Origin of the sequence: Actinosynnema sp. ALI-1.44, assembly GCF_001984155.1 — a bacterium.
Taxonomy (GTDB): domain Bacteria; phylum Actinomycetota; class Actinomycetes; order Mycobacteriales; family Pseudonocardiaceae; genus Kibdelosporangium.
The window spans coordinates 978,764-1,312,337 of sequence record NZ_MTQO01000054.1 but is presented as its reverse complement, the minus strand read 5'-3'; the positions used below and the strand labels follow the sequence as shown (position 1 = coordinate 1,312,337).

Annotated in this window: 300 protein-coding genes, 5 tRNA genes, 11 pseudogenes, 1 CRISPR repeat array and 2 other annotated features (1 of these 319 only partly in view); of the genes and pseudogenes, 169 read left to right on the top strand and 147 right to left on the bottom strand. The window is 67.1% G+C overall.

From position 1 onward, the window contains the following. A partial coding sequence (locus ALI144C_RS52885; RefSeq protein ID WP_143231459.1) for a hypothetical protein occupies window positions 1–624 on the bottom strand: 624 nt, incomplete at its 3' end. 352 nt (window positions 625–976) lie between these two features. Between ALI144C_RS52885 and ALI144C_RS58605 the strand changes: the two genes are divergently transcribed. Further along, window positions 977–5,143 carry a hypothetical protein gene (locus ALI144C_RS58605; protein ID WP_076994784.1) on the top strand — a complete coding sequence of 1,389 codons (4,167 nt, stop codon included), beginning with the start codon at window positions 977–979 and terminating at the stop codon, window positions 5,141–5,143. Between the two features lie 271 nt (window positions 5,144–5,414). Further along, a CRISPR array of direct repeats spans window positions 5,415–6,052; the repeat unit is 23 nt; unit sequence CCCCGCGCAGGCGGGGCTGTTCC. A 953-nt stretch (window positions 6,053–7,005) separates the two neighbouring features. Then, window positions 7,006–7,341: a hypothetical protein gene (locus ALI144C_RS52875; RefSeq protein WP_076994783.1), complete on the top strand. Its 336-nt coding sequence runs from the start codon at window positions 7,006–7,008 to the stop codon at window positions 7,339–7,341. Window positions 7,342–7,714: 373 nt separating this feature from the next. Here the strand turns inward: ALI144C_RS52875 and ALI144C_RS52865 are convergent, their stop codons facing one another. Next, a complete protein-coding gene (locus ALI144C_RS52865; RefSeq protein ID WP_076994781.1) occupies window positions 7,715–8,623 on the bottom strand; it encodes a helix-turn-helix domain-containing protein in 909 nt (302 codons plus the stop codon). A 182-nt stretch (window positions 8,624–8,805) separates the two neighbouring features. On the opposite strand from ALI144C_RS52865, the gene ALI144C_RS52860 reads away from it, so the two are divergent. Both ALI144C_RS52860 and ALI144C_RS58280 read left to right on the top strand, forming a co-directional pair. Then, window positions 8,806–9,039, top strand: coding sequence for a DUF397 domain-containing protein (locus tag ALI144C_RS52860; RefSeq protein ID WP_076994780.1), 234 nt, complete (start codon window positions 8,806–8,808; stop codon window positions 9,037–9,039). A gap of 688 nt (window positions 9,040–9,727) precedes the next feature. Then, a complete protein-coding gene (locus ALI144C_RS58280; RefSeq protein WP_076994779.1) occupies window positions 9,728–10,825 on the top strand; it encodes an integrase core domain-containing protein in 1,098 nt (365 codons plus the stop codon). A 65-nt stretch (window positions 10,826–10,890) separates the two neighbouring features. Here ALI144C_RS58280 and ALI144C_RS56225 read toward each other — a convergent pair. Continuing rightward, window positions 10,891–10,991, bottom strand: a tRNA-Ala gene (locus ALI144C_RS56225). A 253-nt stretch (window positions 10,992–11,244) separates the two neighbouring features. Here ALI144C_RS56225 and ALI144C_RS59310 point away from each other — a divergent pair. The 3 genes and pseudogenes from ALI144C_RS59310 to ALI144C_RS52845 form a co-directional block, all read left to right on the top strand. Then, window positions 11,245–11,493 (top strand): annotated as a pseudogene (locus ALI144C_RS59310) (transposase); the annotation flags it as partial. A 49-nt stretch (window positions 11,494–11,542) separates the two neighbouring features. Beyond that, window positions 11,543–11,671 (top strand) — a sequence feature (AL1L pseudoknot). Beyond that, window positions 11,579–12,352 (top strand): IS3 family transposase, encoded by a 774-nt coding sequence (locus ALI144C_RS52850; RefSeq protein WP_143231453.1) that lies wholly within the window; start codon window positions 11,579–11,581, stop codon window positions 12,350–12,352. It overlaps the preceding feature by 93 nt. Next, window positions 12,267–13,620, top strand: a pseudogene (locus ALI144C_RS52845) (IS30 family transposase). The gene ALI144C_RS52850 and the pseudogene ALI144C_RS52845 overlap by 86 nt, the downstream one beginning before the upstream one ends. 2,147 nt (window positions 13,621–15,767) lie before the next feature. Here the strand turns inward: ALI144C_RS52845 and ALI144C_RS52835 are convergent. Then, window positions 15,768–16,913, bottom strand: a pseudogene (locus ALI144C_RS52835) (IS3 family transposase). Continuing rightward, window positions 16,507–16,638, bottom strand: a sequence feature (AL1L pseudoknot). It overlaps the preceding pseudogene by 132 nt. 572 nt (window positions 16,914–17,485) lie before the next feature. Between ALI144C_RS52835 and ALI144C_RS52820 the strand changes: the two are divergent. The 4 genes from ALI144C_RS52820 to ALI144C_RS52805 all read left to right on the top strand — a co-directional run bounded on the left by ALI144C_RS52820 (window position 17,486) and on the right by ALI144C_RS52805 (window position 21,778). Beyond that, complete coding sequence (locus ALI144C_RS52820) at window positions 17,486–18,085, top strand: RNA polymerase sigma factor (RefSeq protein ID WP_168211570.1); 600 nt, start codon at window positions 17,486–17,488, stop codon at window positions 18,083–18,085. Then, a complete protein-coding gene (locus ALI144C_RS52815; protein ID WP_076994773.1) occupies window positions 18,082–18,687 on the top strand; it encodes a hypothetical protein in 606 nt (201 codons plus the stop codon). The genes ALI144C_RS52820 and ALI144C_RS52815 overlap by 4 nt, the downstream gene beginning before the upstream one ends. A gap of 161 nt (window positions 18,688–18,848) precedes the next feature. Beyond that, window positions 18,849–20,687 carry a hypothetical protein gene (locus ALI144C_RS52810; protein WP_143231452.1) on the top strand — a complete coding sequence of 613 codons (1,839 nt, stop codon included), beginning with the start codon at window positions 18,849–18,851 and terminating at the stop codon, window positions 20,685–20,687. Between the two features lie 20 nt (window positions 20,688–20,707). Beyond that, window positions 20,708–21,778 (top strand): hypothetical protein, encoded by a 1,071-nt coding sequence (locus ALI144C_RS52805; RefSeq protein WP_143231450.1) that lies wholly within the window; start codon window positions 20,708–20,710, stop codon window positions 21,776–21,778. On the opposite strand, the gene ALI144C_RS55150 is transcribed toward ALI144C_RS52805, so the two are convergent. Then, window positions 21,756–22,364 carry a hypothetical protein gene (locus ALI144C_RS55150; RefSeq protein WP_143231448.1) on the bottom strand — a complete coding sequence of 203 codons (609 nt, stop codon included), beginning with the start codon at window positions 22,362–22,364 and terminating at the stop codon, window positions 21,756–21,758. The genes ALI144C_RS52805 and ALI144C_RS55150 overlap by 23 nt on opposite strands. A gap of 1,400 nt (window positions 22,365–23,764) precedes the next feature. Here ALI144C_RS55150 and ALI144C_RS56220 point away from each other — a divergent pair. From ALI144C_RS56220 to ALI144C_RS52790, 3 genes are all read left to right on the top strand, one after another. Beyond that, the gene (locus tag ALI144C_RS56220) at window positions 23,765–24,196 is read left to right on the top strand and encodes a transposase (protein WP_168211523.1); all 432 of its coding nucleotides are present in this window, start codon (window positions 23,765–23,767) and stop codon (window positions 24,194–24,196) included. 177 nt (window positions 24,197–24,373) lie between these two features. Beyond that, window positions 24,374–25,225 (top strand): DDE-type integrase/transposase/recombinase, encoded by an 852-nt coding sequence (locus ALI144C_RS52795; RefSeq protein ID WP_237774734.1) that lies wholly within the window; start codon window positions 24,374–24,376, stop codon window positions 25,223–25,225. 291 nt (window positions 25,226–25,516) lie between these two features. Further along, complete coding sequence (locus ALI144C_RS52790) at window positions 25,517–26,953, top strand: tyrosine-type recombinase/integrase (RefSeq protein ID WP_083754180.1); 1,437 nt, start codon at window positions 25,517–25,519, stop codon at window positions 26,951–26,953. A gap of 833 nt (window positions 26,954–27,786) precedes the next feature. On the opposite strand, the gene ALI144C_RS56500 is transcribed toward ALI144C_RS52790, so the two are convergent. Next, on the bottom strand, window positions 27,787–27,972 hold the full coding sequence (locus ALI144C_RS56500) for a hypothetical protein (RefSeq protein ID WP_076994768.1): 186 nt from the start codon (window positions 27,970–27,972) through the stop codon (window positions 27,787–27,789). 102 nt (window positions 27,973–28,074) lie between these two features. Between ALI144C_RS56500 and ALI144C_RS56215 the strand changes: the two genes are divergently transcribed. Both ALI144C_RS56215 and ALI144C_RS52775 read left to right on the top strand, forming a co-directional pair. Then, window positions 28,075–28,827, top strand: a complete 753-nt coding sequence (locus tag ALI144C_RS56215) for a Mur ligase family protein (protein ID WP_076994767.1) — start codon at window positions 28,075–28,077, stop codon at window positions 28,825–28,827. Between the two features lie 189 nt (window positions 28,828–29,016). Beyond that, on the top strand, window positions 29,017–31,176 hold the full coding sequence (locus ALI144C_RS52775; RefSeq protein WP_076994766.1) for an ATP-binding protein: 2,160 nt from the start codon (window positions 29,017–29,019) through the stop codon (window positions 31,174–31,176). On the opposite strand, the gene ALI144C_RS52770 is transcribed toward ALI144C_RS52775, so the two are convergent. Next, complete coding sequence (locus ALI144C_RS52770; protein WP_237774733.1) at window positions 31,144–32,205, bottom strand: ThiF family adenylyltransferase; 1,062 nt, start codon at window positions 32,203–32,205, stop codon at window positions 31,144–31,146. The genes ALI144C_RS52775 and ALI144C_RS52770 overlap by 33 nt on opposite strands. Before the next feature lie 501 nt (window positions 32,206–32,706). Between ALI144C_RS52770 and ALI144C_RS52765 the strand changes: the two genes are divergently transcribed. Beyond that, on the top strand, window positions 32,707–36,246 hold the full coding sequence (locus ALI144C_RS52765; RefSeq protein WP_076994764.1) for a tetratricopeptide repeat protein: 3,540 nt from the start codon (window positions 32,707–32,709) through the stop codon (window positions 36,244–36,246). Between the two features lie 43 nt (window positions 36,247–36,289). On the opposite strand, the gene ALI144C_RS52760 is transcribed toward ALI144C_RS52765, so the two are convergent. The 3 genes from ALI144C_RS52760 to ALI144C_RS52750 form a co-directional block, all read right to left on the bottom strand. Then, window positions 36,290–37,167, bottom strand: a protein-coding gene (locus ALI144C_RS52760) for an IS5 family transposase (protein ID WP_441297627.1) whose coding sequence is annotated in 2 segments (ribosomal slippage) — window positions 36,290–36,783 and window positions 36,783–37,167 — 879 coding nt in all. Because the reading frame shifts where the segments join, the coding sequence is not laid out codon by codon here. A 1,404-nt stretch (window positions 37,168–38,571) separates the two neighbouring features. Beyond that, complete coding sequence (locus tag ALI144C_RS52755) at window positions 38,572–40,122, bottom strand: hypothetical protein (RefSeq protein ID WP_076994763.1); 1,551 nt, start codon at window positions 40,120–40,122, stop codon at window positions 38,572–38,574. Next, on the bottom strand, window positions 40,109–40,657 hold the full coding sequence (locus ALI144C_RS52750) for an RNA polymerase sigma factor (protein ID WP_269086751.1): 549 nt from the start codon (window positions 40,655–40,657) through the stop codon (window positions 40,109–40,111). Before ALI144C_RS52750 ends, ALI144C_RS52755 begins: the two co-directional genes overlap by 14 nt. Before the next feature lie 703 nt (window positions 40,658–41,360). Between ALI144C_RS52750 and ALI144C_RS52745 the strand changes: the two genes are divergently transcribed. Further along, window positions 41,361–42,551: a Fic family protein gene (locus tag ALI144C_RS52745; RefSeq protein WP_083754133.1), complete on the top strand. Its 1,191-nt coding sequence runs from the start codon at window positions 41,361–41,363 to the stop codon at window positions 42,549–42,551. 212 nt (window positions 42,552–42,763) lie between these two features. On the opposite strand, the gene ALI144C_RS52740 is transcribed toward ALI144C_RS52745, so the two are convergent. Continuing rightward, a complete protein-coding gene (locus tag ALI144C_RS52740; protein WP_076994760.1) occupies window positions 42,764–43,645 on the bottom strand; it encodes a tetratricopeptide repeat protein in 882 nt (293 codons plus the stop codon). Window positions 43,646–43,959: 314 nt separating this feature from the next. Between ALI144C_RS52740 and ALI144C_RS58275 the strand changes: the two are divergent. Further along, a pseudogene (locus ALI144C_RS58275) lies at window positions 43,960–44,073 on the top strand (transposase family protein); the annotation flags it as partial. Between the two features lie 262 nt (window positions 44,074–44,335). On the opposite strand, the pseudogene ALI144C_RS58270 reads toward ALI144C_RS58275, so the two are convergent. The 11 genes and pseudogenes from ALI144C_RS58270 to ALI144C_RS52685 all read right to left on the bottom strand — a co-directional run. Next, window positions 44,336–44,629: pseudogene (locus tag ALI144C_RS58270) on the bottom strand (6-pyruvoyl trahydropterin synthase family protein); the annotation flags it as partial. Further along, window positions 44,629–45,450: a phosphotransferase gene (locus ALI144C_RS52730; protein WP_076994758.1), complete on the bottom strand. Its 822-nt coding sequence runs from the start codon at window positions 45,448–45,450 to the stop codon at window positions 44,629–44,631. The gene ALI144C_RS52730 and the pseudogene ALI144C_RS58270, both read right to left, overlap by 1 nt. Then, window positions 45,447–46,343 carry an inositol monophosphatase family protein gene (locus ALI144C_RS52725; RefSeq protein WP_237774732.1) on the bottom strand — a complete coding sequence of 299 codons (897 nt, stop codon included), beginning with the start codon at window positions 46,341–46,343 and terminating at the stop codon, window positions 45,447–45,449. Before ALI144C_RS52725 ends, ALI144C_RS52730 begins: the two co-directional genes overlap by 4 nt. A 14-nt stretch (window positions 46,344–46,357) precedes the next feature. After that, the gene (locus ALI144C_RS52720; protein WP_076994756.1) at window positions 46,358–46,699 is read right to left on the bottom strand and encodes a hypothetical protein; all 342 of its coding nucleotides are present in this window, start codon (window positions 46,697–46,699) and stop codon (window positions 46,358–46,360) included. Between the two features lie 61 nt (window positions 46,700–46,760). Next, entirely contained in the window at window positions 46,761–47,195 is a 435-nt protein-coding gene (locus tag ALI144C_RS52715; RefSeq protein ID WP_076994755.1) for an NUDIX domain-containing protein, read from the bottom strand. An 88-nt stretch (window positions 47,196–47,283) separates the two neighbouring features. Continuing rightward, entirely contained in the window at window positions 47,284–47,991 is a 708-nt protein-coding gene (locus ALI144C_RS52710; RefSeq protein WP_168211567.1) for a 7-carboxy-7-deazaguanine synthase QueE, read from the bottom strand. 11 nt (window positions 47,992–48,002) lie between these two features. After that, the gene (locus tag ALI144C_RS52705) at window positions 48,003–48,566 is read right to left on the bottom strand and encodes a 6-pyruvoyl trahydropterin synthase family protein (RefSeq protein WP_083754131.1); all 564 of its coding nucleotides are present in this window, start codon (window positions 48,564–48,566) and stop codon (window positions 48,003–48,005) included. Between the two features lie 292 nt (window positions 48,567–48,858). Further along, a complete protein-coding gene (locus ALI144C_RS52700) occupies window positions 48,859–49,260 on the bottom strand; it encodes an RNA polymerase-binding protein RbpA (protein WP_076994753.1) in 402 nt (133 codons plus the stop codon). Then, window positions 49,261–49,524 (bottom strand): helix-turn-helix domain-containing protein, encoded by a 264-nt coding sequence (locus tag ALI144C_RS57050; protein ID WP_168211566.1) that lies wholly within the window; start codon window positions 49,522–49,524, stop codon window positions 49,261–49,263. 18 nt (window positions 49,525–49,542) lie between these two features. Continuing rightward, window positions 49,543–49,797 carry a hypothetical protein gene (locus ALI144C_RS52690; RefSeq protein ID WP_076994751.1) on the bottom strand — a complete coding sequence of 85 codons (255 nt, stop codon included), beginning with the start codon at window positions 49,795–49,797 and terminating at the stop codon, window positions 49,543–49,545. Then, window positions 49,794–50,414, bottom strand: a complete 621-nt coding sequence (locus ALI144C_RS52685) for a hypothetical protein (protein WP_076994750.1) — start codon at window positions 50,412–50,414, stop codon at window positions 49,794–49,796. Before ALI144C_RS52685 ends, ALI144C_RS52690 begins: the two co-directional genes overlap by 4 nt. 300 nt (window positions 50,415–50,714) lie before the next feature. Here ALI144C_RS52685 and ALI144C_RS57045 point away from each other — a divergent pair, with 300 nt between their 5' ends. The 3 genes from ALI144C_RS57045 to ALI144C_RS52670 all read left to right on the top strand — a co-directional run bounded on the left by ALI144C_RS57045 (window position 50,715) and on the right by ALI144C_RS52670 (window position 54,157). Further along, window positions 50,715–51,398: a helix-turn-helix transcriptional regulator gene (locus tag ALI144C_RS57045; RefSeq protein WP_076994749.1), complete on the top strand. Its 684-nt coding sequence runs from the start codon at window positions 50,715–50,717 to the stop codon at window positions 51,396–51,398. 474 nt (window positions 51,399–51,872) lie between these two features. Further along, window positions 51,873–53,360, top strand: coding sequence for a group II intron reverse transcriptase/maturase (gene ltrA, locus ALI144C_RS52675; RefSeq protein ID WP_202819247.1), 1,488 nt, complete (start codon window positions 51,873–51,875; stop codon window positions 53,358–53,360). A gap of 158 nt (window positions 53,361–53,518) precedes the next feature. Further along, window positions 53,519–54,157 carry a hypothetical protein gene (locus ALI144C_RS52670; RefSeq protein ID WP_076994748.1) on the top strand — a complete coding sequence of 213 codons (639 nt, stop codon included), beginning with the start codon at window positions 53,519–53,521 and terminating at the stop codon, window positions 54,155–54,157. 11 nt (window positions 54,158–54,168) lie between these two features. Here ALI144C_RS52670 and ALI144C_RS52665 read toward each other — a convergent pair whose 3' ends face one another. Together ALI144C_RS52665 and ALI144C_RS53885 are read right to left on the bottom strand one after the other, a co-directional pair. Continuing rightward, window positions 54,169–54,813, bottom strand: a complete 645-nt coding sequence (locus ALI144C_RS52665) for an HAD family hydrolase (protein WP_076994747.1) — start codon at window positions 54,811–54,813, stop codon at window positions 54,169–54,171. A gap of 703 nt (window positions 54,814–55,516) precedes the next feature. After that, window positions 55,517–56,164, bottom strand: a complete 648-nt coding sequence (locus ALI144C_RS53885) for a pentapeptide repeat-containing protein (protein WP_168211565.1) — start codon at window positions 56,162–56,164, stop codon at window positions 55,517–55,519. Here ALI144C_RS53885 and ALI144C_RS56495 point away from each other — a divergent pair. Beyond that, entirely contained in the window at window positions 56,142–56,483 is a 342-nt protein-coding gene (locus ALI144C_RS56495) for a hypothetical protein (RefSeq protein WP_193441303.1), read from the top strand. The genes ALI144C_RS53885 and ALI144C_RS56495 overlap by 23 nt on opposite strands. A 427-nt stretch (window positions 56,484–56,910) precedes the next feature. On the opposite strand, the gene ALI144C_RS59305 is transcribed toward ALI144C_RS56495, so the two are convergent. The 5 genes from ALI144C_RS59305 to ALI144C_RS52630 all read right to left on the bottom strand — a co-directional run bounded on the left by ALI144C_RS59305 (window position 56,911) and on the right by ALI144C_RS52630 (window position 60,963). Further along, window positions 56,911–57,186, bottom strand: a complete 276-nt coding sequence (locus ALI144C_RS59305) for a hypothetical protein (RefSeq protein ID WP_168211564.1) — start codon at window positions 57,184–57,186, stop codon at window positions 56,911–56,913. A 448-nt stretch (window positions 57,187–57,634) separates the two neighbouring features. After that, window positions 57,635–58,486 (bottom strand): aminoglycoside phosphotransferase, encoded by an 852-nt coding sequence (locus ALI144C_RS52645; protein ID WP_076994744.1) that lies wholly within the window; start codon window positions 58,484–58,486, stop codon window positions 57,635–57,637. Then, window positions 58,483–59,226 carry an AAA family ATPase gene (locus ALI144C_RS52640; protein WP_076994743.1) on the bottom strand — a complete coding sequence of 248 codons (744 nt, stop codon included), beginning with the start codon at window positions 59,224–59,226 and terminating at the stop codon, window positions 58,483–58,485. The genes ALI144C_RS52645 and ALI144C_RS52640 overlap by 4 nt, the downstream gene beginning before the upstream one ends. A 16-nt stretch (window positions 59,227–59,242) precedes the next feature. Continuing rightward, window positions 59,243–60,112: a radical SAM/SPASM domain-containing protein gene (locus ALI144C_RS52635; protein ID WP_237774761.1), complete on the bottom strand. Its 870-nt coding sequence runs from the start codon at window positions 60,110–60,112 to the stop codon at window positions 59,243–59,245. 491 nt (window positions 60,113–60,603) lie between these two features. Continuing rightward, the gene (locus ALI144C_RS52630) at window positions 60,604–60,963 is read right to left on the bottom strand and encodes a histone-like nucleoid-structuring protein Lsr2 (RefSeq protein WP_076994939.1); all 360 of its coding nucleotides are present in this window, start codon (window positions 60,961–60,963) and stop codon (window positions 60,604–60,606) included. Between the two features lie 653 nt (window positions 60,964–61,616). Here ALI144C_RS52630 and ALI144C_RS52625 point away from each other — a divergent pair. Beyond that, on the top strand, window positions 61,617–62,009 hold the full coding sequence (locus ALI144C_RS52625; protein ID WP_076994742.1) for a hypothetical protein: 393 nt from the start codon (window positions 61,617–61,619) through the stop codon (window positions 62,007–62,009). Between the two features lie 291 nt (window positions 62,010–62,300). On the opposite strand, the gene ALI144C_RS52620 is transcribed toward ALI144C_RS52625, so the two are convergent. From ALI144C_RS52620 to ALI144C_RS52540, 16 genes are all read right to left on the bottom strand, one after another. Then, entirely contained in the window at window positions 62,301–63,692 is a 1,392-nt protein-coding gene (locus ALI144C_RS52620; protein WP_076994741.1) for a helix-turn-helix transcriptional regulator, read from the bottom strand. A gap of 96 nt (window positions 63,693–63,788) precedes the next feature. Beyond that, the gene (locus tag ALI144C_RS52615; protein WP_076994740.1) at window positions 63,789–64,421 is read right to left on the bottom strand and encodes a PIG-L deacetylase family protein; all 633 of its coding nucleotides are present in this window, start codon (window positions 64,419–64,421) and stop codon (window positions 63,789–63,791) included. Further along, complete coding sequence (locus ALI144C_RS52610) at window positions 64,418–65,275, bottom strand: 5'-3' exonuclease (protein WP_193441299.1); 858 nt, start codon at window positions 65,273–65,275, stop codon at window positions 64,418–64,420. Before ALI144C_RS52610 ends, ALI144C_RS52615 begins: the two co-directional genes overlap by 4 nt. Further along, window positions 65,275–66,396 carry a glycosyltransferase family 4 protein gene (locus tag ALI144C_RS52605; RefSeq protein ID WP_076994739.1) on the bottom strand — a complete coding sequence of 374 codons (1,122 nt, stop codon included), beginning with the start codon at window positions 66,394–66,396 and terminating at the stop codon, window positions 65,275–65,277. The genes ALI144C_RS52610 and ALI144C_RS52605 overlap by 1 nt, the downstream gene beginning before the upstream one ends. Further along, window positions 66,389–66,952, bottom strand: a complete 564-nt coding sequence (locus ALI144C_RS52600; protein WP_076994738.1) for a phosphoribosyltransferase — start codon at window positions 66,950–66,952, stop codon at window positions 66,389–66,391. Before ALI144C_RS52600 ends, ALI144C_RS52605 begins: the two co-directional genes overlap by 8 nt. Beyond that, the gene (locus ALI144C_RS52595) at window positions 66,927–67,406 is read right to left on the bottom strand and encodes an XRE family transcriptional regulator (RefSeq protein ID WP_237774731.1); all 480 of its coding nucleotides are present in this window, start codon (window positions 67,404–67,406) and stop codon (window positions 66,927–66,929) included. The genes ALI144C_RS52600 and ALI144C_RS52595 overlap by 26 nt, the downstream gene beginning before the upstream one ends. Window positions 67,407–67,571: 165 nt before the next feature. After that, complete coding sequence (locus tag ALI144C_RS52590; RefSeq protein WP_237774730.1) at window positions 67,572–68,474, bottom strand: radical SAM protein; 903 nt, start codon at window positions 68,472–68,474, stop codon at window positions 67,572–67,574. 62 nt (window positions 68,475–68,536) lie between these two features. Then, window positions 68,537–68,851, bottom strand: coding sequence for a hypothetical protein (locus tag ALI144C_RS52585; RefSeq protein WP_076994736.1), 315 nt, complete (start codon window positions 68,849–68,851; stop codon window positions 68,537–68,539). Window positions 68,852–68,927: 76 nt separating this feature from the next. After that, the gene (locus tag ALI144C_RS52580; RefSeq protein WP_237774760.1) at window positions 68,928–69,953 is read right to left on the bottom strand and encodes a glycosyltransferase; all 1,026 of its coding nucleotides are present in this window, start codon (window positions 69,951–69,953) and stop codon (window positions 68,928–68,930) included. A 5-nt stretch (window positions 69,954–69,958) separates the two neighbouring features. Then, entirely contained in the window at window positions 69,959–70,447 is a 489-nt protein-coding gene (locus ALI144C_RS52575) for a DUF6884 domain-containing protein (protein ID WP_076994734.1), read from the bottom strand. Beyond that, the gene (locus ALI144C_RS52570) at window positions 70,444–71,001 is read right to left on the bottom strand and encodes a formylglycine-generating enzyme family protein (protein WP_076994733.1); all 558 of its coding nucleotides are present in this window, start codon (window positions 70,999–71,001) and stop codon (window positions 70,444–70,446) included. The genes ALI144C_RS52575 and ALI144C_RS52570 overlap by 4 nt, the downstream gene beginning before the upstream one ends. Window positions 71,002–71,004: 3 nt before the next feature. After that, window positions 71,005–71,985, bottom strand: a complete 981-nt coding sequence (locus tag ALI144C_RS52565; protein ID WP_237774729.1) for a reverse transcriptase domain-containing protein — start codon at window positions 71,983–71,985, stop codon at window positions 71,005–71,007. A 13-nt stretch (window positions 71,986–71,998) separates the two neighbouring features. Next, window positions 71,999–72,703 (bottom strand): 7-cyano-7-deazaguanine synthase QueC, encoded by a 705-nt coding sequence (queC, locus tag ALI144C_RS52560; RefSeq protein WP_076994731.1) that lies wholly within the window; start codon window positions 72,701–72,703, stop codon window positions 71,999–72,001. Window positions 72,704–72,705: 2 nt separating this feature from the next. Beyond that, complete coding sequence (locus ALI144C_RS52555) at window positions 72,706–73,191, bottom strand: hypothetical protein (RefSeq protein ID WP_076994730.1); 486 nt, start codon at window positions 73,189–73,191, stop codon at window positions 72,706–72,708. A gap of 402 nt (window positions 73,192–73,593) precedes the next feature. Beyond that, window positions 73,594–73,806: a hypothetical protein gene (locus ALI144C_RS52545; protein ID WP_076994729.1), complete on the bottom strand. Its 213-nt coding sequence runs from the start codon at window positions 73,804–73,806 to the stop codon at window positions 73,594–73,596. Beyond that, the gene (locus ALI144C_RS52540; protein WP_076994728.1) at window positions 73,803–74,171 is read right to left on the bottom strand and encodes a hypothetical protein; all 369 of its coding nucleotides are present in this window, start codon (window positions 74,169–74,171) and stop codon (window positions 73,803–73,805) included. The genes ALI144C_RS52545 and ALI144C_RS52540 overlap by 4 nt, the downstream gene beginning before the upstream one ends. A gap of 705 nt (window positions 74,172–74,876) precedes the next feature. Between ALI144C_RS52540 and ALI144C_RS52535 the strand changes: the two genes are divergently transcribed. After that, window positions 74,877–76,274 carry a helix-turn-helix domain-containing protein gene (locus tag ALI144C_RS52535; RefSeq protein ID WP_168211563.1) on the top strand — a complete coding sequence of 466 codons (1,398 nt, stop codon included), beginning with the start codon at window positions 74,877–74,879 and terminating at the stop codon, window positions 76,272–76,274. Here ALI144C_RS52535 and ALI144C_RS52530 read toward each other — a convergent pair. The 3 genes from ALI144C_RS52530 to ALI144C_RS52520 all read right to left on the bottom strand — a co-directional run bounded on the left by ALI144C_RS52530 (window position 76,267) and on the right by ALI144C_RS52520 (window position 78,848). Then, the gene (locus ALI144C_RS52530; protein WP_076994726.1) at window positions 76,267–77,073 is read right to left on the bottom strand and encodes a helix-turn-helix domain-containing protein; all 807 of its coding nucleotides are present in this window, start codon (window positions 77,071–77,073) and stop codon (window positions 76,267–76,269) included. The genes ALI144C_RS52535 and ALI144C_RS52530 overlap by 8 nt on opposite strands. A 449-nt stretch (window positions 77,074–77,522) precedes the next feature. Further along, window positions 77,523–78,074 (bottom strand): hypothetical protein, encoded by a 552-nt coding sequence (locus ALI144C_RS56205; RefSeq protein ID WP_076994725.1) that lies wholly within the window; start codon window positions 78,072–78,074, stop codon window positions 77,523–77,525. A gap of 162 nt (window positions 78,075–78,236) precedes the next feature. Next, entirely contained in the window at window positions 78,237–78,848 is a 612-nt protein-coding gene (locus ALI144C_RS52520; RefSeq protein WP_143231442.1) for a prepilin peptidase, read from the bottom strand. Window positions 78,849–79,293: 445 nt separating this feature from the next. Here ALI144C_RS52520 and ALI144C_RS52510 point away from each other — a divergent pair, with 445 nt between their 5' ends. From ALI144C_RS52510 to ALI144C_RS52450, 13 genes are all read left to right on the top strand, one after another. Then, window positions 79,294–79,734, top strand: a complete 441-nt coding sequence (locus tag ALI144C_RS52510; protein ID WP_237774728.1) for a hypothetical protein — start codon at window positions 79,294–79,296, stop codon at window positions 79,732–79,734. Further along, entirely contained in the window at window positions 79,728–80,765 is a 1,038-nt protein-coding gene (locus tag ALI144C_RS52505; protein WP_076994722.1) for a hypothetical protein, read from the top strand. Before ALI144C_RS52510 ends, ALI144C_RS52505 begins: the two co-directional genes overlap by 7 nt. A gap of 116 nt (window positions 80,766–80,881) precedes the next feature. Beyond that, window positions 80,882–81,595: a hypothetical protein gene (locus ALI144C_RS52500; RefSeq protein WP_076994721.1), complete on the top strand. Its 714-nt coding sequence runs from the start codon at window positions 80,882–80,884 to the stop codon at window positions 81,593–81,595. Window positions 81,596–81,633: 38 nt separating this feature from the next. Continuing rightward, complete coding sequence (locus ALI144C_RS52495; RefSeq protein WP_237774727.1) at window positions 81,634–82,491, top strand: chromosome partitioning protein; 858 nt, start codon at window positions 81,634–81,636, stop codon at window positions 82,489–82,491. A gap of 143 nt (window positions 82,492–82,634) precedes the next feature. Continuing rightward, window positions 82,635–83,981 carry a CpaF family protein gene (locus ALI144C_RS52490; protein WP_237774726.1) on the top strand — a complete coding sequence of 449 codons (1,347 nt, stop codon included), beginning with the start codon at window positions 82,635–82,637 and terminating at the stop codon, window positions 83,979–83,981. Between the two features lie 7 nt (window positions 83,982–83,988). Beyond that, entirely contained in the window at window positions 83,989–84,912 is a 924-nt protein-coding gene (locus ALI144C_RS52485; RefSeq protein WP_076994718.1) for a type II secretion system F family protein, read from the top strand. Window positions 84,913–84,917: 5 nt separating this feature from the next. Then, window positions 84,918–85,811: a type II secretion system F family protein gene (locus ALI144C_RS52480; RefSeq protein WP_076994936.1), complete on the top strand. Its 894-nt coding sequence runs from the start codon at window positions 84,918–84,920 to the stop codon at window positions 85,809–85,811. Between the two features lie 30 nt (window positions 85,812–85,841). Further along, on the top strand, window positions 85,842–86,030 hold the full coding sequence (locus ALI144C_RS52475) for a hypothetical protein (RefSeq protein WP_076994717.1): 189 nt from the start codon (window positions 85,842–85,844) through the stop codon (window positions 86,028–86,030). A gap of 8 nt (window positions 86,031–86,038) precedes the next feature. Next, the gene (locus ALI144C_RS52470) at window positions 86,039–86,503 is read left to right on the top strand and encodes a TadE/TadG family type IV pilus assembly protein (RefSeq protein ID WP_083754128.1); all 465 of its coding nucleotides are present in this window, start codon (window positions 86,039–86,041) and stop codon (window positions 86,501–86,503) included. Window positions 86,504–86,512: 9 nt separating this feature from the next. After that, window positions 86,513–87,058, top strand: coding sequence for a TadE/TadG family type IV pilus assembly protein (locus ALI144C_RS52465; RefSeq protein ID WP_083754127.1), 546 nt, complete (start codon window positions 86,513–86,515; stop codon window positions 87,056–87,058). A 98-nt stretch (window positions 87,059–87,156) separates the two neighbouring features. Continuing rightward, the gene (locus ALI144C_RS52460) at window positions 87,157–87,546 is read left to right on the top strand and encodes a pilus assembly protein TadG-related protein (protein WP_076994934.1); all 390 of its coding nucleotides are present in this window, start codon (window positions 87,157–87,159) and stop codon (window positions 87,544–87,546) included. Window positions 87,547–87,594: 48 nt separating this feature from the next. Then, window positions 87,595–88,041, top strand: a complete 447-nt coding sequence (locus ALI144C_RS52455; protein WP_076994715.1) for a hypothetical protein — start codon at window positions 87,595–87,597, stop codon at window positions 88,039–88,041. 93 nt (window positions 88,042–88,134) lie between these two features. Then, window positions 88,135–91,305 (top strand): BTAD domain-containing putative transcriptional regulator, encoded by a 3,171-nt coding sequence (locus ALI144C_RS52450; RefSeq protein WP_076994714.1) that lies wholly within the window; start codon window positions 88,135–88,137, stop codon window positions 91,303–91,305. A gap of 70 nt (window positions 91,306–91,375) precedes the next feature. On the opposite strand, the gene ALI144C_RS52445 is transcribed toward ALI144C_RS52450, so the two are convergent. Continuing rightward, window positions 91,376–91,846, bottom strand: a complete 471-nt coding sequence (locus ALI144C_RS52445; RefSeq protein ID WP_076994713.1) for a winged helix-turn-helix transcriptional regulator — start codon at window positions 91,844–91,846, stop codon at window positions 91,376–91,378. Window positions 91,847–92,674: 828 nt separating this feature from the next. On the opposite strand from ALI144C_RS52445, the gene ALI144C_RS52440 reads away from it, so the two are divergent. From ALI144C_RS52440 to ALI144C_RS52390, 12 genes are all read left to right on the top strand, one after another. Further along, complete coding sequence (locus tag ALI144C_RS52440) at window positions 92,675–92,887, top strand: hypothetical protein (protein WP_076994712.1); 213 nt, start codon at window positions 92,675–92,677, stop codon at window positions 92,885–92,887. 58 nt (window positions 92,888–92,945) lie between these two features. Continuing rightward, entirely contained in the window at window positions 92,946–94,019 is a 1,074-nt protein-coding gene (locus ALI144C_RS52435; RefSeq protein ID WP_441297619.1) for an AAA family ATPase, read from the top strand. Further along, on the top strand, window positions 94,006–94,140 hold the full coding sequence (locus ALI144C_RS59300) for a hypothetical protein (RefSeq protein WP_441297618.1): 135 nt from the start codon (window positions 94,006–94,008) through the stop codon (window positions 94,138–94,140). The genes ALI144C_RS52435 and ALI144C_RS59300 overlap by 14 nt, the downstream gene beginning before the upstream one ends. Window positions 94,141–94,183: 43 nt before the next feature. Beyond that, window positions 94,184–95,917, top strand: a complete 1,734-nt coding sequence (locus tag ALI144C_RS52430; protein ID WP_076994711.1) for a VWA domain-containing protein — start codon at window positions 94,184–94,186, stop codon at window positions 95,915–95,917. 82 nt (window positions 95,918–95,999) lie between these two features. Next, window positions 96,000–96,254 (top strand): hypothetical protein, encoded by a 255-nt coding sequence (locus ALI144C_RS52425; RefSeq protein ID WP_076994710.1) that lies wholly within the window; start codon window positions 96,000–96,002, stop codon window positions 96,252–96,254. Beyond that, window positions 96,254–96,763, top strand: coding sequence for a hypothetical protein (locus ALI144C_RS52420; RefSeq protein ID WP_083754126.1), 510 nt, complete (start codon window positions 96,254–96,256; stop codon window positions 96,761–96,763). The genes ALI144C_RS52425 and ALI144C_RS52420 overlap by 1 nt, the downstream gene beginning before the upstream one ends. Before the next feature lie 65 nt (window positions 96,764–96,828). After that, a complete protein-coding gene (locus ALI144C_RS52415) occupies window positions 96,829–97,338 on the top strand; it encodes a hypothetical protein (RefSeq protein WP_076994708.1) in 510 nt (169 codons plus the stop codon). Between the two features lie 20 nt (window positions 97,339–97,358). Continuing rightward, complete coding sequence (locus tag ALI144C_RS58265; RefSeq protein WP_076994707.1) at window positions 97,359–97,571, top strand: hypothetical protein; 213 nt, start codon at window positions 97,359–97,361, stop codon at window positions 97,569–97,571. Window positions 97,572–97,607: 36 nt separating this feature from the next. Further along, complete coding sequence (locus ALI144C_RS52405; protein ID WP_237774725.1) at window positions 97,608–98,183, top strand: hypothetical protein; 576 nt, start codon at window positions 97,608–97,610, stop codon at window positions 98,181–98,183. A 25-nt stretch (window positions 98,184–98,208) separates the two neighbouring features. Continuing rightward, the gene (locus ALI144C_RS52400) at window positions 98,209–98,553 is read left to right on the top strand and encodes a hypothetical protein (protein WP_076994706.1); all 345 of its coding nucleotides are present in this window, start codon (window positions 98,209–98,211) and stop codon (window positions 98,551–98,553) included. A gap of 3 nt (window positions 98,554–98,556) precedes the next feature. Then, window positions 98,557–98,895, top strand: coding sequence for a hypothetical protein (locus ALI144C_RS52395; protein WP_076994705.1), 339 nt, complete (start codon window positions 98,557–98,559; stop codon window positions 98,893–98,895). A 42-nt stretch (window positions 98,896–98,937) separates the two neighbouring features. Further along, window positions 98,938–99,243, top strand: a complete 306-nt coding sequence (locus ALI144C_RS52390) for a hypothetical protein (protein WP_076994704.1) — start codon at window positions 98,938–98,940, stop codon at window positions 99,241–99,243. A 536-nt stretch (window positions 99,244–99,779) separates the two neighbouring features. Here ALI144C_RS52390 and ALI144C_RS52380 read toward each other — a convergent pair. The 3 genes from ALI144C_RS52380 to ALI144C_RS52375 all read right to left on the bottom strand — a co-directional run bounded on the left by ALI144C_RS52380 (window position 99,780) and on the right by ALI144C_RS52375 (window position 103,639). After that, on the bottom strand, window positions 99,780–101,993 hold the full coding sequence (locus tag ALI144C_RS52380) for an NACHT domain-containing protein (protein ID WP_143231440.1): 2,214 nt from the start codon (window positions 101,991–101,993) through the stop codon (window positions 99,780–99,782). Between the two features lie 122 nt (window positions 101,994–102,115). Continuing rightward, the gene (locus ALI144C_RS58600; protein ID WP_269086750.1) at window positions 102,116–102,247 is read right to left on the bottom strand and encodes a hypothetical protein; all 132 of its coding nucleotides are present in this window, start codon (window positions 102,245–102,247) and stop codon (window positions 102,116–102,118) included. 63 nt (window positions 102,248–102,310) lie between these two features. Beyond that, on the bottom strand, window positions 102,311–103,639 hold the full coding sequence (locus tag ALI144C_RS52375; RefSeq protein ID WP_168211562.1) for a tyrosine-type recombinase/integrase: 1,329 nt from the start codon (window positions 103,637–103,639) through the stop codon (window positions 102,311–102,313). A gap of 723 nt (window positions 103,640–104,362) precedes the next feature. On the opposite strand from ALI144C_RS52375, the gene ALI144C_RS56200 reads away from it, so the two are divergent. Beyond that, the gene (locus ALI144C_RS56200) at window positions 104,363–104,521 is read left to right on the top strand and encodes a hypothetical protein (protein ID WP_168211561.1); all 159 of its coding nucleotides are present in this window, start codon (window positions 104,363–104,365) and stop codon (window positions 104,519–104,521) included. 313 nt (window positions 104,522–104,834) lie between these two features. Here ALI144C_RS56200 and ALI144C_RS58260 read toward each other — a convergent pair whose 3' ends face one another. Next, window positions 104,835–105,440 (bottom strand): tyrosine-type recombinase/integrase, encoded by a 606-nt coding sequence (locus ALI144C_RS58260; RefSeq protein WP_237774724.1) that lies wholly within the window; start codon window positions 105,438–105,440, stop codon window positions 104,835–104,837. A 1,336-nt stretch (window positions 105,441–106,776) separates the two neighbouring features. Here ALI144C_RS58260 and ALI144C_RS52365 point away from each other — a divergent pair. Then, complete coding sequence (locus ALI144C_RS52365) at window positions 106,777–107,148, top strand: hypothetical protein (protein ID WP_076994700.1); 372 nt, start codon at window positions 106,777–106,779, stop codon at window positions 107,146–107,148. A gap of 758 nt (window positions 107,149–107,906) precedes the next feature. Here ALI144C_RS52365 and ALI144C_RS52355 read toward each other — a convergent pair. After that, the gene (locus tag ALI144C_RS52355; protein ID WP_076994699.1) at window positions 107,907–108,803 is read right to left on the bottom strand and encodes a MarR family transcriptional regulator; all 897 of its coding nucleotides are present in this window, start codon (window positions 108,801–108,803) and stop codon (window positions 107,907–107,909) included. A 713-nt stretch (window positions 108,804–109,516) separates the two neighbouring features. Between ALI144C_RS52355 and ALI144C_RS58255 the strand changes: the two genes are divergently transcribed. From ALI144C_RS58255 to ALI144C_RS52340, 3 genes are all read left to right on the top strand, one after another. Continuing rightward, complete coding sequence (locus ALI144C_RS58255) at window positions 109,517–110,008, top strand: hypothetical protein (RefSeq protein ID WP_237774723.1); 492 nt, start codon at window positions 109,517–109,519, stop codon at window positions 110,006–110,008. A 459-nt stretch (window positions 110,009–110,467) separates the two neighbouring features. Further along, window positions 110,468–111,370, top strand: coding sequence for a hypothetical protein (locus tag ALI144C_RS52345; protein ID WP_076994698.1), 903 nt, complete (start codon window positions 110,468–110,470; stop codon window positions 111,368–111,370). A gap of 59 nt (window positions 111,371–111,429) precedes the next feature. Continuing rightward, window positions 111,430–111,870 (top strand): hypothetical protein, encoded by a 441-nt coding sequence (locus tag ALI144C_RS52340; RefSeq protein WP_076994697.1) that lies wholly within the window; start codon window positions 111,430–111,432, stop codon window positions 111,868–111,870. Here the strand turns inward: ALI144C_RS52340 and ALI144C_RS52335 are convergent. Both ALI144C_RS52335 and ALI144C_RS52330 read right to left on the bottom strand, forming a co-directional pair. Continuing rightward, on the bottom strand, window positions 111,836–112,816 hold the full coding sequence (locus tag ALI144C_RS52335; RefSeq protein ID WP_076994696.1) for a C40 family peptidase: 981 nt from the start codon (window positions 112,814–112,816) through the stop codon (window positions 111,836–111,838). The genes ALI144C_RS52340 and ALI144C_RS52335 overlap by 35 nt on opposite strands. Before the next feature lie 7 nt (window positions 112,817–112,823). After that, window positions 112,824–113,891 carry a replication-relaxation family protein gene (locus ALI144C_RS52330; RefSeq protein WP_076994695.1) on the bottom strand — a complete coding sequence of 356 codons (1,068 nt, stop codon included), beginning with the start codon at window positions 113,889–113,891 and terminating at the stop codon, window positions 112,824–112,826. Window positions 113,892–114,018: 127 nt separating this feature from the next. Here ALI144C_RS52330 and ALI144C_RS52325 point away from each other — a divergent pair, with 127 nt between their 5' ends. Beyond that, the gene (locus ALI144C_RS52325; RefSeq protein WP_076994694.1) at window positions 114,019–114,231 is read left to right on the top strand and encodes a hypothetical protein; all 213 of its coding nucleotides are present in this window, start codon (window positions 114,019–114,021) and stop codon (window positions 114,229–114,231) included. Window positions 114,232–114,307: 76 nt separating this feature from the next. Then, a complete protein-coding gene (locus tag ALI144C_RS55115; RefSeq protein WP_143231438.1) occupies window positions 114,308–114,889 on the top strand; it encodes a hypothetical protein in 582 nt (193 codons plus the stop codon). A gap of 118 nt (window positions 114,890–115,007) precedes the next feature. Here ALI144C_RS55115 and ALI144C_RS52320 read toward each other — a convergent pair whose 3' ends face one another. The 6 genes from ALI144C_RS52320 to ALI144C_RS52295 form a co-directional block, all read right to left on the bottom strand. Further along, on the bottom strand, window positions 115,008–117,659 hold the full coding sequence (locus ALI144C_RS52320) for a helicase HerA domain-containing protein (RefSeq protein ID WP_076994693.1): 2,652 nt from the start codon (window positions 117,657–117,659) through the stop codon (window positions 115,008–115,010). Between the two features lie 56 nt (window positions 117,660–117,715). Then, window positions 117,716–119,668 (bottom strand): VirB4 family type IV secretion system protein, encoded by a 1,953-nt coding sequence (locus ALI144C_RS52315; protein WP_076994933.1) that lies wholly within the window; start codon window positions 119,666–119,668, stop codon window positions 117,716–117,718. Continuing rightward, window positions 119,668–120,939 (bottom strand): PrgI family protein, encoded by a 1,272-nt coding sequence (locus tag ALI144C_RS52310; protein WP_076994692.1) that lies wholly within the window; start codon window positions 120,937–120,939, stop codon window positions 119,668–119,670. Before ALI144C_RS52310 ends, ALI144C_RS52315 begins: the two co-directional genes overlap by 1 nt. Then, window positions 120,936–123,209 (bottom strand): hypothetical protein, encoded by a 2,274-nt coding sequence (locus ALI144C_RS56195; protein ID WP_168211560.1) that lies wholly within the window; start codon window positions 123,207–123,209, stop codon window positions 120,936–120,938. Before ALI144C_RS56195 ends, ALI144C_RS52310 begins: the two co-directional genes overlap by 4 nt. A gap of 3 nt (window positions 123,210–123,212) precedes the next feature. Continuing rightward, window positions 123,213–123,578 (bottom strand): pilin, encoded by a 366-nt coding sequence (locus ALI144C_RS52300; protein ID WP_076994691.1) that lies wholly within the window; start codon window positions 123,576–123,578, stop codon window positions 123,213–123,215. A gap of 155 nt (window positions 123,579–123,733) precedes the next feature. Beyond that, window positions 123,734–124,789: a hypothetical protein gene (locus ALI144C_RS52295; RefSeq protein ID WP_076994690.1), complete on the bottom strand. Its 1,056-nt coding sequence runs from the start codon at window positions 124,787–124,789 to the stop codon at window positions 123,734–123,736. Between the two features lie 551 nt (window positions 124,790–125,340). Here ALI144C_RS52295 and ALI144C_RS52285 point away from each other — a divergent pair. Genes ALI144C_RS52285 through ALI144C_RS52275 form a run of 3 tightly spaced genes read left to right on the top strand, consistent with a single transcriptional unit; the run spans window position 125,341 to window position 128,809 of the window. Beyond that, window positions 125,341–126,417 carry a hypothetical protein gene (locus tag ALI144C_RS52285; RefSeq protein WP_076994688.1) on the top strand — a complete coding sequence of 359 codons (1,077 nt, stop codon included), beginning with the start codon at window positions 125,341–125,343 and terminating at the stop codon, window positions 126,415–126,417. Next, the gene (locus tag ALI144C_RS52280) at window positions 126,414–127,613 is read left to right on the top strand and encodes a TRM11 family SAM-dependent methyltransferase (RefSeq protein WP_193441298.1); all 1,200 of its coding nucleotides are present in this window, start codon (window positions 126,414–126,416) and stop codon (window positions 127,611–127,613) included. The genes ALI144C_RS52285 and ALI144C_RS52280 overlap by 4 nt, the downstream gene beginning before the upstream one ends. Next, on the top strand, window positions 127,610–128,809 hold the full coding sequence (locus ALI144C_RS52275) for a DNA cytosine methyltransferase (protein ID WP_083754124.1): 1,200 nt from the start codon (window positions 127,610–127,612) through the stop codon (window positions 128,807–128,809). Before ALI144C_RS52280 ends, ALI144C_RS52275 begins: the two co-directional genes overlap by 4 nt. An 11-nt stretch (window positions 128,810–128,820) precedes the next feature. Here ALI144C_RS52275 and ALI144C_RS52270 read toward each other — a convergent pair whose 3' ends face one another. Both ALI144C_RS52270 and ALI144C_RS58250 read right to left on the bottom strand, forming a co-directional pair. Further along, window positions 128,821–129,048 carry a hypothetical protein gene (locus ALI144C_RS52270; RefSeq protein WP_076994687.1) on the bottom strand — a complete coding sequence of 76 codons (228 nt, stop codon included), beginning with the start codon at window positions 129,046–129,048 and terminating at the stop codon, window positions 128,821–128,823. A gap of 30 nt (window positions 129,049–129,078) precedes the next feature. Beyond that, window positions 129,079–129,918 carry a hypothetical protein gene (locus ALI144C_RS58250; RefSeq protein WP_237774722.1) on the bottom strand — a complete coding sequence of 280 codons (840 nt, stop codon included), beginning with the start codon at window positions 129,916–129,918 and terminating at the stop codon, window positions 129,079–129,081. Between the two features lie 188 nt (window positions 129,919–130,106). Between ALI144C_RS58250 and ALI144C_RS52255 the strand changes: the two genes are divergently transcribed. The 3 genes from ALI144C_RS52255 (at window position 130,107) to ALI144C_RS52245 (ending at window position 132,494) form a co-directional block, all read left to right on the top strand. Further along, window positions 130,107–130,805: a recombinase family protein gene (locus ALI144C_RS52255; protein WP_076994686.1), complete on the top strand. Its 699-nt coding sequence runs from the start codon at window positions 130,107–130,109 to the stop codon at window positions 130,803–130,805. A 6-nt stretch (window positions 130,806–130,811) separates the two neighbouring features. Then, a complete protein-coding gene (locus ALI144C_RS55105; protein WP_143231436.1) occupies window positions 130,812–131,147 on the top strand; it encodes a helix-turn-helix domain-containing protein in 336 nt (111 codons plus the stop codon). Between the two features lie 129 nt (window positions 131,148–131,276). After that, a complete protein-coding gene (locus ALI144C_RS52245) occupies window positions 131,277–132,494 on the top strand; it encodes a tyrosine-type recombinase/integrase (RefSeq protein WP_076994685.1) in 1,218 nt (405 codons plus the stop codon). A gap of 1 nt (window position 132,495) precedes the next feature. On the opposite strand, the gene ALI144C_RS52240 is transcribed toward ALI144C_RS52245, so the two are convergent. The 4 genes from ALI144C_RS52240 to ALI144C_RS52225 form a co-directional block, all read right to left on the bottom strand. Next, a tRNA-Val gene (locus ALI144C_RS52240) sits at window positions 132,496–132,570 on the bottom strand. 1 nt (window position 132,571) lies between these two features. Then, window positions 132,572–132,643 (bottom strand) — tRNA-Cys (locus tag ALI144C_RS52235). 50 nt (window positions 132,644–132,693) lie between these two features. Next, a tRNA-Gly gene (locus ALI144C_RS52230) sits at window positions 132,694–132,766 on the bottom strand. Window positions 132,767–132,872: 106 nt separating this feature from the next. After that, on the bottom strand, window positions 132,873–133,298 hold the full coding sequence (locus ALI144C_RS52225; RefSeq protein ID WP_033393736.1) for an SsgA family sporulation/cell division regulator: 426 nt from the start codon (window positions 133,296–133,298) through the stop codon (window positions 132,873–132,875). Between the two features lie 342 nt (window positions 133,299–133,640). Between ALI144C_RS52225 and ALI144C_RS52220 the strand changes: the two genes are divergently transcribed. The 4 genes from ALI144C_RS52220 to ALI144C_RS52205 all read left to right on the top strand — a co-directional run bounded on the left by ALI144C_RS52220 (window position 133,641) and on the right by ALI144C_RS52205 (window position 138,675). Next, window positions 133,641–133,715 (top strand) — tRNA-Val (locus ALI144C_RS52220). A gap of 304 nt (window positions 133,716–134,019) precedes the next feature. Beyond that, window positions 134,020–136,854 (top strand): CBM35 domain-containing protein, encoded by a 2,835-nt coding sequence (locus ALI144C_RS52215; protein WP_076994929.1) that lies wholly within the window; start codon window positions 134,020–134,022, stop codon window positions 136,852–136,854. 387 nt (window positions 136,855–137,241) lie between these two features. Then, on the top strand, window positions 137,242–137,523 hold the full coding sequence (locus tag ALI144C_RS57040) for a protein-tyrosine phosphatase family protein (protein WP_202819245.1): 282 nt from the start codon (window positions 137,242–137,244) through the stop codon (window positions 137,521–137,523). A gap of 42 nt (window positions 137,524–137,565) precedes the next feature. Continuing rightward, the gene (locus ALI144C_RS52205; protein WP_076994684.1) at window positions 137,566–138,675 is read left to right on the top strand and encodes a hypothetical protein; all 1,110 of its coding nucleotides are present in this window, start codon (window positions 137,566–137,568) and stop codon (window positions 138,673–138,675) included. Here the strand turns inward: ALI144C_RS52205 and ALI144C_RS52200 are convergent. Further along, window positions 138,666–139,172, bottom strand: coding sequence for a D-alanyl-D-alanine carboxypeptidase (locus tag ALI144C_RS52200; RefSeq protein WP_076994683.1), 507 nt, complete (start codon window positions 139,170–139,172; stop codon window positions 138,666–138,668). The genes ALI144C_RS52205 and ALI144C_RS52200 overlap by 10 nt on opposite strands. Before the next feature lie 173 nt (window positions 139,173–139,345). On the opposite strand from ALI144C_RS52200, the gene ALI144C_RS52195 reads away from it, so the two are divergent. Genes ALI144C_RS52195 through ALI144C_RS52185 form a run of 3 tightly spaced genes read left to right on the top strand, consistent with a single transcriptional unit; the run spans window position 139,346 to window position 141,716 of the window. Next, window positions 139,346–140,023, top strand: coding sequence for a response regulator transcription factor (locus ALI144C_RS52195; RefSeq protein ID WP_143231434.1), 678 nt, complete (start codon window positions 139,346–139,348; stop codon window positions 140,021–140,023). Continuing rightward, on the top strand, window positions 140,020–141,321 hold the full coding sequence (locus tag ALI144C_RS52190; RefSeq protein ID WP_076994681.1) for a sensor histidine kinase: 1,302 nt from the start codon (window positions 140,020–140,022) through the stop codon (window positions 141,319–141,321). The genes ALI144C_RS52195 and ALI144C_RS52190 overlap by 4 nt, the downstream gene beginning before the upstream one ends. After that, window positions 141,318–141,716 carry a hypothetical protein gene (locus ALI144C_RS52185; RefSeq protein ID WP_076994680.1) on the top strand — a complete coding sequence of 133 codons (399 nt, stop codon included), beginning with the start codon at window positions 141,318–141,320 and terminating at the stop codon, window positions 141,714–141,716. Before ALI144C_RS52190 ends, ALI144C_RS52185 begins: the two co-directional genes overlap by 4 nt. Here the strand turns inward: ALI144C_RS52185 and ALI144C_RS52180 are convergent. The 3 genes from ALI144C_RS52180 to ALI144C_RS52170 are packed head-to-tail and all read right to left on the bottom strand — an operon-like array spanning window position 141,713 to window position 144,734. Then, window positions 141,713–142,501, bottom strand: coding sequence for a trypsin-like serine peptidase (locus ALI144C_RS52180; RefSeq protein ID WP_076994679.1), 789 nt, complete (start codon window positions 142,499–142,501; stop codon window positions 141,713–141,715). The two genes, ALI144C_RS52185 and ALI144C_RS52180, sit on opposite strands and share 4 nt — an antisense overlap. Further along, the gene (locus ALI144C_RS52175) at window positions 142,498–143,946 is read right to left on the bottom strand and encodes an alpha/beta fold hydrolase (protein WP_237774720.1); all 1,449 of its coding nucleotides are present in this window, start codon (window positions 143,944–143,946) and stop codon (window positions 142,498–142,500) included. Before ALI144C_RS52175 ends, ALI144C_RS52180 begins: the two co-directional genes overlap by 4 nt. A 56-nt stretch (window positions 143,947–144,002) precedes the next feature. Then, window positions 144,003–144,734, bottom strand: coding sequence for a sulfite exporter TauE/SafE family protein (locus tag ALI144C_RS52170; protein WP_168211559.1), 732 nt, complete (start codon window positions 144,732–144,734; stop codon window positions 144,003–144,005). 77 nt (window positions 144,735–144,811) lie between these two features. Between ALI144C_RS52170 and ALI144C_RS52165 the strand changes: the two genes are divergently transcribed. Beyond that, a complete protein-coding gene (locus ALI144C_RS52165) occupies window positions 144,812–145,744 on the top strand; it encodes a LysR family transcriptional regulator (protein WP_076994676.1) in 933 nt (310 codons plus the stop codon). Here the strand turns inward: ALI144C_RS52165 and ALI144C_RS52160 are convergent. Further along, entirely contained in the window at window positions 145,697–146,278 is a 582-nt protein-coding gene (locus ALI144C_RS52160; RefSeq protein WP_076994675.1) for a TetR/AcrR family transcriptional regulator, read from the bottom strand. The genes ALI144C_RS52165 and ALI144C_RS52160 overlap by 48 nt on opposite strands. A gap of 48 nt (window positions 146,279–146,326) precedes the next feature. Here ALI144C_RS52160 and ALI144C_RS52155 point away from each other — a divergent pair, with 48 nt between their 5' ends. Further along, window positions 146,327–147,115 (top strand): class I SAM-dependent methyltransferase, encoded by a 789-nt coding sequence (locus ALI144C_RS52155; RefSeq protein ID WP_076994674.1) that lies wholly within the window; start codon window positions 146,327–146,329, stop codon window positions 147,113–147,115. Here the strand turns inward: ALI144C_RS52155 and ALI144C_RS52150 are convergent. The 4 genes from ALI144C_RS52150 to ALI144C_RS52135 are packed head-to-tail and all read right to left on the bottom strand — an operon-like array spanning window position 147,096 to window position 150,657. After that, complete coding sequence (locus ALI144C_RS52150; protein WP_076994673.1) at window positions 147,096–148,211, bottom strand: sulfotransferase family protein; 1,116 nt, start codon at window positions 148,209–148,211, stop codon at window positions 147,096–147,098. The two genes, ALI144C_RS52155 and ALI144C_RS52150, sit on opposite strands and share 20 nt — an antisense overlap. A gap of 9 nt (window positions 148,212–148,220) precedes the next feature. Beyond that, the gene (locus ALI144C_RS52145) at window positions 148,221–148,997 is read right to left on the bottom strand and encodes an SDR family oxidoreductase (RefSeq protein WP_076994672.1); all 777 of its coding nucleotides are present in this window, start codon (window positions 148,995–148,997) and stop codon (window positions 148,221–148,223) included. Then, on the bottom strand, window positions 148,997–150,160 hold the full coding sequence (locus ALI144C_RS52140; RefSeq protein WP_076994671.1) for a hypothetical protein: 1,164 nt from the start codon (window positions 150,158–150,160) through the stop codon (window positions 148,997–148,999). Before ALI144C_RS52140 ends, ALI144C_RS52145 begins: the two co-directional genes overlap by 1 nt. A 32-nt stretch (window positions 150,161–150,192) precedes the next feature. After that, entirely contained in the window at window positions 150,193–150,657 is a 465-nt protein-coding gene (locus ALI144C_RS52135; protein ID WP_076994670.1) for a nuclear transport factor 2 family protein, read from the bottom strand. A 55-nt stretch (window positions 150,658–150,712) separates the two neighbouring features. On the opposite strand from ALI144C_RS52135, the gene cysD reads away from it, so the two are divergent. From cysD to ALI144C_RS52080, 11 genes are all read left to right on the top strand, one after another. Continuing rightward, window positions 150,713–151,627 carry a sulfate adenylyltransferase subunit CysD gene (gene cysD / locus ALI144C_RS52130; protein ID WP_076994669.1) on the top strand — a complete coding sequence of 305 codons (915 nt, stop codon included), beginning with the start codon at window positions 150,713–150,715 and terminating at the stop codon, window positions 151,625–151,627. Beyond that, window positions 151,627–153,459: an adenylyl-sulfate kinase gene (gene cysC, locus ALI144C_RS52125; protein ID WP_076994668.1), complete on the top strand. Its 1,833-nt coding sequence runs from the start codon at window positions 151,627–151,629 to the stop codon at window positions 153,457–153,459. Before cysD ends, cysC begins: the two co-directional genes overlap by 1 nt. A gap of 343 nt (window positions 153,460–153,802) precedes the next feature. After that, window positions 153,803–155,218, top strand: a complete 1,416-nt coding sequence (locus ALI144C_RS52120) for a family 2B encapsulin nanocompartment shell protein (protein ID WP_076994667.1) — start codon at window positions 153,803–153,805, stop codon at window positions 155,216–155,218. Between the two features lie 313 nt (window positions 155,219–155,531). Next, window positions 155,532–156,887 carry a family 2B encapsulin nanocompartment shell protein gene (locus ALI144C_RS52115; RefSeq protein ID WP_076994928.1) on the top strand — a complete coding sequence of 452 codons (1,356 nt, stop codon included), beginning with the start codon at window positions 155,532–155,534 and terminating at the stop codon, window positions 156,885–156,887. Between the two features lie 4 nt (window positions 156,888–156,891). Beyond that, window positions 156,892–157,932 carry a family 2 encapsulin nanocompartment cargo protein polyprenyl transferase gene (locus ALI144C_RS52110; protein WP_076994666.1) on the top strand — a complete coding sequence of 347 codons (1,041 nt, stop codon included), beginning with the start codon at window positions 156,892–156,894 and terminating at the stop codon, window positions 157,930–157,932. Between the two features lie 28 nt (window positions 157,933–157,960). Further along, window positions 157,961–158,884 carry a 4-hydroxy-3-methylbut-2-enyl diphosphate reductase gene (ispH, locus tag ALI144C_RS52105; RefSeq protein ID WP_076994665.1) on the top strand — a complete coding sequence of 308 codons (924 nt, stop codon included), beginning with the start codon at window positions 157,961–157,963 and terminating at the stop codon, window positions 158,882–158,884. Beyond that, complete coding sequence (locus ALI144C_RS52100; protein WP_076994664.1) at window positions 158,881–160,599, top strand: 1-deoxy-D-xylulose-5-phosphate synthase; 1,719 nt, start codon at window positions 158,881–158,883, stop codon at window positions 160,597–160,599. The genes ispH and ALI144C_RS52100 overlap by 4 nt, the downstream gene beginning before the upstream one ends. Continuing rightward, the gene (gene ispG, locus ALI144C_RS52095; RefSeq protein ID WP_076994663.1) at window positions 160,596–161,693 is read left to right on the top strand and encodes a flavodoxin-dependent (E)-4-hydroxy-3-methylbut-2-enyl-diphosphate synthase; all 1,098 of its coding nucleotides are present in this window, start codon (window positions 160,596–160,598) and stop codon (window positions 161,691–161,693) included. Before ALI144C_RS52100 ends, ispG begins: the two co-directional genes overlap by 4 nt. Before the next feature lie 4 nt (window positions 161,694–161,697). Continuing rightward, a complete protein-coding gene (locus tag ALI144C_RS52090) occupies window positions 161,698–162,006 on the top strand; it encodes a hypothetical protein (RefSeq protein ID WP_076994662.1) in 309 nt (102 codons plus the stop codon). A 40-nt stretch (window positions 162,007–162,046) separates the two neighbouring features. Continuing rightward, window positions 162,047–162,424, top strand: a complete 378-nt coding sequence (locus tag ALI144C_RS52085; RefSeq protein ID WP_076994661.1) for a VOC family protein — start codon at window positions 162,047–162,049, stop codon at window positions 162,422–162,424. Window positions 162,425–162,624: 200 nt separating this feature from the next. Next, a complete protein-coding gene (locus ALI144C_RS52080; RefSeq protein ID WP_076994660.1) occupies window positions 162,625–163,263 on the top strand; it encodes a DinB family protein in 639 nt (212 codons plus the stop codon). Between the two features lie 179 nt (window positions 163,264–163,442). Here ALI144C_RS52080 and ALI144C_RS58245 read toward each other — a convergent pair. Continuing rightward, a pseudogene (locus ALI144C_RS58245) lies at window positions 163,443–164,213 on the bottom strand (glycosyltransferase family 87 protein); the annotation flags it as partial. A 161-nt stretch (window positions 164,214–164,374) separates the two neighbouring features. Between ALI144C_RS58245 and ALI144C_RS52070 the strand changes: the two are divergent. From ALI144C_RS52070 to ALI144C_RS52055, 4 genes are read left to right on the top strand one after another with little or no spacing between them, the layout of a single operon-like run. Next, the gene (locus tag ALI144C_RS52070) at window positions 164,375–165,037 is read left to right on the top strand and encodes a response regulator transcription factor (RefSeq protein WP_076994658.1); all 663 of its coding nucleotides are present in this window, start codon (window positions 164,375–164,377) and stop codon (window positions 165,035–165,037) included. A gap of 44 nt (window positions 165,038–165,081) precedes the next feature. Beyond that, entirely contained in the window at window positions 165,082–166,044 is a 963-nt protein-coding gene (locus ALI144C_RS52065) for a sensor histidine kinase (protein WP_076994657.1), read from the top strand. 54 nt (window positions 166,045–166,098) lie between these two features. Further along, complete coding sequence (locus tag ALI144C_RS52060; RefSeq protein WP_076994927.1) at window positions 166,099–166,497, top strand: hypothetical protein; 399 nt, start codon at window positions 166,099–166,101, stop codon at window positions 166,495–166,497. Beyond that, window positions 166,497–167,204, top strand: coding sequence for a hypothetical protein (locus tag ALI144C_RS52055; RefSeq protein WP_076994656.1), 708 nt, complete (start codon window positions 166,497–166,499; stop codon window positions 167,202–167,204). Before ALI144C_RS52060 ends, ALI144C_RS52055 begins: the two co-directional genes overlap by 1 nt. A 12-nt stretch (window positions 167,205–167,216) precedes the next feature. On the opposite strand, the gene ALI144C_RS52050 is transcribed toward ALI144C_RS52055, so the two are convergent. Together ALI144C_RS52050 and ALI144C_RS52045 are read right to left on the bottom strand one after the other, a co-directional pair. After that, window positions 167,217–168,434: an FAD-dependent monooxygenase gene (locus tag ALI144C_RS52050; RefSeq protein ID WP_076994655.1), complete on the bottom strand. Its 1,218-nt coding sequence runs from the start codon at window positions 168,432–168,434 to the stop codon at window positions 167,217–167,219. Between the two features lie 68 nt (window positions 168,435–168,502). Next, window positions 168,503–168,760: a hypothetical protein gene (locus ALI144C_RS52045; protein WP_076994654.1), complete on the bottom strand. Its 258-nt coding sequence runs from the start codon at window positions 168,758–168,760 to the stop codon at window positions 168,503–168,505. Between the two features lie 271 nt (window positions 168,761–169,031). On the opposite strand from ALI144C_RS52045, the gene ALI144C_RS52035 reads away from it, so the two are divergent. The 8 genes from ALI144C_RS52035 to ALI144C_RS52000 are packed head-to-tail and all read left to right on the top strand — an operon-like array spanning window position 169,032 to window position 174,707. Beyond that, window positions 169,032–169,886: a helix-turn-helix domain-containing protein gene (locus ALI144C_RS52035; RefSeq protein WP_083754123.1), complete on the top strand. Its 855-nt coding sequence runs from the start codon at window positions 169,032–169,034 to the stop codon at window positions 169,884–169,886. 24 nt (window positions 169,887–169,910) lie between these two features. After that, window positions 169,911–170,141: a DUF397 domain-containing protein gene (locus tag ALI144C_RS52030; RefSeq protein ID WP_237774719.1), complete on the top strand. Its 231-nt coding sequence runs from the start codon at window positions 169,911–169,913 to the stop codon at window positions 170,139–170,141. Window positions 170,142–170,196: 55 nt separating this feature from the next. Further along, entirely contained in the window at window positions 170,197–170,766 is a 570-nt protein-coding gene (locus tag ALI144C_RS52025) for a TetR/AcrR family transcriptional regulator (protein ID WP_076994653.1), read from the top strand. A gap of 6 nt (window positions 170,767–170,772) precedes the next feature. Next, window positions 170,773–171,303: an RNA polymerase sigma factor gene (locus ALI144C_RS52020; protein WP_076994652.1), complete on the top strand. Its 531-nt coding sequence runs from the start codon at window positions 170,773–170,775 to the stop codon at window positions 171,301–171,303. Then, entirely contained in the window at window positions 171,300–172,064 is a 765-nt protein-coding gene (locus ALI144C_RS52015) for a hypothetical protein (RefSeq protein ID WP_076994651.1), read from the top strand. Before ALI144C_RS52020 ends, ALI144C_RS52015 begins: the two co-directional genes overlap by 4 nt. Before the next feature lie 11 nt (window positions 172,065–172,075). Continuing rightward, complete coding sequence (locus ALI144C_RS52010) at window positions 172,076–172,861, top strand: ABC transporter ATP-binding protein (RefSeq protein ID WP_076994650.1); 786 nt, start codon at window positions 172,076–172,078, stop codon at window positions 172,859–172,861. Continuing rightward, window positions 172,858–174,168: a hypothetical protein gene (locus ALI144C_RS52005; RefSeq protein ID WP_076994649.1), complete on the top strand. Its 1,311-nt coding sequence runs from the start codon at window positions 172,858–172,860 to the stop codon at window positions 174,166–174,168. The genes ALI144C_RS52010 and ALI144C_RS52005 overlap by 4 nt, the downstream gene beginning before the upstream one ends. After that, entirely contained in the window at window positions 174,168–174,707 is a 540-nt protein-coding gene (locus ALI144C_RS52000; protein WP_076994648.1) for a hypothetical protein, read from the top strand. Before ALI144C_RS52005 ends, ALI144C_RS52000 begins: the two co-directional genes overlap by 1 nt. Here the strand turns inward: ALI144C_RS52000 and ALI144C_RS51995 are convergent. From ALI144C_RS51995 to pheS, 3 genes are all read right to left on the bottom strand, one after another. After that, entirely contained in the window at window positions 174,691–175,377 is a 687-nt protein-coding gene (locus ALI144C_RS51995) for a DNA alkylation repair protein (protein ID WP_076994924.1), read from the bottom strand. The two genes, ALI144C_RS52000 and ALI144C_RS51995, sit on opposite strands and share 17 nt — an antisense overlap. Window positions 175,378–175,470: 93 nt before the next feature. Beyond that, window positions 175,471–177,963, bottom strand: coding sequence for a phenylalanine--tRNA ligase subunit beta (pheT, locus tag ALI144C_RS51990; RefSeq protein WP_076994647.1), 2,493 nt, complete (start codon window positions 177,961–177,963; stop codon window positions 175,471–175,473). After that, on the bottom strand, window positions 177,960–179,030 hold the full coding sequence (pheS, locus tag ALI144C_RS51985) for a phenylalanine--tRNA ligase subunit alpha (RefSeq protein ID WP_076994646.1): 1,071 nt from the start codon (window positions 179,028–179,030) through the stop codon (window positions 177,960–177,962). The genes pheT and pheS overlap by 4 nt, the downstream gene beginning before the upstream one ends. 230 nt (window positions 179,031–179,260) lie before the next feature. Here pheS and ALI144C_RS51980 point away from each other — a divergent pair, with 230 nt between their 5' ends. The 7 genes from ALI144C_RS51980 to ALI144C_RS55100 all read left to right on the top strand — a co-directional run bounded on the left by ALI144C_RS51980 (window position 179,261) and on the right by ALI144C_RS55100 (window position 193,142). After that, window positions 179,261–181,033, top strand: a complete 1,773-nt coding sequence (locus tag ALI144C_RS51980) for an HSP90 family protein (RefSeq protein WP_076994645.1) — start codon at window positions 179,261–179,263, stop codon at window positions 181,031–181,033. Continuing rightward, window positions 181,030–183,798: a hypothetical protein gene (locus ALI144C_RS51975; RefSeq protein ID WP_076994644.1), complete on the top strand. Its 2,769-nt coding sequence runs from the start codon at window positions 181,030–181,032 to the stop codon at window positions 183,796–183,798. The genes ALI144C_RS51980 and ALI144C_RS51975 overlap by 4 nt, the downstream gene beginning before the upstream one ends. A gap of 133 nt (window positions 183,799–183,931) precedes the next feature. Next, complete coding sequence (locus tag ALI144C_RS51970; RefSeq protein ID WP_143231430.1) at window positions 183,932–185,509, top strand: hypothetical protein; 1,578 nt, start codon at window positions 183,932–183,934, stop codon at window positions 185,507–185,509. A gap of 376 nt (window positions 185,510–185,885) precedes the next feature. After that, the gene (locus ALI144C_RS51965; RefSeq protein ID WP_083754173.1) at window positions 185,886–186,866 is read left to right on the top strand and encodes a hypothetical protein; all 981 of its coding nucleotides are present in this window, start codon (window positions 185,886–185,888) and stop codon (window positions 186,864–186,866) included. A 95-nt stretch (window positions 186,867–186,961) separates the two neighbouring features. Continuing rightward, on the top strand, window positions 186,962–189,055 hold the full coding sequence (locus tag ALI144C_RS56490) for an AbfB domain-containing protein (RefSeq protein ID WP_076994642.1): 2,094 nt from the start codon (window positions 186,962–186,964) through the stop codon (window positions 189,053–189,055). A 115-nt stretch (window positions 189,056–189,170) separates the two neighbouring features. Then, window positions 189,171–192,902: an ALF repeat-containing protein gene (locus ALI144C_RS51955; protein ID WP_143231428.1), complete on the top strand. Its 3,732-nt coding sequence runs from the start codon at window positions 189,171–189,173 to the stop codon at window positions 192,900–192,902. Between the two features lie 3 nt (window positions 192,903–192,905). Beyond that, window positions 192,906–193,142, top strand: a complete 237-nt coding sequence (locus tag ALI144C_RS55100) for a hypothetical protein (RefSeq protein WP_076994922.1) — start codon at window positions 192,906–192,908, stop codon at window positions 193,140–193,142. Window positions 193,143–193,670: 528 nt separating this feature from the next. Here ALI144C_RS55100 and ALI144C_RS51945 read toward each other — a convergent pair. The 4 genes from ALI144C_RS51945 to infC form a co-directional block, all read right to left on the bottom strand. Beyond that, entirely contained in the window at window positions 193,671–194,474 is an 804-nt protein-coding gene (locus tag ALI144C_RS51945; protein ID WP_076994921.1) for a TrmH family RNA methyltransferase, read from the bottom strand. Continuing rightward, on the bottom strand, window positions 194,471–194,851 hold the full coding sequence (rplT, locus tag ALI144C_RS51940) for a 50S ribosomal protein L20 (protein ID WP_076994640.1): 381 nt from the start codon (window positions 194,849–194,851) through the stop codon (window positions 194,471–194,473). Before rplT ends, ALI144C_RS51945 begins: the two co-directional genes overlap by 4 nt. 71 nt (window positions 194,852–194,922) lie before the next feature. Then, window positions 194,923–195,117, bottom strand: a complete 195-nt coding sequence (rpmI, locus tag ALI144C_RS51935) for a 50S ribosomal protein L35 (RefSeq protein ID WP_076994639.1) — start codon at window positions 195,115–195,117, stop codon at window positions 194,923–194,925. Between the two features lie 75 nt (window positions 195,118–195,192). Further along, complete coding sequence (gene infC / locus ALI144C_RS51930) at window positions 195,193–195,759, bottom strand: translation initiation factor IF-3 (RefSeq protein ID WP_143231504.1); 567 nt, start codon at window positions 195,757–195,759, stop codon at window positions 195,193–195,195. A 258-nt stretch (window positions 195,760–196,017) separates the two neighbouring features. Between infC and ALI144C_RS51925 the strand changes: the two genes are divergently transcribed. Beyond that, window positions 196,018–196,404 (top strand): DUF1844 domain-containing protein, encoded by a 387-nt coding sequence (locus ALI144C_RS51925; RefSeq protein ID WP_076994638.1) that lies wholly within the window; start codon window positions 196,018–196,020, stop codon window positions 196,402–196,404. Window positions 196,405–196,572: 168 nt separating this feature from the next. On the opposite strand, the gene ALI144C_RS51920 is transcribed toward ALI144C_RS51925, so the two are convergent. Both ALI144C_RS51920 and ALI144C_RS51915 read right to left on the bottom strand, forming a co-directional pair. Continuing rightward, the gene (locus tag ALI144C_RS51920; RefSeq protein WP_076994637.1) at window positions 196,573–197,511 is read right to left on the bottom strand and encodes a hypothetical protein; all 939 of its coding nucleotides are present in this window, start codon (window positions 197,509–197,511) and stop codon (window positions 196,573–196,575) included. A 223-nt stretch (window positions 197,512–197,734) separates the two neighbouring features. Then, entirely contained in the window at window positions 197,735–199,411 is a 1,677-nt protein-coding gene (locus ALI144C_RS51915) for an FAD-binding oxidoreductase (protein ID WP_076994636.1), read from the bottom strand. A 104-nt stretch (window positions 199,412–199,515) separates the two neighbouring features. Here ALI144C_RS51915 and ALI144C_RS51910 point away from each other — a divergent pair, with 104 nt between their 5' ends. Together ALI144C_RS51910 and ALI144C_RS51905 are read left to right on the top strand one after the other, a co-directional pair. Continuing rightward, window positions 199,516–200,376, top strand: a complete 861-nt coding sequence (locus tag ALI144C_RS51910) for an IclR family transcriptional regulator (protein WP_330359662.1) — start codon at window positions 199,516–199,518, stop codon at window positions 200,374–200,376. A gap of 33 nt (window positions 200,377–200,409) precedes the next feature. Next, complete coding sequence (locus ALI144C_RS51905; protein ID WP_076994634.1) at window positions 200,410–201,261, top strand: LLM class flavin-dependent oxidoreductase; 852 nt, start codon at window positions 200,410–200,412, stop codon at window positions 201,259–201,261. A gap of 54 nt (window positions 201,262–201,315) precedes the next feature. On the opposite strand, the gene ALI144C_RS51900 is transcribed toward ALI144C_RS51905, so the two are convergent. Genes ALI144C_RS51900 through ALI144C_RS51890 form a run of 3 tightly spaced genes read right to left on the bottom strand, consistent with a single transcriptional unit; the run spans window position 201,316 to window position 203,380 of the window. Further along, on the bottom strand, window positions 201,316–201,693 hold the full coding sequence (locus ALI144C_RS51900) for a RidA family protein (protein ID WP_076994633.1): 378 nt from the start codon (window positions 201,691–201,693) through the stop codon (window positions 201,316–201,318). A gap of 11 nt (window positions 201,694–201,704) precedes the next feature. After that, the gene (locus ALI144C_RS51895; protein WP_076994632.1) at window positions 201,705–202,448 is read right to left on the bottom strand and encodes an IclR family transcriptional regulator; all 744 of its coding nucleotides are present in this window, start codon (window positions 202,446–202,448) and stop codon (window positions 201,705–201,707) included. Further along, window positions 202,445–203,380, bottom strand: a complete 936-nt coding sequence (locus ALI144C_RS51890; protein WP_237774758.1) for a sugar kinase — start codon at window positions 203,378–203,380, stop codon at window positions 202,445–202,447. The genes ALI144C_RS51895 and ALI144C_RS51890 overlap by 4 nt, the downstream gene beginning before the upstream one ends. Window positions 203,381–203,561: 181 nt before the next feature. Between ALI144C_RS51890 and ALI144C_RS51885 the strand changes: the two genes are divergently transcribed. The 9 genes from ALI144C_RS51885 (at window position 203,562) to ALI144C_RS51845 (ending at window position 214,470) form a co-directional block, all read left to right on the top strand. Continuing rightward, a complete protein-coding gene (locus ALI144C_RS51885; RefSeq protein WP_076994918.1) occupies window positions 203,562–204,857 on the top strand; it encodes an amino acid deaminase in 1,296 nt (431 codons plus the stop codon). A 29-nt stretch (window positions 204,858–204,886) separates the two neighbouring features. Further along, complete coding sequence (locus tag ALI144C_RS51880) at window positions 204,887–206,476, top strand: N-acyl-D-amino-acid deacylase family protein (protein WP_076994631.1); 1,590 nt, start codon at window positions 204,887–204,889, stop codon at window positions 206,474–206,476. 7 nt (window positions 206,477–206,483) lie between these two features. Further along, entirely contained in the window at window positions 206,484–207,116 is a 633-nt protein-coding gene (locus ALI144C_RS51875) for a bifunctional 4-hydroxy-2-oxoglutarate aldolase/2-dehydro-3-deoxy-phosphogluconate aldolase (RefSeq protein WP_076994630.1), read from the top strand. A gap of 18 nt (window positions 207,117–207,134) precedes the next feature. Then, window positions 207,135–208,547 (top strand): GntP family permease, encoded by a 1,413-nt coding sequence (locus ALI144C_RS51870; RefSeq protein ID WP_076994917.1) that lies wholly within the window; start codon window positions 207,135–207,137, stop codon window positions 208,545–208,547. Window positions 208,548–208,573: 26 nt separating this feature from the next. Then, the gene (locus ALI144C_RS51865; RefSeq protein ID WP_076994629.1) at window positions 208,574–209,686 is read left to right on the top strand and encodes a lactonase family protein; all 1,113 of its coding nucleotides are present in this window, start codon (window positions 208,574–208,576) and stop codon (window positions 209,684–209,686) included. A 176-nt stretch (window positions 209,687–209,862) separates the two neighbouring features. Then, window positions 209,863–211,173, top strand: a complete 1,311-nt coding sequence (locus ALI144C_RS51860; protein ID WP_076994628.1) for an extracellular solute-binding protein — start codon at window positions 209,863–209,865, stop codon at window positions 211,171–211,173. Beyond that, window positions 211,173–212,117 (top strand): carbohydrate ABC transporter permease, encoded by a 945-nt coding sequence (locus ALI144C_RS51855; RefSeq protein WP_076994627.1) that lies wholly within the window; start codon window positions 211,173–211,175, stop codon window positions 212,115–212,117. The genes ALI144C_RS51860 and ALI144C_RS51855 overlap by 1 nt, the downstream gene beginning before the upstream one ends. After that, complete coding sequence (locus ALI144C_RS51850) at window positions 212,105–212,974, top strand: carbohydrate ABC transporter permease (protein WP_083754119.1); 870 nt, start codon at window positions 212,105–212,107, stop codon at window positions 212,972–212,974. Before ALI144C_RS51855 ends, ALI144C_RS51850 begins: the two co-directional genes overlap by 13 nt. Continuing rightward, window positions 212,971–214,470 (top strand): beta-N-acetylhexosaminidase, encoded by a 1,500-nt coding sequence (locus ALI144C_RS51845; RefSeq protein ID WP_076994625.1) that lies wholly within the window; start codon window positions 212,971–212,973, stop codon window positions 214,468–214,470. The genes ALI144C_RS51850 and ALI144C_RS51845 overlap by 4 nt, the downstream gene beginning before the upstream one ends. Before the next feature lie 358 nt (window positions 214,471–214,828). Here ALI144C_RS51845 and ALI144C_RS51840 read toward each other — a convergent pair whose 3' ends face one another. The 4 genes from ALI144C_RS51840 to ALI144C_RS51825 form a co-directional block, all read right to left on the bottom strand. After that, window positions 214,829–215,500, bottom strand: coding sequence for a response regulator (locus tag ALI144C_RS51840; RefSeq protein WP_076994624.1), 672 nt, complete (start codon window positions 215,498–215,500; stop codon window positions 214,829–214,831). Window positions 215,501–215,620: 120 nt separating this feature from the next. Continuing rightward, the gene (locus ALI144C_RS51835; RefSeq protein ID WP_076994623.1) at window positions 215,621–216,916 is read right to left on the bottom strand and encodes an arsenate-mycothiol transferase ArsC; all 1,296 of its coding nucleotides are present in this window, start codon (window positions 216,914–216,916) and stop codon (window positions 215,621–215,623) included. Window positions 216,917–217,007: 91 nt separating this feature from the next. After that, window positions 217,008–218,216, bottom strand: a complete 1,209-nt coding sequence (locus tag ALI144C_RS51830) for a helix-turn-helix domain-containing protein (protein ID WP_202819243.1) — start codon at window positions 218,214–218,216, stop codon at window positions 217,008–217,010. Further along, window positions 218,182–219,768 carry a sensor histidine kinase gene (locus ALI144C_RS51825; RefSeq protein ID WP_076994622.1) on the bottom strand — a complete coding sequence of 529 codons (1,587 nt, stop codon included), beginning with the start codon at window positions 219,766–219,768 and terminating at the stop codon, window positions 218,182–218,184. The genes ALI144C_RS51830 and ALI144C_RS51825 overlap by 35 nt, the downstream gene beginning before the upstream one ends. Window positions 219,769–219,896: 128 nt before the next feature. Here ALI144C_RS51825 and ALI144C_RS51820 point away from each other — a divergent pair, with 128 nt between their 5' ends. Both ALI144C_RS51820 and ALI144C_RS51815 read left to right on the top strand, forming a co-directional pair. After that, window positions 219,897–221,252, top strand: coding sequence for a cation:dicarboxylate symporter family transporter (locus ALI144C_RS51820; RefSeq protein ID WP_076994621.1), 1,356 nt, complete (start codon window positions 219,897–219,899; stop codon window positions 221,250–221,252). 195 nt (window positions 221,253–221,447) lie between these two features. Next, window positions 221,448–224,480 (top strand): AfsR/SARP family transcriptional regulator, encoded by a 3,033-nt coding sequence (locus ALI144C_RS51815; RefSeq protein WP_076994620.1) that lies wholly within the window; start codon window positions 221,448–221,450, stop codon window positions 224,478–224,480. Window positions 224,481–224,483: 3 nt separating this feature from the next. Here ALI144C_RS51815 and ALI144C_RS51810 read toward each other — a convergent pair whose 3' ends face one another. The 10 genes from ALI144C_RS51810 to uvrA form a co-directional block, all read right to left on the bottom strand. Beyond that, window positions 224,484–225,797: a UDP-glucose dehydrogenase family protein gene (locus ALI144C_RS51810; protein WP_076994619.1), complete on the bottom strand. Its 1,314-nt coding sequence runs from the start codon at window positions 225,795–225,797 to the stop codon at window positions 224,484–224,486. Window positions 225,798–225,828: 31 nt separating this feature from the next. Further along, the gene (locus tag ALI144C_RS51805; protein WP_237774716.1) at window positions 225,829–227,013 is read right to left on the bottom strand and encodes a hypothetical protein; all 1,185 of its coding nucleotides are present in this window, start codon (window positions 227,011–227,013) and stop codon (window positions 225,829–225,831) included. Continuing rightward, entirely contained in the window at window positions 227,013–228,062 is a 1,050-nt protein-coding gene (locus ALI144C_RS51800) for a Gfo/Idh/MocA family oxidoreductase (protein WP_076994617.1), read from the bottom strand. The genes ALI144C_RS51805 and ALI144C_RS51800 overlap by 1 nt, the downstream gene beginning before the upstream one ends. Beyond that, entirely contained in the window at window positions 228,059–229,372 is a 1,314-nt protein-coding gene (locus ALI144C_RS51795; protein ID WP_083754118.1) for an FAD-binding protein, read from the bottom strand. The genes ALI144C_RS51800 and ALI144C_RS51795 overlap by 4 nt, the downstream gene beginning before the upstream one ends. Before the next feature lie 199 nt (window positions 229,373–229,571). After that, complete coding sequence (locus tag ALI144C_RS51790; RefSeq protein ID WP_237774715.1) at window positions 229,572–230,078, bottom strand: SRPBCC family protein; 507 nt, start codon at window positions 230,076–230,078, stop codon at window positions 229,572–229,574. 1 nt (window position 230,079) lies between these two features. Then, entirely contained in the window at window positions 230,080–230,772 is a 693-nt protein-coding gene (locus tag ALI144C_RS51785) for an anti-sigma factor family protein (RefSeq protein WP_076994616.1), read from the bottom strand. Next, complete coding sequence (locus tag ALI144C_RS51780; RefSeq protein WP_076994615.1) at window positions 230,769–231,323, bottom strand: sigma-70 family RNA polymerase sigma factor; 555 nt, start codon at window positions 231,321–231,323, stop codon at window positions 230,769–230,771. The genes ALI144C_RS51785 and ALI144C_RS51780 overlap by 4 nt, the downstream gene beginning before the upstream one ends. Before the next feature lie 126 nt (window positions 231,324–231,449). Continuing rightward, window positions 231,450–232,031, bottom strand: a complete 582-nt coding sequence (locus ALI144C_RS51775) for a hypothetical protein (RefSeq protein ID WP_076994614.1) — start codon at window positions 232,029–232,031, stop codon at window positions 231,450–231,452. Window positions 232,032–232,151: 120 nt separating this feature from the next. Next, the gene (locus ALI144C_RS51770; RefSeq protein WP_076994613.1) at window positions 232,152–233,078 is read right to left on the bottom strand and encodes a hypothetical protein; all 927 of its coding nucleotides are present in this window, start codon (window positions 233,076–233,078) and stop codon (window positions 232,152–232,154) included. Between the two features lie 77 nt (window positions 233,079–233,155). Next, window positions 233,156–236,014 (bottom strand): excinuclease ABC subunit UvrA, encoded by a 2,859-nt coding sequence (gene uvrA / locus ALI144C_RS51765; protein ID WP_076994612.1) that lies wholly within the window; start codon window positions 236,012–236,014, stop codon window positions 233,156–233,158. 196 nt (window positions 236,015–236,210) lie between these two features. On the opposite strand from uvrA, the pseudogene ALI144C_RS58240 reads away from it, so the two are divergent. Continuing rightward, window positions 236,211–236,888 (top strand): annotated as a pseudogene (locus ALI144C_RS58240) (maleylpyruvate isomerase family mycothiol-dependent enzyme); the annotation flags it as partial. Here the strand turns inward: ALI144C_RS58240 and ALI144C_RS51755 are convergent. Further along, the gene (locus ALI144C_RS51755) at window positions 236,861–238,123 is read right to left on the bottom strand and encodes an acyltransferase family protein (protein WP_237774714.1); all 1,263 of its coding nucleotides are present in this window, start codon (window positions 238,121–238,123) and stop codon (window positions 236,861–236,863) included. The pseudogene ALI144C_RS58240 and the gene ALI144C_RS51755 sit on opposite strands and share 28 nt — an antisense overlap. A gap of 103 nt (window positions 238,124–238,226) precedes the next feature. Between ALI144C_RS51755 and ALI144C_RS51750 the strand changes: the two genes are divergently transcribed. Next, complete coding sequence (locus ALI144C_RS51750; protein WP_076994610.1) at window positions 238,227–238,904, top strand: MBL fold metallo-hydrolase; 678 nt, start codon at window positions 238,227–238,229, stop codon at window positions 238,902–238,904. A gap of 121 nt (window positions 238,905–239,025) precedes the next feature. Here ALI144C_RS51750 and ALI144C_RS51745 read toward each other — a convergent pair whose 3' ends face one another. After that, window positions 239,026–240,555 (bottom strand): deoxyguanosinetriphosphate triphosphohydrolase family protein, encoded by a 1,530-nt coding sequence (locus ALI144C_RS51745; RefSeq protein ID WP_083754116.1) that lies wholly within the window; start codon window positions 240,553–240,555, stop codon window positions 239,026–239,028. 540 nt (window positions 240,556–241,095) lie between these two features. Between ALI144C_RS51745 and ALI144C_RS51740 the strand changes: the two are divergent. From ALI144C_RS51740 to grpE, 8 genes and pseudogenes are all read left to right on the top strand, one after another. Beyond that, window positions 241,096–241,287 (top strand): annotated as a pseudogene (locus tag ALI144C_RS51740) (MBL fold metallo-hydrolase); the annotation flags it as partial. 172 nt (window positions 241,288–241,459) lie between these two features. After that, complete coding sequence (locus tag ALI144C_RS51735) at window positions 241,460–241,912, top strand: hypothetical protein (RefSeq protein ID WP_076994608.1); 453 nt, start codon at window positions 241,460–241,462, stop codon at window positions 241,910–241,912. Between the two features lie 175 nt (window positions 241,913–242,087). Beyond that, window positions 242,088–242,759, top strand: a complete 672-nt coding sequence (locus tag ALI144C_RS51730) for an ATP-binding protein (RefSeq protein WP_237774713.1) — start codon at window positions 242,088–242,090, stop codon at window positions 242,757–242,759. Between the two features lie 34 nt (window positions 242,760–242,793). After that, a pseudogene (locus ALI144C_RS58235) lies at window positions 242,794–242,969 on the top strand (MBL fold metallo-hydrolase); the annotation flags it as partial. Window positions 242,970–243,196: 227 nt separating this feature from the next. Continuing rightward, window positions 243,197–243,400, top strand: a complete 204-nt coding sequence (locus ALI144C_RS51725) for a cold-shock protein (protein WP_033390714.1) — start codon at window positions 243,197–243,199, stop codon at window positions 243,398–243,400. A 787-nt stretch (window positions 243,401–244,187) separates the two neighbouring features. Further along, complete coding sequence (locus ALI144C_RS51720; protein ID WP_168211557.1) at window positions 244,188–245,306, top strand: DnaJ domain-containing protein; 1,119 nt, start codon at window positions 244,188–244,190, stop codon at window positions 245,304–245,306. A gap of 37 nt (window positions 245,307–245,343) precedes the next feature. Beyond that, window positions 245,344–246,870 (top strand): Hsp70 family protein, encoded by a 1,527-nt coding sequence (locus ALI144C_RS51715; protein ID WP_076994606.1) that lies wholly within the window; start codon window positions 245,344–245,346, stop codon window positions 246,868–246,870. After that, the gene (grpE, locus tag ALI144C_RS51710) at window positions 246,867–247,355 is read left to right on the top strand and encodes a nucleotide exchange factor GrpE (protein WP_076994605.1); all 489 of its coding nucleotides are present in this window, start codon (window positions 246,867–246,869) and stop codon (window positions 247,353–247,355) included. Before ALI144C_RS51715 ends, grpE begins: the two co-directional genes overlap by 4 nt. Before the next feature lie 123 nt (window positions 247,356–247,478). On the opposite strand, the gene ALI144C_RS51705 is transcribed toward grpE, so the two are convergent. The 3 genes from ALI144C_RS51705 to ALI144C_RS51695 all read right to left on the bottom strand — a co-directional run bounded on the left by ALI144C_RS51705 (window position 247,479) and on the right by ALI144C_RS51695 (window position 253,440). Beyond that, window positions 247,479–251,192 (bottom strand): nSTAND1 domain-containing NTPase, encoded by a 3,714-nt coding sequence (locus ALI144C_RS51705; RefSeq protein WP_076994604.1) that lies wholly within the window; start codon window positions 251,190–251,192, stop codon window positions 247,479–247,481. Between the two features lie 112 nt (window positions 251,193–251,304). Then, window positions 251,305–252,552, bottom strand: coding sequence for a cation:proton antiporter (locus ALI144C_RS51700; RefSeq protein WP_076994603.1), 1,248 nt, complete (start codon window positions 252,550–252,552; stop codon window positions 251,305–251,307). Between the two features lie 270 nt (window positions 252,553–252,822). Then, window positions 252,823–253,440, bottom strand: coding sequence for a DJ-1/PfpI family protein (locus ALI144C_RS51695; protein WP_076994602.1), 618 nt, complete (start codon window positions 253,438–253,440; stop codon window positions 252,823–252,825). Between the two features lie 82 nt (window positions 253,441–253,522). Between ALI144C_RS51695 and ALI144C_RS51690 the strand changes: the two genes are divergently transcribed. The 3 genes from ALI144C_RS51690 (at window position 253,523) to ALI144C_RS51680 (ending at window position 256,378) form a co-directional block, all read left to right on the top strand. Next, complete coding sequence (locus tag ALI144C_RS51690; protein ID WP_076994912.1) at window positions 253,523–254,860, top strand: aminotransferase-like domain-containing protein; 1,338 nt, start codon at window positions 253,523–253,525, stop codon at window positions 254,858–254,860. A 121-nt stretch (window positions 254,861–254,981) separates the two neighbouring features. Continuing rightward, window positions 254,982–255,509 carry a hypothetical protein gene (locus ALI144C_RS51685; RefSeq protein ID WP_143231422.1) on the top strand — a complete coding sequence of 176 codons (528 nt, stop codon included), beginning with the start codon at window positions 254,982–254,984 and terminating at the stop codon, window positions 255,507–255,509. A gap of 107 nt (window positions 255,510–255,616) precedes the next feature. Then, window positions 255,617–256,378 carry an SAM-dependent methyltransferase gene (locus ALI144C_RS51680; RefSeq protein WP_076994600.1) on the top strand — a complete coding sequence of 254 codons (762 nt, stop codon included), beginning with the start codon at window positions 255,617–255,619 and terminating at the stop codon, window positions 256,376–256,378. Between the two features lie 178 nt (window positions 256,379–256,556). On the opposite strand, the gene ALI144C_RS51675 is transcribed toward ALI144C_RS51680, so the two are convergent. The 4 genes from ALI144C_RS51675 to ALI144C_RS51660 are packed head-to-tail and all read right to left on the bottom strand — an operon-like array spanning window position 256,557 to window position 259,400. Beyond that, window positions 256,557–257,129 carry a hypothetical protein gene (locus ALI144C_RS51675; RefSeq protein ID WP_076994599.1) on the bottom strand — a complete coding sequence of 191 codons (573 nt, stop codon included), beginning with the start codon at window positions 257,127–257,129 and terminating at the stop codon, window positions 256,557–256,559. Window position 257,130: 1 nt separating this feature from the next. Continuing rightward, window positions 257,131–257,655 (bottom strand): RNA polymerase sigma factor, encoded by a 525-nt coding sequence (locus ALI144C_RS51670; RefSeq protein WP_076994598.1) that lies wholly within the window; start codon window positions 257,653–257,655, stop codon window positions 257,131–257,133. A gap of 55 nt (window positions 257,656–257,710) precedes the next feature. After that, the gene (locus ALI144C_RS51665; protein WP_143231420.1) at window positions 257,711–258,568 is read right to left on the bottom strand and encodes a hypothetical protein; all 858 of its coding nucleotides are present in this window, start codon (window positions 258,566–258,568) and stop codon (window positions 257,711–257,713) included. A 19-nt stretch (window positions 258,569–258,587) separates the two neighbouring features. Beyond that, on the bottom strand, window positions 258,588–259,400 hold the full coding sequence (locus tag ALI144C_RS51660; protein ID WP_237774712.1) for an isocitrate lyase/PEP mutase family protein: 813 nt from the start codon (window positions 259,398–259,400) through the stop codon (window positions 258,588–258,590). A 77-nt stretch (window positions 259,401–259,477) separates the two neighbouring features. On the opposite strand from ALI144C_RS51660, the gene ALI144C_RS51655 reads away from it, so the two are divergent. Continuing rightward, window positions 259,478–260,380, top strand: coding sequence for a LysR family transcriptional regulator (locus ALI144C_RS51655; RefSeq protein WP_076994595.1), 903 nt, complete (start codon window positions 259,478–259,480; stop codon window positions 260,378–260,380). On the opposite strand, the gene ALI144C_RS51650 is transcribed toward ALI144C_RS51655, so the two are convergent. Genes ALI144C_RS51650 through ALI144C_RS51640 form a run of 3 tightly spaced genes read right to left on the bottom strand, consistent with a single transcriptional unit; the run spans window position 260,377 to window position 263,282 of the window. After that, window positions 260,377–261,006, bottom strand: a complete 630-nt coding sequence (locus ALI144C_RS51650; RefSeq protein ID WP_076994594.1) for a response regulator — start codon at window positions 261,004–261,006, stop codon at window positions 260,377–260,379. The two genes, ALI144C_RS51655 and ALI144C_RS51650, sit on opposite strands and share 4 nt — an antisense overlap. After that, complete coding sequence (locus tag ALI144C_RS56485; protein WP_143231418.1) at window positions 261,003–262,157, bottom strand: sensor histidine kinase; 1,155 nt, start codon at window positions 262,155–262,157, stop codon at window positions 261,003–261,005. Before ALI144C_RS56485 ends, ALI144C_RS51650 begins: the two co-directional genes overlap by 4 nt. A gap of 27 nt (window positions 262,158–262,184) precedes the next feature. Further along, a complete protein-coding gene (locus tag ALI144C_RS51640) occupies window positions 262,185–263,282 on the bottom strand; it encodes a DUF418 domain-containing protein (RefSeq protein ID WP_237774711.1) in 1,098 nt (365 codons plus the stop codon). A gap of 178 nt (window positions 263,283–263,460) precedes the next feature. Between ALI144C_RS51640 and ALI144C_RS56175 the strand changes: the two genes are divergently transcribed. After that, a complete protein-coding gene (locus ALI144C_RS56175; RefSeq protein WP_168211556.1) occupies window positions 263,461–263,625 on the top strand; it encodes a hypothetical protein in 165 nt (54 codons plus the stop codon). Here ALI144C_RS56175 and ALI144C_RS51635 read toward each other — a convergent pair. After that, window positions 263,602–264,180: a DinB family protein gene (locus ALI144C_RS51635; protein ID WP_083754110.1), complete on the bottom strand. Its 579-nt coding sequence runs from the start codon at window positions 264,178–264,180 to the stop codon at window positions 263,602–263,604. The genes ALI144C_RS56175 and ALI144C_RS51635 overlap by 24 nt on opposite strands. A gap of 39 nt (window positions 264,181–264,219) precedes the next feature. Here ALI144C_RS51635 and ALI144C_RS51630 point away from each other — a divergent pair, with 39 nt between their 5' ends. Continuing rightward, a complete protein-coding gene (locus tag ALI144C_RS51630; protein ID WP_076994591.1) occupies window positions 264,220–265,161 on the top strand; it encodes a sigma-70 family RNA polymerase sigma factor in 942 nt (313 codons plus the stop codon). Here the strand turns inward: ALI144C_RS51630 and ALI144C_RS51625 are convergent. After that, the gene (locus tag ALI144C_RS51625) at window positions 265,109–266,095 is read right to left on the bottom strand and encodes an MsnO8 family LLM class oxidoreductase (protein ID WP_076994590.1); all 987 of its coding nucleotides are present in this window, start codon (window positions 266,093–266,095) and stop codon (window positions 265,109–265,111) included. The genes ALI144C_RS51630 and ALI144C_RS51625 overlap by 53 nt on opposite strands. Window positions 266,096–266,452: 357 nt before the next feature. Between ALI144C_RS51625 and ALI144C_RS51620 the strand changes: the two genes are divergently transcribed. The 3 genes from ALI144C_RS51620 (at window position 266,453) to ALI144C_RS51610 (ending at window position 269,074) form a co-directional block, all read left to right on the top strand. Next, window positions 266,453–268,081: a sulfatase-like hydrolase/transferase gene (locus ALI144C_RS51620; protein WP_076994589.1), complete on the top strand. Its 1,629-nt coding sequence runs from the start codon at window positions 266,453–266,455 to the stop codon at window positions 268,079–268,081. 97 nt (window positions 268,082–268,178) lie between these two features. Beyond that, window positions 268,179–268,628: a ribonuclease HI gene (gene rnhA / locus ALI144C_RS51615; RefSeq protein WP_076994588.1), complete on the top strand. Its 450-nt coding sequence runs from the start codon at window positions 268,179–268,181 to the stop codon at window positions 268,626–268,628. Between the two features lie 71 nt (window positions 268,629–268,699). Next, complete coding sequence (locus ALI144C_RS51610; RefSeq protein ID WP_076994587.1) at window positions 268,700–269,074, top strand: VOC family protein; 375 nt, start codon at window positions 268,700–268,702, stop codon at window positions 269,072–269,074. Here ALI144C_RS51610 and ALI144C_RS51605 read toward each other — a convergent pair. Further along, entirely contained in the window at window positions 269,063–271,255 is a 2,193-nt protein-coding gene (locus ALI144C_RS51605) for a terpene synthase family protein (protein ID WP_076994586.1), read from the bottom strand. The genes ALI144C_RS51610 and ALI144C_RS51605 overlap by 12 nt on opposite strands. A gap of 112 nt (window positions 271,256–271,367) precedes the next feature. Next, complete coding sequence (locus ALI144C_RS51600) at window positions 271,368–271,802, bottom strand: nuclear transport factor 2 family protein (RefSeq protein WP_076994585.1); 435 nt, start codon at window positions 271,800–271,802, stop codon at window positions 271,368–271,370. An 85-nt stretch (window positions 271,803–271,887) separates the two neighbouring features. On the opposite strand from ALI144C_RS51600, the gene ALI144C_RS51595 reads away from it, so the two are divergent. Next, window positions 271,888–272,733 (top strand): LysR family transcriptional regulator, encoded by an 846-nt coding sequence (locus ALI144C_RS51595; protein ID WP_076994584.1) that lies wholly within the window; start codon window positions 271,888–271,890, stop codon window positions 272,731–272,733. Here ALI144C_RS51595 and ALI144C_RS51590 read toward each other — a convergent pair. Beyond that, window positions 272,711–273,055, bottom strand: a complete 345-nt coding sequence (locus tag ALI144C_RS51590) for a VOC family protein (protein WP_076994583.1) — start codon at window positions 273,053–273,055, stop codon at window positions 272,711–272,713. The genes ALI144C_RS51595 and ALI144C_RS51590 overlap by 23 nt on opposite strands. A gap of 104 nt (window positions 273,056–273,159) precedes the next feature. Between ALI144C_RS51590 and ALI144C_RS51585 the strand changes: the two genes are divergently transcribed. The 3 genes from ALI144C_RS51585 to ALI144C_RS51575 are packed head-to-tail and all read left to right on the top strand — an operon-like array spanning window position 273,160 to window position 275,454. Beyond that, window positions 273,160–273,735, top strand: a complete 576-nt coding sequence (locus tag ALI144C_RS51585) for a TetR/AcrR family transcriptional regulator (RefSeq protein WP_076994582.1) — start codon at window positions 273,160–273,162, stop codon at window positions 273,733–273,735. Next, a complete protein-coding gene (locus tag ALI144C_RS51580) occupies window positions 273,732–274,655 on the top strand; it encodes a sigma-70 family RNA polymerase sigma factor (protein ID WP_076994581.1) in 924 nt (307 codons plus the stop codon). Before ALI144C_RS51585 ends, ALI144C_RS51580 begins: the two co-directional genes overlap by 4 nt. 31 nt (window positions 274,656–274,686) lie before the next feature. After that, a complete protein-coding gene (locus ALI144C_RS51575) occupies window positions 274,687–275,454 on the top strand; it encodes an alpha/beta fold hydrolase (RefSeq protein ID WP_237774710.1) in 768 nt (255 codons plus the stop codon). On the opposite strand, the gene ALI144C_RS51570 is transcribed toward ALI144C_RS51575, so the two are convergent. Then, on the bottom strand, window positions 275,384–275,710 hold the full coding sequence (locus ALI144C_RS51570; RefSeq protein WP_076994579.1) for a hypothetical protein: 327 nt from the start codon (window positions 275,708–275,710) through the stop codon (window positions 275,384–275,386). The two genes, ALI144C_RS51575 and ALI144C_RS51570, sit on opposite strands and share 71 nt — an antisense overlap. 154 nt (window positions 275,711–275,864) lie before the next feature. After that, window positions 275,865–276,086, bottom strand: coding sequence for a LysR family transcriptional regulator (locus tag ALI144C_RS56170; RefSeq protein WP_168211522.1), 222 nt, complete (start codon window positions 276,084–276,086; stop codon window positions 275,865–275,867). A gap of 41 nt (window positions 276,087–276,127) precedes the next feature. Between ALI144C_RS56170 and lipB the strand changes: the two genes are divergently transcribed. Continuing rightward, on the top strand, window positions 276,128–276,742 hold the full coding sequence (gene lipB, locus ALI144C_RS51565; protein ID WP_237774709.1) for a lipoyl(octanoyl) transferase LipB: 615 nt from the start codon (window positions 276,128–276,130) through the stop codon (window positions 276,740–276,742). A gap of 233 nt (window positions 276,743–276,975) precedes the next feature. On the opposite strand, the gene ALI144C_RS51560 is transcribed toward lipB, so the two are convergent. Beyond that, a complete protein-coding gene (locus ALI144C_RS51560) occupies window positions 276,976–277,191 on the bottom strand; it encodes a hypothetical protein (protein WP_076994578.1) in 216 nt (71 codons plus the stop codon). Between the two features lie 179 nt (window positions 277,192–277,370). Here ALI144C_RS51560 and ALI144C_RS51555 point away from each other — a divergent pair, with 179 nt between their 5' ends. Further along, complete coding sequence (locus ALI144C_RS51555; protein WP_076994577.1) at window positions 277,371–278,576, top strand: MFS transporter; 1,206 nt, start codon at window positions 277,371–277,373, stop codon at window positions 278,574–278,576. On the opposite strand, the gene ALI144C_RS51550 is transcribed toward ALI144C_RS51555, so the two are convergent. After that, the gene (locus tag ALI144C_RS51550; RefSeq protein WP_076994576.1) at window positions 278,552–278,845 is read right to left on the bottom strand and encodes a hypothetical protein; all 294 of its coding nucleotides are present in this window, start codon (window positions 278,843–278,845) and stop codon (window positions 278,552–278,554) included. The genes ALI144C_RS51555 and ALI144C_RS51550 overlap by 25 nt on opposite strands. A gap of 105 nt (window positions 278,846–278,950) precedes the next feature. Here ALI144C_RS51550 and ALI144C_RS51545 point away from each other — a divergent pair, with 105 nt between their 5' ends. Beyond that, window positions 278,951–279,136, top strand: coding sequence for a hypothetical protein (locus ALI144C_RS51545; RefSeq protein WP_076994575.1), 186 nt, complete (start codon window positions 278,951–278,953; stop codon window positions 279,134–279,136). Window positions 279,137–279,151: 15 nt separating this feature from the next. Here ALI144C_RS51545 and ALI144C_RS51540 read toward each other — a convergent pair whose 3' ends face one another. The 3 genes from ALI144C_RS51540 to ALI144C_RS51530 all read right to left on the bottom strand — a co-directional run bounded on the left by ALI144C_RS51540 (window position 279,152) and on the right by ALI144C_RS51530 (window position 282,341). Further along, window positions 279,152–279,694, bottom strand: a complete 543-nt coding sequence (locus ALI144C_RS51540) for a hypothetical protein (RefSeq protein WP_076994574.1) — start codon at window positions 279,692–279,694, stop codon at window positions 279,152–279,154. Between the two features lie 107 nt (window positions 279,695–279,801). After that, complete coding sequence (locus tag ALI144C_RS51535) at window positions 279,802–281,199, bottom strand: MFS transporter (protein ID WP_083754170.1); 1,398 nt, start codon at window positions 281,197–281,199, stop codon at window positions 279,802–279,804. Window positions 281,200–281,429: 230 nt separating this feature from the next. Beyond that, window positions 281,430–282,341 carry a hypothetical protein gene (locus ALI144C_RS51530; protein ID WP_076994572.1) on the bottom strand — a complete coding sequence of 304 codons (912 nt, stop codon included), beginning with the start codon at window positions 282,339–282,341 and terminating at the stop codon, window positions 281,430–281,432. Between the two features lie 24 nt (window positions 282,342–282,365). Between ALI144C_RS51530 and ALI144C_RS51525 the strand changes: the two genes are divergently transcribed. Genes ALI144C_RS51525 through ALI144C_RS51510 form a run of 5 tightly spaced genes read left to right on the top strand, consistent with a single transcriptional unit; the run spans window position 282,366 to window position 287,626 of the window. Beyond that, a complete protein-coding gene (locus ALI144C_RS51525) occupies window positions 282,366–284,666 on the top strand; it encodes a caspase family protein (RefSeq protein ID WP_193441297.1) in 2,301 nt (766 codons plus the stop codon). Next, window positions 284,647–284,820, top strand: a complete 174-nt coding sequence (locus ALI144C_RS56165; protein WP_168211555.1) for a hypothetical protein — start codon at window positions 284,647–284,649, stop codon at window positions 284,818–284,820. Before ALI144C_RS51525 ends, ALI144C_RS56165 begins: the two co-directional genes overlap by 20 nt. Window positions 284,821–284,823: 3 nt before the next feature. Then, window positions 284,824–285,951, top strand: a complete 1,128-nt coding sequence (locus ALI144C_RS51520; protein WP_076994570.1) for a glycosyltransferase family 4 protein — start codon at window positions 284,824–284,826, stop codon at window positions 285,949–285,951. Then, window positions 285,945–286,652: a class I SAM-dependent methyltransferase gene (locus tag ALI144C_RS51515; RefSeq protein ID WP_076994569.1), complete on the top strand. Its 708-nt coding sequence runs from the start codon at window positions 285,945–285,947 to the stop codon at window positions 286,650–286,652. The genes ALI144C_RS51520 and ALI144C_RS51515 overlap by 7 nt, the downstream gene beginning before the upstream one ends. After that, entirely contained in the window at window positions 286,649–287,626 is a 978-nt protein-coding gene (locus ALI144C_RS51510; RefSeq protein ID WP_076994568.1) for a hypothetical protein, read from the top strand. Before ALI144C_RS51515 ends, ALI144C_RS51510 begins: the two co-directional genes overlap by 4 nt. Window positions 287,627–287,673: 47 nt before the next feature. Here the strand turns inward: ALI144C_RS51510 and ALI144C_RS51505 are convergent, their stop codons facing one another. Next, complete coding sequence (locus ALI144C_RS51505; protein WP_083754108.1) at window positions 287,674–289,776, bottom strand: beta-propeller domain-containing protein; 2,103 nt, start codon at window positions 289,774–289,776, stop codon at window positions 287,674–287,676. Window positions 289,777–290,006: 230 nt separating this feature from the next. Between ALI144C_RS51505 and ALI144C_RS51495 the strand changes: the two are divergent. After that, a pseudogene (locus ALI144C_RS51495) lies at window positions 290,007–291,096 on the top strand (nitric oxide synthase oxygenase). Window positions 291,097–291,103: 7 nt separating this feature from the next. Here ALI144C_RS51495 and ALI144C_RS51490 read toward each other — a convergent pair. From ALI144C_RS51490 to ALI144C_RS51475, 4 genes are all read right to left on the bottom strand, one after another. Continuing rightward, window positions 291,104–291,424 carry a DMT family transporter gene (locus ALI144C_RS51490; RefSeq protein WP_076994565.1) on the bottom strand — a complete coding sequence of 107 codons (321 nt, stop codon included), beginning with the start codon at window positions 291,422–291,424 and terminating at the stop codon, window positions 291,104–291,106. Window positions 291,425–291,584: 160 nt separating this feature from the next. Further along, entirely contained in the window at window positions 291,585–292,136 is a 552-nt protein-coding gene (locus tag ALI144C_RS51485; RefSeq protein WP_237774708.1) for a TetR/AcrR family transcriptional regulator, read from the bottom strand. Window positions 292,137–292,173: 37 nt separating this feature from the next. Beyond that, window positions 292,174–293,655 (bottom strand): FGGY-family carbohydrate kinase, encoded by a 1,482-nt coding sequence (locus ALI144C_RS51480; protein WP_076994563.1) that lies wholly within the window; start codon window positions 293,653–293,655, stop codon window positions 292,174–292,176. Next, window positions 293,655–295,067, bottom strand: a complete 1,413-nt coding sequence (locus tag ALI144C_RS51475; protein WP_076994562.1) for an L-fucose/L-arabinose isomerase family protein — start codon at window positions 295,065–295,067, stop codon at window positions 293,655–293,657. Before ALI144C_RS51475 ends, ALI144C_RS51480 begins: the two co-directional genes overlap by 1 nt. A 156-nt stretch (window positions 295,068–295,223) precedes the next feature. On the opposite strand from ALI144C_RS51475, the gene ALI144C_RS51470 reads away from it, so the two are divergent. Continuing rightward, window positions 295,224–296,216 (top strand): LacI family DNA-binding transcriptional regulator, encoded by a 993-nt coding sequence (locus ALI144C_RS51470; RefSeq protein ID WP_076994908.1) that lies wholly within the window; start codon window positions 295,224–295,226, stop codon window positions 296,214–296,216. Between the two features lie 399 nt (window positions 296,217–296,615). Here ALI144C_RS51470 and ALI144C_RS51465 read toward each other — a convergent pair whose 3' ends face one another. The 5 genes from ALI144C_RS51465 to ALI144C_RS51445 all read right to left on the bottom strand — a co-directional run bounded on the left by ALI144C_RS51465 (window position 296,616) and on the right by ALI144C_RS51445 (window position 303,419). Then, a complete protein-coding gene (locus tag ALI144C_RS51465; protein ID WP_076994561.1) occupies window positions 296,616–299,090 on the bottom strand; it encodes a glycoside hydrolase family 172 protein in 2,475 nt (824 codons plus the stop codon). 120 nt (window positions 299,091–299,210) lie between these two features. Then, window positions 299,211–300,203: a substrate-binding domain-containing protein gene (locus ALI144C_RS51460; RefSeq protein WP_076994560.1), complete on the bottom strand. Its 993-nt coding sequence runs from the start codon at window positions 300,201–300,203 to the stop codon at window positions 299,211–299,213. A 17-nt stretch (window positions 300,204–300,220) separates the two neighbouring features. After that, window positions 300,221–301,231, bottom strand: a complete 1,011-nt coding sequence (locus tag ALI144C_RS51455) for an ABC transporter permease (protein ID WP_076994559.1) — start codon at window positions 301,229–301,231, stop codon at window positions 300,221–300,223. After that, window positions 301,228–302,757 carry a sugar ABC transporter ATP-binding protein gene (locus ALI144C_RS51450; protein ID WP_076994907.1) on the bottom strand — a complete coding sequence of 510 codons (1,530 nt, stop codon included), beginning with the start codon at window positions 302,755–302,757 and terminating at the stop codon, window positions 301,228–301,230. Before ALI144C_RS51450 ends, ALI144C_RS51455 begins: the two co-directional genes overlap by 4 nt. Before the next feature lie 83 nt (window positions 302,758–302,840). Next, window positions 302,841–303,419: a hypothetical protein gene (locus ALI144C_RS51445; protein ID WP_076994558.1), complete on the bottom strand. Its 579-nt coding sequence runs from the start codon at window positions 303,417–303,419 to the stop codon at window positions 302,841–302,843. Window positions 303,420–303,566: 147 nt separating this feature from the next. Here ALI144C_RS51445 and ALI144C_RS51440 point away from each other — a divergent pair, with 147 nt between their 5' ends. Next, on the top strand, window positions 303,567–304,151 hold the full coding sequence (locus tag ALI144C_RS51440) for a hypothetical protein (protein WP_042186991.1): 585 nt from the start codon (window positions 303,567–303,569) through the stop codon (window positions 304,149–304,151). A 38-nt stretch (window positions 304,152–304,189) separates the two neighbouring features. Then, window positions 304,190–304,846 carry an RES family NAD+ phosphorylase gene (locus ALI144C_RS51435; RefSeq protein ID WP_076994557.1) on the top strand — a complete coding sequence of 219 codons (657 nt, stop codon included), beginning with the start codon at window positions 304,190–304,192 and terminating at the stop codon, window positions 304,844–304,846. Window positions 304,847–304,849: 3 nt separating this feature from the next. Here the strand turns inward: ALI144C_RS51435 and ALI144C_RS51430 are convergent, their stop codons facing one another. Then, window positions 304,850–306,742 carry a S9 family peptidase gene (locus ALI144C_RS51430; protein WP_076994556.1) on the bottom strand — a complete coding sequence of 631 codons (1,893 nt, stop codon included), beginning with the start codon at window positions 306,740–306,742 and terminating at the stop codon, window positions 304,850–304,852. 52 nt (window positions 306,743–306,794) lie between these two features. After that, window positions 306,795–307,805: a TerC family protein gene (locus ALI144C_RS51425; RefSeq protein ID WP_076994555.1), complete on the bottom strand. Its 1,011-nt coding sequence runs from the start codon at window positions 307,803–307,805 to the stop codon at window positions 306,795–306,797. A 335-nt stretch (window positions 307,806–308,140) separates the two neighbouring features. On the opposite strand from ALI144C_RS51425, the gene ALI144C_RS51420 reads away from it, so the two are divergent. The 7 genes from ALI144C_RS51420 (at window position 308,141) to ALI144C_RS51390 (ending at window position 318,442) form a co-directional block, all read left to right on the top strand. Further along, window positions 308,141–310,969 (top strand): alpha/beta fold hydrolase, encoded by a 2,829-nt coding sequence (locus tag ALI144C_RS51420; RefSeq protein ID WP_076994554.1) that lies wholly within the window; start codon window positions 308,141–308,143, stop codon window positions 310,967–310,969. 187 nt (window positions 310,970–311,156) lie between these two features. Beyond that, a complete protein-coding gene (locus tag ALI144C_RS51415; protein WP_076994553.1) occupies window positions 311,157–312,083 on the top strand; it encodes an ABC transporter permease in 927 nt (308 codons plus the stop codon). Window positions 312,084–312,389: 306 nt separating this feature from the next. Continuing rightward, complete coding sequence (locus ALI144C_RS51410; RefSeq protein ID WP_202819242.1) at window positions 312,390–313,958, top strand: MoxR family ATPase; 1,569 nt, start codon at window positions 312,390–312,392, stop codon at window positions 313,956–313,958. After that, window positions 313,946–314,863, top strand: coding sequence for a hypothetical protein (locus ALI144C_RS51405; RefSeq protein ID WP_076994552.1), 918 nt, complete (start codon window positions 313,946–313,948; stop codon window positions 314,861–314,863). Before ALI144C_RS51410 ends, ALI144C_RS51405 begins: the two co-directional genes overlap by 13 nt. Next, on the top strand, window positions 314,860–316,536 hold the full coding sequence (locus ALI144C_RS51400) for a hypothetical protein (protein ID WP_202819241.1): 1,677 nt from the start codon (window positions 314,860–314,862) through the stop codon (window positions 316,534–316,536). Before ALI144C_RS51405 ends, ALI144C_RS51400 begins: the two co-directional genes overlap by 4 nt. Next, window positions 316,533–317,072, top strand: coding sequence for a hypothetical protein (locus ALI144C_RS51395; RefSeq protein ID WP_076994550.1), 540 nt, complete (start codon window positions 316,533–316,535; stop codon window positions 317,070–317,072). The genes ALI144C_RS51400 and ALI144C_RS51395 overlap by 4 nt, the downstream gene beginning before the upstream one ends. Before the next feature lie 2 nt (window positions 317,073–317,074). Continuing rightward, window positions 317,075–318,442: an AMP-binding protein gene (locus ALI144C_RS51390; RefSeq protein WP_083754107.1), complete on the top strand. Its 1,368-nt coding sequence runs from the start codon at window positions 317,075–317,077 to the stop codon at window positions 318,440–318,442. Here the strand turns inward: ALI144C_RS51390 and ALI144C_RS56160 are convergent. Then, on the bottom strand, window positions 318,424–318,567 hold the full coding sequence (locus ALI144C_RS56160) for a hypothetical protein (protein ID WP_168211554.1): 144 nt from the start codon (window positions 318,565–318,567) through the stop codon (window positions 318,424–318,426). The genes ALI144C_RS51390 and ALI144C_RS56160 overlap by 19 nt on opposite strands. Window positions 318,568–318,629: 62 nt before the next feature. Here ALI144C_RS56160 and ALI144C_RS51385 point away from each other — a divergent pair, with 62 nt between their 5' ends. Together ALI144C_RS51385 and argG are read left to right on the top strand one after the other, a co-directional pair. Beyond that, window positions 318,630–319,127: a hypothetical protein gene (locus ALI144C_RS51385; RefSeq protein ID WP_076994549.1), complete on the top strand. Its 498-nt coding sequence runs from the start codon at window positions 318,630–318,632 to the stop codon at window positions 319,125–319,127. Between the two features lie 64 nt (window positions 319,128–319,191). Further along, on the top strand, window positions 319,192–320,637 hold the full coding sequence (gene argG / locus ALI144C_RS51380) for an argininosuccinate synthase (protein WP_076994548.1): 1,446 nt from the start codon (window positions 319,192–319,194) through the stop codon (window positions 320,635–320,637). A 60-nt stretch (window positions 320,638–320,697) separates the two neighbouring features. Here argG and ALI144C_RS51375 read toward each other — a convergent pair whose 3' ends face one another. Continuing rightward, window positions 320,698–321,327: a TetR/AcrR family transcriptional regulator gene (locus tag ALI144C_RS51375; protein WP_076994904.1), complete on the bottom strand. Its 630-nt coding sequence runs from the start codon at window positions 321,325–321,327 to the stop codon at window positions 320,698–320,700. Between the two features lie 86 nt (window positions 321,328–321,413). Here ALI144C_RS51375 and ALI144C_RS51370 point away from each other — a divergent pair, with 86 nt between their 5' ends. From ALI144C_RS51370 to ALI144C_RS51360, 3 genes are all read left to right on the top strand, one after another. Then, window positions 321,414–321,893: a nitroreductase/quinone reductase family protein gene (locus tag ALI144C_RS51370; protein ID WP_083754106.1), complete on the top strand. Its 480-nt coding sequence runs from the start codon at window positions 321,414–321,416 to the stop codon at window positions 321,891–321,893. Window positions 321,894–321,924: 31 nt separating this feature from the next. Next, window positions 321,925–322,275, top strand: coding sequence for an MmcQ/YjbR family DNA-binding protein (locus ALI144C_RS51365; protein ID WP_076994547.1), 351 nt, complete (start codon window positions 321,925–321,927; stop codon window positions 322,273–322,275). A 392-nt stretch (window positions 322,276–322,667) separates the two neighbouring features. Continuing rightward, complete coding sequence (locus tag ALI144C_RS51360; protein ID WP_076994546.1) at window positions 322,668–323,339, top strand: maleylpyruvate isomerase family mycothiol-dependent enzyme; 672 nt, start codon at window positions 322,668–322,670, stop codon at window positions 323,337–323,339. Between the two features lie 821 nt (window positions 323,340–324,160). Here the strand turns inward: ALI144C_RS51360 and uvrB are convergent. The 3 genes and pseudogenes from uvrB to ALI144C_RS51345 all read right to left on the bottom strand — a co-directional run bounded on the left by uvrB (window position 324,161) and on the right by ALI144C_RS51345 (window position 328,676). Further along, window positions 324,161–326,329: an excinuclease ABC subunit UvrB gene (gene uvrB / locus ALI144C_RS51355; protein ID WP_076994545.1), complete on the bottom strand. Its 2,169-nt coding sequence runs from the start codon at window positions 326,327–326,329 to the stop codon at window positions 324,161–324,163. Window positions 326,330–326,578: 249 nt separating this feature from the next. Continuing rightward, window positions 326,579–327,427: pseudogene (locus ALI144C_RS51350) on the bottom strand (DUF5685 family protein); the annotation flags it as partial. A 37-nt stretch (window positions 327,428–327,464) separates the two neighbouring features. Then, the gene (locus tag ALI144C_RS51345) at window positions 327,465–328,676 is read right to left on the bottom strand and encodes a DUF5685 family protein (RefSeq protein WP_076994902.1); all 1,212 of its coding nucleotides are present in this window, start codon (window positions 328,674–328,676) and stop codon (window positions 327,465–327,467) included. A gap of 117 nt (window positions 328,677–328,793) precedes the next feature. On the opposite strand from ALI144C_RS51345, the gene ALI144C_RS51340 reads away from it, so the two are divergent. From ALI144C_RS51340 to ALI144C_RS51315, 6 genes are all read left to right on the top strand, one after another. Further along, a complete protein-coding gene (locus ALI144C_RS51340; RefSeq protein WP_237774707.1) occupies window positions 328,794–329,402 on the top strand; it encodes a DUF402 domain-containing protein in 609 nt (202 codons plus the stop codon). A gap of 166 nt (window positions 329,403–329,568) precedes the next feature. Then, entirely contained in the window at window positions 329,569–330,087 is a 519-nt protein-coding gene (locus ALI144C_RS51335) for a DUF402 domain-containing protein (protein WP_076994543.1), read from the top strand. 231 nt (window positions 330,088–330,318) lie between these two features. Continuing rightward, complete coding sequence (locus tag ALI144C_RS51330) at window positions 330,319–331,626, top strand: sugar ABC transporter substrate-binding protein (RefSeq protein WP_076994542.1); 1,308 nt, start codon at window positions 330,319–330,321, stop codon at window positions 331,624–331,626. After that, window positions 331,623–332,615, top strand: coding sequence for a carbohydrate ABC transporter permease (locus ALI144C_RS51325; RefSeq protein ID WP_076994541.1), 993 nt, complete (start codon window positions 331,623–331,625; stop codon window positions 332,613–332,615). Before ALI144C_RS51330 ends, ALI144C_RS51325 begins: the two co-directional genes overlap by 4 nt. Next, window positions 332,612–333,442, top strand: coding sequence for a carbohydrate ABC transporter permease (locus ALI144C_RS51320; protein WP_076994540.1), 831 nt, complete (start codon window positions 332,612–332,614; stop codon window positions 333,440–333,442). Before ALI144C_RS51325 ends, ALI144C_RS51320 begins: the two co-directional genes overlap by 4 nt. 5 nt (window positions 333,443–333,447) lie before the next feature. After that, window positions 333,448–333,574, top strand: the 5' end (the start) of a protein-coding gene (locus ALI144C_RS51315; RefSeq protein ID WP_076994539.1) for a glycoside hydrolase family 3 protein. The gene runs 1,313 nt beyond the window's last position; 127 of the gene's 1,440 nt are visible here — the first part of the coding sequence; it begins with the start codon at window positions 333,448–333,450; its stop codon lies beyond the right edge, outside the window.

The window sequence follows — 333,574 nt, the reverse complement described above, 5'->3', positions numbered from 1 at the left end:
CACCACCGGCTTCTTCCCGGCCTGCGGTGACAGGTCCGCAGTGACCGTACGCGCAGCGGTGTCGTTCTTCGAGGCCAAGGGGGTTTGGACGCGACACTCTGGTTGGTCGGGAGTGGTCAGTGCGCAGTCAGGCAGGGTGACCAGGCGCAGACGGCTGCCAAACCCGGCGCCGACCGACTCGCCGAAGCCGGAGTAGTCCACCCCGACCGATGTCGCCTCGGGTGAGGTGACCGACAGCAGCACTCCGGCGACTCCAGCCCGGCGGGTGACTTCCTGGTCGGCGACGCGCACCTGTGCGGTGCCCTTGCCGCCGCTCAAGAACACCGGCAACGCTCCAGCACGTTGCCGGGTTGTCCTGGCCTGGGTGAGATCCACGCTTGCCTCACCCGCGGCAGGCCACGTCGCCTGCCGCGCCGCAGGCACATCCGCCATCTTCGGCTGAGGCTCGAGACGTAGCGGAAAGTCCTTGTAGGGGATGGGTTCCACCTTCTGGGGAACCGGACGATCCGGATCGACCGCCGCCTGTGCAGGCCCGGCGAGCGCGGTCACCACCGTGGTGGCGATCACCAGAGCCATCCAGAGTGACCTGCCCGAGAACGCGCGGCGTTGTCTGCCCGAGGCCATGATCGTAACCCCCCGTTACGGACGATCCCCACCTGTCTATCGGCTAGCGGACCGTAGCGAACCCACCCCACACCCCACAAGACCTGCGGTTTTCCTGCCTGGCAATGGGATCAAGACTCCCTATGCCGTTAGGAGCAAGTTCCACGTGTGGACGGCTCACGCCCTGTTCAAGCGCGCCTGCGACGAGTAGTTTCCGCACGACTGTCCAACCTCAGGGGGGATCCTGATGCGCCGTCGCGCGTTTGCCATGCCTGCCAGACGATGGGTCGTTCCCGCAGTCGTCGTCGCACTTCTCTCGACAGGCGCCACGATCACCCAATCACCGCCAGCTGCGGCAAGCCCACCGTCCACCGTGAGCACTTCGTCAAGTCCCCCAGGCTCGACCAAGCCAGCGGAGGTCGCGGCGTTCGCTCAAGCTCGCAAAACCGGCAAACCGGTTGAGGTCGAAGGACAACAGACACCCAACACCACCATCACGGCTGATCCGGACGGGCAGTTCACCTACCGCGCCACCGCCCGACCCGAACGGGTCCAGCAAGACGGTCATTGGCGCCCGATCGACACCACCCTCACCCGGCACAGCGACGGCCTGTATCGACCTGTTGCCTCGACGGCGAATGTCGCGTTCTCCGGCGGCGGAACCAGCCCTCTGGTCACTTTGTCCGCAGGCGACAAGCAGCTGACGTTGTCGTGGCCCACGCTCCTGCCTACCCCCACCGTGCACGGCAGCTCGGCGACCTACCCGAGCGTGCTACCGGGCGTCGATCTGCAGATGACCGCCACCCCGGACAGCTACCGCAAAATCCTCATCGTCCACGACGCCACAGCGGCGAAAAACCCCGCGCTCACCGCAATCACCCTGCACGCCGCCACCACCGGCCTGACCCTCAGCGCTGGACCAGACGGCACGCTCAACGCCAACGACACCACCACCGGCAAGCCCGTGTTCGTCGGCTCCACACCACAGATGTGGGACTCCCGTCACGACGACGGGCAACCAGTCCCCACCGCCGACGAACCCGGCAACACCACCCACGTCCAGCTTGATGTCACCCCCGCGGACAACGGCGGTGCGCTCGTCACCATCACCCCGGACCCGGCGGCGCTGACGGGCAAAGACGTGGTGTACCCGGTGTACATCGATCCGACCACGGGCGACATTCGCGCCACCGACTGGGGAGACGTCGCCGACAACGGATTCACCAACTACCGCGACGACTTTTTCGCCCGAGTCGGCCGCTGCTACAAGTTCGCTGAATGCAACGGGAACAGAAACTGGGTCGCCCGTTCCTTCTTCGTCATGCCCACCACCGCGTTGCAAGCCCGCAACGGCTACACCGCCGTGCTGCGCTCGGCGACGTTCACCATCACCAACGCCCACACCGGCGACAACGGCTGCAATCCCGTCCAAGCCTTCTACAACGGCTCGCAGTTCACCTCAGCCACCCGCTGGCCAGGCCCCGACAACGGGACCGACATGGACATCCCGCAGAACGCCTGCAAGGGAGCCTCGGTCCTGTACAACGCCATCGCCGCAGCCCAGACCGCGGTCAACTTCAACTCCAGCCAGATCACCATCGGCCTGAAGTCAGCCGCCGAAGGCACCCAGGACGGCCATCACTGGAACCGATTCGACAGCGGCAGCGCCGCGTTCGCCATCCGGTTCGCCTTCCCGCCCGGCCCCGCGACCAACCAGGGCATCTCCAAAGCCGTCACCTGCACCGGCCAGCCCATCACCTCGGACGCGTACCCCACCCTGTCCGCCACCGCCACGGACAACAACATCCCGGTGTTGAACATCCTGCTGTACTTCGAAGTATGGACCGCCGACGAAACCACCCACATCACCACCAGCCCACCCATCCAGGTCGCGTCCGGCACCACCGGCCAATGGCAAGTCAACGTCAACCTCGGCAACGGCGACTACGGCTACCGCGTCGCGGTCAAGAACACCGGCGGCGACGGCACCGGCGAAATCTGGAACGGCACCTTCTCCCCCTGGACCAAATTCCAAACCCGCGCCACCCCACCCGGCAAGCCCACACTGGACAGCAGAGACTATCCCCCCAACTACTGGGGCCACGGCGCCGGAACCTTCTACTTCAAGACCAACCCCAACGACTACACCACCGCCGGCTGGGCCTACAGCTTCACCGGCCCCGGCACCGTGAAAGTCCCCAACACCAGCGACTGCAACTACAACCAGAAGTTCCCCAACGGCGGCTGGGTCGCCCGTAAACCCCTCACCACCGGCGACGGGACCGACGCTCAGATCATCCCCGCCAACTTCCCACCCGGCTACCACACCGTCCACGTCCGGGCGTTCGACCACGCCCACAACCTCTCCGCTGAGGAAACCGCCTACACCTTCTACGTCGCCCCCCACTACGGCGTCACCACCCGCCTCAACACCGGCGACCCGACCCAGGTCGCCGTGACCCAACCCGCGGGCCAGAACATCCCCATCACTCAAAAGGACGGCCGCCTCCAGTTCGATGGCACCGCGAAAGACCAGTCCTTCAGCATGGCGTTCGCCGCGCCACTCGAGGCCGACTACGCACTCGGCGTCCGGATCGCCTCCGGTTTGGTCCCCGGCAACAGGAACAACGTCACCGTCACCGTCGACGACGCCCCCAAACCACTCATCCCAGCGGGCCAGACCTACGGTGCGCTCGGCGGCGTCCACCTGACCAAAGGCCAGCACGTCATCACCCTGACCACCACCGACACCCCCGGCTCCAGCATCGACCCGTTCGACGTCACCATCACCGGCATCGACGCCATCCCGCTCAACAACGTCACCACCACCAGCTTCGCCGACGCGATGGACAACGACGGCATCAGCAACGACGGCACCACCGTCCCGGCCGACACCTCCCTCGACTTCGACGGTTCCGCCCTCTCCGCGCAAACCCTCGCAGCGGCAGGACTCGCACCCGGCGCCACACTCACCGTCCAAGGCGCCACCTTCACCCTGCCCACCCCCACCAGCACTGGCTTCGACAACGTCGTCGCAATCGGACAAACCATCCCGCTCCCCGCCGCACACCAGGTTCCCTCCACCGCCATCGGATTCCTCGTGGCCAGCACCTGCGGAGCGACGCCCGCCACGACAGCCAGGATCACCTACACCGACGGCAGCATCGATCAACCACAGCTCGCTGCCGTCCCGGACTGGGCAAAAGCACCCGAAGGCGTGGCCACCCCTGTCACGACCTTGCCCTATCGCAATACCGGCGCGACGAAAGACACCGTGAACAAGCCGACCCTGTACGCGGTGTTCATCCCCGCCAACCCACTCAAAACACCGCAGAAGATCACCCTGCCGAACCTGGGCACCGCCTTCCGCCGCACCTGTGTCGACAGCGCCGCCCTGCACGTGCTCGCCATGGCACCACGACCGGTCACCCCACCCGACGGCAAAACCTGGGCCGGCGCCTGGACCGCACCCGCCGACACCGCCACCACACCACCCACCGGCGGCCTCGCCGACAAAACCCTCCGCATCATCGCCCACCCCTCCATCACCGGCAGCGAAGCCCGCATCCGGTTATCCAACACCGGCTCCCCCACACCCGTCACCATCGACGCGGCCACCATCGCCGCCCACACCACCGGCGCCGCCACCACCACCCCCACCACCCTGAAGTTCAACGGCAACGCCACCGTCACCATCCCCGCTGGCGGTGACGCCTACAGCGACCCCGTCCCCCTACCCACCGGTGGTTCCGGCAACCTCGCGGTCAGCCTCCACATCCCCCACGCCGTCACCACCACACCGGTGCACACCGCCAACGGCGCCACCACCTACCTGGCGTCCGGCAACGCCACCGCCAGCCAGGACGCCACCCCGTACACCACCACGTTGCCGAGCAGCTACTACCTCACCGGCATCGACGTCACCACCACGGCCAGCAACGGCACCGTCGCCATCCTCGCCGACCAGAACACCCGCGCCCCCGGCACACACACCAGTTGGGGCGACACACTCGCCACCCAACTCGGCAACCAACTGCCCGGCGGCCTGGTCACCACCACCCACACCACACCACCCCCGCCCGGATGGTGGACCGCACTCAACCAAACCACCCTCGCCGGGCCCAGGCTCCGCACCGTCGTCGTCACCCTCGGCGCCCAAGACATCCTCAACGGCGACACCCCACAAGCCGTCGAAGACAAACTGAGCGGACTCATCCGCGACATCAACGGCTACAACCGATACAAACGACCCGACGGAACCCGCATCCGCGTCATCCTCTCCACCATCGCCCCACTCGGCCTCGACCCCAACAGCACCCAAGAAAAGAACCGCCAACAACTCAACAGCAAGATCATTAGCAGCTACAAACAGTACGGCGCCAACGAGCTCATCAACCTCGACCAAGCAGTACGCGACAGCACCAACCCAGCCAACATCAACCCCACCTACCTCACCGGTGGCGTCGCCAACAACGCCTACTACCAACGCATCGCACAAACTTTCCACACCGAGATCACCAACGGCGCCATCATGTTCTAGAAATGTGCTGAACAACGCCATTTCGGGGGCGCTCAAGCAGAAAGTAAATCCAAAACAACGTCCCGGTTGCTAACATGCCTGGTCAACAAGCGTCGTCCCCGCGCAGAGTCCTTGGTCGGCGTCGTCGCCGCGCAGGCGGGGCTGTTCCCTGGGCTGCCGACTTCTTGGCCGCCTGAGCCAGGTCGTCCCTGCGTTGTTCGGGTCGGGCGATGAGGACGACATCGCAGCCGGGCTCCTCGTCGAGCACTTCGAGTTCGGCGGCGTACGTCGTCCCCGCGCAGGCGGGGCTGTTCCCGGCGTCGGCGACGCGTGGGCCGACGTCACCGGGTCGTCCCCGCGCAGGCGGGGCTGTTCCGGTGGTGAAACCTGCATGACCACCGTTCAATCCGCCGTCCCCGCGCAGGCGGGGCTGTTCCCTACAAGCTGTTCGGGGAGCTGGAGTTCCTGCGGTTGTCCCCGCGCAGGCGGGGCTGTTCCGTTCCTGCGTGAGCAGAACCTGGACCGGCCGGGGTTGTCCCCGCGCAGGCGGGGCTGTTTCCTACTCCTACATCGTGTCGACACAGGTTGCCTCGTTGTCCCCCGCGCAGGCGGGGCTGTTCCCGAGGGCTGCCGCCGGAGTTTCTGCCGTCCCGGCTGAAGTTGTCCCCGCGCAGGCGGGGGTGTTCCGAACTCGTGCGACAGGCGGACCGTGGACGGCATGTTGTCCCGGCGCAGGCGAGGCTGTTCCCGACAGTGTCGTAGGCGTTCTGGATCAGGTCAGGTTGTCCCCCGCGCAGGCGGGGCTGTTCCTGCTCGAAACATCGCTGCGCGAGTTAAACTGCTTGTCCCCGCGCAGGCGGGGCTGTTCCCTGGACCTGCTCGTCGGTGAGATCGACCTGCGTGTTGTCCCCGCGCAGGCGGGGCTGTCCCCCCGCATCCAAAACCTGCTTCGCCACCAACCCATCCATCCGAACCTAGACTCATTGCCCGACCAAGGTTGCGTGATCAGCCAAATACCCCCTCAGGTTGTGCAGCACGCTTCAGCACGTGAGCGCCGGACAATCACCGGACAATCATGCGAGGGTTACCTCGCACTGCACAGACTTCACAGTATTCACTGGTCCGCGACTCAGCTAGAAGATCTGATCGACGGGGATTCACCACCTGTTCTCCGAGTATGCGCAAGTCCTGTCAAGGACCTGCACGACCTGCACCTCTAGCCGATCGACACAGGCCCGCCAGCGCCAGCCCACAGCAGGTCAACCTTGACAACCCGTCACCGCCACGTCACGCACATTGACACTAAAGTCGGGTGACGCGAAGCCACGTAACGGCAATACCACTTCACGCGATCAGGCAACACAGGCCAATAGGCTGGCGAATCCACGCCTTCACCAGTTAGCAATGCATGAGAAGTACGATGACCAGCATTTGGCTCTTGACCTGGCCATATGCGGACGTTCCGGGCCGCGTCGACACTCGCCTGGCGGCGCTCCCAGCGGTTTGTGACGTACAAGCCATACGCATGACCATTGATACTTACCCGGCAGTATGCAAAGATCGACCGCGTAGCAGCACGGGGGACGTTTTGACACAGAAGACGGTCACAACAGACTTTTGCCTGCTATCAGGCACCGTTACCCATGGCGACGAACGCACTGATCAGGCTACCCACCATCACCGGGTCGTGTATTGTATGTCCGACTGTTCCGGTCAGCGAAAACACGGGGATCCGGTAATATTGTCCTCCAACGGCCGCTTGCATAGTTGGCTCAACGAGAGGATGCTTGTGACCCTGGACACTCGGCCGCCGGTTGGAGCCTGATGTCATCATGCCCCCACGAACCGACCAAGAACCAGTTCCGCCCCGTCTTATCCATTTCGTGCTCTATGGAATCGGGGCAGGCCTGATCGTCTTCGGCGCTGCGTCACTGTTGACCTGGCTGATCTACGACTCGCCGGTCATCATCGACCACGCCATCTCGTTGGTCATTCTTGCCGGACTCATGGTGGCGGCAGGGCTTGCCGCTAACCCCGTACTCACATGGCTCAGCGAGGCAGGCGCTGTCAGCTACAGGGCACAGACCGACGCTTCCGATACGTCGCCAGCCTATGAAGATACCTCGCAGAACGCCGTCACCTACCGCGCCGTCGCTTCAAACGCCGCCACTGCCCCGCGGCGACGCCGCCTGTCCCAAGGCAGGACGCAGCAGCGATGATCCAGGTCATCCAACTTGCTTGGGTCACCAGGAAAACTAGGGCAGCCAGCATCGCCAGCACGGCCAAGACGATTCCGCCGCACGCACTGACGAGCTTGATCACGTTTTTGGTCGCGTCGTTGTCCTTCACGATCCGCCAGAACAAGTCTTTCCACGATTCGGGCGGGCCTTCATACTGCGGGCCGTACGCGACCGCAGGCTGAGCCTGAGACCGGACGGGAGCCGGTGCCTGCGGCGCGGGTGCGCCTGCGCGTTTCGGGCCCTTGCGAGAGCGCCGTGGACGCTCATGCTCGTTCATGCGTGCTCCGTCCAGAACCCCTGTGGTTCCGTGGGCGGGTGGTTGGGTTTAATCACAGCGGTCGTCCGCACTCGCCTAGCTCAACCGACGGATGGCGTCGCCCAGGATCGACACGGTGTCCTCTGCGGGTCGCGCCAGCTCCGCCAAGCGATCGTGTCGACGCTCAAACTGCGAGCCGAGGGCGGGGTCGTCTCGAACTAGCAGGTCAGATGCAGCGCTCTCGAAGAAGAGAATGTTCTCCTGCGCGTCGCTGTCGTGTAGCTCATAGATCGTGTATGGGCCCCAGAGTCCGTTGTGCTGTCCGGCGTCGAATGGCAGTACCTGCACGGTAAAGCGGGGTCGTTCGGCAAGGTCGCGCAAGTGCTGTAGCTGCGCAGCCGTGGTCTGCGGGTCGGCCACGATCTGGCGGAGTACCGCTTCACCGAGGATGAGGTGCACGGTAGGCGCGTCGGCCTGGTCAAGTAGTTCCTGACGCCTAATTCGGGCATCAACCCAACGCGTTGACCCGGAGTTGGCGTCGAATCCCGTCCGCTCCTCGCCAGCCACTTCGGCAAGCGCCATGGCGTACGGCCGGTCCTGGTACAACCCCGACACCACGGACGGGCAGTACTCCTTGATCACCGCTGCGGAAGCCTCGAACCCTAACAGTCTCCGGTACTCCGGGTTGAGGATGTCCTTATAGGCGTCATGCCAGGGCTTGGTCCGGCTGGCACGCGACTGTGCCAGTGCCGCCTCGACTATCTCTGGGTCGGTGACTTCGAAATGGCTCAGCAGCAGGCGCAGATCGGCGAGCGAGACCGTCACTACCTCGGTCTCTATCCGGATGACCTTTGACAGGGACCACTCGAGCGCGTCCGCGAGCTGCTGTTGCGTCTGCCCGGCGCCCTCTCGCAGCCGACGCAGCCGGCGGCTCAGGCGTCTCCGCGCCACGAACGGATCAGACCCGCGCACCTCAACCTCCTCGGCGATATGGCCAACAGCCATATGGCTGTGATCGCCTCAAGAATAGCGCATAGTCGCCACCCGATCGTGTAGTCGACCGGCGGCCAGCGCGGCGCGGTACGGCTAGGTCGGACACCACCGGACCGGACGTTGTCTCGTCTTGGGCACAACGGAGACACCCGACCAGCGGCTGCATGTGTCGCTCAGTCCATCGATAATTGCTCATGTCGTCGTTTATCGAGGTCGACATGCGAGGGGACGAGATGACGATGCAGACGGATAAGGAGTGGCGAAAGAGCAGTCATAGCCACCCTGCCTCTAATTGCGTTGAGCTTTGCCTGACTTCACGCTTGGTCACCATCAGAGATTCAAAGAACCCCAACGAAGAACTACACCTGCGACCCGGCAGGTTCCAATTATTGGTAGCGATCCTCAAACTCAAAAAGTTTCAATCATAGACCCAGCAACCCGCTGCCAACATGACAATTCTCGGCCAAATCCTACAGCCCGGAGGGTGGATCGAGAGAACGCCTTACCGCCGCGACGCAGGCCAATTGGATGCCACACAACCAGAGACGAGGACACGGAGGCCTCCAACGTCCGAGGCACCCAACACGGAACAGCCCCGCCTGCGCGGGAATGACGGATCAGGCTATGACTTTGCTGGGCTGGTCTCGGAACTTCCCTAGCCTGTGCGGGGTCGTCCCTGTCATCCTGCCCGGTGCGGACCCCCACCACCGGCGCATTACCCAAAAGGGTCCAGCACGTCGCAGGCGAGGCTGTTCCGCAGTGGCCGCAGGCTGCGAGTTCCAGGCACCGTCCTCCCCCGCGCAGGCGGGATTGTTTCTGCCGCACGAGCTGCTCGAGCAGGTCTACGAGGTGGTCCACACGCAGGCGGAGCTGTTCCGGCGACTTGAGTGTCCGCTAGTGGAATGTCGTCGTCCTCGCGCAGGCGAGGCCTGTCCCCTCGGGCAGCCTCGGGACCGCAGAACGAAGGGGTCGCCTCCGCGCAGGCGGGACTGTCCCCAGCCGCAGCGTGCCTACGCTGCGCTTGCCGAAAACCTCATCCGTCCTGTCAGACCGTGTAACCAACATCAACTCCGTCGCCGTATACGCTCAGGGACCAGCACGGCAGGATGACTGGCCGTGCTGCTGCGACCGGCCTACCTCGGCCTGACAAACACCTTCGCCATGCTCCGCCTGCTCCCGATGAACGACCGGGACAAGGACATCGAGATCCTGGTGCTACGGCACCAGATCGCAGTACTGCAACGGCAACTCGGCGACACCAGAGTGCAATTCAGTCCGATTGACAGGGCGTTGTTCGCCGCGCTCCTGCACCGACTACCACGCCAGATCTTGCACAGACTCCACCTGCTGGTACGCCCGGACACAATCCTGCGCTGGCACCGCGACCTGCTCCGCCGACACCACGCCAGAATGTCGCGACCGAAACGCCCAGGCCGACCGCGCACCATCCGATCCATTCGAGTCCTGGTTCTCCGCCTGGCCAAAGAAAACCCCAGTTGGGGCTACCGCCGCATCCACGGCGAACTCCTCGTCCTCGGCATCAAGATCGCCGCCTCCACCGTGTGGCAGATCCTCACCGACGCCGGCATCCACCCCGCACCCGAACGCGCATCCAGCACCTGGGCACAGTTCCTCCGCTCCCAAGCTGAGGTCCTGCTGGCCTGCGACTTCCTCGAAACCGTCACCCTCACCAGCGCCCGCATGTACGTCCTGGTCGTGATCGAGCACGCGCACCGCAGGATCCGCATCCTCGGCGCCACAGCACATCCCACCGCGACCTGGGTGACTCAAGCCGTCCGCAATCTCGTCATGGACCTCGAGGACGCACATTGCCAAGCGCGATTCCTGATCCGCGACAGAGACGGCAAATTCCCTCAACTGTTCGACAACATCCTCGCCGACGCCGGCATCGAGGTCGTGCTCAGTGGTATTCAGATGCCCAGAATGAACTCGATCGTCGAACGCTGGATCCAAACCTGCCGACACGAACTGCTCGACCGCACCTTGATCTGGAACCAGCGTCACCTGGTTCACGCACTCCGTGAATACGAGCGCTTCTACAACTCGCACCAACCTCACCAAGGCATCGCCAACGCCCGACCATTACAACCGCTGCCAGAGCCGATCACCAATCCAGCCCAGATCACCAGGCTCGACGTCCGCCGGCGCTCACGTCTGGGCGGCAATCTCAACGAGTACTACTATGCAGCTTGACCTGCGCGGATGACATTTTCGGCAAGCGCAAGGTCGGAGGCTGATTTCCGAAAATTCAACGACTGTGGAGCTGAGGGGATTCGAACCCCTGACCCCCACACTGCCAGTGTGGTCCAAAAAGGACCATCACCAGCAGAAGACGAGAAACCCCAGCACAAACTGGTACCATTCAACGCCGTTGAGTGCAGTTCGACGCCGCTCAACGAACGTCAGTTCTCCAGATTTCCTCCACCCCAACGGGGTGTGAAACGGACCAAGCAGCCATCCATCCTTCATGGGCAGACAGATCGCCATCCTTTCAATTTACTCTCTTACCGGCACATGCCAAGGTTCGATGACGTTCATGGGGCGCCAACCGACATGCCAACCGCACGCCCTCAAACCGTCACGGATTTGAGGCCGCTTCCGTTTTGAGGAAGATGGTCGTCATCATGTCGAAGCGTTACCCGCCTGAGGTTCGTGAGAAGGCCGTGCGTCTGGCTCTGGAGCGGCTGGAGGAGTACGGGTCGCCGTACGCGGCTGCCCGGGCGATCGGCCCGATGGTCGATGTCCACCACGAGACACTCCGGATCTGGATCAAGAAGGCCCTCGCCGAGGGAATCCGACCCGCCACACCGACAGTGTCTGATCTGTCGTCGGCGGAGCGGGAGGAGTTGCTGCGGCTGCGCAAGGAAGTCCGGGATCTCAAGCAGTCTACCGAGATCCTGAAGCTGGCCTCGGCTTTTTCGCGCGGGAACTCGACCCGCGACTGCCCTGATCGTCGGTTTCATCGATCAGTACCGCCAGGTCTACGGCGTCGAGTCGATCTGCCACGCGCTCACCGAGCACGGGATCCAGATCGCGCCCCGGACCTACCGCAAGGCCCGCCACCGGCCACCCTCGGCCCGCGATGTCGCCGACGCTCACGTGGAGAACGTGCTGCGGAATCTCAGCGGGAAGCCGGAACAGATGTACGGCCGCCGGAAAATGACCCGCTACCTGCGCCGCCACGGCCATGACGTGGCGTTCTGCACGGTGGACCGGATCGTGCGCGACCTGGGCCACCACGGTGTCGTGCGCGGGCGTCGGCCGCGGACCACGATCCCGTCCAAGAACGGGATCCGGGCCTCTGACCGGCTCAACCGTGACTTCACCGCGGCCGCGCCGGATCGAGTGTGGGTCGCGGACTTCACCTACGTGTCCACCCAGGCGGGAGGGGCCTATGTGGCGTTCGTGTTCGACGCCTACTCCCGCGCGATCGTCGGCTGGATCGTGTCCAGCACGAAGACCACCGGCCTGGTGTCCAAGGCACTCACGATGGCGGTCTGGCGACGCGATCACCACGGGCGTCCCATCGAGCCGGGATTGGTGTTCCACTCCGATGCCGGGAGTCAAGGCGAATTCAACCGGTCGTCGCAACACCTCGACAACGGAGGTGTTGATAGGCAGGCCAGCGGGGTGGATGACGGCGTTGACGGGCAGGTCGGCGATGAAGTCGCCGGGGGCTCCGTCGCTTCGACGGGAAGTGGAGCGGTTGTTTTCGCGTGAGATCGCCAGAGGGCTCACCAGCGAGGATGCCGCGATCGCGGTCGGCGTGTCGCCGCCGGCTGGCACCCGATGGTTCCGGGAACGTGGTGGCATGCCGTCGTTCGTGCTCGCTCCGTTGTCGGGCCGGTACCTGTCCTTTGAGGAGCGGGAAGAGATCGCCATGCTCAAAGCCCAAGGCGCCGGGGTGAGAGAGATCGCCCGCCAACTGGACGGTGACCCCTCGACGATCTCCCGGGAGTTGCGCCGCAACGCGGCGACTCGCGGCGGCAAGCTGGACTATCGGGCCTCGGTCGCGCAGTGGAAAGCGGAGTTGCTGGCACGGCACCCCAAACCGGCGAAGCTCCTCGTCAATGAGCCGCTACGCGAGTACGTTCAGGATAGGCTCTCGGGCCAGGTTCGTCGCCCGGACGGGACGTCGGTGACAGGGCCGGCCGCAGCGCCATGGAAAGGGCCGCAACAAGCCGCGGCGTCAGGACCGACGATGGACAAACGCGTGGAGCCCGGAGCAGATCTCCCACCGGCTGAAGGTGGCCTTCCCGGATGATGAGTCCATGCGTATCTCGCACGAGGCGATCTATCAGGCGCTCTACATCCAGGGCCGAGGGGCGCTCAAGCGCGAACTGGTCGCCTGTCTGCGCACCGGCCGAGCACTGCGGGTTCCCCGGTCCCGCGCCGGGAAACGGGCCGATGGGATGGTCACACCCGAGGTCATGATCAGCCAGCGCCCGGCCGAGGTCGCCGACCGCGCTGTCCCCGGACACTGGGAGGGAGACCTGATCATCGGCCTGGGCAGCTCCGCGATCGGCACGCTGGTCGAGCGGACCACCAGATTCACGATGCTGCTGCACCTGCCCCGCATGGAAGGCCACGGCGTCGAACCACGCCTCAAGAACGGCCCGGCCCTGGCCGGTCGCGGCGCCGAGGCTGTCCGCGACGCCATCGCCTCGACCATCACCACCCTGCCCGAACAACTGCGCCGGTCCTTGACCTGGGACCGCGGCAAGGAAATGGCCCAGCACGCCCAGTTGCGCGTCGACACCGGCATCGAGGTCTACTTCGCCGAGCCGCACAGCCCGTGGCAGCGCGGCACAAACGAGAACACGAATGGCCTGCTGCGTCAGTACTTCCCCAAAGGCACCGACCTGTCCCGTTGGGGCCGCGACGAACTCGACGCAGTTGCAAGCACGCTCAATAGTAGGCCCCGCAAGACACTCGGCTGGAAGACACCCGCAGAAGCCCTCAACGATCAGCTACTATCGCTCCAATAAGCGGGTGTTGCGACCACCGGTTGAACCCAAGCAATACACGTCCGTTCGTTTCACCGAATCCCTTGCCCTGCAAGGACTCACGGCATCGATCGGGTCCGTGGGCGACGCCTACGACAACGCCCTGGCGGAGTCGATCATCGGGTTGTTCAAGACCGAGGTCGTCATCCAGCACGGCCTGTTCACCACCCTGGCCGAGGTCGAGTTCGCGGTCATGGAATGGTCGACTGGGACAACAACGCCCGCCTGCACTCCCGACTGGACTACCTCACCCCGGCCGAACACGAAGCCCTCTACTACGCTCAACAACCACCACGCCGACCGGCGCTGGTCTAACCCCGAAGCCGGTCCCAAATCCGTGACGGTTCAGCCCCGAACCACCAACCGCTCAGACACCGACCCAACCCGCGCCCCGACACCGACACCGAGGTCGGGTCCCGTGGCCGCCGAGCAGCGCACCGACCGCACCGCACAGCGCACCCGCACACGCCACCGCGCCATCCACGACCTGCTCGATCAAGGCATGGGTATCCGGGCCACCGCTGCACACCTGAAGCTGGCACGGGGCACGGTGCGGCGCTTCGCCCGCGCCAGCGATCCGGATCAGCTCCTGGGTGCACAACGTGAGACACGCTCTTGGTGTCGTGAGAAGTTACTGGGCGGATACCCAGGACTCCGAATATCCGAGGTTTGTGAAGCATGCCCCGGTCATGAAGCCCCAGTCCTGGCCGCCGCCGGGGCGGTTGGGCCAGCGAACGGTGACATAGCGGTTGTCCTTTGTCACGTATCGCCACAGGAGTGTGGTGCCGAACGGGATCCAGGCGTCGGCCTCCAGGGGATATGGCGCAGTGGGGTCCCAGGGACGTACGTTTTGGAGGAACCAGGTTCCGTTTGGGCACAGCGTCGAGTTGTCGAGGACTGCGGGACTTCCGTCACATTGGATGTGCCCTGTGCTGTCGGGGAAACAATTGATGCCCGGACGGTTGCCGTTCCATATTGCCATGTATTTGTCGACAGTTAGATTTCCGTACGGTGAACAATCTGCGGTGGGCGTGCCGCCGGGTGTAGTGATGAGGCTGCTGAGGAGCCAGAGGCAACCTGCGACTCTCGGGGCCCCGTTCGAGTAGGTGCCGCCGGAGAGCCAGCCGAAGCGCCAACTCGAGGTATCTCGCTCGGTCACAACGTCGAAACCCCATCCGTTTTTGCCCTCAGCGACCATGAAGCGGCCCGGCTCTCCTCGGGCGGTCGCCCAACCTGCTGTCCCCGCGTTGATGATCCGTCTGACGAGGCTTTGCGTCTGAAGATCGCCGGTTGCGGATGAAGCGAGGTTCTCAGCGGCCTGCGCCTTATCGGCTTCGGCAACCTCCGTGGCAACCGTGTTGAGTGGCGATGGGTTTGTGTTGGCGCTGAGGTCGTGGCGTGGGGCGCGGGTGACCGGGCCTGCTGGCGGGATGTACGGGTGTACACCGGCCGGAGGAGCAAGCGCCGCAGGTCCCGTGAAACGAACCTGCGGTGCGGACACGGTAGGCAAGGCCAACGATGAGCCAAGCCGGACGTCATCGAGTTGCTTTGCTTCGGCACTTGTCGGCGCCACGGCGAACGCGAAAGCTAAGGCCGCAACAACCGCAAGACCACGAGCCCGTGAAAAGTACATCGTTGGCCTCTCTCACGAGTTGACAGGCTATCGTAGCCAGGCTCCACGACAGACATGTGCCTCGTCAACAAACATTTTCGCCCGAATTGCCGTCCAGAACTGATGCCAACAAGCATGCGGCGACAACCCCGACGCTGGTTGACGCCTCCTCCAACTATGACCACCAAGAGAATCGTCCCAGAATTGACCCCAAATTGCCTACCAAGCTGTCCAGTATCCGATGCTTCGCCGAGAGTCCGACGAGCGCCGAGCCATAGTTGCAGCAGTAGGATGAGAGCCCGGCCACCGACCGATCTACCGCGACGCTGCAGCACCGATCGTCAGCCCACCACGGAACCGAGCTGCTCGCCGCCTCCCTTAACCGCCCCAACCCAGGGACGACCTCACCGCCGAGATTGCAATCCGCCCACACGCTGACGGCACCCCAGTCGTCGAGGCCGCGGCTCCAGCTCGCGGCACAGCGAATTGTCAAGCACCTGGTTTGGTGGAGACTGGATTAGCTGGTTTCCAGCGTTGCGGTGACCGGCTGGGTCATCGCGTGTAGTGCTTCGTGCTCGGCGGGTGGCACGTGCCCGAGCTCGCCGTGCAGGCGTCGGTTGTTGTACCAGTCGATGTACTCGACGGTGGCGATCTCGATATCGTCCAGACCGCGTCATGGTCCGCGGTTGCGGACGAGTTCGGCCTTGTATAACGAGTTGAACGCCTCGGCCATCGCGTTGTCGTAGGAATCCTTTGCTGCCAACGGATGTGACCGCGTCGGCGTCGGCGAGGTGCTGGGTGTAGCGCACCGCCCGGTACTGCACGCCGCGGTCGCTGTGGTGGACGAGCCCGGTCAGGTCCGCGCCGGTGGCCTGGCGGCGCCAGATCGCCATCTGCAGCGCGTCCAGCGCCAGATCCGTGTAGAGGCTGGCGGCGACCTGCCAGCCGACGATCAGGCGGGAGTGGACCTCGAGCACGAACGCCGCGTAGGTCAGTGGGCCTGCTGGTCTCCGCTGCCGGTCGTGTGGTGCGCGGAGACTTGCCGGCGGCAGGCCACGCAGCCCGCTCTCGCGCATGAGCCGCTCGACCGTGCACCGGGCCACGTCGACGCCGTGGCGGTTGAGCTCGGCCCAGACCTTCCTCGCCCCGTAGACGCCGTAGTTGTCCTCGTACACCCGCTCGATCTTGCCGGTCAGCTCCCGGTCTCATGCCGCACGGGCCGATTCCGGGCGGGACGTGGCCGCGTAGTACGTCGACGGTGCGATCTCGGCGGGCGTCTGCTCGAGCGCCTGCAAGACCGGCTGGACACCGTGCTCTTCCCGCTGGGAGTCGACGAACGCGACCTTCATCGCGACGGACGGTCCAGCTCCGCCGCAAAGAAACTGGCCGCTGACCTCAAGATCTGGTTCGCGCGCCGCAGCTCACGGTTCTCCCGCTCCAACTGCGCGAGCCGCTCCGCATCGCTGCTCGTGGTGCCAGGCCGGTCCCCGGCGTCGATCTCCGCGCGCGTGACCCAGGTCCGCAGCGCCTCGGGATGGATCCCGAGCTGCTCGGCGATCCGCTTGATCGCCCCAGTCGCGGACGCTGGATCCGGCCGGGCCTCCACGGCCATCCGGGTCGCCCGCTCACGCAGCTCGTCTGGGTGCTTCTTCGGTGGGGCCATTGCTCCTCATCATCCAGGCTTGATGATCTCCATCAAACCCGGTACGGAACACCTTCAACCCTCGTAGTCAAGGGACAACCCAGTCACCGGGCTGTTCTACGCCAGGCCAACGAACTACGCCCAGGGGCACCGCGGCCTAACGGCGGGATAGCTGGCTCTGGGTGACGAGGCAGCCCGTGGGCGCGACGTGTCCGTCAGAACGGCCAGGTAGCCAGCTTCCAAGTGTGCCGTGGTGCCCGCCGTTTGCAGACCAGGTTCGTCGTCCGGACGGATCGATGTCACGGTTTTGCCCCCTCACCCCCTCTAAGTCCTGTCAGCCCAGCCGAGTCCAACCCTGAGGATCGGGATGAGGAACAAGGTGTTCAGTGTGATGACGGGTTTCTTCGTCGTCGCGGTGTCGGCGATGAGGTTCGCTCGGGCATTGTCGGTCCTGGTCCAGTACGCCAGGGTGAGTAGAGGTGGCAGGTGGAAACCCGAACGCTCGACAGGCGCATCGGAAGCCAGTCGAGGACGGTGCAGCACCACGGAGTTTTCAGCTTCCCCCGCATGGCCCCGGAGCGTGGGAGGCTGTCTTGCCTGATGACAACCTGGCGGCCACGCGCGGCTCGCTGCTTAGCGAACCATCCGGGACTCGGGACACGATACCGGGAGCAACGGTGCGACAGGCCGAATTCGAGGATTTCGTCCGGACGGAACGATCAACGCTGATCTGGTTCTTGATGAGCCAGCACGGAGCAGCCGCTCACGAGGCTGAAGAGGCTGTGCATCTCGCCATGATCAAGGCGTGGCAGAAATGGGAGACGATTACCCACCCGAGGCAGTGGGTGTACACGGTCGCTGCCCGTGAATACTTCCGATCTTCACCCAAGGCCGACACCCATCGTGCCCACGACGTAGTAGTCGAGGAGATCTCGGAACGGCCCGAGCCTTCGTACACACCGTCCGCTGCGGACAGGGTTGTCTTCAGCGAGCAAGAACGTCTGGTCTGCGCTGAGCTTGCCAAGCTCCCGCCTGTGCAACGCCAGGTGGCCGAGCTGCGCTACCGCGGCTACTCCAACCGCGAGATTGCCGACCTGCTTGGCGTCGATCCCTCTGCGGTGCGGCACAACGTGCTGCGGGCACGCAACCGACTGCGGCACCTTCTCGACCTGATCCAGGAGGATGCAGGATGAGCAGCTTCTCCAACGATTTCGACGACATCGACAAACTGATCGTGGCGACCAGGGCCAGTATAATCGACAAACTGGATGCCGCCACGGACTTTGACGCCGTGTTCGCCGATATCTATGCACAGGCTGGCCGCATCGAGACTCCGAAATCCCTCAAGAAATCCGCAGATCCACTACACGGGCAGATAGTGGACGAACAGCGCGGCCGGGTCGATGCGGTGTGCGACCACATCGACCTGCTGAACGCCGTGCTGGAAGCGGAGGTAGTACACGACACCCGCTCACCACTCTTTGGCACGATTTACCTATCGACGGCGCGGCGTTCCCTGCGCAGGCTGCGTGATGGCCTTACCAAACACCGGCTGAGCAGAAACGACGCATTGCGCTTGATCGGCAATGTCGAGCATAACCTGCGTGAGGCCGACGCGGCCTTGCGGGCTGAGCACGGACTGTCGCTGGACGAGGCCCTACACGACCGAATTGGCGAGCTCAGGGAGCTTGGCAACGACATTGCTGGCCAGATCCAGACCCTGCGCACGACCGTCGCCCAGTTGTTTGACGAGGCCACAGACACTGCCAAGCTCGCCCCGACGCCTCGTTCCTAATACGTGTCAGAACGGAGAAGACGAACACGATGAGCAAGGCAAAACGAAACCGGCGCCGTCGACGCGAGCGGAACTCCCGACAGCCACGGAACAGGTTTGTCGGATTGTCCTCGTGGCCTACTCCTCCGCCGGAGGTGCTGCGGGGAGGGACTCCGGAGGCGATGGCGTTGATGGGAAAATTCGCCAACGCCCGAGAAATGCCCTGTCGTGCCACCTTTCTCAACGATCCCGTTTTCGGTGGCACTCTCGACGGCTCGGCGGTCAATGCTGACTATGTAGCCGCTCCTGACAAGCAGGGCGCGACGGGGATAGAAACACCACCGGTGTTGCTATTCGAACCCCGCCAGCTATTGGGAATACAGGACACCCGCACCGGCACGGTCCACGAACTGCGCACCGAAACATTGGTCACCGGCGGCTTCCAACGCCTCACCGGCCCAGTCTGGGCACTCAGCCCAGCCGAGGGATGGAACGTTGGCCGCGCGGCCGACACGGTCAAACTGCGCGACCCCGACGGCGACGTGGCTGCCGAGAGTTCCCTCACACTCGACCCCGCGTGGGTGTCGGCCGCCGCAAGTTACGGCTACGTGATGGTACTGCACGGATCACCGCTGGGTGTGCGAGTGCCGCCTGGCAAGACCGAGCGCACCTACACACTGGCCGATCGGGCGATGGAGTTCCGCCATGCGCGCAACAACGGGCTTCTCGTCGGCGCCCTGGTGACGTGGGCGGGCACCTTCACAGAGACGTTCAACTGGGTGCTGTTCCCTCCAGGCGTGTTCGGCATACCGGTCCCGGTGGCATACGTACCGCTGTGGCACTTCGCCCCGCACGGCGGCCCCGAGGAATTCGGGTTTGCACGTCTCAACAAGCGCATTGAGGCGCCGCTCGCGGACGGGCTGATCGCCAATCTGACGCTGAGCGACCTTGACCTGGTGCGCCCCGATGAAACCGATCCGGGGCTCGCGCTGATCGCGGGCTATCGCGACCATGGCGAGCCTGGCGACAACGGCTTTTTCTCCAAGTGGCGGCAAGCAGTCCTCGCTTGCGGTGGACTGGTCGTGATGACTGGCAACAAGGCCATGCCGTCGGTATTGGGTTCCAGCGTCGAACAAGACAAGCTCGCCTGGGAGGTAATGGGTGAGTCATGGGGCGCCAGAGTCATCCTCAGCGAGGACTCCAAGGTCGATCTGCTATCTAGCCAACCAGCCCCTCGGCAAGGGGATCAACGCCGCGATGTGATCACACAAGCCGAGCAGCAGGCCGAGTACACGAACATTCTCAAAGACAAACTGCGCGGCCAGGAGTCATTCACGATCTATGCCAGCAATGATCTCGAAGCGTTGATCGACAGGACCGGATTGGCTCCCTGGCTGACCAACTTGTGGCCGATCACCTGCCAGACGTGCGGCGAACCACTGGGAACTAAGGCCGATATCAGTGCCGACGGACCGCTCGAACAAGGCAAGGTCCTGATCAGCATGCACCACTCCAGTTGCCGCCCTTCCAGTATTACGCCATCCGAGGGTGTGAAGATGACCTGCCCGACTCACTCGGTGGTGGCTGGCTATCTCAGCCGCCGCGGCGGCAAGCCACGCCAGGACGACATCCCCGTCATGGTGATCAACCCATCCTGCGAGCAACTTGCCCTCGCCCCGAACGCCTCTGGTGGCTGGCGCAACGCCACGTTGGAGGCGTTCGCCGCGCTCGGATTCGTCCAACCCACCCGCGATTTTCCTCCCACGATCACTGAGGCGGAGGCAGAGATTTCCGAGGACTACCTGATTGTCACCGTGACCGGTTACCTGCCGGACATGCCCGACCAGGAGTTTGCGATCAAGCCGCCCGAACACGTACTCGACCAAGTCCGGCGGCTCAACGGCCTCGCCGTCTCGTTCATGACCAAATCCCTGCCCACGCTGCTGGCTCCAGACGATCTCCCCGACGCGTTTAGCGACGACGAGGCCCGCATCGGCTGGGTGCCACTGATGCCGGTATGAACGCCTCCAGCACCACTCGGGTGCAGCAGACGCTGGCCGAGACCTTGCTGGTGCAGACTGACGCCAATCACGGCTTGGATGCGATCGCCTGCGCCGACAGACAGGGTGGCGGACTGGTCCTCACCGGGGAGAAAGCCCTGGTCACAGCCGAATATGTGGTCAATCACAGGCACTACACTCGGCCGGTTTTGGTTGACCGCGGCAGGTACGCGGGCAGACGGCGCAAGTTCGCATGCGAACCCTTCGACAACAACTGGATTAGCCGGCAGCGTCGCCTCGAACTCGCTGCCGTGATGCCCGACGCCGGGTACGTCGCCGAAGGCGACACAGCCGGGCTAGAAAGCATCCTGACCCGCGTGCGGAGTCTGGGTGATGACGCCATAGCCCCGCTCGGCTTGCATCTGAGCTGGTTGGATATCAATCGCGGGCTCACGACCCTGATCGAGCAGGTCGAGGCAGCCGGAGTGCCGATCGCGATCGCACTCGAACATCCTAAAGACCCACTCGGCCCCCACTACGCCTTCGACGGACTGATGTCCCTCCTGGCTCAACCGACACCGGTGATCATGCTTCGGTGCGACGTGTCCGCCATCGGAACCCTGTGTTTTGGGGCGCTGGCAGCGGCCATTGGTACCACGACTGGCCTACGGCATATCTACCCGTTACCCAAGCCAGGTAGTAACGGCGGCGGAGGCCAGGCGAAAACAGCGGCAATCGTACGTGGCTGCTTAGCCTACGCGTCTTTAGACAAGATCGACCAAGCGGTTCAGGCTGACCCAGACAACATGCTGTGGGTATGCGAGTGCCCCTGGTGCAACGGCAGAACCATGCAGTGGCTGGGGTCTGCACCAGATCCCGAGTCAGCCGCATACCACCACTCACTGGAAACCATGTATCACATCAGAAACAACATTCTTAGCGGGGTCGTCACACCGGCGGAACGACAGCGAAGTTGGATCGCCCAATGCGACAGCGCCATGTTTCAGTTCCTGGACCTCGACAGCATCACATACCGCTGGGAACCGCCCGCGGCACTGGAGAACTGGGCCGCACGCGCAACACACCAGATCACTCTACGCCCGACACCATGAAACAGTCACTACCGACGAACCGTTCGTAGACCAACTCCTCAACCCATCGACTCACCACAGTGGGGCGGGCCGTAGGCACTGGACCGGTCCGACCAGGACGCACCAACGCCGCATCACCGGATGATCGCCCGGACCGCAGTACAGCAATGCCACGCAGATGTGCCGCGATCAGGCAATGTTCATTGGGCTCGTGATCCTGGTCGAGCAGGATCGCGGTCGAACCGAACCCGACAAATCCACTCGCAATTGCTAGCGCACGTTGCCAACGTGGGCTGCGGGCGATGAATCCAGTCAGGCTCATGACCGGCGGCGGGACGACAGCGTGTTCGGGCCATTCCCCCCACAAGGCGACCGACATGCGATCTGTGACAGGTCCCCACCCTTCCGCCAAGCGTGCCTCGTGTGCTTGTTGATCGACGACGGCCACGACGGTGACGCTGTGACCGAACAGCAGCATATTCTCGACGATCAGGCCGTCCCACTCCAACAGCACCACGGCTTGCCCAACCGAAGTCTCGTCTGATCGTCGGGTACCGACTTCGATCGTCGACCCGCCCACGAGGCCGAGTTGATCACCGTTGGACATCTTGCTCGCTCATTCCTCGACTCGTCGCGGCGGAGTTCGCGTCATCGCCGTAGTCCTACGCCTTCCTACGCGCTCGCGCACCTCTCGATGGCTTCATCTTGTCAGGCGCTGGCCTCCCTATCTCAACTCGCCTTGTGGAACGCGCCTCCCGGCCAGAAGCAGGATCGTGGTCAGAGACGCCCGTTCAGCGGCCACGGCTATCCGTTCGTGGCCGACGGCATGGACCGGCCAGGCCTGTGCCGGAGAGCCCGACACAGGCGCGGATGAGCACTCGTCGTCCGCAGTTTTCCGTGGCCCGCTGGATGCCGCGGACGTCGGACCAGGCGCCGGGTGAACGACTGACGGCTCGCACGCGAGAACGAGATCAGCCTGACGATCATCGACCGCATAAGAAAGGCCCTCCGAACAGGCATGACACTGGATTCGAAGGGCTCGATCAGGGGAGTGGAGCTGAGGGGATTCGAATCCCTGACCCCCACACTGCCAGAAGAACCCTGACCAGTACCTTTCTAGAATCCGCAGGAAAACACGGTTCCATTCATTGCAATTGAGGGCAGTTGAGCGCAGTTCAGGCCGCATGACCTCTCCAGATTTTCTCCAGCTGCAACAGTGTGAGACTCCGACAGGATCCCACTGCAGCGCGGACAGGATGGCCAGTGGTGCCAGCTTCGACAGACAGTCATGTGTCCGACTTGGGGACGACGCCGTCCCACCAGTTGACTATTGCGCCTCGAGCAAGGTAAGCAAAGGTGTGCAGCCGGATAGGAGTATCATCGGCGCTCCAGCTCGTGTTCCCGACAGTGGAACTGAGTCCCAGAGAGGTCTTTCTTCGGGTACGCCATCAATTTCGAGCGGCGGCACGCAAAGGTCCGCCGGGAAGAGCGTGCCGTTGTGGAGAATTTCCGATCGGCAACTATCGATCCTTTTGACGACCGGGCGCAAGTCGCTCCAGTCGACCTGCGCTGACACGTTCTCCCCGGAGCGAATATTCCTGCCAATGGCTGGGCGAGGATACGGGGCCGACGGCTTGAAGGTCTCTACGAATTCCGCGAAGCGGTGACCTGCACCGATGAGTCGCTGAAAATACGGGGAGATTGCTGCGAGCAGGTCAACTTCGCCGGCCTCCTGGATCAGCCTCGCAGCTTCGGGAACTGGTCAGTGAAGACCACGGTGGGATCTGCTTTGGTAGCTCTCCATTGGGTAGCGACGGTTTCGAGTGCAGAGACAAGCTGAAGCCATGCCTGTTCCGGGTCACTGTCGGCAACCCACAGAGCCGTGGCGTAATGCCGTGCCGCACGCACCAATGCAGTGGCATCCCCCTCTTTGCCAGGATCGTGTGAGACACCCAGTGTGAGTACCGGGGTTCCTGACCAAGGGCGGGATCGGAGATCCTTGTGTACGTGTCCACCCCGTCTGACGACCAGCCCAACCCGACGACCCCGGCGGCCGATCCCGCGCCACGACCGTCCCGGCGGGTGTTCACTGCGGAGTACAAGCTGGCGATCCTCACCGAGTACGAAAACGCCCCCAACGGCGAGAAAGGCGCGATCCTGCGCCGCGAAGGCCTGTACTCCTCCCACGTCATCGAATGGGCACGAGCCCGGGACGCGGGCACCCTGACCCACCGGCCAGCAGATCCAGCGGCACCCTCGAAACGCCCCAAGAAAACAGCCGAGCAACTCGAACTGGAAGAACTCCGCCGCCGCAACGCCAAACTGGAAGCCGACCTCACCAAAACCAAGCTGGCGCTGGACATCATGGGAAAAGCACACGCGCTCTTGGAAGAACTCTCCGAGAGTGCGGACAACGCCACGCCGCCAACGACATCCTGACCACCACGTTCACCGAACTGCGCAACGCCGGGATATCCGTGCAGAAATCCTGCGCGCTGACCGGGATATCCCGAGCCACCCCACTACCGCCACACCACACCCGCAGCAGCCAAATACGGTCCATGGCTGCCCCGCAGACCACCACCCTCAGCACTGACCGACACCGAACGGACCGCCGTGCTGGCCCTGCTGACCAGCCCTGCCTACCGAGACCTGGCCATCCCGCAGGTCTGGGCCCGTGAACTGGACGAAGGCCGGTACTGGTGCTCACTGTCCACGATGTACCGCATCGCCCGCGCCGCCGGCCAGGTCTCCGAACGTCGCCGCCAAGCCACCCATCCGCCCCGGATCCGCCCGGAGCTGGTCGCTCACGGCCCCAGCGAGGTCTGGTCCTGGGACATCACCGCATTGAAAGGACCAGCGAAAGGGATCTGGTACAAGTGCTACGTCATCCTCGATATCTTCTCCCGCTATGTCACCGGCTGGCTGGTCGCCGCAGCCGAGGACGCAATCGTGGCCAAGGATTTCCTGGCCGATGCCATCGCCCGTAACGGATGCGAACCGCACACCATCCACGCCGACCGCGGCGGAGCGATGGTCTCCAAACCAGTCTCCGAACTCCTGACCGACCTCGGAGTACTGCGATCGCATTCCCGCCCACGAACCTCGAACGACAACCCCTATTCGGAGGCACAATTCAAAACCATGAAGTACGTCCCGGACTTTCCCGACCGGTTCGGGTCACTCGCGGACGCCCGCACATTCTGTGAAGGTTTCTTCCTGTCCTACAACCACGAACACCGGCACTCCGGGATCGGGATGCACACCCCCGGCCTCGGTGCACTTCGGCACCGCCGAACAGATCCAGGTGCAGCGCCAGGCAACACTCAGCCGGGCCTACGCGGCGCACCCGGAACGCTTCACCCGCCGACCCCGGCCACCCAAGCTGCCCGAGGTGGCCTGGATCAACCAACCCGTCGAACAACCACAGCCAACCCCATAGGCACAAACCGTCTCAATTGGACTTGACAACTACCGCCGGACGCTGGCGCGCTCCACCACTTCACTGCCAGCGCCAGCAAGATCGGCGACATCGTCAAAGCCGCACTCGTCCTCACCCAATTCGAACACGGCCAGCTCGCGTGAATCTTGTTGAGATCACGTCAGTGTGGTCCCAGGTGATCTCCCGTCGGACCTCATACGCGGCTGGGAATATGGGTTACGAAACCCGCCAGGCCGACAATGATCGACTTGCGGAAGCATCAATACAGGCGCATCACGGAGATGTCCACACACGACAGAAGCACTCAGGAGGCAGTGATGGCCTGGATCGAGCAGACCGGCAAGAACTCGTGGCGCGTCCGCTACCTACGCGATGACGGCACCTACGGATCAGAATCAGGCTTCCACACCAAGAAAGCTGCCGAAGACTACGCACAGGACATGGACACCGACCGACGTCGTGGCACCTGGCTCGACCCCGCCGGAGCCAAGAAACCACTCGCCGACTGGGCCACCATCTGGATCGAGACACTTGATGTTGAGCCACGGACCGAAGAGAACTACCGCAGATACCTCCGCCGACAGATCCTCCCCCGCTGGGGCACCACCGCCCTCGGCGACATCACCTCGCTCGCGGTCACAGAGTGGTGGAAAGAACTGCGCCGCCGCTACGCCGCCTCCACCATCGCCAGCATCCGCACCGTGTTCTCAACGATGCTCGACGACGCCGTCGACGAACGCCTCATACCCACCAACCCGGTCCGCCGCCACCGGCGACGAGGCCGCCGCCGCGACCACGCACCCACCACAGCCGAACGTGTCTGGGCCATGCCCGAACACGTCATCCGCATCGCCGAACAAGCCACCATGCGCGGCGGCCCCTCCGCCGGACTGCTCGTCATCACCGCCGCCTGGACCGGCTGCCGCTGGGGCGAACTCGCCGGACTGCAACGCGACCACCTCGACCTCGACCGCGGTGTCCTCACCATCGACCCGGACACCGGGGCGTTGCATGAGTCCGCCAGCCGCCTTTGGCTCGGCCCACCCAAGACACCCGCCTCCGCACGCACGGTCACGCTGCCGCCGTTCCTCATCACTCTGCTCCGCGACTACCTCGCGGTCGCTCCTGGCTCGTTCGTGTTCACCAGTCCCCTCGGCTGTCGGCTGCGCCGCAGTACCTTCGACCGCAGGGTCTTCCGGCCCTCCGTCGACGGCGACGCCCGCCATGGCCTGGATCCTGTCCGGCCGGGACTGACCTTCCATGGGCTACGACACAGCCACAAAACCTGGCTCATCGCCGACGACATCCTTGAAATCGCCCAAGCCAAACGACTCGGCCACCACCTCGCCAACAGGCTGGTAGAGGTCTACAGCCACGTCGCACCCGAAATCGAAACCCGCCTCCTGCGAGGCCTCGAACAACGCTGGCACCAAGCCCACCAACCACAAATCCAGCAGAAGCGCCGGCCGACCGATAACCGTCCACACCGCCGACCGACCACTGCACCCCACACGGCTCCCGCGCAGCGCACCACCCGACGACGCACCACCAGAAAGAGTCGACCGCAGCTCCCGACCACTCAACGGCGCGGGAGGGCACAAATTCAGGAGGCGAACGTCCTCCCGAATTCCTCCATATCAGTGCACCGAGATGGACACCAAAGCCATCGAGTCCCGATCATCGACCGCATCAGAAAAGCCCTCCGACCAGGCAATCCGCCACGATCGAAGGGCATTGATCAACTGTGGAGCTGAGGGGATTCGAACCCCTGACCCCCACACTGCCAGGGTCCAAAAAGGACCGTCACCAGCAGAAACCAAGAAACCCCAGCACAAACCGGTACCGTTCACCGCCGTTGAGCGCTCTTCAACGCCGTTCAACGCACATCAGTTCTCCAGATTTCCTCCATCCCCACGGAGTGTGAAACGGACCAAGCACCAATCCATCCCCTATGGACAGACAGATCGCCATCCTTTCAATATACTCTCTTACCGGCACATGCCAAGGTTCGATGAAGTCCATAGCGCGCCAGCCGACATGCCAACCGCACGCCCCTCGCGACATCTCAACTTACGCTCGTAGCGTTGGGCACAAGAAGAACATTCGCCGTAGAAGCGGTTGTCGGCAACACCCGACTCACGGCATGAGCGAGCAGCGGCACGGGCCACCCGTGCGTGCTCTTCCAGTCAAGTTCTGTCTTGGACTGCCAAGTCGAGTTTCTCGATTAAAGTCGCGGCACGCCATGGCAGCTGCCGCAAGGCTGCTGTCGGAGAGCACGATTCTGTTGTCCTCGACTGCGATGCCCGCTGCCTTGAGCTTGGACTTGACACTCTGCTCGTTGCGCAACTGGCGCCTCGTCAGCTTTCCTAGACCGTGGGCAACGGCGTTGCGGGCTTCGGCTAGACGGTCAACAGCGGTCCAGTCGCGAGCCGTTCGGCCAGGCCGTGGCCAACATGACCACAGGTGTACCCGCCCAGCGTGCGGTGGCACACGGCGTTCTGCCCGTGCGACCGGGTCCCACGTCCGCCGATCTGGCTCGGAGACGGCGGGACCGGAGAGTCGCCTTCCAAACGGGGGGATACTGCGCTCAGTTGGCCACCCTCGATGTCGCCCGCTCGACTGACGGTTTTCTCGGGCGACAGGCGCACGACGGGCGGATACCTTGCAGCATGGCCGCGTCGTCGACGGGTGACTGCGGCTTCATCTCGAAGTCCTGCACCCAGCGCACCAGCACGCCGTGCTCGGCCTGCTGATACTCCCAGAAGGTCCACATGTACTTGAACGGCCCCGGCTGCGGGGACCGTCAGGGACTGGCGACCGTCACCGCGGCGTTCAGCAGGCCCGACGGTGGATCGGTTCGGACTACCTGGCCGGCTTGGGCGAGTTCGACCTGATCGTGCGTAGCCCTGGGGTGCGGCCGGACCTGTTACCCGACAATGTTGCCACGACCAGCGTGATCCGCGAGTTCCTGCAGCGCTGCCCCGCACCGGTCATCGGCGTCACCGGCACCCAGGGCAAGGGCACCACCTGCACAGCGATCACGGCCATCCTCATCGCGGCCGGCCGCACCGCGCACCTCGGCGGCAACATCGGCCGGCCACCGCTGGACTTTCTGGCCGAGGTCCGTACCGACCACGTGGTGGTCCTGGAGCTGTCGAACCTGCAGCTGATCGACGCCGAGGTCGCGCCGAGCGTGGCCGTGGTGCTGGCGGTGACGCCCGACCATTTGAACTGGCACGTCGACCTCGAGGAGTACTACGCCGCCAAGACACCGAGCACCTCTCGCCACAAGTCGGGGAATCTCGTGGTCTTCGATGCCGCCAACCCGGTCGCCACCCGCATCGCCGCGACGAGTCCAGGCCGCAAGCTGGCCCTCGGCGATGCCGATGGCTTCCACATCCGCGGCCGCGCCATCCACCTCGGACCCACCGAGATCGTCGGCGCGGCAGACGTCCAGTTGCGAGGTGAGCACAATCTGCGCAACCTCACCGCAGCGGTCGCCGCGGTGTACGACCTCGTCGACGGTTACACCGAGACGATCCGGGCGGGCGTACGGGTGGTGCGCCCGCTGCCACGCCCTGCACAACGCCGGCTGCTACAGCAAAGGGTCGGTCTGGTAGGCATCTGACCTCGGCGGACTTATGGTTCGTTGTTGGAGTTGTGTTCTCCGGGACCCCTGAGCTCTCAAGGGTCATGGGAGAACATCGAAACTGCCGGCAGGACGAGCGCCTGGGGTGGTGATGAAGAGGATGGTCTGAGCGGGTGGACTCGCCTGGATCAGCTGGTGGATTCGTAGTGGGCATGGGATGCCTGACGAATGGACTCGAACGCCACCTCGATTTCGATCTCCGGACACATCACGGGCGCGAACCTTGTCCAGGCTGGCTCGATCGGCCAGGTCACTCTGCCCATGCCCAAGGTTCCGATACCACGACAGCTACCCCCGGGTGTACGAGGTTTCGCTGGTCGGGCACGGGAGCTGGCCGAACTCGACACCGCCACGATGGGACCGAATGGAGATTCGGGCGCTTTGGCTGTGGTCGAGGGCATGGGTGGGGTCGGGAAGACTTCTTTAGTGATCCACTGGGCACGGCAGGCCGCCAACCGGTTCCCAGACGGGACGTTGTTCACAGACCTGCGTGGATACGGGCCGAGCGCGCCGCTGATACCCGCCGTGGTCCTGGCAGGATTCATCCAGGCCCTCGGTGTACCTGCACAGCAGATGCCCGCTGACGAGGACGCGGTGGCCGGGTTGTACCGGTCGTTGCTGGCGGACCGACGGGTATTGGTGGTGTTGGACAACGCCGCCTCCGCTGAGCAAGTGCGTCCGTTGATACCCGGCGCCGATGGCTGCGCGGTCGTGGTGACCAGCAGGGCGAGCCTAACCGGGCTGCGGGTCACCGAAGGTGTCACCTCGGTGATCGTGTCGCCGATGCCCACCGAAGACGCGGTGGCGCTGGTGCGCGGTGTCGTCGGCAGCTCGCGGGCCGACGCCGAGGGTGACGCGGTTACCGACCTGGTCAAGTTGTGCGGCGGGCTGCCGCTGGCGATGCGGGTCGCGGCCTGCCGGGCGTCGGCTCGACGGCACGGTGGCATAGCCAGGGTGGTGGCCGAACTCGCTGACGAACGCGAACGCGTGGAGGGATTGAGCGTGTCTGGCGACAAACGCACCGCGGTCCAGGCGGTGTTCGCCTTCTCCTACCACCGCCTCACCGAGGAGCAGGCCCGGGTGTTCCGCCTGCTCGGGATGCATCCCGGCCCGGAGTTCGGTGTGCCGGCGATCGCGGCGCTCACCGGCATCGAGGAGCCTGAGGCGGCCCGGGTATTGGAAAACCTCGCGGACCTGCACCTGGTGGAACCCGTGGACGACGGCCGGTACCGGCTGCATGACCTGCTGCACGCCTATGCCGTCACCAGGGCGGAGGCCGACGAACCCGAGGACAGTCGGCGCCGCGCGAAAGTGGCGGTCGTGACCTGGTACGCACAGGTCGCGGACGCGGCGGACCGGGTCGCGTTCCCGACCGTGCCGCGACCCCAGGTGCCGCTCCCGCAGACCGTGTCCCAGCCGGTGTTCGACCGTGACCAGGCATTGGCATGGTTGGACCGAGAACTGCCAGCCTTGTCGGCGGCGGCACGTGTCGCATACCAGGAAGGCGCGTGGGCGGCGTCGGTCGTGCTGGCTGGTGTGCATCACATTCTGGTGCTGCGCCCGCGGGCGTTGTGGCCGTACGGGCTGCCCGCCGAAACGGCCGGCGTCGCTGCGGCGCGAGCGGGCGGGTTCCGAGAAGCAGAGGCACTGCTGTTGCAGCGGGTAGCAGAAAGCTACCGGTTGACACAGGCGTGGGCGGAAGCGGACGCCTGCTACGAGCAGGCGCTACGGCTGGGACGCGCACTGAAGGACGCGGTGACAGTATCCGGCGCGATCTGTGGCATGGGCCGCGTCCGGTTGACGCAGCAGCGCTACGAGGAAGCGCTGGAGTACTACCTGACCGCGTTGCCGATCAGCCGGGAAGCGGGGCAGCCGCGGCTGGAGGCCGTGGTCGAGTGCAACCTCAGTGAAATCCGGTTGGCGTTGGGCCAACACCAGCACGCTCTGGAACATGCCGAGCGCGAGCTGGTACTGCGCCGCCAGGCCAGCGACCAGTTGGGTGAGGCGTATGCGTTGTACGGGATCGCCGCCGCGCGGTGGCGACTGGGCGAGCACCAGGCCGCGTTGAATGCTGGGGAACGCGCCGTGGCGCTGTACTCCTCGCGCGGACCGATCAGCGTGTTCGCCTGCAAGCCCTTGGAACTGCTGGCCTCCATCTACCTGGATCTCGGGCACCACGACCGCGCCATCCGAGCACTGAAGGACACGCATTCAATCATGGCGGAGTTCGGCGACCCACGCGCGGACGAGGTGTTGCTGCGACTCCGGCGTATCGAAGCCGCAGCAACACCAGGGTCAACCGCAGGTGGGGCAGTCGGGGCCGGGTGAGTCCAACGCCACCCGCTGACTTTCCTGCAACCGGACCAGGTTCCAGCCGAACTCGCCGTTGGCGGGGATAGCGGGTACGCCGGTGATCAGACTCATCACGGCGTGCGCCACGTAATTCCCACTGACGCCTGCGGTGACGGCGTTGGCCGCATGTGCCTTGGACCGCGACGTGCCAGGCGACCAGAACGTGAGCGGCGGCCCAGCGGCCACTTCCCGCAGCCGAGCGGTCTGCCCGCAGTCGTGACACGGGCCGGTGTGTGGCTGGTAGAAGCCGACCGTGACCTGTGGTCCGTCGTACCCGCCGTGCACCCATGCCGTTCCGGTCTCTTGGCATACCTCGCTGGTCCAGGAATGGATCGCCGTCGGGGTGTCAGCGGCCATCACTAGGACATCGCATTCCGTGGCCAGCCTCCGCAGCATCGTGGGGGCGTCGACGCGCGACTGCTCGCCAGTGACCTGTACGTCGCTGTTGTGTTCTCGCAGTCGCCGCACCGCGACCTCGACCTTGGGGCAGCCGACGTCGCGCTCGGTGTACAGGATCTGCCGGTTGAGGTTGGACAGCTCCACCACGTCATGGTCCACGCAATGGACATGCCCGACACCAGACAGGACAAGGTCCAACGCCGCAGTGCAGCCGACACCGCCGACGCCGACCACCGTGACCCGTGCCTGGGCCAACAGCAGTTGGACATCCCACGCGGAGCGACCAGGTGTCCGGTCCATCCACCGCCACAGCACCAGACCACGTTCGTACCGTCCATCTTGGACAGGCGCCTCGACCTCCTGGAGATACCCTCCGGCACGAAGGTCGTTGACTGCCTCCTGCACATCGGTGGCAAGGAGCGTCGGGAAGCGGCGGACCAGGTCGGCGACCACCTGGCCCACCGTGCGGGTACCGTCGAGGGCCTCCAGCAGCGCCCACACCCACCCGCCCGGATCATGGATACGTGAGCCGACACCGCGCACGGCGCCACCGATCTGAATCCAGTCCTCGCCGTGACGGACGGGCCGGTGTTCAAACTTGATCATGGGGCGAAACATTGAAGTCCCTCCAATTCACGGTCAGTTGTTGGGGTTCTGCGGGTCGCAGAACATCGTCACGGGCGGAATCTCGTGAAACTCGATCACCGTCGCCACCTCCCCTCCCCGCTCAGGGAGACGACACCGCGCACGCAATACGGTTGATCCGGGCTGTCGAGGTCCGGCACGTGATAGCCGTAGGCGTGCATGGTCTCGATCTCCGTCTCCGCCCCTGCTGGTTCGAGGAGCTAGACAGAGCATCAGACGAGGCGGCGGACAGCTTGTAGGACGCCGATGCGGACACATTGCCGACACCGTGTCGGCCGATCGGGTGATGTGAATCTGACGGGCCGAACGTGGCAGATAGTAATCCGAACGGCCTATATCGAAGGCGCACGGTTCTACGAATCGTCATCGGCCTCAGGGCTAATGGGGCATGGCCACACACAGCTGGGTGACGGGCCATGGAATCAGTTCAAATGGCGTACACACATCGGCAGACTGCGAGGCATGCACCCGACCGCAGGGGTGGAGATCCAACTGCTGGGCGCCATCGGCGTCCGCACCGGCAACGGCAACGTCCACAGTCCGCCGCGGACCGCGGCGATGCGCCTGCTGGCGGTGCTCGCCATCGAGGCCAGCACGCAAGTAAGCGAAACTGCTCTCCTCGACGCGGTGTGGGGCGACAGTCGACGCACCCCGGCGCCAGGGACGTTGCGGCGCAACATCGACTTCCTCCGTGACACCCTCGCCAACGCTGGCGGCAGCCGCGACTGGGTCACGTGGGACCCCAGGTCCCACAGTTGGACCCTGGCGGTCAACCCTCGTGTTGTGGACTACCACCGTTTTCTTGACGAGATTGACATCGCCCGCACCGACGCCGACTGGGACAGGCTGCACCACGCACTGTCCACCCAGCAATACCAACTACTTCCCACCATTGAGAACGGCTGGGCGGACACGGTTCGCCACCACTTCAGCCTCCGGCGCAGCGCAGCGGTGAAAGCCCTATTCACCCACCTACTGAACGCGCACCGCGTTGACGACCTAGTCGCCCTGCTCGGCCCGTGCGAGGACGACATCGTCAAAGACGAAACCCTGCTGCGGATGGGCTCGGAGGCGTTGGCCGCCGCCGGCCGTCACGCCGAGATCACCACCTGGGAAAGCAGGATCGCCGACCGCGTCCGCGACGAACGCGGAGCCGGCCGCTCCGCCGACACCTACGCCCACCTCCAACGCCTCATCGCCGACCCACCCGGACCCACCACAACCAACGCGGCGTCGGCTCTTGCGGTGACACTAGGGCTGCCACGCGACATTCCCGAGTTCATCGGCCGCGACCAGGAACTGCACACCCTGCTCACCGCGGTCCAACGAGCCACCGACAGCGGCGTCACGACGATCGCGATCCACGCCATCGACGGCATGCCCGGCGTCGGCAAAACCGCCCTCGGCATCCACGCCGCCCACCTGCTGGCACCCCGCTTCCCCGACGGCCAACTCCTGCTCAAACTGGACGCTCACGCCCCCGGCCAGAAACCGCGGACTCCGTTCGATGCCCTGCACTCCCTGCTGACCGCTATCGGAGTGCACGCCGACATCCTCAGTAGACACAAGACCGTGGGCGAGCGAGAGCTGTTGTGGCGCACCCTGACCGCCAACCGCAGGATGCTGCTGGTCCTGGACGACGCTGCCACCTCCGACCAGGTCGCACCCTTGCTACCGGCCACGCCGGGCTGCCTGGTGATCATCACCAGCCGCAACCGACTGCCCGAACTCGACGACGTCTACCCACTCACCCTCGACATCCTCAGCCCCGACGAGGGCGCCCAGATGCTGCTGCGCCTCGCCCACCGCACACCCGAAACCACCAACGCCCACGAAGTGGCCCGCATCGTGGAGCTGTGCGGACGCCTGCCGATCGCCATCGCGATCATCGCCTCCCAACTGCGCATACACCCTGCCTGGAGCACGCGCTACCTAGCCGACCAACTCGCCCACGCCTACGACCGACTGGACGAACTACACGCAGGCGAACGCTCAGTGCGAGCGGTGTTCGACACCTCCGTGCACGACCTGCCCACCGACCAACACGAACTATTCACGCTGCTGGGCGTGCATCACGGCCCCGAGATCGACGAATACGCCGCCGCCGCTCTGGCTGACACCACCCCCGCCCGAGCCCGGCACCTGCTCGACGCCCTCTACACTCGCCACCTCATCCAGGAAACCAGTCCCCGCCGCTACCGTCTGCACGACCTGCTCCGCGTCTACGCCCACACCCACGCCACCCACCTGGACCCCGAACACCAATACCAGGCCACGACAAGGGTCCTGGACTACTACCTACACACCACATACACCGCCGCCAGCCACCTCCCGATCTACCGCACACCCAGCACCACTGCCACCCTCACCCCACCCCGACACCCGCAGCCGATCACCGACACGTCACACGCGATGGCCTGGCTCACCACCGAACTACTCACCTTCCTCACCGCAATCGACCACACTCACCTCACACACCCCAGACACACCCTTCACCTGTCCACGACCCTGCACCCCTTCCTCCGCACCGCAGGACACTGGCACCACGCCCACACCATCCACCACACCGCCCTCACCGTTGCCATTCGAACCCACGACCCTCAGGCCCATGCCACGACCCTCAACGACCTCGGCACCATGTACCGGTTGCGGAGCGAGTTGCCTGCGGCGCAGGAGGCTTTGTCTCAGGCTCTACACCTATATACCAAAATCGGTGACCGACGCGGACAGGCCAACGCCCTCAAAGAACTCGGCACCGTGTACAGGCTGCGGGTTGAGTTGCCTGCGGCACAAGAGGCTTTGTCTCAGTCTCTGCAACTGTTTACCGACATCGGTGACCGACTTGGACAGGCCAACGCCCTGAACGACCTCGGCACCGTGTACCGGTTGCGGAGCGAGTTGCCTGCGGCGCAAGAGGCTTTGTCTCAGGCTCTACACCTATATACCGAAATCGGTGACCGACGCGGACAGGCCAACGTCCTCAACGACCTCGGCATCGTAGACTGGACTCGGGGTGAGTTGCCTGCGGCACAGAAGGCTTCGTCTCAGTCTCTGCAACTGTTTACCGACATCGGTGACCGACTTGGACAGGGCAATGCCCTCAAAGACCTCGGCCTCGTGTACCGGTTGCGGGGTGAGTTGCCTGCGGCACAGAAGGCTTTGTCTCAGTCTCTGCAACTGTTTACCGACATCGGCAGCCGAATCGGACAGGGCAATGCCCTCAACGACCTCGGCACCGTGTACCGGTTGCGGGGTGAGTTGCCTGCGGCACAGAAGGCTTCGTCTCAGTCTCTGCAACTGTTTACCGACATCGGTGACCGACTCGGACAGGCCAACGCCCTCAACGGCCTCGGCCTCGTGTACCGGTTGCGGGGTGAGTTGCCTGCGGCACAGAAGGCTTTGTCTCAGTCTCTGCAACTGTTTACCGACATCGGTGACCGACACGGACAGGCCAACGCCCTCAACGCCCTCGGCACCGTGTACCGGTTGCGGGGTGAGTTGCCTGCGGCACAGAAGGCTTCGTCTCAGTCTCTGCAACTGTGCACCGACATCGGTGACCTACACGGACAGGCCAACGCACATCTTGAGACAGGCATCGTCCACCATCGGACACGGGAACATCACCTCGCCATCACACACCTCACTCAAGCGCTATACCTATTCACCCAAGTAGAAAACGTTGACGGCCAAGCCGAAACTCACAACGCGCTCGGCGATCTCTCTCTCGACCACCCCGCTGCGGGCGACCCACACATCCACTTCACCACCGCACTCACACTCGCACGAGAATGCGACAGCAGACTCCACGTGGCCAACGCCCTCGTCGGCCAAGCTCGATGTCATTACCGCACCGGAAACAACTCACAAGCCGTCCCCCTACTACAGCGAGCCCTCGTCATCTACCTCGAGATACACGCCCCCGAAGCAACTCAAATCACCAACCTGCTCCACGCGCTAGACGCCGACAGCGACCGGATTGACACGCCACCCAGCCATTCCTGAATCGTTCGCCTACAGATTCAACTAGGGTCTGTGTCGAAGTCGGTTAGAGCCATTCGTTGATCATGGCGATGTGGACGGTGGACTCGTAGCGAACGGCGAGTTTGTCGTAGCGGGTGGCCACGGCACGGTGGCGTTTGAGCCGGTTGATGCCGCATTCCACGGCATGACGCTGCTTGTAGATCTCTGCGTCAAACGCTGGTGGCCGTCCACCCGCACGGCCACGCCGCCGCCGATGACCGGCCTGATCAGCGGGCACCGGGATGGTCACCGCGATCCCGCGACGCCGTAAGTAACCACGGTTGGCACGAGAGCTGTACGCCTTGTCGGCCAGCACCCGATCCGGCCGGGTCCGCGGCCGACCAGCACCCACGCGAGCAACCCGAATACGCTCCAGCACCACGGTGAACTGAGGACTGTCCCCACGCTGCCCCGCGGTCAGCACGATCGACAACGGCTTCTGCCCCTGCTCGCAGCTCAGATGCAGCTTCGTGGTCAGCCCGCCCCGAGAACGGCCCAACGCGTGATCATCAGGCTCAGTGACGATCCACCCCGGCGGCTCGGCCTGTAGATCCCCCTTTTCCGCGCACCAGCGGCATGCTGATGCGCCCGCGCGATCGTGGAATCCACACTGACATCCCACGTCACACGCCCGGCCGCGTCCGCCATCGACTGCAGTGACGTCACTATCGCCTGCCAGACACCAACCCGCTGCCAACGCCGAAACAGCGCATACACCGCCGCCCACGATCCATACACCGCGGGAACGTCCCGCCACGGCGCCCCCACACCGACCCGCCACCGGATCCCATCAACCATCTGCCGCTTGCTCCATAACGACGGCCGACCAGACCGCGACGGCCGGGGCAACAACGGCTCCAGCACCGCCCACTGCGCGTCAGTCAGGTCGAACCGCCCCGTCACCGTTAAGGTGTCCACGAGGTCTCCGGTGTTCAGGTTCTTCTTGGTCGACGAACCATCTACCGGAGACCTCACTCATTCTCGATCATCGACACGCCCAGCAACATCAACTCAGGTCAAACCACACAGCCGACTTCGACACACGCCCTAGGCGACAGGACTCGCTCGGGTTCGTTGACGTTCTTGTAGTTGCGATCCTCACTGGTTCTCGCGAACCAGCGCTGCCTTGCCAGCCTTTCTCGAATGTGGGGTTGCGCCTTGGTTGCGATCCTCACTGGTTCTCGCGAACCAGCGCTGCATGCGGGCCTGCAACAGGATCCGCAGCTCGTGTTGTTGCGATCCTCGCTGGTCCTCGCGAACCAGCGCTGCGGCGCTGCTGGGTGACGCCGATGTCACGCCGGTGACGTTGCGATCCTCGCTGGTCCTCGCGAACCAGCGCTGCCCTGCCTGACCAGGACACACTTATGCAACAGCACCAGCAAGCACCACGCAACATCCACGTACAGAGTCAACACGCCGCACCGAGCCTCGGAACCGACCGGCGTGTCGACACGCACTTGATGTACCTAGATCAACACTGTAAACCCCGAGTCCGAGCCGTCGGGGGCCTCACCATCGACTTCAGCAGACCGCCGCTGTCAACCTCGATGCCCTCGCCACTGCCCCGGGGCTTCTGCGGATAAACGGCTCGTCACCAGTGTCGTCAACGGCCGCGACATCTGAGCAGCAAATCTGATAACCGCCCCGACCACATTGACCACGTTGCTCGGGCTGGCCAACTCGATGGATCGCAGCGTCCTGCTCACCGCTGCATGTGTCGCCGAACGTCACCCCCGGCCCCCTCCCGGACACCGAGATCGCCGGATGGCGGTCCGTCACAGCAGAACCAGGATCTCGGTGTGCATGCAGCGATTCAGCACGTATCCGATCCAGGTGTGCACGAGTGGGTCTTCGGTTGCTTCTGCTGCCTGCCATGCGACCTTCACGCGAGCTGCGGCGTCCCTCCCGGTCTCCGTCTGAACCTAAGCCACCTCAGCTAATGGTCGTCCTTAAAGGTCAAAAGCGTTGATGGGGATGGGTGATCACGGCGGTGGGTGGGTCGAGGCGGCCGGTCAGGCCGTCATGGCCGGGTTGCGCAGTTGGGTGATGCCTTGGTTAGCGTGCCAGATGCCGTCGCGTTTGCGCGGCAGTTGCACAGGATGTTACAGGACTTCATGTGTGCCACGGCGTGCTCGACCCGTGCGCGGACGCTCTTGTGAACGGCATTGAGGTCTTTCCATTGCGGCAGGGGCGGTTGTCCCTTCCGGGAATTGCGGTACGGCATGATCACCTCTGTGTCTTGGTCGCCGCCGTCTGACAGATCTAGGTTTTTGACCGGCGCAAGTAGAGTGCCACCGACGGCAGAGCTCAACTGGCGCGGTCCAAGAGCCGTTCGGCTATGCGGTTGGCGAGCATGCGGGCGGTAGGGTGCGCGTGTTGTTCCGCGTCACGTTTGAGGGTACTGAACTCGCCGTCCAAGCCGCGTGACACAACGTTGTCAGCTGTGTCAAGCGCTTGATAGCCCGTGTGTCTGGCTGCCGTGATGTCATCGCTCGCCAGATGGCTTCCGGACATGGCGGTGAAGATGAACGTGCGGCTGCGCGCTTGGCTTGGCTCGCAGACGTCTAGGGCCGCGGTGAGCAGTCGGATAGCGGACGGCGCGTGGCGTGCGTCGGTGTGACGGGCGAGGGCCGCGTGCGCGGATCCTGCAGTGGCCAGCAGTGCATCGGCGGTGACGTAGGTCGGTGCGCTTGGTTCAAGCAAGGGGGCGGACAGTTCGTCGCGCATGCGTCGCAACAGGTGTATGGCCTCGTCCTCGTTGCTCATGAGTCCGGCAACCCATGCTTGTGAGCCGACAGCCAGTGCGGTGAGTGTCGCGTCGCCGGTTTTTTCTGCCGCGATCTCGCCGAGTTGGAAGTACTTCAGCGCCTCGTGGGGCGCGTCGCTGTGGAGGTACATTCTCCCCGCGCGCCAGAGGACATGCGCGAGGATGCCGTTGTTTCCGGTATGGCTCAACAGGTCCAGCGCCCTCGTGAAGTGCAGGCGCGCAGAGGCGATCAGGTTGGCGTCGAAGGAGACCCAGCCCGCCAGGGTGTGCAAGTCGGCAAGCGCGGTGCGGAGTCGTTTCCGGATGTCCTCGGCGCCTTGCCCGGCGAGCATAGGCTCGGCCCAGCCCAGTTGAGTCAGTACCGCTGACCGAACGTTCGCGCCGCCGTACTGATAGTCCAATGTCCGCAGCGCTCGCGTGGCCGCCTCGGTCTGACGCACATCCCAGAGTGTGACTGGGCGGCCTTCCCACTGCGGGTGCGCACCGATTGACCATGGCAACTCTGACGCCGTCCAGAACGATTCCAGAGCGGTGGCACCGAGTGTGATCGCGGTGGCGTGAGCCAGGAACTGGTCACGTTCGGCTTGGTCCTCTCGCGTGAGGAAGGGTGGCCGAGACAGAAGCGGCCTGGGGTTGACCCGCGCCGTGACTCGGGCCTGACCGTGATGTCGCTGCTGGTCGATCATGTCTCGCCGGTCACGGCATCGATGGGCCAGCTCGGCCGCCTCACCGAATCCATCCGCTGCCGCGACAGCGCACCACCGCAGTGCGTTGGTGTAGTCGCCTAGGTCGACCAAGACTTCCGCCAGCTGCACAGAGGCGTCGCCGATCTGTTGATCGGCGGCGATGAGCAGCTGGTGAGCCGCTTCTGTCAGGTCACCGCGGCTGCGCGCGTCCACTCCCGCCTGGTAGGCGCGTTCGAGCGCCGCGTGTAGCTCGATGTCGCTATCGAGCTTCTCTGTGTCGGCGGTTGTGCTGGTGACGGTCTCGTACCTTGTTTCGACTTGGCGTAGTTTTCGACGTACGTCCAGCGCGCATGCCGGTGCCGCGATGCTCGCAGCGGCGGCGCGCAGACGTTCATTCAGGTTCATGAGATTCTCCCTGAGTGGCCACGTCCGATGTGCTGAGCAGACGATGAAGATGTTGATGGGCGTGGGTCAGGTGGGATCTCACGGTGGAGTCAGCGATGTGCAGGATCGAGGCCACCTCGCTGATGCTGTGGCCGCCAAGGTCATGCAGTGCCACGACTTCGGCACGTCGCTGCGGAAGCGAGCGGACAGCGGCGTACAGCTCGTCTCGCAGCACGATGTCCTCGGCGTGGTCGTTGATCCGAGTGCGGATGGTGTCCAGGTCCGACACGTCAAGCGGCTGCTCTCGTGGGCGTTGATCACGTCGCAGTTTGCGCAGTGCCACCTTGACCACCCACGCCTCGGGTTTGTCGTACGTCGCGAGCTCGTTCCAGCGGTGCTTGGCCAGTAGGAAGGCTTCCTGTGCGCAGTCGTCGGCCGTTCGCGTATCTCCGGTGAGTACGGCGAGCGTTCGGCTCACCGACGGAAAGCACCGGGTGTAGAACTCCTCGAATCGGCTCTCGGGCCCGTCGGCCGCGGACGCGGAATCAGATCGCACGGACGACCAGGCGCCGGAGTTGCCACTCACCTGGTCGCCCGCGGCGACGTCACCGGCCAGTGCGCCGTCGGCTGGTGGACGTGCGCACGCGGGCGGTGGCGCACGTGGGCTTGTTCGTTGCGCACGGAAGTACCCCTCAGCTGACCAAGTGTGGCTACATCGCAGCCAACGTCACTCTTCACAGGCGCGCACCACAGTGGAACGCTGAACACGTTCGCCACGTTCACGCGAAAGAGTGACACTGTAGGCCCAGACAACGTGATTTGAGCGGGATGGTCGTCGGCCCGCGGGAATCCCGCTGGGACGGTCCTCTTGGACGCAGCAGGCGAACGCGAGTTCGGCACGATGCCATCCTCAGCGGGAAACCGCATTTTCACGTGATCACACAGCGGCGAACAGGTACCTGACCAGGTGAACCCGTATCGTGGTACTCCGCCACGTTCCGTACCGCACTGGCGTCGATTTCCGGCGACAGTCTCATGGCGACGGTGCGCGAAGATGTCGATCGCGAACCACACTGCGATGGCACGAGCACCGGAAACGTCGATTGCCTGGTGATCAACGAACCTACGTAACTCGTGGGGTGTAACGAATCCCAAACGGACTAACCGTTGATAGTTGATCTTTGTGAAGACAACTGAAGTGCGCTCATCCTTGGTTCACTTGTTGCCTCACTGGTCGGTATGTGCGTATCTTTTCGAGCATGCAGGTTCGACCCATGCCCGATGGGCAGTGGGCGCCCGTTCCCGACATCCCCGGTGTTCCCGAGGTTCTTTGTCGTGAAGGCGCCTTTGTGCCGCCGCCATTGCCATTGGATCTCACACTGCCGTCGACGACCTACCGTCGCGCGGCCGAGGCCGAGCATGTGCTGGGCCGATTGGATGAGGCGGCCAAACGGCTCCGCGCACCGCAAGGCCTGGTGCGCTCGACCCAGGTGCGCGACGCCCAGAGCTCAGCCAGCCTCGGCGGCCTTCACCTTGGCCTTGAGGAGGTATTGGCCGCGGATCTGTTGGCCTCGCAGAGTTCCCCGCGACGCCCCGATCTGATCCCGCGGGTCACGCGCTACTTGCAGGCCTACGACCACGGCATCGACCGTGTCCGCGCCGGTGCCCGCGTCGACGCGACCTTGATGAGCGAGCTCAGCGCGATCATGACCGGACAAGCCGGGCGCGCCGTGTCCGACGTCCTGCGCACCGAACACGGCCTACTGGGCGGCGGTATCACCGGGCCGTATCTACTGACAGCGATCGGGCCGCATCTGCTCGATCGGCTGGAGCAGTTGTCGGACTGGGCCGAAAACGACAAAGGCCAGCCCAGGGTCGCCCAGCTCGCCATCGCCCACTACCAACTGGAGGTACTGCAACCCTTCCCGACAGCCAATGGGCACGTAGCCCGCGGATTCAGCATGCTGCAACTGATACGCCAACGCCTACTGCACAGCCAAATACTCCCGTTGTCAGTCTGGCTCGATGACACCCTGGACGAGTACCAGGAACAAGTCCGCGCGGTGGTCGACACCGGCCTGATCCACAACTGGGTCGACTACTTCTCCACCGCCATCCGCGACCAGGCCAACGCGCAACTCAACCTGATCAGCAGACTAGACGAACTGGCCGTCGAGTTTGCCGACAGGGCACCGAAGTCCGGGAAAATCCTTCAGGTGATCGCCGACCTGATCAGCTATCCAGTGATCAACCACCGAGCGATCGAGGAGCGGTACAAGGTAACGACGAAATACGCCACCGACCTCACCCGCCGCCTGATCGACCTGGACATCCTCGCGATCTGGGAAACCCCTCGGTACGACCAGATCTTTCTGTGCGAGCCCGCGCTTGACCTGCTCAACCTGAACGAGGAGACCAGGGCCGACGATCAACGCGACGCCACGCGCTGACCAGACACCTGTCTCACCTTCTCCGGCCGTACCCCACCGACCGAAGGATCACTAACCGCACATGACTCGCCGTCACAAGCATCGCCGAGCCTCTACACCATATCGCACGTCCCGGTGCCGCCATGCGCGATGTCGTCGCCGTCGCCAGTCCAGCTTTCTCGCGGCGCTGAAGCCGTGGGTAACGGTCCTCATCCAGATCGCGTTCGCCGTGATCAGCCCGTTGTTTCGTGATTGATCGGGGGCAGCACGCCATCTAGGGGCGTATCAAGAAGTTCACGGATTCGATCCGCCTCATCCTCGTCCACGTCGACCACGAATTGAAGCGCGCCACTGAACTGGCGCCGCGCCGAGGAGGGCGAGCCAGACAGCCACAAGGATCGGCCCAGCAGTATCCGCACGTCGGCGTGCTGCTGGGCCGTGGTCTGCGGCAGCTCATCGAACGCGTCCCGCGCCCTGGTCAGGTAGTCAACGGCTGTGTCTGGGCGGTTCGCCTGCAACATCACCACACCCAGATGCCGCAGATCGTGCGCGACCTCGATCGTTCGGCCATGACGCACATCGACAGCGAGCCGCCGGGACGCGCAGTCGATCACACGGTTGAGCCGGCCGCGCGCCTGAAAGGTTCGGGCCAGCGCGTTCAACGCGCTGACGTGCCCGTCTGGGTCATCCAGTCGCCGCCAGATCGCCAACTCTCGCATGCCCTCGGTTTCCGCGATCCGATGATCACCTCGCTCCAAGAACAGGGCAGCGCTCCTGCGGAAAACTGTTGCCATGGTGCGAGAATTCGGCAAGCTGGCCTTCAGCCTCCGCCCGCAGTCACGCAGCGCGTCGCACCACGCCGCGTCTGTCGACGCGGGAATGACCGCCCAGATCCGCGCCAACAACCGTGCCGCTGTGTCGGGATCGCCATTGGTCACCGCTTCCTGAGCGGTAGCGAGGATCTGCTCCCGGTTGTCGTTGAACCATCCTGCGACATCCTCGCCGGTGACAAACGGGGAAGCACCCGCCGTGTTCTCCAGGTCGTCCTCATCGTCGGCAAGATCATGGCCAAGTGCACGCCGCGCGTGGAGCGTGTCCTGCAGAAGTACTGACACTGCATGCCCTGGCTCCCCGCTCACCAGCACCTCTCTCCTCACCGGGTATCGATTCGATCATCACTTGTGCTGTCTCGTCTACAGCTCCATCGCGATCCATCGCCGCGAATTACGTGTCATGATCATCAGTATCCACCATTCGGGTGACATCGTGGTACCGCCAACCTTGTGCCGTGCACGCTCCCACGAGTGACAGGAACACTCCCATCCGGTCACGTCCCCGTAACCACCGCCACGTCGCGCTTCCCTATCAGGCACAACATCGAGCGATTCGGAATGGTTGTCCCGGGCCAGCAGTGGCGGCTGGCCCGGCCGATCGGGTGCTGCTGGTGGCGACCTAGTGGCGAACGAATCTGACCATGCGGCAGCTCGGCCCACTGTTCGGGATCTCGCACTCCCCTGTGCATCGGGTGGTCGACTCGCTCGGCCGGTCGAGGCATCAAGGCGCGGTACGGAACCGTCGATGGGCAGGAGGAGGAAGCATTCACGGCGGAAGGCGGGGCCGCCAAGGTCAACGGCTCGTAGACGGCGGTGTTGAGCCGCGTCTCGCGGACCAGAATCCGCTCGACTTGCGCCGCCAGCGCGAGGAAGCCCGGCCGAGACGCTCTCGGCGACCCGACCACGTAAGACCGTGATGGCCTCCACGGTGGGCCACGGCAGCCCGTGGGCGAACTGCTCGGCAACGTCCGCTGGGCGCTCGGCCCCGAAGCAGAACACCCGACTGCCTTCCGCGATCAGCGGCTCGATCAGCCGGTCGCGCGCGCTGAGCATCATGGCGTGGTCGAGGTGCTCGTCGATCCACCGCCGCAGTCCGACCTTGAGCGCGCTGAACTCCACCACAGTCACCTCGGGACTCAGTTTCGGGGCGACCATCGTCACCGCGGTCGACCAGGAATGGCCGTGCAGGCTCACGCACTTGCCACCCAGGTGCGACAGTCCGTGCCCGGACTCGAACGAATGCTCGACGGTGATCTTGTGCACCATCAGGCGACCACCGTGCTCGACCAGTCGATCGACAAGGGCGATGGCGGCAGCATCACCTCGTGCATCTGCACTGAACCAAGCTCACTTTCCGCGAACTCCCAGTCCAGGGCGTAGATGGCGCTGATGACGTCGTGCCAATGCCAGTTGTCGAGGTTGCCGTCGCCGCAGGAAAACACGCATGGGGCCGGTTCGGCGAGCACGTTGGCGTCGCCGCGGTCATGCCAGGCCCCGCTCAGCGCGATCATGTCGCGGCTGAGCGATTCGTCGGCGCACTGGCTCAGCTGCTCCGGCCACGTGGTGGTGATGCGCCGGATGAAGTCCGTCGCTGAGTCCAGGCGGCCCAGGCTGGCGAACGGTCCGAGCGGAGCCTGGCGGATCTGGCCGAGGACGGTGACCATCGCCGGGAGGGCGGTGCTCGGCATGTCCAGCGCGGTGGTGAGCCGTCCGGGAACGAACCTCAAGCCGACGGCGGGCAGTTCGGGATGCGGGTCGTGCCACAACGCCGTGGACGTGGCGGTGACGCCGTGGTCGGCGAGGTGCCGCAAGGCTGTCCATTCACAGCGGGCGCGGTCGCGCTTGTCCGTGCGGTAGAGCTTGAGACACACCGGGCCGCGAGGGCTGCTCCAGCGGTAGACGCGGTTGTTCCGCCCGCCGGTGAGCTGGATCAATCCGTAGGCTGGCAAGTCCGCGCCCAACGCATCGGGTTGTTCTCGATGCAGGAGGCGCAACTCGGTCAGCAGGTCGTGCGGGATAGTGTCGCGGTGCAACGTCACGTGCTCCGGTTCGGTGTGCTCGGGCAGTAGCGCTCGCGCCGCGTTCACTGGGTGCCCGCCGGCTGTGGCCAGTAGGTTGTGTTGCGCGCGACCTCCATCATCGGCACAAGAGCCTCCGCGAGCGCGGGCGTGGTCGCCAGCGTGCAGCGCGAGCGGGTGGAGTGCGGGCTGCCGTCGGCGTCGAGGACGAGGGCGCCGGCTTCGCGCGCGATGATCGCTCCGGATGCAGTGTCCCAGGCGCGGTTGCCGAACAGGATACTGGCGTCGAGGGTGCCGTCGGCGACCCAGACCAGTTCGAGCGCGGTGGTGCCCAGGCGACGGACTCCTTGGGCTTGTCCAGTCAGACGCTGGTCGAGGTCGCCGCAGAGCCGGTCACGGGTGCTGGCGTCGGGGCCGCTGCCGTAGTCGCACATTCCGATGAGCGCGTTGCGGAGCCTGGCGGTCGTGGATACGGAGATCGGATCGCCGTCTCGGTATGCGCCTTCGCCCGTGAGGGCCCAGTAGCGGTGTCCCAGGAACGGGACAGCCGTGATGCCGGGCACTGGTTGGTCTTCGTGGACGAGGCCGAGGGCGATCGCGCACAACGGGCTGCCGTGGGAGAAGTTGATGGTGCTGTCGATCGGGTCGAGGACCCAGTAGGTGTTCTCGTCGCCAGAGGCTCCGTTTTCCTCTCCTACGAAGCCGACAGCCGGATCCCAGTCGCTCAGCCGGTCCCGGATGAGATTTTCGACGGCCACGTCGATGTTGGTCACGACATCGCGGTCGCCCTTGGTGGTGATGTGGGTCGGCCGGTGGCTCAGGGCATGGTGGACAGCGAGATCCATCGCGCGCTGCGCGACCGTAAGAGCGTCACCAAGACTGGGGAAGGGCATTGAAGAGCGTTCCTTGGGGTTCTGCTGATACGGACGTCGGACCAGAGGACCCAACAATTCGGTTCTCACGGCGGAGATCGGACTTACGCGGTTCGCGGCAGCGGGCCGCGCGCGATGACGAGCCGGGGCGCGAGGCGGTCACCGGGTGGGGGCAGGGCGATGAGGCCGTCGATGATCTCGTTGAGCGTGCCTTCTCGTTGCCAGGTGATGCCGCCGGTGTGGTCATTGCGGAGACCAGCGGCGTCGGTGGTGTAACGGACACGCAGCGCGTCCGCCCACCCTTCCGGCCAAGTCCGCACGCCATGCACCTCAACGATTTCGCCGTCGACGACGGTGGGCAGGAACAGCCAGCCCGCGCCGCGAAGGTCGATGAGCCGCTGCAGCTCAGGAAACTCGGTCAGGGCTGCTGCTTGTTCTGGGGTCATGAAGTGCTCACCGCGACCACGCGCACTGGGGGTTGGGCGGGGAACGCGACGTCGAGGCTGCTCATGGTGTCCACGCCCTCCAGGGGTGTTCGACCGACAGCGTGCCCGCGATCCGCCCGTCCCGGACCGCTTGAGGACGAAGGGCAGAGATTTCCTTTTCGCTGGCCCAGCGATGTGACTGCGCCGAGTCGATGACGACGTCGGCGTCGGCGAGCGTCACGTCGCACAGGAAGACCATCTCCGAAGTGGACGGCTCGCCGGGCACGCTGGTGCCGTGTTCGACAACTGCACAGAAGTCCAGCTCGGCGATGGTCGCGCCGAGCTGATCGAGCAGGGTTCTGCGAAGCGCCTGCTCGACGGGTTCACCAGCGCGGACCGTGCCACCGGGTAGCGCGTCGTGGCCTGGGTACTCCACGACGAGCAGGCGGTCGATCTGCCTGATGAGGGCGTAGACCCGGACGCGGGGGCCGTTGGCCGGGGTGTCGGGTTCGCCCATCGTGGACCGCCTGTCGCTAGGAGTTGTCTGGGGTGGCGAGCAACGCCGGGGCGCGAGCTTCCTGCCGGCGAACTCGGTTGTGGTGATGTCAGCGGCCACGGTCGTTCTCCCACAGCAGTGTGTGGAGCCGGGTCGACAGGTGCCAGCGGCGTGCCAGCACCGGATCGGCCAGCATCCGCATCCGCGCCAGGACGGTGGCGCTGTCCGTGCCCTCCGGCATGACCCAGACCGGGTGAAGGCCGTAGGTGTCGACTAGGTCCTGGATCTCGTCGAGGTCGTCAAGCTCTTGGACGACGAATTTCCAGATGGCTTTCCCGCTGTCGGCGAAGCCACGCAGCACTGCGGGGCGGATGCGTTGATGGCGACGCAGGCCCGAATGCGCGAGCTTCGGCGAGACGTTGAACCGTGTTACCGCCGAGGTGATCATGTCCGCCGGCGCGATGGCGCCGGATGTCTCGATCTCGATGTCGGTGGCCAACGCACGCTCGCGGATCGCGCATAGCAACCGCCCCACGACGTGCGGCTGCAGCAGTGGTTCACCGCCCGTGATGACCAGCAGGCCGGCCGGATCGGCGGCGAGCCAGGACGTAACGTCCTCGATCGAGAGGATTCGCTGTTCGGCAGCGACGTCGCAGCGAGTGGCGTCATGGGTTTGCGGGCTGTCACACCAGGCGCACGACAGGCGGCAGCCGAACAGTCGGATGAAATGCGCGTAGCGACCGGCGCTCGATCCCTCGCCTTGGAAGGTCGGGCCGAACGTTTCGTCGACGACAACGTACTGGTCCATATCGGACATAGCGGGTAGCTTCACGGTGCGTCCACCGGCCCGTAGGTCGCGGTGTTGAGATGGGTTTCGCGCACGAATACCTGGCCGATACGTGCATCGGGGGCGCAGGGCAGTGCGGCGAGAACGGCCTGGCTCACACGACGCAGCAACACCGCGACAGCTTCGACTGTCGGCCAGGCCAAATCGGTGGCCAGCAGCTCGGGATCCTTGACCGTCTCGTTGCCATTAGCGCCGAAGCGGAAGACTTTGCATTTCGCTGCGAGAAGGTGCGCAGCGAGCGGGTCGTGCACGCCGAGCATGGTGCCGTGATCGAGGTGGGTGTCCATCCATTGCCGGACTCCGGCTTTGAGGGCGCCGAACTCCACGACGGTGACATCGTCGCTCAGGGTCGGGGCGATCACCGACACCGCGACCCGCCAGGAATGTCCGTGCAGGCTGGTGCACTTGCCTCCCAGGTGTGGCAGGCGGTGCGCGGTTTCGAAGGTGTGCTCGATGGCGATCTGGTGGGCTGTCGGCGCGGGACCATCCGTCACGAGGTTCGCCGGGTAGGCGGTGGCGTGTTCGGTTGTCGCCGTGCCGTGCATCGTGAGCGCCGGATCCTTTCACCACGAGCGCGTTCCGCACGCGCGTACTCACCAGTGAAGACTGGGTGTGGCTGCGGCGGAAGACCGAGGGGGGAAGGAGGTGCCTTCCGCCGCAGTCCGGTCCAGTCAACGACGGGTGATCATCGTTATCCAGAGCGTGCGTGCGGCGTCGATGCGGCGTGGATGGGGCGTCGACCGAGCTGACCTGCGAAGCAGCATGAACGTCAGCGTTGACGCGCGACAGGTGTTCACCCGGTCAGGACCGAAAGGTAGCCCAGCTGGGCGGGACCGGTCAGCCGTCGTAGCGGAACGAATACTTCTTATCCCCAAGTTGCACAGACCCCGGTCGTGCGCCTCCCTGTCGACGGATTGCCGCGAGTGTGTCGGCGAGCAGAAGCTCCAGTTCGGCCACGCTGCGTCGTTCGTACAGCATCGTCAGGTGTGTCCGCGGGGGCTTGCCCTTGGCCACCGCCGAGGCGGAGGCAGCGGCGTTGATTCGGGCACAGTCTTCGACGCCATGCTGTCGACAGGTCCAACTCGTCGGCAGCTCCGCCTCCGGCGCGAAGGGCACAGTGAACTCGTGCCCGCGCTTGCACGCGAACTGGACGGTCACTCGCGCGACAGGCCCGGTGTAGCGGTCGGGTTCCACTGTGGTGTGCCCCCACCGGTAGCCGCGCAGAGTTCCTCTCGCCATCTACTCGGTTCCGATCTGCCGACGTGAGCGTACTGCCTCTGTGGTCTGGCTGAGCCGACGTTGAGGGCCGCCGCCGCGCGCCCGCAGTTGGACGCCAGACTCGGCCAGGATCCGGTGTACGAAGCCGTACGAGCGGCCAGTCAGCTTCGCCAAGGCGCGGATGCTGGCACCCTTTTCGTACTTCTTCTTCAAATCCGCGCGCATCCGGGTCCGCGCGGAACCTCTGATCTGCTTCCCCTTCTTGACTTTCTTTGCTGGGGTCACGATCGGCCGCCTTCCAGGTCAGGCGTCGCCGTTCGCCGTGGGACCGAAGACGAGGCGGTCAATGACCTCGCGGGCCGCCGGGAACTCGTAGGCGAAGGCGATGAGCACGGACGCCGGCCACAGCACCCCGAGGACGACCGTGAGGACCACGCATCGGGCGATATGGGAGCTGAGCTTCCCTGCGGACCAGGTACCGCGAGTGCGGCTCCAGACGACAGCGCCGATACCTACAGCCACGCCGATGTAGAGGATCGCCAGAATCGGGATGATCATTCGCTCGTAATTCCTTCCGTGTTCGCTTTTCCACAGTGGAAGTGTCCATACGCGACCTGCGCCGTCATCTCACCGAGTTCTTCCCTGAGTCTGAGGACTGTCTCGCGATCAGTTGCCGCGCCCGGTCCCGCGTCGGTGAAGAGGCCCAGCGCGTTGCTGTAGCAGCGATCAGCCTCCACGACGTTGCCGAGCTGGGTGTGCGCCCGGCCCATGACGGTGTTGGCGTGGCCTCGGTAGCGCGATGAACCGCAGGACGCCAAGGTGTTGCCGATCCGGTGCAGGGTGAACAGCGCGGCGTCCGGCTGCTGGGGCGCGACGTGGACCTCGCAAGGTAGGTGATCATTCGGACGTGGCCTGATTCGTCCCCCAGGGCCTCCATCAGGTCGCGGCTTCGCGCAGGTGCCAGGTGGCTCAGGGAAATCGGCGATCTCGGGGTGGGCGTATGCCTGGCCGATCCGTCGATGGCGCAGGGCGATGCTGCGGCGGTCGCCGCGTTGCTCGTCGAGCAGCAGGGCTCTGCCGAGATCCTCCAGCTCGGTTCGCGAGGCTCGGTCACCGATGCGCCTCGAGTACACCGACGGCGAGGCGAACAGGTGCCACCCTGCGGGAGTGGGCATTGCGGTGCGTCCCGGTGGCGCTCATGGTGATCCCGCTTTCACCACGACGTTGTTGTTGCGCGACATTGCCAAGGAGTGATTCATGTCCGGGAGAACAGTTGCCGAATACGAACGGGACAGGAATCGTGGCTCCCCGGTTCCGCTACGGTGTCGGTGTTGTCGAACGCCAGTAGATCGCCCGCTACCGTCGACCACCAGAGCGCACGTGGAGCGCCGATGAGGCGCTGATGCGGCGTTGACCCTCGTGAACAGGGTTAAACGAGCGAGTAGCGTGACAGCCGCACACCAGGAAGTGAGGAGATGGCAACTCAACGGTTCAGCCCGTTGGCCGACCGCCGCCATGCCGCTGGCTACACGCAGGAGATCTTCGCCGACAAGCTGGGTGTCGACCGAACCACCGTCGGCCGCTGGGAACGCGGTGTGCAGTCTCCCCAACCGTGGCAACGTCCCGACCTTGCCACAGCGCTGGACATCAGCCTAGATCATCTCGACGATCTGCTCCGGCGAACGAAACGGCACGCAAGTACATCCACCGCACCCCAGCCATTCCCGACGCCCGGTCCTTCATTCTCCCCGCCTCCCACTGACCGCCAGCCGGGACTGGTCAACGTGTTCTCTGGTGATGACGCGGTGCACGCCGCCATCCCGCGACTGCGGCGGGCGCTCGACAGCATCGATTTTCCCGACGACCGATCGACCCGTTCCTGCCTCGAACTCGCGGCCGAGGTCGCAGGAATGATCGAGCACCGTCTGCAGGCGCGCTATGACGAGATGGCGTGGCGTCTGCCCAGCCTGATTTCCGAGTTGGCGCGGGCACAGGCCGATGCCTGTCCCGATGTGCGCGACGCCTCCATGCTGTTGACCCTCGCCCTTCGGGCGGCCGACGGCGTGGCTTACAAGTTCGGCTACGTGCGCCACGAAGCGCTGTGTGATCGGGTGGAGGTGAGAGACCTTCACCGTTCTGTTGTCGCAGCAACAGGATAGAAGCTGGGGGCAGTCTGGACCAGGGAACGCTGGGACGGGCGGAAAGCGGCCCCGACAACGCCGGGACGTGTCGGCACTGCCAGACGGTGCGGGTCCGGCAAGCAAGGCCAGAAGGTACAGCGAAAGCGAACCAGTGATTGAAGCCCCGTAAGGCTTGTGCCGGCTCGAACCTGGCGGATCTGGGCCGGTGTGCAGTGCGCGGAACCTGTGTATCCGTGGTTCCGACTCCGGGAACGATGTAGCCGAGTGTTTCCGGAGACCACGTCGAAGGACTGCGGCGTAGGTGTGGTGATGCTGCCGGGGTAAAGCTGGGTGCCTCCCTGGCCGACCGATTGCATGGTGAACGTGGGAACCATTACGTGTTCTCCCATTGTCGGGCAGCCTGCCCGTGGGTGGGAAAGGCTCGTTGCCAGCCGATGGATGCGTAGTGGGGCGGAGGCCTCGTAGTAGTCCGAGCGCGCGAGAGGCGCGTACGTGGCGAAGGAGGCCAGCAAGTCAGCAGGGAAGGATGCTGGAATGCCCGAAGGGTCGTGGGTGAATACCGACGAACTGGACTACGCTGTAATACAGGCGCAGCACCGGGTACGGGAGATCCAGACCAAACTGCACCGTTGGGCGAACGACGATCCTCAACGCAGGTTTGACGATCTGTACAACCTCGTGGCCGACCCCGCGTTCCTGTTGGTTGCGTGGGATCGGGTGCGGGGCAACAAGGGCGCACGCACCGCCGGGATAGATGGCAGGACCGCCTACTCGGTGGAAGCGGAACTGGGCGTCGAGGTCTTCCTCGACAGAGTTCGGTCGCTGCTGAAGGACCGAACTTTCCGGTCGGTTGCGGTGCGGGAACGGATGATTCCCAAGGCGAACGGCAAGCTGCGTCGTCTCGGGATCCCGACCGTGACCGACCGGGTGGTCCAGGCGTCCTTGAAGCTGGTGCTTGAACCGATTTTTGAGGCGGACTTCCTCCCGTGTTCCTACGGGTTCCGCCCGAATCGCCGGGCCCATGACGCAGTCGCTGAGACTCGCTTCCTGGCCAAGCACTCCTATGAGTGGGTGGTGGAAGGCGATATCACGGCGTGTTTCGACGAGATCTCGCACTCGTCCTTAATGGGCAGAGTGCGATGTCGGGTTGGGGACAAGCGTGTTCTGGCTCTGGTGAAGGCGTTTCTCAAAGCCGGTATCCTCTCGCAGGATGGCGCGTCGCGAGACACCCACACTGGCACCCCGCAGGGTGGCATTCTCTCACCCGTATTAGCGAACATCGCTCTGTCGGTCCTGGACGAACATATCGCCGGGATCGCGGGTGGGGCGAACTCGACCCCGAAGCAACGATTTATCCGTCGACGGCAAGGGAAAGCCAACTATCGGCTGGTCCGGTATGCGGACGACTTCCTGGTCATGGTCAGCGGAACTCGTGATCATGCAGCGAGTATGCGGGCTGAGGTGGCCGAGGTTCTCGCGCCGATGGGTCTGCGCCTGTCGGTCGAGAAAACAAAGATCACCCACATCGACGAGGGCCTCGACTTCTTGGGGTGGCGCATCCAACGTCATCGCAAGCGAGGAACCACGAAGCACTACGTCTACACCTATCCGTCCAAAAAGGCCCTCCGGTCGGTGATGGTCAAGGTGAAGACACTGTGCCGCAAGAGCGTCAACCTGCCGTTACCGTTCCTTCTGCATAAGCTCAATCCGCTTCTGCGGGGATGGTGCGCCTACTTCCGGCCCGGTGTCTCTTACGCCACGTTCCAGTACTTGGCCCACTACACGTGGTGGACCGTTATGCGCTGGGCGCGGCGCAAACACCGCCGGATCACCTGGAAGACCGTGTTCCGACTCTATTGTGATCACGCACGATGGCCAACCAGCGACAAGGGACGATTGTTCAACCCCGTGACGGTCGGCACAACACGCTACCGATATCGAGGAACGGCAATCCCCAGTCCCTGGCCATCAAAGGGCTGAGGACCCGAAGACACGCAACGGGATTTGTGGAGAGCCCGGTGCTCAGCAATGGGCACGCCGGGTTCGGGAGGAGGTCCGGAGAAACGGACTGGCCGCAAGGCCAGCACCGCGCTCCGGGCCCACCTCACCTCGACCTCTCGGGCCGCATCATCGACCTCATGCGTGTGTCCGCTCTGGCAGCCGCGGACCCGCTGCTGGTGGCCGCCGTCGCCTACGTGCGCACCGAAACCTTCTTCGCCACTGGCGACCTGGCGTCGGCCTCGCGGCTGCTGATGGCCGCGGCGGACGATCTGTCGGCTGACCTCAGCGCGTCGGCGTCCTCCGCCGCGGCATTCGGTGCCCTGCACATGCGAGCCGCTGTCGTCGCCGGCCGCGCTGGCAAGCCCGACGCCGCGTGGGATCACCTCGGCGAGGCTCATCGAGCCGCCCGGCAGGTGCCTGAAGGTGTCTACTTCGGCACGGCCTTCGGACCGGCGTCGGTACGCATCCACGAGCTCGCGGTCGCCGTCGAGCTGGGCGACAGCCCAGCGGCGGTGGAGCGAGCGGCATCCTGGCACCCACCAAGTCATCTCCCTGCCGAACGGCGCTCGCACTACTACATCGACCTCGCCCGCGCCCAGCTGCGCCTCGGCCACCACCAGGACGCCTATCTCGGGCTGGAAGCCGCCCGTCGGGTCGCCCCCCAGCACGTTCGCGAGCACCCCCAGGTTCGGCAGACGCTGTCAGCGCTGCTGCGAACCCACGGGTCACCAGATGACCGCCTGTCGGAGTTGGCTGCCTGGGCTCGCGCGCGTTGACGGCTGCCGGGCTACCGATCAAGCAGAAGGGCGGGCAGCTCGGCGAGCGAGTCGATCACCCAATCGGCGCTATCCCTCACCACCGGGTCGTCGGCCCAGAGGTACCCCCATGGGCCACGCCGGATCAACGCGGCACGGAGACCGGCCGCCTTCGCGGGCAGCACGTCGTTGTCGCGGTGGTCACCGACATACACGATCTGGTCGGCCGCGCCAGGTGCGACCCCGACGACCCGTTCGAAGAAGCCGGGGTTCGGCTTCGCCACACCCCATTCGCCGGACGTGCCGACGTAGTCCACGGGCAAGTCCAATGCCCGCAGCAACTGAGCAGCTCGCGGGGTCTGGTTGCCGGCGACACCGACCCACAAACCTCCCGCGCGGAGGGCCGCCAGGCTGGGCCGTACGTCCGAGTACAGATCGCTGTCGTCGATCTGCTCCCCGCGCCCGGCCTCCTCCCGCAACTGTCGCTCACGGGCCAAGTCAAAGCCGGGGCGGAAGTACTCGAACGTCTCGGCGTTGTCCCGGCCCGCCGCCGTCACAGCGCCGAGCACGGTCGAAAACGTATGAGGAGACACCCCCACCCAGTCGGCCCACGCACGCCACTCACGTGAATCGTCCAGCAGAGTCTCACCCACGTCGAACACCACCGCGCTGACCATTCCCCCATGAGACCAGACCGGTCTGCCTCGTCGGTTGGTGCCGTACCCCGTCGGGGTCACTCGGAGACGCAGTCGTAGGTGAACACGAACCTGCTGTGAGTCTTCTCGAAAACGGAGCGTCCAAGCTCGCTGCCCGGGATGTCTGCGGGGGTAGATGACCAGCCCGGGCTCGTAGTGATCGCGTTCGGGAGACCAGGCTCGGGCCTCGTCACACAGGTGCTCGGTCAGCTCGGCGGCGGCTGAGCCGTGGCCGATCGCGCCCACTCCCAACGCACACCGTCGCCGGTCTCCATCCGGCAAGCCGTGAGATAGACCAGTGAGCCGCCGTCGACCAGCGCTGGACGCCAGTACCCTCCGATCGGGTTGACTATCCTCGGGACGGCGTCAGGGTGCGCGCTGATGCAGCATACGCGCTGGTCGGTGACCGTAAGCCGTAGCCAGAATCCGTCATGTCCCTCGTTCGGCGCAATGGTGACGCCGGACCAGTGTAGGGTCCCACCGCGCGCGACATGTTGATCTTGTGCGACCTGGGCCTTCTTCGTTGTCTCACCGTGAAATCGCCATGATCAGTCTCAATGAGAACGGCATTTCCCTACCGCGAGCCCACCGCGCAGCCGGACGTACCCTCAGCTCCGTGACAGCGCCTGCCTACTCGCTCGGCATATCCGTCGAGCGTGACTGATCCGTCGTCCGGACTTGACGCTTAGGTGTTGGAGTCCTGCGGTGGCCTGCCCATGAACCGCCTGATGTTCGGCGGCACCAACACGTGGAACGTCGCGCCGTCGAAGTTGGTGGTGGCGGTGAACGTCGCGTTGAACAACGCGTCTCCGGCGAATGTCGTGTCGATGTAGAAGGCGCCCTCGGCGAACGTGGCACGGCTGAACCAGGCCGTCCCGGTGAACGTCACGCGGTTAAACCAGACGTCCCCGGTGAACGTCGCGTGGCTGAACATGGCCCTCCCGTTGAACGTCGCGTCAGGGTAGTGGGCTTCCCCGGTGAACGTCGCGTGCTCGAACCAGGCATGCCCGGTGAACGTCGCGTCATCGAACCTGGTGGTCCCGGTGAACGTCGCGCCGTCGAACCTGCCGATGTTGATGCGGCAGCCTATGGGGTGAAAGTCGATGAGGGTGGCGCCGGTCAGGTCAAGGTTCATGTTCGCCCAGAACGTCTCGTGAGGGTGGTCGGGGTTCCGGCCGGGGTACAGGCGGGTGGAGAGGATACGTTGCGCGGTAAGGCGAACCTCCCGTTCCTGCACCCGCTGCTCCTGAACGTCCCGTGCCGTGTCGTCGGCGTCCTCGGGAAGGTGCGCGTCCGGCAGGGTGTAGGGCATGCGCAGGTACGCGCAGAGCACGTTGACGATCGTGCCGCCGGCCGGTGTCACCGTGCACAACCCCGATCTGCACATCGCCACGCTGAACGGCAAGGGTTCGGCCTGGCGCTGGGTGAGTAGCAGCGGGTTGCGTTCGCCGTCGACCGGGGCGGCCTGGTGGATCGCGTCGTACCCGGGTGTGCACAGCCTCGGTGAGGTGCCGGGTGGGCAGGGGCTCTCGCTGCCCGAAGGCGGCGGGCGACTCGTCGTCGACCCGGCGACCGGACGGGTGAACAGGACGTCGGTCCACGTCTCCATGGACGGTGCTCGGAACAAGGTCGCCGACGCGGCCGGCGCATAGGTCACCGCCGAATGGACCAACACCCTGCCCAAGTAGCCGGGCTGTGACAGGAGACCGGCCGCCTCGCCTGGGACGGGCGGCCGGTCTCCTTCATCCGTTCAGGCGACCCGCTATGGCAGGACACGACGCGTACCCCGTGTGGATCGGACGCACCCAGGACGGCGCCACCGGCTGTTTCGCCCTCGACTTCCGCGTGCCGGAGCGGGCCAACGCTGAGCCCGGCTGACCCACCCACGCCGAAAGGCGGATACTCGCTAACCCGTCGCCATGATCGCCCCGCAGGGCAGGTCTGGAACATGTTCTCTTTGAGAGCTCATCTGATGGTGGTGGTCCATCCGCCGGACGCGCGGTGGTCCCGCGACACCCGACGAACAACACGACCCGACCTACACCTTCACGCCAGCAAGGGCGGCAAGGGCGGCAAGGATCAAGAAAGACCGGAATGTGCCCGCCTCACGAGCCGGGAAGCGGCGCGGTCGAATCTCGTGAACACAAGCCTCCCTGCCGAACCGGGTGCGGTCGGTTGCCCCCGAGAAACGCGGTCGAATCTGACGGACCAAACCAGTGGCACCCTACTCAAGGCAGACCTCACCGATCCATCCCGATCGTGTCTCCCCGGCGGCCGGTCGAATGCCGTCACGTACGGCTTAATGTCCACGATCGGTATCCCGTCCGCCAGGTCCACGTCAGCGAACCGCAGCATCCGCTGGATCCCGGCCAACGCCATCGTGACCGAGTTGCCAGAGCACCTTCGTACCTCTGCCTGACAATGTCGCACTGATTCAGACGGACTCACCGCGGGCTCAAGCTGGGTCGCTTGCTCGATCGGTCGACGGGCCGTCGCTGCGGAACGGTGTGTGGCTTCGCATCGTTACCGCGCGGATGATCCCTGGTCGCTCCTCAGGCTTTGAACCGCGTAAGGCAATCCACATGATCGGCGCCTGAGCCCCGAGTGCTCGACAACCGGCCTTGCCGAACGGTGACTTCCATATCGACCTGACAGCGCGCATCGGTGGCAGCACGGAACACCACTTGCACCGCCGTATCCGCGTGCGAGCAGCGATCCATCCTTTGAAAGGTCACCACGACCTGCACGCATACTCCGGCGAGACGCTCGGCACCAGTGGCCGACTGTTCGAGGGTCTGTCGGGTCACGACGCCAACAGCGCGTGTGCATGGTGGGTCAGCGGCTCGGCGAGGTCGAGATAGTCGCCGCCGTCGATGCGACGCAGGAGTCGGGCAGCGACATACAGCTGCGCCACCTGTCCACTCGGGCTGTCGAGGACACTGGCGAACTGGTCACGGATGCGTGCGGCGATGTCGGGAACGAGCAGGCTGTAGCACAGCAGCGTCGCAACGTCGGTTCCCGCAGGCGCTGTCCCCCACAGTTCCCAGTCCAGCGCGCCGAACCGGGGCCGCATCAGGTTCGACCAGTGCAGGTCGCCGTGCGCGGTGGCCCATCGAGCGACGGTGGTGTCGACGTTGTCTCCGAACCGGCCACGGATCCGGTCGTCGACTCGTGCCCGGTCGGCGTGGACGCGCTCGGTCGGCGTGACGGCGAGCAGGTCGAGTGACTGCTGGAGGGTGGACCACCATTCGTTCGACACATTTACCGTCGTGCACAGGACGTCGCTGGGCGAGCACGGTTCGCCCAGCAACCGGGTCATCAGTTCCGCGCGCTGGTCGCGCCAGCCGTGTTCGGACCACTCGACGACGTCTAGCACCCGGGGCTTGGTGATGGTGGTGATGGCGTTGGCGTCCCGGTTGCCCGTCCACGCGTATCCCTGCGCCCATGGGGGTTCTTCGGATACCACCCGCAGCCAGCACTCGCCGCGGTCGCCGCAGACCGGAACGCCGACCGATCGCAGACGCCAACCGAACACCGGTGGCCCGGTCACCGTCACCGCGAAGTGCTCGGCCGCCCGGGCGGCGTTGTGCCGCTGGAAGTTGCGGAACGTCGCGTCACCGTCGACCGGTTCCTCGGGCGCGAGGTAATCGGTCATGAGTCGGTGAGGTGGCGCAGGTAGGCGGCGGGGTCGTCGAGATAGCGGCGCCAGTGATCAACCAGCTGCAGCTCCGACCACTTGGAACGCCGCAAGCCGTGCTCGCCCACTTCGATGATGTCCGCGCCCGGCGTGGAGGCCAGGATCGGCGAGTGCGTCGCACACACCACCTGCGCTCCCGACTCGCCGAGCTGGTGCATCAATGCGACCAAGTGCAGGCACGCGGTGAACGACAACGCCGACTCCGGCTCGTCCATCACATAGAAACCCGGTTCGCGGAACATCGACCGGAACACGGCCAGGAATCCTTCGCCGTGGCTCATCTCGGCCGTGTTCTCCTGCCAGTAGCCCGGTACACCGCCCAGGCTTTCGGTCATGCTGAACGCGGTCTCGGCGCGCAGGAAGAAACCCTTCCTCTTCAGCCGGGGACCGGCCAGCATCCGGGCGCCCTGGGCGGTGGTCTCCAATCGCAGAACCTCGCCCAGAGGTGTCCTGGTGGTGTCCGCGGCACCTGCCTTGCGTGCCGCGCGCCCGCCGCGGGCGTCCAGTTTGAATCCCTCAGCGATGGCCTCAACCAACGTCGACTTGCCCGAGCCGTTGTCCCCGACCAGGAACGTCACCGGATGGGTGAATTCGATGCCGCGTTCGACCACCTCGGCCACCGCGGGCACCGTGTAGGGCCACTGCCGGAAATGTGGTGGGCGTAGCCCGTCGGGGACGTGCGCGCGGCTGACGAACACTCACCTGCTCCTGTTCCTAGTCGTAGTTCGGTTGGCACCCGCCGTTCGGACCGCACGGCCCGGCGCCCGTGGGCCAGCATGACGGATGGCACGCCGGGCCACAGTTCGGGCCACACTGCGGGTCACACGCCGCCCTCACCCGGCCAGCGAACCGCCGGGCCAGATTCTCCGTCGTCTCGGCCATCGACGCTCCGGTCAGGATGTCGGCGAGCGTGTCGCGGCGGACATTGCCTACCGGCAGCCAGCGGGAGAACACGCACGGCCAGACCTCGCCCGTGGGTGACACCGCGACCTTGTCCCGAGCGCACTGTCCACACAACTGGTCCACGTCCGGTCGGCGCCTGCCCGCTCCCCTGCCGACACCGCGCAGATGATCGACACGCACCTCGCCCCGCACTCCCAGAGCTGTGAGCTCGTCGCGTGCCTGCTCGATCCGTTGGCCGTCGTGCACGTCGATCACGCCTACCCGCAGCGGGATCGAACGGCGTACCGCGGTGGCAATGTTGGCCTTGGTCCGGCCGTAGCTGCCGCGGCCGCGGGTGATCGCCTCGTGTTGCTCGGCTTGGTCGGTGTAGTAGCTCGTCGCCAGCTGGACACCTGGCTGGGCGAAGACCTCCCACATGCGCGGCGACACGTGCACCAGATTCGTGAACACTTCAACGCGGATTCCGTGCCTGAGTACTCGGGCGATGAGATCAGGCAGACCCGGGTGGAGCGTGGGCTCACCACCGATGAACTGCACCATGCCGACCCCCAGGCCCGCCGCCTGGTCGATCACCCGCGCCCAATCCTGCACGGTCATCGCCCCGGTCGTGCCGGACGGGCCAGAGTCCGCGTAACAATGTGTGCAGGTGAGTTGGCATGTACCGGTGATCTCCAGCCACACGAACGAAAGATTCTCCACGCAACGCCTCCACGGTTGCTGGCAACACTCGCATCGACGGTGGCAAGGCACCCTGGGCGTGGGCTACCGCCAACCGAACGACGACGATTGCGGCCAAGTGCCTTTCCGACAGAGCTGTGCGCCGTCTCCCGGTGTCTCGTGCAGGCCCATACTCCCCCGGCCTCGGCTCCCGGCCCGGGGCCGCGGATGTCGTCGGGCGCGGCGCCGGACCTGGGCGTCGGCCAGTCAACAGCTTTCGTCACTTTCCTCCCCGCGGTCCAAGCCCGGGCCAGCGGCGACGACAGCTACTACCGGTATCCGGAACTGGAAGCAGCGCTCCGCGCCTCAGGCCATCGCCCATAACGCGACACCTCGGCGGGAGTGGCCACGAGCAACTCGGTCTACTGTTCGGTCGGCGCCGGGGACTGCGGGCCTATCGCACCCGGCCAGCGAGGAGAACGATCGTCACGGAGGGCTCGCCTCGGTGAGTGGTCTTACTTTCGCTTCACGCTGGTGTGCGCCGCGTCGAAGGCCTCGATCACGGTAGCCGGGATGCGACCACGGTCAGACAGGTCGTAGCCGTTCTGGCGGGCCCAGTCGCGGATCGCTTTGGTCTGCTCGCGGTTGGCTTGCGGTTTGGCGCCGATGGGGACGATGCCGCGTTTGGCGCGGCCACCGGTACGGCGAGCACTGTCGGCGAACTCCTGGACCTGCTCACGTAGCTTGGTGGCATTGGCGTCGGTGAGGTCGATCTCGTAGCTGACACCGTCGATGCCGAACGTCACGGTAGTGATGTCGTCCGAAGTGGTGCCGTCCAGGTCGTCCACGAGTTGGACGACGACCTTCTGAGCCATGATGAAGCCTGCTTTCTTGTGTCTGAAAACGCGCAGGAACACGCATAGTGAACTTGATCTGGCAAAGCATAGATTCCGGCTGGTCATTCGACACTTACCGGCCGCACCCAGCGTGACGTGTCACACATGCTCGCCCCTGTGCCGAGGTGTCGGCCGCGTTGCTCATCGGGGTTGCATCACCTACGGGCCGAGGGCAGTCCGGGTCATCTACACGCAGAACCGCAGCCGAACGAGAGCTGCACGTCACCGCCCGGGGTAGGCAGTGTGTCTCGATTTCCCTCGGTTGTCCGTCCATCCACGACACCGCCCGCAACTCAGCCTCCCGGGAGATCACAGCACGCCTAGAACGCGAAGAATGATGAGCAATGGCCCGAGCACTCTCCGCGGTCACAGTTGGTTGAGGGGAAATTTGCGACCCTTTGGGCGAGTTCCAGCCGCCGAGGCGAAATGTAATAAGCATGCCCAAAATAGTGAATCGGTCTCAGGTATCCGTCAGCACCGTTGGCTTCCAGAAGCGCGTATACATCAGCACTCTCGTCCAGGACGGACGTACTGCCCAAGTCATCATCCCGGAATATCCAGCGGGCCACATGAGGACTGCGAAGCTGAAGCATGTCCGATTTGTCACGCAGCCCACGAGGATCAGCAGACGCATGGGGGTCCGCCGCAGGCCGGGCGCCCATGTGGACGATGACCGCGACACGGACTACCAAGCCGACCTGATCTACACCGGCACCGCAAACGGCCGGACGATACGATGTTCCGCGCAGGTCAAGACCGTGTCTGTGCTCAAGAATGTCGGCGCGCGGATGATCGACGGCGCCAAGCAGCTCAACGGTCTCAAGGGCGACACCCTCAACGGCAAGCCGGAAAACTCACCACCGGGGTTCGAACATGTCCTGGTCGTCAACCTGGAGGCCTCGGTCGGCCCCAGTTCCACCACAGCACCAAGCACGGACTGGAGCAATGGATCGCCAGTCGATCACTCGCGCAGGCCCGCAAGGACATGTGCGGGCCCCACGGGGAGCGCTACGTCGATGTGCTGATGATCGTCAACGCCACCGGCGTCCACACCTGGACCGACCTCACCGCGCTCGGGTTCCCATGCTGACCATAAACACGGCAACCATGCCCGCCGCGCGGTCGTGAGGCGGCCGTGACCTGTTGCACCGTCGGCGGTCCCACCGGCGCAGCGAGTCATCGACCGCGGGCCCGAGATATCCGCTGACAGACCAACGAGGAACCGACAGGTAGCGAGGCGCTTGTGCTGCGACGGTTAGGCTTTCCGTTGTCGTCGCGCACACTGCATCGATCATCCAATGTAGATCAACGGTGCCTCAATCACCCAGTAGCTGTTCTCGATCACGCCAGCCCAAGCGGAGCAAGGTGAGTGCACTGGCTGACAACCGGGGGCCAAGCCGGTCGATGGCCTCCACAGTGAACGGCATGTCGGTTCGCCCGCCGCGGCCGATCACCCGTCCCTCGTCGTTGATGTCCACAAGGTCGGCGAACAATCGGTCGAATACCACGTCGTCGACCACGGCCACGGTCATCTGGACGGCCCCGAGCTCCAAGGGCTCCATCGCCAGGCCGTAGTGCCAGAGTCGAAGCCCACCCTCGGCGCGTGCTCGATCGAATGATCGGAAGGGCTCCTCGTATGCGTAGTCGATCGGTCGGGAGGTAGAGCCGTCGTGCTCGGGGTTTCCGAGGAACTCCTCGGAGAACTCGCGCATGATGTTGCGCCACAACGAGAAGTCGTTGCGCACGTCGGCCAGATCGACCGAGGACGGCTGGAATTCACCGGCTGGCATCACGTGGCACAGGCCGCCGCCGTCCGCGACCTTTCCGCCGTCGCGCTCGTGCAGCACGAACTGGTGCTGACCGTCCGACCTGTCACGCCGGATGGTCAGCGTGCTGATCCCCGGCGACATCAGCAGCTGCTGAGGGTCGAAAGGGTCACCGATCGCCGCGCGCAGAGGAAGGTCGTTCCAGTCAGGCACTGAGCGGTTCGAGGCCAGCCATGCGGCCTTGAACTCGTGCGCGAGGGCTTGCTTGATGTCGAATACCTCGAAGAAGGTGGTGGTCCCGAAGCTCAGGGCCAGTCCGTGATCGGACTGCAGGCCAAGTAGCCGGTAGCTCAGCCGGTTCTCCAACAGCCGTGGTCGGACGAGGTCGCGCACCGCTCGGCTGTAGCCCGCGTACAGCTCGCCCCGCTCGGTCAGCGGAAGGACGTGCTCCAACGATCCCAACGGGCGAGTCGGCCGCTGCTGGTCCGACCACACCAGCCGCACCGATTCCAAGGGAACTGGCTGCTCAAGCAGCCAGCCGGAGCCTGCGAGCACGTGGCCGCCAGGTGCCCGTTGTGATTCCGGATAGAGCCAGGCCGCCAGCTCGGTCAGCTCGCGACCTCGCACCCCTGGCGCGTTCCGCACGCGGAGCCACTCCTGCTGGCTGCGCCGTACGTCCGCTGAAGCGGACTTGCTCGACGTCGGGATGGCAGACCTGGAGTCGGTCTGGTGTTTCGTCCGGTGCAGGATGTCGTCGAGTTCAGCGAGGGAGATCCGCAGGCTCGTCGCGAGGTCCGGTCGTTGCCATGGCTGGGGTACTTGGGTACCCCGTTCCCAACGGCCGATGGTGCCGCGGTCGATACTCAGCTGCTCGGCGAGGCTCTCCTGCGTGAAGCCAGCGGCCAGGCGGTACGCGGCCAGCGGACTCACCGACCCGCCCATCAGCAGACCACCCCGTCAGTCATCGGCGCATCGTACCGACATCTCACGTATGCGCAGGTCACAGGGGTTGCATGGAACCCCCCGGTCGGAGCCTGGTCACAATGTCGATGCCGCCGGGAGGCGACCGAGGATGGGCACCGGTACGAAGTTCTCCGCGTAACGCACGCCGATTCGGGAGCCCCATAGCCGGGCGAGGGTCTCGGCCATGGGACCGAAGTGGTCGCTGATCGGCTGCGATGTGTGGGCCGCGAGCGCGCGTTTCTTGATCTCGTAGGTGTCGGTGATGTCGATGGTGGTGTGTGCGGGTACGGGGCCGTCGGCGGTGAGGCTGTTGTAGGTGTCGGCGGTGTAGACGCGGCGTGGGTGGCCGGTGGCGATGACGACGTCAGGCAGGGCGGCGACGAGTGTTTCAGCGAGATTCCGGTGGTCGGGGTGAATGTCGCGGAGGGGGTGGGTAATGACGATCTCGGGTCGGACGGCGAGCAGCAGTTCGCGCAGGGCCGTCACGGTGGGTTGGTCGTACTGGTACAGCCTGGCCCCCAGGATCGCCGCTCCGGCCGCTGCTTCGGCATCCCGCACTGGGTCGGAGTGGTGCGGGATCGCGATGGTGACGGCGGCCGCGGAGGCGGAACAACGGGCGAGGGTTCCACCCGCCCAGAGTTCGGCGTCGTCGGGGTGTGCCATCACGGTCAGCACCGACGCCGGAGCGGTGAACGGCGAAGCAGTCACCAGAGCCCGAGCTTCTCGATGACGTCGGCCGGCTTGGGCAGCTCGCGCGTGGGGTGGCCGGTCGGGTGGTGTGGGAGGTCGAGGTCGGTGCGCATCCGGATGAGGTCGCGCCAGGCGAGCACCTGCTCCCAGGCGTCGATGACTTTGGTCTTCTTCGCCCCAGTCAGCCGTCCGGAGGCGAGAAGCTGGTCGAGGTGCAGCCCGCCGGCCAGGAGCTTGGTTGCCGTGCCTTCACCGATTCCCTTCACCCCTGGGATGTTGTCGGCGGAGTCGCCCTTCAGCGCGCAGAAGTCGGGCCACTGGTCCGGTGTGACGCCGTAGCGTTCGACGACCTCGGCCGGGCCGATGTGTCGTCGGCCACGTTTCATTACGGTGTTGAGCGCGTGGACCCGGTCGTCGACGAGTTGGTAAAAGTCGCGATCGCCGGACATGATCCGCACCTGCCGCTCGGGTGCCTGGTTACGGGTGACCTTGACGAGGGTGGCGATCACGTCGTCGGCTTCGGCGGTGTCGATCTCGATCCAGGCGATGCCGTAGTCGGTCAGTGCCCGCTGGACGTGCGGGATCGCGCGCAAGGGTTTGAGCGCGGCTTCGTCGAGGACGCGGTTGGCTTTGTAGTCGGCGTCGCTGTCCTTGCGCTCGGTGGCGCCGTGTTCGCCGTCGAATACCACGAGCACTTCGGGTGGCTCAGGCAGTTCTTCGCGGATGGCGACGCGCAGGAGGGCGAAGAACCCGAACTCCGCGGTCAGGTCGCGGGCCTTGTCGCGGGAGAGGATCGCGGCGGGGAATCCGAAGGCCGCGCGCCAGAGGAGGTTGTGACCGTCAACCAGGAGCAGAGGGACGCCAGCAGGCATCACCGCACCGCCTTTACGAATGTCTCGGCGACTGTGGTGGGCAGATAGTCCCGCGAGCGGTAGTACGCAGCCCTGGATAGTTCGGCGTAGCGTAGCGGATCTTCGAGCAGGTGCTCGGCGGCGCGCCAGAGGCCGTGCTCGCCCCCCGATCGGGGGACGATCACCCCGCCAGCTCCATCGCCGGTGCCGACCAAGGTGGGCAGGTTGCCCACGTCGAAGGCGATCACCGGGGTGCCGACGCTCATGGCCTCGAGCGCGACCAGTCCGAAGGTCTCGCGCAGCGAGGGCACGATGACCACCGCAGCCTGTGCGAGCCAGGGCGGCACCTGGAGCCAGCCGAGGGCGTCGCCGTGGATGGTGCCGAGTTTGAGGTGGGCCGCCGAGTAGCGGCACTGGTCAAGTTCGGTCGCCTGGCCGCCGGCGGTGATCTCGAATCCGGCCTCGCCGACGATCACCTCGATTGTCCTGTCGACCAGGCGCCCGGCGTCCAGCAAGGTCCGGATGTTCTTCTCCGGTCCGAGCCGGGCCAGGATCCGGATCGGGCCGTGCCGTCGCAGCGCTTCCCGTCGTGACTCGGGTGGTGGTGCGTGGTCATGGAGCAGGGCGTTGGGCACGATCTGCCAATGGTCGGTGTCGTAGCCGCGATCGTGTGCCTGGTCGAGCACCGTCTGGGACGGTGCGATCACGAGATCGGAGCGTTCGAGGGCGGGCGCGAGGTCTTGGTCGTGGCCGACGACGTGCATGGCCAGTACCGAGCGCGCCCGGCTGACCGGCGCGGCTCGGCCGAGGCCCCACAAGCCGTCGGTGTAGACGGCGACGTCGACCCGGTGCTTGCGGTACAGCTCGCACAGTTCGGCGGCGAGCAGGACGTCTTGCCCGTGGGTGCTGATCGCGTCGCGCAATTCGTCATCGTCGCAGGGGAAATCGACGCCCACCGAGCACACTCTCACCACGTTGTCGTCCGGGGTGTCGATCGGAGCGGCGGTCAGGATGAGGCTGCGGTGGCCGAGCTGGCGCAGTCCGTGGGCGAGGGCGGCGGTGGCGCGTTCGATCCCGGCTGGCGCGTTCGGGGTATAGGAGGCCAGGACGAACGCGACGGTCAACGGGGGTTGGTTAGGCATGGCGGAGGACCTCCTCCGGGCGTGGCAGCGGTGTGGTGTCGTGGTCGGCGGGCGGCTTCTCCCAGGGAAAGACGACCCAGTCCGAGACGGTCCAGATCGAGTAGTCCGGTAGCGTGGCCGCCCCGGTGTTGAGGCACAGGACCGCGGTCAGCATCGTCGCGCTCGGGCTGAGCAAGGGTGCGAGGTCGTGCCGGAGACGCCGAAGTGTGGCTCCGCTGCCGCAGATGTCGTCCACCACCAGCACCCTGCCTTTCATCCGTTGACCGTTCAGTGCGCGGGTCAGCGGGTCGAGGTCGACCGTCACCTTGCCTGTGGCCTGCTGGTAAGTCGCGTCGCCGGTGTTGTGGCGGGCGCGGACCGTGCGGGCTTTCACCTCGAGTGTGGAGGCGATCATGCGGGCTGGCGCGACGCCGCCGTTGGCGATGCCGATGACGTGCTGGACCGGCTGGTGATCGCGCAGGATCGCGCCGGCCAGCAGCGTGGTGGCCTCGCGGAGGGCGTTCGGAGTCAAGCGCCAGATCTGGCGGTGCTCAAAAACACGGCTTGTGTTGGTCATGCGAGGTCCATTCGTTGAGGAGCAAGGGATTCGCGTCAGCGGGGTGGTCTGGGACCTCAGCGCCTCGGAGATCACGCAGGGCTTGCACGAGGTCGTACACAGTGGATCCGGCGATCCCGGCGAGTGCGGTCAGCGCGTGGATGTCGAGTTCTTCGACAGGCGTTCGTCCTCCTGGGCACTGGCGGGCGCGGACCCTGGCCCATCGCTGGAGAGGCTGCAGCCGGGGATCGGTCGTGTGCGCGAGGGCCGACGGGTCAACTGTCACTGGACTGTCGTGATCACTGCCGAACGCGAGGGTGGTCGCGCGGAGCAACAGCGTGTCCGGCCGCTGCTTCAGCACAGGGCACAGTTCGACCGGCCGCTCGACGGAGATACGGCGTGTGCCGAGTTCGTAGGTGGCGAGGGTTTGCAGGGATACCTCGTCTTCGTCGTCGGCGCCTATCTCGGCACGCATCTGTTGCGGGTCCAGCCGCGTTCCTTCCGCGCAGTTCGCAGCTGGTCGCCCAGCACCCGTGCGAAGCGGTCGAGTTGGTCGCTCGTGGGCGTGTTCATCGCCTGGCCTCCCGTGGCGCGGTGCGTGCCCGCCGCTGGACTACGCCGAGACCGTTCGAGGAGCCGTTCATGCCGAGCCGTCCCGTGCCGTCAGTGCGAGGTCGTTGATACTGAGCAGTGGGCGGAGGGAGTTGATGGCGTGTGCGTCCGGCTGGTTGCGCCACACGTGACCGTCGGCGCGGATCACCGTGAAACCCCCGGCCGCCTCGCGAGTGCGCAGGCGAACGGGTACAGCCGAGGTGGTGTTCAGTTCGGCAAGGAGTTCGGTGGCCTCGTCGTCGGTCAGCTGCTCGGCGTCGGCCAGCACGGCGCCTTCCCCGATGGGGAGCATCTGCAGGAAGGTCACCCCGTACACGCCGAGCGCGGCTGCCAGCTCGACCATCGGCCGGACGCTGGCCCACGCGGTGGAGCGCAGGAGCACGGTCTGGATCTGGGTCGGGATGCCGTGGGCTACCGCCGCGCGGATTCCGGCGACGGCGCGATCGAAGCTGCCTGTGCCGCGCCAGTGGTCGTGGCGTTCGGCGTCCGGGCCGTCCAGGCTGATGCGGACGGCGTCCACGCGGGCGGCGAGGGCTTCGGCGCGGCGGGCCAGGTGTGTTCCGTTGGTGGTGACACTGACCGCGCTGCCGCCCGCGACGAGGATGTCGATCAGCACGGGCAGTTCGCGCAGCAGCAGCGGTTCGCCACCGGAGATGTCCACGCCCAGGACCGCGGACTCGGCGAGCAGGTGCGCGATGCGGTAGCGGTCGGGCCGGGCCAGTTCGGGCACGGACTTGTCGTCCAGGCAGTGAGGACAGGCGAGATTGCAGCGCACCAGGGGCGACCAGCACACGCTGATGGGCACGTCGGCCTGCATGGCTGCCGGGTGGATCTCAGGCAAGGAGGCGACGTCGGTGTCCGACAGTCGGACACGGCCGGAGGCGAGTTCGGTCCCTGCGCGGTGGGTCAGCCCGGTCAGCGGATCATGCACGACGAGCCCGGTGCTGTGTGGGCGCGCCGCGAAAGTGCGCGTTGGGGCAATGCGTGGCTCTGTCATGGCATGTCCTGCGGCGGCAGCAGCGGCGGGGCGTACAGCTCCTCGAACGGCTTCGGGCCGACGTACTGGCGGCAGGTGCAGGGCACCCACTGGTTGCCGATCCAGGAACCGCCCTTGGTGCGCGCGTCCTTGTGCAAGATCTGGCCGTGGCACTCCTTGGTGTCGGGGTCGTGCTGTTCCAATCCGTGCGAGCAGCCGCAGATCGGTTTCGGGGTGATGCCTGCGGCGGATTGGCGGCGGGTCAGTGTGCCGACCAGCAGCCCTGCGCCGAACAGGCCAGCGCCCACCGCGAGGGAGATCGGGTCGATCATCGAGCAGCGTCTTCTTTCTGGTCAGTGCCGTCGTGGCGGCATTCGGTGTTGGCAACCGTCGCTAGTGCAGGTGAGGTCATCGCAGTACCTCGCAGGTGCGCAGCAGCTCGGTCATCGCGGCGGTGAATGAGCAGGCGCGGCCGGCCGGGGCAGGCCGCCGCATCAGGTCCCAGTAGCGAGCGAGGGTGTCGGGCCAGGTGGCGAGCTTGCGTTGCCATTGCTCGTCGGCGTCGGGTGGATCGAGGTGGAATCCAACGACCTGCCGCAGCGGGATCACCAGCAGCCCGGCGGCGATCAGGCACGCGCCAAGGTAGGTGTCTTCCAAGCCCCAGCCGATCCGCCCGAACTCGGGATCGAACCCGCCGACGTTCAGGACGGCGGCGCGTGGAACGGCGACGAGGCAGGTGACGACCATGCGGGGCAGGTCCCAGTCGACATAGCGCTGGCCATAGCCCAGATCGACGAAGTCGCGGGTGTGGTCCAGCGGGCGGCCGTCGAGGCGCTTGGTCAGGGTGATGCCGGTATAGAGCAACGGGCGGCCGACCGGGGGCCGCCACACGACTCGATGGTCTGCGGCGAGGTGGGGATGGTCGGCCGGGACGCCGCGTCCGCCCTGGTGCAGGTCGTAGGGGAGGTTGTGGCGGAACCCGACGAGCACGGTGGTGTCGGTGGCGCGGGCGGCGATGTCGGTGATCACGTGTGGGGGCAGGACCATGTCGGCGTCGAGGTAGAGCACCGTCTGCCCGCGCGCGAGCGCGGTGCCGAGGTTGCGTGCGGTGGCCCCGCCCGCGCGTTCTGGCAGCCGCAGGACCGTGGTGACGACCGGGTGCTGGGCGGCGATGGCGGCCGTGGTGTCGGTGCTGGCGTCGTCGACAACGATGACCTCGAACCTGTACCGGTGGTGCTGGCCTTCCAGGGCGTCGAGCACGGCCGGCAGGCAGTAGCTGACGTTGTAGGCCGGGACAACGACCGAAAGGGTGCGCACGGCGGCCAGTGACAGCTCCGACGGTGTGGGCTCGTGCCACCCGATCCCGGATATGGCTTCCCAGCTGCGAGTGCTGCTGGTGTGAAAATTGTTGCGGCGCAACAGTTCCTCATACATCGTGGTCACGCCCACCCCCATTGGTGGAGGTAGGTCAACCCTTCCGGCCACCCCCACGGGTTCGGGATGAGCGCGATCTGATCAAACCGGTCAAGGTGGTCGAACACGCGCTGCAAGGCGAGCAGATACAACGGCTCGACCACGATCAGCATGTGCCGCAATGACGGTGTCTCGGCGAGTTCGGCGTCCAGTTGCGCGGAGACCGTCCGCTCGTGCAGGCGCATGGCTTCGACCCTGTTCGTGAGCCGGTGGTCGTAGGTGCTGATCGCGTTCTCGGGTCGCAGCAGGCCGTGTGCGGCCGAGAGGATACGGATGCGGGCTCGGCGAGCCGGATCGGCGGCGAAGTGTTCACGCGCGAGCGGAACGCACGCACCTTGGTAGAGATCAAGCGCAGCAACGGGGACGCTCGTGACGAGCTTCTCCCGTGAACAGTTGAGGATGATCAAACCCTGCTCGGGTGAGAGGATGCGAGTGCTGGGCGGCCGAAGGGTCATGGTTCGCGCACCACCCGCAGGCCGATGCCGCGCGAGCGCAGTTCAGCGGGCGCGGCGTTGAGGAACGTGCACTGCGCGTACAACGGTGGCGCGGCGTACGAACCGCCACGGATGACGACTCCGTTGCTCATCGCGGTGTTGGCGGTCCATTCCCACACGTTGCCCGCGACATCGAGTATGCCCTCGGGCGTGGCGCCGTCGGGATGCGTGTCGACCGGGGTGACCGTGTCGTGCCCGGAGTCCCGGAGGTTCGCGAACGCCGGTTGCCACGGTTCGTTGCTCCATGGCCAGCGTCGGCGGCCAGTGCCGGCAGCCATCCACTCCCACTTCGCCGAGCGCGGCAACCGCCCGCCCAATCGGCCGGCGATCTCGGTCGCCTCGGCGTGGCTGATCTCGGTGACGGGGAACCGCAGTCCAAGGTCAGGGTGTTCGCTCGGCAGGTGTCCGTAGGCGATCGGGGTGCGCGTCCACAACAGGGTCGGGACCTGGATAGGGCGCGCGGCGTCCCCGAATGCGCAGACTCCTCCGGTGACCTCGATCCATTCCAGGTTCATGCCTCAGCCGCCGATCAGGAACAGGTCTTCGACGTTGGCGTCTTCGCGGATGCGGCTCTTGGCCTCGTTGGGCCGCAGTCGAAGCTGCAGGAGTGCGTCGCTGATGGTGTAGAACGCCTCCTGTGCGTCCTCGCGGGTTCGGGCGAAGGCGACATAGTTGTCGGCGAAGCGGACGACTCGCAGCCCGGTCACTCTCTTGTCCACTTGGGACAACCGGAGGTTGATCAGTATGGGCGCCAGGCCGGAGCCCGGCGCGATCGGACTGGGCATCGCGGCGAGCGCGGTGCGCAGGCGGGCCAAGAAAGTGCCGTCGTGGATGTGCTCGGCGAGCCAGTCGATGACTTCGTCGATCGTCGCGCCTTCTGATACCGAGGCGACGTCGAGATCGGCTATCCACCGGAAGCCCGCCTGATCGAAGACGGCGGCCTGGCGCAGTGAGGTGATGCGGTTGCGGCGCGGCCGGAATCCGGACACCCAATCGCGGAAGGCACCCGCTTCCAGCACCGGTTCGAGGGCGTTTCGCAGCGCGCGGTGCACCAGTCGATCCCGCACGGTGGGGATGAACATGTGCATTTGTTTGCCGGTGTAGGTGGGCACCTGCACGTCGCGGACAGGTCCGGGCTGCCACGTCCCGCTAGCGAGTTCGATGGCCAGTTGCGGCAGCATCACGCGGGCCTCGCGGCGGAGGTAGCCCCAGGTCATGCCGTCGGCACCGGGTGCTGAGGTTCGCCGGCCGCATTGGCGCAACGCGCGACGCAGGTACGGCTCAGCCAGCAGGGGCATCAGCGAGTGTGACTGCGGTCCGGAGGTGGAGGGCGCTGGCGGGGTTGCTGCCTGCTGCGCTACCGTGCTGGGTGCTTGGGCGGCAGGAACGATCCCCTCGCCACGTTGTACCGGTTCGCAACCCGACACGCGCGAGCCGTGGCGCGAGGAACGACGGCCCCGCCCCGGCCCAGCCGGTGAGCCGAGTTCCGCCTCCGTCATCGTCGTCACCTCTTCACGCGCAGCGGTAGCTGGTGGGGTCGGTCATGCCGTTCTGTTGGAACGCTTCCTTGCGTTCGGTGCAGGTTCCGCATGTCCCGCAGTGCGTCGCCTCGCCCCGGTAGCACGACCACGTCCGCTCGAACGGAACCTCCAGTGCCGCGCCGATGCGGACGATGTCGGTCTTGCTCTGGGTGAGAAACGGGGCGAGGATCTCGAAATCGTCGACCAGCAGTCCCTCGTTGGCGGTGCGGACTGACCGGGTGAACCGCTCGACGAACTCTGGTCGGCAGTCCGGGTAGACGGCGTGATCACCGGCGTGCGCGCCGAACGCCACCACATCGGCCTTGCGGGCAACGGCCACGGAGACCGCGATGTCGAGCATGATCGCGTTGCGGTTCGGGACGACCGTGGCCCGCATCGACTCGTCGGTGTAGTACCCGTCAGGCACCGGCACGTCGGTGTCGGTCAGGGCCGAACCGACCAGCAGCCGACCGAGCATCGAGAGTTCAACGGTCTCGTGTGGACAGTTGAGCAGTCGCGCGATCTCGGCCGCGTGCTCCAGTTCGACCCGGTGCCGTTGGCCGTAGTCGAAGGACAACAGCGTCAACTCGGCCCCGCGCGCGGCCAGCCAGTAGGCCAGCACGGTGGAGTCCAGCCCGCCGGAGGCGATCACGACGGCGTGGCGCGGGTGCCGATGCGCAGGGGTGCCGATCGGCATTCTCACCACGCCCCGCACAGCGAGGACATCGAGCGGGCCGCGCCGACCACGGCGGTCCACGGCGGAAGGGTCATGTGTGGTTGCGGTCGTTCAAGCCACCGCACGCCTTCGTCCATGTTGTTCAGAGCGGGGAGCACGATGGTTTCGCCGCGCCGTTTCCAGCCGACCTGGATGCGCACCAGGTCATCCCAGGTCGACGTTCGCATGGTCGTACGTGGCTGAGTGAGGAAGATCCAGTCGTTGGGATCGCCGGGAACCACGATGATGGGCGCGCACAACATGTGCCGCGCAAGGAAGTTGTTGACCTCCCCGGCAAACCCGGCGCGCATGATGAGCGCGTCGACGTTCATGCCGAGCCGCAGGTGGACGTCGCCGGTGGTGCTGTCGATGATGGTCGGCCACGCGAACACGTCGCTGTAGTCCCGCCCGTGTTGGTCGGCTCGGTGGTGCTCGGTCAGGTCGGGTTGGTCGTCGATGACGGCGGTCATGAGTCGGCCCTCCTCGAAAGGGATGGGTGCTGGTGGCAGCCGAGCGGAAGACGTCGTGTAACCGCTTCCGCCCGGCCGCAGTCGGTGACGCGGGCGCGCGCTCGTCCAAGGCACGGCGAGAAACCCGGCCTGGCGCCAACATCTGACTAGACGACCCCGCTCGGTGCGGCGAGTGCTCGACGAGCAGCACCTCGCGCAACGCCGCCCGGAGCTGCCCGACCTCAGCGTTGGACAGCCGGGCGAGCCGTCCGCCGGGCAGCTCGATCTCGACGTCCGCAGAAGTGCGCCGCCGCAAGTGCAGCGCGGACCGCCGACCGTCGCCGTCACGGCAATCGACTTTGCGGTGACGCCATCCCAGCCAACGGAGCAAGGTCGCGGCGGGCTCGGCCTGACATGGTCGTCTCATGAGCCTTCGGTCTTTCTGATCATGCCGAGGCCGTGCATTCCTGCGGTCGCGATCGCGTGCCGCAGGACACGGTTGGGAGGCTGGCGCGGCGCGCGGCGATGCGAACCGGCGTAGGCGGATTCGGTCTGTCGCCGACGCCGCCATGCCAACCGCAGCAGGCAACAGACAACCGCCAGCGCGGCGCTCGCCGTGATGAACAGGGCGATCATCCGGCCTCACCCCTGGTGACGGGGATCGCGGCGGAACCAGGTATCGGGGTCGTGGTCCCGCCGCGATATGACAGCAGAGCAGGGCGCCCCTCGGCGGTTGGGGGAAGGCCGCCGTTGTTCTGCTCCGCTGTGCTCACTGTGCCGGTTGTCGTGACGGGGCCAGGTGCACCTGGCGCGGGTGTGGTCGCCACCTCGGCGGCTTGTATGACGGCGGAGCGGAACTGGGCGGTGGCGGCGCGGCAGAGGACCGCGACCTCCCCTGGGGGAGCCGTGACCACGACCTCCGAGTCACGCACGACAACACGCAGGGTCCGTTCGCGGCCGGCGACATCACGGCACGCGATGGACCAGGGTCCGGTGTTCATCGTGCGGCACCGCCTCGCGCGGTGTCCCTACTCCATTCCCGTCGACACACCGGCTGCACGAACAAACACGGCACAGCGAGCTGAGTCTGTGGGCATCGCGACGCGCAAAGCGTCACGAATCGCTGGGAGAGCATCATCCACTCCAATAGTCAGCGAGTCCCTATTTCATTTGTTGCGTCGTTTCTCATCCGCGCAGGCCGTCAAAAGCGCCCACGATCGACACCCGGCGACCATTCGATGCGCTAACCAGGCGGTGCCCGTAGCCGATTCCGACACTGCTGGCAGATGGGGATGCGAACACCGATCAACTAAACGATCGCCACGGGCAGCGGACCAGAGCGGCCGTGGGGCGACGATGAGGCGCGGATGGAGCGTTACCCCTGCTGAACTGCCCAAACGTGATCCGAGTAGCGTCTACGTCGATCGGGTGAAACAGATTGACGCCGTGCGTAACCAGACTTCCCGATCGGGGCGTGCCCAGAGAGGATTTACTCGGCGATAGCCAGACAGCGCAAGGGAATCGTACCCACACCTCGTGAGCAATGCGACTTCTCGATGAACGCAAAAGCCAGCTTGTGCGCCTGTTTCTCCGTCGCCCCGGTTGATCCATCAGCCTGCGCAGCTGCCATCATCTCGTGGTCCAACCTTGACCTGGCCAAACGGCAACGGGAATATCAGGGACGGTCTAGCCGAACGGGGACGAGCATGGCTACACGACGAAACGACCTGGCACGGCGACGCGCCGCAATGGGATTCACCCAGGAGACCCTCGCCGAACACCTCGGACTCGAACGATCCACGGTGGGCCGCTGGGAGCGCGGCACCGGCACGCCGCAGCCGTGGAACCAGCCTGACCTCGCCAAAGCCCTCGACGTTTCCCGCGACGCCCTCGCTGATCTCCTCGATCCCGATCCAGTAGTAAGTCGTCCCAGTCGCATGGAGGCGTTCGATGGTGCGGGTAGCGTGGTCTCTGAGTTCAACTGGTCGGACCGTCATCCAGCCGGGTCGGCCAGCGTGCTGGACCCGCCCTGGACCATCACCGGAACCACGCGGGTCCTCCACCAGGTAGCAGGAGGCCCCATGGATCGTCGCGAGTTTTTGACCATCACCGGCGGTGCCCTCACCGGTCTAGTCGGCCAGTGGAACTCAGCTCTCGCAAACGCGCCGCTACCGGCGGCCCTCACCGAACCAGGCCACGACCGCTTGACTCCGGACGTTCTGGACCGCCTCGATCACCGGTTGGCCGATCTCCGCCGTCTCGATGACGCTCTCGGCGGCCGTGACCTTTGTCAGCTTGCGGTGGCTGAATTCCGCTATCTGACCCACCTCGCCGATCACGCCACCTACAGCGGCGCGACCGGGCAGCGTCTTTTCAGTCTCATCACCGCAGCGGCACGTCTGTGCGGGTGGTTGCATTTCGATGCCGCTCAGGACGCCTCCGCCCAGTACTACTACGTTGCCGCTCTCCGTTCATCCGCTCTGGCGAACGATGCCTTGGCGGGCGCACACGTCTTGTCGTGTATGTGCTACCAGGCGACACTGGCCGGCCACCATCGGGAGGCGTTGAACCTGATGGACGCCGCCGAGGAACAGACTCGGCATCTCGCAACGCCGAGGCTGAAAGCGTTGCTTACCAGCAACAAGGCGCATGCACACGCCAAGGCCGGGGACGCTGCGGCGTGTGGACACGCGCTCAACGAGGCCGAGCATTGGCTGGATACGGCGAAGCCAGGTACCGAAGAACCCGACTGGATCTACTTCTACGACGAGGCTGATTTTTTTGGTCATGCCGCGGTGTGCTGGGCCGACCTTGAGCAACCCGCGAAAGCGCGTCCGCACATCGACAGCGCCTTGGGCACGAGGAGTACCGGCTACGTTCGCGACCGGGCTGTCTACCATGTCCGCAGCGCCGAAACGCACCTGCACGCTGACGATCTCGAACCGGCCTGCAACAACCTGCGCACCGCTGCTGAGCTTGTATCCCAGACCGGTTCAGTCCGCACGATCGACATGATCCGCAGCACCCGACGAACCATGTCGCGGTATGACCAAGAGCCTCGTGTCAAGCAGCTAGACCGCCAGCTCATCACCCTGTTCACCTAGCAATGACCAACTTCTTCAGGGTTTCCAATGTGTCGTCCGGCGACAGCGCGAGCGTTGCGAGCTGGTCGAGGCGGCGGCAGGCGGCCGATGTCAGATCAGGGTCCTCCGACTGCGTGGTGCCGAGAGCTGACTTGGTGAATGCGATGTCGGGCTCTTCCGGGTCGTCAAACGACAGTAGGACTACAGAACCGTCCAACCCGCAGTGCAAACCGGCAGACTGCGGCACAATCCGTAGCGTAACGTTCGGCATCTGAGCACGGTCAATCAGAAGCGCCGACTGCTCCTCATCGATTCCCTGATGTAGTACTGGTTCGTGGATCAGAGAGTCCACGGCCAACGGGTTGTCATCGAACAGTCGTTGTTGTCGCCGGAGCCGGATCCTCACGGCTGTGTCGGGATCGTCGGCGTATTGGAGGCTGTCGTGAGCGTAGCGCTCGGTCTGCATCAGCGCGGGCAGCGTGCCGAGCTGAAACTCGACGAGATGCGATGCCTCATGCTCGGCGCAGACGTAACCGGAGTTCTTAAGCCCGAATTCGCGCCACCAGCCCCGTTTGCGGGCCAGCTCCCACAACCGGAGTAGCGTGTCCCTGTCTTGGCTCGGCACGTCGTAGATGCCCAGCATGGCGCATAGCTCGTGGTAACCGGGCTGTTGCCCGTTCTCGATCCGGCTCAGCTTCTGGAGTGACATGTGCAGTCGTCTGCCCGCTTCGGCCTGGGTCTTGCCAGCCAACTCACGCAGCCGCTTGAGTTCCCTGGCCAGTCGACGACCGTGATGATTGGGAGGTACCGGTTTTGCCATGGTGGTCCTTGTTCATCTCTGCGTAGTTTTGGTCGCGGATCTCGCCGACAACATCAGCCGTCGCTTGACTCCCAATCCTCCTTCTAAACAAGACAAAGGCGGCGCGGCATGTCTACCAGCGGGAAGGACGGTCATCCGTCGTGGCTGGGGCAGTTAACGTCGGATTGATCACCACTGTCCAGAGCGCGCCCGAGGCGTCCATGGGGCGTGTATGGAGCGTCGATCGCGCTGGCCAGCGTTGTTACATCGGCAGTAGGCCAGGCCACTTCGCTCATCCAGTCACGACCGACACAGACCCCATGGTCATACTTTGCGGTTGGCCATGTGGTCACGGGCGCTGCTGGGCACCGGTTCCACGTGCAAGCGGTGTCGTTGAATGGCAAGCCATTGTCTTATGGCGGCGCGAGGATGGCCGTCCAGACGATCGTGCCCCGCGAGGCTTCGACGAGTCACTTCCCGAGGTAGTTGGCGACGTCGGTGGCGAGCCACGTGATCACATCGTCGACGTGCTGGCGCGTCAACCCACGCCCGGCCCCTACTGACACGATCAGCGTGGGGATACCGTCGTCGCGCCGGTCCTCGGCCCATCCGTACTCTTTGCCGCCGTACTGATCGTCAAGCCAGGCCAACGGCCGGTTGGCGACCCATTGGAGGATCGGCCCGACCTTGGCGGACCAGCCGAACGCGGGCCCAGCGTTCGGCACCTCGATGACGGGCATCTCGGGAAGCTCAAGGCGGGGCGCGATCCAGTCTGCTGCGCGGACACCCCAACTGGTCGCCCACGCTAGCTCGGCGCCCCAATTCAGCAACTCGCGCAGCCACACGCCATGCGCCGGGTTCAGCCACACGGTTCCTACGGCCGGGCGACCGTCCGGGCTGAGCCCGTCGAACTCGTAGGGCCGGTACCCCAGCTTCGTCAACGCCTGCCCACCGGCAACCAATCCTGGGTCGATGGCGAGCACGCCGTCGACATCAACCGCTACGACTGCGCCACCGCCCATTACCGCTCCTTTCCTTTAGCCTCGCGGGAATCCCTCCGGCGGGAAACGACACCACTGTCCCATCCGGTCCCGATGCAGAGCATCCACATTCCCTGCGGCGTCGGCGTGCTTGGCTCGATCGGGGACCACGCTGCGGAGTCGACGCCGCTCGCTGCAACGGCTTTACATCGGAACCACGGCGATCGTGAACAACGCCCCGAATAGGAGGAACGGTCCCATAGGCACCGAGTCCTGCCGTCGTCGAGTCGCCTTAAGCAGCAGCCACACCAGGGCGGCTGTGAGCCAGCCGAGGAAGGTGGCCGTGATGAGTGTCGACCAGCTCAGCCAGCCGAGCGCCAGTCCGAGCAAACCACCCAGTTTCACGTCGCCGGCCCCCAAGCCTCCCTCGGACAGTAGCGCCAAAACGAGATAGAACCCGCTGATGATCGCCATGCCAACCCACGCGCGCAGTAAGTCCGATCCCTTCGAGTGCAATACCGCCGAGGTCACCAGCAGTCCACCGATAAGAACGAGGCCGGTGTAAACGAGCGCACTGGGCAATCGTCGCTCGAGCAAGTCAATCAGACTCAACCCGACACCAACGGCAGCGAGGACGCTGCAGGGTAGAAGGTCGAACTGTGGACCAAAGCGCCACGCCATACCGCCGAATGCAACAGCGGTCAACGGCAGGGCTGCGAGCCTCGCGGTCAGCGATCCCGATGAGGCTGTGACGAGCAGTCGAGGCCAGATGAGTGCCATCGCGGCACCGACGAGGAGTCCGATCCCCGTCCACATGGCGATGACACTGCCGGGTGTCATCCAGCACCGACACGGGGGCCCTGCGGCCGTCGATGCATGCTCACGTGAACTCCCTGAAGTTGCTGGTCAGCCCGAGTGTGACGGGGTATGGCGTCGATCAACGACGCCAATCACCCAAAAGAGTGAACCTGTCCAGGTGAACACACACCGACTTCAAAGTCAGTCACGCAAACACTTTGCAATAACACGGAGGCGTTGGTGTAAAAGTGACATAGACCACAGGGCGTTGGGTTAGGCTTTCCATTTCGAGGGGTGGAACGCAGTGGGCAACAAGATCATCATCGGCAACGACGTGATGCGGGCTGCTGCGCTCGCAATAGGTGTGGTGCTCACGGCCGTGGTCGCCTGCGGTTCCAACACTACGAGCGGCCAGCCATCCAGTACGGCCCCATCGACTGCGCAGACGTCATCGTCCCTGCCCATGCCGACCGGGTCTTTGTCTGTTGTGGACAAGGCCAAGCAGGATGCGCTCACGTCGTACCGGGGTATGTGGCAGGACTTCGTCGCCGCTGGGACGACATCGGACTGGCAGTCGCCGAAGCTGGGGCGGTACGCGACCGGGATCGCGCTGACGAACATGTCACGGGCCTTGTACGCCGATCACTACAACGGCCTGGTGACCAAGGGAGAGCCCACTTACGAGCCTTCGGTGTCCTCAGTCGACCCTCCCGACAATCCGAACAAGATCGTGATCACGGACTGCTCTGACGATTCGCGATGGTTGAAGTACAAGGCCGCCACCGGCCAGCTCGCCAACGACACTCCGGGCGGCCGGCACCTCATCAACGCCATCGTCCAGAAGCAAGCGGACGGATCTTGGAAGGTCTCGGAGTACGGGGTCCATGAGGTGGGGACATGCTGAAACTACGACGCGTCTCAATTGCGACAGGACTTGTGGTCGTCGGCGGCATCTGCGGTGCGGCTCCGGCGTTGGCTGACGGCGGATACGGCAGCACCACGTGCAACCAAACACCGGCCCCGGTCTGCGATCTTGGCGCGGGCAAGGGCGGCGACAACAGCAAGCCAGGAAATCCGGGAAACGGCAACAAGCCTGGCCGTCCGGGCACGGGAAGCCCCGGCAACGGCAACAGCAATCCCGGCGACACGATCATCGGCGGCAACTCGCACCTGGCGAAGTGCTCCTACGTGAAGAGCGACTACCAGCCGCCGTCCGGCGGTGTGGTCACCGCTGCGTTCACAAAGCCGTTGAACACAGGCGCCGTGACTGCACAACCCGCGGTGTTCACACGCCGTGCAACGGGTGGGGTGGTGCTCGCGCAAGCTGCCCAACCAGCACAGGGCCAGCAAGGTGCTTGGTACGTATGGCAATGCTCGACAGCGGGCGTCACCGACGGGTTGTACCGGCCACCGGTGTGGATGGCCGATGGACAGCAGCCCGGAGCGGCGCAACTGCCCTCTCCGGCCGAGTTGGCGCAGATGGCGCGCAAACAGTTGCGGCTGCCCACGCCTTCGATCGCGGCGAACCCTGCCGGTGATCAGCTGGTGAACCTACCGACATGGATGTGGCTGTCGAGCGGGTGGGGACCGGTCTCGGCAACAGCCTCCGTGCCGGGCGTGTCGGTGACAGCCACCGCGACGCCGACGTCCGTCACGTGGTCTATGGGCGACGGCAGCACGGTGACCTGCACCGGCGCTGGCACGCCGTTCCGGACCGGCAGTGACCCGAAAGCTCCGTCTCCAGACTGTGGCCACACCTATCGGACTTCGTCGGCAAAGCAAGCGGGGCAAGCATTCCCGGTTGCCGCGACGGTGCACTGGACAGTCACCTGGGCAGGCGCTGGCCAAGGCGGAACGTTCCCGGGCCTGACCACCACTGGCAACGCGGCCTTCCGTGTCGCTGAGTCCCAAGCCCTCAACAACGGCGGCGGCTGAGCTTCCAAGGGCAGCGCCTCCTTTCATAACCACACATACACCTCATTCGTCCTTCCGCTCGCTGAAGAACCTCAGCGACGCGGCGCACTACCCCCATGCCTGGAGGAGGTACCGGCGTGACCAGCAACATCACGACTCAGCCGGACACCGACCGGCCCACGAGGTCGGATAGTGATCCTTGGGTCGCGGACGGCAAGAAGCCCGCCTCCCGGCTGCGCGGAACGAAACGGCGGCGCAGCATCCCGCACCTGCTGCTGGGTGTTCTGCTCGTGCTGGCGTGTGCCGCCGCGTTTCTGGTGGTGTCGCTGAACTCCGGTAACCGAGTAACGGCCTTGGCGTTGGCGCGGCCGGTGGCGGTCGGGCAAGTACTGGCCACGCAGGATCTCAAGCAGGTTAACGTCGCCGTCGACCCCGGAGTGTCTGTTGTGGATGCGAGCCAGGCGGCCAGTGTGGTGGGTAAGACGGTGTCCGCGAGCTTACCTGCCGGAGCCTTGCTCACCTTCGATGCGGTGAGCGGATCCGGTGTTCCGCAAGCGGGACAGGCGATTGCGGCCTTGTCGTTGAAGGCGGGCCAGTTCCCGGTGGAGGTGTCGCCGGGCAGTCACGTGTCGGTGGTGTTCGTGCCCAGTCAAGCTGGCGCCGCAGCGGCCAGTCCGCCGACGCCGGACTCCACGACGGTGTGGCCAGCGGTGGTGACCAGCGTGACCTCGCCGCCGAACCAACAGATCACGGTGGTGTCGGTGCAGCTGAGCCCGGCCGCCGCCCGCCAGATCGCCGCCGTGCCCGCGGGTCAGTTGTCGATCGTGATGCTTCCGGGGAGTGGTCAGTGATGTTGGTGGCGGTGCTGTCGGTGAAAGGGTCGCCTGGAGTGACCACGTTCTCGGTCGCGTTGGCCGCGCGTTGGCCGTCGCCCACTCGCGCGCTGCTGGTGGAGGCCGACCCGTCCGGTGGGGACGTCGGGACGCGGTTCTCGCTGGAATCGGCGCCGGGGTTGGTGAGCTTGGCGGTGGCCGCTCGGCGTAGCGATGATCCGGCGTTGCTGTGGCAGCACGCGCAGGTCCTGCCGGGCGGGCTGCCGGTGGTGGCCGCGCCACCGGACGCCGACCGAGCGCGGGCGGCGTTGTCGGCGCTGGCCGACCCGACCACCGGGGCAGGGGTCCTGCGGACGGCCGCGAGCGCATCGGACAGCGTGGTAATCGTGGACTGCGGCCGGATCGACGCCGGGTCTCCGGCGATGCCGATCGTGCGCTCGGCCGATGCGATGGTCCTGTTGACCCGCGCGCACGCCGACGACCTCGCGCACCTAGCCCGTCGCCTGAACGCGATCGGCCGTTGGACCGCGCACCCGGCGATGTTGCTCGTCGGCGACGGGTACTCCACCACCGATGTCGCCCGCGAGCTCGGCGTGTTGCCGCTGGGTCGCGTTCCACATGACCCGCACGGAGCCGCCGTGCTGTGCGGGCGGCCTAGCACGCTCCGGTGGGGCCGCAGCGGACCAGCTCATTCGGCATTGGGGCAGATCGCGCACAAGGTCGCGAAAGTGCTCATCGCCGAACAGGCGCCAGCTCCCGCAGTGCCGCGCCAGGCGCCTGCCGACAACCAGCCGGTGCCGGTGCTGCACGCGGTGCCCGGCGTACCCGCCAACCCGATCTCGGTCAACGGTCTGCGCCTCGCACCACCCCCACCACCGAACATGGAGAACATTTCACGCGGAGGGCAGGCGTAGTGACCTATCCACCCAACGGCTATCCGCTCCCGGTGCCCCTGCGCCCCCACCAGCAACAGCAACCACCGCAAGATTGGCAATCCTCGGCCGCGTCCGGTCACCCCAGCTGGGCCCAGGCGGTCCAACAGCCAGCGCCAGGGGGCGTGGAGCCGGGGCAGGCCCTCGAGGCTGTCGGGCGGTTGCGCCAGCACCTGCGAGACACCCTGGGTACCGAACTGCCGCAGCGCGTGGATGCCCAGCAGCGCCGTACCGGCTCCGCGGTCACGAGGGAGGCCCGGCGCGAGCTGGCGCGGGCGATCCTGGACGAGGCCATCGCCGCGCACAGCGAGAACGAGCTGATGGACAACAGGGCGCTGGTTGGCCGGGATGTCGAGCAGCGAGTGATCACCGAAGTCATCAACGAGCTGTTCGGCATGGCCGGCCTGCAACCCCTGCTGGACGACCCGACAGTGGAGACGATCAACGCCAACCGCTACGACCGGGTCTTCGTGCAGTACAACGACGGCCGCCGTGCGCGTGTGGCCCCGATCGCCTCGTCGAATGAGGAGCTGACCGATCTGGTGCGGCTGCTCGCCGCGCGCGCGTCCAGCCAGGAACGCCGCTTCGACTACGGCTCCCCGGCGGTCAATCTCCAGCTCCCCGGTGGCGAGCGGCTGTTCGCGGTGATGGGCCTGACCGCGGGCGGGGTGACCTCGCTGTCGATCCGCCGACACGGCTACCTCACCGTGACTCTGCCGCAGCTGCGCGCTCGCGGCACCATCGATCCCGGCCTGGAGGCGTTCCTGCGGGCGCTGGTGCGGGCGAAGAAGAACATCCTGGTCACCGGCGGGACCGGCGCGGGCAAGACCACCTTGCTGCGGGCTCTTGCTTCGGAGATGGACTCGATGGAGCGCATCGTGACCATCGAGGACGCCTTCGAGCTCGGCCTGGAACTCGACCCGGACATCCACGCGGACGTGACGGCCTTCCAGGCCCGGGAGGCCAACGTGGAGGGCGAGGGCGCGATCTCGCAGGCCGAACTCGTCCGGTGGGGCTTGCGCATGTCGCCGGACCGGGTGATCGTCGGCGAGATCCGCGGGCCGGAAGTCATCCCGATGTGCAACGCCATGAGCCAGGGCAATGACGGCTCGATGGCGACGCTGCACGCGTCCAGCTCGCGGATCGCTTTCACCCGGCTGGCTTCCTATGCGGCCCAAGGCGTGGAACGTCTCCCGTTGGAGGCGACGAACCTGTTGGTGGCCTCGGCGGTGCACTTTGTCGTGCATCTGGCCCGCGGCACCGACCGCACGACCCGCGTGGTGTCCTCGATCCGCGAGGTCGTGGGCGCCGACGGCCCGCAGGTGGTCTCCAACGAGGTCTACCGGCCCGGCGCGGACCGCCGCGCCCGGCCGGTGGCCGGGGCGCTGCGCACCGACACCCTCGACGACCTCGTCGACGCCGGGTTCGACCCTGGTCTGCTGGAGCAGCCGGAAGGCTGGTGGCCACGGTGAGGACACAGTGAACATCACGATCAGCGTCACCACCGCCCTGTCCGCCCTGCTCGGCGTCGGAGTCGGCGTCGGCCTGCTGCTGGTCATCATCGGCTGGCGCGGGGTGGAGGCGAACCGGCGCTCCGGGCTGTTCGGCCGTGGGCGTTTGCGCCGCGCGCAGGCCGCGCCGCGTGATCAGCGTCAGGCGCTGCGGATCGGCCTGGCGGTCGCGGTGGGTGTGCTTGCCGGGGTGGCCACCGGCTGGGTCGTCGGCGCCGTGCTGGCCGGGCTCGCGGTCTGGGCATTGCCCCGTGTCCTGGGCCGGGACCCCGAGCACGCCCGCCGGGTGGCGCGGATCGAGGCGATTGCGACCTGGACGGAGATGCTGCGCGACACGCTGTCGGCCGCCGCTGGGCTGGAGCAGGCCATCCTCGCGACCGCGCCGCTGGCGCCGCCGGCTATCCGCGGCGAGATCACCGACCTCGCGGCGCGGATCGAAAACGGTGACCGGCTGGCGTCCTCCCTGCGGCACCTGGCCGACGAGCTCGCCGACCCTACCGGTGACCTCGTCATCGCCGCACTGGTGCTCGCTGCGGAACAGCAGGCCCGCCAACTCGGTGACCTGCTCGGCTCGCTGGCACACGCCGCGCGCGAGCAAGCCTCGATGCGGATGCGGGTCGAGGCCGGGCGTGCCCGGACCCGGACCTCGGTGCGGGTGATCGTCGGCACCACGCTGTGCTTCGCCGTCGCGGTGGTCCTGCTCAACCGCTCGTACCTGTCCGCCTACGACTCGGCGACCGGGCAGCTCGTACTGCTGGGCATCGGCGTCCTCTTCGGACTGGGGTTTGCCTGGCTGGTGCGCGTCGCCAGGGTCACCGAGCCCGAACGTTTCCTGTCCTTGGCCGCCGACACCGAGGGCCAGCCCATGCTCGTCACCGAGAGGCAGGTGTGACGTCGGTGATCACCGCACTCATTTTGGGAGCCGGGCTCGGCGTCGGTCTGTGGGCACTGGCGGTGTGGGCCTTCCCACCCCGTCCCGCCCTCGGCGCGGTCCTGGCACGCAGCACCGCGGCGCCAGCGCCGACACCGATCCTGGCCACTGAGGACACCGGTTGGGCGGCCAAGCTCGGTCGCCCGTTCATCGCGCCCCTGCGTGCGCTCGGGCTGCCCGGCGAGCGCCTAGCCCGTGATCTGGCGGTCATCGGCCGCCCGGTTGCGACCCATCTGGCGGAAAAGGCAACTCTGGCGATTGCCGGGCTGCTCGCGCCGGTCCTGCTGCAACTGCTGCTCACCTTGGCCGGGCTGTCGCTGGGTATCGAGTTCCCGATCATCGCCGGACTCGTGTTGGCCGCAGCCGGATTCGTCCTGCCCGACCTGCAAGCGAAGTCGGACGCCGCGAAGTTGCGCACCGGGTTCCGCCACGCGCTGTCGGCCTACCTCGACCTGGTGTGGATTACCCTCGCCGGTGGCGCGGGAGTCGACAGCGCGTTGAACGACTCCGTGAGCATCGGGAGGGGCTGGGCGTTCGAGCAGATCCGCCGAGCCCTGGACACCGCTCGGCTGACCCGGACCACGCCGTGGGCGACGCTGCGCCAGCTCGGCGAGGAACTCGACGTCACCGAATTGTCCGAACTCGCCGCCTCGGTCAGCCTGGCCGGCACCGAAGGCGCGAAGGTCCGCACCTCGCTCGCGGCGAAAGCCGGGGCACTGCGCACGCACCAGATCACCGACGCCGAAGGTGATGCCCACGCCGCGACCGAGCGCATGTCGTTGCCGGTGATGGCGTTGTTCTTGGGCTTCTTGGCTTTCATCGCCTATCCCGCGCTTACGCAAGTCCTCAATGGACTGTGAAAGAAGCGTCCGACCCTACGAGGAGAAGGTATGCGTGACTACGTCGAAACATTGTGGGCGATGCTGCGGGCTCGTTTCGAGCCGCTGCGGCGCAACCCGGAGGCTGGCTACTCCACCGAGACCGTGTTGGTGACCGCGTTGCTGGTCGTCCTGGCGTTGGCCGCGATCGCGCTGATCGCAGCGGCGGTCACCACGAAGGCCGGCGGGATCAAGCTGTAGAGGCACCCATGCCTATCAACGTGGAGTCACCGACGAACAAGGGTCGTCGCGCACGGGCTGAATTGCCGGGCCGTGTCCGACGACTGCTGCGTGGCGAGCAAGGCGCGGTCAGCGCGGAGCTGGTGGTCGCGACACCGCTGCTTCTGCTGATGCTGCTGGCGATCGTGCAGTTCGCCCTGTGGTCGCACGCCACGCACATCGCGCAGGCCGCCGCGTCCCAGGGACTCTCCGCCGCGCGAGCCCAGAAAGGCACCGCCGCCGCGGGCAGCGCCAGCGCGCAGCAAATGCTCGATCAACTCGCACGCGGCCCGCTGACCGGTGCCAGCGTCGGTGCCGATCGGTCCGCGAACTCGGCGTCGATCCGGATCTCGGGGACCGCGACGTCGATGGTCCCGTTCCTCACCTTGCCGGTACACGCCGAGGCGTCCGGCCCGATCGAACGATTCGTTCCCGATCTGGCCAGCGGTGGGTGATCGGACGGCATGACGACCACGAACCCGCCCGCCACCCGGACACCCGCCACGTACCCGTCCGGTAGTCCAGAACGCCTGCTGGGACGCGATCACCCGCGCTGGGGCTGGTGGGTGGCCTGGTGGCGCGCCGACCGAGGCTCCGTGGCGGCGGAAGTCACCATAGCGGCGCCCTTTCTGGTCATGCTGCTCGTGTTCGTCGGTGTGGTGATCCACCGCGGCGTGGATGCTCGACTGCGGATCGAGGACGCCGCGCACCAGGCGGCCCGCGCAGCGAGTATCGAACGCACCTCGGCCACCGCGACCGCCGTGGCGCGGTCCACCGCCACCAGCGCGTTGTCCTCGGCTGGTGTGACATGCGTGTCGCTGACTGTGGACGCCGCCACCGGCGGAATGCGGCCAGGTGGGACGGTCAGCGTGACGGTCTCGTGCACGGTCGACTTCGGCGACGCGCTGATCCTCGGTGTGCCGGGCGAGAAACGTTTGTCCGCCACCGCCGTCGAACCGATCGACACCTGGCGCTCGGCCTCAGGAACCGCCTCCGGGGGCAGCACATGACCAGCCGGAGGCAGGATGCGCGGCCGACCTGGTGGACACGGCGAGTCCACTGGTGGCGAACCAAGCGGCGCAGCTGGTGGCGGGCCGACGAAGGACGGGTGACCGCATTCGTCGTGGCGCTCACCCTCGGGATCCTCACGCTGGCCGGGCTGACCCTGGACGGCGGCTTGGCCTTGTCGGCCAAGGTCAAGGCCAACGGGCAGGCCGAAGCCGCCGCCCGCGCCGGCGCCCAGGCCATCGACCTCTCGGCGTACCGCAGCACCGGCACCCTGCAACTGGTGCCGGTCCAAGCGGTCGCCGACGCGCAAAGCTATCTCGCCACCGTCGGCGCCTCCGGAACCGTGACCGTCTCCGGTGACACCGTCACGGTCACCATCACCGCCTCCCAGAACACGCAACTGCTGGGCCTGGTCGGAATCTCCAGCCTCACCGTCCACGGCACCGGCAGCGCTCATCCCCAGCGTGGCGTGGTGACGATCGACCCATAACCGCAGCCCCACGCGCGCACCGGCACGTCAACATTCGAGGAGATCAGGATGGCTACGACCGACATCGCTACGTCTGAGGAGATCGATCGCCGCATCGAGGCAGATGACACGGCTCGACGCCTGAAGCGATCTGCCGCGGCAAAGCAGGTCGGCGAACTCGCCACAACCCGAGCCGAGCTCGCCACGCAACTCGACGAGGTCGAACGACAGCTCGGCGAAGTACTCGCTGACGCGAGCGACGTGCTGGACATCGACGAACTGGCACGGTTCACCAACATTCCAGCGGCCGACTTGACGGGATGGCTCACGGCCCACAAACCGAGCCGCACCAACAAAAAGAAGAAGCCCTCCGTGACCGCGCCGAGCACCACAACCCGACGACCGTCAACGGTGAAGGCGCCGACAAACGGCCAGGCGTCCGCGACGCCCGAGACCGCCGTACCTCGCACCGACACCGTGGCCACGCCCGAACGCGTCACGGCCGGAGTGACGTGACAACCCCAGTGCGCGCCGACACGCAACCGATGCCTTGTGGAGCGGTGAGCATCGAACCGAAATGTCCTTCACTACCAGGGAAACGAGCCAACTGTGACCTCCACTTCGCACCGCCGGGGGCGGGCACGGCCACCGGGCCGGGGCCGTCGCATGTGGTGGGGGCTGGCCAGCGCACTCCTGCTGGTCGGCCGGCTGCTGCGAGGTCTGGTCGCCGCCGCGGTGTTGCTCGCGCTCGTGGCGGGCTTGCCCTGGGCGCTGTGGCACTACGTCGGCTGGCCGCTGCCCAGCCACGTCCCAACGTGGGCCGAGGTGCAGGGCGTGCTGCTCGGTCCGATGACGACCACGTTCCTCCTGGACTTCCTCGCGTGCTTGTGCTGGATCACGTGGGCCGCGTTCACCATCGACGTCCTGCGCTGCACAGTGGACCTGGCCCGCAGCGGGTTCGACGCGGCCCGGCTGCCGGAGTTCTCGGCGGCCGGGCCCATCCACGCGCTGGCGGGCGTGCTGGTCGGCGCGGTCCTGCTGGCGGTGCTGGGCAACCGGCCCACACCTGCCCCAGCTGCCTCGCTGTCGACCGCGTTGGGTACCGGGTCGCAGGTCGTGGCGACCGCCCCGACCTGGCAGCAGCTAGTGCCCGGCGGCGAAGCGGTGGTCCGCAACGCGGCCTTCGCGACCAACACCACCGGCGTAGGAGGCGTGTCCGCTCCGGCGCACCCGGAGTCGGTGGTCGTGCTGGCCCCGCAGAACGGAGTCCACGACTCACTGTGGCGCATCGCCGAACGCACCCTCGGCGACGGCGCCCGCTGGCCGGAGATCTTCGAACTCAACAAGGGAAAGCCCCAACCGAACGGACGGACCTTCACCCAGCCCAGCCTGATCTTCCCCGGCGAGGAACTGGCCCTGCCACGCGACGCGAGCACGCCAGCAGCGCCGCCGCACCAACAAGCCGACCCAGACCAGACGTCTCCCGCCCCGCCGACCCCACCGCCGACCACCTCCGCGCCACCAACAAGCATCCAACCGTCCACACCAGCGCCACCGGCCCCCTCGACCCAGCAGGCACCGCCAGCCGCGACCGGGACGAACACCCCTCCGGCGACGGGTGACCCCGGCGTCCGCTGGGGAGCAGAGCTGTTCGTCGGTCTCGGGCTGGCAGCCGCGATCAGCGCGGCGCTGCTCGTGGCCCGCCGCCGCCACAACAGCCGATACCGGCCGGGCAGCGGTGATCGCGACGACCTGCCCGTCGCACCGGTGGTCTACCAGCTGCGGCTGGCACACCTGCGCTCCGAGGCCGACGACGAGATCGACCTCGACGAGGACTACCCGGACGACGAGGAACAGCACCGTCCGCAGCGCGTCCCGCCCGCGCCGCCCCTCGTGGTGGGCGCACCCCAGCCCGGCGCCGGCCGACCCCCCATCGTCGCGCCAGGTCTGGGTGTCCGCGACGGTCGCGAGGTAGCACTGGACCTCGCGACCGCCCGCGGTCTCGGGCTGGTCGGCGCCGGCGCACCCGCCGCGGCCCGCGCTCTGCTGGTCGCGGCACTCGCTGCCGCGCAAGGCCACCAGGCGACGTCGGCCGGGGCGGTTGTCATCGTCCCGGCCGACGACCTGGTCTCGGCGCTGGGACGCGGGGCACTCCATGAGCAGCTGCCCTCGACGGTGCGGGTCGTCGCCACGCTGGAGGACGCGTTGGACGCGGTGGAGGCCGAGACCCTGGTGCGTGCCTCGGCCAGCCGCGAGCCTGACGCCGAACCGGGGACGTGGCCGCCGCTGATGCTGGTGACACGGCCACCAGCACACCCCCAGCGGCTGCAGGCGATCCTGGACAACGGTGCGCCGTTCGGCGTCACCGGTCTGTTGCTGGGGCAGTGGCAACCGGGCGTCACCTGCTACGTCCGTGACGACGGCGTGGTCTCGGCCACTGGCCCCGGTCTGGGAGAGGCCCTGCGTGGAACCCGGATGTTCCACCTCGGCGACGACGACACCGCCGAGCTGCTGGCGCTGCTGCACCAAGCCGAACCGAAACCACCGGCCGTCGACGACCACGTCCTCACGCCGCCCGTGCCGCGCCCTCGCATCGTGGCGGCACACCCCGCCGGCAACGACCCCACGGCGCCAGGCGAGGACGACCCGCTCGAGCCCGGCACCTCGAACTCGGGCGAGGTCGAGCTGGAGGTCACGGCCGCGGCCACGCCAGCGAGGCCGCTGGACAGCGAGCTGGAGATCCTCGGTCCCGCCCAGGTTCAACCGCCCGGTGTCCGGCTGCGCCCACCAGCCGCCAGCAGCCCGCCGCCAGCCCCGTCACGCTCGGCCGACGAGGAGGAGACTGAGCACCGCGACACCGGCCAGGTCGACGAACAGCTGCCGACCGGTGAGTCCACCAAGGCCGCGACACCGGCGGACCTCACCGCCAGCGGTGAGCTGGACACGACCGCCGGGTTGCTCACGGTCGACGTGCTCGGTGGCCTGCGCGTGCACTGGCATCCCGAACCCGGTGGCCCCGGCGGCGAGCGGGAGATCACCGGGACGTTGCAGCCCAGAACCATGGAACTGCTGGTCCTGCTCGCCCTGCATCCTGACGGCGCGACCCGCGAGACGCTCGTCTCGGCCTTGTGGGGCCACGACCCGCCGGCCCGGCCAACCAACGCCCTGCACACCACGCTGTCCCGGCTGCGCCACGCGCTGGCCGCCGCCACCGACGGCGCGGTCACCGACGTCGTCTCGGCCAGCACCGGCCGCTACCAGCTCGATCCTGCGCACGTCCGCAGCGACTACTGGCGCTTCGCGCACGCCGTCGCGGCCCGTCGCTCAGCCTCGACCGACCAGGCCCGTGTCGAGGCGTACAGGGACGTGGTCAACAGCTACGGCGGCCCGCTGGCGGACGGCATGTCGAACGAGTGGATCGAGCCCGCTCGCGAGGCGATCCGCCGTGACGCGATCGACGCCGTCGCGGCGCTGGCTCGTGCCCTGGTCGAGTCCGATCCGCAGCAGACGTTGGATCTGCTGGAGGTCGCGCGGGCGTTCGACCCGCACAACGAGTTGCTCTACCGCGACATCATGCGGCTGCAGGAGCGGCTCGGGCAGCTCGACGCCATCCCGCGGACGTTGACCTTGCTGACCACCAGGCTCGCCGAGGTCGACGCGGCACCGACCCCGCAGGCTCGTGGGCTGGCAGCCCGGCTGGGGCAACGCCGCGAGGACGATCCGGACGGCCCCGCGAGTTCATCCCCCCAAGGCGAACGTGACCGCAGCGCGGCCAGCTGAGTCGGTGGTGCCCCGATGGCTCGGGCCTGGCGATGTCAGTCCGGACCGAGTCCGTGCCTGTGGGCGGGGCCTATTCGTCGTCCTCGTCGTCGGTGAGAGCGATGTCGTCCAGCTCGGCAATTCCGGTCAGTGTTCCTATCTCGTTGCCATTCCGGCGGCTGTACGCCTGAGCTTGCGCGATGAGGTCTGGGTGCACGTCGGCCCAAGCGACCAGCGTCTCGGTCAGCGTCAAGAACTCCAGGACTTCCGGCTTCAGCTCGTAAGTAACCGTGACCGGGAAAGTCTTTGTGCACCGGATGCGTGTCAAAAGACCTTCTTCGGTCATCTTTTTCAATGTGCGGGCCAGAATGCTATCGTGCAGGACGGCGTGTTTGTCCGACCATTCTTCACCAATGGAATACGAGCTGATAGTGGAAAGAATCTCTTTTCGCCGCATGGGGCCACCCGAGAGCGCGACCAGGATGGCCGGTGCCCACTTGTCCCCGAAAAGGTACTTCAGGTCGTACAAAGCCCGAAGGAACCTCTCGTCCCCCACTTTCATAGCGCCTCCCCGTGTGCACTGACCCGGCCCTCGCGCCGCGCCTGTCGTCCCCTCGTTCGGCGACCCTCCCCCTGCGGCTGTCACCTGAACGGTCGTGCCTGCTCAGCGCGACCGCAGAGCCGGTCCCGGCCTCCTCGTCTCGTAGCGATGAAGCTCTCCACGTTACGCCGAACGGTGGAACCAGCCCACCGTATTCCTACTTGAGGCGAACTATGACCCAATGTCACACCGAGTAGTCAATACGGAGATCGTCTGCACGCACAGTGGCTTCCGTTAGGGGGTTCACACGGGGGATCATGATGGGGTTCATACGGGGGATCAGGTTAGAGGACCACCCCCTGCGGCCTGCGGAAATGCTGGTCAGCGATGCCGCAGGGGGATCCGCTGGTATCCCAGACTCGCTTGTCCACAAGCCGGTAGACACATCGGGGGCGGACTGGGTGCCCAGTGCTGTCACTAGTGACCCGTGCTCACCTTTGGGCGACTTTTCACCTCCGCACCTACTCACCGTCCTTATTGTTTTATTCCGTTTCCCGTCCTCCCTCAATGTCATTGTTTGCCCCTTGCCTCACCATTCCCGTCCGCAGTGACCGGCCCACAAGCAGATCGCTGACCTGCGAAAATCGACGCGACGGCGGCCGGAATTGTGACCGTACGGACAGCTTTCCATTTTCCTGCAATGCCCGCGAAAAAGAGTCTTGCAAATGGTCGGATATTTCTATTGCGCACGGCACGCGGCAGAGTCATAATTGAATTACCACCGGGGGAAGCGGAAACCACACCGAATACACACCCGGCGCGAGCTATGTCCGCCGAAAGGAGCCCACCGTGACCGCGACCAATGCCGCCGACTATCTGCGGACGTTGCAGAACACAGCCACCAACATCGGGTATGACGACGGCTGGACCCATGCCGCCTTCGTGGACGCCTACGGTGGCGACCCTCACGCCGAGCCGGACATCCCACCGCGATTCGTAACCGTCGCCACCTACTACACCGCCGCCTACAACGACGGCGTCACCGACTACCTCGGCGACTAGCCCCAAGCCCGCCAGCCGTTTTCCGCCGCCCGCACTAGATCGAAAGGACCCACCCGCGATGACCACGTCAGCCACGCCGAGGACCGCCCCGGCGGCATCCGGCACGACGACCACCGCCCCGGCGGGCGGGCGGTTGCCTAACGGCGAACTGCGCCGACAGGTGGCGCAGGTCCTCACCGATCAGGCGGGCACCGAACTGACCCCGCGCAACATCGCCGCCGCGCTCGGCGGGAAGTCATCGGGCGCGATCGGCAACGCGCTGGCCGCGCTGTCCGCCGGGGGCTACGCCGAACAAACCTCGACCAAACCGGTCCGCTATCGGTCGACCTCGACCACCGCTGACGCCGCCGCCGCGCCCGTGGCGGTCCCGTCCGGCACACCCCGCCGCCACCGCGCACCCCGCCCGACACCGCCGCCCGCGACGACTATGCCCGCCGCCCCGACGACTGCGGCCGTGACCGGTCCGGTGACGCGCCCCAACGGGCAGCTCTACCACCCGCGCAAGCTGTCCGGACTGCCGGACGTGACCGCGCTGCGCAAGTTGCGCGACGCTGGGGTCGCCGCCCTGATGTACGGGCCACCTGGAACCGGGAAGACCTCGGTCGTCGAGGCTGCTTTCGGTGACCTGGTCACGGTTCAGGGCGACGGGGACACCACGGTCGCCGACATCGTGGGCGAGTACACCCAGACCCCGGACGGCAAATTCGTGTTCGTGCACGGTCCGCTGGTCCGCGCGATGCGCGAAGGCCGGACCCTGTTCATCGACGACGCCACGCTCATCCCGCCGACCGTGCTCGCCGTGGTCTACCCCGCGATGGACGGCCGCCGCCAAATCATGATCAAAGCTAACGGCGGCGAGGTCATCGACGCCGCCCCCGGGTTCTACGTCGTGGCCGGACACAACCCCGGCGTGCACGGCGCGGTGTTGTCGGATGCGTTGGCGTCGCGGTTTTCCGTGCAGATCCAGGTGTCCACCGACTACGACCTCGCCACGCAACTCAAGATCGACACCCGCGCCGTGTCCGTTGGCGCGCAACCTGTCCACCCGGCAGGCAGGCGGCGAGATCCGGTGGGCACCACAACTGCGCGAACTGCTGGCATTCCAGAAGATCGCCGACGTGTTGGGGACTGACGCCGCCGCCGGGAACCTGATCGGCGCCGCCCCGGAAGAGGATCGCGACATCGTGGCCACCGCCGTCAAGACCGCCTTCGGTAAAACCGTTGCCCCGCTGGCACTCGGTGCCCGTATCTGACCAACCACCACCCGCCCGAACCGTCCGGAAAGGACACACCGCGATGACCGCGCACATGATCGCCGACCCCGCCGCCACCGCGTCGGTCGTGTTCCCCGCCGCCCCCGGATGGGACGCGCTGTCCGCCGCGCTGACCGCCGAAGTCCCCGCGATCGCCGACCGCGATGACCTACTGGTCACCATCGCGCCCGGTGCCGAACAGGGTGCCCCGGCGTGTTTCCTGCCCGCCTCCGCCATGATCGAAGTCGACGGTACGCACCTGCACCCGGTCGACCCCGTTACCGCCACACCGCACCGGATCAGCGACCGGAAACGCTACGCCCCAACGTGGGGCGCGCTGACCCACGAGTGCGCGCACAGCAAACACACCCGGTGGCTGACCGCCGTGCCCCACGACGCCGACCCCGGCGCGGTGGACGCCGCGCTGCTGCTGGAAGAGCCCCGGATCGAACGGGCACAGATCCGCCGCCGCCCCGACGACCGCCACTGGTTGCGCGCGTGCGTGAAGACCATCGTCACGGGCGGCATGAAACTCGACGACCCCGCGTTCGCCCCGAAAATGACCCCGCGCGACGCCGCCCACACCGCCGCCCTGTTTCTGGGACGCACCGACGGCGGCATCCTCACCCGCGCCGAAACCGCCCCCGTCGCGCGCGCCGTGGAAGACGTGCTCGGCGCGGAGAAACTCGGGAAGCTGCGGGCGGTGTGGCGCAAGGCATTCCGCACCGCCGACGACGACACCGCCGCCATGATCGAACTCGGCCGCCAGTGGTGCGAGATCATCGGACCTGACCCCGACACCACCCCGCCGCACCTCGCCGACCCGTCCGGCACCCCATCGCCGCTGGCGGACGCGATCAGCAAGGCACTGGGCAAGGTGACGCGCGCGGTAGCGCGGGCAAAGCTGCCCGAGGACCCCGCCGAGATCGCCGCCCGCAAGAAGGCCGCCGCCGACGCCGCCGCGAAGAAGGCCGTCGACGCCGCCCGCACCGTGTTCACGGTCGGTGGTCCCCGCGATGGGCGCACCGAAACGATCGACACCCGCCCGCCGACCACGGGCGAACGCACCGCCGCGCGAGTGCTCGGGCGCGCGCTGACCACCGCCGGGGTCCGTGACCGGGTGGCCACCAAGACAACCTCGCCGATCCCTCCCGGACGCCTTCGGATGCGTGGTGCGCTGGCACGCGAGGCGCAACTCGCCGTCGGGGCGATGCCGACCGCCGAACCGTTCACCCGCACCACCCGCACCACGGTTCCGACCCCGCCACTACGGCTGGGCATCGCGTGCGACGTGTCCGGGTCCATGGGCAGCTTCGCGAAACCGGTCGCCTCGACCGCGTGGATCCTGGCCAACGCCGCCGCCCAGAGCCCGGTACCCGCCGACACCGCCACCGTGATCTTCGGGCACCACGTCCGCCCGATCACCCACCCGGGCAGGGCCCCCGCCGCCGTGACCGACTTCGCCACCCGCGACAACTGGGAAGCCATCGACACCGCGATCGACGCCCTCGACGGCGCGCTCGGACTGTCGCGCCCCGGTGCCGCCCGGTTGCTGGTCATCGTGTCCGACGGCCAATTCCGCGACGGACCCCGCCAGAACGGGCAGCGACTCCTCGACCGGTTGCGCGCCACCGGATGCGCCGTGTTGTGGATCGCCCCGGACGTCCCAGGGCGCAAACCGATGACCGGGGCGACCGTGCACGTGATGACCGACCCCACCACCACCGCGCAGGCCATTGGCCGCGCCGCCACCGCCGCCCTGCGCGCCACCCACTGACACCCACAACCCGCGACCCGCGACCCGTCCACACCATCGGCGCGCCATTCCGCCGCCGACCTGACCCCGGAGATGACTACCCATGACCGACACCGACATCGCGACCGTGGGCGAACTGATCGCCGCCCTCGGCCAGTACGACCCGACCACCCCGGTACGGCTCGCCACGCAACCCGGCTACCCGCTGGAGAACCTCCTCGCGCGGGTCGCGTGCACCCCGGACGACGCCGAGTACGAAGGCCCCACACGCACCGACCCGCCCGTGGTGTGGCTCGGCGCGGGCAAACAAGTCGGGTACCTGCCCGCGCTCGCCGCCAACGCCCTGGGGTGGTCGTGATGACTACCACCGCGCCCGGACGCACCGGGCTGGCCGAGCGTGCCGTGCACGCCACACGCGCTCACCGCGCCGCCGACCCCGACGGGTTCCACCGCCGCCACGACGACCCCGATCAGTGGAACCGGTGGGCACGCCGCGCCCGTGTCGCCCGCACCATCGCCACCACCCTGCAGGTCGGTGTGGACAGCGTGCTCGTCACCGACGACCCACACCGCGAGTACCGCACCCGCACCGGGCCGGTTCCTGGTGACCTGATCACCGTCACCGACGCGGCGACCGGGCGCGCGTGGCGGTTCATCCCGGACGTCACCACCCCCGGTGACGGATGGCTGCTCCTCGACCGCTGCCCCGACTGCGAGAACGAGGTCCCCGTCACCCGCGTCGCCACGTTGGGCGACCTCGGCGAGTACCTCGACCCCGACGGCGACAGCCCGATCGCCGACGAGGCCCGCGATGAGTCGATCCACCAGCCCGGCTGCGCCTTCGGCTTAACCACCCTGGGCGGCTAGCCGCCTCGAGTGGACCCGCCTCGCACGTCCGGCACCCGCTACCGCACACCGAAGGAGGTCACGTCGTGACCAGCAACGCCCACCACACCACCACGCCGACCAACGACGCCCGTGACGCGCTTCCGGCCGAGTCTGTGCTGGTCGCCCCGGCACCGCCTCCCACCGTGCCGTTGCGTCCGCCCGCCGCGGCGTGGGGGCTGGTCGTGGTGGCAGTACGCACCACCGACGCCGCCGGAGCCCCGGTTCGGCTCACCGGGGACGCGCCTGCCCCCGACCCCGCGCTCACCGACACCACCGACCTGCTGGCGGGGGTGTGGCTGCCCGCACCACCGCCCGCCGCCCTGCACACCGGGGACGTCGTGGTGCGCCTTCACGCGCCCGCCGATGACGACCCCGCCGTCGCCGACGTCGAGGTCGTCGCGGCCACCCAGGGCGAGTGGTCCACAGTCCGCACGTGGCAGGCGATCGGGACGCGCTGGCCGCACGAGTGCCCCCAGGACTCCTCTCAGCCGGACTCGCCGGCGAGTCCGCGGCCTCGCCGGCGCCTCGCACACCGGATGCCCTCGCCGCGCTGATCGAGGCCGGACTCGTCGAGGTGGGCGAGCAACTGGTGTGGAAAGGGCACACCGCCACCGTCCGGGAGGGCGGAGTCCTGCACGACGGCGGACCGCACGAGTTCGCCGTCTCCACCGTCACCGCGCTGGCCACCAGCCTCGCGGGCTACACCGTCAACGGCTGGCACCTCTGGCGACGTGCCCGCGACGGCAGCCCGCTGTCCGAACTACGCACCGCACTCGCCACCCACTGAACCCCGAACGATCCCACCGACACGACGGAGACCGCCATGACCGCCTCAATCATCGAACGCGACCAGGACACCGGAGCCACCTCGACCCGCTACCACTACACCCGTGTCGTCGAGATCGCCGGGCGCATCGTCCGCGCCCGCCTCGAGCGCGGCGTCTACCTCAACCACAGCGGTGCCGTCGCTGAGATGCTCACCGACCAGACGGGACTGGGCCAGCCTCGCCGCCGACGACCTCAACAACTGGTGGTACGACACCCCCCGAGCGTGGACATCGACGCCGCCGCCGTACTTGGTCCGCTCGCCGAGCGGCTGCTGCACCGCGCCGCCGAGATTCTCGCCGCACCGCCACCCACCGTGACCTTGTCACCCCACCTCTACCGCGCGGTGAGCGCGTTGCTGGCCACCAGCAGCGGCTACAAGGCCGAATGCCGCATCGACCCGAACGACATCACGTGGGCGACCGACAACGGCGGAACGCTGCACATCTTCGAGCACCCCGACGGGGGCGTCACCTTCACCAAAGCCCACCGCGACGAATGCCCTTTCCTGGCAGACAAAGGTGGTCAGGACTGCGACGACGAATGCTACTTCGACCTTCCGAGCCGGATATAGAAACGCCACCTCACAGGAGATCACCATGACACCCTACGACGTTCCCGAGACCGTCATCCGTCGCTTCACGGAAAACGGCTGCGAGGTGACCGCGATCGTCGCCGACCCCGCCGACGCACAACAAACCTTGTACGGCACCGTCACCCGCAACGGAAAACTCGTCGGCAGCTACTACTGCGCCGACCGCGTCCGCCAGTCCGACTGGCACATCGTCACCGCCCTCGGCCTTCCCCTCACCCTCGACGGCCAACCCGTCAACCCGGTCTCCGAAAGTGCCGCCGTCATCGTGCTGACCACCATCCTCACCACCCGCGACAGCTACGAGGCCGAACAGCGGCTCCGCGACGCGACCCGCCTGCCGCAGGAGTGACCGGTGACCACCACCGCCGACTTCTACGACGGGCGCGGACCACGCGCTGTCTGGCTCGGCTCACTCCAGGGCGACGCCGACCCCGCCACGGTGCGCGGCGTCGCATGTGGACGGCTGCTGCTGGCCGCGACCGACCCGCTCACCTACAGCGACGCCGTAGCCGACCTGCTCGACGTCTGGGCCGACGAGGACCACGGGCACGGCTACCAGCCGGACGGCGGCTGGCCGTGGTTGTGGCCGGACAGCCGCGACACGGACTGGGTGTTCACGTTCGCCCACGGTCGGGTGTGGATCACGACCGGGCGCGCGTGGCTACGTGTCCCACAGCGAGTGTCGCAGTAAAGACCACACAAGGCCCCCTACGAAGCAACACAGGAGTTCACGATGCCGGAAGCCGTGCCAACCGAAACACCCACCGCGCGCCAGACCATGTCCGCCGCCGAGCACTGCGCCGCCGCCCGGGACGAGTTCGCCAACGCACAGCACCTCTACGCCTCTGACCCGGACGAGTACCGCCGGGCCATGGACTCCGCATCGATGCACCTGCGGATCGCCGAGGTGATGACCCAAGGGTCCTCGCTGGTCACCGAGATCGCGCGCGCCGAGACGAACCCGGCGTGGAAGTCGATCCGGATGAACGCGGTACACGAGGCCACAGCGTGGAACGAACTTCTCGGACGAGTCCGATGAACCCGACACACGCAGAGGGCGCAATGAACGACAACACCACGAAGACGCCCAGGGCAAACAGTTCCGCGTCCTGGACTTCGAGCCGAACTGCCCGGACTGCGCCGTCGCCGTCGGCGGCGAGCCACACGAATACGACGAGTACGACGGTGGGTGTGACATCGCTCGCTGCGTGGTGACCGGGCTGCAGCGGCTGATGTGCGACCTCGACCACGACTGCGGACGGGACGTCTGGACCGGGTGGTGGCCCGGTCAGCTCTTCTCTGAACTAAAGCCCGGGGGGAGCGCCGACATCGAGCGCTGCCTTGCCGCCGACAGAACGCGCTCCCAGCGGCAATGGCGGATGTTCGCTGTCGGAAGGACTGCCGCGCAGCCGGTGAGGGACCTGGTGGTGGCGGGGCGTGCTCGTGGGATTCCGACCGGGTGGCGCAGGAGGTCTCCATCTACACGGCGCGCGTCGACGCCCAACGGGCGTCGCAGACTAAGGACCAGGGCGTCGGACGCCATACGGTCGGCTTTTCCGAAGGCCCGTCCGCAGTTCACCGAACCAGTGAGCTGCCCCCATCTGCGAGCAGGCGGTCCTGCAGTCTGCTGTGGCGGAACTGGTAGACGCCGCCGAACTGTCGCAGCACGCCGCGGCGATGCGCGTCATCCATGAACGCCATCAGACGCAGCGGAGCGCGGCCGGACAGTGCCAGGACTACCCGCGCCACCGTGAAGCGCCACCAGGAGGAGGCCGAGAGGAACAGCAGCGCGGTCGCCGAGAACCCGATCTGGAATCCCCACACTACCCCGCTCGCCCACCCGTTCTGCGGCGCGAACGCCAGGCCGATGAGGATCCACAGCACCAGGCCCAGCGCGACGGCGAGGGCGATGGTCGAGCCGCGGTCGACGCTGAGGACCGTGTGCGGGTCCCGCGACGTCGCCGGGTCCTCCGGCACCCCGAGCCCGAAGATGAGGCTGAAGACGATGCCTGCCACGAACCCGTGCAGTAGCCCGGCCGTGAGCGCGGACGCGAGGCCGAGCCACAGCGTGCCGACGTTCGCCCCGACGAGCCCGTACACGACGGCGGCGACGACTCCGTCCATGAGACCGATCCGCACGCCGTAGGTCGCGGTGCTCTCCAAGGCCATCAGCGGCCCCGCGACGAGTGCGAGCGCTACACCGTAAGAGACCCCGTAGTCCTTAATGAACAGGTACAGCAGGGCACCCAGCATCCCGTGCAGCAGGCCGGTCCAGATGCCGTACCAGAGCCAGCGGAGGAACTTCTTCGAGGCGTCTCGGCCCTGGTCCGAGGTGCGGATGGCGATGCGCGCCGGTGGCCGTGTGTACTTGCTCGACCCCAGCAGGACGGCCACGACACCGACCTCGAGTGCGATCAGCAGTCCGTCCCCGATGCCGGTGGTCGAGCGGTACACGAAGGCGTGCAGCGCAAGGATCATGGCCAGGTAGAGGAGCACGGCGGAGATGCCCATGGCGTACCGGAGGCCGGGAACGGTTCGTGCTAGCTGCCACCAGGCGAGGTCGCGGGTGCCGAGCCGGTCGAGCTGCACGGCAAACGAGTGCAGCCAGCGGTGGGCGGCGTCCGCCCGCCACCTCGTGCCGGTGTAGACCGTGGGGAGGTAGCGGTCGAGCAGGCGGCCCTCCACCTGTTCGCGTGTGGGCTCCGCCAGCAGTTCCGCCGGGCCCTTGTCGGAGTCGCTGTAGCCGACGCGTGCCAGCCACGTCATCAGCGGCGTGCTCAGGGCCTGTGGAACCGGGCCGTCCGGGTCTTCCGCCATCGCATCGAACACCGGGTGCCACGCCTCGGTCCGGTGCGGTGGTGTGGTGACCCGGAGGTACTCCTGGATCTCCGCCACAGTCAGTGGGCACAGTTCCACCACCGCTGCTCGGGAGAGGACGTCACCGGACCTGACCGCGGTCTCGTACTCGTCGCCGCGGCAGCTCACCACGACCCCGGTCAGCCGGGACAGGGTGGCGTTGATGCCGCGCAGGGCGTCTTTCCGCAGGCCGTCAGGGAGTTCGTCGAGGCCGTCGAGGACCGGCAGCACCAGGTCGGCGTCGACAAGCTCGCGTGCCGGCGTGGTGCCCTGCGGCGTCGGGGCGGCGAGGCCGGGGTACTCCTCCTCCAGTTTGCTTACCAGCCACGTCTCCAGCGGCACGGACGGATCCCAGGATGACACGGGGAAGATGACCGGCACCGGGTCGCAGGGGGCGCGGCGGTCGAGCAGACCCAGGACCAGCCACATGAGCAGCACCGTCTTGCCCGCGCCGCTCTCGCCGAGTAGCACCAGCCGTTTCGACGGCACCCGTGCATAGACCTCGGTGATCTCCTCCAGGGTGCCGGCGAGATCCAGGGCTTCCGTCCGGCCGGGCTTCCCGCGTACGGCGTCCCAGTGGTCGGCCACCGGGCGCCGGGTGTTCACCCAGCGCACCGGCAGCGGCCACGGGTCGCTGACCCTGCGCAGGTCGCTCTCGGCCCGCCACTGCCGTTGGATGGCCAACGCCAGGCCGTGCAGCGCGGCGGCGTGCGGACCGGCTCCGACTGGTGGCGGGTCGGGCACCTGGGATGTTCGACTCAGCCCGCCGCGCAGTGAGACGCCGAGCGCCGCCAGGCCGGCGAGCGCGCCGATCACGCTGGCGAGCTTGTCCGCCTTCTCCAGCCCGACGGAGGCGAGGTACCCCGCCACCCCGACGAGTACCGCCACGCCCAGCACGCCGCTGGCCGTCACCCACCGTCGCCGCTTTGTCACCTGTCAGATGATGCCATCGGGGTCTGGTGCGCGTGGGCGGTCTGGCAAGGAGTGCCTGAACGCCAGACTCGCGAGTTGGGCGAGGGAGGTCAGGGCGGCGGTGTGACGCAGAATGCGGACGCCTACCAGGAGAGTGCGTTCGCCAGGTTGAAGGTGGGTTGGTGCAGTTCGAGCTGCTTCTCCACGTCGTCCCGGACACCCAGGTCGGCGAAAGGAGCGCGACGCGCTCGCGACAACATCTCCGCCGCTGGCACGGTAATCGACCATGAGAGCGAGTCCATAGCTGTCCTTGTCGATCGCAATCTTGGTTCGCGACATCAGGTCTGTGTCCTCGCGGTGGTGATCGATCGGCCAGCAAGGTCGGCGAACTGCGGCATGCCGAGTTCGACCGCCTCGGCTTGGTGTGCGAGCGTCTGGTCGATTTGGGTGATCTTGTCCTTGGCTCCGGCCAGGCTGACTCGCAGTCCTTCGACTTCGCCCAGCCATCCTTCACGTTTGGCCTCGATAATTCTGGCCTCGAGGTTATCGCGGATCTCGATCAGGCGGTGGCGTTGAGCTGGGTCAGGCCGAAGAAGGCTGCACCTGACGCACGCGTGTTCGTGAATACAGGGAGTGTTAAAGGCGCGGGCGCAAGTTCCGACGGAGACTTTACGCTTTTCGAACTGCGCCAAGAACGCATCCCATTCTTCGTCGGTGGGTGTGCGGTATTCTTCGCTTGGCCGTGCTGCTCGCCGTCGGGCAATGAAGGCGCGGTGCGCCTCGATCGCCTCGGTGGGGTAGGTCGCTTTGTATCCCATTGTGGTGTCGATCTTCTTATGGCCGCAGATTACTTGCGCGATATGTGGCGGCAGGCCGTTGATGATCGCGTCGGTCACGAAGATTCTCCGGAAGTCATGTGGCGTGAAGTGAAGAGGGTCGCCTGTGGCATCGGTAAGCCCGGTCGCTTCGAGTGTTTGCTTGATGACCTCGCGGATGCCGGCGGCGGTGAACGCTCGGTTCTGGCCGGCAACGGTTCGCTGGAACAGCAGCCCCATCGGCGGCGTCCAGGTCAGCTCGTAGGAATCGTAGGCGGGCACGAGGGGAACAGTGCCGTCGGGCATACGGATACGGCAGATGATCGTGCTGAGCACATCGGCCAACTCGGGGTCAACGAGAAGGAGACGTTCGGAGTCGGTCTTGGACGGCACGATCTGCAGCAGGGGAACAAGTTCTCCGGTAGAGGGAAGCCGATAGGACGTGATGGCCTGATGGGTGAGCTCCAGGAGCTCCTCGACCCGAATCCCAGTCCGAGATAGCACCTCAATCGCGGCCCACGCCCAGAAGGAATCCCGCTCTTCTCGCGTGAGGTTCCGGCGGAGGCCGGTGGCGGCGTGTTCGGCCCACACCATGGCGTGCTGCTTGTCCGTGCCCGGTGCGGGCCTGCGGAAAACGTCGTCGCCGCACTCGAACGCTTGACCGGGCGGCGCGTTCCGGGCCCCCTCCAGCAGGGCGGCCATCGATTTCCGCCGTTCGGCCGCGATGCGCTGCAGGACGGGCAGAACGGGTAGCCGCTCACGGGTGCGCTGATCCATGCGGGCTTTGGTGGCCTGCTGCTCCTTCTTGGCACACGGGCCTCGACCGCCTTGATCGGGCACGGCGCGGCCCATGGCCCCCAGCGTACGGGCTCTTCCAGCGCCCATTGCGCGATGTCGAGATAGAACGCGCGCACGGCGAGCAATACACGCCCAACCTTATGTCGCCCAATGCTCTTCGACGTGTCGGCAGCCGAGCCGCCAGCCTCCCGCGTGCCGGTCCGCAGACGAGTCTTCCAGGCTGCGGCGACCTCGGGCGGCAGGTGGAGAGACGCGATGCCGGGGTGGTGGCGTTCCAGGTCGCCCCAGAACAGCCCGGCCAGCATGTGCGCGTGGTTGGTCAACGTGGCGTAGTCGATCGCGGGTCGGCGCTCGGTCAGATAATCCACGATGAGGTCCCGAATGGGAGTGCATTGCAGGTTGTGCCGGTCGACCAGTTCGCGGACGGAGAGCTGACCTCGCCGTCGGCCGCAGAACAGTTCATCCAGTGTGGACGGTGCGTGTGCGCTGAACACGCCCATCCGGTGCAGCAGGGTGTAGTACAAGGTCCGGCCGTAGCGCTTCACGCGTTGCGTGCCGGGGCTGGTGTCGACGTCGTAGAGCTCCACGCAGTCGCCGACGGTGATGTCGGCGATCCGGCCTCCTTTGGTGGCCAGGATGAACGAGACCCTGGATTTCGCGAGGTTGGCGTTGTCCCTGCTGATTGCCGGGTCGGTGGCGATGACTTGGTCTAACGCGGCGAATCCTGCGGGGTCGCGGTACTGGGCCATGCCTGCGGTCAGATGAGAGGAGCGTCGCGTGATCACCCATGCCGCGGTCGGGCGGATCGCCTCGGCGCACACCAGCATCCTCATCCCGGACGCCAGCACGCCGAGGTTGGCCGCGCCGTCGTCGCCTTGGGCGGCGAGCCAGTCAGCGGGCAGCCGTGCCCAGTCACTCCCGGACAGGTCGTCCTGACCGCTGGCCAGCCAGCGCTGCTGCCACGTGTCGCCGGGGTGGGTGGCCAGCCAGTCCAGCAGCCGCCGCGCTCCGAGCAACCGGGCGCGCTGCGTGATCCGGTTGGGCGTGCGAAACGCCGGCGACGCCAGAAGGTTCAGGATTTCCTCCCGCGACCAGGTGGTCCGTACCCAGGTCGTCGCGGCTGGCCGGGGCGGGAACCTCCGGCGCAGCATCTGCACGTACGCTGCGCCCTCGCCGACGACGTTTTCGTCGAAGGTGCCGTCGGTCTGCGTCTCAAGCGGCAGCCGGTCGTCGTCAGCCGCGATGCTTGTCATACGCTACCTGGCCTTCCCCACAGGGTCTCCAGAGATCGCGGGTCGTAAGTTGGGCCGGGCGGTGGTGCAGGCGTCGGCCGGGTGCGCCGGGCTGCTTGCCGCGCGTAGTGGGCAAGCACTTGCTCCACTACCGCGTCCCTTCCGGGGATCAGGTACCGCTCGGTCGTGGTCAGCGAGGCGTGGCCCAACACGGCTTGGACGTGGGTCAACGGCAGTTCAGGATCGGCGGCCATCCGTTGGGCTGCGGTGTGCCGAAGGGCGTGCAGTGTCCAGTTCACGCCCAGCGATGCGTTAACCCGCTCGAACATGCGATGCGCCGCGTGGTAGGTCAACGGCCGGTACGGTCGCCGCAGTGTCCACCACAACGGCTGCGTCCGCCCCGGCGGCACCAGGCCACGCATCTGTTCTTGATAGATCCGCAAGTAGACGAACGCGTCCGGTGAGGCCGGAACCTCTTGGACGGACCGATTTCCTTTGCGCACCACCGTGATCACTTGCCGACCAGGGTCGGCGTCTCTGACCCGGACGCCGAGCAACTCCGACGCGCGGACCCCGCTGGAGATCCAGAACGCCACCAACGCCCGATCCCGATCCGAGGGCAACCTTGCGAAGATCTCGTCGAATCGATCATCAGGGATCCCTCGCGGCGTCCGCTGTGGAACCCGTGGCCGGTACCGGCCCACTTGATTTCGACGGAACTGGTCCATGGGGTTGTGGTGGGCATTGGCTCGCTCGGTTCGTCGCGACCGATCCAACGGAAACGGGTTGATGACCGGTCCGTAGCCGGTCTCGAGATGGAAATCGTAGAAACTGCGAAGGACCGTCTCGCTGTGAACGATCGTCGACCGTGCATACCCCACGCCAGGGGCGGGCTTGCCTGTCACCGGATTCACGGATCCCGCGGAGGCGGTCGAACCGCGGCGTGGCTTGGCCGTGATTTGGATCCAGCAACTGAAATCCCGTGCCTCGATCCGGCTCGCGCGATCCCACGGTACGTCGACCGCCGCCAGGAATCTCCACCACCGCAGCAAATCCATCCCATACGACCGAAGCGTCGTCATCGGACGGCCCGACGCCGTCAACTCGCGGAAGAACGCACTCACGGGCGCCACCACCGCGCCCGTCGCATCCACCAGTTCATACGGCTCCGACCCGCCGTCCAACGGACCGACCAGCTTGCCCACCGCCGGCACCACCAGACGTGCGACATCCCGTTCCAAGATCACGTGGGCAAGCTAGCAACGCCCGTCTGAACAGGCCCGATGACCTGCCCGAACAGGCGAGTTAGTTCAGTCAACATGTCGACTGCGAGCAACTCGGCTGGATGCTCGGCCCTGTGCTTCCCGACCTCAACCGCCTCTACACCGAGGCGACGTGGGATCCAGCACGGTGCGCCTGGGTGAAGCCCGGCTGACCTCGGCCCGCGCTGCCCGCCCGGAGGTAACCAACACATGACCTGTGATCACGCCGACTTCTACGTCGGCACCGGACCGAACGCTCGCTGCTGGGCTCGCTGGCCGACATCGGCGGCCCGGCCGAACTGGCCCGGCTCGGCGCGGCGGGCGACGCCGACACGACCGAGGTACTCTCCGCTGCCGCGCTGGGCACCTACGAGGCGGCCGTCGCCGCGCTGCTGACTCGCCAGCGAGCCGTCGAGGTCGGTTTCGTCGCTGCACCCGGCCCAGTTGGGGAGGCGGGCTGGCCCTGGCTGGCCACCACCAGCGGCGGCTGGTACGCCTACGCCTTCGCCGACGGGCAGGTGCGGGTGTCAGCACGCGGCGGTCCGTGGTTCCGCCCTGACCTCAACCGCCCCGACGGCGGTGCCGGGCTCGCATCCGGTCCGGACGCCGTGCTGCCCCCTTCGGTGACACCACGCCGAAGACCGCGACGTTCACATGGACCGTTTTCCGGCGCCTGCCGATCCCGATCAGAGCCACCTTGCCGCCGGTTCCACCGGCCTACCTCGCGTACCGCGGCGAGATCGGCCTTGCCGTGGCCGGCGCCGCGGAGTACGTGCTTTGGGCCGGCGGTGGCCTCTGGCCGACCTCGCCGCACCAGCGATCCGCGAGATCCTGCACAGCTTGCTACGGCCCGGCCCAGCTCGTGGCCTACACGTGCTGCCTGCCGACGCGGCCGTTCGCCCACGAGCGCGTGGTGACCGCGCTGCGGTTCGTACTCGACGCCGACCGCTACGCCGAGGGCAACAACCCTGACCACGCCCGCGAGCTGCTGGAGTCCGCTGCCGACGTCGCCGCGCAGGCCGTCACCGCCCACCGCACCCACCAACCGCACCCGTGGCCACCGCGCTGACCACCCGAACGACAGGGGTCCGATCATGGGTTTCACTGGCTTGCTCATCCTCGCCCGCACCCCGAACTCGCTGCTCGACATGGATCTGCTGGCCCCGCACGAGGCGGAGCTCGTCGGCCGCCATGACGACGACTGGCAGCTCGTCGCCGTGCATGGAGACTTCCCGGACATACCCGGCTTGGCCGCCGCACTGGTCGACGCCGCCGCCGCGCCCGTGCTGATCGCGGTGGTCGACGACAGCGACACCGCGCTGCTGTTGGCCGACAGCCCCGGCAGGCACCGGTGGATCACGGTGCTCAACGCCCCGCCCGACAGCGCGGGCCGGGCGGCGGTGGCCGATACCAGGGCGATGACCGCGATCGCCGAGGCCGCTGCCGCCTGGGCCGCTGACGCCGGACACACCGTCGCGACCGATGCCGTCCTAACGGCGTTGTGCGAGGCCGACCGCGACAACCGCGCCGCCGACCAAGCATTCAGCGACGCGCTGGACGCAGGCGACTTCGCGGCAACACACGAGGTTGTGCGCAACCAGATCTCGTTCATCGAGGTGTACGTACTGCGGGTGCTGGCCGTACTTGGGGGTGGCCGTGTCGGTCCAGGACACCAGTTCCTGGTGGGCGCATCTGGCCAATCAGGCACACGCGCCGTCCCCGCATCCCGGAAATCTGCCGACCGGATAGCGGACGGACGCGAATGTGGTTGTGTCTCAACGGGGATTCCGTTGGGACACAACTACATCCGCCATATCGTCGGGGGTGCTACTTCGTCGGCGCGGGGGCAGCCTCCTGCTCGGACAGGGCAAGCGCGAAACGCCTCGGCTTGTCCTGCGTCTTCGCCGCCACGCCGACCTCGACCAGCTTGTCCAGCGCGTTGCTCACCGCGCCCGACGACTTCCCGCCCAACGCGTTCGCGATCGCGGTGGGACCGAACTCCTGGCCGGGGTGGTCGCGTAGGTAGTCCTCCACCATCCCGCGCAATCCACCGGGTGCCAACCGTGCTTTCCTCTCGCTCGTCACGTCCGCACCATCCTCCGTCGCCTTGTCGACGTCGGTCGCCGCGCCGTCGATGGCGGGCTCGCTCACCTCTGCAACGACAGGATCCGCCGTCACGAGGCCGGTCGTTTCGGACTCGACCGGGTCCTGCGCGTCCTCGGCTGCGGTGTCGGTCGGTGTGGTGTCTGTCGGCTCGACGGGGTCACCCGCGCCGTCCGTGACGTCGTCGGTGGCAGGCGCGTCCGTGACGACCGGAACGACGGCGGGAACCTCCGGTTCAGCGTCCGTCGTGTCGGCGTCCTCTGCCGCCGCAGCGGTGTCCACCGGAGCCGGGTCGGTCTGGGCAGTGTCGACTTCGGTGATCGCCCACAGGTCGGCGGCGCGCCGACCACCCTGGGCGATTCCGGCGGTGCGCGTGACGCTGCCGTCGTTCGCCCACTTGACGAGGATCTTCTGTGCGGTCGACTTCCCTATCTTCGCCGCCACGGATAGGTCAGCGGCGGTGCTGTTCGGGTTGGCGTACAACGCCTCCCACAGCTTGTCTTCGGTATCCGTGCGGACCTTCGCGGCGACGGTCTGCTCGGGAACCGGCCGCAACGTCGGGGCAGTTGCGGTCGCGCTGGCGGTGGTGCGGGTTTTACGGGTGCGGGTCTTGCTGGACATGACATCCCTCGATTCACGTTCGTGATCAGTGATGGGTGGTCATGCCCCGGCCGGAGCGGGTGTGGCCCCCGGTGCGCTGCCGGTGTGTTCGGGCTACACGACTATGGACGCTTCCTTCGGCACATGAAGTCAAGCGGGTTCGACAAACTAGACATCTGTCTCGTGTGGATAGTAGTGCGGACAGGGTAATCGTTGCGCCACACGGGTCCACTTCGCGCCCACGGCACACATGCCCGTTGACAACCACGGGATCACGAAGCGTCCATATACGTCGGCCACCCGGCCAACCACACCCGGAAACCGAAGGGACGCATAGACAATGACGACCGACCGCGACATTCACGAACCGCCCGAACTGGCCCCCAACGCGGCCGTGGACGCGCCGCGACCGGTACCCCCGCCCGATGACACCACCGCGACCGCCTGGGCGTCACAGCCACACGACGAGGCCGCAATGCGTTCGTGGGAAGGATTGCCGCCGGACACGATGATCCTCGCCCCGGCGTTCAACCCGCCGCCGATGCGATGCGCTGACGATGTGTGGGCGATGCTCGTGACGGCGGTCGACATCATTAGCGACGCCGACCCCGACCGCGTGGGCGAGGTGGCGTTGTTCGCGGGCAACTGGGTAGCCAGACAGCCCCCGGCCGGCAGCCTGTACGACGGCGATCTCGTGGTGCGCCTGACCCACCCGGCCGATCCCAACGTACCCGTTGCCCCGCGACCATGCCACCGATGTCGAGATGCTGTTGGCGCACCGGGGACGTTGGCAACTGGTTGGCCAGTGGCGCGGGGTCGACAACGGCTGGCCGAGTCTTGTCGCGCCGACGGCAGCCGCCGTGATGGGCCTGCACTGCGAAACCACCGAGGCCGCCATCTGGTCGGAGACCCCGCCGCCGTCGACGTCACCGCCGCTGATCAAGTGGGCGCGCGGAGGCATCGCCGAGCTACTGGACGCCGGACTGGTCACGGCGGGCGAGGAGCTGGTCTGGAACCGCCGCAACCTCGGTGTCCGGCACACCGCCCGCATCAGGGTCGACGGCACCCTCATCCTCGCCGACGGGCGGGTGTACGCCAACCCATGCGGTGCCACCACCGCGCTGGGTGGCAACCACCAGAACGGCTGGAACGCGTTTCGGCGGGCCTCCGACGGACGCACATTGGGCGACCTGCGAACGGAGATCCGCGCTCGCCAAGGGAAGTAGTCCCACCACTTCCGTGCCTGACGCATGGGGTTCCACAAGCCGGGTCCGTTGTAGCGGGTAACTACTGCCGCGCAACGGATCCGGCTAGGCGGAAACCGTTAGGACGCGGCCTCTCCGACCTCTCGCAAATCCTCGACTCGTCGGCGCTGAGAAGGAACAAGAAGCCCGCGGAACAAACCTTTGGAACTTTGACGGTGGTTCCAGCGCCCGATCAAGGAAGGTTTCATGATCGCCGCGACAGCGCGAGACGTACCCGAGATCCGCGCACGCATGACCAATTGGGCACGTGATCCCGGAACCGACGGAGCGAGCAATTGGTTCGCTTCTTCCTGGGACCGAGTCCTGACGGTGCCACCGAATCACGGGTGTTCGACCGTGCCGACGACGTGGGAGCCACCATCGCCGGGACGCTGGCGGTCCAGCTTCCGGCGGCGGAGTTGTTCTACGTCTCCGCCGACATTGACCGACCTCGCCCGACACGCCGCCGACACGCTGACCGACTACCGGCTGCACCCCGAGGACCTGCCCGCGCAAATCGGGATCATGGTCTACGAGCACCCACCCGTGGAAGGAACGGCCGCCGCACGCCACAACGCGGTCTCGGTCGTCTCGTGGGGACCGGGGCGGGGCGGCCTGTGGGTGCACACCTGGGCGACCACTTCTCCCTCGCAGCAAGGCATCATCCGCATTGGACGCACACTCGCGCAGGCACCTCGTGACGAAGTGCTGAAGCGAGCGAGAATGGCCGCGACACGCGACTTGCCCGAACCGACGCCAGAGAACAAACCCTCGGACAGCGAGGAGACCGCCAACCAGGTCGCCGACCATGTTCTCGCCACGTTCCTGTCGAACCTCGAACGCGCCCCGGTGCCGCCGTCGTTCGTCCCGCCACACGGGTACGAGTGGTGCGCGCTCACACCGATGGAGTTCACCGAGATGGAGGGTTGGCCGGACGGCGTCTCCGAAGCCGAGTCCTCCGCCGACACCGACGCCAGGATCGCCTTGCAGCGCACCATCCTCGCCACTTGGCTGCTGATGGGGCAGACCTTGGTGCGTTCGGAACCGATGACCGCGCCGCGCGCCGCCCGACGTCGGATCGAACGCCTCGACCCGGCTCTCGATCCCACCGTGTGCTACATCGACCTGCGACGTGCCCGCACCGAGCCCTCCGACCGCCCCGACGACGACTTCGGCAAGGGCACACGCGAGTACCGGCACCGGTGGATCGTGCGCGGACACTGGCGCAACCAGTACTACCCCAGCCGAAACGACCACCGCCCGATCCGGATCGACCCGCACCTCGCCGGTCCCGAAGACAAGCCGCTGCTCGGCGGCGAGCGCGTCAACGTCCTTCGACGATGAAACCCAAATCGCAGGAAATCACCTTCCGATCATGCCCATGCGACTGAAGGAATCTCCCCATGGTGCCAATTGAGTCCACCGTGAATTGTCTTGTGTTGTGGGGCGCACGTGCCGGAGTCGGCCTTGGCTACACCCTGGAGGCTGCGGCCGTCAGGCTGGCCGAAGACATCGCAGAGTTGCGCGACGACGGAGGTGTTCCGGCGCACGTGCGCACCGTGATTACGGTGCTGCCGCAGCAACGCGTGCTGGAGATCCGGGTCGAGGGCCTGTCGGTCGAGTCCGACCCGGATCGCACCACCATCCGCGAGGTGACCCACGCGCTCTTCGAACTGGCCAGCTACCACAACATTGTTGCACTCGACGCCACCACGCCCCCGTTGTTCACCCAGCGCATCCTGCTCATCGGCAGCGACGGCCGACCGTTCTCCGCTATGATCGGTTCTGGTGTTGGCGACGTGGACTCCGTTACGCCGCCGCAAAAGAACCGGCGGGACGTGTAGCGCCCGCATAGTCATCTCCCTTGTACCGGTATGGCTCGATTTTCACTACCTGACCTCGGTCCGGTGCGTCGATCATCAGCCCGCCTCCGATGTAGAGCCCCACATGGCGGATCTTGGTAGTGGGGTTGCCGTAGAAGACAAGGTCGCCGGGCAGCAATGGTTGTCCGGTGGGTACGCGTGGTCCGGCGTGGAATTGGGTGTGGGCGGTGCGGGGCAGGGTGATTCCGGCTGCATTGTAGGCGGCATTGGTGAGGCCGGAGCAGTCGAAGCCGCCTTCCTGGGGTCCGTCTCCGCCCCACACGTAGGGCAATCCTCGTTGCCCACAGGCATAGTTGATCGCGGTGAACGCCGCGCGGTTCGGGGCTTGGATCGCATTGCAGTCGCCGGTACCCACGACTGTGGTCTCGCTGGGGGTGCAGTGCGCGCCGTGGACCGCGGCGAGGATGGCGCGTGCTGCGTTCTCGTGTTTGGCGTAGGCGTTGGGGGTTCCGGAGCGCTGGACCGCTTGTGCGGCGTCGTTGACGGTCATGCTCTGCCAGCCTGGTACGGCGAGCAGGTGTTGGTAGAACTTGGTGGCGGCGTAGGTGGGGTTCATGATCTGCGCGGGAGTGCCCCAACCTTGACTAGGGCGTTGCTGGAAAAGCCCGAGACTGTCCCGGTCTCCGTGATCGAGGTTGTTCAGTGTGGACTCTTGCATCGCGGCGGCGAGAGCCACTACCAACCCGTGCTCGGGCACGTTCATGTGCCTGCCGACAGCGACGATCGTGGTGGCATTGGCGAGTTGTTCTTTCCTATAGCCGGCGATGGACGTGTCGGTGGTGAGGGCGCAGTCCAGGTTGCTGCTGCTTCCGAATATGGCTGAGATCGCGCCGGATACTCCGCCGCCGATCAACGTCGGGATGAGCAGGATGGCGGCAAGCACGATGGCACCGACTTTCAGAATCATTGAAGGTTCACCGCCTGCCAGTGCTCGGCCCGCGTGAGATCGGCCTCGGCGGCATGGGCGGGGGCGCGGGAGCCGTCAGCGGCAGCGCCGGGTCTGCCCCGACCGCCGATTCGCTGCCCGCGTCGGTGCTGGGCGGCGAGACGTGCGGCCAGGCGTCGAGCAACCGGTGCAGCTCCCGCCGTGCGCTCACGCCGCCTCCAGCGGTGTCCAGGGCCAGCCAGACCTCGTCGGCGGGACTCGGGTGCGCGGTCTCGGGATCGAGCAGCTCGGCCGCGGCGGTGGCGACCGGAACCGAGCGCGGGTTGTCGAGCTCGCGCCAGGCCCGGTGCAGCAGCCGGCGGGCGATGGCCTCGCGCCGCGAGGTTGGCAGCCACACGAGTAGCGGAGTCGTGATCCCGGTGGCCTCGGCGAGTGCGGCGTAGCCGGCCAGTTTCCCGGCGAGCTTGGCCAGGACCTCGGTGCCGAAGTCGTATTCGAGGAAGAACTCGATCTCCCCGCCGCTGGTGGTCCAGCGGCCGTAGGCGTCGGGTTTGATCAGGTCACCGAAGTGGCGAGCGCAGCGGGCTTCCGACCACCACGCGGTCAACGCTGACTGTTCGTCTGTGTCGGTGTGGCGGGCGTGGTCGATTAGGGCGGTGAACCATTCGTTCACGCCGACGGTGTGCGCGAGCCGTAACGAGTGGGCGATGCCGAAGGCGCGGTCGTGTCGGTAACCGAGGTCTTTGACGTCCAGGCCGTCCTCGGCAGCCAGCACCGCGGCCCCGGCGGGCGCGAGGACGTAGTGCATCGGCGCGGTGCCGGAGGTGATGAACGGCTGGAACCGGTCGACCACGCCCCACTGGAACAGCTCCCGCAGTCGCATCCGGCCCGACCGGAAGGAGGGGAATGCGAGTGCGGTGATCTGGTTGGCGGTGAGGACGCGGTGTTCGTGCAGCATCCGGATGAGCCACCGGTCGCGTGGGGTCAATCGGCCCGCCAGTACCGCCTGGTGGTCGGCGTTGTTCGCTGCGCGCGGGGTCGGGCGGGTTGCCTTGTGCCCGCGCAGGGTGCGTTGCTTCGTCGGATTGGTGATCATGCGGGAGCCTCCGGAATTGTAAATAGGCGTAATTGCATTGGATGCAGCATTCGGCAGATCGCTGTGACTGCCATCTTTGCTGGTCAAGCGGACAGGGCGAGTTGTCGCTAAGTTGGGTGAATCCACTGTGGACCTGGTCGTTGTCGTCGGGCACATCGCCCGCAACACCGCGATGATCGAGGCCGTCGGCGAGTTGCCGCCGATCGTGATCGCCGACCTGTTCGGCATCCACCCCGGAACAGCTCACGCTTGGGCCAAGTTCGCCCAAGCCAGCTGGACTGACTACCTCGCTGCCGACCTGACCGCCGCCACCCGAACCAACCGACCGCCAGATAGATAATCTTGGAAACACCGAAATAGTGCACACTCGAATTGGTTGGAGGGAGAGGACGTGTCGGGCCCGTATCCTTGCTGTCATGTCAACACTTCCCGAGATGGGCACTAAAGGGCACGAGGGCCCTCTGGCCGAGTTCTCAGCACTCCGCGACGAGATTCAAGAACGAGTCAAATCGCAACAACACATGCTCTCACTCCAACTGACCCTTGCCGCTGCCGTATTCGGGTTCGCCATCTCGCGGGCTGGCATGACGGCTCTTTTGCTCATAGTTCCGTTCAGTTCATACCTACTGTGCGGGCGTCTCGTAGCTCATCATTTCGGCACCTTGCGGGTGGCAAAGTACATCAAGGAAGATCTGAGTGGTCGAGTGCCGGGAGGACTGCGGTGGGAGCACTGGTTGGGCGAGCGACAAAGACGGCGTCCGCACTTTCTGGGATCGACATTACCGTTGCTCCTGACCTTTGTCGGTGCGAGTGTGCTGGCGCTCGCCTGGACGACTGGGTATGTATTTGCTCAGGATGGCGTGGCAGGCTTTCCTCGCGTCGGTCTTGCGGTTCTGTGGATCTTGGGACTCGTTGCCGCTGGACTGTCCACCATGCTCGTGTTGCAGATGTCCGGTCGGTTGCCGGTGCGCAGTTGGAACCAAACTGGACTGTCCTGAGCTGACTCCATCGCCGTCCTCGTCTTCGCCTCAGGAATACCGCAGACTTGACATACCTACACTTCGCCAGTGCTTGCGGAAGGGGTTCTTGTCCGTTCCGCGGTGCGGCCGTGGCGGTTCAGGGGTGCTGGCGGCGGGGGTCTGCGCTCCGTGCCCGGACGCCGGGCGTGCCTCGGTGGTCGCCGTTGGCCGGGTGTGGCTGCGCCGACGCCGAGGCGGAGGGGTGCTGCGGAGGCCGGGTCGGGGCCTGCGGACCGGACGCGAGACCGCCGCTGCCGGGAGCGCGGTGACGCAAGGCACGTCGGGCAATGCCGCGGATTTCCCGTGCGCGGCCGGGGATCGCGCGTGGGAGGGGGCGGGTGAGCATGGTGAACGGCTGCGCCTCTTCGCCGTTCAGCACCAGCCGGACAGCAGCGTGGTACACACCGAGGTGGGCCAGGTCGTGATCGGAGAGCCGGGGCGCGGTGTGGCGGGATAGCTCGCGCGAGTCCTCCGGGCTTGCGTTGAAGAAGATCTTGCTGCGGGCGTTGGTGGACATGCCTTCCCGCAACTCTCGGGGAAGCTGCCCGAGGTGCTGATGTGCCAGGGTCATCGCGACCCGGAAGCCCCGCGCCTCGGCCAGCATGTCCTCGATCGGGTACGGCAGATTGAGGAAATTGTGACACTCGTCGATCACCATCGAGGCGTCCCGGCGTTGGCGTTGCGGTGTGCGGGCGCGGGCGGTGGTGGCCTGCCAGGTCCGTGCGACCACCAGCGACCCGACCAGCCGGGTGGTTTCCTCGCCGAGCGAGCCTTTGGGGATGCGCACCAGGCAGATCCCGCCGTCAAGCACCTCCGCCATGTCCACGGTGGAATGGCCGCCCGCGATGGCGTCGCGCACGAAGGGCCGCAGCAGGAAGGCCCGCAGCTTGTTCATCAGCGGGCTGATCACCTGGCTGCGGGATGAGTCGGTGAGTTCCTCGTACCAGGTCCAGAACCCGCGCAGCACTGGGTCGGTGACCCCGGCCGTGACCCGTGAGCGAAAGGCGGGATCGGCCAGCAGCTTGGGCAGGTCTGCGAGGGTGGCGACGCCTTCCTGGGTGCGCAGGGTCAGGCAGGCGGCGCGCATCACGTCGTCGGTGCGCGGACCCCAGAACGCGGAGTACACCCGCCGGAATACCGAGACGAGGTTGTCCACAGTCAGGTCGGTTTCCCCGCCATCCAACGGGTTCAGGCACGGCGGCCGGGCTTTCGAGTCGGCGTCGAAGATCACCACGCGGTCGCCGGCTGATTTCGGCAGTCGCGAGAGCACGTCGGTGACGAGGTCGCCCTTGGGGTCGATCAGCACGATGCCGCGCCCGGCCTCCGCATCAGCCAGGATCATGTTGCCCAGCAACGTCGACTTGCCGGAGCCGGTCGCGCCGATGACGTGCAAATGGTGGCGCGCGTCCGGGACGCGCAACGCCACAGGGCGTTCGTGTCCGGTGTCGGTGACCCCGATCGGTTTGGCCTGCGGTCCCGGGGTGGCGATGCCCGGTGGCGGCGCGATGGCACGGGCTCCGGCGCGCTGTACGCCAGGGATCGCCTCGTCCGTCGGCAAGTGCGCGAGAGCGGCCAGTTCGCCCACCGACAGCAGATCGCCTTTCCCAAGGCGACGGTCGGCCAGCACCGGGCCTGGGTGGCGGACGCGGTGGCGGGTGTAGTGGTTGTGCTCGGTGTAGGAGGCGAAGCTCGCCGCGAGTGCGTGTGCCCGGCCGCGGGCGACGTCCCGCGCTTGGCGGACCTCGATCTCGACCGCGTCGGTGGGCAGGAGGGTGGCGACGGCGTAGCGGATGACCGTCTCGTACTGCGAGCCGCGTTGCTTGGCGACGATGGCGCGGTTCTGCGCCGCGTACTCCAGCGAGGTCTGCGGATCGGTGTGCAGGGCGCCGGCCTTCGTGGTGCGTCGGGCGGAGCTGCTCTTCACGCCGGGCGTGACCATGTCGAGCAGGCGCCCGACAACGCGGGTGGAGCCGCCCGTGTGCACTCTCCGCGCCGAGCGGCGCGCCTTCGCGATGCGACGGCCGGTGACCGGTCGGGCCAGGATCTGCACGCAGGCGTACTCGTCGCGGCCGAGCCCGACCGGGGCGCCGATCAGGGCACGGATCGGGTCGGCGTCGAAGTCGGTGCGGATCGGCAGCGCCTCGGACCGGGCGAGGCGCAGCTCGCCACCGACGACCAGCCGCCGCTGCGCCTCACCTGGAGGTGGCAGGGGCGGGTCGGCGGTGCCGACGCGGGTGTGTGCGCCGGGCCAGGCGGCCTCGATGGCGCGTTCGACCAGTCCGGGTGGGATCACACCGGGTACCCACAGCCGGATCGCGACTCCGGCCTCGGAGAACACGTACTCGCACGCCACATGGGGCTGGCCGGTGAACCACCGGCGCCAGGCCGGGCGCAGCAATCCGACGAGGTTGGACCACAAGGCCGCGCCGCCCGCGGGATCCACGGTGGGCGGGGCGAGCACGGTGACCTGGCGGGCGTTGGCGAGAAGCCTCGCGTGGCAGCGCCGTGCCCACCAGCGCCGGCCGATCACGAAGCCCGTGATGCCGACCGCGAGCACCGGGCCGACAAACGGCCCCCAGGTGATCGCCCAGTTCCGCAGGTGATCCAGCAGCCTGAGCAGCGCGCCGCCGGGGTCGCGCAGGTAGTCCCCGAGCCACCCATTCGTCAGGCCCGTCCGCACGATTCCGTGAGCAACCAGCACATCGGGTAGCTCGGGGTGTTTGAGGGCAGCCGGTATCCAGGAAAGCATGACGGGTCCTTCCAAGAAGGTAAGAAATGCTCAATCAAGAAAAGGGTCGGCCAGCGTCAGGCAGCGTCGAGTTCGATGTCGTCGTCAGCATCGAACGAACCGAACTCATCGCCCTCAGCCGCATATGCCTGCTCGCTGGCGAAGCCCAGGTCCACGAAGGACTGCTCCTCGGTGTCGGCGTCGCCGGGGTCGACGTCCGCGGCGTATCCGGCGAGTTCGGCCGGATTGCTCGTGACGAGGTAGTGCTCTGTGGGTGAGGCGATACTGTGGAACGCGACGCGCTGGGTGCCCGCGGACAGCAATCCCTGGCCTCGGTCGGCCGACAGCAGGAATTGCCGTTCTCCGGCCGACAGGTCGAAGGTCTGGGTGATTTCGTCGATGGCCTGCGAGGCTTGCCGCAGCAGCACTTGGGTCGCTGCGTTGGCCACCACGGCTTTGCCGAGATCGTTGCCGAGAACGTCGGCGGTGTCTTGGGTCGCGACGGTCAAGCCTGCCCAATGTTTGCGGGAGGCTTTGGCCATGCGGAACAGGAATTCCGCGCCCGACTTCTCTTTCATCAGCAGCCACGCCTCGTCGACGACCACCAGGCGCGGGCGGCGAATCGCGGGGTTGGAGACCCGCCGCCAGACCGTGTCCAGGGTGAGTAGCGTGCCGATGGCTTTCAGTTCGTCGGGCAGGTCGCGCAGGCTGAACACCACCAGGTGGCCTTCGGGGTTGGTGGTGGTCGGGCCGTTGAACAGTTGCTTGAATGCGCCCTCGACGAACGGGTGCAGCCTCGCGGCGAGCTCGGCGGCGGCCTGGTCGCCGGCCTGGCCCGCGGTGGCCAGCTGGTCGCGCAAGGTCCGCAAGGTCGGTGAGGGCCGGGTCCACGTGCGCGCGTCAGCGGTGATCCCCACCGACTGGTACGTCGCGGCGATGCCCCGGTCCAGCGCGGCCCGCTCGGCGGCTTCCAACTCGCTGCCGACGAGCACCGCGATGACGGTGTGCAGGAACAACGACCGCCGCACCAGGGCGTCTTTCGGTGCCGTTCGGCGGCCGTCGGCGCGGGTGTGGATGGGCAGGTCGAACGGGTTGAGCCGGACGCCCGTGGCACCGAGATGGACGTAGGTGCCGCCCACAGCGGCGGCCAGGCGGGCGTACTCGTCCTCAGGGTCGACGACCGCGATCTCGATTCCCCGGTACAGGCTGCGCAGGAGTTCGAGCTTGACCAGGTAGGACTTGCCCGCGCCGCTACGCCCGAGGATCACGCTGTTGTGGTTGTGCATCCCTTCGCCGAAACGGTCCCAGTGCACCAGCCCCTGTGATCCGACGTTGTAGCCGTAGAGCACGCCCGACGGGGCGGCCACCGAGGTCGGGTCGGCCGCGGGCAGGTCCGGCGAGGTGAACGGGAACGCCGCCGAGAGCGCCGAGGTGTCGAAGGTGCGGCGCATCCCGATCAGATCGAGGCCCATCGGCAGGGTCGACACCCAGCCCTGCAGTGACCGGTAGGTGGTGTGCTTGGCGTCCAGCAGCAGGCTCGCCGCCAGCGAGCGCAACGCCGCCACCTCGTCGGCCAGCGCCCGCTCGGACGGGGCGTGGATGGTGAGGTACAGCCCGACGCGGAACAGCTTCCCTTCGCCGCGCGCCACGCGGGAGGACAGGTCATAGGCGTCTTCGGTGGCGGCTTCGACCTGCGGGTCATACAGGCGGCCGTGCTCGGCGGTGTGCCGCCGGCCTGACTCGAGTTTGGCGAGCTGCTTCTTCAACCTGGCGGCGGCGGTGGCCGGGTCGATCGGCTCGACGTGCAGCGCGACGTCGAGGCGGCCGGGGTAGGTCAACAGAGGGGCGAGCCAGCCGGGGTGCACCTCACGCGGGAACCCCGTCACGGCGAAGCTGGACACCCACTCGTTGCCGACCTCGAGATGCCGTGCGCCGACGGACAGGGCGTCCGGTGTGAACGCGGCTGCCCGGTGGTGCGCGGCGGGCCGAGTGTTGGGACGGCGCTGGCCGCGCCGTGTTCGGGTGGCGATCACAACCGTCCCCTCTCCGGGTAGTCGTCGTCTTCGTCCTCGTAGTCCCCGTCGTCGACCTCGCCGTCGTCCGCGCCGTAGTCGTCCTGGTCGACCGCGGCACGGCCGTCGCCCTGCCAGAACGCGCGGTCCTCGGCGAGGTCGCCGTCGTCCAGGTCGGTGCCGCCGGCGGTGGTGATGACCTCGTCGGCACCGGCCAGGGCCGCCGAGGGCGGCAGCAGGGTGTCGGGGTTGCAGGCCGAGGCGAGCACGGCGGTGGCCTGCCCGGCGTCCAGCGGGGTGACCACGATCCCGGCGGGCGCGAGCAGCTCGATCGCCTCGCTGAGGCGGCGCACCAGCCGTGACTCCGCCGCCCGTCGTGCCCCGGCGCTCGCCTGGGTGGTCTCGGCATTCGCGCGACGCTTGCCGCGGGTCAGCGAGGACAACACCGCCAGCCGGCCGAGACCGCCGAGCCCATCGGCCGGCCCAGCGGCACCCATCGGTTCGCGCAGGATCAACAGCACCTGGCGCCGTAGCAGGTCGGTCTGCTCGCCGAGCTGCACCAGGTAGTCGGCGTGCTCGACGGCGGCTGCTTCCAGCGCCGGGTGTGGCAGGCCGCCCGCGCGTGCCCGTAGCTCGGCGATCTGGCCGGACAGGTCGAGTCGTTCGGTGCGGACCAGCACCTGCACGGGCGCGGTCAGGCTGTTCAGGTAGCGGCCGAACGACGCGACCAGGGACTCCTGCTCGGACGGTGTCCGCAGCGCGAAGTTCACCGTCGAAGCGACCGCGACGACGGCCAGGCCGTCGGTGCCCAGGTCGACCACGCCGGTGTCGGTGACTGCCTCGGCGGGCAGCCGCAACGCCGACGGCGAGATCTGCTCAGCCGCCGCCGCTTTGCTCCTGGCCTTGACCGACTTGCCCTTGCCGGTGCCCGCGGTCCGGCTCGCGCTCGTGGCGGCGGTCTGGCTGGTGAGCCATTCCGGCGCGAGGCGAACGCCTTCGGGGGCGGCCACGCGGTGGCGCGGTCCGATGCGTTGCCGGATCGCGGCGACCAGGAGCCGGTCCATCGAGATCCCGTCGCGCTGGCCGAGCGCGATGACCGCCGCGCTCACCCCGATGGGGATAGCCAGCGCGAGAAACACGGGCAGCGGCAGCACCGCGCGAGTGGTGGTCCACCCGGCGTAGAGCACCAGGCCGGTCACCGCGAGGATCGCGAGTTGGCGGGCAGTCAAGGGGCCGATCACTTTGTCGGCCATGTCGACGTCGGCGGGGATACGAATGGGTGTAGTCACGACTTACCTCCGGGCTTGGGTGGTGGCGGCGAGGGACGCCGTGGTGGTTTCGGCAGGTCCAGCGGGAGCCGGAGCTGCTGCCCGGCGGGCGAGGCCGGTCGTGCGGGTGGCGGGGTCGATGGGCGCGGTGTGCGGCGCACGCCGTCCAGCGGGAGCGGGTACTGCCCGGAGCGGGTTGCCCGGTTGCCCTTGTACGGGTCGAACGGCAGCTCCAGCTGCGTGCCGCGTGCTCGAGCCGGGGGTGCCGCCGGTGGTGGGGTCGACGGCCGCGGTGTGCGGCGCACGCCGTCCAGTGGCAGCGGGTACTGCCCGGAGCGGGTCGGCCGGTTGCCCTTGTACGGGTCGAACGGCAGCTCCAATTGCTGCCCGCCCCGACGCCGACCGCCCGGCTGGTTCGGTGATGCCGGAGGCGGCGCCGACTTGACCCGCTCGGCGTCCATCGGCAACCGGTACTGGCCATCGCGCCCGCGAACCGGCTTGATCTCCGGCCAGTCGTCCCCGAGCGGCAACGCCAACTGGCGGCCCTGCCCGGCCTTCGGTTTCAGCGCGGGAGTGGGCTTGGGCTTGGCAGCCGGACGGCTGCGACGCACACCGACCAGCGGGAGCACGTACTGGCAGTCAGCGGCGGTGCGAGCGTGGGCGTAGGGGTCCGCCGGTCCGCGACCACCGCCGCCACCGTTTCCTCCGCGACCGCGGCCACCACCACCGCCGCCGCCGGACGGGCGTGACTTGCGGCCACCGCCGCCTCGGCCACCGAGCAGACCAAAGGTCTTGTAGGCGATGAAGCCACGCACGATCGAGCCCAGGATCGAGCGACCGCCGGTGCCTTTGACCGAGGACAGCACCCAGAACGGGATCTTGAACAGGATGTACATCAGCGCGAGCGCGACCAGCAGGTTGACCAGCCCACTCACGGTCGGGCCGAACAGGGTGAACCCGCCGGGCGCGAGGAACACCTTCATCGCGGTGATCAACGTCAGGGACTGACCGACCTGGATGGCCAGGCAGCCACCGAACGCTTTCCACCACCAGCGCGCGATGCCCTCGGTGTGCGGGAGCGCATGGAACATCAGCGCGAGCGGTGCCCCGGCGAGCAGGACCACCGTGATCGCGACCCGCACGATGTAGGTGACCAGCAGGACGATCAGCATCCCGGCGAGAAAGATGCCAATGAAGATGATGAAGATGCCGCCGTTGAGCGACCCGAGGATGAGGTTGCGCAGTGTCTCGCCGGCCGAGCTGGCGTCCAGGCCGCCGCCCATCACCGCTTGGGCCAGTCCGTTGGCGATCGCGATGGCTTTGGTCGCCGCCCAGAGCGACAGCGCTCCGGCGAGGAACCCGACCACGATCCGGGGCGCGATCTCCTTGACCGAGTGCCGGGTCTGCAGGGTCTGGTACCCCATCACCAGGATCCCGCCGATGAGGATCAGCAGCCCGTAGCAGACGAGCAGGATCTGCCAGGAGTTGTCCCACAGCTCCCCGATCCTGGGCAGCTTGTCGGGCATCGGGGTGGTCAGCAGGGTCTTGGACAGCAAGTCCAGCAGCGGGTTCAGCGCGGCGGTGACAATCCCTCGGAAGAACGCGTTGATCGCCTCGGTGATGCAGGCACCGATATCGGTGATCCCGCAGTTGTCCTCCTCCTTGCCCGGTGGGCCGGGTTGTCCGTTGCCAGGACCGGTCGGCGGCGCGGAAGTCGATGGCTGGGGGATGCAGCCCTCACCCGTGCACGGGACCGGGGAGCTGCTGGAAGGCGGTTGGCAAGGAGGCTGAAAAGGGCCGGGAATGCAGGGCGACGAGGTGGGCGACCCGGTCGGAATGGGCAGCGGAATGCCCGTGAGCGGCGGTGTTGTAGTCGGGGCGGGCAGGTGACAGACCGGCAACGGCGAACCCGATGGGCACGGGTTGTCCGTCGGGACCGGCGCCAGTGGATTCGAGCTCGGCTCGGGTGGAGTCGGTGCGGGCTGCGCGGCGACCGGACCATGGCCGGGTGTGGCGGCGCTGACCGCGAGAGTGCCGCCCAACAGGACGACCAGGCTCAGCGCCAGCATCACGATCGCCCGGCGTCGCGTCATGCGCAGCCGCCTGACCCAGCGACGGGGCCGGGTGCGCTGGCCACAGGCGCGCCCGGTGGTGCTCGCGGGCGAGGGCGCGAGCAGTTCTCGGTGGGCACCGGTGGCTTCCGGGCGAGCCTGCACGGGCTCGTCCGAGCGCAGGCTGCGGACGATCGGAGCGGCCGGTGTCCGACGACAAGTGGGCCTGGTCGTGGACATGGCTCAGGCCCCCACGATGCCCTTGAGGACAGTGACGACCAGGGGTGCGAGCGCGGCCAGGCCGTAGCCGATCGCGGCGGCTTTGAAGCACTCCTTGGCCTTCTCCTGCTCGCCAGGATCGCCGCCGCCCATCACCCGGCGGACCCCGCCGATGGACAGGAACACCGTCGCCAGACCGGCGAGGATGCCCATCACCCAGTTGCGGATGTTGGTCAGAACCTGATCGACAGACCCGGCCAGGGCGAGCACCACGGTGTCCGCGTGCGCGGCCGAGACCGGCACGAACAGCGCCACCACGACCACGCCGATGACCACCACGAACGTGCGCCGAAGCGCAGTCCGGCGGCCCGCCGACGCAGTGGACGACATCCGAGGTATGACGGTGCTGCCGCTGCACGGCTGAGAGATGCAGGAGTTCGCTCGCGGGACTCGGCGAGCCGCCACGAGAGGGTGGGTGACGGGTCCGCAGCGAGGCCGACGGTCGCCGATGCGGCGGCCGTGCCGGCGGCGGACGGGCGAAGGGATCAGGCGCATCGCGGCACCTCCGGAGTCGTGCTCGACAACCGCCGGGGTGTTGCGGTCGAGCGGTCGAGCGAGGTGGTGTGCGCGGGAGCGGCTGGGGTCCTCCCGCAGCCCTCGACTCCGGATTCAGGGGCGTTTTTCCAGACGCGTGACCGAACCGTGACCGACGACTTTCCGTCGATCCTGGTCACCATGCGTGACTTTCGGGCTGCCCGATGCGGCGCTCTGGCGATCTTGTTCGCGGCGTCGGTGACGGTAGTCGCGTTCACCGCGCGGATCTCCACGTCGCGCTCGCGGCGGTCGGCGGGGTCGTCGTGCGGCGCCTGGTCGGTGAGCCAGGCGAGCAGGCGTGCTTCGGCGTGGCTGCGGACCCAGTGCAGGGCGGTGACCTTGACGCCACGGTCGGCGGCGGCGGCGGTGAGCGTGGTGTCCTCGAGGCGGGTGGAGCCGATCAGTTCGGCCTCGTCGCCGGTGATCGCTCCGTCGGCCACGGCGCGGGCGAGGACGAAGTCCGGATGTCCCCACGGCGGGGTGGGTTCGCTGGAGTGGAAGTCCTCGTCGGTGGGCATCGGGCGGTCGAGCGCGTCGCGGATGAACAGGTGTCCCGCGCGCAGCCCGGCGCAGCGCAGCCGCCACATGACCCACGGCCGGGCGAGGTCGATGGTGGCCAGCTCGGAGAGGAAGCCGGTCAGGATCGCGGCGTGGATGTCGCGGTGGTCGTCGGCGTAGGGCGCTGACAACTCGGCGGCGATGGCGAACAGCGCGGGCAGCGCGACGCCGACGCACGCGACGGTCCAGGTGCCGCCTTCGTCGCGGGAGCGGGTGACCAGGTGGACCCAGATCGGGTCCACGGTCGACATCGGGAGGTTGGCGTCGAGCAGTAGGTCCCGCAGTTCGTCCAAGGGCACCCGGCGCCGGGGAAGACCGGGGAAGCGCCAGCCTTCGATCGAGACCGGGCTCGGCCCGGTGACCAACCACTCGAACGCCGTGCGTGCGGAATCCAGCGGCAGAGAATCACGCTCGAATGGCGTGCGGTGAGATATGCGATTCGGGGCCATGTCGGCTCCTTTGCGTGGTCGGAGAAACATCGACCAGGCAAGGAAGCCAAATCAGGTCCACCAAAACGCCACGAAACCGCCACCAAACGACTTCCAAAACGCCACCGACGATCTTGGAGGCACGGTCTCGGCCGCAACAAAGATCAAATACCGTCTACAACGGGGCGCCGTCGAAGCGGCCCATCAAGATCATATAATGATCATCTGAAGTAGGCTTCTAGCTGGCATAACATAATTTTGTGGCGTTTTGGTGGCGATCCGGTAATAGGTTGAGAAGGCCGGGTCCACGGTGTCGCAGTTCGCGACCGCCTCCACCTTGGCAGTCGTCGAGAAAGTGAGGGCGACGGCGACCGCACGGCGAGCCCCCGAGGGTGACTCCACGCGGGCGTACATGCGCGATCCTTGTGCGCGTTCTTCGTCTGTGTCAATGGAATATTGGTTGATAAATATTAGATAACAGCACTGGAAAAGTGGGTCGTTTTTCGGAGTCGGGGGGTGTCACAGGGCGCCACGGATCGCGGCGCGCATCCCACCGGTACTGCGAGGATTCCATGACCCAGGCCGACCACTCCGCGAACCGCGGACCGAAGCGGCGCGGCGACACCACCCGCCCGGCGAGCACCCGCACAGGCTCCCGCCGCGGCGGCGACCGCCGCCCGTATCCGACCGCGTCGACCACCACCCGGGTCAGCCCCGCCAAGCCCGGCTCCGCGAGTATCCGCTCACGGACACGCGGGTCGGCCACGACGCCGACTCCGGCGACGGTCTGGACGGCCGGCCCGGCTCCGATCGACCTCGGCACGGCCTGGCCGCAACCGATCCTTGGCAAGATCGTCAGCTCGTTCAGCAAGCCCGGCAGCAGGGTCGCGCTCCTGGCCTGGCCGACCGAAGACGGCCACGCGCGACTGGTTCCAGTCGGCGCGGACGCAGTGATCGACCATGCCCCGGCAACCGAGCCGGACCACGCGCTAGCCGAGGCACTCGCCGCCGTCGAGGGGCTCGACCGGACCGGCCGCGTGGTGCGCGTCGCGGCGGACCCGACCACAACCGGTCCCGGAGCGCGACCGTTCTGGGCCGACCTCATCGGCGACTCCGACCACTCCGCTGCGCCCGTCTACCCGCCGTCCGGTTCGGACGTTAGCGACGGCCTCCTGGACGGTGCCGAGGACGGCCCGGCGGACACGGATCTGATCATCACGAGCCTGCGTCCCGAGGACGGCGGCGACCAGTCCAGCGACCTGGTGGCGTTGGTCGCGGCCCGGTTGCTGCGGGTCGGCGGGATCCTCGTCGTGCTTACCCACTGTGACTGGCCTGCGGGTGAGCTGATCGACCCGACCGGGGCGGTCGTGGCCTCAGCGCAGAACGCCGACCTGCTCTACCTCCAGCACATCGTGGCCCTGCACACGCCGGTGCGCGGCGGACGGTTCGCCGCCGAATCCCTCTCCGAACCCGGCGGCCCGGATGCCGGGAACGAGGCACGCGCTCGTCGCCGCGCGGCCGTGCGCGGGCTGCCCGAGCCTCATCGGCGCATCCACTCCGACGTCCTGGTCTTCGCCCAGCCACACGACTACGAGCCGCCCCGCCTGAACCCGGCTCACGCGGCGCTCGACAGCGGAGTCATCCGATGACCGCCGCCCAGACACCCCACCCCACCCGGTCCGGACACCACCGCCAGAAAGGCACGCACGTGGCCGACAACCACTTCCCACGCGCCCTGTTCGACACCGCCGCCACCCCGGCTCGGACCTACGCGGAGAACCCGGTGGACGGACCGACCCTGCGTATCCCGCGCGCGCTCATCGACGACCTCGACGGCACCACAGGCACACCGCCCGAGGGTGCCACCGACGACTCGGCGGGCGACGTGGCGGTGTCGGTGTGGACCACCGCGCAGACCGCCCCCGCGACACAGCGCAAGGGCCGCTACGTCGCCGAGTCGACCGCGCACCCGGCCAAGATGCTGCCCGCCGTCGCCGCGTACGCGATCGCCCACTACACGCGACCGGGTGACTTGGTGCTCGACCCGATGTGCGGCATCGGCACCACGCTCGTCGAGGCACTGCACGCCGGGCGCCGCGCGGTCGGCATCGAGTACGAGCCGCACTGGGTCGACGTCGCCCACGCCAACCTCGCACTCGCCCACAGCGCCGGAATCGACCACGACGGCCGAGTGTTCCACGGCGACGCCCGCCAGATCGCCTCACTCCTGCCACCGCAGTACCTCGGACAGGCGGCGCTGGTGGTCACCTCACCGCCGTACGGTCCATCCACGCACGGGCAAGTGTCGGTCGCGCCGGGTGCGGGGGTGCAGAAGTACCATCACCTCTACGGCAACACCCTCGACCGCGGGAACCTCGCCAACATCGGCCATCACCGGCTGCTGGCCGGGTTCACCCGCATCCTCGCCGGGCTGGTGCCGTTCCTGCGGCCGGGCGGGCGCATCGCCATCACCATCCGGCCCTGGCGCGAGCACGCCGAACTGATCGACCTGCCCTCGCAGATCCTCGCTTGCGGACTGCACGCCGGCCTGATCCCGGTCGAACGCTGTGTCGCGTTGCTGGCGCGCGCCGCGGAGCACGACCTCGTCGCGCGCGGCAGCTTCTTCCAGCGCGACTTCATCCGCAAACAGCGCGAAGCCGGGCTGCCGCTGCACCTGATCGCACACGAGGACGTGCTCGTTTTCCGCACCGTCCTTTCTCGCCACAGTTCGAGGGCAACGGCCGGCGCCGGCTCCGACGTCCGCAGGCGACCCGCACCCGCCTGCCTGCCACGGATCCCCCGACACACCACCGACGGTGGCCAGGTATCCCGGCGGGCCGCATGAGCACCCGGCCACGCCGCACCCCACCTCGGTCGGGGCGCGACTCCGCCTCCGCCCTCGTCGCCGTCACCACGGCGGCGGGGGCGGTGCGGGCGGCCACCGCTCAAACCGTGCCGGACAAAGCACGGCAGAACGTCTCGCTCAGCGCGAGCCCTGCACCGGTCGTCGGGTCGGTGTGCACCGGCTACCTCGGACTGGATCTCGGTGTGCTCGCCGCGCTCGGCGGCGGACGCATCGCCTGGTGCGCCGACCCCTACCCGCACATCGCCCACATCCTCGCCACCCGGCTGCCAGGCGTGCCCAACCTCGGCGACGTCCGCGCCATCAACTGGACCGCGGTAGAGCCAGTCGACGTGCTCACCGTCGGGTTCCCCTGCCAAGACATCTCCGCCGCCGGGCGGCGCGCGGGCATCGAGAACGGAGCACGCAGTGGCCTTTGGACCGACATCATGGTCGGCGTTCGCCTACTACGACCCGCGCTGCTCGTCGTGGAGAACGTCGCCGCGCTTCGCTGGAAAAACGGTGGTCTCCACCGTGTACTCGGCGACCTGGCCGAAGCAGGGTATGACGCGCTCTGGCGTAGCGTCCGCGCCGCCGACATCGGCGCGGCACACCGCCTCGAACGAGTGTTCCTGCTCGCCTGGCCCCGAGCCGGTGCCACCGACGACACAAACCGAGATGCTGTCGACACCAACCGCGCACGACGGCTCCTCCAACGGCATCTCGGCGACCAGCCGACAAGGCGGCCCGTCGCTGCTGGACCAGCTGCGACTGCTGCCGACACCAACCGCCTCGGACGCGAAGAACTGCACGCACCGGACACAGAGCGGTGGGCCGTCGCTGCCCGACCAGGCGCGGCTGCCGACGCCGATGGCATCGGACATCGGCACGCCGGGGCGTCGGGCGGGAGCCGGGTTCGGACCGTCACTGTCACAGCAGGTGCTCCCGGTGGTCAATCCCGAGACGTTCCTGCCAACGCCGCGAGCGACCGACGGGACCAAGGGCTGCCCGGCACAACGCGGCTCCAAAGGAGACCTAATGCTGCCCTCGAAGGTGACCGCGAAGCGTTGACGGCGCTGGCCGAGCGCCTTGCCAGGGTCCCCACGCCCGCCGGGCCGACACCTGAGGAACTCGGGGCGGACCGGGCGTTCATCGAGCTCACTGCCGTCCAGGACAGCATCACCGGAGGACGACCATGAATGCCCAGTCGCTACTCGGGTTCGTGCGCGAACACGCCCTCGCCGTCGCTGCCGCCGAGCAGGAAGGTGAACCGGGCGAGGTCCGCACGGAGCTCAACGATGTCGTAAGCGCGACCTCCGACGAAAGTACTCAGCGACTCGCCGAGCCGAGCCGCGTCAATAGCAAGCCAGTCATGCACGAACCGCAGCAGCTCGGTCAGCTCGGTCGCGTCGCTGGTGTCCAGGTTCACCGCGGGCATGAGGAGATCTCACCACCTGCGCAACGCTCGTCACCATGGCGTCCCGCCCAGGCTAGGTGGTCCGCTGTCGACCACGATCAACTTGTCCAGCGAGTAGGCGTCCACGTCTGGGTTCAGCCACGACTCGCCCCGCCGGGCACGATGGAACCTGAAGGTCCCACTCGTGCTGTTCGCACCGACGATGCACCGCACAGCGACAGGTTCGGGCAGCGCGCGGACAAGCCGGACCACCTCCAGGGCAAAGCCCAGCCCATGACGCAGCATCAAGACCTGGTCCGCCTCGGAGATGACCGGCTCACCGTCCTCCAGCGATCCGACGTGGACGGGCACCACGTCATCCAGGTGGAAGCTGCTCGTGGCGCACTCCCAGCCGGTCAGATCCGGGCCGCCCGAGCGGGGCGCCTCAACTTGATCGGCGTGCCTGGCGAAGGCCAAGGCCGCGCCATGCCGAACAACACCCTCGGCCACCAACTCGCGCAGCTGCGGCGCCAACTCCGCCACGGGCACAGCGACCCCCGGCCCTGCCTGCCCAAGAGCTGCGACCGCCAACTCGTTCATCCGAACATTCAGCACGGCCCGCAGCGTGCCAGCACCCACCCAACCGACGCACGCGAATACTCGGCCGCGGCTGACCGTTACCGGATATTCGCAATAACTTGCCCATTCCACGGCAACGCCGGCTGGCGCTGGATCCGCGACCACGACCCCGACAGCTGGGCCGAGGCCGTCGAGTTCGACAAGGCCATCCGCGACGGCTACCCACACGCCACGAGACAAGGCCAACAACTGCGCGGACAGTACTTCCTGCACCGGGCTTGTCAGCCACTCGACGAAGTCGACCTCGACCCACCAGTTCCCGGCAAACGTCACCTGCGGCTGATCTCCGCGAGTCCGGTGGAGGAGGACGACCCGGACGGCTGTTCGCCGTGGTCACGCCGATCCGGCACGCCAGTCACCGCGGAGCGTGCGGGCGTGCACTCGGCCACAAGCGCAACAGCAGCACGCGCGCAGAACTCGCCCGCGGCGTAGCCCCGCCGTCACGGAATTGGAGAACCGCCATGCCCTCGAACACCACCGCGCAGGATCAGTCCGGCGACCGTAATCCGCGTCGGGCTGCGACCGCCGGTCGCCAGACTTTCAGGCAGCGCCTCACGGCGATGGGCGCCCGGCTGTTCGGATCCGCGACAGAGCCGGACACAGCCAAGGCCACGCCCTCACGGCGCGTCCAGAAACACGTATTGCGCGACTACCACGCCGCGAACCTCGCAGCGGCCCGCACCGCGTCCGAAGAACTGGTGCACGCCGGTTTCCACACCGGAGACGTGCCCTACGGCTACCGCGCGCAACGCGCACGAGTCTGCCCGACCGGTGGATCGCCACGGTGGCGAACCCGCTTGAGCATCGAGCCTGTCGAGGCATCCACCGTGCAGATGATCTTCCTGTGGCGTGCGACCGAACGCCTGCCCATCAAGGACATTCGCCGACGTCTCACCGTCGCCAGATACCCAGCACCGTTGGATCGACACACGGGCCATCCCGGCATGTGGACCGAAGCAATCGTGCGGGCAATCGTGCGCAACCCGAAGTACCTCGGCCACCAGGTCTGGGGACGTACCCACCACGGCATACAAGTGCCGCGATCAGAGTGGGTGTGGTCAGACACCTGGGCGCATCCGCCCGTGGTCACCCTCGAACAGTTCACCAACGCCAACCGGCACTCCCGGCCACTGGCAGCACTGCGGCCGGGTAACGAGTAGACCGCCATGACCACGCCATCTTTCCCTTCGCCCCAGGCAGTCGATCACGCCACGGACGGGGCCGACACTGTCACAGCCCAGCCTGACGACGCGGCGGGCACTGCAGGCCCCGATTCGGGTCAACTGTTGTTCACGCCAGCACAGGCCGCCACCGTCCTACAGGTGCGGGAGTCGTGGCTACGTCGACGTGCGGCCGAACGCCGAGTTCCCTGCACGTTTCTGGGCAAGCACTTGCGCTTCTCCCGCGCGGACCTGGAAGCGATCGTCGCTGAGGCACAGAGACCCCCAGCCGTGGCACACCCGCGAACACGCCGCAGCGCTGCACCTCCACGACAGAGCTGACTAAATCTCGCTTCGCTGCAAGAGATCTATGTAAACGGGTGACCACATACCGCTGGCGCTTTTCACCGAAACGAGCGTGAATACCCGCTGCCCGAACAACGGACCACTGTCCGCAAAGGAGACTCCACAGTGGCATGGATAGAACGACACGGCGGCGGCTTCCGAGTCCGCTACCGACTCGACGACCAGACCATCATGACCGAACCCGGCTTCGACACCAGACCCGCAGCCCAAGACCGCATCGACGACCTCAACTACGAGCAGCGCCGCGGCACCTGGGTCGACCCCCGCGCCAACCAAACGCTACTCGGCGACTGGGTCACCACCTGGTCCGCCGCCCACGACGTCAGCGAAGGCACCTGGGCCAAGTACAACTCCCACCTGGAAAACCACATCCTGCCCAAATTCGGCGACACCGCCATCGGCGACATCCAACGCCTGGCAGTCAAAGGCTGGGTCAAGTCGTTGCGCCGCAAACTCGCCGAGGCGACCGTCGCCGATGTCGTCACGATCCTCTCGATGATCCTCGGCGAGGCAGTGGAGGAAGACCTCATCACCGCCAACCCATGCCGGAAACTCCGGATCAACCGAGATGGCGGCCCGGAACGGCCACATGCCGCAGGCTGGCAAGTCGTGCGCATCGCCGAACGCTGCCGCCGCCGAGAAGATTGGCTACTGATCATTACCGCCGCCTACACCGGCATGCGCTGGGGCGAACTCGCCGCCCTGCAACGAATCAATCTTCACTTCGACGAACCGAGGATCATCGTGGACCCCGACGAAGGCGCCCTGCACGAGGTACGCGGCAAACTCATCCTCGGACCACCCAAGACCGCAGCCAGCGTCCGAACCATCCACCTGCCACCATTCCTGGCCGAACTGCTACGCCAGCACCTCAGCAGCCAGGACCACCGATTCGTATTCACCGGCGCCGACGGTGGCCTGCTCCGGCGCTCGAACTTCCGCAACCGCGTCTGGCTCCCCGCCGTTGAAGGCTCCAAGCGTCGAGGATGGGCACCGCTGTTCCCCGGGCTGCACTTCCATGACCTGCGCCACACCCAGAAAACCTGGCTGATCGAGGATGGCGTTCCCGAGGTAGCACAAGCCGCCAGACTAGGACACCGGGTGCCCGGCGTGCGGGGAATCTACTCACACGTCAGCCAAGCCATGATCGACCACCTGTTGGCCGGACTTCAGCGTCGGTGGGAGCAAACTGGGAGCACCGGACCAGCGAACACTACCGAGACAGAAAAGGGTTCAAGATCATTTGCTCCCAATCTGCTCCCAGAACAGCAAAACGGCCTGTCAGTGATGATCACCGACAGGCCGTCTGACCAGTGTATATAACTGGTGGGCGATACTGGGATTGAACCAGTGACCCCTACCGTGTCAAGGTAGTGCTCTCCCACTGAGCTAATCGCCCGAGGCGCAGGCGGGAATCGAACCCGCGTACAGGGCTTTGCAGGCCCTTGCCTAAGCCACTCGGCCACTGCGCCAGTTCCTGCCTACTTCTCAGGAGTCCGGCCGGCCCGAGGGGCCGACGCCGAGCGGACGACGGGACTCGAACCCGCGACCCTCACCTTGGCAAGGTGATGCGCTACCAGCTGCGCTACGTCCGCCTGCCCCAGCTTCGTTCCGGGCGCTTGGCCCGTCTCGGTGGTGCGTGAAGAACTTTATCCGACCCTCAAAACGAGTTTCAAACGGGGGGTCGTTTTCACCGTTTGCTCAGGTCAGGTCGTTGGAGATCAAGTGCGTCAGCGCCTCGTCGACGTTGACCCATGTGTGCTCGTTGCCCGGCACCACCACGTCGTAGGTTCTGTCGAGGAAGTCCGCCAGCTCCTGCGCGGAGGCTTCGAAGACCGCGTGTCCCGATGGTGAGCTCAGCTCGATCACCACCACTTCCGGGTCGTCGACCGCGGGCCTGATCCGCACGTCACCGTCCCCCGCTTCGGCGATCAGCCCGTCAGCGAGCAGGTCACGCGCGAACACCCATTCCACCCAGCCTGCCCGGCCTGTGCGGAACGCCGCGACGACCGCGTACGGGTCGCGGGTGTCATAGCGCAGCTCGACCTTCACCGGCACCGCCGGCGTGCGTGGCGCAAGCAGGTCGAAGACCGCCGTTGAGCGGAGCGTCACGTGATCGTTGCGCATCGTGGCTACCCTTCTTCTCCCTTCCCAGCCATGGAACGACTGAGTCCCAGTCCCGTGACGCCGCAGTTCCGCCCTTCGATGGCATTCGGTCGATCTTCACCCGCCCGGGCCCCAGTTCGACACTATGCGATCGAGCGACTCCGCCCTGTAATCACCTGATGGACCTACGGGTACATAGTGCTGGGTTCTGCCTGAACTTGGTAGCGCCAATGCGTGAATCTTCTGTCGGATGTTCGCCCTCCCACTCCACGCTCCCCCGACATCCGCTGGTCAGGGCGCAGATCGGGGGGTGGTTACATTCCGGTTGAAGGCTCCTGTAAGCTTTGTCTCTGTCAGGCCAGCGGGTGATTAGCTCAGCGGGAGAGCGCTCCGTTCACACCGGAGAGGTCACTGGTTCGATCCCAGTATTGCCCACCAGGCTTTCGAAAGGCCCGGTTCCCAGTTTCACCAGGGGAACCGGGCCTTTCGCTCGTTGAGACATCCTTTGTGGACGCGAGCCCGAGGCTTTCATGCCTGTGCCGATCATCACCTTCGTTTCGTCGCCGCGCGCCGCTCAAGCACGACTCATCGGATGTAATCGTCTACATTTCGGCTTGTTGCACCTTGACGACGGGTTATCGGGCAGGTTTGATCGGATGTCTGAGGGGTGACCCGGGAGGGCTGAGTCTTGCAACGACGCATCCGAACCATCCTGCTGAGCGTGCTCGTCATCTTGCTCGCGATGATCACGCCCACCGCGAACGCCGAGGTCGAACACCCGAGACAGCAGTGGTTACGCGCGTCGACCGCCGGGCTCTTCCTGCACTGGGGCATGTTCACCGCGCCGAAGCACCTGGACTGCGCGGAGTGGGAGCGGGACGTGACCGGCGGTGGCTGGACGCCGGACTACTGGGTCGACGAGGCCCGCAAACTGGGCGCCTCCTACATCGTGTTGGCGACTTTCCACAGCAGACTGGGTTACGCGAAGCCGTGGCCGAGCAGCATTCCCGGCAGTTGCGGTACCCAACGCGACATGCTGGGCGAACTGGTGAAAGCGGGCAAAGCCAAGGACGTCAGGATCATCCTCTACATGACCGACGACCCGCAGTGGCACAGCGAGCAGGGCAAGCAGATGCTCGACTCGGCCGCGTACTCCGCCTACAAGGGTCAGCAGGTCGACCTGACGACCCGGCGCGGGTTCGGGATGTACAGCTACGACCTGTTCTTCGAGGTCATGCGGAACTACGCGGACCTCGCCGGGTTCTGGATCGACAACGACAACGAGTACTGGGAGCAGAACAAGCTCTACGAACAGATCCGGCAGCTGCGGCCGTCCTGGTTGCTGAGCAACAACAACGAGGACACGCCGATCATGGACACGGTCAGCAACGAGCAGAAGACCGGCATGACACCGTCCTACGACTACCCCCAGGCGGCGTGGACGTCGATGCCCCGGCTGGTCGAGGCCGACTACAAGCTGCCAACCACGGGTGACTGGTGGTACGACGGCAAGGACCACCCTGTCGACTTCCGGTTGTCCACTGGGCGGTACATCACCAACGCGGGTTCGTCGATGAAGTCGTTGATGGCCGAGACCCCGATGGTGAACGGGAAGTTCCCGCCCGGCCAGGAGAAGTACAACAACTTCATGGCCGAGTGGGTGCCGCCGATTCGGGATTCCCTGCACGGCACCGAAGGCGGCGGTTACCTGTACGGCGGCATGCAGCCGGGATTCTGGAACGACGGCGCGCACGGCGTGATCACGGTCAAACCGGGCGCGACCACGCAGTACGTCCACGTCGTGACCAAACCGAGCACGAACACGCTCCGCCTGCGGGACAACGGGTACTGGGTGACCGGTGTCACCAACGTCCGGACCGGCGAACGCCTCAGGTTCAACCAGGCCGGCGGGTACCTGACGATCCTGGACATCCGCGACTGGGACACCTACGACACCGTGTTCAAGGTGGACACGCCGGTGCGGAGCGGCTACTACAAGGACGTCGGCGCAACCGCGAGCTCCACCAAGAACGGCTTCCCTGCGGGCAACCTGACGGATGGAAACCACGAGACCTACTGGGACGCCGACGACAAGCTCCCGGTCAGCGTCACGCTCGACCTCAAGCAGCGCAAGCACGCGACCCACCTCGCGGTGAACCAGCGCGAGTGGTCGCCCACGTACGCACGGGTTTCGTTCGGGCGCCCGGAGGATTCCGCGCGGATCAAGGACTACGCCGTGTCCATCAGCGACGACGGGGTGCGGTGGACGCAGGTCCGGACCGGGGCGATGCCGAGCGCGCGGGGCACCCAGTTCATCGACATCGGCCAGCAGACCACCCGGTACATCAAGCTGGACGTGCTGAACACGTGGAGCGGCCCGCAGGCGCCCCGCTACTTCGGCGAACTGCAGATCGACGAGATCAAGGTAGGACACGGGTATCCGCTGTCCCCGTGGTCTCAGACCCCGTGGGAAGCCGAACACACCAGCCTGAACGGCGTCGCACGGCCGCAGCTCTGCTGGGCGTGCTCGGGGTCGGTGCAGGTGGTGGGGCTCGGCGGCGGTGCGCGCAACTCCTTGACCTACAAGAACGTCACTGTCCCGGCAGCCGGTGATTACAAGCTGGAGCTGAACACGACATCCGCCCAGGCGACCTCGCTCACAGCGACGGTGAACGGTGGCACGCCGACCACCGTCGCGCTGCCCGCCGACCGTGCGGATGTGCCCATGAAGACAGCGGTTTCCGTACCGCTGAAGGCAGGCGCGAACACCATCACGCTGCACAGCAACGACTCACGAGGCCCGGGAGTGGACCGGATCGCGGTGTCCCAGCTGCCACCAGCGTCCTACACGCCGACGACCACGATGACGGTCACGCCCCACGGCGTCCAGTGGATCGGCCCGGACCAGCAGGCGATCAAGGTGACCGCGAAGCTGCGGCTGGACGTCGACGACCCGATCACCGGCGTCGAACTCAAGCCCGCCGCACCGGCGGGCTGGACCGTGCACGGCGCGCCCGCGACCACCCAGACGCTCCGGCTCGGGCAAGTGCTGAGCGGCGAATGGACACTGACCGCACCCGCGCAGGTCCAGGCAGTGACCGCGCCGGTGACCGCTTCGTTCCAGGTCCTTGGCCGGGCCAAGCAGGTCACCACCGGTGTGGACGTCAGGCCGCGCCCGGCGGACCGGGTGTTCATGCGGGAGGCTGAGGACTCCACCAACGAGTTCGGCAGCACCGGCCTGAGCGGCTGCGGCGCTTGTTCGGGCGGTGAGAAGGTGCGCAACATCGGTGGTTCGCCGGACGCACTGGTGCGGTTCGACAATGTCACTGTGGACAGCGCGGGCCAGTACACGCTCCACATCGACTTCACGGTCAACGGGCCACGATCGTTCTTCGTCTCGGTCAACGGCGGCGCCCCGACCGAGGTCAAGGTCGACGGAGTCGGCAACAACACACCGTATTCCACATCGGTTCCCGTGACGCTGACCGCCGGAGCCAACAGCATCACGTTCGCCAACGACCAGTCCGGTGCGCCGGATTTGGACCGGATCTCGCTGGCTGTGGGAACTCGGGGGTGAACGGGCGCGTTCACGGCTCATGACCCTAGGCCGTGTCTCGAAGTCCCCGGTCGATGAGAGTCGGGATCGGGGCGGTTCCTGACGTCGCCGCCGGAAGGCCGGAATACTGGTTGTCTTTTGGCTTTTCGGCGGTGGCGTCAGGGACCGCATCCGGCCCGGCTATCGCGGCCGGGGGCTTTGAGACACGGCACAGAGGAGACCGTGTGCGTACGCGCCAGAAGGACCGGGACGTCCCGGCACCGGGATCACCGTGGAACCGGATCAGACTCGGGCTGTGGATGGGTGGGCACTACTGGACCGACGAGTCGGGCGAGTTACAGCCCGCCGTCGTCCGCGACGAGTTCGATCTGGTGATCAGTCTCCACAACAGAGACGGGCACGGTCCCGTTGAGCGCCGACCAGCTCGACACGGTCCAGCAACTGGCCGACACAGCCTTGCTCGCGGTCGAACACGGCCGCAACGTGCTGGTCCGGTGTCATTCCGGGTACAACCGCTCTGGTCTGGTGGTCGCGCAGACACTGATCGGACTGGGGTACGACGCGCCCGCCGCGATCGATCTGGTCCGCAGCAGGCGTTCGCCGTGGGCGTTGAACAACAGGGTGTTCACGCAGTACCTGGAGGCCGGGCTGGGTGTCGCCCAGCTGCTGGTCGGCCTCGACGCCCCGTAAAGGAGTTTCACGGACGCCCCGACCACGGTAAGAACAGCACACATGGGACGCGCGCTGGTCAATTTCTTCTACTGCCATCCGGTCGGGCACGCGGTGGAGGCGCTGTACTACGCCAACGGTCATCACGCGGCGAACCCGGACATGGAGTTCGCGGTCGCCCTGAACGCGGCGACCGCGGTCGAGCTGGCCGACTTCTGTCCGTTCATCTCGGCGAAGTACGCCGTCGACCACCCGCTTCTGGAGAGCTGCGCGGATTCCGCGCAACGGGTCGCGCACCTGCCGAGGCAGTGGGACTGGGTGATCGACGAATCCCGCCGCTACCAGGACTTCCAGCTGCAGCTGTTCCCCGGCCTGAAGGACTACTACGACGCCACCGACAAGCACCTGCTCCCGAAGCATCCCAGGACCGTCGTCACCAGCCCGAAGGTCGGCTACCTGCGGCGACAGCAGCTGCGTCTCGTACTTCCCGACGAGGCTCGGTCGACGTCCGGGCAACGGACCATCACGATCATGCCGGGCGGGTCGAGCGAACCCGAGTTGTACCCCTCGGTCGAGTCATGGCTGATGATCATGGACGCGCTCACCGAGGCGTACCCGGACGCCCGGCTGGTCCTGGTCGGCAAGCTGGCGCGCACCGACCGGACCTCGACCACGCTCACCGAGACGGATCTCGCGCGGCTGCTCGCGCACCGGTCCGGGCCGGTGAACTGCTTCGACCGCGGCCTCACCGAGCAGTTGGCGACGGTCGAGGCGAGCGATGTCTTCGTGTCGCCGCACACCGGTTTCGGGATGGCCGTGCTCGCGGTCGGCACGCCGTGGCTCGCGCTGTCCGGTGGGCGGTGGTTCGAGTTCTTCTTCAACGGTGTGCCGTTCCGGTCGATCATCCCCGACACCGACCGGTTCCCGAGCTACACGACGTTCGGCTCGCTGCCGGTGATCGACAGCGATGACGGCCCGCGGACGCCGAGCATGACCAAGGAACGGTTCCGGGCGGATCTCGACCGGATCGTGGCCGCGGCGGGCGAACTGCGGGACGGAACAGTGAGTTACGAACAGTGCTTGAGCGAGTACTTCCCCGCTTTGCTGGACGCCAACGGTGGTGACAAGTCGCGGCTCTGGTCGATCGACGCCGTGCACCTGGACTACCTGTAGGCGTGGACGGCGCCCGGGTACGGCAGTCGCGCGGGGCGGTGCAGCCGGTACTCGAAGTGCCACCATTCGTTGTCGTACGTGCGGTACAGGTTGTAGCGCGCACCGTTCTCCTCCAGCCAACGGGCTCCTTCCACCGGCCGGACGTCCATCGCGACGCCACGCACGTGCGGGGATTCCGCCGGGTGCAGGGCTCTCGGCAGACCGGGCCGTTGCAGGTCCGCGACGTAGATCCGGTGTTGTTCGGCGGCGTCGCGGTGACCGGAGGTGAGTCCGATCAGCTGGCCGTCACGCCAGAACGCCTCGGTACGAGCCGTGGTGAACGCGGCGTGCGCGGCCAAGGTAAGGCCACGCAGGTCCTCGGCGGGGTAGCGGATGCCCAACGCCCACTGGCACGCGACGTGCCTGGCGTGTCCGGGTGCGTGCAGGTGGGCCAATGGCAGCAGGCACCTCGCAAGCGTTTTCGTAGCCGCCGCCATCAGCCAATCTCGTGTGGTCATGGCATCCACTGTCGACGGACAGTGTCGTTGTCCCTTGCGCAGTGTGTAACAGCTGTGTACTGGCGGGGCTGTGACACAACCATGACATCGCGCGGACGGCGCCGGGATGTGCGCCGGGCACCATCGTGGGGGTGGACAGGCGAACTCCGTCCGGCCCTGCGATCGTTGGTGGCATGTCCCGGGTGCTGTTGATCGAAGACGACAAGGCCGTCCGTGAAGGACTGGAACTGGCGCTGACCAGGCAGGGCCACTCGGTGTGGACGGCCGAGACCGGCGAGCAGGGGCTCGGCAGGCTGGCGGACGTCGACGTGGTGGTGCTGGACCTGATGCTGCCGGGGATGGACGGATTCGAGGTCTGCCGCAGGATCCGCGCCACCGGCACCCTGCCGATCATCATGCTCACCGCCCGCAGCGACGACATCGACGTGGTGGCCGGGCTGGAAGCGGGCGCCGACGACTACGTGGTCAAACCGATCCGGCCCAGGGTGCTCGAAGCACGCATCCGTGCGGTGCTGCGCCGCGCCGGGGACGCCGGGTCGCCGCAGACCGAGGCCGAACAGCACGGCGACCTGGCGATCGACCGGTCCAGTCTGGTGGTGCGCCGCGATGGCGAGCAGGTCAGCCTCGCCCCCACCGAACTGCGGCTGCTGCTGGAGCTGTCCGCGTCACCCGGCCGGGTGCTCAGCCGCCAGCAACTGCTCGAGTCGGTGTGGGAACACGGCTATCTCGGTGACTCAAGGCTGGTCGACGCCTGTGTGCAGCGGCTGCGGGCCAAGATCGAGACGGATCCGGCGGCACCGCGTTACATCCAGACCGTGCGGGGGTTCGGCTACCGGTTCGGCCCGCTGTGAGGAGTCTGCGCACCCGCCTGTTGATCGCGTTTGCCCTGCTCAGCGGGGTTACGGCGGCCGCGGTGGCCGGTGCGATGTACGGGCAGGCGCGCAACGTCATCCTGGAGAAGGCCCAGGACTCGGCGGTCCGCCAGTTCACCGAACGGGTCGCCGCGATGACAGTGCCGGACCCGGGCGCGCTGTCCGATCGGGACAGCTTTGGGGTGATCCTCTACAGGGGACGGCCGTTGGGCGATGACCAGCGGGTGCCGGACATCCCGCGGGAGCTACGCGACAAGGTCGCCACCGGCGTGGTCGCGTGGCAGCGGGTGGTCCACGACGGCCAGGCCGGGTTGGTCATGGGTATGCGCCTCAGCGACCTGGAGTTCTACAGTGGACGGCACTTGTCCGACGAGCAGGACAGCATCCGTGAACTGGCGTTGCTCGCGTGGGTGATCGGGATCGGGTCGCTCGTCCTCAGCGGGTTCCTCGCGTGGCTGGCGGCCAACAGCGTGCTGCGGCCCGTGCGTGACCTGGATGCCGCCGCACGCAGGCTGGGTGAGGGCGATCTGACGACCAGGGTCCAGGTGCGAGGTGGCGACGAGCTCGCGGGTGTCGCGCAAACGTTCAACACCACGGCGGCGGCGTTGGAGAAGCAGGTCGCGGACGCCCGGCGGTTCGTCGCGGACGTGTCACACGAACTGCGCACTCCCCTGGCCGCGATGACCGCGGTGACGGACGTGCTCGACGAGGAAGCGCCGCACCTGACCGAGGACGCGGGCAAGGCGGCCACGCTGGTCAGCCAGGAGACGCGCAACCTGACCCGGTTGGTCAACGATCTGATGGAGGTCAGCCGGTTCGACTCGGGCGCCGCCACGCTGGCGTTGGACGACGTCGACGTGGCCGAGGCGGTGACAGCGACGCTGCGGGCTCGCCGGTGGACCGATGTGGTCACCGACCTGGCTTCGCTGACCGCGCGGGTGGATCCGCGGCGGTTGGACGTGATCGTGGCGAACCTGGTCGGCAACGCGCTGAAGCACGGGGCCGCGCCGGTGTCCGTGACGCTGCGCGGTGAGCCGGGCTGGGTGATCATCGAGGTCACCGACCACGGTCCCGGGCTGGACCCCCAGGTGCTGCCGCAGGTGTTCGACCGGTTCTACAAGGCCGACACGGCACGGACCCGGTCCGAGGGCAGCGGTCTCGGCCTGGCCATCGCCTGGGAGAACGCGCGGCTGCACGACGGCACTCTCACGGCGGGCAACCGGCCGGACGGCGGCGCGGTGTTCACGCTCCGCCTGCCTTCAGGAGGTTCCCGGTGAAGCGTTCCCTGGTACTGGTCGCACTGCTGATCGCGGGGTGCGGTGTGCAGCCCACCGAGCCGATCGGCGGATCGCGCGCGAAGGGGGCGGTGATCTACCTCGTGCAGGACGGCGAGGTGACGCCGGTGCTGCGTCCCACGCGGCACGAGTCCAGCCAGCTTTCCGCGTTGGAGCTCCTGGCTCAGGGAGTCCCCCCGGGCGGCCTCTACACCACTGAAGTGCCGCACGACCTGGGGCCGAAAAGCGTCGACGACAAGACGGTCGCCGTCACTGTCGACGTCACTACATTGTCCACAATGGCCGTTGCACAGATCGTGTGCACGGCCGCGGCCCCCGGGCCTGTCACGCTGCAAGGCGGCGGACAGACCCGGGGGCCGGTGAGTTGTCCTGACTAGTCAGGCAGCAAGCAGCCCGGTTTGGTCAGGTCGAGCCTGTTCCCGGGTCGGACGCACGTGGTGATCCAGTACGTCTGCGTGGCGTACCCGGCGCCTTTGCGAGCGGAGATGGCGCCGGTGCGGTCCATTTCGCACGGGTTGTTCTCCGTGCACTGGCCACCTTCGCGGTTGCTCGTGTTGTGGATGCCGACGACTTGGCCGCCGGACACAACCGGGGACCCCGACACACCAGGGCCGGGCTGGCACGCGGAGTCGTACCGGAGCACGTCCTTGGTCACGTAGGTCATCTCGAGCACGCGGTAGGCGAAGCCGTCGATCTTGCAGGGCAGGACCTTCATCCAGCCCGACGACACGATTTCGACGTCCGCGCCTCGTTTCGGCCGGTCCGCCGACAACGTCATCGGCCGCACGTGGTACTGCCTGTCGAGTTGGGCGTAGGACTCGCGCAACCGGTACAACGCGATGTCCGTCCCGGTCATCGTCACGTACAGCGCCTTGGCCGTACGGAGTGTGGCCACGGTCCCGCCCTTGCCGTCGAGCAAGTTGATCAGGCGGTTGGACGGCTGGTCGACGAGCACTTCGTCCGGGATGACGCTTTGCCCTTCGTAGCAGTGTCCGTTGGTCAGCACCAATGCTGGATCGTGTGCGGTGGATTCCGGTGTCCGGACAAGGGAGCCGGAGCACCCTCCGAACACGACGGTTCCGGACAGGTCGGTGGCCGCCGCGGCGGGAGTGGCCAGCGCGATGCCGAGCAACGCGGTCACGGTGAGGATTCGCTTGATCATGACAGTCCCTCGCACGATCCGTTGTCGGTGCGGCCGGTCCGGAAGAAGTCGACGACCTTGGCGCCGCACGGGATCCGGCGGATGGATCCGTGGACGTCGTCGTTGATGGTCAGCAGTGCGCCGCCGATCTGGGCCTGCATCCGCTGCGCCCACATGTACGGTGTGTCGTTCTCGTAGCGGTGCCCGGACAGTTGCAGCGCGCTCGTGCCTTTGGTGAGGTTCCACGGTTTGGCTTGGACCGGCCATTTCGGGCACTGGAAGCTCATCTGCAGCCGACCGCCCGCCGCCGGGTACTTCTCGATGCGCTGCTGTCGTTTCGCCCAGATGTCGGCGAAGTCCCGCCCTCCCGTGCCGTCGTTGCAGAACATCGCCCGGTTGTTCACGAAGTTGAACGCGAACCCGTTGGCGTCGGCGAACTGCGGCCGTTGCGGTGGTTTCGCCGCCGACGCGGCCATCCGCGTCTCGGCGCCCTCCAGCAGGGTCGCCAGTTCCCGTGCCGAGTAGGCGTAGCCGGAGGGCGATGGCGTGGCGAGGTAGCCGACCGTCACGCCACTGATGTCGCCGCGTGGCTTGGTGTCCAGTTCGGTACGCAGGGCCAGCACGGTTTTGCGGACCTCAGCGCTGGTCTTGCCCATGTGGTACTCGTGGTCGCGGTCGGCCAGCCATTTCGTGAACGGCTCGAACCGGGTTTCCGCGACCGCCACGGCGTCCGTGTCCATCGACGCCATGTCCATCACCGGAGGCATCACCGACTCGAGCCACATCCGGTCGACGCGCTGGTCGAACAGCGACCGGTAGACCGCGCCGACGGCGGTGCCGAAGGAGACGCCGTAGAAGCTGATCTTCTGCTCCCCCAACGCCTGACGGATCACGTCGACGTCACGCGCGGTGTTCTCGGTGGTCAGGTTGGCCACGAACTCGGGGTCGTCGTCGGAGCACGCGGCGTTCCACGCGGCCTCGGACTCGAACGACGCCCTGGCGTCGCTCTCCGCGTCGCGCGGCGGGGGCAGCGGATCGTAGTCTTTGTCGCAGAACTGCGCGTCGCTGAAGCCGACGCCTCTCGGGTCGAAGCCGATCAGGTCGTAGTTCTCGGCGATGCCGCCGATCGTGCTCGTCCTGATGTCACGGGGATAGGAGATGGCTGTGCCGCCGGGGCCGCCGGGGTTGGCGAGCAGGACTCCCCGCCGCTGTCCCTTGGCTTTCAGCCTGCTGACCGCGATCTTGAGCGTGCGACCGGCTGGTTTGGTGTAATCCAGTGGCACTGTGACGAAGGTGCACTCCGTTTCGCCCTTGTCGTCGGGGATGGTCTCCTTCCATCCGCTCAGCGCTTCGGTACAGGGCTTCCACACGGGCGCCGTGGCCTGTGTGGACGTGGCGTGGGCGAGTGTGGCCGAAATCCCGGTGGCGGCCAGCACGATCACCACCATCGCTGCTGTTTTGATCACCCGGTCGAACCTGGCAGAGCCGTGTCAGCCCGCCGTCATGGTTGTGTAACAGGTGATCACGCGATCGCGATGCGTACTGCCGCGACGAGGCCGAGCACGCCGATGATGTAGCGCAACGGCGCGGGCGGGATCTTGCGGGACAGGTAGGCGCCCACCGGGCCCGCGATCATCGTGGCGGCGCCGAAAACGAGCGTCTCCGGCCACGGCACGGGAGCGATGAAGCAGAACAGCACACCGGCCACTCCGTTGGCGATCCCCTGCAGGACGACCTTGACGGCGTTGAGCTCGTGCGTGGTTCCCTTGGCGAACAGGCCGAGCACGGCGAAGAAGATCACGCCGATGCCGGTGCCGAAGTAGCCGCCGTAGACCGATGTGCCGAAGATGAGGGACTTCAGCGGGCCGCGGTGCTTCTCCGCCGACCGCAGCCGCTTGGCCACGAGCGGCTGCACGAGAACCAGGAGCGCACCGAGACCGAGCAGCGCGGGCACGAGGTAGGCGAAGACCTTCTCCGGCAACGCGAACAGCACGAGCCCGCCGATCAGCGACCCCACCGCGGCGGGCAGGGCGATCCGCCGGAGCAAGGGCTTCTGGACGGCCAGTTCCCGGCGGAAGCCGAGCGTCGAGGCGAAGTTGCCCGGCACGACACCGATGCAGTTGGCGACGTTGGCCTGGAGCGGGGTCATGCCGAGAGCGAGGAAGACCGGGAACGTCAGCAGCGCGCCCGCACCGGCGACCGCGTTGATCACCCCGGCAACCAGCCCTGTCACCGCGACGAGGAGCAAATCCACGCTCATCACTGTCCGCTACCTGCACTCATGCGTCCAATGAACGTCAGAGATGGGATTGATGCGTAGGATGCATCAATGTGGAGATCGACCAGCTCAGGTGGTTCGTGATGGTCGCCGAGGGACGCACGGTGACCGCCGCGGCAGCGGAGTTGCATGTGTCACAGTCCGCGTTGTCGCGGGGTGTCGCGCGGCTCGAGCACGAGATCGGCACTCCCCTGTTCGACCGCGTCGGACGCGTACTCCGGCTCAACAGCAACGGGCAGACGTTGCTGGACGCCGCCAAGCGCGCCTTGAACTCCATCGACGGCGCGGTCAGGACGATCGGCACAGCCGCGGACCCGACGGTCGGCACGGTCCGGTTCGCGTTCCTCAACACGCTCGGCAACGAGTTCGTGCCGACGTTGCTCAGCGGCTTCCGCGTCCTCTACCCGAAGGTCGAGTTCCTGCTGCGGCAGGGCGGAACCACACGCAACGAGCGGTATCTGCTCGACGGCGAGGTCGATGTGGTGCTGGCCGCGCAACCGTCCGATCAGCCGGGCATCACGTGGCGGCCGATCGTCGAGGAACCGCTCACGCTCGTCGTCCCCACCGGCCACCGGCTCGCGCGGCGTCGCACGGTGCGGCTGGCTGACGTCGCGGGCGAACCGTTCGTGACGTTCTCCGACGGGTTCGGTCTGCGACTGATCACCGAACGGCTGTGCCACCAGGCCGGGTTCGCACCGCGGATCGCGTTCGAAGGCGAGGAGCCGTTCACGTTGCGCGGCCTGGTCGGCGCGGGCTGCGGTGTGGCGCTGTTGCCGCCCGCTCCCGGTCCCCTGCCGGACATCGTGGAGCTGCGGATCTCGCAACCACGGTGTGCCAGGACCATCGGGATCGGGTGGTGCCCCGACCACTACGCCCCCGCTGTGGTGGAGGCGTTCCGGGAGTACGTGCTCACCGAGGCGCGTCCGTCGGCGGCGTGGTCACGGTTCCGAACGCACCAAGGTCGTGACGATCTTGCGGACGGCTAGCGCCTGGGGCGGCGTCGCCCGGTCGGCGTAGAGCATGTGGGTGGTGCCGATCAGCATCGCGGCGAGGGTTTCGACGTCGGCGTCGGCCGCGATCCGGCCGAGGCGTTGCTCGGCGGCGAGGTAGGCGCCGAGCATGATCGCACCTTCGGTGAGCACCGGGACCCCGGCGGGCCAGGCGTCCCGGAGTCTGGTGCGCAGTTCGTCCCGGTAGGTGACCAGGGCGACGACCGCGACGGCGACCGATTCGAACAGCGAGATCAACCCGCCGGTCAGGTTGTCGGCCACGGTGCCGGTTCCCACGCGCTCGCGCAGCGTGGCGGCCTGGGCGTCCATCCGCTCGACGCGGTCGAGCACGTACTCGGCTAGGAACGCGTCGAAATCGTCGAAGTGCTTGTGCAGGACGCCCTTGGCACAGCCCGCCTCAGTGGTGACCGAACGGCTGGTCAGAGCGCTGGGACCGTCGCGCAGCAGGATGCGGTCGGCGGCCGAGAAGAGCTGTGCGCGCACGTCACGAATGCTCACGCCGGTCGGCACCGAGGGTCCTCCCTTGTCGAGTGGGCGCTTGCCCACTATGGTGGGCGCATGCCCACTCTACCGACTGAGCCCCATCGCGTCCGGGAAGTGGCCGAGTCGTTCGGCACCGATGCCCAGCGCTACGACCGGACCCGTCCGAGATACCCCCAGGCGCTGATCGACCGGATCGTCGCCACGGCACCCGGCCGGGACGTGCTCGACGTCGGCACCGGGACCGGCATCGCGGCCCGTCAACTGCAAGCGGCCGGGTGCACTGTGCTCGGTGTCGAGCCGGACGCGCGGATGGCCGAGCACGCGCGCGAACAGGGCCTTGAGGTCGAGGTGTCGACCATCGAGGAATGGGACGCAGGCGGGCGAACCTTCGACGCGATCACGGCCGCGCAGTGCTGGCACTGGGTCGACCCGGACGCGGGAGCGGCCAAGGCCGCGCGCCTGCTGCGCCCCGGCGGCCTGCTGGCCGCGTTCTGGAACGCCGATGAGCCACCGGCCGAACTGGCCGACACCTTCCTGGCGATCTTCCGCGAGGTCGCGCCCACCTCACCGACCGCTCAGCTCACCAACAAGAACAAGCCGTACCAGTCGATGTCCGACCTGGCCGCGGCCGGGATCCAGCGGACCGAGCGATTCCAGGCCATCGAGCACTGGCGTTTCGAATGGCAGCGGGACTACACCCGCGACGAGTGGCTCGACCGGCTGCCCACCCACGGCGGCATGAGCCTGCTCCCGCCCGACACCCTCGCCACCCTGCTCGACCGCACCGGCGCCGCGATCGACGCCGTCGGCGGCACGTTCACCATGCGCTTCACCACGGTCGCGGTCACCGCGATACGGAGCTGAACCGGGCGTCCGCCTCGGCCGCGGTCAGCCCGAAATCCGCCAGGTCGTAGCGGTGTGAGCGGCGGCGGTCGCCGGAACTGTGCACGGCGGCCATCGCGGCGCGCACGTCGTCGGAAATCGCCAGGCCGAAATGGCGGTAGATATCCGCGACCACGGCGAATGGATCGGCCACGAATTCGTCGTATTCCACGTCGTAGAACTGCGCGGGATCGTGTTTCACCCGATCGGCGTTGAATTTCTCCAGGCCGCGTGCCCACAGTTCCAACTGGGTACGGCCGATGACCGAACCGCGGAACACCGTCGACCACCCGTCGGTGGCCTGTTCGGCGAGGCTGCACATCGACGCGATGATCGTGCGCGGCGCGCGGTGCGTCTGGATCACCAGCGCGTCGGGATACGCGTCCAGCAGGGCGTCGAGCGCGAAAAGGTGACTGGGGTTCTTCAGCACCCAGCGGCGGCCGGCGTCCGGCATGCCGATCAGCTGGAGGTTGCGGCGGTGCCGGTGGTATGCGGCTGTCCAGTCCTGGCCGCTCAGCCACTCCGAATACGTCGGCACGTAGGCAAGGCACTCGAAGGAGACGGACAACATGGACTGACGCAACAGCCGCCAGCACTCCTCTGCCATGTCCGCGGTGATGTAGTGCAGGCCCATGAACTCGGGGTGTTCGACGTGGTGCTGCTCGTACCCGGCCTGGATCCGCTGGTACATCGGGTTGTCGTCCCACGTCTCGCGGGGTGGGCGTGGTTGTGGCAAGTCGGTGAGCCACAGTTCGAGCCCCTGGTGCGCCGGGTCCTCGGTCAGCAGCCTGTGCAACGCGGTGGTTCCGGTGCGGGGCAGACCGGTCACGAAGATCGGCCGCTCGATCGGCACCGCCGCGTGCTCCGGGTTGGCCTTCCACGCCGCCTCGCTGAGCAGCCGGGCCACCAGCGCGGAGCGCAGACCGGCGCGCTGCACCCGTAGCCCGAAGTCGGTCAGCCCCGCCTCCCGGTGGTAGGAGTCCACCAGCACCGACAGGCCGTCCAGGTAGTCCTGGTCGCCGAAGTCGGCCAGACCGGTGATCTTCGTGGCCGACGCGTGCAACGACTCGATGTCCACGCCTGACTCCTAGTGGTGGTATTCGCCGCCGTTGACGTCGAGGCACTGGCCGGTGACCGCGCGGGCCAGGTCCGAGACGAGGAAGACGATCGTGTCGGCGACCTCGTCGGGCTCGGGCAGCTTGCGCAGGTCGATCTCGGCCGCCACCTCGTCGTAGACCTCCTGCGGGCTGATCCCGCGTTGCTTGGCGAGGTGGTCGAAGTAGTACTTCACGTTGTCTGCCCAGATGTAGCCGGGCGCGATGGTGTTCACCCGCACGCCCTTGGGGCCCAGTTCGGTCGACAGGCTCTGCGCCATCGACAGCAGCGCGGACTTGGTCATCTTGTACGGGCCGAACGTGGGTTTGGAGTGCCGGATCACCATCGAGCTGACCATCACGACCGAGCCCCGGCTGGCCTCCAGCATGGGGCGGAACAGGTTCGTCAGCCGCAGCGCGCCGAGTACGTTGGTCTCGAAGCCCTGCCGGATCCCGTCGAACGGGACACCGTCGAGGTCACCCATCGGCGGGATGGCGAAGGCGTTGTTCACCAACGCGTCCACGCGTCCGAACGACTCCTTCGCGGTCTCGGCCAGGCGAACCGCGTCCTGTTCGGAAGAGATGTCGGTCGGCACGGTCACCGCGCGCCGCCCGAGGTCGGTGACCTCCTTGGCCACTTCGGTCAGCCGGGACTCCGTGCGGGCCGCGAGCACGATGTCCGCGCCCTGGCGCGCGCACCGCAGCGCGATCGACCTGCCCAGTCCCGGTCCGATCCCGGACACGACGACGACCTTGTCCTGCAACAACATCAGCCCACCATCCTCCTCGCGACCGCAGCCTGACGGGCGGCGATGCGTTCGGCGTACTGCTCGGGGGTGATCCGGGCCTGCTCGTGGAACGGCAGCCGTTGGGCCAGTTCGGCGAACGGGACGACCTCGACCTCGGGGCCGTCCTCGGGTTTCAGGTCACGCGACAGCCGCTGCCAGCGGATCTGCAGGTATCCCCGGGAATGACCGGTGCGCTCGATCCAGTTCGCCAGTCCCGGATCGCGTTCGCTGATCACGTACCTGATCCGGCCGTCCGGGTCGGCCACGGCCTGGTCGGCGGTCAGGCTGGTCTGGTGGTTGATGTAGTCCAGCGAGACGTACCACATGCTGCCCAGCTGGAATCCGTGGTACGGCGCCTCGGACACGGGCACCGACACGATCATCACCTCGTCGTCGGCGAGGTCGTAGTGCCCGACCGAGGAGAACTGGGTGGTCAGGCCACCTGGGGTGGAGCGGGGTTCGGTCATGGTGTTCACCGGGAGGTTCAGGTAGAACCACTTCGGGAACGCCAGGAACGTCTTCAGCCTGCTGGTGAGCATCTTGCCCGCCGCCGCGTACCGCTTGGCGATCAACTCCCGGGACAGCGCGGGCGGTGCCGTCCCGGTGGTGTCGGCGCGCCGGATGGTGATCGTGCCGCGTTCCTCGGCCGTCCAGTCGCTGTAGACCTCACGCACGACCAGCATCGCGGAGCCGCTGCCGAGGGTGAAGTAGTTCGGTCCGGCCGCGCCGGGTCCGAACCGGATCTCGAAGGTGCCGTCGTCGGCGATGTCGAACGCCCGGTCGTCGAACGCCGTCAGGCTGTCCGGCACGTCCACCGGGGAGTAGTCGCCGTTGAGCACCTGGAAGCTCAGGTCCGCCGTGCTGCCGCGCCGCCCGGTCACGACGTATTCCGCGTCCGCCCGGATGTTGGCGTGGAAGTAGAGCGTGTCCGGGTTGTCCAGGCCCATCTTGGTGTAGGGCCCGGTGGACTGGACGAAGTACGGGAAGTCGCGGTCGTAGGCCCACGCCATCTGCAGCGAGGCCCTGATGTTGCCTGCGAGGTAGTCGTACCCCTCGGTCAGGTCCTGCTCGGTACGCACGTGCGGCGCTTCGGCGACGATCTTCTCGGCGTCGGCGATCGCGGCGGCGAAGGACTCGGTGAGCACCGAACTAGACTAGAACGCGTTCTAACTCTTGGTCAAACACCGGCGAGGAACTTCATGCTGGGCATGTCGTCCATCGACACTGTCACCTCGTAGATCCGGTTGTAGGCGATGTGCCGGATCCGCCAGCCGTCCTCCGGCGAGCGGACGTATTTCTCCTCGTAGTAGGCGGCACCCTTGATCACCAGCCGGTGTTGCTTGACGATCACGGTGTCCTGGAACGCCCAGGTCCCCGTGGCCTCGTGGCCGTCGATGTCGATCTCCGGCTGACCGCAGAAGTGGAACGTGACGATCTGGTCGCCACCCAGGTTCTGGCGCATGAACTCCAGGATCGCGGCGCGCCCGGTGAGCACGAGCGGCTTGCCCATCGCCCGCGTGCCGTAGTCGGCGACCGCGTCCTCGGCGAGCGCGGCCTCGAGCACGTCCCAGCGCTTCTGGTCGACGGCACGCAGGTACCGGTGTTTGAGCCGCTTGATCTCCTCGATCGCCACGATGTCCATACCCGAAGTGAACACTCCGACGATTGACCAGCGCAATAACCTGTTCTAGTTTCTGATCGTGAGCACCGCCTACGAGCTGACCACTCAGCGCGCGCTGGAAGCGGAGTCCGTGCACGTGCTGCGCGAGGTCGCGGCCACGTTCGAACGGCCGGTGCTGCTGTTCTCCGGCGGCAAGGACTCCGTGGTGATGCAGCACCTCGCGATGAAGGCGTTCTGGCCCGCGCCGCCACCGTTCCCGGTGATGCACGTGGACACCGGCCACAACTTCGACGAAGTCATCGAGTTCCGTGACCGCGCGGTCGACTCGGCGGGCGTGCGGCTGGTGGTCGCCCGCGTCCAGGACGACATCGACGCGGGCCGCGTGACCGAGGAGACCGGACCGCGGGCCAGCCGCAATCGCCTGCAGACCACGACTTTGCTCAGGGCCATCGCCGAGAACCGGTTCGACGCCGTGTTCGGCGGGGCGCGCAGGGACGAGGAGAAGGCACGCGCCAAGGAGCGGGTGTTCAGCTTCCGCGACGAGTACGGTCAGTGGGATCCCCGCAACCAGCGGCCCGAGCTGTGGAACGTCTACAACGGACGGCACAGGCGCGGCGAGCACATCAGGGTGTTCCCGTTGTCCAACTGGACCGAGCTGGACATCTGGCAGTACATCCGCCAGGAAGGCATCGAGCTGCCGTCGATCTACTACGCACACCGGCGGGACGTGGTCGCGCGTGACGGAATGCTGCTGGCGCACACCAGGTTCGTGACGCTGTTGCCCGACGAGGAGCCGTTCGACGCGCTGGTCCGGTTCCGCACGGTCGGCGACGCGACCTGCACGGGCTGCGTCGAGTCCACCGCGACGACACCGGAGGACGTCGTCGCCGAGGTCGCCGCGACCCGCGTCACCGAGCGCGGCGCGACCAGGGCGGACGACCGGATCTCCGAGGCAGGCATGGAGGACCGCAAGAAAGAAGGCTACTTCTGATGCCGCACCTCCTCCGCCTGGCCACCGCGGGCAGCGTCGACGACGGCAAGTCCACCCTGATCGGGCGGCTGCTGTTCGACTCGAAGACCATCTTCGAAGACCAGTTGGCCGCGCTCGAACAGACCAGCAGGGATCGCGGCGAGGAGTCCCCGAACCTGGCCTTGCTGACCGACGGGCTGCGCGCGGAACGGGAACAGGGCATCACGATCGACGTGGCGTACCGTTACTTCGCCACGCCGAGGCGGAAGTTCATCATCGCCGACACACCGGGCCACATCCAGTACACCCGCAACATGGTCACCGGTGCGTCCACAGCGGACCTCGCGCTCGTCCTCGTCGACGCACGCAAAGGCGTTCTGGAGCAGTCGCGCAGGCACGCGTTCCTGGCCAGCCTGCTGGGAATCCCGCACATTGTGGTGTGCGTGAACAAGATGGACCTGGTCGACTGGTCACGGGAGCGCTTCGAGGAGATCCGCGAGGAGTTCCGGCGGTTCTCGATGAAGCTGTCCGTGCCGGACCTGACGTTCATCCCGATGTCGGCGTTGCACGGCGACAACGTCGTGCACCGCAGCGCGTCAATGCCGTGGTACGAGGGCACCTCCCTGTTGCACCACCTCGAACAGGTGCACATCAGCTCCGACCGCAACCTGATCGACGCCCGGTTCCCGGTGCAGTACGTCATCCGGCACAAGGACTTCCGTGGGTACGCCGGAACCGTCGCAGGCGGCGTGTTCAAACCGGGTGACGAGGTGCTCGTGCTGCCGTCCGGGTTCACCACGACCGTCAGCGCCATCTGGGCCCCTGGCGGGCAGCCGGTAACCGAGGCGTTCCCGCCACAGGCGGTCACGCTGCAACTGGCCGACGAACTGGACGTCGCCCGCGGCGACCTGATCTGCCGCCCGAACAACCGGCCGCACATCGGCCACGACATCGACGCGATGGTCTGCTGGCTGACCGAACACGGCCGGTTGCGCAAAGACGCCAAGTACACAGTGGTCAGCACCACCCGCGCGACCAAGGCCGCGGTCACGTCACTGGACTACCGGCTGGACATCACCACACTGCACCGTGACGAAGCCGCGGAGTCGTTGTCGCTCAACGAGATCGGCCGGGTCAAGCTGCGCACCCGGCAGCCGCTGCTGTTCGACGCGTACCGGCGCAACCGGGCGTGCGGCAGTTTCATCCTCGTCGACGAGACCACGAACAACACGGTCGCCGCGGGCATGATCACCGGGCCGGCCCAGTCGGTGGTCTGGCATTCCACCGCGGTCCAGCGCACCGAGCGCGGCACGACCGGCTGCACGGTCTGGCTGACCGGGTTGTCGGCGTCGGGCAAGTCGACCATCGCGGTGGAGCTGGAACGCCGACTGGTGGCGTCCGGCCGTCCGGCTTATCTTCTTGATGGCGACAACTTGCGACACGGGTTGAACGCCGACCTGGGCTTCAGCGCGGCCGACCGGGCCGAGAACGTCCGCCGGGTCGGCCAGGTGGCGCGCCTGTTCGCCGATGCGGGTGTGGTCGCGGTCGTGTCGCTGATCAGCCCGTACCGAGCCGACCGCGACCAGGCGCGTGCCGCACACGAGCAGGCCGGTCTGCCGTTCGTCGAGGTCTTTGTGGACACTCCGCTCGCCGTGTGCGAGGCCCGCGACCCCAAGGGGATGTACGCCAAGGCCAGGGCCGGTGAGATCACCGGGTTCACCGGCGTCGACGACCCGTACGAGCGGCCCGCGGCACCCGAACTGGTACTGCGTCCGGAGCAGGGCGATCCCCCGAGGATGGCCGCCGCGATCCTCGCCTTGATGGACCAGGCGTCACTGACCCGGATGGACTAATCACAGGACGTATCCACCCGGCCGTGTACACACGTTTGCCGTATCGACTTGCTACGGGCGAGTGAACGCGGTTTCCCGCGACGGCACTTTCGGTTGGCGTCGGCGGCGAGATCGCCTGAAAAAGCGTGAATCGTCCCATGATTCTTTTCCTATGCCTGGCAAGCCTTTTGGGTGACTGCGCGTGCTCGAAAAGTGGTGCTAGCCTCCGTCTTGGCACCGTCCGAACTGGATCATTCAGCGGGACACGAAAGGGTGTTCCCACTTTGTCGCGAGCCAATCATCAGCTATACCCATGTCTTTTTCTCTGTCCACACCACCCGACTAGGAAGAATGGCGGCACGTTGTGACCGACACGGTGGAGTCGAATCTTGGCGTAGAGAACGGCGACCAACAGCAGAGCCTTGCCACCGCGGCAGCGCGGAATTTGGCGACGACCACCAAATCAGTTCCGCAGATGCAGAGCATCAGCTCGCGCTGGCTGCTGCGGATCCTGCCGTGGGTCCAGGCCCAGGGTGGGGCGTACCGGGTCAACCGGCGGCTGAGCTACACCGTGGGCGACGGTCGGATCGCGGTCACCAACACCGGTGCACAGGCCAACATCGTCGGACCGGACCTGGTCGAACTGCCGCTGCTGCGCACCTTCGAGGACGAGGAGACGCTGCACGCCCTGGCGGGCCGCTTCCAGCAACAGGAATACCAGCCCGGTGACGTGATCGCCGAGTTCGGCCACGAGGCCGCGTTCGTCTACGTCGTCGCGCACGGCAAGGTGAACAAGATCGGCACCGGCGAGTACGGTGACCTGACCGTGCTCGGCACGCTCGTCGACGGCGACTACTTCGGCGACCAGGCACTCATCCAGGATCAAAGCATCTGGGAGTTCACCGCGAAGGCGGTCACCCCGACGATCATCCTCGCCCTCCCGAAGCGGGCGTTCCAGGAATTGCAGGACCAGTCCGACGCGCTGCGCGAGCACGTGACAGCGTATCGGGAAAGTCCGACGAAAGCACAGAACCTGCACGGTGAAGCAGAGATCCAGCTGGCGTCCGGTCACGACGGTGAACCGGAACTCCCAGGCACGTTCGTCGACTACGAACTCTCACCGCGCGAATACGAACTCAGCGTCGCGCAGACCGTGCTGCGCGTCCACACCAGGGTCGCGGATCTGTACAACAAGCCGATGAACCAGACGGAGCAACAACTCCGGCTGACCATCGAGGCGCTGCGCGAGCGCCAGGAACACGAGCTGATCAACAACGGCGACTTCGGCCTGCTGGCCAACGCCGACCTCAAGCAGCGCATCCCGACGCGCAGCGGTCCGCCGACGCCGGACGACATGGACGAGTTGCTGGCGACGGTGTGGAAGGACCCGATGTTCATCGTCGCGCACCCGCGTGCGATCGCGGCGTTCGGCCAGGAGTGCAACAAGCGCGGTCTCTACCCGCAGAGCATCGACCTCAACGGCAACCAGGTCCCGTCGTGGCGTGGCATCCCTGTGTTGCCGTGCAACAAGATTCCCATCACCGACAGGGGGACCACGCAGGTCGTCGCGATGCGTGTGGGCGAGCAGAACCAAGGTGTGATCGGCCTGCACCAGACCGGCCTGCCCGACGAGTACCAGCCCGGCCTGTCGGTGCGGTTCATGAGCATCAACGAGAAGGCGGTCATGTCCTACCTCGTGAGCGCCTACTACTCGGCGGCGATCCTGGTTCCGGACGCGCTGGGCGTGCTGGAGAACGTCCAACTGGGCCGCGCCGAGTGACGCGAGCCAGACGGTAGATCGGTCCCCCCTTCCCCTCGGCCACCAGACCTTGACCGTTGCCACATCTGTCCGCCCAGTCGGCCGTCGGCGCTCCCAACGGCTGGGAAGGCAAAGGTGTGGTGCCCTCACCGGTCAAGGTGGCCGAGCGGGCGCTGGCCGATGTGCGCCTCACCCATGGGGCCCTCGATTCCCTCGGCATCGGCCAGCGTCGAATCCCGGCTTCGTCCCCACCGCTCAACTGCTCAACCGATCAACTAGGAACAAGGCGGTCGAACACGTGACACAGGTCGAGAACCCCCAGTCGCAGCAGCAGATGAGCCTCGGCACCAAGGCCGCGAGAAATCTGGCGACGACGACCAAGTCCGTACCGCAGATGCAGGGGATCACGCCGCGTTGGCTGCTGCGCGTCCTGCCGTGGGTACAGGCCGAAGGCGGCGCCTACCGGGTCAACCGGCGACTGACCTACGCCGTCGGCGACGGACTGGTCAGTTTCACCCTCAGCGCCGGACGCGTTCACGTCGTCCCGCCGGAACTGCGCGAACTGTCGCTGCTGCGCCAGTTCGAGGACGACGACGCGCTCGCCGCGATCGCCGAACGGTTCGAACAGCAGGAGTTCGAGGCAGGCGACCTGATCATCCAGAAAGGACAGGCCGCCGACCGGCTCGTGTTGATCGCGCACGGCAAGGCCAGCAAGATCGGTCTCGGTGACTACGGCGTGGAGGCCGTGCTCGACACCCTCGGGGAGGGCGAGTACTTCGGCGAACAGGCGCTGACCGGGCACCGCAACGAGTGGAGCTTCACGGTCAAGGCCAAGACCCGCTGCATCGCGATGTCGTTGTCCCGCCAGGAGTTCGACCGGATCACCCAGCAGTCCGAGCCGCTGCAGGCACACCTGGCCGAGGTCGTCCGGTTGCGTGGCAAAGCGAGCAACCGCAAGGGTGAGGCCGAGATCGAACTGGCCTCCGGGCACGAGGGCGAACACCTGCTGCCGGGTACGTTCGTCGACTACGAGCTCAAGCCGCGCGAGTACGAGCTGAGCGTGGCCCAGACGATGCTGCGAATCCACACCAGGGTCGCGGATCTGTACAACAAGCCGATGAACCAGACCGAGGAGCAGTTGCGCCTCACGGTTCACGCGCTGCGCGAGCGGCAAGAGTACGAGATGATCAACAACCGGCAGATCGGGCTGCTGTACAACGCCGACCTCAAGCAGCGCGTCCCCACCCACTCCGGCCCGCCGACCCCGGACGACATGGACGAGCTGATCTCGCGGCGGCGCAAGACGCAGTTCATCCTCGCGCACCCGAAGGCGATAGCGACGTTCGGCCGCGAGTGCAACAACCGCGGGATCTACCCCAACACCAAGGAACTCGACGGCAGGGTCGTGCAGACCTGGCGCAACATCCCGCTGCTGCCGTGCGACAAGATCCCGGTCAGCGAGACCGGCCGGACCTCGATCATCGCGATGCGCACCGGCGAGAAGAACCAGGGCGTGATCGGTCTGCACCAGACCGGCCTGCCGGACGAGTACGAGCCGGGCCTGAGCGTGCGGTTCATGGGCATCGACGAACGCGCGATCATGTCCTACCTGGTCAGTGCCTACTACTCGGTCGCGGTGATGGTGCCGGACGCCCTTGGCATCCTCGAGAGTGTCGAGCTCGGGCGTTGACGCCATGACCACTCGTGAAGTCACAACCGACAGCCGTACCCCTCGTGAAGTGCTCGCCTGGAGCAGAGACCTGGTCGAGCCCGCCACCCGCGCCGCGGTGGAAACCCTGCCGGAGCCGATGCGCGACATCGCCGGCTACCACTACGGCTGGTGGGACGAGCACGGCAGGCCATCGACAGCGTCCGGCGGCAAGGCCTTACGGCCCACGTTGACCCTGCTCGCGGCCCAGGCGGTCGGCGGTCTCGCGACCGCCGCCGTCCCCGCCGCGGTCGCGATCGAACTCGTGCACAACTTCTCCCTGCTGCACGACGACGTGATCGACGGTGACGTCACTCGCAGGCACCGGCCGACGGCGTGGAGCGTGTTCGGCCGCAGCGCGGCGATCCTGGCGGGCGATTCGCTGGTGACGCTCGCGTTCGACGTGCTCGCCGCGAGCGGGCACCCCGACGCCATCGAGGGCATGCGCGTGCTCGGCTCCGCCATCCAACACCTCGTCGAGGGCCAGAGCCTCGACGTGGAGTTCGAGGACCGCAGGGACATCACGCTGGACGAGTGCGTGATGATGGCCCGCCGCAAGACCGGCGCGTTGATCAGCGCGTCCTGCACGGTCGGGGCGCTGTTCGGCGGCGGGCGCAGTACCCAGGTCGATCACCTCAGATGCTTCGGCGACGAGCTCGGCCTGGCGTTCCAACTGGTCGACGACCTGCTCGGGATCTGGGGAGACCCCGTGTCGACCGGCAAACCGGTGTACTCCGACCTGCACAACCGCAAGAAGTCCCTGCCGGTTGTGGCCGCGTTGACCTCGCACACCATCGCCGGGCAGGAACTGGGCGAGCTGTACCACTCGGACCGGCCGCTGTCGGGCACGGACCTGGAACGCGCCGCCGAACTGATCGACCTCGCCGGTGGCCGGGAGTGGTGCCGGGGCCAGCTCGACGACCGGCTGGCGACGGCGATCCACCGGTTGCGGGCGGCCGATCCACCGGCAGGTCCCGCCGCCGAACTGTCCGGGCTGGCTGGCCTGGTCACCCATCGCGACCACTGACCGGTTTTCGTTGAAGGGCAGCTTCGCCATGCAGGTCAAGGTGTTGCTCGCGTCGCCACGGTCGTTCTGCGCCGGGGTCGAACGCGCGATCGAGATAGTCGAAGAGGTGCTGCGGCACCGAAAACCCCCCGTCTACGTGCGCAAGCAGATCGTGCACAACAAGCACGTGGTCGCTGACCTGCAATCGCGGGGCGCGGTGTTCGTCGACGAGCTCGACGCCGTGCCGGACGGCTCGACCGTGGTGTTCTCGGCACACGGGGTCTCCCCCGCGGTGCGTGCCGACGCACAACGGCGGGAGCTCGACGTGATCGACGCGACGTGTCCGTTGGTCACCAAGGTGCACGCGGAGGCACGCCGGTTCGCCGCCCGCGGCGACACCGTCGTCCTGGTCGGGCACGCCGGGCACGAGGAGGTGGACGGCACGCTCGGCGAGGCACCGGGCCAGACCGTGCTCGTCGAAAGCCCGCGGGACGCCGCCGCTTTGCAGGTCCCCGATCCGTCACGGGTCTCGTACCTGATGCAGACCACGCTGGCGGTCGACGAGGCCGCGGAGGTGGTGTCGGCGCTACGGTCCCGTTTCCCGGATCTGAAGGGCCCCGCGTCGGACGACATCTGTTACGCCACAACGAACCGGCAGAACGCGTTGAACGCGATCGCCGACGAGTCCGACCTGGTCCTGGTGGTCGGCTCGACGAACTCGTCGAACTCCGTGCGGCTGGTCGAACTGGCCCGCCGAGCCGGCACACCCGCCTACCTGATCGACGACGTCGGCGAGATCAAGGCGAAGTGGCTCACCGGTGTCCGGGTCGTCGGGGTCACCGCGGGCGCCTCCGCGCCACCGGGCCTGGTCGACGAGGTGGTCGCCGCGTTGAACCCGATCAGCGTGGAGGACAGGGAAGTCGCCAAGGAGACGATCCAGTTCACCCTGCCGCCCGCGGCGAGGCGATCATGATCACCGATCCCGCCGATCTGGTGTCCCGGTCCCCGTCCGACCTGGCCGTGCTGGCCGGCGAGATCCGGGACTTCCTCGTCGACAAGGTGTCGCGCTTCGGCGGGCACCTCGGGCCGAACCTCGGCGCGGTCGAGCTGACCATCGCACTGCACCGGGTGTTCCACTCACCCGACGACGTGCTGCTGTTCGACACCGGGCACCAGGCCTACGTGCACAAGATCCTCACCGGGCGCGCGGCGGACTTCGACTCGCTGCGGCAGGCCGACGGGCTGTCCGGCTACCCGTCACGCTCGGAGTCCGACCACGACGTGATCGAGAACTCGCACGCGTCCACCGCACTGTCCTATGCGGACGGTCTGGCCAAGGCGTTCTCGCTGCGCGAGAGCGATCGGCGTGTTGTCGCCGTGCTCGGCGACGGCGCGCTGACCGGCGGGATGTGCTGGGAGGCGTTGAACAACATCGGTGCCGCACCGGACCGTCCGGTGGTCATCGTGTTGAACGACAACGGCCGCTCGTACGCGCCAACGATCGGCGGTATCGCCAGCCATCTCGCCGTGCTTCGCTACGAGGGCAGCGGCAACCTGTTCGAGGACATGGGCCTGGCCTACATCGGCCCGGTGAACGGGCACGACATCCCCGACCTGGAGCAGGCGCTGCGCAGGGCGGTCCGGCTGAACCGGCCGGTCGTGGTGCACTGCCTGACACGCAAGGGAAAGGGCTACCCGGCGGCCGAGCAGGACGAGGCCGACCGGCTGCACGCGGTCGGCCCGGCCGGTGCCGTCCGCAAACCCACGTGGACCTCGGTGTTCGCCGACGAGATCACCGCGCTCGGAGCTCGGCGCGACGACCTGGTCTGCATCACGGCCGCGATGGCCGAGCCCGCCGGGCTGGCGGGCTTCGCGGCCCGCTTCCCCGACCGGATCTTCGACGTCGGCATCGCCGAACAGCACGCGGTGACGTCCGCCGCGGGCCTGGCGATCGGCGGGATGCACCCGGTGGTGGCGGTGTACTCGACGTTCCTGAGCCGCGCGGTGGACCAGGTGCTGCTGGACGTGGCACTGCACCGGCTGCCGGTCACGTTCGTGCTGGACCGGGCCGGGGTGACCGGGCCGGACGGGCCGAGCCACCACGGCATGTGGGACTCGTCGATCCTGCCGGTCGTGCCCGGTCTGCGGCTGGCCAGCCCGCGGGACCCGGCCCGGTTGCGGGAGTTGTTGCGGGAAGCGGTCGACGTGCACGACGGACCGACTGTCGTCCGCTACCCCAAAGCCACCGCTGGTCCGGACATCCCGGCCGTGCGGCGAACCGGTCACTGCGACGTGCTGCGGGAAGCCCCGTCGGCGCAGGTCCTGCTGGTCGCGGTCGGGTCGTTGGCCGCCGCCTGCCTCGAAGCCGCGGACGAACTGGCGGCCCACGGCGTGCCGGTGACCGTGGTCGATCCGCGCTGGATCGCTCCGGTGGACCCCAGCCTGCTGAAACTGGCGGGCAAACACCGGCTGGTCGTGGCCGTCGAGGACACCACGACCCCCGGTGCGCTCGGCGGGCGGATCGCGCAGGCGTTGGCTGCCAACGGTTCCGACACGTGTGCGGCGACGTTCGCGTTGCCGCCGAGATTCCTCCCGCACGCGTCCCGCGCCGAGATCCTGCGGGCACACGGCCTCGACGCGGCCGGTATCGCGACCACTGTGCTCAAACGCCTGGAGGCACTGTCTTGACCCTGGTACAGCTTGGCCCGCCGACGCTGCGCAGGCAGTCCCGTCAAGTGCTCGTCGGCGACGTCCCGGTCGGCGGGAACGCGCCGGTGAGCGTCCAGTCCATGACGACGACCGTGACGTCCGACGTGGACGCCACACTGCGGCAGATCGCCGAGCTGACGGCGGCCGGGTGCCAGATCGTCCGGGTGGCCGTGCCCTCGCAGGACGACGCGGACGCGCTCGCCCGGATCGCCAAAAGCGCCACCATCCCGGTGATCGCCGACATCCACTTCCAGCCCAAGTACGTCTTCGCCGCGATCGACGCGGGCTGCGCCGCGGTGCGGGTCAACCCGGGCAACATCAGGCAGTTCGACGACAAGGTGCGGGAGATCGCGTCGGCGGCCTCGGACGCGGGCGTGCCGATCCGGATCGGCGTCAACGCCGGATCGCTGGACAAGCGGTTGCTGGAGAAGTACGGCAAGGCCACGCCGGACGCGCTGGTCGAGTCGGCGCTGTGGGAGTGCTCGCTGTTCGAGGAGCACGGGTTCCGGGACATCAAGATCTCGGTCAAGCACCACGACCCGCTGGTGATGATCGACGCGTACCGCAAACTCGCGGCGCGCTGCGACTACCCGCTGCACCTCGGTGTGACCGAGGCCGGGCCGCGGTTCCAGGGCACCATCAAGTCCTCGGTCGCCTTCGGTGTCCTGCTCGCGGCGGGCATCGGCGACACGATCCGGGTGTCGCTGTCCGCGCCGCCCGTCGAGGAAGTCAAGGTGGGCACGCAGATCCTGGAGTCGCTCGGATTGCGGCCGAGGCGGCTGGAGATCGTGTCGTGCCCGTCGTGCGGACGTGCGCAGGTGGACGTCTACAAGCTGGCCGAGGAGGTCACGGCGGCGTTCGACGGTTTCCCCGTGCCCTTGCGCGTCGCCGTGATGGGATGCGTGGTCAACGGGCCCGGCGAGGCGCGGGAGGCGGATCTCGGCGTGTCGTCCGGCAACGGCAAGGGCCAGATCTTCGTCCGTGGCGAGGTGATCCGGACCGTGCCGGAGAGCAAGATCGTGGAAACCCTCATCGAGGAGGCGATGAACCGGGACTGGGGTACTACGCTGTAGCGCCGTGCGAGAAGTCCAGCAGAAGGTTGCCAAGGCCGCTGACAAACTCGGCCTCCATGCGAACGCGCCCACCCTGACACTGACGTTGCTGTCGGAGATGGGCCGATTGTCCGACGAAGTGCTTGCCGCGACAGCGAACGGGCGCCGCCCGTTCCGCCCGACCGAGGGCTGGGAGCAGCGGCTGGCCGACCTGGCGTTCACCGTGATCAACCTGGCCGACCAGACCGGTGTCGACCTCTCGGCCGCACTGGACGGCACGATCGCGCGGCACGAGGCGAACGCGAAACCGGTGGACGACCTGCCCGGCTGGTAATCGGTTTGCCCGGTGTGCCCGGCTTGACTTGGATGGGGTGATGGCTTCTTCCATTCACAACGTCGCGCTGGACGCACTGGACGCGTACGGGCTGGCCCAGTTCTGGAGCAAGGTGTACGGCAAGCCGCTCGCCGACGACGACGCACCGGGCGACCCCGAAGTGTCCATCAGCCTCGGCGACGGCATGAACATGTACTTCCAGCAGGTCCCGGAGTCGAAGTCGATCAAGAATCGGATGCACGTCTGCCTCTGGCCGGAAACCACCCGCGACGAGGAAGTCACCCGCTTGCTCGAACTGGGCGCCACGGTCGCCGACGACTGCCGCGAACCGGACGGCACGGGCTGGGTGGTGCTGCACGACCCGGAGGGCAACGAGTTCTGCGTGCTGCGCGGCACGGCCGAGCGCGGCGAGGGATGACGGTCTCGCCCTGCCCCACGTAGGGCGAGACCGGGGGTGCCCGGTCCCACTCTTGTTCCCCCGGACTTGCTCCGTAAGAGTTACTGGACATTTCGGTCCGACCAGCCCGCGCCCCGTGGCCCTTCCGGGTGCATCGGCTCGGGCGTTCAGGCGCGTGGAACTCACTGGCGGTCATCGGGCCGTTGTGCGACCGTGCCCGGATGGGGACCCCGCCACGGCTCGTACCGCTGCTCGCCCAGTTCGACTTCACCTGCGGCCGTCTGCTCCGGCGGCTGACCGGCCCGGCGGTCGACAGCGGCGACGGCACCGCCGTCCCGGTCGAACCGCTGACCGACGCCGAGTACCTGTGGGAGCCGGTGCCGGGATCCTGGTCGATCAGGCGCCGCTCCGCCGGGCCCGGCCCGGGAGCGGCAGTCCTGGCGGGCCGGGGCGAGTGGGGGCGTGACGGCGGCCGACCACATCCCGTGCCACCGCCGATCACGACAATCGCGTGGCGCCTGGGGCATCTGAGCGAGATGCTCGCGACGCGTGCCGACCACGTGAACGGCACGCACACCAAGAGCGAGGACGACTACGAGCACGCCGGGGACGCCGCTTCCGGCGTCGCCGCGTTCTCGCGTGGCACCACGCTGTGGAGGTCCGCTGTGGACAGTGCGGATGACGCCGCGCTCGACACGATCGGGCACAGCACCTACCCGGACGGCAGTGATCCCGAGGTGCCGTTCATCGAGGTCGTGTGGTGGATGAACCAGGAGTTGCTGCACCACGGCGCCGAGATCGCCCTGTTGCGTGACCTGTATGCCAACAGCACGAGGGCTGCCAGGGCGAACAGGCAGTAGGCGTCGACAACAATCTGGTGGGCAAGCGTCGGCCGGGTTTCCTCGAACCACCAATGCGGCCTGCTCGTGAAGATGACCACGCCGACGAGCGCGAGCGCCCTGTGGCCGTGCGTGGCGAACACCAGCAACAGCGGGACGCACCAAACCCAATGGTGTGACCAGGAAAGCGGTGACACCAGCAGCATCGTGAGCGCGGTGATGGCGAATGCCATGGCAACGCTCACGTTCCGCATCGCCCAGATGGCCAGCGCCACCACCACGACCGCGAGCACCAGCCACACTTCCCTGCCGAATCCGAGCCGGGCGAGTGCGCCGAGGATCGACTGGTTCGCCACGAAGCCGACCGTGACTTTCTCGTCGGTGTGGAAGACCTCATGTGTCCAGAAAGCCACCGACGAACGGCCCATAACAGCGAACCCGATCGCCGTCGCGCCCAGGAACGACACCATCGTCGCCAGCATTGCGTGACGGTCTCGGCGGACGAGGAAGAACAGCAGGAAGACCAGCGGGGTGAGTTTGATCGCCGCGGTTATGCCGACCAGCAGCCCCCTCGGCCAGCGGGGTTTCCCGATCAGGCAGTCGGCGGCGACCAGGGCCAGCAGGATGATGTTGATCTGCCCGTAGCCCAGCGTGTACCGGACGGGTTCGATGAAGAAGATGACGGCAATGACCAGCAGCAGCCATCGTTGGGACAACCCGACGGCTGTCGACGTGATGCTCGCGGTGATTGTCAGCAGAACAATGCTTGTCACGGTAAGGGCGACTGTGGCTACGGGAAATGGGATGACCGTCAGCGGCACCAAAAGCACGGCCGCGAAGGGCGGATAGATGAATGGCAGGTTCTCACCCTCGGCCGTGTTCGGCAGTCGGCCGTAGAGATCTCCCCCGTCGAGCCAGGTTTGCACTCCGATGCGGTACACGTCCAGGTCGATCCGGTACGTGTGCGCCATGAACAGGCACCACACCCCGGCCGTGACGACGCCGACCACCCACGCGAAACGCATGACGGAAGGTGTACGAACAACGCCATAGCGCGGCGGTAAGCGCCACCTTTATCTGGAATTTATCCGACCCCCAGTACACAATGCCCCGTACTGGGGAAGGAGAGCTCATGCGGGTCCTCGTGGCCGAGGACGAGGAGATGCTCGCCGACAGCATCGCCGAAGGCCTGCGCCACATGCAGATGGCGGTGGACGTCTGCTACGACGGCGACGCGGCCATGGAACGCGTCGCCGTGCACCGCTACGACGTCGTCGTCCTGGACCGGGACCTGCCCAAAGTGCACGGCGACGAGGTCTGCCGCCGGATCGTCGCGGGCGACGGCGAGACACGTGTCCTCATGCTCACCGCCGCGGCATCCATCCGTGACCGGGTCGACGGCCTGGGTCTCGGGGCCGACGACTACCTCACGAAACCGTTTTCCTTCGCCGAACTGGTCGCACGCGTGCACGCGCTGTCACGGCGGGCGCATCGCGCGTTGCCGCCCGTGCTCGACAGGGCAGGCCTGCGGCTGGATCCGGCGAAACGGTACGCGGAACGGGACGGGCGGCCACTGGCGCTGTCGCCCAAGGAGTTCGCTGTGCTGGACGTGTTCATGCGAGCCGCCGAAGGCACAGTTGTCAGCACGGAAGAGCTCTTGGAGAAGGCATGGGACGAGAACACGGACCCGTTCACGAACGTGGTCCGGGTGACGGTGATGAACCTGCGGCGCAAGCTCGGCGAGCCACCCGTGATCCACACCGTCCCCGGCGCGGGATATCGCTTCGGTTCCTGACCGGGCCGCTGTCCTTGCGCGGCCGGATCGCAGGGGCTTGCCTGTTGACGTTCGCTCTCGGCGGCGCGCTCGCGCTCCTGGCGGCCGACGTGTACGACGACAACTACCGGTTCTGGAGGTACGGCATCGCGCCGCTGTGGATCGTCGTCGGCGTGGTCGCCTTCGCCGGACTGATCGTCTGGACGTGCCGGATCGTCGCGACTCGTACCCTGCAGCCGCTCAACGCGGTGACGACGGCCGTACGGCAGTTGGGTCCGCACAATCTGGGTCAACGGATCTGTCTGGACGGTGCTCGTGACGAACTGCGCGACCTGGCCGACGCCGTGGACGAGATGCTCGACCGTCTCGTGGTTGGCTACGAAGGCCAGCGACGGTTCGCTGGCAACGCCTCCCATGAGCTGCGCACCCCTTTGGCGGTGCAACGGACACTCGTCGAAGTCGCGATGGTGACCGGTCAGGACGAGGAAATCAGCCGCCTCGGCGCACAGCTGTTGGTGGTCAACGAACGCAACGAGCGCCTCATCGAAGGCCTGCTCGTGCTCGCGGAGAGCGACCGCGGCCTACCGGGAACAGTGCCCGTCCAGTTCGACCAGCTCGTCAAGGAAGCACTGGAGTCGCACGAAGAAATGGCCGCACAGCACGAAGTGACACTGCGCCGCGGTGTGTTCAACCGAACTGTGCGAGGCGACCCGGTATTGCTCGACCGTATGGTGCGCAACCTCCTGCACAACGCGATCAAGTACAACAAACCGGGCGGCTGGGTCGACGTGACTGTCGGCGACCACCCCGCTCTGTCGGTACGGAACTCAGGCCAGGTCGTCCCGTCCGAGGCCGTCTCGTCGCTGTTCGAACCATTCCGCCGCCTGGCCGCCGAACGCACGAACCACCGCGACGGCGCGGGCCTCGGCCTGTCGATCGTCCGGTCGATCGTGGCGGCACACCACGGCGGCGTCTCCGCGAAACCCGGCGAAGAAGGCGGGTTACGCATCGACGTGACGCTGCCATGACCCGTAGCGGTATTTCGTTCGATCACCGACCACGCTCATGACACCCTTGTGCCCGTGAACGCCGCTCCTGCCTTCGAACTCCTGCGCATCGCCAAGAAGTGCGTCGATCTGGTCGACGCACAGTTCCAGCGACAACTGGACTGGAGCGTGGACAGCCTCGACACCCTTGACGAGGTGTGCGCGGAACTGTCTGCTGTGGAGCCACTCGAAGGCGAACGCTTCGACCTGTGGTGGCAGCTCGTCGGTGCCTACACCGGCCAGGTGATCGTCGAAACCTACGGCGGCCAATGGATCACGCACGAACAGGCCCCCGGCGCCTTCGCCGTGGCGGTCAACGGCATCACCGGTTTTCCTTTCTCCGTCGCGAACAGGGTGCTGTCCCGCGAACCGTTCAAGAGCTTGGCCAGCCTCGCCCGAAGCCTGCCCGCCATCTCCGGTCGTCAGGCCGAGTGATGGCACTCGACCCCGAGTCCGTCGACTGGCACTCCATACCGGGCGTACCCCAGTTCTACCGGCCTGAGGTGATCGCGCCCGGCTTACGCCGACTCGCGGGCGCGACCGGCATGGTGGCAGCGGCCGGTGCGGCATCCAGCCTCGACGGCGGTGGGCTTGTCCACGGACACAGCGCAGGCACCATGCCCGCAGCCGCGACAGCCGCCCCGATCCTGCTGGCCATTGTGGAACACGGTCATCCCACGGCGAAGGAAGGTGCCTGTCGGCTGCTCGAGGAGTCGATGCAGTTCGATCCTTACGGAGGGTACACCCGTGTCAGCGTCTCGTTCGGAGCCGCTGTCCCGATCTGCTGCGCCGTCGCCCACCATGTCCACGCACACCGAGACGTCCTGCTTTCCCTGGGGCAGGGTGGTCGGAGCCTCATCGCCGAGGCGGACACGCACTGGCTGTTCGAAGTCGGTGAACTGATCGACGACGGTGTCGACACGATCGCCTTCGGAACGATGCGGGGGCGATTCCCGCGAGGCCCGAACGATGCCGAATGCCACTCAACTGGTGGCCACAGCCAGCTCGGTGCGGTGTGCTTGGAGTACCCGGTCGTTCCTGGCACCTCGGAGGCATGCTTGCGGTTGTCCGATGTGGAACCTCGCTCTCTGCCCGCGCGGGCTGTCCTGCTCTCGGGCGAGTGTGGTCGGCGAGTGCACTGAGGCGGTGAGGCGTCAGCGTTGCCGGATGGGTTGGGGAACGTCGTAGCTCTTCACCTCGAACGAGTCGTGGAGCCGGAGTCCTGACGGGTTGAGGGCGGCCAGGGCGCGGCCGAGTGACGGCGGCAGGGCTGACATCACCCGGGCGCCGTTGACCAGGCCCCACACACCCAACTTGGTGTGAGGGATCAGGTTTCTGGCTGCCATCAAGGCGAATTCGCGGCTGCGGCGGACGAAGCCGATCATCTCCCGCTCGTAGGCGGCGAATCCGCGTTCGTGGTCGTCCCCTGCCGCGGTGAGCTCTCCGGCTAAGACGTAGGCGCCGAGGACGGTCAAGCTCGTACTGCCGCCGATGGCCGGTCCTGGGCAATAGCCCGCGTCTCCGACGAGCGTTACCCGGCCGCGCGACCATGATTCCAGGCGGAGTTGGGTGATCGAGTCGAAGTAGAACGCCGGTGCGGTCTCGGCGTGGTCGAGCAGGCGGTTCACCTCCGGGTGGAGGCGGTGGAACGCCTGGCGCAGCAGGTCCTTCTGTCGTGCCACGTCACGGTAGTGGTAGTCGAGCGGCTTGCTGCGGAACAGGAACAGCGCGCGTGCGTCCGCCATGTGGTGCGCGCTGTAGATCCCCGCCATTCTGTCCACGTCCAGGTGGATGGTGAACTCGCCTTGGCGGGCCAGGTCTTTCGGGACGCTGAGCACGGCGAGGTACGCGCCGACGAACTCGGTGCAGTCGGCTTCCGCACCGAAGGTCAGCCGTCGCACGTTCGAGTGCAGCCCGTCGGCACCGACGACGATGTCGAACCGCCGGGACGCGTTGCTCTCGAACGCGACCGTGCCGTCCTCGTCGATCCGGGTGACCGAGTCGCCGAAGACGTACTCCACGTCGTCGGTCGTGGCGTCGTAGTAGATCTCGCTGAGGTCGTCTCGCATGATCTCGACGTGCCGGTCCGAGGTGGCGCCGTAGATCTTGCCGAGGTTGATCCTGGCAGGCCCGGCCACCCCGGGCCGGTGGACCGTCATCCGGTCGGTGCCCGTGGCCGCGCGCTCGATGCGCGGCAGAACGCCCATCTGCTCGCTGATGTCCATCGCCGGGCGGAACAGGTCCACGGCGTGTCCGCCTGTCTTGCGCAGCACGGACGCGCGCTCGACGACCGTGACCTCGTGGCCGTACCTCGCCAACCAGTAGGCGAGAACCGGCCCGGCGATGCTCGCCCCCGAGATGAGTACCTTCATGTCCCCTCCTGACTTACCGGTAGGTCAGACAGTACCATGAAATCTGACCTACCGGTAAGTCAGCGGATTCAGGCAGCCCAGACCAGATAGGGCGTGTCTTCAGGGGCGTGACGGATGTACATCAACGCGTTGTCGGGATCGGCCAGCAACCACTGGTTGTTTCCCTCGACCGAGGTCATGTACGCGCCATCCGCGAGGGTCATGCCCCACGCGACCACCCGGGCCTCTTCCGAACAACCGGACTCGATCACGACCGCGAACACCTTAGGCGCCTGACTCTTCACCATGTCGATCACGCGCTGACTGCATTCCTGTTCATCGGACACGGAACTTCCTTTACATGTAGAGGTTTCGACCGGTCCGTACGGCGTCGGCAGCGCTGGGGAAGTGGCCTCGGCCGCACGGACCGGCGGTGGTGCGCACGCGGGCCGACGACCTATCGAGAACTGCGGCTCCGCCGAGGATGTGCACACCTCGCTGGGTACCTACAACCTAATCTAGGATTTCCTATTTCAGAACTAATCGAACGGGTGATTCGCGATGTGACAGACCGTGACCGATACTGTGATCCGCAGCCGACAGCACGGAAGGTTCCCGATGACGACGAAGACCGTTCCGCTCCTGATGCTCAACAACGAGTTGAACAGGTTGAAGCAGGAGTCCGGCGTGAAGGACCAGGAGGTCGCCGACTACCTGGGTTGCCGCGGAACGAAGATCAACCGGATCCTGAACATGACGTCCCGGCCGAGCGTCGGCGACGTGCGCATGATGGGCGAGGCATACGGCGCCAGCCCCGAACTGATCAGCGTCATGATGGACCTGGCCCGCAACCTGGGCAAGAAGGGCGACTGGACCGGCTACAAGGCGGTGTACCGGGAGGCCGCGAGGATGCTGATCGACCTGGAGGCCCACTGCGACCGGATCCGTGAGATGCGTGCGGAGATCATCCCCGGCCTGCTGCAGACCCAGAACTACGTCCGGGCACTCACACGGCTCCCGTCGCCGTTCAGCGACAGCTTCGACGAGGATGAGATCGTGAAGGCCCGCAGGGACAGGCAAGCGCTCCTCGAACGCGAGGTGAACCTGTCGTTCGTGCTGTCCGAGTCAGCACTCAGGCGTGTTTACGGCGATCACGCGGTGATGCGCGAACAGATGAACCGCCTGGTCGATGTCGCGAACATGCCCAATGTGCTGGTGCAGGTGCTGCCGCTCGCGAGTGCGAACCAGACCAGCTACGGCTGGCTGAGCTTCGCGATGATCCACGTACCTGGTCCGGGCATCGCAGCGCCGCTGAACCTCGTACACCTTGAGCAATACGACGACGAGCGCTATATCGATGATCCCACGCTGGTGGAAGGCTACGAGCGACTGTGGGGCTTCCTTCAGGCCGCCGCGCTGGGCCCGGTGGAGTCGGTCGACTTCATCGGGGAAGTGGCGGAGGAATACTCATGAAACGTGTTCGGAAAGGACGGTTCGTTGCGCGAGCGAGACTACCTGCCCGACATCGCCTTCGAGGGGGCGATGTGGCAGAAGGCAACTGCCAGCCAGCCAAACGGTGACTGCGTCGAGTTCGCCAAGGTTGGTGGTGTGATCGGTCTGCGGGACTCCAAGCTGGGTGATGGCGGCCCGGTTCTCCAGTTCACCGAGGCCGAGATCGCGGCCATGCTGTCGGGCGCCAAGAACGGTGAGTTCGACCATCTGGTCTGAGACACCGGCCTACCGGCGGGCACTGACCTGCCGGTAGGTCACTTACCCTTGGAGCGTGGCCGACACCAAACAGCGCATCCTGGACGCGGCGCGGGAGCTCTTCGCCGAGCAGGGCGTGCAGAAGACCAGCCTGCGGGAGATCGCCGAGCGGCTCGGGATCAGCAAACCGGCCCTCTACTACCACTTCGCCTCGCGGGAAGACCTGCTGCGCAGCATCATGAAGCCCCTGCTGGACGACGCCGAGGGCGTCATCGAGCAGTGGGAGAAGGTGTCCGACATCGACAAGCGGGCGCTGCTGGAACGGTACTTCGACTTCCACTACCGGCACCGCCGCGACATCCGGCTCCTGCTGCGGGAGCTGACCACGCTGAGCGACCTCGGGCTGGTCGAGCTCGTGCTCGCGTGGCGCAGGCGGGTCGCCGCCTTGCTGATCGGCCCCGACCCGACCCTCGCGGAGGCGACGAAGGCCACAATCGCGCTGGGCGGGCTCCAGGACTGCACGATCGAATTCGCCGACGTTCCCCAGGACGAGCTGCGAAAAGTGTCCGTCGACGCCGCGTGGGGCGCGCTGGGGCTCGAAGTGATCCCGCCGGACGAGAACCGTTCCGGGCATCCCGTCGTCTAGCTGGGCATGACGGACGACGAAGCGGCGTTGGTGCGCCGGATCGCCAAAGGCGACCGGGCGGCCTTCGAGGAGCTGTACCGCCGTACGTCACCGTGGCTGGCTGTGCGGTTGCGCCGCCGTTGTTCGGACGACCAGGTCGTCGCCGAGGTCATGCAGGAGACATACCTCGCAGTCTGGCGTGCGGCAGGCGGGTTCGCGGGCGCCGCGGTGGACGGCAGCGCGGTCGGGTGGCTGTGGACGATAGCGGCCCACCGGCTCGTTGACGTCTTCCGCAAGCAGGCGAGGCAGGCCGAGATCCGGCCCGACGCCCCGCTGGACGCGCCCGCCGCGGAGGACGAGGCGCTGTCGGGAACAGTCGGGGCCGAGCTGGGCGCCGCGCTGGACGAACTGGCGCCCGAGCTGCGGGACGTGCTGCAGGCGATGGTGCTCGACGGACTGACGGTGCGGGAGACGTCAGTCCTGCTCGGAGTGCCCGAAGGGACAGTGAAAACACGAGCGCGCCGGGCGCGGATCTTGCTACGGGAGGCGCTGTCATGAGCCACGTGTCGGGGGACCTGGTCCGCAGGTATGCCAACGGGGACAAAGGCATACCCGCGGACCAGGTTTGGGCGTTGGAAGCGCACATGGAGACATGCGCCTCTTGCCGCCAGCTGCTGGCGTCCCACGCCGACGGCATCGCTCCCCTGCTGGACACAGTGTGGGCCGGGCTCACACCGGCCGAGGTGCCCGCGAAACGCAGGCGGCTGTCCACCTGGATCACTCCGGCCGGTTTTCCGTGGATCGGGATGACCATCCTGATCGCGGCCATCGCGATGCTGCTCGACGCGTTGACGGTGCTCGACACCTCGTTCGTGCTCCTGGTCGCGCCGGTCGCGCCGATGCTCGGTGTCGCGCTGGCGTGGAACAAGAACGCGGACCCGATGTACGAACTGGTCGCCGGGTCGCCACGCGCGGGCCTCGAACTGGTCCTGCGGCGCACAGTCGGTGTGCTGGTCGTCATGATTCCCGCGCTCTTCCTGGCCGGGCTGCCAGGACGGGTCTCACCGGCGCTGTGGTTGTTGCCGTCATTGGCGTTCACGGTCGGCGCGCTCGTTCTCGGTTTGCTCATCGGCGTCACGCGTGCCTCGGTCGTACTCGCCGGGGTGTGGCTGCTGGTGGTCGCGGGCCCCAGTCTCGCCGAGCAGAACGTGCCGGCCGTGCTGCACCCAGCCAGCCTGCCCTATTGGGCGTTGATCATTGTCGGATGCGTCGCCGTGCTGGGCCTGCGGGCCGACAGCTTCTCGCGACTGCTGCGTTAAGGGGAAACATTGTGGGACGCGTGGTGAGTGCGGCGGAGACCGCGCCGACGACGTACGCCTCGGAGATCAGGGCCGTGGGCCTGCGGGTACGGGCCGGTCGGCGGATGGCCGTGAACGAGCTGGACCTGTCACTCGGCATCGGCGTGCACGGCATCCTCGGCCCGAACGGTGCCGGTAAGACGACGTTGATCCGTTGTCTGGCAACAGTTCTACGCCCCTCAGGTGGTTCGGTCGAGCTGCTCGGCCGCAAGCCGGGCGGGACCGACCTGCGGCCGATACGGCGGGAAATCGGTTATCTTCCCCAGCAGTTCGGGTTCTACTCGCGGTTCACCGTGCGCGAGTTCGTCGAGTACATGGCGTGGCTGAAGGAGATGCCGAAGGCCGAGATCCCGGAAGCGGTGCAACGGGCGATCGACCGGGCGGACCTGACCTCCCGGGCTGACGACAAGCTCAAGACGTTGTCCGGTGGGATGGTGCGGCGCGCGGGGATCGCGCAGGCACTGGTCAACAACCCGCGGATCCTGTTGCTGGACGAGCCGACCGTGGGTCTGGACCCGGCGCAACGCATGCAGTTCCGTGAACTGCTGCGGTCGTTGAGCTCGGACACCTGCGTCGTGGTGTCCACGCACCTGGTCGAGGACGTCGCCAACGCGTGCACGGACGTCGTGTTGATGCGCGAGGGCCGCCTGGTGTTCCAGGGGACACCGGAGACGCTGGCCGCGGCGGGCAGCGAGTCCGAGGCGGGCGACAGCCCGCTGGAACGCGGCTACTCGGCGCTGCTGGGGCGTGCGTCGTGAAGGCGTTGAAGATCGAACTGCGGCGCTCGGTCGCGTTGTGGACCGGTGGCCTGGTCGTCCTGATCGCTCTCGGCATGCTTCTCGGGATGTCCGGGCCGTGGAACAGAGGCCCGGACGGGTGGACGAGCGAATGGACGTCGCTGGCCGTCTGGCAGCGCTTCATGCTGAACATGGTGTGGCCGTTGGCGTTGGGTGCGGGAGCGTGGCAGGGCAGGCGGGACCGCCGAGCAGGCGTCGACGAGCTGATGTCGACGATGCCCAAGACCGCGTTCCAGCGTGCGGTGCCGCCGGTGGCCGCGCTGTGCCTGAGTGCGGTCGCCGGGTATCTGGTGATCTTCCTCGTCGGTGCGGTGCAGGTGCTCGGGAACACGAGCTACTTCGACGCCGACTGGCTGCCGGTGACGGTCGTGGGCATGTTGTCGCTGGTCGCGGCCGTGTTGATCGGGATGGGTATCGGGCGGGTGCTGCCGTACCTGCTGACCGCCCCGATCCTGGCGGTACTCGCCTTCGCCGCCACAACGCTGGCGCTCGTCGCCACTCCCAGCTCGGGCAGTGACATCGAGGGCACGGTGTCGAACGAGTTCGCCCTGATGACCCCGGTGCTCAAAGGTCAGTACAACCCGTTCCTCAAGGTGGCCGCCGACGTGAGCGCGGTCCAGGTCCTGTGGTTCCTCGGACTGGCCGTGACCGGTTTCGGACTGCTCACGTTCATCGGTCGCAAGGCCCAGTTGCTCGCACTCGTCCCGGCCGTCGCCGCCGGTCTGTTCACGTTCTTCCTGCTGCCGTCGCATGACGGGGTGTACGAGCGGGACGAGGCGGCGTCCGCGCTGGTGTGTGCGGACGGCGGACCGCGCGTGTGCGTGTCCCGGTTGCACGAGGACGACCTCGGCGAGTACGTCGGCCAAGCACGGGAAGCGTTGACGAAGTTGGCGAAACTACCGGGTGGGCCGACTTCGGCGGAAGAGGCGCGGGTGGGCTACTTCGACGTCGACACCGTCCCGTCCTCGGGTGGCACCGCGTACTTCTTCACCGACTTCTGGAACGGAAAGGACATCGAACAGACTCTTCTGGCCGGGCCCGCCCGGTTCCGCTGCGAGAACGGCATGACGGGTTATGACAAATCCGCGGCCAGGCGAGTCGTTGTGGCGTCGTGGCTCAACGGCGAATCGAAGCCCGTCTCCCGGAAAGAGCTGACCCCACAGGCGACGGACATCGCGGGGAAGCTCTGGAACGAAGTCCGCGCACTGCCCGCCGACCAGCAGCCCGCGCGAGTTGCCGCACTGCGCGCCGAGGCGCGTGACTGCTGATGCGTCTTCTGGTGTTGTACGCGCGTTCTCGCGGATTGTTCGCGGCTTTCGCGGTCATGCTCGCGTCAACGGTCGGTATCTGGGCGCTCGACAACCGGGACTGGAGGATCTTGCTCCTGGCGCTGGCTATGGGAGTCTGCGCGATGTCTGCCGGGCTGGGCAGCCCGGACCTCAAGCTCGACCGGACCGGCGCGTTGCCGTGGCCGCTGTGGCGGGGCACGCATCTGGTCGTCGCGGCGGCGGTGGTGTGCGGGCTGACCACCGCGCTCCAGATGTGGGATGCCGGGATGATCCTCCGAGGCGCCGTCGGACTGGCCGGACTGACAGGTTTGACCGCCACGGTTCTGGGTAGCCAACTCTCGTGGACACTGCCCGTGCTCTGGACGGCCGTCTGCGTTGTCGCGGGACCGACCGACAACACGATCCTGACCTGGCTGGTGCAAAGCCCCGAGTCGACCGGGGCTTTGCTCACCGCGACGGCGCTCGGAGTGCTGGGCTTGGCCGCGTACGCCATCCGGGGTCCTAGAGGTATTTCCTAGCTTCTCTTCGGGACAACGGTGACAGGTCTGGGTGTGCGTCGACGAAGGCGCGCACCCAGGCCGCGTCCATCTTGGAGTGCTGACGCAGCGCCCAGCCGATTCCCTTGCGCAGGAAGAAGTCCTTGTCGGCGATGTTCGCCTCGATGGTCCTGGTGAGCAGGTCGGTGTCGACGTCCGTCCTCGCACCGACCTGGCAGATGATCGACGTGCGGCGGCGCCACAGGTCGGCGTCGGCCGACCACTCCAGCATCATCGGCGTCATGACCTCAGGCTCGGCCTGCAGGATCGGCCCGACACGGCGGATGGCCACCTCGTCGACGTAGTCCCACCACGCGCCGGTCACGATCATCTCGTCGTACAGCGGCATCAGGTCCGAGTTCTGCCAGGCCCGGTAGCGGCGATCGCCGGTCAGGTCGACCGCGACGTAGCGCTCTTCCCTGAACTCGGCGCCGCGCCACAGCTCCAGCGTGGTCGCCACCAACTCGTCCACATCGGACATCACGTGCTCGGCGAAGAGCTCCTTGGTCAACGCGGCCCGCTCCGGCTTGGCCACACCGCGGTACGGCATCTCGGACTTCATGTACCGCTGCATCTCCGGCGCTTTGCGCGGATCCGCGGCGCGCTCGAGCCCGGCGCGGACCGCGTCGCCCAATCTGCTCACGCGGGGCACCCTACGCCCGACCTCCGACAGTTCCGCCCCATACAGGTCCACCTCGTGAGTGGTTAGTCCGGTTAGAACCGGACTAACCACTCACGAGGTTGATCAGCGCAGAGTGGCGCCGAACCGTTCCGCCACCACGGCCACCGCGGACTCCTTGACCGCCGTGGCCTCGTCCACCGTCAGTGTCCTGTCGGGCGCGCGGAACCGCAGCGAGTACGCCAGCGAGCGCTTGCCCTCGCCGACCTGCTCACCGCTGTACACGTCGAACAGCTGCAAGTCCTCCAGCAGATCGCCGCCACCCGCGTGGAGCGCTTCGGTGACCTCCGCCACCGGCACCGACGCGTCCAGCACCAGCGCCACGTCGAGCAGCACAGGCGGGTACGGCGACACCTTGGGGGCGGGCCGGTGCTGCTGGATCGGCAGCAGGTCCAGGTCCAGCTCCATCGCGCACGTGCGCTTCGGCAGACCGAGCGCCTCGACGACCTTCGGGTGCAGTTCACCCGCGTGGCCGACCGGGAAGTCGCCGACGCGCAGTTCGGCGCAGCGACCGGGGTGCCACGGCAACAGCGATCCCGCTTGGACAGTCAGCTGCACGCCCGCGGCCGCCGCGACGTCGTGCGCGGCCTGGACCGCGTCCGCCCAGGTTGCCGGCTCACCCTTGCCCCACCAGCCGGGGCGCTGGCGGTTGCCGGTCAGCACGACCGCCACGTGCACCGGCTGCGCGGGCAGCGCGGCCTTGAGCGTGGCGATCTCGGCGTCGGTCGGCCGCTGGTCGATCCCGACCTCGGGCACCGGCACCTGCTGGGCCCTCGGCAGCACGACCTGGGCGACGTTGAACAGCGAGACATCCCTGATGCCACGAGAAACGTTGCGCGCCAACGCTTCCAGCAAACCGGGCAGCAGTGTCGTGGCCAGCTCGTCGCGGTCGGCCTCGAGCGGGTTGAGCACCTTGACCGTCTGCCGCCGCACGTCGTCCGCAGCCAACCCGAACGCGTCCCAGGTCGTCGGCGACACGAAGTTCATCGGGTTGACCTCGACGTAGCCGACATCCGCCAGCGTGCGCGCCACGGCACGACGGCGGCGCTGCGCCGGGGTCAGGCCACGACCGGCGGGCGCCGCGGGCAGCACGGACGGGATCGTGTGGTACCCCTCCAGCCGCAGCACCTCCTCGACCAGGTCGGCCTGGCGGGTCAGGTCCGGCCGCCAGGTCGGCGGGGTCGCGATCACCGCGGCACGGCCGGCGTCGGTCGAGGTCACCTCGACGTTGCAGCCGATCTGGCTCAACCTGCGCGCGGTCACGCCACGCGGGTAGTTCACGCCCGCGACGCGGTCGGGCAGGTCGATCTCCATCATCACCGGGCCGGGCAGCTCCGGCCGCCCGACGTCCGTGCGGCCCGGCTGGATGCGGGCTTCGCCGTGCTCACGCAGCAGCTTCGCGGCCAGCTCGGCGGCGGCCGGGGCCAGCGCCGGGTCCACCGAGCGCTCGAACCGCTTCGACGCCTCGCTGGGCAGCTTGTGCCTGCGGACCGCGCGCCCGATCGACGCGGGATCCCAGACGGCCGCCTCGAGCAGGATGTCGGTCGAGTCCGGGCGGACCTCGGTCGACGCGCCACCCATCACCCCGGCGAGCGAGATCGGGCCGGTGTCGTCGGCGATCACGATGTCGTCCGGGTCGAGCGCGCGCTCCACGTCGTCCAAAGTGGTCAGCTTCTCGCCCGGCAGCGCGCGCCGCACGGTCAGGTTTCCCTTGACCGACGACGTGTCGAACGCGTGCATCGGCTGCCCGGTCTCGAGCATCACGTAGTTGGTCACGTCCACCGCGAGCGAGATGCTGCGGATCCCGGCCAGCATCAGCCGCCTGCGGATGAACCACGGCGTCGGCGAGGTCGGGTCGAGCCCGGTCACCCGGCGCGCCACGAACCGGGAGCAGCCACGCTGGTCCTCGATGTGCACGCCGTGCGCCTCGCCCTCGGCGCCCGGCACGTTGACCGCGGCCGGGTCGACCAGGGTCGTCTCGAACGCGATCGCGAGTTCACGCGCCATGCCGCGCACGGACATCGCGTAACCGCGGTCGGGCGTGATCTCCAGGTCGATCACGGTGTCGTCGAGACCGAGCAGCGGCGCGGCGTCGTCACCGGGACTGGCCTCGCCGCTGGGCAGCACCAGGATCCCGGAGTGGTCGTCGCCGAGGCCGAGCTCGCTGGCCGAGCAGATCATGCCGTTGGACGTCTTGCCGTACGTCTTGCGCGCCGAGATGGCGAACCCGCCGGGCAGCACGGCACCGGGCAGCGCGGCCACGATCAGGTCGCCTTCGGCGAAGTTCGATGCGCCGCAGATGATGCCGCGGGTCTGGACGTCGTCATCGTCCTCGCCGTCACCGACGTCGACCTGGCAGTAGCGGATCGGCTTCTTGAAGTCCTTGAGTTCCTCGATCTCCACGACCCGACCGACCACGAGCGGGCCGGTCACCGCGTCGAGCGAGCGCATCTCCTCGACCTCGAAGCCGAGGTTGATCAGCGCCACGGAGATCTCCTCCGAGGTCGCCGTCTCCGGGACGTCGACGTACGCCCTGAGCCAGCTGAGCGGGAGCCTCACTCCGCCTCCGTTCCGAACGCCGTCGTGAAGCGAACGTCCCCTTCGACCATGTCGCGCATGTCCGGGATGCCGTTGCGGAACTGCAGCGTCCGGTCGATGCCCATGCCGAACGCGAACCCCGAGTAGACGTCGGCGTCCACGCCGCAGGCGCGCAGCACGTTCGGGTCCACCATGCCGCAGCCGCCCCACTCCACCCAGCCGGCGCCGCCCTTCTTCTCCGGGAACCAGACGTCCACCTCGGCGGACGGCTCGGTGAACGGGAAGAAGTGCGGCCGGAAGCGGGTCTTGGACTCCGGGCCGAACATGGCGCGGGCGAAGTGGTCCAGCGTGCCCTTCAGGTGGGCCATCGTGATGCCCTTGTCCACCGCGAGGCCCTCGACCTGGTTGAACACCGGCAGGTGGGTGGCGTCCATCTCGTCGGTGCGGAACGTGCGGCCGGGGCACACCACGTACACCGGCAGTTCCCGGTCCAGCAACGAGCGGATCTGCACCGGCGAGGTGTGCGTGCGCAGCACCAGCCCCGAGTCCGCGGGCGCGACGTAGAACGTGTCCGACGTCGTACGGGCCGGGTGGTCCGGCAGGAAGTTCAACGCGTCGAAGTTGAACCACTCGGCCTCGACCTCGGGGCCTTCGGCGACTTCGTAGCCCATGCCGACGAAGACGTCCGCGATCAACTCGGACAGCGTGGAGACCGGGTGACGCGCGCCACGCGGGACACGGCCCCACGGCAACGTCACGTCGACGGTCTCGTCGCGCAGGACGCGTTCGTCGCGCTCGATCTCCAGTTGCGCGCGGCGCTCGTCGAACACGGCCTTGATCGCGGCCTGGGTCTCGTTCACGCGCTTGCCCGCCTCGGAGCGGGCCTTGGGCGGCAGAGCGCCGATCTCGCGGCGGGCGACCATCAACGGCGACTTGTCACCGAGGTGGGCCGGTTTCACCACGGCGAGGGCGTCGAGGCTGTCAGCGGCGGAAAACTCGGCCTTAGCCTTGTCGACCGCCTGCTGTAGCGTCTCCGGCGCGAGCGCCGCGACCTCTTTAGGGTCGTAGGGGTCGTTGGCTCCGGACATCGGTGCTGGACATCTCCTCGGGTCCACGAGTGCGTGTGCGCCCGCGTTGACCATGAAATAGGCAACGACGGTAGCCCAACGATCGTAGGCGACCCTCACTTCGCGCAACTCAATAGGTCACATAAGCGCTCATGCCCTCCGTGGAGTAACAGGCAGGGCACTCGCCCGATAGAGTGACGCGCACGACACTCGCGTCGTCCCCCATCGTATTCCGAGGTCAGCTACCACTCATGTCCAGATCGTTCGGCGTCGATCTCCGAGGCATCATCGAGCTGCTCAGCCAGCACCTCTACTCCAGCCCTCGCGTCTACGTCCGGGAGCTGTTGCAGAACGCGACGGACGCGATCACCGCACGCGACGGCGGCCACGCCCGGATCGTGCTCGAACCGGCCGAGCACACCGGCGACGGCACACTGCGCATCTCGGACAGTGGGATCGGGCTGACCGAGGACGAGGTGCACACCCTGCTGTCCACGCTCGGCCGTACCTCCAAGCGCGACGAACTGGGCTTCGCGCGACAGGACTTCCTCGGCCAGTTCGGCGTCGGTCTGCTGTCCTGCTTCCTGGTCGCCGACGAGATCCGGCTGGTCAGCCGATCGGCCAGGGGCGGCAAGGCGGTGCGCTGGACCGCTGATTCGTCCGGCACCTATGAAGTGGTCACCGACGACTCGGCACGGGCCGAGATCGGCACGACGGTGACGCTCGTGCCCCGCAAGGACGCCGAACACTGGCTGCAGCACGACATGGTCGTCGCGCTGGCCAGGGAGTTCGGCGAGTTGCTGCCCGCCGAGGTGCTGGTCGGCGACGAGCGCGTCTCCCAGCCCGACCTGCCGTGGCTGCGGCCGTCGGACGAGCCCTACGACGTCCACGTGGACAGGCTGGCCGCGTACTGCGAGCGGACGTTCGGCTTCCAGCCGTTCGAGGTGCTGCCGCTGGACGTGCCCGCGGTGGGGCTGACCGGCGCGGCGTTCGTCATGCCGGACACGGCGCATCCCGGTGCACGTCAGGCACACCGTGTGTACCTCAAGCGCATGCTCGTCGGGGACTCGGTCGAAGGGCTGCTCCCCGACTGGGCGTATTTCGTTCGCTGCGTGGTGAACTCGTCCGCGCTGCGCCCGACGGCCAGCCGCGAGTCGCTCTACCAGGACGAGGCGTTGCTCGGGGTGCGCGACGAGCTCGGCACCGTGTTGAAGGACTGGCTCGTGCGGCTCGGCGGGAGCGAACCCGACCGTGCGTCGGCGTTGCTCGCCAAACACCAGCTGGGCATGAAGTCCGTCGCGCTCGTTGACGACGACCTGCTGCGGCTGGTCGAGCACTGGCTGCCGTTCGAGACCACCGACGGCAACGTGACGCTGCGCCAGTTCCGCAGGCGCCACAACAGCATTCTCTTCACGCCCGACGTGGACGAGTTCCGCCAGCTCGCGCCGGTCGCCCAGGCCCAGGGGCTCGGCCTGCTCAACGCGGGCTACGCCTACGACGCCGAGCTGATGCGGCGCGTCGCCGAGGTCGACGGGTCCATGGCGACCCGGCGGGTGGTGCCTAGCGAGTTGCTGGCGACGATGGACCGGCCGGATCCCGTGGTCGAGGACCAGTTGCGCACCAGCCTGAAGCTCGCCAGGACAGTGCTGGACCGGCACGACTGCGACGCCGTGCCGCGCGAGTTCGACCCGATCTCGCTGCCCGCCCTGCTGATCACCGACGCCGACCGGGAACGGCAGCGCGACAACGCAGAGATCAGCGAGCAGAGCGACCCGCTCTGGGCCGAACTGATCGAGCAACTGGCCGAACCCGCGTCCACAGCGAGCCAGCAACTCGTACTCAACACACGCAATCCGTTGGTGCGGCGGCTGTCCGAGCTGACTGACCGGACGTTGGCCGAGCTGACCGTCGAATCGCTCTACGTGCACGCGCTGCTGCAGTCCCGGCGGCCGATGCGGCCGAAGGACACGGCCGCGCTGAACCGTTCCTTCCTTGACCTGCTCGACCGGGCGGTGCGCCGATGACCGATCCCGTCGACCACGCGGTGCGGCTGTTCACCGAGGCAGCGGACATGCCGACCGGTATGCCCAAGCACGAGGCGCTGGAGCGGGCCGCGCGCGCCGCGGACGCCAGCGGCGACAAGGAACTGCCCGCGCTCTGCCGTCTCGCGCTGATCGAATCCTGCTACTACCTCAACCGCTACGACCTGATCCTGGCGCCGATCGCGTGGTGCCACGTGGCCGAGCAGCACGACCCGTCGGTGTTCACCGCCAGCGGCATGCGCAGCCTGAACTGGGCGCACAAGTGGGTGCCGGTCGGGCTGCGCCGGGATCCCCGGTTCACGCTGGCCCAGATCGAATCCGTGCTCGACGAGCTGGAGACGCGGTTCAAGCGGTTCGGCTTCTCCCTGCAGCCCGTGTGGGGCCAGCGAGCGCTCACGGCGACGCACGTCGGCGACTTCGCGTTGGCGGACGAGCACTTTGCCCGGTTCCTCGGCACCGAACGCGACGACATGTCCGACTGCGCGGGATGTGTGGTGGAGGAACAAGTCGAGCATCTCGTGCTGCGCGGGCGTTACGAGGAAGCGCTGCGGCACGCCGAACCCGCGCTGGCTGGGCGGTTCACGTGCAGCACGCAGCCCCAAGGCGTACTCACCGCGCTGTTGCCCGCGTTGACAGCGCTGGGCGAGGTCGAACGAGCCAAGAACGCCCACCTGCTCGCCTACCGGCAGTCCCGTGAACAGGCCAGCCAGGGGTACGTGGGACTGCACCTGGAGTTCTGCGCGGTGACCGGCAACGTGCCACGCGGGATGGAACTGCTGCGGCGGCACCTGGACCAGGTGCACCACGCCACCAGCCCGATCGGCACGATGAACTTCGCGGCCAGCGCCGCGCTGCTGCTCAGCAGGCTCGACACCGACCGCACCGAACTGGTCGTGCCGCAGCCCGGTGGTGGCGTGGAAGTCACCACGGCCGGGCGACTCCGGGAGTACCTGACGGCACGAGCGCGGGACCTGGCCGCCGAGTTCGACAAGCGCAACGGAACGACCAGGCAGTCCGAGCGCGTCAAGTCCATCATGGACGCCCCGGATGCCGTGCACGTGCCGCTGGCCGTGCCGAATCCGGCCGCTGCGGCCGAACCGCTCACCGCGGACCCGGTCGAACTGGCCTACCAGGCGCACCTGGCGTACGAGGAGAACGACTTCCTCACCGGGCAGCGGCTGCTGAAGTCGCTGCCCGCGGACCTGGACCCGTTGCTGCCCGCGACACTCGCGGCTCAGCTGGCGGCCCGCCGGACAGTCGTGTTCCCCGGCCCGGACGTGCTCGACGACCTGCCGAAAGCCATCCAGCGCCTGGTCGAGCTCGGCGAGGAGGACCAGGCGGCACGGTTCCACGCGCGGCTGGGCATGCTCAAGGCCGAGGCGGGCGACCTGGACGGCGGCATCGCGACGGCCGAGGAGGCGCTGGCGCGGGCCGAGGCGCACTCGTCGTCGACCGGCCGGATCCTGGTCCGGCTGATCCTGTGCGAACTGCTCGACAACCGCCACGAGCACATCCACGCGTCGGAACTGCTGGCGCAGGCCGAGGAACTGGCCGTCCAGACAGCGCCGGAGCGGGTCACGTCCGTCCGGCTGGAGCAGGCCGACCACGCCGCCCGGCAGGGAAACCTCGACGAGGCGGGCAAGATCATGGACGAGGTGCTCGCCACACCGGGCCTGCGCCCAGGCGACCGGTTCCACGCGCTGCGCGCGCGGATGGCGGTCGCCGAGATCCGCGGAGACGTCGAGCCGGCGATGCGGCGATCGGCCGAACTGGTCGAGTTCGTCAAGGACTACCCGGGCCCGTGGCGGCCGGATGTGCTGCTGCACAGGGCGTTCATGGTGGACAACATGGACCGCGCGGGCGAGCACCTGCGAGAACTCGTCGAAACCGTCGCCATCTGCCGAACCGAAGGCACATCGCTGGAGACCGCGCACGCGTGCTACATCCTGTCGTCGGGCTACCTGGCGCACGGCCGTCTCATCGAAGCCGCCGAGGCACTGGAGGAAGCCCTCCGGCTGTTGCCGGAGCGGGACGAGGAAGAGGCGACGCTGCGGATCCGCTACCGGCTCGGTTCGGTCTGCGCCGAACTCGGCGAGCACGCCCAGGGCCGCAGGTACTTCCAGGCCATGCTCGACCTGGTCGGCAACGCCCCGGCGGCTTCCCAGGCCATGGTCTGGGCCGGGATCGGCACGACCAGCCACGCGCTGGGCGACGCGGAAGAGGCCGAGCGCTGTCACCGCCGAGCCGCCGAGCTGTGGACCGAGGCCGAACTGCCGGTCGAGGCGTGCCGCGCGTGGATCAAGGCAGCCGCCGCGATCGCCGACAAGAACCCCGAAGCGGCACTGGAAGCGTTGCGGCAGGCGGAGTACCTGATCCCCGACGGCGACATGGCCGACCGACTGACCGCGGAGATGCTGGAGCTGCGCGGCTACACCTACACCCAACTCGAGCGGCACGCCGACGCGTTGGCCGACAACCTCCGCGCCATGGACCTCGTGGTCGACCTCGGCGAAACCGACTGGCAGATCTTCCTGATGGTCCGCGCCGCCCGCTGCCACGTGGCCATGGCCGCGCCGGGCACGGCGGAACAGCTGGCGAAGGACTCGGTCGACCTGATCGCCGACGACACGCCCCCGAGCATCGTCGCCCGCATCCTGGACGTGCTGTCCCGCGCACTGGAAGCCCAGTCGAAACCGGTCAGCCAGGACAGGACAGCACGCATGCTCAGCGCCCGGTTGCGGACCTGATCCAGAAAACGCGTGGTCACCGACTTCCCTGTCGTTTCAAGGATGTCTCCGACGGTATACCGCAGCGCGGCTGTACAGTCTGTGCCGACTTGGCACGGCGTACGTGCCCGACTGTGTTCCGTAGGGAGAACCAGTGACCTCGGCGATTGAGTCGATGAGTTCGAGACCCGCTGACCCGGACGTTGAGCGCCGACGTGCGTGGTGGCTGCCTAACAGGTCGTGGGTGCCGTCGCTGTACGTGGCGGTGGTCGCCATGGCGGTGGTCGCGGTCGCAAAGGCCGCTCTGATTGACGACACGTACATCACCCTCAGCTACGCCCGGAACCTTGCATACCACGGGCATTGGGGTCTGGTCCCCACGCAGACCGCGAACACCGCGACCTCGGTGTTCAACGTGTGGATTCTCGCGGCATTCACCGCAGTCACCCGGCAACCCGTGCTGGCGTTGGGCATCGTTCACGTACTGTCCGCACTCGCCGTCGAGTACGGGTTGCGCCGGGTTGCCCGCAAGATCGGTCTGCCCACCTGGTGCGCACCGCTTGCCGCGACACTGGTTGTCGTCAACCCGCTGCTGATTTCCTCGATCGGTCTTGAGATCACCCTCGGGGGCGGACTGACCGCTCTGCTGCTGGCCAGCGCGGTCGACGAACGGCCTGTCCTGTTCGGGCTACTCGCCGGTCTTCTCGTGTTGACCCGGCCGGACTTGGTCATCGTGGTCGTCGTCGTGTTCGTCCTCGTGCGCCACAAGTGGGATCGCCGCTGGTGGTGGGCTCCGGTGGCGGCGATCGGGATAACCGTTCCGTGGTATGTGTGGAGCTGGATCGCTCTGGGGTCGGCGGTGCCGATCACCCTGTTCATCAAGACGGAAAACCCGACCTGGACGGCTTTCGGGAACATCTACGGTTTCGAGAACGGACTGGATCTGTACTTGCGCGTGTTCCCCGCCGCGACAGTCCTGTCCGTCCTGCCCGCAGTGCTCGGTGTGCTCGCCGCACTCATCTGGGTCGCATTGCGCCTGTTCCGGCCCGGTGACCGGGTTCGGCAACTGGATCGCGTCGCTCCGCTGGCGCTGGCCGGAGTGCTGCACTTCGTGGCGTACTGCATGCTCGGAGTCGCACCGTTCCACTGGTACTACGGTCCGAGCATCATCTGCACGACGATTTTCCTGGCCGCCGCGGTCGCCGCTGCCGCGACACCCGCTCAGCAGTCAAAAGTGGCGTTGCATCCGCGATCAGGGCCGTTGGCGGCCGTCGTACTGCTCGCTGTCGCCTGCATCGGCTACTACGGTTTGCGCGGGTTACCGTCGCGGTTCGCGCCGATCCAGACAAACTGGGCGGCGCCCGAGCAGTATGCGCAGATTGGTTCCACAGTCGGCATCATCGCGGGCGATCGAGTAGTCGCCTCGACCGGTGAGGTGGGGGCCCAGGCCTACTTCTGTGACTGCGCCCTGTCGGACTTGTTCTCCAACCCGGCTGCCGCCGCGGGCATGCTCCCTCCGGTCCTGGCGAGGTCGGGCCCGATCGGCCGCACGCTGCTCGACTGGAACTTCCACAACTTCGACTGGGCTCCAACGGGAATGAAGAACGAGCTGATCCTCAAGCACCTGAAAACCCCACCGGACAACGCCATAGCGGTGTGGGCAGTCGACACGTCGTGGAATCCGGGGGCCGACCCTGGCCCGTGGTACGTCGCGCTGGTCCCAGCGCCCTGACGGGTGACTGCGGCACTGAGTGCGTCACTGATTGTTCGCGCGTGTGGTGTCAAGCCTTTTCACTCGTTTGCCGAAGGGGCGTGGCATAAGTATGCCGATACATCAGGGATCGTGATGGTCGCCCGGTGCAAATCCATGCGGTGGATTGGCTTTTCCCGTAAGGGCGGTTAGACCGTCTGTCTGAACTTTCACAACAGTGTGTTGTTTTCGTTGCGCGGCGGTGGTGAGGCGGTTACGTTCCGTTGGGACCGAGCCGGGGGGCTCAGTGTGGACTCGATCGAGGGGGTCAAGGGTGAGACGTGCCCTGGTTTGCGCTGCCTGTGTCATGGCTTCTTTCTCCGTGGTAGCACCTGCCGTGGCCCAGGAGGGCCCGTCGGTGGCGATCAATGCGGAGCAGCCGTCGGATGACTGGGTGTGGGTGAGATACCTGGCTGGTACGCATCCGTACAGCACGGTGCGCACGTCGGCGTGGTCTGCGTTGGTCAGTGCGGATCCGGACGCGGCGATCGCGGCTTTTCTGGCTCCGGGCGGTGGTTTCGACTACGCGGTGGAGCGTGCGCAGCAGCGTCGTGCGCGGAATATGGATTTCGTCCGTCGTGTGTACGAGACGACGACGCCGGATTACTCGCCTCAGGTCCACAACGAGGCCAAACGCCTGTTGGGTCCGAATGCGACAGACGCTGAGCGTGAAACGTTCGTGCGGTCGGGATATGAGGCCGCGCGGTCTCGTGATCGGGTGTATCGCGATCAGGTCGGCAAACAGAGGCAAGCGCTTGTCCAGCATGATCGGGACTATGTGCGGTCGCTGTCCACCAACGATCCCGGTGAGCAGGTGCGGTTGTCCGCCTCGTACGCGATGCGTGAGGGCGCGACTGATGACGACCTGGTGGAGTTCTTCGCCTATGGCTGGGCGGCTGGTTCGCGGCTGGATCTGGAGGTGTTCCGGATGCGGCACGCGACCGACAACATGCAGTGGCGATCCACCATCGTGCGGTTGATCGCTGATGCCGAGGCCGCCGAGAAAGCCGCGCGTGAGGCCTCGGAGGAGGCCAAGCAGCAGGCCAAGGACGCGGCGACGCGGGCGTGGCAGCAGGTCGGTACCCAGACTCAGCCGGCTCGTTCGGGCTGGTCGGAGGCGCAGCAGTCGGCGGTGCGGCAGGCGGAGAACTGGCGTGCGGTGCTGGCGGCGGCGCAGGCCGCGCTGGGGCCGAACTGGACCTCGATCATCGACCCGGCGAAGGCGTCGGAGGCGGCGTGGTCGGCTGAGCGTGACTCGGCCGCGCAGCAGGCGGCGTATTGGAATGCGTTGCTGCAGCAAGCAATCGACGGCGAACAGCGCGTCAAGCACACTCTCTGATCTTCCTGTCGAGCACCTCGCCCCTATGGGGCGAGTGTTGTGTCATGCCCAAGAAAAGGGGAGGAATGCGAAGAACCATGGTCCACAGTAGACGTATGAGGCGGAGTTTGGTGGCCGCCGTGCTGACCACGGGCCTCTTGGCTCCGATGTACGCGCATGCGGCAGGGCCGCAGGAGGTTCCGCCCGCGGCTGCGTCCCGCAACTCCGAGGTGACGGCCCAAGCACCGGCGATTCCCCAGGAGGCACCGGATCCGGGAGCGACGGCGGTACCGGAGGCGACCGAGGTCGAGAAGATCAAGGCGGTGCGCGCGATCGAGGTCGGCGAAGCCACCGACGAATGGCTGATGCTGTCGGACAAGAACTTCGTGTTCCGCGTGTATGACCGGATCAACCCGGACAAGTACCCGCTGACCAAAGCGGAGGCGTACCGGGTCTACAAGATCGTGGTGGACAAGCCGGACGCGCCGGACGCGACCGCGTTCATCCGCACGGGTATCCACGACTTCGTCGACCGGGACCACATCGAGTACGCCCGTCGCCAGGAAGAAGCGCGCCAGGCCCGGGACGCCCGGCAGAAGGCGGCCGCGTTCGCCGAGATCCCCGCTGATGCGGCGATGCTCGACGGCAACGACCAGAACTTCGTCTACCAGGTATGGCGCCGCTCCACCGGGCCTAAGGTCAAGGACGGCGCCGGAACCGCGTGGGGCGGGGACGCCACCACGTGGAAGACGTTCATCACCACCACGATCTTCACCCTGCATCTGCAGGACCAGCGCGACGCGATCGACGAGGCGAGGAAGGAAAGCGAGCAGAAAGCTCGCGAGTTGGCGGCGAAGCAGGCCAAGAAGAACGCTGCCGCTGTGCTGGGGATCGTGGCCCCGGACGGTTGGCTGGTGCTGAGCGACGACAACTTCATCCGTCAACTGCTGGCGACACCGGAGTTGGCGGACCCGCGGCACAGTGAGGTCCGCACCGCCGCCGATGCCGCGTTGCGCGGGACTCCGGCGGACTGGGCGGCGTTCATCGACACCGGTCTGAAGGCCGCCGACGGGCGTGACGCGAAACGCGAGCAGGATATCCGCGAGGAAGCAGACCGCAAGAAGGTCCGCGACATCAAGGCCAAGGCCGAGGCCAGTTTGATGCGGCCGCGTCTGGTCGCCGCGGCGAACGCCGCGCTGGCCGGTACGTATGCCGATGTCGTGAAGTTCCTCGCGGAGACGCAGTACGCGACGCTGACCCAGTCGCTGATGGCCACGACACCGGAGACAGCGGCCAAGGGCTGGTATGTGCGGTCCGGCGGTGGGGACGCGTGGATCACCCCCGGTACCCAGAGCGACACGGTCGCGGATGCTCCGCTGGGTGAGGCGAGTTGGAAGGTCGTCCCTGGCCTGGCCGACGCGAACTGTTTCTCGTTCGAGTCCACCACGCACGTGGGCAGTTACCTGCGGCATCAGAGTTACCGAGTGAAGCTGCACGCCAGCGACGGCAGCGAGGTGTTCAATAAGGACGCGACCTGGTGTGCCAAGCCGGGCTTGGCAGGTTCGGGTGTGTCGTTGGAGTCCAAGAACGTGCCAGGCCGTTACCTGCGGCACGCCAATGCGGAGCTGTGGCTGGCCAACGACAGTGGCCAGTTCGCGTGGGACTACCCGGGTGGCTTCAAGCAGGACGCCACCTGGAACGTGGCTGATCCGGACCCGCTTGTCACCACGCAGATCATGCTGCGCTGGCTCAACGACGACGGGTGGCGGGTTTTCGCGGGCGGCCCGAAGGCCGCTGAGGTGCTCGTCGATGGCATCCGCTATCGCGAGTTCGTCAACAACACCCGCGCCTATTGGGGCAAGGACACAGGCGTGCGCAGTGTCTCCGGTGCGGCGTTGACGAAGTACCTGGCCTCGGGCGGGCACACGTTGCGGATGCCGATCCAGGACACCACCGCGACACCGGACGGCATAGGCACCTTCACGCACTTCGCGGGCGGTCTGTCCATCTACGCGAGTCGGCACACCGACGCGCACCTGGTCTACGGCGCGATCCGGGATCACTGGCAGAACCTGGGCTGGGAACGGTCCTACCTGGGCTACCCCACCAGCGACGAAGAGCAGGTCGGCATCCTGCGCCGCAGCACCTTCCAGGGCGGCTACATCTACCACGATCCGAAGGCCAAGAAGACCTGGGACACCAAGTTCTGAGCCGCCCGTAGTCCTGTGGGCCCGGCGCTCGTATTCGGCGGGTGCCGGGCCCACGTGTGACCTGTCGAGGGGAATGACACAGATGAGACTTCTTCGAAGAGCGGTGGCGGCGTCGTTGACGTTCGCCTTGTTCAGTGGCGTTGTCCATACCGCCGACGCCGCACCCGCAGCCACGACTACCGCAGCGGCTGCCGAGGATCCGGCACCGCCGCGACCGATGCCACCGGACCCGTACAAGGAGTGGGACGGCAAGACCGGCATCCCGGACACCGGCGACCCCCGATTCCGGCAGCTGGTGGCCGACAACGCCGAACTGGCTGAGGACGTCGAGGTTCGTGACGCCGCCAAGGCAGCGTTGGACGCCGGTCGTCCGGGAATCATGGCGTTCCTCAACGGCGGCAAGCGGGAAGCGGAACAGAAAGCCACAGCACGCAAGGAAAGAATCGCGCAGGAGAACCGGGCCGCGATCGAACCGCTACGCGGGACTGGTGGCCCGTACCTGCGGGCCGAGGTGGACCGGGTGCTCGCGGGCACCGACCTGGACCGTCTGCAGTTCCTGGTCTACGGCAGAGCGATCGCCGAACAGCGCGACGCGGCCGCGATGCAGAGCGTCCAACAACGGGCCCAGGAGAACCGGGCACGAGTACAGATGCTGGTCGGCGCGGGTGGCCCGGAGGTTCAACGTGCCGCGCAGGCCGCGTTGGACACCGGGGACGCGGCGATCGAGCAGTTCCTCGCCAGCGGCTACTTGGAAGCAGCCAAAAAGGACGCCGAAGCCCGCGAGAAGTTCCTCGCCGACGAGGAAGCACGCCGCAAGGCAGCCGAGGCGCTGTCGGAGCTGGCGAAGAAGTCCGCTCGCGCCAACGAGGCCCGCAAAATCCTGATGGTGCAGCACGGTAACGGCATCCGTGCGCTGCAGCGCTCCTCGAACGCGCTGATCCTCGGGGGCAATGAGGCCCGTAGGGCTGAGCAGATCCTGGCCGCGAACACCGCGGGCGGGCAACATCCGCCCGACGCTTTCGATGAGGTGAAGGCCGAGGTCGCCCGCCAGTTGGGTAACGCCCGTGCTGCGGCGGACGACGCGCGACGTGCGGCGGTCCAAGCCCAGGTTCAGGCGGATGTGTTGGTGGAAACCGGTCTGCCGTATGGGACGCAGTGGGCGCAGATGGCCTACGGCATGTCCCAAGCCGCACTCGCGGCCGTGTCCGCGGTGGAGACCGCCGCGCATTCGACCGATGCGGCCGCGTTCACCGACCAGGCCCGCAACGCGCAGGAAAAAGCGGAGCGGCACGCTGAGCAGGCCAAGAAATGGCGCCAGCACGCTGAAGCACACGCCCGCGCCGCAGCGGACCTGGCTGAGGCGGCCCGCGTGCAGATGGAAGCCGCGAAAGACGCCGCAGCCCGAACCAAGGCCGCACGTCAGGCTGCGGAAGCGGCCGAGGCGCAGGCGTGGGCGGCTGCCGAGCGGACCCGTCAGCAGCGCATCATCGCCGAACGAGAAGCGGCGACCGCAGCCGCCCAACGAGCCATCGCGCAGCGGGAACGGGCCAACGCCGGAGCGGCGCGTGGGCGAGCCGAGCAGCACGCCTCGGTGGCGCGTTCGATGCGCGGTGAGGCTGAGGCCCAAGCTGGCATCGCAGCCGCCGCCCGAGGACGGGCCGAAGCGGCCGATGGTGCCGCGGGGCAGGCGGAAACCCGCGCCCGCGGCGAGGAAACCAACGCGGTAGCCAGCCGTGACAAGGCCTACCAGGCTGAACGGGACCAGCGCGCTGCTGAGGCGCGGGCGAACGCGATGGACGCCATGGCCGCCGCCGCGCGTGGCGGCCCGCACGCCGTGGAAGCCCAGAATGAGGCCAACAAAGCACGCGGCGACGCCACCATCGCGGCGGGAGCCGCTGGCGCGGCCCGCAACGCCGCCAACGTTGCGACGGGTGCGGCGGCGGGTGCGCGTGGCGCGGCCACCGAAGCCACGCGTGCCGCAGCCCGTGCGCGGGCCGCAGCGCAGGCCGCGCAAGCGGCTGCCGCACGAGCGAACGCGGCAGCCAACCGAGCCGAAGCCGAAGCAGCGGAAACCCACGCAGCCGCTCAACGCGCCGAGTCGGCGGCATCGGACGCGACGTTCAACGAGGCCAAGGCCGCCGAAGCGGCACAGAACTCGATGAACCTGGCCAACCAAGCGGCGTCCGAAGCGATGAACTCGCAGATGTCGGCCGAACGCACCAAAGCCGAATCCGACGCCGCGGCTCAGGAAGCGGTGTCCGCAGCGACCCAGGCCAGTCTCGCGGTCCAAGCCGCTGCGGCGGCGAAGTCGTCCTCACAAGCGATCACCCAACCAGCCAACACCGCGGTCACCGTGGTCGCACCGTTCACCGGCCAGGACATCGACGCCGACTTCGTCATCAAGGTGGCCGAGCAGGCCAGACTCGTCGGCGCCGAACAGGCCGCAGCGGCGGACAAGCGTGCGAAGGAAGCGCTCGAAGCGGCACGGCTGGCCCAAGAAGCCGCCGACCGCGCCGCGGCTGAAGTCAAACCTGCGTATGACGCAGCCGCTGCAGCGGCGAAGTCGTCAGCGGCAGCGGCACAGTCCGCTGCGGAGGCTCAAAAAGCGGCCGCCGACGCAGCAGCCGACGGTGCTGCGGCCCGCGCAGCAGCCACCCGCGCCAACCAAGCAGACGCACAAGCCCGCGAGGACGCACACAAAGCCCGCAACGCCGCCAACGCGGCAGCCAACGACGCCGCGATCGCGGGACGGTCCGCTGCTGCCGCCGAACGCGACGCTGCAGCAGCCCGTTCCGCTGCCAGCAGGGCCGAAGCCGACGCAGCCGCCGCACGAGGAGCCGCCGACCGCGCCGAAACCGACGCAGCCGCAGCTGCTGCAGCAGCAGACAGCGCACAGAAACACGCCGACGGAGCCGCCGCAGCAGCCAAGAACGCGTACAACGCCGCCATCGAAGCAGGCAAAGCCGCCGACCGCGCCGAAGAAGCCGCACGCAAAGCAGAAGCAGCACGACGAGCAGAACAGGCCAGACAAGCGGGAGAAGATGTACCGAACCTGACTGCCGAGGAGGAACAACTCCTCTATCGGATGGGCGGTCCTGAGCTGGTCGAGCAAAATCGTGAGGCTATCGAACAAGCCAAGCACGGGATCATTGACTTCATCATCCAAAATGGTGGGCAGATCATTCTGGATGAGCTCGGAATTACTAACGCGAAGAAGTGCTTCGGCGAGGGCGATGTTGCAGCCTGCCTGTGGACGGTTTTTGATGTTGGTTCCCTCCTGGTTCTGATTGCAAAACTTCCGGCGGTCAGTGCCGCGATCGCCAAGATCGTCGCCGGACTCGCCAAGTTTCTCGAGGGCTCCGCAGCAGGGCGAAAGATTCTGGAACTTGGCCGCGCGATCGTGGCTGAGGCAAGGGTAGCGTGTGCCGCTAGAAACGGTTTTGCTTCAGAATTGACGATTTCAGCTCCTGGCGGCAGCTTGAAATCGGTCGACGCTTCACCTATGGCCACACAGGGAGCCGCTGCAGGGGTTTGTCCGCGTTTTACGGTCGACGCAGACGGAGAAGTCATTGATATTCTCACCCCGGATGGCAAAATCGAGCTTCCCAAGGTCTTAGACGGCGGTAAAGCCAACGAAGTGGGTAAACGGATTTGGGCAAATGGTCCGAAGCTGGCAGCGGAACTGATCGGCAAGCGGTCGCCGGAAGAGCTGCGAAGGGTCGCCTCGAAGGAGGACGCTAAACGATTGCAAGATTTCTACGCCTACGTACAGAAGAATATGCCGAGGCATCCGACAGCTCCTTATCGAGTAAAATTGTGTCAGGAAATTATTGATGCTTGGAGTTGAGTGATGCCTGATATAGAGATTCGTATTTCTGGAAACAGTGCCGGGCATGTATGTTTCGAACCCAATGGGATGGCGTACTTGCTTGAGCCGGGAGAGCGTATGTATGTTCGCGCGGATCCGGTGCAGTTGGCCGCATTGCAAATCGAATACTGGGAAGGCGGGGTAAATCTATGGTTCTCCGGAAGCGTCACAACTTTCGACAAAGATGGAAGTAGGCTTGACGAGCTATGGGGTGGCTGAACACGCGTGAGCAATCCATGAAGCGTAGCGGTGCGTTCTCCAATAAGGCGACTCCTCCACTATCGACTGAGATAGATAGCAGGAATCCTGTGGATCGAACACCGCATGCCCGGTCGACTGCGGAAAACATGGAACTTCTTATGGACACCGGAGACGACATCTGGATATACCCGTCGACAGGGAAGGTGCTGATCGAGTACTGGCATTCGGGCCGCATCACCGCAACCGAGATTCACAACACCGTTCAGCTCTTGATTAGCAGATCTTGAAAACAGTAATGCTACGTGCCAGTTGAACTCGCATAAACGGCTTACTGCCTCTGCTTGGCGTCAAGACACGCCACGTGTCGTCGCCTGCGTCAAGGCAGGCGGGACTAACCAGGACACGGCCGAGCTTCCGCGAGAAGCTCGCCCGTGTTTCTCCACGTCAGCACTGCCGTGAGGCACGGTTAGCGTATACATGACTGAGCCGTCCTCGGGCTGCTCAGCCCGGGGCTACGGGGGAGCGCAGGCCACAGATCGCTGGGAACTACCGCAAATGCCCTGCGTACAAGCAAACCGCCGCCGCTGTTGCGAGGTTCAGGCTCTCTGCCTTGCCGAAGATGGGAACGCTCACCACGTCGTCGACGGCGGCAAGCACTTCGGGATCAAGCCCGTGTGCCTCGCTGCCGAACACCCACGCGGTTGGCTGGGTGAGATCCAACGCGGTCAACTCGGTCGTGACGTGTCCATCGGCTGCGACAAGGCGCAATCCGGCCGCGCGGCACGCGTCGAACACCGCAGTGGTGCTCCGAGAACGCGCAAGAGGCAGGTGGAAGACACTGCCAGTGGAGGCGCGGACGCATTTGCCGTTGTGCGGGTCGACGGTGTCACCGGCGAAGATCACGGCGGATGCACCGGCGGCGTCGGCGACCCGCGTCACCGTGCCTGCGTTGCCTGGGTCGGACACACCAACCAGTACAGCGACTAGCTTCGGTGCGGTGAGCGCGTCGTCCAGCGAGACGTCCAGCAGTTCACAGACCGCGACGATGCCCTGTGGGGTCACGGTTTCCGAGAGCCCGTCAGCGGCTCGATCGGTCACCGTCGATACCTGGACACCTGCCGCGCTGGCCTCGGTGATGAGTTCGGAATTGCGTGCTGCCGCCGTTTCGGTGACGAAGACCTCGTACACCTGGCCGTGGCGCAGCGCTTCCCGGACGGCCTGGGCTCCTTCGGCGAGGAACCTGCCCGCCCGTTCTCTGCCCGCGCGTTTGGTCAACTGCCGGGCAGCAGCGACCCGGGGCGTCCGCTCGGTGAAGAGCTGGTCCGCCCCGGGTCGGGTGTGCTCGCTCAGGCCTTGTCCTGGGACTGAACGGCCGGAACGTTGGCGCGGGAGACCTCGACCAGCGCGGTGAACGCGGCCGGGTCGCTCACCGCGAGCTCGGCGAGGATCTTGCGGTCGACCTCGACACCTGCGACCTTCAGACCCTGGATGAAGCGGTTGTAGGTCATGCCGTTCTGACGCGCGGCCGCGTTGATGCGGGTGATCCACAGCTGCCGGAAGTCACCCTTGCGGGCGCGGCGGTCGCGGTAGGCGTAGTTCAGCGAGTGGAGCACCTGCTCCTTGGCCTTGCGGTACAGCCGCGAGCGCTGGCCGCGGTAGCCACTGGCCAGCTCGAGGGTCGTGCGGCGCTTCTTCTGGGCGTTGACTGCCCGCTTGACGCGTGCCACGGGTCCATCCTGCTTATCTCTGTGGGGCGTTCGGGGCGCCCCGGGTGGTCAAGGGAGTGGAGCTGGGAAGCTCAGATGCCGAGCAGGCGCTTGACGCGCTTCTCGTCGTTCGGGGAGACGTCCGTGGTGCCCTCGAGGCGACGGGTCAGCTTGCTGGACTTCTTCTCCAGGATGTGCCTGCGGCCGGTCATCTCGCGCTTCAACTTGCCCTTGCCGGTCACGCGAATGCGCTTGGCAGTGCCCTTGTGCGTCTTGTTCTTAGGCATGGTCGTCCTCATCTAGGTGCTTCCGCCCGCCGTGCACGGGCGGAAGCGCTCACTACTTCGGGTGACCCCGGTGGCCTACTCGGCGGGGTCGGTGTCGGACTGCGGCGTGGTCGCCTTGGTCTTGGGCTTGGCGTTCTTGTGCGGCGCCAGGACCATGATCATGTTGCGGCCGTCCTGCTTGGGCGAGGACTCGATGATCCCCAGCTCGGCCACGTCGTCGGCCAACCGCTGCAACAACCGGTATCCGAGCTCCGGGCGGGACTGTTCACGGCCGCGGAACATGATGGTGATCTTGACCTTGTTGCCGTGCTCGAGGAAGCGGACGACAGCGCGCTTCTTGGTCTCGTAGTCGTGCGGGTCGATCTTCGGCCGGAGCTTCTGCTCCTTGATCACCGTGAGTACCTGGTTGCGCCGGGACTCGCGGGCCTTCTGCGCGCTCTCGTACTTGAACTTGCCGTAGTCCATGAGCTTGCAGACAGGCGGGCGGGCCTGCGGGGCCACCTCGACGAGGTCGAGATCCGCCTCCTGTGCGAGGCGGAGCGCGTCCTCGATGCGGACGATCCCCACCTGCTCGCCGTTCGGCCCGACGAGTCGGACCTCCGGCACCCGGATGCGGTCGTTGATACGTGACTCGGAGCTGATGGTGCCTCCTCTTTCCCGAGTACAAAGTCTCTCTAGCTGGTGGCTGCGGCCTGCGGTGTGACCCCAGTAACGCGTCAGGCCCCGTCGCCATTGCTGACGCGGGGCCCGCTGCCTACACCGATCCACGACGTGCACGCACGTCGCGCCGCAGCGAGCTCGCGCTGCTGCGATAAAGACCGGACCCGGACACCTGTGCGGTGACTCGGGTGGGAGCGGGGCTCCACTTGCCGCCCCCGTTCGCACAGGGGCTGGTCGCAGATGGAAGGGTACCAGATCGTGAACGACCCCACCGCAGACCCTGCTACCAGTGACGACGACAGTGTCAACGTCCGCGACCTCAGCGAGATTCCCAGCGTGGAGGTGATCAGCCGCGCGGCCGTGATGCTGATGTCGGCCGCGGCCGAGCGGCTGGGGCTCGCCGACCCCGACCCGGACACCTCGCCCCGCCGCGACCTCGACGAGGCCAGGCGGCTGATCACGGCACTGGCCGGGCTGATCACGGCGTCCGTCGAGTACCTCGGACCGCACGCCGGACCGCTGCGGGAAGGGCTCCAGTCGCTGCAGCGGGCCTTCCGCGAGGGCTCGGCCTTCCCCGACGAGCCGGGCGCCGGACCCGGCGAGAAGTACACCGGCCCCGTCCACTGACTCGTGAGTGGTTGGCCGGGTCAGAACCCGGCCACCACTCACGACACACCAGCGGCCCCTGGGAGGGTTCCCAGGGGCCGCTTCTCGGGTGTTGGGGATCGGACCCAACTGTGACCCGGCGCCGGTGAGGCGCAGGAGGGGAGGCCAGCGCCGGATCACATGATCTGGTTACTTCTTGTCCTTGGCCTTCGCGCCGTCCGGCGCGGCCACGAACCAGGTGCCCTGCACGCCCTCACCGTTGGCCTGGCAGGGCGCGGTGTCCTTGGCGAAGCGGTAGACCGGCGAGCCCGCGACGGTGACCTGCTTGGTGCCGTCCTGGCGGGTGACCGAACCGATCAGGCTCTTGTCGACGCCCTCGGCGATGACGTTGTCCTCGGCCTTCAGCGGCGGCCACTTCGCGGCGCAGTCGCCGTTGCAGTTCGACGCCGACGGGCTCTTGGTGTCCTTGTCGAAGATGTAGAGGGTGAAGCCCTTGTCGTCGGTCAGCACCTTGCCGAACGGCTTCACGTCCATGGCGCGCACCACCGTCGTGCCCGGCGCGGCAGCCTTCACCTTGTCCTTGGCGCGGGTGCCGTTCGGGGCGGCGACCCACCACGCTCCGCCGACGGCCTCACCTGTGGTGTCGCCCGCCTTGGCGTCCTTCTCGTAGTAGTACATCGGCCAGCCGCCGACCGTCAGCTGCTTGGTGCCGTCGGGGCGGTCGATCGAACCGACCATCGCCTTGTCGACGCCTTCGAGCGTCATGTTGTCGGACGCGGGGGCGGGCGGCCACGCCTTGGCACAGGCGTCCGCGCAGTTGGACTTCGGTGGTTTCGCGGTGTCCTTATCGAAGCGGTAAAGCGTTTTTCCTTCCGCGTCGGAAAGGATCGTGCCCAGCGTTCCCGACTCCGTCGCCTTCAGACCGGCGCTCGCGGCACCGGCGCGGTTCGCGGGTGCGTCGTCAACGGCCACCGTCCCGGTCGGCGCTGCGACAGTCGGCTGCTGTTCCAGCTGCCGTTGGTTGGCCGCAGGCGTCGCCGTGGGGCTCGCCCCGCACGCCGCGGTGGCCAGCACGGCGCCGACTGCTGCCGCGGTGGCAAGGATGTGCCTCACCCGAGGTGGTGCCATGACTTGAATCCCTTCTCCCGCTTGATGCCCCGGTGCATCTGTGCGGGGCCGTGGTTGCTCACCCACAACACGAGCGGGGTCCGACAGCGGTTCAGCGGGATCCAAGAATTTTTCAACGCGGCCGCAGGCCTGCGAGAACGACCCGTCTCGCCTGCTTTCCACGCGTTCCGGCACCCCTGACACCCGGAGCGCACTCGGGGGTGCCGGAACGGTGGGTCGGGGCCTACGGCTCGATCGACTGGCGGTGGCGGAAGATGTTGCGCGGGTCGTACTTCGCCTTGACCTGACGCAGCTTCGCGTAGTTCCCCTTGTAGTACAGGGTCGACCACGCCACACCGGACTTGTTGAACGACGGGTCGGACAGGTCGATGTCCGGGTAGTTCACGTAGCAGCCGTCCGTCACCGCGTTCGGCACCGGAACACCACCCGTCGACGCGTACACCGACGAGTAGAAGTTGCGGAACCACTGGAGGTGCTTGGCGTCCTCCGCCGGGTCCTTCCAGTACACCTGGTACTGCAGCTTCATCACCGAGTCACGCTGCGGCACCGCGGTGTCCGCCGAACCCACCGCGTTGATCTTGCAGCCGTACGAGTCGATCTGCACCAACGCATTGGGGTTGTTGTACTCCGTGGTCGCCAGCGCCTGGTAGGTCGCGGCGATCTGCTCCGCGGTGTGCCCCTTGCGCAGGTACGCCGACTTGTAGTCGCCGCGGAACTCCCAACCGCCACCGCTCAACGCGTACGTGCCGTTGAGCCACGGAAGCCGCTGCGGCTCGTCGAACTGCGCCAGCGCGGGGTGGTGGCCGGTCTGGGCGACCGACGCGGTCCGCTGCGCCTGGACCCCGGCGAACACCGCGTTCAGGTAGTCGTCGAGCAGTTTGCGGGCGTTCGGCGCGGTGGCGTCGGACTGGGTCAGCAGCGCGACCTGGCCGCCGACGGCTTTCGTCGCCGGGTCGAACGTCCGCTTGTTCAGCTTCAGCAGGCCGAAAAGCCCGGCGTACGGCGAATCCGGCGCGCTGTTGCGCTCGTGCCACTTGCCGAAGTTGTCCACCACCCTGGTGAAGTCGGCCTGGGTGATGTCCGCCCAGTTGAGCGCGACCGAGCTCAGGTAGATCTCGGACGGCGGCCTGGGCAGGAACGTCGACGGGTCGGTGCCCGTCGCCGTACGTGACTTCAGCAGGAACCGCGTGATCACGCCGAAGTTGCCACCGCCACCGCCGGTGTGCGCCCACCACAGGTCGCGGTTGGGGTCGTTGGCCTCCCTGGTCGCGATGACCGACTTCGCTCTGCCCGAAGCGTCAACGACGACGACTTCGACGCCGTACAGGTAATCGACGGTCAGACCGAACTGCCGGGAGTTCAGACCGTAGCCACCGCCGCTGATGTGGCCGCCCGCGCCGACCGTGCCGCACGAGCCGCCGGGGATGATGACGCCCCAGACCCGGTACAGCGCCTCATAAACCTGAAAAAGGTTCGCACCCGCGCCGACCGAGATCGCGTTCACCGCGGGGTCGTAGCCGATGTCGTCCAACTCGGACAAATCGAGCACGACCTGCTTGCCGCTGTAGACGAAGTCCTCGTAGCAGTGACCGCCGCTGCGCACGCCGATCTGCTTGCCCGCCGTCACCGCATCCTGAACCGCGGCAACGACCTGCGCGGTCGAACTGACCACGCGCACCTGTTCCGGCGCACCGATCCAGCGCGGGTTGGTGCCTCTGACCAAGTCGATGTACCTGCCGTCACCCGGCTTGACCGTCGCGGCGGGCAGGCTGACCCCGGCCTGCGCCTGCGCTCCGGTTTCCTGTGCCACCGCGGTGCCGCCGAGTGCACCCGACGCCGCCACTCCCACTGCCGCGGCGCCCGCTCCCACCAGAAAATTCCGGCGTCCTACCTCACTCATTTGGATAGTCACCCCTTCGAGCACGAAACCCCCCAGCGCTCTCCAGACGACCACCGCGCAGGTCAGACGTGCCACGAGTTGATCAGGTTGTTGTGCAATGCAAAATGTCGTGTTGTGGCCGTAACAGGTCCAGACCACGTGTCATGCTTCACACTGTGTCCAGTCAGCCCAGTTCGCGTAATCAGTCGTCGTCACTACGACGCGCGCTTTCAGTACTCCAGTACGTGTCCGATCGGGCGAACGAGACCCGCGGTGTCCCGCTGTCCCGGATCGCCGAGGACCTGAAGATCAGCAAGAGCAGCGTGCTGCGCCTGACAACTCCCCTGCTCGACACAAATCTGCTCATCCGGGACCGGCAGACCGGCTGGTTCCGGCTAGGCCACGGCGCACTGCGCCTTGGCCAGGCCTACCTGGCGTCGTTGGACTTACGCACCGTGGCCGCCGAGCCGCTGCGGCGCATGCAACGCACGTTGGGCGAGACCTGTCATTTGGTCGTGTACGAGCCGCCGGATGTTGTCTACATCGACAAAGTCGAGAACGACCACCAGGTACGAATGGCCTCCCGAATAGGCAACCGGGTGCCCGCGTACCGGACGGCCGTGGGGAAGGCGATTCTCGCCTGGCTGCCCGAAGAAGCAGTCCAGGAGGCGATCGACCGCGGTCTGGCACCGGTGACCGACCGCACCCTCGCCGACGCCGAGGCGTTACGCGCCGACCTGCAACGCATCCGGCGTCGCGGTTACGCCATCGACGACAGGGAGAACGAGGAGGAGGTCCGTTGTGTCGCCGCGCCGATCTTCGACCACAGCGACGAGGTGATCGGCGCGCTCTCGGTGTCCTCGCTGGCATCCCGGATGAAGCCCGCCCGGGTGCGTGAGGTCGGGCCGCTGGTGATGCGGTACGGCATCGAGATCTCCCGGGTGTTCGGCTCGGCCAGACTGCCCGCCGAGGTGCAGCGCGAGTGAAAAACCGGTTGCACCGCGTGATGTCATGCGAGAGTGCGTTTCTCGGTGAACATCCCGAACTTCGGTGATTTCGCGGACCCCGGCGCGGTCGCCACAGTGGCGGTGGCGGCCGAACAGGCAGGGTGGGACGCGGTGTTCGTCTGGGATCACGTGGTGCACCTGAAACAACTCCGGCGCCCCTTCGGTGATCCGTGGATGCTGTTGACGGCGGCCGCGGTGGCGACCAGCCGGATCAAGCTCGGCACGCTGGTCACGCCGGTGGCGCGGCGGCGCCCGCACCAACTGGCCCGCCAGGTATCCACTTTGGACAACCTGACCGGTGGCCGGGTGATCCTCGGAACCGGTCTCGGCGCCCCGGTCGACGACGAGTTCGGCAGCTTCGGCGAACCGACCGACCCGGTGGTGCTGGCGGAGATGCTCGACGAAGGCCTGTACCTGCTGGACCGCTACTGGTCCGGCGACACCGTGACGCACCGGGGGCAGCACTTCACGGCCGACGAGGTGGCCCTGCTGCCCACCCCGGTGCAGCGTCCCCGCGTGCCGGTCTGGGTGGCGGGCTACTGGCCGAACAAGCGGCCCATGCGGCGCGCGGCCAGGTGGGACGGGGTCGTACCGCTGTTCAAGTCCGCGCGGCACGGTTTCACCCCACCTGTCGATGAGGTCCGCGACCTGGTGGAGTACGTCGACAGCCAGCGGGATCCGGGACCGTTCGACGTGGTGGTCGGCGGGATGAGCCCGGCGGACCCGGCCAAGGCGCGCGACGTGATCGGCCCACTGGCCGACGCGGGCGCGACGTGGTGGGACGAACGCAGGCAGCAGGACGAGCTGATCACCGACCTCGATCCCGTGCTGCGGCGCGTGGAACAGGGCCCGCCGAGGCTCTAGGCGAGAGACGCGATCAGGCCCGCCGGGGCGAGCCTGATCGCGTTGTCGTTGACGTCAGTCCACAACGGCCAGCGCGTCGATCTCGACGAGCAGGCCGGGCGGCAGGCCGACGTAGACCGTGGTGCGTGCCGGCAGGTCCGAACCGAGGACCTCGGCGTAGGCCGCGTTGAACTCCGCGAAGTGCGCGACGTCGGTCAGGTACGCGCGGAACATCACGACGTCGTCGAACGAGGCTCCGCCCGCTTCCAGTACCCGCTTGACGTTCGCGAGGACCTGACGGGTCTGCTCCGCCACTGTGGTGCCGACGAGCTCGTTCTGCTCATCGAACGCCACCTGGCCCGCGACCTGGAGGATGTTGCCCTTCCGCACCCCGTGCGACAGCGGCACCGTCGGCTTCACGGTGCCCTCAGGGTGGATGAAGGTCCTGGCCATGTTCTTCCTCTCTATCGGTGATAGCCGCACTCGGCGGACGCTTTCTCCGCCGCGCGCAACAAATCGGGGACGAGCCCCAGCAACCCGTCAAGATCCAACAGTACCTTCGGCACGGACAACGACATCGCCGCGAGCACTTCACCGCGTGCGCCGCGGATCGGTGCGGCGATGCAGTGGATGAAGTCCTCGTGCTCGGAGTTGTCGACCGCGTAGCCGCGTGAGGCGACGGTCGCCAGCTCGGTGAGATAGGCCTCCGGCGTGATGATCGTGTTCTCGGTCTTCTTCTCGTAGGTGATGCCTTTGGCGATCTCCCGGCGACGCTCGTCCGGGAGCGCGGCCACGAGGATCTTGGCGACCGCCGTGCAGTGCAGTGCCGCGCGTTTGCCGATCCGGGAGTACATCCGGACCTGGTGGCGGCTCTCGAACTTGTCGATGTACACCACCTCGCCGTCCTCGTAGGAGGCCAGGTGCACGGTGTGGCCGGTCTGCGCGTTCAGGTCCCGCAGTGCGGCTTCGACGCTGCGGCGGACGTCGCGGTCCTCCAGCGAGCGGTGTGCCAAGTCGAACAGGGCTGTCCCGAGCCGGTAGTAGCGCACGCCGTCGCGTTGGACGAACCGGTGTGCCTCGAGTGTCCGCAGCAGCCGCAGGACGGTCGACTTGTGCACGCCGATGACCTCGGCGAGCTGGTCCAGCGTGCGCGGGCCTTCGGCGAGGCCGTCCAGCAGGGTCAGCGCCCTGTCCAAACTTTGGCTCATGCTTGTAAGACTCCCTGCTCGGTGAGGTGAGCGGCGGCCCACTCGTCCGCGTCCGCGTCGAGCAGCGAGGTGACCAGCTCGGACGGGAGCGGTGTACCGACATCGTCGTGCGTGCGGAGTGTCGTGGCGGCTTGCAGGTGCCCGGAGCGAAGTCTGCGTTCCGGGGACGCGCCTGCCAGGGTCGCGGCCAGGAATCCGGCCGCGAAGGCGTCGCCCGCGCCGACGGGTTCGACCACGTCGACGCGCAGCGCGGGCTGGAAGAGCTGGATGTCGCCTTCGATCAGGGTCGCGCCGCGCGAGCCGTGTTTCACCACGAGCGTCGACGGGTGGGGCACGATCCGCCGGATCTCGGCGGGGTCGCTCGTTTCCCACACGGCCAGCGCCTCGTCGTCGCCGACCAGGACGATGTCCGCCGCGTCGGCCAGTTCCCGCAGCACGGACGGGTCCCGGTCGCTCCACAGCTTGGGCCGCCAGTTGAGGTCGAACGACAGCCGGAAAGTCTCCCGCGGCGCGGCGAAGAGCGCGCGCATCAGCTCAAGGCACGAGTCGGACAGCGCCGCCGTGATTCCCGTCAGGTGCAGGACGCGGACGTTCAGGTCGAGCTGGTCGAGCATCGAGCGGTCCATGCCGGACGCGGCCGAACCGCGGCGGTAGTAGCGAACCGGGCTGCCGCCCGCGTTGCTCTCCTTGATGTAGAGCCCGGTGGGCCGGACGGGGTCGACCACGACACCTGAGACGTCCACGCCGCTCGACCGGACCGCCGAGACGACGGCCTGCCCGAAGGCGTCCTGGCCGACGGCGCTGACCCACTTCGCGCGCAGACCGAGCATGGCCAGATTGCAGGCCACATTGGACTCGGCGCCGCCGACGGTCCGGATCCACGTGCGGACCTGGTCCACCGGTCCCGGCTCCCCCGGCACGAACAGCGCCATGGACTCGCCGAGGCACAGCACATCGGTCTCCACTGGACTTCCATCCTTTCCCCGTACCGGGCCGATCACCCAGCGCAGGGGGCTCGTTGCGAACGTTGACCTGGCGGCGATGGGGATGCTACACACCACCGCAGCACATCGCGCAATAGCCGTTGCAAGATACGCAATGGAGGGTATCCAGATGGTCGAACCGGCGAGCATGAACCTCGACGCGGTGAATCGGCTGGCCGACGAGCGGATCGACTGGCGCTTCAAGGGCATGCCGGACGCGCTGTTCGGCAAGACCGTGGCCGAGGCGCTGGCCACCAAGCCGAAGCTGTTCACCGACGGCTTCGTCGGGCCGCTCGTGGTGCTCGACAACGATGCCATCGAACACAATCTGGCGACCATGCGCCGTTGGTGCGAATCACGCGGCCTCGCGCTGTCACCGCACGGCAAGACGACGATGGCGCCACAGCTGTTCAAGCGCCAACTCGAAGCCGGCTGCTGGGCGATCACGACCGCCAACGCCAGCCAGCTGCGGGTGTACCGGGCGTTCGGCCTGACCCGGATCCTGCTGGCCAACCAGCTGGTCGACCCGAACGCGCTGCGCTGGCTCGCCCGTGAACTCGCCGACCACCCCGATTTCGAGTTCTACTGCTGGGCCGACTCGGTCCGCGCGGTCGAGTTGATGACCGAGGGCCTCGCAGGCTCACAACGCCAGGTCAACGTGTTCGTCGAGGTCGGCGCGCCCGGCGGGCGGACAGGCGCGCGCACGGCCGAGACAGCCGAAGCGGTCGCCGACGCGATCGTGGCCAGCCCGGTGCTCAAGCTCGTCGGCACCGCGGGCTGGGAAGGCTCGCTCGCGCACGCGGCGGACTCGGCGGGTCTCCAGGCGATCGACGACTTCCTCGCCCAGATCCGCTCGGTCACCAGCCAGCTGGCGGGCAAGTTCGAGGACCCCGAACGCGTGATCGTCACGGTCGGTGGCAGCGCGTACTTCGACCACGTCGCCGACGCACTGACCCAGCCGTGGCCCGACGGCCTGAACGTGTTCCCGTTGCTGCGCAGCGGCGCGTACGTCACGCACGACGACGGCTTCTACCGCGAGAACTCGCCACTGGGCGCGCACTCCCGGATCGCGGGCACATCGAGCTTCCGCAGCGCGCTGCGCGCGTGGGCGCAGGTGACGTCCAAGCCCGAGGAGAACCTCGCGCTGCTGACCATCGGCAAACGGGACGCGTCCTTCGACGAGGGACTGCCCGAGCCGCAACTGATCCACCGCGACGGCACGACGTTGCCGCTGACCGGCGCGGTGATCACGTCGCTGAACGACCAGCACGCGTACCTCGAGCCGAACGGCGCCGACGTGCGGGTCGGCGACTGGATCGGGCTCGGCCTGTCGCACCCGTGCACGGTGTTCGACAAGTGGCAGCTGCTGCCCGCTGTCGGCGCCGACGGCGAGGCCGTGGTCGACTTCATCCGAACCTACTTCTGACAGGCGTGTTTCTGACAAAGGAGTCCGAAATGGACATCGCCTTCCGCGGTGCGACCGTCGTCGACGGAACCGGCGCGCCGCGCTACCGGGCGGACGTCGGCGTGCAGGCCGGTCGAATCGCCGAGATCGCGACCGGCAGGAGACTGGACGCCACCCGCGTGGTCGACGCGACCGGCCTCGTCCTCGCGCCGGGGTTCATCGACATGCACTCCCACTCCGACCTGCAGGTGCTGGCCAAGCCCGACCACCTCGCCAAGGTCTCGCAGGGCGTGACCAGCGAGGTCTACGGCCAGGACGGGCTGTCCTACGCGCCGGTCAACGACGAGACGCTGGCCGGGCTGCGGGCGCAGCTGGCCGGGTGGAACGACGACCCGGCCGGGTTCGACTGGAACTGGCGCAGCGTCGGCGAGTACCTCGACCGGCTCGACCAGGGCATCGCGGTGAACGCGGCGTACCTGCTGCCGCAGGGCACGATCCGGATGATGGTGGTCGGCTGGGACGCCCGGCCGCCCACAGAGTCCGAAATGGACACCATGAGGGAGGTCGTCGCGCAGGGCCTGCGGGAGGGCGCGATGGGCCTGTCCTCCGGACTGACGTACACGCCGGGGATGTACGCCGACACCGCGGAACTGGTCGCGTTGTGCGAGGTCACGGGCAAGCTCGGCGGCTACTACAGCCCGCACCACCGCAGCTACGGTGCCGGCGCGCTGGAGGCGTACGCCGAGATGGTCGACGTGTCGCGGCGCTCCGGCTGCCCGCTGCACCTGGCGCACGCCACGATGAACTTCCCCGTCAACAAGGGCCGTGGCGTGGAACTGCTGGCGCTGCTGGACGAGGCGATCGCCGACGGCTGTGACATCACGCTCGACACGTACCCGTACCTGCCCGGTGCGACGTACCTGAGCGCGTTGTTGCCGAGCTGGTCGACCGAGGGCGGGCCGGACGCCGCGATCGCCCGGATGTCCGATCCGGACACCCGGGAGCGGATCCGCGCCGACCTGGAGGAGAACGGGTCCGACGGCTGCCACGGCGTGCCGGTCGACTGGGACTCGATCGAGATCAACGGCGTCCGCAGGGACGCGAACCTGCACCTGGTCGGGCACAGCGTGGCCGAGTCGGCCCGCACCGCCGGGCGGCCACCGGCGGAGCTGTACTTCGACGTGTTGATCGACGAGCGGATGGGTACCTCGTGCCTGATGCACGTCGGTCACGAGGACAACGTCCGGGCGATCATGAAGCACCCGGCGCACACCGGTGGCAGCGACGGGATCCTGGTCGGCGAGCGCCCGCATCCGCGGTCGTGGGGCACGTTCCCGCGCTACCTCGCCCGGTACGTGCGTGAGCTGGGCGTGCTCGAACTCGAGGAGTGCGTGGCGCACCTGACCGGCCGGGCCGCCAATCGTTTGCGCCTGTCCGATCGAGGCCTCGTCCGCGAGGGTTACGCGGCCGACCTCGTGTTGTTCGACCCGGACACGGTCGCGGACACCGCGACTTTCGACGAGCCGCGCCAAGTCGCCACTGGTATTCCGTACGTGCTCGTCAACGGTGTGCCGGTGATCGACGACGGGACGCACACGGGCGCCACACCAGGCCATTCGCTGCGAAACCCAGGAGTCTAGGAAAATCATGGATCTCATCGCCGAGCTCAGCGCGTGGCGTTCGTTGTGCATCATCCGGGCTCCGGAGATCGCCGACCCCGTCGGTCTCGGGCAGACCCTGGTCGAGGCGGGTCTGCCGATCGTGGAGTTCTCCTTCACCACGCCGAACGCGCCGCGTCTGATGGAACAGGCCGCCAAGGTGGATGGTCTGATCCTCGGTGCGGGCACGGTGATGACCGAGCAGAACGCCCGCGACGCGATCAACGCGGGCGCGAAGTTCCTGCTGACGCCCGGTCTGCGGCCGAAGGTCGTTGCCGTGGCGACCGAGCAGGGTGTGCCGGTCGTGCTCGGGGCGATGACCCCGACCGAGGTGGCCGACGCTGTGGACATGGGCGCCACAGCGGTCAAGGTGTTCCCGGCGGCGCGGCTGGGTCCGGACTACTTCAAGGACCTGCACGGCCCGTACCCGGGAACTCCACTGGTGGCGACCGGCGGCCTGACCGCCGCCAACGCCGCGGAGTACCTGGCAGCCGGAGCGCTCGCGGTCACCGCGGGCAGCGGCGTGGTCTCCCCCGAACTGGCCGCCGAGTCGAGGTTGGCTGAAATCCGGCAGCGGGCCAGCGAGTTCGTCGACGCCGTAGCACTGGCCAAGCGTCACTAAGAGAAGATGGAGCAGTCCATGGTGGACTGGTTGCAACACACGACAGGCGGGCTGCTCACGCTCGCCGCGGTCGGTATCGCACTGCTGCTGGCGATGATCATCGCGTGGAAGGTCGAACCCTTCATCGCGTTGCTGATCGTCGGTGTCGGTACCGCGCTCGCCGCGGGCATCCCGGTGGAGACCCTGGTCGGGTCGATCCAGTCGAGCAACTCGGGCTCGCTGATCGAGACCGGGTTCGGCAACATCCTCGGCCACATCGCGGTCATCATCGGCATGGGCACGTTCCTCGGCGCCATCCTGGAGTCGTCCGGCGGAGCGCAGGTGCTGACACGCAAGCTGCTGCAGGCGTTCGGCGAGAAACGGGCCGCGCTGGCGATGGGCCTGGCCGGGTTGATCTTCGGTATCCCGGTGTTCTTCGACATCGGCATCTTCGTGCTCGCGCCGCTGGTGTACGTGGTGGCCAAGCAGTCGGGCAAGTCGATCCTGCTGTTCTGCCTGCCGCTGCTGGCGGGCCTGTCGGTGACCCACGCGTTCCTGCCGCCGCACCCCGGCCCGGTCGCCGCGGCCGGTCTGCTCGGCGTCGGCCTCGGCTGGGTGATCCTGTTCGGCGCGATCTGCGCGATTCCCGCGTGGGGTGTGGGCCTGTGGTTCGCCAACCGGATCGGCAACCGGATCCACATCGAGGTGCCGGAGGAGATGCTGGAGGCCGCCAAGGCCGGGCGCAAGCAGGACGGGCCGGGCACCGCGACGGCACCGGCCGAGCCGAAGCTGAGCACGGTCGTCACCATCATCGCGATCCCGTTGGTGCTGATCCTGATCGGTACGTTCGGCAGCATCATCCTGCCGAAGAAGTCGTTCGCGGCCGGTGTGGCCACGTTCTTCGGCACCCCGGCGATCGCGCTGACGATCTCGGTGCTGCTGGCGTTCTGGCTGCTGGGCTACCGCCGCGGGATGACCCGCAGCGAGGTCTCCTCGATCGCCAACGCCTCGCTCAAGCCGGTCGCGATGATCCTGCTGGTCGTCGGTGCCGGTGCGTTCTACGGCCGTGTGCTGACCGTCAGCGGGATCGGCAAAGCCGTGCAGTCGTCGCTCGCGGACATCGGCCTGCCGGTGCTCGTCGCGGCCTATCTCATCTCGTGCGGTCTGCGGATCGCGCAGGGTTCGGCCACCGCGGCGATCGCGGCGTCGGCGGCCATCGTCGGCCCCACCATCGCGAACGCGGGCTACACCCAACCCCAACTGGCGCTCATCGTCGCCGCCATCTGCGCCGGTTCGATCATCGCCTCGCACGTCAACGACGGCGGGTTCTGGATCGTGTCCCGGTACTTCGGCATCTCCGTCAAGGACACGCTGAAGACCTGGACAGTGCTGGAAACCATCTTGTCCGTCGTCGCCTTCCTGGTGGCGGCGGTCTTGATGATCTTCATCTGACCCCTGCAAGGAGAGGATCAGCACAGGTGACGGATTTGAATCGGCGCCGCTTTCTCGGCGCCGCCGGAGTCGGCGGTTTAATGGTGGCCACGGGGATACCAGCGTCGGCCCAGGGGAGATTAGTGTCCACTGTGTACATCGGGAGCTACACGAGCTGGGGCAACCCGCCCGGCCCCGGCTTCCAGGTCGGTACCGTCGACTCGGCGACCGGCAAGCTCACCATCACCAGCGGCGTCAGCGGGATCCCGGACCCGTCGTGGTTCGCGTACTCGCGTGACGGCCGGGTGGTCTACACGACCATCGAGACGAATCCGGGCAAGGTCACCGCGCTCAGCATCGCCGACCCGCAGCGGCCGAGGGTGCTCAACTCGGTGAACGTCAACGGTGCCGGGCCGACACACGCCACTGTGCACGGCAAGTACCTGCTGACGGCCAACTACACCAGCGGCAGCGTCTCGGTGCTGTCGCTGCAGGCCGACGGCAAGGTCGGCAGGGTGACGGACGTCGTGACCCACACCGGCAGCCGGGCCGCGCACGCGCACCAGGTCGTGTCCGATCCGAGCGGGCGGTGGATCGTCGCCGTCGACCTCGGCACGGACTCGGTGTACGTGTACGGCATCGACAACGCGGGCAAGCTGAAACTCAACCAGCAGCTGCCCCTGGCCGCCGGGCTCGGGCCGCGACACCTGACGTTCCACCCGAACGGCCGGTTCGCCTACGTGCTCGGTGAGCTGCGGTCGGAGGTGACCGTGTTGGCGTGGGACGCGGCGGCCGGGAAGTTCACGGCCGGGCAGGTGATCAGCACGCTCGGGGGCGCGACGCCACCGGAGAACTACCCCGGCGAGATCCAGATCTCGCCGGACGGCCGGTTCGTGTACGCCACCAACCGCGGGCACGACAGCCTGGCCCAGTTCACGGTCTGCGAGACCGGCAAGACGCTCACGTTCGTCAGCACGACACCCACCGGCGGCTCCTGGCCGCGGCACTTCACCTTCGACCCGGCCGGGACGAGGGTGTACGTGTCGAACCAGCGCGCGGGCACGATCAACGTGCTGCCGCGTGACCCCCGCACGGGCACGCTCGGTGGTTCCGCCGTCACAGCGAAGGTGAACAACGTCGGCATAGTGTCCTTCAAGTAGTCCCTGGTCAGCCCTCGCGAGTGGGTTGGCCGGTCAGAACCGGCCAACCCACTCACGAGGATCTACCTGCGGTAACAGCATTGGTTTAGACCCTTGTGCCGGGCAATTGTCCGTTCTAGCATCGCGGCATTGCCTTATGCGAAACGCGCGTTGCAACAGACGCAACCGGAGGAACAATGAAGATCAAAGGTTTGCTGGCTGCAGCCGCTGTGGGGGCGTTAGTAGTCGCATGTGGACCGCCGCAGGCAGCCAACAACCAGCCGCAGCAGAACGGGAACTCCGGCCAGCCGGTCGGCGAGATGACCGGTGAGCTGAAGGTGTGGCTGTTCCAGGAGGCCAGCAACGGCCCGAAGGAAGCGGCGGTCAACGAGGCCAAGCAGGAGTTCGAGGCGGCGCACCAGGGCGTGAAGGTCACCGTCGAGTACCTGCCGACCGACGGCCGCGCGACCCGGTTCAACGGCGCCTTCAACGACAAGAACTCGTCACCGGACGTCGCCGAGTTCGGCAACACCGACCTCGCGGGCTACGCCGCGTCCAACGGGTTCGCCGACCTGACCAACGACATCGCCGCGTGGCCGGACAGCAAGGACCTGATCCCGTCGGTGCTCGACACCGCCAAGGTGAAGAACAAGACGTTCGGCATCCCGTGGTACACCGGCACGCGCGCCCTGTACTACCGGACCGACGTGTTCACCGAGCTCGGCCTGCAGCCGCCGAAGACACTGGCCGAGCTGACCGAGACCGCCCGCAGGATCCGCCAGTCGAAGCCGGACCTGTACGGCGTCGCGGTCGGCGGCAAGTACATCTACGCCGCTTTCCCGTACATCTGGGCCAACGGTGGCGAACTGGCCAAACAGGACGGTGACAAGTGGACATCCGGGCTCACGGACCCGAAGGCTCGTGCGGGCCTCAAGCAGTACTCCGAGCTGCTCAAGGACGACATCTGCCCGCCTGCCGCGTGCGCGCAGCTGACCGGTAGCCAGTCCGTCGCCCAGTTCGCCGGTGGCAAGGCCGCGATGACGATCGGCGGCGACTTCAACCGCAAGGCCGTCGAGGCGGGCGTGGTGAAGGGCAAGTACGCAGTTGTCCCGTTGCCGGGCACGGAGGCGGGCAAGCTGGCCCCGCCGTTCGCCGGTGGCAACCTGCTCGGCGTGTTCGGCGCGAGCAAGAAGTACACGCTGTCGCTGGAGTTCATCAAGCTGCTCGGCGGCAAGAAGTACCAGCAGAAGATGTACACCGCGATGGGCAACCTGCCGACGTTCAAGGACGTCCAGGAGCAGGTCGCCAGTGCGGACAAGTTCGTCGAGCCGTTCGTGAAGGCCGCGCAGAGCGGCACCAAGTTCGTCCCGGCGACGCCCGCGTGGACGAAGATCGACGCGCAGAACATCATCCCGACCGCGATCCAGCAGGTCGCCACGGGCGGCCAGTCCGTCGAGGCGGCAACGGACGCGGCGGCAGGTGAGATGAACAAGGCGTTCGGTAACTGATGACGACGCAACTAGCCCCCGCGGCGCCGGACCTCGAGGTCCAGGCGCCGCGGCGGCCTGCCCGCAAGAAGCGCGACGGGCGGGCGGCGGCGATCTACCTGCTGCCCGCGGGGATCCTGCTCGCGGCGCTGATGGCCTACCCGCTGTTCCAGCTCGTGCAGATCTCGTTGTACGACTACAACCAGCCGCAGGCCAGCGGCGCGGAACCGCTGGTGTTCATCGGGGCCGACAACTACATCGAACTGTTCGGCGACACGCAGTTCTGGTCGGTGCTGGTGTCGACGATCCTGTTCGCCGCGGTGTGCGTGGTCGGCAGTCTCCTGGTCGGCACCGGCCTCGCGGTCCTGGCCACGCGTGTCCGCGCGATTCCCAGGATGCTGCTGTTCCTCGCCGCGCTGGGCGCGTGGGCGACCCCGGCGATGGCCGGGTCGTACGTGTGGCTGTTCCTGTTCGACGCGAACTTCGGTGTGGTCAACGAGGTGCTCGGGATGCAGGGGCACTCGTGGACCTTCGAGCGGTTCTCGGCCTTCGGGCTGGTGGCCGCCGAGGTGATCTGGTGCTCGTTCCCGTTCGTGATGGTCACGATGTACGCGGGCATCAAGAACATCTCCTCGGAGATCATCGAGGCGGCGCAGCTGGACGGCGCCACCTGGCGGCGCACCGCGACCCAGGTGATCCTGCCGATCCTCAAGCCGCTGCTGGTGATCGCCACGATCCAGTCGATCATCTGGGACTTCAAGCTGTTCACCCAGATCTACGTGATGACCAACGGCGGCGGTGTGGCCGGCCGCAACCTGGTGCTGAACGTCTACACGTACCAGAAGGCGTTCGCCGGTGAGGAATACGGCCTCGGCGCGGCGATCGGTGTCGTGATGACCGTGCTGCTGATGCTGATCACGGTGGTGTACCTGCGGACACAACGGAGGTCCGGATGGCAACCGTGAGCATGCCCTTGCGCAAGAAACGCCGTAGCCCCGGCAGGTTGGTCGCCGAGATCGTCTGCTGCGTGATCGCCGCGATGGTGGCGTTCCCGCTGTACTGGATGGTTCTCGCGGCGTTCAAACCGGCGGGTGAGATCCAGTCCGCCACGCCGTGGACGTTCGCACCGAGCCTGGAGAGCTTCGAGCGGGTGCTGGGCTCCAACGGCTTCGGGCGTTACTTCCTCAACAGCACGATCGTGGCCATCTGCGTGGTGGCGCTGTCGATGCTGCTGTCGTTCCTGTCCGCGATCGCGTTGACCCGGTTCCGGTTCAAGGGCCGCACAGTGCTGCTGGTGATGTTGCTGGTGGCGCAGATGGTGCCGGTCGAGGCGCTGACGATCCCGTTGTTCTTCATGGTCCAGCAGGTGGGCACGAGCGTGCCCGCGTTCGGCCTGAACCAGCTGGCGCCGCTGGTGCTGGTGAACCTGGCGTTCAGCCTGCCGTTCGCGATCTGGATGCTGAGGGGGTTCGTCGCGGCCGTGCCCGCCGAACTGGAAGAGGCGGCGGCACTGGACGGCGCGAGCCGCATGCGGTTCACCTGGCAGGTGCTGTTCCCCCTCGTGGCGCCCGGCCTGGTCGCGACGAGCGTGTTGGCGTTCATCCACGCGTGGAACGACTTCCTCTTCGCCCAGACCCTGATCTTCTCCGACGTGGACAACCGCGTGCTGCCCCAGGCGATGCGGGTGTTCTACAAGCCGGAAGAGCTCGACTGGGGCGGGATCATGGCTGGCGCGACCCTCATGACGATCCCGGTGCTGATCTTCTTCATCTTCGTGCAGCGGCACCTGGCGTCCGGAATCTCTGGAGCTGTCAAAGGATGACGAGTTTCGAAGGCTTGCTTCCCAAGCCGTCCTCGGCGACCCCGGCGGAAGGTACGTTCGTCAGCGACGAACCGGTGGAGCCGTCGGTGACGTACACCGGCAGCCTGCCGCCCGAGGGGTACCGGATAACCATCACGCCGCAGGGTGTCGAGGTCGCCGCGGCGGACGAGGCAGGCGCGTTCTACGCGTCGCAAACCCTGCGGCAGCTCCACGGGGCCGACCGGTTCAGGGCCGCCTCGATCCACACAGGACCCTGGGAGCTGCCCTGCGGCACGATCGAGGACGCGCCGAGGTTCGGGTGGCGCGGCGTGCTGCTGGACGTGGCGAGGCACTTCAAACCGAAGTACGAGGTGTTCCGGTTCATCGACCTGATGGCCGCGCACAAGCTGAACGTGCTGCACCTGCACCTGACCGACGACCAGGGCTGGCGGATCGAGGTCCCGGCGTACCCGAAGCTGACCGAGGTCGCCAGCTGGCGCACGGGCTCGTGGGTCGGCCGCCCGCCCGACGGCACGAAGGAGAACGACGGCCGCCCGCACGGCGGTTTCTACACCACCGCGGACCTGCGCGAAATCGTGGCGTACGCCCGCGAACGGCACATCACGATCGTGCCGGAGGTGGACGTGCCAGGACACAGCCAGGCGGCGATCGCGGCGTACCCCGAACTGGGCAACACGGGTGAGCAGATCGCGGTGCGGCCGGAATGGGGCATCAGCGAGGACATCCTCAACGTCTCGGACGCGACGGTGGAGTTCTACAAAACCGTCCTCGACCACGTGATGGACGTCTTCGACAGCCCGGTGATCTGCATCGGCGGCGACGAAGTGCCGACCGTGCAGTGGAACGACAACCCCATCGCGGCCCAGCGGATGGCCGAGCAGGGCTACACCTCCGTGGCCCAACTGCACGGCTGGTTCCTCGGCCAGTTGGCGGCGCACCTGACCAAACACGGCCGCCGCGCCCTCGGCTGGGACGAGATGCTGGACGTCGGCGACCTCCCGGACGACGCGGTGGTCGGCTCATGGCGAGGCGAGGAAGCGGGCGCGACGGCAGCGTCGTCGGGACATGACGTGGTGATGTGCCCCGAGCAGTACGTCTACCTCGACCACCGCCAGTCCCGGCACCCGGACGAGCCGATCCCGGTCGGTTTCGTGCACACGCTGGAGGACGTCTACGGCTACGAGCCGATCCCGCCGGGACTGAAGGAGGAGTTCCACAAGCACGTCCTCGGCGCACAGGCGCAGGCCTGGTCCGAACACATGGACAACTTCCGGCGCGTGGAATACATGACCTTCCCCCGGCTGGCCGCGTTCGCCGAGGTCGTCTGGTCGGCACCGGCAGGCCGGTCCTACGAGGAGTTCGAAGCCCGCCTGGTCAACCACCACCTGGCCAGGCTGGATGCCATGGGTGTGGAGTACCGGCCGCTCACCGGCCCACACCCATGGCAAACCCGCCCGGGGGTGCCCGTCCGAATGAGGGAACTGCAGTCCAAGTAGACAGCGCAAGCAACCCACAACGGCTCGCGCACAAGCGCAAACCCAGCGACAACAGGCTCGCGCGCAAGCGCAGAGGTCCGCTTCGGGGGTGTCTCCTGCCCGTCGGCCTGGGCGAAGCCAACCACGGGCTGTCAAGAGGTCGGCCTGCACAAAACAGCCCAGCGATAGCGGTACCGATCCTCTTGATAGACCGTGGTTCCCTGGGGCAGGTCGACGGGCAGGAGACGCCCACGCCTCACAACCCTGGGACAAGAAAGCATGCGCCGGGAAGAACACAACGCGAAGAACCTCCTGCCCAGAGGTCAGCCCCCCGGCGAGGGGAAATCTTGTCCGTGAAACACCACCGCACACAGCGAAATCAAGCCAGACGGTAGAAAAGCTCAGGCCGCCCAACCGGCCCGTACTGCGGACGCCGAACAACGGTCCCGGTGTCCGCGAGATGCTCGAGATACCGCCGAGCGGTAACCCGCGAAATCCCCACAGCACCAGCGGCACCCACCGCGGAAAGACCCTCCGGGGTCTCCCGCAAAGCGGCCACGACCGAATCGAGCGTGTCCGCGCTCATCCCCTTGGGCAGCCCGATGCCCTCGGTACCCCGGAGCGTGGCCAGCGCACGATCCACATCGGCCTGGCCCGCGGCCTCCCCCGCCGCCGTGATCGCGTCCCTGAACTGGGCGTACCGCTCCAGTTTGTCGCGCAGTGTCGCGAACGTGAAGGGCTTGAGCAGGTACTGCACGACCCCCGCCGACACCGCCGCGCGGACCATCGCCAGGTCGCGGGCCGAGGTCACGGCGATCACGTCGATGTTCGGGGTGGTCGCCCGCACCGCGCGGCTGATCTGCAGGCCGTGCGCGTCGGGCAGGTAGAGGTCCAGCAGGAGCAGGTCGACCTGGTGCTGTTCGACGAACCGTTTCGCCTCCGCGCCGGTGTGCGCGACGCCGGACACGGAGAACCCCGCGACCCGCTCGACGTAGAGCCGGTGCGCGTCGGCCGCGACGGGATCGTCCTCGACCACCAAAACCCTGATCATCTCGACAGCCTCACGTGGCGGGCTCGTCCGGCCTACCGCCGAACAGTGTCTCCCACGAACGCCGCCGCCCGGCATCTGGGCATGGTGTACCACGTACCGGAACCGAATCATCACCTGCCGTCACGCGGGCACGAGGCGAGCGTTCACCGCGTCCCTGATCCGGGTGGCGCATTCACCGAACGCTGCCTGGGTTTGGCCGTGCGGGTCGGGGATGTCGCCCGCCGGGTCGATCAGCGAGACCCTCGCACCGGGAACGATCGCCAGGACGGCCGCGCGCTGCTTCTCGGTCATCACGTAGATCCGCTCCGCCCTGGCGATCATCTCTGGCGTCAGCCGTCTGGACTTGTGGCCGTGGGGTGTGATCCCCCATTGCCGCAGGGCAACGAGTGCTTCCGGCGGCATGGGCAGGCCGCGAGTCGCGTGTAGACCGGCACTCCGGACACGGCTGCCGCAGATGGCACGGGCGAACGCCTCCGCCATCGCCGAGCGGCATGTGTTGCCACCACAGACGAACAGCACTCGCGGGCCACGCACGACCGCCGGGTAGCTCAGCGCCGCGATGGCCATGAGGATGAAGCCCGCCCCGACCAGCTGCCCGGTGCCGGGCGCGGCGATTCCCGTCAGCCAGGTCAGGGCGAACGAGGCGACCAGGCCGGAAACCAGGCTGGCGCACCGGTTCGCCGGCACGCACCAGGTGTATTCGCGGCGGTCGAGGTAGATCAGCGTGCCGTAGACGTACAACACCGCGTACAGCAAGCCGATGGCGAACCCGCCGAAGGTGAACGAGCCGTACCCGAACGCGCTGACCACCACGACCTGGAGCACGGCCGCGATCGCCATCTCCGACGCCAGGTAACCGCGATCGTCGTCGGCGTCACCCGTTTTGGCGACCCTGCTCATCACCCCGAAGCGTCCGATGTAGCCGGTGTAGTACACCGCGAGGCTCAGCACGGCACCGGCGGTGAGCACGTAGCTGTTGACGTCGCTCAGCGCCGCGGCCACCGCGAACAGGCTGAAACCCAGTGCCGTCCATGAGTAGGTGTTCACCTCCCGGCCGCGGGCGGTGTCCACGATCGGTGCGAGGATGAGGGTTCCGCCGCGCATCATCAGCAGCATGAACAGGACCGACACGCCCGCGAACGTGTAGTTCAGCGTGGTCGTCGCGATGATCAGGGCCATGCAGAACCCCGCGGTGAGCATCGCGCGGTTTAACCGGATGCGCCGCCACCAGCCGGTCGATCCGAGGAACAGCGCCGCACCGGCGAGCGTCCCCAGCGCGGCGGACGAAAGCAGCCCGAAAGCGCCGACCTCCGCCGACAGCACTTTGGTGAACGCCGCGTACGGGGTGTACCAGAAGAAATAGCCGAATGCGAGGCCCAGCACGCCACCAGCCAGCCACCACGGGTTTTTCGCCATGACTTCCACTCAACCGCCGTACTGGCGGGTAACAGCCACTCGCCGGGCGACTGCCCCACGGCGTGACAGTTACCCGAGTAGTGCCGTGCACCTAGTGGATGATGCCTGTTCGATCCGCGAGCGGTCTGAGCTCCGGACGCGTCAGCGCTGTCTCACGGCGCAGCAGTTCCCGCACCAACGCCTTCACCTCGACGTTCAACGCCAGCTCGTCGGCGGATTCCCGCTCGGCCCGCAGCAGCATGTGCACGGCGGCGACGTCTTCGGTTCGACTGCAGTACGCCTTCGCCAGCGCGACGTAGTACGAGAATCTCCGCTCCACACTCGACAGTTTTCGCACATCACAAGATTGCGCCGTTCGAATTGCCTCGCCGGGCCGGGAGAATTCGACCGCGACCCACGTCCGGTATATTCCGACGTTCGTCGGGCCGAACACGGTACGGAAGTCGTTGCGTTCGCCCAGTCGTTCGGCGATCTCCGCCGCGGTCTCCAGCGCCGCGCACGCCGCGTCCTCGTCGGCGGACCTGGCGAACAGCATCGCCCGCAACAGGTGCAACGCGCCGAACAGGCTCACCCTGGCGACCGGCCCGTCGGCCAGCACCGGCTCCAACTCGGCCACCGCGTCGTGCGCTAGTTCCCGTGCGACGTCGATGTGTCCCTGCCCGGCGAGGATCATGCCGATGTTCCACGCCGCCGCGGCACGCAGGTCCAGGTCATCGGCCTTGATCGCCGCGGCCATCGCCCGGTCCGCCGCCAGCAGCGAAACATCCCGCGCGCCAACGTGTTTGGTGTACGCACGCGCCAGGAAGTACAGCATCGACGCGGTCCGCAACAACAGCGCGCGCGGCGGCCCGTCCACCACCGGGATCGCCGCACGGACCTCGGTGATCAACCCCGGCAGCATCGAGCCGATCTGCCCGAACGGCCTGCTTCGCTGCCAGACGTCCCACGCCGCGCGGACCGCCGCTGCCAACCCGGGCACGTCCGGCTCATCGCGCGGACGCGGGTCGAACGACACCATGGCCGCGCGGATGGCGGGCACCGAAGCGTGCTCGGGCGGGTCTTCGGGCAGCACGCCGACCGGCATCCCGGTCAGCCGGTAGAGGTCACGCACGCGCAGGATCCGCGCGATCGCTATCCAGTCGGCGAACGCCGTGACCTGGCGCTGCCCCGACTCCCATTTCCGCCACGCCGACACCGTGCAGCCCTTGAGCTGCGCGCACTGCTCCTGGGTCAGCCCGGCTCGCCTGCGATACAGGCGGATCCGCTCACCCGGAGGTAATCCCGGATCGACTGCCACCACGCTCCGATTGTCCCCCGGCGGGCAACCGGACGGTGAACACGGCGCCGATCTCCTGGCCGAGCTCGATCGTCCCGCCGTAGCGGCGCACCGCCTGGCCGACCAACGCCAGTCCCAGCCCCCTGCTGGCGTCCTTTGTGGACCAGCCACGGGTGAACGCGGCCCGCGAGGCGTCCTCGTCGAGACCCGGCCCGGTGTCGGCGACCCTGATCAGCACGCCCGGGTCGTCGCTGCGCACGGTCACATGGACCTTGGGCGGCTCGTCGCCGTCGGCCGCCGCGTCGAGCGCGTTGTCGATCAGGTTGCCGAGGATCGTCACGAGATCACGGCCGGGCAACGCCGTCTCCTCGATGTGCGTGTCCGGCGTGATCACCAACTCGACGCCGCGTTCACTCGCCTCAGCCATCTTGCCCAGCAGCAACGCGGCCAGCACGGGTTCCCGGACCGCGCCGACCACCCGGTCGGTCAACTGCTGCGCGATCTCGAGCTCCTCGGTGGCGAACTGGACGGCTTCGCCGGTCCGGTCCAGTTCGATCAACGACACGACGGTGTGCAGCCGGTTGGCGGCCTCGTGGGCCTGCGAGCGCAGCGACTCCGCGAACCCCTTGACCGAGTCCAGTTCACCGGTCAGCGCCTGCAGGTCGGTGTGATCCCGCAGCGTCACCACGGCACCGTGCGCGGGCACCTCGGACTTGTTGACCACCAGCACGCTGCGGTCGGTCACGTGGATCTCGTCGCGGACCTGCCCACCGGACAGCAGGCTGTCCACAAGGGACGACGGGAGTCCCAGCGAGGACAGCGGTTCGCCTTCGACGCCCCCGGTCACGCCGAGCAGGTCCCGGGCGGCGTCGTTGCACAGGGTCACCACACCGTGGCGGTCGAGCAGCAGCAGGCCCTCGTGCACCGCGTGCAGGATCGACTCGTGGTAGTCGATCATCCGGCCGAGCCGGGCCGGGCCCATCCCCCTGGTCTGCCTGCGCACCCGTGCGCTGACGAAGTACGTCCCGATCAGGCCGACACCCAGGGCCGCGGCGGCGACGAGCACCACGGCGACCAGCCTGCTGGACAGCTCGTCGGCGATCGCCGCGACCGTGATCCCGACAGCCACCAGCGCGACCACACGATCGGCTGAAAAAACCGGGACGACCGCTCGAACCGACGGCCCCAGCGTTCCGACGAACGTCTCGGTCAGAACCCGGCCGTCCAGCGCGTCCTGCGTGTTGCCCAGGAATTTCCTGCCGATCTCCCCCGGGTTCGGATGCGTGTAGCGGGTCCGGTCGGTCTTCATGATCGTGATGAAGTCGACGCCGGTGTCGTGCCGGACAGCCTCGGCGAACGGCTGCAGCGTGATGCTCGGGTCAGGCGTGACCAGCGCGTCGACCAGCGTCGGAGCGTCCGCGACCGACTTGGCCACCGCGACGACTTCGCGCCGTGCGGCGTCCTCGGTGTTCCTGGCCGCGTCCAGGTAGGCGAGTATCGATCCCCCGCCGACTATCACGGCGACGATCACGACTTGCAGCACCAGCAATTGGCGGGCGAGGCTCCACTCACGCATGATCCGTAACCTCCGCGACGCGCGACCGAAATGAACACAACCGTGACCAGGGTCATATCGCCACTCATAGTCTGCACAACCGTTCACCACGACCAGCCGTCACGTCCTGCCTTCCCAGGAGGCCCGTTTTGTCCACAGTCGAAGGGCGCACCCGCCGGGATCGCACCCACTTCCTCTACCTCGCGGTCATCGTGGCGGTCGCCCTCGGCATCGCCGTCGGCCTCATCTGGCCGCAGACCGCGATCGGCCTCAAGCCGATCGGTGACGGGTTCGTCAACCTGATCAAGATGATGATCAGCCCGATCATCTTCTGCACGCTGGTGCTCGGCGTCGGGTCGATCAGGAAGGCCGCGCAGGTCGGCAAGGTCGGCGGCCTCGCGATCGGCTACTTCATCGCGATGTCGTTCGTGGCGCTGGCCGTCGGTCTGGTCGTCGGCAACATCCTGCACCCCGGTGACGGCCTGCAGCTCACCAAGGACGTCGTCAAGGCCGGGCAGGCCGAGGTCAAGGCCCAGGAGGACACCACCAAGTTCATCCTCGGCATCATCCCGACCACCCTGTTGTCCGGCCTGACCAGCGGGGACGTGCTGGAGACCCTGCTGGTGGCGCTGCTGGTCGGCTTCGCGCTGCAGGGCCTTGGCAAGAAGGGCGAGCCGGTGCTGCGCGGGATCGCGCACATCCAGCGCCTGGTGTTCAAGGTCCTGTCGATGATCATGTGGCTGGCCCCGGTCGGCGCGTTCGGCGCGATCGCCGCCGTGGTCGGCAAGACGGGCACGGCGGCGCTGCAGAGCCTGCTCGTGATCATGCTCGGCTTCTACATCACGTGCGTCCTGTTCATCGCGGTCATCCTGGCCGGGATGCTGTGGCTGGTGTCGCGGCTGAACCTGTTCTCGCTGATGCGGTACCTGGCCCGCGAGTACCTGCTGATCTTCTCCACGTCGTCGTCGGAAAGCGCGCTGCCCCGGCTGATCGCGAAGATGGAGCACGTCGGCGTGAGCAAGCCGGTCGTGGGCATCACGGTGCCGACCGGTTACTCGTTCAACCTCGACGGCACGATGATCTACCTGACCATGTCGACGATCTTCATCGCCGAGGCCATGGGCGATCCGCTGGACTTCGGCGAGCAGATCAAGTTGCTGCTGTTCATGATGATCGCCTCGAAGGGCGCGGCGGGCGTGACCGGCGCGGGTCTGGCCACGCTGGCAGGCGGCCTGTCGTCGCACCGGCCGGAACTGGTCGGCGGGGTCGGCTTCATCGTCGGCATCGACCGGTTCATGTCCGAAGCCCGCGCGTTGACCAACTTCACCGGCAACGCCGTGGCCACCGTGCTGCTCGGCACGTGGACGAAGGAATTCGACCGGGACAAAGCACAACGGGTGCTGTCCGGCGCGGAACCGTTCGACGAGAGCTCGCTGTCGGACGACCACGGCGGACCGGGCGACGACGACAAGACCGAGACCAAACAGGACTCGGTCAAGGCCTGAGCAACCGGCAAGGAACTCCGGCGAAGTGCCGGTCACGCCGTCGATGTGCGGTGTGACCGGCACTTCGCCTTGTGACAGGTCCCATGTCCGTATCAGCCGCTCAACGGGTGCCTTGTACACGCCGTTTCCACCGATCTGCGCCGTATTGCGAATGGCGGTAAACGCGAACGACCGTCAGCGGTACCGTGAGAACTGATGCGGTTTCGAATACTCGGTCCGTTGCAGGTGTACACCGGCGAACGGTGGTCGGCGATCCGCGCCGCCCAACCCCGGGCGGTGCTCGCTGTCCTGTTGGCACGCGCGGGCCAAACAGTCAGCGCGGACCGTCTCGTCGACGAGATCTGGGGCGAACGGCCGCCTCGGACGGCGCACAACACCGTGCAGGGATACGTGATGCGATTGCGCCGTCTGCTCGGCGCGGACGCGAACGACCTGCTGCTCACCAAGAACCGCGGCTACCAGGTGGCCGTCGCGGCCGAAGAGCTGGACGCGGTGGCGTTCAAACGGCTGCTCGAGTCCGGCCAGCGCGATCTGGCCGAGGGCAGGCTGCACGCCGCCGCCGGTGAACTCGCCGCGGCGCTGGCGCTGTGGCACGGACCCGCCTTCGCGGACGTGCCCGCCACGTCGATCGTGGCGGCCGAGACCGCCCGGCTCGAGCAGTACCGGCTCACAGCACTGGAAACGCGGCTGGACACCGACCTGGCCTTGGGCAGGCACGTCGAGACCGTGGACGAGTTGCACCGCCTCACCATCGAATACCCGCTGCGAGAGCGATTACGCGGACTGCTGATGCTGGCGCTGTACCGCTGCGGGCGTCGTGCTGAGGCGCTGGAGACCTACAGCCACGGGCGCGCGATGCTCGTCAAGGAACTCGGCCTGGAGCCCGGCCCGGAACTGCGCAGACTCGAACAGGACATCCTCTCCGACGAGCCGGGTCTGATGTCCGGCACCGTCACCGGCACCGTCACGACCACCACGAGCCTGGGGACACCGCCTGCCCAGCTGCCTGCCGACATCGCCGGTTTCGCGGGCAGGCAGACGCAACTGCGCCGGCTCGACGAGCTGCTCACCGGCCGCGACAACGCCACCACAGTGGTCATCTCGGCCATCGCCGGAACCGCGGGCGTCGGCAAGACGGCGCTGGCTGTGCACTGGGCGCACCGCGTCCGCCACCGCTTCCCCGACGGCCAGTTGCACGTGGACCTACGCGGGTACAGCACAGGCACGCCGATGCGGCCGATCGAGGTGCTCGCCCGGTTCCTCCGTGCCCTCGGCGTAGCCGCCGACCAGGTTCCGGTCGAGGTCGACGAGGCCGCGGCGCTGTACCGCAGCCTGCTCGCCGACCGGCGCATGATCGTGCTGCTCGACAACGCCTTCGAGCCGGACCAGGTCCGCCCGCTGCTGCCCGGTGCACCTGGCTGCCTGGTGCTGGTGACCAGCCGGTGCGTGCTCGCCGGACTGGTCGCACGCGACGGCGCGCACGAACTGACCCTCGACGTGCTCACCGCCGAGGAATCCGGCGCTCTGCTGCGGGAGCTGCTCGGCACCGAACGCACGGAAGCGCAGCCACGGGCAACGGCGGAGTTGGCCGAGTTGTGCGCGCACCTGCCCTTGGCGTTGCGGATCGCGGCCGCGCAACTGCTGGCCCAGCCCAAGCTCACCGTCGCCGGGTACGTCGCCGAGCTGCGCTCCGGCGACCGGCTCGACTCGCTGCGCGTGGCAGGAGACGACAAGACGGCCGTCCTGCCGGCCTTCAGCCAGTCCTATTCGGCGCTCCCCGGCGACACACGGCGGCTGTTCCGGCTGCTCGGCTCCGCACCGGGCCCCGAGATCACCGCCGAGATCGCGGCGGCGCTCGCCGACATCTCCCGCCACGACGCCGCCGGACACCTCGCGACGCTCGCAGCCGGACACCTGCTCGAGGAGCGCGCCCCTGGTCGCTACGGATGCCACGACCTGCTTCGCCACTACGCCAAGGAACGCGGCAGGCACGAGGACACCGCGTCCGAACGCGACAGTGCGCTGCGCAGGCTCTACGACTGGTATCTGCGCACCGTCGACGACGCCGCCGCGATGCTGTACCCGCACATGCGGCGGATGTCGTCGCCGCCGGCACACGAACAGCCCACCAAGGTGTCCAGTTTCGACAATCACACCGACGCGTTGGCGTGGCTGGACGCCGAACGCGCCAATCTGGTCGCCGCTGTCACGCACGCCGCCGAACACCGGCCGTGGCCGGTCGCGGGGCTGATCACCGAGTCGCTGCGCGGCTACTTCTGGCTTCGGATGTACACAGTGGACTGGCTGGCGGTGGCGTCCGCCGGCCAGTCCATCGCCGAGTCCACCGGCGATCCGAACGCGGCGACCGCCGCACTGCTCAGCCTCGCCGACATCAACTTCCGCCAGGGCAACCACCGGCAGGCGACCGAGTACTCGGCGCGAGCGCTGGCCATCGCCCGGCGTGCCGGGTGGTCGACGGGGGTGGCCACCGCGCTGAGCTATCTCGGCAACCTGCACCTGCAGTCGGGGCGACTGGCGGAGGCCTGCGAACACCACGAACGCGCCCTCACGCTGCGCCGACGGGCAGGCTGGCGGTCCAAGCAGGCCGGGAACCTCACCGGTCTCGGCATCATCCACCGGCATCTGGGCTCCCTCAAGGAAGCGCTCCGCTACTTCAACCAGGCCCTGGCCATCAACCGCGAGGTGGATTCCGCCTCCGGTGAGGCGGGCGCGCTCTACCAACTCGGCGCGACCTGGCACGATGCCGGCGATCTCGGCCAAGCCGCCGACCTGCTGCGCCACGCGTTGCGCATGGCGCAGGAGGTCGGCCACCGCGGGCTCGAAGCGGAAACCCGGGTCGAACTGGCCGCGGTGCACCGGGACGCGGACCGGTACACCGCAGCCTTCGAAGCGGCGACCGCCGCACTGGAGCTGGCCCGTGACGCCAACGACCGCCCCTGCGAAAGCGACGCGCTACGCGTGCTGGGAACGATCCACCAGCGACACGGCAACCACCCCGAAGCCGCCGGGTACTACCGGTCGGCACTCGACCTCGCCCGGGACACCGGCAGCCGGTTCACCGAGGCCGGGGCGTTGCTCGGGCTCGCAGCCGTGTGCCACGAGCCCGATTACGCCCGGCAGGCCGTCGCGATCGCCGACGAGGCCGGGTACCGGACCTTGGCCGCCGAGGCCCGGCGTGCCATCGACAACTTCGTCCACAATGGATGACTGTCAGGACGCGACCTTGCCCGGCCGCACCGGCTGACCGAGACGACGGCAGGACAGGCCCGCGCGCCGCAGGACACGCGGGTCCAGGTGGTTGCGGGTGTCGATGACCGCCCGGCCGTCGAGCAGCCCCGCGATCCGCTTCCAGTCGAGGTGGCGGAACTCGGGCCAGTCGGTCAACAGCATGATCGCCGCGGCACCGTCCGCCGCCCGGTAGGGCGTCTCCATCACCCGCACCCAGTCCGTCGTGCCCGGCACCGGCGCGTGGACGCTCGGGTCGTACCCGAGCAGGTCCGCGCCCTCGGCCGCCATCTGCTCGGCGATCGCCAGTGCCGGGGAATCACGCAGGTCGTCCGTACCGGCCTTGAACGTCAACCCGAGCAGGCCGACCCTGACCCCGGCCAGCCTGCCGCCCACCGCCTGGCGGACCTTGTCGAGCACCAGTTCACGTTGCCGCACGTTCGTGTCGATCGCGGCACGCAACAGCGGGAACTCGCCGCCCGCGGCCTCCGCGGATCTCAACAGCGCACGGGTGTCCTTCGGCAGGCACGAGCCACCCCAGCCGGGGCCGGGCCGCAGAAAGGACTTGCCGATCCGCTGGTCGTAGCCCATTCCCCTGGTCACGTCGCCGACATTGGCGCCGAGGCGCTCGCACAGCTCGGCAATGGCGTTCACATAGGACAGACGAGTCGCCAGGTAGCAGTTGGACGCGTACTTGACCATCTCCGCGCTCGCCGTGTCGGTCAGCAGAACGGGCCCGCTGAGCCGCTCGTACAACGCGGCGACGCGCTCGCCCGCGAGCCGGTCGGCCGAGCCGATCACGATCCGGTCGGGCCGCAGGAAGTCGCGGATCGCGGAACCTTCCCGCAGGAACTCGGGGTTGGACACCACCGCCACGTCGGTGCGGCCGAGGATCTCACCGACGTGGACGGCCGTACCGACGGGAACCGTCGACTTGTTCACCACCACAGTCCCGGGCAGCAGTACCCCGCGCAACTCCCGCACAACGGACTCGAGCACGGCGAGTTCCGCCGACCCGTCGGGCGCCATCGGCGTTGGCACGCACAGGAAAACGACCTCGGCCTCGGACACGGCCGTGCTCGCGCCGAGCACGAACCGCAGCCGGCCCGACGCCCGCCCCGCCCCGAGTAACTCGGCCAGGCCTGGCTCCTGGATGGTCGCCTCGCCGCGACCCAACGCACTCACTTTCGCCGCATCGACGTCCGCGCACACGACCCGGTGTCCCAACGACGCCAGACACACCGCAGTCGTCAACCCGACGTACCCCGCGCCCACCACAGCGACATTAGAGCCGAACACAGTAATCCCCTCTGACGCAGAACCTTGCGTACTAGTCGACCGGAACAGCTCGGATTCCCTGATATGGCGCGTCCTTTCCCAGGTAGTCCACCGTTTCGAACAGTCCGATCGCGTCCATCGGGAATCGCGCGCCCGCCTCGGCGGCGAACACGCACGGCAGGATCTTCTTCCGTTCCGACGCCCCCGAGTCGCCGCTGCCGCGAATGTGCTTGTGCGTGTGAATCAGGATGGGCATGAATCCGCCACCGAGGAACGTGCCTCGTTGCAGGATCGCACCACCGACGCAGTCGATGACACACCCCTTGCCGAGAATGGCGTCACGGCCCTGGTAGTAGTACGACGGCGTGGCGAGCACACCGTGCTCCACGTGGAAGACACCGGCGGCGAGACCGATGATCGCGCGTCCGCTGACCCGGAGCACCGACCGGTAGAAATCGACCAGGATCGGTCGCACCGTCGCGTCGGGGAGTTTGAACTCCGGGCACAGCAGGACGATCCGCATCAGTTCGGCGAGAGTGAGCTTGCCGCCGTCGGGACCGGCCAGCTCCTGGTCCCACGGCACCAGGTAGTCCGCGGGCGAGATCATGGTGGTTCCCACGTCGTCGACGATCAGCCGCTCCGCCACCGACCGCGCGGCGGGCACCGGATCACCTTGCCCGAGGACCCGCCTGGCGAGCAGGTACCGGCTTTCCATGGTCTTGGCCTCGGTCGCGGCGACCACGAGGGCGATCCGGCCTGCCACGGTCTCCGGGATGTCGAAGAGGTGGTCGATACCGTCGGTGGGGACGCTGACCTTCGCCTCGAGGCTGCGGGACGCCAACGGTTCGAACGACTCGACGACGTGGGTGAGCGGGCCGGTGAGCTCGCCGACCCCGATCCGGGCGAGCGCCTGTCCGGCCAACGCCCGGTAGTCGTAGGGAATCGCGGCCGACGTGGACAGCACGATGTCACCGAGCAAGGACCGGTACCGGTCGTCGTCCAGCGAAGCCGCGGCCAGTTCCAACGACAGGTACGGGGATCGTTCGCCGGGGCCGTGGATCCAGCTCGTGGCGAACGGCGCCTCGAATCGGCAGGCCTGCGCGAACAGTTCGTACGCGGCCGTGTCGGACTTGATCACACCGGCGACCAGCCCGCGGATCGTCTTCTCGTCCGCGACTTCGGCCAGCATGTCCGGTGGGACCCGCAGCAGCGTCGCCCATTCCAGATTGGTCTGCATCATGCCTCACTTTCGAATCGTGCGAACTTCTCATCGATGGAAACGGAAACACCGAGGCACGCCATGCACTGGTGCTCGGCGAGCCGTATCACGGCTGTGCCCTCGTCGGCGTGGTGCAACAGATCGAGCTGTGTCAGCACAGCCTCGTCGAAGTGGTTGCCGGAAATCGTGTACTGATGACGGGACTCGGCACCACCGATGGACACGACATGCTTGTTCTTGTAATCGACAGCGGTGCCGTACGACGGCTCGAAAACCACCGTGACGTGTACGCCCGATTCGAGCTCCACGTCCGCGAAGCGGTATCGCATGTCGACACCGTACGGAATTCTGGCACGTGCCACATAGTGCTTCGCCGCCGTCGACGAAAAGGCGAAACCGGCCAGTTCCGGAAAGCCGACGACACCTCGCGACGAAGCGTACATCTCGAGCTCCGGCACGTTCGGCGCCGAAATCCGCACGCGCATCTCGGGCGTGATCAGCGCCGGCTCGGTTCGCAGGTAGGTTTGATAGCGGTCACCCGGAAGAATCGACCGCACGATGCTCAACATGTGGAAGAACTCGTAACCGGCCTCCCCGTACCCCGTATCGACGAACCTGCCGTTGGCGACGTCGAGCTCCCGGTTCTTGGTGAACTCCACGGTTATCCGGGTGATCGGATCGAATTCGCTGAACCTCCGCACGGACTCCGCGAAGCGCCGCACGGCCCTGCTGTACGTGTAGACGTCGTTGACGACGATCCGGCACCGGGGGTGCTGGTGGATCATCCGGGTCAGATCCGGAAGCTCCGCCGGGTAGCAAACGGGCTTCTCCAGCAGCACGCGGGCGTCCGGCTGGTACCGCAGGATCTCCTCGAGCACGAGGAGGTGCGCGGCCGTCGGCGTGGCGACGACCCAGGCGTCGACACTCGACGGGTCGGGCACCAGTGCTACCCGGTCGCAGTCCGCGCGACCATTGCTGTCCACGGTGAGGACCTGGTGCCCGGCCTGCTCGCAACAACCGAGATGACGTGATCCGATCGAGCCCGTTCCGACGATCACAACTCTCATAGGAGCTCACCGATCTTCATCGCGTAGGTGGCGGCGGACGCGCCTGCCGCCCTGCCCAGCACCGCACCGGCCGTCAGGCCGGTGCCAGCGGGATATCCCTGGTCGTACAGGCCCCCGACGATCTCCCCCACGGCGTAGAGCCCGATCATCGGCCTGCCGCCCCCGTACACCTCGGCGTTCGGGCTCACCGACAGGCCGCCGTAGGTGAATGTCAGGCCGCACACCACCGGAACGAACAAATACGGCGGCGTACCGACTCTCGGGTGCGCGCGGACTGTTTCGACCAGGTTCTCGACATCGATGAACAGGCGTCGTGCCCCGTCCTCGATCGACGCGGCGACGACGGAGGCCGGATCCTCGAGGTAGCTCTTCGGCAGCAGGTCCGCGTCGAGGACGGCCTTGTCGAAAATCTGGAAAGCCACCTTCCCCGGTTGTTCCAGGATTTTCTGGCCGAGCGTGACGTACGTCAGGTTGCCGTAGTCGGCGGCTTCGTCGAAGAACCGGAGCCCGTTCCGGTTGACCACGATCCCCCGCGGATAGGCGTACCGAGCCAACGCGTGCGACTCCTGCATCTGACCGGGCAACATGTGGTTGGGCAACAGGATTCCCTGCGGGGTGGCGTGACACTTCGCCCAGTTGCCCGCCTTGTCCGCACCGATCGCGATGGCAGCCATCAACGGCACGCCTTTGTTGAAGGGCACTCCCCGCAGTTTCACATCTCGCCAGGATTCACCGAGGTAGCGTTCACGCATCCGTTCGTTGCCCTCGAACCCTCCCGATGCCAGCACCAAGGCGGCGCACGTCGCGGGAAACGCCGGTCCCACGCCCTTGATGTGGTACATCCCGTCGACGGTCACCTCGATGTCGGTCAGCGCGCTGTCGTGGAAAACCCGGCCGCCCAACTGCTCGAACTGCTCGAAGTTCCGGTCCTGCAATCCCTGGCCGCCGCCTTCGAGCACCACGGGCACATCACCGGGAAGCGGATTCTTCCTCGGCTCCCAGCGCTGCCCCGACTCGTACATCCAGGTGATCGCGCTGGCCGAACGACCGATGATGGACGCGATCAGCGCCGTGTTCACCTGGCTGCCGGAGACCCGCAGCCAATCGTCGAGGTACTGCTCGTTCGCGTACTCCGACCGCCCGGCCACCAGTTCCTCGACCAGCCCCGTGTCCGATGTCCGCAACAGCCTGGCCAGGTGCGCGCTGTCCCGCCAGGAGAAGCGCATGCTTTTGGTCAGCGAACTGTTGCCGCCCCGGAGTTTCTCGGGAGCCGCGTCAACGACGGCGACCGCGGTCGCGCCTGCCTGCAAAGCAGCTATACCAGCGCAAAGACCCGCATTGCCCGCTCCGGCAACAATGACCTGCCACTCATCTCGTCCTGCCGATACCGGCACGGTGGACTCCCCTCAATCGTCGTCCGAGGACGTCGATTCGAAACGTAGGGAGCCGCGATGAGTCACCGCTTAGTTTCCGTTGAGTCGGTCGGCGGCGGACCGACTCCGGCGGTGGTCAACGTCTGAGAAACCGGCGCAGTCCGCGCTGGCCACGCCACATCATCGCGGCGTGGTTGGCGCGGAACACCGGTCTCGCGACCGGTGCCAGCGCCCTGAGCAAGGTCTTGTTCACGATCACGTCCTGGGTGATCTCCAGCGTCACCGTCCGCCGCGCCGCCACGACCGTCGACCGGCAGAAGCCCTCGAGGTCCCCGGTCATCCCGATCAGCATCCGGCCCCGGCTGACGTCCTGCTCGGCCCGGTGCATCCGGAAGGTCAGCGCGTACGGCAACACCGACCGGCAGACCACTTCGGCGGTGTCGTCGTCGATCCGCCCGACCCCGTGGATGTCGGGCCACCACAACGGGTACGTCCCCGGATCGGTGACGACGTCGAACACGTCGTCCGCCTCGGCACGCACCGTCCACAAGCTACGGAACCGGTAGCGGTTCACGGGCGCGCCGAAGCCGCGGAGCAGGCCCATCCCGGCGCCACCCCGCGGCTTCCCGCCGATCCCGGTCACATCACAAGCTCACCGGCACGGACACCAGCTTGCGACCGTCGAAGGTGATCACGTCGACCGACTTCACGTCCTTCGGGTCGACCAGCGCGGGGGCGTCCAGCGACGTGCCCGCGTCCTCGGCCTTCTCGGTCACCAGCCAACTGCCCGCGACCTTCTGCGTGCCGTCCTTGCCCGTGACGATCAACTGGCACTTCTCCCCCTGTTTGATGCCAGCCACCTTCGCGTGCAGCTTCACCCAGCCCGCCAGGGCTTCGACCTTCACGTCCATCTTGGCACCGGTGGCCTGGTCGGTCGCCGCGAACGGCACACCAACCGCCTCCTGCGCGGGCGGGGTGTCGCTGCCGCCGCCAATGGCGATACCGCCCGCGAGGGCCCCGCCGACGATCACAACGGCCGCCGCGACCGCGGCGAGACGACGCCCGAGCGAGGGGCGCGCGGCGGGCTGCTCGCCCTCCTCGGCGCGAACGCGGCGCAGTGTGCGCTGCAGCAGCAGATCACCGCCCGGCGGTGGACCGTCGATGAAGGCCTCCGGCGGGACCGAGTCCAGCGCCGCGCGCATGTTGACCAGGTCGGAGACCTCACGCCTGCCGTCAGGGCACGAACGGAGGTGTGCCTCCACTTCGGTGGCCTCCTGCGGGGTCAGCACCCCGAGGGCATACGCCCCGAGCGAGGAGTGGTCGTGTGGGTTGCTCACCGGGGCACCTCCGTCCCTGTCTTGCCGCCGGACATCACGGCCCGCAGGGCACGCAATGCATAGTAAGAACGTGATTTCACGGTACCCGCCGCGATCCCCAGCACCTGCGCGGCTTCGGTGACCGTGCGGCCCTTGTAGTAGATCTCCACGAGCACGTCGCGGTGCTCAGGCGACAGGCTGTCCAGCGCGCCGAGCATCGCCATCGAGTCCACCACCTGGTCGGCGTGGTCCCGTTCGACCGACGGTGACTCAGTCACCTCCGCCACCTCGGGCGGCCGGACCGCGCGGGCCCGCGCCCGATCCGTGACGATGTTTCGCGCCACGGTGAGCAGCCAGCCCCTGACCGACCCCTTCTCGGCGGTCAACGCGTCGGAGTGCTTCCACGCCCGCAGCAATGTCTCCTGGACGATGTCTTCGGCCGCGGCCCGGTCGTTGGTCAGCCGGGTCGCGTACGCGAGCAGGCTCGCACCGTGCTCGTTGTACAAGGACCGGACAAGGTCTTCGCCACGAACGCGCCGCGATCGCCGCGGCCACCAGCCTGGGGTCGTCACCAGGTTCCTCTCCGCTGTGGATCGAGTCGGTGCGGAGGTTACTGGACTTGGACGGACCACTGGTGATCGCGGGCCTCCTGCGATGGCGAGTGAGGCACTCACGACGTGATTCCCTCCGCTCGCGCGTCAGTAGCCGGAGCCGGTGTCACCGGCGGGAGGTTGCTGCGTCTTCGGCTGTTGCTGCGGCTTCGCGGCCTGCGCGACCCCCGGCGACTTCTTGCCGTCGGGGGTGATCGCGAACCAAGTACCGCCCACGCCCTGCCCCGCCGCGTCGCCGGGAGCGGAATCCTTGGCGTACATATAGACCGGCCACTTGTTGATCGTGACCTGCCGGGTGCCGTCCTTGCGCTTGACCGTGCCGACCATCTCCCGCGGCACGCCCGTGAACGTGATTTCCTTGCCCTCGGCCAACAACGGCGGCCACTGTTTGGCACACGTGTCGTAGCAGTTGGAAACCGATGGCTGAGCGGTGTCCTTGTCGAACCGGTACAGGGTCATCCCGTCCTGGTTGGTCACCACCCGGCCGAGAGTGGACACCTCGACCGCGACCAGGTTCGGCCTCGGACCGTCCGCGATCGGCAAGTCCTGCTGTCGCGGCGGCTGCGGAATCTGTACTCTCGGAGCGGGATCGTCGCCACTGCAAGCGGTCAGGCCCAGCAGCCCCAGACCGGCGATGGCAGTCAGCACGCCGACACGAGCGCCCTTCATGACTAACCTCCTGGTGTGGCCCCGCCCTTCGCGTGACCCTGTTCACTCACACACACGAGGAGATGTCAGCGGCGGTTCAACCCCGTTCGGAGCAATTCGCGGGCCGGATTGGTCCGAGTTTCAGCAGGTGTCCTCGGTGGCCATCGGCAGGTTCGGGTCGAACGCCTTCTTACGGCCATCCTCGGGGTCACCGACGCCCGGCACGGTTCGGCGCTCGCTGTACGCCGGTGCGAGCAGCCCTTCACGGAACGGCCCGCAAGCGATCGAGTAGAAGTAGCTCTGCCACGCGCCCGGCCACATGCCACGACTTGTTGACGGGAACTGCTTCCCGTCAAGGAAGACGTAATGGCTTTCGACGCGGTAGACCGCGACGATGTCCATCGCGTCCCGGATCTTGCCCAGGTCGTCGACGTCGAAGGCGTACGCCACCGAGAAGTTCGCCTTGATGACGAGCTCGCCCTTCTCACCCAGCTGCGCTGTCAGCGTGCCGTTGACCTTCGGCGGCGCAGGCAGCAGTTTGAACCCGGCGGCGATCCGGACGCGGTACGCCGTCTCGGTCCGCAGCGGAGCTTGGGCGTCTTTGGCGAACAGGGCCGCGAGCGGCTCGGGGTTGTGATCGTGGAGCCGCCCACTGTCCAGATTGGCGGTGATGAACGCCTGCCGCGCCTTGGTCAGCGCATCGGTCACCTGCTTGGCGGTGAACCCGTTGAGCGGCGTCGCGGCCGGGACGACCACGCCTGCTTCACCGTCGCTCCAGCCCGCGGCCGGTGTCCCGGCGAACGGCTGGGTCAGGTCGACCTTGGCGCGTGTCTGCATGGTGGTCGGCGTCGTCGCCACCGTGGCCTGCGGTTGCGCCGACGGCGGCGTGTTCTGCTGTTCGGGCTGAGACGCGTAGAGGTACGCGCCGCCCGCACCCACCACCGCTACCGCCAGCAGGATGGCCACTCGGCGCCGGTTGCGGCGCCAGCGGCTGCGTCTGGTCTCCTGTTTGAGCTTGCGCTCCCATGACGGGTCGCGCAGGTCAGGGTGATCGAAGATGTCGGACACAGTTCCCCCACAGCTGAGCTGATGCGGCGGAACCCTAGCGCGACACCCCGATCACCGTTCCTCTTGACCCGTTCGGCCTAGACCTCCAGCACCTGCCGGAGGAACTGGCCGGTGTAGCTCTCCTTGACGTCCGCGAGGTCCTCCGGCGTGCCCTCGGCCACGACCGTGCCACCGCCGGACCCGCCTTCCGGCCCCATGTCGACGATCCAGTCCGAGCTCTTGATCACGTCGAGGTTGTGCTCGATCACGATCACCGTGTTGCCCTTGTCCACCAGGCCGTTGATCACACCGAGCAGCTTGCGGATGTCCTCGAAGTGCAGACCGGTGGTCGGCTCGTCCAGGATGTACACCGTCTTCCCGGTCGAGCGCTTCTGCAGCTCGCTGGCCAGCTTCACGCGCTGCGCCTCACCACCGGACAGCGTCGGGGCGGGCTGGCCGAGCCGGACGTAGCCGAGGCCGACGTCCACGAGGGTCTTGAGGTGCCGGTGGATCGAGGTGATCGGCTTGAAGAACTCCGCGCCCTCCTCGATCGGCATGTCGAGGACTTCCGAGATGGTCTTGCCCTTGTAGTGCACCTCAAGGGTTTCCCGGTTGTAGCGGGCGCCCTTGCAGACCTCGCAGGGCACGTACACGTCCGGCAGGAAGTTCATCTCGATCTTGATCGTGCCGTCACCGGCGCACGCCTCGCAGCGCCCGCCCTTGACGTTGAACGAGAACCGGCCCGGCTGGTAGCCGCGGACCTTGGCCTCGGTGGTCTGCGCGAACAGCTTGCGGATGTTGTCGAACACGCCGGTGTACGTCGCCGGGTTGGACCGCGGGGTGCGGCCGATCGGCGACTGGTCCACCCGCACCAGCTTGTCCAGGTGGGCGAGGCCGTTGACCCTGGTGTGCCTGCCGGGCACCTGGCGCGCGCCGTTGAGCTTGTTCGCCAGCACCTGCGCGAGGATGTCGTTGACCAATGTGGACTTCCCGGAGCCGGACACGCCGGTCACCGACACCAAGCAGCCCAACGGGAACGACACATCCAGGCCACGCAGGTTGTGCTCGCGCGCGCCGACCACGGTCAACTGCCGCTTGCGGTCGATCGGCCTGCGGATGTCCGGGATCGGGATCTCCTTGCGCCGGGACAGGTACGCCCCGGTCAGGGATTCCTTGTTCTTCAACAGCTTCGCCACCGGACCCGAGTGCACGACCTTGCCGCCGTGCTCACCGGCGCCGGGGCCGATGTCCACCACCCAGTCGGACGTCCGGATCGTGTCCTCGTCGTGCTCGACGACGATGAGCGTGTTGCCCAGGTCCCGCAGCCGGGTCAGCGTCTCGATCAGCCGGTGGTTGTCGCGCTGGTGCAGACCGATCGACGGCTCGTCCAGCACGTAGAGCACGCCGACCAGGCCGGAGCCGATCTGCGTGGCGAGCCGGATCCGCTGCGCCTCGCCCCCGGACAGGGTGGCCGAGCCGCGGTCGAGCGACAGGTAGTCCAGCCCGACGTCGAGCAGGAACCGCAGCCGCGCCTGGATCTCCTTGAGCACCGCGCCCGCGATCATCGACTCGCGCTGGCCGAGCTTGAGCCCTTCGAGGAAGTCCGAGCAGTCGGACACGCTCATCGCGCAGACGTCCGCGATCGACAGGTCGCCCTGGGTCTTGTGGTGCAACGTGACCGCGAGGATCTCCGGCTTGAGGCGCGTCCCCTGGCACGCGGGGCACGGAACCTCCCGCATGTAGCCCTCGTAGCGCTCACGCATCGCGTCGGACTCGGTCTGCTCCTGGCGGCGCTCCAGGAACGGGATCACGCCCTCGTAGCTGGCGTAGTACGACCGCTCACGGCCATAGCGGTTCTTGTAGCGCACGTGCACCTGGTCGGAGGTGCCGTGCAGGACCGCCTTCTGCGCCTTCGCCGGGAGCCGCCGCCACGGCGTGTCCATCCGGAAGCCGACGCTCTCGGCCAGCGACGTCAGCAGCCTGGTGAAGTACTCGGCTGTCTGCCCACCCGCCCACGGCGCGATCGCGCCGTCGGCCAGCGAGAGCTCGTCGTCCGGCACGACCAGCTCGGGGTCGACCTCCATCCGGACACCGAGGCCCGAGCACGACAGGCACGCACCGTACGGCGAGTTGAACGAGAACGACCGGGGCTCGAGGTCCTCGATCGCCAGCGGGTGGCCGTTCGGGCAGGCCAGGTTCTCGGAGAAACCGCGGTCGCGGTGCGGGTCGTTCTCGTCGAGGTCGACGAACTCCAGCACGACCAGGCCGTCGGCGAGGCGCAGCGCGGTCTCGACCGAGTCGGTCAGCCGCTGCTTGGCGCTCTTCTTGACCGTCAGCCGGTCGATCACGACCGCGATGTCGTGCTTCTCCTGCTTCTTGAGCTTGGGCACGTCGCCGAGGGGGTGGACGACGCCGTCGACCCTGGCGCGGGAGTAGCCCTGCGACTGCAGCGTCTGGAACAGGTCGACGTACTCGCCCTTGCGGCTGCGGATCACCGGCGCGAGGACCTGGAACTTCGTGCCCTCCTCCAGCGCGAGGACCTGGTCGACGATCTGCTGCGGCGTCTGCTTGCTGATCGCCTCGCCGCACGTCGGGCAGTGCGGCTTGCCTGCGCGCGCGTAGAGCAGCCGCAGGTAGTCGTACACCTCGGTGACGGTGCCGACGGTCGAGCGCGGGTTGCGGCTCGTGGACTTCTGGTCGATGGACACCGCGGGCGAGAGGCCCTCGATGAAGTCGACATCCGGTTTGTCCATCTGGCCGAGGAACTGGCGGGCGTACGCGGACAGCGACTCGACGTACCGGCGCTGACCCTCGGCGAAGATGGTGTCGAACGCGAGGCTGGACTTCCCGGACCCGGACAGCCCGGTGAACACGATGAGGCTGTCCCTCGGCAGGTCGAGATCCACGCTGCGCAGGTTGTGCTCGCGGGCACCGCGAACCACGAGACGGTCGGCCACAAGGGGTCCCTTCGGTCTTGATCTTGGGCGAGTGCTCTCGAATATGCGTTCGATCGAGCTGCCGCGACCATGTTAAGCCGAGGGTCCGACAAAACCGATTCGGCGTCTCTCCCGCGGCAGGTGATCTACCCGTACCCTGGTCGCAATCAGCTCATCGTGAGTGCCATGTCGCTCTACGCAGTCGGGACAACGACACATGACTGAACCACGCGTATCGCAACAAACCACCACGCCCCACGATTCCCTGCCGGGTCCGCGCAGCGCCCTTTCCGCGACCGACTACGCCGAGCTCGGGATAGCCGCGGCCAGGCAGACGACCGCGCTGCTGACCAGCGCCGTCGACGGGATCGACGACATCGCGATGAGGCGGCCGAGCCTGCTGCCCGGCTGGACGAGGGCGCATGTGGTGACCCACCTGGCGCGCAACGCCGACGCGCTGGTGAACCTGCTCACCTGGGCGCGCACCGGCGTGGAGCACCCGATGTACGCCAGCAGGGCGGACAGGGACGCGGACATAGAGGAAGGAGCCCACCGGATCCTGCAGGTCCTGCGGGAGGACCTGACGGCGGCGGTCGAGAGGTTCTTCGAATCTGTCACTCATATGGATGACATTTCGTGGGGGAAGTCGGTCACGCTGGCCACGGGGCGGCAGATCACGGCGTGCGAGGTGCCGTGGCTGCGGTGGCAGGAGACGGCGGTGCACACGGTCGACCTCGACGCCGGGGTCGGGTTCGCCGACCTGCCGGACGGGCACGTCGAGCGGCTGCTCGACCAGATCGTCGGCGAGTTCGCCCAGCGCACCGACGTACCGCCGGTGCGCCTGCGGGTGGACCTCGCCGACGGGCGTCAACGCGACTGGGAACTGGCGGCGGCCAAGGACTCGCCGGGGGTGGGCGGACCGGCGCCGACCGTGCTGGCCTGGCTGATCGGTCGGGGAGACGGCACCGGGCTGGCGGGAGACCTGCCCGCCTTACCGGCCTGGCTCTGAGTCAGCAGGCGGTGCACCGGCCGCTCGACGAACTTGGTGAGCAGCCAGCCGAGCACGACGGCCATGGCGAACGAGGCGGCGAACCGCTCGAACGGCGGGGCCCCGAGGTCCAGCAGTGACCGGGCGAGGACGAACCCGAGCTCCTGGTGGACGAGGTAGACACCGAACGAGATGCCGGCGAGCCACGTGATGGCGGGCGCGAGCCTGCGAACGAGAGGAATGTCCCAATCCGGGCCACCGGCCGCGGCGCAGACCAGGAGCAGGGCGACACCGAAGGCGATGGTGGAGGGCGTGTCGCTGAAGTACGCGTGCGCGTCCTGCGCGATCAACGCGGCGGTGATGTAAACGCCGAGGTGCCAGCCACGCAGGCGACCGGTCGACCACAACCAGATGGCGATACCCACGCCGAACAGGTGCACGCGGTGCAACGCGAGACCGTCGAACACGGACTTGACCCACTGCGGAGCGTCGTCCCCGCGGACGGTGAACCGCAGGACGACGGGAACGATCACCAATGACCACAGCCAGGCCGGGGCGTTGCGCGCGGTGAGCCACTTGCGCGGGAAGAGGAAAGCCGCGATGGAGAACGCGACGATCTGGAAGGGGAGGGTCCAGTACGAGCCGTCGATCCAGTGGAAGCTGGGCGCCCACGCCTGGATCATGAGCAGGTTGCCGACGAGATCATGCCCGGTCGGCAGGTACCAGGGGTACAGCGTGGGTACACCGGAGACAGGTTCCCCGAACAGCCAACTACCGTCCGCGTACGAGTAGCCGTTGAAGAAGGTCACGGCGATCCGCGTGACGACGTAGGTCACCACCACGGCGACCAGGTACGGCGGAACCAGCCGGGCGATCCGGTTCCAGAGCCAGCGGCGGCGGCCGATGGTGACGCACACGAAGAAGGCAGAGATCACCAGCATGGTGCTAGCCCCGAACTGAAGCGGTAAAGTAAAGAGGAATCCGCCCAGCTCAGGGTGATTGATGGGGGATTGGTGGGTGATGTGTTCGACCACGACGGCGAACACGGCGAACACCCGCAGGATGTCCCAGCTGATCCGGCGCGTGGACCGTCCGGGAGACGGCGTGGCCTCCGCGTCGGTCGCGGAAAGTGTGGTAGTCACGAGCTCGCAGTGATCGGCGGACAAGGACGACTTCGTGATCGGAGCGTAATTCGCCAACCTGTGAGGACACTGAGCAGGTCCTGAAGGACTACTGTCGGCGACCGTGGACGTTGTCGAGAACTACACGGGTCATGTGGATCCAGGCGGTGCGGCCGCCAGGCGCACGCTCGAGAAGCTGACGATAAACAAGCTGTCCGTCGGGCCGATGGACAACAACGCATACCTCCTGGTCTGCAACGCCACCAGGGACGCGCTGTTGATCGACGCGGCGAACGATCCGGAGCGGATCGAAGACCTCATCGGACACGATCGAAACAGGCCACGGCTGCGAACGATCGTGACAACACACCAACACCCCGACCACTGGCAGGCCCTCGGAGCCATCGCAGGAGCGAACGGCGCGAACACAGTCGCCCACGCCCTCGATGCCGACCCCCTACCAGTACCCCCTGACGTGCTCGTGAAACACGGCGACACGATCGAGGTCGGCGAGTGCACCCTGGAGGTCATCCACCTGCGAGGCCACACCCCGGGCTCGATCGCCCTGCTCTACCGAGACCCCCACGGCCACCCGCACCTGTGGACCGGCGACTCCTTGTTCCCCGGCGGCGTGGGCAAGACCACGTCGCCCGAGGACTTCGCTTCACTGGTTGATGACGTTTCGTCGCGGCTGTTCGACGTACTCCCGGACGACACGTGGTTCTACCCCGGCCACGGCGACGACTCGACCCTCGGCGAACAGAAGCCTCACGTCGAGGAATGGCGTTCCCGCGGCTGGTAACCAAACGTGCCTGGAGCTTTCGCATTCACCGCGGAGGCTCCACCGCACGCACTGAGCGCGAAGCGCAGCGCACGCGACACATCCCTATGCGACAAAAGCTCAATGAACAGTTCCTGCGCTATCAGAGGAAGAAGTCCATCGCAGAGGCTGCCGGACGAGATCCAGACAGCTTATAATAGAGCGCATAACACTGACCGTCAGTGAGCGTACACAAATAGTCCAGAATACACCTATTAGCGTCACCACGTGGAGCAAATCCACCATTTCCGCGAACACGGAGCAGATCCCCGTAGGCTCGCGTCGAATCTATTCTTCCATGACCATTTTGGGCAATGATAATTTCTTCACGCAGACGACGCGGCAGGCGTTTGAAGTCACTCTTTGAGTCTTTCCATTCCAAGAGATACTGGACCAGTTCTCGCAGAATACGCTGTTGCCCGCGCTGTAGCAATGCAATATCGGGACGCGTTATAACAAAGTTCTTAGTAATTTCCTTCAACAGTTGAACCTCATGCCACTGCGGAGACTTCAATGCGACATAAGGACCATGCGTCCAGAAGACGTCTTCACTGATGTGCACACTGTTGATGTACTTGCCGATCAACTTTGACCCTGCCGCCCGCGCACGACCCACGGTAGTGAGACCACCGTCGTACTTTGTCGCGAACGAAGACCGCAGCTCTTTTTGAACAACCATCACCGCCCTGTCAAAAAGTGCGCGTCTATAGTAATCTGGATAGTCGAGCTTGAGCCTGGCACGGAGTTTGCGCAACAAACTATCTTGCTCATTTCTCCGCAATTCGTCTAACACTGCTCGCACATCCAGAATTCCCGCCAGATAGAAATCTTCTAGATCATGGATTGCATATGTGATGTCGTCTGCGACATCCATGATCGAAGCCTCAAGCGACTGCGTTTCTGGTCGAAATGACCTCACTTCATCAAGGAATGCCCGCGCCCTAGTGAATGAGTTTTTCTCGGAGCGGTACACGCTGAATTTTCGCCACCGTCTCCGATAGTCTGTATTAGTCTTCAACCGCGCATCGTGGTCATCTTTAAGAGTCGACTCCCTTACCCATGGATACTTGGCAATAGCGAGCAGGGTCGCACATGTAAGATCGAGCCCATCATAGGCAGCACTGCGCGTTTCACCCAAGAGAACAGACCTGAAGGTCTGCGCATTACCCTCAAATCCATCCGACAAGCGCAGCAGGCTACCGCGAGCAACTTTATCGAGAGTAATCTCACCGATATGCCCGAAAGGGGGATGCCCGAGATCATGTGCCAACGCCGCAGCTTCAACTACATCTACATCTATTCCTCCGAGGTGAGCGATCAGGCGATGTGACTTTTCTTGAAACAAGAGACGTTCCGCAATACTCCTTGCCACTTGGGCAACTTTCTCCGAATGCGTAAGACGGTTATGCATCAAAGCCATGTCCTCGAACGGAGTAACGACTTGCGTTACCCCGCCGAGACGTCGCCAAGCGACAGAATACAACACACGATCTCGATCTCTACGTGCTTCCGAACGCGTGTCATGAGGGCTTCGAGGTCGCGCTGGCTGAATCAGCCGGGCGTCTCTACGTGCACTTTTGGGCGTTAGGCGCACTAGTTCATGCACTGGTTGCGTCCGAGCAGGTTTGGCCATGGCGATCCTCGTCCATCTTGCGAAGAAGCTGCGACTATCTGCCGAGTCTGCGCAGGTAACCAAGAGTCGCAAGGATCGCCATTATTGTTTCAGACGAGACGCGAATTCACCCATACAGCCCACCAACTAGCGTGGACTTAACCTAGTCGAGACGCGATTGAGACCAGAACTTGTATCAAGGCCTAAAATTGTCTCGAATTTGATTCATTCTTCTACATAGCGTCACCTCCAGTGGAATCGTTGCATGACTGGATGAGCACGAGCGAATACTGCCTGTACGGTGTTGCTGAATGCCACAAACGTTGAGGGCTACGGGACAGGCCTACGGACGATGTCCGCTGGCTATCACCGCCATGAGCAACCACGACGTAGGATCGTCATCCTCTTGATCGCCGCCGCGAGCGTCGAGGATCTGCTCTACTCAGCATCAGTCCGGAGGAGTCAAGAGGCACCACCTGCCGACGGTCATGCGGTCACACGGCCATGAGCACCTCAAGAGTCGTTGTGAGCCGTATCGCTCCGCCTGTGCACCGCTGACGCGATACTCTGTTCCCGGGCGGCGTGGGCAAGACCAACTCCCCCGAGGACTTCAAGTCTTTGACGGACGACGTCGCCGAGCGGCTGTTCGACGCGTTGCCAGACGACACCTGGTTCTACCCGGGCCACGGCGACGACTCGACGCTGGGCGAACAGAAGCCACACATCGATGAATGGCGTGAGCGCGGCTGGTGAACTGAACAACCCGGGAGCGTCTCGCCCCTGACGAGCACACCGTGTGCGCACCCGCTCGAGTGAATCGCTCCCAGCAAGCTTTGACGCCCGCCATCGAACTCCAGACTCGGTTCGGTGGCGGGGGACCCATTGGAGAATCAGCAGATCCACACCGTCTGACGCGGCGAGGGCAGTGACCGACACCCAGGTGAACGGCTGGACGTGCTGGCGAACCAGCGCCGGTCGGATTCTCGCGTCGCTGCGTTCCGAGTTGCAGGACACTTCGGAGGAGATCGTCGATTCGGTCGAGGCGAATCAGTTCTTGACCGATGTCGACGCATCGCTGCGAGCAGGCGAGACCGTGGTACTCACCGTGAGAGAACTGTTGCGGCACTGGAATGCGCGGACCAGGGGAACCAGGATCACCCGCCGGATCGAGAGAGATCTGACCAGTCACGGAATAGCGACCTTTCCGTACTTCCGCAACGTCACGCTGGATACTCAGATCCGCTTGTCCCTCCTCGTGAGGCCGTCACCGCCACGGGAACCCAAGGCATCCGAGACGCTCAGGATGCATACCCCGGCTGCGCCGGATCAGGATGACGAGGTGCCCCAGATCGGTCTCATCGTTGTGCTCAAATGTTGATGGATCATCCTGTCAGATGTCGGTCCAACATACTGCAAGGTGTCGGTCCACACTGCTGTTCTCACCGTCGCAAGTGGATCGTGCCGGCTACTTCGAACGCATCTGCCGTGGTGGATTTCCCGAGCCTGCCCTCATGCACAGTGCCAGGGCTCGTCGGACCTGGTTCCGTAGCTACGTGCGTGCAATCGCGGAACGAGACATCCGCGAGATGACGAGACTCAACGAGCCCAGCGCCATCACCACGCTCCTGTCCTACCTTGCTTCCATCACGGCGCAGGAGCACAACAGCGTCCATACCTCGAACAAAACAGGCCTGCACCGTACGACCGTGAACCGCTATCTGGAACTACTGGAAGCGGTGTTTCTGATACACCGGCTTCCAGCATGGTCCCGCAATCCGACCGCAAGGATCGTGAAACACGCCAAAGTGCACCTCACCGACACCGGGCTGGCGACCTCGCTACTGGGCATCTCGCCGGAATCACTAGCCAAGCCCGTCTCGCCCCCGCGTGGCGCACTCGTGGAAACGTTCATCGTCAACGAACTCGCCAAGCAGGCCACTTGGAGCGAGGCACAAGTCCGCCTGCACCATTGGAGAATCAGTGGTGGAGCAGAAGTGGACGTCGTCCTCGAACGAGAGGACGGTCAGATCGTCGGGATCGAGTCCAAGGCAGGAGACACAGTCACCGCCGACGACTTCCAGGGTCTCGCGGCACTACGCGACCAGGTCGGCGACCAGTTCCGCCAGGGCATCGTTCTGCACACGGGCAAGCGAGGAAGCGTCCACTTCGGAGAACGGCTCTTGTCTCTTCCCATCGCTGCCCTCTGGGAAGCCGGGCATCGATGACTGAGTCTGTTCACCGCTGACGCGATACTCTGTTCCCAGCGGCGTGGGCAAAACCACCGCGCCCGAGAACTTCAAGTCGCTCACTGACGACGTCCCTCTCGACGGTTCGACGTCCTGCCGGACGACACGTGGTTCTACCCCGGCCACGGCGACGACTCGACCTTGGGCGAACAGCGCCCGCGGCTCAGTGAGTGGCGCGGGCGCGGCTGGCGAACTTTCACCTGGCGGGGGCTGCCTGACGCAGGAGCCCCCGTCGGTGTGCTACACTTCTCAGTGGTCCTAGGTTTTAGGTTCGTGTTTTCAGTACGCGCTCGCGAAACCTTTGTTTGCGGGCAATGCGTATTTCCTCCGGGTTTCGACCGGAGAAGGTCCCCGTCGCAGACAGGCCCGGTTCGTCGCATCAGTGGCGTGCCGTAACCGCTGTACAAGGAGACAACATGGCAGAAGGCACCGTGAAGTGGTTCAACTCCGAGAAGGGCTTCGGCTTCATCGCCCCCGAGGACGGTAGCGCCGACGTGTTCGTGCACTACTCAGAGATCCAGGGCGGCGGTTTCAAGTCGCTCGAGGAGAACCAGCGCGTGCGCTTCGACGTCGGCCAGGGCCAGAAGGGCCCGCAGGCCACCAGCGTCACCCTGATCTGAACGAGGATCAAGCAGACATGCCCCGCCAAACGGCGGGGCATGTCTGCTTTGCGGGACGCGTTGACATCGGCCGCACCACCTCCTCTTCAGATTTCGAGTCGCTGATCAACGACATGCGGTCGCGACTATTCGACGCGCTGCTTGATGACACCTGGTTCTACCCAGGCCGCGGCGACGACTCGATTCTGGGCGAGGAAGACGTACATCGACGAATGGCGCACTCGCGGCTGGTAACGCCTGACGATTGCCACACGATCAGCTGTGTCTGCCGACTGCCGATCGAGTGGCGATCACGCGATCTGCGCCGGACGCTGCACCGGCGGGGGCGTGGAGGTGCGACGGCGTGCGGCGTGGCGGACAGGCGGGAACGTACGGACCAGGGATGTCGTCGTCCGGGCTGAACCCGGGTGTCAGCTCGTGCCGATGAGCGTAGTCCAGGTACCAATTGTCGATCCCGCTCACGTCCCCTGCCTCCGTCCGCCATCGTGCTGACGACAGCCCTTGAGCTTACCTGGACGTAAAACGGCGTTGCCTGACATGTTGACGACTCCCCTGTCGCGTTCTTCCTTGACATCGAGCTATTGGCGTGTAGCTGGCTGCCTTCAGCCTTCGTTGCCTGGTTTGGAGGCAACAGTGCATCGGACGCGAACTTTCGATCACCGCACACCCCGAACGCGCAGCTCAGCCGTGGTGCTTTTTGTTTGCGTTGCGCCAACAAAGGGAAACAATGACAACGAATTCGCGCAACCGCTGGCAAAGTCGTTTTCGATCAGTTCCAATGTCCCCCGTGACTCAGGGACGGCTCACCGACTACTACGCATTGCTCGGCGTGGATCACGACGCGACATCAGAAGAGCTCACCAGCAGGATCAAGCAGGAACTCCGCATCTGGCAGAAGCGGACCAACAATCCCGACCTCACTCGACGGCAGGAAGCGGAGCAGAAGGTCAAGCAGCTCAGCGAGGCGCGGCAGGTTCTGCTCGACGACGACCAACGCCGTGTCTACGACCAACGCTTGGCCGCACAGGGCGCGGCCCCTTCGGCGACTCCCACTGTCGCGGATGGGAGCGACTGGCTTCGGAAGGCCAAGGAGTTCCTCGCTGTCAACGACTATCTGTCGGCGTCCTATGCCGCCCGGGAAGCGCGCCAGAACTACGGTGAGTCCGCCGAAGTGTGGAGCTTGCAGGCCAGGGCGAGCACGGGTCTCGGCCGCGACGAGGATGCCTTGTTCGAGGCGCGCCAGGCGGTCAACCTCAGCCCCGACGATCCGGACCTCCGATTCGACCTGGCCCTGGTGCACGAACGGCTCGGGCAGTGGGGCGACGCGTACGGCTGCTACGAAGCCCTGCAGCGGATGGATCCGACGGACGAGTACACGACGATCGGGATGGCCTCGTGCTTGATCGCGATGGACCAGCCCGACCGCGCCGTACCCATTCTCGAGCCACTCGCCGAGTCCGGCCGGGAACGCGAGATGGCAGGCAGGTACCTGGCCATGGCGTTGATCCGGATGGCCGAGCTCATGCCACGACTGTCGGATGGCGACACCTATGTGGTCACCGGGCAGCACGAGATCAACCAGATGCGGTCGCTGGTGGAACGTGCCCGGCAGGTCTCGGCGGACCGCGACATCCAGGCCGAGGTCACGCGCCTGACCGAATATCTTTCGTGGTGCCAGTCGAAGCACCGGGTCTACGACCTGCGCTACTCAGTGATCTTCAAGCGCGCTGTCATCATCGTCGTCGGGTGGATCGTGCTCAGCCTCGCTGACCAAGGCGTGGCGGTCCTCATCGCGCTCGTCGCCGCGGCGCTGTGGATCGGTCTGCCGATCTACCAGTGCTACAAGCCGGGTTGGAAGATCAACCAGATGAGCCGCGACGAGTCCGGCCGCGCCGGCGCCGCGTGAACGTGTATCCAGCCGAGCCCGGAGTGGGAGGATCGTGATGGCTCGCGTAGTTGGCATTGACCTGGGTACCACCTTTTCCGCGGTGGCCGTGGTCAAGTCCGGTGGCGCGCCCGAACTGCTGTGGAACCGCGACGGGGAGTTCCTGACGCCGTCCGTGGTGATGTTCCAGGAGGGCGAAGCGGCTCTGGTGGGATCGATGGCCAAGCGCAGCGTCGCGGTGATGCCGGACGACTGCGCGCAGTTCGTCAAGCGGCAGATGGGCGATCCACACTGGATCTTCACCGACTCCCGCGGCGTCGAGTACCGGCCGGAACAGATCTCGGCCGTCATCCTGCGCAGGCTGGTCGAAGACGCCGCGATGGCCTTGGACGGCGAGGAAATCCGGGACGTGGTCATCACGGTACCGGCGTACTTCGACGACGCCCGCCGAACGGCCACCCAGGACGCCGGGCAGATCGCAGGCCTCAACGTGCTCCGCCTGATCAACGAACCCACGGCCGCGGCGATCGCGTACGGCCTGGGGCACGAACAGGACGACACGAAACTGTTCGTACTCGACCTCGGCGGCGGCACCTTCGACGTCACGATCATGCGGCTGGGCGGCGGCGAGTTCGACGTCATCGCCACCGACGGGGACCGCAACCTCGGTGGTTTCGACTTCGACAACGCGTTGATGAAGCACGTCGCCTCGACCGTGGCGGACCAGGGCGGCCCCGACCTGCTCGACGGCGGCTCGGCCGAGGCAGACCTGCGCGAGAAGTGCGAGATGGCGAAACGGACGCTCAGCCAGATGGCACAGGCCTCCGTCTTCGTCACCGCGAACGGCAAGAACTTCACGATCAAGGTCACGCGGACCGCGTTCGAAGAGATGACCGCCGACCTGCTCAGCCGCACCGAGGACCTGTCCGAGGCGGTATTGGAAGAGGCAGGGCTGGCGTGGTCGGACATCGACAAGGTGCTGCTGGTCGGTGGGTCGACCCGGATGCCGATGGTCCGCGAGATGATCACGAGGCTGTCCGGCATCCAGCCGGAAACCGGCACCAACCCCGACGAGGTGGTCGCCCTCGGGGCGGCGATCGTCGCCGAGAAGGCCGCCGCGGAACGCCAGGGCAGCACGTCGTTGACCCGGCGCCTGGTCATCTCCGACGTGACCTCGCAGAGCCTCGGCACGATCATCCTGGACCGCAAGCGCAACGACATCGAGATCAACGATGTGATCATTCCGCGCAACAGCAAGATCCCGTGCAGGCAGGTCAAGCAGTACGGCACCGTCCGCCACCACCAGCGGCAGCTCGATTTCACCGTCACCGAAGGCGACGACGAAGATCCCGAGTACGTGACCCGCCTGCTGGAACGCCCGATCGAACTGCCACCGGGCCTGCCCGAGGACGCTCCCCTGCGGGTCACCATGTCCTACGACATCGATGGTGTCGTACACGTGGAGATCTTCGACCTCACCAACAACAGGACGCTGGGCGAGGTCGAGCTCGACCGGCCGCACAACCTCGATCGTTCCGAGGTGGAGAGCATGCACAGGGCGATGCGCGAGCTGGAGGTCCAGTGACCGAGCCGGCGGACGCGACCTCGGAGATCAAGCGCTCGCTCGACGAACTGGCCGACCTGTTCCGCAGGCGACTGCTCGACGACCGGGACAAGCGGCAGGTCATCACGGACTACGCCGAACGGTTGCAACGCGCTGAAGTGGGCGCGTTCCGCCAGTACCTGCAGCCGATCGCGCACGCGCTCGCGCTGGTGGTCGACCGTCTGGACCAGTACGACGGCGCGGACCCCGAGTTCGCCGGCTCGGTTCGGGACGAGCTGCTCGACATCCTGCACCGGCACGGAGTACGGCTGATCCCGGGGGACGGCCAGTTCAACCCGTTGCACCACGAGGCGGTCGGTACCCACCACGACCCGCAGCGTCCCGACCGGTCAGTGGTTTCCTTGCTGCGTCGAGGTTATCTGCACGGTGAATGGGTCTTCCGACCGGCGCAGGTGGTGGTCAACGTCCTCGACGGCACAGCCGAGACAGGCCACGAGCAGGCATGAAGGGATCACGGGGGTGGAGCGTCCACCCCCGTGACTGTTCACCGTGACATCGCGGGACACTGTGGCGTACGGCCGTCAGGGACTGGCGTATGCCGGTCGGACGCGGTCAGGTCCACCTCGGTCTCACGAACACGGCGGGCGGTACGGCAGCTCCGTGGACACGAACTTGTCCCACATCTCGCGAGTGAGCGTGTCCCCCGTGATGGCGCAGATGCTTTGGATGGCTTGGGGCACGTTCATGTCCCACAGCCGCACGGTGTGATCGTCGCTGCCGGTGGCGAGGGTGGCGCCGTCCGGGCTGAACGCCACCGTGTTGACGTCGGCCTGGTGCCCGGTGAGCGGTTGACCCGGACGCGTCCGGTCTTCCGGCTGCCAGAGCAGCACAGTGTTGTCGCCGCTGCCGCTGGCCAACGTCTTCCCATCCGGGCTGAACGCCACCCACAAGACGGGGTTCATGTGGCCGACAAGGGGTTCGCCGAGGAGTCCGGGAGAAGCGAGGTCGGTGACGTCCCATAGCCGGACTTGCTGGTCACGACTGCCACTGGCCAGTGTCCGCCCGTCCGGGCTGAACGCGACCCGGTGGATGTCGTCCCCATGCCCGGTGAGGGGTCCGGCCCGCAGTGTGGGCTTGGTGGGGTCGGTGACGTTCCACAACCACACCGCGGCGTCGCTGTATTCGGTACCCGTGGCCAAAGTCCTCCCGTCCGGACTGAAGGCCATGGCCAGGACGTTGGCGTCCCGTCCGATCACGATCTGGGTCAGCGGCGTGGGTTTGGCCGGGTCGGCGATGTTCCACAACCGCGCGGTGTTCTCGTCCTTCGTGTCGCCGCCGGTGGCCAGGATGCGCCCGTCCGGGCTGAACGCCATCGACCGGATGTCGTCGGCATGTCCGGTCAACGGCGGGCCGAGAGGCGCCGGGCGGGCTGGGTTGGCGACGTTCCACAACCGCACAGTCTGGTCGTCGCCGCCAGTGGCCAGCGTGTGTCCGCCGGGACCGAACGCCACCGACCGGATCGTGATGGTGTGCCCGGTGATCGGTCGGCCAAGGACCTCGGGGCGAGCTGGATCGGCGACGTTCCACAACCGCACAGTCCGATCATCGCCGCCAGTGGCCAGCGTGCGGCCATCAGGGCTGAACGCCACCGAGTAGACGGCCCCGGTGTGTTCGGTCAATGGTGGCCTGGTGGGACCGGCGTGGTTCGGCGCGGTGATGTCCCACAGCCGCACGGTCCGATCATCGCCACCGGTGGCCAGCGTCCGGCCATCAGGACTGAACGCCACCGAACCCACGGTCCCGGTGTGCCCGGCCATCGGTGGGCCGAGTGTCGTGGGCTGGGCGAGGTTGGTGACGTTCCACAGCCGCACGGTCCGATCATCGCCACCGGTGGCCAGCGTCCGGCCATCAGGACTGAACGCCACCGACCGGATCGTCTTGGTGTGTCCCCCCATCGGCTGACCGAGAACCTCGGGGCGAGCTGGATCGGCGACGTTCCACAACCGCACGGTCCGATCATCGCCGCCAGTGGCCAACGTTTGCCCGTCCGGGCTGAACGCCACCGCTTGGAGCACTTGGCCGTTGCTGGTGCTTTCGTTCAGCAGCAGCGGGTGTGCCGGGTCGGCGACGTTCCACAACCGCACGGTCCGGTCGTCGCCGCCGGTGACCAACGTTTGCCCGTCGGGACTGAGCGCCAGCGCGTTGACGATCTTGCTGCTGGGCAACGTGGTGGACAACGGCGCGTTCGCGTCGACGACCAGGTGGGTGCGGGTGTCCGGATCGGCCGGGCGCATGCGGTGGGCGACGAGATCGAGCTGAGCCGCCAGCGACGCGTCGATGGACCGTGTCCGGTTCGCCTCAGCGGTGACCTTGTTGAAGATCGCCGCGTCACGTTGCTCGTGGGCGATGTCGCTTTGCTCGAAGGCGTAGACAGCGGCACCGGACGCGACGAGGCCAAGCGCCGCCAGCATGGCGACCGCGGTCCGGCGAAGTCTGGCCCTGCGGCTTTCGTACCGGGTGGACGCGCTGAGAAACGCCTGCCCGAGCGGCGTGAGAGCAGCGCGGTGCTCGGTCCTCGACCGCCACTGCCTTGCGATGGCCAGCCGATCGCCGCGATACAGCGATCCGACCGGGTTGCCCTCTCTTTCCCACTGGTCGGCGGCCTCGATCAACTGCTGCCGGATGACCTGGTCGTTGCGGCCCGCGTCGATCCAGGTGCCGAGCTGGGGCCACTCCCGCAGCAGTACTTCGTGGGAGAGCTCGATGGCGTTGTCGTCCAACGTCACCAGGCGTTTCTCGATCAGCCAGCCGAGCACCGTCTCGGCGGTCCGCCGATCGTCGAACCCCTTGACGAGGTCGGCCGGATCCGCGCGCCGCCTGGCGGGCTGCGCATCGGGCCTGACCACGACCAGGTGCAAGAGGATGTGCTGGAAGATCGCGCGTTGTTCGGCCGTGGAACACCGCGCGTATGCCTCGTCCGCGGTGGTCATGATCGCGCCCTGGATCCGCCCGGTCCGGCCGTAGTCCGCCACGGTCAGCTTGTCGCCCGTGCGCTGCTGCCAGGTGACGGCCAACGCGTGAGCCAGCAGCGGCAACTGTCCGGCATCCGTCCCGATCTCGTGCAGGAGGACCTCGACCAGTCCCGGCTCGACGGCGACGCCGATCTGCAGAGCCGGCCGCTCGATGGCTTCCCGCAACCCGGCCGGAGTCATCGCCTGGAGGTTGAACTGGCTCGCGGGCAGGAACGGCGCGAGCTGATCGTCAGCGAGGCAGTGGTTGTAGCAGTCGCCCCGCACCCCGAGAACCGCACGCGTCGCGACCACTGCGGTGATGAAACACCGCCGCTCGGCCTCGTCGGCGCACAGGGTGAACACCTCTTCGAACTGGTCCATCACGATGACAGTCCCGTCAGGCACCATGCCCGCCAGCCGGGCGGGATCGGACCGGACTGCCGAGAGGACGTCGGCCGCGCTGTCACCGACCAGGTGCGCGACCTGTTGCGCCAGCGCCTCGCAGGGCTCCTTTGCCGGGGTCAGCAACAACCACTGACGTTCGCTGTCGGCCACCGCGGGTATCACACCGGCCCGCAGCAGTGACGACTTGCCAACACCGGATGGGGCGACGACGAAGACCGGCCCGGTGCGGTGGTCGATCTTGTCCATCAGCACCGACAGGTCCGTCTCGCGGCCGAAGAACCAACGCGCTTGGTCGGGTTGGAACGCACGCAGGCCGGGATACGGGTGGACGTCCCGCGACCGCTCCGCCTGGTTCGCGTCGGGCGGGTAGGGGTCGTCCGGCAGGCAGATCCATCCGACCGCCTCGGTTTCCTTGACCGTGAAGTGCTTGTGGCGATAGCGAGTCTCGTCCGCGGCGCTGTGCCAGACCACTTCACGGAAGAACCAGTCGGAGGTGATCACCGCGAGCACACCGACGGACCCGGCGAGGGCATCCTTCAACGGCGACGCGTCGAGCAACCTGAATGTGTGGTTGATCGCGACGCCGGTCGCACCGTGCTCGTCGAGCAGGACCTCCCCCGCGTGCACCGCCATCCTCAGCCGGATCTGCTCACCGGCCGCGTGTACCCGGTTGTGTCCGTTCAGCGCTTCCACCAGGCGACCGGGCACCTGCTCCACGAAGAACTGCTTCGGAACATCCGCCGGTGCCAGGATGAACACCCCGTCACCCCGGTCTTCGCTGTGGCACGCGCCCCAGTGCGCCCCCAGAGCATGCGCCAGGGCCGCGTAGACGGCGGCGCGTGCTTTCCTTTGCTCCGGGTTCTTCCGCCCGCTGAACCTCTCCACGTCCACAATCAGGACTGTGCGGTGCACCGCATCGGGTGCCATCAACCCTCCCCCGAGGTCACTTCACTCAACCAGAGACGCCATGGTTCCGGCATTCGCGGGGGACCGAACAGACTTTCACCCGTTCGGGTGGACCGACGTACGATCCTGGAGGTTATTTCGCCTGGGTCAGACGGCTGATGGCGATGTTCGAACCGCCGCCGTGCAGGACGACGCTGCCCAGTACACACAAGACGGTGGCCAAGAGGACAGTGTCGGCGTCGGCGCCTTCGGGCAGGCCGTTGTAGGCGATCAGACCGAAGACGATCGAGGTGGTTCCACGCGGCCCGAGCAACGCCAACAGCATCCGGTCCCGCCGTGGCAACGAGGTGCCGAACAGCACCGCGAGAACCGGGACTATCCGGATGATCGTGAGCGCGGCGGCACAGAACACGACGGCCTGCCAGCTCACCCCGAGGATGACCATCACCACGGTCGCCAAGCCGACGACGAACCACATGGTCATGGTCATCAGGGCGGTGACGTCTTCCAGAAGCCCGAAGTCCTGGGTGAGCGCGGTCGGCGCGTGCGGGCGCTGGGTCGTGGGCGCGCGGTGCAGGCTGCGGGCGATGAGCAGGCGGTGCAGGTACCGGAAGGCGATCCCGCACACGAAGGCCGTGACGAAGCCGTTGCCCTCGATCCCCACGGCCGCGCAGTACGCGACAAGCGGCGTGAGCAGGACCGCGATCCGGCGTGACTGCGCCGTCATCCACCCGTTGCGGTCACAGCGGTACATCAGCCACGCGACCACCCCGCCAATCACGATCCCCGCACCGAGCGCCTTCGCCGCCTGGGACACCGCCATGGTCAGGGCGTCCATCGGCGTGGTGGTGGAGCCTTCAGTGGCGATCAGCAGGGCGAACACGAAGACAGGCGAGATGATGCCGTCGTTGTAGCCGCCTTCGACGTTGAGCACGCTGCGCACCCGCGGGGGCAGCCGCCGATCGCGCACTACCTGTTCACTGGGCGCGAAGTCGATCGGTACGACCACACACGCGACGATCAGCAGGATCGGCCAGGGCAGGTCGGGGAACAGCAGCGCTCCCAGTCCCATCGCGGCGAGCACGCTCACCGGCATCGCGAGCAGCAGGACCCTGGTGACCAGGCCTGGCGAGTTGCCCCACAGCCGGCCGCCGCGGACCTCCGTGGCGTCGACGAACAGCAGGAACGCCAGGATGATCTCCGCGACGTGCTGGGCCACTGTCGTGTTCAGCGCCGCGGCCACCGAGTCCTCGACGGCCAGGCCGACGAGGATGCCCGCGAGCACCATGATCGCCGGTGCGCCGAGGTTCCAGCGCAGCAGGCGGACAGCCGTCAAGGATCGGGCGAGGGCGGCCACCGCCGCGGCGAGGAGCGTGATCACTGTCGATGCGGGCTTTCGGTGCGTCAGGCGTCTGTGTTCCGCATGACATAGTGATCGTGTTACGCGGTTCGCGCAGATCGTAAGGCGTCCCGGCGTGTCGGACCCGCGGGTGTGATGATCGTCTGTTCCGCTCGGAGTCGCGGCAACGCCGCCGAGTTGGCTCACCTTGTGGCGAACCCCGACACGGAGGTCAGCGTCGCTCTCGCGTAGACGCTCGCCGTCTATCGCGATCGGCAGGCACATCGGCACCCTTGCCGCGCGAACCGGCACTCAAGAGGTCAAGGCTGGTTCCAGGTAGGGCATCACGTTGCGCAAGGCGCGTTCGACGTACTCCTCCTTCTCCCCGACAGGGGCGACGTAGTGCATGGCTTCCTTCGCACCGTCGAGGCCGTGGAGCCGGGCGATGACCCACGTGGCGAGGTAGGTGGACGCCAGGCAACCGCCTGCGGTCGCGAGGTTGCCGCAGGCGAAGAAGGGCTGGTTGAGCACCTCGACTCCGGCGGCGACGACCCACGGCTTGGTGGTGAGGTCGGTGCAGGCGGGCACGTCGGTCAGCAGTCCGAGTTTGGCGAGGACAAGCGCGCCGGAGCACTGTCCGGCCAACAGTTGCCTGGCGGGGTCGAGCCGGCGTAGGGCGTTCATGATGCTCGGGTTTTCGACGACTTCGCGGGTCATCGAGCCGCTGCCGACGATCACGGCGTCCGCCGCGCAGGCTTCGACGAGGTCGATCGTGGCGTCGATGGTGACGCCGTTCATCGAACGCACCCGTGGGGCCGGGCCGGCGATCGACACCTGCCAGCCGGGCTCTTTGACCCGGTTGAGGATGCCGAGGGCGATGAGCGAGTCGAGTTCGTTGTAGCCCTCGAAGGTCAGGATCGCGGTGTGCATGGCGGGCTCCTCTCGTGTCCACGGGGAGGCTACGACCGTCGACCCATGACAGTCGAAGAATTGTCATGCCTACAATCCGGTGGTGCGGGTACCGAAGTACAAGGGCGTTGTCGACGCGTTCGCCGCGCAGATCCGGGGCGGGCGGTGGCCTGCGGGCACACGGCTGCCCACACATCGGCGGTTGGCTGCTGACGAGGGCATCGCCGTGGTCACCGCGTCACGGGTGTACGCCGAACTGGAAGCGATGGGACTGGTCAGCTGCGAGCAGGGCCGGGGCACGTTCGTCCGTGACCTCGCCGCCGCCCCAGGGGAAGGCGTCGATCAGCAGTCGGTGGCCGTCGACGCCATCGACCTGAGCTTCAACTACCCCGCCGTCCCCGGCCAGGCTGACCTGCTGCGCCAGGCATTGCGTGACCTCGCGACGACCGGGGACATCGACGCGCTGTTGCGCTATCAGCCTCAACGCGGGCGTACCCATGACCGGGCCGCCGTCGCTCGTCACCTGCGACGAGGTGGGCTCGATGTTGGTCGTGAGCGTGTCCTGATCGTCAACGGTTCCCAGCAAGGCCTTGCGGTGACAGCGATGGCCCTGTTCCAGGCGGGTGACGTCATCGCGGTGGACGCCGTGACCTATCCCGGGTTCTCGGTGCTCGCACGCACACTCGGGCTGGAGCTGGCGCCGTTGCCTGTGACCGAGGCCGGACCGGACCTCGCTGCCCTGGAGCGGTTGTGCCGCCAACGCGCGGTCCGCGCGGTGTACGCGATGCCGACCCTGCACAACCCGATGGGCTGGGTACTCGACGAAACCCAACGCACACAACTGGTCTCCATCGCCCGGCAGCACGGGCTGTCGATCATCGAGGACGGCTCGTACGCATACCTGGTCGAGGAGGCGCCACCGCCATTGGCGACGCTCGCGCCCGAGATCACCGTGTACATATCGGGTTTGTCGAAGAGCGTCGCGACTGGGCTGCGGATCGGCTACGTCGCCGCCCCGGTTTCGGTTGTGCCAGCGCTCGAGCGTGCGATCCGAGCTACGACGTACAACACGCCTGCCCTGACGGCCGCCATTGCCTGTCGGTGGCTCGATGACGGCACCGTCGACCGACTCGAGACACAGAAGCGAGAAGATGCCCGCCGACGGCAGTCCATCGCTCGGAAGGCGTTGGCCGGGTTGCCGTACGTCGGGCACCCGTCGTCCTACTTCCTGTGGCTGCCGTTGACGCCGGACGCCCGGCCGGACCGGATCGCAGCATCCCTGGCACGAAAGGGCATCGCGGTCTCCACTGCCGAACCGTTCGCGACGACGCCGACCGTGCCGCACGCCCTCCGGCTGGCGCTCGGCTCGGTCGCTCTCGCCGATCTGCGCACCGCGCTCGAGGACGTCCGGCACGAGGTCGAACGCGACGCTTACCGTTGACTCAAGCCGACCGCTCCGCCTGATTCACGTCCATTCCCATCCGGGGAAGCCACTCACCCAGGACTTTCAAGAGCCTTTCCTTGGTTTCCGACGCCAGTTGTTCCGCCATCGGGTCGAGGCAGTGCTCGACGACGGCCCGGTGCCGCTCAGGTGCTTTGCAGATCAACACCGCCAACGTTATGGCCGTGGATCCGGGCGGACCCGGGTGTTCCTGTTCGGCGCGGTGTGCGGTGTCGTCGCCATCGCCGCTTTCTCGTGGATGATGTGGACTGCCAAGGAGATGCCCGAGCTTGCGCCGACTGTTGCCGGGTCGCTGCTCGCGATCGGGGTCTGTGCCGCGGTGTGGGTCTACTTCCAGTTGGGGCGCGGCAAGTCTGTGCTGACCGCGATCAGTGTGACGACGCTGACTGTTGGTGTGCTCGGTCTTCTTGCCGCGTGGGCGAACTACCGGGGCGATGAACTGGTTGTCCTCGGTGGGCTTCTGGTTCTGGCTTGGTGGGAACGGAGTCTGCTGGTTGCCGGGGCCGCGGCTGTTCTCCTGCTTGTCGGCGCCGTGTCCTTGCCACCGGTCACCGAGCTTGTCCTGGTTTCCGCGGTGCTCTTTCTGTGCGCGTTCGTTGCTCTCGCTCGGCGGAAGGCCGTGGCCTGACGTCTTCCAATTCTTCGTCAGGGGATTGCCAGGTCGCCGCTCACCACTCTTTCTTGATCTACCGTGATCAGCGGCGCTCAGTCCGACTCGGCACAGAAGGGTCAACGATGTCGCAAGCCTTGCCCGTACCCGAAGACGTCGGTCGGCTCTACGACCGGTTCACCGCGTCGCGTGACGCGACTTCCGGTGTGAACATGCACTTCGGGTATTGGGACACGCCGGACAGCGACGTGCCGCTCAGCGACGCCGCGGATCGGCTCACCGATCTCGTCACCGATCGGCTGCGTGTCGCACAGGGCAGTCATGTCCTCGATGTCGGGTGCGGTGTCGGTGGTCCCGCGGTGCGGATCGCCGGGCGTACCGGTGCTCGGGTCACGGGGATCTCCAACAGCCAGGAGCAGATCAGTCGCGCGAACGCCTTCGCCGCGTCCGTCGACGGAGTCGAGTTCAGGCACGCGGACGCCACGCGGATGCCGTTCCCGCCGCGTTCTTTCGACGCGGCCGTCGCCATGGAGTCGATCTTCCACATGCCCGACCGTGCCGTCGTACTCGATCAGATCTGCCAGGCGTTGCGGCCCGGCGGCCGTCTCGTGCTCACGGATTTCGTCGAACGGGCGCCGATTCCCGTCGACAAGCAGCCTGTTGTCGATCGCTACCTGCGCGAGTTCATGATGACTCTTGTCCGGGTCGACGACTATCCGCCGATGCTTCGCCTTGCCGGACTCCGGCTGGTGGAGATCCTCGACATCAGTGAGCACACGATGCGGCAGACCTTCAGCCAGTTCTCGGAACAGGGCGAGTTCGGTCACTCGGCCATGGCTGACATCGCGGAATTCGGCGCCGTCCTGGTTGTCGCGCAGAAGCCGTAACGGGCGAAGGGTGCCTTGGGCAAGGCACCCTTCTCACGGCGCGCACCTGGTCGTGGACGTCGGCGGCCGTGGTGGTCGTGGATGGTCCCCGACGACCCCCACCGTAATGAACGTGATCATCGGAAGCGCGGCGAGTGTGCCGCCGACAATGGCGACCACTCGGACGCACAACGCCTTCTCAGTTGCCCGCACGCATGCTCGGGTCGTCCGCCGGGTCGAGCAGGCACGACGGCGCCGGATCCTTCACCGGCGCGGTGAATCCGATGCCGCTGCCGCGGTCCGGCTTGTCCGACACGGTGAGAAGCATGGTGTAGCCCTCCGGGATCTTCGCGCTGAAGGTCACCGAGCTGTCCGTGTCGCTGTAGGCCGTGTTCCACTCGGCTCCGCGGTAGATGGTCGATTCGTCGAGCGGTGCGCAGCTCGACGTCGTCGGGACTGCCTTGGCGCGCACGCCCAACTCCCGCAGCTTCGCGTTCGCCGGTTCGATCGACTGGATGTCCTTGATGGACACCGTCACGGTACCGTCGGCGTTCTTGTTCACCGCGTAGGCGGCGGGGCTGCTGCCGAGGAGCGTGGTGCCGACGATGGCGGCGCCCGCGAGGGCGACGGCGCCCGCCGCGACCCACACGTACCGGCTTCGCCCGCGTACCGGCTTCTCCGCTTGTTCCAGTGCCATCAGGATGTCCTGCTCTCCCTGCCTGCGCTCCGCGTGCTGAGCCAGAGCGTCTCGAAAAGTGGTCTCGTCGGCCATGTCAGCCCATCTCCTTCGCCATCGTCAGCGTCGGCCTGTCGACAGGGCTGTGCGACCTGATCCGCAGGGTGGCCAGGCCCCGCGAGATGAGGCTGCGCACTGTGCCAGGGCGGCAGTCGAGCTCCGCGGCGATCGCGGCGTCGTCGTAGCCCTCGTAGTAACGCAGCACCAGCGCCGCGCGCTGACGCCGCGGCAGGGTGGCGAGCTTGGCCATCATGGCTTCGCGCTCGTCGTACTGCCCGGTCACGTCAGCGGTCGGTGCGCCCAGCTCGTCGAGCACGCGCAGGGAGGTACCCACCTCACGGGTGGACGCCCGGCGGCGCAAGGAGAGGAACTCGTTGGTGACCATGCGCTTGACGTACGCGGCAGGTGAGTCCACTGTGGTCGAGATCCGCGGCCACTGCTGTTGTGCCCGCAGCAACACCTCCTGGACGATGTCCTTGGCCAGGTCGGGGTCGTAGCAGAGCACCGTGGCGTAGCGCAGCAGCGGATCCAACCGTTCTGCCACGAAGTCGTCGAACGTCATGCACACCTCGGAGTCCGCCGGCTGGTCTGTTCTGGTGTCACGCTCCTTGGACGTTTCAGCCGTGCCGATGTGTTGCGGTTGATTGGGGACGCACGACGGCGCCCCCGAGTGCGGCGGCGAGACCAACGCCGACAAGCACCCACAGCAGCACCGACAGGTTGCCGGTGAACGCCTCGTAGAACGCACGCGTCAGCTCGGGCGACTGACTGCGGGAGATGAGCTGGCTCCGGCTGATCCACTGGTAGACGAGCACGAGCAACCCCGAGACGGCGAGCCCGGCACCGGTGACGATGAGCGTCCGGCGACGCCTGGCCGACAGGGCGAGACCCGCGACGATCAACGCGGCGGCCACGATCGGCAGGATCACGCTCAGGTCCTGCAGCAGGCCGAACGACGGGATCGCCTGCCGGATCGCAGGCCGGGAGAACAGCGGGACGAACGCGTCGACGTGCGGCAGCCGCTGCGCGAACGGCACGTCGTCGGCCACCAGCCGCGCCTTGACCCGGTCGGAGACCACGCCGAGGTCGAGCACGACGGTGTCGTCGACGATCCGCAGGCTGCTCTGCTCGCCCCGCAGCATGGTGACCACTTCGGGCTGGACGGTCCGGTTGGCCGAGACCCAGCCGGACCGGAAGTCGTCGCTTTCGACGAACGTCGTCACCGCCGAGTGCAGCGCCCGTTGGACGCCGTCCGGCAGGCGCAGGTCACCGGGGGTGAGTTTCTGCGCGATCGCGTCGCTGACCCGGTCGGCCAGCTCCTGGCGTACAGCCGGGTCCGCCGCGATGGGCGTGACCGCCTGTACGTACCTGTCCTGATCGGTTATCTGGTGGTCGAGTGTGTTGGCCGCCACTGCGGGCCCGGCGAACAGGCACCCCAGCAGCGCGAGAACCGTCGCAACCCCCGTACGAGACACGTGACCAACAGTAGCCGGGTCAGCCGAAGTGCTGGTGCAGTTCGGCGAGTGGCGGCAGGTCCGCGACGAACCCGAACCGGCCGGAGCGCATCTGCTGCGCGGCGTCCATGAACGACTTCAGGGCGAGCCTGGACAGCGCGGCGCCGATGCTCACCCGGCGGACGCCGATCTCGGCCAGCTGCTCGACGGTGATCGCCGGGTCGGCGAAGCCCATCACGACGTTCACGGGTTTGCTCACTGACTCGACCACGGTGCGCATCTCGGCCAGGGTGCGCAGGCCCGGCGCGTACAGCACGTCCGCGCCTGCTTCTTCGAACGCCTGCAGGCGGCGGATGGTGTCGGCGAAGTCGTTCGCGCCGTGCAGCAGGTTCTCGGCTCGGGCGGTCAGCAGGATCGGGACCGGGAGGGCGTGCGCGGTTTCCACGGCCGCGCGGACGCGGTCCACCGCCAGTTCGAAGTCGTAGATCGGGGCGTCGCGGTTGCCGGTGTAGTCCTCGATCGACGCGCCGACCATGCCTGCCTGAGCCGCCAGTTCGATGGATTTCGCCGCCTGGGCCGGGTCGTCGGCGAAGCCGTTCTCCATGTCGGCGTTCACCGGCAGGGGTGTCGCCTCGTCGATCTCACGGCAGTTGTCCAGGATTTCCTGCTGGGTCGCGCCTGTGCGACCCACTGTGTTGGCCACGCCGAGGCTCGTGGTCGCCAGGGCTTCGAAGCCGAGGCTGGCCAGCACACGCGCGGTTCCGGCGTCCCACGGGTTCGGCAGCAGCAGCGGCGAGGGTCCTTCGTGCAGTTCGCGGAAGCGTGCGGCTTTCGTTGCCTGGTCATTCGTCACGGCTACCACTGTGCGCGCCCGCGAGCCATCAATCAAATGCATAGTTCTACGCTCGTTCCATCAGGAATACTGATGATATGACGTTCGATGAGGTCGAGACCTTCGTCTGCATCGCCGAGGTGGGCGGGTTCACCGAGGCGTCACGGCGGCTGCACCGGTCCCAGCCCGCCATCAGCCGTCGCATTCACGAGCTGGAGCGCGGCCTCGGCGCCGCCTTGTTCGAGCGGGAGGGCCGCCGGGTGCGGCTCACCGACGCCGGTCGGGCCTTGCTGCCGTACGCCGAGGCCGCGCTGGCCGCTGTCCGCGACGGCGAGCGGGCCGTGCGGGACCGGGCTCCGCGGGCTCGTTCGTTCCGGCTGGCGATCGTCGGGACACTGGCCGACTCGCACATCGTGGACGCGTTGCGTGAATTCACCGCCCAGTCCCACGACGTCTCGGTCGATCTGCGGACCGCGACCAGCCGGGAGGTGAGCGCGCTCGTCCGCAACGGCGAAGCGGATCTCGGCCTGCGCTACAACACCGACGCGGACCCCAAACTGGAGTCGATCCCGCTCGGCGACGAGAAGCTGTACGTCGTTGTGCCTGCCAACCACCGGGTCACGGCTGCACAGCTGACGGATCTGAGCGCGTTGCGGGATGACAAGTGGCTCGGATTCCCCGCCGAACGCGGCCGTGGCAGTTCGTTCCGCGGCCTGCTGGAGCAGCAGTTGGCCGCGGCGGGTCTGCCGAACATGTCGATCACCACCGTCGACAGCCTGACTGCCCAGAAGCGGCTGATCGAGGCCGGGCTCGGCGTCGCGCTGATGCCGGTCAACAACATCCGGGAGGAGCTGCGGATCGGCAGTCTGCGGGTGATCGATGTTCCCAGCATCGACGCGCGTGTCCCCGTCGTCGCCATCCGACGCGCCGGTGGCTATCGCAGCCAGGCGGCCGACGACTTCCTCGCACTGCTGGCGTCGCACACGCCTGGCCTGCGCTAGGTCAGGATGCCCCGCTGGTAGGCCGCCGCGACCGCCGCGGCACGATCGGGTACTTCGAGCTTCGCGTAGATGTGCAGCAGGTGGGTCTTCACGGTTGCCTCGCTGATGTGCAGCACGGCGGCGATCTCCCGATTGTTCCTGCCCTGTGCGACAAAGGCCAGCACCTCGCGTTCCCGCGCGCTCAGCTTCACCGACGGCGACGGCCGTTTCGGGCGGACGCGGCTGAGCAGAAGCGCTGCCACGGAAGGGGAAAGCACACTCTCGTTGCGAGCAGCGGCCCGCACAGCACGGAAAAGCTCCTCGCGTGGGGCGTCTTTGAGCAGGTACCCGATCGCACCCGCCTCGATCGCGGGCAGCACGTCGGAATCCGTGTCGTGCGTGGTGAGCACGAGCACCCGTGTCGTGGGGACGCGTTCGCGCAGCAGCCGGATCAGAGTCGCGCCACTGGGTTCCGGCATCCGCAGATCGGTCAGCACGACGTCCGGCCGACCGGCGGCCACGACCGTCAGCGCCTCGGCACCACCCGCCGCTTCGCTGACGATCTCGAAGTCCGGCTGGGTACCGAGCATTCCGCGCAGGCCGTCGCGGACCACCGGGTGGTCGTCGACGATCACCAGCCGGATCACGCGTCCACCCCGATCAGGGGCACGGCGACACTGACGGCGGTCCCGGCGCCAGGTGCGGACTCGACCTCGACGGTACCCGACAGCAGCCGCACCCGTTGGCGCAACGCGGTGAGCCCGAATCCCCTGGCAGCACCTGGATCGAAGCCAGTTCCATCGTCACGGACATCGAGCACGACAACATCCTCCATGTACGACAGTGTGACGTCGACCCGGTCAGCCTTGGCGTGCCTGCCGACGTTCGACAGGGTTTCCTGAGTGGCGCGCAGGACCGTGACCTCGACTTCGGCGTGCATCGGCTGCGGCGTACCGGTCACGGTGACTGTCACCGGCGTGTCGTACTGCGCCCGCCATGTCCGTACCGCCTGTTCGACGGCTTCGCTGAGCCGAGCGTCCCGCAACGGCCCGGGGCGCAGTGCGTCGATGGATCGGCGAACCTCGACGAGGCTGGTCCGAGCCAGCCGCCGGGCCGTGTCGATGCGGCCGCGGACAGGATCGGCGGGGGCCAGTTCGGCCACCGTCTCCAACTGGGTGACGATCCCGGCCAGTCCCTGGGCGACTGTGTCGTGGATCTCCCTGGCGATCCGAGCGCGTTCCGCCATCATCCCGGTCTCCCTCGCTCGTTCCAGCAGCATCGCGTGCAGTTTCGCGTTCTCGCCCGCGACGGCGACCAGCTTGTCGTTGACCTCCCTGCGCCGGATCGCCTCACGTTCCATCGTCCGGATCGCCCATCCCACCAGCCCTGCCATCGGCGTGATCACCACGATGTCGAGCACGTCAGGACCAGGCGCGACCAGCCACGGGACGTTGGCCAGGACAACACCGGCGTACGCCACCCACCCGGGCAGGGCGACGAACGCCAGGACGTAGCACATCGGTGTGAACAGCAGGAAGCTGTGATCACGCAGGACAAGGACCACCACGAACGCCAACAGGCCGACGAAGTACCCGGTCATCGCGATGGTCTGCCGCTCCCACCACTGTGGATGCTCGACGATGAACCACCAGTGCCACAGCGCCAAGCCTCCGGCGACAACGATGGTGACCCAACTGGCCGTGCCACCGGTCAGCGACACCACGCACGCCGCCAGCAGCACGCCGTACGGGGCGAGCGCCCAGGCAAGGTTCCATCGCCGTTCCAACCTTTCATCCACCGACGTCACAGCTTCCAGCCTCCCAGGTCAACGCCGGTAGGTCAGGCGGCGCAGCACCACCTCGGCCGGGCCGCGTTTGCCTCGGCGCCGCACCTGGTCGGCGAGCAGGACGGACACCAGCCACGTGCCCACCGCGACCAGCGCGACCTCGGCCGATCCCAGGACACCGCCCAAGCCGAACGTGTACGGCATCAGCAACGCCACGAACACCACTGACTGGAACAGATAGCAACTGAGCGAACGCTCCCCGCACGCACGCAAAGCATCGACGATCCGGCCTCTCGGCGCCTTCGCGGCTATCAGGCCGATCAACGCCGCGTAGCCCAGGCCACCCGCGACACCTGTCACCGAGTGCACCGCGGACGCCGCCCACAGCACCGCCGTCGAGCCAGGGTGCCAGAAACCACCGACCGCGAGCCCCATCGGCAGTCCACCGAGAACCGCCGCCGTGATCCCGACGACCGCAGTCCGTTTCAACAAGGCTTGATGACTAGTGGGATCCTCAAGGACCCCGCGGCGAGCGGCCCACACACCGACCAGCATGGCGCTGCCCACGCCAAGAATGCCGAACGGTGACATCACCCACTCCAACGGATGCCATGCCAGAGCAGCGAGCGGATCGTCGATCGCGAACGACCAGAAGAACGACCGCTGGCTGGTGTGCGCCGGAGTCGAATAAACAATCCCCTGCACCACAGCAACAACAACGAGCCACCACGCCGCAGCCGTGAGCAACGCACGGTCCCGCCAACGAACGACAGCCAGCAGCACGAACCCCATAACCCCGTACAGCCCGAGGATGTCGGCGGGAAACAGCACGACGGCATGCACGAACCCGAACACGATCATCCAGCGGAACCGTCGCCGCAGCACCTGTTTCGGATGTCGGCGCAACATCTGCACAACGCCGTACGCGAACAGCGCGGCGAACATCGGATAACCGCGAATCTCGACGAGAACAACGTTGAGCACGCTGACAACGCGATCAAGCATGTCGTGTTCGATGACGTGCTGGCGTGGCCCGTATGGCCGGTCGTACAGATAGAGCACCGCGTTCGCCAACGCGATGAACGCCAGCATCATCCCCCGCGCGAGATCCGGCGCGAGGACCCGTGACTGATTCATGGCGTTCAGCCTGCTGACCAACCAGTCCCGGAACATCGACACATCGGCCGAGCACGGCTGTCCACCGCGGCCACGGCGGTATCCACCGATCGGTTGATGCGCACATTGATGTGCCTACTTACGGGAATCCGCCGCTCCGGAAAGGATGAGGGCAGCACATCGAACCGAAGGAGGACAGATGCTCGTCGTCACCGGGGCGTCCGGCAAGCAGGTGACGCAGAACATGCGGGACGGCTGGTTCGACATCACCACCCGAGCGGTCGAGCGCCTCACCGGCCGTCCCGCGACGACCCTCACCGAGTTCTTCGCCGACAACCGTTCATTGTTGGGCGAATCCGTCTGACACCTTGGTCACGGCGGCGTGGTAGTCGGCCCACCACGCTTTGTCGACCGCGGGCATGAAGTCGTTGCCCTGGTTGAGGCCCACCGCGCCGTCGACGAGTTCGCGGACGATGTCGGCGTGGCCGACGTGCCGGTTGGCCTCCGCGATCACGTGGACCAGGACGCGGTGCAGTGTGGTCTTGTTGCCCGGCCACCATTCCACGTGGCCGACGGTGTCCAGCGGCAGCTCCTCGATGGTCGTGTCGGCGTGTGCCCACGCGCGTTGGTACAGGCCCACGATGTCCGAACGCGACTCCTCCGCCGTCGCGAACATGTCCGTGTTGGGCTCAGCGTCCTGACGCAGCCACGGCACGTGTTCGGCGAAGGGACGACCGAACACCAAGCCGAAGTACAGCAGTTCCACCCCGGCCAGGTGCTTGACCAGGCCGAGCAGGTTCGTGCCGGTCGGGGTCAGCGGGCGGCGGATGTCGTGTTCGGACAGGCCGTCCAGCTTCCAAACCATCGCTTCGCGCACATCCCGCAGGTAGTGGTGCAGATCCGTCTTCATAGTGTTCATGACCAGTGAGACGACGGGCGTGGGGCACAATCGTCGGTTGTGAGCGATGTTTTTCTCGACAAGGCCCGGCAGGGTGACGAAGGGGCGTTCACGCGCCTGATCGAGCCGTTGCGGCGGGAACTGCACGCGCACTGCTACCGCATCCTCGGCTCCACCCATGACGCCGACGACGCGCTGCAGGACACCCTCATCAAGGCGTGGCGCAAGCTCGACTCGTTCGAGGGGCGCAGTTCGCTGCGCACGTGGTTCTACACCGTGGCCACGCGTACCTGCCTGGACCTCGCCCAGACCCGGGGCAGGCGGGCCATGCCGGTCGACCTCGGGCCGTCGAGCGAACACGTCGTTCTCGATCAGGGCGCGGTGGACATCGCGTGGCTGGAACCGTACCCGGACCTGCGGTATGAGCAGCGTGAAGGCGTGGAGCTGGCGTTCGTGGCCGCGTTGCAGCACCTGCCGGGCAACCAACGCGCGGCGCTGGTGCTGTTCGAGGTGCTCGGGTTCTCGGCGGCCGAGATCGCGGAGATCATGGACACGTCGGCGACGTCGGTGAACTCGGCGCTCGCGCGTGCCCGCAAGGTCATCGCCGAGAAGGCGCCGTCGCGCAGCCAGTCACGGGCCACGGACGACGCCCGGATCAAGCAGGTCGTCGCCGACTACTCGGCGGCGTTGGAGCGCGGTGACGCCGAAGCGCTGGTCGCGTTGCTGACCGAGGACGTCACGTGGGCCATGCCGCCGCTCGCGGCTTGGTACAGCGGCATCGACGTGGTGCTGGAACACGCCGTCACCGTTCCGTTCACGTGCGGGACCTGGGCGCATGTGCCGACGAGCGCGAACGGCCAGCCCGCCGTCGCCGGTTACCTCGACGGCAAGGCGTGGTCGATCAACGTGTTCACGCTGCGCGACGGCCGCATCGCCGCGATCACGTCGTTCATCGGGCCGGAGCACTTCCGGCAGTTCGACCTGCCCCTGTCACTGCCTTGATCAGCTGGCTGTACGAGTCGAGCATCTGGTCACGGTCGAACGTGCTCATGGTGATGAGCAGTTCGTCGGGTCGGGTGCGTTCGGTCAGCTCGTCCAGTTCGGCGAGGACGTCGCCCACCGTGCCGTGGATCTGGCCTCTCAGGCCCCGGTCGAGGCGGTCGCGTTCGCTCTGGGTCATGTCCAGTGCGAGCACTTCCTCCGCCGGGAGCAACGGCGGGAACACACCGTGCGAGCGCGAGTAGACCATCGACCACGCCTCCGGCAGCAGCAACCGCCGGGCCTGCTCGGTCGTGTCCGCCACAGCGACGTTCACCGCCACGATCACGTACGGGTCGCGGGCCCGTTCGCGGTACCGGGCGACAGTCGGTTCGATCTTCGGGCCGCCGACCACCACGGGCAGGCCGAAGTCGGCCGCGATGTCCGCGCCTGAGCCGGTGGCCAGCACGAACGCGGGCACCCGCAGCCCTTCCGCCGGGATCGCGTGCACACCGTCGTGGCCGGTGGTGAAATAACCCAGCAACTGCTTCAGCTGGACGGCGAAGTCGTCCGCCGCGTCCTTGTCACGGCCGAGCGCGCGCCGCACACCGTCGGTGAACCCGACCGACCGCCCGAGTCCCATGTCGATCCGGCCCGGGTACAGCGACTCCAGCACGCCGAACTGCTCGGCGACCACGAGCGGCTGGTGGTTGGGCAGCATCACGCCGCCGGTGCCGACCCGGATCGTGGACGTGGCCGCCGCGATCGCCGCGGCAAGCACGGTCGGCGCCGACCCCGCGACACCGGGCACGCTGTGGTGCTCCGACACCCAGAACCGGTGGTAGCCCAGTGCCTCGGCCTGCTGGGCGAACCGGACCGTGTCCCGCAGCGCCTGGGCATCGCTCTTGCCCGCGCGATTGCTCGAACGGTCGAGAATGGACAATCTGGTCGGGATCACGTCAAGGTCAACGCCCTGGGGCTGTGGGGATTCCCCGACGTTGCGCACGCCACGGTGAACCTCGGGCAGGCACCGCCCGTATGTCCCTAAGTGGTTGCGATCGGAAGTTCGTTGGGGGTGTTCGGCGGATCCGTCGAGACCCCGGACAGACTTCCGATCGTGACCTCTAAGGTGGGACGACCTCGGAGGGCAGGACATGACACCCCTTGTGTCAACCTCAAGGCCGCAACGCAGGCCACGTGGCAGCCAACCGCACCTCAGGGGAACGTGGCGCGGACCAGCCACCGGTACGCACCGAACCGAATGGTGCCAGCCCAAGGTGACCAGGCGTCGAAATCTCGGGGAGGCGGAACTGTCATGACCACGGACAGTGTGCCGAAATGGCGCCGGATCACGGCCAAAGTGCTCACGGTGCTGGCGTTCGTGCTTGTCCTGTTCGCGTTGGTCGCGCCCAACGAGCTGAGCAAGCTGACGCCGTGGGCGGTGTTGCGGATTCCGCTCGAAGGGCTCATCGGGGTCGCGCTTGTGCTCGTCCTGCCGCCGAGACCGCGGCGGATCGCCGCCGCCGTGCTCGGTGCGCTGCTCGGGGTGCTGTTGATCTGGAAGCTCTTCGACATGGGCTTCTACACGACGCTGGCCCGGCCGTTCGACCCCGTGTTCGACTGGAGCTTCCTCGGTCCGGGTTTCGACTTCCTTTCCGGGGCCATCGGCAAGGGTGGCGCCGTGGCCGCCGCGATCGGCGTCGCCGTGCTCGCCGTTGCCATGGTCGTGCTGACGGCGTTGTCGGCCATGCGGTTGTCCCGCGTTGTGGCCGCACGGCCCGCGGCGGCGACACGGGCGCTCGCGGTGCTGGGGATCGTGTGGGTCGCGGCAGCGGCGTTCGGGCAGCCGATCGCGAGCCGGAGTGCGGCGGCGTTGGCCTACGACCACGCGCGCCAGGTCGGCACGAGCCTGCGGGACTCCGACGCCTACGCCGCGGAGGCGTCGGTCGACGCGTTCCGGGACGCACAGGGAGCCGAACTGCTGACCGGTTTGCGCGGCAAGGACGTGATCTTCGCGTTCGTCGAGAGCTACGGGCAGGTCGCGGTCCAGGACCCGGTGATATCGCCCGGGGTGGACGCCGTGCTCGACGCGGGCACGAGCAAGCTGCGGGCCGCCGGGTTCGAGGCGCGCAGCGGGTTCATCACCTCGTCGACGGCAGGCGGCGGTAGCTGGCTGGCGCACTCCACGCTGCAGTCCGGGCTGTTGATCAACAACCAGAAGCGGTACGACACCTTCGTGGGCAGCGACCGGTTCACGCTCAGCCACGCCTTCAAACGCGCGGGGTGGAAGACGGTCGGCGTCGTGCCGCAGAACATGAAGAAGTGGCCGGAAGGCAAGGTCTACGGCTACGACTCGTACTACGACGCCCACAACGTCGGCTACAAGGGCAAGAACTTCTTCTACGCCCAGATGCCGGACCAGTACACGCTGTCGGCGTTCCAGCGCAATGAACTGGCTGCCCAGGGCCGCAAGCCGGTGATGGCCGAGATCGACCTGGTCTCCAGCCACACGCCGTTCGTGCCGCTGCCGAAGATGATCGACTGGGCCGCGGTCGGTGACGGCTCGGTGTACATGCCGCAGGCGGAGAACGGCACCAAACCGGAAGCGGTGTGGAACGACGCGAGCAAGACACGTGCCGCGTATGGCGAGTCCATCCAGTACTCGTTGACCGCGCTGATCTCGTACGTGCAGACCTACGGCGACGACAACCTCGTGCTCGTGTTCCTCGGCGACCACCAGCCACAGCCGGTGGTGGCGGGTGAGGGCGCGACCCGCAACGTGCCGGTGACGATCGTGGCGAAGGACCCTGCCGTGCTGGAACGCACCGCGACCTGGGGCTGGCACGACGGCCTCAACCCGGGGCCGGAGGCGCCGGTGTGGCCAATGCAGGCGTTCCGCGACCGGTTCCTGACCGCGTTCGGCCCGCACCCGCCGACCCGGTGACTTGACCTCAACCGAGGTTCACGTTCGACGCTTGGCCGCTTCACCACCTACGCCGAGGCCCGGTCGCTGCTCTGAGCGGTCCCGGTACGGTGCCGAGGTGGGTGAACAGCAGGTTGTGGAGATCTACACCGACGGCGCGTGCAGCGGGAATCCCGGGCCGGGCGGGTGGGGTGCTCTGCTGCGGTACGGGCGGCACGAGCGCGAGCTCCACGGCGGTGAGGCGACACCGACGACCAACAACCGGATGGAGCTGATGGCGCCGATCATGGCGTTGGAGACGCTGTCCCGTCCGTCGGTCGTGCAGCTCTACACCGACAGTTCCTACGTGCGCAACGGGATCACGCAGTGGCTGCCACGATGGAAGGCCAACGGCTGGCAGACCTCCGCCAAGCAGCCGGTGAAGAACGCCGACCTGTGGCAGCGGCTGGAGGCCGCGGCCACCCCGCACGAGGTCGAATGGCACTGGGTCAAGGGCCACGCCGGCCACCCCGACAACGAGCGCGCCGACCAGCTGGCCGTGCGTGGCTGCCAGGAGGCCAAGTCCTGATCCATTGCGGACAGGAAGTGGCCGCTATGGACTTTAGGCTGGGGTCACACCAGAACGAAGGAGTGCCCCCGATGGACTTCAAGCTCGAACTCGTCGCCGTCCCCGTGTCCGACGTGGACCGCGCGAAGGCGTTCTACGAGCAGGTCGGCTTCACCGCCGACCACGACCACGTGGTCAGCGAGGACATCCGGTTCGTGCAGCTGACGCCGCCGGGTTCGGCGTGCTCGATCGCGATCGGCAAAGGACTGTCCGACGCCGAGCCCGGCTCGGTCAAGGGCTTGCAGGTGGTCGTCGTCGACATCGAGGCCGCGCACAGAGTCCTGAGCGAGCGCGGCATCGAGGTCAGCGAGATCTCGGACATGCCGTGGGGGTCGTTCGTGTTCTTCGCCGACCCCGACGGCAACAGCTGGGCGGTGCAGCAGGTGCAGCCGCGCTCACACGCGTAGCGCGGGCCGCCATGCAGCGGACGTGCCCAGGCCCGTCGGCAACAGCGCCGACGGGTTCTGGCTGCGCCGCAACTCGGCTTCCCGGTACCGGTCAACTTTCCGGTGCCAGGCGAGGATTCCGGCCATCCAGTCCTTCAGCCCGTCGGCGTATCCGGTCAGCACGGCGCGCGCTTCGTCGTCCAGCCCGTACTCCTCGAACAGGTGCGGGAGATCGTTGGCGATAACGTGCTCGAACTGCTCCATCCTGGCTTTCATCAACGCGGCCGTGATGTCACGGGCCTGCCACCGGTCGACGCCGAGGAACTGCTCGAGCACCAGCACCATGTTGTGCAGCTCGCCCTCGAATTCGATCTCCTTCTGGTAGGAGAACAGGTCGTTGGTGAACATGCCGTAGTCCATCGCGGCGGTCTCCAGCTCACGCACCACGCGCGTCTGGTAGATCTCCGGCGGGATCACGTTCCACTGCGCGACCCTGGCCAGCCCGACGGTCAGGTCGGAGCCGAACGTCCTGCGCCGCATCTCCACGTAGTCGACGGGATCGGGTACGCGGTTCTCCGCCTGATTGAACAGCTCCCACAACCAACTGTCCAACATGGACGCCACAGCGCCGCGGAACTGCGCCCGCGCGGGGCCCGGCATGCCCGCCGTGGTTCGGGGCCACAGGTCGGCAAGGCCGCGCTCGACGGGGTCGACCGGTTCGGGGACCTTCCCCGTGCCCAGCGGCATGAACTGCTTCAACCGGTCGACGGACGCCTTGGCGCCCAGCAGGTTGCGGGACGGGCCGTACACCGCCGGGAAGTAGTCGTCGGCGTACGTGCCCCACGTGAGCCACGCCGACGAGAGCTTGAGCTCCTCAAGGTCCGAACTCGGGTGGATCCGGGCAGCGCAGTACGCCAGGTCGGCCGCGCGCAACCGGGGCTCGTCCCACACGCCGGTGTCGTCAAGGATGCCCATCTCCCGGCTCCAGTCGACGATGTACCGGGCCGCCTGCTGCTCGTGCGGACTCACCTTGACCGGGTACGGCATGTACAACTCGGGCAACGGCAGGTGCCCGACTGGCCGGAACGGCGTGAAGGAATGCTGTCTGGCCCGGACTCGCATGCCGAGCCTGCCCGGCGTGATCCCGGCCGTGCCGAGGCCGTGGGGTCCGCCGAGGACAGCCGGTGCCGGTTCGGTGACCGCGCCTTCGTTCATGTACCGGCTGGAACGGGCGTGCCACTCGTGCCCACCGGCCTGCCAGTCCTGCAGTCCCTTGACGTACCCGCCGAAGCGGGCCTGCTCGTCGGGTGCGGCCTGCTCGGTCAGCATCACCGCGGGCAGTTCGACCAACGCGGTGTTCTCGAACTGCTGCACACGGGAGGTCAGCAGGTCGTTGACCATCTCGGCGGCGTCCTGCGTGCCGATGTCGAAGAACTTCTCGAACACCAGCACCGCGTTGGAGTTCTCGCCTTCCTCCCGAACTTCCCGCTGGTAGGAGAACAGGTCGTTGCGCAGGTGCACCGCGTCGGAGAACGCGTCGGTCAGCACCTCGTACTGCCGGGTGCGGGCGAAGCGGTCCGGCACTTCGGCGGCTGCGGCGTACTCGACCAGGTTGGCCGACCACGGCGCGCCACCGACCCGGCGGCGCATCTGGATGTACTCGATCGGGTTGGCGATCCGGCCGATGTTGATGTTGTTGAGCTCCCACATCGACTCGACCATCAGGTTGTGGGTGCTGGTGATGAACCGTTCCCGCCAGTCCGCCGACATCGCGGGCACGGTCCGCGCCCAGAGGTCCGCCAGCCCGGCCTCGGCCGGGTTGGCGGGCTCCGGTGGCATCTCGCCTTCCCTGGTCATGAACCGTTCGAGCTGGTCGAGGTACTCGCGGGCCCCCGACAGGTCACGCGAGTACTTGAACTGTTCGAGGAAGTGGTCGTCGAAGAAGAACACCCAGACGTACCAGTCGGTAATCAGGTCGAGTGTCGGGCCGTCACAGTCCGGATGCGTGTAGGCGCACATCAGCCCGTAGTCCATCCGGGCGAGCGCGTCCTCGTCCCACACCACGCCGCCGTCCGGCTTCGGCGCGTCGAGCATGCCCATGCCCTTCGCCCAGGCCATGGTGTGGGCTCTCGTCGCCTCCAGGTGCGGGTTCAACCTGGCCGGATACGGCATGTAGAAATCGGGCAACGTGAATGCCTGCATGAACGAGCCACTCCCGTCTCGAGCCGACTGACGCCAAGACTGACATTGGCACCAGTCGGCCGCACGGGGATACGACCAGCCGGGCGGATGTGATCCCACGAACGGCTGAAAATCACCCGAAGAACGCGGTGGGGGTCCCCTGGTACCAGGCGTTGTCGATGGTGATCCGGCGTGCCACCCAGCGGGACTCTTCTTTCACCAACTCCACGTCGTAGAAGTTCTTCAGCAACGCGAACGTGCTGTGGTCACCTGTACGCAGGTGCTGTGCCTCCACGATCGCGGTCAGCCACGCGGTGTCCCCCTCGATCTCCACGCGCGGGTTGGTCACGACGTGTGTGGTGTCCACATCCGACAGCACCGTGAGGATGGTGTCCACGATCTTGTCGCGCCCGGTCATCGGCGGGCTCACCCCGCCCCACTTCGCCGCGGCGGGCTGGAAGTCCACTGTGGCGTCCCCGGCGAAGGCGGACGCGAACAACTCGCGGTCACGCATGTCCTGGCCACGGCCGAACCGGTAGAGCACGTCGACGATCTCGATCCAATCCATGCCCCCACCCTCGCCGCGCGGACGGTGTGGAACAACGAGCGATCGGACAACGTTCGTGTAGCCAGGCTCAACGATGGGGGCACGGATGGAACGCCACGAGGTCGAGGCGCTGCTGACCCTGGCAGAGGAACTGCACTTCGGCCGGACCGCTCACCGGCTGCACGTGACCACCGGGCGCGTCAGCCAGACGATCCGGCACCTCGAACGCCGTGTCGGCGTCCCGCTGTTCGAACGCACCAGCAGGCACGTCTCCCTCACGCCCATCGGCAGGCAACTGGTCGACGACGTGCGCCCGGCGTACGAGCAGCTGCGGGCCGGTCTGGCGAAGGCGATCGAGGCGGGACGCGGCCACGACGGCGAGTTGACGGTCGGCTTCGTCGGCGCGGCGGCGGCCGGGGTGGTCGTCGCCGCGGAGAAGCACTTCCGCGAGACGTTCCCAGGATGTTCGTTGCGCCTGAAAGAGATGCATCTCGGCGACGCGCCGAAACGGCTGCGTGACGGCGAAATCGACATCATGGTCGGCTGTTTCCCGCTCACCGGCCGGGATCTGTCGACCGGTCCGGTACTGCTGACCGAGCACTGGCTGCTCGCCGCACCCGCGGACCACCACCTGGCCCGCCGATCGGGGGTGCGGCTCGCCGACCTGGCCGGGCAGACGTTCCTGCAGGCGCCGTGCGGACTTGCCTTCGAAGGCACGAAACCGGGGCCGGGCGCCGAGACCTTCCAGGAGATCCTGACGCTGGTCAGCGCGGGCAAGGGGATCTTCGCGGTCGGTGCGCACACCGCCCGGTTCCACGACCGCCCGGACATCGCCTATGTGCCGATTCTCGACGCGCCGGTGCTGGAATGGGGACCGGTGTGGCGCACAGGCAACGAGAACGCACGGGTGCGCGGCTTCGTCGACGCGCTTACCGGTGCGCCACCACGTTGAGGATCTGACCGTCGGGATCCCGCACGAAGAACCGGCGAACGCCCCACGGCTCGTCCCGGATGGCGTAGACGATGTCCGCGCCGTCCGCCAGCATCGCGGCGTGCGCGGCTTCCACGTCGTCCACTTCGATCGACATGACCGGGTGCATGCCGGACGGGTCCGCCTCGATCAGCATGACCTGCGCGCCGGGCGTCGTGGGGGACGCCATCGCGACGACCCACCCGTGGTTCATCACTTCCTCGAACCCGAGCCGGCCGTAGAACTGCTTGGCTGCCCCGATGTCCGCGCACCGGACATCGGGGACCACCCGATTGATCGTCATGCCGCGAACCCTAGCGGCCGAGGCCCAGGGTGCTCTTGGAAGGAAGGAGGCCCGACTGGGCGGCAGCATCTTGTCAACGACAAGATTGCCGGTAGGGTGCTGGCATGGCCTACCACCACGGCGACCTGCGCCGGGCAGTCCTCGACGCCGCGCTCGACGTGATCGCGGCCGACGGGCCGAGCGCGATCAGCCTGCGGGACCTCGCCCGTCGAGCGGGCGTGTCCCACGCCGCCCCCGCCCACCATTTCAAGGACAAAGCCGGGCTGCTGACGGCGATCGCGGTCGAGGGTAACGAGTTGCTCGCCGAATCGCTAGCAGAGGCGATCGCCGAGGACCGCACCAGGCTGATCGACCTCGGCGTGCGGTACGTGCGGTTCGCGATGGAACACCCCGGGCACTTCGCGGTCATGTACCGCCCGGACCTCTACCACCGGCACGCGCCCGAACTGGTCACCGCCCGCGAACACACCGGCAAGCTGTTGCGTGGCACGGTCCAGTTGCTGACCGGAGACCAAAGCGCCCGGCTCACCCAACTCGCCGCGTGGTCGGCTGCGCACGGCTTCGCCACGCTGGCACTGGCGGGAAACCTGGACAAGACCATCGGCGAGCAGGACCCGGCGGAGCTGTTCCGCGCGCTCGCGGGCGTGATGTTCGTCGACCATGGCACGATCGAACGATGAGCGACCTCGAGCAGTACCGGGCCGGACTGACGGGCTACTGCTACCGGATGCTCGGCGCGGGCCTGGAAGCCGAGGATGCCGTGCAGGAGACGTTCCTTCGCGCGTGGCGCAAGCAGGACCAGCGCCAGGGGTCGTTGAAGTCGTGGCTGTACGCGATCGCCACCAACGTCTGCATCGACATGCTCCGCAGCGCACAGCGCCGGGTCGTCGCGATGGACATCGCCGAACCGTCGAACGCGGGCACGCCGTTCACCGAACCGTTGCCGGACAACACCTGGACGCAGCCGATCCCGGACGCGCGCGTCCTCGACCCGGCGAACGTGGTCGCGGAGCGGGAAACCATCCGGATGGCGTTCATCGCCGCGCTGCAACACCTGCCGCCCAAGCAACGCGCGGTGCTGATCCTGCGGGAAGTCCTGGCGTGGAAGGCCGACGAGGTCGCCGAGTTGCTGGACACCAGCGTCGCCTCGGTGAACAGCGCACTGCAACGAGCCCGCGCGACCCTGGCCACGCGGCCGAACCCGAAACCGCTGGACGACGACCAGCAGAGCACGGTCGAACGCTACATGCGGGCGTTCACGAGCTACGACCTGGACACCCTGGTGACGTTGCTGCACGAGGACGTCACGTCGTCCATGCCGCCGTTCACCTGGTGGATGCGTGGTCGCGAGGAGCTCATGGCGGCTCTCCGTGGCGCGGGTTCCGAAGCGGTTTGCAAGATCTCGACGTTCGTGCCCGCCGGTTACGCCAACGGCGCGCCCGTGTACGGCCAGTACCTGGAGGGCAAGCCGTTCGCGCTGCAGGTCTTCGAGGTCTCGGGTGGACTGGTCACGCACACGACGACGTATCTGCAGGCCGGGCACCTGTTCCCGCTGTTCGGACTGCCGACCGATGAGTTCTCGGAGGCTACTTCGTCCTAGTCGTGTACGACGATCACAGGAGGGAAAACTCGTGGCCGAATACGTGACGATCAACAACGTTCGCTCGTGGTACGACACCGAAGGCGAAGGCGAACCGCTCGTGCTGCTGCACGGCGGCTTCTCCGACTCGCGGGACTTCGACGGAAACCTGCGCAAGCTCGCCGAGAAGTTCAAGGTCTACCTGCTCGACAGGCGCGGGCACGGTCACACGCCCGACGTCGACGGCCCGGTCAGCATCGACATGCTCGTCGACGACGTGGTCGCGTTCATCGAGGAGGTGGTCGGCGGCCCCGCGTACCTCGCCGGGTACAGCTCCGGTGGCTTCGTCGCTCTCGCGGTGGCGTCACGACGGCCGGATCTCGTGCGCAAGCTCGTGTTGGTGAGCACGGCGTACGCTCCGGAGGGCTGGCTGTTCCTGCCCGAGCCGGACGGGCAGATGCCGCAGCAGCTGGTCGACCGGTACGCGGAGGTCTCCCCCGACGGCGGTGACCACTTCCCTGTGGTGGTGCGAAAATTCGCCGAGATGGAGCTGGACGCCGCGGTGGATCCAGGTGCGCTCGCCAGTCCGACGTTGATCCTCGTCGGCGACGACGACATGATCCACCTGCGGCACATCGTCGACATGTACGAGGCGGTCCCGGACGCCCAGCTGGGTATCGTGCCCGCCGCGACGCACCTGATGCTCTTCGAGCGGCCGGACTTGGTGACCCGGCTGGTCGACGAGTTCCTCACCACCGAGCCGGTGCTGCTGATGCCTGTTCGACGGCCGGGTGGGATCCTCGCTCAGCAACAGCGATAGCCGCGCGTGCGAACGCCGCCACGGCCCGTGCGGACGACCGCTCGGGCCATCCGACCAGGATCGTCGAGATCGGACCGTCCACAACGGGCAGAGCGACGAGGTCTTCGCGCAGCCCGATCCGCGCGGAATCGGGCAGCACAGCGATCACCTGGCCCACCGCGACCAACTGCATGAGCTGCGCCGCGTCACGCACCAGCGGCCCGTCGCCCGGCGTTCCGCGCCAGCGCGGCATCGGTTCGCCGTCCAGATCGGCCATCCACAGCCGCTCCCGGCCGGCGAGCCTGGCGGACGGGCATGATCGCGACCGCGCTTTCCACGCGTAGCCGCTCGGTGTCGAAGCCGGACGTGTCGTCGTAGGGCAGGTGCAGGATCGCCACGTCGGCACGCCCGTCACGCAGGGCCTGCGTCTGTCAGCGCCTTCGGGCTTCGTTCAGCAGCACTGAACCGGCGTCGGTGAGCTCGACCCTGCGGCTGGTGCGTTCGAACAGCGTCACGCCAAGCCGTTGTCGCGGATCGTCAACGTCTCCAGCGGTGTCGGTTCGTTGACCGAGATGACCGGGCAGTACGCCGCGTTGCCGCCAGGTGCGGCTGGCGACGCTCGACGACGACGGCCCGACCGGCCGCTTCTTCAACGACGACGGCGAGGTTCCCTGGTAGGGCTAACCTGGGTGGTGTGAAACGGATCGATCTGGGGGAAGTGCCGTACCTCGAAACGATCGAAGACATGCGCGGCTGGGTCGAGCAACGGCAGAACGGGCTGATCGAGGACCGCCTGGTGCTGCTCACCCATCCGCCGACGATCACCTACGGCGCCCGCACCCCGCCCGCCGAACTGCCCGGCCACGGTGACATCCCGGTGATCCCGGTCGACCGCGGCGGGCAGGCCACCTACCACGGCCCCGGCCAACTCGTCGGTTACCTGGTCATCGACCTGCACCGGCGCGGGCCAGGCGACATCGTCCGGTGGCTGGAGAACGGCCTGATCACCGCGCTGGACTCGCTGGGGTTCACGCTGATCCGCCGCGACACCCCGCCGGGCGGGCAGAGCCTCGTCGGCGTGTGGACACCGGATCACCGCAAGATCGCCTCGATCGGGATGCGCATCCGCCGAGGCGTGACCAGTCACGGGTTCTCGCTGAACATCGACCCGGATCTGTCGGTGTACCAGTCGTTCGTGGCGTGCGGCATGCCCGACGTACCGATGACGGCGTTGACCGAGCTGACCGGTGACGTGCCGTCCGAGAGCACCGTCCGCGATGCCGTCGCCGCGGCCCTGGACGCCGTTTGACCTAATCCCGCCCTGTCCCCACTGATGCCCGTTGGGGCAAGCAGGCGGGCACCGGTTTCGGCAGGCCGGTCGACGAGATCATGCAGACCACAGCGCAGCAGATGCATGGGCGGTCGGCAAGAGCGACCCGGACTTCACGTGGCGCAGACCTCCGAACGGCTGACCGGCGACCACCTGTTCCCCGGCGGCGACATCCCCCACCGAATTCCGCGACCGGCTGGTGGGGCGCTAGGTCACGCCGCCTCCAGCAGGGCTTGACCTGATGGCGTCAGTCTCGCTGGTTGGCTGTCCACGCCGGTGATCAGGCCCGCCTGGGTCAGGCGCATCGCGGCGAACTGGTCGCAGCAGCTCAGGCCGTCGATGCGCAGGCACTGACCGGCGATCTCGCAGCGTCCCGCGGCCACGGCACGCAGCACGGCACGGTCTCGGTGGCTGATGGTGTCGCTCATGGTTCCCCTTCCCCGCCGGGAGGTGTGATGGACCTCTCAGCTAACCCGTGGTCTCTCTCGTCTACCTATTCGTCGACCGGCCCCCTGCCGGATCGACATGCCTTTGACGGAAAAGAGGGCCGCGAGTATCCCTCGAATACAGGATTCACACGGTGTGGTGAGACGAATACGCTCGGTTGATGGCAGCTGGGGCGGTGACCTTCCGGTCGGTGCTGGCTGTGGGCGAATTCCGGGCGCTCTGGTTCGCGGAACTGCTGTCCCAGGCGGGGGACCAATTGGCCCGCGTCGCGCTGTCGGTCCTCGTGTACCAGCGGACCAACTCGGCGGCGCTCACCGGGCTGACGTTCGCGTTGACCTACCTGCCGACCATGATCGGCGGGATCCTGCTGGCCGGTCTGGGTGACCGGTTCCCCCGCCGGACCGTCCTCGTTGTCTCGGACGTCCTGCGCGCGGTGCTCGTGGCGGCGATGGCGGTCCCGGGCGTTCCGCTGTGGCTGCTGTGTCTCCTGCTGACAGCCGTGGTGATGGCCAACGGGCCGTTCAAGGCCGCGCAACTGGCTCTGTTGCCGGACATTCTCGACGAACAGCGTTATGTCGTCGGACTGGCCGTCCGCAATGTCACCGTGCAGTCGTCTCAGGTCGCCGGGTTCGCGGGCGGCGGTTTGCTGGTCAGCCTGCTCGATCCGTACCTGGCGTTGGGGCTGGACGCGGCCACGTTCGCCTTGTCCGCCTTGATCATCCAGCTGGGTGTGCGGTGGCGGCCCGCTGCCAGGTCGGCGGCGGACCCCGTGCGACTGACGGCTTTCGGGTTGGTGTGGCGGGATCCGCGGCTGCGGCTGATCGCGTCGGTGTCGTGGCTGTCGCTGTTCTACATCGCACCGGAAAGCCTGGCCGCGCCCTACGCCGCCGAGCTCGGACTGGGCGCGCTCGCCGTCGGCCTGATCATGGCCAGTCACCCCGTTGGCAGCATCGTCGGCGCCTACGTGTTCACCCGGTACGTCTCCGAGGCCAATCGGCTGCGGACGCTCGCGCTGATGGGCGTTCTCGCCGGTATCCCGTTGGTGTTCTGCCTTTTCCGGCCCGAACTCGGCACGTCCATGATCCTCTTCGGACTGACCGGGGCGTTCAGCACGGCGTACACGATCCAATGTGCCGCAACCGCGACACGGTTGCTGCCCGACAGCGGACGGGCGCAAGGCATCGGCCTGCTCGCGACGGCAGCTCTTACCGCGCAAGGCATCGGCGCATTGCTCGCGGGCGCACTGGCCGACCTGAGCGGGGCGTCGCGCGCGGTCGCCTTCTGCGGGGCGGCGGGTGTCACGGTCGCCCTCCCGCTGACCTACGCGTGGGCCCGGCAGCGTCACACGGTCGGCCCGCGGACGTGATCCAGCATCCACGCCTCGGCTTCCGGGTAGATGCCGGAACACGCCCACGGCTGACCGGTGATGTCCAGCACCAGCAGCTGATCGCCGAGATCGAGCTGGGAGGACAGGATGTCGCGGACCTCGTCGATGCGGTAACCGGTCGACACCAGCCACACGTTCTCGGCCGGATGCCACCAGCGACCCAGCGACGAGATCATCCGGGCCAGCCCCGCGCCTGGAGCGTCGACCCCCACGCGGGACACCGAATAGCAGATCAACAGGGCGCGCACTGAATCAATCATTCCGTACGGGTCTGGTTTTCGCTGACGGCCAGTCGCATGAATGAAACCACCGCACGGCGGGTATTCGATGGGCCCGACGATGTTGGAGGCACCATGTTGGCAGTGATCGGCGCCGTCCTGTTCGCACTCGCTCTGATCCTCGACCTCGCCGACGCGTCCATCGGTGACACGATCAACGGAATGACCATCGTGACAGCCGGTTTACTCTGCGTCGCCTTGCACCTGGCCGGTGTCGGCACCCGTTCCGGTACCGGGTGGAAGTTGCGCGGGCGTCGCTGACCGGCGGGAACGACCTCAGCAGCCGCCGCAGTTGTAGTAGGTCACGTCCCAGTGGTTGGACTCCAGGTAGTAGATGTTGCCGGAGCCCGAGCGCCACTGGTTGCCGCCGATGGACGTGAAGTTGTTGCGCACGTAGTTGTTGACGCACGTGGCGAGGCCGAAGTCGAGCTTGTAGCCGTTCCAGTGGCTGTAGGTGCCGCTGGCATGACCGGTCTCGGTACCGCCGGTGACGTTCAACGCGCAGCCGCTTGCCCGCTTGAGGGTTTCCGCGCCCTGGATCGTGGCCAGGTTGACCTGCTCGAACGACGTGCAGGTCGGCTTGTTGCGGTCGCTGCAGTTGCCGCTGGACGACCACGTGATGCCCGCGGCGCGCAGGCGTGCCGTGGCTTGGGCGTGGGTGAGCTTGGTGACCTGGACCTCGACGGTGCCCGGCGCCGCCGTGGTGGCGACGGGGTCCGACTCCGGGCCGGAAACCTCGGCTTGGGCGACGCCCGCGGTGAGAACACCGAGTGCGGTGGCAGCCGAAATGATCAGTGAACGAACCGGTAAGTGGCGCATCCGATCTTGCTCCTTCGATTCTCTGGCAGCGCGAATACCGCCGGGAGCACCGGCGGTGCGTGATCAATTGCCGCCTGCAGGGTGGAACCGAGTCGGAAGCGTAATAGTCACTGACTGGATATCACAGACCGTTGGGACAAATTTTCATCGATGTTGCAGGTTTTGCGAGACCGCAGTTCCCTGAGCGCAAGGCACAGCGCGACGACGGTGGCCAGCGTCGCCGCCCCGAACGCCACGGCCGCGCCCACGTTCGGACGACCGTCGGTCGCATTCGTACCGGCGTGATACGCCGCCACCATCAACGCCGTGCCGACGGCTGTGCCGATGCGCTGGCCGGTCTGCAAAGCGCCACCCGCGGCACCCGCCATGTTCGTGGGTACGTTCTCCAGTGTCATGGTGATGTTCGGGGAGATGACCGAACCGCCGCCGACTCCCGCGACCAGCAACGGGATCGCGACCCAGAACCCGACCTGGTCGGACGGTGCGACCAGGACGACGACCGCGCTGCCGACGAGTCCGATGGTGACCGTGCTCAACGCGGCGACCGTGATCCGACGGCCCCACTTGGCCACCAGCCGTCCAGCCACCGCGGAGGAAACCGAGGAGCCGAGCGCGAACGACGTCACGACCAAACCGGACTGCAGTGCGGTGTAGTGCAACCCGGTCTGGAAGAACATCGCCAGCACGACGAAGATGCCGGAGAAGCCGGAGAAGTACACCGCCCCGATCGCCACACCGGACGCGTAACCCCTCGTCGTGGTGAACAACCTCAGGTCCAACAAGGGGGACCGGCCGCGCCCGACCGTGCGCCGCTCCCAGCGGACGAACAGCAACCCCAGCACGGCGGCGATCGGGAACAACCACCACCACTGCCCCAGTTCCCCGCTCTCCACCTGGACGATCGGGAAGAGCAACGCCACCACCGCCGCGCCGAGCAGCCCGGCACCGGCGAAGTCGATCTCGGACCGGACGGCGATCCGGCGACGGTCCTCTGTGGGCAGCACGCGCGCGGCGAGCACCAGCGCGACGATCCCGATCGGCACGTTGACGTAGAACACCCACCGCCACCCGGATTCCGCGCCGAACGCGGCGATGATGAGCCCGCCGAGCACCGGGCCGACGGCGGTGGACACACCGATCGTCGCGCCCATGAACCCGAACGCCTTGCCGCGTTCCGCGCCGTGGAACAGGTTCTGGATCAGCCCGGAGCTCTGCGGGGTGAGCATCCCGGCCGTCGCGCCCTGCAGCAGCCTGGCCAGGACCAGCAGCTCGATCGACGGTGCCGCCCCGGCCAGCGCGCTGGTCAGCACGAACCCGGCCAGCGCGAGCATGAAGATACGCTTGCGGCCGAGCGCGTCGCCCAGCCGGCCGCCCGCGACCAGGGTGAGCCCGAAGGTCAGCGCGTAGCCGGAGACGACCCACTGCACGGCTCCGGCGCCTGCCTGCAGCCCGACCTGCATGGACGGCAGTGCCACGTTAACGATGCTGACGTCCAGCAGCGTCATGAACCCGACGCCGAGGGTCACGGAGAGTGCGCGCCACCGACGCGGATCCGGTTCTTCCACTGCTCCATACTCGTCGTTGCCGCGGAAATCCGCATAACGCCGGGATGCGTCACACCAGCACTTTGGAAACGTTTACATGACCGCGCCCACCCTACGACGCACGCGTGGTCAACGAGGTCGCGGCACGGCGTACCCCCAGACCGCCGTACCGCGGTCTCGAGTACACCTCGTCACTGGTTGTGATGTCCAGTCAAGGTTTCCGCTACGGGCAGTCCAATCTGCCGCTTGGCCAGGTAGAACATCGCTTCGTGCGGCTTCGCGCCGTTGTCGACGGTGTAGACGCTCTCCAGCACCCCTTGAGCGCCGGGGAACATCGAGGTCAGCTCGGGCCGGGCGGCCACGAGGTCGTCCTGGTCGACCACGTTGATCCAGCGCCTGACCTGGGGCGGGACCGCCGGGGGCTGAGGGCGCAGCCGGTCGTGCACGACGCTGCGCAACCCCAACGGCGAACCGCACGTGACCAGCAACGGCAGCGGGCGGTCGAGCTGGTGCGCGGCCTCGTAGGCGACGACCGAGCCGAGCGAATGCGACACGACGACCTTGGTGTCCTCGTCGAGCAGCGCCGCGACTCGCCGCTGGACCTCAGCGCGTGTGTCCTCATCGGTCAGGTACCGGGTGACCTGCCGCAACGCCTTCACCACGACCCGCTCGGCCAAGGCGACCCCGAACCGCGCGAACGGCTTCACCCTGGTCAGGCCATTGATCACCGGGCGAAGGACGGCACGGGCGCCCTGGGTCTCCCCCGTCTGCTGGTCGAGCTCACGCGCGGCCGTCGCACGATCGGACTCACGGCTGGCGTCCTCGGCGACCCGGCGCAGCCACTCCACCCCGAGCCGCTCGGCGAACTCCCACTCGGCCTCGTCGAGCTCGTCGGCACCGCCCTGCTGGTCCTTGGGCAGGAAGAGGTCACCGTAGAACGCCATCCGCACGTCGACGTCCCTTGTCCGCCACAGCCGGTCGGCCAGCTCGGGGTACCCGGCGACCCGGACACCACCGGCCAGGCTGGGCAGCCAGTCGGCCTCCAGCCCGTCCGCCGACTTCTGCTCCTGCGCGATCCCGTGGACGAGCACGACCTCCGCCATACCGGGGAGGCTATCGTGACCGGTGTGGGGAAACGGCGTGCGTTGGTGATCGCGTCCCAGTGCCATGGGCTGAACCCGTTGTCGTTCCTGCCCGCCGCCGCCCACGAGATGGCCGACACCCTCCTGGATCCCTCGATCGGCGGTTGCGTACCCGCCATCGAGGACACTCCGATCCTCGTCGACCCGACCGTCACCGAACTGGACGACGCCGTGACCGAGGCGTTCGAGCGCGCGTCGGACGACGAGGCCACGCTGTTCATCGCGTTGGTCGGGCACGGCGAATACACCCACGACGACTTCTACTTCCTGGTCAGCGACACCACACTCCCGCCGACCAGCCGGACGGCTTTCCTGCTGGCCCAACGGATCCGCGAACTGCTCGGCCAGTACTCGCTGCTGGACGGCCTGGTCTTGCTGCTGGACACCTGCCACGCGGGGATCGCCGCGCAGCAGGCGGGCAACAGGTGGATCCAGATCGTCGGCCAGGCGGGCAGGCGGTTCGAGGTGCTCACCGCGTCCGACGAACGCACCGCCGCCAACGGCTGCTTCAGCAAGCAGCTCGTGCAGGTGCTCCGCTCCGGACACCCGTCACTGGGCGAGCGGTTGCGTTGCCCGGACATGAAAGTCGTGCTGTCCGGGTTGTGCCCGGCGCAGACCGCCGTGCACCTGGCGTTCGACGGCAGGCGGGAGATCACCGCAGGGGACGAAGGCCTGTGGCTGGCCAGGAACACCGCAGAGGCGTGGCGTTCGTCGTTGGCCGCCGACAATCCCGCCGCCGATCTGATCGACAGGCTGACGCGGGACTACGTCGCACAGCCCGAGCTGCGCGAAGTCGTCGCACACCTGATGATGGGCGCCGAGACGATCACCGTGGCCGGTCAGGCCGGCGCGGGCAAATCCCGTCTGGTGGCCGCGCTCGCCCGGCCGTCGGTGGCGCCCGACCTGCTGCCGCCGAGGCTGATGGACGCGGTGCTCTTCCTGTCCGGCGCGGACACCTTCGAAGGGATCGCGGGCGAACTGGCCCGGCAGCTCGGCCGGACCGTGCCGGGCTTCGCCGACGCCGCTCGCGAGTTCGAAACCACCGCGGACCCCGGCGAGTGGCAGACGGCCGACGCGTTCGAACGTGCCGTGGCCGGGCCACTGCGGCTGTGCGGTGCTCCGGTCCGGATCGCCGTCGACGGGATCGACAACGTGGGTCTTGGGGTCAGTGGGCGGCTGCGCGCCGCGTTGGGTCACCTGCCCGCCCAGGTCGTCGTGTCGTCCCGCCACGCGGCTGAGGACCAGGCGACAGTCTGGCTCGGCCCGCGGCCGAGCCCCACCACCGGGCCCGAGGCTCCCGCGGATGAGGACTTCGAGTTCGAAGAGCCGCCGTTGCCGATTCGCGCCGAAGGTCCACTGGACCTGGTCGACCTGCTGGGCGCGACCGGAACCGCCAGGGTCCCGACCACCGTCCTGGTCGCCGCGAGCGGCAGTCCACTCAGCGTGGTGCGAGATCTGCTGGTGCAGAACGACTTCGCCACCCGGTTGGAACCCGGTACACCCCAGGAGACGGTCGTGTACAACGGCGGCAGGGGCGGCAACGCACGGGCGCACTCCGCGATCGCGGACGCGTTGCTGGATCTGGCCCCACCGGCGGACCGGGCATCCGGCAGCCCGGAGCAGGTCTACGCGGACGCCGCGCTGGCCGAGCACCTGTGGTACGCCGACCGCCACGACGAGATAGTGGAATGCCTGGAGAACCGCGGTTCCGCTGTGCCAGCCGAGAACTACGCGACCTGGCGACACTGGAGCCACAACCTCGAAATCGAACCGGGGTACGACGCCCGGCCCACGATCGTCGCCACCGCCCGGTACCTGACGTCGATGGTGAAGATCGGTGAGCTCACCGAGGCCCTCGGCGAGTTCCGGTCGCTGCTGCCGCGCGCCGAGCAGGTCCTCGCCGTGGACGACCCCGAACTGTTCGTCATCCGCAACAACATCGGTTATCTGCTTTTCGAAACCGGGGCGGCCGGGCAGTCGGCCACACACCTGCGCTCGGTGACCGAGGATGCCGCCGCGCACCTCGGCGCATGGCACGAAGAAACGTTGCACGCCCGCCATCTCCTCGCGGTCGCCACGGGGAAGCTGGCGAATTCCACGGAATCCGCGCGGCTGTCGGCCGAACTGATCCCCGACGCGGAGCGAGCACTGGGACCGGACCACGAGGTGACCATCAACGCCCGGCTGAACTACGATTTCCACACTCGGAATTCAGGCAACCCCCCCCCCGCTGTTTTTCGAGAACAAACGCCGTCTCGCCGAATTCGTGGCAGGGCTGAGCGATGACGATCCGCGTGCCGTCGGGGTCGGTGCCTTCCTCTACTGGGACGATCCGGCCGGGCTCAAGCCGTTCGTCGAACGGTCGAAACGCCTGCACGGCAGGGACAACCACCCGGAGACGGGCAAGATCGAGGCCAGGGTGCGCGAACTCGGCGGATGAGCCGTGAGCCTCCGGGTCGCGCTGCTGTCGTACCGCGGCAAGGAGCACTGCGGCGGCCAAGGCGTCTACATCAGACACCTGAGTCGTGAGCTCGTGGCGTTGGGCCACCGGGTCGAGGTCATCGCCGGACCTCCGTACCCGGTGGTCGACGCCGGTGTCCGGCTCACCCGGGTGCCCGCGCTGGACCTCTACGCCGAGCCGAACCCGTTCCGCACACCCGGTCTCGACGAACTGCGGCGGCTGCCCGACTGGATCGAGTTCGCGGGGATGCGGTCAGGGCGTTTCACCGAGCCGCTGGCTTTCTCGACTCGGGTCCGGCGTTATCTGGCATCCCGGCGATTCGACGTCGTGCACGACAACCAGAGCCTCGGCTACGGCCTGCTCGGTCTCGGAATTCCGACCGTCGCGACCGTGCACCACCCGGTCACCGTCGACCGCGACCTCAAGCCCGGGTCGGAGCGGTGGTATTCCTTCACGCGGATGCAGAGCCGCGTGGCGCGACGGCTGCCGCGGATTCTCACGGTCTCGTCGGCTTCCCGCGCCGAGATCGTTTCGCGGATGGGGGTGGCGGCCGAGCGGATCCGAGTCGTCCCCCTCGCCGCCGATCCGGATTTCCGGCCGGGCAAACCCGTTCCCGGCAGGATCGTCTGTGTCGCCAGTTCGCACGACCCGATCAAAGGACTCCGGTATCTGCTGACGGCTTTCGAGCAACTGCGTCGCCAACGCGAATGCGAACTGGTGGTGATCGGCCGTGCGGAGCCGGCGTCCGGTGTCACCTTCGTGTCGAATCTTCCCGCCGAGGAATACGCTTCGCTTGTCAGCAGCGCCGAGATCATGTGTGTTCCCTCCTTGTTCGAGGGGTTCTCGTTGCCCGCCGCCGAGGCGATGTCCTGCGGGATCCCGGTCGTCGCCACCACTGGCGGCGCTTTGCCCGAGGTGGTCGGCGACGCGGGTGTCCTTGTTCCACCGGGAGATCCCACGGCGTTGGCGCGGGCCTTGCGCGACCTGCTCGACGACCCGGGGCGGCGCGCGACGCTCGGCCAGCGGGGGATCGCGCGTTCGGGCCGGTTGAGCTGGGGCCGGACAGCAGGGGAAACCGCCGACTGCTACCAGGAGCTGCTCACTTGCTGACCGTCCACTTCGGGCGTCTCCGGATCCGGGCCGGCGATCGTGTGCTGGACCTGGGCTGCGGCGGCGGGCGGCACGCCTTCGAGGCCGCGAAACACGGCGCCGACGTGATCGCGCTGGATCTCGACGACGCGGATCTCAAGGACGTCCGCGACATGTTCGCGGCCATGGCCGATGTCGGGGAATCGTCCGGCGCGACAGCGGCGGTCCGGGCGAGCGGGCTCGCGTTGCCCTTCCCCGACGCGAGTTTCGACCACGTGATCGCGGCGGAGATCTTCGAACACGTCCCCGACGACGTCACGATGATCACCGAGGCCGCCCGCGTGCTCAAACCCGGCGGGTTGATCGCGGTGACCGTGCCCCGGTGGTGGCCGGAACGCGTGTGCTGGGCGCTTTCCGATTCCTACCACCAGGTCGAAGGCGGCCACGTCCGCATCTACCGCAGGCGGCAGTTGACGCGACGGCTGCGCGCGGCCGGACTGGAGCCGGTGTCCACGCATCACGCCCACGCGTTGCATTCGCCTTACTGGTGGCTGAAATGCGCGGTCGGACCGGACAACGAGACCGCGGCGGTCCGCCTCTACCACCGTTTCCTGCTGTGGGAGATCATCAGGAAACCGCGGTCGGTCCGGCTGGCCGAACGGGTGCTGAACCCGGTTCTCGGTAAGAGCTTCGTGGTCTACGCGCGGAAGGTCACGCCGTGACGGCCGCGTGGATCGCTTCGGTGCAGGAGCCGTCCGGTGCGATTCCGTGGTTCCCCGGCGGGCACCTGGATGTGTGGAACCACGTGGAAGCCGCGATGGGACTGGACGTCTCGGGATTCCACGCCGAAGCCTCGGCGGCTTACCGCTGGCTCGCACGGGTGCAGAACGCCGACGGTTCCTGGTACGCCGAGTACCGTCATTCGGCGGCCACCGACTTCGCCAAGGACGCCAACTTCGTCGCGTATGTCGCGGTCGGGGTTCTGCATCACGCACTGGCTTGCCAGGACACGGATTTCCTCGCCGGGTTGTGGCCGACCGTCAGCGCGGCAGTTGATTTCGTGCTGAGCCTGCGTGCACCCTCGGGTGCCATCCGCTGGCGTGACTCGTCGCCGATCTTCCTCGTCACCGGGTGTTCCAGCATCCACCAGTCGCTGCTGTGCGCCGCGGCGATCGCGTCCCGGGTTGGTTGTCCCCGGCCGGATTGGCTGGCCGCGGCGCGCGCGTTGGGTTCGGCGATTCGCGATCGGCCGGAGTTGTTCGAGGACAAGCCGCACTCGATGGACTGGTACTACCCGGTTCTCGGCGGCGTGGTGACTGGATCCACTGCAGAGCAGCGCCTTTCGACACGGTGGGAGCGGTTTGTCGTTCCCGGGCTCGGTGTCCGGTGCGTGTCCGATCAGCCGTGGGTCACCGGCGGGGAGACAGCCGAACTCGCTCTCACGCTCGCGTTGCGCGGCGATTCCCGTGCGGCGCAACTACTCGCGGACGTTGAGCGGCTGCGGGCCGACGATGGTTCCTACTGGACCGGTTACCAGTTCGCCAACCAGGTCATCTGGCCGGGTGAACGCACGACGTGGACCGCGGGCGCTGTCCTGCTCGCCACGGCTGCGCTGCGTGACCATCCATCGACACATGCCGTCTTCAAGCCGCTTTCCCTTGTGCCGCAAGGAACTCCACGCTACCCGATCGAGTGATGCGGCTCGAACACGCGTTCGAGTAGCGTGGAGGCATGTCCCAGAACTCACCGCAGAGGTATCCAGGCCCGCTGGCCCAGCTTGTCCAGATCGCTGGCCATCAGGCCGCCGTCCGATATCGTCCACAACTCGTCGCCGATCACGATCGACCGCCGGATCGTCCCCGTCGGGTGCGAAACGCGCCCGACCTGGACCAAGGCGTTGCCGTCCAGGCGGAGGACCAGCGCGTAGTTCACCGCCTGGTAGCCACCGCCCCGCAGGTTCGGGTCCCGTCCGCCCATCACCGGCACCACGACGAGGTTGCGTTCCGGCCAGTACAGGAAGGCGTGCGGGTCGTATTCCACCTCGGACGAGCCGCCTTCGATCTGCTGCTGCGCAAGACGATTCGGCGCGGCCAGGTTGTTGATGTCGAACAGCGAGACCTGGGATCCCAGTCGCCTGCCCTGCTCGCTGGCCTCCTGCCCGACGCCGAGCACCTTGCCCGGCCCGACCGGGTGCAGGTAGGCCGAGTAACCGGTGATCTTCAACTCACCGACCACCCGCGGCCTGGCAGGTTGCGACAAGTCGAGTGTGTACAAGGGATCCACCTGCCGGAAGGTGACCACGTATCCGACCGCCCCGAAGAAGCGCACGGCGTAGATGCGTTCGCCCTTGCCCAACCCGTCGACCTTGCCGACCTGGGTCAAGCCCTTGTCCCCGCGGGCAAGCACAGTGACCATGCTCTGCGTCTGCGGGACAGACCTGGCGTCGCCGGGCGGAATCCAGCCGCCGGCCGGGCCGACAGTCGTGGCGACCCGCAGGTGCCCTTCGTGCTCGGACAACGAGTACTGGTTGAGCAACGTACCGTCGACCTCGCCGGAGCCGGCGTACTTCGGCGGCCCGCTGCCGGTGACGTCGAACCGGTGGATCTGGGTCTTGCCCGGCACAGGCTGGGCATCCGGCGCGGGTTTGCCCCGCGAACCCCGCATCGGCACGATGCGGCTGGAATGGTCGTCGGCTATGTACAGGCTCTGGTCCGTGCCGTACACGGTGTCGCCGTCCGCCGCCACCGTCACCGGATCGCCCTTGTCCAACGGCTTGGTCAGGTCGATCGTGAGCACGGTGAGCATCGCGGCGCCCGAGAAGTCCTTGGCGTGGCTGACCCGGCCGCAGTCGACCAGCCTGCCTTCGGACTTCATGCCACCGCTGTCGAGGTGGTACGAGGGCAGCCATTCGTCGATCGTCGACTTGATGGCCGCTTCCCGGTTGCTCTGCTGGGCGGAGGCTTCTGACTGTGCGTACCCGTCCGGATAGGAGAACTTCAGCTGCGGCTGCGACCGCACCACGACCCGCGCCACACTGCCGATCTGACGAGCGTCGACGTACCCACCGCTTACCGACAACGTGCCCAGGATCTTCGGCGCGCCGGAGATGTCGGCCAGGACGACCTTGGACCCCCAGCCGCCGCCGGGATACCCCGGCCGCGTGGGCCGGTCGGGCGCGATCGGCGCTGGACCGTCGTAGACGACATGGTCCTGGTTTGCCACGAGCAGCGCACGGTCACCGGAGATGAGCACCTGTGAGACGTGGAGATCAGGCGTGTCCAGTGTTCCGGTGATCTTTCGCGAGGCGACGTCGACCACCTTCAGCTTCCCGTCGACCACGGAGACGATCCGCTTGCCGTCGGTCTTCACGACATCCGGCTCGTCGACGTTGCGTTCGTGGTTGTTGGTCGAGGAGTGTCCCGGCCCACTCTGCGCACCACCTTGTTGCGGCGCGCTCGCGCTGTCCTGCGCCTGTTCACGCTTCGGCAGCTGGGACCTCGGGCCCTCCGCTGTCCCAGCAGCGTTCGGCACGGCGGGGACGGCCACGCCCCCACGAGTGGTCAAGGCGTATCCGCCGCCGAAGCCGTACGGACCGATGTGCGGCAACGCGGCCTGACGCAGACCTGACAACGCTGTTTCACACGAGTCGAACGCGACAAGCGAGATCCCACCAGAAGGGAGGTCAGTGACCGTGCCCGTGGTCTGACCAGCCGTGCCGCTGACCGAGCTGCTCACCGAGCTACTGGCCGAGGCCGCGGCGACGACCCCGCCGATGACGACCGCGATCGCGGCTCCGGCGACGATCCTCGACGTGCCAACTCTCGGTAGCCCTGCTTTCCCTGCCATACACACAAGACGGTGAGACCACCGGAATGCGTTGCTGACAATATTGATAACGGTTAGATTTCGACGGTTATCGTCAGCGGCGACAGACCCGGCCGCAGCAGGCAGATGACCGACCCCCGTCGTCTGAGCAGTCGTCCGCACCTCCTCCGGCCACGGACGGACCGGTGGATCCCGACGCGGCCGCGGAGTTCCTCCAGCAGTTCCACACGGAGAACCCATCGGCCGGTGACATGGACCGGCGGCTGGCGTGGGTGATGGCAGCGATCGACCTGACCGGCACCTACCAGCACACAACCGCCGAACTCGCATACGGCGCACAGCTCGCGTGGCGCAACAGCGCCCGATGCATCGGACGGTTGTACTGGCGGAGCCTGCGAGTGCGTGACTGCGGGCGATCCGGACGACATCGCCGAACAGTGCGTCCAGCACCTGAGGCTGGCGTGGAACGGCGGCAAGATCCGGCCGTTGATCTCGGTGTTCGCCCCGCAGGCGGCCGACCGGCCCGCGCCCCGGATCTGGAACGAGCAACTGATTCGCTATGCGGCGTACCCGAAGGAGGACGGTGGTGTGCTCGGTGATCCCCGCTACCTGGGTTTTACCGGCTCGGTGATGAAACACGGCTGGCGGCCCGCGGAACCGCGCGGTGCGTTCGACGTGCTACCGCTGGTGGTCGAGACGCCGGAGTCCGGCGTGCGGCTGTACGAGTTACCCGCCGACGCGATCAGGGAGGTGCCCATCACCCACCCCGAGCCGCCGTGGCTTGCCGAACTCGGCCATCAGCAACATGCGGCTCGTGATCGGTGGCGTCTCGTATCCCGCCGCGCCGTTCAACGGCTGGTATATGGGAACGGAGATCGCGCGCGAAACTTCGCCGACACCGACCGCTACGACCTGCTGCCCGAGATCGCGCGCGGGCTGGGCCTGGACACCAGCCGCGAGACGACCCTGTGGCGGGACCGCGCGATGGTCGAACTGAACCGTGCCGTCCTGCATTCGTACGCCGCGGCGGATGTCACCATCACCGACCACCACACGGAATCCGACAGGTTCATCAAGCACTTGGACAAGGAGCAACGCGCGGGACGCACCTGCCCGGCCGACTGGAGCTGGATCGTGCCGCCGATGACCAGTTCCCAAACTTCGGTGTTCCACCGGTACTACGACACCGAGCAACTGCGGCCGGAGTTCGTCCTCGACGAGGACGCCGCGCACCGGGGCACACACGGCGCGTCGGCGGCTGCTCTCGTCACCGGTCCACTTCCGGAGGGACCGAGGCCGATCTGGCACTACCTGTACGACAACACGACTCGTTCCCCCTGAGATCGCCTCATCCCTCAGCAAGAACTCGAAGCAGCACAACCCCTGAAACGATCAGCAGGATCGGCCCGATCCGCGTGAACGAAGGCGGATCCCCGTTGACAAGAATGCCGACCACAACGGTGCCCGCGGCCCCGATTCCGGTGAAGACGGCATAAGCCGTCCCGATCGGCAGGGTCCGAACGGCCACGGTCAGCAGATATACCGCAGCACACATCAGCACCAGCGACAAAGCCGTCGGCCCCAACCGAGTGAACCCCTCGGTCGGCTTCAGGCTCAACGCCCACGCCACCTCGACAACTCCGGCGACGAGCAAGATCAACCAAGCCATGACAACTCCGTAGAAAAGTGAAACCAATCGCGCACGGAATCACGCGCCCCACAGCGGTTCCGTTGCGCGTCAACATGATTAGGCGCTTCACAGCGCTCAGCCAGGCGTGATCCCGCCTACATCCGGCAAACCGGCACGACTCAACCCCGGCTACACCACATCATCGGCCCAGCACTCCGCAGGCGAGCCGGTCAAGGCCGACGACGATCTCCTTCGTCGACAAGCCGCGTTCTTTCCGCTGGTACGTATAGACATCCGGTGCCAAGGGAGCCAGCAGCGAGTCGGCGAGCGCATCCGCTTCCGGCACTTCGGCCACAACCAGCAACGAACGGACATGCGCCCGCCAGAACCCGTAGGCGCCGGTTCGCAGCCGGGACTGGCCGACTTCGGTACCGAGTACCAGTTCGTGATGCCGCTCGAGCAGGTCGACCATCGCCGCGTAGAACGCCGTCAACCGCGCCGCCGGGTCCGCTCCCGGTCCCAGTGGCGGGGCGCCGCGCAGCAGTTGCTCCTGCAGGTCGTGTTCGTGCGCGTCGAGCAGCGCTGTCGCGATCGAGGCCACGTCCGGGTAGCGCCGGTACAGCGTCGCCCGGCCGACATCCGCCGCCTGGGCGATGTCGGCCATCGTGACGTTGCGCGCGCCCTTGGTCGCGAACAGCCGGGCGGCGGCCGACAGCACCTTCTCCTTGTTGCGCGCCGCGTCCGCTCTCACGCACCCCACTGTACACCTAAGCGGACACAGTGACCACTTAGAAGCGGTCGCCGAGCTGGTCCGCGGCGAGGAAGTGCGCCAGGTCCCGCGTCGCCGGGTACAGCGCGCGGTACTGCTCGTAGAACAGGTCGTACCTCGCGGTGCGCTCCGGGTCGGGCGTCACTGTCCTGGCCAGCGGATTCCAGTCGTCCACCGATTGACCCTGCGCGGAGGCGGCGAACATCGCCGAGCCAAAGCAGGCGCCGACGGTCTCGGCAGGCAGTTGCTGCGGCACGCCCGTCACGTCCGAGACGATCTGGGTCCACAGGTCGCCCTGGGTGCCACCACCGACCGCGACCACCCGTTGCTGTGAGCCGCCCATCACCTCGAGGTTGTGCCGCAGGCCGTACGCCGTGCCTTCGAGCGCCGCCCGGTAGATCTCGGCTTGTCCGTGGCTCAGCGTGAGCCCGGCGATGACACCCCGGGCGGCCGGGTCGAAGATCGGCGTCCGTTCCCCCGCGAAGTACGGCAGCATCAACAGTCCCCGGCTGCCCGCGGGCACGGCGGCCGCCCTGGTGACCAAGTCGCTGAAGGACCCGGCGAACAGCTGCCGCAGCCAGTCGGTGATCGCGCCCGATGTCGCCATTCCGGCCGCGAGCGAGTACGTGCCCGCGAAGGCGCCCTGGGTCGTCCACAGCGCCGGGTGGGGCCGGGGGTCAGGCACGACCTTGATCACGAACATCGTGGTGCCGTACATGACCATCACGTCACCGGGCGATCGCACGCCGACGCTGGTCGCCTCGGCCCACGCGTCGACGGTCCCCGCTGTCACCGGCAACCCCGCGGGCAGACCGGTCACCTCGGCAGCGGCCTGCGTGATCGTGCCGACGATGTCGCCCGGCCAGAACAGTTCGGGCAACTCCAGGTCCGGCGCCAGCTCCGCACACCAGTCACGTGCCCAGTCCGCCGTGTGCATGTCGTACATCGGATCGCATTGGCTCGCGGAGTGGTGGTCCAGCACGTACCGCCCGGTCAACCTGAGTACCAGGTAGGAGCTGGCCATCAGCAACAACGACATCCGTGCGAAGACATCGGGTTCGTTGCGTGCCAGCCACATCACCTTCGGGCCGACGGCTTGACTGGACAACGGCGTCCCGCCGCGCTGGAGTATCGCCTCGGCGCCCAGCCTCGCGGTCAGTTCCTCGATCTCCGCCGTCGCCCTCGTGTCCACACCGTACAGGATCGCGGGCCGAAGCGGTTTGCCGTCAGCCGACGCGGGCAGCAGGCACGGACCGATGCCGCTGACCCCGAGACCGGTGATCGGCGACGGCGCCGCGTCGGCGAGTTCCCTGGCGATCGCGACGAAGTCGTCCCACCACACGGTTTCGGCATCGTGTTCGGCCCAGCCGGGGTGCGGTGACGACACCGCGTGCGGACGGTTCGCGCGGGCGACGACCGTCCCATCCGGACGGACGAGCACCCCCTTGGAACTCGACGTCCCGATGTCGATCCCGATCAGCACAGTGTCACCAACCGTCATCAGCCCCTGGTGAACTCGTCGAGCGTCACACCGAGCAACGAGCACGCCGCGCGCACGGTGGCGCGGTGGTCACCGGGCACAGCGTGGATGTGGTTGGCGCCGAACCGGGACAGGAACACCTCGGCGGGCGCGTCCAAGCGGGCGAAGGCGTGCGGCCATTCCGGCGTCGACTGGTCCATCAACGCCTGGTTGGTCTCGTCGTCGTACGTCTCGAAGCTGCCCAGCATCAACTGCATTCGATACGCGCCGTCTTTCCGTGTCAAGCGCCCCAGCGTCATCTCGCCGGGCGCCGCGAGGTGGTGCACGGACGCGCCACCGGCGGGGAAGAAGAACACCTCCGGGTACAGGTGCACGCGCGCGAGGTTCTCGGCCGGGTCGGAACTGCGCGCCGCGTACCAGGTCGCGTGCTGTCCCGAGTTGCACAGGTCCCAGATGTCCCGATCGCCGTGGTAGTGCCGCACGTCGGCGAAGAGCACCGGCGTCCCCGTGATCTGTTTGAACAGTTGCATGGTCAACGCGCCGTCCATGTCGGCCTCGGTCGCGCAGACGTGAGGTTGTTTCGGACCGTTCCAGTCATACGGGTCGTTGAGGAACGCCTCGGCGATGTCCATCGTCGCGAAGTACTGGGTCAGCTCCGGCTGCCCCTTGATCCCGGTGAAGTCCAGGTTCCACTCGTCGATCAGCTCACGCATCGCGATGTACGAGCCGATCTGCCGCTCGAGCAGCTCCGGCGTCAGCTTCTTGCCGTCGTAGTGGACGGTGGCGTGCCGCTCCAGCCATTTCCGCGCCTTGGCCTTCTCGCCCGCGTCGGCCGATTCGGCACGCCGGACGATCTCCCACTGGTCGATCTCCTCGACGTCGATCCCGAACAGCCGTTGCCACTGGTCGGTGTTGGCGACGGCGGTGTTCATCCCCATCGGCCGTCCGCCGATCCGGCCGAACGTGGCGCCGCGCAGACCCGCGACCGCCGCCGCGGCGGTGGCGTGCGTGCCGATCGACGCGATCAGCTCCGGCGAGTCCGGATCGCCCCACAGCCGGGTGTGGGTGCGTCCGATCTGGTCGAGCGCACCGCCCGCGGCGAGCATGCCGACCATGCCCGGCTGAACGGGGTCGATGTTGGACAGCAGCAGCAACGGACCGTCGATCGCACCCGCCGCGAGCATCGTGAAGTGCGGGAAGGCCCAGACCGCGTAGTGCAGCACGGTGAGGTCGACGTCCGCCGCGGCGATCTCACGCGCGACCGAGGTCGCGAGCGTGTTGGTGCTGACCGGGCTCGACCCGCGGACCACGTCGTGGCCCGCGTCCGCCAGCCGTGCGGCCAGCTTGTCCTCGGTCTGGTGGATGAAATCGGCGATGCCGCCGTGTACGTAGTCTCGGCCGTCGGAAATGCTGATCACGCCGATTCGGGCCACGAGTCCTCCAACGCGTTCGCAGCGACACTGCCCTCGAGTTGAGTAATCGATTACTCATGACGCTATTCTCCAGGCCGAGTAGTGTCAACATCACCGCAGTGCCTCCCGTGCGCTGCAGAGACGTTCACATCAGTTCACAGAGTGAGGCCGGTGGGTGTGGCGACCATCAACGACGTGGCGACCAAGGCCGGGGTCTCGACGGCGACCGCGTCACGCGCGCTGAACGGGAAGTCCACAGTAGATCCGGCGCTGGCCTCCCGTGTGCTCGCGGCAGCGGCCGAACTGGGCTACCAACCCAACGGACCGGCCCGCAACCTGCGCCGCCAGGAGACGGCGGTGCTGGCGTTGATCATCTCGGATGTCGAGAACCCGTTCTTCACGTCGATCGCCCGCGGCGTGGAGGACGTGGCGCAGGCAGAGGGCTACTCGGTGGTGCTCTGCAACTCGGACGAAAGCCCGGAGAAGGAAAGACGGTACATAGACGTCGCGATCCAGGAAAGGGTGGCGGGCGTCGTGCTCTCACCGACCGGGACGACGACCACTGTGGACCTGCTGACCGCCAGGAGGACCCCGCTGGTGGCCGTGGACAGGGCACTGCCGTCAGCAGCGGCGGACATGGTCCTCGTCGACACGAGAAGCGCGGCCGAACAGGCAACCACCCACCTGATCACCCAAGGGTACGAACGAATCGGCTGCGTGACGGGCCCAGCGGGAATCCCGACGGCGAACGACCGCCTGGCGGGCTACAAAGACGCACTGCGAGCAGCCAAACGCCGCACGACAGCCAAGCTTGTCCGCCGCTCGGAGTACCGCGCGGACGGCGCCTACGAGGCGACGATCGACCTGCTGAACTCACCGGAACGCCCGGACGCCCTGCTGGTCGCCAACAGCACGATGGCCATCGGCGTCCTCGAAGCTCTCTCCACAATGGATCTCCGAATGGGCGAGGACGTCGGCGTGGTCGCGTTCGACGACGCCCCATGGGCACCGTTGGTCAACCCACCACTCTCAGTCGTTTCCCAACCCGCGTACGACATCGGCAAAGTCGCGGCGCAACTCCTGCTCGCCCGCATCGCGGACAGCACGCTGCCCTACACCACCACCACACTGAGCGCCACCCTCATCCCCCGCGGCAGCTCGACTCGGTGACCAGCACGCCCCACGACATGCGCCACCGAATGTCGAATCCCGCCCGGGGGACCCCCAATTTCCACACTACCGGAGGGGTCTGACAGTTCCGGCCGGCCGACGGACCCCGGGCGTCACGACACCACGCGCCACCAGCTTCCATCCGGCACAGACCACCAAGCCCCAGCGTCCCACCGCCCGCATCACCCGACCAGTCCAGGACAGGGCACGCACCACCCGCATCATGAATTCCCCCAGGGGGACCCCTGAATTTCACGTTACCAGTGGGGTCTGACAGTTCCGAGCCGGTGATCGGCTCTTGCCCGGGCAGGGGCAGGCAAGAGCCGATCCTCATGGTGCGCCTTCGACACCAGTCGGCAGAGCACCGCCACGTCGCGACTCAACCAGTCTCAACCAGTCTCAGTCAGTCTTGGTCAGCATCCGGTAGCGCGCGGCCGACCAAGCCGGTGAACCGGTCTGCGGCACAAGCCGGACCGTCACCGAACTCCTGCCCGCCACCGCACTCCCGGGCAGCTCGAACGAATCCTCCAGCCACCGCGAAGAGGTGTTGCCCAGCGGCTGGAACCAGGTTCCCACCACCACACCGTCCACGGAAACGCTTGCCTGTTGGAACGCCTCGCTCTGGTCGTTCATCCGCAACAGCCTGGCTCCCGTACTCCCCGGCGCCAGCTTCAGCGCGAACGAGATCGCGCCCGTGGTGGCGGCCACGCCGTCGGACACGGTCACCTTGTCGTCCTTGCCTTCGAAGGTCGACTGCAACGTCCGGCGGGTCTCTCCCGTCGACTGGTACCCGTGGGCCGCGCGGCTCGCGTCGTCCGCCACGTCGAGGACGTCGCTTTCGCTGAGCGCCTGCTGGGATTGTCCGTACCAGTAGGACGTCGAGCTGTAGTTCGCCGGTGCGTCGTTCACCGGGCCGTGCTGGATGTCGAAGCGCAGGTTCGACGAGAACGACACCGCCTCACCGATCATCAGGCGGTACGCCCCTGTGCAGTCGTGTTGGCAGCCGTCACCGTTCAGTTCCCATGCCGGGTTTCCCGCCAGCGGCATGGTGTACGTGATGCCGTCGCGGAAGTACCAGCCCGATTCGTAGAAGTCCTCCGTGCCGGTTCCGTAGATCGTCGGTGTCGCCGCGCCGTCCACGTACACGCGTTCGTCGCCTTCGAGGTACAGGCGCATGTTGCCGTTGGGGATCGCGCCCCGCATCGAGTGCGTCACGCCGTAGTACACGCCGCGGCCGCTTGCCTGGAGGAATGTGAAGTCCTGTCCCGGCACCGTGTTCCCGGCCTGACTGGTCGCGCGGAAGTACCCGATCCTGCCGGACTGCAACGCTGCCGCCACCGATGCGTCGGGGACGTGGTCCGTTTCGACAGTGACGTCGCCGAGTTCGACGCCGCTTTGGTTGACCAGTGTCACTGTCGCGTTGCGGGCGTACGGCATCGGCCACCAGGACGTGTACCAGCCGTCCGGCGCCGTGTCGATCGAGGACATCAACGTCATCGTGTCGTACTCGCCCAACCCCGAGCCGAAGAACTCGCCGAGCGGGGCGTCCACGCCTGTCTTGCCGTCGAACGAGATCACGATCCGCACACCGCTCAGCAGCGCGTCCGACCTCGTCACGTCCGCGGGCGCGACGGGATAGCGGAACACCCGGTAACCCTGCCAGTTCAGACCTTTGATCGTGTACCCGTGCGCTTGCTCGTCGCCGGGGTGGTTCGGGCCGACGTCCACCACGTCCGTACGACGCCAGTCGCCGAGGACGTTGCTGTGCACGGCGTAGCGGAACTCGTTCACGTCCAGGTCGGACGACACGTACTCGTTCAGCACGGTCAGCGCCGACTTGCCCGCGGTCAGCGCAGGCGGGATCTGGATGGTCTGGTCACGCCACTCGCCCGTCGGGATCCGCGGCCCGCTTTCCCAGAACCCCACCTGGGTCCCGTCGACGACCAGCCGCGCACGCTGGTTGCCCACCTGCGGGTCGTAGCGCCTGGTCAGCCGGACTCCGGAGTTCGCGGGGTCGATCGCGACCTTGAACGTCGTCGACCCGCCCACCGCGAACGCCCGCCCGTCGTCGCCGACCCGGGGACTGGCCACGATCTGCGGGATCTTCACGCGCAACTGGGTCAGCCAGCCCGATCCGGCCAGCGCGGCCACGTTCTTGGACTTGCCGGGCGCGACCGCGCCCTTGGCCACCGGTGCCTTGGTCGCGGCGACGCCCTTGGGATCGCGGATGCCGTACCCGCGCAGCTTCGCGACCACGTCGAGCGCCTTGTCGGCGGGGTCGAACGTCTGCACGCCGTCGGCGTCCGCGAAATCGCGGTACGACACGTGGTAGAAGAGCGGGTTCGCCTGCACGGTCACCCGCATCGACTCGCGGTACGGCATCGGCACCTTGACCACCGCGCCGCCGGAGGTGTCGTCGCCGTTGCCGACCAGAGGCCACACCCATGGCGCGCCGAGTTTCCCGTCGACGACTTCCTGCAGGAGGTCGTCGAGGACGACCCGGCCGTCCAGCTCGATCTTGATCCGGCCGTTGTTGACCATCGAACCGAAGTCGCGGGTGAACCACATCGAGTCGATCTGCCCCGCGCCGGTCCGCTCGGCGATCACGCACCCGGTCGCGGTGGTGCGCAGGCACGAATAGGTGCCGACGAAGCCGTCGTCGTTGCCGCCCGCGCGGTCGAAACTGGAGAACTGCCGCGACATGGCGCCAGGTCTCATCGCCGCCAGCTGGTCCATCTGGCGATAGACCTGCCAGCCGATCGGGCCCTTGTCCGTCGCACTCGTAACCCGCGGTGCCGCGTGGGCGACACCGCTGACCGAGCTGAGGACGAGGGCGGAGATGATTGTGGATGCGAGCAGGGATCCGAAGCGCATCCCGCCTCCTCATATGGTGTTGTCAGCCCGGGCTGCCCTCACGCCGCCCCGGGATGTGCAACCAATGTGGCTTTCGTTGCGCCAGGCGCTACGAAGGCCACATTGGTTGCAAAACTGTGTTCAGTTGCCGGAGTTCTCCTTCGCGTAGACCTGTGCCGCGTTTTCCTTGGTGATCAACTGTGTTTTCAGCGTCTGTGTCTTGGGCACCTGCTGGCAGTCCACCAGGATCTTCTTGGCCGCCTCGACCGCTTCCTTGCCCGCGGTCGGGTAGATCAGCGTCGCCGACAGGCGCCCGGCTTCGACGGCCTTCAGGCCACCGGACGGGATCGGCAGCCCGTCGATCCCGATGAACTTCAACGCGTCCTGCCTGCCCGCTGCTCGTGCGGCCAGGTAGGCGCCTTCGGCCATCGGATCGTTGTGCGCGTAGATCACCGAGACGTCCGGGTTGGACTTGAGGATCGCGTCGGCCTTCTCCTGGCCCTTCTCCCGCAACCAGTCGCCGTCCTGGCTGACCGCGATCTCGATCTTGCGGCCGCGGATCGACTCGCGGAACCCGTCGCCGCGTTCCTTGGCGGGCGTCGACCCGGCCAGGCCGCGGATCTCGGCGATCTTGCCGCCGTCGGGCAGCAGCTGCTCGGCGACGTACTTGCCCGCCTGGCGGCCGATCTCCACGTTGTCCGCGCCGATCCAGGTGGTGTAGGCGTCGCCTTCCACCTTGCGGTCGAGCACGATCACCGGGATGCCCTTGTCGTAGGCCTTCTTGACCACGCCGGTCAGCGGTTTGGCCTCGTTCGGGCTGATGATCAGCAGGTCGATCTGCTGGGTCAGGAAGTTCTCGACGTCGGACACCTGGCGGGAGTTGTCCTGCTGGGCGTCGGTGAAGCGGACGTCGAACTGCGGTACCGCCTTGGCCGCGGTGCGGATGTCGTCGTCCATCCGCTGCCGGTACGGCTCGGCCACGTTGGCCTGGCTCATCCCGATGACGTACTTGCCGCCGGCGCCCTTGCACTGCGTGTTCGACGCGGGTCCGCCGGAACGGTTCTCGCTCGTCGTCCCGCAGGCCACCAACGAGCCGAGCGCCACGGCGACTCCCAGGAACGCCAGTCCTCGCATGTCTCGTCCTCTCTGCCTCAGGTGGACGGCCGCAGCTGTTGCAGGCCTGCCGCCACCACGATCACAAGCCCTTTGATCAGGAGCTGGACGTTCGTGTCGACGCCGTTGAGCGCCAGGATGTTGTTGAGCACGCCGAGCAGCAGCGCACCGGCCACGGTGCCGACGACCGAGCCGCGCCCACCGGCGAGACTCGTTCCACCGACGACCACCGCGGCGATCGCGTCGAGTTCGTAGCCGAGACCGTCGTTGGGGCTGCCCTGGTTGAGCTGGCCCGCGTGGATGATCCCGGCCAGTGCGGCGAGCAGCCCGCAGATGCCGAACACCGCGATCTTGACCCGCTTGACCGGCACACCCGACAGCCGAGCGGCCTTCTCGTTGCCGCCGATGGCGTACACGTGCCGGGAGAACGCCGTGCCACGCAGGAAGAGGATCGCCAGTGCCGCCACCACGACGAAGATCAGCGCCGGGATCGGCACCAGGCCGTTGAAGGTCCGCTCTCCCAGCAGGGAGAACGCCACCGGCGCCTCGCCGGGCCCGTCGCCGTAGGGGATCGCGATGCCCTGCCCGCCCGACCAGATCCGCGCCAGTCCTCGCGCGCACTGCAGCCCGGCCAGGGTGACGATGAACGCCTGGATGCCGAACACGGCCGACGCGACGCCCTGCAGCAGGCCGAAGCCGAGCCCGACGGCCAGCACGACCAGCACGGCCGGGACGAGGCCGAAGTCGTTCTCCACCAGAAGAACCGCCGACCCGGCCGCGGCGAGCCCGAGCATCGCGCCGACCGAGAGGTCGATGCCGCCGATCAGGATCACGAACGTCATGCCGACCGCGATGATCCCGATCTCCGACACCGCCCGCACCACGTTGAACAGGTTGTCGCTGGTGAGGAACAGCAGTTCACCGTTGCGGCTCGGCGAGAAGACGATCGCGGCGATGAACACCGCCACCAGGCCGAACAGGCTTTGGAAGCGGAACACCGTGGCCAGCGCGCTCTCCCGACGGCTCCGCACGAAATCCGTACCGGTCATAAGGCGACGACCTCCCCCATGGCTGCCGCGAGCACCTCGGCCTCACCGGCCTGCGAGGTCCGCAGCTCCGCGACATCGCGCCCGCCGCGCAACACGACCACCCGGTCGCACACGCCCACCAGCTCGGCCAGTTCCGACGACGCGAGCAACACACCCATCCCGCGCTGCGCGGCCTGGCCGAGCAGCTGGTAGATCTCCGCCTTGGCGCCGACGTCGACCCCCCGCGTCGGTTCGTCCAGCAGCAGCAGTTCCGGTTCGGTGAGCAGCATCCGGCCGAGTACGACCTTCTGCTGGTTGCCGCCGGACAACGCGGAGACGGGATCACGCACCGACGCCAGCTTGATGCTCAGGTCACGCACGATCCGCGTGGTCTCCGCCGTTTCCCGCCGCCGCGACACCACGCCCAGCCGCGCGATCCTGTCCACAACGGACAGTACGGTGTTGGCGAGCACCGAGTGGCCGAGCGCCAGGCCGGAGATCCGGCGGTCCTCCGGCATGTAGACCACGCCGGCGCGGATCGCCGAGCGCGGCTTGCGGCGGCCGGTCGAGCGGCCCTTGAAGACCACCGATCCCTGCCAGCGCCCGCCCGCGCCGAACAGGGTCTCCAGCAGTTCGGTGCGGCCAGCCCCCAGCAGGCCCGCCAGCCCGACGATCTCGCCTCGGCGGACGGTGAGACTGATCCCCGCGGGGTCGCGGCGCCCCGAGCGTGCTCGGGGGACGACGAGATCCTTGACCTCCAGCAGGATCTCGCCGGAGGTGACGTTCTCGTGAGTGGTGAACATCGCCCGCATCGGGCGGCCGATCATCGCCTCGGCGGCCTGGTCCGCGGTCATGTCGCGCGCGTCGAACTCGGCCACGACCGATCCGTTGCGCAGGACGGTGGCCCGGTCGGCGATCCGGCCGATCTCGTCCATCCGGTGCGAGATGTAGACGATTCCCGCACCGGATCGGCGTAACTCGCCGATCACGGCGAACATCCGGTCCACTTCGGCCGACGACAGCGCGGACGTCGGCTCGTCCATGATCAGCACCTTCGCGTCGAGCGAGAGCGCCTTCGCCACGCTCACCAACTGCTGTTCGCCGGTGCGCAGCTCGCCGACGTGCCGCCGGGGGTCCAGGTCGATTCCGGTGCGGCGCAACAGGTTCCCGGTTTCACGCAGCATCGCGCGCCGGTCGAGCGTGCCGAACGGGGTGCGCGGTTCCCTGCCGAGGAAGATGTTCTCCGCGACCGAAAGCCCCGGCACGAGGTCGAGTTCCTGGTGGATCATGGCGATTCCGGCGCGTTGCGCGTCGGCCGGGCCGTGGAAGCGGACGGGTTCGCCGTCGACGGTGATCGTTCCGGTGTAGTCGGTCAGATCGCCGGACAGCACGCGCATCAGCGTCGACTTGCCCGCGCCGTTCTCGCCGAGCAGCGCGTGCACCTCGCCTGCCCGGACCGTGAGGTCCACGTCGTGGCAAGCCCTGACCCCGCCGTAGGACTTGCTGATCCGCAGCAGCCCCACCAGTGATGCGACACCGTTGTCCATCCACACCCCGCCCTGAGGCCGAGTAAACGATTACCCGAGACGCTAGGGTGACCACTCCGACGTGTCAAGCGCCGACCGAATGATCAGGAAGTCGGTTGCCGGTCAACCACAGCGCGACCGCGCGGCGAAAGCCGGTAGCCCACTTCGAGGCTCTCGGTGAGGCCGAGTTCCTTGAGCTTGCGAACGTCCGCTTTGAACTGGAGCGTCTCGCGGCCGAGCGACGCCGCCAGATCGGGGGCACGCACTCCCGGCCGCGCGGCGATCAGCGAGAGCACGGCGAACGTCCACGGGCCGCGTTTGCTCCGTTCGTCCATCCGGCGCAGCGTCGAGGAGATCAGCGCGACCTCCTCCGGCGACGGCAACGACTCGCGCAACGACACCCGTGGGTCGTCGCCGACGAACCGCAACGCCGCTCTGTACACGTCGCCGTCACGGCCCGTGAGAGACGATGTCAGTTCAGCGAGGGTGTTGTATCCCGCCAACCGGGCGTCCTTGGCGGTGATCCTGCGTAGCGGGACCCGCTCGACGGAGTCGATCGCGAGCACGCCGACAGCGGTCTTGAGGGTTCCGCCCGCCTTCACAGTCGGCCTGCTCCAGCGGCGGAACGCGAGGGTGACCGCGCCCGCGCGGATCCGCTCGAGGACGTTCTGCCTGATCAGCATCGTTCATACCTCTCGACAGGAGCCTGCCCGGACGGCATAGTGGTGGAAGTTGCACGCACAGTGTTGGACTATGTGCGATTCGTATCCACCTTCGTGAATTTCTTCACAAAGGCGCACGAACCCGCACATCCGCGCTAGTCTAGGCGCATGAGTATTGCGCTGGAGACGGTTTTGGCCAAAGCAGGGCTGCGGGTCACCCCCGGCGAGTTCCTCGGCCTGGTCGAGGACGCGGCGAGGCGGTTGTCCCCGCCCAACCCGAACCCCGCCGAGTACTTCTCAGCCGACCAGCGCGAGACCCTCACCGAAGTGGGCCTGGACCTGCGCCCACGCCGCCCGGACGAGGTCGACTCGCGTGCGCGTGCCGTCGCCGCACAGGCCGTGCTGCGGGACTCCGCTCTGACGGTGTCCGACGCGGCCACGACCATCGGCGTGGACACCAGCCGGATCAGGCACCGCCTCGCGGCGGGCAGGCTCGTCGGCTGGAAGGACCGCGGTGGCTGGCGGCTGCCCGCGTGGCAGTTCACCGGCTCGGGCGTACTGCCCGGCCTGGAGACCGTGCTGGCCGCGCTGCCCATCGACCAGCCGCCCCTCGTGGTGGCGGCGTTCATGACCACCCCGCAGGAGGACCTGCTGATCAGCGGCGAACCGGGCACCCCGCGGCAATGGCTGCTCGCCGGCGGCGATCCGGATAGGGTTGCCGCGCTGGCAGCCGTCCTCGGAACCCCGGCGTGACGGCAGGGACAACCTGACCGGCTGACGAACAGACACGTATGGCTCGGCTCCCCCAGCCACCGACTCCGGCTGCGCTCAGGTCGCTGCTGCGGGTGGACGAGGACATTGTCGCGGTGCACAGTGGCACGCGCCTTGTCCGGATCTTCGCAGCGGGTGGCGCGCACCGCCAGCGGTGGAACTCCTTCCGCTACACCGGCCCGCTCCCGCACGGCCGGTTCGACCCGCACCCGCTCGGCCCCGAGGGCCGTCCGGCCGACAGCCCCGGCAACGGCGTGCTGTACTTCGGCCTGTCGGTGCGCACCAGCCTCGCCGAGGTGTTCCAGTCGACCTCCATTGTGGACAGGTCGACCCGGCGGCCGCACCTCGTCGTGTTCCGCCCGCAGCGCACGCTGCGCCTGCTCGACCTCTCAGGTCTCTGGCCGACGAGGGCCGGTGCCTCGCAGGAGCTCTCCAGCGGCGCGAAGGCGCTGACCCAGGCGTGGGCACGGGCGATCAGGGCGGCGCACCCCGAACTCGACGGCGTCTGGTACCGATCCTCCATGGACGGTGGAGAACCCGCGATCTGCCTGTTCGACCCGCCGTCGGGCACCGCGATCCCGCCCGCGCCCGACATGCTGCTGCCGCTCGACCACCCCGGCCTCGACCTGCCGCTCGGCCGGATCTGCGAGGAGCTGAACTACACGCTGTTGAGCTGAGAGTCAGCCGAGGTGCCGCGACCACCATTCGAGCACGGCGTCGAAGCGTTCCTTGCGGTGGAGTGGCCTGCCGGAGCGGGTCAGCTCGTGCCCCTCGGCGGGGAACAGCAGGAGTTCCGCCGGGGTTCCCTGCTTGCGCAGCGCCACGAACATCCGCTGGGCCTGCTCGACCGGGCACCGCCAGTCGTGCTCGGAGTGCACCACGGCGAACGGGATCCTGATCCGATCGGCGTACGTCAACGGGCTCGTCTTGAGCTGCGTCTCCCTGTCCGCGCCGACGTACAGCTCAACGAACATGTAGCCGATGTCGGAGCTGCCGAAGAACGAGTCCCATGCGTTGACAGCACGTTCGCTCCACGCGGCCCGGAATCGCCGGCCGTGGTGGGCCGCCAGCCAACTGGTCATGAACCCGCCGTAGGAACCGCCCATCACACCCACGCGAGACGCGTCGGCCTCCGGTAACGCCAGGGCCTCGTCCAGCAACGCCAGCACGTCGTCCACGTCGACGGTGCCGAACCCGTGCACGATCGCCTGCCCGTGCGACTGGCCATAACCCGCGGAACCACGCGGGTTCGGCAACACGACGAGGTAACCGGCCGCGGCGTAGACCTGGGCCTCGTCGAGCAATCCCCAGCCGTGGTACGAGAACGGGCCGCCGTGCACGGCGAGCACCACCGGGTGCGGGCCGGGGCCTTCGGGCAGCACGACCCAGCCGTGCGACTCGTAGCCGTCCGGCGACCGGCCGGTGAGCTCCCTGACCTCGCACAAACCACTGTCACGCAGCGGTTGCGAGAAGTCGGCCACGACCGTGTCACCGACGACGACCCGACCGGCGCTGTCCGGAGTGGACACACTGACGGCGAACCTGGTCCCGTCCACCGCGAACGCCTTGACCTTGCTCCTGGCACCGGCCAGCAAGGTGGTCTCGGCGAGCGGCACGGCGGACGCGGACAGCGGGACCTGCCGGAGTTCGGCGGCACCGCGGTTGAGCGCGACGAAAACCACGGACGATCCCATCAGCTGGGGAGCGATGCCCTCCTCGCAGCAGACCGTCTCCTGGTCGGTGAGTTTGCGCGGCCGCTGCGGCTGGGTGAGATCCAGGGGCGCCGCCCAGACGCTGGTGTTCACCGCGGCCGCGTGGTCGCCATCGAACTCCCGGCCCTGGAACACGACAACCCCGTCGCCGACGACCGGGCAGTGCGCGTCACCGGGGACTTCGACGACCACGACTGGTGCGCCGCCTGTCGCCGGGACCGCGTAGAGGCTGGCGCGCTGGGATTCCCGTGCGCCCCAGTCGGCCGGTGCGGGGAAGACCACGTGGGCGCTGTCCGGGGTCCAGGCGGGTTTGCCCACGTCACAGGCACCGTCGGTGAGCTCGGTGAGCCCACCGACGAGGTCCGTGACGAACAGCCGGGGGCGCCGGTCGAGGATGAACCCGATGTCGTCCCACCGGTAGTCCAGCCGGGTGATCCGCCGGTGCGACTCGGCGCCCGGCTTGGCGTCCCGAACGTAGCGGCCCTCGTCGGGAACCCGGGCGACGAACGCGATCCTGGTGGAGTCCGGCGACCAGACCGGCGCCTGCACGCCGAGCGGGAGATCGGTCAGCGCGCGTGCGTCCCCGCCGCCGGTTGGCTGGACGTGGAGCTGTGGTCGGTCCTCCGCGGACGTCCTGCGCAGGAACGCGACCCAGTTGCCGTCCGGTGAGATGGCCGGTTCACCGTCGTAGAGCCCGTGCGACCAAGGACTGCTGCCTGATCCGTCGACGGCCACCCGGTGCAGGGCACTGACGTAGCTGTTGCTCGACAGATCGGGGTGAGCCACTGCGACCAGCAGCAGCTCACCCCGGAGGCTGATCGAGTCGGTGGTCGCGAGCAGCTCGATGTCATCTGGGCGCACACGCAGACGCTACCCGATACTTAGCGAGGCTTACGACCTTCGAAAGGACGTCTCACCTCGAAGTCGTGACCGAGGTGTCGCCTGACTCCTTGGCCTTGTCCCGCTTCGTCTTGATCAGGCTCGCGACCGTGGTGATCGCCAGTACCCCGATGATGACGCTGAGCGACACGGCGATGTTCGGCACCCAGACGTTCAGGTGCTCGCCGCCGTTGATGAACGGCAACTCGTTCGTGTGCAGCGCTTCGAGAACCAGCTTCACACCGATGAACGCCAAGATCGCCGCGAGACCGATCTGCAGGTACACGAGCTTGCTGAGCAGACCGCCCAGCAGGAAGTACAGCTGGCGCAGACCCATCAGCGCGAACGCGTTGGCCGCGAAGACCAGGAACGGCTCCTTGGTCAGGCCGAAGATCGCCGGGATCGAGTCGACCGCGAACAGCAGGTCCGCCGTGCCGATCGCGATCATCACGATGAACATCGGGGTGACCATGCGCTTGCCCGCGACCTTCACGAACGACTTGGAGCCGTGGTACTCGTCGGTCACCGGGAGGAACTTGCGCGCCAGCTTCGTCGCGCCGTTCTCCTTGTACTCCTCGTCCTCGTCGTCGTGGTTCGACTTGAGGAAGGTGTACGCGGTGTAGATGAGGAACGCGCCGAACAGGTAGAACACCCAGCTGAACTCCGCGATGACCGCGGCTCCGGCGAGGATGAAGATGCTGCGCATCGCCAGCGCGAGCAGTATCCCGATCAGCAGCACCTTGTGCTGGTGGATCGCGGGCACTTTGAACGCGCCCATGACCACCAGGAAGACGAACAGGTTGTCGACCGACAACGAGTACTCGGTGATGTAACCGGCGAAGAACTCACCGGCCGGTTGACCACCGGCGAAGTACCAGAGGCCGAGTCCGAACACGACCGCACAGGCGACGTAGAACGTCACCCACCTGGCGGCTTCACCGATGGTGACCTCGTGGGGCTTGCGGTCGACGATGACGAGATCGATCGCGAGCAGGACGAGAAGTCCGGCGATCGTCGCGATCCACAACCACACTGGCACACTCATGGGTCACCTCCGGTCAGGCGGGCATAGCCGTCCACCGGAGGTCTCTTCCGCCAGTGCGCCACTCGCGCACAGACCGACGGCGCCGGGCTCATTACCACTGGTCCCAGCGGTCGAGATCCGTGTTGACGACACCGCCGCGAAGGAATACTCCCCTCCACTGCAGCCCTTATTGTCCCCATCGGCTCGCCCGGACGCCAGGCGGAGTCCCCCATCCGGTTGTTGTTCTTGGTCACATCGCCCATTCGGCCGGTCCTCGGGCAGCCGGTCGGTCACCCACAGCGAGTTCCCACAGCGAGTTCTCAGCAAAGTTCCAATACGGTTCGCTCGTGCCCCGAATGTCCAAGACCCGCCTCCGCTGGCTGGCGCTCACGCTGGCCGCCGTGATCGTCGCGGCAGGAGTTCTGATCTGGGTCAACAGCGGGTCCGACGGACCCACGATCGCCACGGAGAACCGGTTGGTCTCCAGCGGCGACGCCCAGCTTGACACCACCCTCTACCTGCCAGAACAGACACCGGCACCAGCTGTGCTGGTCGCGCACGGGTTCGGTGGCAGCAAGGAGAGCGTCGACGCGGACGCCCGCGAACTCGCGCAGCGCGGCTTCGTCGCGCTGGCGTGGACCGCCCGCGGCTTCGGCCGCAGCACCGGCCAGATCGCGCTGAACGCGCCGGACGCCGAGGTCGCCGACGTCAGCAGGCTGATCGACGAGCTCGCCAAGCGCCCGGAGGTGCAAAAGGACGGTACGGATCCCAAGGTCGGTATCACCGGCGGGTCCTACGGTGGCGCGATCTCGTTGCTGGCGGCCGGATACGACAAGCGCATCGACGCGTTGGCGCCTGTGATCACGTACAACGACCTCGGCCAGGCGCTGATCCCGAACTCGGCGGCGACGACAGGCCAGCAGCTGCCGAACACGCCGTCCGCCAACGCTTTCGCCGCGCAGGGTGTGTTCAAGCGCTCCTGGGCAGGCGTGTTCTTCGCGGCGGGCATGGGCGGGGCGAGCTTCGCCAACCCGAGCGTGGACGCCTCCGAGCCGGGCAGCGACGACAACAGCAACCAACTGGCCGCGCAGGACCCGGCCGCCGCTGCCGCGGGCGGCACACAGGGCGGCCCGCCGCCCGGCGGGCGTGGCGCGGTCCAGCCGAACGGCCCATGTGGCCGGTTCACCCCGCAGGTCTGTGCCGCGTACACGGAACTGGCCACCACCGGCAAGGCCAGCCAGGCCACCGTGGACCTGCTGCGGTCGGTGTCGCCGGTGTCGGTGACCGACCGGATCACCCAGCCGACCATGGTCGTGCAGGGCGAGCAGGACACCCTCTTCGGCCTCGACCAGTCCGACGCGACCGCGCGGCAGATCACCGCGGCCGGGGGCAAGGTCAAGGTGGTCTGGTACGCGGGCGGGCACGACGGCGGCAAGCCGGGCCCGGGCCTGCGCGCGAAGATCGCCGACTGGTTCGACTTCCACCTGCGCGGCCGGGGCGCCGACCCCGGCACGGACTTCGAGTACGCCGTGCAGGGCGCGATCAGGGCACAGGGCGCGCCCAGCGTGCGGACCATGACCGCGGCGGGCTATCCCGGCCTGAGCGGATCCGCGACCGAACGCCGCCCGATCACGCTGGCCGGTCCACAGCAGACGATCGTGAACCCGCCCGGCGGCAACCCCGGGTCGATCACGAGCATGCCCGGCCTCGGCTCGGTGGTCGCCGGATCGTCCAGACTGGCCAGCAGGCTCGCGGTGGACATCCCCGGCCAGGTGGCCAGGTGGCGCAGTGAGCCGTTGACCGGCCAGCTGCTCGTCAGCGGCTCGTCCACGATCCGGATGCGCGTCGAACCGGTACCCGGTGTGCCGGTGCCGCCCGACGGGGTGGTGCTGTTCGCGAAGCTCTACGACGTCGCCGGGGACGGAACGCGGACCCTGCCCGCGTCGGCCGTGTCACCGCTGCGGGTCACACAACTGCCCGCGGACGTGACCGTGACCCTGCCGGGAATCGTGCGGCCGATCGAAGCGGACCACCGGATCGAGGTCGCGGTCACCACGACCGACCAGGCGTACGCGGTGCCCGCACAACCCGCCGCCGTCACGGTCTCGCTGACCGACACGGCACTGCAGGTACCGGTCGTGCCGGGGACGCGCTCGACCCAGACCCCGCCGATGTTCGCGCTCGTCGGCATCGGTGTCGTGATCGGACTGGTCATCGTGGTGGCGATCGTCGCCGCGATCCGCAGGCGCCGCGCCGACGACGTCGACCCCGCGCTGACCGACGTGCCGCTGGTGATCGAGAACCTGGCCAAGGAGTACCCCGGCGGCCTGAAAGCCGTGGACGGGCTGTCCTTCCGGGTCGAGAAGGGCCAGGTGCTCGGCCTGCTCGGGCCCAACGGGGCGGGCAAGACGACCTCGCTGCGGATGCTGATGGGCCTCATCCAGCCGACCGAGGGCTCGATCAGGGTGTTCGGGCACAAGGTGCACGCCGGTGCGCCGGTGCTGTCCCGGATCGGGTCGTTCGTGGAGGGCTCCGGTTTCCTGCCGCACCTGTCCGGTGAGGCGAACCTGCGGCTCTACTGGGCGGCGACGGGACGTCCGCTGGAGCACGCGCACTTCGACGAGGCGATCGAGATCGCCGGCCTCGGCCACGCGGTGCGCCGCAAGGTCAAGACCTACAGCCAGGGAATGCGGCAGCGGCTGGCGATCGCCCAGGCCATGCTCGGCTTCCCGGACATGCTCGTGCTGGACGAACCGACCAACGGGCTCGACCCGCCCCAGATCCACCAGATGCGCGAAGTGCTCAAGCGCTACGCCGCCACCGGACGCACAGTGCTGGTCTCCAGCCACCTGCTCGCCGAGGTGGAACAAGCGTGCACGCACGTGGTCGTGATGCACCGCGGCAAGCTCGTCGCCGCGGGCGAGGTCGCGGACATCGCGGCGGTCGGCGGCGAGGCGACGTTCCGCGTCGACCAGCCCGACCAGGCGGCATCGGTCCTGGGTGGACTGGCCGGTGTCACGGGCATCGAGGTCGACGGCAGGCAGGTGCACGCCAACCTCGACGGCACACCGCGCGCCAAGGCACTCGGTGCTCTGGTGGCAGCGGGCGTCGCGGTCGAGCAGGCGGGCCCACGCCGACGCCTGGAGGACGCGTTCCTCGAACTGGTGGGGGAGAACAAAGCATGAAATCCCCACTGCCCACCCCGAAAACGCCCACCAAACAGTCCCCCACCCAACCCGGGGGGCGTCCCTGCTCCAGTCTATCGGGGGTAAAGGCTGGTCAAAGGGTTACTGGCCGGTTGTGGACAACTGGATTTGACAACGGTCCATTGGCTCCGGGATCACCCGAACGGTCGACGGGGGAAGGAGAGGCGTGAGTACCAACAATGTGCACACTGACCCCACGGCCATCGGGGCGATGGAGGAAGCGGCCTCCCACGAACACCTGAAAGTCCAGCCGGACGGGTCGGTCGTCGGCTACAAGGCGAGCCGCACCCTCAGGATCCGGGTGGAGCTGGCCAGGCAACTGCGCAGGCGCCGGACCCAGTTGATGCTGGGCCTGCTCGTGCTGCTGCCGGTCGTGCTGGTGATCGCGTTCCAGATCGGACAGTCCAACCCGAACCGCAGGCAGGGCACGTTCGTCGACCTCGCGGTGGCGAGTGCGCCGAACTTCGTGGTGTTCGCGTTGTTCGTGTCGGGCACGTTCCTGCTGCCGATGATCGTGGCGATCTTCTTCGGCGACACGATCGCGAGTGAAGCGTCCTGGTCGAGCCTGAAGTACCTGCTGGCGATGCCGATCCCGCGGCATCGGCTGATCGCGCAGAAGGCGATCACGTCAGGGATCCTGTCGTTGTTCGCGCTGTTGCTGCTGCCGTCGGTGTCGTTGCTGATCGGCGTGATCTGGTACGGCGCGGGCGAAGCGGTCAGTCCGACCGGCGACGCGGTGTCGTTCGGCGACGGCGTCACAGCCATCTACGCGGCGACCATCTACATCGCGATCAACCTGCTGTGGGTGGCCGCGTTGGCGTTGTTCCTCTCGGTGTCCACCGACGCTCCACTCGGCGCGGTCGGCGGCACGGTGCTGGTCGCGATCGTCTCGCAGATCCTCGACCAGATCACCGCGTTGGAGGACCTGCGCAACTACCTGCCCACGCACTACGCGTTCGCCTGGTCAGACCTGATCTCCACCGACATCGACTGGTCGGAGATGACGAGGGGCGCGTTCTCGGCCGTGTGCTTCGCGGCGTTCTTCGGGTTTCTCGCCGTCCGCAAGTTCACGCGCAAGGACATCACGAGCTAGCACCGCGCAGGGGGAAGGGCGACCGCCTCGCCGAGGTGGTCGCCCTTTCCGGCCGTTGAACACCTCACTCACTGACTCCGGCGCATCACCGACCGCTGGAAAGACGGTCCTGATTCACCCGGGGCACGAGCGGAATCGGCGCCGCAACCGCTCGGCTCCTGCTCGCGCGCGGCCACCAGGTCGCCCACCGGACGCGACCCTGGTCGGCTCAGGGCCTTCCTCGACGAAGTCGGTCAGCCCGTCTGACACCAGGCAGGTGGTGGGGAACCGGCCACACCACACGAGCAGAACCGGCATTATGTGCTGGTGAACCAGACCTACCGGCATGTGTCGCAGTCGCCGACGCTGCCGGGCACCGCGCCACCGCAGGACGAGTTCGACGTCGCCGCGCTGTACGAGACTCCGTTGAGCCTCGGCAGCGCGCCGGCCGTGTCCTTGGACGAGAAGCTGCGTAAGGCGTACTTCTGGATCGTCAACCACGCGATCATCAGCCCGCACTACGACCTGGAGTTCGCCGAGGGGCCGGGGGCGAGCTACCACCTCGGGGACAGCAAGGCGCGGCTGTCGCTGCCGAGCGGGCAGAGCTACTCCAGCTTCGTGCTCGTCCCGCTGCTCACGTTCGCCACGCGGCGCCGGTGTCTGCTGGTCGGCGGGCCCGGCCGGGGCAAGACGGCCAGCGCGATCCTGATGGGTATGCTCGCCGGATACCCGTTGCGGGACGTGCGCAGGGCGATGCAGCACGGGCACCCGCAGCTGACGATTTCCGACATGCTGGGCACTCCCCTGCCCGGAGATCTCATCAAGGCCGAGCGGCTGGCGGATATCGACGTCGCCTGGCGAACCTGGCTGGGCATGCGGGTCAAGATCGTCGACGAGTACAACCGCATCCCCACCCGCACCCAGTCGGCGTTGCTGACACTCATGTCCGACGGGTACGCCGAGGTGTTCGACCAGATCTACGAGTCCGCCGACTCGGCCTGGTACCTCACGGCCAACGACGACAGCGGCGGCGGCACGTACCAGGTCATCGAGGCGCTCAAGGACCGCATCGACGTGGTGGTGCACGCGTTGGCGTTCAACTCCCGGTTCCTCGGTGAACTGCAGGAACGGGTCGAGCAGCGGTTGCGGCCGGAGGAGGTCGTGCCGCCGGAGATCGTGTTCACCGAGGCCGAGCACGACCGGATGCACGCCGAGATCCTGCGCGTGCCGCTGCCGAAGGAGGTGCGGCGCAGGCTGGAGTTCTTCGCCGCCCAGTTCGAACTGCTCGAACCCGCGGGCGAGCAGTTCGAGTACCGGACCAAGGACACCGCGAACCTCGCCGGGGTGGACGTGCACCTGCTGTCGGCGAGCGAGACCGGCCGCGACCGCCTGGCTGACCTCGGCGCCCAGACGCTCACTGGGTTGTCCGTGCGGTCGTTGCAGAGTGTTCTGACGTACGCCAAGGCGTTGGCGTATTTCCGCGGCCGTCCCGAGGTCGGTCTGGACGACCTGGCTTCGGTGCTGCCGTTCGTGCTGCACGACAAGCTCAAACCCAACGACCAGTCGCCGTCGTTCGACGAGCCCGGTCAGCGTCCATACCGGACCGACCGGGTCAGCTGGATCCGGTCGTTGTTCGAACGGGCCTGCGCCGAGTACGACCGGCTCGACCTCGACGTGCACGACCCGGTCGGTGACCTGCTCGCCGAGTTCGAACTGGGCCTCGACGACGTGGGCGAGACCGAAGTGGAGCGACGGCTCGGCAGGATCGAGTCGCTGCTGGCCGAGTGGAGCCGCGACCGCAAGCTCTACGGGCACGTCTACGACGACGCGTTGGCGTTGAAGTACCTGCACCAGCGTTACGTGAACTACCGGTCGTGGCTCCGATGGAAGAAGTAACTCCCTTTCTCAAGGCGCTGGCCGCTCATCGTGACCGGTACAACGCCCAGTTCCGGCTGGCCAGGCACCGGTCGAAGAACCTGGACGCAAACGCTTTCCTCGAGCACCTGAGGGTGTTCGTCAGTCCGATCGTGAACGCGGCCGGTGGCGATCCGATCGAGGTCACGGACGCGTTGATGGACCTGTCGCTCGCCACCCACGGCCGCCTGCCCGTCTCGTTGCACCGGGTCCTGCTCAACCAGGCGCGGTTCGTCGGAATGGACCCGGCGCGGGTCTCGGTGGCGTTGGCGAACGCGCTGCACCACCTGGAGTCCGAGCCAGGCACCACGACACACAAGTGGATCACGTACCTGGAGTACTACAGCAGGTCGCTGGAGACGGTCGAGTCCTTGCTGGACCTCGGCGTGGTCCTGGCGTGGGTCTGTGGGCTGGCCGCGCTGCGGGAATCGGCGCTCGATGTCGCCAGCCGGTTGGCACCCGGCACGCTGCGGGGATTCACCTTCACCGACGACGTCGACCAGCTGCGAGCCGACCCGTGGTGGTCGCCCACCAACCGTGGCCTGCGGATCGTGCGCAAATTAGGCGCGTTCCGCGGCTTCGGTGGCACGTTCACCCGCCCGCCCACGGTGTTCCTCCACGAAGGACGGTTGCACGCCACGGACGGCGCACACACCTGGCGCGTACACGCGGATGCCTACGGTGGCGCACTGCGCAGGGCTGACAACGCAACGCCACAACACCAGGCCCCGACGCTCACCCTGTCCCGAGACGGGGCCGTGTCCTGCAACGGCGAGTCGCGCGTCTTCCGGCAGCTCGCGGGCGCGACCAGTTGGACGTCCTGGTCCAACACACTGGCGGTCACGACACCGTGGACCCATTCGATCATGTTCGTGGCGCACTCTTGAACTGGCGCGAGAAGTGGCCGGAGGCGCTGCGGGCGTGGGGCAGGTTCACCAAAGTCCACGACCCGGACTACCGCGCGTCCACACCGGACGCGCGGAAAGCCGGGCTGACCGGCAGCTTCGCGATGTTCCGGCTGGACGACCGGACGGTCGTGCTCGACATGCAGGCGGTCGCCGAGCTGGGGCTGACCGACATGCCCGTCGAGGTGATGGCGCACGAGATCGGCCACCACGTGCTGTGCCCGGCCGACCTGGCCGACAACGCGCGGTTGCTCTCGCGTGTCCGCCGTGGCGTCCCGGGCTTCGAGAAGGCCGCGCCACTGGTCGCCAACCTGTACGCGGACATGCTGATCAACGACCGCCTGCAGCGCAGCCGGGGACTGCGGATGGCCGAGTTGTACGAGCGGATCACCACTGCCGAGCCGTCCACGTTGTGGACGTTCTACATGCGCGCCTACGAGATCCTGTGGTCGCTGAAGTCCGGCACCCTGACCAGGGGTGAGGTCACCGAGGACATCGAAGGCGACGCACAGCTGTGTGCCCGGCTGGTGCGCGTGTACGCGACCGACTGGCTGCGGGGCGCAGGCGGGTTCGCCGCGCTGTGCTTCCGCTACCTCACCGCGGATGGGGACGCGTTGGCCGGCGCACGCGGACGTGTGTGCATCGGCGTGGTCGGCGATGAAACGCACATCCCGGGTCTCACCGCCCAGGACGACGCGGTGATCGTGCACCCTGCGCTCGACCCGGAGGTGAACGAGTTCGTACCGCGGGACGCGCCCGCCGACGAGCCGCACCCGTCCGGCGAGGGCCAGTTCCGCGAACCGTACGAATACGGCCAGATCCTGAGCCAGCTGGGGATCACCCTCTCGGCGCAGGACATGGCGGCCCGCTACTACCGGGAACGCGCCACCCCGCACCTGGTTCGCTTTCCCGTACGCACCAAGCCGCTCGCGGTCGAACCGTTGCCGGAGGAGCACACCGCGTGGGACGTCGGCGAGCCGCTCGAAGCGGTCGACTGGCTCGCCACCGCGACCCGCTCGCCCGTGGTCATCCCGGGAATCACCACGGTGCAATCCGTGCTCGGTACGACCGAGGGCACGGAGAAGTCCCGCCGCCCAGTCGACCTGGACCTGTACGTCGACTCGTCGGGTTCGATGCCCGATCCGCGCCAGACCGTGTCGTACCTGACGCTGGCGGGCGCGATCCTGGCGCTGTCGGCGTTGCGGGTCGGCGCACGGGTCCAGGCGACGCTCTGGTCGGGCACCAGGGATTTCGTGACCACGAAGGGTTTCGTCCGCGACGAGGACGACATCCTGCGTGTCCTCACCGGGTACTTCGGTCGTGGCACGGCGTTCCCGTTGCACATGCTGCGCAGGACCTACCTGGAGGAGGAACGCACGGACCCGGCGCACATCGTGGTCATCTCCGACGACGGGGTGGACACGATGGTCAAGCTGACCGACGAGTTCGGCAGGCCCGGCAGTGAGATCGCCGCACGCGCGCTGGCGGACGCGGGTGCGGGTGGCACGCTGGTGCTGAACCTGACGGAGTTCCACGAAGCCAGGATCCGCGAGCTGATGCCGGACTGGGACGTGCACCGCGTGTCCCGGTGGCAGGATCTGGTGGACTTCGCCGCCGCTTTCAGCCGGGCCCAGTACGAACGGAGCACCGCGTGATCGTCCTGTCCACGCTCACCCGGCGCCTCGCCGAGACGCCGAACGACTTCCTCGGCGACACGGCGTTCGCGCCCGCGGTGATCTCCGACGTGCTGACCTCGGCGGGCAAGGTTGGCCTTGACAGCGTCACGGCACGACCCTTTGTGGCCATGAACCCGCGGTGGCGTGAGCTCGTGCTGATCACCTGCTGGCTCGTGGCCGACCCGTCGTTCGGTGCCGTGGTCGACCACGAGCCGCTGGTCAGGTTCCTGCGCGACGACCTGCCGAGGCTGGCGGACCTGGTCGAGCCGCGGCGGTTCGTGCACGACCCGGACCGGCGCGAGGAACTGGCCAGGCTGGCGATGCTCGCCCTCGCTGTGATGCCGTCCGGGGAGACAGCCGAGCAGGCGGCGGACCGTTTGGCTACAGTGGACAGTGTGCGGCGGTACGAGGTGCTCGAGGCGGCCAAGGCCGCCGAGCAGCGGGCCGACGCCGTGCGCAGGGCGATGGAAGCGGAACGGGCCCGCGAGGCGGCTGCCCGCTACAGCCAGGTGTGATCATGCGCGACGACTACCCGGTCCCCGACTACGTGCCGATGGCCGCGACGGCGTTGACCGACGCGGAACGCTGGCCGTCGTTGACCGAGAACGGCCGCGCCATGCTGGACCGGTTGCGCGCGCACCCGTCCGCCCCGCTGTACAACCACGCCTGCGGTGACCGGTTGACCAGCGAATCGATCGCCGCCTTGAAGTCCTATCAGGACACTCTGCGGGCCGGGTACCACGGCTGGACGTCCACGCAGGAACCGCCGTGGGTAGCGGACCTGGTCGACCGGGTCTACCGGACCGTGCCGCGGTATCGCGGGCGCACCACGCCACGGCGGTTCGCCGACGTGCCGCTCACCGACCGGATCGACCTGCTGGCAAGGGCTTTCGAGTGCGTCCCGGACGACGCGGACCTGGCCGACCTCATCGTGTACCGGACGTCGGGGTCACGGGGCCCGGCGGCGACGGTGCCGATGAGCCCCGAGTTCAACGCGCTCGACCTGCCCGTGATCGAGTACGTGCTGGCCAGGCACGGCGTCGCGTTCTCCGGCGGGGCGAACACGGTGTCGTTGGCGAACGTCTACGCGCAGCCGGTGGCGTACCAGTTCGCCTCGGTCTCCGGCTATCTCGACGGCGCCGGGATCGTCAAGGTCAACCTGGACCCGTCCGGCTGGCGCACGCCGGACGACCGCGTGTCCTTCTTGGACAGCTGCGCACCCGAGGTGTTCACCGGGAACCCCGTTTCGCTGGCGGCGCTGGCCGAACTCCCGTTGCGGCACAAGCCGAAAGCCGTCATCAGCGGCGCGATGTCGTTGAGCGACACGCTCCGGCGACGGCTGGAGAACCGGTTCGGCTGCCCGGTGATCGACCTGTACGGGATCACCGAGGCCGGGTTGATCGCGTGGCGTGACCACGACGTGCACCGGATCCTGCCGCGTCGGCTGTACGTGGAGATCCTCGACGAGAACGGCAGGCGCTGCGAGCCCGGTGTGGTCGGCGAGGTGACGGTGACGTGCGGCGAGAACCCGCTCCTGCCGTTGCTGCGCTACCGCACCGGTGATCACGCCGCGCTGGACTGGCGTTACGGCCCTGTGCTGGTCGGTTTGGACGGCCGCGCACCGGTTCGATACCGGCGTACCAACGGTTCGTGGGTGAACTCCATCGAGATCACCCACGTCCTGTCGCCGCTCGGCCTGGTCGCGTGGCAGCTGCACCAGGGTTCCGACGGCGCGTTGACGTTGTCGGTGCATGAGACAGGCGCCCCGGGCCCGGACGTGATCGCACGCGCGCTGACGGCGTTGATGGGTGACATCCCGCTGAAGGTCACCCTGGACAACCTCGCCAAGGCCACCAAGCCCCAGCGCTACACCTCTGACGTCTGAGGCAGCACCGAGAGGTCGGCGGCGCTGAGCCGGTCCCGGTCGCCGATCACGTCGATCTCGGTGATCACGCCGTCGGCGAAGGTGAACGCGAGCACCACGGCCAGCCTGCCGCCGACACCCATCACCGAACGGCTGTGAACGCAAGGATCTTCAAGACAGCGACGGCGCACCGACCGATGCTGGACGCGTGAATGTCGCCGAGATCGTCGCGGCCGATGGGCCGCACCCGGACCACGCGGCCGAACTGATGCTGTTCGGTCAGTTCGTCGGTTCGTGGGACTTGACCGTGACCGACTACTTCGAGGACGGCACGACCAGGACCATGCCGGGTGAATGGCACTTCGGCTGGGCGTTGCGGGGCCGGGCGATCCAGGACGTGTGGATCGTGCCCGGCCGGGAGTTCGGCATGACCGTCCGGTTCTACGACCCGCGGATCACGGCGTGGCGGTCCACGTGGATCGGTCCGACCTCCGGTTACGTGCAGCAGTTCGTCGCCCGCGCGGTAGGCGACGAGATCGTGCTGTCCGGCCGCCAGGCCGACGGCCGGTCGGTGCGGTGGATCTTCTCGTCGATCACGCCGACGTCCTACCACTGGCGCAACCTGGTCTCGGCGGACGACACGAGCTGGCGCTTGCGGCAGGAGATGGACGTGGTCCGGCGCGCGCCGGACCAGCACGCCAAGTGAGCCGTGACCCCGCTCTCACCCACCGCCTTTGCATGACCATACATTGGCGTGCATAATTGTCGGCGTGTCCAAGGTGCTGACTTCTCTGCCTGTCGGTGAACGTGTCGGGATCGCCTTCTCCGGTGGCCTCGATACGTCGGTCGCTGTCGCGTGGATGCGCGAAAAGGGTGCGGTGCCGTGCACCTACACCGCTGACATCGGCCAGTACGACGAGCCGGACATCGACTCGGTGCCCGGCCGCGCCCACTCGTACGGCGCCGAGATCGCCCGTCTCGTCGACTGCCGTGCCGCGCTGGTCGAGGAAGGTCTCGCGGCGCTGGCCTGCGGGGCGTTCCACATCCGCACCGGCGGCCGTACGTACTTCAACACGACGCCGCTCGGCCGCGCGGTCACCGGCACGCTGCTGGTGCGCGCGATGCTCGAGGACGACGTGCAGATCTGGGGCGACGGCTCGACCTTCAAGGGCAACGACATCGAGCGGTTCTACCGCTACGGCCTGCTGGCCAACCCGTCGCTGCGGATCTACAAGCCGTGGCTGGACGCGGACTTCGTGACCGAGCTCGGCGGCCGCAAGGAGATGTCCGAGTGGCTGCTCGCGCGTGACCTGCCGTACCGCGACAGCACCGAGAAGGCCTACTCGACCGACGCCAACATCTGGGGCGCCACGCACGAGGCCAAGTCCCTGGAGCACCTGAACACCGACATCGAGATCGTCCAACCGATCATGGGTGTCCGGTTCTGGGACCCGCGGGTGGAGATCCCGGTGGAGGACGTCACCATCGGCTTCGACCAGGGCCGGCCGGTGTCCATCAACGGCAAGGAGTTCGCCACCCAGGTCGACCTGGTGCTCGAAGCCAACGCGATCGGCGGACGGCACGGCATGGGCATGTCCGACCAGATCGAGAACCGGATCATCGAGGCCAAGAGCCGCGGCATCTACGAAGCGCCGGGCATGGCCCTGCTGCACGCGGCCTACGAGCGTCTGGTCAACGCGATCCACAACGAGGACACCCTGGCGACCTACCACAGCGAGGGCCGCAGGCTCGGGCGTCTGATGTACGAGGGCCGCTGGCTGGACCCGCAGGCGCTGATGGTCCGCGAGTCGTTGCAGCGCTGGGTCGGCATGGCCATCACCGGAGAGGTGACGCTGCGCCTGCGCAGGGGCGAGGACTACTCGATCCTGGACACGACCGGGCCGTCGTTCAGCTACCACCCGGACAAGCTGTCGATGGAGCGGACGGAAGACGCGGCTTTCGGCCCGGTCGACCGGATCGGCCAGCTGACCATGCGCAACTTGGACATCGCCGACTCGCGGTCGCGGCTGGAGCAGTACGCCGGGCTCGGCATGGTCGGGACGCAGCACACGATGCTGATCGCCCCGCTGCCGCAGACCGAACTGATCGGCGCGATGCCCGAGGGCGGCGCCGAGGCGATCGTCGACCGCGGCGCGGCCCCGAACGACGACGCGGAACTGCTGGACCACGCGGCCCTCGAAGCAGGCAACGACTAAGCACGGACACCACTGAGGCCGACCTCCGAACGAGGTCGGCCTCTTTCATCTGACGCTGGCCTACACCGGTGCGGCGTCACCGGGTAGTGGTTCGTGGTGGTCGGCGCGCAGGCCGTCAAGACTGATGTGCAGCAGCCTGTTCCACAGCTGCGGACGGCACTCGTCGGTGATCTCCACGGCGTGCCCCAGTGAGACCAGCAGGAGCAGCAGGTCGTCGGTGGTCACGCCGGGGCGCAGCAGGCCCGCGGCCCGGACGCGGAGTTCCTCGAGGACGACCCGGAGTTGATTGATGCCATCCAGGTCCGGGGTCGACCAGGTCAGCGCGAAGTTCTCCATGATCGCGCGGTGGCGCGCGCTGCCTGCCAGGGCCTGCCGGTAGAAGTCGGCCAGCGCGGCCCAGGGGTCCTCGGCGTCGATCGCCGCCTGACGGGCGGACTCCGCCCACTCCGTGAAGTCCTTGCGCAGGACCGTGTGCACGAGGTCTTCCTTCTTCGGGAAGTGCCGGTAGAGGGTACCCATGCCCACCCCGCTGCGGCGGGCGATCTCCCGCACGTCCACCGCGGTGCCCTGTTCGGCCAGTACGTCGGCGGCGGCCTCGATGATCGCTTCCCGATTGCGGATCGCGTCCACGCGCGGCGCCCGTCGCCGGGTGACCCCCGCCGATTCACCGTCCGACCCACCCACTGCCATGCTCCCGAGCATACCGCTTATCCGGAGCACATGCTCCGCGTTGTGCTACTTTGAGGAGCAAGTGCTCCGGATAACAAGGGAACGTCATGGACATCAACAACTGGAACGAGCGGATCATCGCCGAGGTCCGAGCGAACGCCGGGTACGCGGCGTGGAGCACCGACGAGGAGTTCGCCGCGGGCCGCCCAGTTCCACCGCCGGTTCCCGGGCTCGACGCGCCGGGTATGCCGCTCATCCTGGTGCACCACACCGGGGCGAAGACGGGGCGCGAACGGATCAGCCCGCTGTTCTACCAACCGGTCGGCGACAACTGGGCTGTCTTCGGCACTTACGGCGGCAGCCCACGCCATCCGGCGTGGTACATCAATCTGATGGCGAACCCCCGCGCCACGGTCGAGGCGGACGCGGAGGAAGTGCCTGTAGTCGCGCGACTCGCACAAGGGGCGGAACGCGAGCGGATCTGGGCGAAAGAGATCGCGCTCATCCCGAAGTTCGCCGAGTTCGAGGCAGCCTCGGGCAGGCAGACCCCCGTCGTCGTGTTGGAGCGTGTACACGACGGCAGTTGATTTGTCAGACCCGTTGGGTAGTTTGCCGGGCATGGTCACCGTTGAGCAGATCCGCCAGGTGGCGTTGTCGCTGCCGCGGTCGTATGAGGCGATCGTGCGGGATCGGGTCAAGTTCCGGATCGGGCAGATCGTGTACGTCGGGTTGTCGCGGGACGAGATGACGATGGGTTTCGCCTTTCCCCGGGCGGAACGGGACGCGTTGATCAGCGGCGAGCCGGACAAGTTCTTCCCGCCGTCGAAGTCCGACGAGCGGTTCAACTGGGTCCAGGTGTGGCTCGCGGCGATCGACGAGCAGGAGATGCGTGAGCTCGTCGTCGAGGCGTGGCGGATGTGCGTGCCCAAGAAGGTGATCGCGGAGTACGAAGCTCGTCTGACCGAGTGAATGTGACAGCGCGACTCGGGGCACTGATCAAATCCGGGAAGAGTCGCTCCTTCTCTCGTGTAATGCACCTGCGGCGATACTCCTCCAAGTCGATCTTTTGCCCACCAGCTTCTCTTTCCGTACGACCTGAGCTGTGGATCCTGCATACGCCCCGTTCCTCAGGCGTGGATCCCCTCGTCGTCGCTGTGGCGTGGGTTGCTCGAACAGCGCGGCAAAGACGACCTGATCAAGAGTGGCTGGCGGTCGGTCACATCGGACATCCTGAAGCTGGCGATCGACCCCCACGGCTGGGCGACCTGCTCGGAAAAAGTGTCGTCCATCACCGACGATTCTGCCCGATGGCAGCGGTCTCACCCGATGACAGCCCTGATCGACAAGGAAGGACCACTACGATGGTCGACACGCACAGCCGCCGCCCCGTCGAGATCTGGCCGCTGGTGCACGCCGAACGCGCCGCTCTCGCAACCGACGTGATGCACCTTACGGACGAGCAGTGGTCCACCCGTTCGTTGTGCAGCGACCTGTCCGTGCGCGAGGTGCTGGCCCACCTGACCGCCGGAGCGAACCTGAACGGTCTCCGCTGGTTCGCCGGAGTGGTGCGCTGCCGCTTCGACTTCGACAAGCAAGTGGCCATGCGCCTAGCCGAACAGCTCGGCGACGCTCCCGCCGAGACACTCGACCGGTTCCGCCGCGCCGTCGCCAGCAAGTCCAAGCCGCCGCTGCCGGTCATCGCGATGCTCGGCGAAACGATCGTCCACGGGGAGGACATCCGCCACCCGCTGGGTATCCGCCACGACTCCCCGATCGCGACGCTCACCCGGATCGCCGAGTACTACCGGAGCACCGACCAGGTAGTTGTTGCCAAGACGCGGGTCAAGGGCCTGCGCCTCGTCGCCACCGATGGCCCCTTCACCTCCGGAGAAGGCCCTCTGGTGTCCGGCCGCACCCTCGCACTGATCATGGCCATGACCGGTCGCACCAGGTTCTGCGACGAACTCCACGGGGACGGGGTTCCCACACTGCGCGACCGTTCACCCGCACATGACACGTCCACACCGAAATAGGCAATGCGCCGCAGATGCACAGCGACGGCACACGCTGCCGCCCCGGCCGGCGCAGGGCGCACCCAGCTGAGTTGCCAGCCACATCAGCTGACCCTCCAGAGCCAAACGGTGCCCGCCAACCCGCGTGGTTACCCGCCCAACGCCCGTGCCGAGGTCGACCTGGCGGGCGATCCGGGTGAGCCGCAGTGCGTCGGCGCGCTGTCGCGCAGGCACTGGAGTGTGAGGTCCACACCCCCGATCTCCCCCAGCCATCCCTCGGTCGTGGCGCGTTTCCTCCGCTCCTCCAAGTCGGACTCCAATTCGTCGAGACGGGCGCAGCATTTTCGGGTTCACATGCAACTGCGCGGACCGGGTGCTCATGCTGGCAGCTCGTCCCGTACGGGCGTCCGCAGGAGCCGAGTTCGACCTTGCGCTTATCGAAATTTCTCTGCACTTGTCAAGTTGATCACGCGCGTGGTACTGCTGTGGTTCGTGCGTAGTTCGGGCACTCAGACCGACGGCAACATCCGCTCATGCCGAATAGCGTTGCGATGTTTCAGGCGCGCTGGAACTGACGAGTCGCCAGTGACACGACGAGCCCGCCCAGAACAAACCAGGGATTCCAGAGGATCAGGCTCCAGTGCCGAACTGGCCATGGAACGCGTAAAAGCCGTGCACCACAGTCAAAACGTGATTGATCGTCCTCGGCGCATAGCCCGCTCTGCCGACCGTCGACCTGTCAGGGATGGCACATCCACGGCGAATGCCCCACGGCCATGTCCGTTGCGCCCCTAGCCCCCAGTTACGTTCGGGGGTCGGAGGGCTGCGGCATGCCTGTTGTGCTACTTGATGCCCGCGGCGTCCATGCCTCGCAGTTCCTTCTTCAGGTCGTGGATCTCGTCGCGCAGACGGGCGGCCAGCTCGAACTGCAGGTCCCTCGCCGCGTTCATCATCTGGTCGGTCAACTGGGCGACGAGATCGGCCAGCTCCGCGCGGGGCATCTTGCTGATGTCGCGGTCGGACCGCACACCCGAGCTCTTGCCGCCGGTCGCCGGAACGCCCTTCTCCCCCGTGGGTTTCTTGCCACGGGAGGCGTTGCGGCCCGAGCCGCCGACCGCCACATCTTCGTCGTCCGCTTCCTGGTAGACGCGGTCGAGGATGTCGGCGATCTTCTTGCGCAGCGGCTGCGGGTCGATGCCGCGTTCCTTGTTGTACGCGATCTGCTTGTCGCGACGGCGGTTCGTCTCGTCGATCGCGTGCTGCATCGCCGCGGTCATCTTGTCCGCGTACATGTGGACCTGGCCGGAGACGTTACGGGCCGCGCGGCCGATCGTCTGGATGAGGCTCGTGCCCGACCGCAGGAAGCCTTCCTTGTCCGCGTCCAGGATGGCCACCAGGGACACCTCGGGCAGGTCGAGGCCCTCGCGCAGCAGGTTGATGCCGACCAGGACGTCGAAGTCGCCGGATCGCAGCTGCCGCAGCAACTCCACCCGGCGCAGGGTGTCCACTTCGGAGTGCAGGTAGCGCACCCTGATGCCGAGCTCCAGCAGGTAGTCGGTCAGGTCCTCGGCCATCTTCTTGGTCAGGGTGGTGACCAGGACGCGCTCGTCCTTCTCCGCGCGCTCGCGGATCTCGCCGACCAGGTCGTCGATCTGGCCCTTGGTCGGCTTGATGATCACCTCGGGGTCGATCAGGCCGGTCGGCCGGATCACCTGCTCGACGAACTCGCCGCCGGTCTGGCCCATCTCGTACGGGCCCGGTGTCGCCGACAGGTACACCGTCTGGCCGATCCGGTCCTGGAACTCCTCCCAGGTCAGTGGCCGGTTGTCCAGCGCGCTGGGCAGCCGGAAGCCGTGCTCGACCAGGTTGCGCTTGCGGGACGCGTCGCCCTCGTACATGCCGCCGACCTGCGGCACGGTGCCGTGGGACTCGTCGATGACGAGCAGGAAGTCATCGGGGAAGTAGTCGATCAGCGTCGCGGGCGCGGAACCGGCTTCGCGGCCGTCGATGTGCCGCGAGTAGTTCTCGATGCCCGAGCAGAAGCCGACCTGGCGCATCATCTCGATGTCGTAGGTGGTGCGCATCCGCAGCCGCTGCGCCTCCAGCAGCTTGCCCTGCCGCTCGAACTCCGCCAGCCGCTGCTCGAGCTCCTTCTCGATCGCGACGATCGCCTTCTCCATCCGCTCGGGACCGACGACGTAGTGCGTGGCCGGGAAGATCCGCAGCTCGTCGACCTCCTTGACGATGTCGCCGGTGAGCGGGTGCAGGTAGTAGAGCTTGTCGATCTCGTCGCCGAACATCTCGATCCGGACGGCCAGCTCCTCGTAGGCCGGGATGATCTCGATGGTGTCGCCGCGCACCCGGAACGTGCCACGGGCGAAGGCCAGGTCGTTGCGGGTGTACTGGACGTCCACCAGCGCGCGCAGCAGCGCCTCGCGCTCCAGCTCCTGCCCCACGCGCACCTCGATCGACCGGTCGAGGTACGACTGCGGCGTGCCCAGGCCGTAGATGCAGGACACCGAGGCGACGACGATCACGTCCCGCCGGGACAGCAGGTTCGACGTGGCCGAGTGCCGCAGTCGCTCGACGTCGTCGTTGATCGACGAGTCCTTCTCGATGTACGTGTCCGTCTGCGGGATGTACGCCTCGGGCTGGTAGTAGTCGTAGTAGCTGACGAAGTACTCGACCGCGTTGTGCGGGAACAACTCGCGCAGCTCGTTGGCCAGCTGGGCGGCCAGCGTCTTGTTCGGCGCCAGCACGAGCGTGGGCCGCTGGACCCGCTCGATCAGCCACGCGGTGGTCGCCGACTTGCCCGTGCCGGTCGCGCCGAGCAGCACCACGTCCTTCTCGCCCGCCTTGAGCCTGCGTTCCAGCTCCTCGATGGCGGCAGGCTGGTCGCCGGCGGGCTGGTACTCGCTCACCACCTCGAAGGTCTTGGAGGCGCGCGGGATCTCGCTCACCGGCCGGAACTCGGAGTGGGCGATCACTGGGTGCTCGGTCGCGAATGCCACGCCGAAGACTCTACGTCCGCCCACCGACAGTTTTGCTCCGACCCAGGTCAGGGCTTGAAAACCGGGGCTGGTGTGACCCGTGGGACGGGTGCGCTAGCCGCAGCCGTCACAGCAGCCGCAGCAGTCGCAGTGCGCACAGCATCCCCGGCCCGCCCGGCCTGCGGCGATCTCCGCAGCACCCGAACCGATGTCCGCACCCAGGTGACTGCTGTGGTCAGCTTTCTCCTTCTTCTTGTTCTTCTTGCGCGGCCCCCCGGAGGCATGCGCGAACGCCCGGTGGATGGCGTGCTCGACTTCGTCGACGAGCAGGGCGCGCACGAGCCGGCCGTCGGCGAAGTCGGCCTCGTCCAGCGCCAGGCGCATCCCGAGCGCGGCGTCGTCGCAGTGCCGACGAGCCTCGGCGAGGGACGCACCGGTTGCGGTCAACGGGTTCCACGCGCCGGCGGCACCGTCGCCGTCGAGGTCTTCGACGGCGTCGACGAGGTGCGCGATCCGGCCGAACAGCCGCCCGGCCTCGGCCAGCGCGGTCGCGTTGGCCGGACGACCACTCACCACGGCGGTATGCGCGAACGCGGCGGCCGCAGCGGTTTCCGTCGGCTCGGTCGCGTCCAGCAGGGACACCGCCGACGACTCGACGGTGGACTGCCGGGCGACAGCGTCCAGCAGGACAGCCGTGTCGAAACCGACCGCGGACGCGGACGTCGTGCCCTGTGCCGCCCACCGCTTGGCAACGAGCCGCGCGACAGCGGGAGCACCGGGACGGCGCATCGCACCGTCCCGGTCGGCGACGTGGTCGGTCATCTTGGCTGAGGCGAGTACAAGCGACACGGCGGCGGCCAACCGAGCACCGTCACCTTGCGCGACCGACGCGGACCGCATCGCGCGCAGCGGGCACGGCCCGGCGGTGCGCCGATTCGCGGCACCGTCGGACTGCGCCTCCACGAGCACGGAGATCACCAGGCCGTCGTAGTTGGTCACGGCACGAGCCAACTGGCCGTGCTCGTCACGCAGCGTCAGGCACAACCCGCATAAGTGCGCGAGCCATGTCCCGTGCAACACAGGAAGCCGATGACGACACGGTCTGATGATCCCGAACATTCCGATTCCCCCTGGAGATCGAGCTGGTGATCGACGACTAACAGGAACAATCGCAGCAGTCACAACCGTCGCAACAGTCACAGTTGCAACAGTCACAGCAATCGCAGCAGTCGCAGTTGTAGCACCAGCCTTCCTTCGGCTCACCGGTCCACGGATCGTGGTACGGGTTGCCGCAGCAGTACTGGCATGTGCAGAACATGAAGAGGGCGATGCCGCAGGCCGCGCCCCAACTGCGGTTCGGCCGCTGCCAACCCTGCTGGTGCCAGTCGCGGCGCTTGTCCTCACGCCGTTCCTTGCGGTTGGGCTTCTTTCCGGGCGGCTGCTGATACGGCGGCGGTGGCTGCTGCGGGTACTGCGGTCCGCCCGGGTGCCCATGGCTGTGACCGTTGCCGGGTCCGTGCACGTCGCCGAAGGCGCGCTTGATGGCGTGGTCGAGTTCGTGCGCGAGCAGGACGTGGATGAGCTTGCTGTCGGTGAACTCCGCCTCCCGCAACGCCAGCCGCACGCCGAGCATGGCGTCGTCGCAGAGCCTGCGGGCTTCCTCCCGGGTGGTTCCCGTTGCCAGCAGCGGGTTCCAGGCGCCGGTGGCGCGGTCCTCCTCGAGGTCCTCCACCGCGTCGAGCAGGTGCGCGATCCGCCCGAACAACTTGCCCGCCTCGGACAGGGCGGTGACGTTCTGCGGTCGCCCGCTGAGGATCGCGGTGTGCGCGAAGGCCGCGGCGGCCGCGGTTTCCGTCGGGTGTGTGGCCATCAGCAGCGAGTCGCCACGAACGAGGGAGCTCTCCACGGCGGGCTGCTGCCCCACGGCGTCGAGCAGGACGGCGGTGTCGAAGCCGATCCGCTCGCCGGTCCGCGCGCCCTGTGCCGCCCACCGGTTGGCGACGCGTCGCGCCGCTTGGGAAACTCCGCGCCTGCCGAAGACGCCGTCGCCGTCGGCCACGTGGTCGCTGATCTTCGCCGACGCCAGGGCGAGGGACACCGAGGCGGCCAGCCGGGCACCGTCACCCTGTGCGACGGACGCGGGTTGCATCGCCCGAAGGGGGCACGGCCCCGCCGTGCGCCTGGCCGGGACGGTGGACTGGGCCTCGACGAGGACCGACACCACGAGACCGTCGTAATTCGTGACGGTCCGCGCCAATTGCCCGTGATCGTCGCGTAATGCCAGGCAGAGGCCGCAGAGGTGGGCCATCCACGAAGTGCGCAGCGTCGGTGAAAGCCGATGACGACAAGGTCGGATGATCCCGAACATGAATGCCATACCCCCCGGTCGGAAGATCGGCATCGTAGCCGGTAATCACCCGATCGGACGCGCAAACCCCCTTTGCGGAGGGTGCGGTGATCCGCTCGGCGTAGGCACCATGACCAGGTGAGCTCCGACTACTTCCTCCCCGTCGCCCGCCCGAGGATCAGCCCTGACGCCGCACCGCACATCCACCGGCCCAAGGTGGAGCTGTTCGACGTCAAGGCCATGGAGAACATCGATCCCAAGGGCTTCCGGCGCACGGTGGACGAATACCGGCTGGAGCATTTCGGTCTGTTCATGGCGCGCAAGATGGAGGGCCACCCGAAGCTCGCCTATATCGAATCGTGGCTCCTGCCCGACCTCGGCCTGCGGGTCACCCGGTGGCACCGCCACCCGGGCATCCCGAAGGGCGAGGACGTCTACATCGATCTGGTCGAGGTGGATCCCGAGTTCGGCGAGCACACCGGCGCGCACGGCCCGGTCTGGCGGATGGTCGACGTCTACCTGGACATCCACGTCCACACCGGCGAGCGCCTCGAAGTCGTGGACACCGACGAGCTCCTGGCGGCGCTGACCGCCCGGCTGATCGACGCCGAGACCGCGCGGCGGGCGCTGGAGCGGACCTACCGCACGGTCGACGGGATCACCCGGCACGGCTACGACACGGACGCGTGGCTGGCCTCGCTCGGTATCGACCTGACGTGGCAGGACCAGGGCAAACCCCGGAATTGAACTGGTGTGGCGACACACGTACAACCGACTTGTTGATCTTGTCAACCGCCTTTCGGCCCAATCGCGAGCCGCTCACAGATCGATACCCGGCTGATCACAAGCCGTGATGTAACGAATGAAACCGGGGTGATCACGCACCGCACCGTCCCGACTACCCTCGGGCCGCGTGGGCACCACTATCACCCCGCAGCTGGTCGACTTCGTCGACACGGTTTCCGCGGTTCGCAGGTACTCGTCCGGTACTTCCCGGCGCCTCCGGACGTGCCAGGAGGAACGCTGGGGACTGCGGGTGGAGTGCCCGACACCGGAGGATCCGTTCTACGACTCCGAAGTGACGTGGCTCCTGCCGGGGATCAACGTCAGACTGACCCAGCAGCGCCCCCGGTCGCGCCACGCGCGGTCCGGCCCGAGCGTGCTGACCGCCGCCCGAATCACCCGCGAGGGCACCATGTGGCGGACGACGGACCTGTTGCTCGGCCTGTCGTCGGCACCGGGTTGCGCGGCACGGATCGTGCGCTCCGAGGAGTTCGCCGCCGCGGTGGCGGGGCGGGTCCTGCGCAACGGCGACGCGGATCTCGCGCTGCGGACCGTGCACAAGACGTTGGAAGAACTCAGCTACTACCGGCACGACCTGAGCGCTTGGCTGACCGGCCACCACGTTTTCGAGGTGTGGCCACCGTTCTAGGGACGACGGATACCCACCACAAACCCCCTGCGGATGGTCAATCCCTCGCAGGGGGTTTGTGGCATCTTGGGGTGATTACGCACCGAACTGGCCGAGTAACGGCGCGCTCCCTGTTCTTTTACAACGTCTTGGCAACCTGCTTGACAGTTGGTGTGGTCCGGACCACGCTGCACTGCATTGGTCTACACCATTTGTGCGCCCGGGGTGGCCGGGCTCGAAAGGACGGCACGAGTGAAGCGCTGGATGAAGCTGGCGGCAGGAGCTGTCGCCATCTCCCTCGCGACTGCGGGCTGCGCCGGCTCCGGGGGGTCGGGCAACACCGCCCAAAGCAACGCGAACGCGCCACAGCAGCTCAGCGGCGAGCTGACGGTCTGGTTGATGACCGGCTCGGCGCCGGAACCCCTGACCAACGCCCTGCACAAGGAGTTCCAGGACGCCAACCCCGGCGTCAAGATCAAGTACGAGATCCAGCAGTGGAACGGCATCCAGCAGAAGCTGACCACCGCACTCGCCTCGCAGACGCCGCCTGACGTGATCGAGATCGGCAACACCCAGACGCCCGCGTTCGCCGCGCAGGGCGTGCTCGCCGACCTGAGCGACTCGGTCAACGACCTCAACGGCGGGCAGTGGCTCAAGGGCCTCAAGGACTCCGCGACGTTCGACGGCAAGACCTACGGCATGCCGTTCTACGCCGCCAACCGCGAGGTCATCTACCGCAAGGACCTGTTCGAGCAGGCGGGCATCACCACGCCGCCGGCGTCCCGTGACGAGTGGCTGGCCGCGATCGACAAGCTGAAGGCCAAGTTCGGCAGCGACCCCGACTTCCAGGCGCTGTACCTGCCGGGCCAGTACTGGTACTCGTTGCTGTCGTTCATCTGGGACGAGGGCGGCGACATCGCCAAGGCCGAGGGCAAGAACTTCAAGTCGACGCTGAACTCGACCGAGGCCAAGGCGGGCCTGGAGTTCTACAAGAAGCTCGTCGACGCGTCCGGCACGAAGGCGCCGAAGGACAACGACGAGGCCACCCCGCAGCAGGCGGGCATCTACGGCGGCGGCAAGGTCGCCATGTTCATCGGCACCCCCGGTGAGGTGGCCACCGCGGCCAAGACCGACCCGACGATCAAGGACAAGACCGCCGCGTTCGCCATCCCCGGCAAGAGCGCGGGCAAGAGCGCACCGGTGTTCCTCGGCGGTTCGAACCTGGCCATCCCGGTCAACAGCAAGAACACCGCGGCCGCCAAGGCGTACCTGAAGCTGCTGTCGGGCCAGAAGTACCAGACCGAGATCGCCAAGGGCGGCTACGTGCCCGGCACGTCCACGGACATCAGCGCGCTGTCCAGCGACCCGTTCGCCAGCGTGATGGCCAAGGCCGCGCAGAACGGCCGCGCGGTCCCGTCGAGCCCGAAGTGGGGCGAGGTCGAGTCGGGCCAGAACCCGCTCAAGGACATGATGACCGCGTACCTGACGGGCAAGAAGTCGATCGACCAGGCGACCACCGACGCGAACGCCGCGTTGGACAAGCTGCTCGCGGGTTCATGACGTCGACGAAGGACGTCGCGGCGATGCCGGCGGGTAACACCCCGCCGGCATCGCCGCGTGTCCCCACCCTGCGAGCACGGCGCCGCCGCAAGGGCTTCGGCGACTCCGTGCTTCCGTACCTGTTGCTGGCGCCCGGTGTGCTCGCCATCGGCGCGCTGCTGATCTGGCCGACGGTGCAGCTCGTGATGATCAGCTTCCGCAAGCTCGACCTGCGCGAACTGGTCACCGGCCAGCTGGTCTGGGTCGGTGTGAGCAACTACGGCGACGTGCTCGGCGACCCGGAGTTCTGGGAAGTCACGGTGCGGACCCTGGTCTTCATGGGTGCCGTGGTCGCGGCGACCATCGTCGTCGCGCTGTTCATCGCGTTGCTGATGAAGCAGCTCAACCCGGTCGTCCGGGTGCTGCTCCAGGTCACGCTGGTGGTCGCGTGGGCGACGCCCGCGGTGGCGGCCACCACGGTGTTCCAGTGGATCTTCGACCAGCAGTACGGCATCCTGAACAAGACGCTGGCCCTGCTCGGCTTCGACGGGTTCATCGGCCACTCCTGGTTCAGCGACGGCCCCAGCACGCTGACCGTGATCGGCCTGCTGATCACGTGGCAGGCGGTGCCGTTCGTGGCGTTCAGCCTGTACGCGGGCCTGATCGGCGTGCCGCGTGAGCAGTACGAGGCGGCCGGGATCGACGGCGCGGGGCCGTGGCAGACCTTCCGCGCGGTCAGCTGGCCCGCGATCCAGCCGATCCTGACGATCGTGACGTTCCTGTCGGTGATCTGGGACTTCCGCGTGTTCACGCAGGTGTGGGCGATCAAGCAGGGCGGGCCGGACGGCGAGAGCACCACGCTGCCGATCTACATGTACCTCAAGGGCATCGCGGGCAGCCACTTCGGCCCGGCCGCCGCGATCGCGATGCTCATGCTGCTGGTGCTCGTGATCCTGCTGGCCCGGTACATCCAGCTGTTGCTGCGTTCCAAGGAGGTGGACCTGAAGTGAGGAAGTCACTGCCTCAGCGGATCGCGCTCAACACGGTCGGTGTGGTCGGCGCGCTGCTGTTCGGGTTCCCGACGTACTGGCTGATCACGACCTCGTTCAAAACCCCCGGCGAGGTGCTGTCGCCGCGCTACGACCTGATCCCGTTCTCGATCACCTTCGAGAACTTCACGTCGGCGCTGAGCAAACCCGGCTTCACCACGTTCCTGACCAACAGCCTCATCGTCACGCTCGGCGCGGTGCTCACCGCACTGGTCGCCGGTGTGCTGGCCGCGTTCCCGTTGGCCAGGATGCGCTTCCGCGGCCGCAAGGGCTTCCTGTTCCTCGTGCTGGTCGCGCAGCTGGCGCCGATCGAGGCGCTGCTGATCCCGCTGTACCTGCTGATGCGCGACGCCGGGCTGCTCAACCAACTGCCGTCGCTGCTGCTGGTGTACATGGCGCTGACGCTGCCGTTCACGTGCTGGATGCTGTACGGCTTCGTCAAGGGCATCCCGATCGAGCTCGAGGAAGCCGCGATGATCGACGGCTGCGGCCGGTGGCAGGCGTTCCGCCGGGTCACGCTGCCGCTGCTCGGGCCGGGACTGGTGGCCACGTCGGTGTTCAGCTTCATCACCGCGTGGAACGAGTTCCTGTTCGCGCTGGTGCTGATGCAGGACCAGGGCAAGCGGACCATCCCGGTGTGGCTGTCGACGTTCCGCGAGGCGTTCCTGGTGGACTGGGGCGGGATCATGGCCGCGTCGGTGATCTACGCGGTGCCCGCGCTGATCTTCTTCCTGATCGTGCAACGCAAGCTGGTGTCCGGGCTGACCGCGGGAGCGGTGAAGGGATAACTGCATTGTCCACACTGGAGAAGCTCGCCGAGTCCACTCTCCTGCCGGGTTTCGGCGGCACCACCGCGCCGGACTGGCTGCGCCGCAGGATCGGAGAGGGCCTCGGCGGTGTGGTCCTGTTCGGCCGCAACG

Coding starts and splice junctions, on each gene's coding strand:
- ALI144C_RS52865 (WP_076994781.1), bottom strand. CDS start 8,623: ATGGCTGTTGGCCATATCGCCGAGGAGGTTGAGGTGCGCGGGTCTGAT.
- ALI144C_RS52860 (WP_076994780.1), top strand. CDS start 8,806: ATGTCGTCGTTTATCGAGGTCGACATGCGAGGGGACGAGATGACGATG.
- ALI144C_RS52815 (WP_076994773.1), top strand. CDS start 18,082: ATGAGCAGCTTCTCCAACGATTTCGACGACATCGACAAACTGATCGTG.
- ALI144C_RS52810 (WP_143231452.1), top strand. CDS start 18,849: ATGGCGTTGATGGGAAAATTCGCCAACGCCCGAGAAATGCCCTGTCGT.
- ALI144C_RS55150 (WP_143231448.1), bottom strand. CDS start 22,364: ATGTCCAACGGTGATCAACTCGGCCTCGTGGGCGGGTCGACGATCGAA.
- ALI144C_RS52790 (WP_083754180.1), top strand. CDS start 25,517: ATGGCCTGGATCGAGCAGACCGGCAAGAACTCGTGGCGCGTCCGCTAC.
- ALI144C_RS56500 (WP_076994768.1), bottom strand. CDS start 27,972: ATGTGGACCTTCTGGGAGTATCAGCAGGCCGAGCACGGCGTGCTGGTG.
- ALI144C_RS52775 (WP_076994766.1), top strand. CDS start 29,017: ATGGACTCGAACGCCACCTCGATTTCGATCTCCGGACACATCACGGGC.
- ALI144C_RS52770 (WP_237774733.1), bottom strand. CDS start 32,205: ATGATCAAGTTTGAACACCGGCCCGTCCGTCACGGCGAGGACTGGATT.
- ALI144C_RS52765 (WP_076994764.1), top strand. CDS start 32,707: ATGCACCCGACCGCAGGGGTGGAGATCCAACTGCTGGGCGCCATCGGC.
- ALI144C_RS52755 (WP_076994763.1), bottom strand. CDS start 40,122: ATGAACCTGAATGAACGTCTGCGCGCCGCCGCTGCGAGCATCGCGGCA.
- ALI144C_RS52745 (WP_083754133.1), top strand. CDS start 41,361: ATGCAGGTTCGACCCATGCCCGATGGGCAGTGGGCGCCCGTTCCCGAC.
- ALI144C_RS52720 (WP_076994756.1), bottom strand. CDS start 46,699: ATGACCCCAGAACAAGCAGCAGCCCTGACCGAGTTTCCTGAGCTGCAG.
- ALI144C_RS52715 (WP_076994755.1), bottom strand. CDS start 47,195: ATGGGCGAACCCGACACCCCGGCCAACGGCCCCCGCGTCCGGGTCTAC.
- ALI144C_RS52710 (WP_168211567.1), bottom strand. CDS start 47,991: ATGTCCGATATGGACCAGTACGTTGTCGTCGACGAAACGTTCGGCCCG.
- ALI144C_RS52705 (WP_083754131.1), bottom strand. CDS start 48,566: ATGCACGGCACGGCGACAACCGAACACGCCACCGCCTACCCGGCGAAC.
- ALI144C_RS52700 (WP_076994753.1), bottom strand. CDS start 49,260: ATGGCGAGAGGAACTCTGCGCGGCTACCGGTGGGGGCACACCACAGTG.
- ALI144C_RS52690 (WP_076994751.1), bottom strand. CDS start 49,797: ATGATCATCCCGATTCTGGCGATCCTCTACATCGGCGTGGCTGTAGGT.
- ALI144C_RS52685 (WP_076994750.1), bottom strand. CDS start 50,414: ATGCCCACTCCCGCAGGGTGGCACCTGTTCGCCTCGCCGTCGGTGTAC.
- ALI144C_RS57045 (WP_076994749.1), top strand. CDS start 50,715: ATGGCAACTCAACGGTTCAGCCCGTTGGCCGACCGCCGCCATGCCGCT.
- ALI144C_RS52670 (WP_076994748.1), top strand. CDS start 53,519: ATGCGTGTGTCCGCTCTGGCAGCCGCGGACCCGCTGCTGGTGGCCGCC.
- ALI144C_RS52665 (WP_076994747.1), bottom strand. CDS start 54,813: ATGGTCAGCGCGGTGGTGTTCGACGTGGGTGAGACTCTGCTGGACGAT.
- ALI144C_RS56495 (WP_193441303.1), top strand. CDS start 56,142: ATGCGCAGGTACGCGCAGAGCACGTTGACGATCGTGCCGCCGGCCGGT.
- ALI144C_RS59305 (WP_168211564.1), bottom strand. CDS start 57,186: ATGCTGCGGTTCGCTGACGTGGACCTGGCGGACGGGATACCGATCGTG.
- ALI144C_RS52645 (WP_076994744.1), bottom strand. CDS start 58,486: ATGACCGATTACCTCGCGCCCGAGGAACCGGTCGACGGTGACGCGACG.
- ALI144C_RS52630 (WP_076994939.1), bottom strand. CDS start 60,963: ATGGCTCAGAAGGTCGTCGTCCAACTCGTGGACGACCTGGACGGCACC.
- ALI144C_RS52625 (WP_076994742.1), top strand. CDS start 61,617: ATGGGGGTCCGCCGCAGGCCGGGCGCCCATGTGGACGATGACCGCGAC.
- ALI144C_RS52620 (WP_076994741.1), bottom strand. CDS start 63,692: ATGGGCGGGTCGGTGAGTCCGCTGGCCGCGTACCGCCTGGCCGCTGGC.
- ALI144C_RS52610 (WP_193441299.1), bottom strand. CDS start 65,275: ATGCCTGCTGGCGTCCCTCTGCTCCTGGTTGACGGTCACAACCTCCTC.
- ALI144C_RS52605 (WP_076994739.1), bottom strand. CDS start 66,396: ATGCCTAACCAACCCCCGTTGACCGTCGCGTTCGTCCTGGCCTCCTAT.
- ALI144C_RS52600 (WP_076994738.1), bottom strand. CDS start 66,952: ATGACCAACACAAGCCGTGTTTTTGAGCACCGCCAGATCTGGCGCTTG.
- ALI144C_RS52595 (WP_237774731.1), bottom strand. CDS start 67,406: ATGCGTGCCGAGATAGGCGCCGACGACGAAGACGAGGTATCCCTGCAA.
- ALI144C_RS52585 (WP_076994736.1), bottom strand. CDS start 68,851: ATGATCGACCCGATCTCCCTCGCGGTGGGCGCTGGCCTGTTCGGCGCA.
- ALI144C_RS52580 (WP_237774760.1), bottom strand. CDS start 69,953: ATGTATGAGGAACTGTTGCGCCGCAACAATTTTCACACCAGCAGCACT.
- ALI144C_RS52575 (WP_076994734.1), bottom strand. CDS start 70,447: ATGACCCTTCGGCCGCCCAGCACTCGCATCCTCTCACCCGAGCAGGGT.
- ALI144C_RS52570 (WP_076994733.1), bottom strand. CDS start 71,001: ATGAACCTGGAATGGATCGAGGTCACCGGAGGAGTCTGCGCATTCGGG.
- ALI144C_RS52565 (WP_237774729.1), bottom strand. CDS start 71,985: ATGACGGAGGCGGAACTCGGCTCACCGGCTGGGCCGGGGCGGGGCCGT.
- queC (WP_076994731.1), bottom strand. CDS start 72,703: ATGCCGATCGGCACCCCTGCGCATCGGCACCCGCGCCACGCCGTCGTG.
- ALI144C_RS52555 (WP_076994730.1), bottom strand. CDS start 73,191: ATGACCGCCGTCATCGACGACCAACCCGACCTGACCGAGCACCACCGA.
- ALI144C_RS52545 (WP_076994729.1), bottom strand. CDS start 73,806: ATGATCGCCCTGTTCATCACGGCGAGCGCCGCGCTGGCGGTTGTCTGT.
- ALI144C_RS52540 (WP_076994728.1), bottom strand. CDS start 74,171: ATGAACACCGGACCCTGGTCCATCGCGTGCCGTGATGTCGCCGGCCGC.
- ALI144C_RS52535 (WP_168211563.1), top strand. CDS start 74,877: ATGGCTACACGACGAAACGACCTGGCACGGCGACGCGCCGCAATGGGA.
- ALI144C_RS52530 (WP_076994726.1), bottom strand. CDS start 77,073: ATGGCAAAACCGGTACCTCCCAATCATCACGGTCGTCGACTGGCCAGG.
- ALI144C_RS56205 (WP_076994725.1), bottom strand. CDS start 78,074: ATGGGCGGTGGCGCAGTCGTAGCGGTTGATGTCGACGGCGTGCTCGCC.
- ALI144C_RS52520 (WP_143231442.1), bottom strand. CDS start 78,848: ATGTGGACGGGGATCGGACTCCTCGTCGGTGCCGCGATGGCACTCATC.
- ALI144C_RS52510 (WP_237774728.1), top strand. CDS start 79,294: ATGCCGACCGGGTCTTTGTCTGTTGTGGACAAGGCCAAGCAGGATGCG.
- ALI144C_RS52505 (WP_076994722.1), top strand. CDS start 79,728: ATGCTGAAACTACGACGCGTCTCAATTGCGACAGGACTTGTGGTCGTC.
- ALI144C_RS52475 (WP_076994717.1), top strand. CDS start 85,842: ATGCGTGACTACGTCGAAACATTGTGGGCGATGCTGCGGGCTCGTTTC.
- ALI144C_RS52470 (WP_083754128.1), top strand. CDS start 86,039: ATGCCTATCAACGTGGAGTCACCGACGAACAAGGGTCGTCGCGCACGG.
- ALI144C_RS52465 (WP_083754127.1), top strand. CDS start 86,513: ATGACGACCACGAACCCGCCCGCCACCCGGACACCCGCCACGTACCCG.
- ALI144C_RS52455 (WP_076994715.1), top strand. CDS start 87,595: ATGGCTACGACCGACATCGCTACGTCTGAGGAGATCGATCGCCGCATC.
- ALI144C_RS52445 (WP_076994713.1), bottom strand. CDS start 91,846: ATGAAAGTGGGGGACGAGAGGTTCCTTCGGGCTTTGTACGACCTGAAG.
- ALI144C_RS52435 (WP_441297619.1), top strand. CDS start 92,946: ATGACCACGTCAGCCACGCCGAGGACCGCCCCGGCGGCATCCGGCACG.
- ALI144C_RS52430 (WP_076994711.1), top strand. CDS start 94,184: ATGACCGCGCACATGATCGCCGACCCCGCCGCCACCGCGTCGGTCGTG.
- ALI144C_RS52425 (WP_076994710.1), top strand. CDS start 96,000: ATGACCGACACCGACATCGCGACCGTGGGCGAACTGATCGCCGCCCTC.
- ALI144C_RS52420 (WP_083754126.1), top strand. CDS start 96,254: ATGACTACCACCGCGCCCGGACGCACCGGGCTGGCCGAGCGTGCCGTG.
- ALI144C_RS52405 (WP_237774725.1), top strand. CDS start 97,608: ATGACCGCCTCAATCATCGAACGCGACCAGGACACCGGAGCCACCTCG.
- ALI144C_RS52400 (WP_076994706.1), top strand. CDS start 98,209: ATGACACCCTACGACGTTCCCGAGACCGTCATCCGTCGCTTCACGGAA.
- ALI144C_RS52390 (WP_076994704.1), top strand. CDS start 98,938: ATGCCGGAAGCCGTGCCAACCGAAACACCCACCGCGCGCCAGACCATG.
- ALI144C_RS52375 (WP_168211562.1), bottom strand. CDS start 103,639: ATGGGCCGCGCCGTGCCCGATCAAGGCGGTCGAGGCCCGTGTGCCAAG.
- ALI144C_RS52355 (WP_076994699.1), bottom strand. CDS start 108,803: ATGTCCAGCAAGACCCGCACCCGTAAAACCCGCACCACCGCCAGCGCG.
- ALI144C_RS52340 (WP_076994697.1), top strand. CDS start 111,430: ATGGTGCCAATTGAGTCCACCGTGAATTGTCTTGTGTTGTGGGGCGCA.
- ALI144C_RS52335 (WP_076994696.1), bottom strand. CDS start 112,816: ATGATTCTGAAAGTCGGTGCCATCGTGCTTGCCGCCATCCTGCTCATC.
- ALI144C_RS52330 (WP_076994695.1), bottom strand. CDS start 113,891: ATGATCACCAATCCGACGAAGCAACGCACCCTGCGCGGGCACAAGGCA.
- ALI144C_RS55115 (WP_143231438.1), top strand. CDS start 114,308: ATGTCAACACTTCCCGAGATGGGCACTAAAGGGCACGAGGGCCCTCTG.
- ALI144C_RS52320 (WP_076994693.1), bottom strand. CDS start 117,659: ATGCTTTCCTGGATACCGGCTGCCCTCAAACACCCCGAGCTACCCGAT.
- ALI144C_RS56195 (WP_168211560.1), bottom strand. CDS start 123,209: ATGTCCACGACCAGGCCCACTTGTCGTCGGACACCGGCCGCTCCGATC.
- ALI144C_RS52300 (WP_076994691.1), bottom strand. CDS start 123,578: ATGTCGTCCACTGCGTCGGCGGGCCGCCGGACTGCGCTTCGGCGCACG.
- ALI144C_RS52295 (WP_076994690.1), bottom strand. CDS start 124,789: ATGGCCCCGAATCGCATATCTCACCGCACGCCATTCGAGCGTGATTCT.
- ALI144C_RS52285 (WP_076994688.1), top strand. CDS start 125,341: ATGACCCAGGCCGACCACTCCGCGAACCGCGGACCGAAGCGGCGCGGC.
- ALI144C_RS52280 (WP_193441298.1), top strand. CDS start 126,414: ATGACCGCCGCCCAGACACCCCACCCCACCCGGTCCGGACACCACCGC.
- ALI144C_RS52275 (WP_083754124.1), top strand. CDS start 127,610: ATGAGCACCCGGCCACGCCGCACCCCACCTCGGTCGGGGCGCGACTCC.
- ALI144C_RS52270 (WP_076994687.1), bottom strand. CDS start 129,048: ATGCCCGCGGTGAACCTGGACACCAGCGACGCGACCGAGCTGACCGAG.
- ALI144C_RS52255 (WP_076994686.1), top strand. CDS start 130,107: ATGCCCTCGAACACCACCGCGCAGGATCAGTCCGGCGACCGTAATCCG.
- ALI144C_RS55105 (WP_143231436.1), top strand. CDS start 130,812: ATGACCACGCCATCTTTCCCTTCGCCCCAGGCAGTCGATCACGCCACG.
- ALI144C_RS52225 (WP_033393736.1), bottom strand. CDS start 133,298: ATGCGCAACGATCACGTGACGCTCCGCTCAACGGCGGTCTTCGACCTG.
- ALI144C_RS52215 (WP_076994929.1), top strand. CDS start 134,020: ATGATCACGCCCACCGCGAACGCCGAGGTCGAACACCCGAGACAGCAG.
- ALI144C_RS52205 (WP_076994684.1), top strand. CDS start 137,566: ATGGGACGCGCGCTGGTCAATTTCTTCTACTGCCATCCGGTCGGGCAC.
- ALI144C_RS52200 (WP_076994683.1), bottom strand. CDS start 139,172: ATGACCACACGAGATTGGCTGATGGCGGCGGCTACGAAAACGCTTGCG.
- ALI144C_RS52195 (WP_143231434.1), top strand. CDS start 139,346: ATGTCCCGGGTGCTGTTGATCGAAGACGACAAGGCCGTCCGTGAAGGA.
- ALI144C_RS52180 (WP_076994679.1), bottom strand. CDS start 142,501: ATGATCAAGCGAATCCTCACCGTGACCGCGTTGCTCGGCATCGCGCTG.
- ALI144C_RS52155 (WP_076994674.1), top strand. CDS start 146,327: ATGCCCACTCTACCGACTGAGCCCCATCGCGTCCGGGAAGTGGCCGAG.
- ALI144C_RS52145 (WP_076994672.1), bottom strand. CDS start 148,997: ATGTTGTTGCAGGACAAGGTCGTCGTCGTGTCCGGGATCGGACCGGGA.
- ALI144C_RS52135 (WP_076994670.1), bottom strand. CDS start 150,657: ATGGACATCGTGGCGATCGAGGAGATCAAGCGGCTCAAACACCGGTAC.
- cysC (WP_076994668.1), top strand. CDS start 151,627: ATGCCGCACCTCCTCCGCCTGGCCACCGCGGGCAGCGTCGACGACGGC.
- ALI144C_RS52115 (WP_076994928.1), top strand. CDS start 155,532: ATGAGCCTCGGCACCAAGGCCGCGAGAAATCTGGCGACGACGACCAAG.
- ALI144C_RS52110 (WP_076994666.1), top strand. CDS start 156,892: ATGACCACTCGTGAAGTCACAACCGACAGCCGTACCCCTCGTGAAGTG.
- ispH (WP_076994665.1), top strand. CDS start 157,961: ATGCAGGTCAAGGTGTTGCTCGCGTCGCCACGGTCGTTCTGCGCCGGG.
- ALI144C_RS52100 (WP_076994664.1), top strand. CDS start 158,881: ATGATCACCGATCCCGCCGATCTGGTGTCCCGGTCCCCGTCCGACCTG.
- ALI144C_RS52085 (WP_076994661.1), top strand. CDS start 162,047: ATGGCTTCTTCCATTCACAACGTCGCGCTGGACGCACTGGACGCGTAC.
- ALI144C_RS52080 (WP_076994660.1), top strand. CDS start 162,625: ATGGGGACCCCGCCACGGCTCGTACCGCTGCTCGCCCAGTTCGACTTC.
- ALI144C_RS52070 (WP_076994658.1), top strand. CDS start 164,375: ATGCGGGTCCTCGTGGCCGAGGACGAGGAGATGCTCGCCGACAGCATC.
- ALI144C_RS52055 (WP_076994656.1), top strand. CDS start 166,497: ATGGCACTCGACCCCGAGTCCGTCGACTGGCACTCCATACCGGGCGTA.
- ALI144C_RS52050 (WP_076994655.1), bottom strand. CDS start 168,434: ATGAAGGTACTCATCTCGGGGGCGAGCATCGCCGGGCCGGTTCTCGCC.
- ALI144C_RS52035 (WP_083754123.1), top strand. CDS start 169,032: ATGACGACGAAGACCGTTCCGCTCCTGATGCTCAACAACGAGTTGAAC.
- ALI144C_RS52020 (WP_076994652.1), top strand. CDS start 170,773: ATGACGGACGACGAAGCGGCGTTGGTGCGCCGGATCGCCAAAGGCGAC.
- ALI144C_RS52015 (WP_076994651.1), top strand. CDS start 171,300: ATGAGCCACGTGTCGGGGGACCTGGTCCGCAGGTATGCCAACGGGGAC.
- ALI144C_RS52000 (WP_076994648.1), top strand. CDS start 174,168: ATGCGTCTTCTGGTGTTGTACGCGCGTTCTCGCGGATTGTTCGCGGCT.
- pheS (WP_076994646.1), bottom strand. CDS start 179,030: ATGTCCGGAGCCAACGACCCCTACGACCCTAAAGAGGTCGCGGCGCTC.
- ALI144C_RS51980 (WP_076994645.1), top strand. CDS start 179,261: ATGTCCAGATCGTTCGGCGTCGATCTCCGAGGCATCATCGAGCTGCTC.
- ALI144C_RS51975 (WP_076994644.1), top strand. CDS start 181,030: ATGACCGATCCCGTCGACCACGCGGTGCGGCTGTTCACCGAGGCAGCG.
- ALI144C_RS56490 (WP_076994642.1), top strand. CDS start 186,962: ATGAGGCGGAGTTTGGTGGCCGCCGTGCTGACCACGGGCCTCTTGGCT.
- ALI144C_RS55100 (WP_076994922.1), top strand. CDS start 192,906: ATGCCTGATATAGAGATTCGTATTTCTGGAAACAGTGCCGGGCATGTA.
- rpmI (WP_076994639.1), bottom strand. CDS start 195,117: ATGCCTAAGAACAAGACGCACAAGGGCACTGCCAAGCGCATTCGCGTG.
- ALI144C_RS51925 (WP_076994638.1), top strand. CDS start 196,018: ATGGAAGGGTACCAGATCGTGAACGACCCCACCGCAGACCCTGCTACC.
- ALI144C_RS51920 (WP_076994637.1), bottom strand. CDS start 197,511: ATGGCACCACCTCGGGTGAGGCACATCCTTGCCACCGCGGCAGCAGTC.
- ALI144C_RS51915 (WP_076994636.1), bottom strand. CDS start 199,411: ATGAGTGAGGTAGGACGCCGGAATTTTCTGGTGGGAGCGGGCGCCGCG.
- ALI144C_RS51910 (WP_330359662.1), top strand. CDS start 199,516: ATGTCGTGTTGTGGCCGTAACAGGTCCAGACCACGTGTCATGCTTCAC.
- ALI144C_RS51900 (WP_076994633.1), bottom strand. CDS start 201,693: ATGGCCAGGACCTTCATCCACCCTGAGGGCACCGTGAAGCCGACGGTG.
- ALI144C_RS51895 (WP_076994632.1), bottom strand. CDS start 202,448: ATGAGCCAAAGTTTGGACAGGGCGCTGACCCTGCTGGACGGCCTCGCC.
- ALI144C_RS51890 (WP_237774758.1), bottom strand. CDS start 203,380: ATGGCGCTGTTCGTGCCGGGGGAGCCGGGACCGGTGGACCAGGTCCGC.
- ALI144C_RS51885 (WP_076994918.1), top strand. CDS start 203,562: ATGGTCGAACCGGCGAGCATGAACCTCGACGCGGTGAATCGGCTGGCC.
- ALI144C_RS51880 (WP_076994631.1), top strand. CDS start 204,887: ATGGACATCGCCTTCCGCGGTGCGACCGTCGTCGACGGAACCGGCGCG.
- ALI144C_RS51875 (WP_076994630.1), top strand. CDS start 206,484: ATGGATCTCATCGCCGAGCTCAGCGCGTGGCGTTCGTTGTGCATCATC.
- ALI144C_RS51870 (WP_076994917.1), top strand. CDS start 207,135: ATGGTGGACTGGTTGCAACACACGACAGGCGGGCTGCTCACGCTCGCC.
- ALI144C_RS51860 (WP_076994628.1), top strand. CDS start 209,863: ATGAAGATCAAAGGTTTGCTGGCTGCAGCCGCTGTGGGGGCGTTAGTA.
- ALI144C_RS51855 (WP_076994627.1), top strand. CDS start 211,173: ATGACGACGCAACTAGCCCCCGCGGCGCCGGACCTCGAGGTCCAGGCG.
- ALI144C_RS51850 (WP_083754119.1), top strand. CDS start 212,105: ATGGCAACCGTGAGCATGCCCTTGCGCAAGAAACGCCGTAGCCCCGGC.
- ALI144C_RS51845 (WP_076994625.1), top strand. CDS start 212,971: ATGACGAGTTTCGAAGGCTTGCTTCCCAAGCCGTCCTCGGCGACCCCG.
- ALI144C_RS51840 (WP_076994624.1), bottom strand. CDS start 215,500: ATGATCAGGGTTTTGGTGGTCGAGGACGATCCCGTCGCGGCCGACGCG.
- ALI144C_RS51835 (WP_076994623.1), bottom strand. CDS start 216,916: ATGGCGAAAAACCCGTGGTGGCTGGCTGGTGGCGTGCTGGGCCTCGCA.
- ALI144C_RS51825 (WP_076994622.1), bottom strand. CDS start 219,768: ATGCGTGAGTGGAGCCTCGCCCGCCAATTGCTGGTGCTGCAAGTCGTG.
- ALI144C_RS51815 (WP_076994620.1), top strand. CDS start 221,448: ATGCGGTTTCGAATACTCGGTCCGTTGCAGGTGTACACCGGCGAACGG.
- ALI144C_RS51805 (WP_237774716.1), bottom strand. CDS start 227,013: ATGCAGACCAATCTGGAATGGGCGACGCTGCTGCGGGTCCCACCGGAC.
- ALI144C_RS51800 (WP_076994617.1), bottom strand. CDS start 228,062: ATGAGAGTTGTGATCGTCGGAACGGGCTCGATCGGATCACGTCATCTC.
- ALI144C_RS51775 (WP_076994614.1), bottom strand. CDS start 232,031: ATGAAGGGCGCTCGTGTCGGCGTGCTGACTGCCATCGCCGGTCTGGGG.
- ALI144C_RS51745 (WP_083754116.1), bottom strand. CDS start 240,555: ATGGCCAAACCTGCTCGGACGCAACCAGTGCATGAACTAGTGCGCCTA.
- ALI144C_RS51725 (WP_033390714.1), top strand. CDS start 243,197: ATGGCAGAAGGCACCGTGAAGTGGTTCAACTCCGAGAAGGGCTTCGGC.
- ALI144C_RS51715 (WP_076994606.1), top strand. CDS start 245,344: ATGGCTCGCGTAGTTGGCATTGACCTGGGTACCACCTTTTCCGCGGTG.
- ALI144C_RS51705 (WP_076994604.1), bottom strand. CDS start 251,192: ATGGCACCCGATGCGGTGCACCGCACAGTCCTGATTGTGGACGTGGAG.
- ALI144C_RS51695 (WP_076994602.1), bottom strand. CDS start 253,440: ATGCACACCGCGATCCTGACCTTCGAGGGCTACAACGAACTCGACTCG.
- ALI144C_RS51680 (WP_076994600.1), top strand. CDS start 255,617: ATGTCGCAAGCCTTGCCCGTACCCGAAGACGTCGGTCGGCTCTACGAC.
- ALI144C_RS51675 (WP_076994599.1), bottom strand. CDS start 257,129: ATGGCCGACGAGACCACTTTTCGAGACGCTCTGGCTCAGCACGCGGAG.
- ALI144C_RS51670 (WP_076994598.1), bottom strand. CDS start 257,655: ATGACGTTCGACGACTTCGTGGCAGAACGGTTGGATCCGCTGCTGCGC.
- ALI144C_RS51655 (WP_076994595.1), top strand. CDS start 259,478: ATGACGTTCGATGAGGTCGAGACCTTCGTCTGCATCGCCGAGGTGGGC.
- ALI144C_RS51640 (WP_237774711.1), bottom strand. CDS start 263,282: ATGAATCAGTCACGGGTCCTCGCGCCGGATCTCGCGCGGGGGATGATG.
- ALI144C_RS56175 (WP_168211556.1), top strand. CDS start 263,461: ATGCTCGTCGTCACCGGGGCGTCCGGCAAGCAGGTGACGCAGAACATG.
- ALI144C_RS51635 (WP_083754110.1), bottom strand. CDS start 264,180: ATGAACACTATGAAGACGGATCTGCACCACTACCTGCGGGATGTGCGC.
- ALI144C_RS51620 (WP_076994589.1), top strand. CDS start 266,453: ATGACCACGGACAGTGTGCCGAAATGGCGCCGGATCACGGCCAAAGTG.
- ALI144C_RS51610 (WP_076994587.1), top strand. CDS start 268,700: ATGGACTTCAAGCTCGAACTCGTCGCCGTCCCCGTGTCCGACGTGGAC.
- ALI144C_RS51605 (WP_076994586.1), bottom strand. CDS start 271,255: ATGCAGGCATTCACGTTGCCCGATTTCTACATGCCGTATCCGGCCAGG.
- ALI144C_RS51600 (WP_076994585.1), bottom strand. CDS start 271,802: ATGGATTGGATCGAGATCGTCGACGTGCTCTACCGGTTCGGCCGTGGC.
- ALI144C_RS51595 (WP_076994584.1), top strand. CDS start 271,888: ATGGAACGCCACGAGGTCGAGGCGCTGCTGACCCTGGCAGAGGAACTG.
- ALI144C_RS51590 (WP_076994583.1), bottom strand. CDS start 273,055: ATGACGATCAATCGGGTGGTCCCCGATGTCCGGTGCGCGGACATCGGG.
- ALI144C_RS51585 (WP_076994582.1), top strand. CDS start 273,160: ATGGCCTACCACCACGGCGACCTGCGCCGGGCAGTCCTCGACGCCGCG.
- ALI144C_RS51580 (WP_076994581.1), top strand. CDS start 273,732: ATGAGCGACCTCGAGCAGTACCGGGCCGGACTGACGGGCTACTGCTAC.
- ALI144C_RS51570 (WP_076994579.1), bottom strand. CDS start 275,710: ATGGCCGATCTGGACGGCGAACCGATGCCGCGCTGGCGCGGAACGCCG.
- ALI144C_RS51560 (WP_076994578.1), bottom strand. CDS start 277,191: ATGAGCGACACCATCAGCCACCGAGACCGTGCCGTGCTGCGTGCCGTG.
- ALI144C_RS51555 (WP_076994577.1), top strand. CDS start 277,371: ATGGCAGCTGGGGCGGTGACCTTCCGGTCGGTGCTGGCTGTGGGCGAA.
- ALI144C_RS51545 (WP_076994575.1), top strand. CDS start 278,951: ATGTTGGCAGTGATCGGCGCCGTCCTGTTCGCACTCGCTCTGATCCTC.
- ALI144C_RS51540 (WP_076994574.1), bottom strand. CDS start 279,694: ATGCGCCACTTACCGGTTCGTTCACTGATCATTTCGGCTGCCACCGCA.
- ALI144C_RS51535 (WP_083754170.1), bottom strand. CDS start 281,199: ATGACGCTGCTGGACGTCAGCATCGTTAACGTGGCACTGCCGTCCATG.
- ALI144C_RS51530 (WP_076994572.1), bottom strand. CDS start 282,341: ATGGCGGAGGTCGTGCTCGTCCACGGGATCGCGCAGGAGCAGAAGTCG.
- ALI144C_RS51505 (WP_083754108.1), bottom strand. CDS start 289,776: ATGGCAGGGAAAGCAGGGCTACCGAGAGTTGGCACGTCGAGGATCGTC.
- ALI144C_RS51490 (WP_076994565.1), bottom strand. CDS start 291,424: ATGGCTTGGTTGATCTTGCTCGTCGCCGGAGTTGTCGAGGTGGCGTGG.
- ALI144C_RS51480 (WP_076994563.1), bottom strand. CDS start 293,655: ATGACGGTTGGTGACACTGTGCTGATCGGGATCGACATCGGGACGTCG.
- ALI144C_RS51465 (WP_076994561.1), bottom strand. CDS start 299,090: ATGCGCTTCGGATCCCTGCTCGCATCCACAATCATCTCCGCCCTCGTC.
- ALI144C_RS51460 (WP_076994560.1), bottom strand. CDS start 300,203: ATGCGAGGACTGGCGTTCCTGGGAGTCGCCGTGGCGCTCGGCTCGTTG.
- ALI144C_RS51455 (WP_076994559.1), bottom strand. CDS start 301,231: ATGACCGGTACGGATTTCGTGCGGAGCCGTCGGGAGAGCGCGCTGGCC.
- ALI144C_RS51450 (WP_076994907.1), bottom strand. CDS start 302,757: ATGGACAACGGTGTCGCATCACTGGTGGGGCTGCTGCGGATCAGCAAG.
- ALI144C_RS51445 (WP_076994558.1), bottom strand. CDS start 303,419: ATGCTGATCAGGCAGAACGTCCTCGAGCGGATCCGCGCGGGCGCGGTC.
- ALI144C_RS51440 (WP_042186991.1), top strand. CDS start 303,567: ATGAGTATTGCGCTGGAGACGGTTTTGGCCAAAGCAGGGCTGCGGGTC.
- ALI144C_RS51435 (WP_076994557.1), top strand. CDS start 304,190: ATGGCTCGGCTCCCCCAGCCACCGACTCCGGCTGCGCTCAGGTCGCTG.
- ALI144C_RS51425 (WP_076994555.1), bottom strand. CDS start 307,805: ATGAGTGTGCCAGTGTGGTTGTGGATCGCGACGATCGCCGGACTTCTC.
- ALI144C_RS51420 (WP_076994554.1), top strand. CDS start 308,141: ATGTCCAAGACCCGCCTCCGCTGGCTGGCGCTCACGCTGGCCGCCGTG.
- ALI144C_RS51405 (WP_076994552.1), top strand. CDS start 313,946: ATGGAAGAAGTAACTCCCTTTCTCAAGGCGCTGGCCGCTCATCGTGAC.
- ALI144C_RS51390 (WP_083754107.1), top strand. CDS start 317,075: ATGCGCGACGACTACCCGGTCCCCGACTACGTGCCGATGGCCGCGACG.
- ALI144C_RS51375 (WP_076994904.1), bottom strand. CDS start 321,327: ATGGCAGTGGGTGGGTCGGACGGTGAATCGGCGGGGGTCACCCGGCGA.
- ALI144C_RS51370 (WP_083754106.1), top strand. CDS start 321,414: ATGGACATCAACAACTGGAACGAGCGGATCATCGCCGAGGTCCGAGCG.
- ALI144C_RS51365 (WP_076994547.1), top strand. CDS start 321,925: ATGGTCACCGTTGAGCAGATCCGCCAGGTGGCGTTGTCGCTGCCGCGG.
- ALI144C_RS51360 (WP_076994546.1), top strand. CDS start 322,668: ATGGTCGACACGCACAGCCGCCGCCCCGTCGAGATCTGGCCGCTGGTG.
- ALI144C_RS51345 (WP_076994902.1), bottom strand. CDS start 328,676: ATGTTCGGGATCATCCGACCTTGTCGTCATCGGCTTTCACCGACGCTG.
- ALI144C_RS51325 (WP_076994541.1), top strand. CDS start 331,623: ATGACGTCGACGAAGGACGTCGCGGCGATGCCGGCGGGTAACACCCCG.